The following is a 461,373-nucleotide window of genomic DNA, read 5'->3' on the forward strand; positions in this document are numbered from 1 at the left end:
TATATGGCGTCCCCTAGGGGATTCGAACCCCTGTTACCGCCGTGAAAGGGCGGTGTCCTAGGCCTCTAGACGAAGGGGACAAAATTTCCGCTATCGTTGCTCCGCAACGATGAAATTTTGTAAGGCGAAGTGAGCTCTGCGAAACTGAGCGCCATTTTTCATCTTACTCATTTCTGTAAGGTGAGGTGAGCTGGCGAACCGAGCGACCTTTTTCTTACAAACAAATTCTGTCTGGCCTGAAAAGATGACATAACAACTTCATCTTTCCTAAAATTCTTGGTGGAGCCAGGCGGGATCGAACCGCCGACCTCTTGCATGCCATGCAAGCGCTCTCCCAGCTGAGCTATGGCCCCGTATCAGTACAACGTGACACAAGTCAGTTGTGTGACAGCGGGGCGCATTCTAGGCATCGGTAGCCAAGCTGTCAACGGTTTTTTTTAGGAATTTTCCCTGTTTGCTATAAAAGTGAGCGCTTTGTCTATTCTCTCGGCAACTTTGTCTTTTGAAAGCAAATTCAGCGTAATATCTAACGACGGTGAATTTCCGCTTCCCGTCGCCGCAACACGCAAAGGCATACCCACTTTGCCCATTCCGACATCCAGCTCTTCTGCTGTGGTATGTATAGCCTGCTGAATTGATTCTGGCTCCCAGTTTTCAATTGCTAATAACTTCTCTTTAACTTTTCCTAATGGCTCTTTCGCAACCACACGCAAATGTTTCTTAGCCGCGTTTGCATCAAATTCTTCAAAATCAGTATAGAAATAGCTACTGATTTGCGCTAACTCTTTAAGTGTCTTTACCCTGTCAGCCTGAACAGCAATCACTTTTTCCAATTCAGGGCCAGTAGACAAATCTATGCCCTCCTGGTCAAAGTGCCACTTCGCGTGTGACGCCACCTCACTGGCAGGCAAAGACTTTATGTAATGCTGGTTCAACCAAATTAGCTTTTCGGTATTAAATGCGGAAGCAGACTGCCCTATCGCATCTAAACTGAAGTGCTCAATCATTTCATTGAGCGTGAAAATTTCCTGATCGCCGTGCGACCATCCCAGCCTAACCAGATAATTAAGCAGCGCCTGTGGTAAAAAGCCGTCATCTCGGTACTGCATGACACCTACCGCACCATGACGTTTGGATAATTTTTTACCATCGTCTCCTAAGATCATGGAAACATGGGCATATTCAGGAACTGGCGCACCTAACGCCTTAAGAATGTTAATCTGGCGTGGTGTGTTATTAATATGGTCTTCACCACGAACAACGTGCGAGATGTTCATATCCCAGTCGTCAACCACTACACAGAAATTATATGTTGGCGTGCCGTCAGAACGTTGGATAATCAAGTCATCCAGTTCTTTGTTATCAATTTCAATTTTGCCACGGATGTGATCGTTGATGACTACCTTCCCTTCAAGAGGGTTTTTAAAACGAATGGCGAAAGGCTGATTTTCCGGATGATCGGTACGATCACGCCAGGTTCCCGGGTAACGTGGTTTCTCGCCACGCAGTTTTTGCTGCTCTCGAATTTCATCAAGTTCATCGGCAGGCATAAAGCATTTGTATGCCTTACCTTCTTCCAGCAGTTTAGCGATAATTTCTTTATAGCGGTCAAACCTTTGTGTTTGGTAAATTGGCCCATGATCCCAGGTCAGCCCTAACCATTGCATTCCATCAAGAATAGCCTGCTTAGCGTCATCTGTAGAACGTTCAATATCGGTATCTTCGATGCGCAGCACAAATTCGCCGCCGGTATTTTTCGCTAAAAGCCAGGAATAAAGCGCAGTGCGTGCGCCGCCAACGTGAAGGTAGCCGGTTGGGCTTGGTGCAAATCGTGTTACCACCGTCATGAATCATCTCTAATAGGTTAGTATAAATATCGCGGTATTTTATCAGTCCAGAGGGATTGGCAAAACCATCTAAGCAATTTTCTTTATTTAATCATTCATAAAAGCAGAAAGTGTGTACTTTTCATGCAAACAAACATTTAATTCAAAATTAGCGGTTGACAGTTTTTATCGCCTCACTATAATACCGCTCCACTTGCCAAGCACGGCAAGCAAATTACACAAGTCGGACGCTTAGCTCAGTTGGGAGAGCACCGCCCTTACAAGGCGGGGGTCACTGGTTCAAGCCCAGTAGCGTCCACCACTTCTATGTGGACAAACAATAGCAAACACCATCGTTGCTTAATGTGTAATTTAGAGATAGAGGACGCTTAGCTCAGTTGGGAGAGCACCGCCCTTACAAGGCGGGGGTCACTGGTTCAAGCCCAGTAGCGTCCACCACTCTTTATTATTTCCTTAATCAAAATCTCCACAGTAATCCATTCGTTAGTCGATTTCTTTTTACTATCTATATTTCACTTTTCACTTTTCACTTTTTATTTGGCGTGTCGTCCTGATTAACCCGATAACATGTTGTACCTCTGTGGTAATTCACTGCTTGGTTCAGCTCCTGAGTTAACTCAGTTTCGCTTAGTTTGGCGTCACACTTTTTGTGCCCCTCAAATTTGTCTCAGTGGAAAAATTCCACATTTAGTGAGCACACATCGTTTAATAACTGTATTAAATACGATTTTTACTTTTGAAATCTGCGTTTATTCGTTAAATTAAAATTACTTATATGCGTAAAGTATCGTCGAGTTAGTTGTTTACGACTAATTTAATCAGTTAGGAATAGTATGAATCACAAACAGGCTGAGAAAATGCGGGTGTTGATCATTGATGATCAGGTGCTTGCCAAAGGGTACTTAAAGTACTCACTGGAGCAGCTTGGATTTCAACATATAGATTACGTGGAGAAGTCTGCGCAAGCAAAAACAGCATTGCGTAGTCATTATTACGATCTGGTTATTTGCGCTTACGACCTGAAAGAGGAACGCGAAGGCTATTATCTTTACGAACAACTTAAGGATAATAAAGATCTGCCTGCTACCACGGCATTCGTTTTTATTAGTGCTGATACGTCGGCGGAAATTGTCCATTCTATCGTTGAACTGCAACCAGACGAATTCCTTGCCAAACCGTTTACCATTGGGGATTTAGATAAACGACTGAACCGGGTATTAAAGCGTAAGCAGATCCTAAAACCAATTTATCTGGCACTTGAAGAAGAAAAACCAGAACACGCGCTGGACGAAATAGAACGCTTTTTAACTGAGCCGAAACACGCTGAGTTTTTTCCTCTTGCACTCAAAATGAAAGGTGAAACTCTGCTCGCCTGCGGGTTAACCGAACAAGCCAAAGATTTTTACCAGGCAATTATTAATGTGCAGAATTTTACCTGGGCACAAATCGGCCTGATTAAGACCTTTATTTTGCTTGACCAGGACAATGATGCTGAAAAACTGATTATTGAGCTTGCCCTGTCAGCCGACGCCACTCTCATGGCCTATGACCTGTTGAGTGGGCTGCAAATTAAGTTACACGAATTTGAAGATGCCCTTGAAAGTGTAACGATGGCAAGCGATATTTCACCGCGCAATTTGAAACGCCATGAAACAGCGCTGGATTTGTCGCGCATCACACATGATTACGAATCCCAGTTCGAAGCGGCTAAGCGTATTGTGAAATATGCTAAAAACTCTATCCATGACAAGCCAGAAATTTATTTAAATGTCGCGCGTGCCAGTATCGACTTTGCGATGACTGCTGAAGATAAACAAACTAATTTATTAATTAAGCAGGCGTCTGACTCGTTGCGTCATTTAAAAAATAATTTTCCAAAAGCCGATGTAGAAGATCAGGTAAAGGTGATTGATGCCAGAATCATGTATCTACGAGACGAAAAGGAAAATGCTAAGGCGTTATTGCATCAGTTGAATGACGATGCCTGGGAGCAAGAAAGTAACGAGGCATTATTGGACAAAGCAAAAGCATTTCATGAAGTCGGCTTTCAGGAGCACGCATTAAAAATTCTGGATGTCATCGAAAAGCGCTGCCAGGATGACCCTCGACAGAGTGAGCTGTTCTTGCAGTACGTGCAACAGGAAAAGTCTGAAAAAGCTGAGATTACGCACAGTCCAAAAGAACTGAACAACTTTGCAGTGATAAAATACAAACGCGGCGATCTGGCTACCGCCCTGAAAACATTCCGCCAGGCATTTACCATTATGCCCAAAAACCCCTCTATCGCTTTGAACTTACTGCAAGCAACAGCGATGGAGTTAAGAGAAAAAGACCGTATCATCAATGGTAAAGCAGACACGATTATTCACCGATGCATGAAAACCATCGAATCAGGCAAGCTAAGTCAGGAACAGGAACAGCGCTATCAGCGCATCAAGAGTATCCTTGCAGATTTGCATTAACCGGGAAAAGACTTGGTCGGGCAAGCTTGGCTGGATATATGGCTTCGCAGCGGACTATCGATGCTGCCACTTATCAGTTTGTAATCAGCGTAGTAATTAGACAACACTCATTTTTTTAAATGAGAAAAACTATCGATATGTTGAGAATATACCAACACCTCTTCATCGAAAAGTTCGTCCTGATAATGAAACGTATGGCTGAATGTCATTCCCATTTTTTGCATGATCGCGATGGAAGCGCTGTTGTTCGGATTAGCAACTGCTGAAAACTGAGTGATACCAAAATCGGCCAGCGCATCTCGCACTGCCAGTGCAGCTTCAGTCGCATAGCCATTTCCCCAGAACTCACGCTTAAAACGCCATCCCAATTCCAGGTTTTCAGGATCAGCCGTTGCGGTAAAAAAGCCCATCGGCCGCACCAGAACCCAGCCTATATCCTGGTTGGTTTCTTTAATTGTAACGCGCCAGATCCCCCAGCCCAATGGACGGTTAGCATACGCTTGCAGACGCGGCATAAAGATACCATCGATGTCAGCGCGGCTGGTGGTCTTGCCCCCATTGATATACTTCATCACGGACTCATCCTGGTCCACGTCCCACAGAAATTCAGCGTCCGCTTCTGTTACAAATGAATAAGTCAGTCTTTTGCTATCTTCAATGTGCATTGTTATTATTCCTTTTAACCACCGATCATTGCAAAGTGCGTGGTGGCGCCCGTTTCATGCTGTTCTAGCAGATGAGAAACCCGTTTGTTTTTTAAAGTCTGTCGAAGGAAACACATCAGTCCTTCAACATCCCCGTCTGTGAGATAGCCGCGCATTCCAATCCCAGCTTCACTAAACAGGCACAGGTGTAATTTTCCCAGTGCAGATACCCGCAATCGGTTACAATTCTTACAGAAATCTTTGCTGTATGGCAAAATAAATCCTAACTTCCCGGCATAATCAGGATGATAGAACTCCCTGGCGGGACCAGCGTATGGCTCACGCGCAATTTCTAACCACCCCTCATTAACAATCTGCTCCAATAACACCTGACCAGATTGGTGCTGTTGGCTGAACAGGCGTTGGTGATCACCTGTTTCCATCAGTTCGATAAAGCGAACAGAAACCGGCGTCTCTTTAATCCACTTTAAAAATCGCGTTAACCTTCCTGCGGAGAAGCCTGTCAGCAGTACCGAATTAATTTTAACTGATATACCATGTTCCAGTGCTTTATCGACACCAGCTAGGATTTCTTTTAGCTTATTTTGACCGGTAATCGCATTAAATTGTGCCGGATCCAGACTGTCAATACTGACATTAACCTGCGAGCACCCCGCCCTCGCCCAACGCTCTGCGTTTTCAGCCAGTCTGGCGCCATGGGTGGTAATGGCAACCTTTCGAATTCCTCTGGTGGATGCACAGGTTTCAATAATCTGTGGCAGGTCACGACGTAGACTTGGTTCGCCGCCGGTGATTCTTACTTTACTTGTTCCCAGCCGTGCAAACGTCTCAACCAGCGTCTTTATTTCAGACTGAGATAGGAACGACGATTTCGATGGGCCATTGTAACCATCTGGCAGGCAATACTGACAACGGAAGTTACAAGCCTCTGTTACGGAAAGGCGCAAATAATGAAACTGTCTACCAAAGCTATCTTCTAACAAAGATTGTCCTGGATATCGAATTGCCGTTACACACTGGTATTAACATGACATATTTTTGCCATGCTATAAACCTAAACCTTGGGAAGATGATAGGATATTGTCTTATAAAAAAGACGTTAAAATTTTTAACCTATGCGCTCAAGCCGATTTCCAACTGCACCCAACACGCCCGTTCGCTGGCAAGTTTTTCCTATGCTATGGCCTTATCTTCTTGAATTTAAAGGCCGAATTGTCGTTGCTTTACTTTGTCTCGTGGGGGCGAAGATAGCCACTATCGGCCTACCCTATGTACTCAAGTACACAGTGGATTCTCTTAATGCGCCATCTGCTGCCGATATAGCCATTGCGGTGGTAACCGCATTGGTTATCGCGTACGGAAGTCTGCGCCTGATCAACGTTTTACTCTCAGAAGTGCGCGATACGCTGTTTGGCAGAGTGACCGAGCGCGCCATGCGTCGCTTGGGGCTGGCCGTTTTCAATCACTTACATGCGTTGGATTTGCGTTATCATTTGAATCGCCAAACAGGGGGGCTAGCGAGAGATATTGAACGTGGTAGCAGTGGTGTCAGCTTCCTGATGCGCTTTTTAGTATTCAATATTGTTCCTACCTTCATAGAAATTTTTATCGTCGCCGGATTACTGTTAAGTCAATATGGCGCCAATTATGCCGTGGTGATCCTACTATCAGTCATTATATACGTTGCATTTTCGGTGGTTGCCACAAACTGGCGCACTAACTTTGTTAACGAAATGAATCAAGCGGACTCAGCGAGCAACTCCAGAGCCATAGACAGTTTGTTGAACTTTGAAACAGTGAAATATTTCAACAATGAGAACTACGAAGGTAAACATTACGACCGGTCTCTGGCACATTGGGAAACTGCCCGTCGCAAAAATCGGCTCTCCCTTTTTGCCCTAAACGGAGGTCAGGCGCTTATCATTGCCATCGCTATGACGGCGATGATGGCCATGGCTGCTTTCGATGTGGCCGCCGAGAAAATGACCATAGGCGACTTTGTCCTGATTAACGCGTTTACCATGCAAATTTTTACTCCACTCAATTTTCTTGGTTTTGTCTACCGGGAAATTCGGGGCGCTATTGTTAACATCGACAATCTATTTACCATTTTGCAGCAACGTTCAACGATTGAAGACAAACCCGACGCCCCTTCACTATCCGTACAAACAGGCGCATTGACGTTTGATAAGGTCAGTTTCAGTTATGACAATCAGCGTCCCATTTTAAAAAATGTCACCTTCACGGTCGCGCCGGGCCAAAAAGTGGCTATTGTCGGTGAAAGCGGCGCGGGCAAATCCACCATCGTCAAACTGTTATTTAGATTTTACGACGTCACTGACGGCGCTATCTCAGTGGATAGTGCTGACATTCGGTCGGTCAGCCAACAGTCGCTGCGCCAGGCGTTTGGTGTAGTGCCGCAAGATACGGTGTTATTCAACGACTCAATTTGGGAAAACGTAAAATACGGTAACCCGCAAGCTTCTGACGAGGAAGTCTGGCACGCCATCAGACAAGCCCAACTGTTGCCCTTTATAGAAACATTACCGAATAAGCAGAACACTAAAGTCGGCGAACGGGGTTTAAAGGTGTCAGGTGGCGAGAAACAACGCATTGCCATCGCCAGGGTGTTGCTGAAAAACCCACCCTTTTTTCTGTTTGATGAAGCCACTTCTTCATTGGACACGCATTCTGAAAAGCGGGTAATGGAGGCAATTAACCAGGTAGCAAAATCTACCACTACACTTATTATTGCGCACCGGTTATCCACCATTGTAAACGCAGATAATATAATTGTATTGGACAACGGTGAAATTGCAGAACAAGGTACCCATCGTCAACTACTCGATCATAAAGGCCAATATTATCGCCTTTGGACAGCGCAATTGAAGGAGTCTACTCATTAATCCGGTACAAGACGCTATTAATCAAATTATGCCATTTGGCAAGTATTCAGGAAGAAAACTCATTCACCTGCCTGAGCCCTATCTGGTCTGGTTTCATCAGCAAGGTTTTCCAGCAGGCAAACTAGGCGAACAGCTTGCGCTGATTTATGAGATCAAGCTGAACGGACTGGAAGATACAGTCCGTCCATTGATACGAACTACCGACATTTAATGAAAACGGTGTCAGTCGGGCTCTTGCAAGCCATATTCTAATTCATAGTAATGTTTGCCGTTATTCACTTTTATCTGCATGGAACCGACGATCCCGGATAACTCTCCTGAACCGGAATTTGGAATAATGGGTATGTTCAAGGCTTCCCCTGACGGCCCCATAATTCCGCTATGCTGCACTACAAATGCACCGGTTTTACCTTCGACAGAACCCTTGATAATTTCCATTGCAACATAGCCTGCAGAGCCTTGGACCGGCGTAACAACGCTTAACATTTCGCCCTTACCTGATGCGCTTAATTCGCCTTTATATGTCTTGCTGATGGTCATACGATTTACCGTATTGTCATCATCGGCCATGAATGTGGGTTCAACAGGGTTTAACTCTACGTCGAACTCACCTACTATTTTTTTCATGTATCACTCCCTAAGCCATAGAACCAAATTTAACGACTTTGTTAAGCATAGCTGTCTGCCTACCTGAACCTAAACCATCTCATGTTAAGCAAAAAGATGCACGTCCAGTTACCGATAGTAAGAGCCATTATTTTAAAGCGCCAAACATCTGAAGCAGTGAATCGGGTGACAGCCACCGTTGTGGACACACAGCATAAACTGTATACTCATACAGTCTTTATTGCAATGTACTCCGGGAAGGTATTTTGAGGCCCAAACGTCAACAACAGGTAATCATTGATCGACAAATACTCGCATTGCATGAAGCAATGGTAGAAAAGGTCATCGCGGAACCACATCTGCTGGTTGGTTTACAGGCCAACCTTAAGCGATACATGGAAACTGGCGTGATTAGTTACGGCAGTGCTTTGTTGTGGGAAAGTATATTATCATCCTCAGCTGACCCGGCCACATTTCGCCAACTGGTGCTAAGCGATGAACAACGGATGGCCCAATTGCGCAGGCGCACGATATTCAGTGGTATCTTATCTGAGGATGAAAGAGAAGAGGTGCTGGCGAAATATATCGCCAGCGAATTAGCGTAAATGCAGTTATTAATGTTTAGCCTTGTCTGAGGTGATCAGCGACCAAAAATGCCATTTCCAGTACCTGGTCTGCATTTAAGCGAGGATCGCACTGAGTCTTGTAAGCCTGTTTCAAATCATCATCACTGATTTGATACGCCCCCCCCGTGCACTCAGTTACATGTTGTCCGGTCATTTCAAGATGAATGCCCCCTGCATGCGTTCCCTCAGCATCGTGAGCGGCAAAGAACTGCTTAATTTCACTTAATATGGCATCAAAATTACGGGTCTTATAGCCGCTCGACGCTTTGAACGTATTGCCGTGCATCGGATCGGAACTCCATACCACATGCCTGCCTTCAGCTTTAACCCTGCGCAATAACCGGGGAAGATTGTCAGCTAATGTATCGGCTCCCATACGGGTGATCAGGGTAAGTCGGCCCGGGTCATTTTCAGGATTGAGGGCGTCAATTAATTTGATCAGCTCATCTTCCTGCATCGTTGGCCCTACCTTTACCCCAATAGGATTATGCAGACCGCGGAAAAACTCAATATGCGCATGGTCGAGCTGCCGCGTGCGCTCCCCTATCCACAACATATGGGCTGAGCAGTTGTAGGGCTTACCAGATAACGTATCTATGCGAGTAAGCGCTTGTTCATAGTTTAACAACAATGCCTCATGAGAGGTAAACAGGGAGGTTTCATGCAGTGTGGCGCTGGTAGTGGAATTGATACCAATCACATCCATGAACGCGAGAGTGTCCTGAATACGGGTTGCCATATCATGATACCGCTCTTTCAGCGGGTTATTTTCCACAAATGCCATATTCCAGCGACTGACCTGATGAAGATCGGCCAAGCCTCCCTGCGCAAATGCACGCAATAAATTAAGTGTGGCTGCACTGTGGTGATAGGCTTCAACCATTCGATTGGGGTCGGGACGGCGAGCCGCTTCGGTAAACTCAAAACTGTTAATGATATCGCCGCGATAACTTGGCAGGCTGATGTCATCGATCGTCTCTAAATTGGCCGAACGCGGCTTGGCATATTGCCCTGCCATACGCGCCACTTTCGTCACCGGACAACGCCCCGCAAAGGTCAGCACGATTGCCATTTGCAGCAGTACTTTAAACGTATCGCGAATTTTAGGTGCATTGAACTCAGAGAACGATTCTGCACAATCCCCGCCCTGCAATAAAAAGCCTTTACCCTGGCTCACTTCACCAAGCTGACGATAAAGTTCACGGGTTTCTTCGGCAAATACTAACGGGGGATATTTACTCAACTTGCTTTCGACCGCTGCCAGCTGTTGCTGATCTTCATACACAGGTTGTTGGAGAATAGGCTTACTCCTCCAGCTATCCGGACGCCACTGACTCACTTTCTCTCCTTAACTTTAAACTTAGCAAAACACAGTCTTGAACGAACACACTAATACTTCAGACGAGGCTGCGAATGCGTGCTCTAACAGTAGGCAGGGTAATTGTTATTATCGTTATGGCAATTCTTGCCTTAATTTGCAAAAGCTTACCACACTTAGTAAGGATCAGAAGTACCTAATGCGTCAATTTGCCAGGTATTTGCGTGTCTTTTTACATCAAAATCGCATTGATAAGTACGCTTGAGTATATGCGGGTTAATAATCTTTACTGGCTGCCCCAGCGCTATTAAACGTCCATTCTTAATGCACCAGACTTCGTCTGCGAATCGCGCACTGTGAGCGATGTGATGCGAACTGCAAAGCAATGTATTTCCGTTGCTGACCAGTTCTCGTGAGAAGGTTAGAAAAGCGAGCTGATGACGAATGTCCAGTGCTTGCAGTGGTTCGTCAAAAACCAGTAACGCCCGGCCCTTCCTGATTGCAGGCCATACCTGAATCAGCGCACGACAAAGTTCTACGCGCTGCAACTCCCCTCCGGAAAGCATGGTAACAGTCTTATCAATAAGATGGTTCAGCTCAAATACCTGCTCAAGTTGTGCTGGGATGGGTAAGCTGCCAGTGGCGAAAAAGCCTAGATACTCATGCACAGGCAAGTCAAATACAGGCTGAAGCCCCTGTTGTTGAAAACTCCTGAACGAAGCCAGCTGAGCCAGTGAAAGATGATTAAGATCTTGTCCGTCAAGATACACCGCGCCCGAATCTGGAGATAGCAAACCCGCAATTAACTGCAGTAAGCTTGACTTACCGGCACCATTTTCACCCAGCACATGCACCGCGGAACCTTTGTTGAGCTGACAGCTAAAGTTTTCCAAACGGCCTTGCAAATAGGCCTGATCCACCACCAGAAAACTCATACTCGCCACCTGCCACGGTAAAGTACGGCCAACAGCATGGGCCCGCCGATGGTCGCCGTCACCATGGAAACAGGTAACGAAATCACTGCCGCCATATCAGAAATGGCGACCACCAATAACAAAACTAACGCGCCGGTCAGCGCGGTAACAGGCAGTAACTTCTGGTTATCGTGCCCTACAATAAATCGCATTAAATGAGGCACTAGCAAACCAATGAAGGCGATGGAACCCGAAACAGAAACCGCGGCACCTACACCGATGGCAGTGATAAACAGACATCGATTTATCAGTAACTGCGGACTAACCCCGGCTGCAGCCGTTGCCAATTCACCTGCATACAGCAGGTTCATTTGCCTGGCATAGTAAAGCTGAAATCCAATGCTGAGTGCCATGATTGGCCCACTCACGGATAATAAAACCCAATCAGCCTGATGCAAACTCCCCATGATCCAAAAGGTAAGGTTGCGCATGGCACTGGCTTCTGCCATCAGATACATCCAGCCAATAATCGCTCCTGCTAACGTGGAAATCGCAATACCTGCCAGAATAACGGCTGAGGCTGCATTACGCAGTCGCTTTGAGATTTTAAAAATTAGCCAGGTGGATAATAAGGCGCCAGTGAAACATCCTATCGGTAACATATACTGCATAGGCAGTGGTAGGGTAAATGGCAATAACAATAAGCCGGCGGCGCATAAACTGGCGCCGCTGGTAATACCGATGATACCCGGATCGGCCAGAGGATTGCGTAATGCTACTTGCAGGGTACCACCGCTGATCGCCAACGTTGCCCCAACTAAGACAGCGTTTATGACCAAAGGAAGTTGCAGATTAATTAAAATATGCCAGTGCAGTGCAGGCTCGGTGTATTGGTGCCAATCATGCAGTACGATTGTGCTTGCAACCACCATCAGCAGAAACAGCAAAACACAGCGCAACCACCAATGAGGCTTCATTGCTTCTGTAAATGCTCAATTAACCCGTCGCTGGCCTTTTCAATTAAATCCAGCACGAGCTCAAATCCGCGTTTACCACCGTAGTAAGGATCAGGAACTTCAGAATGGGGGTCATCAGCAAAATCCAGAAAGAGTTTAATTCTGTCATGATATTTAGCATCACTCATGTCCTTGAGATTGCTAAGATTACTGTGATCCATCGCTAAAATATGATCAAACCTGACGAAATCATCTTCTTGAACTTTCCGACATTTAAGTCCGCTGAAATCGTAACCGCGCAGCTCCGCTACTGCTTGAGAGCGCTTATCCGGCGGACTGCCAATGTGATAACCGTGGGTGCCCGCAGAATCTATCGTCACCTCCAGACCACGTTGCTGTACTTTTTGTCTGAAGACCGCTTCAGCTGTCGGCGAGCGGCAAATATTTCCCAGGCAGACAAACAAAACCGCAGGTGTATGCTGCATAAAACCATCCATCTTAAATCTTTGTATCTTAACGCGATGAAGCCTAAAATGCGGTACACCATTTAATGTATCAGCGATTTTAAGGTCAACAATGACTTCACATGTATTAATGCTCAGCAGTTCCCGTGCTGGTTCCGAAGAATACCTTGAACATGCCAGACAACCTATTCTGTCACATTTGGCACAAAGGCGCGAGGTTCTGTTTGTTCCTTACGCAGGCGTGTCGATAGATTGGGACACCTATACCGAAAAAGTTCAGTCAGCCTTGCCTGAGTGTCAGGTTACGGGGTTGCATTCGTTTGATGATCCAGTAAGCACAATTTTAGAAGCCAACGATAATAATCAGGCTATTTTAGTTGGCGGCGGCAACACATTCCATTTGCTCGCCTCATTGTATCATTTTGGGCTGATAGAGCCTTTACGTCAGGTTATTGCAGATGGAACGCCTTACATTGGCTGGAGTGCTGGCTCAAACATCTGCGGAGCGACCATTCGCACCACGAATGATATGCCCATCATTGAGCCACATTCATTTAACGCATTAAATGTGCTGCCATGCCAGATTAATCCTCACTACACCGATTTTCATCCACCTGGACATAACGGCGAAACCCGTGATGACAGGTTGCGGGAGTTCACTCGTTTAAATCCTGCGATGCCGGTGATCGCAATCAGAGAAGGCACCGCCCTGCGGTTGTCCAAAGGCGAACTTACACTTGAGGGCGACAACGGTGGATTTATATTTTTAGCAGACCAGAAAATGCCTATCGAAGCGGGACAGAATTTAACTGAATATCTGCGCTAATTCAGCTAACACGGCCTGTGAATGCGGTTGCCCGAAGGGTATCTCGGCAAGTTTGGGGGCCGCTATCATCATTTCCAAAGTCTGGATATTCTCCCGATAACAGGGCATATCCAGAGAAAGCTGATTGGCTATCCATCCCTTTATTTGCAAGCCATCAGCCTGAATTGCCTGGGCGGTCAACAGCGCATGGTTCAAACAGCCCAGCCGCATGCCGACGACAATGATCACCTCCATTTGCCAATACTTAACCACATCTGATAACAAGTGCCCTTGTCCGATGGGTAACCGCCAGCCGCCTGCACCTTCAACCAATAAGATATCAGGATGATGCTGGCGCAGTTGCTGCAATCCCGTATCAATTACCTCAATTTCTATGTCTCTGTTCGCTAGCTCGGCCGCAATATGAGGAGCAATCGCGGGTTCAAAAGCAACGGGATTAATATGTTCAATGGGTAGCGAAATGCTTGAAGCCTGCTGCAGTTTGCGTGCATCCTCATTTATCAGTTGTTGCCCCTTACGCTCGCAACCCGCCGAAACCGGCTTATAGCCCAAAGACGTTAAGCCAATATGGGACGCCGCTTTCAGCAGATATTCACTGACATAGGTTTTGCCCACTTCGGTATCAGTGCCGGTGACAAAATACTGCTGCATGATTACTTTTCCAATGTTAAATGACTGACACGATAAGTGAGTGGTAGGGTCCCGTCTGCGGTCGCTGCTTGCTGATATGCCAGATTCAGGCGATTTAAATCACGGCGTGTAAACTTGAATGGATTGGCCGATGCACCGTCTATCAAGGTTCCTGCACCCACATGTTTAATTGACTGCAGTAAGGGAAGGACGTGGTCAAAGTGAACGCAGTACTTCCGGGTTTGACTCTGAACATCGCGGAAGCCAACAGCTTGCGCTGCTTCATACCAGCTTTCCGCAGTCACCAATGGGTTGTGTGCTTTAGGTTGACCGGCCAGTTTACGCGCCTGCGCCAATTCAGCAAAGGAGCCGTCTACCATTATCGCCAGTGAAGCCTGCCCACCGGCCATAAGCACTTGCGAAATTTGCTGCATTACTTGCAATGGGTTGAGGCACCACTGTAACGCCATGGATGAGAAGACCAAATCTGTGCTATCAGCTTCCAGCGGCAGTCGCTCTGCCATTCCTTCGATAAAGGTGAGGTGCGGATAGCGCTGCTGTGCCAGGGTTACCATTCCTGGCGCCAAGTCAATTCCAGTTACCTGCGCAGACATGCCCGCTAAACTATCGGTATGTCGTCCGGTACCACACCCGATATCTAGCGCGTGCCTATAGCGTTTTTTTTCAATCAGTGCCAGCGCAGCGTTCGCAATCTCTGCCTGTACATCTGCATATTGATTGTAGCTGCCAGCCGCGGCAGAAAACCCATTGGCTATGCGGGCTTTACGCTGCGCGCTATCCGTTAACTGGGGCTGTGTCATTATCGACATCATAACTCTCCCCATACAATAGCTAACGCATCCACCAGCGCTTGAATATCTTTATGGCTATGTTGTGCCGAGAGCGTGATGCGCAGCCTGTCCTGATGCTTGGGCACCGTAGGATAACGTATCGCAGTTACCCAAACACCGAGTGTTTGCAGACGCTGAGAAATCGCCACCGCCTTTTGGGGATCACCAATAATGACCGGTTGAATTGCAGTGTCGGAGTCAGTCAATGAAATACCCTGTGCGTTTGCCTGTTGCCTGAAAAATTGAATATTTTCCATCAGCTCTGTTCGCGCTTTACTGTTACTTAACAGTTTAAGCGACTGCAAGGTGGCCACCGCTTGGGCCGATGGCATCGCCGTGCTGTAGATGTAATGACGGGCAAAGTTAACCAGATAATCAATCAACGTCTGACTTCCAGCGACGAATGCACCTGCTGTACCTACCGCCTTGCCAAACGTAGCCATAAGTATTGGCACCTGATTTTGCGACAGCGATAACGCCTCGACAGTGCCCCCACCCTGTTTACCTAACACGCCGAAACCGTGGGCATCGTCTAGCATCAAACTGGTGTGATACCGCTCACTTAATGCCACCAGTTCTTGCATGGGTGCACTATCGCCATCCATGCTAAACACGCCTTCGGACATGATGACACTGCGCTCGTCCGGGTACTTTTCCAGCAACGAACGTAAATGTAATATATCATTATGTTTAAATCGCTTTACCGTTGCTTCGGAATGTAACGCACCGTCAATGGCTGAAGCATGCATGAATTTATCGGCGAAAATAGTGCCAGGCTCAGCAAACAGAGCCTGGCAAAGTGCCTGATTAGCTGCAAAGCCCGAATTAAACAACAGCACAGCCTCTCTATTGAGCTGCTTAGCAATATAAGCCTCAAGATCAGCGTGCGCTTTACTGTAACCGGTCACCAGCGGAGACGCGCCCGCGCCCCCCCCATATTGCGCCAGTCCTTCTACCCAGGCTTGCAATACCTGCGGGTGTTGCCGCATGCCAAGATAGTCGTTGCTGGCAAAATTAAGAAAATGTTTGCCATCAATACAAATAACACTCTCTTGTTCGTAATCAACGCAATGACGGTTGCGCAAGTAGCCGCCATCGGCTTTTTCTGCCAACGCAGTCTGCATAAAGGCAAGGTCCATCACCCCTCCGCGTGCGCCGCCTGCGGTTTTTTCGTGGCGTCGTAAAAGAGCTCGCTATCGGTGTCGTTGTTGGCAATCTTTTCGGTTAACGCTTGTTCGTACGCTTCGTCAGAATAATTTCTACTACGTTCGGTGTTAATACCAAGCTTTTTGAATAACATCACATCTTCGTGCGTTTCAGGGTTTGAGGTGGTCAACAGTTTGCATCCATAGAAGATAGAATTGGCACCTGCCATAAAGCACATAGCCTGCATCTGCTCATTCATGTTTTCCCGCCCTGCTGATAAGCGCACATGCGATTTTGGCATCATAATGCGAGCAACCGCGATGGTCCGCACAAATTCAAAAGGTTCCAGATCATCCACATTGTCCAGCGGAGTGCCTTTAACTTTGACCAGCATGTTGATCGGAACGCTCTGCGGGTGTTCTGGTAAATTGGCTAATTGCATCAACAGACTCGCGCGGTCCTCTGCACTTTCGCCCATACCAACGATTCCTCCCGAACACACGTTCATGCCGGCGTCACGCACATTTTGCAGCGTATTGAGGCGGTCGTCATAGGTGCGCGTGGTAATAATGTCACCATAATATTCCGGAGACGTGTCGAGGTTATGATTGTAATAATCCAATCCGGCCTGCTTGAGTGCGACAGCCTGGTCCTGAGATAACATACCAAGCGTCATACAGGTTTCTAACCCGAGTTTCTTCACCTCTGCCACCATTTTAGTGACGTAAGGCATATCCCGCTCTTTCGGATTGCGCCACGCCGCCCCCATGCAAAATCGGGTCGATCCCGTCGCTTTGGCCTCTTTTGCGCGTTCAATCACCTTTTCAATTTCAAGCAAACGCTCTTTCTCCAGTCCGGTATCATAGCGCGCACTTTGTGGGCAATACTTGCAATCTTCCGGGCACGCCCCGGTTTTAATCGATAGCAAGGTGCTCACCTGCACCTCATTAGGATTAAAATGTTGACGGTGCACAACCTGAGCCTGAAACAATAAATCGTTAAAGGGTAATGAAAACAGTTGTTGTACTTCCTGACGTGTCCAGTTATGACGAACAGATTCCGATGATGAAGGCAGAGGTGCTGCGCTCATGAGCGATCCTTTACTAATGATTAATGCTGGCTTAGTCTATGCGTACTTTCGGAGTTGTCAACTCTGACCATTTTAAAAACTTTACCAATGAACAATAAATGAACAATATTGAATTTGATAAACGCCATATCTGGCATCCCTATACTTCAGCAACGAACCCACTTCCTTGTTATGAGGTAAAGTCAGCCAGCGGGGTGACACTTCAGTTAGACGGCGGACACGCTGTGGTGGATGGTATGGCAAGCTGGTGGTCAGCGATCCATGGCTATAATCATGCAGCCTTAAATGACGCCGCCAAAGCGCAAATTGATCAATTTTCTCACGTTATGTTTGGCGGGCTAACTCATGAGCCTGCCATCAATCTGTGTAAAACGTTACTTGAAATGGTGCCCGCCGGACTGGAACGGGTGTTTTTAGCAGATTCAGGATCGGTATCGGTAGAAGTGGCAATGAAAATGGCACTGCAGTATTGGGCGTGCCAGGGCCGCACTGATAAGCATCGTATTGTCAGCCCCCGCAACGGCTATCATGGTGATACCTTCGCGGCGATGTCGGTGTGCGATCCGGTCAACGGTATGCACAGCCTGTTTACCAATGTACTGACCAAACAACTGTTTGCTCCTGCTCCACAAACGCGGTTTGGGCAGACTTTCAGTGAAGACGATATTCTGCCGCTGGAAGAGCTGTTTGCTCACCATCATCACGAAATCGCTGCCCTTATCTTAGAGCCAGTAGTGCAAGGCGCAGGTGGTATGCGCATCTATCATCCTGAATATCTTAAACGGGCACGTCAGTTGTGTGATAAATATGACGCACTACTGATTTGTGATGAAATTGCAACAGGTTTTGGTCGTACTGGAAAATTGTTCGCCTGTGAATGGGCCGACATTTCACCTGACATTCTGTGTGTAGGCAAAGCATTAACCGGTGGATATATGACTCTGGCCGCAACTCTGTGCAGCGAAGATGTAGCTCAGGGAATTTGTCAGGGCCAACCGGGAGTCTTTATGCATGGCCCAACCTATATGGGAAACCCTCTCGCCTGCGCTGTTGCAGGCGCAAGTCTGGCGTTGATCAATGAAGGTCACTGGCAGTCACAGGTTCAACAAATTGAACAGCAATTAAAAACCTCACTGCCTGCCTGCGCACAGCTGGCAAGCGTTGAGGATGTCCGTATCCTGGGTGCTATTGGTGTGGTAGAAATGAAACAGACGGTGAACGTTGCTAATGCCCAAAAATCGTTTATCAACAATGGCGCCTGGATCAGGCCATTTGGCAAACTGATCTACATTATGCCCCCGTACATTATTAAACCGGAAGAATTACAAATTTTAACCGATGCCATATACACATATGCTTCTTCACTTGAGGTTTAAACTAAGATGACCCTGTTTGTCAGAGTGCTGGATAAGATCCTCTTTGCAACGTTGTTATTGATTGCATTGCAGGTGCCCATTCTGGCTGACCATTATCGGCAGTATCTGACAGGGTATTATGATGCAACTGCATCACAGGTAGAACAATACACTGTCCTTGCCACCCGGCACGGCTATACCAGCCTTGAAGCCATGCTCAGTGATCTTGAAAACAATGCTAATCCTGTAATAAGGGATGACACGCAAAACAAATATCAAACCTTGATAGTACTCAGGCAGCTGGACGAAGGGTTGTCGGTGTTGAACCAGGGACACTATTATGAACAAGCCTGGTATATGTTGTCTCCGGCGCAAAATAGTACGTTAAAACGGGTATTGGATAATTTTCACCCCTCAATTCCACTCTCAGTAGATGCCGTTGTGTATAGTCTCATAACAGCAATTTTAATTAATGTAATCCTGTGGGCACCATACTGGACGGCAGTAAGAGTGAAACGGTGGCGACATAATCGCAAATATCATGCTGAAAAACGTGCCTGAGAATGACTAAGGTATATTTTTACATTAAATTTTTACCTTTTTTGCCCGTCAAAAACCGTTTCACTTCTACACCAAAATCTACAATCCCGAGAAAAAACTACACCCTGAATTCAGGCAAACCCTAAGTAAAACAATGCCTGCAGGCCCGATTATGACAATTTTACATTTGTTACAAGTCGAATAAAAATAGTTACTTACAACATTAATTTTTTGAAATTTATGTCATGTAGTTTCAGTCAGGTATCAGAATTGCTACTTATCTATTGAACAGTGCACCCTTTAGTCATGTTTTGTGATCTACACTCAGAATCGGAAAGCTTGATTTCAAAGGATTTTCTTAAAAAGGTAATGGGTAATTAAAGGTAGTAGCGATGTTAAACAGAAATACGTTATTGATCGGACAAGTGTTGCAAATCAGGGACAAAATATTTGCTAAACGTCATTGCATTCCTAGTTCACTGAGAAAAGAATGGACAGGACTGCTTGAGAAAACGTCCAGCTTTGATGCATCTAATACGGTTAATCAGGCCGTAAAAGGCCGCCAGACGACCAAGCCAGAAACATACAATGGTAATGCCGTTGACCTGGCTCAGTTAGTGGCATCTTTTAAGAACTTTGAATTGAAGATTTCAAGAAAACACTCAACCCACTAGACTTAATGAGTTGAGCACGAACACTATACAACTGATTGGCCAATCTCGCTTTCGCGCAGTTGTACGCTTGCAGACTCAGCCTATCGCTGAGGCGGGTACAATATGATGGCTGAACGAATTTTACGTTTACCGTAACAGGTAAAACGAAGAAAATCTTCTCGCGCCACTGGAATGTGCTGAAATTCCAGGAAATGACTTTCGTAGGTGGTCGGGTCCGAGTCATGCAGATAAAAACATTTGTCGTCCACATGTGTGACAGCGACCCAGTGCGGAGCTTTTAACTTCGCAAACGGATACGTGCTTACCAGACACACTACGGTTGCTCCTGCTTTAAACGCCGCTTCTAAATCTGCAATGCCCCAGTTAAACTGTTTAACCGGTACGTCCGTCTCTTTCGCTTGCTGTTCAAAATGATTTTCTACCAACGTAATAATGTCTTTCTTATGCTGGTTGCGCACCCCCTCGACAAACAACGGTAAGCCCTGATTTAACCAGACCTCAGCCCGATACCCCTGCTCATGCGCAGCAAGCGCCAGCCCGATAGGATGACAACCACCGTGACCTGAGGTCATGTAAATCGTGGTGGCTCTGCGCCAGAGATCAAGCTCAGTTTGCTGGCGCATGGCAAAGTCAGGAGACAGTTTCTTCATGGCCATCATTAATGCGGCCGGACCGCAGGTAAATTCAGTGGTTTGCCGATACCAGGGATACACATCCTGCACTTTGGCTTTATGGGATAAACGCAACACTTTTTGCATACGTACGGCGTCGCTGTGATCTTCGTAATAATCGGAATAGATGCCAAACCGCTTGAAACCCAGCCGCTCATACACGCTGATGGCTGAGGTATTGTTTTCTGAAACTTCAAGACGCATAAAATGCTTACCGCGGCTCAGCGCAAACTGTTCCAGCTCAGCAATCAGTTTATCAGCAATCTTTTTCCCTCTTGCTTCTGGTAGCACCGCAATAGAGTAAAGTCGTACCAATTGCGTGCCCTGGCGCAACAACAACAATGCGTAGGCCAATACTTCACCATCAACTTCTGCCACCACTAAACTGGCATGACTGGCATTAATGTAATAACGCATCCTGCGTTCACTAAGTCTGTCATTTTCAAAACACCGCAGCTCAATATTGACCAACGTTTTTAAATCATCAAGCGTAGCCTGACGGAGGCTTACTTCGCCCTTATCAATGTCGCTCATCGACCTCGTTGCTCTAAACGGTTAGCAAATTCCTGCATGATAATCTGATACAGCTCTTTACCTAAATAATCGTCTTCAACCCCAGCATCAATGCTTGGATTATCATTGACTTCTATCACGTAAACCTTATTTCCTGATTGTTTTATGTCAACGCCATATAAGCCAGTACCGACTACTTTAGCAGCCTTGATGGCAGCCTGAATTACCGGTTTTGGCACTTCAAACGTGGGCATAGTGGTAAAGCCACCTGAACTCATCGAATCACCTTTATGGTGATAGATTTGCCAATGATTTCTCGCCATATAGTATTTGCAGGCGTAGATAGGTTTCCCGCCTAGCACGCCTATCCGCCAGTCAAATTCTGTGAAGACATATTCCTGTACGAGCACAAGGGCCGAGCCTGCGAGCATGTCCTTTAATTTAGCTTTAAGCTCTTTTGGATCTTCAACTTTATACACCCCGCGGCTAAACGAGCTCTCTGGCAACTTAAGAACCAGCGGCATACCTAAATCTTCGATCAACTTGTTACAGATTTCATCACTGACTTCAGATATCAGTTCACTGCGCGGTGCAGGGACCTTTTGATACGTAAATGCGTCCTGCAAGAATACTTTGTTACAGCAACGCAGAATGGATTCAGTATCATCAATGACCACTAATCCTTCCCGTTCTGCGCTGCGCGCCAGGCGATAGGTATGATGGTCAATTGCGGTGGTTTCACGAATGAACAGCGCGTCAAAATGGCCCAAATCCTGTGGGGTCAACTGGTTCACTATTTGTGCATGAAAGCCTACCTTTTCAGCCGCTTTGACAAAGTTTTTAAGCGCCTTGTCATCACTGGGCGGGGTGGGCTCATCAGGATTGACCAAAATTGCCATGTCCCAGCGCATGTGCTTACCCTTACGTATATCCTGCCATTGCCGTGTGGTATAGGCACGCAACTCATCGATACAGGTGCTTTGCAGCTCTTTTGGAAGCTGGCTTAAGCCTATTGCTTCACACTCAACAAATCCAATATTGTGATGTTTCCCATTAGATTTTGTGTTTGACTCAGATTCCTGCGCCAAATGCAGTGTAAGTTGTAATATGGGGCACGGATACTGGTTGAATGCTTTGGTGGCAATTTCCTTAAAATGCGGGGCATTAGAACGACCGAAAAACACATAAAACGTTGTGGGTAACGATACATTCTCAGGCATCACAAACTTTTCAGGTAAAGAAATGCGCACCGCTCCTTTACCGGTTGGGTCAAGCCGGAGGTCATTAATCGTGTTAACACTGGGCAAAACCTTATGACTACGCGCTTGCGCTAACAATGAACAATAGTAGCCCTGACTCAGATACTTATTTGTATCACAAAGATTTATCACCCGGGTTTTGGGTTCATTCAACTTTGGAAAATCTGCCAGGTAATCATCAAAGCTCATCACTGATAAATCAGTCTCAGGGAAGAGGGCTATATCGTCGGTTACAATTAACGTGTTGTGCATCGGCTAATATTAATTCCACTTATTAAAATTTAATGGATCTGATTGTGGTCAAAAAACCAATAAATACCAAATCAGGATTACCTTTATGGTGGCGCAGTGTATACAATGTCGCAAAATTACAAAGTGTTATTTGTGTATATTTTTTTATCGTCACCATTAACATAGACAATCCCGCTATCTAACTAAAATAGCAAGTAAAAAATAGCGGAACTTTTAAGGAGAGAGAATGACTCTGGCGATTATCGCAATCATTGTAGGCTTGCCGGTTTTACTGTGGAGCGCTGAAAAATTTATTAATGGCTCAGCCGGAATTGCAAATCACTTTGGGGTATCTCCCCTGCTAATCGGCATGTTAATCATCGGGTTCGGCACCTCTGCACCTGAAATTATTGTCTCCGTTTTTGCCGCCATGCAGGGCAACTCCGGAATAGCGCTGGGTAATGCGTATGGCTCGAATATCGCTAACATTGCACTGATTCTGGGCCTCACAGCCCTTATCAGTCCTATCGCTGTGCGCTCTGAAATTATCCGGCGCGAACTGCCGATCATGCTGGGCATTATGTTTTTGGCTGCCTGGCAATTGCTTGATTTGCAGGTGTCCAAAGATGACGCCTTTATGCTGATTGGCATATTTATCTTACTGTTTTCATGGAGCATCTGGCAGGGCATTCGCGGTGATAAAGACGCATTGGCAGAAGAGTTCACCGAAGAAATCAGTCATGCTGACTCCTCGATAAAAATGAACCTGATCTGGTTGCTGACAGGTCTGCTCCTGCTCATCGCGTCATCGCGAGTACTGGTGTGGGGAGCGGTCGAAGTTGCCACTTTCTTTGGTGTAAGTGACACTATTATCGGTCTAACCATTATTGCTATTGGCACCTCACTGCCAGAACTCGCCTCTTCATTGATGGCGGTTAGAAAAGGTGAACATGATCTGGCACTGGGTAACGTAATTGGCTCAAACATGTTTAACACATTAGCCGTGGTTGGGATTGCCGGACTGATACAACCCATGCAGGTTGAACCCATATTTCTGTATCGGGACATCGGCTTCATGCTGGCAGCATCAGTGGCACTGTTAGTTTTCTGCATTGGTATCAAAAGGCCCGGCAGGCTTAACAGATTAGAAGGAGGTGCATTTTTGCTGGCTTACGTCGTTTATACGTACTTCCTAATCAATTCAGCTTTCATCAGTTAATCTTACCTTTCGATTTACTGGAGGTGCTACAAAACGTGAATCGTTAAGGTAAACAAGCTGATCGCGCAAATGCCAACCAGAATAAACAGGTTGATGCCGTAATAATCGTTGCGCCGTCGAGTACGGCGCGCTCTCAACAACATGGTCACCAAGCTGAGTCCAAGACACAATTGCAGCAAAGCGAACAGTCTGGTGACGTGTTCACTCGACCAGCCTGTGCTGGCTTCTACTCCCCAATATTCCTGAACGCCACTAACGAATTCAGGACGCGCAAAATGAAACGTGATCAACGCGGCAACTAAAATTGCCCATGCCAATGCGTTGATAATGGTGATAAGTCGATAGAAACCATCTTTTGTTTTTGGCTTATGACGCCGTTCCAGGGGACGCCCTTCCTCGCTATTTTTTCGTGTCATGCAGTCACTATTCTCTGGTAACCAATCAAAGGATGAGTATACTAGCTGCCTGTAGCTATTTTCATCTATACGGCAGAAATCTGACAGCCAGATCCATGCGCTAAAATGAGCATGGCGATAATTAAAAACTGCTGTTTTTCGCGCATAAACAACTCACGTCATGTGCAAAAAAGTATAGCAGTGAGTGCACAAATAAACTAAGTGTGCGAAGATATTTGCCACTTCTGACATAAATTATTGGAGACGTAATAATGACGCATGCGCCCGTTGTCGACGTGCTTAAAGGAAAGTACGCGGTTGGCGAACAAGTAACAGTAAAAGGCTGGGTGAGAACACGCCGGGATTCCAAAGCAGGCCTTTCGTTCGTAGCCCTTCATGATGGTAGTTGTTTCGACCCTGTACAGGTTATTGCGTTAAATTCGTTATCTAATTATCAAGATGTCCAACGTCTGACTGCAGGCTGTGCCATAGCTGTTGTAGGCTCAGTAAAAGAGTCACAGGGCCAGGGGCAGGCATTAGAAATTGAAGCTAGCACCATTGATGTTGTAGGATGGGTGGAAAATCCCGACACCTATCCAATGGCCGCAAAACGCCACTCAATAGAATTTTTACGGGAATATGCGCACTTGCGCCCTCGCACCAACGTAATCGGTGCGGTTACTCGTGTACGCAACTGTCTGTCACAGGCTATCCACCGCTTCTTCCATGAGCGTGGTTACTATTGGATCAGCACGCCCATTTTGACCGCGAGTGATACCGAAGGCGCGGGTGAAATGTTTCGTGTTTCCACGCTGGATATGATGAACATTCCGCGCACCGATAAAGGCGATGTTGATTACAGCCAGGATTTTTTTGGTAAAGAAACCTACCTTACCGTCTCCGGGCAGTTAAATGTCGAAACGTACTGTAATGCGATGTCCAAGGTATACACATTTGGTCCTACATTTCGTGCCGAAAACAGCAATACCTCCCGTCATCTTGCCGAATTCTGGATGATTGAGCCAGAAGTGGCATTTGCCGATCTGGCTGATGTTGCGCAACTCGCTGAAGACATGTTGAAGTATGTGTGTAAAGCCGTACTTGAAGAGCGTGCCGACGATATGGCTTTCTTCGCTCAGCGTATCAACAAAGACGTCATTAATCGCCTGGAAAAACTGGTGAAGTCTGACTTTGTACGCATGGACTATACGGACGCCATTGAGATACTTAAAGCGAGTGGTAAACAATTCGAATTCCCAGTCGATTGGGGGGTAGACTTGTCATCTGAGCACGAGCGCTATCTGGCAGAAGAGCATGTAGGCGCTCCTATTATTATGCAAAACTACCCGAAAGACATTAAAGCCTTTTATATGCGCTTGAATGATGACGGTAAAACGGTCGCCGCAATGGATATTCTGGCGCCTGGCATTGGTGAGATCATCGGTGGTTCGCAACGTGAGGAACGCTTAGACGTTTTTGACGAGCGTCTTGAAAAAATGGGCTTAGATAAGGAAGACTACAGCTGGTATCGCGATTTGCGTCGTTACGGCACAGTTCCCCACGCCGGCTTTGGTTTAGGCTTTGAGCGCCTGGTTGCTTATGTAACTGGAATGCAGAACGTGCGCGACGTGATCCCCTTCCCCAGAACACCGGGTAACGCCAGTTTTTAATGGCTAAGTCCTTATAAAGAAGCACTTTTTATTAAAGCCAGTTAATCTGATTGACTGGCTTTTTAGTATCTATCGTATAGATAATAAAACAAATAGTCAGCTAACAGATTGCAGTTAAAGGAACGCGATGGCGAATCCGCACGGATTAAAGGTGTCCTGTAAGGATTGTGGCAAAGTAAGTAGTTTGCCCACCTTGAAACATAAGCAAAAAGCGGTATGTCCACGATGTGGCCATACCCTGCTGACATATCGTCATAATGAGACACAAATTACCATGGCGATGGCTTCCAGCGCCGTGGTATTGCTCGTCTTATCTCTGCTTTTCGATTTTCTTACCTTTAAACTGAATGGTCAGCATCACTCGGTTGATTTATGGGCTGCCCTCGCGGTGTTAGTGGATAACGATTATTTATCTCTGGCTATTGTCACCGGCTTGGCCACAGTGATTTTGCCCGCCGTGTTGCTGATTGGCATCTTCTGGCTGATGTGGGCCCGTATGACCCATCATTATTCGCCTTATTTACGACGCATCTACAATATGGTTATGGTGGCCCTGCCCTGGAGCATGGCTGAAATCTTTTTAGTGGGAATTTTAGTTAGTTTGATAAAAATTACCTCACTTGCCGATATTCAGGTTGGCCCGTCTTTTTACACGTACTTTGGTTTCACCGTTACCATGAGTATTGCTCTGTTTTATTTTGACGCTTCACAAACAGCCTATTGGGTTCACGGCAAAAAAGTACCAACAGAAAAACCGCTTACTCCTCATAACGCAACCACCAGCGTTCAGCGTACATGGGCACTATTATTAACGGCAACGCTGCTATATATTCCCGCCAATACGCTGCCGATAATGAATACAAACGTGTTTGGCAGAAATGAGCCCAATACCATCATTGGTGGTGTTATTTCATTATGGGAAATGGGCTCGTACCCTATCGCCATTGTAATTCTGGTGGCCAGCGTGGTAGTACCCGTGGCAAAAATTCTGGTATTGGCATGGTTGAATTTTAGTGTGCAATCAGGGAAGCTGAGTAATCCACACGCAAGCACCAAATATTATCGACTCGTAGAATGGATCGGTCGCTGGTCGATGATAGATGTCTTTGTGGTAGCAATATTGGTTGCATTGATTCAATTGGGTAACACCCTGGCCATTTACCCGGGGCCCGCTGCATTAGCATTTTGTGCAGTTGTATTTATCACCATGATAGCTGCTATGACCTTCGATGCTCGATTGATCTGGCAAAACAGGAAGTCTGTTGTATGAACGAAGAAGCGCATATTAAGCCCACTTCGAAACTTTCCAAGATCTGGATTATCCCTTTTCTTGTAATCATTGTTGGCGGCTGGCTTATCTGGTATCAGTGGAATAATCAGGGGCCCATGATCACCATCGAGATGAAATCAGCAGCAGGCATTGATGTTAATAAAACCCCTATCAAGGTGCGCGATCTTAATATTGGCCAGGTCAAGAAAATCGAGCTCAAACAGGATTTGGAAGGGGTCATTGTGCACGCGCGCATTGATAAAGGGGCGGCGTATTTACTTACGGATAAAACCCAGTTCTGGGTGGTGGCGCCCCGCATCAGCTTTTCCGAAGTGTCAGGCTTAAACACCCTGCTCTCAGGCGCTTATATAGCCATGAGCGCACACGATGAAGGAATAGAAACCTATCACTTCATTGCTCAGGAACGCCCGCCAGTGACCCCGCAAGGTACACCTGGCCTGCACCTCTCGTTAAAAAGTGATGACGAGTTAGCCTACAAAGCTGGCGATCCGATTATTTATAAAGGGTTTAAGGTTGGAGAATTTGAAGACTCGTCATTTAATATCGAGGAACGAGTCGTGTACTACGATGCCTTTATCCGAGCGCCTTATCACAAGTTGATCACGCAAAATACCCGCTTCTGGAACGTAAGTGGGGTAAAACTCAATTTAGAATCCAGTGGCGTGAAAGTTGAAACAGGCAGTCTGGAAACGTTACTGGCTAATGGTATTACATTTGGAATACCTGAAGGGGTGAATTCCGGTGAACAAATCACTGGCAATGCATTTTTCACTATCTATGAAGATCAAACGGCTGCCATCAATGCCCGCTTTAAGCTGGCGGCAGAGTATCTGCTACTGATCGACGAAACAGTGCGCGGATTAAAAGTTGGTGCGCCCGTAGAATACCGCGGCATCGAAATTGGCGAGGTTCGCAGTATCAATGCTGGAAATGTTGTGGAGGGCAGCATTTTAGAGCAGGATTTCCCCATTCCTGTTGTCATCTCCATTTATCCGGGCAAAGTGCGTCAGGATGACAGTGAAATCGGCTTAAACCTCGTCAAGCAAACTATGCAAAAGTGGATTGCGCAGGACTTACGTGCCAGTCTTCGTATGGGGAATGTGCTGACGGGAGGCCTGTTTGTAGATTTGAAACACATAAAGGATCACAAGCCCATTCCGCTAGAGACTATCAACGGGTTTGATGTGATCCCCACGGTCTCCAATGAGTTTACCCAGTTAACCCAGAAAGCTGACGCCATTTTAGATAAAATCAATCAGTTACCGCTAGACAAGCTGGTCGGTGACATCGGCACCGTTATCACTGATTTAAGCGAAGCGGCGGCATCGGTGAAGACCACAGCCGACAACTTTGACACACTGGTGACGGAAATTGATGCAGAGCAACTAAATGGTAATCTCAACGAAGTGTTGGATGATATGTCCACGCTGCTGCAAAATTACACCGAAGGTGGTTTAAGTAAATCAGAAATTCAGGAAACCATGGATTCATTGCAAGATACGTTGCGCAGTATTCAGCCACTGATATTGCAATTGAATCAAAAACCTAATGGGCTTATTTTTGCTACAGGCAATGAAGCTGATATACAACCTAAAGCACAAAAGTCTGGAGCAAATTGATGAAAGCAAGATGGTGGTTGATCGCGTTTGTTGTAGTGATATCAGGCTGTGCGTCTCAGTCTATAAATTTAAATTACTATCTGCTGCACTCTCCCCACAGTGACAACAAAGCGGGGCAACAGCCAGGTTATCAACTGTCGCTGCAAAAACTGGTATTGCCAGAATACCTCAAGCAACGCAGTCTGGTAATGCAGACCAGCCCCACTACGCTGCATTTTTCACCGCAACACGTGTGGGCCGAACCCGTTCAAAGCGGCATGATTAAGGCGTTGGAAGATTCACTCTGGCAGCAACATCAGATCCTGTCAGTACCTGCTGGCCTGGCTCAACACAACGACGCACTATCAAGCGCCGATGTAGCCATTGTCGTAGATGACTTTTTACCCACTTCTGACGGACAGGCCGTGTTGCGCGGAAAATACTGGATCATGTATGCGGACCAAAGCAAAACCATGCATATTTTCAATTTACAACGGCCCTTAGAAGAGGACGGTTTCGACCATGCGGTATTACAAATGCAACAGCTGGTGGCTGAATTGAGTGGGCATATTGCCGGGCAGCTTGATTTAAGTGACGATTGAATCCTCAACAACTTAAAACACATTCATTCTGACTAATATAGCTTTTGCAAGAACACCTTGGAGTGATGTCAACGCATGGGTCGTGTGTCCATATTTCCAACCTTTGCAATTTAACTCTATATATCTAACAATTGGTTTAAATTTTTTTGAGAATCTACCTCCATCGATGATTTGCATACAACAGAAGGGTAATCTTGATCCTTCACGATATAAAGTTGATCAAACAAACGGTTTAACATGATTTTAAATAACTTTTCCGCAATTTAGGACGAGCAAAGAAACCTTAAAAACTGAAATTAAAATATAACGCATAATTATCTCTTACCATTTCTGTCGTTAATTAAATTTTCATAAAAAATAAATGTTGACAATGAAATAAGTAACCACATATATTTGAAAAAATATACGGATAGCCTCGCAATGCCTGTTCAATAAGGGCTGTTTGCACACACTTAAAAGGGAATTTTTATGAGTTTTTTAAAGAACTTAGTTTGCTTTTCAACTTTCATTTTTCTGTTACACACCAATATAGCCTTTAAAGAATCCACAAAATCTTTAGCATTATCGATAAATTTGGCTGAAGCGGCAGGCAAATGTCCGAAAGGGTATGAATGTATTGAAGTGAAAGGAAATAGGACTATACTTTTCGGAATTAATCCTTCAAATCCAGGGATAAATTGGGATAATCTTACTTCTGAGTTTAATATTGATGCTTTATCAGCGGCTCGGGAACGTGCATATACAGGTCAGTCAGCGCTTTACGCTAAGCTTGGTGCTTGTATGACAGTAGCACACACAGCAGAAATCAAATGTAAACAAAAAGTTGCAGTCTTGGGCGGCGCTGCTGGCGTTCTGTGTATTGCAAATGGATTCGTCTTTTCACTTCCTCCTTCTAATCCGCTAATCGGTACATCGATTGGAGGGGCATGTAGTGCAGTTGTTGCTGGAGCAATTGCTTACAACTCACTTACCTGCGAAATGATTTTAGAAAAAGAGAAATCATTTTGTACTAAGAAGATCTTAGGCTATTGAGATAAAACCAGTGTTAAGGTCAATTGCAACATTTCTACTAATCATAGTCGCACTTTATTACCATTTTGGAAATGAAGGTTGGAAATCAGAAATTAGCGTTAAGTACGATGCATCTAGTTCTGCTCATTCTGATTTAAAGGATCATATTAGTTCTTCCGAAGATATTGCGATAGTTAAAGAAGAGGTGTGTTTAGATTTTAAAAATATACTTAAAAATAGCAACTTTAATTTAAATGAAGAACTAAATAAATTGGACGAACATTTCTTTGAACTAGGCTTGGATGATTATGAAGTCAATAAAATTGTTAACCAATCCGGGTTTTCACTTTTTGAATATAACGAAGAAACTAAGATATTTGATACAAATTTTACGACGTTAACTGCGCTGGATGATGACATCAAGTATGATCCTGAAATTGAAAACGAAATAATTCAACTTGTTACTGAAGGAAGTTTTGAAAAAATTATTGAATTTATTCAAGCTAACAAATTGAGCAACAATTATTTCATTGATGGCGGCAGTATATTTTCGATATTAATAGGCAACTTTTATCCATTGACAGGTGAACAATTAAATTTGCTAATTGAAGTAGGTATAACACCATCCTTCAATGATCTAGTGAAAATGGTCAAGTCTGAAAATGCTTTTGAAGTCTTACGACTTTTCATCTACTCCTCCGATATTGAAAAAAAAATAGGAAGAATGTGGTATGAGAATGAAAAATATTACAATTTGACATTATTAAGCGCGGAAAAATTAAATGACAAAGCGTTTTCTCTATTTTTAGATCTTGGTGTTGAAGCTGAGCCATTTAATAAAAACTTAAATGCATTTGATTACCTAAGTAATCCAAAGAATGAATTAGAAGCAGTTAAATTTAAAAATATCGTAGACAACCTGATTGAGGCAAACGTCTTTCCTTACAACTTTCACTCTTTCGAAAGATTAAGAAGTCAATTAGAAGTAAAATTTATTTCAGTGATAGAATCAAAAATTTCGTACGAAAAATCTCTATTCCCTAAACATTTAAATGAGCCTCTAAAAAAAATGAAAAGTGCTATAAAACAAAAAAATCATGAAATTACTTGTACAACATCGGCCCCTACGGTAACAAAATGAAATATAGCAAAATCTTTAAAAAACATAGTAATAAATTAACTTCCAAGCAAAAACGAGAGTTGATTTTAATTTCAATTAGTGATTCCGGAGTACTTAGTAATTTCAAAACAAAAGTTTTCATCACACTTCTTTTTCTAGCGCTTGCACTTACATCTGTTTCTCTATTTAATTTTGATATAAACTCATTAACCTTAATAGTGATCATATTATTACAAACTGCATTAAGCGGGCTGATTTTTTTCAAATACATAGAGTCGAATTCTTCTTCGACGCTCAAAAAAATACTAGAACATAAGGAGTTTAATTTAAACGAAATTGAAAGTGATGTATCAAATCAATTATTTCCCATTTTATTAATAATATCTTTTTCTTTTTTAGTTTATATGTACGTTATGTTTTCAATTTAACTACTTAAAATTCGCGGACAAGTAAGTGTCACTTATATGATTTAATTCCACAAATCGTTAACCTCCCTTTTTATTATAGAAAGTAAATAGCGTATCTTGTTTCCATCTTTAGCAACATGCCAAACTAATTATCTAAAAACGCGCGGTCGAATCTTTTGTACCATCTGTTCGCGGCCCAGATAGCGGCGCTGATATACGGCAATCCGCCCAGCACCCACATAATAAGTCCGGCCAGTTGCTGATCGGCAAGCCCCCTCGCCTCACCATAAAATGGCGCGTTGGCGAATGTTAATAATGCCCCCAAAAACCCCGTGTGCATGAGGGTAAACAGTAAGGCCAGTAATGCATAATGGGCCTTACCTGAAAATGCATGCAAACAAGCCCACCAGAACCACACCGCAGTGATAAGAAAACAGGCGTGTTCAATGATATGTACCCACGGATTTTCCACCGCGAGCATATAAAAAGTTGGAATGTGCCAGAACCAGAGCACCACGCCATGAATATACGCGCACAGCATGGGATACTGGGTTAACTTAAAGGCCAGCTCCCATGCTTTCTTACCATACCTGCCCCACGCTTTATAATATTGCGGTAAGGGCCGGGCTAAAGCGAAAGCAGGCGCAATGATAACCATCATAAACATGTGCTGCGTCATATGTGCGGCGGCGCTTTGCTCTGCCCACTTATCAAGCGGGCCTAAAATGGTAAACAGAGTAATTATTACCGTGATATGAAACAGCCATCTTCGCCAAGGCACTGGCGTTGCCCGACGACACCCCACTTCATAAAGAAACCATAACAGGACAACAACAGCCGCGGTGATGCCTGCAGCAATGCCTTCCTCTCCGGAACTGGAGAAAGGGCTGTGGGCAAGCGCCCGGCCTGACCATACAACTAGACAAAAAAGTAGTAAAAGCGCTAGAGACATGGCGTCACCATCACCAGAGCCAGCCCGACCATTAAAGTTCCGAATGCCGAAAATGCATACACCGCAGTCGCTATTTGCAGGGCAAATTTGGTTTGCGGGGGGGCCTCTTTGAGCAATTTTCTTTTGTCCACAGCGTAAAGACAGAGAAGAACAAAAACCACCATGGTGATGACGAAGAAACTGAGGTTAAGCCAATTGAAAATGCCCTGTTCGGGCGCGGGTGGCTCAATTTTGCACGCCACTGCAAGCCCACCATAAGCAGCGACAAACCAGATAGCCCAGATAATCCAGCCAGCTACATAATGTATTGGATGCAAACGCCCAGGATTCATATTAACTCACCACACCAGCGGCATAATTAGAAAACATGCGAAGCTGACCCAGAAAATTCCGAGGGTGAACAGCCAGAATGGATGCAGTACAGCGGGTTCGTAAGGCAAGGCCTGACTGATATAACCTTTTTTAGCGCGGAATATTTGTAAGCCAGAGGCGACGACTGCGATGCTGCTGTGAAATAACAAAAACATCAGCATGACAAATAAAGCGGCATCATGGGCGTTGTCGGTGACAGCTAACTTACTGGTTATAGTCACATAGATGAGTGTAGCCAGATGCAATGCGCCAAAAACAAACACTCCGGCAAACTGAGCGGGTAATTTTGATGCTGCGCCCGAGCGTAACATTTTTATCACCCTGTGATACAACAGCACCGCGACAGTCAGCGTGACGCCACTTATCGTCATTGCAGTGATTGAAACAGCAGAAACATCGGGTACTTTTCCGCCCGGCGCGACGGTCCACAAATACAGCCAGCCGAATAACAAAGATAAATACAGCGAGCCATCACTGAGCAGGGTCACAACCATGCCCCACAGACCCGGACCATTCATGGTGCGCGAGTGCAGTTTGGGCTCGTCGCGTTGTTCTTCATCTGCCGTTAGCGGGGCCATTTCTTTATGCGCGCCATTCACCCACGCCCAGCGAAAAACGCAAATCGCTGCAATCACGGTGATAGCCAACGCAACAAGGTAGGCGCGCGACAATAAACTGATGCACAGTGCGGCCAGAAACAGTGCAGTCACCAACGGCAGCCAGGAATGGGTGGGAATATGAATTACTTCAATCAGCTTTCCGGTCACTGCATCGGTGCCATAGAGTTCACGTCGACCATGACCTATTCGCTTGAGGCCGTGGGCACCATCACTGATAGTCGAGCGCAAATCGGGCTTGTCCCATAACGGATGCCGCGTTTTCACCGTGGGCAAGCTCAAAAAGTTGTACGATGTGGGAGGCGTACCTGTCGCCCATTCCAGGGTGTCGGCTTGCCAGGGGTTAAATCTTGCCTTTTGTCCGTAACGAAAATGCAGAATAACGTCCAGCATCAACATGCCAAAGCCACTGGCCATAATAAAACTACCGAAAGTAGACAGCATGTTCAGCCAGTCCCATCCCAGGCCAGCTTCATAGGTGACCACACGGCGAGGCATGCCGAGCAGTCCGGTTAAATGCATCATCAGAAACGTGGCGTTAAAACCAATGAAGATAAGCCAGAACGCCCATTTACCCATGTGCATAGTGGGCATGCGACCGGACAAATGAGGTAACCAGTAGTACAGCCCGCCAATCAAAGGAAACAACATTCCGCCAATTAGCACGTAGTGAAAATGGGCCACCACGAAGTGGGTGTCATGCACTTGCCAGTCAAACGGCACCAGCGCCAACATCACACCGGTTAACCCGCCGCAAACAAAAATAAACAGAAACCCAAACATCCACAGCATCGGCAACTCAAAACGTACACGCCCTGTCCATAAAGTAGCAATCCATGCAAAAACCTGAATTGCAGTAGGGATGGCCACCAGCATACTGGCAATCGAAAAAAACGCCTGCGCCAGTTGCGGGATGCCTACCGTGAACATGTGATGAACCCACAGCCCGAAGCTGACGAACCCCATGGTAATAATGGCCAGAACAATCCATCGGTAACCAACCAGCGGGCGTCCTGCAAAAACCGGAATAATGGTTGAAACAATGCCTGCAGCAGGCAAGAAAATAATGTACACCTCAGGGTGACCAAACAACCAGAACAGATGTTGCCAGAGAATGGGGTCGCCACCTGCTGCAGGGTCAAAAAATGGCATACCCGCAGCACGCTCCAGCTCCAATAAAATACTAGCCAGAATAAGTGGGGGAAAACCAAACACAATCATGAGTGCCATAGCCAGAATGTACCAACAAAATATCGGCATTTTACTGAGCGACATTCCGGGTGCTCTGGTGCGCAGGATTGAAACAGTCAGTTCAACACCCGCAGAAACCGCCGAGATTTCGACGAAAGTAATGCCCAGTAACCAGAAGTCAGAACCGGGTCCAGCAGAAAACTCTGCGCTGGATAACGGGGTATACATAAACCAACCGGAATCGGGTGCAATTCCCAAAAACAGACTGGTCATGATAATAATGCCGCCAAACAAATAGCAGTAATAACCTAATGCGCTTAAACGTGGAAATACCAGATCCCGGGTGCCAATCATTTTTGGGATCAGATACATGGCGGCCCCTTCCAAAATAGGAATGGCGAAAAGAAACATCATCACCGTGCCATGCATGGTGAAAAGCTGAGCATACAACGCTGGCGAGATAAGTTCCTGTTCCGGTAACGCCAGTTGCGAGCGGATCAGCATCGCTAATACGCCACCAATGATGAAAAAAACCGTACCGGTCAGCATAAAACGGCGGCTGATTGAGGTATGGTTCACTGCGGCCAATTGTCCCCACCCGGGCAGGTTATCCCATACTTTGGCAAATTGTGCGTGTAATGACAGGTCGTTATTCACTGCTGGCCTGCTCCTTCTGCTGCTGTGATACCCATAGCGAAAACTCCCGCTCCGCAAGTACCGATACCTCAAATTTCATTTTTGTGTGTGCCAGTCCGCAATATTCCGCACACTGCCCGCCGTATGTGCCGGGTTTGTCACCCAATAATCTTAGAACATTGGTTCTGCCTGGAATGGCATCCATTTTCCCGCCCAGCCTGGGTACCCAGAAACTATGAATAACATCTTCACTACTCACGTGGATATCAATCGGCACGCCAGCCGGTATGACAATTTTGTCCTGTAACTGAATATTCTGTGCCGGGTAGTGCACTTCCCACAACCACTGTTTTGCATGCACCTCGACCTTTATCGCCTGTTCACTTGGCCAGGGCAACATACTATGTCCTATGGGGATGCCAAAACCCAGTAACACAGTGATACACGCCACCGGCAAGGCAATTCCCCCGAGCACCACCAACCGATTCGTCACCCCTTTGACTTCATCCTCGCTGTACTTTTTGTGGGGTTTTCGCATGGCGTACCACCAGATGGCGCACACCCCAAATAACACGAGGGAGCCAACAATTAACATCCCCCACCAAAGCCACATTACCGCTTGTGCATGCGGCCCGGCTGGATCCAAAATGGAGTAACGGCCGTTACAACCTGATAGCGACAACGTGATCGCCAGGATAATTACTTTTACTGCCCGATCACCCACACCAATTACCCCTTACTTGAGGAAAAGTTTGTTTATGTTGCGCGAGGAAAAAATTGACAGCCGCTCGCTGATAAAAGGTCATCCATTGCATCCGGCATTGATTCATTTCCCTGTCGCCCTGCTGTTGCTGTTGGTCGTGACTGACATTTGCTACATCTTCACCTATGATCCTTTCTGGGGAAAAGCCGGCTTTTACCTGTCGACCACCGGCTTGTTGTTCGGAGTACTCGGTAGCATTCCTGGCGCAATTGATGTGTTTTCGGTTAAGCGAATCCGCAGAATTGTGTCGGCCTGGGCCCACGGATTGTTGGCTATAATGTCGTTGTCGCTGGCAACGCTCAATGTAATGTTGCGACTGGGTGATGATCCAGCACACCAGATTATGCCCTGGGGCTTGTATGTAAGCTTGCTCACCGCTGTAATGATCAACATTACCGGCTCGCTGGGGGCACAACTGGTTTATGAATATGGTATCGGTGTCGATGTGGTGCAAAAAGATGACCATTTAGTTGACCCCTAAAGTGTCCATGGCAGCATCTCCGGTTCAGCAGGTTTCATCAAAACAACACATAAGATGGCCACAATACACACCGACAATGCGGTAAATAAAATCCAGCTATAGAGCACCAGGTTCTTGGTGTTCTCCCTTTCGAACCGTGTTATCAGCAGGGCAAGGCAAGCGTGAAAGACCACCATCAGACTCACCAGTGTCAGTTTCACCAATAACCAGAAAATAAGGATATCAGCCACCACAAACGTCAATGTACCGGCTATGATAGAAACTACTGCAAAGGGTGATGCAATATGGGTAAACACCAGTCGCGCAACTGACCCCATCCCCGTTGGATGCTGCATAAATTCTTTTTGCTTTTGCGTCTCCATCGCTATCAATGCTGGGATGTACAGCACTGAAGCTGTCCAGACAAAAAGCGTAATGATATGCACAGAAAGAAACCACAGCACCGTTTTGATTCCAAAAGCGATTGATATATAAAAGAATAGTTTATACTGAGCGGATCCATCAGATGATCAGCTTCACGTTCAGATTATTCTCAAAATAAATATCGTGTCCTGCGTCATTAATTTATTAACAGCACACTAACAGTTCGTTACAATTATGCGGTCAAATTAAGCGTTTTTCGCGGTACTATGTGAATTAAATGCACCAACAAGAAGTGGTTAAACATGAAATGGATTAAAATTGTACTTCCGGTCGCCATACTCGCAATCGGTTTTGGTGGCATGCAGGCAATTAAAGCGACGGCTTCGGATGATGAAATCAAAGAAAAAGTCGACACCCGTCCATCGGTCACTATAGACAAGCTCAACACTGATTCGTATACGGTTGAGATTACTGCCTATGGTGAAGTTGCACCGCTTGAAAGCACTAATCTGGCTGCACAGGTCTCTGGTGAAGTGGTGTCGTGGAACAAACATTTCGTCAACGGGGGGCTGGTCAAGCGCGGTGAAACCCTGTTCACCATCGAGAAAGATGCCTATGAAGCCGCGCTGTTGCTGGCAGAAGCTAATTTAAGCTCAGCGCAAGCGCAGCTTATCCAGGAGGAAGCGCAGGCACAGGTTGCCAAAAAGGAAGCCACTAAACTCGCCAGCGGTAACGTCAGTGATTTATACCTGCGTAAGCCGCAGATGCTTAGCGCTCAGGCGGCGGTAAAATCAGCTCAGGCACAACTTAAGCTTGCTCACCGCGATCTTGATAATTGCGAAGTCAAAGCACCCTATGATGCGCTGGTGGTTTCCCGCAATATCGGTGTAGGTGATTTTGTGAGTACAGGTACAATAGCAGCAACGCTTTACAGCATTGAGACAGCCGAAGTTACCTTTCCTGTGGCGGGTTTCGATCAGGCCTTTTTACCTGAGCAAATCATGGAACGTAAAGCAACAGTAAGTATTGGCGATAATAAGCAAACAGCACGAGAAGCCCTACTGCACCGCGATACTGGCATTGTTGATCAGGCCACACGTATGGCACACCTGGTGGCCAGAATAGATGATCCATATGGGATTCGCACTCAGCAACGCCCTATCAAGTTTGGTAGTTACGTGCAAGTCAATTTCTCCGGTAAAACCGTCGACAACGTTTACCGCATTCCTCAGGAACTGGTGACCAACAAAAAACTGTGGACCCTCGATGGCGAAGACAAACTCACCGCCAATCAGGTCGATGTGGTTCGTGAAGATGGCGGCTATTTCCTCATCCGGGGTAATTTCAACCAGGACCGGGTGGTAAAAACCTTACCAGAGTATCCACAGGAAGGCATGGAAGTTAAAGTGATTTCCAGCAATGGCGATATCGCTATGACCAGCGCAGCGCAACCTTGAGGACGTAGCTCATGAATGACAACTACGATACCCATAAGGGCATTATTGCCTGGTTTGCGCGCAACTCCGTTGCTGCCAACCTGCTCATGTTTTTCCTCATTGTCATGGGGATTGTTGGCTATAACACCATTCAACGTCAGATGTTTCCCAACATCGAGATCAATTATATCGAGATATGGGCACAGTACCCTGGCGCGTCACCGCAGGAAATTGAAGAGAGTATTCTCATCAAAATTGAAGAATCGGTGAAAGACGTTACCGAAATTAAGAAAACCGTGTCGCGCGCTTTTCGCAATAGTGGTCGCGTAGTGTTTGAAGTCGACACTGGTGAAGAATTAAAAGATGTCATGGACAAGGTGAAGCTGCGGGTGGATAGCATCGCCACCTTCCCCGCTGGTATGGAGCCAGTCACCGTTTCACAGATTGAATTCAAACAAGATGTCATCGAAATGCCGCTGGTGGGTGATTTACCGCTGGATGAGCTTAAACAGCTGGCCAAAGAAGTTGAAGATGAATTACTGCAATTAGGCACTGTTTCATTGGTCGATATGGGCGCGCCGGATGATGAAATTGCGGTGGAAGTGCTGCCTGAGATGTTGCGTCGTTATAATCTCACCATTGATGATGTTACCCGCGCCATTAGCAGTTACTCCACCAATCTTTCAGCAGGTCAGATAAAAACCCAGGCCGGATTAATCTCGGTGCGGGTAGAAAATCAGTTCTACGATGGAAAAGAGTTCGAGTCGATTCCTATCAAAATCGGCGAAAATGGTTCGCGGGTTTTACTTTCCGATATCGCCACCGTAAAGGATGGTTTTACTGAAGGTGAACGTTACTTTAAATACAATGGCAAAAACGCCATTTACATGTCAGTTAAAGCCACCAAAACTCAGAACATGATCCCGGTCGCGGAGAATGTCAAAGCGTACATAGAGGAAAAAAACAAGACCTTACCCCACGGTGTCAGTCTGGAAGTGTTGGTTGATATGACATACTATCTTAACGCCCGCCTGGACATGATGCTTAAGAACCTGTTTCAGGGGTCGATTCTGGTGGCGTTGATGTTGACGCTTTTCTTGCGTTTCCGCCTGGCGTTCTGGGTCATGATTGGATTACCTATCTGTTTTTTAGGTGCGGTCATGCTTATGCCTGTATTCGGTGTCAGTATCAATATTCTGTCCTTGTTCGCCTTTATTATGGTGCTGGGTATCGTGGTCGATGACGCGATTGTTATAGGAGAAAGCGCCTACACAGAAATAGAGCACAAAGGCGGCGGTATAGATAACGTTATCCGCGGTGCCAAGCGCGTGGCGACACCGGCCACCTTTGGTGTACTGACTACGATCGCGGTATTTGCACCTTTTACCTTAAGCAGTGGTCCGGACGGTGCGTTCTTCTACAACATTGCCGTGGTGGTCATCTTGTGTCTGTTTTTCAGCTTAATCGAGTCCAAGCTTATTTTGCCCGCCCACATTGCGCACACTAACTTTAAACCAATCAAACCCGACAGTTGGCGTGCCAAATTCAACACCCGTTTTAACGGCATCATACATGGGCCATACCGCAGAACGGTTGAAAAAGCTCTAGAGTGGCGCTGGGCGGTGTTGATGATGTTTGTCGCTATGCTATTAATAAGTTTAGGCTTAATGGCTGCCAATTACGTACGTTTCGTACCACAACCTAAAGTACCGCATGATTTCCCCAGCGTCCGTATTGAGATGAACAGTAATGTTTCTGATACCGCGGTTATCGACGCCTTGCGCACGATTGAAAGCGTCATCTATAGCGAAGAGGAGAAAATCAAGCAGGAATATGGTACCGGCATGATTAAAGATCTTCTTGCGTTCAATCAGGAGCGTACTGAGGGTCGAATTGTAGTACCGCTGGTACACGAAGATAAGCGCCCGTTTGATACCTTTGAGCTGGCCCGTCGCTGGCGTGAAGCCATCCCTGAAATTCCCGGCATGAAGTCGTTCGTGGTACAGGATGACGTCAACGGAGGCGGTGAGGATGGTGAGTTTGGTTATCTCCTGTTCGGACCCGACATTCAAACGTTAAATGCAGCTGGTCGCCAGTTTATCAGTATGCTTCAGCAGCAAACGGGGCTGTTTGATGTCAGTTCAACCATCGACCCGGAAAGTAAAGAAGTACAGATGACGCTGTTGCCGGTAGCCTACGATTTGGGGATTACCTTATCTACTATCGCAAATCAGGTAGGTGCGGGGTTCTATGGGGGTGAAGCACAGCGGGTGATCCGTGACGGTGAAGAAGTGCGCGTAATGGTACGTTACCCCGAAATGACCCGCGCGCGTTTCGCTGACCTGAAATACACGGTTATCACCACCCCTTCGGGTAAAGAGGTCATGCTCGGTGACGTAGTAAGACTGGAAGAAAAACCGGGGATCAGCTACATACGCCGTGAAGGTGGCTATCGCAGTGTCTATGTCTGGGGCTCAATTGATGAAATTGCGATTGAACCTAACGAAGTGGTTGAACAAATCGACGACAAGTTATTACCGCAGCTAAAAGAGCAGTTTCCCTCAGTAATGACGGAACTAGGCGGTGATATTGAAGAGCAACAGGCCCAGCAAAATGAGCAGATCCTGTTTTTTGTCGCGGCAATGATACTGGTTTATATTTTATTGGCGGTGCCTTTAAAGAGCTATGGCCAGCCGTTAATTATCATGTCGGTTATTCCATTTAGTTTAACTGGCGCCATCTGGGGTCACTTCCTGTTTGGCATGGATTTAAGCATGATGTCGACCTTCGGTCTTATCGCCGCCGCCGGGGTGGTGATTAATGATTCGTTGGTGATGACAGATTATGTTAATCAACGCCGCAAACAGGGCTATGCGATTCGTGAGGCGGTCGCTGAAGCTGGTGGTGCCAGGTTCAGAGCCATTACGCTGACCTCGATCACTACCTTTGTAGGCGTGTTGCCCATCATGTTTGAAACCAGCTTACAGGCGGCCTTTGTTATTCCTATGGCCATAGCACTGGGCTTCTCGGTACTCTATGCCACTCTGGTGACTCTGATACTGGTGCCCTGTCTGTACCTAATCCTGATTGATTTAGGTGTGCCGTTCAGATGGATAGCGAATAAAATTCGCAAGAAACCTGCAGAGCCGGATGCAGCCATCATTCATTCGAAATAATTTATAGGGGCTTCTACAGCCCCTTTTCTTTTAAGGAAGCTTTATGACACTTTTCATCCGACCAGCGACAGCCAATGACGCTATTTTAGTCCACCAGTTTATTACCGAGCTGGCGATTTACGAAAAAGCAGAAGATGAAGTCGAAGCCTCTGTTGATGATATTAAACGCTCGTTGTTTTCCGAAACTGCCACTGCCCATTGTGTCATTTGTGAAGACGATGAGATGCCAGTCGGGTTTGCCGTTTTCTTCTACAACTACTCGACCTGGCAAGGCAAAAACGGCGTGTACCTTGAAGATCTTTACGTGACTCCAGATGCCAGAGGAAAAGGTGCCGGCAAAGCACTACTGAAATATCTGGCTAAACATGCGGTAGATAATAATTGCGGCCGATTCGAATGGAGCGTGCTGGACTGGAACAAACCGGCCATAGATTTTTATGAATCGTTTGGAGCTAAAGCCAAAGACGAATGGCTGGGCTATCGACTGTCAGGTAAAGAGTTAATCGCCTTTGCAAAAAACTGACAGTATTTAGTGTGTGCTGCGGATTCATGAGCACTTCAAAAAACCTAACTGCGATACACCGTCTTAATCAAATGAAAACCAAATTTGGTTTTGACCGGGCCATGCACTTCAAACAGGTTTTTTTTGAATACAACATCGTCAAAGGCTTTGACCATATCTCCACGATTAAACTCTCCTAAATCCCCTCCGCGTTTGCGGGAGGGGCAGATAGAATGCTTTTTAGCCAACTGCTGAAAGTTAGCGCCGTTGGCCAGTTGTTGTTTAAGGTTTTCAGCTTCTTCTTTTGTCTTTACCAGAATATGGTAGGCGCTGGCTCGTGGCATGGAATTCTCTTATAACTGCGGTTTTGTGAAGTATAAATGAATCGCCTTCCCCACCAAAGCAATACAACCACAATAAGGGCGTCGAAAGACTCAGGGCGTGAAGCGGACGAATGTGATCCCGTTAAAAGAAGCCGGTATACCCAGGCATTGTGTATTGGTTAGCAATACTTTTTTAAGCTTTATAATAACAGCGTGGGAGGTTGCGGCTTGCGCCGCAATTTCGCCTTTTTTTCATTGGGATAAATGTTGAATAACTTTTTTTTCTACAGTCGATTTTTAAAATAGGTATCAAATTGAAGACCAATTGGCGTACTTAACTCTCGTAACTCATCTTGCCTGAACATTTGTTTATCCCATTCCCAAAATAATTCTCTAAGTTGACCGGCTTCATCTGGCAGAACATCGATCAGGTTCTGGGTTTCATTTGGGTCATTCACAATATTAAAAAGGTATTCTCTTTTTATACCCGCCTGCAAATACTTATAATCACCTTTCCTGACAGCCCGCTGATCATAAAATCGCCAATAGAGTTCCCTTTGTTGAAATTGATCACCTGCCCCATCTTGGTTGGTGAGTAAAGGTACGACATCTAAGCCATCCATCCCAACTGTATCGGCATTAGCAACCTTTGCAGCGGTAAATCCAATGTCCAATGTCGAAACAGGTTCTGTTCTCACTTCTCCTTTTGGAAAGTTTTTAGGCCAACTAACAATGAAAGGAACCTTAATTCCCCCTTCGGTCAGCATGCCTTTTTCTCCGGTGAGAGGCGTATTAACTGAGCCATCCCAAACGCCCCAATTGCCGTCATCCAAGGGCTCATCAGGCATCGAAATTCCAGTGGGTGCACCATTATCGCTGGTATACACAATTAACGTATTTTCTAAAAGACCGTGTTCTCTAAGTGCATCCTGAATTTGGCCGACACCACGATCAATGGCATACATCATAGCCAAACCGTAACGTCTGCGGGTTTTCATGTCACCACTAAAAAGCGCTAAATCTTCTTCTTTTGCTTCGAGCGGAACGTGGGGCCCAAATGGCGCAACGTAAAGAAAAAACGGCTCATCATGATGACGATGGATAAACTGAACCGCTGCTTTGCTGACTAAGTCCAAGCGATACTCATTGTCCTCAACGTAGTCAGCTTTCGCATCTTTACCTTCCTTTGTAAAGTTTCGCCAATACCATTTGCGTGAACCTGCAAATACGTCGTCAAAACCGCGGTTGTCAGGAAAATATTCTCTTCTAACCTCGAAGGGCACCTCTGTCGCCTTGAACGGAACGATGGAAGGGTAGTTTTGAGCTCCCCAGACATCAGAATTGTTATCAATATCAATATTCCACTTTCCTGCCATACCCGTAGCATACCCCGCACCTTTTAGTCTCTCTGCAATCGTAGTGACACTTAAATCCATTGGTGTGAAGTAATTATTGTCAAGGCCGAATCGCTGTTGATATATCCCGGTTAACAAGCCTGCACGAGAAGGAGTGCACTGAGGGGCAGTAACATAACCATTTTCGAAACGCACGCCAGAAGCTGCTAACTCATCAATGTTGGGGGTAAGAATGTCACTGACAACGTTTTGCGCACCAACATCGGCATACCCCTGATCGTCGGTGAAAATGACGATGATATTGGGTCTTTCATCGGCAACGCGATCCTGTTGCGGGTCCTCGTTCTCAGACGAACCGCAGGCGGTTAGGAAAAATGCGAGTACACTAAAGATTGAAAGGCGAAACAAACTGACAGGCAGTAAGTTAGCAAACACCAAATTACTGAGCAAACGACTAGTAAACAAACCGAACTCCTTTTCCCTGAATAACCAATAATACCGCAAGCCCTGAGCTTATCTTAAACATCAGGTTACACTGATAAAAACTGCATTATTTTATCAGTATTGTGCCTAAGAAAAACACTTTTTATTCGACCCGCTCGAAAAATATTTTAACGCTTAATATTGGTTAAAAAGTGGCTTGATGCTACCGGCTTACCAGATAAGAGACCAGCGCCACTGCTCCAGATAGTACTGATATTTAAACCTTTTAACTCATTCCTCTCAAGGACTTCGCCGGAACCATCCTCAAAACCCAGTGCATCCACGCCCAGGGCCATGCTGGGACATAAGTGTTGGCTTTCTCCTTTTCAATCGCTTTGACCAGGGCTTTACAGCCGGTTTCGGTATCCACGATAAACGGCACTTTTTCGACTTTTTCATTAATTTCGCTGCGAATAAACCCGGGGTGCACGCAACTCACTTTAATGGGTGTGTTCATCACATCAATGCGGATACCCTCACTCATGGATGTTAATGCTGCTTTGGTGGCGGCATACACTGTCATCGCGCGACGGAAACCACGCACCGCACTGATTGAAGAAATGGTGACCAGGTGCCCGACATTTTGCTCGCGAAATATTTCCATGGCCGCCTCGGCTTGCGCCAGCGCGGCAACAAAGTTTGTTTCGGCTGTTTGTTTATTGGCATGAAAGTAACCTGTGCCTACCGACGCCCCTTTGCCCATGCCCGCATTAATGATCATCCGATCCAGCTGCCCCATTTCCTGCTGAAATTCTCGGAACACGGTGAATACGTCGTCATGCTGATTAACGTCCAGCGATTTTATCGATACGGTGATGGCCGGGTTGATCTCCAGTAACGTTTTTTTAAGCTCTTCCAACCGCTCCATGCGGCGGGCGCACAATGCCAGATTTCTGCCTTTTTTAGCAAACTCGACGGCCATGCCTTTGCCGAGTCCAGAACTGGCACCTGTGATGAGGATATTTTTTCTTATCATGTCAAACCCGATTATGTATAGGTAATAAACCGCTTATCCGCGGTATTGGCAAAAACGCTGTGTTCATTAAGACTGGAAAGGGAAAGTTTGCGACTCTTACCGCGCACAATGAGCTTGGTGATGCCACCGTTCACCAACATCCAGTTGATTTTCATTAAGTCGGTCAGCGGTAAACCGAGAAGCTTGCAGGTAATCAGGCTAATGGGGCCCCCTGAGGTATACACCACCGACGCCTGATGCTCCGACTTGCGTACTACATCCAGACCTTCAAACACTCTGGCATTGAAGTAATCCCAGCTTTCAGAATACTCATCATCATGTTCGCCCCTCATCCAGCGGTCCATTGCATTTGTGATCGCCTGCTTGAAAGCATCAATAGGATTGGGGTGGCTTCCTAATAATTCCTTGGTTGAAGCTGGTGTGGCCAGTCGCTCATCGTAACGGGCGAGAATTTCCCGATGATCATACTCGTTCCATTGCGGCATAACGTGTACATCGAGCCCTTCACCGTATTCAGGTAAACTGTGCTCTGCGGTTTCCTGATGGCGTAGCAAATCGCCCCGGTATATCGCGTCTGGCACGACTTTCTGATAAGCCATTGCACGTCCCACAAATGCGGCCTGCTCGATACCCAGATCAGATAACTTGTCGTAATCATCGGCATGAAAACTCGCCTGCCCGTGTCGGATCAAATAAATTGCTGCCATTAGCCACCTCGCCGCTTGATTGCCTTTTTGCTCCGCCAAAGCAAATAATGTACGAAAATCCAAAACCGTTTGAACGCCGGATTTCCAGTCTGTCCATGATGATAACGATAGTATATCTGCTGAACAATGGCGGCCAACCGAAACAATCCATACACTTCATAAAAGGTGAAATCATCACAGTCAATCTGGTTTTTAGACAGGTAGTAATCCACCACCTCTTTGCGGGTGAGCATGCCGGGTAAATGTGTCGGCTGTCTGCGTGTGGACTGGGCCAGAAAATCATCGTCAGCCTGCACCCAGTACGCCAGCGAATTTCCTAAATCCATGAGCGGATCGCCCAACGTGGCCAGTTCCCAGTCCAGCACGCCGGTAACGCGAGTGTAGTCATCCGGATCAAGCACCAGATTGTCAAACCGGAAGTCATTGTGAGTTAGACATATGGTTTCATTCGCTGGCATGTTGTTTTCAAGCCAGCGCATGACAAACTTAGCCGAAGGCACATTCCAGGTTTTAGCATTTTGATAACGCTGACTCCAACCGGCGATCTGGCGTTCGATGTACCCTTCACCTTTGGCTAACTGATTTAATCCGGTTTGATGAATATCAACCTGATGGAGCTGGATAAGACAGTCAATGACATTTTTGCACCACTGCGTGGTGCGTTGAGGCGACAACGCCACGCCTCTGGGCATGTGCTTGCGCGGTATAATGCCCACCAGCTTTTCCATTACATAAAAGTCGGTGCCCAGCACCGATTCATCTTCACACATTGCCAGCATTTCAGGCACGTAGGGATAAACCGGTTTTAACGCCTTTTGCAGGGTATATTCCCGTTGCATATTGTGGGCACCTTTGGCTTTGGTGCCTGCCGGTGCCCGTCGCAATATCAAAGCTCTATTGTCGTACTCGAGACAATAGGTCCAGTTAGACGCCCCGCCACTATACTGGGTAACCGCAGGCTTTCCTTCCAGCGCATCGATATGTTGTTTGAGCCAGGTATCGACCGCCGCAACATCGAGTTCTTCCCCTTGTCTGACCGCACCTGCCTTGTCAATAACGTCAGCCATGGTGAGTTTGTCCCTTCCGTGCTTTTAACACCATCTTTTTAGTCGCCTTGATAATTTTGTTCAGGTACCAATCCATAGGCAGCCATTTTTTCATCAAATACGCTGTCTTGCCGCTTTTATGGGTGAGAATGAGAAAACGCCGTTTCTGAGCCTGTTGCCACACTTGTTCAGCGACTTGCTCTGCCGTCATTTCAGCACGACTGAATTGGCGTTGAATGCTGTCACGCATAATTTGTTCACTGGTGCGCATTGACTCATCCAGATTGGTTTTGAAAAAGCTCGGACACACAACACTGACGTCGATATTCTCCGGTGCCAGCTCCGTTTTCATAGTTTCAGAAAAAGAAACCACCGCGGCTTTTACCGCATTGTAACTGCCCATCAGCGGAATTGGCGTGACGCCCGCCTGTGACGCGACGTTGATAAAATAACCGTGACCCTGCTGACGAAATACATCAACCATGCACTGCGTTACTTTAACCATACCAAACAGATTAATATTAAATACCCACTGCCACTGCTCCAACGACTCCCCGTTGAGCGAGCCCCCTGTGGCAACCCCGGCGTTATTGATAACAATATCAACGCCTTGCCATCTATCTACGATTGCGTTTTTAGTCGCTTCTATATCTGCTTCATCGGTAATGTCACATTGGATGAAAAAGGCGTCTGCCCCCAGCGCTTCTAATGCTTGAACGGTTTCTTCACCGCGCTGTTGATGAATATCTGCAATACAGATTTTAAGTGTACCCTTGTGCTGATAATGAGTCGCCCAACAAAGCGCCAGTGCTTTGCCGAAGCCGGTCGCACCGCCGGTAATGAGTAATCGAGACGCTGTCATTGTATACCTTTTTGATATTTCGCCAGTTCCAGACGGGACACCATGCCCATATGCACTTCATCAGGGCCATCGGCCAATCGTAGCACTCTGGCCGCGGCATGGAATGCGGCCAGAGGGAAATCCGCGGACACGCCTGCACCACCATGGAGTTGAATGGCCATATCGCTGACTTCCTGCAACACATTTGGCACCACCACTTTAATCGCAGAGATTTCGGTCATGGCCTGCTTGACCCCATAGGTGTCAATTTTCCAGGCTGCGTTTAACGTTAACAGACGCGCCTGATCGATTGCTATACGTGCTTTCGCCACCCGCTCCTGATTTCCACCCAGTTTGATAATGGGTTTACCAAATGCCTCACGCGCAAAACCACGCTTGATCATCAACTCCAGACAGCGTTCAGCCGCTCCGATGGCGCGCATACAGTGATGAATACGGCCTGGCCCCAGTCGCCCCTGCGCAATAGCGAAGCCTTTTCCCATTCCCATGATGAGGTTTGCTTTGGGTACCACCACATCGGTTAGCTGCATTTCGCCATGACCATAAGGCGCATCGTAATCCTGACTTGCAGTAAGCATGCGCTTAATTTCAAGCCCTTTACTGTCAAGTGGCACCAACACCATTGCATGGCGGGCGTGTTTTTCATTCTCAGGGTTGGACAACCCCATAAAGATGGCCACTTTTGCACCCGGGTGGCCCAGTCCTGTTGTCCACCATTTAGTGCCATTTAACACCAGGTTATCACCTTTTTCGACGATAGTGGCCTGCATATTGGTGGCATCTGATGAAGCTACATCGGGTTCGGTCATGGCAAAAACGGAGCGAATTTCACCATTCAGTAAAGGCGTTAGCCAGGCTTGCTTTTGTTGTTCATTACCAAAATGATAGAGCACTTCCATATTGCCGGTATCTGGCGCGTTACAGTTAAATATTTCGGGCGCAAACAACACTCTTCCCATTTCTTCGGCTAACGGTGCATATTCCAGACATGTCAGCCCCTGCCCTAACTTATCGTCCGGCAAAAACAAATTCCATAACCCCGCCTGTCGCGCTTTTTGCTTTAGCGAGGGTATCGGTGAAGGCACCTTCCAGTCCTGCCAGTTACCATGGTGATTAAGGCGATGATTTTCTTCGGTAACCTGTTGCTCAAGCGGGTACACATGCTGCTGCATAAACTGCTTCAGTTTGGTTAGATAAGCCTGACATCGGGCATTGGGCTGAAAATCCACGTTACTCTCCCTCATTGATATACCGTATAACCCTATTCCAGCTTAGACCATGAATGAAGTGAAAAATATTGATAGTATACTGTGAACAATATTCATCAATGGAAGACTTATGCTGGCGGATAAGCAACTGCAGCAACTGGATTTGAATCTGCTTAAGGTTTTTGAAGTGTTATATCTGGAGCGCAACATGACGTCGGCCAGTAAAGTGCTGTTTATCAGCCCCTCGGCAGTCAGTCACGCGGTAAAGCGCCTGCGCAGTGCGCTGGATGATGAACTGTTTGTCCGCAAAGGCATGCAGCTGGAGCCCACGCCAGCCTGTAAGAAGATTGCGCCCACGGTCGTAGATTTGCTCAGCAAACTTCGCAAAACTTTACAACAATGCGGGCAGTTTGAACTGGCACAAACTCAGCAAACCTTCGTTGTGGCGATCCATGATGCGCTCGAACCGCTGGTGTTGCCCGCCTTGCAGCAACAGTTACAGCAGCGCGCACCACAGGCAAAACTGAAAAGCGTTAAGTTAGATCGCAACATGGTGGCCAGGCAACTGACCAACCGTCAGGTGGATGTGGTGATTGATGTCGCCAGAGCGATTCAGTCGCCCATAAAACATCAACCCCTCACCAGTGATAACTTTGCGGTGCTGATGGCCAGACACAATCCGGTTGCGACTGCATTTTCACCCGATGCCTATTTATCAGCAGAACATATTGCGGTGTCAAATCGCAGCGACGGACACGTCGTAGAAGATATCAGCCTGTTGCAATTAGGGCTAAACCGAAAAATAACCATTCGTTGCCAGAATTACCATTCAGCTAAGAAAATTGTAAAAGGCACGTCATTGCTGCTGACGTTGCCCTCGCTGCTCGCCGCTGAGCTGCTTGACGCTGATTTGCAGGTTATGCCACTCCCCGTGTCGGTATCAGCCTTGTCCACCCATCTGTACTGGCATCAGGATACTGAGCAGGATGAGTCCATAAACTGGCTAAGAAGCGCGATTACTACCTCTTTTTACTGATTTTTGTTTACCCAGAAAGGGATATTGGCATAGGCCGCTTTACCATTGGCGTTGGTGACATAGACAAACAAGCGGTATGCACCAGGCGTTGCAGGGGCATTAAAGGTTACCATTCCTAATCCATTGCTTCGCACGTTGAGCCCCTTGACCGCCTGGGGGCGCGATTCGGGATCGCCGCCGGCTTTTATGTCCGTACTTTCAGGTAACACCTCCCACTGAATGGCCGGGGTGTTATCATCCGCGGAGGTAAACACCACCTCAGCATTCAATTCCTGCTCCGCTGTTACGGTAACATTATCAAAACGGGACTGGCGCTCCAGGCTTATTTGTTCGATGGAAGGCGCGCGTTGCTCAGGCCACTTGCCCGTCCAATTATAGGTCAGGGTATTGACAACTTCAGTGGCATGCCCCGATTCAGTGAACACACCATACCAGCTAGGCGTTGTTTCCTGCTTTTGGCCCCACAGAAAAGCAAATGAACCTAACGCGCGTCCTTTGGCCGCGATGATGCCCTGCTGATACCGGTCCTGATAGGATGCCGCTTTTTCAGTGCTGATTTGCTCAATGGGCGCTTCCCACTGGGTTTTCTCCACCTGCCAGTGTCCCGTAGGGCCCCATTCGGTGACAACGAAGGGCCCGGAATACCCCATATCGAGTAAGTCCTGAGGAAGTGTTTCAAGGCCCCCATACATGTTGATGCTTAGAAAATCCAGGCTCGGCACGCGCTCCTGTATCAATGCCAGCTTATCCTTATCGATGCCTGCGGTAACGGTAGTAACAGGATGATTTTCATCCACTGTCTGGATAAAATTGGCAATGTCTTCAATCGCATACCAGACATCTGTATTGGTATAAAACAAATCTACTTCGTTTCCTATGCCCCAGGCCAGCAACGCAGGATGATCCTTAAACTGCAGCACCTCATCTTTTACCCGCGCGAACTGCTCCTCAACGGCTTGTTTATTACTATAGTCAAAGCCGTGTCGTTCGTGTCCCAGGCTAATACCCAGCATCACTACAAGATTATTGCGATGGGCTTCATCCAATAGCTTTTTGGCGTTATCAGTTGACCAGGTACGAAAGGCATTTCCGCCCGCATCCGCTAATGCGACTAAATGGCTGGTTCCGCCCGCCCCTTTGATAAAAAAGGGCTTGCCACCACGGTATAGCTGGAAATAGCCATTGTCGTTTCTGACTTCAACCGGCACCGGGGTTGAAAATACCGTTGATGGTTCAACCGCTTCTGGCGATGGCGATGCTTGCTGACTGGCACAAGAAACGCACAAAAACAGAACGATAGCGTAAGATATAGAACGAAATAGCGGCATCAGGTGTCCTTGAATAACCTTTCCCGGAATGTTCTGTGTACGTAAATTTTGTGTTCACCGACTCACCGGGTGATGAATTGACCCAGCGATGTACGCAATGCTTCTGAAATTTCCGCTACCTGCTTGCCTGTTTCTGCCGTCTCCGTAGAAAGCGTTAAGGTCTGGTGGGTTAACTCCCCTACCTTGCCCGCGCGCTGATTAACTTCAGAGGCAATATGCATTTGTTCCTCTGCCGCTCCTGCTATCGCCTGACTGCTGCGCAAAATAGCCTGAAACACCGCTTCAACTTCATTTAATACGTCACCAGCATTGCGCGCGGTATCAACACTGGTTCCGGCACTGTCTTTACCGTTCGACATAATTTCAGCCGCAGATAAGGTTCCCTGTTGCAGTTTCTGAATAATCTGCTGAATCTCCTGCGTTGATACCGCGGTGCGGCTGGCTAGTTGACGCACCTCATCAGCGACAACGGCAAAGCCTCGCCCCTGCTCTCCTGCACGGGCGGCTTCAATAGCGGCATTTAACGCCAGTAAGTTGGTTTGTTCGGCAATCCCCTTGATCACATCCAGCACGCCGCCAATACTTTCACTGTCATCCTTGAGCGTCTGAATGGAGGAGACCGCCAATGACACTTCGGCTGAAAGACTTTCAATGCTGGTGATAGTGGCCTTTACGGAGGCGCCGCCTTCTTTAGAAACCTTGTCGGCATTGAGCGTTGCCTTTTCCGCTTCTCTGACATCGTCAAGCACCATTGAGGCGGATTGATTAACCTGCTCAATGGCACTAACCATGGTGGTAATTTCAGCATGTTGCTGTTCAATCCGCTCCACAGTGTTGTTATTCACTTCCAGCATTTTCCGTGAAACGGTTTCGGCGCGCTGACCGACTTGCTGCAAGTCGTTAATCAGTTCACCAATCGTGGTCATCATGCGATCAAAGCGACGCCCCATGTCACCAAATTCATCTTTGCTTTCCAGCTGGGTACGCAGTGTTAAATTGCGCGATTTTTCAATGTCTGTAACCGTGTTAAGCATAACCGTAAGGGGTTTACGAATACCGCGATACAACCAGACACCCATCACGGTTAACGCAGCGGTCATCACCAGTAAAATCGCAAATACGGTCACCTGCGCGTTGCTGGCAATATCCTCAGCCTCAATCGCCGAGGCCTGCGCCTGCTCACTTTGAATTTCAATTAATTGTCTGACCAGCGATTGCACGGGTTCGAGTGCCGGGTATAACTGCAAATCAACAAAACTGCCGATACTGTACGATGACTGCTTGTCGATAAAGCCTTCCAGTTTGGCAATTGCTTGCGCTGCAGCTTCAAACGCGGGCAGATTGCTTTCGAGTAATGCTTTTTCTTCGCCAAGCAGCTCGCGATTCTGGTATGCCTGCCAGGCTTCCTGCAATTGTTGTTTCGTTTCAGCAAGCTGGTTTTGTGCTTCGTCCCAAAGCAACATTTGTGCACGGCTTTTATGCGCCAAATCGACCACACCATTACTGTAAAGGCGCATGATTTTGTCCAGCGTCTGCAGCGGTTGTAAACGCTCGCTGCTAACCGTTTGCACAGCATCACTTACTACCCCCAGTCGCTGACTGGCGTACAAGGCTAGAATGGCATTTAACAGTAACGGGATGGTAATAAGAACGAGTAACTTGGAACGAACAGAGAGTGCTGGCAACATACTAAATACCTTCAACCTGAGGCGCTAAGCAGTTACACACTCAGGTTATTACAAATAAGCTTACTGTCATTGTTATTCAGGCAGATGACACTTTTATGACAGCGAGGGGGATAGCTGAGTGAAAATAGAAGCCAGCTCTTGAAAAATAATTAATCGCGCATATTCCCTTGCTATTGTCCGCGATGTCATAACACGATGAAAAAAATAATAAAGATCGCCTTATTCATAATGATGGCAAGCCTGGTGGTGCAGCCGACTATTGCGTCACAGGAGGAACGAGTACTCTCCCCCGATGAATTGCACGAAATCGTAACCAACACCAAATCGGTTCTCAGACATGATTATTTATTTGCAGATAAAGCCACAAAGGCGTTGCAGGACATAACGCATGCTCAGCAGCAAGGGACATTTAATTCCGCCTACCCATTAGGCATGTTTAAACAAAAATTCGAAGGATTATTGATAAACGCCACCAGTGACACAGGATTTGAGATATCCGAACGGCAGCCTGATACCCCGTTGAATAGTCACTTGAGCAGGCAAGAGTCCAATTCAATTCAAACCCGTGAGCTTGGCAACGATATCGGCCTCATTCACTTTGATGGGGATTTTCAGTATTCCAATTCAACCGATAAATTGCGTTCAGCGATGGAACACCTGGCAACGTCAAAAGCATTGATCATTGATCTACGTAGCGCTGGTCTGGGAACCTTGCCATTGGCGCAGATGCTTATCGGCTATTTTCTTCCCCCCGATACAGTGACTGCACAGGTGTATCTGAACCCTGCAGAAACGCCAGCCCAGCTTGTCGTTTATGATAACGCTAATGAGTATCAAATGTTTACCGGTAAGCCGGTATTTATTTTACAATCCCGATTTGTTGCCGGCCCCTGGGAATTTGTCAGCTACACGCTTAAACATCACAATGCCGCCACCCTTGTCGGTGAAGATTCAATGGGCGTTGCGCTAATGAAAAAAACGGTGCCTGTGAGTCAGCACGTTAATTTAACACTCAATTACGCGCATACTCATCATCCGCATACTCAAACTAACTGGGAGAGGTTTGGCGTCATTGCTGATCATCAGGTAAGCGCTGACGACAGCCTTTCAACGGCAATTGCTCTGGTTAAAGATGAATTATCGAGATAAAAACTAATATGCGTTATACCGAATTAGATATTGATAGCTGGGACAGAAAAGCCCACTACCACTTTTTTAAAACCTACGAAGAACCCTTTTTTGGTGTCACCGTTGATATCGACTGCACAGCGGCTTATGCACAGGCAAAACGGCAAAACGTATCGTTCTTTTTGTATTATCTGCATAAGGCACTTGTCGCTGCCAACCATGTGGAAGCGTTTCGTTATCGCATTATGGATGACAAGGTTATCGTGCATGAAAAGGTTAATGCCGCCTCCACCATCAACCGGGCAAACGGTACCTTTGGTTTTTCAAATCTCACGTATAGCCCATCGTTTGCAGAATTTGAAAAATATGCCTCAGTCGAAATTGAAAAGGTAAGAAACAGCGATGATCTGACTCCCTCGGGCTCAGGTGACAACGTTATTCACTTTTCTGCCCTGCCATGGATAAAGTTCACCTCAGTCTCACATGCCAGAAACTTCTCCTTTCCGGATAGTTGTCCAAAGATTTCCATTGGCAGAATAACCGATGTTGATGGCAAAAAACTGATGCCGTTTTCCGTGCACGTGCATCATGCGTTGATGGATGGTTATCACTTAGGGTTATTTATTGACGAATTCCAACGGCTGATGAACAAGTCCTGATCGATCCACTCAGGTAAATCTGCTCTACTCAATTGCTTTTTTAAAACAATTTCATCCGTTTATGCAATTGGCGAGTAACCAACAGGTAGTGCAAAAAATGTTCACCCTGAGTTACTTATGACCCATCATCCACGCTGGAATACAGTTGTTCTTTTCATTTGCTGGCTTGTTGCCCCTGCAGAAAGTTACGCGCAGGCTGATAACGTCGTTCCTGTTCGCGTGGAAACCGTTGCCGCAGAAGCCGTCAGTGATAGCTTGGTGTTAGCCGGCTCAGTGAACTCCCTTCAGCGCTCTGAACTGTCGACCGAAATCGACGGCCGGGTAAACGGCCTCAATGTTGACGTAGGCAGCAAAGTAAAACAGGGTGACCTGTTGTTAGCGTTAGATAAGCAACTGGCTCAGCAGGAGCTCTCTCAGGCTCAGGCAGCGCTGGAAGAGGCGCAAGTAGAATACGATGAAGCTGCGCGTGCGCTAGCAGAAGCGAATAAATTAGTTGATCAAAACCACATTGCCAAAACTGAACTTTTGACCCGTGAAAACAGGCAACTGGCGGCAAAAGCTTCACTGAATGGTGCTAAAGCGAACGTCAGTTACCGTCAGACGCTGATAGATAAGCACCAGCTTTTTGCTCCTTTTGACGGCATTATTGTGCGGAAAAATGCTGAGGTTGGAGAGTGGCATAGCCGCGGAAGCAGTGTGCTGACTCTGGTTTCGACCAATGAATTGAGAGTTGACGTGTTTCTGCCGCAGGAAAAATACGCTCAACTCGATACCATATCCAGTATCACGCTCATCCCGGATACCCAGCCCGACCAGCCCATTGAAGCGGAAATTGCGACTTTTGTACCCGTAGGTACAGAGGGCGCGCGGTCGTTTCTGTTGCGTTTGCGCACCATCCAGAATGAAGAATTAGTGCCGGGCACCTCGGTAATGGTAAAGCTTGATTTTGCCATGGATCAGGAAGGGATAGTGGTTTCTCGCGATGCCTTGCTGCGGCATGCTGACGGTGGCTACAGTGCTTTTGTGGTAGAGGGGGATAAAGCCCGACGCCGGCAACTAACCCTCGGCAAAAGCGCAATGGCAGGCGTAGTCGTGTTAAAAGGGTTAAAAGCGAACGAAAAGGTAGTCATTCGCGGCAATGAAGTATTGCAGGAAGGGCAAAAAGTAAAAGTTGAATCCTCTGGCAGAGAGGGCAACAGTGCGGATAATTGAATCAGTCATTGATAAAGGCAAACTGTTAACGGTTTGTGTGCTGATACTGTGCGTACTTGGTCTGGTCGCCGCCCTGCGCATGCCAGTGCAGATGATCCCCAACCTGGATACCCGCATCATTAGTGTCGACACGGGATGGCCCGGTGCCACCCCACAGGACATTGAAAAAGAAATATTAATTGAGCAGGAGCGCTACTTAGACTCACTGCCCAACCTAGTCCGAATGGAGTCATACGCTCGCACAGGGAGTGCCAGCATTGAGCTTGAATTCCCCTTCGGCGTGGATATTAACGAAGCCTTAATCCGGGTGGCAAATGCACTGAGTCAGGTACCGGGTTATCCGGAGAACGTCGATCAGCCCAAGCTGAACAGTTCGAGCTTTTCGCACAATTCCTTTATGTACTTTTCCTTGTTACCCAAGCCTGGAAATCCACTGAACCTCGATATGAACATGATTGGTGATTTTGTTGATGACAATGTCAGACCAAGAATGGAGCGCGTCAATGGCGTGTCCGAAGTGGAAGTGAGAGGAAACACCTTCAGACAAATCCAGGTTAAAGTAGACCCGACTAAATTAGCGCAGCGAAACCTGACACTTAGCGATGTGCGTGCTGCCATTCAGGAACGCATGCAGGATACCAGTGCCGGTGATATTGATGATGGTAAGCGACGTTACCTGCTAAGAACTATCGGGCGGGTCAGAGATGTGGCTAAACTGGAAAACATTATCGTCAGTCATCAGCAAGGTGCCAATATCCACCTTAAGGACATTGCCTCGGTAAAACTGGATCATTACGAAAGCAGGGGGTTTGCAACTATCGGTGGAGAGCGGGCTATCACCTTAGCGGTTAACCGTGAACTGGGCTCTAACGTCATTGATATCAAAGAAGAAATGCTGCAAACGATAGACGCTTTACGCCGCGAAGTGCTGGAGCCGAACGGGATGCAGATCATTCTGATTGGTGACGATGTACGCTACGTACAATCTTCAGTACGGAATGTGTTCTTTAATCTGTGCTTAGGGGCGTTACTTGCCTGCGCTATCATGTACTGGTTCTTGCGCTCGGCCAAAGCCACCTTAATCTGTCTGATGGGTATCCCGGTTTGCACCATTGCGGCATTTCTCGGTTTATTGGCTTTTGATCGAACCATCAATGTCATCTCGCTGGCGGGTGTCGCTTTTGCCATTGGTATGACCCTGGACAACAGCATTGTCGTGCTCGAAAGTATCGAAAGCGCTAAAAGACGAGGGCTGGAAAGGATGCAAGCCGCCATTGAGGGGGTCAGTGAGGTATGGACTGCCGTGATTGCCTCAAGTGCAACAACGGTGCTGGTGTTCGCGCCTATCCTGTTTATACAGGAAGAAGCCGGCCAACTCTATTCTGATATTGCCATTGCCATTTCCGCCTCCATTCTTGCCTCAATGTTGTTTGCCCTGTTAATCGTGCCTACCGCATGCGCGAATTTTGGCTTAGGAGACACCGCAAAACGCGCAACCCACACCAAAAAGAAAATGCTTGATGGCATTAACGGGCTCATCAGCCACACTTCCCTACGCATGCTAACTCTCGTGCTATGTGCAGGATTAACATTGGGTATTGCATACCTGTTTATGCCCGCTGCCGAGTATTTGCCTGAAGGCGAAGAGCCCAAGGCCTTTACCCGAATGTTTGCGCCACCGGGCTATAACGTAAAAGAGATGACCCGCATCAGCGAAGAGATCCTGACAAAGCTGGAAGCGGCAGTTGACAGTAATGAAGACGATTACGACCCTGAATCTAACGCCTTGCCGCCACTTGAATATTACTCAATGCAAGTGTCTGCCGGCGTGATATGGGTAATGAGTGAACCCAAAGTGGATACCAATATTGATGCCATGATGAATGCATTAACTACACTGTTTGAGTCGTATCCCGGCATGCGCGCTTTCTCTAACCGCGGCTCAATCATTTCCAGTAATCAGGGCGGTACCCGAGCAGTTAATCTGAATCTGTCCGGGCCGTCGCTGGCAGATTTATATCAGACTGCCACCCACGTTATCAGACGAGCAGAGACATTGTTTACTCAACCCCGCATTGATTCTGATCCTGCCTCGTTGTCGCTGGACCAACCCTTAATTGAGATTCATCCACGCTGGGACAGGCTCGCTGAGCTGGGCATGAATGCACACGACTTTGGTTTTTTAATCGCTGCCTACAGCGATGGTGCCTACGTAGATGAGTTTATTCTGGACGACAACAAAGTAGATATCTTTCTTTACAGCGATGCCGGCGTCGATCAGAGCCTGGGACAACTCTCACGTGCCCCGGTAAGAACCCCCGGTGGTGATGTACTGCCGCTGAATGCATTGGCTGAGCTTAGAGAAACCGTTGACAGTGACGAGTTGCGCAGGGTAGACGGACGCCGCACGGTTTCAGTGTACATCATTCCACCTGAAGAGATTGCCCTGGAAACGGCGGTGGGCAAAGTCAGAGATGAACTGCTCCCGGCACTTAAAAGCAATGGCGAAGCCCCCTCTTCAGTGAGTTTTTCCATCACTGGCGCGGCCGATCAGTTAGAGTCTACCCGCAACTCGTTAATGACGAATTTATTTGTCTCGTTAATTTTGATCTACCTGCTGATGGTCGCCATCTTCGCCAATTGGAAATATCCGGTGCTTATTCTGGTCACGGTTCCGCTGGGCATTGCTGGCGGTATCATCGGCATAGTGACTGTCAATGCGGTTGGAAGCGTAGTCGATGCACTCGGTATGAACGGCGTTCATCAACCTTTTGACATGATCACCATGCTGGGCTTTGTCATCCTGTTAGGTACCGTGGTGAACAACCCCATTCTTATTGTCGAAAAAGCCCGGGCCAATCTGGCACAGGCCAGCACCGTGATAGACGCGGTCAAAGATGCCGTAGAAAGCCGACTAAGGCCTATTATGATGTCTACGGCCACCACTGTGATGGGCCTCGCCCCATTAGTTATTCTGTCCGGGGCCGGCACCGAATTGTATCGTGGGATCGGCATCGTGGTGCTGGTGGGCATTGCCTTTTCTACTTTTATCACACTAACCTTCTTGCCCTGTTTGCTGGTCTTCGTGTTGAGCTGGCAGGCACGTTCTGCTAGAGATTCACAACGATAATTTCAGTCAGATTAGTTAAATTTAATTGGCGAATTCAAACGCGTCGGCAATACTTGAAAGAGAAAGGATTAGAGAAGAATGAAATGGAAGCAAACCTGTGTCCCATCAAACAAAACAGCATTTGTCTGGTCGCCTGCCCTGCCGCAGAAATGGCGGTGATTGCCTTACTTAAAGAACACAAGATTATTCAATCGATTCCATTTTGTGAGCGATTTGAAGGTATTGCCGATGATATCAAAGGGGACGAACGTTTTTTCCAACTGCAGAAAAATGAACAGGCAGTCAGATGCTTTGCCATGGTCGCAGAGTCATTTGTGCTATATAAACCCGGCCGAACCTTATATGCCATTACGTCCGATGGGCGAAAACTGGATTTAACCCAGTTTTCTTTAGATCAAATGGAAGCTGTTTCGTTGCAGAGCAAAGTGGTGGCGATATTTGATATAAGGTAGTGCAAAACGGTAATTCTGTCGTTTTGTCGAATCCTGCACTCGGGTTCTCATCCACCTTTTGTCCAGATATAAAAAAACCGGCAAAAGCCGGTTTTTTTATATCTGGCGGAGAGAGAGGGATTCATTTCACGCCGTCCATGGCGCTCACCCTACGGGCAACCTTCGGTTGTGCAAAACGGCAATCCTGCCGTTTTGTCGAACCCTACACTCGGGTTCTCATCTATCTTTCATCCGGATACAAAAAACCCCGCATTAGCGGGGTCGTTTGTATCTGGCGGAGAGAGAGGGATTCGAACCCTCGATACGCTATTAACGTATACACACTTTCCAGGCGTGCGCCTTCAGCCACTCAGCCATCTCTCCAAATTTTTTCTTCGAAGCGGGTAGTCATAAACACGTCCCTGATAATCGTCACCCAGGCAAGACGTCCTGTCTTGCCGTTGCGCTTCTAAAACAGTGATGTTAAATCACTGTTTTTTGTCTTCGACAACCGAATGCTCACCCACTCAGCCATCTCTCCAAATTTTTTCTTCGAAGCGGGTAGTCATAAACACGTCCCTGATGATCGTCACCCAGGCAAGACGTCCTGTCTTGCCGTTGCGCTTCTAAAACAGTGATGTTAAATCACTGTTTTTTGTCTTCGACAACCGAATGCTCACCCACTCAGCCATCTCTCCAAATTTTTTATTTAAGTGCCTTTGGCAAGCTTAATAAAGCGGGCTGTATAGTAGGGAAATACGCCCGCTGAATCAAGTCAAAGCTGATGAAATTTGATTATTTAAAGAAATATTATGCGTTTGCGGCTTTTTTCATTTTTAACTGTGCAGAAAAGTCCAGCATACGGTTAAGTGGAATGAGAGCTTTTTGTCGCAATTGCTCATCCACATGAATTTCGTGTGAGGATTTATTCTCGGTTAATGCATTGCGAACCGCTTCTAATCCGTTCATTGCCATCCACGGGCAGTGTGCGCAGCTTTTACAGGTGGCCCCGTTACCTGCAGTCGGTGCTTCAATGAAAGTCTTGTCAGGCGCTTGCTGCTGCATTTTATAAAAAATGCCTTTGTCTGTAGCGACGATGAAAGTATCGTTTGACATATTCTTAGCTGCAGCAATCAGTTGGCTGGTTGAGCCGACCGCATCAGCCATATCAACAACGCTTGCCGGGGACTCAGGATGAACCAGCACCGCAGCATCAGGATAGACCGCTTTCATGTCTTTTAGTTTTTGTGCAGAGAACTCATCATGAACAATACACTCGCCCTGCCACATCAACATGTCAGCACCGGTTTTCTTTGCAATATATGCACCCAGGTGTCTGTCTGGCCCCCAAATGATAGGCTTGCCCTGCTCTTCAAGGTGCTCAACAATTTCAAGTGCAATACTGGATGTTACTACCCAGTCAGCGCGTGCTTTCACCGCAGCAGAGGTGTTCGCGTAGACGACCACTGTGTGATCGGGGTGAGCGTCACAGAACTCGCTGAATTTATCAATGGGGCACCCCAAATCCAGCGAGCATGTTGCTTCTAATGTGGGCATCAGGACACTTTTTTCAGGGCTTAAAATTTTAGCCGTTTCGCCCATAAATTTTACGCCTGCTACAATAAGCGTCTGCTCTTTTGCATCGCGACCGAATCGCGCCATTTCCAGAGAATCAGCGACACAGCCGCCCGTCTCTTCGGCTAACGCCTGTATTTCTGGGTCAGTGTAATAATGCGCCACCATGACGGCGTTTCGTTGTTTTAACAACGCTTTAATCTCTTCGCGCAATTGTTGTTTGCGCGCGTCAGATAACTGCACAGGCTTGCTTGGAAATGGGTAGTCGATCTCATCGACTCTAAATACAACTGTCATAACTCTTATCCAGACTACGGCCTTGAAAAAATATCGGCAGAAATTATACACGATTGTCAAAAATAATTCATTTTCTTAAGACCTTCATAGAGCATAAATTGTTTAAATCAATTTAATCTAATTTAGATTTGATTCGACATTAGACTGTGGTTGTAAATATCGATAGGAGTTTGATTTTACTCGAAGATGGTGGGTCGTACTGGATTATTCGCCCGGTGGGCTCACCCTACGGGCCGTGCTAAAGCACGTTCAAAAGCGCTGCGCGCTGTTGTCGAACAGCTTCGCTGGTTCGAATCTAATTCTACGCTCAGGGAGTTTTTTTAAATTTCGATAGGAGTTTGGTTTTACTCGAAGATGGTGGGTCGTGCTGGATTATTCGCCCGGTGGGCTCACCCTGCGGGCCGTGCTAAAGCACGTTCAAAAGCGCTGCGCGCTGTTGTCGAACAGCTTCGCTGGTTCGAATCTAATTCTACGCTCAGGGAGTTTTTTTAAATTTCGATAGGAGTTTGGTTTTACTCGAAGATGGTGGGTCGTGCTGGATTCGAACCAGCGACCAATTGATTAAAAGTCAACTGCTCTACCAACTGAGCTAACGACCCATCAACGAGTTATGAAAAGCGAGGAAAGTGGTGGGTCGTGCTGGATTCGAACCAGCGACCAATTGATTAAAAGTCAACTGCTCTACCAACTGAGCTAACGACCCTTCGCTTTTCTGTTGTTGCCAGTGCTTGGCAACGGCGGCATATAATACTGATTTCAGCCGAGGGTGCAACCCAAAACTGCGATTTATTTTCACTTTTCTTAAAAAGTTGCGTCAAACGCCTAAAATAAAAACAAATCGTTTACGGAATGGTCACAAACCGTCGGAATCACTAGTAGTTTAACTGTTATAAATGAAAAACCTCTCAAAAGAGAGGTTTTTCAACATCCACACAGATGTGAAAAATTATAGACCACTAATTCTGGATTCAGCCAACTTTCTGGCAGAAGAATTTGGATACATTTCGATCACTTGCTGGTAAAACTGTTTAGCCTGCTGATTGTTATTCTGGCGTTCAGCAATCACACCCAATTTTAATAACGCATCAGCTCGCTTACTCGAGTTGGAAAAGCGATTAGAAACAATTTCAAATTGTTCCTGTGCTTGCGCCCACTCCTGCTTATTAAACAATAACTGACCTAACCAGTAATGAGCATTCGGCGCATATTGGCTGTTTGGGAAGCGCTGTATAAATGCCTGAAATGCAGGAATAGCTTTGTCGTATTCACGTGACTGCAAAATCAGATTCACCGCATTATCATAAGCAGTGCTCTCGTCTTCCGCATTCGCAGAGGGCCGTGAAACGGGTTGTGACACCGCCGAATTAGTGTCATCGTCTGCTGATGAAGGGGAGCCACTTTGCTTGAGCGCCTCAACCCGCTTATCTATTTCAAGATAGAGCTCGCGTTGGCGTTCGAGCACTTTTTCAAGTTGGTTGGTATGCACTTCAACCGCACCGCGCAGTTCGTCTATTTCACTCTGCATAGTGTCCAATTGTTGTTGCAGTCGATGTTGCATTTGCGTGCGACTATCAACCATTCTTTCCAGTATTTCGACCCGCTGCTCAACTGTTCCTACCGGCATGCCCTGCCCCTGGCTGGCACTCGCGCGACGACTATTGTCGTTATTGTTTACATCGTAAACAGGCGCTTGCGCATTCACCATTACAGAAACAAGCAAGGCGCTACACAAGGTAGCGCCCCGAGCAATAGAACCGGAAAAATGTCGGTCTGTTATTGCTTTAGTCATTATTTATAAACTACCACTCCGCGGCGGTTTTGAGCTTGTGCGTATTCAGTAGAGCCCATCACCGCTGGTTTTTCTTCACCGTAAGAAACAGTAGAGACCTGGCTGCTGTTTACACCCGCATTGAGCAAGTAAGTTTCTACAGCTTGTGCACGACGCTCACCTAATGCGATGTTGTATTCAGGCGTACCGCGTTGGTCAGTGTGACCTTCGATAACGACTTGCTGATCAGCATTTTGAACCAGAAATTCAGCATGCTTATCAAGTAAGCTTTGGAATTCTGATTTGATGGTTGAGCGGTCGAAATCAAAATAAACTGTTTGCTCGCGCTTCAGTTCATCCATCTGCTGTTGAACCATCTCCTTCTGACGCTCCATACGCTGTGCAGATTCAGCTTGAACACGCTGCTCTTCTTCTGCGCGTGCTCTTTGCTCTGCTTCAGCTTGTTCTTGCGCCATGCGGTTTCTTTCTGCAGCTAATTCTTCTTCGCTAGGACCTGAAGAACAGGCCATCAAAGTCACCACAGGTAACGCGATAATGAAGCTTTTCATTATTTTGTTCATTTGCATCCTCTTATTCCTTACTTAATTCATCAATGATTTTAGCTTATTAAAACAAAAATGGTGACCAACTTGGTGATTTCACTTGCCCATTGGCTGCTGGTAACCTGGCCTTAAAACGCCCATCGAGCGAAACCAGGGATAAAACCTGTGTTCCTTCATGAAGGGTGCTGTAAATAATCATGCTTCCGTTCGGGGCAATGCTCGGTGACTCGTCCAGATAGGTACGCGTCAGCACTTGCAGTGCACCATTATCCATTCCCTGTTTGGCTATGTGGTAGCTTCCGCGCGTGCGGTTAACCAACACCAGCTGTTTTCCGTCGGGTGTTATCGTACCACCCAAATTCTGTTCACCCTCAAACGTCTGTCGTCTGATCTTTCCTGATGCTAAATTTACGCTATAAATCTGAGGTTTACCACCCCGTTCGGAACTAAATATCAAGGTTTTTCCATCAGGTGCCCATGACGGCTCAGTATCAATGGCTCTATTTCGGGTGATTCGACGCAAATCTTTACTGGCTAAGTCCATAACATAAACTTCGGGATTGCCATCTTTTGACAACACCATAGCAAGTTGTTTGCCATCCGGCGAAAAAACAGGACTTCCATTTATTCCGGGAAAGTCTGTAATTCGCGTACGCTGCATACTGTAAATATCCTGAATGAAAATTTGTGGGCGTTTATTTTCAAAACTCACGTAGGCCAGTTTTTCTCCATCCGGAGACCATGAAGGCGACATTAACGGCTCTGGCGAGGACAATAAACGAGTTTCATTTTCACCATCATAATCAGCTATGACTAACTGATAGGGCAATTTGTTGGTTTCACGGTCACGCACAATAACATAGGCAATTCTGGTCAAGAACGCGCCGCGCGTGCCCGTGAGTTTTTCGTATACCACATCACTGATGCGATGGGCATATTGACGAAAGTCTTTACTGTTTATCATTGCTTGTCTTGAATCAATGATATGATCTTTACTTGCAACTAGCTCGCCGTTACTCAAAACGCGAGATTTTCCATTGGTAATCTGCCCACGCAGCACATCAATTAACTCGTACGACACTTGATAGCGGTCGACCGACTGCTCTTCCACCGTACCCACTAATACTGTATCGACTCCTGCAGCGGCCCACGCAGCGTAGTTTATCTCGCCATCGGTGGTTGGCTGTTGTGGCATTTTATCAGGTGAAACAGGATTAAATTTACCACTACGCATTAGATCTGCCATTACCACATCAGAGATTGCACCCGGTTGTTGGCCGTTTCCTTTCCATTTGAATGGCACTACACCGATTGGACGTGCACTATCTACACCTTCGGTAATCACAATTTCAAGGGTTGCCTGAGCCAGCATGCTAACTGAACATAAGGCAACGGTGAGCCATACTCGAAATTTTCGCATCGTTTTATAGTTCCACTGTTAAATTAATGTCTTTAAGTTTTTCATACACATCAGGCGCGTCTGACATGGGCATTTTGTCGGGTCTTAACACAGCACTTTGTGCTGCACGACACAATGCAGGATCGCCCTTGAGAATAGTAACTTGTGTCACCAGCCCGGTTGTGGCTAGTTTTATATTTAAGCGACAGGACTTACCTTCAAAGCTTTCATCTTCGATCAGATAACGCTTAATGGTTTGCTGGATTAATGCCTGATAGCGCTCAGTTTCAGACAACACCTGCTTCGCTCGGCGCTGACGCTGAGCGGCCTGCTCCGCTTCCAGCTGCTCCTGCATAATTCTTTCCATTTCAGCTTTTTCCTGCGCTTCCTTACGCTTACGCTCGGCTTCTGCCTTGGCTTTTCTCTCTTGTTCTTCTCTTTCTTTTGCTTTTTGCGCTGCCACCTCACGCAATTCCTGCTGACGCTTGCGTTCTGCTTCCTGCTTGCGTTTTTGCTCAGCTTCCTGTTTAATTTTTAGTTGTCGTTGCCGTTCTCGTTCTGCTGCCTGACGCTTCTTTTCTTCTTCTGCACGGGCTTGAGCTTGCGCTTGTTGTTGCGCACGTTTTTGATCAGCAATGGCCTGAGCATCGATGAAGGTTGCCTGAATAGCAGGCGCAGACTCAGCGGGTGCCATCAAGGGCTCCGGAGAAATAGTGATGCTTATTAGCAACACTATTGCTATCCCCAGATGAAGTCCCAGAGATTTTAGCAACGATTGTTGTTCAGGCGACAGCGACGACTGTTTTTTCTTCACTCAGGTTCCACCGGATCGGTCATGAGTCCAACAGAAGGCACACCTGCTCCCTGTAACAGCACCATTAACTGAATAATTTCATTGTAGGCAACCTGCCCATCTCCTTTTACAACCACTGGAATTTTGGGATCTTTTTGGAGCTGTGCCTGCACTAGTGCAGCTAATTCATCCCCCTCAAGAACACGCTCTTGATCCTCACCCACATTTAAATAGTATCGGCCCTTTACATCTACAGACGCAATCAAAGGCGGATTATCTTCTTGCTCGATGGGTTCAGCACTGGCTTTTGGCAGATCAACTTTTACGCCTTGAGTCACTAATGGTGCGGTGACCATAAAAATGATCAGTAGCACCAACATGACATCAATGTAGGGAACCACATTAATTTCAGAAACCGGGCGGCGACGTTTACGTGTATACATAGTGAATTCTCCCAGTCAGACAATTATTGCTGCGGTGGTGACTGGACGTGAGATGCAATCGCCTGCCGGTGAAGTATTGCTGAAAATTCTTCCATAAAGTTGCCGTAACTGTTTTCAAGCTTTTCAACCTGATTACTGAAACGGTTATACGCAATAACTGCGGGAATAGCTGCAAACAAACCGATAGCCGTCGCGATGAGTGCCTCAGCGATACCCGGCGCCACCATTGCTAATGTTGCCTGCTGCACTTCGCCCAACGCAATAAACGCGTTCATAATACCCCATACGGTACCGAACAAGCCGATATAAGGGCTGATGGAACCGGCAGTGGCCAGGAAAGGCAGATGACTCTCAAGACTCTCTACCTCGCGCGACATACTTACCCGCATTGCACGATCGGTGCCGTCAACAATGCCGTTAATGCTGGTATTGCTTTTACGCAGGCGCACAAACTCTTTAAATCCAGCACAGAACAAACTCGCCATTCCCGACACATTCGTGCGCGCAGACAATTCCTGGTATAGGCGGTTTAGATCGGCACCAGACCAGAACTTATCTTCAAATTGTCGCATTTCTTTGCGGGCTTTCGTTAGTGCTTTGCTCCTTTGGAAAATAAATGTCCATGACGCGATTGAAACGCCTATAAGAAGCAACATAACCAGTTGAACTATAAAGCTTGCCTGAAGAAACAAGCCAATGAAGGTTAAATCAGATGACACGCGTTAAATCCCCTTTCAATGAGCGCGGCAGGCGTCTGGCAGTCATTTTGGCCAAATCCACACAGGCTATTAATATTTCAGCTGCGACTAAAAGATCATCAGCAGAATTTTTTATTTGTTGTTTGAACGTAACACTTGCGCCTTTTAATTCTACAACCTGTGTTTCAATACTCAATAGCTGATTGAAACGTGCAGGCGCATAGTTATGCATTTCAACCCGTTTGACGACGAAAGCCACAGATTGTTCAATGAGTGTATCCTGTTCGTAGCCAAGTTCACGTAACAATTCAGTTCTGGCGCGTTCCATGAACTTTAAATAGTTTGCATAGTAAACGATGCCACCTGCATCCGTATCTTCGTAATAAACACGTACATTAAATTTGTGCATAATTATGCTTTGCAGTACATTTGTTAATGCTACGATAATATTACAATGGGTCGGAAACAAGCCCCTTTTGAAAAAATATTTTCTGATAAAGCCTTTATAAACCGTAGCATTAAACCAATTTATCACGTTGCATTAACAGGGCATTAACGGATTAGTTTATTTAATCTGAAAAAATAATTTTCCTCAATTGTCAGGTTCAACTATTTCTCTATAATGCACCCCATCAGTCATACAGCACATGACGAGCTACATGATGTAACCCGTTATCGTGAATGAGTTTTTCTCCTGTTAGACATGAGTTCCCTGGATTTATTTCCTTCAACACTTGTTGTTTTGCCCGCTCACTTTGAGCGGGCTTTTTTTATTCTGCATTCCTGAAAGTATTAATTATTTACGTACTCGTTTTCGCCTATCAATGACTTTTGCACCCCTTCCTGATAACTAGTCACACAAAAGTCAGGAAATCGTTGTTTAAACTTTGCAGAGTCAAATTTGTTGTCGCAACCGTAGCGGGGCAGCAACTCTGACGCATCTCTGATCTGAGGGTTAACTAATCCTATTAGCGACAACTGCCACCTTTTTAGCACGCGATAGCGACACGGTTTTTTCAGAACTTGTTCACCCTGCGAAATGATTTGTCGATAGGTCAAGCGATTATCATCACACGGTAAGTGCCAGGTCTGATTGAATGCATCCGACGTGTTCCCCAGTAAAGCCATCGCTCTGCTGGCATCGGGGGTATAGATCAAGGTGCGTAAGGTATCATCACGCAAAAATACCAATGCGGTTTTATTGTGTTTTAGCTTCTGTAAAATCGTTACGTTGGTGATGCTTTGGGTTTTGTCCGGACCATAAAATTCAGGTGCGCGACAAATCATCGCCTCAAGCTCACCACGGTTTATTGTATCCAGTAACTCTTTGGCAATAGACGCGCGCACTTCCCCTTTTTTACCGTTAGGCTCAAATGGTGTCGCTTCATCTTGTAACTCTTCGGTTTGGGGATACATGTAGGTGTTATCGAAAAACACCAATCTAGCGTCGTGAATTTTGCATGCAGTAATCACATTGCGCATCATGATTGGCCACTGTTCCACCCATTTCTGGGTGTCCATGGGTAAACCCGCGGTTAGATAAACCACATTTGACCCGTCCACCGCTCTTATGGTCTGTTGCAAATCTAATAAATCGGCGCTTATCAGAGCGTCACTTGCATTCACAGACTGAGGATTACGGCTGACCAGGCGTATCTGGTCGGTGTGATGATGGTATAATGCGCGGGCCAGTTCAGTGCCAATCTGTCCACTGGCGCCTAATATCGTGTGTAGACTCAAATCTGTTTCCAAGACATTCAGCATATCAATTAGGCGTAATGTCGTGGTTTGCAGCAGATTAATCAAGTGCTAAAAACGGAAGACCAGCAAACCCGCGCTGGCGCGGGAGGTTTGCTGATAAGTTTCCGAGAACATAAAAATTAGAAGTTAATAGGCACCGTCGCTGTAAGTCAGTTCATAACTATGACTGTAAATCTCTACAATATTGCCAAACGGATCTTCCATATAGATCATGCGATACGGCTTTTCACCGGGATAATAGTATCGGGGCTTCTCCATCCGACGCTTACCGCCTGCGGCAACAATCTTATCTGCCAGTTCCTCCAAATTAGGATCCTGAACACAAAAGTGAAATATACCGGTCTTCCAATATTCAAAATTATTTTCCGGGTTTTGCTGGTTCGGAAACTCGAAAATTTCTACACCAATTCGGTCTCCCGTAGATAAATGGGCAATTTTAAAGCTTCCCCACCCTTCTCCAAATACATCAGTACACATTTCGCCGATGGCGCTGTCGTCTTCTTCAATCTCAGTGGGCTTCATGATCAAATACCAGCCCATTACATTAGTATAAAATTCAACGGCCTTCTCAAGGTCAGGCACGGATATACCGATATGAGAAAACGTTCTTGGAAATGTATTGTTCATAAATTGTCCTCCTTTGATTGACATTGAGGAGTGTAGACGCCAAGCTTCATTAAGTGAAATTATCAATTTTCATATTTTTGAGTACACTTTGTAATGATAAACACTGTCTGGTTAAAAACGTTTTGCACCCTTGCTGAAACCAAGCACTTCACGCTAACCGCAGACAAACTGCACATGACGCAATCCGGGGTCAGCCAACATATAAAGAAACTTGAAGCGCAAATGGGTGTGTTATTGATAGCGCGAGAAGATAAGCAATTTCGTCTCACTGAAGCCGGCTGTAAACTTTATACTGAAGGTAAAGCGATTGTGGAATCGTTATCGATCCTGCGCCATCGTGTCACTGACGACCCGGCCTTTGAGGGTACCGTGAAAGTCATGTCGCCGGGTAGTGTAGGCTTAAAGCTATACCCTTACCTACTTACCTTTCAGCGTCAGCACCCCAAACTGAATATCGAATATCGATTTGCTCCAAACGATGATACTATCGAAGCACTCACTGAGGGCAGTGCCGATATTGGTCTGGTTACCAACAAACCTGATGATATGTCGCTCATTTCCGAAGCGATCGGAGACGAGTCCCTGCTGGTGGTAACGCCCGCAGAGATAGTCGAACCGGACTGGAAACATTTAAGTGCATTGGGCTTTATCGATCATCCTGATGGAAAGTATCATGCGAACCTGTTACTTAGTGCCAATTTTGCAGAATATGTAAAAAAACCGCAGTTAAAGCAAGCAGGCTTTTGTAATCAAATTGGTTTGATCCCTGAGCCTGTCAGCATGGGCTTAGGTTTTACTGTTTTACCTTTGTATGCAGTGGAATCGTTTTCCAAGCCTCAACTTATCCGGGCACACCAATTGCCCGTGCCCGTCAGCGAGACATTATATCTATGTTGCCGTCGACAAAATTTCATACCCAAGCGGGTAGAAGTTATCGTGCAAGAAATTAAACGCAAGCTAGCCTAAGCAACCAATTTTAATCAGTTTGATTTTTTAACACTGATTTGCGTCAGGGTTAGTATTTTCAGATGTCTATTGAACAAAATCCTGCCACTCAAAATATAGACTCTCACTGTTCAAACATTGTTCAAGAGTCGAAATCATCGACGCCTTTACAGGGGGTTCTTGAATTTTAAAATGGCACTTGAGCTTGCTACCGGTTTTAGGCTGATGCAGGAGATGAATCGAATCAAAGGAAGGCGCGCCGGTGATCTGATGAATCGCCAGTTGCTCGTGGTCATTAATGGCCACGCGATCGAAAACTGCGTTAGCAGAGTGATTGCCCTGGCCACGCAGATCGCGGTAATACAACTGCGTTGTAAATATCACTTCATCTGCAAACAACGACTTCCCACCGCGTTCAAAATGCCCTTCATAAAAAGTTGTATGAAGACTGAGCGTGTGACCTTGCATCAATTGTTGCAACGCAAACGTTTCAGGCAGTATGGTAAGCGTGGATTTTCCTTTCAAGGCGCGTTGTGCTGATTCTGTTAACGAGACTTCATACAGCAACTGCACATTATGCGGATAATGATACAGAGCCATGTGATAGGCCAGCCACGTTCCAGAAGGAAGCTGCAACAATGCCATTCCATGTGATCCCATGTAATCATGTTGGGGGTGGTTATCAGCGGCATGTATCACCGAAGAACACCAAAGTAGCGCAATCAAAATCAGTAAGCGGTGCATGATCATTAAACCTTAACAATCAGTTTGCCAATATTATCCCCTGCGAACAGACCGCTTAATGCGTGAGGTAGTTGCTCGAACCCTTCTACGAAGGTGGAATTGAAAACCAGACTTTCGTCAGCCAGCCAGGGTAGTACTTTATCAAACATTTCCGGCATTCGATGAGTAAAATCCCGTGCGAGAATGCCTTGTATAGATGCGCGTTTGTACAATAGATGATGCAGTAGACGGGGGCCTGTCTGTGGGGTGTCTAATCCCCCATTGTACTGTGAAATTTGACCGCAAATAACCACCCTGGCCCGGACGTTCAATGAAGCCAGTACCGCGTCAGAGATTTGCCCACCTACGTTGTCGAAGTACACATCGACCCCGCCCCTTTCTTGCAGGATAGTCTCAATCTGCTGCTCACTTTGTTGCTTGTAGTTTAGAGTTTTGTGCACACCCAGCGTCGTAAGCCACTGGCATTTCTCGTCGCTACCCGCAATTCCTACCACCTTGCAGCCTGCTTTAATACCAAACTGGCATACCAGCGACCCCACAGCACCCGCTGCACCTGATACCACCAGCGTATCGCCAGCTTTAGGTTGGCCAGCTTCCATCAAGCCGAACCAAGCGGTTCGGCCGGGCATTCCCAATACTCCGAGCGCTGTTTCCACAGGCGCTATCGTTGCGTCCAGTTTAGCTAGCTCATTTCCATGCACGCGCGCGTGTGACTGCCAACCGGTATAGCCTGACACCCAATCCCCAGATTGATACGCGGCGTGGTAACTCTTGAGGACTTGTGACACTGCAGCCGCCCCTTGTATTTGATTGATTGGATGGGGTGCCTCCCAATTGGCTTTCGCCGACTGTTGAATGCGCATATAAGGGTCAACGGAGATAAAGCGCGCCTCAACGAGCACCTCGTTGGCTGAAAGCGTATCATCGAGCACTGATTCTTCATAAGCGTAGTGCTCAGCTCCGACTTGCGCTGTTGGGCGCGTTTTATATATCCACTTTTGATGTATTGCCATTCTGCGTGCCTCACTAAAATTTACCTCAGGTTACACAGATTGCCGTTTCCATAAAATCGAATTAAAATCAGGAATTATTTCCAAAATGGAAACAATTTGAACATCACCGATATTGAAAAAGTGCTTAATGTTGCTGCAACCGAAAATTTGCAATTAAGCGCCCGACAGCTGCATCTTACTCCAGGCGCATTATCTAAAATAATTAAGCGCGTAGAAGCAACGCTACACGTTCAACTATTTGACAGGCTGAACAATACGTTAAAACTGAATCAGCACGGAAAGGGGTTTGTTCGCGATGCCACGCAACTGTTGCTTGATTACCAGCAAATCGAAAGTCGTTATCAACACGAACATGCGGTTCATCAACTTACCATCGCCGGACCACCGGTGATCATTAACTATTGGTTTTTCAAATTATTTAATCAGGTAAATCAGCAAAACTTGACCATTCAGATAAAAGCGGCGTTTGAAGGTCACGCGGTAAAACTTATCAATCAAGGTATGGCGCATATTGCTATCGTCACTGGTCAGGCCCTAAGTGAAAAACATCCTGATTTACATGCGGTCAGATTGAGTGGGTCTGTGTTTCAGGTTGCTGCAGACAAACGCCACCCAATTTTACAAAAGTATTCCGACGGGCACCTTCCTCGCAAAGACCTGGACGCGCTGGCCTTCGCAGTACCTGCGGTGTCACCTTTTTGTGGAATTGAGCGTGGTATTGGCTCTGATGGTTGGCGAGACGATAAAATACCCCGATTGATCAGATATCGTTGCGATGACTTCGATTCACTTATTAAGTTGGTTAAACAGGGCTGGACATTAAGCTATTTACCCGATTACGTGATACAGGAAGAAGGATTCAGCAAGTTAACCGTGAAGGATTGCCCATTTACCTGTCATGAGGATATATATCTGGTGTGGCGAGGCACTATGGTAGATGGCTGGCTAAATAAACTTATCAACGAATTATACTGAACTCCAATTGGTGAACCCTGCTGAACAGCAGGCGCATTTAATCTTAGTAAATATTGCTGAACAAAATTAATTAGCCTGAACAGCTATTTTTATTCCGAACGCCACCAGCACCACACCGACCATTTTTTCGATGATATTTTTGCTGCGTTTAAATGCCAAAAGCAACCGCGGCTGGGTTAAAAATAGCGCCACCCCACTAAACCAGAGTAAATGTGCCAGTGAAATAATGGCACCAAAAAGTAGTTGAATAAGCAGCGGTGTGCCAGGCTCTACAACCTGGGTAAATATACTTAGAAAAAATACTGTCGTTTTCGGATTAAGTGCATTAGTGATAAAACCTATTTTAAATGCCGAAAGCGCGCTGATATTACCTCGTGAGTGGCCCAGATCCAGATTGGTGTTCGCTTTAAACGATTTATAGCCCATGTAAATGAGATATGCTGCACCACAATATTTGATCAGTGAAAAAAGTAACACAGAGCTGGAGATGATTAGCGCTAATCCGGCAATGGAATAAGCCACATGCAACCATATTGCAAAACTGACGCCCAGGGCAGAAAACAAACCTGTCCTCCTGTCATAAAAAATACTGTTTCGCATGATCATGACAAAATCGGCACCGGGACTGATGGCCATAAAGATTGCAATCACGGCAACCGTGGTTAGCTCGGGTAGAAACTCTATAATCATGTAAAAATCAGAACCCTATTGGTTTAAAGCGGTGACCGGACACATCATACAAGGTTAAAAGTACAAATTAAAAGTAATCGCTGAATGATAACTAACGTATTGAAAGAAAATCGTTTTAGCGCCACACTGAAAACGATGGAACGAACCCTGGCACCGTAATAATCGGCTGACTTATTTTATTTGGAGTATCAATGCAGGAATTGTTAAACGACATTCTCGAAGAAGTAAAACCGCTTGTTGGACAGGGTAATGTCGCTAGCTATATACCTGAATTGGCAAAGGTGGATCCCAATCAGTTCGGCATTGCAATTTGCGATACCCAAGGCAAAGTCACCACCGCCGGGGATGCTAATACAGGGTTTTCCATCCAAAGTATCTCAAAAGTATTTAACCTGGTGTTAGCCTATATCTACTATGGCAACTCTCTGTGGGAACGTGTGGGCTGTGAACCATCAGGCTTGCCCTTTAATTCATTAGTGCAGCTGGAATATGAAAACGGTATTCCACGAAATCCATTTATTAACGCTGGGGCGCTGGTTATAACTGACATGGTGCACTCCAGACTGATTTCACCCCATGTTGCATTGCGGGATTTAGTCAGAAAGTTGTCCGGTAACCCTTATATATTGGCCGATGTGGATGTAGCAGAATCAGAGTTTGAGTATCGCGCAAGAAATGCTGCGATGTCTTACCTGATGAAGGCTTTTGGTAATTTCCATAACGATGTAGAAGAAGTATTACACACCTATTTTATGAACTGCGCCATTCGCATGAGTTGTGTTGATCTGGCACGGGCCACCCAGTTTCTGGCAAACCGGGGCTTCTGCACCATTACCAAGAATGAAGTATTAAGTGGCGATCAAAGCAGACAAGTTAATGCTCTGTTAGCCACCAGTGGCCTTTATGATGAAGCCGGTAGCTTTGCATTTAAGGTAGGGTTACCGGGAAAAAGTGGTGTGGGCGGCGGCATTATCGCTGTGGTGCCGGGACGTTTCTCTATTTGCGTATGGTCACCCGCCCTCAATAAAATGGGAAATTCAATGGCGGGAGTTGCTGCGCTTGAATCGCTAACCCGCCATATAAAGTGGTCGGTTTATTAATTAATCAGCTACTTCTCTGGCTGGAAACCAAAGTGCAGATAGGCACGCTGGGAAACAATTCTTCCTCTGGGCGTGCGTTGTAGAAAACCCTGTTGAATCAGAAAGGGTTCAATGACGTCTTCAATAGTTTCTTTTTCTTCACCAATGGCCGCGGCCAGATTATCCAAGCCAACTGGGCCCCCATCAAATTTTTCGATGATTGCCGTAAGTAGCTTTCTATCCATGTAGTCAAAGCCTTCTTTGTCGACATCCAACATGTCGAGCGCGCTGGCAGCAACATCCGCGGATACTTCTCCGTTCGCTTTTATTTCAGCATAGTCCCGAACCCTGCGTAGTAGGCGGTTGGCAATTCTTGGCGTACCGCGAGAGCGTTTAGCGACTTCAGTGGCACCTGAGCTATCCATCTGCATATTCAGGTAGCTGGCACTGCGCTCTACGATAGTGGTTAAATCAGCAACATTATAAAACTCAAGTCGCTGGACGATACCGAAACGATCCCGCAATGGTGAGGTTAAAGAACCTGCTCTGGTAGTCGCGCCAATCAAAGTAAACGGGGGAAGGTCTAACTTAATCGAGCGCGCGGCCGGGCCTTCTCCTATCATGATATCCAATTGATAATCTTCCATGGCAGGATACAGAATCTCTTCCACCACCGGGCTTAAACGATGAATTTCATCAATAAATAACACATCGTTGCGTTCCAGATTGGTCAACAATGCGGCTAGATCACCGGCTTTCTCCAGTACCGGACCAGACGTGGTTTTAATGTTGACGCCCATCTCGTTCGCCACAATATTAGCCAGTGTGGTTTTGCCTAACCCCGGGGGGCCAAAAATCAGCAGATGATCGAGCGCATCACTTCTTTTTCGTGCCGCCTCAATGAAAATCTCCATTTGATCGCACACGTGTTGCTGCCCGGTATAGTCAGCCAGTAGTTTAGGCCGTATCGCCCTGTCGATAACTTCTTCTTCAGTGGATGCCTGGGGTGCTATTAATCTATCTGCTTCAATCATTTACTTTAGCCTACATCGCTGCCTTAAGTGCTTCGCGAATGACCTCTTCGCTGGCCATACCTTCGTTATAAGCACCGGAGACCATTTTACTTGCCTGGGCGGGCTTGTAGCCAAGCGCTATCAACGCACTTTGTGCTTCTTCGCGCACGTCATTCAATAGCACTGTGGCATTTCCGTCTGCGAGTCGGGAATCCAGATCAGGCTGCGCAACACTCTGCTTTTTACCAAAATCAGCTAATCTGTCTTTTAGTTCTACAACCAACCGCTCAGCGGTTTTTTTGCCAATACCAGGCAAGCGGGTCAAGCCTGAAACATCACCGTGTTGTACACACTGTAAAAACTGGCTCGCCGACATACCGGACAATATTGCCAGCCCCAACTTGGGCCCTACACCGTTCGCTTTAATCAATTCCCGAAATAACCCGCGCTCAACTTTATCCGCAAAGCCAAACAATAATTGCGCGTCCTCACGTACCACAAAATGCGTGAATACCGTAACGGGCTGCTCAACCTCGGGTAATTGATAAAAACTGGTCATTGGCATTTGAATTTCATAACCCACTCCGCCCACATCAATAAGCACATTGGGCGGTTGTTTTTCTAGTAGCGTGCCGTGAATTCTTCCAATCATAATTACTGCTTCTTCGTTATCTTAATCGTCTGCGCACTGTTTTACTGGCTTGTCCTGCCAGCTTAATCAAGCTCTGCGCGGTATGTGCATGACACAGAGCCACCGCCAGTGCATCGGCCGCATCGGCTTGAGGGGTGCCGGGCAGATTCAGTAAATGGCGCACCATATGTTGAACCTGCGTTTTTTCTGCACTGCCTTTGCCCACTACCGCCTGCTTTATCTGTCTGGCAGAGTATTCGGCTACGCTCAGCTCCCCTTGCGTTGCCGCTACCATTGCTGCTCCACGGGCCTGGCCAAGTTTAAGCGCTGAATCTGGATTATGGGCCATAAAAACTTGTTCGATGGCAAACTCATCCGGCTGATACTGGCGGATAATCTCGCTGACGCCAGTGAAAATTTGAGCTAATCGTGGGGCAAGTTCATCGCCTTTTACACGAATACACCCGCTGGCGACATAGTGAATTTTACCTGCCTGGCGCTTGATTAATCCATAGCCTGTTACACGAGAACCTGGATCTATACCCAGTATTACCATTATTTTTCCTCTGGTACAAACCTTTCTACCGCCTCGCGGTTGGAAGGTGACCACAACCTTGCCAATGCGTCAGTTTTAGAGACCCATTTATAGGCAAGATGCTCGCTCAGTACAATAGGTATTTGGCTGTCGATTTGGGCGCTGAATACATGTTCGATGTTAAATCGGATGTCTGGGGAATACCGATAACGCCATTTAGGTCTGATTTCGTAACGGTTAGTCAGCTGGTGATCGGTAATCATGTGCTCTGCTGGGTTCAGGCGTATCCCGGTTTCTTCCCACACTTCGCGGTACGCTGTCTGAATAGGCTGCTCGTTTTCTTCCAGAGTGCCGGTGACTGACTGCCAGAACTCAGGATCATCTTCGCGCTGCAAAATTAACACCTGATAGTGCTGATCGTACAGCACTACCAGAGCTGATTCGGGGCGTTTAAATGACATTACCCATTGTCACGGGGCAAGGTTTTAATCGCCAACTCTTGCAATTGTTGTGGATTGGCCGGGCTTGGCGCGTCGGTCAAGGGACAAGCGGCGGTCGTGGTTTTCGGAAAGGCCATGACATCACGAATAGAGGTTGCGCCGGTCATCAACATAACCAAGCGATCCAAACCAAACGCTAAGCCAGCGTGCGGTGGCGCACCGTACTGTAGGGCTTCCAGCAAGAAGCCAAATTTGGTCTGCGCTTCTTCTTCGTTAATGCCAAGAATAGAGAAAACCGCTGACTGCATATCCTGATTATGAATACGCACTGAGCCTCCGCCCAATTCCACGCCATTTAATACCATGTCGTATGCGTCAGAGATGGCATTGGCGGGATCCGCTTTTAATTCTTCGGCGGTTAATCCGCGTGGCGAAGTAAATGGATGATGCAATGCGTGGAACTGACCATCAACTTCTTCAAACATGGGGAAATCAACGACCCATAAGGGCTTCCAGTCACCTTTTAGCAAATTAAAGTCTTCACCCAGCTTCAGACGCAGTGCACCCATCGCTTCGGTAACGACCGTGTTGGAATCGGCTCCAAATAATAAAATATCACCTGTCTGAGCACTGGTACGCTCAACAATTGAAGCGGCGATGTCAGCGTTCAGGAATTTAAGAATAGGCGACTGCAGGCCTTCCAGACCTTGCTGCACATCATTCACTTTCACCCAGGCCAGGCCCTTCGCACCGTAAATACCAACAAATTTGGTATAATCATCAATTTGTTTGCGTGACAGGCTAGCCCCCTGAGGCACCTTAATCACTGCAACCCGCCCGTTGGGATCGTTAGCTGGGCCGCTGAACACTTTAAAATCGACGTCATTCAGTAAATCAGCCACATCCACCAGCTCCAGCGGGTTACGTAGATCTGGTTTATCGCTGCCATAGCGTTTCATGGCTTCGGCATAGGTCATGCGCGGAAAATCGCCCAAATCCACATCCAGCATCTTCTGGAATAAATCCCGGATCATGCTTTCGGTGATATTCATCACGCCTTCAGCATTTAAGAAGGTGGTTTCCAAATCGATTTGGGTAAATTCTGGCTGACGGTCAGCACGCAAATCTTCGTCACGAAAACATTTAACGATCTGATAGTAACGGTCCATGCCCGACATCATCAGCAATTGTTTAAACAACTGCGGGGATTGCGGTAAGGCGAAAAACTCACCTTTATGGGTACGACTAGGCACTAAATAATCGCGCGCCCCTTCAGGTGTTGCCTTAGTAAGAATAGGCGTTTCGATATCCAGAAAGCCCTGTTCCTCTAAAAAGCGACGCACCGCACCGGTGACTTTCGCTCTGAATTGCAAGCGATTGCTCATTACCGGACGACGCAGGTCAAGATAGCGATATTTAAGACGCTGTTCTTCTGAGTTTTCCTGGTTCCAATCTAATGGAAGTGCGGCAGAGCGACTGAATATTTCCACGCCGGTGCCCAGAATTTCAATCTCACCGGTGCTCATTTCTGTGTTCACCTGGCTTTGGGGACGCGCCCTTACCTTACCGGTTAACTTGACGCAAAATTCACTTCTAAGCTTATTCGCTTCTGCTAAAACTTCAGGTAAATCAGGATCAAATACGACCTGCACAATGCCTTCACGGTCACGTAAATCAACAAAGATGACACCGCCTAAATCCCGGCGTTTATTTACCCAACCACAAAGTGTCACTTCCTGTCCGATATAGGACGCATTAATTTTCCCACAGTAATCTGTGCGCATGGTCATTGACCCCTGATTTTCTCTATTTTTCTGACTATTCACCGCTATATCAGTGAATAAGGAATTCGTGTGAAAAATACCCGCAAGCACGAGCATTTTTAAGGCCGCATAGTATAAACAAAAGGCGCGCTAAAGCCCAATGGGAATTATCATTAGCAGATAAAATGAAAATTAAGCGTCAACGCCTTCGCGATTGAAGGCGTTTGGGCACAGGGATTAGCGAAAATCTCCTGCATCCAGTTCATGCTTTTTCATCAATTTGTGCATGTCGGTGCGGTTTCTTCCGGCCAGCTCTGCCGCGCGGGTGACGTTACCATCAGTCATTTTAAGCAGTTTGTGCAAGTATTTTTGCTCAAATGCATCGCGCGCTTCGGTGAGTGTCGGCCAGCTTTGTTTCGTCGCTGATAAGGCCTGTTCAACTAAATGCAGCGGAACCCCCGGCGTCTGGGTTAACGCCACACACTGTTCCACCACGTTAACCAGCTGACGCACGTTACCCGGCCAATCTGATTTGACCATTAACTGCATGGCATCATCAGAGAATTGGTTTACGTTCACACCGTGACGCTGGGCGCTTTGCTGTAACAGTGCTCGCGCCAGTAACGGGATATCCTCGCTGCGTTCTTTAAGTGATGGTAATTTCAGGTTAACTACGTTCAAGCGGTAGTATAAATCTTCCCGGAAGGTGCCCTCTTCCATTTCCTTATGCAGATCTTTGTGCGTGGCTGAAATTACGCGGACGTCTATATCTACATGTTTACTGCTACCGACCGGTCGAATTTGGCGCTCTTGCAATGCACGCAATAATTTAACTTGTAGTGTCATTGGCATATCGCCAATTTCGTCTAAAAATAAGGTACCGCCATCTGCTTCACGAAATAAACCCGCATTCGCTTGTACCGCACCAGTAAACGCGCCCTTAGCGTGACCAAACAATTCAGATTCAAGCAAGTTTTCTGGCAAGGCTCCGCAGTTGATCGCTACGAAGGGTTTATTATGGCGGTTACTGGCGCGATGGATAGCATTGGCCAGCAACTCTTTACCGGTTCCGCTGGCTCCGCTGATCAACACGCTCACTTCACGCTGAGCAATCCGGTAAGCCTGATCCAATACATTCAACATCTCGGGCGAACGAGTAATGATATCCTGACACCAGTCTTTTGGCTGCGCTGCCTGAGACTGACTCAACGCTTTTTGTAAGAGCTTTCTTAATTCATCATGATCAACCGGTTTGGGTAGAAAACCAAATACCCCTCGCTGTGTGGCGGCTACGGCATCGGCAATAGTCCCGTGAGCAGTCATCAGAATAACGGGTATATCCTTGCGAATACCCATGACTTCTTCAAACAGGCTCAGACCGTCCAGTCCCGGCATGCGTAAATCACTAAGCACTACATCGAAATCATCGCTGCGCAATTTTCTTAGTGCACTGTGGCCATCTTCAACTGCGGTGACGCTATACCCTTCCCCTTCGAGGCGGATGGTAAGCAAACGCAACAAACTCTTATCATCGTCGACTAATAATAATTGCGGGGCTGCTCTGGTGGTATCGCTCACTGCTGACTACTCCTGTTTTTATCCATTAATGAAGCTTCGATTTGCAACAGTTCTTCTACTTTTTTGCGCTGGGCTTCCAGCTCTTTTTGCAGGTTTTCGATGCTCTGGCTTTGTTGCGTATTTACTCTGCTCAATAATGTAATGGCTGATTCATACTCTAACATTTGTTCGTTGGGTGCTTGCACAATTGACTTCACCAGGCGCGCAAAATCAGGCGATAACTTGCCCTGGATCTCCTTCAATAGATGCGAAGCGCGTAACCTGTCCTGATATGGCGTGCTAATAGGTAAGGTAAAAATGATTTTGGTTAGTTTGTCTTCAAACGAATTGCCCAGCGCGTTTATAGTATCTTTTCGTTTTGGCCAGGGCGTCTCATCGGCTTTAATCCATAACGACGTCCAATAGGACAAATCACATTGATGCTCAAACTCTTCGATGTCTTCATCCACCAGACATAATTCAGAGGTATCAATAGGTTCGGTCTGCTTAACTTCAACTATTTCAGGTGGAATTTGTTGCTCTGGTTCTGCAGGGGGGGGTGGAACCAATTTACACCCTGCTAATAAAACCACGCAAATACTGCATATTATTCTCATTACACCATTTCCTTCTGCGGGATGGTTACACGGAAGCAAACATCAGCATAATCAACATCAACAACTGCTACGTCACCGTGCATCAGGCGTGCGCAATCGGATACTATCGACAAGCCCAGCCCTGTGCCAATCACATTGTCGTTTCGAGGATCTTCTCCTCTGGTGAAAGGCTCAAACAACTTTTCGACCGATTCTGCTGGAATTCGTTTCCCCCTGTTCGCCACATCAAGAATGGCTTTATCCCGCTTCATATAAATACTCACGTTGATCGGGCGGCCGACCGCTCCATGAGCAACCGCGTTTGACACCAGATTATCCAATATTCGCCGGTAAAGTTCTTCATCTATTAGAATTGTTTCTACCTGCAGATCTACTGTAACCTCTCTGTCCTGTAGTGCCAGTGCATAATCTTCCAGACATTCTTTAAGCAGGCGACTGACATCCACCTGGGCGAATGTCGGCTGCGCCTGCTGTAATAATAAATTATAGTCGAGTAATTTTTCGACCAGCTGGTTTAATCGCTGAGTGCTGGATGTAAGCAGGCCAAGCACTTCTACCTGTTGTGGGTTAAGCTCACCAACTACATTGTCAGATAATAAACTGCACCCCTCTTTGATGCTTGCTAGTGGCGTTTTAAGTTCATGCGCCGCATGACGTAACAGCGCTGTTCGAATATGTTCTAATTGCTGTAATCGCTCAGCCAGCCAGTGCAAATCCTTTTCAACGCCAATCAGTTCTCTGGGCGCATGCGTAGATAATGGGGGTAAGTCCCCCTCTTGCTGAGCCAAAATACGTATAATCTGCTTGAGCTTTTTAACTGGGTTAACAATAAGTTGACTACCCAGTAAAATCAGTAATAACGACACACTAACCAGCATCGCCGTCGACCAGGCCTGTTTCGCCTGCATCGTGTTTAGGTCGTCTTTTTGAATGGCCAGCCGTTGTTGAATAGCCAAATCCACATCGCCACGCATGCTGGCCACACTACTATTCAATGATGCCAGATAGGTGTTCATCAGAAATTGGTCATCGATTCTGCGAAAAGCTTTAAGTTGCGTAATGTGATTATCCAGGCGAACGCAGGTCTGACTGTCCTCCAGCGCCTTGCACAACGATTTTTTCGCGTCGATGAACTGCAACATGGCGTTGTCGGTTAAATCAGCAACCGCATTACTTTCCAGCACAACAAATTGCCTGATGCTGCGTTCCAGATCAATCGCTGCGGCGTCAAGCTGTTGCATCAACCCAACAACATTGACCACGTAACGAGTTTCGATTGTTGTCATACGGCCGACTTTGGCTAAGTCGTTCTGACTTTGCCATAGCAATGCAATCAGTGGGACCAATGCCAGCACAAAACTGCCTAATGTAAGTTGTCTTAAGGAACCTAGTCTCACTAATTATTCACACTACGTCTTTGTTTTACTTTTTATTTGATATTCGCCTGTACTTTACATGCTCTGCATCAACAAAGACTGACGCAATATAGCGAATAAAAGTATGCATTGCGATTCCATGTGACTACGTTTTTATGGGCTTGCTTAACCTAGTACACTTTTTTGCAACAGATAACGTAAAAAACACGAAAACGGATTTTTTACGTTACTTAATAGTAACGTTTTATTTTTAGTTTACAGAATTATTTTTGACTGTCTGGGATAGCTGCTATTTTTCCACTCGCCTTCAGTTCTTCCGGACTGAGCTTGCCATCTTCATTGGCGTCAATCATACCAAAATGTCGAAGCAGGTCGGTATTACTCACCGCTTCTCGAAGAGAAATATAACCATCCTGGTCCATATCCAGTTTAGTCAGCAAATCAGCCTGGGCTTTGGCGTTCGCAACCAATGTGGTCTGCACAGCAATGGCGACAACCATCATTAATAAAAATTTTTCTACTCGTTTCATACACAACTCCTTCTTTTTACTTTTCACTTTTCACTTTTCAATGGCAGTTTTCACACTTCATCTAACAGTGAAGACAATAGTAATATCAGGAACCCTAAGCCAGAAACAAGCCAACATTATAAAACTCATTTAATTCATATAGTTACGCAAAAGTGTTGCAACAAACGGATAATTCATGTTCCTTTTTAGCAACACTATAGCGTGAAATGTTAGCTCAGGAAGCAGGAGTTGTTTGACGGTGAAACCGAACTGGCAGAAAAGGCAGGCTATCCAGCGGAACCGGTTCACTAAACAAAAACCCCTGAACGTGGTCACATCCGTGTTCCAGCAAATAGTCCCATTGATTATGATTTTCAATCCCTTCGGCACAGATAGTGAGTGACAGGCGTTTGGCTAAGTCAATGATAGTGCCGGTAACTAATCGGCTGCGTTCTGATGTTTCAAGTTCGCGGATAAATTGACGATCGATTTTAAGTGTATCAATACTGATTTGAGTGAGGTAACTGAGCGATGAATACCCCGTACCAAAATCATCCAGCGCAATAGCACATCCCATATTGCCTACTCTTCGGAAAAACTTGTTCGACAAGGCAAAGTTTTCCAGATAGGCTGACTCGGTTACTTCAAATTCAATGTATTCCGGGTTCACCATATGGCGATTAAAGATGTCGTGAATCATATCAAACAATCCCCCATGCCTTAGATCATGGCCAGATAAATTGACTGAAACCCGAAAACGACGCTTTAAAATAGAACGGATGGCAGGCATCTCCTTAGCCACTTGTTCAATCATCCATTCGGTTATCGAAGTGATTTTTCCGCCCCGCTCTGCAATGGGAATGAATTCACCTGGCATGATCATGCCAAATTCCGGATGCTGCCACCTGATGAGCGCTTCGAACGCGATAATTAACCCGTTTTTATCGATTTTGGGCTGGTAATAAACAATAAACTCATTGTTGCTAATGGCCTGTTCAATGCTGTTGGCAATTGACAGTTTGCGCTTATGGGAGTCCACCATATCGATAGTGAAGACTGTAAAGGTACCGCGCCCCCTTGCCTTTGAGCGATACATCGCCAAATCGGCGTTACTCATCAACTGACTTAATTCATAACTCGCATCTTTCGCCCGTGCAATACCGATACTTACGCCAACCGTCAGTGACAATCCACGCAACTGAAAGGGCTCTGAAAATGCTGAAATAACCCGGTTAGCCATATTGGTAACACTGGTATCGCTGGTGTCGCGGTCGGGTAAAATAATAAATTCATCTCCCCCCAGCCGCGCAACCAAATCGCCCTCGCGCAACATGGTTGTCACTCTGTCCGCCACTTCGATAAGGATTAAGTCGCCCGTTTCGTGGCCTAACGAATCATTGATGCCCTTAAACCCATCCAAATCGAAAAACATCAGGACCAAATCGTCGTCAGCTCGTTTTGCTCTGGCTAGCTCAAGACGCAAATTATCCATCACGAACTGACGATTAGGTAAACCCGTGAGGCTATCGAAATTCGCCAACCGGGTCATAGTTTGCTGTTGCTCAACCAACGTTTGATTTTGCTCGTGATTTATCGTTAGTTCGACTTCAATGGTATCCATCAAGCTGTTGATGTTGTCGCCGAGGTGTCCAAACTCATTATTATGGTGCTCGTTGTATCGCAGCGCATAATCTTTACTTTCGCTCACCTCATGGGTAAATCTCGAGAGCGCATACAATGGTCTGAGCAAGCGATTGACGAATAAAAAACTGACCAGCAAAATAAGTAATAACACAACTAAGATCAATGGCAGAGATTGCCATAATAGTGAACGTTTACTGCGCTTTATCAAATGTGTCGCATCGTTGACTAAAACCAGAAAGCCTTCAGGAAAATCCTGCGGGCCGATTCGTTCGAATGTTACCAGATGACCATTAATCAAAAAGCTGCCCACGTCCCAGGGCTGGGTTGAGTCCAACAGCGGGAAATTCTTTTGTGAATCAAAACGAGCGCCCTGGAAAAAAGCAATCTGCTTGAAATCGATATTGTAAATAGCAGCGTAGGCTAACGCGTCATATGCGATCAAACTGCTTAAGCTTGGCTCAAGATCAGTGATATTTACAGGTCGCGTTTCCATCACAGGTTGCAGATCTGCGCTCAAGTCTCTCGCAAGCGAAGCGTAGTGCGCTTTTACCGAGTTGAAAAGAAGCGCTTCGTGCTCTTCCTGTGTAAGCCAAAGCACGATCAAGGTAGACAAAATCACCGCACCTACGATAATGGCGGTGAGAGAAGATTTTACTGGCTTAAACACTGTACTGCACCTGTTCCCATTCTTTCAGTGTTACCTTTCCTTAGCGACCGGGTACTATTCTCCAGTAACCGACAATTTCGTTTTAATAAACTGGCTATGAGGAATATGCAAAAGGTCTGCTATCCTGCGGATTGTATGCTCTTCTATGGGAGCAATCGTGTTATCAGCATAGGCTACTTGCCATAAGCCTTTTAAGATGGCTTGTTTTTTCTCATTATCGCATTGCTGGTTGATGGCTTGCGTAAATTGCACCAAATCGACGGCATCTTCTGCCGTTTCTCGCCCCTCTTCTACCAGGCTCTGCCGGGCTTCATCGGACAACGAAAACTGCTTTTCAAGAATGGCTTTGTAAGCGGTGAGTTCGCGCTCATCGGTTTCGCGATCAGCTCGGATAATTTCGCTGAGAAGCGCTGCTGTGGCTAACTCAACAGAAAGTGACTCTTCTTTTTTGTCATTTGACTGTTTAAACAAGTCCAGTACCGCTTTTAACATAGCTATTCTCTTTATAGTGCAAATGAAGCCATCCCACTATATCAAAATAGCCTGCGAACGCCACGCTAAATGTTAACCTTTTGTATAAACTCAAACTTTCATGGTTACGGTTATTTTTGATCCATTATTGGCGTACTCAACATTTTCACAAAGTTCCCGCAGTAAGGTCACACCCCGTCCTGAGCTACTGTCTAAATCAGGGTTTGTCACTCGTTCAACATCAAAACCCTGGCCTGAATCTTCCATTATCAGGGTCAATGCCTTTCCTATCGGGTCGTATCTCGCCGCAATGCTGATGTATCCATTTTGCAGAGCCGCCAGGCGTTTTTCCCGTTCGTCGTAGTAAGCGATAAAGCCTTCTGGTGAACGTTTTATGCTTGAATCAAGATTCAGCAATCCATGTTCAAGTGAGTTATTAAACATTTCGGTCAGTACCGTAAACAGATTGGAGCGGATCCAGTTTAACCCTTGCTGGCTATTGATCATGTCCATTATTGTTTCCAGTACGTGTTCGTTTTGCAGATCTGCACTGGTTAACTTCATGTTGATTTCAAACGGCGTTTTACTTAGCTGAATATTATCCTTTAGCTCGTATAATGGTGTCGCCCGATAGATGGCAATGGTCATATCATCATGAGGTTCGGCCTCACCCAGGTACGCTCTTGCCTGTTGATAAAGGTGTTCAGCGGTAACATGTGGAGCAGCTAAGAACCAGCGTTGCAGTCCATCTTCATCCAGCATCCTGCCCTCATCGTTAGTAATTTCCATTAAACCGTCAGTGCAGGAAAATAGTTGGTCGCCATATTGCGCATCAAATACTTCACATACGCTATCAAACTCACTCTGCTCAAGAATGCCCAATGCCATATGTCTGGAGTCAACAGTTCTAACGAGTTTACCGGTTTCACTTTTCAACATCATTTGCGGCATACCGCCATTCCAGACGGTGAGGCGTTTACCTGATGCATCAACCTCAACCAGGACCGCAGCGAAGAACATATCGGGTGGTAGCAACTCAAGTAGCATGCCATTAAGCGTGTACGCCATTTCACTAACAGACAAGCCTTTCACTGACATAGCCCGAAAAATCCGCGTGACAGGCAGAGCACCTATTGCAGAGGCCAGACCGTGTCCAGTAAAGTCGCCTAAAAGAAAATAGAGTCCACCACCCGGGCTGGCAGCACAAAGAAATAAATCACCATTGAAGGTAGCCGCTGGGGATATTTTATAATCGAAAAATCGGCTTACCGATTTGTTGTTCACAATTGCGTTAGAGAAGATGTGTTCAACGATGGTGTGTTCTCTATCTACGTTACGCTGGAACCCTAATAGTTCTTGATTTTGTTTATCTACGCGTTTGCTGAGTAAGCGAATGCGGCTGTGGGCGCGAATTTTAGCCGCTAGTATTAAGCGGTCAAAAGGTTTAGAGACGAAATCATCGCCGCCTACTTCCAGACATTTAATCAGGCTTTCACGATCGTCCAATGCAGTGATGAAAATAATAGGTAGATAACTTGCTTTGTAAAGTGTCTTTAGCTTTGGCGCCACCTCAAAACCGCTCATACCGGGCATCATGACATCCAGTAAAACCAGATCAGGCTGGTGCTTCTCGGCTAGCCGAAGTGCTTCAGTTCCATCTTCAGCTTCAAAACAATCCGTGTACCCTTCTTCCTTTAACATGTGCAAAAGTAAGGAACGATTCACTGGCTCGTCATCTACAATTAAAATACGCATTAACATTCCCCGCGTTGAATAAAATTATCGTTCGCTGATTACAAACTTTTTATCGAAACGCGAAATTTTAAGAATGCGCGCCACCTGGGGCCGACTGTTTACAATGTGATATTTGATTCCGTTTTCGTTAAAAAACTTTTGCATGTTTAACAACATGCCAAGCGCGGAACTGTCTATGTATTGCGTCTCTGCCAGATCAACCACTATTTGATTCGGTGATTCTGGCGTATCTGTATAAGCGTGGCGAAACTCTTGAACTTTACTGTAATCAAACTTTTCATCCATTGTTATGGTGAGAGATCTGTTCGCTTGTTCCCAATTCGTGCTAATTGCCATTCATTTCTCCAAAGCGGCTAAATCCGTTATATTATTAACATACTAGCGATGTTCTTTTACAATAGTAGATAAGATTCATTTTAAAAAAAGTCATACCATGCAAAATTCCAAATTGGTTTATAGCACCGAAAGCGGGCGAATACACGAATCGGCAGGATCAGACGTGCGGTCTACATCAAAAGATGGCGTGGTGCGAATTCATAGGGAAACCAAAGGACGCAAGGGAAAAGGTGTCTCGATTATTCACGGTTTAGATTTGGATGCCAAAGCTTTAAAAAATGTCTGCACCGAACTGAAGAAAAAATGTGGTTGTGGCGGTGCGGTGAAAGATGGCACCATTGAAGTACAGACCGATGATCGCGCCAAATTACAAACACTTTTGCAGGCTAAAGGGTTTAGCGTAAAACTCGCTGGCGGATAAACCAGAATTATTTTTAAATCTTAACGTCGCGCCAACTTATTTGTGTTAAGCGACTACTATAAATGAGTAAACATAGATGGAAAAGCTGTCAATATCTGACTTGCATATAGTGTTAGTGGAGCCTTCAGACACCCAACGCAAAATCATTACTACCTTACTGCTAAAAGAAAAGGTGAAAGAAATTGACCCTGTCAGCACACTTGCTGAGGCCCGCGCCGCGGTGCGCTCTCACGGTGCTGACCTCATTGTCAGTGCTATGTATTTTGAAGATGGAACGGCAATCGATCTGCTTAAGTATATTAAAGAGTCGGATGAGTTTAAGACGATTCCGTTTATGCTGGTTTCAAGTGAAAATCGCTTAAGTAAGTTAGAAGAATTCAAACAGGCGGGTGTCGCCGCGATTCTTCCAAAACCTTTTGAACCATTACATCTTTCCAGAGCACTCAATGCAAGCCTGGATTTGATTAACCATGATGAACTGGAACTTGAATTATTTGATGTTCAGGAAGTGAGGGTATTGTTGGTCGATGACAGTCGACTAGCCCGCAACCATATTCGCCGGGTGCTGGAAGGCATGGGGCTGAAGAAAATTCGCGAAGCAGAAAACGGTGCCATGGCGCTCACATTTATTAAAGATGAAGAGTTTGACCTGGTGGTGACGGATTACAACATGCCTGAGATGGATGGACGCGAATTATCTGAGTTCATTCGCTTTAATCCAGAAACCACCCATATTCCCATTATCATGGTCACGTCTGAAGCGGCTGACAGCGCGCATATGGCTAACATTCAGCAAACCGGTGTAAATGCCCTTTGTGATAAACCCTTTGAACCAACCGAAGTCAGAGCGATGCTGGCAGCATTGTTGAGCGAATAAAAAATAATAGTATAAGCTATATGTGATTTGTAATTGACAGTGTCAGAACATAGTCATAAAGTGATTTTATGAAAATAAATTACGCGCATACTTCAACTTTTTTCTTTGGCTTTATCCCCATTACCTGAGGGAGGCTGAAGTGTGTATCTAAAACCTCCCACCGGGAGGTTTTTTTTTGATTACAATGTGGAACGTTAACTATGTCAGAGCCTGCATTAGACGCATTACGAGAGAAAATTACCGAGGTTGACCAGCAACTGATTCAACTATTTGCTCAGCGAAGAACCCTGACCAATCAAGTTGCTGAAACAAAAATCAAACACCATATTCCAGTGCGCGATGTGCATCGTGAAGAACAATTGTTGGTAAGACTGATTAAAGCGGGGCAGCAAGCCGGTCTGGATGCTCACTACGTGACCCAGTTGTTCCATGTGATCATCGAAGATTCGGTGTTGAATCAACAAGCTATGTTGGCAGAACGGGCTAATCCAGGTAGTGCGCTGCCATTAAACAGAGTGGCCTTCTTAGGTGATAAAGGCTCATACAGTTACCTCGCCACACAAAAATACTTTTCGCGCCGCCCGGGCGAACTGCTTGAAATAGGCTGTCAAAGTTTCAGCGAAATTGTTACCAAGGTTGAACGCGCGGAAGCCGACTATGCGGTACTTCCCATTGAGAATACAACCTCGGGCAGCATTAATGAGGTCTACGATCAATTGCAACATACGCAATTAAGTATTATTGGCGAATTGACGCACCCTATCCGCCATGCACTGTTGGTAAAAGGCGATACGCAACTCAGTCAGATAAAAACCTTATATGCTCACCCACAGGTATTCACTCAATGTAGTCACTTTCTTGCTGAACTGGGTAATGTGGAAGTTAAAACCGTGGATAGTACGTCCTCGGCTATGTTGACGGTGAGTGAGTTAAACAGTGCTGAAGTCGCCGCGATAGGGAGTGAAGCGGGTGGTAACTTATACGGCTTAACGGCGATAAAATCAAATCTGGCAAATCAAAAAGAAAACCACAGCCGGTTTATTGTGGTCGCCCGTGACGCGGTAAATGTTCCGTTGCAAGTACCGGCTAAAACCACCTTTGTGATGTCTACCGTACAAAAGCCAGGTGCGCTGGTAGAAGCGTTACTGGTCCTTAAAGATAATGCCATTAATATGACAAAATTAGAGTCTCGCCCTATACCGGGTAACCCTTGGGAAGAAATGTTTTATATTGACGTGGAAGGCAATCTAAATGATGGTCCTTTACAAAAGGCAATCGACGCACTGCGTAAAATCACACGTTATCTGAAGTTGCTGGGGTGTTATCCCAGCGAAGAAATAAGCCCCACCAAGGTAGCTGCTGCCCAGGCTTTAGCAGAATAATCGCTAGCTGAACTTTTCGTCCAGGGTAAAGGATTCAGGTGGATAACCATCGTAAACATACACCCGGTTTCTGCCTTCATCCTTACTGCGATACATCGCTTTGTCAGCACACGCGTACAAGTGTTGAAACTTGTAGCCACACAACTTGGTGTCTGCCACGCCAAAGCTTGCGGTAACTTTAAACGTCGCCCCCGTTTCGGCGGTATCGATGGCGGCAATAGCACTGCGGCAACTTTCGGTAATAAGGTGAGCTTTTCGGGCGCCACAGCCAGGTAATAGAATAGCGAATTCTTCGCCACCCAATCGCCCAATAACATCTTGATTTCGACAAACCCGTTTCACCACATCAACCACCGCTTGGAGCGCCCAGTCGCCGACAACATGGCCATGTTTGTCATTAACCGTTTTAAACAAGTCCAGATCGAATACGACGACAGTAAGGTGTTGCCCGGTTTTCTGATGATAGCTTAACGCTTTTTCAGCGACACTTGTAAAATAGTGGCGGTTCGCAATTCCAGTCAACTCGTCAGTTTGTGCCTGAGTTTTCAATTGTATCTGCAATTTGTGATTAAACAATAACCAGACCATCACAATGGATGCCAGCAAAACCAAAGTGGCAATGACCAGTCGACTATTATCTATTTCTCGCTGGGCTAATTCTGCCTGCATTTTAAGTAATGAGTTTTCTTTGTTCAGCAACGCAATCTGATTCACTTTTTTGTGGGCTTCGAATCGGGTTTGCTGGATCGCAAGTTGACGCATTTTTGTTTCATCAAGCAGCGCTTTTTGCGTTTCAGAATATTGTTTGTAATAGTGATGAGCCTGGGCCATATTATCTATTCTTTCAAAATATTTATACAGCACTTCAAACGCCAATACCCGTGGCTGAAACATACCTGCCCCACTGGACAAAGCAATAGCTTTTTCTGCGTGTTGTTTCACTTTGTCATATAGACCAGCATCAAAATACAGATTAGAGAGTTGAGCCTGATAATCAGCTTGTACGACTGAATAATAGGCTTTTTCGTACACATCCTTATTGGACTCTAGTAATGCAATTGCGTCGGTAACTTTACCTAGCTTGTAATAGAGTTTGGCTTTAATGACCAGGTTTACCAACGTGACCAGATGTTCATCAGCGTCTTTGCAATAGCGAATCGCGTGATCTGCAGAGCCGGGGTCAATCACGTGATTTAGATAAAACTCTGCTTCCAGTTTATTTTGCAGCGCTACGCAAACAGTATGCGGATTATCTGCATGTTCAATTAGCCAGTTTGCCGATTCCAAACCCAGCTCATACTCACCTAAGTGATTATAAAAAATGGCTAATCCCGCGTATGCATTAATCTGTCCCTCTTTGCTTACTTCTGGGATCAATGCGATCAACTGCTGCGCATACGTATACCCTTCAATGAAATTTCGCATTACGCCGTACAAATTGACGGTAACGGTCAGGGCTCTAATTTTTAAATCATTGTTGCGCGCAGATTCGTATACCGCCATGGTATAAGGGATTGCACTGGCTGGCTCACCATCAAAAATAATCTGATAGGCTTGTAACAACTTGAAAAAGTTGGCTTCATATGGGGTGAAGGTGTGTGCATTTTGTTCAAGTTCAACAAGCAGCTGGTTGAACTCGTGAGGTTGCTTACTCTTAATTTGGTCCGCTTTTTCCAATAACATAGTGTTCGTTGCAGCTGAGGAACATGCTGCAAATAACAAAATGAGTAAATAGAAGATGCGTTTCATACACTAATTTACGAAAATGGATGTTTCTTCATCACCATCATCTTCGTCATCATCCGGGTCTTTATCTGGATGTATTACACACCACAATTTTCTATCCTCGAATCGTTCTTTTTCAGATTCGAATACAGACCAAAATTGCTGTCCAGCATCTACTGCGTTAATATCCGCATTCGCACCTAAGCTTTCCAATAACTCAACTGCTGACATAGCGTCTCCCTTTTAACTGAAGTGCATCCATTTAGAAATAGATTAGCATCCCTTTCGCATTACAGTATTATTATTTTTTTCACAGCCTATATAAAGAAAAAGTTTTTTCAGCTGTTAGCCGAGCTCGTTTAAAAAATCCAAAAGTGAAGCAAAAAAAGCTGCTCTCACTGTTTTGGTATTATTTTTATTTAAATAGAAACAAAAGGTTGATGTGGCATCAGCCACCGCCAATTACCTCAACACGCAACCTGACTCCATATAACCCGTCGTACTAACTTAAATCAATTTAGAATAAAGGGTAAACAATCAGTTCGCTTGTTCTACTAGTTCCCGCATATTCTGTTCGCTGCTATCAAAAACAAAAACGCGGTTTCGTCCCTCCTTTTTACTTTTATATAGCGCGAGGTCAGCGTTCGCGTATAAGGTTTCGAACGTATAGCCGCACACCTGGGTATCAGCTATACCAAAGCTGGCAGTTATCTTAAACTGTTCTCCTGACTGGGAAGTATCGATAGCTTCAATAGCCTCACGACATTTTTCAGTAATTGAGCGCGCTTTTGACAAGGTACAGCCCGGCAGCAATATACCGAATTCCTCGCCGCCCAGACGGCCAATGACATCCTGTTCTCTTAAGACTTCCTGGATTGCTTCAATCACTGCTTTAAGCGCCCAATCACCTATCAGATGACCGTATGAATCATTGATATGTTTAAAATAATCTAAGTCAAACACAACGAGAGTTAAAACCTGTTGGGTCTTTTTATGATAAGCCAGCGATGATGCCGCTAGCTGTGAAAAATGGTGACGGTTCGGCACCCCGGTTAATTCATCGGTCTGCGCTTGTTGCTTCAGCTGGCGCTGCATTTTGCGGTTAACTAACAACCATATTACGACAAGTGACGAAAGTAAAAACAAGGTCACAATCACTAATCGGTTATTTTCAATTTCGGTGCGGGCCAGCACCGCCTCGGTCTTAAGCAGAGAATTTTCTTTATCTAGTAATTTAATCTGGTTTGCTTTTTCTATGGCATCAATCTTCGCTTGCTGAATGGCCAGTTGTTTAACTTTTGCTTCATCTAAAAACGCTTTCTCGGTTTCCGTCAGTTTCTTCAATGTGTCCAAAGCACTTGACTCATCGCCAACGCTTTCGGCATAACGAAACAATGTTTCGTAAGCTTGAATTCTGGACTTGTACAGCCCCGCGCCACTGGACTGTTGTATTGATAAATTAGCATGTTGATATGCTTTCACAGCATCACCAGTAAGCCAGTATAACTCTGCCAGTTCAGCTTCGTAGCTAGAGATTGCTACCGGGTAGCGTGATTTTTTTACCGCTTGTTCACGACTAAGTAGATATTCAAGCGCAGCTTCAACCTGCCCTTTCTGTTTAAGCAGCTTGGCTTTTGTCACTATGTTCATAGAGGCGGGAGCATACTCGTTGGCACGTTCACAAATTTCGATAGCTGCATTGACCTGATCAAATTGCTCAATATTGCCCAGGTTAAAATTAGCCTCTAGTTTAGTTGTCTGGGCGAAGCACAATGTACGCGCGTCGTCAGTCAACCCGAGGACTTTATTGGATGCGTCAAGGCCCAAACTAAATTCATCAATTTGATTGTAAAAAATAGCGAGGATGGCATAGGCTTCAATACGATTATTAAGGTTTCCTTGCGGCAAAAGTTCGAGCAGGGTCAATGCCTGAGCATAGCCTGCTAAATAATTTCTCACTATTGCCTGAATATTTATTGCCGCTGCTAATACTTTTATCTTCAATTCGATATTGGCAGTATTAGCAATCACCCTTAAATAATACTGCAACGCTATCTTGGGCTCACCTGCAAAACCAATACGATAACCATCCAGGTAGGTAAAATAATCTTTTTCGTATGCGTCAAAGTGTGCAAGGTCGGTTCTGAGTGTTTCCAGCTTGGTTGCAAATAGCTTTGGATCACGACTCTTAAATCGATCAGCTTCTTTAAGAAGCGCCGAATAGTCAGCAGCATAACTTGCTGCTGACATTAAACAGGCTATAAAAAGAAGGATTTTCACCTTAGTGAAATGATACAGACTTTTCCTCTTCCTTGTTTTTGTCATCGTCATTGTCTTCTTCTTTTTCAGGGAACATTATGCACCAAAGCTTTTCTGGTTTGTTCGTCGAGTGCTCACTGAAACTCTCTGAAAAGTATTTACGTGCTTCCGCCTTCGTGACATTAGCACTACCACCTAACTTTTCTAACAATTTTACTGCTGACATGGTTATTTCCCTTTGTGATTATTGTAGTTCGTTTTTTGCGGTTAGAAATTACCACTAAACGTTAAAATTGTTAACAAAGTTAGCGCGCTTATTTTCTGATCCCTTTCAAAAACGTATTTTCTTCTTCAGCCATTTTTGAGTCAAAGGCAAAACCGATTTCTCGCAACGTTTTGAGTGACCGATAGTTCTGCGAATGACAAAATGCAATCATTGATGTCGCTAACTCCCGCTTTTCTGCGAGATTGACCAGTGCTATGAACGCATAGCGACCAATATGCATGTTCCAAAAATCGGGTTTTAACATTACACCTACTTCACCCACGTTATTGCGTATTTTCAACATTGCTATACCTGCCGCTACTGTTTTGTCATGGTTACAGATTGTCCAAATTTTTTGCCTGAAGCCGATTGCTTCGTTGAGCGAGAGCGCCTGCTTAAACAGAAATTCAATTTGATCGGAAGAATAAGGGGCACTTATGTACTGCATTATTTCATAACGTGAAAATAGCTCTCTAAATAACGAAAAGTCATTATGCTCTAACAGGCATGCTCTAAATTGTTTTGAAATAGGGAATTGTTTCATTCCAAATCGAGTGTATTCAGAAGACGCTCAATGGTCAGGTCTTTAGATTTTTTTGTGCCCGGGGGTATCACCAGTGTTGAGTGCTGATGCACTTTTGCATCTGCCAGTGCTGAAAGATTCACCCATTCAACTCTCACTTCTTCAATTGGCAAAACGGCTGCCTCGTACAGAGCAACCTTGTGATCAGGGGAGTAGTATTCCAGCAAACAATTCTGCAGAACTCTACGATATTTACTTGCCGCGGTAAACGACTTAAGTTGTCTGTCCCCTACCATTCCAATCTGCCATAAAATCACCAGCGCTGTAGTATCTAAGCATTTTTTGTTGAATAAAAACTGGCTGGCTTCGTAATGCACGCACCCATGCGTGCCAGGATCTAGTCCCATATCGGCGTATAAACAGTCTTCGGCAGAAATTCCTGGCTCCATATGCCCCGCAAACCCTTCATCCTTTGCCTGTTTAATGACTTTATGTGGCGCGAGTGCGAATACACCGGGATGGCCATAAAACGCACCTACCACTTTTTTTCCCAACCGTACTTCTGCCATCATCACTTCTACCATTTCACGGTAGGTCTGACGGCGATCTTTTCCTTCTGCATACAATGGCTGCAGGCTGCGAACATCAGCATTCATCGACATCACCCACTCTTCAACATACTTGTCAGACATACTGCAAAACACTACATCTGCCTGTTCAATATGGCTTCGCGAAAGCGGACATATATGGGAGCCTAGTGTCATTCCAACCCCCACGCAGGTGATACTACCTAGCCTCTTTGTTGTCATTATAACCTCTGTACTGTAATTATTTTTATCAAAGCGTTACCCGCAGACATCCGTGATTGTTTTGGCCTGTCACATCTAAAAGTGACCTGAATCACGCTATGATTGATGTCAAAGTGGTATAATGCTTTTTAATTGGTCTTAAAACGAGCGATCATAGATGTGAGATGATTTGCAACTTTGTTAAGCTCCTGGGCAGACTCGTTTGTTTGTTTGGCTCCTTTTTCGATGCCTTCAGCCATCTCTGAAATTCGTGAGACATTTTCACTGACAGAGTGTGATGTGGCCTCCTGCTCTTCTGCTGCGGCAGCAATCGTATTCGACATTTCCTGTACGTGCTCGATTAATGACGTGACTTCGCGCATTGCCTGGCTGACACCATCTACTAATTCGATACCCTGCTCAGCGGCACCTCCCGCTTTTTGCATAGTAACGACAGATTGCTCTGATGATGTCGTCATCTTTTCAATTATCTGAGAGACTTCAATTGTATTTTCCTGAGAGCGATTAGCCAGCGCACGTACTTCGTCCGCGACTACTGAAAAGCCCCGTCCCGCATCACCGGCTCTAGCCGCTTCAATAGCGGCATTTAACGCCAACAGATTGGTTTGATCGGCAATTCCGGTAATGACATTTAGTACTGAAGTAATCTGATTAACATCATGTTTGAGCGAGGCAATCACTTTACTCGCCATTCTGATATGCTCCACTAGCTGTTTAATATTGTCAGCTGCGAGTGCGGATTTTTTGTTGTTTTCACTTAAACGGTATTTCGCTCTTTCCCCTTCTTCGTGCATGGTAGCAATGGAGTTAGATACTTCAGCTATTGAAGCTGAAAGTTGTTCGACGGCACTGGCCACCATATGGGTTTCATCACGTTGAAGCGAGGTTGAATTTCGACTGCTGTCTGTGATTGATTCTAACTGAATAGCAGTTGTTGTTAATGAAGCGGCTTCCTCTTTGACACTCGAAATGATGTCGCGAATTTGAATGATGAACTGGTTAAATGGGCTAATGATCCTGTCCACTTCATCGATATTAGACTTTTTAAGCTGGATGGTTAAATCACCTTTTCCAGACGCCAATTGTTGGCAGGTGTCACCAACATCATTAAGTGGTTTAACAATTTTGCGGGCAACTAAAAACGCCACTATTGTAGCGACGATAGATATAAGGATTAGTAACACTGTGGTCCATAATATTAATCGGTTCTTAACTCCGACAGAAGCACTTTGTGCTTCAGCGACGTCCATTTCAGCTATCAGACCGTAAACGTGATCACCAATGCGAAGGGGTGAAAAATAAGAATAAACCGATACATCTCTGTAATCGACGATTTCTTCAAACCCTGTCTCCCCTGTTAACGCTGCTTTGGCCGCAATAGAATCGACTTTCTGAATGCCCACAGAAGTATTGGCATCGTTTATCGCAATTGCGTCCGTGGGATATTTACTGGAGATAGCTTTAAGATAAGCATCTTTATCTTCTACGAAGAAGCGACTTTCATTGATAAGTAGGCGATCTTTGTTGATGAGATAGGTTTCGCCTGAAGCACCAAATCCTCGTTCTACCCATTGTTGATCATGCGTTAAAATGCTGCTTATTTCGTCCAGGGGGATCTGAAAAATCAATACCGAAATCAGGCGATTTCCATCGAAGACAGGCGCTGCAATAAAGCCTGCCATGGCGTTATAAGAAGGCAAATAGGTGGTTAACTGGCTCACTGCCACTTCAGCTTTTTTTGTCGCTTTTACCGCTTTATTGAATGCTTCAGCAATACCCGAGCCCGCGTAGGGACCTGACTTGAGGTTGGTCGCAAAGTCCAGCTCTTTATATACGCTGTACGTAATTGCTCCACTCTGCGCATCAACCAAAAAGATATCATAGTAACCAAAACGCTGTAAGAAGCGCTGAAAATCGGCGTGATATTGGTCATGCACCTGAGCATAACTGGTCGCATTGTTCAAATCGACCAACTTGTCTTTCTCACCAATAGCAAAGCGGGAGTTCGCTATAAAATCGAATTGCAGAAGTGTAGCGGTATCTGACAGGTCATTTACAAGCTGAAGGGCGTTGTCTAGCCTCGTGTCGTTTCTTTGCTTATATAGCTCTGCAAAGTCGTCAGTGTAATACTTAATTAACGACTGATGTTGTGGGTTACTAAGTGCATTTCTCTGCTGGGGGTATTCAACGAAAGCCTGCCTAAACGCCTTTGACGCTTGGATTGTGGTTTGTTCTTCAGCTTTGTCTACAATTTGCTTTTGTATGAAATTAAAGTAATCAAGGATGGCGTGCTTAGTTTGCACATTTTTATTAGTTAAACTTTGCTCGGCTGCATCATCTAACGCTTTTCCTGACTCACTAACCGCAATGGTGAGGGTAATGATTCCCAGCAGTAAAATCGACACTACGACCAGCGGAATAATCGTCAGCAATAGGCGTTGCATTAAGCTCACACCAAACCTCCCTGTTTATGCAATATGAAATGAAATTAGTAAGTTAGAAAAACTGTAGTAGGCATATTATTAAAATACCATCTTTTTTGCTTTCGTTGCGAAATAAAACCAGAAATGTAAATGAGAAGTGGTTTAGCGAAGCATCTGATCGTCGTCTGCTTTAAGCAGCAGCCGTTTGCTATCGACCAAACATTTTTTGGCGTAATCACCAAACCATTGACCAATCGATAAGAACTGTTTAATAAATGAAGCTTTATCACCCGCTTCCAATTTTTCCAGAGCATCTCCGTAACGTTTGTGAAACCGCTTTAAAAGCGCAATATTTTCCGGATTGGCGAATATAATATCGGCGTACAGGTTGGGAGCCTGAGCGAACAGTCTACCTACCATGGCCAGTTCAAGCCGGTAAATAGGTGAACTGAACACGGTCAGCATATTTAAGTCAGGCCCTTCTTCTTGTAAATGCGCACCGTAAACGAAGGTTGAAAAGTGGCGCATCACCTGAATATACGCCATGGCTTGGTCGTGTTGCTGGGCTGAACTGTGATGCACTGCCGCCCCCCAAATTGTCATCTGTTCAAGCAACCACTGATAGGCTTCTGGCATTCGGCCATCACACACCACCACTACTTGCTTGATCATGCCCGGGGCGTCCGGGCCAAACATGGGATGTAAGCCCACTACCGGCCCTTGGTGAACCTCTAACATAGTTTGCAATGGCTTTACTTTGATACTGGTGATATCGGCCAATATACAATCAGCTGGCAAATTCCCAAGCTGACGAATGATTTTTTCAGTGAGATTAATCGGTACGGCAACAATAACCAGCTGCGAGCGCGCCAATAACTCATCTGTCTCACGTTTTTGCCAGTCTGCTTTTTCAATCACTGAAACAGAATAACCACTTTTCCCGAACAACGAGCAGATCACGCTCCCCAATGCGCCATGCCCACCGATCACAGTGACCCGATGGATATCGGAATTAGCACAGCGATAGCGGTTGTTTTGGGTATGGTAAGACTCACGCATAATACGACGCAACAGGTCTTCAATTAAATCCGCTGAAACGCCAAGCTGCATCGCCTGTTGTCGACGCCTTTGAATAAGGGTGGCTTCGCGCTCTGGTACGAAAACTGGCATACCCGTGTGAGCTTTAATTTCACCAATTTGCCCCGTAAGCTGTGCTCGTCGCCGCAACAAATCAACCAGTTCAGCGTCGATTGCATCGATCCCTTCACGCAGCCGATCCAGTTGTTCATCAAAGTTTTTCATAGCGGTAGAATCAAGCGACTTCATCCCGTTTATTCTGTCTTAACGGCAATACGGTTATCAGCTTGTCCCGGGTCTGGGTGATGAGGTTTTCCGTTGTGCCCCAGTCAATACAGCCGTCGGTAATAGATACGCCATAATCTAATTCCTCTGGGCGTTTTCCATTGGCATTCTGGCTTCCGGCATAAATATTACTTTCCAGCATCACGCCGATAATAGACTGATTACCTTCTAGAATCTGATTTACCACGTTTTTGGCTACCAGTGCCTGACGCTTATAGTCTTTGCTTGAGTTCGCGTGACTGCAATCCACTACGAGCCCGGCACTTAGCGCGGCTTCCTGCAAGGTTAATTCAAATTCAGAGATACAAACTGAATCGTAGTTAGGTTGCTTGCCTCCACGCAGAATAATATGTCCGTCTGGGTTACCACTGGTAGCGATAACACTGACCTGACCCTGCTTATTTATGCCCATGAAGCGATGGCCGGACGCCGCCGACTTTAATGCGTTTATCGCAATATCCAGGCTTCCGTCTGTACCATTTTTAAAGCCTACTGGCATTGAAAGACCACTGGCCATTTCCCGATGTGTTTGCGATTCGCTGGTACGTGCGCCAATGGCACTCCAGCTAAATAGTTCGGCCAGATACTGTGGGCTGATAGGATCGAGCGCCTCCGTGGCTACCGGAAGCTCTAGTTCGGCCAGCCAAATCAATAATTCACGGGCTTTGCGCAGACCGGTTTCGATATCAAAGCTACCATCCATATTAGGATCATTAATTAACCCTTTCCACCCTGTGGTGGTACGAGGTTTTTCAAAGTATACGCGCATGACGATGAACAGCGTGTCTTTACACGACTCGTGCAACTCTTTAAGACGTAATGCATACTCTTTCGCCGCATCTATATCGTGAATGGAACAGGGGCCACACACTACCAACAGACGATGATCGCGACGGTGAATAATATCGGCGATGGTGGCGCGGGCTTGTGAAATAACGTTAAGTGCATGAGCTGAAACAGGTAATTCTTCGTTCAATGCTTCAGGAGTAATCAGAACATCTTCAGCACTGATATGAATATTATTAACGGTGTCCTTGATCATTTTGCTCTCTAACCAATAGATGAATACAGTAGAATGGATAACGCTGCTGGTGCAATTTCAATTGTAAATAAAATTTTACAACTCTAAGGAAGGCAACATTAATTGCAGACGTTGACTTTTTATCAATAAATCATTAAGTGCGCAACCATTTCATGAAACATTTTAAAAATCGTTTCTGGTTACCAACTGGTTAGCTTGTACGTTGGTGTTATCTGGAATTACGGTACCGGGTAACACTGTCACCTTATTTCCCAGCGTTACATTGCGGCCAATATTGATAGGCTCAGCGCGCTGCAGTCCCTGACCTCGTTTGCAGGCATCCTTTGAATGATGTAGTGCACATATTACTACATCATTACCCACAATAAGGTTGTCACCAAGCTTAACAATCCCGGCATCCAGTACCACGACTCTGTTACCAAATGTCGCCTGCCCTTGAAGCTGGATATTAAAACCATAGTCACAGAAAAATTGCATACCAACCTGTAACGATGTTGCGGCAGGACAAAGGTGCTTTAATACGTTGATTCGCTCGTCATCGCCTAAATCCAGTTGATTCAGTTGCCAACACCATTGTTTGGCCGCCAGGCGTGCCTGCCTTAACGGTTTTGCATGGGTGGAGTACCACTTCCCGGCGTAAATAGATTGCCAAATGGGGTGCATAGTTTTTGGTGTCTTTAAATGCAAAAAACCCGCGTAAACGCGGGTTTTTCAAAGTTAACAATAACGCAAGGATTAGTAATCTTAGTTAAGCTTCTCTCTGATACGTGCAGATTTACCTGAACGCTCACGCAGAAAGTAAAGCTTAGCACGGCGAACCGCACCACGACGTTTCACTTCAATTGAAGAAACAGCCGGGCTGTGGGTTTGGAATACACGCTCTACGCCTTCGCCGCTAGAAATTTTACGCACGGTAAAAGACGAGTGAAGACCACGGTTACGTTTAGCAATAACAACACCTTCATAAGCCTGAAGACGCTCTTTGTCACCTTCGGTAACGCGCACTTTAACCACAACTGTGTCACCTGGGCCGAACGCAGGAACATCAGTTTTTAGCTGTGCTTGTTCAATTTTTTTGATGATATCTTGACTGATTTTGCTCATCATATCCTCTCGTCCTAGTTAACTGTCATCTTGCTGCAACTGTTCAGTGAACTCATTGAGTAACCGTTGTTGCTCCTCAGTCAGAGCTAGGTGATTTAATAATTCAGGGCGACGCTGCCAGGTTCTACCTAACGACTGCATCAACCGCCACTGCCTAATTTTTTCGTGATCACCACTTAATAACACTGGGGGGACCGCTTTACCGTCGAGCACTTCAGGCCGCGTATAGTGCGGACAATCCAGCAACCCTTCGGCGAATGAATCTTCGATGGCTGATGCGTGATGTCCTAAAACGCCCGGTACTAACCTGGCTACAGCATCCATCAGCACAAGTGCTGGCAACTCGCCACCACTTAACACGTAATCCCCGATTGACCATTCTTCGTCAACCTGGTTTTCAATTACGCGTTCATCGATTCCTTCATAACGGCCACAGACTAAGATCATGCGGTCGTTACTGGCCAGCGTTTTCACCCCAGCCTGATCCAGCGGTTTCCCTTGTGGGGATAAGTAGATCACTTTACTTTGTTCTCCGCCAGCCTGTTTGGCTGCCGAAATAGCGTCTGTTAAAGGCTTGACCATCATCAACATTCCCGGACCACCGCCATAAGGGCGATCATCCACGGTGCGATGGCGGTCGTGAGTAAAATCACGCGGGTTAAAATGGTCTATCGCTATTTTGCCTGACTTCACCGCCCGTCCCACAACACCTTGCTGCGAGAAGGGTGCAAACATGTCAGGAAACAAACTAACGATGCCGAACCATTTTTCCGTGGTCACTTAGAACCCCGGGTCCCAGTCTACCGTAATTACTCTGCCTGATTTATCCACCGACTGTACGACTGAATCGAACACAAACGGCAGTAATCTTTCTTTTTGACCAAATGCATCTTTACCATTGGCTTTGACTTGTAACACGTCATTAGCCCCGGTATTAAATACATCTTTGACCACACCCAGGTCGTAACCTTGCGTTGTCACTACCTGCATGCCGGTCAGGTCGCGCCAGTAAAATTCATCTTCGCCCAGCTCAGGAAGCTGGTCAGCCAGAATATGGATATCCAGATTTTTGATGCGTTCGGCATCATCACGGCTATCGACATTTTCTATTTTGGCCACCAAAGATTTACCATGCGGACGCCACTGGTCAATCTGGTATTCTTTACCATCACCGAGAATCCACGGCGAATAATCAAAAATACCCGCGGGTGTATCGGTATAGCTGTTGATCTTGACCCAACCTTTTACTCCATACGGAGCGCCAATTTTGCCAATAACAACTTTGTCAGACGCTTGACTCATCTATACCCACCACTTTTGCAGCTTATGCTGCTGATTTTTTAGCTTCTTTTACCAAGCTAGTTACGCGCTCAGACAAGCTCGCGCCAACTCCAACCCAGTAATCTACACGCTCTAGATCGACACGAAGACGCTCCGATTGACCTTGTGCAGTTGGATTGAAGAAACCAACGTTTTCAATAAAACGTCCGTTTCTTGCGCGACGGCTGTCAGCCACCACTAGTTGATAAAATGGACGCTTTTTCGCGCCACCACGCTGTAAACGAATAGTAACCATAGTTGCCTCAAACTCGTTGTAGCGTTACCGTTAACTTACCTTCCCGTGCTGATGCAAAAAGCAGCAGACAAATGGGAAGGCCGCGGCATTATACGGATTTAGCGCGCTTATTCAAGTTTTAATCAAAAAAGAAAACGAAAAGGAACGGGGTGGTTCGTGATTAAGTCGTGTAAACTGGTCCCGGACTTTTTAACGCCCTTTCACCAAAGGAACAGCATGTGCAAATTGACATCCCGATAACCACGACCGAGGTGTTGCGATGGGTAGGCAGACATCTGGCTCATTATCGCTGGCAAGTGGCCGGGGCTATCGTTGCTTTATTTATCGCTGCTGGCGCCTGGCTGATTTTAGGTCAGGGTATCAAAGTGGCGGTGGATGAAGGATTTATTGACAACAACCCATCTATTTTGAATACCGCAGTGGTTGCAGTACTGATTATCTGCTTGATTGCCAGCATCGCCACTTATTTTCGTTTTTACCTGATGAGTCTGCTAGGCGAGCGAATCAGCGCCGATATTCGCAACGAAGTGTTCGCACACCTGCTGACCCTGCCCCCGTCATTTTTCGCAAAAACCCGCACTGGCGAAGTGATCTCCCGTTTCACCAGTGACACTACTGTTTTACAAACAGTCATAGGCAGCAGTGTGTCCATGGCAGTGCGGTCTGTGGTTACCTTTATAGGTGCGGTCGTGCTGATGGCAATAACCAGTCCGATTCTTACGCTGTGTGTATTGTTAGCCGTACCGGGTGTACTATTGCCGCTTCGTATATTGGCGCCTCGCGTCAGAACATACGCGAAAGAAAGTCAGGACAAAATTGCGGATTTAGGGGCGCACGTCGATCAGGCTTTGCATGAAATCACGACGGTTCAAGCGTTTAATGCGCAATCGTTTGAACAACAACTGTTTAAGCAGCGGGTGGGACATTCGCTCAGCGCGGCTAAAAAACGCATCCATTTTCGCTCACAGCTTATAGGCGCGATAATGCTTGTCAGCCTTGCTGCTATTACGACGATAGCCTGGATTGGTGCTCGCCAGGTGTTTGCAGATGAAATGAGTATGGGGGAGCTTTCGGCGTTTTTATTTTATGCCGTGCTGGCAGGTGGTAGTGTGGCCACCATCAGTGAAGTAATTGGCGACGTGCAACGGGGGGTTGGTGCAAGCGAACGACTATTACAGCTATTGCACACCGAGCCATCTATTTATTCAGGTACCCAGCCATTATTACAGGATACGCGCCAACCGCCCACTATACGTTTTGAGAAAGTAACCTTTGCCTACCCTGAAAACCCGGTTCTTTTCAGCGAACTCTCTCTCATTATCAACTCCGGTGAAAAGGTCGCTTTAGTTGGCCCCAGTGGCGCCGGAAAAACGTCGCTTTTCCAACTGCTGCTGCGCTTTTACCAGCCGCAAGAAGGCCAAATTAAAATAGGTTCACAGTCTATCGAGCAGGTACGTTTGACCGATTTACGTAATACCATCGCAATTGTGACACAGGAGCCTGTGATATTCGCCACCACGGTTCAGGAAAATATTGCATACGGTAGGCCTGAAGCCAGCCTTGCTGAGATCAAAAAAGCGGCCAAAGCTGCCTATGCTGACGACTTTATCGAACAATTGGAGTTGGGCTATGATACTCAGCTTGGTGAACGTGGGGTTCGATTGTCGGGCGGGCAACGCCAGCGCATTGCGATTGCCCGAGCCATCCTGGCCAATCGCCCTATTTTGCTACTCGATGAAGCTACCAGCGCGTTAGATGCTCGCAGTGAAAAAATGGTACAACATGCCCTCAATCGATTAATGCGCGGCCGCACAACCATTGTGATTGCGCATAGATTAGCCACCGTTAAGCATGCGGACCGAATCGTGGTAATGGAAAAAGGCAGCATCAAATCCAGCGGCACACACACAGAACTGCTGGAACACGATGCGTTGTACCGAGAATACGCTGAACTACAATTGCTTAGCTAACGTATATGTGATGCCATACCCACCTGCTTTTTGTCTAAATGCGCTTTCAATACTGGATGTTTAATGACCATTCCCTTAAACCTTAAAATTGCTCGAACTTTAATCGCCACTTTATTCATAAGTGGTTCAGCTTGCGCACAATGGTCGGGTGAAAATAAAGCCAAACTGGTTGTGACTGAAGCAATCAAGTTTGAGTATGAAAATAAGAAAGTAGAAGCGGTTGGCACAGCTGAAGCCTTTCGTTCAGTCACCTTGTATCCAGCCGTCGATGATGAGGTGACAGAGGTTAATTTTGCACCGGGAGATGAAGTAAAAAAGGGTGATGTGTTATTACGCCTGGATGATCGACGTCAACAAGTAGCGTTAAAACGCGCAAAATTGGAACTGTCGGATGCTGAACGTTCACTCAAGCGCTTACAACAAAGTCGGAAACAGGGTGCGGTACCGCAAAGTGACTTAGATGATGCCCAAACCATATTTGAGCTGGCCCAGGTTTCGGTAATGGAAGCACAGACCGAATTGGACGACCGTCAGATGCTGGCCCCATTTTCAGGTATTGTCGGTCTCACTGATGTTGAGGTTGGCGACCGCATAACCCAACAGACCGCGGTGACTACTTTGGATGACCGCTCAAAATTATATATTAATTTTAAAGCGCCGGAAGCAGCCGTTTCATTATTGCTGGGCTCACCTGAAGTACAACTTCAACCCTGGAGTGAACGCTCAACTTCGCTGTCGGCTCAGATAGCACAGATTGACTCACGGATAGACGAAGTCGACCGCACTATGCGTGCCCGGGCGTTACTGGAAAATGTAAACGATCGCTTTCGCCCTGGAATGAGCTTTAGGGTAAATCTGTCCGTCAACGGCAACTTATATGCTGCCGTACCTGAAGCGGCGTTGTTGTGGGGTGCAACAGGGGCTTACTTGTTTAAAGACAACAATGGTAAAGCCATGAAAACCAACGTTACTGTGCACCAGCGGCTTCGCGGTACCATTCTGGTTTCGGGCAACTTAAGTGAAGGTGATCAGCTTGTCGTAGAAGGAGTCCAGAGATTACGTCATAATCAGGAAATCGAGACTCAGTCTGCGCGAGCTCAGGCAAAGGCTCAACCAGATGCATAACACCTCTTCTACTAACGATCTGCCATCCCTCTCAATCAGAAGGCCCGTATTAATTGTAGTGCTCAATCTGTTGATTGTGATCGCCGGGTTGGCAGCGCTTTATGGGCTGGAAGTCAGAGAATTACCCGATGTAGATACGCCCAGTATCACTGTCACCGCACAATACCCCGGTGGTTCACCAGAAACTATTGACGCAGAAATCACCAGCCGTCTCGAGGGCGCAGTTGCCCGGGTTAGTGGCGTCAAAAACATCTATGCACAAAGTGAAGAGAACTCTTCCCGCATTCGGGTAGAATTTCGACCCGGTATCAACCTGGAAGATGCGGCCAATGAAACCAGAGAGTCAGTCAGCCGGATTCAACGAGAATTACCTGAAGGGGTGGAGCAGCTAGCGATTATTCGCGCTGACAACGATGCCCAGGCAGTAGTCAGCCTGGCGGTATCGAGTGCATCAATGGATTTAGAAACCCTGACTGAACGTGTGGATACCGATCTTGCCCCCCTGTTTCTAAGTATTCCGGGGGTGGCCGATGTGCAAATGGATGGTTCCCGTGAACGCGTATTGCGCGTGTCGGTGGACCCTCTGCGCTTAAGCAGTTTCGGCTTATCAATGACAGAAGTGGCCGATGCGCTGGAATCAGCGCCCTTTGATGTGCCCGCAGGTAGCATTCAGTCACAGGATCAGGCGTTGATTGTGCGCGCAGATGCAACTTCAATTACTGCAGATGACGTCAGCCAGATTTCACTCACTGATGATATCACTGTCGGTGACGTGGCCAGCGTTTACTTTGGCCCTGCGGATGCAATTAGCCTGGTAAGGTTGGATGGCACGCCTGTTATAGGCGTGGGAATCATCCGTCAGGCCAGCTCAAATACCATCGAAATTTCGGATGAAGTACTGGCGATGGTCACCCGTCTTGACGAACGTTTTAACGATATGGATATAGTTGTTACCTCTGATGATGCAGAGTTTATTCGTGACTCCGTCAATGAAGTGGTGTTTTCGTTGAGCCTGACCGTTATCCTGGTTATTTTCACGTTGCTTGTTTTTATTGGTTCCTGGCGGGCTACATTGGTACCTGCGCTGTCTATTCCTGTGTCGCTGTTTGGTGCATTAGGGGTCATCTGGATGTTGGGTTTTTCTATCAACATTTTAACCCTGCTGGCGTTGGTTCTGGCCACCGGTATGATAGTAGATGACGCCATTGTTGTTTCGGAAAACATTCAGCGTCGCCGGGGAATGGGCTTAGGCGCGCGTGCAGCGGCAGTCATCGGTTCAAGGGAAGTTTTCTTTGCGGTGGTCGCCACAACCGCGGTGCTTGCCTCGGTATTTATTCCTATCGCATTCTTGCCCTCCACCGCCGGACGATTATTCCGCGAGTTTGGTGGCGTGCTTGCCGGTGCTGTCATCATCTCCTCCTTTGTGGCGCTATCATTAGTGCCGGCTTTGACCGCTCGGCTACCGCTAAAAAAAGCTAAAGATCGTGATAAGGGATTTTTTAATCAGAGCTTTGGCCGCATCGGCCATCGCTGTCAGCAGTTCTATATCGCCAGCCTGGATAAAGCATTGCGATATGGCTGGCTGGTAGTGTTACTCAGTCTTCTGGCGGCGTTGGGAGCCTGGTGGACCGCCAACCAACTAGATAATGAATTGTTACCCAGTGAAGATCGCGGCACTATACGTATCTTTGCGCGCGGTCCAGACGGAGCTGGTCTGGCCTTCATGGACAGACAGGCGGAAAAGATGGAAACCTTGCTGATGCCCTATGTTGAAAACGGCACAGTAGATTCGATATTTACTGTGGTCGGACAGTGGGATCCCAATATCGTGTTTATTACTGCTCCGCTTAAGCACTGGGATGAAAGAGACAAATCACTACAGGAAGTGGTAGAAGAGTTGCGCCCTGCTCTACAGTCAATCCCTGGCGCGCCGGGTAATGCCTTTGGTGGTAACAGCCTAAATTTAAGGGGTCAGGGTGGCGGCCTGGAAATGGCATTAACCGGCGACACCTATGAGCGTATTTACGAAGTGGCAGTCGACTTTGCACAGGCCATCGAAAACCAATACCCTGAATTGGGTTCACCCAGAATAAGTTATGAGCCGACGCAACCACAGATGCGCATCAACATTGATCGCAAACGTGCAGAAACCCTCGGCGTACCGCTAAGCGATATCGCCAATACCTTACGCGCAGCGGTAAATGGAAATGACATTGCCGATTTGAACGTAGGTGACCAGTCTATTCCCATTATGCTGCAAACCAATAATCGCAACGAAAGCAATCCGTCTGATTTAACCGCGCTATACGTTAAGTCCGATAACGGCTCGCTGGTGCCTCTTTCCAGTGTCGCTTATATCTCAGAAGAAGGTGTTGCTGCAGAGCTTGAACGTCAGGCGCAGCGCAGAGCGATTGAGCTGGAACTGGAGCTGCCGGAAGATGTCGCCCTTAACGATGTCATCACCAATATTCGCACGCTGGCAGAAACATCGTTACCCGATGGCATTGGATTGGTCTTTTTAGGCGAAGCGCAGACGTACGAAGAAACCTCTCAGCAAGTGGCGCTCACTTACGTGCTTGCCTTTGTCATTGTGCTGCTGGTTTTGGCGGCACAGTTTGAAAGTGTTAACAGTGCAGTGGTGGTGATGCTGACCGTGCCATTTGGTATCGCCGCCGCCATTTATGCACTTTTTTTCACCGGCACGTCGGTGAATGTGTATTCGCAGATAGGGCTGGTGATGCTGATTGGTCTATTAGCTAAAAATGCGATTTTACTGATTGAGTTTGCCGATCAGTTGCGTGACAAAGGTCTTAACGTGCGGGACGCTATCGTCGAGGCTGGCAAAGTCAGATTACGCCCAATCATGATGACCCTGGTTTCCACCATATTAGGTGGGCTGCCACTAATTCTTTCCACTGGTGCAGGTGCAGAGGCCCGCAATGCGATTGGATGGGTGGTCTTTGGTGGGCTGGGTATCGCGGTAGTATTTACCCTGTATCTTACGCCGGTATTATATCTGGCGTTGGCGCGTTTCACAAAACCCAGAGCGGATGAAAGTCAGCGACTGGAAGATGAGCTGGCTGCGGCTGAAAACAACTAATACACTTTAACCGCACACGGGGTTGAAATGCGGATTTGCATCAACCCCGCCTGATATCCTTCATGAAAAAGACTGGGTCACCCCCGGTTTAGGGGAAAGCGCTTCTTTGCATACAAGCGCTTTGGCTAACAATTTATGTGAAAGTAACGACAAAATTTCTGTTTCTTTTTCGTTTCGCTCACCATCTACACCAGTAATCTGCATCGCGACTTCCATCGCTTTATCTGCGTCGTACGCGAGATGTTCTTTAAGCGATTTAAGTAGCTCTATTCCATCACCCTCATCCAACGCTTTTCGGGTGTGGTAAATGGCGTCAGTTAAAAACGCCTCGACACTGATTGGACTATCCCATTGCATGTTGTCAATGACATCGTCAAGATATTCCTGTTCTGTGAGAGTGACTTTGCCATCAATTTGATAAAGTAAAACAGAGAGCTGGATAAGCGCTTGGTTGAAAGACTGTTGACTGGATAACTGCATAAAATTTTCTCCACCTTTGTGCAAATAATGCTGCACAACCACTTGCGGTGAACACTGAGACCACCGTTTATTGAAGACGGTTTCAAGTCTACCAAGTTGAGCATGACACGCATATTACGCTGACATGACATATTTGGTTCAGCTTGTTAACACTATGTAAATTATAGCGTCTGATAAGGATTTTCCAAGCTCTGAATTCGCAAAAAAATGAGCCGGCTACAAATCTATAACGAAAAGAAAAAGGTTTTGAGCAAGCATGGCCTGTTGCAGAATGGCAATTGATTTAGGTAGGTTTGTCATTGCAGAAAATCGCCTCCTTTCCACGACAGTAACTCATTAATTGTCCAACAAATACACCGCCAACTCACCAGAGGGGATAAATTCCAATTTCTCCCCGTTTAGAAATCGCGCCAGCGACTGGTGCTGCCGTTTGGATCGAATCATTTAACGAAGGCCTAATTCAACGTCTTCGATAATGTAGTTGCCGTCATAAACAGGATGTGAATGACCGGTTGCCTCGATTGCAAAATAGGTCTGCTCTTCGAGCGTTAGGCCCTGATAGCCGCCAATTACCTGATAGATCCAGGCTTCAGCATCAAACTTAAGCTCATTTTCGCTGAGGTATTCCAATGCGGTCATACGCTTACCCGTGGAAATAACGTCGCAGAAATACCCTTCCACCGCCTGCTTAAGTTTATCTTCCTCAAACACCACTGCCGCTTGTTCTTCAACGGTGATTTTTTGTGCAGCACGTTCTGGCTGCGCTTGTTGACGTGAGCGGTTTAACGCCTTGATGGTGCCTACCAGTTGCTGCAAGTCACTCTCATGCTCAACCCGCTTCACATCAACGGCGGCTGGCACGATCAAACTGGCGGCCTGATTAAACAGCATAGGTACCTGCGTTAGTTTGGAGTAATTGCCTGGCACAAAATCAGGCTTTTGCTCCATATGCAGCATAAAGCCTTTTAGTAACCGGGTGCGCCCACGGAACTCTCTGAAGCGCCCCAGCAAGGCTAATAGTCTGGCCTGAACGATGGACAGCTCTTGCGTCACCCGCGAAAAACTGTGCTGCAAGGTCACGATAAGTAAATGGCGCAATTCGCGATTATTGCCGGCCAGTTCGCTTAACTCTTCAAAGCGAAACATTTCCAGTTGCTTTAATAACTCAGATACCTGAGATTGCGCCAGCTCATTTTCACGGATTTTTGCATCTATCGAAGCCACGTAACCGAATTCATTGTTGATACGTCCAAACAGGGTTCGCACACTGTTCGACAATGCTTCGGTCAGGCCGTAAACGTGCTCGGTAAGATCGGATAAATGCGCTTCGCTTTCAGCGTACCGGCTGTGAGCTAACGCTTCCTTATAATGCTGCGCAAGCGTTTTCAGACTCGCCAGCGCTGAGCCAATGTTGGCATCAAGCTGACGATTACGCTCATCGTGCAAACTTGACTCAAGTAAGCTTCTAACCGCATTTTTAAGACGTAAGCCGACCTCTTCATCAGGCCGCCACAACACGCCAAGCTGTATCAAATTATCAATAACTTTAGGGCTGTGCTCGCGCTCATCCAGAGAGCCAGTCAAATAGACCTGCATGATTAAATCCGCATGGCGACTGAGGGCATTTAAAAATTTAACCCCCGACTGGCGTAAATTCTGATTCATTACAACAAGCTCCCTTGCTGCACCGCCTGATCAGCTTGCTCTGAAAGCGACAAAGCTTCAGTTTCATCGATAAACCGTATAACTTCATACAAATATTCAATTTTGCCTGTGGCCAGATAGATCTGTTTCTCTTGATTCGGCTTTATCAAATAACCTAGATCCGTTAAGCGTTTGAAAATTTGCTTTACCTGACCGTCCAGTGTGGTACTGGTTGACCCAAATAATCGGTAGCGGGATATTTTTTCCAGCTGCTCTGCATAAGCGGGGGTATCTTCAATGGTACTTTGCAACTCATTTAAACGGATCGCACTGCCCTGCGTGACCGGCACGTCATTACCGGCAGCCTGTTGTACTAATAACAACCACTCCACCAGCGGTAACAGGTTGCTGGATATCTCCTGAAACTGACCACCCAGCACTTTACGTTCAGATTCGCCTAATGCCTGATATGCCGCAAAAAACACGTCACCATCAGCAGCAGTGGCTAATGTTCGATTCAGCACATTCAGCTGACTTTCCATCTTGTCACTATTTTGCGCTGATTTCAGATAGCGCCAGGCATCTTCGTCGGTAATCTGACAAATGAATGCCCCCGATAACAATAACTCTAAAATTCGCCCTTGTTCGGTGATCATGCTTCCACCTCCTGCTGACGCTTCTTGATCATTTCGCTAATAGCACTAACGCGTGGCTGCACCACCTGCAATTGTCGCGTGGCTTTATCAATCAGATAACGGTTAGCAAATAACGATAATACCTCTGATTCGGGATTCGGAAAGGCACCGACCACTGAGATATTGTTTTTCTGGCAGGCATCGAAAATTTTCTTCACGTTGTTTTGGTGTAAGGTACCCAACTCGTCAATCGGCCAGTGAATGATGGCGTCTGCTTTGCCCCTTAATAAGCGGGTAAAGGCCAACAGGAACTTACATAAAATCAGATACGCCATACCGTGGCTCGACGACTCATTTAATTGACGATCCGTGCGGATAACCAAATCAGAGTTACCCTCTTTGATATGTAACTCAATATCCAACAAATTGCTGATCCCTCCAGAAAGAGCGGCGCGACCCAAAATGTCCAGTACCCTGCGCATACTCATGGCGTAATCATCATCTGGAAGTTCGACACTGCCTGATGCCATCCACGCTTCATATAACTGGTTAAACTGAGTCAGTTCCGGCCAGAATTCCAGCTCAGCAATTCGCGAGCGGATCTTAACCGCAGAATTGGACACGCCATCTAAAAACAACTCTTCGTCAACTTCTTTGCTGATGCGTTTACTCTGGCTGACGATGCGGGTGTCGATGTCTTTTAAGACGTCGTAAAATGAGGTTAAATCAGCGCCGAAGATGCGCCCCTGCTCGCGTAATCCCTGCAGTTTTTGCGGTACAATCACGTTGAGCAGCTGGGCCAGATGACTGACTAAGCGGCGATGGTCCACACTTTTATGCCCCTGGGGAGTCATCACCGCACACTCTTCCCGCGAGCGCTCCCATGTGTCTGACAAACCGGTTCCTGCTTGTGCTGCAATCAACTGGTCAAAGTGCTCAACATGCGCTTTGATGTCATCCAGCAAACGCTGACGCTCCTGTAGCAACGACTGGCCTTCAGAAATGCGCTGTCCAATCTGACTGGCGGTATTACCTGATTCGGTTATCAGCTCCTGCGCAGGAAGGCTCATCTTATTTAACTGCCGGGTAATTTGCTGAACATCCTGTTCATTTTCTTTCGCCGTCTTCAACTGATGTTCCAGCTCAACCTGCGTGTCTTTAGTTTGCTGACGGGTGGCCTTGTACTCCGCTCCCTGCTGTTCCAAATCTCGTTGCGCCTGTGCCGCTTCCTTTTTAGCCTTCGCCAGGCCTTTTTGCCAAACGACCTTGTGACCAGTGAAGACCGTTTTATACCAATGCTCAAATTCACTGACTTTATGACGATTGCGTTCAGTGACCTCTATATCCTGTTTAAGCTGCTTGAGCTGCTTCTGTATCGTGCCGATTTCATCCACATCGACGCCGCGGTTGGCCAGCTCGTCAGCTAACCATTGCTCACACTTTTGCTTATCTGCTTTTGCCGCCTCTTTTGAGCGCACTATATGCTGTTCAATCTGTTGGATCGTATCCTGGGTATCGGCGATCAATTGTTGCCAATGAAACTGTTGTTCGGTCTCTGCTTCGCGCTGCTGATCTTTGATTTCATCAACGGCTTCTTCGTGCTGCGCTACACAGGCTTTTTGTTCAGTCTCATTAGCAGCAAGGCGCTTTTTACCTTCTTGTTTCCGCTGTGCCAGCGCCTGCACATATTCCTGTTGAACCTGATCACGGTCAGACTGTGCCCGTTTGCGGTTAGCTTCGCTGGTGCGGGTTTCACTCTCGCACTTGCTTAACGCCAGTTCTTTGTTGCGTACATTTTCGCTGGCTGCTGCAAGTTGTGTTTCCGCTTCATTTTGCTCGGTTAGCCTTTCGGCCAATTTGTTTTGTGCTGCTGCCAATTTCGCCTGCAACGCCTGTTCACTTTCAGCGTATTCGGGGGTTTCAACGGCAGCTAAGTCCAGTGAAACGCCAAACAGACTCTTATTACTGTCCAGTAATTCAGGCTTTAAATCATTTCGCGCAAGCAATTGTGGATTAACCACCTTTCCTAGATGTTGCTCCCAACCAGCTTTTTCCCGTCGCAGGAACTCCAGTAAACTGTTATTCCCAGGATACAATAATGCCTCAACCTTGTTAACCTGAGTCTGTTGCTGTTGAAAGGCGACGCGGGCTTTTTCCAATGCGTTGTTCGCTGCTTCACGCGTTTTTACTGCGGCCTGATATTCAGACTGGGCACGGCGCTGGCTCTCGCGGCTACCATCTTCACGAACACTGGCTTCTTTAATGGCGGCATCAAGCAGGTCCAACTGACTTTGCTCAAACTCGCTGAAACCAGCATTTTTGAGCCCGGCAGAAATTTCAGCATGCTTCACTTTTAGCTCATTCAGCCGATTCTGATGCGCTATGGCTTCAGTCTGCAGCTGTTGTTGATACTCTTCTTTAATGCTCTGTAACTGCGCCTGCTGCTCTGTTTTCTGCTGATCTAACTTATCTCGCGCCGCTTCACGCTCGTCACCAAAGGCTTCCAGTTCACTGGCATGCTTTTCGTTCAGCTCCACCAGTCGTTTATTAAATGCAGATTGCACATCCTGGTGCTTTTCAGTTAGCAATGTGTACCGACTAGTCAGGGTTTCTCTTTCGCTGACCCACTGGGGGAGCTTGCTGACGTTTTGCTTTAAGGTTTCGATATCCTGATCTTGCCAGGCATCATACTCTTTCTCGACAGAATCTAAGTCTTTTTCATATTTGCTGGCATCGGCTTTGGCACTGGAGAGTTGCTGGTTCAATGCATCGCGCTGGGTGCCCCACTCGGTTTCTCTGGTTTTAAGCGTATGTAAGGTGGTTTCCAGCTGCTGCTCACTTTGTTGCAGGTGAGCAGCCAGATAAGAGAGGTCGAAACTGAATTGCTGCTTTAATTCAGCAAGACGCTTCTCGCTTTGTTGTAGAGCGTGGTCGGCCTGTTCTAACTTTGCAAACTCAGGGCGAATTGCGTCGAACTCTTTTATCAGGTGACACTCACGTATCCAGTCTTCTACCCGGTTACGACTCAAATTAGAACTGGGTGGTTGCACGCCGTCTTCTTCCAGAATGGCAGCAATCATGGCTTTGATGGTTTCCATCTTGCCTTCTTTAGAATGCACAGCCTTGGCGAGCTTCTCGATATGACGCAGATGAACTCCCGATTCGGCGAGACTAAAAATGCTGGCATAACCCAATAATTCGCGACTGTTTGCTACCGAATTCAGCGTGGCCCGATCATTTTGCAGTATAGCGCGGTAGTCCCGGGTGTTAAGTAAATTGGTTACCAGTACATTATTGCGTTTTAAATTTCTGGCCAGCTCATTCATTCCGATAGACGCATGCTCACCTGATTTGTTTTTGTACAGATAATCGCTTAGTTCAAACGGTTTGCTGATATAGCGATAATTGACACCGGATCCGGACGAGGCAAGTACCGCCTGACAGAGGTCCCCCTGGCTGCGCTCAAATTCATAAATGATATAACTGGATTGGCGCGGCAAGTACCATTTTTCAAAACTGTCACGGGTAGCAGGAACGACCCGGCTGGGATACTCGCCATAAAAAACGGGTACCAGGCGTTGCAGTGTCGTTTTACCTGACGCGTTCGTACCACAAATATTGGTATGTCCGTCAAGTTTAAGTTCTACCACTCCAGGCAAGTGGGTGTCGATGAGGATAATGCGTTTTAAACCGGCCATAGCGTTCCTGAATTTTTTGATCGCGGATCTGTTGCGTCATCGGGAGTGTGCTTATTTTGCAATCTCTGCGTTGCGAATGTCATGTGAGTTGACTAAGGCAAATTACGTTAAAAAAAAGCCATATGTCAGGCACGGCGTTTCTTTATCATAATTATTGTTCACACAATGCCGATAAACTTCATTTTTTGGATGCGCAGTTTAGTATGAATTGAAACGTTTGCACAGACTCAAATTTGGATATTGAATCGACACATTATTAGCGTTGATAACATGCCATCATCTGGTTAAGCGCATACGGTGCATTTATAATCGGTAGCACTGCTTGCAGACTGACGAAGCTAGATGAGTAGCAAATTTGTTAATGTATCTCACTCTACTGAAATTGGAGACACCGTCTGATAAGTGATCAAAACTTCGCCAGAATACTGTCGCATTAGCGACGTTATTTTGACGTCTTACTGTTACTAACACCCTATATCATATGCTTTGCAAGTATGATCAAAGCCAAAACAAGCACTTAACAAGTTTTTTAAGCTTAACTGCAATTTTTCTCACTTTTTTTCTCAAGGATTTTTTTCCCTCGACGATACAGTATCTGAGCAAGCCAGGGTGACAAAACACGGCAAACAGTGTGATTACCCCCTTACTTTGAATTGTTTTAGATAGCCTTTCGGGCTGGTCGATAAGTTTAGGAGAGAGTCCATGAGTATGTTTGTTAACACTAACGTTTCAGCATTAAACGCACAACGTCAAATGTTCGATACCAACAATGCGTTAAATACGTCGTTCGAGCGTTTGTCTTCAGGTTTCCGTATCAACAGCGCTGCTGATGATGCCGCCGGTCTACAGATTTCTGACCGTATGACCACCCAGGTACAGGGCCTGAACATGGCGGTACGTAACGCCAACGATGCGATCTCATTATCGCAGACGGCGGAAGGTGCGTTAGATGAAACCACCAACACATTACAACGTATCCGTCAGTTAGCGATTCAGTCACAAAACGGGATTAACTCAGATGCTGACCGTGGCGCACTGCAAAAAGAAGTGGCGGCACTTAAAACTGAAATGTCACGTATTGCCTCTGACACTCAGTTCAACGGCGTGAACATCCTTAATGGGAGTTATTCAGCTGACTTCCAGGTGGGTGCCAACAGTGGCCAGACCATCAAAGTCGAGTTAACCCAAAATGGTGGCTTCGGTGCCTCAGGCCTGAATGTTGGCGGATTGGATATCAGCACCTCAGCAGGTGCAGCGGCTGCCCTTACCTCAATTGATGCGGCAATTTCTACCATCGGTGGAGCCCGTGCAGATTTAGGTGCTTTGCAGAACCGTTTTCAGTCGACTATCCGTAACTTAAGCAATGTTGCTGAAAATATCTCAGCGGCCCGTTCACGAATCAAAGACACTGACTTTGCTTCTGAAACCGCCGAACTGACGCGTAACCAGATCCTGCAGCAAGCTAGCACCACTATCTTGTCACAGGCAAAACAGCGTCCACAGGCAGCCTTGTCACTGTTGGGTTAAGAATCAACAGATAACTAAAATAGTAGATAAACCTATGTGGGAGTAAGTCGGGAATCAATCAGCCGGCCGTGACAAAATCTCCCACTCTTTTTTTGCTCATTCTCTCCTAACACTGAGCAGTTGCCGGACGTTAAGTCCGGCTTTTTCAATTCAGACGCCGCTAATTTTTTTCCAACACTTGCCAGAATTGCTGAATTGCCACGTAATCAGGATGATTGACGACGTCTTTTAACGCCATATTAATTTTATCAATGGCTTCTTTGCCCCAGGCATTTCGCGTACAGCCAATCGCTCCGGGTACCGCTCTGTTGCCATACTCCTGCGTAGGCACAAAAACCAGATCGTTTGCTCCGCGGGTGAGTGTAAAATAGCGCAACGCGGTGGGATACTCGAGTGTGTACCCCAGTCGCCCTAAGGTAATCTGTCGCATGATGCGTGTGGAAGCGTCGGCGCCGGAAACCGAGAAATAGTGGTTACTGGTAGCAAAACTATCAACAACTTCCTGCAGCGGCGTGGGATACTTGCGGGCAGTGGGCTTACCGAAATAAAATTGCTTATCTTTGGCTAACGCCTGCAATGAAACCCTGCCCTTTTTAAGGATACCCGCCGCTTTAAACGCCTGCCGATTTTTTCGCGTGGTAATAACGCCTAAAGGAGGGTGCACAACCGTTACATCAGAATAATAATATAACGGACTGATTTCGCGCTTGATAACGCAAGGAAAGCATAGGTTCTCTTTAGCTTCAATTTCTCTTCTGATACGAACGTGCGGCATCATCAATGTTGAGTGCTGAACCTGACTGAGATTTCGTGAAAGCTGGTCGACTAACACATCGCACATTCCCAACCGATAAAAAGAGCCCGACAGGATATGGAATGGTGGGGCAGGATTGACTGCCCACTGAATCGAAAAAGGCTTATCCTCGACCTCTTCTGCGGCGATGCTGGTAACGGCCAAAAGGTACAGAAAAAACGATTTAAGAATACGTTTAACTGTGATTACTTCAGTCACACTGCCCTCATTACTTTCTGACTTATTATACTTAAGTCTAATAAAGACTTTATATAACAGCAAAAAATAGTTTTTTACCTTGGTGGAAACATTCCTCCACCCATACCCCCCGGGGGCATCATGCCCTTCATCTGGCGCATCATTTTTTTCATGCCCCCACCGGACATTTTTTTCATCATTTTTTGCATTTGCGTAAACTGTTTGAGTAAACGATTCACATCTTGGATTTGGGTACCCGAACCGGCTGCAATTCTGCGTTTACGCGAGCCTTTAATCATGTCAGGCTTTGCCCGCTCTGCCGGGGTCATAGAATTGATAATAGCTTCCATCTGATTAAACTGCTTGTCGCCTGCCTGATCTTTTATTTTATCTCCCATGGCTCCCATGCCAGGCAACTTGTCCATCAGGCCCATCATACCGCCCATGTTTTTCATCTGCTCAAGCTGCTCTTTAAAATCCTGCAAATCAAAGCCTTTGCCTTTTTGCACTTTCTTCGCAAGTTTCTGCGCTTTGTCTTTATCTACTTTGCGCTCGACTTCCTCGATAAGACTTAGCACGTCTCCCATGCCCAGTATGCGTGAGGCAATGCGCTCCGGATGGAAAGGTTCTAACGCATCAATTTTTTCACCCATCCCGATAAATTTAATGGGCTTGCCAGTAATTTTACGTACAGATAGTGCCGCACCGCCACGGGCATCACCGTCTGCCTTGGTCAGAATGACACCCGTAAGCGGTAATGCATCGTTAAAGGCTTTGGCTGTATTTGCTGCGTCCTGCCCTGTCATGGCGTCAACAACGAATAAGGTTTCGATCGGCTTTACTGACGCATGCAGTGCTTTGATTTCATCCATCATATCTGCATCAACGTGCAGACGACCTGCGGTATCTACCAGCAGCACATCGTAAAATTGTTTACGCGCGGCAGTAATGGCACCTTCGACGATATCTACGGGTTTTTGCTCCGTAGTAGAGGGATGAAAGGCAACCCCCACTTCACCGGCCAGCGTTTCTAACTGTTTGATGGCGGCGGGACGGTAAATATCCGCACTCACCACCATGACCTTTTTCTTTTCTCGTTCTGTCAGGTATTTAGCCAGCTTGCCGACGCTGGTTGTTTTACCCGCGCCTTGTAAGCCTGCCATCAACACTACCGCCGGTGGCTGGGTAGCGAGATTGAGCTTCTCATTCGCCTCACCCATAACGGCTTCAAGTTCAGACTGAACAATTTTAATAAATACCTGACCCGGTTTGAGGCTCTTGGTTACCTCGGTACCAACCGCCCGCTCTTTTACCTGGCCGACAAATTCTTTGACTACCGGCAACGCCACATCGGCCTCAAGCAGTGCCATGCGCACTTCACGGAGCGTATCTTTAATATTATCTTCGGTTAGGCGCCCGCGGCCACTAACGTTTTTTAACGTTTGCCCCAGGCGTTCTGATAAGTTTTCAAACATAAATCAATACATCTTTTGCTGGTTTGTTGCGCATTATACCTATATTTAATTAAGATTCTCACCCTGTGACTGATTTCTTAATCCCGGTTAAACAATGACGCATAATTAAACGATTGTGCTATGCCGCATATAATGTGGGCAAATCCTGTTGCTATCAAGGTTGTAATTTGTGGTAAGTTACAGTATCAATAAGCGCTGCTGACTGGTTTTACCGGGCGTCGGAAATTTTTTTGCAGCAACAAAGGAGTGACATGACCACACTATTTGCTCTTCTCAGCATCGTTTTATATCTGATATCGATGATTGTGTTAATGGGAAGGCTTTTTCATAAAGAAGGACCTAACAAAACGCTTGCCTTAAGCCTGGCGGCGGTGGGTTCAATCGCGCATATACTTTATCTTGCCGACGCAATAATGGGTGTGCCGGGTCAGAATATGAGCATGACCAATGTGTTATCGTTAATTTCCTGGCTTATCACTGTTTCCATGCTGATTAGCATAACTGTGTTACCCAACGTAATGTTACTTCCTGGCGTACTGGGGTTCGCCGCATTGAGCGTTTTAGCTGCATTGGTCATTCCTGCTGCGCATATCATGCACATTGAGCTGCGACCAGGATTGTTAATCCATATAACACTATCCTTGTTTGCCTACGGCACCTTAGTTATCGCGTTTCTGTATGCCTTACAAATGTCTTATATAACACATCGTCTCAAACAGAAGGAAGCCGCCCTCATTCACTCTTCAATGCCGCCATTGATGTTGGTTGAAGGCATATTATTCAAGCTGCTTCTGGTAGGTACAGGCTTATTAGTTGTTGCTCAGTTAAGTGGGTTTATATTTCTTGAAGACATGTTCAGTAAAGGATACGCCCACAAGACGGTGCTATCTCTGGCAGCAACCGCTATCTATATTTTCCTGTTGGTAGGCCAACGAGTATGGGGATGGCGGGGCAAACAGGTAATAGGATTGACCATACTAGGGCTGGTATTACTGTCACTGGCCTATTTCGGTAGCCGATTTGTCAGAGAAATCCTTCTCTAGAGTGAAATATAATAATTTTCCCTTGAAAGCCCAGCACCAAATAACTAAAGTTGAACGTCCATTAGGTAAAGGAACCCAATAGTTGGACGCTATATCAACAGCCACTCTATTTATTATATTAGCAGTGCTACTTTTATTTTCGGCTTTTTTTTCCAGTTCAGAAACAGGCATGATGTCGATAAACCGTTATCGACTCAAGCACTTACAAGGAGAGGGAAACCTTTCTGCCAAACGGGTTCAGAAGTTACTTGATCGTCCGGATCGATTGATTGGATTGATCTTAATTGGTAACAATCTGGTGAATATTGCCGCCTCCTCTGTTGCCACTATTATTGGCATACGCCTGTTCGGCGATGTGGGTATTGCGATTGCCACGTTCGGTCTGACGCTGGTAGTGCTGGTATTTGCAGAAGTAACCCCAAAAACGCTTGCCGCTTTGTATCCTGAAAAGGTCGCGTTTCCGGCCTCGATGCTGTTGTTGCCACTGCTGACATTGCTCTACCCCATTGTGTATTGTGTAAACGGGATCACGAACGGATTACTTGCTTTATTAAGAATCAGTCCGCTGGGCAATGGTGGTGATTCATTAAGCCGCGAGGAATTACGCACGGTTGTGTATGAAGCAGGAACCATGATCCCTAAAAAGCACCAGGACATGCTGGTCAGCATACTCGATCTGGAAAGCGTCACCGCCGAAGATATCATGGTGCCACGTGCGGAAATATTTGCGATTGACATCAACGAGGACTGGAACAAAATTCAAAAGCTGTTAACCGGATCACAACACACGCGAATTTTATTGTACCGTGACAGCGTTGATGATGCTGTGGGGTTTGTGCACGTGCGCGATGCCTTGCGTCTGCTGTCCAAAGATCAGTTTACCAAATCCAGTTTGCTGCGCGCGGTTAAAGAAATTTATTACACGCCAGAGTCAACTCCCCTGCACACTTTGATGTTCAAGTTTCAAACTGAGAAAGAGCGTATCGCGTTGGTGGTAGATGAGTACGGCGATATTATGGGGTTGGTCACCATGGAAGATATACTGGAAGAAATTGTCGGTGATTTCACCACCAGTATGGTACCGGACCACAGTAAAGAAGCGCACATTCAACAGGATGGAAGCGTGCTTGTTGATGGCAGCGTCAACATTCGTGACCTCAATAGAGAAATGGATTGGCAGTTACCTACGGAAGGTCCAAAAACGCTTAACGGCTTGATTCTTGAGTATCTCGAAGAAATTCCTGAGAACAGGGTAAGTTTACGTCTTGCGGGTTATCCGATTGAAATCGTTGATATCAGTGAAAATAAGATTAAAACGGTAAGGATTATTCCAGAATACTATTTGCCTGCGACGCTTCCCAAAGCTGAGTAACGTGCTATTTATTTTTCATCGCACGCTTGGCAAGAACGCGTGCTTTGGTCTCCGCAACTTTACTGGATAGCGTATTTAACTTTTCCAGTATATTACGCAACTCTTCGTCGTCCTGCAGATCAGCCTCATCAACATGACTCTGCAGGGTGCTTTTAAGTAATTCAGGTAATGATCGAGTTGTCATAATATATTACTGTTCAAAAAAACACGCTATCTTCGTCCAAATGCTATTAAAATTGCTCACGCGCATTTGTTATCACTTATATCGGATGTTTTTTGAACTTCTTAAGAAAAACCTGTAAAAAACTTAATCAAGTACGGTAAGGCGACCCCATTTTCTTCGAATATTGATTTACAAGACAATGATTTTAATCGTTTTTAAACCTAACCGCCGGGTTAATAGCCCTGATAATGAACTTCAAGTTTGCCACACTGCCTTTTCAGCGAATATCGAATGACTGCAATTGAAGCGGTGGCAAATAAACTAGTGGTATGTGATTGGCATAAACTGTCCACCAGGTAACTCACTAGTGGCATGTGGCTGACGAAAAGTACCGACCGCGTGGGAGTGGATGTATTTTGGCTCTCTTGCAGCCTTACATCAAGAAAATCATGGGTTAATTCTGCATCGCCTTCGGGAATAATATCGTGGCAAATCTCCATACTTTTGGGACGAATATCTAGAGAAAGCATGTCATAAGTCTGGCGCGCACGGCGATACGGACTGACTAAGGCCAAATCAACCTGGCCGTCAAAAAGATATTTTTGTTTCAACCACTTAGCGGCATCAATGACCTGCGCACGCCCTTCAGGCGTGAGTTGACGGGATTTGTCATCCACGCGTAAAGATTCCGCTTCGCCGTGACGCATTACAAATAATAAAATGTCGTCGTTGCTACTTTGACCTGACATAAGTTTATGAATAAGATGATACTTCCTGCTAACGATAGCAGACAGGTTTATCATCGCATAGCGTTATCGTTAAATTCATTCCTTTTTCGACTACGCTGTACAAGGACGGGGAGCGTTGTTGTTTACTTCCCAATCAAATGCAGTTTTTCATTTTTAAGAGAGCATTTTGACAACACCTCCAGATCACGACAGATACCATTGTTTAACCCTCGATAATGGGTTGAAAGTTATGGTGTATCACCAGCCCGAACAGCCCGCCAGCTATGTATCCATGGCAATTCGAGGTGGACATTTTTACGATCCTGAAGATTGTCAGGGATTGTCGCACTTGCTGGAACATATGCTTTTTATGGGTAGTGCGCATTTACCTAACCCTAACCAAATAAACGAATATATTGAAAATCATGGCGGCAACATGAACGCCTGGACAGGCACAGAGTATGCAAACTTTCACTTCAATTGCCGTAGTGAAGCCCTTCCTTCTGTGCTACCTGCCTTTGCTGACATGCTATGCTCTCCCCTGCTGGCCTCTTCATCCATCGAGAGTGAAATTAATAATATTGAGTCAGAGTTTCAATTCAAGAAAAAGGATGACTTACGACGCCTTTATCAAATTCATAAAGAAACCTGCAATCCTCAGCACCCATTCAGCAAATTTTCCGTTGGTAATGCTGAAATATATAACCAATTTGAACTTGCCGAACTTAAAGCAAAATTGCGTCAATTTCATCAGCGTCACTATTGTGGCAGTAATATGGCGCTCTGTGTGGTATCCCCAGTTCCACCTTCGGCAATCGCTGAATTGATCACCCACACTTTCTCGACGCTCAAAGCGGGTGTACCTGTTCCGACGGAATGGCCAGAATTGTATACCGACGAACAAACAGGAGTGCTGATTAATATCGTCCCGTTGCAAGCCGCAAAGCGCATGATAGTCACTTTCGCATTACCCGGTTTACATAATGAATATGAAACAAAACCACTGGATTACCTAAGTCATTTATTAGGTGACGAGGGTGAAGGCAGCTTGTTGGCAGTTTTGAAACGTAAAAACTGGGTGATCAGCTTAATCGCCGGAAGTGGCATAGAAGGCGATCATTTTAAAGATTTCAATATCAGTTTTCAGTTAACCCCTGCAGGGCTTGAAAATAGAGATACCATCATTGCTTACCTGTTTAAATACTTAGACCTGATTAAATCATCGTTAAGTGAACAATGGCGCTATCAGGAAAAAGTAAAACTCAATAAGCTGGCTAACGAGTTTGACGATAATCCCAAACTGTTGAATGCCGCCTGCGACTATGCACAGGCACTGTTATTTTTCGAGTTTGAGGCCATTCCGCAACTGAAAGCTCTTTCAGATAAATTTGCGCCCGATAGGGTCGAACACGCGCTCACATTTTTTTGCGCCAATAATATGCGCGTTAAAGTGATTGACCAGGACCTGTTAACTGACCGTACCTGCGACTTCTATGATGCCCGATACAGTGTATCTAAGATATCAGCAGCGTCGCACGCAACCTTCGAGCACAGGAATAAGTGCGAACTGCTATCCCTGCCACCGCCAAACCCATATTTAGGCGATGACTACTCGCTGATTAATTTGGAAAGCGAATTTTTGACCCCTAAGCCCATATCTTCAGACACACACAAAAAGATCTGGTTTGCACAGGATGAGCAATTTGCTACTCCGAAAGGTGACATCTTTATCTCTTTAGATGTACCCGGCTTCACCGACAGCATCGATATGGTTGCTGCTAAACGAATGTGGTTAGCAGCAATAAATGACCACCTTCAGGCAAAATATTATCGTGCTGAAATTGCCGGCCTCCACTATAGGGTCTATGGCCATCAGGCAGGACTTAGCATCAACACTCGCGGTTTTTCACAAAACCAGATGAAACTATGTGAGCAGATTTTGGCCACGACGATGGATTTTTCGCCTTCAAAAAGGTCGTTCAAACGTTTACAGCATAGTCAGTTACAATCGCTGCACAATTCCTTAATGAACAAGCCGACCAACCGACTGTTCTCCCGATTAAGTGTGCTGGCTCAAAAATATACGCATGCGCCGTTGACGCTCTTTGATGCGGTGAAAAACATGTCATTTGAAAAAATGATGCAGATTAAAGACGCGGCATTATCATCGTATTATTTAGAGGGTTTTATATTTGGTAACTGGCGCAGCGATGAAGTCAAACGTTTTGCGGGCTCACTTGACGCACAGTTTTCAATGGCCAGTGCATTACCAATGCAACGAGCAGTAACCCAATTACCGATTGGTCAAGCCCAATACCATAAGGTGCTGTGCGAACATGAAGACGCAGCAGTTGTGTTGTATTTTCAGGCTCCCAGCAGCGGTTTAATTGATACTGCCATGTGCATGATTTTAGAACAAATGCTGGCAGCCCCCTTCTTCAATGTGTTGCGTTCTGAAAAGCAATTAGGCTATGTGGTCGGTACCGGTTACGTGCCTCATAATCAACATCCAGGATTTGCATTTTATATCCAGAGCCCCGGATACGCTCCAGAGCATTTATTGACAGAAATACGGCAATTTATAACGCGTCAATTTGATGAAATTAGTTTTTATCGCACCTATTGGCCCACCATCCAGAAAAACCTGTTAAAACAGCTGGAAGAAAAAGACCTTTCACAGTCAATGAAAGCACAGCGATTATGGATGGCACTGGGCAACGGCGATAAGACGTTTTCACACAACAAGCGGTTAGCTCAGAAAATTCATTCGCTCACATTCGATGACATAAAAACTTACGCGGATGCCGCCGCGAATCGCGAAAAATTTGGTGAACTGGTGCTATATGCGCCAGGTAAATTTGAAGGTCTCGACGAGAATTTACCGCATATCACCGATATTGCCACGTTCAAGCGAAATACACGCTACTTTCGCAAAGGCACCAAGTGAGCGCCAAGCAACTGTCTAACTATTGACCAACCTGAATTACGGTAATAAAAAATCCTTGTAGCGCACCCTATATTTGGGCATATTGGAACATTAGGTTGGAGGGATGCAACCGCAAGCAAACTTAAATTATAAAAATAAGGCAAAAAGCCAAAGGTATGTGGGTGCGCGCGACTTTAAATCGTTTAGTGTTAAGTACAATTTGTTTGATCTGTCTGATTGCCTCAATGGCGGCTCAGGCGATTTCGATTACTGACATCCATTTCACCGAACTCTCCCGCAAAGACGGACTTTCCAGTTTAACCATCCTCGATATCGCCGAAGACAAACACGGTTTTTTATGGTTTGCCACAACAAATGGCTTAAATAGATACGATGGATATAGTGTTAAACCGTTCTACCCTTCAGATGCAGACTCTAATTCAATTCCCGCAGGTCTCATAACAAAATTGTTCGTTTCATCAGATGGCGAACTTTGGATAGCATCCCACGATGGATTAGCTAAATTTAATTCGACCGAAGAAAATTTTACTGTATTTAATAAAGAAAATTCTGTTCTAAAAGATAACGAAATTCTTTCCATAGCTGAAAGCGTCGAAGGCTCCATTTTAGTTAGCAGTCACAGGAACATTTATGAGTATAAAAAGTCTACAGGAACTTTAAGTCAATTTTCAGCAAACTTTAAATTACCGAATAATGTGAATCTTATACGAGATGAAAAGGCTCGCACTTGGATTGGTACTGAAAATGACGGTTTGTTTCTGTATGAAAAATCAGAAAACGTCTTGTTTTCTCTTGATAAAGTGAACCCTTGGAACTTCAATATAAAAGAAAAAAGAATTATCGATCTCCAGGTAATTAATGGTGAGTATTGGTTGTTGTCAAAGTCTTCAATTTTACGTATCGACAATGATGGAAACACGATTGATAGAATTGATGAAGAATCCCATACCGTCTTTCAAAACGCAGAATTTACTTCTATTCAATATGTAAATGAGGAAGTTTGGATAGGAACTCAAAATAGTTTAAGTATTTTTTCGTTCGACACTAACCAAATAACGAGCCTTACAGCGGAAAGTGGAGAGGTGTCAGGTTTAAATCATAGTTACATCTTAAATATCTTCGATGATAGTACCAATGGGGTGTGGGTAGGAACGTATATGGGATTGTTTCATTACCATCCTGTTCTCAATATACACAAACTATTTACTAATCGAAATGATTCAGAGCAGGGAAATATTGTGTGGGCTCTGGCAGAAGATAGGAAAAAAAATATATGGTTTGCTACACAAGAAAATGGTCTGGCACGATTTGATGAAAATGACGGCGTGTTTGATTATTTTTTGGAGGAAACACAACTATCTTTTTGGGACTTAGCAATCGATCGTCATGACCAATTTTGGCTTGCATCGTCAAATGGAATTTTTAAATATAAGTTAAAGACCAATGGTTTAGAACTAATAAACCACTATCTACCAAGAGAGTTCGTTTCAAACTTTTACTTCGACGGTGAACGAATTTGGACATGGTCATCTGAAAATGGACTTACCTCCATTTCAACCAACCCAATGATAACTGAAGAAAAAAGGGTTAAGCACTTCTCATTAGGAGATCTTAACTCAGAGAAAAGGCCAATTTATTTAGACAGAGATAACAGACTTTGGCTTATCCGCGATGGTGAAATTTTACTATTCAACATTAAAAAAAACCAGGTCGAAACAGTAATTTCGAAATCTGATGGTTTACCTTCAACCGTATTTAACGTATACGAGTGGGACGATTTTTACTGGGCCACTACCACATCAAATGGTGTTATAAAGATTGATAAAAGTAATTTAAATATTTCCGCAATAGAAGGAAGCAGTATCGAGGGTGGTCTGATTTTTTCTTCAATTGGGAAAGATAATTCTATTTGGTACGCAAACTCCAATGGAATTCAGGAGGTCAAATTACCACAATTGGAGAAAGCGGAATTCATTTCCTTAGAGCAATTAAATTATAATGCTTTAAATGAAGATTCAGTTTTAAAGACTTCTGACGGTAGATTATTTTTCGGTGGCGAACGCGGATTTTCACAGCTTTTTGACCAATATAGTTATCAGAAGTCAGCTGAATTAGCCCATACAAGAAAACCTCAAATATTAGATTTAAAAATTTATGGAGCTCATGTTCCTAGTGAAAACGATAGTCAAATCGCTTCTCTACCTTTTCACTTAATACAAGAAATTTCAATTACGCATAATTCGTCTATCAACATTTATTTCGGTCAAATTAATCCTATAAGAGATTCGTTATTAAAATACCGTTGGAAGCTTAGCGGTTTAGAAGATGACTGGCAGTCCCCAGATCTCTTACCTACTAAGATTAGACTCGCGTCATATAATGGTTTGAGCTTTGGAGATTACAAATTCGAAGTGCAAGTTATGGAACCGGGAAAAGATTGGTCTGAATCTAGAGCGTTAGTTATTAATGTTGGTAGACCCCCTTGGTTGCATAATGCAGCAATCATTTTTTACCTTATAGCAATAACATTCGTGATCACATATGTCACCCGGCAGTATCAAATTCGTAAAACGTCTCAACTCTCAATTAAAGAGTCTGAGGAACGCCTGAAGTTAACGCTTTGGGGTAGTGGTGATGAATTATGGGATTGGGATATTTATAGAGGGCAAGTTTTCCGTTCAAACACTTGGGGCACCCTTGACTTCCCACAAGATAACATACGCGCTCATAGTGCCTATGACGCCAACATTCATCAGAATGATATTCTCCGAGTTCAAGAGGCCCTTAAAGCTCACTTGGAAGACAAATCTGACTACTATGAATTAACCTATCGCGCAAAAACGTTTAAAAATCAGTGGATTTGGATCCTCGACAGAGGAAAGGTTGTCAAGCGTGACCACAACAATCAACCCATGCGGATGACAGGTACGCTTAAAAATATTAATCACTTGAAACAGGCTGAAGAACAGTTGAATCTGTTCAAGCGCTCCATTGAGAACATCTCTGAAGGGGTTTTCATTACCGATACCAATTTTAAGTTTATTTCTGTTAATGCGGCCTATTGCGAATATACCGGCGAAACCAGAAACCAGGCTTTGGCCAGCTACATGTATTTTCATCAATACCCCGAGGCCTTTACCGAAGAAATCAAAAAAACATTGAAAAGCAAAGGCAACTGGTTCGGTGAAGTAGAATCTGTGCGCGTCAACGGTGAACGCTACGAGATGGAGTTAAACCTGGATGCAGTGCATGATGAAGATGGCAAGATTAGCCACTTTGTGGGCGTATTCTCCGACATTACTTCACGTAAGAGTACCGAAAAAGAGTTGTTGAAACTGGCTAATACGGACCCGCTCACCGATCTGCCTAATCGTTCATTTTTCCAGGCCAGTCATCAGAATCTGGTGCGTCGAACAGAGCCCCATGCCCTGCTCTGCCTGGATATGGATAATTTTAAAAAGATTAACGACTCCTTAGGTCATCAAACAGGCGATATATTAATCAAACAGATTGCTAAGCGCCTGCAACGTATTACCGGTAACGACGCCACCTGCTATCGCCTGGGTGGCGATGAATTCAGTGTGTTGATGGAAGATACGTCGGATATCCACACCATTACACACTATGCGCAAAGCGTACTAGATTCATTGTCCCGGCCATTTATTATTAATAAGCAGGAGTTTGTGTTAGGTGCCAGTATTGGTATTGCGTTCTACCCGGATGACGGCAATACTCCGCAGGAAATCCTAAAGAATGCTGATACCGCGATGTATTTTGCAAAAAATAATGGTGGTAACAGCTACCAGTTCTTTAGTGGTGAAATGAACCAGAATGCAGTGCGTCAACTGCAAATTGAGAATTTAATTCGTCAGGGCATTAAAGATGATCTATTTACCGTTTACTATCAACCAAAAGTGGACATTACCACGGGTAAGCTGGTCAGTATGGAAGCTCTGGTGCGCTTTGAGCATCCCCACAAGGGCATAGTCAGTCCCGGACAGTTTATTCCCCTTGCTGAACAGACAGGTCAGATTATTGACATTGGTGAGATAGTGTTGCGTAAAGCCATCGCCGATACTAAACGCTGGGTCAATGCCGGCATATTCAGCGGCCGCGTTGCCGTCAATATTTCTGCGAAACAATTTGAACTGCCGGACCTGGACGATCGCATCAATCGTGTTCTCAATGAGATTGGTTTGTCACCGCTTCATTTGGAGTGTGAGATAACCGAAGGTACACTGATGGAAAATCCAGAGCAGGGTCTTCAAATGATGGAGCGTCTGCGTGAACGCGGTATCCATTTGGCACTGGACGATTTTGGTACAGGGTATTCGTCTCTTGCATATTTGAAGCGGTTCCCCCTCAACACACTTAAAATTGATAAGGCCTTTATCGATGACATCGCTGAGAGCAGTGTCGACCGGCATATGGCTGCCGCCATTATTAATATCGCGCACAATCTTGGCCTCAAAGTAGTGGCAGAAGGTGTAGAACAGGAGAAGCAGCTTAGCATTCTTCGTCGTTACGAGTGTGAAATGATCCAAGGCTATCTATACAGCAAACCTCTGAATGCTGAACGCTTCGAAAAGCTTTTACGCGAAAATCAGCAGCTTCATCATTTAATTGGGCAAACTTCCATTTAGTCAGACAGTTTTCCTTCTTTGCTCATCATGCTGGTAGCTTAGTTAGTTACAACGAGAACACTGAAATATTATTTTGGCACGCTTTTAGCTTAAATAAATTCATCCGACAGGTTTATGACAGTCGGTGTTTGTTTAGTTCAAAATAAAAATCAGAGGTTTTAATCATGTTGAAAGCGTACGCGGTAGCCTTAGCATTAACCACATCAACACCTGTAGCTGAAAATCAGGAAGGTGTTCAAAATGCCCCATTAAAAAAGCAAGAGTCGACTGAAACTCAAGCGTTTAAACCAAAGTCCAACAAAATAGGAAAACGTTAGTTTTCGACAGCAAAATTAATAAAGAAAAGAGGCAAATTTGCCTCTTTTTTTATGCCCTCAAATAAAGGTTATTAAACCCTACAGCCTTTCTCATCGCTACATGACGGCTGATAGTGAACATGGGCAGGAGGAAGGGACCGATTACGAAGCCTGCAGCTGCCCACACTTTTGCTTTCATACCTGACTTAAACGCTTCAACGTAAAAAAACAGGCTACTTACAACAGAAACCAATAAAAGTGCAATCATTCAAACCTCGTTTGGAAAGCAACCCCATAATGCGGAGCCACGAAAAATCATTCTCATATTTTCGAGGGGCAGATTGTACACATTTCATGCAGACATTCTAGTGATTATGGCTAACTCGCATAAAAAAACCGCGCCAGGCGCGGTTTTTTAACATTTTAATTACAAACTAATAAAATGTTTGCTTATTCTCTGCCATTTTCTGTAACACTTCAGCGGGAGCAAACTTACTACCTACGGTTTCGCTAAAATGTGTCAAACGATTGACAACATGTTGAATCCCCAGCGAATCCATGTACCTGAAAGGCCCTCCGAGGAATGGCGGGAAGCCAATACCGAAGATCGCGCCAATATCGCCGTCACGCGGGTTTCTGATTACGCCTTCATCAAGACAACGTGCAGCTTCATTTAACATCATCAGGACACATCGCTCAGCAATTTCTTTTTGACTTAACGATGATGAAGGTGACACGTTGAGTAACGAATAAATAGACTCATCCACTTCCTTCCCAGGCTTATCGCCTTCATACGAATAGAAGCCTTTGCCATTCTTTTTCCCCTTACGCCCATCTTCAAGCACTTTATCAAATGCATCAGGTGCGACAAATCTGTCGCCAAAGGCATCGACCAAAATGGGTATGATCTTCGTGCCTACATCTATACCCACTTCATCCAGCAACTTGACGGGTCCCACTGGGAAGCCAAACTTTACTAGCGACTTATCGATATGCTCGATAGGTTCACCCGCCAGGATTAAATTTGCCGCTTCATTCATATAAGGCGCCAAAATACGATTCACGTAAAAACCTGCACCGTCTTTAACCACTACTGGCGTCTTGCCTTGTTTGCGCGCGAACTCAACGGTAGTAGAGATGGTTTGATCCGACGTTTTTTCATGCGCAATGACTTCAGCCAATGGCATCTTGTCTACCGGAGAAAAGTAATGCAAACCGATCACATTCTCGGGACGCTGCGCCTTGGCCGCAATCAGTTCGATAGGAATAGAGGAGGTATTGGAAGCAAATATCGTCTCTGCTTTGCAGTTTGCCTCAACATCAGCCACCATCTGCTGTTTTAGGTTAACATCTTCAAACACCGCTTCTATGACGATATCCGAATCCTGCATGCCACGATAGTCCAGCGTACCTGTCAGCAACGACATTTGCTTTTGCATTTCAGACTGTCGCATAAACTTGCGTTTTACTTTCTTGTTTAGAAGATCGTAACTGTATTGCATTGCATGGGCGATCCCTTCGGCGCGAATGTCTTTTATACGTGCCGGAACCTTTGCTTTTGTTGCGGTGACATACGCGATGCCCCCGCCCATTAATCCTCCACCAAGAATACTGGTCTTTCTGACCTTGCCAGGCGCGACGCCTTTAACCCCTTCTTCTTTTTTCATTTCGGTGGTGGCGAAGAAGATCTGACGTAACTGGTAGGATTCCGGTGTCATTACCAGTTGACCGAACGCTTTTGCTTCAGCGGCCAGGCCTGCGCGCATACCTTTTTTCATCCCCTCTTCAATCACATTAATGATTTTCTCCGGGGCGGGGTAGTTGCCTTTGGTCTTAGCCAGAGTTTGCTGGCGCGCCTTTTTAAACATAAAGTCGCGCCCGAAGCCGGTTTTTTCAAGAGCTTTATTCAAAATGCCTTTTTGGGGCGCGCTGCGTTCAGGCTTTTTCTTAGCTGCGAACTTTTTGGCCACATCCAACAACACACTTTGTGGGACAACCTCATCCACTATCCCATACTTCTTTGCTTGTTTAGCTCTTGCTGACGATCCGGTAAGCATCATTTTCATCGCCTGCTGAATACCAATCAGGCGTGGCAAACGCTGCGTGCCGCCACTACCGGGCAGTAAACCTAACTGCACTTCCGGCAGCCCGACTTGCGTGGCATCCGAATCACTGCATACCCGGTAATGACATGCCAGCGCCAATTCAAGCCCGCCGCCCAGTGCTGGGCCGTGAATTGCTGCGACTACTGTAGGGCGCAAACGCTCAATGCGATCAAAAACAGCCTGACCGCCCTCAGCTAAGGCCTGCGCATCGTCCTGAGTTTCACACGCAGCCAGCATTGAAATATCCGCCCCTGCAACAAAGGAATTTTTCTTACCGCTGGTCAGCACCACGCCCTTGATGGAACTATCGCTTTCAATTTCATCCAATACGGCATTGATTTCGTCGCCGAATTCTTTTTTGAGGGTATTCATCGACTCCCCCGGCACGTCCATGGTCAGAATGGCAATACCATTGTCCTGGCGAGTCAATGTAAATGCACTTTGCTTTTCAGCGGCGTTGTTGGTCATCGTTTTATTTTCCTGCTCAGCCATTATTCTGTCTCCACAATCATTGCTGCACCTAAGCCACCTGCCGCACAAGCCGTTAGCAGACCGGTTCCACCGCCACGACGGTTCAATTCATTCAGCATTTGCGTAATCATGCGCGTTCCAGTTGCGGCAAAAGGGTGACCATAGGCAATTGAACTGCCCATAACGTTAAACTTATCCATGTCGATTTCGCCGGTCGCTTTGCTGCGCCCCAATTTTTCCTGGGCAAACTTATCACTGGCAAACATTTTGATATTGGCTAATGTTTGTGCCGCGAATGCTTCATGCATTTCAATCAGCGTTAAATCGTTAAGTGACATCCCTGCCCTGTCCAGGGCGATAGGGGTGGCATAAGACGGTCCCATCAGCATGTCTTCCCATACATCAATAGCAGAAAACGCGTAGCTCTTTATGAAGCCAAGAGGCTTATAACCCAGCGCTTTTGCCTTACTTTCCGTCATCATCAGTACTGCAGAAGCCCCATCAGTTAGGGGGGTAGCATTGGCTGCGGTGACGCTGCCGTACTTTTTATCGAATACAGGACGTAGCTTTGCATACCCTTCCAGTTTGGAATCGAAACGCACGTTATTATCACGCTCAAATGCCGATTTGAAAGGCTCCGCATAAGCGGTCATCACTTCTTCTTTCAGTTTACCCTCTTCCCAGCTCTGCGCTGCCAGACTGTGTGAGCGATGAGCTAGTTTATCCTGCTCTTCACGACTTATGTTATGGCTCTTTGCCATTTGTTCAGCAGTCTGCCCCATAGATAAACCGGTAGAATATTCTGCCACTGCCGGCGGCACCGGCAATAAATCTTTTAAGCCAAGCTTTTTAAAGATGTTCCACTTTTGTCCCATGGTCTTGGCTTTTTGCAAATCAACCAACGCCCTCGCTAATTTTTTAGAGACCCCGATGGGTGATACGGAGGTAGAGTCGGCTCCCCCTGCCACACCAATCTCAATATTTCCTGCCATCATACTTTCTGCAATATTGACGGTGGACTGGAAACTGGTCGCGCAGGCTCTGGATACGCTGTATGCGTCAGTATGCACATTCATGCCAGTGCCCAATACAATTTCGCGCGCGATGTTTGGGGCTTCGGGCATCTGCACCACCTGACCGTAGACCACCTGATCGACCATATCGGGCGCTACGCCATGACGGATTAATAGCTCATTCACCACCATCTTGCCCAAATCGACAGCGGGTACACCGTGAAAGTAAGTAGCCATTTTAGCGAATGGCGTTCGTAAGCCAGCTACGATCGCGATTCGATCGCCTGAACGTGTAGTAACGACTTGTTTAGTTGACATATTGCACCTGAATTAATGCCACATAAAGTGGTCTGACCTGTAATAAGCAAGATTTTTACAAACATTGAACAAAATAGCAAATATCTGCTCAAATGCCCTAATGTTGCAAATTCACCTTAACCACGCGTTAATGCTGGAAAGAAAATTAAATTGGATGACAAGTTATCAATGTAATTTAATGGAAAGTGCCTTTTGTCTACGGAAATCGACCGCCTCTCGATTTTTAAATTTCTTATTTACGTTGTCCTATAGAATCAATTTCATTTAAGTCTTGAAGTTACTTTTTCAGGCCTTATATGATTACCCATCACAATTATAATCGGATGTATCAACGCTATGGCAGCAGAGCAGTTTAAGCAATTACACGCTTATTTAGACACGCAAATTATCGGACAGAGTCAACTTACTCGCAGCTTGTTGATCGCATTGTTAGCGGATGGGCACCTATTGGTAGAAGGCCCTCCAGGGCTGGCAAAAACCAGAGCAGTTAATGCCTTAGCCAATGGTATGGATGGTGATTTTCATCGCGTGCAATTTACTCCTGACCTGTTACCGGCTGATTTAACAGGTACCGATATTTACCGGCCCGAAACGGGCGAGTTTGTTTTCCAAAAAGGCCCTCTGTTTCATAACTTGGTACTGGCCGATGAAATTAACCGCGCGCCCGCCAAGGTTCAATCTGCTTTACTGGAAGCCATGGCTGAGCGTCAAATCACGGTAGGAAACAAAACGTACCCCCTGTCACCTTTGTTTCTAGTCATGGCAACACAGAACCCGTTGGAGCAGGAAGGCACCTACCCTCTCCCGGAAGCACAGCTTGACCGTTTTTTAATGCACGTGGAAATTGCCTATCCTGACGCAGAGACTGAATTAAGCATTCTGCAATTAACCCGCCAGGAAGAATTGTATACGCCTTCTGAAGCGCCTGCGGTATTATCTCAGGAAGCTATTTTTTCGGCGCGGAAAGCCTCGTTGGCGTTGCACATGGCACCCGAGCTGGAAAAGTACATTGTGCAATTAATCATGGCCACACGTACACCGGAAAAATTTGATCAAAAAATGGCATCGTGGATAGAGTTTGGTGCCAGCCCTCGTGCTACTATCGCCTTGGATCGTTGTGCAAGAGCCCATGCCTGGTTGGCGGGAAGAGAATTTGTCGGTCCTGATGACATTCAGGCGGTAATGCATAACGTACTAAGACACAGGATAGTCATGTCCTACCAGGCTGAGGCTGAGGGTATCACCGTTAAAGACGTGTTGGATAATATTCTCAAGCTGGTCGCGGTACCTTGAATCGGATCATGCAACAAGTAGCATCATCATTATCACAGTTACAATCGGACGGAATCCATTTAAGTGTGGCCGAACTGTTGCGATACCAGCAACTTACCCGCCTCATCGATTTAAGCCCGCGCAAATCATTACAAGCCCGGCTTTCGGGACAATATTTGTCTCGCGATAAAGGCCGGGGAATGGAATTTGATGAAGCGAGGCATTACTTACCGGGCGACGACATCAGAGCCATCGATTGGCGCGTGACTGCTCGCACGGGAAAGACGCATACCAAGGTTTACCGTGAAGAACGCGAACGGCCGGTTTTCCTGTGTTGTGATTTCTCTTCTTCCATGCAGTTTGGCACTCAGTTAATGCTTAAATCGGTTCAGGCATCCCATTTGGTCTCGCTGCTTTCCTGGTCTGCTATCGCGCGAGGTGACAAAGTGGGCGCATTATTGTTTGATGACAGGTCGCACCGCGAGTGCAAGCCCATGTCGCGTAAACGGGCGGTGCTCTCTGTTTGCCATGAATTGATTGCAATGCAAACAAACGCATTACGTTATGTACCTGAATCTTCAGCGGATGATGTGCTCGAACAGGCATGTTTGCGCCTGAGACGTGTGGTTAAGCCGGGCAGCTTGATTTATTTTATTTCTGACTTTGCCCATTTGACAGAGGCGGCGCAATCGCATCTCGTATCGGCGGCTAGACATTGCGAAATACACGCAGTAAATATTTATGACCCAATCGAATTGAGCCTGCCACATATAAAGAGTAAGCAAATGGTAAAGGTCACGAATGGTACAGACGAGCAACACTGGATGTTGGGTGATCGCCAGACAAATGAGCAGTATCAAAACTGGCGTACTCTCGAAAATGAACGTCTACAGCATTTTTTCAAGCAAAACAAAATTCGCTATCATTCAGTAAGTGCCGGTTTCGAATTAGATAAACAGCTGGTTCAATTCAGCATGAGAGCAGTCTGATGCAAGCGCAATCCTCATCCAACCCATTAGCGCAATTGCGCGACATCCATATTCCGGATGACGTCAGTGCCTGGCCGCTTGCATGGGGATGGTGGGTAGTCATTGTGGTAGCAATGGTCAGCGCGGCGGCAATGGTAGTCTGGCTTTATAAACGGCATCGTTTTTTTCAGGCGCGACGCCAGGCCATCACAGAAATTAATGCACTACAGCCCAGCCAACCAGATTGGGCTCAGCAACAAAACGCTATTCTTAAGCGCACCGCCAGTCATTATTTTGACTCTAAGCAGATAGCGCCTTTGTACGGCCAGCGCTGGCAACAGTTTTTAATTAGTTGTCTGGCACCAAAAAGCAAATACAAACCTACCGAAACTGGCCTGGATAAGCTGCAGCAAGCGCTCTACAAACCACAACCACTAAATAGTAAACAATTTGATTTGTGTCAGAAGGCCTGTTTAAGCTGGCTCAAAAACGCGCGCTTTTCTAAAACGGCCTCGCTGGAACATACGGAGGCTGTAAATGCTTGATTTTGCGTGGTGGTGGGTTTTATTGATGTTGCCATTACCAATAATTGTGCGTTGGTTGCTGCCTGCACTCAATCAAACCGACTTTGCAGCACTGAAGGTGCCAAGTTTGATGCCACATCACGCCACACCAGAAAAGCTACAGAGAAGCCATAGAGGTGTGTTAGTAATCAACGCGCTGGCGTGGATCGCGCTGGTTATTGCTGCAGCGCAACCACGCTGGCTAGGCGAACCGGTCAGTATTCCTTCCAAAGGGCGTGAACTGATGTTGGCAGTCGACCTGTCGGGTAGCATGAAAATTGACGATATGCAGATAAACGGGCAGCAGGTTAATCGTCTGACCATGATTAAATCGGTGCTGGATGATTTTATCCAGCGCCGTATTGGCGACCGCCTTGGCCTCATCCTATTTGCCGATACGGCCTATATACAGGCACCGTTAACTTACGATCGAGAAACCGTATCTACCTTGCTTAATGAAGCCGTGATTGGATTAATTGGAGAGCAAACTGCCATCGGAGATGCCGTCGGGTTGGCGGTAAAACGGTTTGACCAAAAAGCAGACACCAACCGAGTGGTCATTTTACTGACTGACGGCCAAAATACTGCCGGCAACATTACTCCGGCCCAGGCAAAAGAATTAGCCATGGCCAGTAATACCACCATTTACACCATTGGTGTTGGTGCAGATGAAATGCTGATTCAAAATTTCTTTGGCAGTCGAAGGGTTAACCCTTCGCAGGATCTGGATGAATCGATGTTGAGTGATTTAGCGGAATCTACAGGAGGTAAATACTTTAGAGCACGCGACGCTGCCGAACTTAACGATATTTACACTATTCTGGACGAGCTTGAACCAATTGAAGGCAATGAGCAAAAAATGCGCCCCCTTACTGCGCTGTATTTTTATCCATTAACCATTGCGTTATTGCTAACCGCTTTGTCTGTACTGGTTATGCTAAGTCAACAAATGTGGTTCCGGCGTAGCGATATCGCACACAAAGCGACTCAGAGATAACGAGTTACACTATGGCATTTATCGAACAGTTTCATTTTCTACGTCCGCTCTGGTTTGTAGCCCTTATCCCCCTTATTCTGCTGTATTGGCTGATCAAGCAACGGGTTAATCGACATTCCGGCTGGCAGAGTATTGTTGCCAGTCATCTGTACCGTTTTATGGTTACCGAACAGGGTAAAGCCGTATCCCGGCCACCATTCTGGATGCTTGCAGTGGGCTGGATACTTGCCGTAACAGCGCTTGCCGGACCCACTTGGGAAAAGCTGCCACAACCGGTTTTTCAAGTTAAAGCTGGCCACGTTATTGTGATGGATATGTCGCTTTCCATGCGCGCAACCGATTTGACGCCTGACAGATTGACTCGCGCCAAATACAAAGCGATGGATTTGGTTAACGCCACTGGCGAAGGAGAGATGGGTTTGGTTGCCTATGCTGGCGATGCGTTCACCATCAGTCCGTTAACCACCGATGCGGCCAACTTAACGGCTTTAATTCCCAGCCTAAGCCCAGAAATTATGCCGGTTCCAGGTAGTGATCCCTTTCTTGGTATTAAGAGTGCTGCAGAGCTTTTGGCCAATGCGGGTTATCAAAAAGGTCATATTTACTGGTTTACCGATGAAATCGAATTCTCACAAACCAAAGAGCTACAAAATTACCTCAACGAGCAACCTTATGAAGTCAATCTGTTAGGCGTTGGAACCCCTTCGGGCGCGCCAATCAAACAACTCAACGGTGAATTACTTAAAGAGGCTGACGGCAGCATCGTCATCGCTAAGCTGAACGACGCCCCGTTGCGTGCAATTGCCCAGGCAGGCAATGGTATTTATACCCCCTTAACCACTACAGACGGCGACATTGAGGCTCTGCTGGCAGCCATCGACAGGCCACAACAAAAAGCAACGGAAGATAATAAAAACACCGCCGGCGACAAGTGGCGTGAGTTTGGCCCCTACCTTGTTTTACTGCTACTGCCGTTGGCATGTTATGGATTCAGACGCGGTCTGGTAGCCTGCTTCGCATTCTCACTAATGATCTCAACGCCTGCTCCGGTGTCAGCACAGCAGGAAGAGTCCGGTGAAGGTAGTCAGTCTCCCTGGTATAGCGCACCGTTCGCTAATCGTGACCAGCGCGGATTAGCGGCGTTTCAAAATGATGCCTATTCGCAGGCTGCCAGCGAGTTTGAATCTGCTGCCTGGAAAGGTGCCGCGCATTACAAAGCCGGGGAATACGAAGAGGCTTTACAGGCTTTTTCTCAGGACAATTCAGCTGAAGGTTTATACAATCAGGGAAACAGTCTGGCTCAACTCGGTGAGCTGGATAAAGCCATCGAGAAATATGCGCAAGCTCTCACTCAACAACCCGATCATAAAGACGCCGCCAACAACAAGGCGTTGCTCGAAGCGATGAAAAAACAACAAGAGCAAGAGCAGCAGCAGCAAAAAGAAAACCCGCAGCAACAGCAGGAAGATCAACAAAATAAACAAGACCAGCAGCAGTCAAAAGACCAACAAGAAAATAGTCAACAAACTGATGAGAACGACTCTTCGAAGCCTTCTCAACGACAGCAGGATACATCACCACCCTCACAAAGTGATGAGCAGCACCAAAATGAATCGCAACAATCAGAATCTAAGCAGCAACAGGTAAACCAGCAACAACAGTCTGCTGAGCCGCAACAATCAGAACAATCAGACGGTGAGACGGAGCGCTCGGAAAAAAGCGAACAGGCAATACCTACCGCCCAATCCGATGCACTGAGCGATGAAGAAAAACAGCGATTGGAAAATATCAAACGGCGTATTCCTGATGACCCGGCCTATTTATTAAAACGAAAAATGCAACTGGAAGCACAACGAAGGCAGCGAGATCGATTGCCTGCAAATCGGAGAGATTGGTAATGAAATGGTTGTATGCGGCGCTGTTAAGCGTAGCTTTTTCTTTAGAAGTCTTCGCTGACGTAGACAAAGTGGAAGCGTCAGTAGATAAAAATCCGGTGATGCTCGATGAAGCGATTATGTTGTCCGTCACCGCTTATGGCGATGTACAAAGGGAGGCATTTGATAGTTCGCCGCTGTTAAGCGATTTTGTAGTAGGCAGAACATCTGTCAGCAGCAAAACCTCAATCGTCAATTTTGACACCACCAGAACAACCACCTGGACGACAACTTTATTTCCACGAGGTAAAGGCAAGTTTGCTATCCCCTCGTTCACCATTGCTGGCAAACAAACCGCCCCTATCGAAATTGAAGTCGTTGCGGTGAAGCAAGATGAGACCCAACCCGCCCGCGATTATTATGTTACCACCGACGTTGATGCTAACTCGGTTTATTTGCACCAGCAAATTCGCTATACCGTTAAACTTTTTCTGGCTACCAATATCGAGCGAGGCAGCCTTGACGCCCCCACGTTGGCTAAGGCGCAAATCAAACAACTTGGCGACGACAAGCAATATTCCGATATTATCAATGGCCGACGCTACCAGGTAATCGAGCGAACCTTTGCGGTGATCCCTCAACAATCCGGTGATTTCACTATTCGCGGCCCTGTCTTTAGTGGTGAAGTGCTTGCTGCAAATTCGAATCAGCGATTTGGATTCTTTAACAGAACGCAGGAAGTCAATCGCATCGGCGCAGATATCGATATTCAGGTCAAAGCAAAGCCCGAAGGGATTGACTATCACTGGTTGCCAAGTGAGTTCGTGCGTTTAGATGAAGAATGGCAATCTGACGACTTTGTGGTGGGTGAGCCCATAACACGCACCATCAGTCTGACTGCTGTCGGACTGGTTGAAGAGCAGCTTCCTGAGTTGCCCCAGTCATATCCTCCGCATTTTAAACTCTATCCCGATCAAGCCGTAACGGCAACCGTGGACAAAAACAACACGCTGATCGCGCAACGTAAAGAGTCGCTCGCGGTGATCCCCACCCAAGCCGGGGATTTTGTGTTACCCGAAGTGACGGTCCCCTGGTTTAATGTGCTAACTGAACAAACTGAATATGCCACACTACCTGCGCGAACCATCACTATCCAGCCGGCCGCGGCCGGTACAGTCGTATCGCCTCCGACGACTCACCCCCAACCGGAATCAACCCTGCAAGCACCAGCAAATAGTCGCCCCGACACAAACGCTGTCAGTCACCTGAATGTGACAGTGGTTATCACGTTAATGACACTTCTGGGTATCACGATGGCAGGCTGGGCCATCACCTGGTGGAAGTACCGTCGACTTAAAGCGGCTTCAACCTCCCAATATATGCCTCCTCGTACCTTGGTGTCACCCAACAGTGAACAAGCGTATAAGCACTTATTGCAGACCGTTAAATCAGGCGATGCAGCACCGATTTATCAGTCGTTAATGGCATGGCTAAACACTTTCGCGCCTTATCACGTAAAAGCACCGTCTGACTGGTCGGGATCACAGGTTTTTCAGCCCTACATCGACACGCTTTTTGCGATCAAATACGGTAATGATGCATCAGGCTGGGACCGCCAGGCGTTTACTGAACAAGTTGTTACGCTGCACAAACAGTTCAAAAAAAAGAAGACAGGGAGTAAAGCGGCCTTACCCGCACTCTATCCACAATAATGTCTTACCGACAAATAAAACGATGGAATATACCCGTTTAAACAGGAGAGAAGATGAAAAAGCAAATTTGCAAATTAACGCCAATGGCAATGCTGATTTCAGGGCTAATGGCATGTTCGCCGGCCCCTGAAACGACCACACAAACTACCGCGGCTGATCTGGCAACTGAGTCTACGCAAAAATCAGAATCGGAACGACTAGACGCGTTTTTTGAACGCACCTTCCAACAAGACCTGGATCGCTCACCGTTGTTCCAAAGTTACTTGGGGATTAAGGGCGAGCAGTATGGCGAATGGGACGATGTCAGTGAAGAGCGCCAGGATGAGCAAATTGCGATTGCAAAAAATCGTCTTGAAGAGCTAGATAATTTTGATACGGAAAAGTTATCTGAACAAGAAAAACTTAGCCTGCGTTTGTACCGTGATCAAATTGAAAAACAACTTAAAAACGACCAGTTCCGTCATCATTATTATGTCGTACATCAGTTCAGAGCAGCCCATACCATGGTGCCCAGCTTTCTGATTAACATTCATAGCGTAACCAACAAATCTGATGCACAGGCGTACATCAGTCGTCTTGATAAGGTGGATACTTTCTTTGATCAGGTTATTGACCAAATGAAACTGCGTGAAGAGAAGAAAGTTTTTCCGCCTAAATGGTCCTACGATCAGATGATACAGGCATCAGAAAATGTCATTTCCGGCGCGCCTTTTGACACCTCCGACGAAACCTCTTCAATCTGGGAAGACTTCCAGAATAAAGTTAACGCTCTTGAGATTGATGAAACTGACAAGCAAGTATTGCTTGAAGAAGCAAAAGCGGCACTTCTGACTTCTGTCAGACCCGCCTATGAAAATTTAATCGCTGAATTAAAACACCAGAGAGAGTTAACGCCAGACGGTGACGGTGTATGGCGTTTGCCGGAAGGAGACAAGTGGTACGATAATCGTTTAGCCTGGTTTACCTCTACGGATTTGACTGCAGATGAAGTCCACAATATTGGACGTGAGAATGTTGAGCGTATTCACAACGCAATGAAAGACATCATGAAGCAGGTCGAATTTGACGGTACCCTGCAGGAATTTTTCGAATTCATGCGTAACGATGATCAGTTTTACTATGCTAATACCGATGAGGGTCGTCAAAAATACATGGACGAGGCGAAAAGAGCAGTGGATGAAATGCGTGAAGCCATTCCTGAGTATTTTGGCCTGATCCCGGAAGCCGACATGGTGGTTAAACGTGTTGAAGCGTTCCGCGAAGAGTCTGCCGGTAAAGCCTTCTATCAAAGCCCTGCGCAGGATGGGAGTCGTCCGGGTATCTATTATGCTAATTTGTACGACATGCGTTCGATGCCAACCTACCAGCTGGAAGCCCTCGCCTATCATGAAGGTATTCCCGGTCACCATATGCAACGCGCCATCGCTCAAGAACTGGATAGCGTACCGCAGTTTCAGAAATTCCTGAGCGAAACCGCCTACACAGAAGGCTGGGGCTTATATTCAGAAGAGCTAGCCAAAGATATGGGCTTCTATAAAGACCCCTACTCTGATTTTGGGCGTCTGGCCATGGAGTTGTGGCGGGCCTGTCGTTTAGTGGTCGATACAGGTATTCACTCAAAACAATGGTCTCGTGAAAAAGCCATTGATTACCTCATTGAAAATACACCAAACCCAGAAGCAGACGCGGTCAAAGCGATTGAACGCTACATTGCTATGCCGGGTCAGGCAACAGCCTACATGATCGGTAAGCTTAAGATTATGGAGTTACGCCAAAAAGCCATGGACGAATTGGGCGACAAGTTCGATTATAAAGGCTTCCATGATGAAATTCTCAAAGATGGTCCAGTGCCTCTGTCTATACTTGAAGAGAAAATTAACGGTTGGATAAAAAAAGTAAAACAAGCCTAAAAAGTATGAAGCCCGGCAACTAGTCGGGCTTTTTTTTGCGAAGGTGAAATGAATAGCTTTTTACACTGGTCTTATCAAACATGAAGACAAAACAACAACGCTATGAAGCACTGGTTCACGCTTTTCACGCGGATATTTATCGCTATGCGGTCTGGCTGGTGAAAGACACCTCGGTGGCGGAAGACATCGTGCAGGAGACGTTTCTGCGCGCCTGGAAATCGCTGGATGCGTTACAGGATGAACAGGCGGCGAAATCGTGGCTTATCACCATTCTTAAACGAGAAAACGCACGAAGATTTGAGCGTAAACAACTACCTCTGGTTGAGATTGACGAAGCATTGTTGTTAGATGACATTGAGCCGGTTCAAGTCTCCATGCAGCAGCGCGACATTCAACGTTTGCTGGCAGGACTCAGCACAGAATACAGAGAGCCATTGGTACTGCAGTTAATCTTCGGGTTCAGTGGCGAGGAAATTGCCCAGCAACTTAATCTAAACAAAAACACGGTAATGACCCGTTTGTTCAGAGCCAGAAATCAAATTCGTGAAGCACTAGATAATCAAGCAAGTTTTAGAGGGTCTAAAAATGGATGAGTTAGAATTCAGACGTCGTATCTATGCTGATCCTCATACCACTGATGAGGCGGTTATTGCAGCAGCTGAGGCAGACACTAATAAACAGGCATTCTGGAATGAGATTAAAGCCTTCAATGCAAAGCTCGAAAAAGCTGTGGATATTGATGTGCCAGATGATTTAGTACATCGCTTAATCTGGCAACAGGGGGTCAGGCAATACAAGCACGAGAAGCGAAAAAAACGTCGCCTGTTTGCTTTTGCCGCTTCAATAGCGTTGGTTGCAGGTATCAGCTTTACCTTGTGGGATCAATGGCTATACGCAGACTTGCAAAAACAATTGCTGACCCACGTGTCACATGCAACTGAAGAAATATCCTATTCAACCAAACCTGCTGGCCTGGGTAAGGTAAATGCAAAACTTGCCAGCTTTGGTGGCCATTTTGAGCAGGAAATTGGAGAAGTCGAAGTGGCTAACTATTGCTATCTGGGGGCTGTCAAAGCATTGCACCTGATATTGTCCACCGCACAAGGCTCACTATCAGTGTTTATCCTACCTGAAAACGAGCGCCGCGCCGTTGCAGAACAGTTCTCAGACGGCAATTTTAAAGGTTCGTTGCTGACCATGGATAACCGTAACGTGGTTGTGATAGGAGCTACGAATGCCGATCTATCGTCGCTGGAAAGCAAAATTAAACAAAGCCTTAAATTTACTGTTTAAAAAACTATCTTGTCCACACCATAGAGACTTCTGTCACTTCCTGATAGCATTAAAAGAAAAAAGGATAACGCTATGGCAACAGGTACAATCATTTCGTTAGGGCTTTACTTTGTGGTGATGCTTGGCATCGGCTTGTTCGCTTATCGGCAAACCGACACCAATGTTGAAGGCTATATGTTGGGTGGGCGTCAGTTAGGCCCTGCGGTAACAGCACTTTCGGCCGGTGCATCTGACATGAGTGGCTGGATGTTGATGGGGCTACCGGGTGCAATGTATGTTTCCGGTATATCCGCAGGATGGATAGCAGTGGGCCTGACACTAGGGGCACTGGCGAACTATTTGCTGGTGGCACCACGTTTGCGGGTTTATACCGAAGTGGCCAACAACTCTATCACCCTGCCCGATTATTTTGAAAACCGCTTTGCAGATAATTCTCGCGTGCTGCGTGTAATAGCCTCCGTGGTTATCGTTATATTCTTCACACTTTACACCTCATCTGGTGTGGTCGCCGGTGGCAAACTGTTTGAATCCTCTTTTAATTTAAGCTACGAGATTGGCCTGTACGTGACCGCTGGGGTGGTAGTGGCCTATACACTGGTCGGTGGTTTTATGGCAGTGAGCATGACGGATTTTGTGCAAGGCTGCATCATGTTCGTGTCGTTGGTTATGGTACCCGTGGTAGTGGTGATGGAGCTGGGTGGATTTAACGAAGCGGTTATGGCGATTGAAAATATCAATCCGGATCTGTTAAAACCTTTTGTTGATGCGATTGAGGGGGAGCACCTTACCGCAATAGGAATAATATCGCTGATGGCGTGGGGATTAGGTTATTTTGGTCAACCCCACATTATCGTCAGGTTCATGGCAATCCGTTCAGTAAAAGATATCTCCACTGCACGTAATATTGGAATGAGCTGGATGATTGTATCAATTACCGGCGCGTTGATGACAGGGTTGTTTGGCCTGGCTTATGTAACCACAATGCAGCAAACTCAGATTGATCCTGAAACGGTATTTATCCATCTGTCGCAAATACTGTTCCACCCGCTAATTGGAGGCTTCTTACTGGCCGCCATCCTGGCAGCTATTATGAGTACTATTTCATCGCAGCTGTTAGTCACATCAAGTTCGTTAACCAGTGACTTTTATCAGGCATTTTTACGCAAAGACGCAACAGATATGGAACTGGTTATTGCGGGCCGCGTTTCTGTTGTTGCCGTTGCGCTTGTTTCCATTTATTTAGCCTATGATCGTGATTCAACTATCTTAAATTTAGTGAGCAATGCATGGGCCGGATTCGGTGCAGCGTTTGGCCCACTGGTGCTGTTCAGCTTATTCCGCAGAGATATGACGCGCAGAGCCGCCCTCGGGGGGATGGTTGTGGGCGCAGTTACTGTTCTGCTGTGGATTTACCTGCCGGTTGAAATCAACGGTCAATCGCTGAGTAACTGGATGTATGAAATTGTCCCTGGCTTTGTGTTGTCCAGTTTAACTATTCTCGTGTTAAGCAAGTTTGGCAAGCCAAGAGAAGGTGTCACCGACACCTTCGACAAATTTCAAGCAGAGTTGAAATCTCAACTATAAAAATCAGCCGCGAAATATCGCGGCTTTTTTTTGTCCGGAGTATACTGGTGTTATGCCCGTAGTCTTTGGACTTAAAGGAATAAGAGCGCTATTTGAAATAGCGAAATCGCATAGTAAAAATGATCCTAAATATGTTAGGGTTCTATACATATAATTCTTTAGCATATAACTTTCTCATTCGGATTCGAAAATGACTGACACAATTCCATCAATTACGCATCTTAAACAGCTCGAAGCCGAAAGTATTCATATCTTCCGTGAGGTCGCCGCTGAGTTTGATAACCCGGTTATGCTGTATTCGGTAGGTAAGGATTCTTCGGTATTATTGCATTTGGCACGTAAAGCTTTTGCACCGGGGAAAATCCCCTTTCCTCTGATGCACGTCGATACTACCTGGAAATTTCAGGAGATGATTGAGTTTCGTGACCGCCAGGCCGAGAAGTACGGCTTTGATCTGATTGTTCATATCAATCAGGAAGGCGTTGCAGCCGGAATTGGTCCTTTTACTCACGGTAGCGCCAAGCACACGGATATCATGAAAACCGCATCGCTCAAGCAGGCGTTGAACAAATACAAGTTTGATGCGGCTTTTGGTGGTGCTCGTCGCGATGAAGAAAAATCACGCGCGAAGGAGCGTGTCTACTCGTTCCGTGATAGCAACCACCGCTGGGATCCGAAAAACCAGCGCCCCGAATTATGGAGTATTTATAACTCCCAGGTGAACAAGGGCGAAAGTATTCGCGTTTTCCCCATGTCCAACTGGACTGAACTGGATATCTGGCAGTATATCTACCTTGAAAATATCGACATCCCATCATTGTACCTGGCGAAACCACGTCCTGTAGTAGAGCGTGATGGTGTGTTGATTATGGTAGATGATGACCGCATGCCTTTAAAAGAAGGCGAGACGCCACAAATGAAGTCAGTTCGCTTCCGGACCTTAGGTTGTTATCCACTTACCGGGGCAGTGGAATCGACGGCGGCTACCTTGCCAGAAGTTATTCAGGAAATGTTGCTGACTAAAACATCTGAACGTCAGGGCCGCGTGATAGACCACGACAGTGCTGGTTCGATGGAGAAGAAAAAAATGGAAGGATACTTCTAATGAAAACCAATATCGTGTGGCATCAACACGAAGTATCCAAAAAAACCCGCAGTGAGGCGTTAAAGCAAACCCCGCGCGTGATCTGGTTAACCGGCCTGAGTGGCTCGGGAAAATCTACTTTGGCTAACTTGCTCGAAAAAAAGCTTCACGATCAAAGTAGGCACACCTATTTGCTTGATGGTGACAACATCAGACATGGTTTATGTGGTGACCTCGGCTTCAGTGATAAAGATCGGGTGGAAAATATTCGCCGTATCAGTGAGGTCGCTAAGCTCTTTGTTGATTCAGGCACCATCGTGTTGACCGCTTTTATTTCTCCGTTTCAGGCTGATCGCGATTTTTGTCGCAACCTGGTTGAAAAAGGAGAGTTTGTTGAGGTGTTCGTCGATACGCCTTTAGAAATATGCGAGCAGCGTGATCCGAAAGGGCTTTATAAAAAAGCGCGCAGCGGTGATATCAAAGATTTTACCGGTATCGATTCAGCCTATGAAGCGCCGGCTGCCGCTGAAGTTCACTTAACTTATAAAGAGGAAAGTGCTGAAGCTACCGCTGAACGCTTATATTCACTATTGAACGAAAGAGGCCTTGTGTAATGACCTTACCTGACCCTCTCGCCCAACAGATTCTGCGCATTGCAAAAAAAGCAGGCAACGAAATCATGGGCATTTACGAGAAGGATTTTGACATTTATGAAAAGCAGGATACCAGTCCTTTGACAGAAGCTGACCTGGCCGCGCATAAATGCATAGTCAAAGAGTTAAAAGAACTGTCCGACTTACCTATTCTGTCAGAAGAATCGGCAGACATTGACTGGGAAGAGCGCCAGACCTGGCAGCAGTACTGGTTGGTTGACCCGCTTGATGGTACCAAAGAGTTTATCAAGAAAAATGGTGAGTTTACGGTCAATATAGCGTTAATTGATAACGGTAAACCAACCATGGGCGTAGTTTATGCCCCAGCCCGCAAAGAAGCCTATGTAGGTATTGTGGGAAAAGGAGCCTGGATTGAAACAGCCGCAGGTACACAACCGATTGCGGCGCGCCAGCACCGCTCTGGCGAAACATGGAAGGTAGTCGGTAGCCGTTCGCATCAAAGTCCGGAAATTAAAAATTTACTTGAGCAACTGGAAGGTGAAACCGAGCTGGTTGCCATGGGCAGTTCGCTGAAGCTGTGTCTGGTCGCCAGTGGTGACGCTCACCTATATCCCCGACTGGGCCCCACCTCCGAGTGGGACACCGGCGCCGCGCATGCAGTGGCGCTGGCAGCAGGTGCGAACGTGACCGTACTTGACCCTGACAACCCATTAGATCCGGACGCTGAACCGTTAAGTTATAACCAGAAATCGTCTGTATTAAATCCCTTTTTCTTAGTGAGCGCATAAGCATGAATAGTGAAAATAGTTTGTTGCAAGAAGACGTTCTTGCTTATTTGGAACAACATGAACAAAAAGATCTACTGCGTTTTTTAACCTGCGGCAGTGTTGACGATGGTAAAAGCACGTTAATTGGTCGTTTATTACACGACTCCAAAATGATCTATGAAGACCAGTTGGCTGCCATTACCAAAGACAGTAAAAAAATGGGCACTACCGGTGACAAGGTGGACCTGGCATTGTTGGTTGATGGACTACAGTCAGAACGCGAACAGGGTATCACCATCGATGTGGCCTACCGTTACTTCTCAACGGATAAGCGTAAATTTATCATTGCCGATACTCCAGGGCATGAGCAGTATACCCGCAACATGGTTACCGGAGCCTCGACCTGCGATCTCGCCATTATTCTGGTAGATGCGCGCGGTGGTGTAAAAACGCAAACCAAGCGTCATTCTTTTTTGGTTAACCTGCTCGGGATCAAACACGTGGTAGTGGCCATCAATAAGATGGATCTGATGGGCTACAGTGAAGAGACCTATAATCAAATTCGTGAGGATTATCTCGAATTTGCCAAAAATCTGGATATTCCTGACATTCGCTTTGTTCCTATTTCAGCCCTTGAGGGTGACAATGTGGTTAACAAGAGCGAACATACTCCCTGGTTTGAAGGTGAGCCACTCATGATGCTGCTAGAAAGCATTGAGATTGGTGAAGATAACAATCACGATGACTTCCGCTTCCCTGTGCAATATGTAAACCGTCCTAATCTGGATTTTCGTGGCTTCGCGGGGACGGTGGTTTCAGGCCAAATCGCACCGGGTGATGAGATCACGGCCCTCCCCTCAGGTAAAAAGTCTAAAGTTAAATCGGTGGTTAACTTTGACGGCGAGCAAGAGCGCGCCTATGTACCTCAGGCAACAACCCTGACACTTGAAGACGAAATTGATATTTCACGCGGTGATATGATTGTGAAATCTGACAACCTGCCGTTGTCATCTTCTCAGTTTAAATCGCATTTAGTGTGGATGTCTGAAGAACCGTTAATGCCTAACAAGCAGTATGCATTCAAGTTTGCTACCAAAACGACGTCGGGCGCGGTGGCGCATATTGATTACCAAATCGATGTGAATACGCTAGAGAAAAAAGACGCGTTACATCTGAACTTGAATGAAATTGCCGTAGTTGATTTGAAGTTTACCCAACCTGTCGCGTGTGACCCCTACACCAGAAACAGAACGACAGGGGCGTTTATCGTCATCGATCGTCTTACTAATGGTACCGTGGGTGCAGGCATGATCATTGATGAGTTATCCAAGGATCAACAGCACGCTTCTACGCACTACTCTGAATTCGAACTTGAATTCAATGCACTAGTACGTAAACACTTCCCGCATTGGAACGCTATCGATATTAGCAAGTAGCCACCATAAAGGAAGTTCACAACTATGGATCTGAGCCAGTTAGTGGTGCTGAGTGTATTTCTCAGCACCATTCTGGCGCTGATTTTCTCCAACCAGCGCCCCTCTACCATTTTCGCCGCAGCTATGCTCGGCTTAATCGTAACTCAACAATTAACCTTTGAAGATATTCTTTCCAATTTAACCAATAAAGGTTTGATTACATTGGTATTGTTGTTACTTGTCAGCAGTGCTATTGATAAAACCGCCCTGATTAAGCGGTTAGGACGCAAGCTTATTACCCAAAGCTTTAGTGCTTCATATTGGCGACTGTTCGGGCTGACCTTTTTCTCATCTGCCCTGTTGAACAACACCGCTATTGTTGCCAGTTTAATTGGGCCGGTAAAACAAAACCAGTATCACCCCGCTTCCCGCTTTCTTATTCCGCTTTCATACGCGGCGATACTGGGCGGAACGGTGACCCTGATTGGTACGTCTACCAACCTCATCGTGGACAGTTTTTTGCAGGAGCAAGGGCATCCTGGTTTCGCTTTCTGGGACTTCACCCTGTACGGATTAGTGGCGGGGTTAAGTTGTGGCCTATTGATGTTTTTATTAACGCCCCTGTTGCCCAATATCGAGAATAAACAACGCAACTTCAGAGAGTACTTTCTGGAAGCCGAAGTAGAGCCCCACTCGGAATTAGTTGGCAAGTCAGTCGAGCAAAATCATTTACGTAACCTGCCCGAATTATTTCTGGCTGAAATTGTCCGTGATGGTCAGTTGATTTCGCCTGTTACGCCCGACCTCGTAATCCAGGAAGGCGATAAGCTCATCTTCTCAGGGAATGTACAAAAGATTGATAACCTGAGCCATATCCGCGGCCTCACCACGTTTGCAGAAGCTGACGGTATTATGCGTGAAAACCTTACTGAGGTGCTGGTTGCGAATCGTGCACAGGTGATAGGACAATCTATCAAAGCATTAGGTTTCAGAGCATTGTTTGATGCTGCAGTAGTCGCTATTCGACGGGACGGAGAGCAGCTTTCAGGTAAGCTGGGTGAAATTAAGCTGAAAGCCGGTGATTTTCTGCTATTAGCAACCGGCCCCGACTTTCACTCCCGCCATAATCTGACGAAAAACTTTTTTGTTTTGAGTAATCAGAAAATTGCACGGCCCCTGAATTTAAATCAGGAAGTGATTGCCCTGGGTGGCTTTTTAATTACTGTGGGCTTGTCCGCAATTAACCTAGTGCCGTTAGGAATTGGCCTGATGTTCTTTGCTGCTGTGCTGGTCGCCTTTAAAGTGGTGACCAATACCGAACTTAAGCGCAATTTACCCTTAAACCTTATGGTGGTCATTGTGGGTGCGCTCAGCCTGGCAACCGCGCTGGAAAATTCGGGCGTTATTGCTGCCAGTACGAGTGCACTGCTGCCCTATCTTGCGGATACTGACTGGTTGATAGCATTGGCGGTAATTTACGTGGTCACATTGTTGCTGACTGAGTTTGTCACCAACAACGCAGCGGCTGCACTGATGTTTCCATTTGCCTATGGCGTGGTGCAAATTATCGGCGCGCCTATCATGCCCTTTGCCTTAGCGGTGGCGTTTGCTGCCAGCGCCAGCTTTATTTCTCCCTATGGTTACCAAACTAACTTATTAGCCTTTAATGCAGCTGATTACAAGTTTACCCATTTCACTAAAATAGGGCTGCCAATCTCCCTGGTGTACAGTTCGATCGTTATCAGCTTGCTCAATTACATGTATTTCTGAGCGAAAAAAAACCTGCCCAAGCGGCAGGTTTTTGTCTCTATCTGAACAACACTTTTTCTTTATTAAACCAGTACACACAAAATCCTAACAGTATTCCGGCGATAATAGCGGTAGAACCGAATATCGCGACTAATTGCATATAGTCCATCGTACCCTTGATGAGTTCACGAATGGCCAATGCAACATTGGTCAACGGTACCCACGCCCAGCCGCCTTTTAACTCGACCCCAGGTAGCATCGACAATACAACCGGTACAATTACCACCATCACCAGGGGCGTCATGTAGCCTTGTGCTTCCTTGAAGGTACGCGCGTAGATCGACAAACTTAACAATACTGCAGCAAAAATGGCCACTACCGGAACCAACATTAGAAACATTAAAATGAAATCAATAATGCTGATCGAACCCATAAATTCAGCAACTAATTCAATCGCCATACCCTGGCTAAGCACGATCCCCCATATTGCCATGCTGGCTACCGTTACCAGCGCAGACACCACTCCGGCAAAACCAATGGTGATAAATTTCCCTAATACGAGTTTATGCCGTTCGATTGGTGAAATAAGCAGGGTTTCCAGGGTCCCTCGTTCCTTCTCACCGGCACCAAGATCTGTCGCCGGGATCATTGCCCCCTGAAGACACAAAATAAAGATAAAATACGGGATGAACCCACCAATTTTATGTCCAATACTTTCGCGTTTATCGGCAATATCAACTTTCTCAAGCACAATCGGTTCGATTAACGCTTGTTGCTGTGACGCATTCAGCTCCAACGCTTCAAATGCCCTTTGCTGGTTTTGCTCAGCAATGTCATCTACGATTTTATTTAACCGGCTCTCCACCATATTAAGATTAGCGTCATTTAAATAAACCTGAATCTTGATTTGTCCGGTCTGCAGCGGGTTTTCACCGTAATTTTCGGGGATCACAATAACAAAATCCGCTTGTTCAGATTTGATCCACCCTTTGAAATCCGTGTCTGCTGACATTGTGATTGCTTCAAAGCCGTTCTCAGTGTTCAGCTGCTCCGCAATCTGGGGCGCACGCTCAGCACCTACAATAGAGTAAGAGAGTGTCTTGGTTTGCGCCTCTTGCAGCGCTTTACCTGAAAACCAGGCTACGCCACCAATAATTAACGGGAACACTATCATGGGTAACGCAATCATAAAAAACAGCGTTTTTTTGTCGCGTACCAATTCTTTAATCTCTTTTAAAAATACTAACCACATGAGGAAACGTCCTGTTTAAGTGTATGAAGAAATGCCTGATGCAATGATTGCGGGGCCAGCTCACGAAAAGCAGCGATGGTATCGTCAAACTCAGTTAACCCATGGTTGATCACTGATACCCGGTCACACAACTCGTCCACTTCAGCGAGATGGTGAGTCGAGAAAATAACTGGTACGCCCTGATTTTTCAGCCCACGGATAAAATTTAATACAGTCTGGGTTGCCATAATATCCAGCCCAGTGGTCGGCTCGTCCAAAATAACCACTTTAGGCTCATGGACGACGGTTCTGGCAATGGCAATGCGTTGCTTCATTCCGGTTGAATAATTGGCGCAGCGGCGGTCTAAAAAACTATGTAAATCCAGCGTATCGGCAAGTTCATTAATTTTTTGCTGTATTGCCTGCAACTGCATACCGTGAAGCTGTCCGAAATAAGTTATATTTTCACGGCCGGTTAATTTACCGTACAAGCCCGTAGAGCCAGAAAGAAAACCAATTTTTTTGCGCGCCAGCAGCGGGTCGCGCACGACATTGACGCCTTCCAGAACTATTTCACCACCATCTGGTTTCAGTGCTGTGGAAAGCATTCTTAAGGTGGTAGTTTTTCCCGCGCCGTTTGGACCTAGCAGTCCCAGCACTTCGCCCTTGTCACATGTAAATGACACGTCTTTTACCGAATGAAAAAATTTGCCCTTGAGACGGGGGTCCTTTTTTTCCTGCTCACTGAGCTTTTTTGGATTTTCCACAGCGAATTTTTTCGCCAGGTGCGATATTGATATCATGTGAGTTCCCTTAACCTTTGTTACTCTCTTTATTATTTGTTCTCTGGCAAAGATGCGACAACCTTCCAGGTATCGGTCCAGCATAATGGGAATTGATGTCAATTAACAAAAAAAAATGATTCAAACTATTTCAAAGTTATCATTGCAAGTGTACTAATTGACCAGAAGTCAGTATGCTTTCCACATCAACTACTTATAAGGAGCATTGGATGCACACCGTTAGCAACCCTATCCAGGCGTGTAATGACATTTTTTTTCGCCCTAATGGCGTTTTTCGCGCGCTGGCTGAAAAAAATAATTGGTCCTGGCTGCCGTTTTTTATCGTCATTCTGGTCACTATTTTACCGCAATACGTGTATTTCAATTTTGTTGACTTTAATTGGTATACCGAACTACTGGTTGACGCTCAATATGGCGATCGTACACCCGCTGAGCAAGATCAATTTCGTCAACAAATTACCCCCACCGCAGCGCTTAGTTTTGCCTCAGTCGCCATCTTTTTCGGATATATTTTGATAAATGCGATTGTCGCGCTTTATTTAAACCTGGCTACACGTTCAGATGAAGAGAATGTACAAGGCTTTACCGACTGGTATGGGATGACCTGGTGGATTGGTATGCCTGTAGTGGTCAGCAGCCTAGCGGCATTAATTCTGATTCTAGTTGCCGGAGATCATCAGATTTCACCGACGGTGTTGGCCCCTCTGTCTGTTGCCTACCTGTTCAGTGTTGATATGAGTTCGTCATGGTTCGCATTTGCCCAGTCCATGAAGCTTGACGCGTTCTGGTCCATCTACTTAATGGCAGTTGGTATCAGTCAATGGACAAGCTTTTCTACCAAAAAGGCCGCGACCATCGCAGTTGCGCCTTACGCCATCATCTGGGCAATCTGGTTTGTTATCATTTTAATTTAAAGCAATATAAAGTCAGGCCATTGATATTGGCGTGTTAATGGCCTGAAATATTCCCTGTTTGCGTAAAACGACTCTGATTGTCCCCGATACCAGTCAGGTACGCCCAAAATAGGTAATGGTTTCAATGGGCGCGGTGCATCGAAATGGTTGATCGATTCCACTCTTGCCAACAGCGCATGGTCCAACACTCGATTTCGTTGATGAAACGAAAGTTCTGCGTAATCATCGCTCACTTCTACGGCAAGCCACTTAGCCGTTAAACCTACAAAAGGATGCAGCATCATCTCAAGCATCGCATGCCCGAAAACAACGGGAAAAAGGGTGTGATGCCACTCACTTTTACTTTCAATAAATGCCCGTTCCCACTCATGGTTTGCTAATAACGTTAACAGCTCATTTGCTTTTGCAATCTGACCGGATGGGACGGCTAGGATAATACCGCATTCGTCAAAATGGGTGATGTGATGACGCCGCGACGTGCGCGGATTGAGGCCATACTGCCTGATGTCACGTTGATGAAGCTCACTGAGTAATCGTTTGGTTCGTGGAAATTGCATCCACACCAGCGCGTTAAAGAAATCATGCCAGTTATTTTCGCGGGTTGGAACGACATGGCTTTGACAAATTATCTCTTCATAATAGCGCGAATCGTCCTCAAAATGGTGGTTCGCCAGAAATTTCGGTAATGGATCAGAGGCAATGGCTATCCGGTTGGCTAATTCGTTAAGTTCTTCTGCACTAGGTGACAAGAAGAAATCAGTCAGGCTGAAATTGTTTCGATATTGATTGAGAGGGGGATATCTCAGGGACGTGGCCAATGCTTCAGGCCAACTTATCTTATTATCATTTAAATTCATCGGTACCAGTTGGTAATAAAAAAGCTTTTCTCTATACTGGGCTTGATTGTAGAGCAAACAGAGATAAAAAATGAAAAAAATTCTTTTGCCATTTTTAGTCACCTCAACCCTGGGACTAACGGCATGCGTTGACACTGAAAAATCGGTATCTTCTCCAGACAACTCCACCCCTGCCTCTTCAAATTTTGACGCAGTCTATAACAGTATCGATGCTGAGCAGTTTCGTGCACCAATAAAAACGCTGGCTTCTGATGAATTCGAAGGTCGTCTCCCCACCACGATTGGCGAGAAAAAAACCCTCGATTATTTAACCGGCGAATTTCAAAAAGTCGGTTTCCAACCCGGCAATGGTGACAGCTATTTGCAGGAAGTTGCGTTAATGGAAATTACCGCAGATCCGAATATGGTTTTGCAAATCGGTGATAATCAATTTGCTTATAAAGAAGATATGGTGGCGTCATCCAAACGCGAGCAAGCCGAAGTCAACATCAACGACTCTGAGTTAGTCTTCGTAGGCTATGGTGTAAATGCCCCTGAATATGACTGGAATGATTACGAAGGCCTGGATGTCGAAGGCAAGACCGTGGTTATTCTTGTGAATGATCCCGGATTCGAAAATCCTGACAGCGGAAAATTCCAGGGCACCACCATGACTTACTATGGTCGCTGGAGCTACAAATATGAAGAGGCGAGTCGTCAAGGTGCAACTGGCGCGTTAATCGTTCATGAAACTGCACCGGCTTCTTACGGGTGGTCAGTTGTTGCTAATAGCTGGAGCGGTCCTCAGTATGGATTGGTCAGTAAAGACGGCGGAGCCAGCAGAGTATCAATGGAAGGCTGGTTGACACTTGATGCGGCTAAAAAAGTGTTTAGTGACGCTGGACTCGATTTTGATAAAGAAAAAGCGAAGGCCATGCAAGGACCTTATGCAAAGGAAATGGATATCAGCGCGTCCGTTACCGTAAAAAATGAATTTAAAAAATCGAAAAGTTACAATTTCATCGCTACCTTACCGGGGTCTGAGTTACCTGAGGAACATATTATTTTCACGGCTCACTGGGATCATCTAGGTAAAGATGAGTCATTGGAAGGCGACCAGATCTATAATGGTGCGCATGACAATGCGACTGGAACCGCGGCTTCTGTGGTTATGGCTGGTGCGTTTGCACAACTCTCTACACCGCCAAAGCGCTCGATCACCTTTTTGATCGTCACCGCCGAAGAACAGGGCCTGCTTGGTTCGAAATACTATGCGGATAATCCGGTTATTCCTATTGAACAAACAGTGGCGAATATCAATATGGATGCAATGAACGTATTGGGTAAAACGAAGGATGTATCCGTGGTTGGGATGGGTAAGTCAGACATGGAAGCGTATCTTGAAGAAGCCGCATCAAATCAAGGCCGCCACTTAACCCAGGAAGATCGTCCGGAGGCGGGTTATTACTATCGTTCTGATCATTTCAGCTTTGCCAAACAAGGCGTACCGGCACTTTACGCAAAAGGTGGCACTGAGCCTTTCGACGAAGAAACTGCAAAATATCGCAAGCGAATGAAAGTGATAGTTACTGGTTGTTATCATCAGGTCTGTGACCAATACCGTGACAGCTGGGATTTATCTGGCATAGCGCAGGATACACAGATGCTGTTTGAAGTAGGCTATGATGTGGCCAATGCAAGCGAATGGCCTAACTGGAAACAAGAAAGCGAATTCCAACGCAAGTAAGGTCGCAATTTAGGTTAAAGCCAGACAATTAATCGTCTGGCTTTTTTATTTCGTCAATCCTTTATATTTTCGCTTGCTTTTTTTGCACACAATGGCACAGTCAAGCAAGGAGAATTGAGTTTTACTCAATCATAAATAAAAAGCGCTACCTACAATAATAGAACAGGTAAGCCACCAATAATCTCTCCTCTTACCCGACAGAAACGACAAATCTTAAATTAACTACTGATAAGAGAGATCCCTTATTATGTGCGGTATTTTCGCTATTCTGGATATAAAAACCGATGTGTCTGAGCTGCGTACTCAGGCGCTTGATCTAGCCAAGTTGCTGCGTCATCGCGGCCCAGACTGGTCAGGTATCTGGAATAATAATAATACCATCCTGTGTCATGAGCGCTTGGCCATTGTGGACGTCGACAACGGGGCACAACCGTTAATCAGCCAGGATGGCAAGCAGATTCTGGCGGTTAATGGTGAAATTTATAATCACAAACAGCTCGAGGCACAGTTAAACCAGCCCTATACGTTTAAAACCAAGTCTGATTGCGAAGTGATACTGCCGCTGTTTAAAGAACAAGGCGAAGCCTTTATCGATTCCCTTGAAGGTATGTTTGCGTTTGTATTATATGACGAAAGCCAGGATGCCTATCTGATAGCGCGTGATCATATGGGTATCATCCCCCTATATACTGGCTACGATGAACACGGTAATTTTTATGTATCATCTGAGATGAAAGCGCTCGCCCCTATATGTAAGACTATCAGTGAATTTCCTCCTGGCCATTATTTGTGGAGTAAGGATGGCAAGGTGACGCAGTACTATCAGCGTGACTGGATGAGCTATGATGCAGTCAAGGATAATCAGAGTGACCTGGCAGCGCTTAAACAGGCATTTGAAAAAGCGGTTAAAACCCATTTAATGTCTGATGTTCCTTACGGCGTGTTATTATCGGGCGGATTAGACTCGTCGCTGGTTTCTGCCATAGCGGCACAATACGCTGCCAACCGGGTGGAAGATGAAGATAAGTCACAGGCCTGGTGGCCGCGATTACATAGTTTCGCGGTTGGGCTTAAAGACGCGCCTGACTTATTAGCTGCCCGCAAGGTTGCCGATAAAATTGGCACTGTTCATCACGAAATACATTTCACTGTACAAGAAGGCTTAGATGCAATTCGAGATGTGATCTATCACTTAGAAACTTACGACACCACCACTATCCGTGCGGCCACGCCTATGTATCTGATGAGTCGAAAAATTAAGGCTATGGGGATAAAAATGGTGCTCTCCGGTGAGGGGTCTGATGAAATCTTTGGTGGTTACCTGTATTTTCATAAAGCACCGAATGCACAGGCCCTACACGAGGAAACGGTGCGTAAGTTAGCTCGCTTGCATATGTTCGACTGTGCCAGAGCAAACAAAGCTACCTCTGCCTGGGGAGTGGAAGCGCGCGTACCATTTTTAGATAAGAACTTTATCGACGTGGCGATGCGTTTGAACCCACAAGATAAAATGTGTTCTGCAGAAAAGATGGAAAAATGGATTTTGCGTAAAGCCTTTGATGGGCAGGACGTATTACCCGATGAAGTGCTGTGGCGTCAAAAAGAGCAGTTTGGTGACGGCGTGGGCTATTCGTGGATTGATTCAATTCGCGACTTTGTCGCGACCGAAGTCACTGATCAACAGTTGGCTGCTGCAGAATTCAGATTCCCGGTAAATACTCCTGATACCAAAGAGGGATATTACTATCGCACTATTTTTGAGAGCTATTTTCCTCAGGAAAGTGCGGCAAAATGTGTTCCGGGAGGAAAATCCATCGCCTGCAGTACGGCAGAAGCGCTGGAATGGGATGCAAGCTTTAAGGCGAATGCCGACCCGTCTGGCCGTTCAATGAAAGGCGTGCACGTAGTAACCAGTAATCGTGCTAAATAGAAGACGCGCGCCAACCAGGCGTGTCTTCAAGCTACCCTTCGCCCTACTCTGTGGTTTCTCGCGGTTGTTCCGGGTAGTACCACAACTTTTTATCTTCAATCGGGGTTAACTCAGGTAGTGAGGGGTTTTCTAAATGAAACACCCTTCTATTATCCAGATCTAACCGCTTCAAGGTTTCTTCATATGACGATAAAAACAACGCATCAAATGAGCCGTCTACAATGGCACGTTGTAATCCGGTCTCAATCAACCGCGCCAGTGTGGTGTTGCCTTTATTAACAAAAAAATACATTGCGGTGGGATAGTGAATGGCCAGATTAGCTTCCAGCATCAATTCATTGGCAATAGACGGAATTTTAAGTTCTTGCAAAATTTCGATAACCGAGCGTGGAAAAAAGTGAGCCCGGTTAGTCGTAACGGCACTGAATCCCCGTTTATGATCTTTAACTGTCACTACATTAAACCCATTGGCTTGTAAAATTTTAGTATCAGGCCATTCTTCTCCTTGTACTGGGTTTAAAGTAATCAGATCTTGTAAAGATGTCACATCATCAAAAAGGGGTTGCGCATTTTTTGCGATGAGAAACACTCGCCAGCCGATTAACCCTTTGCCTATGGGGATCCTGATGGGCAATAAATCCCTTTCACGTTGCAAATCAGTCATGCTCCACATGACATTGATTTCACGGTTTTCTTTTAACTGCCTTAACGCTTTGCCCTGCAGCAGGATCCGTTCTGACGGTAACAGACTGTATTTGACGCCCGTCTTTTCTAGCGCCAGCGTCAGCAAGGCAAGTGGGTATTCATCGCGTAAGTCGCCCTCTTCTATGGGACGCGGGTAGGTCAATGACCAGGTTGCAGACATAGCGGATAGAGGCAGCAGACAAACCACCAGGCAGCCTATAAATTTAGCTGTTTTTCTCCGGATACCCTTCATGCGTGACATCATGGTGTTATTCAATTCCAATGTACTTGTGCGTTTGTAACGATAAACGCCAGTTTCGCTGGATACAAGTTTTGATTACCAGATCAGTTGCGCGTTGTTGCTGGCTAATGGGTTGCAAACAAATATGCGCTGGTTTTTTATCCCCTAACCTGTGTAACAACTGGTCTAATTCATCAATGTGTTTTTGCATCGCCACAGGATGCTTAATTTCATCTGCGCGCCTTAACGCTGAATCCAGAACCGGTAACCCGCCCTTCATGTCCACTTTGGGTGAAACCGTTACCCAGGTGGCGTCATCGCACTTAATCTCATATGTTCCACTTGTTTCAATTTGACTGCTATAGCCATTGTTGTGCAACAAGCGGGTGAATGGAACCAGGTCATACATGCAGGGTTCACCACCAGTGATCACCACGTGCTTTGCCTGGTAACCTCGCCGAATAAATAGCGAAAGCAGCGCGTGTTCGTCTGCATCGAAGAAATGCTCAGATTCCTGCTGTTTAGCTAACACTGCATCCGCAGACGTAAGAAATGCATCATCAAGCGTCCAGGTATGCTTGGTATCACACCATGGACAGCCAACGGGACAACCTTGTAAACGCACAAAGATTGAGGGTAACCCGGTATGCACCCCTTCCCCTTGTATAGTTTCGAACATTTCATTAATTTTTAACAGCTGTGCAGACAACCCGTTCACTCCTTAATAGCCTTCGCTGTAGTTCGCATTGTTGGTCAACTTCGTTAAATTTAACGCTGACTCCCCTGCGAATTGATAAAATGGTAACGATTATTTTTTCTCTAGTTGGGATTTTAGCAAGAATCACCTAGAATTCGGCTACAATTTCTCATTAATAAGTAATATGTCCGAAAAAGTTATTGTCATCTTCTCCGGCGGCATGGATTCGTTCACCGTGTTAAATAAAGCGATTCGCGATGGAAAAGCGCCCGTTGCCCTGTCATTTAATTACGGCCAACGGCACAAAAAAGAACTGGATTACGCTAAGCGCGCATGCAACATGCTGGGTGTACCACATAAAGTTGTTGATATCAGTGCGATTAATAGCCTGGTCGGAGGTTCGGCTTTGACTGATGATATTGACGTACCAGAAGGTCATTATGAAGAACCCAGTATGCAGCAAACGGTCGTACCTAATCGCAATATGATATTAATATCACTCGCGGTAGGGTTTGCTGTCAGTCAGCAGGCAAAAGCCGTTTACTATGGTGCTCACTCGGGAGACCATGCAATTTATCCTGATTGCCGCCCTGAGTTCGTGCAAAAAATGAAAGATGTCTGCGCGATAGCTAACTACGAAAAAATTGATGTGGTAACCCCCTACCTGCATCACAGCAAAACGGCCATCTTAACTGATGGGCTGAACATGGGGTTAGATTATAGTTATACCTGGACATGCTATAACGGACGGGAAAAAGCCTGTGGCAAATGTGGCGCCTGTGAAGAAAGGCTGGAAGCCTTTAAGGAAAATAACGCCATTGATCCGCTGGAGTACGAATAACCTTGAGTATGACTACAGAAAAAGGGCACTCATGAGTGCCCTTTCTTTGTACTTCATTTATTCACTATTTCTGGCTTTCAGCAATAAAGTAGGAAAGCTCTTTAATACAATGTCGCAGCACCGGATTCAGGCGGGTGTTTTTACCGTTCATAACGAACAGTTCGTGAGAAAATTTAAACAAGCTTCCGCGGGCAATGGGCACCAAACCTAAACTTGCCCCCTGCTCTTTCGCCATATAATCTGGCAACAATCCTACATACTCACCCGTCATGATGGCGGACATTGCCGCATCATACGAATCGGAGAAAGTCTGAATCGCCAGACGGCGATCATCTTCGATGTAGTTGGCAGACGATAATCCAGAAATACCGATCGCCGGATAGTCTTCAATTTTCACTTTATCGGGCAATGATTCGATGTCACGATATTTTGCGAGTTCATGCGTAGGTGCACAATATAATCGTCCGTGGCACTCTAAGCCAATCGGGTGAAAGGTGACGGATTCCGGTTTCACCATGTCATAAGTCGATACCACCAGGTGGCATTCTCCCGATAACGCCACATGTTCTACTTCGTTATATAATCGAGTCTGAATATTGACGTGAATATCATCAAACTTTTTCATCGTGCTTTTCACGGCCTTACTCACCGCTAAATGCATAGAAAGTGGTAACCCTGCCATTAGGACCAGAGTGATATGGCCAGAATAATCATCATGTAACGATTTGAGGTTAAAAACAAAGTTATCAAAAGCGTTGAATATTCGTTTCGTTTCCTGAAACACCACTTCGCCTTCTTTGGTCATTTGGAAGCCACCGCGGCCGCGATGACATAAAACCAAATCCAGCCTCTCTTCCAGCTTTTTAATTGCCGCACTGATATTAGGACGCTGCATACGTAATACAGGTTCTGCCGCTGTAAATCCGTTACAACTGGCAACCGCATAAAACACTCGAAGTAGCTTAATGTCTGACTCTTGTAATCGATTTAACATGGGTGCACCGTTTTTATAGGTATAGTTATGGATACTTATGTAACCATATTAGGCCACTGTTTATCGGATTACAACGCAAATTTTTAAGACAATGCAACAACTTGCTTTCTTAATGTCTCAATGTCATCTCTTAACGATGCTGCTTTTTCAAACTCCAGTTCTCTGGCACATTCGAACATTTGTTTTTCTAACGCACTGATCTGCTCCATCAGTTCGGTCGCGCTGGCATAAGATTGGGCTTTTTGCTTTTCTGCAACTTTACGCAGTTTAACTTTACCTGCAGCAGGATGAGCCGATTCACCCACATCCATAATATCTGTAATAGGCTTGACCAGGCTTTGCGGGGTCAAATTATGTTTCTGGTTATGCTCACGCTGTTTTTCACGGCGACGATCGGTTTCCTCGATGGCCTTTCTCATTGAGTCAGTAATTTTGTCACCATACATGATGGCCTTGCCATTAATATGCCGAGCTGCCCGCCCTATGGTCTGGATTAGCGAGCGTTCTGCACGTAAGAAGCCCTCTTTATCTGCATCCAGAATGGCCACTAACGAAACTTCGGGCATATCCAGGCCTTCCCGTAACAGGTTAATCCCCACCAGCACATCAAATTTACCCAGTCGTAAATCGCGGATAATCTCGATTCGCTCAACCGTGTCGATGTCAGAGTGTAAGTAACGTACCCGGACGCCATGTTCATTTAAGTATTCACTTAGATCTTCGGCCATCCGCTTGGTCAGCGTGGTGATCAGTACGCGCTCATCGACTTTAACACGCTGTTGTATTTCTGAGAGGACGTCATCTACCTGTGTGGCAACTGGTCGCACTTCGATTACCGGATCCAGCAAACCGGTGGGACGAACCACCTGTTCAACTATGTCGCCATCGCATTTTTCCAGCTCGTATTTGCCCGGTGTAGCTGATACATAGATGGTTTGCGGTGAGATGTGTTCAAATTCTTCAAATTTTAATGGCCGGTTGTCCAGCGCAGAAGGTAGCCTGAAGCCGTATTCCACCAAAGTCTCCTTGCGCGACCGGTCTCCTTTATACATTGCCCCAATCTGTGACACCGTAACGTGTGACTCATCAATAAACAGCAGGCCATCTGCAGGAAAATAATCTATCAACGTTGGTGGTGGCTCGCCGGGTGACCTGCCTGAAAGATAACGGGAATAGTTTTCGATCCCGGAGCAGTATCCCAGCTCAAGCATCATTTCAATATCAAACTGGGTGCGTTGTGAAATGCGCTGCTCTTCTAACAACTTGTTCACCGATTTAAGCTGTTCTTTGCGATCTTTCAATTCTTCTTTGATGCGATCAATTGCATTAAGAATTTTGTCCCTTGGTGTGACGTAATGGGTCTTTGGAAAAACCGTCGTTCTGACAACCGATTTTTCAACTGCCCCCGTTAACGGATCAAACAAACTGATTTTTTCAATTTCTTCATCGAAAAGCTCTACGCGTACCGCTTGCTTTTCAGAGTCAGCCGGAAAGATGTCGATCACGTCGCCCCTTACCCTAAAGGAGCCGCGCTCAAACGCCAGGTCGTTGCGTTTGTACTGTAACTCAGCCAATCGACGCAATATATCACGCTGATTAACGATATCGCCCTGACGCAAATGCAGTAACATTTTCATGTACGATTCTGGGTCACCCAAACCGTAGATTGCTGAAACGCTGGCGACAATTACCACATCCCGCCGTTCCATTAATGCTTTAGTTGCAGATAAACGCATTTGTTCAATGTGATCATTGATCGACGCATCTTTTTCGATAAAGGTGTCGGTGCTGGGAACGTAAGCCTCGGGCTGATAATAATCGTAATAAGAAACAAAGTATTCAACCGAGTTATGGGGGAAAAACTCTTTCATTTCACCATACAATTGGGCTGCCAACGTCTTATTATGTGCCAGTATTAGGGTGGGACGTTGTACCTGCTGTATCACGTTTGCCATGGTAAAGGTTTTACCCGAGCCAGTAACGCCTAACAAGGTCTGACTCGCCAAGCCACTTTCAAGCCCATCGATCAATTGTTCAATTGCCTTTGGCTGATCGCCAGCCGGCTTATACTTTGATACCAGCTCGAAACCTTTACTCATATTCTGTTGATTCCTTATATTCCTCTCGAAATTGATTAATTTCTCGCGAGAACCAATAAAAAGCGACCATGCCCATTAGCAGGTTTGCCACCACAGTTCCCCAAAAAAGCCCTTCTAAGCCGTAAACGACACTTCCCAGATAAGAGATGGGTACGAAGAAGACAAACAGACGGATGACACTCAACACCAGTGCGGTCATTGGCTTGTGCATGGCGTTAAATGACGAGTTGGTGAGTATGATAACGCCTTGCAAACCATAGCCTATTGGAACGATAGCCAGGAATAGTTTGATCAGACTGGCCACCTCGGCTTCTTTGGCAAATACATCTGCAATCAGTCCGGACAACGCCCACAACAGAACAAAAATAAATAACTGCCATAACATGATAAATTTGAGTGTCAGTTTATACGCCTGCTCGACGCGATTAAACTTGTCCGCTCCCACATTTTGACTAATGAAAGGGGGTAGTGTCATGGATAAGGAAAGAATAATAATACTGGCAATCGATTCAAGCCTATGCCCCACTCCCCATGCAGCAACAGCCTCAGCCCCATATGTAGCCACGACCGCCGTCATCACGCCGCCGGCAATAGGCGTAAGCATATTCGCGCCTGCCGCGGGGAAACCGATACGCATGATGTCACGAGAATTTTCAACCAGCTCAGTTAAATTGAGTAAACGCGGCAGCATCAGGTTACGTTTTATGGCCAATAAATAAATGATCCAGGTAGCCCCAACCGACCAGGCAATAAGTGTTGCTACCGCAGCTCCCTGAATGCCCATTGCAGGTATAGGACCCCAACCAAATATAAACAAGGGGTCTAATGCAGCATTCAGAAAACCACCCGACGCCATTATAATACTGGGCGTGCGCGTATCACCGCAGGCGCGCAGAACACTATTGCCTACCATTGGCAGCGCTAAAAAAAGACTGGATAAATACCAAATGGTCATGTAGTCAGAAATATAGGGTAGAAGTTCAGGGGAGGCGTTTAACAAAGAAAATACCGGTTCAATGGTAACCATACCAATAAAGGCAAGGATTCCCACCAATAGAACTGAGGTCATCATTGCACCAGTGGCACGAAACCGAGCCGTTTCAGGATCGCCTCTGCCCTGCAGTTTACCAATTACAGCAGATGTTCCTATTCCCAGTCCAATGTTTAAGCTGATAACGGTAAATGTGACAGGGAAAGTGAAGCTGATTGCGGCCAGCTGTTCTGTTCCTAAAAGGCTCACAAAAAAAGTATCGATTAAACTAAAACTCATCATCATAACCATGCCGATAATCATCGGCACCGTCATGCGGTACAGCGTAGTCTGAATGTTGCCTTGAATAAGATTATTAGAAGTTGATGCTTTTGCAGTCACTGTAAATTAAATTCTCGTTTACACATATTTAGAAGCACAGGATCGGACTCTGTTGAGCCTATCCTGGATCACGGAGGATTAGTGTGTCCAGTCTACGGTTAAAACAATACAACTGCTAATATTTTAGATAAATATAAAATAAAGTTGCCTGAAAATAGAATAAGGGGGCTATGCATTGAAATTAGCGTTTTTCTTAATTTTAGATAACAGAGAAGTTGCAAAAAGTGGGCAGATTTCATGCCCCTACCTTATTGGTGCCAAATTGCGACACCCTTCACAGCAGGCGTACTCAATATCACTATAGTAAGAAGCGTCAGCATTTTATTATTTCAAAGCTAAATATTAAATTTTTGTTAGTTTACCGTGTAACATTTACACACTGCTCAAAAATCAACCTCTTAGAATTCAGGCAGTTTTCCGAATAACACACAAGCCAGCAGCTGTAAAACGTTAAATTTCACTTTCTACAAGTAAAGTTAACAAAATTACACAAATGACTGATTAATATTAATTTTATTTATTACCTTCCTGTCACATATGCAGATCCATACAGCAGATCGCTAAAAATAAATGTCTTATACTTTCGTTTATCAACATAGTTATCCACAGAAATAGTGGATAACTACGCAAACCCCAATGGTGACGGCATATTTTACAGGATCCTAGTACGATCGTGTAAGTGAAGACTAACCTTACGAACTGGCGATTTGGGCTACACTTGCAGCAAAAACTGGACAAATAGACAGTGGTCAATAACATTTTAATAGCCAGTTTGTATTCTTTAATCACATTTTGTTATAAAAAAAAACTTGCATAAAGTTGTTTGATTTAATGAATAACGTTTTTAACTTTTAAGCTATCAGCTGACCGGATTATTAGTTACAAAACTTATTATTTTATTGCGTTGATCTCAATCTGAGCAATAAAGCATCAAAAAATAACATTATGCAAAATAGATAATAAAAATGTGTTGAATGTTATTGACAGCAGCATGTGACGTCATTAATATTCGCCTCCGTTGAAAAGCAGGTCCCCCTTAGCTCAGTTGGTTAGAGCGACGGACTGTTAATCCGCAGGTCCCCCGTTCGAGTCGGGGAGGGGGAGCCAACTTTTCATCGCACAATGTGGTCGATTCCCCCTTAGCTCAGTTGGTTAGAGCGACGGACTGTTAATCCGCAGGTCCCCCGTTCGAGTCGGGGAGGGGGAGCCAACCTCACACTGCCACATAGCTTCATTTTCCCAGCATTCCAGACTTAATGATTTCAGCGATAAGACTACTTCATCTAAGTTGTTAATTTGTTCATAAAAAGCGATAATACGCCGCACTATTTAAGCATCAGACTAAGGTGTTGTTTCGCTTGAGTCGAATGCTATCATTTGCGCATAATTATTGATTACTGCCTTCGTGCTGTCTGGCGGGTTTTAAAGCATCAGGTTCATTAGATTAAATGTCAGAATTTTTACTGCTACTTGTTGGCACAGTATTGGTTAACAATTTTGTGTTGGTTAAGTTTCTTGGCTTGTGCCCATTTATGGGCGTGTCCGGAAAACTGGAAACCGCCATCGGCATGTCTATGGCAACCACGTTTGTGTTAACGCTGGCCTCAGTCAGCAGCTACCTGGTTGAAACCTACTTACTGGCGCCATTGGGGATCAGTTATTTGCGCACCCTGGCGTTTATTCTGGTTATCGCTGTGGTAGTGCAATTTACCGAGATGGTCGTGCATAAGACCAGCCCTACCCTTTATCGCCTGTTAGGTATTTTTCTGCCGCTAATTACGACAAATTGTGCAGTCCTCGGTGTCGCGCTTTTAAATTTGACAGAACAACATAACCTTATTGAAAGTCTTATATATGGCCTGGGTGCGGCATTAGGTTTTTCGCTGGTGTTAATTTTATTCGCAGCAATGCGTGAACGCCTGGCTGCGGCCGACGTACCAGTGCCCTTCAAAGGCGCCTCTATAGCCATGATCACAGCAGGCCTAATGTCCATGGCGTTCATGGGTTTTAGCGGATTGGTGAAATTTTGATGTCAGTCTATATTGCGTTAGTTGCGATTGGCGCCCTTGCGCTGACTTTTGGCTTGGTACTAGGTTACGCCAGTATCCGTTTCAAAGTACAAAGCGATCCGCTGGTACAACAGCTTGATGAATTACTTCCACAAACCCAATGCGGACAATGTGGTTACCCAGGCTGTCGTCCTTATGCAGAAGCAATCGCCAATGGCGATGACATCAACAAGTGCCCACCCGGTGGCGAAGCGACCATGAAAAAACTGGCCGACCTGATGGGGGTAGAGCCTAAACCACTTAACGCAGAAGCGCAGGAAAACGATGTAAAAAAAGTTGCTTACATTCGTGAAGATGAGTGTATCGGCTGCACCAAGTGCATTCAGGCGTGTCCGGTTGACGCTATTCTCGGGGCGTCTAAACAGATGCATACAGTGATTACTGATGAATGCACGGGTTGTGACCTGTGCGTTGAGCCTTGTCCGGTTGACTGCATTGATATGGTACCAGTAAAAACCACCACAAATTCGTGGAAGTGGAATTTTAAACAGTCTCCCAAGGGAGATATCCCGATTAAAATGGTGTCTTAACTACCATGTTGCGAAGTACTGATGAAATCATTGCGGACCTGAAAGCCGGTAAATGCTCTACATTTACTGGCGGGGTGCATCCACCTGATGAAAAATCCCTGTCAAACACCACCGACATTCAGACATTACCACTTCCCGATAAGATTGTGCTGCCATTACGGCAACATATTGGAACTGAAGGAAACGTGTGTGTGGCCGAAGGGGACTACGTTAAAAAAGGTCAGGCACTGACAAAAAGTACTCATCCATTCGCAGTACCTGTTCATGCATCAACGTCGGGTACCGTAGTGCAAATTGGACCTCATGTGGTAGCGCACCCAAGTGGATTAAGTGAGGCCTGCATTGTTATCGAAGCAGATGGTCAGGACGAATGGACCACGCTAACTCCCCTTGCCCACTTTCGTTCATTACCTCAACAAACCGTTGTAGAGGCTATTTGTGACGCGGGCATTTCAGGTATGGGCGGCGCAGGTTTCCCAACCCACATTAAAACCGGTAATAGCAAAACCATTGATTTTCTTATTATCAATGGGGTCGAGTGCGAACCTTATATCACCTCTGATGACAGACTCATGCAAGAACACGCCTGGCAAATTCGTCAGGGCATTGACGTACTTCATCATTTAATTTCTCCAAAAGCGGTAGTCATTGCTATCGAAGACAATAAACCAGATGCGATTAAGGCGATGCAGATTGCCTGTCAGGATAAGCCTGAATACCTGGTTGTGGCTGTCGAGACTAAGTATCCCGCAGGCGGAGAAAAACAACTTATACAAATGCTGACGCAGCGTGAAGTACCCCGCCATGGTTTGCCCGCGGATATTGGTATACTTATGTTCAATGTGGGCACCTGCTTTGCCGTGGCCAGCGCAATTTACGAAGGCAAACCACTTATAGAGCGTGTGGTTACCGTAACAGGCAGAGCAGTCAGGCAGCCGGGGAATTATTGGGCCAGGCTGGGAACCCCGGTCGGCCATTTACTTGTCCATGCTGACTATCAAGTTAAAAAGCAGCCCACACCACAAGTGGTGATGGGTGGGCCGATGATGGGTTTCACTCTTAGCAGCATGGCGGTTCCTATCGTAAAAATATCTAATTGCCTGCTGGTTCCGGCTAAGGGTGAAGTTAATTTTAGCGAGCAGGAAAGAGCATGTATCCGCTGCGGTGCCTGTGCTGATGCCTGCCCCGCCTCTTTACTGCCCCAACAACTGTTTTGGCATGCAAAAGCAAAAGAACTTGATAAAGCGCAGTCTTATAATTTATTCGACTGTATAGAATGTGGTGCCTGCGCGTATGTCTGCCCCAGTGAGATTCCGCTGGTGCATTATTACCGCCAGGCAAAGGCAGAAATCAGGCTGGAAAAAGAAGAGAAAAGTCGCGCAGAAAAAGCAAAAGAGCGATTTGAAGCGCGCAATGCCAGACTGATTAGGGAGAAGCAGGAGCGCGAAGAAAGACATCAAAAAGCGAAAGAAGCCCGGGAAGCTGCATTAGCAACAAAACAGCAATCAGCTCCAGCAGCTGACTCCAGCCCAGCGAAAGACAAAGTTGCGGCGGCATTAGCACGTGCCAAAGCGAAAAAGGCAGCACAAGTTCACTCAAACCAATCAACCGCGCCTGACAACGACGCTGATAAAAAGGCACAGGTGGCGGCGGCGATCGCCAGAGCCAAAGCCAAAAAAGAAGCCGCCCAGGCAAGCGATTCGCAGGAAAATTCGGCTGACGATGAGCGTAAGGCTAAAGTAGCGGCGGCGGTAGCCAGAGCTAAAGCCAAAAAAGAAGCCGCTCAGGCAAACGACTCGCAGGAAAATTCGGCTGACGATGAGCGTAAGGCTAAAGTAGCCGCGGCGGTAGCCAGAGCCAAAGCCAAAAAAGAAGCCGCTCAGTTAAACGAAGACTCTGTCGATGCTGAGCCCGATACACATAGCCAGAAGATTAAGCCGTCAACGGATACGTCCTCTGTGCAGGTTCACAATGCCGAAAGCCTCAGCGCTGAAAAAGCGAATGGTCACGCACCCGCTAACGTAGATAAAGAAAAGCGCAAACGAATTGCAGCAGCAGTTGCCAAAGCCAAAGCGAAACAGGCAGCAAAGCGAAATAACAGTGAGGCAGAATAAATGAAGTTGACCTTGTCCAGCTCGCCTCACCAGCGCGTTAAACGCAACACCAGTCAGGTGATGCGGTTGGTGATTTTAGCAATGATACCGGGTGTCATCGCACAAGTGCTTTTCTTCGGTTATGGTGTACTGATTCAAGCAACCATTGCAGTTATAACAGCGGTTGTAACCGAAGCAACCTTTATGCAACTTCGCGGTAAAAACAGCAAATTCGCGCTGAATGACTTTAGTGCCATTCTCACCGCGCTGCTTTTAGCAGTGAGTCTGCCACCGCTCTTACCATGGTGGATGACAGTCATAGGTACGTTTTTCGCTATCGCAGTCGTTAAACAACTCTATGGCGGACTTGGTTTTAATCTATTTAATCCAGCCATGGCGGGTTACGTGATGCTGCTTATATCATTTCCTGCCGCAATGACCATGTGGCTGCCTCCGTTTTCATTGACTAGTATTCAACCCGACTTTATTGACTCCCTGACGATAATAATGACAGGCTTTACCGATTCGGGGTACAGCACGGATCAACTAAGGCTTGCCGTTGATGGCGCGACCATGGCCACCCCCCTGGACAGCGTAAAAACTGCCCTCGCACAGAATTACACTTACCCTGAAGCGCTAAACCAACCCATTTTTTCCAATGCGTTGGCTCAGAGTGCCGGTGCAGGCTGGGCGTGGGTAAGTTTGGCTTATCTGGCGGGCGGCCTGTTTTTAGTCAAGGCCAACGTTATAAATTGGCACATTCCTACCGCAATGCTACTGTCTGCTGCCGTTTTTTCATTTATTTTGTTTATTGCCAATTCCGACGCGTTTGCCTCACCGCTATTTCATTTACTCAATGGCAGCTTAATTTTTGGCGCCTTCTTCATTGCCACTGACCCGGTAACCGCATCGACCACCGACAAAGGCAGACTGGTGTTTGGTGCATTAATCGGTATGTGGGTGATTATCATTCGAACATTTGGTGGTTATCCTGACGCCGTCGCCTTTGGTGTGATCATAATGAACATGGCAGTGCCTTTGATTGATTATTATACCCGACCGCGCACCTATGGACACACCGCTAAAAATGCGAGGAAACAATAAATGATGTTTTCCACGCTGTACAAAAATGGCGGTATGCTGGCGCTGTTCGCCGTAGTTACCACGGCGTTGATTAGCTTGACGTTCGCGACCACAGAATCACGCATAACAGAACAACAAAAAAAACGGCTGCTTAGCGTACTCACCGAAGTCGTACCTGAACGTTTTTATGATAATTCGTTTTACAATGACTGTATTCTGATCCAGTCAGCGTTGCTGGGCACTAGCGAAGCACAGGTGGTTTACCGTGCTCGCCTGCAAGGTGATCCCAGCGCATTGGCACTCGAAACCACTGCACCTGATGGCTACAGTGGCAATATCCATTTAGTCGTTGGAATAGACACCAATTTGAATGTGTTGGGGGTAAGAACCGTTGAGCATAAAGAGACCCCCGGGTTAGGCGATAAAATCGAACTTGCGATCAGTGACTGGATTTTAAGTTTTAACGGCAAGTCACTTACCGATCCCAGCCCTTCTAATTGGGCGGTAAAAAAGGACGGCGGACGCTTTGATCAATTTACCGGTGCGACAATCACCCCTCGTGCCGTGGTGAATGCTGTTCAAAATACGTTAATCTTTGTTCGAGACAATCAGCAGGCCTTGTTTGAACAGACCAATGATTGTGAAGTCGAAGGAGCATAAACTCAATGACTAACTACCAGGATATTACGTTACAGGGGCTGTGGAAAAATAACCCCGCCCTGGTGCAGTTACTTGGTTTGTGTCCGCTACTTGCTGTCACTGCAACCCTGATAAATGGCTTAGGACTCGGACTAGCAACCATGCTGGTTCTTATCGGCTCGAATGTCACCGTGTCACTCATTCGCAATGTGGTCAGAAACGAAATTCGTATTCCTATTTTTGTCATGATCATCGCCTCCTTCGTTACTATCGTGCAGTTGCTGATGAACGCATTTACCTATGAGTTGTATTTAACCCTGGGTATCTTCATTCCGTTGATTGTGACCAATTGCGCCATCATTGGCCGTGCAGAGGCATTTGCCTCGAAAAACCCGTTGCTGCCCGCTGCCTATGATGGTTTTACTATGGGTGTCGGTTTTACTTTAGTTCTGGTGGTCTTAGGAGGACTGCGAGAGCTGTTAGGTAACGGCACCTTACTAACCGGTGCAGACCGATTGTTTGGTGAAGTTGCCAGCAACTGGACTCTGGTCATATTTGATACTGAAACGCCTTTTTTACTGGCGATACTGCCGCCCGGCGCATTTTTGGGTATGGGATTCATCATCGCGTGTAAAAACGCATTAGACTCCAGCCTGGAAGCCCGTAAGCCAAAGACAGAAAACGTGATTACACGTGCTCGCGTTACTACTGATTCTTAACCTGTTGTCCCTTTTGCTATGAATAATACTAAACGAAAAGAAATATTAACCCGCTTACGAGATGCCAACCCCCACCCTACTACCGAGTTAAATTTCACCACCCCGTTTGAACTGTTGGTGGCTGTAACGCTCTCAGCCCAGGCCACTGACGTCGGCGTAAATAAGGCCACCGACAAACTGTTTCCAGTGGCCAATACGCCGCAAGCTATCCTAGATTTAGGCTTGGAAGGCCTGCGTGAGTATATTAAAACCATCGGCTTGTATAATTCAAAAGCACAAAACGTTTACAAGATGTGCCAGATCCTGATGGAAAAGCATGACGGTGAGGTGCCTGAATCCAGAGAAGCGCTGGAAGCCCTACCGGGTGTAGGAAGAAAGACTGCTAACGTGGTGCTGAATACCGCTTTTGGCTGGCCGACCATCGCGGTGGACACACACATTTTTCGCGTATCAAACCGCACTAAACTGGCCATGGGTAAAAACGTGGATCAGGTTGAACAAAAACTGCTTAAAGTCGTGCCTGCCGAGTTTAAAGTCGATGTACATCACTGGCTTATACTCCACGGCCGTTACACCTGTATTGCTCGCAAGCCGCGTTGCGGTTCTTGCATTATTGAAGACCTGTGTGAGTTTAGGGATAAGACGGAATAAATTTCAAACAGCTTGGAGTGAGAAACAGACATACCTGTTATTGATTGTAAATGTGGTACCTGAACTCTTGACCTCTCAACAAATTTGAAAGTTGGCTTTAAACACATTAATATTCTCTTCGATTTTTCCATTTATAAACTTCTTTCTTTGAAGTGTTCCAATCCGCTAATTCCGATAGCATTTTATCAATTTCACCACGATCCACCCATCTTCCGTTTACAAATACTCCGTTTATTTTTCGTGTATTTTTAATGTTAATAAGTGGATTTGCATCCAATAACAAAAGGTCAGCATATTTACCAACCTCAACTGTGCCGACCTTTTCACTAATTTCCAACCATTTGGCAGGTAGCCTTGTTGCAGAAGTTAAAGCTTCAGCCGTCGTTAGCCCCGCGTCTACCAACAACTCAAGCTCATCGTGCAGTGCAAATCCAGTTACAACTCCTGAAACTCCCGCATCAGAACCCGCTAGCATTGGCACTCCAGCGTCTTTAAAAGCTACTACCATTTCTTTATGGAATACAATAAGGTCGTTTAAATATCTGAGAAACTCTGAGCTGGAATGTTTGTGATAGTTGTTTGAATTTAACCATTTGTCCTGAAGTAGCGGGTGCACATATTTCAGGGCTTCCATTGAGCTAATTGAGTCAAGGGATTGAACTTGTTCCTTTATTTTTACAATTGCAATGAGATTCGGAATTAACCACGTATTATTATTCTTTGATAATTGAGCAAACCTTTCGGCATCTTCTTTTGTCTTTTCTTGTTCTCTTATCTGTTTTGAAAATTCTTCAGCGTGTGCAACCAATCCAAAACTTGGGACAAATGCTTCTTCTGTTGTACCTTTAAAAGCATCTGGAATATGCCCTACAACCTTAAGACCTTGCTTTTGCGCTTCTTCCACGACGGCTTGAAAGGCTTCAATATTTAAATCTGAATAAGCTTTGATGAAGTTATAACCTTCGGCTTTCACACTTCTTACTGCCTGTTGAGCATCTGAACTGTTGTTCACTGTTCTTCCGCCATTATTCGTGTCCCCACCGTTTATCATTGCTGCTATTGCCATTCGGGGACCAATCACTTTTCCTTTTGCCACCTCATTTCTTTGTCCAAAATGCTCAACCCTACCACCAAGTTCAAATATTGTTGTGACTCCATTTGCTATATATGTAGTCATAACATCTTGTGTATCCATAAAAAATGTAGCGCCTTGAGTAGGTGAATTTTCTTTGAAATTTAGATCTGCATTGGTGTGAACATGCATATCAATTAAACCGGGTAATAGCCACTTCCCTGTTCCGTCGATTACTTTTGAATTATCAGGAGTTTGTCCATTAATTGAGAATATTTTCTGACCTTTTATTACCACTGATGCATTTTTTATGACTTCGAAATTACTTTCTGTCATTGGAATGACATTCACATTTTTTATAACATAAATATTGGATTCGAATTTTTTTTCTTTCAGAACCTTGTCTGAAGTTTGGTTTGCACAACCCCAAAGACTTATTGTGATCACTATCAATAAATTCTTTAAGATACATTTCATAAGGTTGGTTCCATCCATCTGCGAGTTAAAGTAATTAACTAAACATAATTGAAATACAGCAAAATGTGTCTAATCTCTATTAATATACACATGATCCTGAGACAAATAACCCCGAGCTTTTATAAAAAAACAAGTATTATCAAAGCTCAAATAAGGATAGTCTTAGCTTTGTGAATAGTATCACCAACAAAGGTTTTAACCCCATCTAAATTGCAACTAGGTGTTACAAATAATGATGTGTTTTGTGCTAATTTTCTGACAGAAATGCATTTGTTCTTTTGTGAAGCTGGCATCCTTAGAACAAAAAGCGATTTCCGCTTCCCCAATGTTGATATCTACATAATTTAATTATCCTTCGGCTGGCCTACCATTGCTGTGGACACCCACATTTTCCGGGTATCTAACCACACCAAACTGGCCATGGGAAAGAACGTCGATCAGGTTGGACAGTACCTGCTTAAAGTCGTGCCTGCCAAGTTTAAGGTGGATGTTCATCACTGGCTTATACTGCACGACCGATATACTTGTGTGGCTAGAAAGTCGCGTTGTGGCAGCTGTATTATTGAAGATTTGTTTGAGTTTAAATATAAGACAGAATAAGTATTAGGCGGCTTTGAGTGAGTTAACGTAAAGCATAACAATCCACTTTTATGCGTATAGAACAACAGTCAAAGGAGTTCCCGCTGGCTCGGAAATGACGTTTCCCCGGAGCTACAATTTGCAAAAAATAAGACTTTACCAATTGAACTCACGGCACTCAGTAGTCATCCAGTCACTAACAGATGAGCGTCAGCGCAAAGCAGAAAAATTTAATGATGTGGTGCAGCAAAGCGTGCATCCAAAGCCCGAATACAATAAATAACCAAAGAAAATAGGCTGACAAAAAGCGAAGCTCAGGGCCCATCAGTAATTTGTTGAGAAAACCTTCAATGCCTGTTTTAAATCCCTTCTAAAGTTGTATAAAAGTATATCAGTCAGACCCCAGGCTAACTCCGACCTTGGAAAAATCGAAAAAACTGAGTGACGGATTAATTTTCTATATATAACCCATCAACCTCAGCCTAAAATTTTTTATTTAGCTTTGGCGCCTTGCTAGTTTTTACCCTTTAGTCACTAATATCTATTAACTGTTTTTAAGCTTTTCGGAAGCAATTCCATTTAGGATTTGCTGCAATCGGTCAAAGTCTGCGGGCTTAACCAGATGATGGTCAAACCCTGCGGCCTTTGACTTCTGGCGATCACGGGAATGGCCATAGCCTGTCAGCGCGATGTAGGTTGAACAGTCCGCAGCCATCTTGAGGTTCCGCGCGAGTTCATACCCCGTCATGTCGGGAAGACCTATATCCAGGATGAACGCGTCCCAGCGTAGTTCGGCACGCGCCATGGCCACGGCGCCAGCGCCATCGACGGCGACTTTCGCATCATGGCCCAGTGCATTCAACAGGATAGCGAGCAACTCAGCTGCTTCCCGGTTGTCGTCGACCACCAGTATTTTCAACGCTGTACTCGCAGAAGTGTTGCCAGATGGCGCTTGTACTGGCACCTCATCAGTTGCAGCCAGTGGCAATGTCATTATGAAGGTGCTGCCAAGATTGAGTCCAGGGCTTGTAGCCGCAACAGTCCCTCCATGCTGCTCTACGATACTGCGCACAAGAGCCAAACCGATTCCCAGTCCCCCTTGGGAGCGGTCCGGGGCGCGCTTACCCTGCGCGAACAGATCGAACACCGTTGGCAGCAGTGCATCGTCCATACCAATGCCGTTATCAGTGACGCGCAGTTGCACCTTTCCATTTTGGACCTGTATCGACATTTGCAGCTGACCGTTAGCTGGCGTGTACTTAGCAGCGTTGTTGAGCAGATTCGCCACCACCTGGACCAGCCTGTGGCGGTCGCCTATGACCAGCGCCGTATCCGGGAATTGCGTCGTCAGGGCATGCCCGCGCGCAGCAATCAAGGGCTGGGCCTGCTCTACCGCAGCATCCAATACCGCACGTATGTCCACTGGCTCACGGGCAAATTCCACCAGGCCCCGCGTCACCCGCGAGACGTCCAGAAGATCGTCTACAAGCTCGGTCATATGCGAGACCTGGCGCGAGAGGGTTCCCCCTATCTGTTGAACGCGCGCTTCATCCAAAGGCGCTATCTCCAGCAAGCTAGCCGCTGTCCCGATGGGTGCTAGAGGGTTACGCAACTCGTGTGCGAGCATGGCAAGGAATTCGTCCTTGCGGCGATCCGCCTGTTCCAGGCTCTCGACCATCCGCCGACGTTCAGTAACATCGAGCACCGTACCGATCATCGACAATGGTCTGGCGTCCGGCACATCGCCTTCGAATAATACCTGTCCGCGCGACATCGTCCACACCACTTGACCATCGTTGTGAATCCATCGGAACTCTTCAGAATAGCTGCCACCGGAACCGGGTTCAAGCGCATGTTGGAGGGCCGCCTCAACCCGCGGCCAGTCATCGGAATGAATACGCTGGGAGAGGACGTCAAACGTTACCACCGCCTCATCAGGTGCTGCACCGACAATCTGCCTACATCGCGGGTCCATGCGGATGTCGCTGGATTGTACCTCCCAGACCCAAGTCCCGAATTGGGCCACGTCCATGGCCAGGGCAAAGCGCTGTTCAGACACGCGCAATGCGTTCTCCATGCGTTTGCGATCCGTAATATCGACGGACGAGCCGATCAAGCCCAGAATGTTCCCATCTTCATCCCGCCACGGTGCCTTGTTCGATAGCCAGATGGCCGGGGTCCCATCGGATAGCATAACCTCTTCCTCGACTTGCTCGCCAATACCGGAATCCATAATACGGCGGTCGGTCGCCATGATCGCGGCGCTCTGGACGCTGTCTGCGAGTACGTCTTCGTCCGTGCGACCTAGGAACGCCTCCGGGGGGAGGCCGAGTAGCTCCGCAACTCCGCGGTTGGCAACCATGAATCGGCCGGAACGGTCCTTGGCATAGACCACCCCGGGTACCGCATCGGTAAACATACGCAGCAACATGCCGGCCTGGTCGCGTTCGGCTTCCATGCGTCGTCGATCCTCAATGTCTAGCAGTACTCCCGGGAAACGGACCGCCTTACCGTCGGCGTCTAGCTCTGCCCGACCGTTGGCTTCGACCCAGCGGAGGGTCCCATCCCTGTGCCAGACCCGATATTCGCACCTGTATGCGCCACCCCGACTCATCGCCTCCTCGATCGCCGACGAAACTCGGTCGCGATCATCGGCGTAAATGGATTCCATGGCGAGTTCCAGTGGGAGGCCCGACTTACACAGCGTCTCGCTGAGTCCGAAGCTGGCGGCGAAGCGGGCGTCTGCAATAAAGCGATTGTCCGGTATCGTCCAAATCCAGGTCCCAACGATGGCGCCCGCGTCCAGCGCCAGTTGCACGCGTTCGGCCGCGTCCGCTGCGTCTGCAGCCATTTTTTTATGCTCAGTGATATCGCGTACGAACACGGCCAGACCCGCTTCGACCATATAGGCGCGCGCTTCAAACCAGCACAATCCGTGTTCAGCTGATACCTGGGAATATTCGTGCCGCTCCGATGTACCACTGGCACTGACGCGTTGGCACATTGAGTAGACTGAAGCCTGCCCGCCTTCCGAGAATAGGGCCCCGAACTCCTCTCCGATCATATCGACCTGCGTTTTAATCAGGCGCAAAGCGGCATCATTGGCTTCCAGCACGCGGAAATCGGGTCCCAGCAACATGAATGCCTCGTCCATATTGGTCAACACACCGCGATGCCGGGCCTCGCTTTCGACCAACCGCTGCTCGGTCAGCACCTGGGCGGTGATCTCCGTGCACGCGCAGAACAATCCCTCGACTTCCAAACCTTCCCCACGCACCGGAGAATAGAAAAAGGAAAAATGAGTCTGTTCCGGATAGCCGTGTCGTTCCACCATCAACGGGATATCCTGCATCTGCACGGGCTCGCCTCTCAGAGCAGAAGATACAATCGGCTGAAGTTGTTCCCGGATCTCGTACCAGACTTGTAAGAAATCCTGGCCAAGCGCATCTGGATGCTTGTTTCCGAGGATTTCAGCGTAGTAGTCATTATAGATAAGAGTGCGCGTGGCACCCCACGCTACAAACATCGGTTGGTTTGACGCCAACATGATCCCCACCAACGTCTTCAGTGACGACGGCCAGGCAGCCGATGGACCTAGGGGCGTCTGCTCCCAGGCAAAGGCTCGCAACCGCGCACCCATTGCACCGCCGCCAGCCAGAAAGTGTGGTGTTTCTTTTGTCAATTGGTCCTACCCCTAACGTCAGTGAAAACGGCTACCACGCAATTACGCGGCAATCCAGTGAGCGCAGCGAACGTGTTTAACACACTTGTTAGGCGCATTAATCCTCACTCAACAACAGCTCTCTTCTACGAGGATAATTATTAAAGAAACCTCTCGTCACTATGTAGTGCTCGGTTTCTTCATGTATGATTTCTAATGTACCAGACTCATTAAATTTTAAAGTCTTAGTATTTGGATATGCAAGAAGCATTGGCGAATGCGTAGTAACGATGAACTACGCCTCATCATTAACAAACTCATAAATTGCAGCAAGAGGAGTCAGTTGACGTAATGGTGAAAGCGCTGCCTCTGGCTCATTTAGTATAAATAAGCTAATTCCACGCAATTTATTTAATCGCAATGACATCAATGATTCACCATGCGACCTTGCATGAAGCGATCTATTCCCACATTCTGCTAAATAACCAACATCATCTATGCATGATGCAGCATTAAAAAAATATTCAGCACGCAAAAAATGAAGATGCCTTAGTAACACGCGAGCTTATATTTATTGTTAATGTGCGCAATCTACTATATAAAAAATTAGTTAGAAAGCACCTTGAATATTAAATTACGTTCCACCGAGGATATGACTGACAAGGCTCAGTGGCACCCAAGTTGGTGTTTGCCAGATTTAAACCGCTCAAACATTTTTTCAAATGGGAATTTAAAGTTAATTGTTTGCTTTAGTTTGTTATTTGATACGGGGTAGAACCCCTGTAGATACACATATATTCAGGGTATCAAAACGCATTAAATTGGCCATGGGAAAGAACGTCGACCAGGTTGAAAAAAAACTACTTAAAGTCGTGCCTGCCGAGTTTAAAGTCGATGTACATCACTGGCTTATCTTACACGACCGGTATGTCTGTGTGGCTAGAAAGCCGCGTTGTTGGTCCTGCATTATTGAGGACTTGTGTGAGTTTAAGGATAAAACGGAATAACGCATGTAAGAGTCCCACTATTGTTCCCTCATCTGGAAAACTGAATAAAGGATGTTAGACTAAAATATGTACTACTAAATTGAGTCACTGAAAAAGACGGACGATGGCGCTAACATTTAGTTTAAAAAGTGATTATTTTAGTAACCTTAAATCAGCACATATTTTGCCTAAATCAGGATAATATTCTGGCTTAGACACCATCAGCTTTCTTTTTTTTCAAAAGGTGTAAGATGCAGCCATTGTTTTTGAGGTTACTACTTTTAAAATGTGCAGCTATTGTAGTGGCATCGTCAATGAATGTTGCTGCTTTTTCATCAGAACTCAATGAACTCACTTACATAACTGAAAATAATGCGTCGTTTAATTATGTTCGAAATGGTCACTTGCAAGGGTTTGCCGTTGAATTATTGTTAAGTGCATCGGCAGACTTGGGTAGCCCTGTTCACCGAGACGAGATTTTGGTTCAACCTTGGGCAAGAGCGTTTAAAAACGCCTTACAAGGACCCAATACCGTTTTATTCAGTACGATTCGAACCTCTGAGAGAGAAGATAAATTTCAATGGGTAGGTCCGTTCGCTTCTGAAAGCGACGTAGTGATCGCGCTTAAAGCTCGTCAGATTAAAATCACTGACTCCGCTAAATTAAAAAGTTATATCGCCGGTGCGGTTAGAGGTGATGTAGGAGAAGAAATACTTCACGAAATAAAAATTCCATCGGGTAATATCGTATTGTTACCTCATTCAACAAATATGGGGGCCATGTTAACTGCTGGACGGATTGATATATGGATTTTTGGAGAGTTTGCCTGGAGGGAAACGTTAAAGTCAGCCGGATTTAATCCTTCTTTATTTGAAATTGTTTTCCGCTTTCCGCCAAAGCATTATTATTTCGCCTTGAGTAGAGACATTAATCCTATGCTGGTCCAATCCTTTCAATCGGCTATTGACCAAACACTTGAAAAATACCCAGACAGTTCAAAATTTTCTCTACCGTCAAACAAGGGACCGCAGTGAGATAGTCTGTACGGCAATCGTTTTACAGTTACCTCGCATAAAGGCCATTATAATGCTTTACATGGCGTAATTTGATTTCTTTTCAGTTTTATACTTGATTGGGCTTAGTTAACACAACAATCTACTTTAATTATCCTTCGGCTGGCCGAACATCGCGGTGGACACACACATTTCCCGAGTCTCAAACCGCACTTAACAGGCCACGGGAAAGAACCTCGAGCAGATTGAACAGAAGCTGCTTAAAGTGGTCCCGGCTGAATTTAAAGTCGCTGTGCATCACTGGCTTATTCTGCATGGCCGCTACACCTGCATCGCTCGCGAGCCTCGTTGTGGTTCGTGCATTATTGAGACCGTGTGTGAGTTTAAGGATAAAACAGAGTAACTTCTCTCACTATTTATTTCATGATAGATTAAGAATATCAGCAACTTACTAGTTTGGTTAAGATTTGCATTCTTTCTTGAAACGAACCGCCATAGGGATAGTGACGTTAGTAATAGTGGCGTTTCTTTTAGGTTGGTTAATCTTTCTATTACCATTATCCCCTCCCCTTATTCAAAAAGATCAGCACAACAAAATCATTATCGACAACGTCAATATAATTGACATATCCCGCGACAACACCGTCTATAACATGCGAGTTATGATTCAAGACGGTGTAATTGTTCGTATTGCGAGCGCAGATTCCAAAATGAACACCGACGATGCGTTTATTGTTGACGGCCATAATCGTTTCCTGATACCAGGTCTGTGGGATATGCACTCACACCTTGCCTTCAATGAAGCAGCCCAGATCTCCATGCCGCTATACGTAGCAAACGGCGTGGTGAATGTGCGCGATATGCAAGGAATCATGAACATCGTTGAAGAAAGACGGTCTTGGGCCACGTCAATCGACAACCACAAATTACTAGGCCCCAGAATAATGGGTTATGCCGACTCAATTGTGGGTGACAATTATGATAGGCGTAATGTTGATAAAGTTGTTCAACGGTCTATAGAAGATCCTCGAAGCTTTATCAAAATATACAGTCAAATCAAAGAAACGAGATACCTCAAACTCGCTGAATTGGCAAATATGCATAAGGTAAAATTTGCCGGCCACTATCCGCTAAGTATGGACCCAATCGTGGCAGCGAATGCAGGTCAACGAAGTTTTGAGCACGCCCACCTTTTTATCGATAATTCTTCCTTTGTAGCACCGATTTTGCGACAGCACTATTTTGAGCGATATTCCAATGACGAAGTTTTAAAAACGCCCAGACCAAGCACAGCTGAAGTCCTGAAAACATTTGATCAATCGCAATTTGACCAGCTTGCTGACGCCATGATCAAAAATGACACTTATTTCGTGCCAACTCATATCACTAAGCATTACGAAGCTCAAAGTAGTAACGAGGACTTTCTTAACGATGACAAGCTGAGATATATCCCATTTTTAATCAAAAACTTGTGGGCTGACGATGCGCAAAGAATGAAGAAGGATGACCAGGATGATTTAAATAGTTATTACCTAAGAGGCCTGGAGTTAACTGGATATGCACATCAGCGAGGCATTAGCATACTGGCTGGTACTGATACGTATGATCCTTATTCTTTCCCTGGTTTTTCTCTTCATACCGAGTTAGAACAACTGACCAAAGCCGGCTTATCGAACGCTGAAGCATTAGCCTCTGCGACAATTTTACCGGCCACATATTTTGGCACACAGCATTTAATGGGAAGCGTAGACGTAGGCAAGAAAGCCGATCTGATTTTGTTGAAACGAAACCCACTCGAAGATATTTCACACACACAAGATATCGAAATCGTTATTTTTGACGGCGCTGTGTATGATGAAGAGGACATCAGGTCACAAAAAGAATATGTTGAAAAAAATGTCTCTGGTTTAAGCGGAATATCGCTTACCATTAAGATGATAGTAGCGATGTTTCGCGACAATAACCCCGAAGCGAGGAATGCAGGTTATTGAGCCGAATTAGCGCAATATATTGGTTAGACTTTTCTGCTGATAGCTCATCGTTTAGCATCTTTCCAGCATGAGCTTTGCTACGTTGAACCTAAAGGCGCGGTTACCGCTGGCCAGTAACCATTGGCCAATCGACGGTTATGTGTTGGAAGCATCTAAAGGTTCGAAAGTTGGTGAGCACTTCTTTAAGGCAACATTGAGGATCGCCGACTCGCGTTTAATGATGAACGAGTAAAGATGGGATATCCCGAGTTCCAGGAGCATGAATTTAAAGCCTTCTATGAATTTATTGATAAGTCAGGATTAGACTTTGAGTTTATTAGTTTTAGCCTGTTACCTCATGAAGCTACAGTGCTGATCAAATAACGGTTTAGCGTGAGCTCCACTAATGCAGGTGTTCACTGTCACATTAAGGACGCTTATCTAATTCTTGAAAATATCTGATGTGGCAGGCTACTGGCGAGTCATCGGCGGCAAAATGGCGTAGTCAAAATTTTGCTATTTTGCCATACTCCAGCCACCCGAAAACTTGAATGTCCCGAATTTGGAAATAGCAAAAGACAAATTAATCGAGTTGAGAAAAGAACGAGGATGGTCACAGAACAGACTCGCCACAATCTCAGGGCTTGGTGAAAGAACGGTTCAACGAATCGAAAAAGAAGGCGTTTGCTCGCTAGAATCGGTGCTGGCTCTAGCATCAGTCTTTGAACTTAGCCCGAAAGATTTGCAAGTAATCAAAACAAGTGAAGATAAGCCGTTAAGTGATAACACCCACCCGATCAATTGGAGTGGGTTAATTGGCTTTCCAGTGTTAATGTTTTGCGCCTATTTAATCATCGATCTCACAGGGAAATACCCAAACTGGGAGCGCATTAGTTCCGCCCTGATTTTGGGACTGACTTTTGTCTTCGCCGGTATTTCTCACGGCGCCAGGGAAATATACTCATGTTTAATTTCCACAACCTGGGTATTTCGAATTCCAGTCGTCGCGAAAAATATTAACGCCAAAATATCACTGGTAAAGTCTTTACATGAGTATGCCTGCATTGTTGGCATTGTAAGCTCAGCCGTGTGTGGCCTGACCATAATGATGCACACTGAAATCGATCCTGAGCATATGACAGACTACCTCACTTATGCCCTCCGACCATTGTTTTATGCGATATTGTTTGCGGAGCTGTGGTTCCGACCTTTTAAACACAGATTGGAGTATATTCTGCAATTAAGCACTACGACTGATAGAGAAAAAATAAAATAATGCGGTACTGTGGTGTCACCCTTTTTGTCTTTTTTCTGGCAACATTTTCTCGTTCAGCCTCAACTGAAGTTGCTCACACTAATTTAGTAAAACAAATCGAGCGAATAATTATCCAAGAGAATGCCAGAAGCGGATTTAATGGCGCTGTAGCTATCAAACTCTGGGATACTGGGATATTTTCTTATGAAATTGGCTATCAACAAAAAGGCAGGCCGTTAACTCCAAGTCACCTGTTTAGTAGTGGTTCGGTAGGTAAGGAGTTTACTACAGTGGCCATATTGAAATTAGCCAGGCAGGGCAAACTGAATCTGAATGACCCCGTGATTGACTATCTCCCGAATCTTCCACAGTGGGCGAAAAGGATAACCATTCACCATTTACTCTCACATACCTCAGGCTTACCAAAAATAAAATGGGCAACCAATATTTCTACCGCAGACGTGATGAGCCAGATTCTGGCCTTTAGCAAGCTGGAATTTGAACCCGGCTCGCAGTATTTGTATGGCAACATCAACGTCATGCTTAGAGCCAAAATAGTAGAAAAAGTAACTGGCATGCCGTTTGGTCAGTTTCTGAAAACGAACTTTTTTGCGCCTTTCGAAATGGTAAATACGGTTCAAATAGATAGCGTAGATGATAAAGTAGACAAGGTTATTGGTGACTTCCCCACGGCCATTAACGGCGTCACAATTTATACTACGCCTGCAGACCTGATCCGTTGGGAAGTAGCGTTATTAAATGGCGAAGCACTTGCTGGAAGTACTTTGTTAAGCATTCTTTCTCACCACCCGCTTTCCGATAAACATCTGGATTCTGAATATGATTTTGGACGGTTCACATTGAATGATGGAACGGTAGCTACGCTGGAGCACGATGGCAGTAACCCTTCACACCACGTCCTGAAGTACTCACACATAGCCAGTCAATTCACTTTCGTCGCTATGTCCAGCGATGGTAACAAGCAAAACCTGTATACGTTGAGGGATAAAATACAAACGCTCGTAAACTCAGTCCATCGCTAACGTAAAGGAAGCAGGCTAAGTCTTGGTGGGATTTGTTTTGCATAAGCTAAGTTTACATCAGTGTAAATGAGCATCGCATGGGTGATAACCAAGTTATACTTATCACTTTGGCTAGCCGACATGCCAAAAATTAGTCTGCCTTATCATTAGCAAGTCCGGGTTGAGTAACACCCTGAAGCGGTATTTTACACATCCAATATGTGACATGAATTGTGTCGAAGTACTTTACACATTGAACACAAACCAACCAGATAAATAATTAACTTACTAATTTTAAGAGCTTTTTGTTAACGGCCTGAAAATTGCGTATAAAAACATCAATGCAATTCGAAGTGACCACCTCTAAACCGGCGAGTGACTGCTGGATTGGATAACCACTAGCAGTGCAACATTGCAGTTCATTGTTTTCACTGCTTATTTTAGAAGTTAATAAAAACTATAAAATCAGGAAGTTAAAATGAAGAATAAATCAGAGAAGTTGATTAAACATAAGTTATTAAGCTTACTTATTTTCTATGCTGCATTAGTCTCAGGCAGTGCTCATGCCAATGTTATCTATTCAACCGGGTTTGAATCGCCCGCGTTTTCTGTAGGTGATATTGAGGGCCAACAGGGGTGGCAAGTTTATGGCGATGAAACAGGTGAAGCCGTTATTCAAAACGCTGAGTCTTCGTCAGGTACCCAAGCGTTGGAACTTGACATGGCAGGTACCCTTGAAGATGATTATTTTGAAACCTATTTACCAGTAGGTATTGAATTGGATGGTGGTATTTTTACGCTCACCGCTGATTTTATGAGAGTAGGTACAGTGCCGGACTATGCAGGTATCTCACTGTGGGGGGACACCGGGTTTCTTGGTCAGATTTTAGCATTGAATGATAACGCGCTAGGCAGTTCCAGCGGTGTTCAGTTAGGTAACAATGACACTAATGGCGAGGTTCTCACCTTTACCGAATCTGTATGGCACACATTCAGTTTGGAGTTAGATTTTGACGCCATGTTGCTTTCTGGCTGGGTTGATGGCAATTCACTAGGGCAATTAGCGATTAATCCTTCGGCAGGTGCACCAACAGTGATTGAAGATATCGTATTATTTTCGTTTTCAAGTGATGAAGATCAAAGCGTATTTTTCGATAATATTACCGCTACCTATTCCGAGAGCGATAGCCAGATATCTGTTCCTGAACCTCAGACGTTCGCAATAGTTATGTTGGGTATGATTTGTCTGCTTTCAAGACAAAGGCAACAAGTTTAACGCATTTATGTATAATGTAAATGCGCCTAAATTGCCTGCTTGATATGTTAAATCCGTTGCGGTGAATTTCGCCGCAATTTGCTTACCGCTTTGCAGAAAGAGAGTCTTGAAGACGTTAACAGCTAGGTCAATTTTACTTAATCAGATTTTACTCTGGTTACATGGATTACTCTTCCCTGCTTTAGATCATAAAAAGCAGACAAAACGATCCCTATCCTTAGTTTCATTCGTTTAAACCCTGTTGTAATAACTTCGGTATATTTATGTTTTCAAATAACCACACGCTTGCATTGGCACGTGCATTTTTAGTTGTTTTCATTTCATCTGGATTATTGATCGGCTGTGCGTCCAACAAACCAGAAGTGAATATGGTTGACGAGGAAAACTTCAAAAGCATTAACACTTTTTTTGTTCAACCCCCGCTCAATCCCGTCAATGTGCCCGTTGAAAACCACGTAGTGTCTTCAATCTCAAGCATTCTGCTTAGCAAGGGGTTATCACCTGCTAGCAAAGATAATGCAGATATTGAAGTGACATTCTTTCCCTCATCTGCCATTAAAGACAATGGCAAATCCATGAGTATTGGACTGGGTACAGGCGTATTCGGACGCTCCAGCGCGATATCACTGGGTAGCATTTTTAACATTCCTGTGGGGGAACAGGTTACACAGTATCAGAATCTGCAAATTGATATCATCCAAAATGGTGAATTTATTTACAGTGCAGCTGGCAGCACTGAGCTGGAAGCAAAGGATAGTATTACGATCCAAAAAGAACTGACCAATCTGGTGCATGAATTATTGCGACCTTATCCGGCGAAGTCAGTCGCACCAGCCGAAACTAATTAAAGAGTGAAAAATCAAAGTCAGGATTGCAAACCGGATGTTACCCCCAACATCAGTAGGTCGAGCCATCGTTAAAGAGGATTAATCATGACCCGTCATTTTGAAAAAGCAGAAGGCCTGTGCGAACAACGAGACCCAGCTACACTGGGCTTTGTCTTTAACCAAACCATGCTGAGAATCGCTGACCCGGTCCGCTCCCTGGACTTTTACACCCGGATAATGGGCATGACATTGTTAAGAAAACTGGAGTTCCCAGAAATGGAGTTTACGCTTTATTTCTTAACAGCAGGCGATGATTTTTCCGATATCAGTGCCAACAACAAAGAGCGAACAGCGCAAACCTTCGGTCGTCCGGCAATGTTGGAGTTAACCCATAATTGGGGTGACAGCGCAGCGACTACCACTTATCACAATGGCAACAGCGAGCCCAGAGGATTTGGACATATCGGCTTTCACGTGCCAGACCTGGAAGGTGCTTGCCAGCGCTTTGAGGACTTAGGCGTTGCGTTCCAAAAGCGCTTGCAGGATGGCAAAATGAATAACCTGGCGTTTATTAAAGATCCTGACGGATACTGGATTGAAATCTTTGATGCCAATCGTATGGCGGGATCGTAGGTCGCCCACCCGTCTATGCGTCGATATCACGACTCGCCATACTGGTGCATCATCAGTATGGCCTAATGTGCAGTTGTCTCAGCTTAACCAACTTTAATTTAAACCTACTGGGCAGGTTCCAGAATGCATGACAATATTGCGTAAAATGCTAATATAATACTCTTCTCAAGCCGTTGATTAGTTGTTCTTGGAGCTACAGTCTTTGTTCAAACACCCTTCTATCAAAAGCTACTTTGATGCTGAAATCGCAAAAACTGAAACCGATTCTGCTTTCGCAAGAGGGCTCAGCTACGCGGGCCATTCTCTTATGGTTCCGGAAAAATTCAGCTATCAGGTTCTGCCCCACTTTAATGATCGGTTTGTGCTGTTCAACCAGAGTGACAAGTATGATCTGGTATCGAATGTGTGTTTACACCGCCAGGCTAAACTATTGGAAGGCAGCGGCAGAACCAGAAGTATCGTGTGCAAACTGCATTGCTGGGGATATGACAACCTGGGCGCATTGAAAGGTGCGCCGCACTTTGAAAGTAAACCTGAGGGTAAGCTTAAAACTGAAACGCTCAACAAATGGAACGGAATGTTGTTTCGCGGTCGTGTACCCGATATGGATTTAGCGGCACTCGGGTTAACCTCCTATATTAACTTTGATGACTATTTCTTCGCTGGGCTTGAAACCACACAGTACAACTTTAACTGGAAAACTTTCGTTGAAATTTATTTGGAAAACTATCACGTTTTTTCGATGCACCCTGGCCTCAGGCAATTTGTTAAGCCTAACGACTTAGAGTGGGACTTTGGCAAGGACTATTCGGTGCAAAAAGTGGGCTTAGGTGAAGATTTACTCAAAGCAACTACACCCCATTATCGTCACTTTCAGGATGCGCTGGTTGAGCGTTTTGGCGACAACCTGCCAAGATATGGCGCCATCTGGTGCTATATCTATCCCAATATCATGATCGAATGGTATCCCGAAGTACTGGTTGTCAGCACCATTTATCCCAATGGGCCAAGACACTGTACCAATCACGTGGAATTTTATTACCCTAACGTGTTTCATGCGAAAGTGCCGGGTTATTTCGAAGCGGAGAAAAAAGCCTACATGGAAACTGCTTTCGAAGACGAGGAAGCCTGCTTAATTTTAGAACGAGGTAGAGAGGCGTTGTATCTGTCCGGTGAAGAGGAGCACGGGCCGGTAGATTCATTTTTGGAGGCGGGTGTAGCTAAGTTTTATGAATTTTTATCTTCACCATAAACCATTTATTTAAATCCATGGGCCAGTTGCAATGGGGCACAACATCATTGAATATGCGGGTGATTCAGCTGAACAGTTGGATTAGATCGCTTGTGCACCTTGTCGGATCTTAATGCGACGGCAAATATACGCATCGATGCCGTTTAAAACATTAAGGAATGACTATGCTATCCCGCTATATCCCAATACTGATCCTGGCGACCTTATCCAAACACGTCTTCGCCTTCGATGTCATCGCTCATCGCGGTGCTTCAGGGTACTTACCTGAGCACACGCTTGCTGCAACTACATTGGCGCATGCTCAGCTGCCCGCTTATATTGAACAGGATGTCGTTCTGACAAAAGATAACATTGCGGTTGTTTTACATGATATTCATCTAGATACCGTTACCGATGTTGCAGAAAAATTTCCTGAGAGAGCAAGAAAAGACGGTCGTTACTATGTGATCGATTTTACCCTGGCTGAAATAAAAACGCTGGTTGTTCACGAGCGCACCACCCAGGCAGGTGAGCAAGTCTTCCCTAAACGATATCAAGGTTCACAGGCTCAATTCAGTATCGCCACACTGGCGGAACATTTAGAGTTAATTACCCAGCTTAATCGTCAGCTGGGTGCCTCTATTGGTGTTTACCCAGAAATTAAGGCCCCTGCCTGGCACCGCAAGCAAGGCAAAGATATCAGCGCTATCGCATTGGGTGTGTTAGAAACCTATGGTTATCTGAAAAAAGACAGTCAAATTATTTTGCAATGTTTCGATTTTAAAGAGATAACCCGCTTACGTGATGAATTAGGCTATAAAGGCCAGTTGGTTCAACTAATAGGGAGTAACAACAGCCATTTGCTAGACACAACGTCGTCGATAAAAGAACTTGCGACTGTGGTGAACGGCATTGGCCCTTCATTTAATCAATTGTTGGATAAGGCCGCGTTAAGCAAAGGTCAGCTTAAACCCCAAACGTGGGTCACACAGGCGCAACATGCGGGATTGCTCATTCACCCTTACACACTGCGAGCCGACCAGCTTCCGCCTGGCATGACACTCAACGAAGCGGTTACTGCTTTACACATACTCGATGTGGACGGGGTGTTTACTGATCATGTGCCGCCGGTGAAAACCGCAATAAACCAGCTGAGGTAGCGGAATATCAAAAAATGGCGCCTTGCGCGCCATTTTTGTCATATTGCAATAAGTCAAAGAAGCAGTAATAAATTACGATTTGGTTAACTGCACCACCACTCTGCGGTTCATGGCGCGCGACGATGCGTTATCATTCGGTGCAATATGATGCTTTTCGCCGTGTCCGGTAATCTCGATTCGCTCACCATCCACACCCAACGCGGTGAGATAATTTTTCACTTCATTTGCACGTCGGATTGAAAGCTGCTCGTTATTCCAGCGACCACCATAACTGTCGGTATAACCATCTAACAACACTAACTCCAGGTTGCTGTCTTCTTTTAAATATTCTCCAATCATGCTCAATCGCTTTTGAGAATACTTGGTCAGGTCTGTACTATTTTTTTCGTAGCTAAGCACGGTGTAAGCGATATCATCAAAACTATACGGCAACAAGTTAGAGACACATTGAACGAATTGACGGTATGCAGAAGTAAAATTGCTGGCATTCAACGAGACTGAGACTTTGTCATAAGCGTTATACCAGTCTTGATAGTAAATGGTTGGCCAGTAGCCTTTCTCAAGTTCACTCAACATTGTCCATGCCGCTTGTTCAGGAAGATCACCCGAATATTGAGTACGCAGTTGCATGTCAGCAATGATTTTTGGTGCCTGGCCAGGCATCCACTTGGGAGGGATAGAATACACTGCCGCCACATCAAACTTTTTAGGCAGCAAATACATGTCCATTTCAAATTCCATGTTCAACTGCTTGGATGCCAGGCTGGTAAAGAGCGCATCACCGTAACCGGGAACAGTGTGGTTTAACGTACATTCGAGTCGGTTAGTTGTTTGCATTAGCCAGCTTGAGTCTTCTACTGCCGCAGCATACTGACGCATAGCGGCGTTAGTGGCACCGCTGACTATTACGAATAGGGCAAAAGCAAATCGAATCATGGGAAAATTTTATTACACCGTCTTGTTCTATTTATCATATCGTCTTTTTTCGCAAAAGCTTTAGCTAATACTCATCCGTGATGAAAGGAGCTCACGAAAAATGCAAGCTGCCCGGCTGGATACTCATGCGCATAACTGCGATAATCGGCGAATATCCCCTCTTAACTTCAAAACTACAGACTTAAACCAGAGCATAAATTAAACCAGTTTTGCGTTTATTAAGGAGCCAGTGACTAAATGAGTGTTAAGCGCACGCCCTTGAACCAGCGTTTCAGAGGATATTTTCCAGTGGTAATCGATGTTGAAACAGCGGGTTTCAATGCCACGACTGATGCCCTGCTGGAAATTGCCGCCGTGACATTGAAGATGGATGAGGACGGTATCCTGGCTCCGGACAAAACGATTCATTTTCATGTGGATCCCTTCGAAGGTGCAAATTTAGAGCCTGCTGCATTGGAGTTCAACGGTATTGATCCGTCCAACCCATTACGGGGTGCGGTCTCTGAAACTGACGCCATGAAAGGGGTGTGTAAAGGTGTTCGCAAGTTACAGAAGGCTGCGGAATGCCAACGTTCCATCATTGTCGCCCATAATGCCAGTTTTGATCAAAGCTTTGTCAATGCAGCAATTGAACGCAGCGCCATCAAACGTACGCCGTTCCACCCGTTTGTTTCGTTTGACACCACTTCATTAGCAGGATTGGCGTTGGGGCAGACGGTGCTAGTGAAAGCCTGCAGGGCAGCAAATATCAGTTTTGATGCCAGTGAAGCGCACAGCGCGTTGTATGACGCTGAAAAAACCGCTGAGCTATTTTGTTTTATGGTAAATCGATATCAGGCGCTTGGCGGCTGGCCTTTGCCTCAGGAAGCTGATGAAGAGGAAAAATAATTCAGGGGTAGAAACATTATCCTGAGCCCGATGGCTCAGGATAAAAACCGTTAGCTCAATTTATAACTTGTCAGCTTCTTCAGACAAGAACTTGGCTACACCTTCTGCGTTCGCGCTCATACCGGCTTTACCTTCCTGCCAGCCTGCTGGACACACTTCACCATGTTCTTCATGAAAGTTTAACGCATCAACCATGCGCAGCATTTCATCAATGTTACGACCCAGTGGCAGATCATTCACCACTTGATGACGCACCATACCGTCTGCATCAATTAGGAATGAACCACGGAATGCTACACCAGCTTCAGGATGCTCAACATCATATGCCTGACATACTTCATGTTTGACATCAGCAACCATGGTATATTTCACTTCACCAATCCCGCCTTGGTTAATCGGTGTTTTTCTCCACGCATTGTGAGTAAACTGAGAATCGATAGACACGCCAATAACTTCACAACCACGTTTCGTGAACTCTTCATAACGTTTGTCAAAAGCAATAAGCTCTGATGGGCAAACAAACGTAAAATCTAAAGGATAAAAGAAGACTACAGCTTTCTTACCTTTGATCGCTTCGCTTAACGTAAACGAATCAACGATCTCGCCATTACCTAAAACTGCTGCTGCTGTGAAATCAGGGGCTGGACGCCCGACTAGTACGCTCATAATTCACTCCATATAACTGTAATTGATTTGCTCAGAGTTGTTCACGAAACCGAGTATTGCTTAATAACCGGTCAACGATTCCGCCATCAGAATCAGATCCGTTTGCTTAACTTTTCTCGACCCCGAAAGGTTAAGCATTTATTATTGGTGCAGATTTCAAAATAACAACCGTAAATAAAAATTTAGCTATCCGGTTGCTCATTTTTTCGTTTAGTGTACTTTTCCAGCGTCGAAAGCAATGTTGCTTTATCTATTGGTTTTGTTACGAAATCGTCCATGCCGGCATCAATACACTTCTTTTGTTCTTCTTCAAACACATTCGCCGACAGGGCTATAATCGGCGTGGTGATTTTCAGCTCGTTACGCAATTTGTAAGTGGCAGTGACGCCATCCATAACCGGCATATTCATATCCATCAGGATGGCATCAAACGTCTCCATCAAACACACGTTCACCGCGATTTCACCATTGTAAACCACACTCACCTGATAACCGGCATCCTGAAGTATTGCTTTAGCAACTTCAGCATTCAATTCATTGTCTTCAACGACCAGAATGGAGGGTACACTGTGGGCAGAGGGTTGACGGTTTTTCTCCCATCGCTCATGCAATTGCGCAATTTCCATTAAGTCCGCTTCAAGTGTTTGTCGATTTACCGGCTTTCCATGGGTTCGCCAGATCAATGATTCTACCTGCTCGGAGCACTCCATTTTTTCCAGTGCTGCCGATATCAGAATTACGTAAGGTAGTGTGCCACGCCTTTGTGCATGCAAGTTCTCCAATAATTCTACACCGTTCATTCCCGGCATCGACAAATCAACAATAAGAATATCAAATTTGGTAGAGGAGCGTAGAAATTCACTCGCAGAACTAAACAGCTCTTTTCTCAGTCCAACTTCAGCGACAATGTGGGAGAGATATTCACGACTGGACAGCAGGTCATCAACTATAGCGCATCGCAATGCTCGCTTGACTTTTTCGCTGGCGACGGGGGTTTTAACAATTTCGATTGGCAAAACTGCGACAAATTCACTTCCCTTTCCAACCTTGCTTGAAACACTGATATCTCCTCCCAGCAGTTCACAAAGTTGTTTGCTGATTGCCAGGCCCAACCCTGTCCCGCCAAACTCACGATGGCTGGATTGGTCCGACTGGGTGAAGCGTTCAAACACTTTCTTCAATTTTGTGTGTTCTATGCCAATGCCGGTATCCTTAACGGTAAACTGTAAATGATGAGTCTGTTCCTTAATAAAAATACCGACCTCAAGGGTTACCTCACCATGTCGGGTAAACTTAATCGCATTGCTGAGCAAATTATTTAGAATCTGACCAACGCGAACAGGATCTGAATTGATAAAGTCCGGTAGCGCGGTCAATCTGTTATACGTAAACTTGAGCTGCTTGTTGCGCGCGTGTACTTCCTGCACAGCGGCAATATCGTCTATTAACTGAAGCAGATTGAAGGTCACTTTATCGATGGCAAGCTTACCTGACTCAATCTTTGATAGATCCAGCAAATCATTTATCAATACCAAAAGCTGGTTACCTGCACCTTTTGCTTTCTGAAGAAAATACGGTGCGCGTTTTGGTTTATCCAGCGCAAGTTCAATCATGCCGAATATCCCATTCATCGGCGTGCGCAGTTCATGGCTCATGCTGGCAAGAAATTCGGATTTTGCCTGATTCGCATAATTGGCCATACTTTCGGCTCGTTTGGCTTTAATCAGCGCGAGTTCAAGCTTTTCGATATTGGCTCGAAGGCTTCTTTCCATTGGCAGAAAAAGAAAAAGCCCTACCATAATCAGCATGATTAACATCACAGCCCATAAGCTCCACTGAACCCTATTTACCCGTTTTATACGAAGGTCTGCCTCACGTTTAAACTGCTGAACTACCTGGTCTAGCGATGATAGAAGAGGATCAATAAAGCTCAGTTGAAAATAAGCAGGTAGAGAACCGCAGGTTGGATTCAATGCGTGTGCACGTGCTACATCGATAAATGCAGTCACTCTTTCATCTAGCTTCTCCTCTCCCAAGTACTGGGCTCTAATAGCGACGGGAACATTTTCCAGCGCCATTAAAAAATGGTGATTTCGGGTGAAGTTTCCCAATGTATTGTCCATCAGCGATGCGACTGATTGCTGGTTATCATCACAGTTTGACAGTTTCGCCGCTAATAAACTGATTCTTTGCGACAACATTCTCTGCTGCCCCGCTACATTTATGATGTAGGCGTCTTCTTTTTGCTGACTGTTAGTAAAATAGGAAATAGCCACAGAAACTGTCGCCAAAAGTGCAAAAAGAATCAGAGTGACCACATATCGAACGCGTATTGACATTAAAGCGATAAACCCTACAAAAAGAAAAATTTCTCCTTAACTCTAGCATCAATTAATAAAACATGAAGCGAATCAAGGATTTTCAGAGGTTTTTTAACAATTAATTGGTTAGCGTAAAACGTTGCGTCATTTTAGCCCTTGCAGATTTAGTAAATAACAATTATTATCATTAGCAGGTAATAACTGGAATCATTTCATGTACGTGTGTATGTGCTACGGCATCACGGATAAATCCATCGCATCGGTTGTGAAAAATCAGGGCGTGGGTAACATTCGCGAATTAAGACAGCACCTTGAATTAGGTGATCAGTGTGGAAAGTGTATTCAAATGGCACAGGAAGTCATTGATTCCACTATCATCGACGACTCATTGTTTAAAGAAGTCTGCTAACTCTTTTTATTCTGTCTGGTAAGTCAATTGCAGATAATAAAATCCACCGCCTATACCATTTGGTGCTGTTGGCGGATATAGCGCTCCCACTGCACCTTTATACGGGTTCACATCCGGACGCGTATCAAATACGTTCTTCGCACCAACCGCCGCATGCAAATGCTTATTTATCTGCCAACCCACTTCGACGTCCATCGTTACGATAGAGCCCGCATAAATATCCATACCCGCTGACGCATCCAAATGATCTTCGTAAAAGCTACTGTAATAATTAGCACGCCAGGTAACTTCCCACTCCTGCAAGGTTTGTAACAATGTCAGATTAGCGCGATGGGCTGGTAAGTTATCCTCTAGCATGCGGATACGCGCTTCAGTCAGGTTAGGTTCGTAAACTATTTGGCCGTTCTCACGTTCGCGTGGATACTGATTTACTCGTGCAACTTGGGTATCTGTCCAATTGTAAGCGAAAATCATTTGATTAGTTATTGCATTGAAGTCAAATGCATAATGTACAACCAAATCGATTCCTTGTGTTTCAGTGTCAAAATCATTAGTGAAAAATTTTGCACTTTGGTAGCGGTCTGCGTCCGGATACCCTTGCGCGACTAATGCATCAATATCCGCCTGCGTAAGGGTGATTGCCGATGTGGTACTGATGCGATCATTCAGGCGAATATTGAAATAATCCAGCGTCAGATAAAGTTGTTCGTTATACATCGCGACCAGACCAACGCTGGTATTGACAGATTCTTCAGGAGTCAGCGGTGTCGCACCTAGTTGAATTGAAATTGCATCGGTCGGCGGTAACGTTGCCTGGTCTTCCAGACCATTTGCAGAATAGGCTGTGGTCACATTTATCACATTGCTCTGACCTACGGTGGGTGCTTTAAAGCCGGTACTTGCGGATCCTCTCAACGCCAAATAGTCATTCAACTCTAAACGGCTACTGATCTTTCCATCAAAGGTACTGCCAAAATCCGAGAAATTTTCGATACGCGCGGCGATTCCCAACTCCCACGTATCGGTAATAAAAATTTCTGAGTCGGAATACATCGCCCAATTGTGTCTTGTCCAATGCCCTGATGAAACAGGTTGATATCCAGGGAAGCCATTGGAGCCTACACTAAACCCCTGGCTAAAACCCGATGCCGGGTTGTACGCAAAAGGACCGGCTTGCCAGGAGGCTTCATCGCCTGCACGCTGATGATATGACTCTGCGCGCCATTCAAACCCAAATGCCACGTTCACCGCTTCGGCTACCGCAGTTTCAATCGACTTGCTGATATCGAGATTTATAGTACGCTCAATTTGACTCACCCCTCCGGGTCTAAAAGCAGTCGGAGATTCAGGTCCCAGCGAGGGATTGACCGTTTTGTTAAGCGTGTAATCAATACCCGAATAACCCACTCCCGCACTGGCGTCCCAGAGCCAATGGTCTATTTCACCACTGAACCCAAAAAAGGTTGACGCATCTTTGATAGTGCCTCCAAACTCGGGAGTAAATCCGCCTGGAAACCATTCGTTAAAGGCAAAACAGTTTCTCCCTACAGCCGTGCTGTTATCAGCAATCAACTTGTAATCTGCCTGCTCCAGTACGTTAGCTTCGGATAGCATAATCTGTGGACATTCAATCCCCTTATTAAGGCCATCTAGATCGGCAATAAGCAACGTAGGAGTTTGAGTCAGCGTGGTATCAGAAAAAACTCCGTCACGGGTTTGAGGATGACGAAAATAAAAACCGCCTTTAATTTTTCGCTTAGCAGCGTTGCCAAACATATAGGCTTCTACATTATCACTGAGAGAGTGCTTTGCATTAATGGCGGTTTTAACATCGTATTCAACATCAAGCGCCCCCCAGGTTTGGGCCGGATCATGCACAAACCTGTTACCCTTTTCGAACAACTGCTGCGCATCAGTGCGTTGTACGCTGCGCGATGTAGCCTGTTGTTGACGGTACTCAGCGGTAAGATTGATAAACCCTTCGTCGTTAAAACGAAACCCTTTGTTCGCTTGAAATTGAATAGACTGTCCATCGCCCTCATAATACTCACCGGCTTTCACCTTGAAGTAGCCGGCTTGCGCCTCATCTTTCAAAACAAAATTAATTACCCCTGCAATGGCATCTGAGCCGTACTGCGCAGCCGCCCCATCCCGCAATACTTCCACTTGCTTCATTGCAGCACCCGGTAAAACTGAAATATCAGGTCCCTGGGCGCCATCCGAAAGCCCGCCGCCCAGAAAGGTGATCGCCGCCGAACGATGACGACGCTTGCCATTTATTAGTAATAGTGTGTGGTCTGACGCCATTCCGCGAAGATTTGCTGGCCTGACTAAACTCGTTGCGTCGTTGATAGGCTGATCATTAACATTTAGCGAGGGTACCACAACGCTCAACATGGTAAGGACGTCACCACTTTCCTGCGCTGCAAATCCTTTTTCACTAACGATATCAAGTGGCACCGATGAATCGGTCACCGAGCGCGGGGTGTTACGTGTACCAACTACTGCAATACGCTCAAGCCCATAATGCCCTTCATCTTGCTGAACTGCATCGGGTTGTTCTGAGGTATTTTGTGCCAATTGGACAGGTTTGGTTTTTACGCTAAGCATACCTGATTCATCAACGGCGACCGCAAGTTGGGTGCCCTGCAACAAACGTTGCAGCCCTTCGTGCAAGGTAAATTCGCCTTGGAGGGCGTTTGCGTTTACCTTTTCCGCCAGCTCGTAAGGAAACAGCAAAGTGGTATCAGCCTGCCGGGCAAATTCAGTCAGTGCACTATCCGCTCTCTGCTCTGAGATCGAAAAGTGAAAGGTAGCTTGTGTTTCAGCGTAACTATTGAGGGAGTTGAACGTTGAGAGGCTGGCGAAGAAAACGATGGATTTATGAAACAGCAACGCGCGGCTTGCACTCTCGTAACAGAATTCTCTGCAAGAGTTCAAATAAGTTCGAATGGATGACGGATACCTGCGCAAAACAATCAGTAGTTATTATAATTTTACTCATAATTACACGAAGAGCCTGAACACCACAACAACTTAAGCTTTGCAGATTGTGTAAAAATTGAGTAGATCTTTGGGTTCTCAGGCTACTGCACACACAATCAGCCTGCAGTTCTCAGCTCTATTACCTTATCCAATTCCTGTGAATGTTCAATTTGAAAGCTATTTTTTAACGCAAACAAAAGACCGTCAATATCCCCAACTTTAAAAAAGCCTGCTACCCGACGCTCCTTAAGATCTTCGCTCAACAACTTAAATTGAATAGGGGTATATCTGCCTATCTCCTGAAGAACTTTGTAAAGCGGCTCACCTTTAAACACGATCATGCCCTGCTGCCAGGCTAAATCTTCGTCAATATCATTCTCAGTCAGGTTGTGCTTTTGCTTCACATCACCCTGTACCATGGCTTTTTCACCGGAAAACATTAACAGCCCCTCGGTGGCCACCGGCTTCTTAGTGATGAGTGATTGCACTCCACTTTGTGAAGCAGAGGCGTCATTCTGTTTAACAAGTACCCTGCCCTCCGTGACAACCAGCTCAAACGCCTCGTTTTCAACGTACTGCATGTTAAACGCGGTACCTACCGCAGTGACTGAATTTTGCCCCGCATTGACGGAAAACGGACGTTGTTTGTCGTGGGCCACAGTAAAATGTGCTTCGCCTTTAATTAAGTCAATTGACCGCTTGCTGTCGGTATAGGTAACAGCAAGCACCGTGTCAGTGTTTAGATGAATTATTGAGCCATCAGAAAGCGTAATATTTTTCTGTTCACCGATGGCCGTTTCTACTTGTTGCTGATGAACAATGACTGGCTGCGACTGGCTTTCAATCCAGGACCAATCCATCATCATACCTACTCCCAACATCATCAATGTAAAGCCCGCAGCGATGCTCCAGCGAGCATGTTTGACCAGCTTGTGTAACCGGCTTGCCTGTGGAGTCGGGGCCTCTCGTAATGGAAATAAGCCTGATAATTCATTCATCACGCTCATGTCATCCCACAATTGTGCTGTTTGTATCAACACTTTTCGGTGGCTTGACGACAATGCGGTCCAATGTTGCAATTCTTGTTTTTCCACTGATGATAATCCACGATCAATGCGGCTTACCCACTCACATGCTTGTTGATGAATTTCATCTTTGCTGGAAAATTGACTGATATTGTTCATGCCGTTACTACTTGGAATTTTGATTAGTGCTAACAGATGAAGATTTTTCAGCATCTTCATCATTCAATGCAGCTAAATATTGACTGCAATAAAGCAATCCTTTGGCTACATGTTTTTCTACCGTGCTTTCACTCAAGCCGACCAACTCGGCAATCTCTTTTTGTTTCATGCCATACACTTTTTTAAGCAGAAAGACCCGTTTAACTTCTGGAGACAACGTATCTGTCGCCCGACAAAAATTAATAAAGCGTTCTTTACTTTCAACATGCTTTTCCAGTGTAAAGCCAACCAACTCATGCGGTAGTGAATCCATATCATCCATGGGTTGATTGTATATATTGGCTGCGCTGGAGACGTGATTAAGGGCTAAATTTCTGACCGTCCTGAGCATGTAGGTTCGTGCATAGCGAATTTCCTGCTTCAACTCAGCTTCATAACTTTTAATGAAAGCTTCTTGCACAATATCTTCAATATCGTCCATGCTGACAATAGAACTAATGGCTCCCATCAGCTTCGAGCGATACTTTATATAGGTGGCCGAAAGAGTCGACTTTTTAGTCATAATATTATTCTTGTTCGTGTATTTTACTTTTTACACTCTTCACTATTCTGCCAGTATTGAAAGCGTAACGCCACGTATCATATGTAATTAACATGCCATCTCACGCTATCTGGAAGCTGGAGGAGCGAAACGCTCCTCCAGTTAAGCAGGATTAAAACGTGTAAATACCTCTCATGTAATAAAATCCACCATTAATACCAATTGGAGACGTTACTGGATACTGCGCACCAGCGACTTCCGTATCATACAGCGTGTTCTCGTCAGGGTATTCATCTAACGCGTTTTTGGCACCCACGGCAATTTCGAAGTTTTCTGCAAATGAGTAAGCCACTTCCAAATCCAGCGTCACTTCCGATCCAATCTTGTCGATATCCAGGGCTGAATCTAAATGGTCTTCATAAATACTGCCGAAGTAATTAACCCTACCCAGGAATCTCCAATCTCCGTTGTCATGCGTAGTGGTAAAGCTCCAGCGAACCGGCGGCAGGTTGTTTTCCAACATGCGAACACGGTATGGCGATATATTATCTGAGGCTTGATCAACTTCTGTGGACGTCCAGTTGTAAGCTAACGAGTATTTGGTCTCGCCATCCCACATGTCCATGCTGTAGTTAGCAACCACGTCTACCCCTTCGGTGGTGGTGTCAAAGTCGTTGGTGAAGAAGCTGACTTCAGTGAAGCTTGATGCATCACTCACGCCTTGCGCCAGTAACTGCGCAATATCTTGCTCTGTTAACTTAATACCTGATGCAGTGCTTAGACGGTCGGTGACTTCAATGTTGTAGTAGTCAATCGTCATAAACAGGCCGTTATCAAAGTCAGCCACCAAACCAACGCTCATGCTGGTCGATTCCTCTGGAGTTAACTGCTCACCGCCCTTCAAAACTGAGATTGGATCAGTGGGTGGAAGTGTCGCACGGTCAATCAGTTCACCGTCGGTACCAAATGCAGTGGTAACGTTTCTGACATTACTCTGACCAAGTGTCGGTGCTTTAAACCCGGTAGAATAGGCGCCACGCAGTGCAAGACTATCTGTCATCTGCCAACGAGCAGCAAGTTTACCTTTGGTGGTATCACCGAAATCAGAGAAGTCTTCATAGCGTAATGCTGCGGCAACCATGAAAGAATCGGTTAAATGCATCTCGGCATCAACATAAAATGCAATATTATGACGCGAAACTTCGCCCTGGCTGCGCGCAGACAGGCCGGGGAAACCGTTCGAGCCAATTCCGAAACCCTGACTGCCCAAAGGTCCAATTGCATAGGAAGCTGGATCACCGGCAATGCTTTCATAGGTTTCGTGACGATATTGGAAACCACCGGCAAGATAAATCGGCTCGTATAATCCCGCATCGATAGGTTTGGTTAAATCGATATCAAGCGTTTGTTCACTCTGAATGTATTTACCGGGTTTGAACGAGGTTGGGGTATCTGGACCTAGTGACGGGTTAATCGTATTTGAAATAGCAAAATCAATTTCATTCTGGCCAAGATTTACACTGACATCGTAACCCACTTCGTTAGCAAACTCGCCTTTGGTCCCCATAACTAAGGACATGTCAGTTACAACACCGCCAAATCGGGGAGTAAAGCCACCTGGTAAAATTTCATTAAATGCGAAACAGTTTGCTCCAACTGCCGTACTGTTATCTGCAATCGTAGCATAGCCGGAACTTTCCAGAACATTGGCGCCAATCACAACTTCCGGACAGCTTATCCCCTGACCTACGCCATCGAGGTCACCTACTAACAGTAACGCTTCACCAGCGTCATTGGTGCCGCCGTCAAACACACCACCTCGGGTATGCGGGTTACGGAAATAAAATCCACCCTCGACTTCGCGCTCAGCATAGTTACCAAACATGTAAGCTTCGGCATCATTGCCTAACTCAAGTCCAAGGTTGGCGAAAAGCTTGATGTCATCTTTAATTTCCGGGTTACCCCAGATCTGCGCAGGATCGGCAACAAACGTATTACCCGCGTCAATCAGCCCTTGTGCGTCGTCACGCTGAACGCTGCGCGAAGTTGGGTCAGCAGTGCGATATTCCGCGGTTAAGTTGACAAAGCCAGCTTCGGTGAGAGGCATACCGATGTTGCCTGACACCTGATACATTCTGCCATCACCCTCGTAGAACTCACCTGCCCGAGCTTCAACCGAACCGCCTTCGGATGAATCTTTAAGGACAAAGTTAACTACCCCGGCAATTGCATCAGAACCGTACTGAGCAGCAGCACCATCACGCAGCACCTCGACTTGTTTAAGTGCAGCAGCGGGAATTACGGAAATATCGGGACCTTGCGCACCATCCGATAAACCACCACCTAAAAACGTGATGACAGCGGAGCGGTGACGGCGCTTACCGTTAACCAGCACCAACGTGTGGTCTGATGCCATACCACGAAGGTTAGCTGGACGCACTAGTGTGGACGCATCATTAATGGGTTGTTCATTAACGTTAAAAGAAGGAACCACCGTTTGCATCATCGAGACCATATCGGTTGAACCTTGGTTCTTAAACTCTTCCTCAGAGATAACGTCTACGGGAACCGCCGATTCGCCAACTGAACGAGGCGCGGCACGCGTACCAACGACAGCAATTTTTTCAATATCGGCATTATCTGCAGTTTCTTCTTGAGCCAGAGCAGGTGTTGCGGCAAATGCACTGATTGTCACCGATGCTGCCAACACTGCCCGGACATTTTTAGATAAAAGTGTCAGTGAAGTTTTCATATTGTTTCCTGGAGTGAAAATTCCCCTTGCCCCGAACACCAGGGAAACGAACGCTCGGGGGTGGGAAATTTAATTATTTTTAACCTTTCAACACTGGCTGTAATTGCGAACCAGCATCTATTTGTATAATCCTTAACTTACTAAAAAACAAACGAATTAGAGAAAAAAAAGAATATTTTTTATTCACGTAGAGGATTTGACTTTGTGGCTTGTCTATTACTTTTTAGGCAGGTCTAAATTGGCAGAAAATTCACATTTTGTTCAGGAAAAAACGCTGACAAGATAATCCGGGAAGTAAACAGTTGAGTGAGTGATCAGCGTAAATTTGCGCTGATAAAAGCAAAAAACCCGACAAGGATGTCGGGCTTTTTTTATACTTCTCTCACTCACAAAAAATGTGCTGAGAGTCAAAGTAACAGACGTTTATTCAGCGTCGCTTTTGTGTTTGTCGGCAGTATCTTTAATCAGAGGTTGGAGTTCGTTTTGCTGGAACATCTCAAGAATGATGTCACAACCACCCACCAGTTCGCCATCCACCCACAATTGGGGAAACGTCGGCCAGTTTGCGTATTTGGGTAACTCTGCCCTGATATCAGGATTCTGTAGAATATCAACGTAAGCAAACGGCTCACCACATGACATCAGTGCTTGTGCAGCCTGCGCTGAAAAGCCGCAGCTTGGAAGTTTTGGTGAACCTTTCATGTACAACAGGATCGGATTTTCATCGATTTGCTGCTTGATACGTTCGACAGTAGTTTGATTCTCTGTATTTTCCATCCAGTCCTCTCAATAAGTGAAAAGTATAACACCGAACATACGTTTCCGGTTTACCCGCCGAATTTTATCATAGTCGTGCCGGGTCTGCCGAGTATACTGCGATGAATACTTGATTAAGTGATCTTTCTTTTGCCATTGTACCTATGATAATCAGGGTAAAAACAGAGATTTCAATTCCCTAAGATTATACTTTGCTAAAAATTTCAAATTTGTCATTGGGTTATGAAATAATGTCCCAATATAACTCTGACAACCTAGACCGCTGTTGACCTGAAGTTGCGAACAGGCTTGCTCTTCATCAGGCAGCAGACAACTTAATATCAACAAGGAGACTCATATGGCTTTTGAATTACCAGCATTACCCTATGAAAAAAATGCCTTAGAACCTCATATTTCATCTGAAACGTTGGATTATCACTACGGTAAGCACCATGCTACCTACGTGAGCAAATTAAATGGACTGGTAGAAGGTACTGACAACGAGAGTAAGAGCCTTGAAGAAATCATTAAATCTTCCAGCGGCGGATTATTTAACAATGCTGCGCAGGTATGGAACCACACCTTTTATTGGAATTGCTTAAGCCCTAACGGTGGCGGTGAGCCAACAGGTAAATTAGCCGATGCAATCAATGCAAGGTGGGGCTCTTTTGCTGATTTCCAGGCAGCTTTCAATGACAAAGCGGTAAACAACTTTGGCTCTAGCTGGACATGGCTGGTTAAAAAATCAGATGGCTCATTAGATATCGTTAACACCAGCAATGCGGAAACGCCTGTTAGTGATGACAGCCTGACACCTGTAATGACAGTTGATTTATGGGAGCATGCGTACTACATCGATTATCGTAATGCACGGCCAAAATATCTTGATGGATTCTGGGCATTAATCAACTGGGAATTCGCCAGTAAAAATTTCGGCGCTTAAGCTCGGAATGCTACTTTTCATCAGCCCGCTCCATGCGGGCTGATTATTATCCACGCCATTAATACTCCATTCACGCTCGCTTTCTTCCTACATTTTTTATACTTAAAATTGTTTAAAAATTCACACACTTTTGCAAATACCTACTAAGCTGAAATTACGGGGGAACAGTTTTTTCCAGAGGTACGCATGGGTATTTTCGAACATTTCCAACAACGTTACGAAGAACGTAAACAAGAAGAATTTACGATCCAGGAATTTTTAGATATCTGCAAGGATGATCCGATGGCGTATGCCAATGCAGCTGAGCGTTTGCTTAAAGCCATAGGCGAGCCTGAGATGATAGATACATCAAACGATCCTGCGCTCAGTCGTCTGTTTTCTAACAGGGTGATTGCACGCTATCCTGCTTTCCACGAATTTTATGGCATGGAGGAAGCCATTGAGCAAATCGTCTCTTACTTACGTCACGCAGCACAAGGTTTAGAAGAAAAGAAACAGATATTGTATTTACTTGGTCCGGTCGGTGGCGGCAAATCATCGCTTGCTGAACGCCTGAAAGAGTTAATGCAAAAAGTACCAATTTACATGCTTAAGGGATCGCCCGTAAACGACCATCCATTTTGCTTATTTGATGTGAACGAAGATGGTGCACTGCTTGAAAAAGAGTTTGGCATTCCGAAGCGCTATCTTAAAACGATTATGTCGCCGTGGGTACGAAAACGGTTACACGAGCTGAATGGCGATATCAGCCAGTTCAAGGTGGTTCGTGTATACCCGTCAGTTTTGGATCAGGTGGGTATCGCTAAAACAGAACCAGGCGATGAAAATAACCAGGACATCTCATCTTTAGTCGGTAAGGTGGATATTCGAAGGCTGGAACAATACGCTCAAAACGACCCCGACGCGTACAGTTACTCCGGCTCTTTGTGTAAATCCAATCAGGGTTTAATGGAATTCGTCGAAATGTTCAAAGCACCGATCAAGGTGCTGCATCCTCTTTTAACAGCAACCCAGGAGGGCAATTACAATCCCACCGAAGGCTTTTCGGCCCTGCCCTTTGACGGCTTGATACTGGCCCATTCGAACGAATCTGAATGGAAAACCTTTCGCAACAACAAAAATAACGAAGCATTTTTAGATCGGGTTTATATTGTTAAGGTGCCCTATTGTTTACGTGTAAGCGAAGAAATTCGCATCTATCGAAAATTAATTGATAGTAGTGAATTAGCAGGCGCCCCTTGCGCCCCTGACACGCTTCAGTGTTTAGCACAATTTACAGTGCTTTCAAGGCTGAAAGAACCTGATAATTCCAGCGTATATTCAAAAATGCGTGTTTACGATGGTGAAAGCCTCAAAGATACCGACCCCAAAGCCAAGTCATATCAGGAATATCGAGATTATGCGGGTGTCGATGAGGGTATGGAAGGCTTGTCCACACGCTTTGCGTTTAAAATTCTATCGCGCGTATTTAACTTTGATCATCAGGAAGTGGCCGCTAACCCGGTGCACTTGTTTTATGTACTGGAAAGGCAGATTGAACGGGAACAATTCCCTCAAGATACGTCGGAGCGGTATAAGGAGTTTCTTAAAGGCTACCTCATTCCACGTTATGTAGAGTTTATTGGTAAAGAGATACAGACCGCTTATTTGGAATCCTACTCAGAGTACGGACAAAACCTCTTTGACCGGTACGTGACCTACGCTGACTTTTGGATCCAGGACCAGGAGTATCGCGATCCTGAAACAGGCCAGTTATTTGATCGCGCCTCCCTTAATGCGGAACTGGAGAAAACCGAAAAACCCGCAGGGATCAGTAATCCAAAAGATTTTCGAAATGAGATTGTTAATTTTGTATTGCGTGCCAGAGCGAATAACGCCGGTAAGAATCCTGCCTGGACCAGCTATGAAAAGCTACGTACGGTTATCGAGAAAAAAATGTTCTCGAATACAGAAGATTTATTACCGGTCATTTCATTCAATACTAAAGGTTCAACTGAGGATAAGAAAAAACACGACGACTTCGTTAATCGGATGATGGAGAAAGGATATACCCAAAAACAAGTCAGGCTACTCTGCGAATGGTATCTGCGGGTGCGTAAAGCCTCGTAGGGTGATTGTGATAAACCTGTGTGTTAACGAGTGATTTGTATCATTCGATTAGTGCACAGGTGCGGTAAACCAATTTGGTAAGTAGAGGCGTATGGCGCATTTCATCGACAGAAGGTTAAATAGTAAAGGGAAGAGTACGGTAAATCGACAACGGTTTCTCCGACGCTACAAACAGCAAATCAAACGCGCAGTCTCAGAGGCGGTGGGAAATCGCTCGGTAACTGATCTGGAAACGGGTGAGAAAATCAGTATCCCCGCGAAAGATATCAGCGAACCGGTTTTTCATACCGGTAAAGGAGGCAAGCGCTCTATCGTACACCCTGGCAATGATCAATTTACTACTGGCGACAGAATCAACCGCCCTCCTACTGGCAGCGGTAAAGGTGGTGGAAATGGCGACGCCAGTAACTCAGGTGAAGGAGAAGATGAGTTTGTTTTTTCCATCTCAAAAGATGAATACCTCGAGCTACTGTTTGATGATCTGGCACTGCCCAACCTCAAACGCACACATTTTGACAAAGTGATTCAGTACGAGACTTATCGTGCAGGTTACCAAACTGATGGTGTGCCGAGTAATTTAGACATTGTGCGTTCACTCAAGGGGTCCGTAGCCAGAAGAATCGCGTTGTCAGGCAGTGACCGGGCGAAATTGCGCGAACTGGAAGAAAAGCTTCAGGCACTCAAAGATGACAAACATGAAAATACTTTGGCCATCATTGAGCTGGAAGAAAAAATTAAACAGCTCAAAGCAAAAATAGCGCGCATCCCTTTTATTGATACTTTTGATTTGCGCTTTAAAAATTATGACCGTCGCCCTGTTCCCACCAGCAAAGCGGTTATGTTCTGTCTGATGGATGTCTCAGGCTCAATGGATCAAGCAACGAAGGATATCGCCAAACGATTTTACATCTTGCTATACCTGTTTTTAACCCGCACCTACGAAAATGTAGAAGTAGTTTATATCCGACATCACACTCAGGCCAAAGAAGTGGATGAAGAAGAGTTTTTCTATTCTCAGGAGACGGGAGGCACGATTGTCTCAAGTGCGCTGAAGTTAATGGACGATATTATTAAAGAACGTTATCAGGACACCGACTGGAATATTTATGCCGCTCAAGCATCTGATGGCGACAATTGGGCAGATGACTCGCCGCATTGCACACAACTGTTACTGAACAGTTTGTTACCCGTGACCCGTTACTTCGCGTACATTGAAATCACCGATCGCCAGCATCAGAGTCTGTGGCGAGAATACGAAAAAGTAGCCACCGTGGCAGAGAATTTTGTATGTCGTCACATTAGAGAAACCAGTGACATATTCCCGGTATTTCGTGAACTCTTTAAAAAGCGCACGGAACAACCCGCTGCATTTGGAGGTTTTTAGTATGCCTCGTAGAAAAAAAACATCAAAATTACTCCCCGATGGGCCAGATTGGACCTTCGACTTAATTACACGCTATGAAGCTGAGATAAATCGTGTTGCCAAAAATTTCAAACTCGATACCTATCCAAACCAAATTGAGGTGATTACGGCTGAACAAATGATGGATGCCTACGCTAGCATTGGTATGCCCATTAATTACGCGCATTGGTCGTACGGTAAAAAGTTTATTCAGACTGAGCAAAATTATCGGCGCGGTTTCATGGGTTTGGCCTATGAGATCGTGATCAACTCAGACCCGTGTATCGCTTACCTGATGGAAGAAAATACCATCACAATGCAAGCGCTGGTCATGGCACACGCGTGTTACGGACATAATTCGTTCTTTAAAGGGAACTATCTCTTTGAAACCTGGACCGACGCCAGTTCGATTGTTGATTATCTGGTTTTTGCAAAAAATTACATTGCCAAATGCGAAGAGAAATATGGCTACGAAGAAGTAGAAAACACCCTGGATTCATGTCATGCCTTGATGAATTATGGCGTGGACCGATACAAACGGCCGCAGAAACTGTCGTTAGAGGAAGAAAAAAGCAGACAGAAAGAACGAGCTCGCTACTTACAGACCCAGGTTAACGAATTATGGCGCACGTTGCCCAGAGCAAAGGCGAATAAAGATCCTGAAAAACTGCGATTCCCTGCAGAGCCACAGGAAAATTTACTTTATTTTATCGAAAAAAACGCTCCGCTACTGGAAAGCTGGCAGCGCGAGCTGGTTCGTATTGTGCGCAAAATTTCTCAGTATTTCTATCCACAAAAGCAAACTCAGGTCATGAACGAAGGCTGGGCTTGTTTTTGGCACTATCATATTCTGAATCAGCTATACGATGAAGGTCTGGTAACCGAGCGATTTATGATGGAGTTTTTACATAGTCACACCAGCGTGGTTAAACAACCTGAGTATAATTCGCCGTATTATTCGGGTATCAATCCTTATGCGCTTGGCTTCAATATGTTTATGGATATTAAACGCATGTGCCAGAACCCCACTAAAGAGGATAAATATTATTTACCTGATGTCGCCGGCAAAGACTGGTTAGAGACGGTTCACTTCGCAATGAAAAACTTCAAGGATGAAAGTTTCATCAGCCAGTTCTTATCACCTAAGCTTATCCGTGATTTCAAGCTGTTCGCCGTTGATGATGATGCAGAAAAGCCCTACGTTAGTGTCAGCGCTATACATGATGAAATGGGTTATCGGGCCATCAAAGAAAAACTCTCAGCTCAGTACAACTTAAGTAATCTTGAACCTAATATTCAGGTCTACAGTGTGGATGTCAGAGGCGACCGTTCACTAACGCTCAGGTATATTCCCCAACGCAATATTCCATTGGCAGAGTCAAAAGATGAGGTAATGCGGCATCTTCATCGCTTGTGGAAATTCGACGTGAAATTAGAACAGGAGAACGATGACGGTGAAATAGAAGTGATCGCTGAATGTCTGCGGCCACCACCTGCTGCTTAAAAACGCCTGCTTAGTTTGATTTACTCGTTACACACCACGGCAAGATAACTGTCGTTCTTGCCTAAATGCAAGCGTGTACCACCAGCCGGGCAATATTTGGAAATATCCAGCCAAGGTAGCCAGCGATCTGACTCATCACCTTCTGTTATCAACTGATCGCCAACCTTGCCTCGCTCCTCACCATCACCGTTAGTGGGAGCTAGTGACCAGAATAAGATTGTGGAGTTTTCAACTACTAATGCCCTGGCATCTTGTGTCCATGCCATGTATTGATTATTGCCGGGCATGGTTGATAGCACGGTGGATTGTGCTGTCTCTTTATCGTATGCCATCAACGTCCAGGGTTGCGATTCTGGTGCCGGATTTTTGGTGTAACTGAACATTGCAGTGCCTGGAACGGGCCACAAGCTGGCGCCTATGAACTCATCAACAATTTGCTGATGCCCTGACAAAGTGAAACTCTGCAGTGTGTGGGGTTCACCCAGGATGAACGCCATCAAGGTATCTTTCGATGTCCACACATGATAGCCCACCGGCTCTGCATCAATTAGCTTGCCAGCGTAGGCGCTATCCGCTGCGTAAGCCCAAAGCCACTGTTTGCCCTGTTCGTCCACTTTTATAACAGAAAACCCATCGCTCATCGGCAAGGGTGTGGGGGAATATTCGGAGGCTTCACTCTGGGTTAAATTGGTGTGCTGTCGTTGCTGCACGTTATATTTAAACACGTCCATTTGTGTTGCTTCTCCCGAGACCAACTCTTGAGTGAAATAGAGTGAATCACCATCAGCTAAAAAGTGGGGTTGATTGGAATATTCTTTGTTGTCAGTAATCTTCGTGGCGTACTGAATTACAGGCATCTTGTCTTCATAACTAAGGGTAAACAACCATATATTGCTGCTAGTGGGTTGCCCCACAGCAAACATACTCTGAGAGAGTAGCCCTATGATGATTAACACATTTTTCATTTGTTTCACTTCCTGTTCGCGTTTAAACCCAAGCTACTCTGCTTTTACTTTGAATGCCATTTTTTGTATGAAAAAATGGCAAATACCAAGGCACTGAGTAATGCCATCACCGCTGAAAAAGTGAATGCCTCATAAGCATTCAAGCCTTGCTGCCAGATTTGTCCGGAAACGTAGTTACCGGAGGCGCCGCCCAGACCAAAGGCAATACCTATATAAATTGCTTGCCCACGGCTGTGGAAATGGGCAGGCAAATGGTGATGAATAAAATGGACTGAGGCTGCGTGAGTCAATCCAAAACTAAATGCATGAAGCAGTTGGCTACCAATGACCACGATGTCACTACTTCCCCATCCACCCAGAGCGTACCAGCGGAGCGCGGTTAACACACCGCAAACAGCAAGTAGGCTGCCAACACTGTAGCGATTAAGTAATTTTTGCGCGTAGATAAAGATGACCACTTCAGCGACAACGCCCAAGGCGATTAGCAATCCAGTTTGTTGACCGCTATAACCTAAGTCTCTTAAATACAGTGTGAAAAAGCCGTAATAGGTACCAAAGCTGACTTGCAGTAATGTAGCTGAAATAATGAAAATAACAAACGCGGGATGTTTTACTACTTTAAAGAAATCCCCTCGCTGCTCTTCTGACGCATTGAGCTTGTCCGGTTGGGATAAAAACAAGGTGCTAATCATAAGTGCAGTCAGCGTGATCATGCTGGCGTAAATGGGCACATCGGTAGTAAAAAAGTCCAATGCCTGGCCCACCGAAACGGTCAGTAATATAAAGCCGATACTGCCCCATAACCGGATGGTACCGTAGTTACTACCAGCGGATTTAACGCTCTGCATGGTAATAACCTCAAGTTGAGGTAATACTGCCGTCCAGAACATCATCATCATGCCAAACGAGAGCGCCAACCCCCAAAACGTGTTTTGCCAGAAAATGGTTGCAAACGAAATGACAGTTAATACGCAGCCAAGTTGTAAAACACCGAGGGTTTTTCCAGACTTGTCGGCAATAGTCGCCCAGAGAGAAGGGCCAACTATTCGCGCGAGGGTGATGATGGCGAACAATTCACCTATTTGTTCAGACGAATAGCCTCTACCGTCCAGAAAAATGCCTAAATAGGGTACTAAAACCCCTAATTGGCCAAAATACAGCAAGTAAGTGAGACATAGCAGCGCGAGATTAGTCGAAGACGCCCGCGTCTCACAATGGTTTGAGTGACTCAAATTGACGCTATCTTAAGATTTTGATTTATCACAGATATCAGGGGTAATGCTGGTTACCTGCGCATTTTGTGCGCGATGTCTCAGACAATGATCCATTAATACCAATGCCAGCATGGCTTCCGCAATTGGCACCGCGCGAATGCCTACACACGGGTCGTGACGGCCTTTGGTTACAATATCAATTTCTTCGCCCTGAAGATTAATTGTTTTACCCGGTACAGAGATACTGGAAGTAGGCTTAAGTGCGATGTTCACGACCACATCCTGCCCGCTGGAAATTCCTCCTAATACACCACCAGAATGGTTTGAGGTGAAACCTTCGGGCGTCAGAGAGTCGCGATGTTCACTGCCCCGCTGTTCTACAACGTCGAAACCATCACCAATTTCAACCCCTTTAACCGCGTTGATCCCCATCATCGCCAGAGCAATGTCTGCATCTAAGCGGTCAAATACAGGCTCACCCCATCCCGGCTTTACACCTGTTGCAATTACCGTGACCTTCGCACCGATAGAGTCGCCAGACTTTTTAAGGTCTCGCATGTATGCATCAAGTTCTTCAAGTTTAGACGGATCAGGACAGAAAAACGGATTCGACTCTTTAATTGAAGGTTGTATGTTGTCAATCTTAATCGGCCCTAGCTGGGAAAGATATGCTGATACTTCAATCCCAAAATGCAGCTTCAAAAACTTTTTCGCTATCGCCCCCGCTGCCACTCGAATTGCGGTTTCGCGTGCTGAAGACCGCCCGCCACCCCGGTAATCCCTTGCACCATATTTTTGCTGATAGGTGTAATCGGCATGGCCGGGCCTAAAACGGTCGGCTATTGTAGAGTAATCCTGGCTGCGTTGATCAGTGTTTTTAATTAACAAACCGATACTGGTGCCGGTGGTTTTTCCTTCAAACACCCCCGACAAAATCTGTACCTCGTCACTTTCTCGTCGCGCCGTAGTGTAGCGTGATGTTCCCGGCTTTCTTCGATCCAGGTCTGGTTGTAAATCGGCTTCGCTAAGCGGTAAACCTGGCGGACATCCATCAACGACACCACCAATTGCGATGCCATGACTTTCACCAAATGTGGTTAGCGTGAATAGTTTTCCGAAGCTGTTTCCTGCCATTAACCTATCTTTCCTGTTGCTGCCAGTAAGTAATTAACGATTCTTTCGAGATTGCGAATATACCATGCCCACCGTTTTCAAAGGTCAGCCATTCAACATTTAATCCTGGAAATCGTTGCGCCATGTGCACTTCGCTGTTGCCTACCTCAATAAACATCCATCCATGGTCTGCCAAATAGTTGGGCGCCTGCTTTAACATGGTCTCGACTAAATCGAGGCCATCATCCCCTGCTGCCAGAGCCAGTTCAGGCTCATGCTGAAATTCATCCGGTAAATCAGCCATATCCTCTGCATCCACATAGGGCGGATTCGATACAATCAAATCGTAGCGCTGCCCCTGAAGATTTGAAAAAAGATCAGACTGAATTGGGTAAACACGGTCAGAGACCTGATGCTCCTGAATGTTGATATCTGCCACCTCAAGCGCTTCCTGACTGATATCAACTGCATCTACATGTGCCTCCTCAAAGGTATAAGCCAGTGCAATAGCAATACAGCCACCACCGGTGCACATATCTAATATGGTGGTCGGCGAATCTTGCAAAAACGGGCTGAAATGGCTGTCGATCAATTCAGCAAAAGGTGAACGGGGAATAAGCACGCGCTCATCCACATAAAAAGGCATGCCACAAAACCAGGCCTCGTTAGTGATATAGGGTAACGGCATTCTGGTTTGCACACGCTTTAACACCAACTCGGCGATTTTTTCTTTTTCACTACGAGTTAACGCGGCATTCACGATCGTGTGTTGAGTCTGCGCCAGCATGGAGTAAGGCAGATGCAGAGCCTGTAACACCAAACAGGTCGCTTCATCCCAAGCATTGTCTGTACCATGGCCAAAATAAAGCTGCGCATCATTAAAGCGGCTACTGGCCCACCTGATCATGTCCATCATGCTATTCAGGTCATTAATGGCTTCTTCTAAATAAAATTTATCGGTCATAGCGACTTAGGTACATGGATAATTGCAAAGCTGATATCATACCCAAAGATAAACGCTTCGCCCATGCTTAATTCATCTATGAAAGAACTTCGACAACTAAAAAAGCAGCTAGCCGCTGAACGCCAGAAAGCTGAATCAGTCAGCAAAGATGTCGAACAAGAGAATGACGTGTCTTTTAAGGAAATGGTAAAGGGAGTCAAGCCCCTGGTACAGGATAAAATCCCTCCCTCCCGGAAAGTCAAAAAAAAGCCGGTAGCCAGCAGACTTCACAATCAATCTGCGGATTTTTCAGACAACAATCAGCGACAAATTGCCGCCACGTTCAGCTTCTCAGATGTGTATCAGGCACAATTGCCCGATGAAGGACCTATGCGTTATTGCAGAGCTGACGTGCCTACTCACGTATTAAAGCAACTCAGACGCGGCGATTTTTCACCTGAAATGGTGTTGGATTTGCACGGATTAACCAGAGAAGCGGCAAAACAGGAGTTGGCAGCCCTAATTTATACTGCCCGAAAAGAGCTGATTGATTGTGTCAGTGTAATGCATGGTAAAGGCTATGGCATCCTAAAAAGCGCGCTGCCTCACTACCTTGTCCAGCACCCGCAGGTCAAAGCATTTCATCAGGCAACCAAAGAGTATGGCGGGCAAGCTGCGATACTGGTGTTAATTGATATAGATTCCCCCAAGCGCTAATTTCCCTGACATTTTTTTCAACAAGCATTACAGTAGTTGTGAATGAAAGCAAAGGGAAAAGGCACAATGACTATGCAAGACACCCATGACGTAATCAATCAACCCTCAGCGCTGGCAAATTTCAACGTGTACACCGCTGATACGGTATTGCAGTATTGGGTAAATCAGTATGGCGGCAGCTGGGGAGACGCCCACCTATCTGCTTTTGGTCAGCGTATCGGTCATGAACTATTACAGGCTGGATTTCAAGCCAACAAGCACCATCCTGAATTTCACTCCCATGACCGATTCGGACACCGTATTGACGAAGTCAGTTACCACCCAGCTTACCATCAGCTTATGGAGCATGCCGTCCGAGAGGGCCATTGCAGTTTGCCCTGGACGGAACCGCAACCGGGCGCACACGTGGTACGTGGAGCCATGGCGTTCATGCATACCCAAGCTGATCCCGGATCAGGTTGCCCACTCACGATGACGTTTGCCAGTGTACCCGCTATTGCGGTTCAGCCCGACATTGCTGAGCACTGGTTACCCAAAATATTTGCCCGGCATTATGACGGGAGCAATATACCCTGGTTTAATAAGCAGGGGGTGACAATTGGCATGGCGATGACAGAAAAACAGGGGGGCTCAGATGTGCGGACTAATACCACTTCCGCCACGCCGGTAAATGAGCCAGGCGGAGGTCAGCGCTATCAGTTAGTCGGACACAAGTGGTTTTGCTCCGCTCCAATGTGTGACGCATTTCTGGTGCTGGCGCAAACTGACAATGGACTCTGTTGTTTTCTGGTACCCCGTTGGCGTGAAGATGGCCGCAAGAATTCTATACATATTCAGAGGCTTAAAGATAAAGTTGGTAATTTATCTAATGCCAGTTCAGAAATTGAATTTCGACATGCTGAGGGTTGGTTGCTTGGTGAAGAAGGCCGGGGTATCACCACTATTATTCAGATGGTCGCATTGACACGTTACGATTGTATGCTCGGTTCAAGTGCATTGATGGCACAAGCTGCAAAGGAAGCAATCTGGCACACGGGCGGACGTAAGGTATTTGGTAAGTTTTTGCATGAGCAGCCACTGATGTTGAATGTGCTGGCCGATCTGGCGCTTGAAGCGGAAGCCGCCATGGCGATTTCATTGCGCATTGCGCATGCACTGGACAACGTTGATGAACCTGAACAAGCTGCCTTAATTCGATGCGCCACTGCAATTGGAAAATACTGGATCTGTAAACGCGCGATTCAACACACCTATGAAGCCATGGAGTGCATTGGCGGCGTGGGGTATGTAAACGAAAATATCACCGCCAGACTGTATCGAGAGGCCCCTGTCAACGCGATTTGGGAAGGTTCCGGTAATGTACAGTGCCTTGACTTTATGCGGGTAGTGGAGCGCGAGCCCGATGCGCTTAACGCCTTAATGAACGAACTTGACCGCGCCAGAGGACATCACTCACTTTATGACGAACAACTTGTCAGCATAAAAGATGCGCTCTCTGATACCACTTCTTTAGCGCTGAAGGCTCGTCGCCTAATGGAGTCAATTGCGTTGCTTTGGCAAGCCGCCACACTGATTAGCGACGGTGAGCGTTTTATTGCTGAAGCTTTTGTAAAGTCACGATTAGCAGATAACGCGTATCATCAATATGGGACTCTAGATAGTGATATTGATATGACCAGGATTATACAACGCGCTATGCCGCAACTATGATCTACAAGTTGAACAAATTTTACGGTGAATTTATTAGAGGGTCGTAATTATAATTTTGCTTTTTAGAGGCAGCTGCAGAAGCTGCCTTATTTTCAATTAGCAGTTCTCTACTGTGGATACTGTAGACAGAAGTCGCCAATTTGGTAACCATAACAGGTTTCCGCTTTTGGTTGCGCAAGTGCAGCTGATGATGCAGAAAGTGCGAATAACAAAATGGTCGTTCTTTTAATAAACTTTTTCATAATTAATCCTTATTATTAATAAGCGCTCTAAACCTGAACGCAACCTCAAGCTATCATTTTCAAAAAAAATACACAACATATACTACATATCATTTTTTTATTTATAAATGATAACTGCAAAAATTTTCTTCTGAAAATTACTTTGTGGCGATATCTCAGGCTAAACCCGCCTATTTCTTTTTTTAACCAGCCATAAAGCAGATATGTAAAAATCTAAATTCATAATCGCCCTGAATTTAGGTTTGATCATGGTTCAACCATTCAAATACTTACCAATCGAAAGGTTTAATGCGCCCATATTTTAACTTTTATCCTAAAGCATCACCGCCAAGGTTAAATAAACTCGCTATAAGACTGGTTGATTTTTAACCTCTCTGTTATTTTTAGAGAGTGTTAAGTTTATTCTCTGAAATAACTGTAGTTAACGCATCATGCAGAAGTAAAACGCAATGTGCAAAAATTTACTCAATAGATGAGGGAATGAAAGATGAAACGCCAAGCAATTATGGTTATTGCTGCCAGCTTACTGATCCCATTTAGCCATGCCAAAGAGTCAGCCGAGGAATCCTGCAAAAGTGCAGCTGAGCTTTATGCTGAGGGTGATCTTGATAATGCCCTGGAAGATGCCCGCTGGTGTGTGACCTTAATGGAGCAACAACAACAGGCGCAAACCAATACCTTTTTTAAAGACGAGATCGGTGGCTATAGGGGCAGTGAACTCGAACAGCAAAATGCGATGGGAATGAATGTTGTCACTCGCCAGTACCGTAAAGGCGATAAAAGTATCAATGTCACACTGAATTCAGGCGGCGGTGGGACCGCTATGCAAGCCTTTTCCGCTCTTGCGCAATTTGGTATGCAAGCAGGGGCCGGGCAGAAAGTTCGCATCCAAAAGCGCACCGCCATGACGAGTATGGAAAATAACAACGCCAGTGTCAGCGTAAATTTGCGCAGTGGCGGAATGCTGATGTTCGAATCCTCTTCGGCATCTATGGATGAGGTGTTAGCCTTCGCCAGAGAGTTTCCGATTGCGGAAATGGACGATTCGCAAGGATAGGTGTTGAAACACCATGACTAATTCGCGTTGAATTTAGTGTTACCAATGCGAGTTAATATCCTGTGTTTAATTGTCAATTTACTAACCCCTGCGAGCACAAAGCGACTAATTAAACTGGCCGGTGTTGCGTGTTTTCCCCTGGTGTGATGAACAACAATTTAGACAAGGTATTCGTCGTCGCGGTGTGCCAGCTATCCCGTGGGACTACGGCAAATGTGCCGGCGTAATCCAATTGGACAGTTTGTTGGCAGCTATCCCGTTCTATTATCAGCGTTACTGAGCCGGACAGTAAAACAACAATCTCGTCGCCGTGGGGGTGTTTCTCCCAATTAGACCAATCTTTATCAAACTCAAAAGTTGAAATCAGTTTATGCCCGACGAACCCGTCGTAATCCGTGGCTAGGCGCTCGTAAACACGGTCGTCTGCTACCTCTATGCGAGCTTGCTGATCAGGCGTTATTACAATAAAGTTTTTAAGCAATGATAAGACACTGGTGGATCCTTCACTTTTATTATCGGTCATTGCGGTCATCCTGCCTTGCTTTGATTGAAGATCGGATATACCACCGGAATGAGTTCAACGAATTTAGACCAATATGCTCGCGTATCTCATTTCTTAACTGTTTCAATAGCTCATTAAAATCACCAGGCTTCTGGGTGGTCAGGTTAGTAATGATTTCGCCCACTAAGGTGATTTGAGCTTCATTGCCGAATAGTTGAATGTCGTTGAATGCATCTTGCAAATCGTGGATATCGCGAGGATATTCTCCTCTATCGCACAGGTTAGCAATTTTAATATAGGCATCACGTAAATGCTTAACCCTGTACTCCCGCTTTTTTTGCTCTATTTCTCGCCGTGTTGATAACCAGTGTGCGGCTACCCAGCCTGCAACGGCAATGGTCACTGAAACGATCAAAGCGATAATATCTTTTATTTCCATGATGGTATTAACTTACGAATCGACTGAAATTTAACTAACTATAGACGGCGATCGCTATACTGACTAAAAACCGGGGGCGCTCAGTGATGAGAATAGAAGTCGATTTTAGTTGCTGTCTTGATAACACTTATCGGTGAAGATTGGATATGTACTAACCGCTCCTATGAGAATCAGTCTGGTCGATAAATCTGGGCGCAGGCTGTACTCAGATGCCTCGGGCCGGATAGCGACATTTATGGGTGAAATACTCGGCTTTTTATTTAATGTGTTGGTCACCAGCGCCATTTTTTTCTGTTAGTGAAGTTCAGAACAAAAAACAATCAAAAAAAATAAAAGTTTCACTAGACAACACTATTTATACAGAATACACTGCGCGGGCTTTAGATATTAAAGCACTTTCTACTACTGCTCTGTTTTGCTCTATTTTCCTTTTTTAAGTTGATATATAGATTAGTACAAGCGTAATTAGCTAAGTTCTATCTATAAGCTCCATTGGTGTTTTACACCGTATATTATTTTGTTAAAAAAGGTTATTCACATGTCTAATTCAGTAAACGGTACAGTAAAGTGGTTCAACGAAGACAAAGGTTTCGGTTTTATCACTCCAGTTGACGGTGGCAAAGACGTTTTCGTTCATTTCCGTTCAATCGTATCTGACGGTTTTAAAACTTTGAAAGAAGGCCAAGCGGTTAGCTTTGAAGTTGAACAAGGCCAGAAAGGCCCTCAAGCAGCGAACGTTGTTGTAAAATAAGCGCTGCCTAAAACGCATTGATAAAGCCAGAATTTAATTCTGGCTTTTTTGTTTGTATTTCCCCACCCTGCTTGCAATACGTCGTCTCCTCCTTAGTGAGAATCCAGCCCAGCTTTACATACCACTTTTGCAACAATTCAATAAATTGAACAGAGCGAAAAGCGCGCTGCGACCACGGTAAGATATCGCCACGTTTAATTGAATAAATGACTCAGGAAGTCAGGTCAATTTGTATCTGAGTAGATCGCGGGAAAATGTTTAATCAAATCCCCAAAAAGATATTGCAAACCATTCTCATTTGCAATAAAGTGGGTTCGCCTGTTCGATGTTAGGTATTTACGGTCTTGGCTTAGCATCGTAAGAGAGCAAGCAAATGCTTGCTCTCTTTTTTTCAGCTAACCGAAAAACAGCTTCCATAACCAGCTATCGTCTAAATCGTCTTCGCAGGTTTTCAACTGAGTGGCATAGCGCAGCGAACGTGCTTTAACTTTGCCGGCCACGGTTTTTAACCAGGGTTTTCTGTTGTAACTTTGTCTTCGGTAACCGCCCCACCCCTCATGGTAATTTAGATACTGAGAGTAAGCGTCCCACTTTGAAACACCGTTCACTTTATTGGACTTATAGATAAACCAGCCCATGAAGTCTATAGCGTCCTCAAACTCATCACGATCAGCCCAGCTATTGCCCGTTTCGCGAACGTAGTCACTCCACGTGGGCGTTTTCGCCTGAGAGTAACCGTAAGCAGAGCTCACTCTTCCCCAGGGGATTAGACCGAAAAAGATGTAATCACGGGGAGGAAGTGCATCATGGCGAAAGGAGCTTTCCTGATACATCATTGCCATAGGCACGTGAATAGGCACGCCCCATTTGTCCCGCGCATCGGCAGCAGCGTCGTACCAGTCGTCCTTCTCGTAAAAGATTTCGCAAATATTGCTAATATCTTTAGGCGGTGCCGTTGCACATCCTGTCAACGCAACTGGTATGACCATCACAAAAAATAAAAATTTTTTGCAAACTTGTTTGAACTTTTCCAACATCACGTGTCCAAATAAGTGTTCTAGTAAATGTGTGTGTTTCCCTGGAACCTTTTATATGCCTGACCCCCGTCAGGCATTTTTTTTGGCTGGCGGCTCAGTGAAATAGTCATGGATAAATTCATCAAAGCTTTTGGTATCTCCAGCTTCAACTTCGCTCTGAGCCTGCAACGAGTTTGACGCCATCATATTAAAAACCGCGTCGTCATCGTGCACATAAGAACAACCCTTGATTTTGGTCGAGTATTGTTCAGCAAGCGTTAATCCGGCCGCACCATTATCCTGATTTTCACTAAGCAACTGAGCCATCAGCTTCCCTGATAAAGTCAGCCCAGGATCGTTAATCTTGTCGTGTTCAAGCTGAACCGCAGCTGAATAATCGCGTGTTGCATAGGCTTCGTCAAGTAACTTTGCGGTTTCCGTGAAATGCTCGAACAATTGCGCCCCCCATTCTTTTAAGGTAATTTTACCTTCTGGTCGGGTTAACTCGACACCAGGTTTGCGACCATAAAGAACGGTGGTAGCAATATTGTCATTGGTAAGTTGTAACTCTTCACTAAACAAGTTTTTACTTGGCATTAATAGACACGTCAGCATGAAAACATCGAGAAAGTCCATCTGCGATTGTGAAATACCCACCTCGCTAAAGGGGTTAACATCCAACGCTCTTACCTCAATGTAACTCACTCCCCGGCGAGCTAACGCGTCTGAGGGCTTCTCCATTGACCGTGTAGGTTGTTTGGGTCGTACCGGTGAGTACAGCTCATTTTCAATCTGCAGGATGTTGTGACTAAGCTGTTGCCAGTTTCCACCCTCTCCTGCAGCATATTGTTTAAACCGACTGGATTCCGTCTCCATTGCCTGACGTAATAAGGTTACATAATTATCTAAATGGTTATAGCAAATTTGCAAACTGGATTGATCGGCGTTGGTATAGCCTAAATCACTCATTCTCAATGACGTTGCGTAGGGAAGATATACCGTGCCCTTGCCTAATTTTTCAAACGGTAGATCAGGCGATTTACCCGTTAAAAATGAACTGCAAAGAGCTGGAGATGCACCAAATAAATAAGGAATGAGCCAGCAGAATCGACGATAATTGCGGATCATTGCGAAATAGTCTGCAGAGACCTGTTCAGTTGAATATTCTTTTCCATGTAACGACGCCCACTGCTTCCAAAACGCTTCAGGCAAGGAAAAATTAAAATGCACACCCGCAATAGCCTGCATCATGCTGCCATAACGGTTCTTAAGACCAAGACGGTATACACGCTTCATTTTGCCGATGTTTGAGTCGCCATACCATGCAAGGGGTATTTCATTCTGATCCTCGACAAAGCAAGGCATACTCAGCGGCCACAGCCATTCCTCCCCCATATTATCCAGCGTAAATTTGTGCAAATCACGGAGCTGTTCGACCGTTTTGCCGCGCTGACTCTCGGGAGGTGTTATAAATTCCAGCAACGATTCAGAGAAATCAGTTGTGATGCGCTCATGAGCAAGCGCTGAACCCAAAGCTGAAGGGTGCGGTGTCGTCGCTAATCTGCCGTTGGGATTAATTCGCAAAGCTTCCCTTTCCACACCACGTTGAATTTCGCGTAAACTTTGTACAAATTCAGGTTTGGCCACTGCGCTCACTCGCGCGTCAAATGTTAAAAATGTAGAGGTCAATTCAAATTCCCATGATTGCGGATTTTTAAGCGGATTGCGTCAAAATTAACGTGACCGATTCAGGCAGCCACTGGTTAAACTATGGCCACCGCTCGGTGCATGTCGACTACCTTGTAAATACGAACTCCCTTAAATTAGGTTTCAAACGCGTATTTTCAAGCACGAAAGCGACTGATTGCTAGAATATCAGTCGCTTTGATTCAAATACACGATTAATTTTTACTGCTGAATGGTTAAATGTGTAATTGGAAACGAAAGTGCTTTCAGTTGCTGCTCCAGTACTACCTTATCGCCAACCACGATAATTTGCATATCTTCCAATTTTAATTGCTCGCTGGCCAACTCATTTAGTTCGTCAAGAGAAATTGTATTGATAATTTCGATTTGTTGTTTAGGATAGTTATCTTCAAGCTCAAAGGCTTGTAACTGTCTCAAAAACCGCACTTTATTCAACGGCGTCTCGTACTTTAATGCGTCACTCAATGTAAACGCATTACGCATAAATGCCATTTCCTGTTTGGTCATACCTTCACTTTGATAGGTATCCAGTTCTTTGATAATTTCCTTTAAAGCATCTGCTGTATTAGCGGCGGTAACATTCGAGCCAACTTCGAAAAAGCCTAATGATTTACCTCCGCTAAAATGACTTCTTGCTCCATAGGCGTAACCTTTATCTTCACGAAGGTTAAGGTTGATGCGGCTATTAAAGGCTCCTCCCAGCGGGAAATTCATCAGGCGTGACTTAAAGAATTCACCGGTCGCGTCGTAAGTCGGCCCACGCTTGGCCACTACCACAACCGATTGAACTGCTTCTGGGTGCTCTATAAAGAACAGGTTAGTTTTATCATACTCAGGGAATTGATATTGTTCAGAAATCTCGTATTCTTTCTGATCCCATTCGTTCAAAAAGGCAAGTTGTCTGGTTAGTTCCGGCTGAGACAAGTCAGTCACGCTAATAGCCTTGGCCATATAGGGTGACCAATATTTGTCATAAAACGCTTTAACGTCTTCCAGCGTCAAATTTTCCACCGTTACCATTGTACCTTCGTTAGGTAGGCTGACTCGATTATCTTTGCCAAACAAAACCTCATCACGGCCACGGTCAGCCAGAAACACCGGATCTTTGACTTGCTGTTGCATACTTTGCAACGTTCTTTCCTTCAAGCGCTCGAAATCAGTTTTTAGAAACGCGGGCCGGAACATTTTTTCTTTTAGCAACTCCATTGTTTCAGAAAGATTTTTTGTCAGGCTGGAGACCTGCACTTGCATATATCGTCCACTGGTAGAAAACTGGATAGAGCTGCCCAATTTCGCTAGAGCATTAGCCATTTCTTCGTTAGTGAAATTCACCGTTGACTCGTTCATCATGTGCATGGTCATGCTGGCAAGGCCAGCTTTGTCTGGAGGATCCAGTAACATACCACCTTCTAAAGCCAGACTAAGAATGGTGGTCGGTGTCTCATCGTTGTGTACACCCAGCACGGTGATCCCGCTAGCCATTTTCGACTCCCAGTATTCTGGCACTTTTACTGCTGGTATTTCACCTGCTGCAGGCATTATCGAACGGTCAAACGAGTCGTCGATGACCGGCTGCGCCACACTATCTTCCTGTGAAGGAGGGGTAATCTCGCGTGCTGGCATTTGATAGTTCTGCTCTGCCACCCCTAATTGAGTCTGGCCTTTAGGCACCACGCTTAGCACGACAGCATGCTTGTCTTTCACGTACTTTTTATACACGCGCATAACATCTTCAGCGGTAACACTGTTGTAGCGCGCAATATCTTCAGCCACCAGATCAGGTTCACCATAGAATGTTTCATTCGCCGCCAGGGTCGATACTTTGCCTGCCACACTTTGCAAACCAAATACAGTGGAAACCTCGATTGAGGATTTAGTGCGGGTTAAGTCGTCTGGTAGAACACCGCGTTGTTCAAATTCCGCCAGAGTGTCGTGAACCACCTGCTTAAGTTGTTTAAGATTTACACCAGCGGCCGGATTCGCTAAGGCCAGCAATTGAAACTCGCACGCCAGCTCCCGACATGGATGGGCAACCGCTGCCTGCACCGCCAGCCCGGATTTCACCAGATTTTTATAAAACAATGATGTTTTTCCTGAACCCAGAATATCAGCAAGTACATCGAGTGGGGCTTCATCTGGATGACGCGCATATACGGTTGGAAAGGTCATCTGCAACAAAGGAAGATGCACTTTATCTTCCAGCGTAATGTAGCGGGTTTCGTTTAGTTCAACCTGCTCTGGTTCATCATTTTTAACTTCAGGTCCCTTGGGGATGGTGCCGAAATACTTTTCAACCCACTGTCTGGTTTTCACTTTGTCAATGTCGCCGCCGATAGTTAGCACCGCATTATTCGGTCCATACCAGCGTTTAAAAAAGGCTTTCAGATCGTTGACATCGACCCGGTCTAAATCTTCAACATAGCCGATGGTAGACCACGAATAAGGATGGCCAGAAGGAAACAATGCTTCTATAGTGCGCTCGTGCCTCAGCCCATAGGGCTGATTGTCCACACGTTGCGCGCGTTCGTTTTTAACCGTTTCCCGTTGAACTTCGAACTTCTTCTGTGTTACCGCTTCCAGCAAAAAACCCATTCTATCGGCTTCCAGCCACAATACTTTCTCAAGTTGGTTAGAAGGAACCGTTTGATAATAGTTGGTTCGGTCTGAATTGGTCGTGCCGTTCATACTACCACCAGCTTCTGTCACAATTTTGAAATGCTGTTCATCGTCGACGTGTTGTGACCCCTGGAACATCATATGTTCAAAAAAATGGGCAAAGCCCGATTTGCCGACCTCTTCTCGCGCCGAGCCTACATGGTACGTCACATCTACGTGCACCAGCGGATCAGAACTGTCTTCATGCAAGATCACTGTTAAGCCATTGTCCAGGGTATATTTCTCATAGGGAATGGAAATCCCTTCCTGATTTGACGTATCGGCTTGGCTGGTTGTCGCGTTCTGCTGGCAGGCCATTAATGAAAAAAGTGCGCTTACAACTAAAAATTGTTTAAGGGCCAGTTTTACTGACATTATTCATCCTTTTAACTATGCGGTACTCGAGTCTTACACTCACCATTTGTTTAGCTGAGTATATATCAGATACGATACACTACGTGCTGACCAAAAAGTCAGGTTACCAAAAATTTTCGGCAGACACACAATATTATCCGTCAGGCTCAAATTAGCTTGTATCAATTTAATTTTTGTTGGCCTACACTAAAGCCAGATTAAGAGGATTAACAATGAATAGAACGCAAACCATCATTGACTTGGAATTTGGTACCACCCAATTGAGTGGTAATAAGCGTTTGCTACTGACCCTACTGCAAAAGTTTACCGACGAATATCGGCAAACAGAACAGAAATTGAATACCGCTTTTAAGAATGAGGACTGGGAATCTGCACGTGTTTTAGTGCACACGTTAAAAGGCGTTACGGGCAATCTGGGCATCAATGCGTTGCACGATGAGTGCAAACAAATCGAAGACAGCCTTAAGCTCAAATCTGAGATCCCGTCCAATTATGCGCAATTTCTCAGTATCTTAAGAGAAACGCTGGACGTCACCGCTAAATTAAGCGCGAACCCAGACAGCGATTCCACCGTTGACGATTCGAACGCATCATCTGCAAATCAGAGTAAAGAAGATTTTCTACGCGCATTACGCAACAGTGAGTTTATAACAGAAGAACAACTAGACAGCTGGGTGAAAGCGACAACCAACGACACTGCAAAGCAAAAATCGATTAAAGATGCAGTGGATGAACTCGATTACCAGACAGCAATTAATCTAGTCAACGCTTAGGTATCTCCTTGGTAAAGATCGTTTACGACCATCAGGATTTTATTGTTGTGGATAAACCCGTTGGTATGCCAATGCACGACTCTGCTCGAGGCATAGTTGTAAGTAGTGAAAACGTTCTTGGAGAAAAGGATCTGCACCTCTGCCACAGATTGGATACGGGTACCTCTGGCTGTCTGATTTTAGCGAAAAGCCCCACTGCGGCAGCACAATTTGAGCAATTATTTTCCCAACGCAAGATACAGAAGTATTACCTGGCTCTCACGCAACTAAAACCCAACAAAAAGCAAGGTACCGTCATCGGAGACATGAAAAACCGCCGCCGGGGCCAACATATTTTAGTTAAGTCTCGCGAGAATCCTGCGGTAACCCAGTTTTTTTCATCCTCTGTGGAAGCCGGAAGACGAGGAGCTGTGGTTAAACCACTAACAGGAAAAACACATCAAATTCGCGTTGCGCTTAAGAGTTTGGGTAGCCCTATTCTCGGTGATACGTTTTACGGCGGGATCGAATCCGACCGAATGTATTTGCATGCGTGGCAACTTCACTTCAGTTATCGCGGAGAGTCTATTCGCTGTATTTGTCCGCCAAACGAAGGTAAGTTGTTTCAGTCTGCACCGTTTAAAAACTGGTTAGCTAAGCAACCGCCACCCACGTCACTGCCCTGGCCTCCCTTCAACCTTCCAGCGAGTTAGACGTGCCCGCAATTAAGCATTTCAATTTTGCACAGGTCATTGGCGACGGTGCTATAGGCTCGCTCATATGTGCAGGTATGGAAACAGCCCAACTACCGTATGGCCGAAAAACGCGCTCGACCATGCCCGTTACCACACTGGAAACTTATCACAACAAACCCATACAGCTGGCTTCCGATCGGGGGAATTGTCAGCGGCTAACAGCCGATGACCTGTTAGTGTTACCGATAAAAGTGCATCAGCTCAATACTGCATTAGATGAGTGCGAATCAGCATTGCATCCAAATACGACGGTAATGTTGTTACAGAATGGTATGGGCGGTGAGGAAATCGTTTCACAGCGTTTACCGCAACAGCCGCTAGTGATCGCAACGACCAGTCATGGCGCTTATAAAGATAACAACCGAGTGAAGCATACCGGCCTTGGAGAGACCAAAATTGGCAGTAACAACATCGATGCAGGTCACTGGAAGGCGACGGCGGCATTACAGTTACTCAATCTATGTATAGGTCCGGCACGCTGGGAATCGAACATGACTCACGCGCTGTGGTCGAAACTGGCGGTGAACGCGGTAATTAACCCGCTTACTGCACTTAACGACATTCCCAACGGCGAGTTAACGCAAAATAAATATCGCAATGAAATTGAGTTGCTCTGCACTGAAATCGCCAGCGTAATGCACAGTCAAAATATACATGTCAGCACACGTGAATTAGTCGACAACTGCTTGAACGTAGCAGCCGCTACCGCAAAAAACTTCTCAAGCATGCATCAGGATGTCGCCCATAAACGTAAAACTGAAATTGATGCGATTAATGGCTTTATCGTTTCCACGGCGCAAAAAAAAGGCATTGATGTTCCCATCAATGCCTTACTTGTTCAGAAAATAAAAGCGCGTTAATCTTCCTGCGGCTTCATGTGCGGGAACAAGATAACGTCTTTGATCGTTGGGCTATCAGTAAACAACATCGCCAGACGATCGATGCCTATACCCTCACCCGCGGTTGGTGGTAAACCGTATTCTAAAGCACGAATGTAGTCGTCATCGAAATGCATGGCTTCATCGTCACCCGCGTCTTTTTCTTCAACCTGTTTATTGAAACGTTCAGCCTGATCTTCAGGATCGTTTAGCTCACTAAAGCCATTAGCTAACTCACGGCCGCCTACAAAAAATTCAAAGCGATCGGTTATAAATGGATTGTCATCATTGCGGCGCGCTAAGGGCGACACTTCCCATGGATAAGCAGTTATGAAGGTAGGCTGCTCAAGTTTTTCTTCTGCTGTCGCTTCGAAAATTTCACACAGGTACTTGCCCGCACCCCATACACCATCCACTTCAGGCTCTTTAATGTGCAGTTTTTTCGCCATCGTCTTGAGCGAATCCAGATTCGCTTCCGGGTCGCGGATAGCCGCTTCATCAGCTTCAGGCCAGTATTTCAAAATGGCATCGGCCATACTCAAGCGGTCAAAGGGTTTCTCAAAGTCATACTGTATTTCACGTACAACATTGCCCTCAGCATCACGCTGAGTATTGATAATTTGTGCCGTACCCAGAATATCGTTGGCCAATGTGCGCAGCATATCCTCGGTCAAATCCATCAGGTCGTTGTAGTCTGCATACGCCTGATAGAATTCCAGCATGGTGAATTCAGGATTATGCCGGGTAGATAGCCCTTCATTGCGGAAATTTCGGTTAATTTCAAATACCCGCTCAAACCCGCCAACAACCAAACGCTTAAGATAAAGTTCTGGTGCAATACGCAGGAACATTTCAATATCCATCGCATTATGATGGGTGACGAAAGGCTTAGCCGTGGCACCGCCAGGGATCACCTGCAGCATTGGTGTTTCAACTTCAATAAAGTCGCGCTGACTCAGATAATTACGAATACCATTGATGATCGCGCTTCTGACCTTAAATGTCTGACGCGTGCGTTCGCTGGTGATCAAATCGACATAACGTTGACGATATTTGGTCTCCTGATCACTTAAGCCGTGAAATTTTTCAGGCAAAGGACGCAAGGCTTTAGTCAAAAGGGTGTAGATTTCCATATCAACATACAAATCGCCTTTACCTGACTTTTGTAAGTTGCCTTCAACGCCAATTATGTCGCCTATGTCGAGACTGCCGTAACGTGCTTTAATGTCTTTCTGCGTCTCTTTCGCAGCATAGGACTGAATGCGACCTGACATGTCCTGTAACAGTAGAAACGGACCGCGCTTGGCCATAATTCGACCGGCAATGCTCACACGAACGTGTGCTTCTGCCAGCTCTTCCTTGCTCTTTTCACCGTGTGCCTTTTGCAACTCATCCGCATAATGTTTTCGGCGGAAATCGTTTGGGAATCCGTTAGATCTGCAATTTTCTCGAATAGCGCTAAGTTTGGCTCTGCGCTCTGTAATCAATTTATTTTCGTCGAGTTGTTGGTCGGTCATGGCCTTGTTTTCACTTGATTAAGGTTATAGCCCTGATTTCAGGCTAGCTTCGATAAATTTGTCCAAATCTCCGTCAAGTACAGACTGAGTGTTTCGGGTTTCTACGCCGGTGCGCAAGTCTTTGATACGCGAGTCATCCAATACGTATGAACGTATCTGACTACCCCAGCCGATGTCAGACTTGTTATCTTCCATAACTTGTTTTTCGGCAGTTTGTTTTTGCAGCTCAAACTCATACAATTTGGCTTTAAGCTGTTTCATAGCCTGATCTTTGTTTTTATGCTGCGAACGGTCGTTTTGACACTGCACGACAATACCCGTCGGCTCATGGGTAATGCGCACTGCTGAGTCAGTTCTATTAACGTGCTGACCACCCGCACCGGAGGCGCGATAGGTATCTATGCGCAAATCCGATGGGTTAATATCAATTTCGATATCATCATCAATTTCAGGGTATACAAATGCTGAGGCAAATGATGTATGGCGTCGATTGCCAGAATCGAAGGGTGACTTACGGACCAGTCGATGCACACCCGTTTCTGTGCGCAACCAACCGAAACCATATTCACCTTCAAAACGAATAGTGGCACTTTTTATCCCTGCTACGTCTCCGTCAGACACTTCAATAAGCTCGGTTTTAAAGCCATGTGCCTCACCCCAGCGCAGGTACATACGCAATAGCATATTCGCCCAATCCTGGGCTTCAGTGCCGCCAGAACCGGACTGAATGTCCAGATAACAATCACAGGTATCATTAGGGCCAGAGAACATCCGTCGAAACTCAAGCTCTTCCAGTTTGCTCTCCAAACCAGCAAGCTCGTTTTTGGATTCAACAAAGGTCTCTTCGTCTTCGGCTTCTATCGCTAACTCGAGCAGCCCTTCAACATCTTCTGCGCCCTGCTCCAGGTGCAGAATGGTTTCTACCACCTGTTCAAGCGCAACCTTTTCTTTACCCAGCGCCTGAGCTCGTTCGGGCTCATTCCATACATCCGGGCTTTCTAATTCCCGGTTTACTTCTTCTAATCGCTCTGACTTTGCATCAAAGTCAAAGATACCCCCTAAGTGCGGCGGTACGCTCGCGCACATCTTCCAATGCGTTTTGAACTGGATTTACTTCAAACATAGTCAGCCTGAACTTTTAATTGAATGACAAAAATTTTGTTAAGACCGCGGATGGTAACGAAATTACGTCTGTTTTGATAGCGGCGGCGGCTAATTATTTTAGCTTGCCTGACATATTTCCCCGCTTAACTTTGCGGGTATCCGACAGCATCTGGTTCACTTAAGAAACTGACGGAGCCCGGTTGGAAAGGCTGTCGGACTAACTCGCAGTGATTTTCACCGCCAGTTCAGCCGTTTGCTTGCCGAGAAGTTTAAGTTGCTTAATGGTTTTTTCGTCACTCACCTTACCGCTTTCATCAAGTAAGGTATTAACACGAGAAATCGCTTTTTGATTGGGTAACACCATAGTGCCGATGTTTTCCAGTAACATGCGCAGCGTTACCAGCACACGCATACCACCTAACGCGCCTTCCGACGCGGCCATGATACCGGCCACTTTGCCTTTGTAGGCAGCCAGCACTTTTTCATCGCCGGCCTGGCGGGACGCCCAGTCAATCGCATTTTTTAGCAACGCAGGATAACTGCTGTTGTATTCTGGCGAGGCAATTAAAAATCCGTCTGCTTCAATCAGCAATTCTTTAAACTGCTGTGCTTTTTCAGGTATGCCATGCTCAGCTTCATCATCCTGATTGAAAATCGGCATCGGATAGTCAGCTAGAGTGATCAGCTTAACCTCTGCACCAGCCTCTCTGGCACCTTCAACCGCAACTTCAATAATTGCCTGATTATATGATTTTTCTCTGGTACTGCCAGCAAATGCGACGAGTTTGACCATTAAGATTACTCTCCTTTTTTAAAATTTAGGGCGTCGTTTTTTAACTCTACACCCTACATTTTTTCAAGTGTTTCAATGCCCAGCAAGGTCAGCCCTTGTTGAAGTGTGTTGGCGACCAGTGCTGCCAGTGCTAAGCGGCTGCCACGCGTCTGATCTTCGACAGTGTCTTTTAAAATAGGGCATGCCTCATAAAAACTCATAAATGCGCTGGCTAGATCATACAGATAAGTACACAGTACATGTGGCGTGGCTTCTTTTGCTACCACGCCTACCACTTCCTCAAACTGCATCAACAATACGGCTAGTGCATGTTCCTGTGTCTGCTCAAGCTTTATTTCGCCATTAAGCACTGTTGGCGCAATACCCGCCTTGCGGAAAATACTTTTCACTCTGGTATAAGCGTATTGAAGATAAGGTGCCGTATTGCCTTCAAAACTCAACATGGTGTCCCAGTTGAAAATATAGTCGGTGGTGCGGTTTTTACTTAAATCCGCATACTTAACCGCGCCGATCCCTACTTTTCTGGCAACGTCATTTAATTCTTCTGCGCTTAATTCACTGCTGCGCTCTGCAATTAGTTTACCGGCGCGTTCTACCGCTTCATCAAGCAGTTCTACCAACTTGACGGTACCACCGGTTCTGGTCTTGAACGGCTTCCCATCGCTGCCCAGCATCATCCCAAACGGACAGTGTTCGTAAGATTGCTCGGGCTGCATGTACCCTGCTTTACGTCCGACGATTTCAGTTTGCTTAAAGTGAAGTGCCTGACGGGCATCAGTGAGGATCAGCGTTCTGTCAGCATCTAATTTACCGCTGCGGTAACGCATTGCAGCCAGATCAGTAGTAGCATAAAGGTAGCCGCCTCCTGACTTTTGAATAATATAAACGGCTGGCTTTCCTTCTTTATCAGCCAGTTCAGGGATAAATACCACCTGCGCGCCCTGATCTTCAACCGCGATGCCTTTTTCTTTCAGATCGGCAACGACAAAGGCGAGATCATCGTTATAGGCCGATTCACCCATGATGTCGCTGCGTGACAGACTGACGTTAAGTTTTTCGTACACTTCTTCGCTGTGGGTGATTGAAATATCAATAAATTGCTTCCACAAAGTTATACATTTGTCGTCACCACTTTGAAGTTTAACTACATACTCGCGAGCGCGTTCGGCGAAACCATCCTCTTCGTCAAAACGAACTTTGGCCTCGCGATAAAAATCTTCTAAGTCAGACAGCGCAGTTTCGGCAACCTCTTCCTCAAGCTTGTCAGAAAGATGCGCCAACAACATGCCGAACTGGGTGCCCCAGTCGCCCATGTGATTTTGACGAATGACCTTGTGTCCAAGAAATTCAAGTACTTTAACCACGGCATCGCCGATGATGGTAGTGCGAAGATGGCCAACGTGCATTTCTTTGGCTAAGTTTGGAGAGGAGTAATCTACCACTACGTTTTGTTGAGGTTGAGCGGCTACTCCCATGCGCGGATCGTGTAGAATAAGTTCGCACTGATTCGCTAACCAGCCATCATGCAGATGAATATTGATGAAGCCCGGCCCGGCTATTTCCAGTTTTGCGGCCACGTCGTTAAGTTCAACGTTGTCGAGTATCATTTGTGCAATATCACGCGGCTTCTGTTTTAGTGTTTTCGCGAGCCCCATCGCCCCATTAAACTGATAGTCACCAAACTCAGGGCGAGCACTGCGAGTAACTGGTGCAGCGGCATCAGGCACTTGCATCTGTGTAAGTGCTTGCTTAAATCGACTGACAAGTAGCGAATGAATATTCATTGTTTAAACCTTAGTGTTCGCGTGTTTGCGTAAATTCAATGTCAGGATAACGTTCTTGCGAAAGTTGCAAGTTAACCATGGTTGGCGCGATATAGGTGAGATTATCGCCCCCATCCAGGGCTAGGTTTTGTTCGGCCTTGCGGCGGAATTCGTCCAGTTTTTTCGCGTCTTTGCTATATACCCAGCGCGCCGTAGAAACGTTAATGTGTTCGTAAATTGCGTCGACATTGTACTCAGCTTTTAATCGGGCCACGACCACATCAAACTGAAGCACGCCCACCGCGCCAACAATAAGATCATTATTAGCGAGCGGTCGAAATACCTGTACCGCCCCCTCTTCAGACAACTGAATAAGCCCCTTTAACAACTGTTTTTGCTTGAGCGGATCTTTCAACCGAATGCGCTTGAATAGTTCAGGTGCGAAATTAGGAATACCGGTGAAGCGAAAGTTGTCACCATTGGTAAAGGTATCGCCTATTCGAATAGTGCCGTGGTTGTGCAGGCCGATGATATCGCCCGCGTAGGCCTCTTCCAGCAAAGCTCGGTCGCCAGCCAAAAAGGTCAGCGCATCTGCAATACGAATATCTTTGCCTAAACGGGCATGGCGCATTTTCATGCCTTTTTCATATTTGCCAGAAACGATTCGGCAAAAGGCAATGCGGTCGCGATGTTTGGGGTCCATGTTCGCCTGGATTTTAAATACGAAACCACTGAAGGTCGGCGCGTCAGCGGTGATGCTACCCTCCTCCGTCTCGCGGCCCAGTGGCGCTGGAGCCCACTCTACTAACCCGTCCAGCATATGGTCGACACCGAAGTTACCCAACGCGGTGCCGAAGAAAACGGGCGTTAACTCCCCCGCCAAAAACAGCTCTTCGTCAAACTCATGCGAGGCACCCACTACCAGCTCTAACTCTTCACGCAGCTGGTCAGCCAAATCTGACCCGACCGCCTTTGCAAGTTCCGGGTTATCCAAGCCTTTTATTTTGCGAACCGGCTGAATGGTATGCCCCTGACCCGTTGCATACAATACGGTTTCATCGCGATGGATGTGGTACACCCCTTTGAATGATTTTCCACAGCCAATTGGCCAGGTGATGGGTGCGCAGGCAATATTTAATTCGGTTTCAACCTCGTCCAGCAACTCCATTGGATCGCGAATATCACGATCCAGCTTGTTCATAAAAGTAATGATAGGCGTGTCGCGTAAACGCGTGACTTCCATCAACTTTCGGGTTCTTGCCTCGACCCCTTTGGCCGCGTCAATGACCATTAAGCACGAGTCAACTGCTGTTAGTGTGCGATAGGTATCTTCAGAAAAATCTTCGTGTCCTGGGGTATCAAGCAGGTTAACCAGATGATTACTATACGGAAATTGCATAACCGAGGTAGTCACCGATATACCCCGTTCCTTTTCCATTTCCATCCAGTCAGATTTAGCATGCTGCCCCGATTTTTTGCCCTTTACGGTACCGGCACGTTGCAAAGCTTGTCCGAACAACAATACCTTTTCGGTAATGGTGGTTTTACCGGCGTCGGGATGCGAGATGATAGCGAACGTTCGTCGCTTGCTGATTTCTGCTGAAAATGGATTCTTTGTCATGCTTACACTGTTTGTTTAAAGATAAGACTTATCCTGACGTCAGGATAACAGGCGGGGATTATATAGTGCTTTGACAGTGAAAAACAGGTTCAAACAAAAAGCCACCCCGTTTTAGACGAAAGGTGGCTGATCAGATCACGTTAAATTGTTGAGGTTCAGCCAGCCGTGGCCGCAATCTCTTTGAGCGCACGGAACGCCGGCGCCGAGGAATCAGTTTGTTGCTGGGTTTTCTTCACCCCTGCAAGTTGTGTTTTAACACTCAATGGTTTCGCACAGGCATCCTTGATTGAATTGTCCGCAATGTAGTTTGCACTCAATATTAATGCACCACTTTCTTCCTGCCACATCTCGTACAATGCGTTGTACAAATCATACATTTCCTGACTGCTTTCTACCTGTTGTTCAGTAAAGACACTGCCGGTGAAATTATGGCCGCCTTCATAGGCCACCAAGGGAAGGTTATACTCAGTAGCAAGATCCACGTTATCTCTGACCAGATAGCGCAGCCCCGGCTGAGACGCCTTTTCAAAAAATCTATCTGTACCATCAACGTAGTTAATCGCCTCGGTGATATAACGGGTGGCAGATGTGCGATCAAAGCCATCTTCGGTAACATATTCGCCTTGTTGCCATGGGTCAACAATGGTCATGCTGACGGCGAATGCATCAATTTTAGTTGCTGGTACCGCTGCACTTTCTTCATTCACATAGATTGTTGCTTCAAGAATCTCGCGATTAACCTCCACGTTTTCATCGCTGGTGCCAACATTTCCCGTCATGATGATAGCAAGACGCGAGGCGTGCGTTGACCACACATCGTTGAAGATTGCTGCTACTTCCTGTGTGCGTACTGCATACCAGCTGGCCACCAGATTCGATTCAGTGACTTTTCCAGACAAGTATTCAGGGCGGTCACCTACTGCAAGATGTGGCCACCGTTGCATTGCTTGTTCATAGGCGTAGTCGCGCCCTACTGCATAGGGATAGGTCACGTTCCACAGAGCATTACCTAGTTCAAGATACACCACCCTCTCAGGATCCAAATTTACCAACACTAATTCAGCCAGTTTACGTACATAGTTGTCATCTGCCGCGACAGGGACGTTTAGCCATAAATCTGAGTGACTATCGTTAGCGAGTTGGGTAATGACTTCATAAGGAGCCCCCTTTGAACTACCCCAGGATGCATTCTGAGTTTTGACACGATTGGTCCATGCATTCTCACCCTGACTATGGCTATAGCCACCGTTGTCATCCTTCATCCCGTAAAGCAGTTCGTGACTCATCAGGTGAATAGGACGAACCACCGAAAATGGTGACAAATGATCCAGATACGTTTGACTGAAGGTGGCATTAACTTCGGCTTTTGGACGTAATAGCCGGATATCACGAAGATACTCACCGCGCTGGTCAAGGTCAGTAGCGTTAATTTGAATGGTAATAGGGCCTGTTCCGGCATACTGTAGCTCTAGCTCGCCGTCACTTTCACTTGTGATATCAACGTTAGTGACCTCAAAACGACCCGTGCCAGAATACGTTAATGTATAGGTGCCTGCTTCATAGGCGTCGCCAATATTGTTGTTAAATAGACTGATACTGAGCGTAGTTGCGACCTCACCGTTTTCCAGCGTCATGCTCATGGGCCAGCCGTTCTCATCAGTGACCACGTACTGAGCGAAATCGACACGCAACTTTCCAGCTAGCTCCGGCGTCCAGACTTTGGGTAGCTCGGTTTTATCAAGCTTAAGACTGGAGGTCTTCACAATGTCGTTTAACATCCATGCTGTCATAGAACTTTCAATAGGTGCGACAGCACTGCCGACACTAAATTCAGCTGGTGTTGGCATGCGCACAACATCGGTTGCCAAAATTTCGTCAATCGATGCTGAAAAGTCCTCTATGGGCTGATCTGCTTGTTCTTCATCAGCATTGCCGGAAGGATCAGGATTGGCAGGACTTGCTGGTGCAGTGTCAGGAGATATCTCAAGTGGTGTTGTCGCGCTTTCACTGCCGGAACCACCACCGCAAGCACTTAAACACAGGATCAAACTGACCAGGGTCAGTTTGGAGCTGACGCTGCCTGGCAGCGTATAGGGAGACATAACATTATACGACATGGCTACTACTTTTCTCTTATCAGACGCTTAACTTCAACAACATACTCGGTCTAGAGAATGCGTGATTATTGTATCCCTTTATCGGATAAATGCTGGTCAAATATAGAGTTTTAGAGTATTAGTGGTTATACCTTTGTATTTGAAGATCAGAAAAATCGGCGTGTCTAATCCGCCATCAGGTATTTCGACAGATACGCTGCATTATCAGTGCATCTTCCTTACTTACACCGTCAACGTAATAGTTTTTTCTGCGTTCCACGATGTTGAAAGAAAACGCGTGGTAAAGTTGTTGGGCTACGTGGTTAGATGCTCTGACTTCGAGCCAAATTGCCTGAGCGCCAGCGTTTTCACAATGGTCAATCACAGCTTGCAGGAGTTGCTTACCTAGCCCCATTCCTCTCGATTCTGGCAACAACGCTATGTCCATCAAGGTCGCTTCGTCTGCAACAATGAGCACAATGGCATAGCCGATGACGCGTTCATGCATTTTGCTGACAAGCAGAGAATAGGGTTTGGTAGTGCAGTCAGCGAAGGTTGAGTATGACCAATGATTGTTCACCGCTGCTTTATGAATAGCGTGTGCGGCTACAATATCCTCTGTGTCACTAGTCTCGTTAATACAAGCTTTAATGGTCACGAGTAATGCTACAGATCTGCTCCCAAAGCTGTCGTTTATCTTGCATAGATAGCGCTGATGGAAGGCCGGGTAAGACGATTGAAGATGCGCTCACTTGCACAGTATCACCCACGAACCAGGATATTTCAGGCTTATTGGTCAGTCTTTCAGTGAGAGCCTGTTCAACATCGTGAATCCATTGGAAATGGTGTTTCTCTGCATCTTTCGGAAATGGCGTTGACGAAGGCTTTTCGGATTTACCTGCAGATACAATCGAGCGAAGGTGTGTCAAATTAGCCCGGGAGGTGGGCTGACTGGTGTTTGATTTATCTGTCTCATGAACAGACGTTACTTCATGCGCGTGTGACTGTTTTGACCAGACTGTTATCCCCATTTCCTGAAGGGTTGCTATTTGCAATGCGGATAAATTAGATGACATGAATTTCTTCTTAAAGATTTGCGCCAGCGCCACAAAAAGTGGCAGGGGTGGAGGGACTCGAACCCCCAACCATCGGTTTTGGAGACCGCTGTTCTACCAATTCGAACTACACCCCTAACGCGCTGAGCATTATACGTATCGTTTACCAAAGGTAAAGCAATTTTGAAATTAAGTAAACGAGATGATTAAACTGTAGCCAGAATGAGAAATTACGCCGAACTAGTAGACAATCGGAGGGGCAAGTTGCGCTTCACTGGTATGCTCAAGTGCCCGTTGCCAAAGCGTATTGGTCAACTTTACCATTTCTACTTGCTGGTTCACATTATGCACCACGTGGTCATGATCCAATTTTGCTGCCTCGGCATAGAGCGAACATAGCGAATCACTCTGATCTTCCGATAAATTATTGATCACTATCGCACTGGCTATATCAAAGTATCGATTTCCCATTGCAGCATATTCCCAGTCAACTATGACAGGCGCAGCTGAATCAAGAATGTGTGCCAGCGCCAAATCATTGTGGCAAAGCGTTAACGCACTGTCATCTGAACCCGGGTGAAGGCGCTTTGACAATTCATTTGTTCGTTGCGCTAAGGGGTCGTCCGACGGAATCTGTGCAACCTTGAGGTAATGCTTAAGTCGCTCAAATAATTCCAGCGGCCGCGCGGTGATGGGCTGGGAATGAATAGTCGATAATCCATTGGCTAGCGCAGTGATCTGTTCGGTTGCGTTAGCAGACAATGGTTTGGGCTCGCACCATGATTCAACCCAAAGCCTGCCATCATCACTTAACCAGACAGGCATGGGCGCAATATTCCGATGAGCGAGTTGTTCCTGCAACACGAATTGATGAAAGCGATTAATACCGCTAAATGCATCATCCGCTATCCACTTAACTGCAAATGAACGCGCTTTATCGGTAAGCTTAAAGGTTTGATTAATCACGCCACCCTGGATTTGTTGCAGTTCTGCACCCGAATCCAATTCCAACGGGCTAGTTAACAGGTTGACTATTGAGTCCAGATGCATGGCGATTGATCCATTGTTGTCGCCATTGCCAGTATCCAAACAAAGAAAACGCCACATACCCCATAAACAGGAGTGCTGTTAAGACTAATCCACTTTGCGCATACAAATACGCCGACGCAATATTAATAAAAAACCAATAAAACCAGTTTTCTAATATTTTATGTGCAACCATAAAGGTGGTAGCCATACTTAGCAAGTGAATACTCGCATCTAACCACAGATAATCACTGATAAATTGCCCTGACGCTGCTTGAGAAAGCCAGAAGGCCAACAGCAGTAGGCCAGGGATTAGCATCACATGAAAATGCAGCGGCCACCGTGTGATACGGGTTGGTGTATCCGCACTCCCCCCCTTCTGCCACTGGTAATAGCCATATACAGCCATGACCATGTAAAACAGATTAAGCGCAGCCTGAAAGGGCAAAGTAACCTGCCAGAAAAGCCATGTATAAATAGCGGTACTGATAAATGCACACAGCCAGCACCAGCTGTTCTGCAAAGCCGCCAGCAAAACATACGCTATGGCCAGAAAAACCGCCAGCCACTCAAGTAATGATGTGGTTGCAAGCTGAGTAAGGAATAATTCCATTACTCTTTGGTCCTCGCTTGCATCGCATCAAAATTAAGTACCTTTGCCACAAACACGGCTTGCCCCACTTCCTGATGAGTGGCTTTCATTTCTTTTGCAAGTAATGCCATCACATGATCATATTCTCCGGTTACCTGAGTGCTGGTGCGGGATGTAGTAACATCGATGTTCTCATAACTATGTAAACGATCGATAAATGCTTTTATCGGGTCTATAAAGTGTTCAACCAAAGGGTATAGTGAGAGTTCAACCATAACTTGCATAACGTGATTTCCATTTTTTAAAATTGATAACTAACCGTAACACCCACTTGACGACCGTTACCTAATTGATAGTAAGGCTGAGGTGTTTCATAAAAGTCCCGGGGATCATTACTGAAACCACCGAACCCCCGCACATAATATTCTTTGTCGAAAGCATTTTTGAGCCACAACTTGGTTCGCCAGCTTTCAAAGACATATTCAATTTCTGTATTCACTAACGTTGTCGCAGGCGAAGTTTCATCATGTCCATCAGAAAAGTAGAATTCATCTTTGTAGTCAATATTGACCCGCCAGTAAAGGTTATCACTGAGCGCGACATCACTGAATACATTACCCGTAAAGCGCGGCGACTGGGCTTGCTTTCGCTTTTTGACCAATGTGCCATCAGCAGTCTGATAACCTTCAAAATACGCATTCAGATAGCCCAGACTGGCCTGAATAGTCCAGGCCGGTGTCACAAGCCAGCTTAATTCAGCTTCGAATCCTTCATTGGTACCAACATCGGCATTATCAATTATGTCGATAAATTTTGGCGTATTGTCATCACGGATCTGCACATCGTAATCACTTACCTGCGTATCTTTGCGACGCATGTGAAACACTGCGAGCCTTCCAGATAAATTAGTGGTTAACGGGCCTTTTACCCCGACTTCGTAATTCCAGTTGTACTCAGCGTCAAAAAAGCGTTTGTCATCACTGACTTCCTGATCAGGGTTGACACCAGCGCCTTTAAATCCCCGGCTCACACTTGCATACCAGAAATGTTGTCCCTGCACATATTCGAGCGCTAACTTTCCTCCTAACATAGAGGAGTCTTGCGCGAACAAGCCGCCATCGCTGTCCGTATAGTCAAAATCATACTGCTCTGCGCGAAGTCCCAGCTGCATATTCAGGCGCTCAGATAACGCGGTATCCGTTCTGACATAAACAGCCTGACTATCGGGTTCATAGTCACTTGCAAAGTCACTCTCTAAATAAGTGTATTGACGCTGTAGTTGCTGTTCAGACGTTTTATAATAAACACCAACGACCCAGTCTGTCGTATCATTGAACAGCTTCATCGGTTCGGCAGAAACAAACCTGATATCGGCGGTTTGCGTTTCCACGTCTCGGTAATAAGCGTCGAACGAAGCATATTCCCAGGGATGAAAGCCCGGATGAGTCCAGTCTTCATCAAAGCCGTAAGCTAATTCGTGATCTGCCTGAGTAAGCACCATTTGCAGTTTTCCCGCATTGATTTGGTGAGAAATATTCGCACTCAGCGCGTGAGTTAATTGAGTATCGAAACCTGGTTCGTCAGACCGCGTGAAGCGCGTATTCTCCAAAGAAAACGTGTCATAGCCGTTATCAATGTCGTACCAACGATAATTCAAGGTCAGGCTTGTTTGGGGGTACAGTTTCCAACTGACTGCAACCCGTGCAGCAGACTCATCGATATTATTCGTGTTGTCCCGGTCAAGGTAAGTATTGGTAATAAAGCCGTCACTGCGGTTATGCACCAAAGCGGCTCTGAATGCGAGATCCTGCGTGATTTCACCACCATGAGCCACCTCAAACCGATAACTGTCTTTACTCGCTGCCGAGATCTCCAGCTCACCAGGGGCGTTTTGAAAGGGCTGATTGCTGGCTACTTTTATAGCTCCCGCAAGTGCGCCAGTGCCGAATACAGTAGCCTGAGGACCTCGAAAAACTTCGACTTGTTGGGTATCGAATAATAATGCCGCCCCCGCTAATCCAGAAAAGTCGAAATCATCAACCATCACGGTCACTGACGGATTGATTGGCTCAGCAAATTGACTGCGTTCACCTATACCACGAATCTGTACGAATTTGCCCCTTGACGCACCTGCAGCGAAATTTACGTTCGGCGCAACATTGAGAATATCTTCGATATGCCTGGCCTGATTGGTGTCTAACTGACGGGCGTTAATAATGGAGGCACTGCTATTTAACTGATCTAGATTGGCTTGACGAAAGTCACCCGTGACAGTAATAACTTCCAGTTGTTCCTCTTCTGCGTTCGCGATGTGTGAGGCTAGACATAGGGCGGTAAAAATAAACGTGTGTTTCATCAGAATCTCGAATTATTATCACTATTGAGATCCAGAAATAAGCAGCAGGTGCTGGTGAGTAAGCGCTAGACCATTCCTACGCCGGCATTATCCGGATCAGGTTCACGACTTCACTAAACAGGCAGTGAAGACATAAGGGTTCCTACGTCGTAGATCTCAGCCAATTCGGCACCCCTTGGTATGAAGCGCGCAGTCTAACAGCACAGTATTAAAGGTCAAGTGAATCGTGCATTCAGCAGTAAAAATGGCTCACAATTCTTACAGCTATGCAATAAAAAACGCCTGCGTGTGACGGTGCAGGCGTGTGGAGGGGTCTGTTGAAATGACAGACCTTTTTCTGACATCTAACGCGCCATTCATCATTTCCTGTCGAGAAGTTTAACCACTTGGCGGTTGGTCAATTGTCTGTACCAGACGGTATATTATTGAGAAAATAAATCTCGTCGATTAAGCTAATATACATTTTCTTTCGTAGGAAAAATGACTGTCAAAGACATCATTGATTCAACTTCACTATAAACCGAAGGCTGGTCACAAAATAGGACACTTTCTACTAATTTTGGGTTAATTTTTAACTCAAACCAACGCTCTCATCACTCATGGTTGATAAGTTATTAAGGAGGATATGTGTACAACAGGGGAATGTTCTGGTCTGCCATAATACGTGCATTGTTAGCTATGCGTCGCGATCAAATGTGCGAAAGCGATGAGCATCAAAATGCGATGGATGATGTCGCGCAATTAGAAAATGGCCACGTACATAAAAGCATAATCGATAAAACGTTAACCACACTGATCCCGCAAGACCGTATGCAGCAGACCGGAAAATCTCTCGCTGGCTATCTTGATTTTAATAAAATGGGTAACTTTGTGGTCTTACTGACCTCACTGCGAAATATCAACGATGTGCTGGAAACCTTATCGCAACATGCTGGTTTGCTGCTGGGCAGAGAGCGAAATTTTCAATTTGAGGCCAATCAAGAGGTTCGTTTATCCTGGGATAGTCAGGGCTATTCATTGCCGGATGAACTTGAAATGTTTTTTTTACTGATTTTGTTTCGTCATTTGTCAGGCAGGCATTTTGACTTTAATCAAATCGAGCTTCCCTACTCCGATGTCGCTGGCCTGGTTGGCACTCTGTCCAAGGCGCAATTCAGACAATCTGAAGCAAAGCTTGTTTTCACTTTTGACTCGAAGTGGCTCAACCACACTTCATATTATCACAGTGCACAATTGGTCAAGCTATTGAAAGATGCACTTGTGACCGTTGATGATTTACCTTTGCAAAAAAAACTACACACTATTTTCAGCAAAAGCGAAAAGCCGGCTCGAATCAGAATCGAGTGGGTCGCCGAGGAGCTCGGCATGTCGGAATCAAATTTGCGGAAACAACTACGCCAAGAGAATGTCTCATTCAGCGGTGTACTGAAAAATTTCATTCATGAACTTTCCAGTCATCATTTACTTTCAGGAAAAAAAAACGAATCCACAGCTGACCTGCTTGGGTTTTCTGACCGACGTGCGTTTGAACGCAGTTTCAAAGAGTTTTCGGGGATTAGTGCTGGGCAGGTTCGTCAATTGGGCAGTCGGCTGCGATTTCATCGGGGGAACCATCATCTTATTGATGTAGTTGATAACCTCCCACCGTTGCCCAATACAATTTCCCAACTTGTTAGTCTTGATAATAAGAATGCCACAGTCGAAAGGGTGGTCAACATTATTGAACAAGACCCAATCTTTCACGCTCATATCATGAGCAAAGCCAGTCGCGCCGTGTTTGGCAGCTCTCCGAAAAATCTGCAGCAAGCAGTAGGTAGAAATTTGGGCGTCTCAAACATCAAACATCTGGCAGTGGTTTTTGCCACTCAGCAGCTTTTGACACTGCAATGTCGCCACCCCGACGTACAGAAGCTCACGGATGCTATGCTGTTAAGTCTGACACTTTATCAATGTGCATTTGTGACTGACAGCGAGCAAATTAATGACGAAATCGTTAAACAGATGCTGCTTTTTGGACTACTGTCACTTTTTATCGTATTTCACGATGAGTGCATATTAGTCGATGGAACGATGCAGAAATGGGAAACCGCGAGCAATTTTGCCGAATTCAGCCACGCCCTGAACGCTGAATTTGGTATATGTCTATATGGAGCAACCACTCTGATGCTGCTGCGATGGGGCTTCAAAAGCACAGCAAACCATCAATTATGGAAACTGTGCAAAGATGCCACTATTGATGATGATGGGATATATCGCCACGTCCGGCTTTGTCATAATCTTGCATTCTCAGCAACGTGTTACGCAGGAAAGGCAAACCCCGAACAGCTGGTAGCAGATTTGGAAGACCAACAACAGTCAAAACTTCTTAACCTGCTTGAAAAATGGCAAGGCCTTTAACTGAACTATTCTACCTTGTCAGTGATAAGATTAAGTGAGCGAATCTCCTTATCAGTTTGCGACTTAAGTCCCTCTAACGTTTTACCGTGTGGCACAGGTTGACGTGTAACCGGATCGACTTTGACAAAAACAATATCATCCGCAAGGCAAATTGTTTTTTTGGTTGCTTTATTTCTTACCAGACAACTAACCCGGATCGATGTTTTACCCACTGATTTTGTTTCCAGCCCAAATTCAACGATATCACCTTGCATGGCGGGGGATTCAAAGTTTATTTCACCTATATGCTTAGTCACCAGGCAATTGGTTTCCAATTGACAAATTGCGTAAATTGCTGACTCTTCGTCAATCCATTCCAGTGCTCTTCCACCGAATAATGAATCGGCATAGTTTAAATCATTGGGCATTACTAAACGGCGAGATAAAAAACGCATTCGAAATCCTCTGGTTATCCCGTTAAAATCTAACATCATTATACGTTATTCAGGTTGATATGGCTTTAACTAAGGTACGAGAGTGGCTCTTTGCTCATCATAAAATGATGACCAGCGAAGCCTTTCATCGTCAGATGCTAATCGTAGCGATGGCAGAAGATGAGGGGTTAGCATGCATAAATGAGCTTATCCGACACTCAGACCATTCAGTCACTGTTTGTGCGCTTAGTGAAAGGGCAATATCGGCCACCCTTTCGAAACCCCCTGCGCTGTATAAGCAGCTTCTCGGCCAATCCTACGACATCGCTATTTATGATGCTGTCACCGACTTTAGGCCGTCTGCATTGCTAGCCTTGGCGGGAACAGTGTGCCATAACGGCACTCTTATCCTCATTACGCCTCCTTTAGCAGAATGGCCGCAAAAGGCAGTGGTTAACCCGCCATTCTATCTCACCTATGGCTTTACTCTGGATAAAAGCCGATATGTGGAACAGATCTGCGGTGCATTTGGTAGAAATAACAATATCGCTATTTTGCAGGATAACAGTTTGTATTTGCCCATAAAGTCATCACCAGGTGAACCCGCTAAACCAGACGATATGTTTAAAAGTGATGATCAAAAAGTCGCATTCACGCGCCTGCAGAATTTTTATTTCACTGAGAAACGTTTTGCTATCGTTAATGCCAAGCGTGGCAGAGGTAAGAGTGCTGCATTGGGTCTGCTCTGTGCATGGTTACAGGCACAGGGTAATGCTGTATTAGTGACATCTACCGCCAGACAATCGGTAGCAGGCCTGTTCGCCATTTATCAACACTACTATTCGTCCTTCGTACCCACCCCACCGCCGCATAATCAACCTATCCCCACATTAAGTTGGGTCGCCCCCGACTCCTCCGTGCTCCTTAACCACAATTACGATGTGCTAATCATTGATGAGGCAGCATCATTTCCTGTACCTCTGCTGATGCAGATTTGTATTGCGAATAAAAAAGTCATCTTGAGTTCCACCATTGATGGCTACGAGGGCAGCGGTAAAGGTTTTGAGCATAAGGTGCTGACAGCACTTAACGATTTAGCCCCAGTTGAACTAATAACGCTTGCAACACCTTTGCGTTGGTTTAACGATGATCCTGTTGAACAGGTTTTGACAAGTGCCTTATTGTTACAGCCAAAATCAAACACAGCTGCAGAGTGTGAATCAGTAACGGATGTAAAGTTTATCCTGGTGCCTGGGCTACATCTTGCGAATGAAGATTTATCTCAGATCATGCAATTGCTGAATTCGGCACATTACCAGACAACGCCGGATGATTTAATGCGCCTGACAGACTCACCGGATATTTTGTATGCACTATTAAAAACAGCTCAGAACGAAATTGTTGCAGCTGCGGCTATCAACATTGAAGGCGGTGACAAACTCTCTTCGCTGGCAAATGAAATAAGCAGCGGCCAACGCAGAGTAAAAGGACACCTTAGCGCGCAAGGCTTGGCGTATTTCGCCGCCACACCAGAACTTGCCAACAAAACATACTGGCGGATAAATAGAATTGCTGTAAGTCATGAAATGCAGCGGCGTAGTTTTGGCTCCCACTTGCTCGATAACATTATTGAGGCTGCCACAGGTCAACAAGTGGATGCATTAACCAGCTCTTTCGGAGCCAATGTCAAACTGCTTAATTTCTGGCTCAAACATGGTTTCAGATTAGTGAAAATCGGTAACAAGAAAAACAAAGCCAGTGGCACCGCGAGCGCACTGGTAACCTATTCGCTGAACGAGGAATTTGAGTTAAATGTTCGAACCCTTTCCCAGCTAGGACACAATGATGCAAAGTACGACGGTGCTGATACACTCGCAATGGCAATGTTTGCGCAAGAAACTATTAAGACTACTTATCTTGATCAGATTTACTTAGAAAGATGGAAGCAATTCTGTAATGGGCAGCGAATTTACAGCGCGTTAGGTTCAGCGATACCTTGGCTGCTTAATAAACTGATTGACGAACAGCTTCCAGATAGCGATCAGGAAAAAACTAAATTGATTTCAATGCTCAGTTCGTTGCCGCGTAAAAAGCAGCTATGTACTGAAGATATCAACAGGCTCAGAGATTTAGCAAGGCCGTATCTCAAGGATGATGAATGAGGACGGGTTACGTTGATTACTCAGCGTTGAAATTTAAAAACAGTTAAAACATTCAACTAAACAAGATGTTGCGTAAAAATCAATGGCAAGCTAATCCAGTACAATTTGTATAAAAAAAGCCCGACATATCGTCAGGCTTTTTAAAATCGTTTTTATTAACAAATCGCTTAGCAAATAAGCGTTAAATGTTAATTCCGCGATTCTTAGCTTTTTCTTTGATGTAAGGAACCCATGCATTAGCATTTCTTCTAATCGAGTTATCCTTTTTCGCCATCTCAGCGTACTCAAAAGCTCTTTTGAAGTTACCCAGATAAAAATGTGCTTCCATTAAAGAGAAGTGAATTTTACCTGGATCATCCACACCGCGCTCAAGCGCATTTTCCAATGCTGTGATAGCATTTTTATAGTCTTCAGCAACGATAAGCAAAGTACCCTGCTTACGGTAGTGGTCTGGATCTGAGCTCTTCGCTGCAGCTCTGCCATAATAATTGGCGGCTGTTTTGTAGTTTTTAGCCTGGTGATAGGAATTTGCTATCGTAGCTAAGTTACTGGCGTTATCTTCGACTAAGCCTGATTTAACATGCTTTTCCATCACCGTAGCTGACTTAAACGGAATACCATTAGACGCGTATAGCTGCGCTATCTGCTTAATATGATTTTCTTTGTCAAGCCATCCATTGAGGTAAGCCACTTCAAAGGTTGCCAGCGACTTTTTATAATCCTCAACCAAAATGTAGAACAGGCCAAGCTGTGTCCACCATTTGGGTTCTTCAGGAAACAGTGATACAAGTTGCTCAGAAACTTTAACCGTTTCTGGATACATCTTACGCTCATAGTACGAAGTTAACTTTAGTACATAAGGGTTTTTATTTGGCTCATCGTAAAGCGCAATCGCTTTATCCGCAGGCTCAATCATTTTTTCTAATTGCTTAGACTCATAATATGCCTGTGCCAAACGTGTATAAACATCAGCATCTTCTTTACACGTAAAGTCCATCCACTGGTTATACCACTTAATCGCCTCAGAGTACTTTTCCTCCTGCATACTCAAATCGCCAATCAATTTCAGCGTCTGAGAATGCTCAAGATCATTAAGCACCTTAGGTTCCACTGAACTAATTAGGTAATTGTACGCTTTGTTACCTTCACCTTCTCTCGCGGCAAGCAGATTACCAATAAAGCGATTAACATAAGCTTTATCGAAATCGTCTGACGGATCTATGTCCATCAGGATTTCTAACGCTTCGTCAACAAGATCTTCATTGTAGGCTTCGAATGCACGTTGAACTTTTTTTCCTGTACGCTCCCCGACTAACTTGGTATTACCCTTTTCATAGCCGGGACATACAACCGGAGCATTAGACTGGGCGAAACCGGCATGACTGAACATCATGCTGGATGCGCCTAGCATCAACGCCATAATGGGTTTATTAAACTTTAATTTCATCATGTTATTGATCCAGTTTGAAATCTAGCTGAACAAACATGTTGGGCTGTTTTACGGCCTTACCGTCAACAATTTTAGGACGATATTTCCACTTACGCAAAGCTCTTCTCGCTTCCCTGTCGAATAGGCGCTTAGGATCAGCGTCAATAACTTCTATGTCTTCAACTCCACCAACTTCGTTGATAGTGAACGACAATTTAACCCAACCTTCTCGGCCGTCTCTTGCTGCTTCAGGCGGATAACGCGGGTCAATCCTGACCACAGGCGTTGCTTCACCGTCACTTTGCATTGCACCTACTGCACCTATATTGATACCTACGCCACCGGTGTCGACTTGAGGCATAGCCATGCTAAATCCGTCAGCGTCAGGTTCGTCTGCTTCCGGTTCTACAGGTTCAATCTTTGGTGGCTCCTTGGGTGGAGGCGGTGGTGGTGGCGGTACCCGTTTTCTCGTCTGGGTATCCTCTTCAGGCTTTGACATCACGATATCGATTACCGGTGCATCCGGAACCTCATCTGCTGGCCTTGCTGAGTTTTCAATCAATTTCGCCATTATAACAAATAGACCGAAAGCTATAGCTGCACCAATTAAAATAGAAACGATAAATCTTGCCATTTTAACCCCTTGCTGCAACAGAAACGCGATCTACGCCAGCGGCTTTGACCTGGTCCATAATCTCTACGACCAACCCATGCTTCGCTTTCACGTCCGCCTGAATAATGACATAGTCAGTAGGCTGCTCTGTAAGCAATCGCTCTATATTAGCTCTAACGCTATCAGGAGATACCTCACGCTTATCCAGCCAAACATTTCCATCTTCAGTTATCGCAATGAAAATGTTGGCATTCTTGTGCAGTACCGCCTGGCTCGCGTCTGGCTTATTTACTTCAATACCGGCTTCTTTAACGAATACGGTTGTAACGATGAAGAAAATCAACATGATAAACACGATGTCCAACATGGGCGTCATGTCTATTTGCGCATCTTCTTCCTCGGTTCTGACTTTACGAGCCATAATTTCTCTCTCTAATGATGTGGCAGGCTATCAACTAAGCCTTCTCTTGCCAACTTCACCTTCGCTTCTAAACGAGAACTAATAAACAGTCCTGACAAAGCTGCTACCATTCCTGCCATTGTAGGAATCGTTGCCATTGAGATACCAGATGCCATTAGTCGGGCGTTACTGGTTCCCTGCGTTGCCATCGTTTCGAAAACACTAATCATTCCCGTTACAGTCCCTAATAGTCCGATAAGCGGACACATAGCGATTAACGTTCTGATAATCAGCATTCTGGCGTTTAAACCGTCAGAAGCCTGAGATATCCATGCATCACGGATTCTATGCGCATACCAGGACCGGGTATCTTGGCGACTTTCCCATTTTTGGATAATGTCTTTTTTTACCTTTGGGAAAACCGATACCAGGTACCAATAGCGCTCAATCATAAGTACCCACATAAGAAAGAGCGCTAGTGCGACGAAGTAAAGAACATCGCCGCCAGTTGCGATAAAGTCCCTGACCGATTCGAATAATCCAATCAGGTAAACCATATTAAACTCTCTCTGATTCAGAGTGAGCAGCTACTATACCAGCTGTCTGCTCATCAAGAATGTGAACAATAGACTTACTACGTGAAGCAACGATGCTGTGAGTAAGAATCAGCGGCAATGCTGCAATAATACCCTGAGCGGTTGTCACAAGTGCCATTGAGATACTTCCGGCCATCATGCGCGGGTCACCAGTACCAAACAACGTAATAGTCTGGAACGTAGCAATCATACCAAGTACGGTACCTAATAGACCAAGTAGTGGCGCAATCGCCGCAAAAATCTTGATGATGTTAATGCCACTCTCGATGGAAGGAAGTTCACGTAGAATTGCTTCATCCAACTTAAGTTCAAGATTCTCTGCATCCGCACCTTTGTTCTCTTGGTATACTTTCAAGATGCGACCCAGAGGATTGCCGCTAGAAGGATTACCAGGGTTCTTCAATTGAGAATTAATTTTGCTGCTCGCAATGGAAAGCGTAACAAGCTTATAAAGACCAATTAGAAGACCAATTATCAACATTACAGTGATTGTGTAACCTACTACACCACCTGCATGGTAACGCTCTTCCCACGTCGCTTTCTGCTTAAGCAAACCAAGAATTGCGCCTTGTGAAGGGTCAGCATAAAAGCCAACGAAGCCAGACGTTTCGTCAACCATCTCTTGTGCAGAATCAACTAAATAACCATCTGGTTGACGGCCAAGTGGTTGAACCACGTCGTTTTCTGTATCGTACGTCAAGTAACCATCCTGACCAACCAGGTTAAATGTACCTACACGAACAATTTCCTGCTCAGAAGAACCACCATCAAGGTTTACTACTTCAGTAGAGAAGCGAACAACCTGACCGCCTTCAGTCATCTCTGTTTGTAAAGAGAACCAAAGATCTTCCAATTCTTTAATGTTAGGTAGGCCTTTTGACTCTTCCGACATCTCTGCCAGAAATTCAGAACGACCTGGGAACTGCGCGCTTACAATTGACGTTGAGATACGACCGTTAGCTTCAGAAGCTGCTTGTCTTACAACACCAAACATTTCACCTAACTGACCCGTAGCCTGGTCCAACTCAGCCGCTTTTTCATTAAGCGTCGTGTCGTTGTCAGCAAATTGCTTTTGCAAGCGATCGCCACGATCCTGTTCAGCTTTAAGATCTGCCTGAGCTTTCTTCAGTAAAGATTGCTTGTCGGCTCTTTCAGATCTGAATTCTGCTTCACGCTGTTCATTGATGCGCGCTTCAGAAACCCTGTTTTGCTTCACTTGTTCCAGGAGGCTTTTCAGGCTCACTGCGTCCTGAGCATAGGCTCCAGAAGACATTACCGCCAAGGATGCAGCGGTTATTAAAGATTTAAACATAATTTTCATTAACAATTACTCCGCTGCCTGAATTGGTAATTTGATTAAATCAGCAGGAACGACGCCATTTGCCATCTTAACTGCATCAACAACAGAGGAAAGGTACTCATCACCAAGCTCTTCCCATGCACGTGCTTCGTTGTTCCAAACAAAAGCGCTGTTTTGGTCAAGCGAAAGTGCTAGCAGAGCGGTTCTACCCAAGTTAAAGAAGTCAACAGTAACCTGTGTACCGTTTGCTTCAATTGTCCCTTGGTAAGAATCGATTTTAGTGCCGTATTCTACTTCTACCAGATAGGCTTCAATAACCTGACGGAATTGCTCAGAGATAGTGACGTTTGAGTTTGCCATTAAATCGCGAAGACGTTCAATACGCTCCTTACGCTCATCCAGGTGGATTGGCACATCAAGATTGATGAACTTTTCCAAGCTCTCAATCATTCTAAACATTAAAGGCACAATGCCCTGCTTAGTGTCTTCAATACTGTCGATCTGACGCTGTAAAGAATCAATACTACGCTGCTGATCTTCAACAAGACTCGCGATGTAATCGTTATACACTTTCAAGTTTTCAGTCTGATCTACAGTAGTGCGATACTCAATCAATAATTCCTGGGACTGCTCGAAATACGTGTTTATTTTTTCTTGAGATTTCGCTGCAGCTGCATGAATCTTGGCTTCTTCGTTTTGAATAGCATCTAGGCTATTAGCAGAGATTGCTGCGCTAGCCGTTAGTGCAAATGCACCAATTACGGTTGAAGCAATAATTGTTCTCTTGCTCATCTTGGACATAGTTCCCAACCAATTACTTTTTAGAATCCTCGCCACGAATTTTGGCGAGGGGCGTGTAAACTTTTAATTAAATTATAGTAGTAGAAATTGTATCAAAATATTAACAACTCCTACAAACCCCCAATACTCCCATGGAACAAGTGAGTGAGTCAAGTAAGTGAGATGTTACACCAGTATTTTCAGTCAGACTGCTCATATTACGAACTAACATTTTGAAATTTGGGTATTCTGGATAAATTTTTGATGACTATCGCAGGTCTGTCAAATAAATCTCTTAAATCTATTTTTTGTAACCGATAACCCCTCTCCCAATGAGCCCCAATTCAGAGTGGACGACCTGTGATTCTATTCTAAAGGGAGAATTATGCTCCTCACAAAGTTCGGTAAATAACTTCGCATTGATTGTTGAAGCTAGTTGTTGGGTTAGTCTAGCTTTATGATTGTTGACTTGATGGATATATGATTCTAAATCGCTAAGTAATTTAGCTGTACTGTTGTTTCTTTTTGCAGTATCAACATAACTTTTTACTTTCATAGCGACGATATAACAGTCATATTGCAATGAATTAGGTAAATTTTGCATCGTATTCTTTAACGACATAAGTAACGATTTTTCTATTTCTGACAAACTAAGTTCAGATAATTTATTTAATGAATTTTTAGGAAATATATTAGTGAAATAATCATCGTAAAATTTCACTGTAATCTTTGACTTTGCAGTAATAACGCTATCAGAATCATGTAGTAGAAATGCGAATTTGCCATTTTTTACACAAAGTTGTGACAGTTGCGACAAAAGTTGGCGAGGCTTCGCATACTCTATACCAAACAAGCTTGTAATTAATTCGTATTTTCCCGTCTCTACAGGTAAGTTGGTAAAGTCTCCTTTTATAAATTTCGATTTTTCACCCATGTAATTATCCCTATCTGCAGCGTAATCCACACCCCAGAATTCGGGAAAACTCGTGTTATCTCTAAAACACTCTTTATAAAGCAATATGTTACCGCCGTTGCCACATCCCAAATCTATCAATCTTGTATCATTTGATAATGAAACTAAATGGGGTCGAAAAAATTCTATAACAGCCTTTTTCAGGATTGGATCGTTTGCGTAAGCATTATCGAAGGTATCTGAGGCGTTATCTTTCCAATAAGTACACCACGGAGAAGAATTCATAAATACCCTTAATTAAAATAGTACGGGCAAGCCCCTACATGCGATGGTAGAAAAGTTTTATTAACAATATCGTGAAAGGAGAAAAAAGTCAGCACTTTGTCAAGGTTGAGATAGGGATTAACTAACACCACTCTGCATAACCGCATGATCAAATGAATTATCTGATTTTTTTTACAAAATTCCCATGGACAATTTACCTTCGAACGAATTTACTTCGTTTGTCAAAATTAGAAATTAGTTTTTTAAAAGCCGTTTCATTTACTAGCGGCGTTTCTGATGCTTGAAAGTAAAAGCTGTACTAAAGTTCAATCCAATTCAAAGTTACATGTCGAAGAGTTAACACTTGTTTTAGTAAAAACCTTTTAATTGAACTGGCAGGCCTTAATGATAAAGATCGACCAGGCAGAACACTTTCAGCCTCCGTTAACAAGAAACAAAGGTTAGCAAGCTTTATTGAAAAGGAAACTGAGTAAGATAAAAGTGGCAGATTAATAGGTTCGCACAGCAAGGATATTTATATTAGGTGAGATATGTGCGAAGTATCAACTTATCCAATTGTACAAAATTTTAGTTTTCTTAATAGACAAACGGATAACTAAACGCTCACAACACCCGATACAGTCACGGCTGTCTAAAACGCATGTAAAGAAATTTCCACTTGGAACGAGCCTGTAATGTTATTAAACAAGTCCGCTCTGAGCAAGCTGATATCTGGTTCCGAGATAACGCTCGCTCCGGCCAGCGAGATACCACTACGCTCTTGTAGGCACGCGAAAGACCATTAGCACGAACGATACTACATCAACAATTTCAATAAGCTCATATATTTAGCTCAGTTTGCCCTACCACTAGTGAAACAGAAGGGTTAAACCTCACGAATGTGAAAAAAGACATCGCGCATCATAATCTGAAGCAAATAAAACGAAATAGCGACGGTCTACCACGCAATAGTCGTAATAATGTAGCGGGTTGGCATACCAGTGACAATGCTGAAGGGAACTAAAATGTAGAGACTTTAAAATAGCTTCCTATTCACCAGAGTTAAATCTAATTGAACGGATTTGTAGTTTGCAGAGACACCAGGACTCAGTAAACCGATATTTTCAAAGAATGTTGAAACTGTGAACGCATGCAGCAATTTGTGAAATGATTTTATCAGCAATGCTGACGTGTCTATAAAATGTGCTTAAGGAATTGGGTAGTAGTGAGCAAGTTACTAACTTAAATCAAGAGTAAATCAGATACAAAAAAACGCCCGATTTACACCGGGCGTTTAAAATTTGTCCTAAATCTTAGAACGATTGTACGTAACGAGCATAAGTAATGCGTCCGTAGCCATCATATAACTCGAAGTTATATTCACGACTTCCTGTTGGATAAAGTGGCGGCTCTTTACCACCGACGTTATTAACACCAACAGTGATTTTAGCATTCCAAGGAGCATTATAGGTTACATTCACATCATGAGTAGTCCATGAAGGAATGTGACCAAGTTGCTCACCAGCGTCTACTTCTTCTGCAGTGTCACCAATATAATTAATGTTCCAAGCAATATCAAAGTCACCCACTGTAGCTACAGTATTTAGGTTAGCACGTTGCTCAGGAAGACCATCATCACCAACTTGATCACGACCACCATCTACAGAATATTCAAGTAAATGAGAAAAACGTAAGGAGCTACGCAATGCCATAAACGAGAACTCTTCTACATAAGTAATATCGAAGTCTAGACCATTTGTACTGAGTGTACCTTCGTTACCATAACCTTGCACTACTCGAGAAATTGCACCATTACCAGCTCGCTCTACACCAAGACCTGACGGAATTGGGTCGCCAGCTTTTTCACGGTCAACAAGTTCTTGGGCATCAAAAAAGTTAATTCTCTCATCAATCTCAATATTCCAGTAGTCAATCGAGAATGATAGGAAATCAAATGGCTGATAAGCATAACCAAGAGCCCATTGTTCAGATTGCTCTGAAGACAGATTCGGGTTAGCAGTTCTTAGACCATTAATTTGTTGTTCACAATCATCTGGTTGACCTACAACTTGACACGTTTGTGGATCCCTAACTGTGTCAGCACTAAACGAATCTTTTTGCGTAAGAATATCAAGTGTTGGAGCTCGGAAACCTTGTCCCCAAGAAGCTCGTAAAATCATGTCATCCATCGGCTCATAGCGAGCAGAAATCTTAGGCGAGAAGTCATTACCGTAGTCGCTATAGTCGTCGTAACGTCCAGCTAAGGTTACTTCAAGTTCATCCATTACTGGAAGAAGCGTTTCAAAGTACGCTGCACGAGCGTAACGACCGCCACCTGCTGAGTTACCAGATGAACCACCGATTGCACCAGCTTCAGATAGCGAATCATACTGATCACCGTAGTCTTCTTCACGCCATTCGAAACCGACAACAGTACTAACTAAACCACCATCCATTTCGAAAAGATCAAACTGCGCTGAACCAAATACTTCGTCTTGGTTAAAGTAACTAATACGCGAAATCGTTGCTTTCATCGCATTAAGAACATCCGCAGGGTTCTCATTTGGACGCTGTAAATCGTAAGTTCCGTCGTTAATAAAAGCTTCGGCAGTTGTACGAACTAAATAGTTACGACCGATATCGAAAGTTTTAGACTTTGTTCTACGCACACCAAAATCTACAAAAATATCACCGATATTACCTTCTACACCAACCAATAGATCCTGAAGTTCGTTCTCAACTTCATTATCACGATTGCCTAGAGAGTCAAAACGATGCCACCACCAAACTGGCTGATTCTCGCCAAATGCCGGATCGTACATGGCACTTTCAGGGTTGGTTGGGTTATTCGGGCTGTCTGCTGGTAATGGATTACCTGATCCACCTGCAAATGGAGACGGTGAATCAGGAACAGGTGCATAGCGACCAAATGAATCTGTTTTATTCCAGCTCATATTAGAGAAAACTAACCAGTCGTCATTTATCTCATAACGGTTGTTTAAGAAAAATCCTAATACACCGGTTGATGCTTCATCAGCAGATACTAGGCTGAAATTATATGCACAGCGTTCCGCAACACCAGCAGAATTAGCTATCCCACTTGAATTAGGAAGTAAGTAAAAACCTTCAGCGCCATCGCAACCACCAGGAAAAGCGGTAAGATTAAAGTTATCTGAACCTTCAGGAGTTAAGGTAGAGAAACTGTTGCCGTAAACAGATGCACCGGGCGAGTACCATGGAAAATCTCGCGCGAACACGATATCACGGTGGTTGTAAGATACACCACCAACCATGTTTCCTTTGTCACCTGACATACCAAAAACAACTGAACCTTCTTCGCGATCACCGCCTTCGTGTTCAATTTGACCGGCGCCAAGCTTTATCTCTACCCCTTCAAAATCTTTACGAGTAACGATGTTAACTACACCACCAATCGCATCAGAACCATATGCTGAAGATGCACCATCAGTCAAAATTTCAATTCTTTCGATGATTGCTGAAGGAATTGAGTTCAAATCCTGTGATGAACCAGTAGATGGTGACTTAGGTAAACGACGACCGTCAATAAGGATAAGGGTACGGTCTGCACCCAAACCACGTAGGTTGATTTGAGATACACCTTGAGCAGAACTACCAGACTGAGGACGGAAAGAACCCGCTGAGTTAAAGTTAGTACTACGAAGTAAATCCGCGACTGACGTCTGGCCAGAGAATTCTAATTGAGCTCTGTCGATTACAGTTACAGGAACTGAACCTTCAAGATCCGCTCTACGAATTCGTGAACCAGTAACCTGGATTTTTTCTACGGTAGTTGCTTCTTGCTCTTCAGTTTCTTGAGCAAGTGCTGCACCAGATGCAAGCATAGCTGCTGAAGCTGCGCCAAAGGCACAAGCCAGCTTAACTGACTTAGCCAGTTTAGAATTTGTAAACATGTTTTGTCTCCCTGGACCACTAAAACTTAGTGTGTGTTTCTAAATCGTTTGTTACGACTTATTATTAATAAGGTCATAGCCTCAAATTGATAATAACCACATCCTGTGGGGGTGGTCAACCGCCATTTCGCAGGCGGTAATGAAAAGTTCCATTTTTTTTCAGCTTTTTTTGTTAATAGCGTAAAAATATAGTTACAAAATCATTAATGAGGTTATCCATTTGGCTAACTTCAGTTAAATTTCGGAGGTCCAGATAGCGAAAAATCATTCGCGATTATCTCCTAAGTAAAATCCCAGATACCGTTTTATCGACCCAGGCAGCTCAGGTAGCATATCTTTTGGTAATAAAAACGTCGCCATATTAAAGAAATCTACAAAGATACGATTGGATTCTGTGGTTTTTTTCAAATAGTGATGACCCGACGAGCCGCCAGTGCCTATTTTTGTGCCCAACATTCGTTGCACCATCATCGCATGTCGATAGCGCCAGATTGTAAGCTTCTCATCTATTTCGGTTAGCGCGGTTATTAATTGAAACGGTAGGTTAAAGATGGGTTCTTCTGCATATTGCTTTATAAATAATGAGGAGAGCATCGCTTTGTGACTCAGTCGGAATTTTCCATCACCACGTAATGCAAGATACTTTTCCTCGTCGAATAAGGCATCAAAACTTTCTCGCGTTGTCTGCCAGTCTTTGAGCTCCTGGTATCGTTCTTTGTCGGAAAGCGTAGTGTTGTTCTCAATGGTGTTTTTATCAGCACTTAACAGTTCGTCAGTTGCCTGCTGATAGTGTTTTAGAAAGTCAAAGCTGTCTTTTTTCAACAAGGGCATTCTGGCAAGCCACTGATCCACCAACTCGAATAAACTGGGTTTCTTTTCCAGGCTCTCCAATAGTTCCCTGTCCCTTGGCTCTAAACGGTTATAGAAACTCTGTTTGTCAAAATCAATTCTGTACTCACGTTTCAAACCCAATGAAATTTCCAGGCGTTTGAACTGGATACTTTGAAAACCCGAGGCAGGCACCAAATAATCACGGAATGAGAGAAATTGTTGTGGCGTCATGGTTTCCATCACGCTGATTTGATCATTCATTAACTGTTGTATCTGGATGATTCGGTGGAGCCGGTGTACCACCGTTATCAACTCCTGATCTTTTACCTGAGTTTGTGAAAAGGTGTCAATGACCGAGTGAAGCTCGTGCAACACTTGCTTGAACCACAATTCGTAGACCTGATGCACAATAATGAAGAGCATTTCTTCATGGGCAGCACCACCGTACTTTTCACTTTGCAGATGCTGTGCACCAAGAATCTTATCCAGTTGCAAATAATCACCGTAGTAGCAGGGTTCGATATTTTTTTTCATAATGAATTCGATTAGGCTTGTTAATTAATTGCTAAATTCTATCACCGCAAACTCGACATCAACAGCAAAGCAGCTATAAGAGTAGAGTAAAGGTGAAAACTTTAAGGAAGGCTAATGAAGCTAGATGATGATATTCATAATTTTTACGAACATCTTGTTCTGGAACACATAAAAAAGCTGGAGCTGAATAAAACCAAATCCGATGACTACCTGGCCGACCTGTGCTGCCTCACCTTAAACCAGATTCCGCCGCGCTATATTCGCTTTGAAGTGGATATGGCGTTTTACTTACCCCAAAGTGAAAAGCAACAAATGGAAATGAACGTGGAATATGCGGTGGAAAAAGCCATAAACTATCTGGATCAGGCCGAGAACAAAAAGCGCGAAGCTTAAAAAATAAATAATATTAGAAAGAAGGGTGGCAAGCTCCCAGCCACATCCCGGCACATGAGTCGTCTGCTGCGGCTGCTCCCTTCCGGGCCTGACCGAGTTCACAGAGTATCATTGCGGGAGGACCAGGAACCTACCATTGAATCGTTATTGATAAGCGCCGCTAAGTGCGGATGCCTCTCAAGAGCGGCGCATTATGACGATTTGAAAAGCAAGTTTCAAGCTTTGTTTGTAAAGCGTTCCTGTGCAATAACGTTGGCAACCCGATTGGTTGCTTTATCTTCGTTATCGGCGCGTTCGAAAATCTCTTTCAATGTTACCCCGATTTCTTCAATATGGGTACGCATCGCTTCATTTGAAGACTGTTCCATACGCTGGTGATAAATATCAATAACACCACCGGCATTAATAACATAGTCAGGTGCGTATAAAATTCCACGCTTACGCAATAATTCACCCATTTCCTCGCGCGCTAACTGGTTGTTTGCGGCGCCAGCAATCACCTTCGCTTTAATATCTGGTAACGTTTCATCATTTATTGATGCGCCCATTGCACACGGGGCAATCACATCGACGTCCAAGCCATAGATGTCTTCTGGGGCAACTGCTGTTGCGCCTAATTCGTTCACTGCACGTTCGATACCGTCAGGATAGATATCCGTTACAAACAGTTGTGCGCCAGCGTTGTGCAGGTGCTGTGCAAGACGATAGCCAACGTGTCCCATCCCCTGAATCGCAACCTTGACCCCTTTCAGATCGGTATTCATCGCATATTCAACGGAACTACGCAGACCAACAAAAACACCGTAAGCAGTTGAAGGTGCAGGATTTCCATCAGGCGTTTCACCCGCGTAATGATACTGTGCACTGGTACCGGCGATAAATTCAGATTGCGTCGCCATTTCCTGCAAATCAGTGACCGCGATGCCTGAATCTTCCGCCGTAAAATATTTACCGCCTAATGAATCAACAAACTTGCCCATTGCACGCATCATCGCAGGCGTTTTCATTTTACGGGGATCGCCAATGATAACCGACTTGCCACCGCCAAGCTTTAAATTAGCCATGGCCGCTTTGTAGGTCATCCCTTTCGACAAGCGCAAAACATCGTTCAACGCTTCTGAGCTGTTGATGTATGGCCACATTCTGCAGCCGCCCAGCGCTGGACCAAGATTGGTGTTGTGAACTGCGATGATAGCTTTAAGACCCGCTTCTTCATCGTGATAAAATGCGACGTGTTCGTGTTTGTCGAACTCAGGATGATCAAATACTGACATAACTTATTTACGTTAGGGTAAGGTTGTATGATTATACAAAAAATATTAGAGGACATGCCTTGCTAAACGTCGTGAAGAAAATTAACATCCCGCAATACAAAGTTTAAGTTCAATTTCTTTACGGGATAGTTATCCTATAAAAATAATCAATCCATTGAATCCATCATATTTGCAGCGGATCCACCCTACATGAAATTAGATAAATTCGATCGTGAAATACTTCGCGTTCTACAACAAGATGCTACCGTTTCCATGGCTGATTTAAGCCAGAAGGTCGGCTTATCCCACACGCCCTGCTGGAGACGGGTTAAGCGAATGGAAGCGGAAGGCATTATATTAGGCAAGGTAACCCTATTAAACGCAAAGAAATTGAATCTTGGCGTGTCGGTTTTTATCTTTATTACCTTGAAAAATCACGATGGCGACTCACTGACCGATTTTGAAAAAGCGGTAGAGTCCATCGATGAAATTGTCGAGTGTCATACCACCAGTGGTGAAAAGGATTACTTACTCAAAGTTGTGGTCGAAAGCATTGAAGAATATGAACACCTGCTTAAGTCAAAACTGACGCACTTGCCGTTAGTGGATCATCTAAGCTCAACTTTTGCCCTTAAACAGGTTAAAAACACCACTGAGTTACCGATAAAGAGTCAGTAAGCGCTGTTATTAAGACTGCTAATATAATTTTAAAGTAGATCAAACGAATCAAAAAAGACGTTTTGTCAAAATGACAAAACGGCTTTTTCACTGTTAACATTATTCTGTTTGATATTTCTTCCAACCTGACAAATGAAAAGTTGCTGCCACTATCTCGCCTGTTTTTTGAAAAAATAGTCGCGGTGTTTGCCTTCGAACTGTTACAGTAAATTTCTTACCCATTTGACGAGTAACTAATGTTAATAAGCTTAAAGCAAAAATGACGAGTGACGAGGGTTCCAGAACCTGTTCTACAGTTCGTGTTGCCCAGACTTCATCAACTCCTCCCAGACGGCTGGTAATTGGATATCCCAAAGTAACGTGTGAGGGGGTTGCATCGCAAAGACCTTCGGAGTCGTTGAAGCAAAGATAATCAATGCTATTCCCGCTGAACCAAATTATTGTTGAACCATTAACATCATTAATAAAATCAAATGTCAAGCGGTCAACATGGGCAGTAAACAGGCTGTCAATTGTATCGAAATAGTCAAAAACCAAATTCTCAGCCCCATTTAGTATTAATGATACGTCAATGAAATTGGATGCTGTTAGAAAACCTAATGTACCGTCTGTCTCGACCGTTCCCGTCATTCTCTCACTACCGATTTCAATATTGACATCATAGATAAAACCTGCGTTAGCCAGGGTACAAATTGATAGGGCAAAACTTACAACAACCCCCTTTATGAGTTTATTTTTCATCTGTATTTTCCTTGATAGAGGTCTAACTTGATAAAGTTAATGTATCTAGACAGCAGTATTAAATACCTCACACGCACAGCAAACTATACACCAAATTTGCAAACTACTTTATATTCAAAACCTTAGTAGGTTGAGCAAAAAACACTCTTTGTGAGTATGTAAAATAACCTGACACAGTAAGAATCGAAGCTGATTATTTTATTTGCCCACTCTCCATCTGGTTGGATTGTTCATAGAAATTCTGCAGATTTGGTTATTAATGCAGATGATGGGGGTTCTTTAGAATTTGCGTAAGGAAGCTATTGTGATGGTATTTAAAAAACGATAATTTCTGAAAGCCGAGTTATACCCGAACAGTTTTGTTTTCTTCTCTCGCTTCATTGCGATGGAATTCATCCTGTTTTCCTATTTACATATCTCAATTTATACAAAAGCTACTGTAAGCAGTAGCTTTTTTTGTTGAGTGACCTCTCGCGTATAGTGTTTTAAGTTACTGGGCGTCTGGTTGGTTCTCGGGTCTGGCGCGTTGAAATGCGTCCAGCTCTTCGCAGTTTTCACTAATTTTTTCAATTAAAGGAAACTCACTCAGATCGACGCCAAAGCGCTTAGCGTTGTAAACCTGAGGGATCAGACACACATCTGCCAGTGTCACTTCAAAACCAAAACAATACTTACCTGCTTGTGTCTGCAAGCGCTTTTCAATGGTTGTAAAACCCCGCTTGGTCCAGTTTGCAGCCCACGCAACAACTTGCTCCTGGGACGCATCGAATTGTGACTTGAGTGCATTCAGAACGCGTAAATTAGCAATCGGCTGCACGTCGCAGGCTAAATCCATTGCCAACGCTCTGACCCTTGCCCGCTCCAGGGCGTGGGCAGGCAACAAGGGTTGGGTATCAGGGTATTTCTCATCCAAATATTCAATCATACTCATTGACTGACTAAGAATGATGTCTTCCTCATCATCAACCAGCGTAGGTACTAATTGAGACGGGTTCAACCTGATGTAATCGTCTTTATTTTGCTCGCCACCGTCTTTCACTAAATGGACGGGAATATATTCATACTCCAGTCCCTTCAGATTAAGCGCGATGCGTACGCGATATGTTGCAGACGAGCGCCAGTAGCCATAAAGTTTCAGAGCCATGTCTTCGCACCTAACCTAGTTTAACTTTTTAATCGTCTGACTAATTTCACCAAAAATGCTGTTACCCTCGGCATCCCGCATTTCCATATGAATCGTGTCACCAAAGCGCATGAACTCAGTTGACGGTTTGCCATCACGAATGGTTTCAATCATGCGCACTTCGGCGATGCATGAATAACCTACACCACCTTCGCTGATGGCAGAACCATGCTCAGTACCCTGTTTGTTGGATACAGTGCCTGAACCAATGATGGCCCCTGCCCCCAGGTTTCTGGACTTAGCGGCGTGAGCAATAAGCTGACCAAAATCAAATGTCATGTCTTCGCCTGCTTCAGGCTTACCAAACAATTCACCGTTGTAGGTTGAAAGCAGCGGCAGGTGAACTTTACTGTCTTTCCAATTATCGCCCATTTCATCAGGCGTAACCGCTACAGGTGAGAATGCAGACGAAGGTTTTGACTGGAAGAAACCGAACCCTTTTGCTAGCTCCCCAGGAATTAATCCGCGCAATGAAACATCGTTGACCAGCATTAATAGGCGGATTTTACTGGCTGCGGTTTCAGGCGAGCATGCCATAGGAACATCGTCAGTGACCACTGCGATTTCACCTTCAAAATCGATGCCCCACTCGTCACTTGGTAGGATCACATCATCGCGAGGACCGATGAAATCGTCTGACCCGCCCTGATACATTAAGGGATCGGTCCAGAAACTTTCTGGCATGGTCGCACCACGTGCCTTTCTAACCAGCTCAACGTGATTAACGTACGCACTGCCGTCTGCCCATTGATATGCGCGGGGAAGTGGTGATTCGCATTTGGCCTGGTCGAAAGCTTCGCTTTCAACATTACCGTTATTTAGCTGCTCATAACGCTCATTAAGTTTTGGCTCTAACACCGCCCAGTCATCCAGCGCAGCCTGCATCGTCGCTGCGATATCGCTGGCAGAACACGTGCGCTTCAAGTCACGACTGACTAACATCAAGGTGCCATCGCGGGTATCATTTTTGTAGGTTGCCAGTTTCATCGTTATTTATTCCTCTTTGTTATTCGATCTGACGCGTGTAAAAAAGCTTCTTACAAACATTAAACCAGTTGATTGCAAGTAAGCAGTTTTTCGTGCGACCTTGTCACACCATTTTACAAATCGAACTGTCCTGATATCCGTTGATATCACTCATGAATTTTCTGTTGCTTATGGTAGAACATAATAATACCAGTTTCATCGTTGTATGGATGAAACTGGTACATTACAACCGGTGATAAGAGGCTAAGCCGTAAATTAAATACGCCAATTCGTAATTAAACTTTTACAGTGCCTTTGTTGATACCATATTCACGCAACTTGTTAGCAATGGCGGTGTGGCTAAGACCCAGTTTTTTCGCCAGCTGGCGCGTACTAGGATAAGAAGGGTATAAGCGCTTTAATAAATCTTTTTCAAACTTTTTAACTTCTTCGTCCAGCGTTCCATCGAAATTTTCGTCAATATAAGTGGCAGCTGGTGCACAATTTGGTACTTGCACATCTTCTTTATTGATTTCGTTGCCATCCAGCAGTGATAACGCTCGGTACAAGGCATTTTGCATCTGGCGAACATTCCCTGGCCAGGGATATTGCTGTAGAAAGTCAGCGCAGCCTTTAGACAATTTGGCTGGGCGCCTTCCTAATTTGCCGCTGTGTTGCATAATGAATAACTCAGCTAACGGGATAATGTCGGCACGGCGTTCTTTTAATGATGGCATCACCAAGCTCAATACATTCAGGCGATAGTAAAGCTCTTTTCTGAAACGCCCTTCTTCAACCAGCACGCCCAGGTCCTGACAGGTTGTACAAATAATTCTGACTTCCACAGAGACAGGCTTGTCATCGCCTACCCGACGAAATTCATCATTCTCCAGTACACGTAACAATTTAGCCTGAAGTTGCAGCGACATATCTGCAATTTCATCCAACAGTAATGTGCCTCCCCGGGCTTGTTCCAGTAAACCTATCTTGCCATTTGGCAGATTATAGGCCCCGGGCGCACAGCCGAACATTTCCGTTTCAGCAACGTCATCAGGTAATGACGCACAGTTTATCGCTAAAAATGCGCCATCACTGCGTCGACTGGCCTGGTGACAGGCTTTGGCAATCATCTCTTTACCTGTACCGGTTTCACCGAAAATCAGCATAGGTGCATCTAAATCGGCGACTTGTTTGGCTTCTTTCACTGCTTTACGCATCGCCGCTGATTCAGTAATAAAATGATCAAAACTATCTGTGTCAGGTTGATGAAATGCGCTGAACTGTTGGCCAAGGCGAATTTCAGATTTGAGCATCACTACCGCACCTGCCAGAATCGGGGTGTTTTCATCATCCGGTACGGTGATAGGTAAGATGTCCGCGAGAAAGTCTTCTTGCACAAATTTAACTTTCGCGGATTGATGTTTGGTCTCTTTACCTTCCATCCAACGCAGGAAGTTAAAGCCTTTGACCAACTCACCGATTTCAGTTCCCTTGATTTGCCCCGCATTCATATCCAGATCAGATTGAACCGCCTCGTTGCACATAACCACGTGCCCACGAGTATCAATGGAAAAGACAGGGTCAGGTAAAGTTCGCAAAATCGCAGATAATTGATTTCGTTCTCTTTCGCCGGGCATAAAAGGCGTGGTTTTCACATCATCTATGCCATCGATGCGCCTGATTTGGGGCATCAGGTGTTGAAAGTCTGCAAATTCAATATTGGGAAAGTTGAGGAAGATTTTACCGCTCTGCTCAATTTCGATGCCACGTAAATCAATTTCATGAGTAACAAGAATGTCTAGCACGTCCTGGGTTATACCAAGGCGATCTTGACAAGAGATTTCTAAACGCATACCAAACTTGTTTTATGTAAACTAAGTTTTACAGAATATCACAAATCGTGATCATGAACACAAAAAACTTTTTAACAATATGAGGATAGATAATGAAGAAAGATGAGCGGGAGCTCGGCTCCCGCTACAGAATTTAACCCGCTTTTTTCTCTTTGGGGGGGAACAGTGGTTCGAACAAACCTTTAGATTTTGCGACTTCAACCAACGCCATAATATCCATCTCAGAAATAGCAAACAAATCGTCAAATTGTTCAAGGATATAATACAACGGCTGCATGATATCGATGCGATAGGGAGTACGTAACGCATCAACGGGGTCCATTGGTTTTCGCACTGGTTTGTCGCTTTCCAGGGCATAGATAGTTTCGCCCGGTGATGAAAGAATACCGCCACCGTAAATGCGAAGTCCATCTTGTGTGTTAACCAAACCAAATTCCACTGTAAACCAGTATAAGCGTGCAAGATAAACACGATCTTCTTTGCTGGCTGCCAGCCCCAGCTTACCGTAGGTATGCGTAAAGTGAGCAAATGCCGGATTAGTTAATAACGGGCAATGACCAAATATTTCGTGAAAAATATCCGGCTCTTGCAGGTAATCAAACTCTTCGCGCGTACGAATAAAGGTAGCAACAGGGAATTCTTTGTTCGCCAACAGACGGAAAAACTCGGTGAAATTAATCAGCGCAGGCACTTCTGCCGTCTTCCAGCCAGTGGTTTCCAGTAATACCTTGTTGATGTCAGGCAACTGTGGAATAGACTGTTCTGTTAAACCTATCAGTTCCAGACCGTCCAGGTATTGCTGACATGCTCTTCCCTGAATGATTTCCATTTGACGATGGTACAGTTCAGACCAAATTTGATTTTCTTCGTCACTCCAGGCAATAAAACCATTCTCATCTGAAGGTTTCGATTTGTATGTAGTGCCTTTCATAAAAATTCCGCATAAGCTTTCTTAAATTTGTACGCTAGTCTAATCAAATTTAGGTTGTCCTGAAGGGGCTGGACGCAGAATGATGAGGTTTTATCTGTAACAGTTAATTTACATGGCGCCCTAGTTAGCTGCATTGCAACGAAAAAAAGCAGCGAAGGCTGCTTTTTTAAACTGTGGTAATTTGCTTTAAAGCTTGCTGATTTCCCGATTTAACTGAAACTCTTTTGAGGTAACGTATTTCTCCATTCGTCTCAACCGAGCCTCTGATTCTGCAAATCGCTTGGTGATATCAAAAAAAGCTTGCTTAGGCGGTTCACCTGCTTGCCAGACTTTGGTCTTTACCGCCACTTTGTCCACATCGGATACTTTATTGCGCCAGCCTTTGCCACCATGGCGAAATATATTGTCGATAGGTGCGGTAGCTGAACTATCAGGCTTTTTATCTAAAATAAACCATCCGGCTATATAAGCCACAAACATAAATGGCCCGGCAAGCAAGAAAAAGCTGGTAACAAACAGTATTCTGACTAACCAGCGCTCTAAGCCAAAGTAATTAGCTATTCCCGCACAGACTCCGGCAATTCTTGCATGTTCGGTATCGCGATAAAGCTGCTTACGATCACTCATGCCCGGTTCCTCCACTGTGGCGCTTCACTGTCTAAAATTGCCTCAAGTGTTTGCAGGCGTTCAGACATTTTTTCCGCAGATTCAGCCAATTGTTGCATCATCGCGTATTCTTCAGCACTAAGCCCTTGGTTTACTTGCTTTTTACTACGGTAATACAAAATAAGCCAAATGGGTGCCACGAAGATCATAAATATGACCAGTGGCGCAATAATTAGTGCAATAATTCCCTCTGACATACATCACCCCCTCTATGGATCTACTTTTATTCGCGCTTCGCTCCGCGAAGCACACTTATATTTTACTTGCTTTTAGACGTTTTTGCTGGCTTTGAAGACTTCTGCACTTTTGCTTTCAGGGCAGCTAATTCTTCATCGATCTTTTCATCTGTTGCAAGCTCTGCAAACTCGTCCTGGAGGGTTTTCTTACCTAAATCGTAAGCTTCAACCTGAGACTCCAGATCATCTATTTTACGCTCATATTGCTCAAAACGCCCCATTGCAGCATCAACTTTATTGCTATCCAATGTTCTTTTCACATCAAGGCGCGAGCTGGCTGTTTTCTGGCGCATGATTATTGCTTTCTGACGGCTCTTGGCATCAGCAAGCTTATCCTGTAACTGCCCTATTTCATCCTGCAGTTTGCTTATTTGCTCTTCAGCAATCGTCAACTCTTTTTCCAGGGTGCTCGACGCTTCGCTACACTTTTTCTTTTCCTGTAAAGCTGCGCGCGCTAAATCTTCACGATCTTTGCTCAGCGCCAGCTCTGCTTTAGCGCCCCAATCCTGAGACTCAGACTGATATTTCGCAATCTGTGCAGTAATTTCTTTTTTGCTCGCCAACGTTTTTGCGGAAGTAGAACGTACTTCCACAAGCGTATCTTCCATCTCTTGGATGATGAGACGAACCATTTTTTCTGGATCTTCAGCTTTATCCAGCAAAGCATTTATATTTGAATTCACAATATCGGTGAAACGCGAGAAGATACCCATAATAATTACCTCAATCTCGTACTATTGGAATGCGTTTCCGCATTAGTTTACTTACCTTTGCTGTTGATATATTCAATATGCTTGCCAAGAATCATGATAGAGGTAAGCTGTTGAACTTCATAGTTTTTACTTTATGAAAATATTATTCGTTATAAAATAAATTTTAAAGTACACTATTAATTGGTCGATTTCGCTAACAATTGAGGAAGTTAATGAGCCGCTATCGTCAACAAGATAATCTGCTGGGCCAGGCGAACAGTTTTTTAGAGGTACTGGAGCAAATTTCTCAAATTGCACCGTTGAACAAACCCGTGCTGGTAATCGGCGAACGGGGAACCGGTAAAGAGTTAATTGCCGCACGCTTGCATTATCTCTCGCAACGCTGGGATCAAAACTATATCAAATTAAATTGTGCCGCGTTAAATGAAAATCTGCTGGAAAGTGAATTATTTGGCTACGAGGCCGGCGCCTTTACCGGTGCCGCAAAACGACGCGAAGGGCGTTTCGAAGTAGCCCATAATGGCACATTGTTTTTGGATGAGCTGGCCAACACTTCGGGCTTAATTCAGGAGAAGCTTCTGCGTGTAATCGAGTATGGCGAATTCGAAAGAGTCGGTGGCTCGAAAACACTTAAAACAGACGTTCGACTTATTGCCGCAACAAATGAGGACTTGCCCGCATTGGCAGATGCAGGGGAATTTCGCGCGGATCTGCTGGACCGACTCGCTTTTGACGTTATTACCATTCCTCCACTGCGTGAACGACGTGAAGATATCATGCTGTTAGCCGAAACTTTTGCTATCAACATGGCGCGGGAGTTGGAGATGGAATTGTTCAGTGGTTTCACTGAAAAGGCGAAACAAACATTATTAAATTACCATTGGCCTGGAAATATTCGTGAATTGAAGAACGTCGTTGAACGGGCGGTTTACCGTTGCAACAATCCCCACTTGCCGGTACATCAAATTATACTGGATCCATTTGAGTCTGAGTTTCGTCCTACATCTCGCACTAAAACGAGAGATCGGGTGTTGCCTGCTGCGTCAACAGAGCAAAGCGATAATGATGAACTATCAATTCCTGAGAATGTTGTTTCTCCGGTTGAAACCCGCAAGCCGGACAGAATAGACTACCCTTTAGATTTGAAGGACCGCTCACAACAATTTGAAATTGATATGATTAAGCAAGCACTTGCAGACAGCCAATTCAACCAGAAACGTACTGCGGAAAAACTGAGTTTAACCTACCACCAGCTAAGAGGTTATCTGAAAAAGTATAATCTGCTGGATTCGGCTCAAGAGACTGCTGAGTAATCTATGATACCTGTCCGCTCGTTGGTCTCAATGTTACTCTCCGCGATTGCGGTATTGGTTACTGGTGGGTGCACCCAAAAAAACCAGCAAGATTTTTATCGCTCAGGTATTATTTATTGTTCTGAAAGCAACCCCATCAACTTCAACCCTCAACTGGACACCTCAGGCACCACAGCAGACGCGTCTTCGCATCAGATTTATGGAAGGCTGCTGGACTTTGATCCGGATTCAGGGCGCATTGAAGCCGGGCTGGCAAGTAGCTGGAAGGTTTCTGACGACGGTCTAAATTATGAGTTTCAGTTGCACAAAGGCATCGAATTTCATACCACAGAGTATTTTACACCAACACGAACGTTTAATGCAGATGATGTGATTTTCAGTATTGACCGTTGGCGATTGCCCTCCCACCCTTATCATTACGTGTCTGGGGGACGATATGCTTATTTCGAAAGTCTGGGAATTGCAGATAACATCCAGTCGGTAACACGTTTGAACAGTTATCGAGTGCAAATTAAACTGATAAATCGCGACAGCTCTTTCCTCGCTAACTTAGCCACTGATTTTTCGGTCATTTTATCGGAAGAATATGCCAAACAACTTATGGAGGAAGGCGTTCCTGAACGCATCGACCACTATCCTATAGGTACGGGTCCGTTTAAGTTTCAAAGTTATCGCAAAGATCATTACATACGCTATAAGCGACATGAAAATTATTGGCGCGATGAGGCTCGCAGTGAACGTCTGATTTATGATATTACCCCTAAAAGCTCTCTTCGATTAGCCAAATTAATTACTGGTGAATGCGATGCGATTGCATTCCCGGGGCAGACGGAGGTTGAGGTAATTCGTCAGCGTGAACAACTTGAAGTCGCTGAAAAACCCGGTTTGAACATAGGGTTTTGGGCATTTAATACACAAAAAGCGCCCTTTGATAACCCTGATGTAAGACGTGCACTTGCCTTCGCAATTGATAAAAACACCTTGCTTGAAGCAGTATATTTTGACAGCGCTGTGCGCGCTAAAACGTTACTTCCCACTGCAAGTTGGGCACATCAGCGAGATGCAGATGATACCGCTTATAACCCGGTTCTGGCGCGAAAGCTTCTCAATGATGCAGGCGTGGCAGAGGGCTTTAGAATGACCATTTGGGCCATGCCGGTAGAACGGGCTTATAATCCCAATGCGGCTAAGATGGCCGAACTGATGCAACGTTATCTGGCGGATGTTGGCATTCGGGCTGAAATTATTACCTATGACTGGACGACTTTCCGCCGCCATTTGCGTGAAGGCGCACATGACTCTGTGTTAATTGGCTGGTCGGCTGACAACGGCGACCCGGACAATTTTTATCGCCCACTGTTAAGCTGTGGTGCGATCCCATCTGGTACCAACCGGGCCATGTGGTGCAACAGAAGATACGATCAATTGATTAACGCCGCTTTGAAGACAGAAGACATTGAGCAGCGTAAACTAATTTACCAGCAGGTAAACAGGTTGTTATATGAACAACTGCCGCTGGTTCCTCTTGCCCACGCCTTTCGCTATCAAGCACATAATTCAGGGTTATCGGGTATGACCATTAATCCATATGGTGGGATCAATTTTGCTGGGGTTGAGAAAAAACTGTGATTAATGCTTTGTCGCGTTACACCATATTGTTTACTTTAACCCTGTTGGTGTTAACCATCCTCTCGTTTGCCCTCATCTATATGTTCCCCGGCGATCCGTTGATTAATCTTACCGGATTAGTGCCACAGAATGACATTCAGCGCGACGCGTTAATTAAGCAATTTAAGCTCGATCAGTCTTATCCCGTGCAATTTTACCATTACTTGCAACAGTTGTTTCTGGGAAACTGGGGTTACAGTTTTATCTCAGGACAACCTTTGCGTGAAGAAATTGGAATAGCGATGCCTGCAACCTTCGAGCTGAGCACGTACGCCATGCTAGTGGCTCTGGTAATAGGTGTACCCGTGGGTTGTTATGCCGGCTTAAAAAGTTACTCGGCGACCGATTACGCCATCAATACAGCGAGCATCTTCAGCTATTCTTTCCCGGTGTTTTGGCTGGCGCTTATCTTTATTCTAGTTTTTAGCCTCGAAGCAGGCATTGCGCCTTTATCTGGGCGTATCAGCCTGTTATTCGAAGTGCCTAATGTCACCGGTTTTATCCTCATTGATATTCTGTTGGCCAGAGATATTGATCATGCGCTGGCACTTAAGGATGCAGCCAGACATTTGGTTTTACCTACTCTTGCTATCGCAATGATTAGCACCGCAGCCATGATCAGAATCACGCGGCGTTCGGTAATTGATGTAATGAATAGCCCATTTATTACCGCTGCCCGCTCGCGGGGTCTCAGCAACCGTCAAATTTTCATGCGGCACATATTACGAAACGCATTATTGGCCACGCTGCCTTTAATGGCGATTCAGGTAACCACCTTAATCACCAACGCAATGATCGTCGAAACGTTATTTTCCTGGCCGGGTATTGGTAACTGGCTGATTAACGCAATTAATCAGCGTGATTATCCCGCTCTTCGCATTGGCGTTCTGGCGGTTTCGACCATGGTGATTACGCTGACCATCTTGATTGACATCTTTAACCGACTCATTGATCCAAGCAGGGAAAAATTCGAACGTGGCACAATTTAGTCTTTATCAGGAAGAGTTTCATCCTTCCCCGTGGCAAAAAACCTGGCGAGAGTTCCGCTCAAGCCACGTGGCGTCACTGGGACTAATTATTCTGATATTTTTTCTGATATTTGCGTTATTTGCCCCTATTTTGGCGCCTTATGATCCGTTACAGCAAAACGTTAATGCGCTCTTCCTTCCCCCCAGCTGGAGTGTTAACGGCACGATCTCCCACTTGTTTGGAACAGATGCGCTGGGTCGTGATTTATTTTCCAGAATTGTGTATGGCTGCCGCGTTACGCTGGGCAGCAGCATTCTCCTTGTTTTGCTGGCAATGATAATCGGGGTGGCCATTGGCACAATAGCAGGCATGCTGCAAGGTGTGCGCTCCAGTGTGGTTAATCATCTTTTCGATGCCCTGATGGCAATACCTACCCTGCTTATTGCGATTGTCATAGTTGCCATACTGGGAACCGGCCTGGTGAACAGCATGTGGGCGATTACCTTGGCACTGACGCCACAATTCGTTCATCATACCCGTTCGCTCGTGCGTGCTGAAATGAAAAAAGAATATGTTATGGCGTCAAAGTTAGACGGCGCAAACAACTTTCAGCTGTTTTTTTATTCTATCTTTCCCAACATGATTGAAATGTTGGTGGTACAAGGCACCATTGCACTATCTATTGCGGTGATAGACGTATCAGCGCTAGGCTTTTTGAATTTAGGTGCCCGTCCCCCACTCCCTGAACTTGGCGCGATGCTGGCAGATGGCATGGATGTGGCTTATGCCGCCCCCTGGACTGTTGCATTGCCAGGCTTAACCATCTTTTTAATTGTGCTGGCTATCAATGTAGTGGGCGATGGTCTACGTTCCGCCCTGAGAAAAAGGTTGACGCAATAATGCCCATGTTAGACATCAAAAATCTGACCCTGGAAATGGAGACAGGGGGAACCCGGGTTAAAGCGCTGGATAGGGTCAACCTGGCAATTAATAGTGGTGAAATCAGAGCACTGGTTGGCGAGTCTGGCTCGGGCAAAAGCCTGATTGTTTCCGCCATTTCAGGCGCACTACCGCCGCAATGGCATATAACGGCAGACCGCATGACCTGGAAAGGTGAAAACCTGTTGACCATGCGTTCAGACGAGCGCCGAGAGATAATGCGACGCGACATCGCGGTGGTATTTCAACACCCTATCGCAGCTATGGATCCTTCTACTACGCTTGGCGAACAGCTAGAAGAAAGCATTCCCAACGAACTGGTTGAAGGCAAGCTATTCTGGCAGCGCAAACAATCTCGCAAGCGCACAGCTATAGGCCTGGTTCATAAAGTCGGCATCAAAAACCACGAACATTATTTGAACGCTTTCCCGCATCAGATATCTTCTGACATTGGCCAGAAGTTTATGATTGCCATGGCATTGGTGTCACAACCGGACTTGCTCATCGCTGATGATCCGACCCGGGGAATGGAAACAACGACCAAAACGAAAGTACTTAAGCTGCTTACCCGGCTGAATCAGACGAAATCACTGTCAATCCTGTTTGTCAGTCATGATTTGCTGGCCATTGCCAATATGGCCCACACCATGACCGTACTGTACTGTGGCCAGACTGTAGAATCAGGCCATATGAAACATATCAGAAAGCGACCGCTGCACCCTTACACCAAAGCCCTGTTAGATAGCGCGCCAAGTTTTCGCAATGATTTACCGCCAAAATCCTACTTACCCACACTGGATGGCACCATACCTACACTTCAGCACGTGCCAATAGGATGCAGGCTTGGTCCCAGATGTCCCCGCGCACAAAAACAATGCGTGGTCACGCCAGCAGTAAGAAAGGTGCATGATCATTCCTATAGTTGCCACTTTCCATTACATATGGACAAGCTATGAGCGAATTACTTAAAGTCAGTCAACTTCACTTTAAACATAGTGATAAAAAAAATTGGCTGAAAAAACCTGAAGTGTTTGAGCTTGGTCCGATTGATCTTGAGGTTAAACGTGGCGAAACCATTGCCATTATCGGCGAGAATCGCGCTGGCAAGTCGCTACTGGCAAAACTGCTGGTCGGGGCATTAAAAGCAGATAGTGGCGAAATAACGCTAAGTAATCAGTTCTCCCACCATGCAAGTGAACCTTCACAGATAAGCCATGATGTACGAATGATTTTTCAGTTCAGTGGCGAAGCTATGAATCCCGGTCTGCCTGTAGGCAAGATCCTCGACGAACCTCTTCGTCTTAATACTTCGCACAACGAAAAAGAGCGACGCCAACTCGTAGAAGAGGTGCTGAAGAAAGTGGGCTTGTTGCGCGAACACGTATACTATTATCGCCATATGTTATCTGACGGCCAGCAGCAGCGTGTGGCACTTGCACGCGCGCTTATTTTACAGCCCAAAGTGCTGGTTGCCGATGAACCGTTCGCAGCTCTGGACCCGTCTGTGCGCTCACAAACCGTCAACCTTATTTTGAAGTTGCAAAGTGAGATGGGACTGGCCTTTATTTTCATTTCGCATAATCTGGGTATCGTTAGACATTTGGCTGATAAGATTATTGTGATGGAGAATGGGCAGATTGTGGAGTCGGGCAAAACTGAAACCATTTTCAGGTGGCCTCAGCACGAGACTACCAAGAAGTTAATTCTATCTTATCAGTCGTTAGTCCCTCAGCAGACGCTGCGTTAGCCCACCAGCGCAAGTAGCACGCCTGCTGCTACAGCAGAACCCAATACACCTGCGACGTTAGGACCCATTGCGTGCATCAGCAAAAAGTTGTGCGGGTTGGCTTCCAAGCCCACTTTATTTACCACTCGCGCTGCCATAGGTACGGCAGAAACGCCGGCTGCGCCGATCAACGGATTGATTTTACTGCTACTGACGCGCCCCATTAATTTTGCCATCAGTACGCCGGTGGCGGTGCCAATAGCGAAGGCGACAGCGCCAAGAGCCAAAATTCCCAGCGTTTCGACGGTAAGAAATTTGTCTGCCGATAATTTCGAGCCTACAGCTAATCCAAGGAAGATCGTGACAATGTTGATCAGTTCGTTTTGAGCGGTTTTATTCAGTCGTTCAACCACACCGCATTCGCGCATCAAATTACCTAAACAAAACATGCCTACCAATGGCGTTGCTGCTGGTAAAAACAGAATCGTAAGCAGTAAAACCGCAATGGGAAATATAATTTTTTCCCGCTGACTGACTTCGCGTAACTGTTCCATTTCAATTTTTCTTTCATCAGGTGTCGTCAACGCTTTCATGATTGGCGGCTGGATGATGGGGACTAACGCCATATAAGAATACGCTGCAACAGCAATTGCACCCAGTAACTCTGGTGCGAGTTTTGAAGCAAGAAAAATTGCAGTAGGACCGTCAGCCCCACCGATTATTGCTATGGCGCTGGCATCCTGCAACGTAAAAGAAAATCCAGGTACCCAGTTAAGGGCAATCGCCCCAAACAGCGTCGCAAAGATACCAAATTGCGCCGCAGCACCTAGTAAAAGCATCCGAGGGTTGGCAATGAGCGCACCGAAGTCAGTCATTGCACCTACCCCCATAAAGATAAGAAGTGGAAAGACGCCGGTATCTATTCCTACTTCGTAAATGTAATAGAGAATCCCCCCTGCTTCTGAAAAACCGGCCAGGGGGATATTGGTTAACAGTGCACCAAAACCTATGGGAAGTAACAGCAATGGCTCAAACTTCTTAACGATCGCAAGATAGAGCAGTAATAGGCCGACTATCATCATGATGACCTGGCCCAGGGTAAAATGAGCCAAGGCAGTGCTTTGCCATAAAACGTCAAATTTATCCATTGATCAGCCCAGCTCTATCAATTGCTGTCCACTCTTCACTGAGTCACCTTCTGAAACCAGTACTTGTGAAATTGTGCCGGTATGCGCTGAACGTATTTCGGTTTCCATTTTCATGGCTTCCAGAATAATAACCACGTCGCCTTCAGCAACATCCTGGCCTGCACTGACCAGCACTTTAAATACATTTCCTGAAAGCGGTGCCTTTATTGTGGCAGATGCCCCAGAATCCGCTTTAGACGGCGCGGGTTTGGCCGCTTCAGCCCGCTGTTTAGGTTCAGCTGAAGTGATAGAGCCAGCCGGATTTACTTCCACATGGAATGTTTTACCATCAACTACTACGTCATAAGCTGCTGATGGCGTGGTTTCAGCAGGGCTGTCAGCGGAATCTGCTGCGGACGCGTCGCTATCGTTTGAGGAGAGGTCAGGGTCGGTTTTAAGCTCACCAGGGGCCGGTTCGAATGCATCAGCATTGCCGCGATTCTGCAAAAACTTTAAACCAATCTGTGGGAACAGTGCATAGGTCAACACATCATCGACTTTTTCATCTGCAAGCGAAATCGATTTCTCTTCGGCAAGTTGCGATAACTCTTCCGTCAGCGAATCCATTTCCGGTTTCAACAGATCAGCGGGACGACAGGTAATAGGCTCGTTACCATCAAGCACCCGCTCCTGCAGCGTTTTGTTTACCGGCGCTGCCGACGCACCATATTCTCCTTTAAGTACACCCGCGGTTTCCTTGGATATACTCTTGTATCGCTCTCCTGTAAGTACATTGATGACCGCCTGAGTGCCAACGATTTGAGAAGTCGGGGTAACCAGAGGTATAAAGCCCAGATCCTCACGCACCTTAGGAATTTCCTTCAAAACCTCATCAAATTTGTCCAGCGCCCCTTGCTCTTTTAGCTGACTTTCCATGTTGGTTAGCATACCGCCAGGTACCTGGGCGGTGAGGATGCGTGCATCAATGCCTTTAAGGCTGCCTTCAAACTGCTTATATTTCTTGCGGACGTCTCTGAAATAGTCGGCTATCGGCTCTAATTGTGCGAGTTTAATTCCGGTATCGCGTTCCGTTTTTTCTACAATTGACACAATTGTCTCGGTAGCAGTATGGCCATAGGTCATGCTCATAGGCGATATGGCCGTGTCGAGCATATCTATCCCGGCATCAATAGCCTTTTGATAGGTTGCGGTACTAAGCCCGGTGGTGGCATGGCACTGCATTGCAATGGGTACAGATACCGTTTCTTTCAAACCATTAATTAATTCTTCACAGGTGTAAGGATTGAGTAATCCGGCCATATCTTTGATGCAAATCGAGTGCACACCCAGGTCTTCTAACTGTTCGGCCATGGTTAACCAGCTATCAAGGTTATGAACCGGGCTTACTGTGTACGCCAACGTACCTTGCGCATGAGCGCCGCAATCTAGCGTTGCTTTAATCGCTGTGGCTAAATTTCTGACATCGTTCATTGCGTCAAAAATACGAAATACGTCCACGCCGTTTTTGTGCGCCCGTTCGACAAACCTTTCCACCACGTCGTCTGCATAATGGCGGTACCCCAGCAGGTTTTGCCCGCGCAACAGCATTTGTTGACGCGTGTTAGGCATGGCTTTCTTAATGGCTCTGATTCGTTCCCAGGGATCTTCGCCTAAATAGCGTATACAGGCATCGAAGGTTGCGCCGCCCCACGATTCGACCGACCAATAACCCACCTGATCCAGCTGTTCTGCAATGGGTAACATGTCTTCGAGGCGTAAGCGTGTTGCCAGTAGAGACTGATGGGCGTCTCTTAAAACGAGTTCGGTGATGCCAAGGGGCTTAGACATGATTATTCCTTTACGTTTAATGGATGCTGTTTTCGATACTGATGAACCGCCGCACTGATCGCCGCTAACGTGGTGCCATCGGGTTGATCAGTGCTGCCTGAGTGAGACAGTTTGAGAGGTTTTGAGTGCCCGTCCGGGCTGGGTTTACCGGGAAACTTACGACAAAAAGCGGCAATCAGATTTATTGCCGCAATCAGAAGTGCGAGGAAAGTAAATACGAATATCATCCCCATTCCAAGCAAGGTGGCTGCTTCAAGCAATAACGATGAAATTGCCTCAGAATTCATTATCCGCAATACCCATATCCAGTATTAATATCACTATAAGTATCATGTGCCTGCGTTAAACTCAACCAATCTCAGTCCGAGACAATTGACGGTGATAACTTCTCAACATCACTGAAATTTATAATACGCTAATCACTGCTATACTTAAGTCTTTTCATAATTATCCATGTTGATCAGATGTGTTGACGATTTTCAGCTAGCGGGGTTTCCCCATGCCACAACCATCACAAACTAAACGCGGTTACGGGCACAAAGCGCTGATCATCGCCCTGACTTTTATCACTGCACTGACAATTTGGTTGGTATACGACAGCCTGCGCCTCGCAGCTTCACCCTGCGAAGCAATATTCCAGCAAAGCGAAATGAAGCTGGGAGTGAAATTAAACGTGCTAAAGAACGAGGGAGAGGTCCTATTAGGCCGCCAACCCATTGTACGCTTAACCGAAAAAGTGCAAGAGGTAGCTATCAATCTCAAAGCATGTTGCGTGATGCATTCAGGTAAAACTGATAGCAGAGGATTTGCTCAATGTCAGTCTCGTTTTCGTCAATTCTCCCAAGGCCTGAATCAGTTGGAAAAGCAGGTGGTGAAAACCTCTGAAATACTTGATAGCGGTGATACACAACGTATCGATGAGGCAAAGGCACAAACAGAAAGGTTACTCGACGAAGTAGAATCCTTCAGCGAACAGATCAGCGATGAAGTGAACGCGATTTCGCCGCCACCACTTTCACTGGATAACACCACATATTTAAACGAACAATTCGATGGCGAAAGGCTTAGCGAATACTGGCGAGTGCTCAAGCCTGATCCTGACAGATGGATGCTGCAGCCGCCAGAAAGTTCGCTATTAATTGTCACTCAGCCTGGCAGCCAGGTGGATGACAATAACAGCCTGAAAAACCTATTTTTGTTAAATCAATCATTGCCTGAGAGCGATTTCACCATTGAAGCCAAAATTAGAATAGCCATTCAGAATCAAAAAAATGGGGTCTCATTAGGGTTGTGGGAAAATGCAGATAACTACCTGGAGATTGGGTATTGTGGATTTTCACACGGCTACAACGTTCGGCGTAGCCCATTTTTTCGCAAAGAATTAAGAGGCAAGTCTCACCTGATAGAGGAGGACCTGCGGCAACATGGCCGCGTCCAAAATGCAGAAACCATTTATTTAAGAATTGCCAAGAAAGGGAATAAATACATAGGCTATTATGCGCTGACTACCAGCGAAGCAGCTCTCACCGACTCAGATTGGCATATCATCGCAACCCACGCGGTACCCAACTTCAAAGGCAAAGTTGCACTATGGGCAAGTAACGACGACGGTAAGGTTTATTCCTCGACCAACCCCGTGACGCCGGAGATTCCCGTTGAATTTGATTATGTAACGGTAAAGTAGGACTCGAGCAAGCCAACAGTTTGGCTTGCGCCGCCTGAACGACTCTCGCTCTGCGAGAGGCTGGCAATCCGACACACTGCAAATAAAAAACCCACCGTGAGGTGGGTTCTTAAAGTGGCGCGTGTGGAAGGATTCGAACCTCCGACCGCCTGGTTCGTAGCCAGGTACTCTATCCAGCTGAGCTACACACGCATAATTTTTCGTTTCATTTCTACTAACTGTACTTTGAAACGTTGGCATTTTTATAAGTGGCGCGTGCGGAAGGATTCGAACCTCCGACCGCCTGGTTCGTAGCCAGGTACTCTATCCAGCTGAGCTACGCACGCGCAAAACTTGTGTTGTTACCAATCCAACCAAAATCGAAATGGCGGAGAGGGAGGGATTCGAACCCTCGATACCAGTAATAGGTATGGTTCCTTAGCAGGGAACTGGTTTCAGCCACTCACCCACCTCTCCGTAATGTGGGGCTGAAGTTTAATGATTCACTGAGGGAAGTCAAACCTTTTTTACTCTCAATTGAATAGCTTGCTGGCATTTTAATCAACCTATACAAAATTTAGTCTGCACTGCCCATTTTCACAACAAATTAATACTATCTTCGCTCACGATCAAAAAAGGCTGGAATGACCCAGCCTTATCTTTGTATCGTGAAATTATTCAGAATCGGAATTGCTTGGCTGACCACTTTTTTCAGCCTGTATGCGCATGTAAATTTCTTCACGATGCACTGAGACTTCTTTTGGTGCGTTAACGCCAATACGTACCTGATTACCTTTAACGCCCAAGACAGTGACAGTTACATCATCACCGACCATCAACGTTTCCCCTACACGACGAGTTAAAATAAGCATTCGCTTGCTCCTGTTCCTTAACTTTCTACATTTCCCTGATGGTTTACTATCAAAGGCACGACCCGATGACAGTATCAGTGCTTCCTTGTTTCTGTGTCACTTCAAAAACTCACTGATTTACTTCTAAAAACTCGATTATAGCCTATCAGCCAGCCATGGGTGAACTGAGTCTAACGCTTTTATCAGGTTATCTGGCTGATCGCCGCCCGCCTGTGCCATATCAGGACGACCACCACCTTTACCGCCAACCTGCGCTGCCACTGCGTTAATTAACTCACCCGCTTTAACTTTAGCAGTTAAATTTTTAGTTACGCCAGCAATTAAGTTAACTTTTTCACCTGAAGTTACACCAAGTACTACGATACCTTCACCAATACGGTTCTTAAGATCGTCAACCATAGTTCTTAATGCATTAGCCTCGACACCTTCCAGCGCGGTAACCAGTACCTTAACACCGTTTATTTGCTCAACTTTATTAAGAATATCTGCTCCCTGCTGAGAAGCCAGTTTGCCTTTAGCGGCTTGCAGAGCCTTTTCCAATTCTTTATTTTGCGCCTGTAAAGCAGACAACTTGTCGCTCACGCTGCTGACATCAGTTTTCAACAACGTGGCTAAACGCTGCATTTTCGTTTCTAACTGCTGTACATATTCCAGTGCCGCCTGACCCGTGATTGCCTCAATACGGCGCACGCCAGACGCGATTCCGCTTTCGCTGACGATTTTGAACAGGCCAATGTCACCTGAACGGGAAACATGAGTACCACCACATAACTCTACAGAAAATGGCCCCATGGTGACGACTCGCACCTTCTCATCATATTTTTCGCCAAACAACGCCATGGCGCCAGACGCTTTGGCGTCTTCTAAATCCATCAATTCTGTGGTGAGCGGATGATTTGCGCGAATTTCTTCGTTAACCCGGGCTTCAATCTTCGCGATCTGGGCTGCTGTCACTGACTCAAAATGGGAGAAATCGAATCTAAAGCGAGCTGCTTCTACCAGTGAGCCCTTCTGTGTCACGTGTTCACCTAACACTTCGCGTAACGCAGCGTGCAGTAAATGCGTAGCGCTGTGATTTTTTTTAATTGCCTCGCGGCTTTCCACATCAATTTTAGCCGCAGCTGTCTCACCTTTTTTAATTAGCCCTACCGCTTTACCGCGATGTGCGAACGCATTCCCCAGTTTCTGAGTCGATGAAACGATAAACTCGCCCCCCGCCACTTTTAAAATGCCCTGGTCGCCGGTCTGGCCACCTGCCTCTGCGTAAAAAGGCGTTTGATCAAGCACCACAACCCCTTCCTGGCCGTCGCTCATCTGTTCGCAAAACTGGTTGTTTACGATAAGTTCAAGTACTTTCGCTTCGCCCTCTACTTCGTCATAACCGGTAAAGTGCGTTTCATGCTCAACTTTTACCGTACTGTTATAATCGGCGCCAAATTGACTGGCTTGTTGCGCTCGCTCACGCTGCTGCTGCATCGCTTTTTTAAAGCCTTCTTCATCAATTTCAACGTCATGTTCGCGGGCAATATCATTGGTCAGATCGGTGGGGAAGCCATAAGTGTCGTACAGTTTAAAAACGACATCACCGGGGATGGTTTTCCCGTCAAGATCAGCGATGGTATCTTGCAGCATTGCCATGCCGCGGGCTAATGTTTTGCTAAACTGCTCTTCTTCTACTTTAAGTACTTTTTCAATGACCGGTTGCTGGTCGGCAAGTTCCGGGTATGCCTGCCCCATTTCTTTTACCAGGGCCGCCACTAGCTTGTAGAAGAATATGTCTTTTGCGCCTAATTGATAACCGTGACGAACCGCACGGCGAATGATTCGACGAAGCACATAACCGCGGCCTTCGTTACCGGGCATTACGCCATCACAAATCAAAAAGCTGCAACTACGAATATGGTCGGCGATAACACGCAACGACTTATTCGCCAAATCATCGGTACCAACGGTATTAGCCGCTGCCTTTATCAAATTAGCGAACAAATCAATTTCATAATTGGAGTGAACATGCTGCAAAATAGCGGAAATTCGCTCTAGCCCCATGCCGGTGTCGATCGAGGGTTTTGGTAACGGCTCCATGCTGCCGTCTGCCTGACGGTTATACTGCATAAATACCAGATTCCAAATCTCAATAAAGCGGTCACCGTCTTCTTCAGGGGTACCCGGAGGACCACCCCAAATGTGTTCGCCATGATCGTAAAAAATCTCAGAACACGGACCGCAAGGTCCGGTATCACCCATCGACCAGAAGTTGTCTGAGGTACTGATGCGGATAATTTTTTCTGCCGGTACACCAATATGGTCTTCCCATATTGCGAATGCTTCATCATCTTCGGAATACACGGTTACCAGCAATTTTTCTTTGGGTAGTTTCAACTCTTCGGTCAAAAAATTCCACGCAAACTCAATCGCTTCTTTTTTGAAATAGTCGCCAAAACTGAAGTTGCCCAGCATCTCGAAGAAAGTGTGGTGGCGGGCGGTATAGCCGACATTTTCCAGATCATTGTGCTTACCTCCGGCACGAACACAACGTTGAGAGGAAACCGCGCGGCTATAACTACGTTTCTCTGCACCTAAAAAAACATCTTTAAACTGATTCATACCAGCATTGGTGAACAGCAAAGTAGGATCATCGGCAGGAACCAATGACGAACTGGCTACATGTTGATGGCCACGTTGCGAAAAGTAATCAAAGAATTTTTGGCGAATATCTGCAGTTGAAAATGTCATTGACGTAAGCGATTCCTAGTTAACCTATGGATGACCTGATACTAATCCTAAAATACGCAATTTGCATATTGGATGAACGCGCAAAGATAGCACGGAAAGTGCGGTATTGTTAAGCATGCATACCAAAATTACGGGTTTTCTGTTGCGTATTGAATTTGCTCAAAGGTAAAGCCGCGATATTGTAAAAACTGTCGCTGCTTCTGTTTGTCTTTGAATGAGGCGGGCACCTGGGAAGGGTATTTTTTTGCGTGTACCGCTTTAGCCAGCTCAAACCAATCCACTTCGGCTTCGATAAACGCTGCAGTAATCAGGGTAACGTCGATATTATGCTGTACTAATTCTGCTTTCACCCGCAGCGGCCCGATACCTTTGTTCGCTGCGTGGCGCACCCGCGATTCTGCAAAACGCCGGTCAGATAAAATGTCAGCCTCCGCGAATTCTGACAGAACAGGAAAAATGACTTCTGTTTGAAAGCCTTTCTGTGACAACTTTTGCACCAGCTCTGAATGACTGTGTTCTCTGCGCGCCAATAGCCGGGTGGTAGAGTCAATTATCTTTTTTCTAATCTCGTCAGTCATGATACCGTGATACTTTCAACATCTGCTCCCATTTAACACACGTATTTTATGGCATTCGAAGTAAAATTTCACAGTCAATTTTCTGCCTTTGACCCTCAGCAATGGGAAGAACTCGATGGCACCCAGTCGCCATTTCTATGCTTTGCTTTTTTGTCAGCGCTGGAAACGTCTTACTGTGTTGGTGAAGGGACAGGCTGGCAACCTTATCATCTGGGTATTTACGAAAATACACGCCTGGTCGCCGCGCTACCTGGCTATATCAAACATGACAGTTATGGCGAGTACGTGTTTGACCATGCCTGGGCGAATGCTTATTATCAACATGGTCTTAGCTATTATCCCAAATGGATAAGTGCTATCCCATTTACCCCCGTGCCTGGCAACCGCTTTCTGTTGCGAAGTGATGTCGACCGCGCTGGCATCTTCAAAGCGTTTCAACAAGCCATCTCCTCATTAGAAGCAGCGAACTGCTCCTCTGCACATATACTTTTTCCTGATGATGTGGTGGTATTTGACGATAGTGCATTTCTGATACGCAAAAGTGTCCAGTTTCACTGGCACAATTACTCATATGAATCGTTTGATGACTTCTTAAATGCCCTTACCTCCAGAAAGCGCAAAGCTATACGAAAAACCCGACGGCGATTACACGAGCAAGACGTGGTTGTGTCACGTTATCAGGGTGTCGAAATTACTCAGCAGCGTATTGCGTTCTTCTATCAGTGTTATCGCGATACGTATTTAAAAAGAAGCGGCCATGAAGGCTATTTGTCTCAGGCTTTTTTTGAGCAGTTAGTGCATTCAATGAACGATCAGCTGCTGATTGTCGAAGCAACCCACCAGCATGAACCTGTCGCCAGCTGCCTGTTCCTTTATGATAACCAAAAGGTGTATGGCCGCTACTGGGGATGCGTCAGCGACATTGAAGAACTGCACTTTGAATGCTGTTATTTTCAGGGCATCGAATTTGCTATAACCCAGGGCTTGCAATCGTTTAACCCAGGCACGCAAGGTGAGCACAAAATCTTAAGGGGTTTTGAGCCTACTTTTTGTTATTCGCTACATACGTTATTCCGCGTCGAATTCAATCAGGCAGTGGCGCACTTTCTGCGGCGTGAGTCCATAGCCATCGACACCTATTATGAGCAGGCTAAAACTGTCTTGCCATTCAATGACCTAATGCAAAAAAAACTCATCTGCAACAAGTGAACTAAAACCCGTCATTGAAACTAATAATACTATTACTAACCCGTGATAAAGAATGGTTACCTAAACGGATCATGCTTTGTCGCGGATTAGCAAAAGTCGGCGCAGTATTTGCCGTTTTCAATGTGAATTTGGACACTCACTGATTTGGAGCGTAAACATGAAACATAAACTTTTGGGCTTTCTAACCGTTTTCACTTTTGTTTTCGGCTTAGCGGCATGCAACACCATGCATGGTGCTGGAGAAGACGTGGAAGATGCTGGTGAAGCGGTACAAGATGCAGCGGATGGCGAGTAAACAATAGTTTCACCAATGCTCAGAAACATTTGAGCATTGGTGCACTTTAAACTGTTTTTCGACGATACTTTAAATTTTAAATTGATTAACCAGATCTTTAAGTTCATCGGCAACGCCACTTAATTGGGTTGCTTCCACTGCCAATTCTTCAGCATGTTTGCTGGTTTTATCACTTAGCCGGGTTATTGCGAGCAATGAGCGGTTAATGTTTTCAGCTACATCTGTTTGCTGCTCAGTGCTATTAGCTATTTGCGCACTCTGCGCTTGCACCGTACTAATCGCCGCGCTGATGTTGGACAGTGAACTGACCACACTTTCAGTTTTCGCTACGCCGGTCTTCGAAATTTCTTTCCCCTTCTGCATAACGCTGGCGGTTTGTTCAGCCATTGACTGAAGCTTTTCTACCATACGACGAATGTCGTCGGTGGAGTCTTGGGTTCTGCTGGCCAGCGAACGCACTTCGTCAGCAACCACAGCAAACCCCCGCCCCTGCTCACCTGCTCTTGCAGCCTCAATGGCAGCATTTAACGCTAATAAATTAGTTTGTTCGGCGATACTGTTAATTACGTCGATAACCGCGCCGATATTTTCTGACTCTTTACTCAGCGTAGTAACTACTTCAACCCCTTCGTTAATTGAATTTGCCAACGCGTGAATTTCGTTCATCGCTTCTTGCGCTTGTGTGGAGCCGCCACTGACCTGATCGTCAGCTTCCGTTGCCGCACGACTGGATTCAGCTGCGTTTTTTGAAATTTCTTCAACCGTTGCCGCCATTTGTGAAACCGCTGATGAGACGTTATCTACCTGATAACGTTCTTGCTGAATCTCTTTATTGGTGTTTTGGGAAACCGAAGACAAATGTGCGGCCGCTTCGGCAACGGCTCTTGTATGTGTCGTTGTTTCTTTCAGTAAGTCACGAAGTTTGTCGGTAAACCGATTAAACTCCTGCGCCAGAGAGCCGATTTCATCGTCTCGGTGAATGTCCAAACGCTTAGTCAAGTCGCCATCCCCACTGGCAATTTCTGCCATTGCATCGCGCATTTTCAAGATCGGCCGTGTTACTTTTGAGCTCGCCCAGTAGGTGATCAAGGCTATCAACACAATAATGACAATCGCTGCAAACACCGCTGAAGTTATGGCGTCAGTGATAGGCTCGGAAATAATACTCGCAGGGACCAGGATACCCAACTTCCAATCCATTGCCGGTGTATTCAAACTGGCATGTTTAAAAACTGCGATATACGCTTTTCCCTGCCATTGCAATTCCACCATTCCACTATCAGCTGAGGCCATTTGAGTCGCCAGTGGAGCGAAGCCCGTTGAGTTCTCAAATACCTTATCGAAGTCAGCTATAGGGCTGCTTAAAGGCAAATTTTTTGATTGTTTGGGGAAATAAACAATGTTGTTATCCTGGTCTACCAAAAAAGCCGTGCCCTGGCCCTCAAACTGTATACCGTCTATGACCTCACCTATGGTGCTTATCAAAATATCAACACCGCCAACACCAATCAGTTCTGTGCCTTGGTAAATTGGTGCTTGAACCACCGCTGAAATCGTCCCATCCTGCGAGTCGATAGCTGGCGGTGTCACGTACAATTTACCTGTCTCTACTGCGGTGTTGAACCATGGGCGCTGTGTTGCAAAGTATCCTTTACTGGGATCGCCTGCCGTAGGTCCCTCCAGGTCTACGCCAACCCGGCCCGCTTCATAAAAATACTCACCGGTATTGGCGGAACCAAAAAATGCAGATTTAATATTGTCATCGTTATCACTGATATTGTTGAATAACTGATAGATATTCTTAGAGTTCGGCATGGCAGATTCTGCCGCACCTCTTTTCGTGTGATTGACAAAAAAGTCTTGCAGAAAAGGGTTGGCCAGCAATGTTTTTGCCACCCCCCCGTAGGTGGCAAAAAACTTTTCTACCCCCCGCGCTTCAAGTTTGACCAACCCCATCACTTCAAGCTCGATGGCATCTTTGGTCTTATCACCGATGTAACCTACCGCGACGATAGAGGTGATGAGTAACATGATGGCGATACTACCACCCACGATAAGCATAAACTTGTTTTGTAAGGACAGTGATTTCATAGCACGACTCGTTATTGTTATTGAATTACCAAGCAAAAATCGTCTGATGCAATTCTTACTTCATGCTTAAGTCTAAAACGTAACCAAGGTGTACTTTTATATCAAAGACGGCTGAAAATGAAAAAGGCTTATTTTTGCCAGACCAACAACAAATTGTTCGCCGGCATGCTGTGAATGGACGTCAGAGTCATTGGTTCGGCCCACTGAATTAACTCATTAATATCGCGATAGCCTCCATAACCTTCTGAAAGTAAATGGTAATGAAAATCGCGGTTACTCTGGCTGCTGAACTCCCCATTCTGAGTGAATGGTCCATACTGACAAAACACGCCGCCTTTGGGAAGGTGCGCAGAAACCTGCTCCATCATTAAGCGTGCATGCTGCTTTTGCATAATGTGGGCGGTATTGGCGGTAAACACCCCGTCAAAGTTCTTTGCGGGCCACGCTGACTCACCAAAAGTTAACGGAATCGGAGGCTGCAAATTTGCCGAAGGAAATTCACTCATCCAAGCCTCAATTCCTTCGTGATACTGAGGCTGATCACTGGTTTGCCAGATAAGGTGAGGTAGCTGTGATGCAAAAAAGACCGCATGTTGTCCGGTGCCACTGCCAATTTCCAACACATGGTGACACGTTGAAAATGCATCTTTTAATAGTGCCAGAATGGGCGACTTATTATTTTCACACGCCTGACTGAAGGGTTTATTCATTGATATTCGGTGCTAACCATTTGTTTGCAGTAGTTATATCCCATTGTTTTCGCTGTGCATAGTCTTCTACCTGATCCGATTGAATTTTCGCTACCGCAAAATAACGGGACTGCGGGTGAGCAAAATACCAGCCGGATACTGACGCGCCGGGCCACATGGCGTAACTATCAGTCAATCGCATGCCGGTATGCTTCTCAGCATCAAGCAGATCCCAAATTAACTGCTTTTCAGTATGCTCCGGACACGCAGCATACCCCGGTGCAGGGCGGATACCCTGATATTTTTCCCGAATTAACGCGTCATTATCCAAATTTTCATCTGCCGCGTATCCCCAAATCTCTTTGCGTACCCGTTCGTGTAAAAATTCTGCAAATGCTTCAGCTAATCGATCAGCCACGGCTTTTACCATAATTGCATTGTAATCGTCACCGTCGTCACGATAACATTTTGCCAGCTCATCTTCACCAATACCTGCGGTTACCGCAAACGCCCCCATATAATCTTCCACTCCTGATGATTTTGGTGCCACAAAATCGGCCAGGCAATAGTTGGGATAATCTGGTTTTAACGTTTGCTGTCGCAAATGGTGCGCCACCCCCACCACGTGGTTGCGCTTGTTGTCAGCATAAATTTCGATATCATCGCCGATATTGGCTGCTGCAAATACACCACACACGCCCTTTGCTTTCAACGCAGCAGTCTGGGCCAGCTGATCCAGTATAGCGTTGGCATCGTCGAACAACAATTGCGCCTGTTCACCGACAACCTCATCGTTTAAAATTCTGGGGTACTTACCGGCTAACGACCAGGTAAGGAAAAACGGCGTCCAATCGATATAATTTCTTAATGTATCAATATCAGCAGTAACCGGAAATACGCCTAATTCTTTGGGCGCATCAGGCAGCTTGCCTAAGTCTAATGCACACTTATTTTCGCGCGCTTCCTGTAAGGTTACCGGCCTGGAACGTGGTTGTTTTCGCGCATGCTGCTGACGCACTTTTTCATATTCATGCTCGAGTTCTATCGCAAACTTTTCCCGGCTTTGCTGATTTAATAGCTTTTGGCACACCCCAACCGCCCTGCTTGCGTTGGCAACGTACACCACCGGAGCATTATAGTTTTGTTCAATTTTTACCGCCGTATGGGCTTTCGATGTAGTGGCACCGCCGATTAACAGCGGAAGTGAGAACTGCTGACGTTGCATCTCCTTCGCCACATGCACCATCTCATCAAGCGAGGGTGTGATGAGACCGGAAAGCCCAATCATATCTACATCTTCTGCTTTTGCGGTATGCAAAATGGTTTCGCATGACACCATCACGCCCAGATCGACCACTTCAAAATTGTTACATTGCAACACTACGCCAACGATGTTTTTGCCGATGTCATGTACGTCACCTTTTACGGTTGCCAGCAAAATTTTGCCGTTGCTCCTGGTGCCTGACGATTTTTCAGCCTCAATAAATGGCTGTAAATGCGCTACCGCTTTCTTCATCACTCGGGCTGATTTCACCACTTGCGGTAAAAACATTTTGCCTTCACCAAACAAATCGCCCACCACGTTCATGCCGTCCATAAGCGGGCCTTCAATCACGTGCAGCGGTTTTTCGGCCTGCTGGCGGGCTTCTTCAGTGTCATCAATGATGTAGTCAGTTATTCCTTTAACCAGCGCATGCTCTAACCGTTTATTGACAGGCGCTTCACGCCAGCTTAAATCTTCTTTTTGCGCCGTTTTGCCATCCCCCTGATATTGGGGTGCAATATCCAGCAGTCGCTCTGTCGCGTCGTCGCGTTTATTCAAAATCACATCTTCAACCGCTTCTCGCAGGGCAGAGGGAATTTCGTCATATACTTCCAACTGTCCCGCGTTTACGATTGCCATATCCATGCCAGCCCGGATTGCGTGATAAAGAAAAACAGAATGCATGGCTTCACGAACCGGATTGTTGCCCCGAAAAGAAAACGAGATATTAGAGAGTCCACCTGACACGTTCACATGCGGGCAAGTCTGGCGGATCACCCGTGTGGCTTCAATAAAATCAACCGCATAGTTATTGTGTTCTTCAATTCCTGTGGCTACCGCGAAAATATTGGGGTCGAAGATGATATCTTCCGGTGGAAAGTTGACTTTCTGTGTAAGCAGTTGATAACTGCGCTGACAAATTTCAACTTTACGTTGCTGAGTATCTGCCTGCCCGGTTTCATCAAATGCCATCACCACGGTCGCTGCGCCATAGCGTTTGATTAAGCGCGCTTGTTGCAAAAATAATGCTTCGCCTTCTTTTAAGCTGATGGAATTAACAATCGCTTTGCCCTGAACGCATTTCAAGCCAGCCTCGATAACCTCCCATTTAGAGGAATCGATCATGATGGGAACCCGGGAGATATCAGGTTCAGACGCAATCAGATTTAAAAAGATCTGCATCGCCTGAACTGAATCCAACATGGCTTCATCCATGTTGATATCTATAATTTGTGCACCGTTTTCAACCTGTTGGCGGGCCACATCCAATGCTGCCTCATAATCGCCATCCAGAATCAGTCGCTTAAATTTTGCAGACCCGGTAACGTTGGTACGTTCACCGATATTGATAAAGCTTGAGAATTGCTGTGTCACTTAACCTCCTAGTGAACGAATGGTTCCAGACCGGACAAGCGCATTCTTACTTGTAGTTCAGGAATCTTGCGCGGCATTACCCCACTCGTCACCTTTACCATAGCTGCGATATGTTCAGGTGTGGTGCCACAACACCCCCCCACAATATTGACCAGCCCGGATTCAGCCCACTCTTTAATTTGTTCTGCCATATCATTGGGTGATAAATCATACTCACCAAATTCATTCGGAAGACCGGCATTGGGATGGACGGACACCGGACAGGTCGCGATTTGTGCGATTTCGTCTACGTACTGGCGCAATAGATCAGGCCCCAGCGCACAGTTCAGCCCGAATGAAAAAGGCTCGACGTGACGAAGCGAGTAGTAAAACGCCTCAGCGGTCTGTCCTGACAAGGTACGGCCAGACGCATCGGTAATGGTGCCCGAAATCATCACCGGCAGGCGTACTTGCAAGCGTTCGAAGACCGAATCGACGGCAAATACTGCGGCTTTAGCGTTAAGCGTGTCAAAAATGGTTTCAATAAGTATGATGTCTGCCCCGCCTTCAATTAATCCTTCGCAGGACTCTTCATAGGCCACAACCAGTTCATCAAAAGTAACGTTGCGTTTGCCGGGATCATTCACGTCTGGCGAGATTGATGCTGTACGATTCGTTGGCCCTAGTACGCCGGCAACAAAACGGGGTTTGTCGGGATTTTTTTGCGTGAATTCTTCTGCTGCCTGCTTAGCCAGTCGCGCGGCCTCGACATTAATTCTTTTCGATACTGACTGCATATCATAGTCAGTCATGGCAATACGAGTTGCGTTGAAGGTATTGGTTTCGATGATATCTGCACCCGCTTGCAGGTATTCACAGTGAATCGCATAAATAACCTCTGGTTGGGTCAGAACCAGCAGATCGTTATTGCCTTTGATATCGGTGTGCCAGCTTTCAAACTCAGCCCCGCGATAATCTTTCTCTTCGAACTTATGCTGCTGGATCATGGTTCCCATCGCGCCATCTAAAATCAGGATTCGTTCAGCCGCAGCGGCATACAATGGGTGTCGTTTCTGTTCGCTCACTTGGTGTCCTTTTTCACTTTGCTGTTTACCGCAAGTTGGTTCAAATCGAAAGGTGTGGTCTGATACACAAAGTAATTAAGCCAGTTGGTAAACAATAGACTTCCATGAGCCCGCCATTTTACTACCGGCTCATTGTCGGGGTCATTTTGCGGGTAATAATTAGCCGGTACAGTTGGTGATAAACCAGCGTCACAATCACGGCAATACTCTTCATGCAACGTCTGCCCTTCATACTCAGGATGCCCGGTCACAAATACCATCCGTTTATCTTCTGATGCGGCAATGTAGACCCCTGACTGTTCACTTTGCGCGATAATTTCAAGTTCAGGAATACTGTTCCATTGATTGACGTCTATATGGCCGTAACGTGAGTGAGGTGCATAAAAACACGGATCGAAACCTCTTAACAATTCGTTGTTGGGCGCTAATACACGGTGCTCGAAGACCCCGCACACTTTATTTTCAAGTAACGTGCGCCTCGTACCGTAGAAATGATAAATCGCAGCATGCGCTGCCCAGCACAGATAGAGGGTTGACTGCACATGTCGGTTGGCCCAATCCAGGATACTGGTCATATGGTCCCAGTACTTCACTTCTTCATACTGAAGGTGTGCCAGTGGTGCACCCGTTATAATGAGCCCATCATACTTCTTGCTAGCCACGTCTGAAAACTGATGGTAAAAGGCTTCCATATGGCTCTGTGGCGTATTTTTTGGTGCTACATCATCAATGCGGATAAAGTCGACATTGATTTGTAATGGCGTATTGGAAAGTAATCGCAGCAACTGCACTTCGGTTTCGATTTTATTCGGCATCAGATTGAGAATACCCACTTCCAAAGGACGTATGTCCTGCTGAGCAGCGCGACTGCTGGTCATAGCGAAAATGTTCTCACCTAACAGGACATCCTGGGCAGGAAGATATTCTGGAATTCGAATGGGCATACTTATGCTCTGTTAAATCATGATGGTTTTCATTGTGGCGCATCAGCAAAGACGCGTCAACATCTTTACGTCTGGACGTCCAAATAAGATTCAAATGGAGTTAAAGCTGCAAATCGGATAAGAGGCAGGGTTAAGTCGGTCAGTGAAAATATATGCTTTTATGCGCCCCACAACACGACTTCAAGGCAAGGCGAACCAAAATTAAGCGACTATTTTCGGTGCATACTGATCAGGAGCTCAGCTTCAGCACGGGGGATATCGCAAGACTGCATGATTTCATCCAGGCTGGCACCTTCCTTTACCATTTCAGTCGCCCGATGATAAAGACGGAGTGCGGGATCTTGTTGCTTCAGCTCGCGTAATTGATTTTCCAAATTAACTAACGATGCCTGTAATGAAGTTTGGTGCTTGCCTAAAACAAACTGTCGTTCTCTGTCTTCGTCAATCTGATGCCCTAGCGATTTAATTTCCGTGTGAAGATCGGCATCAGTCGATTGTGCGTGATTCTCAAGTACGGAAAGCTTTTTCTTCAATGCAGAGATTTGACGCATGCTATACAGACCGATACTTAAAATCATGATCAATAATAATGCAATCGCCGCAGCAACCAGGTACTTTTCGTCCATTATGTCTTTATAATTATTTAATTTTTAAGTTTTAATCCAGTGTACGTGAAAATAACCAGCTCTGGTAGTCATGCAATGCGATTGATAGCATCAGTCGATCTCCTTGTACAGTTATCGCATATAACAATCTAACTGAAGCAAAAGTGAGATTGACGTATGAGCGACACACAGAGTAATTCCATCGCCAATATGGAAGGGCTTCAAGCCGCTATTGCAAATGGAGAAAGCCAAAGAGTGCGCGAGCTTTTAGGCACTCAAAAGCTGGACACCTTACAGAAAGAATATTTGATAGAGTTAGCTGAATTAAATTCAAATTCTGAAGTCATTGCGCTGTTGAAAAAGGCACCGACTAAGTAATAGGTAATATGAAACCGTGCGGAGGTTTGGGGAAGGTCTATTCTGTAGCCTGGACTCTAAGCCGATAATCAGCTGCTGGCTGCCTGAGTTGGCAGCCAAACAACTTATAACCACAGCCGACTAAAGCGAGCTTATTTCATCCCACTCTTCATCGCTGAGTAATTTGTTCAAATCTACAAGGATCAATAATTCGCCATCTCGGTTACTGACTCCCTGTATAAATTTAGCACTCTCTTCTGTTCCTACATTCGGCGCACTGTCAATCTCAGACGAGCGTAGATAAACCACTTCGGCCACGCTATCGACCAGAATTCCCACCACCTGCTCGTCAGATTCGATGATGACGATTCGGGTATTATCAGTTATATCGGCAGGGGCCAGACCAAAACGTGCGCGCGTGTCGATTACCGTAACAACATTGCCGCGCAGGTTGATAATACCCAGAACATAATCTGGTGCGCCGGGAACAGGTGCAATTTCTGTATGACGCAGCACTTCCTGAACCTGCATTACGTTGATGCCGTAGGTTTCATCACCTAAACGGTAAGTTACCCATTGCAATACTGAATCATTGCTATCAGCTGCATTGCTGTTGCTTCTTTCGTCATTCATTTACCTGACTCCGATTGCCGGACACGTTGTCATTACTGCCCAGACCTTTGTTTAGCATTGAAATTAAATGGTGCACGTCAACCAACGCACACATCTTGTTCTTTACCATTCCCGCTAACCAAGGACGTTTTCCTTTGGATTCACGCCATTTTACCTCATTTTCACGTAAGGTAATTGTATTGACAAGCTTGTCACTGGCCAAGCCCCACGGGCTATCACCTAACATTATAAGATACTGATAGTTTAACGCTTCTGCCAGCTTTTGATCATATTTTTCTGGCATTACCCACAACGCGGTATCAACAACGTTTAACTTCTGCTCTCTGTGCAACATGACACCTTTAAACCATTTTGGTTTACCAATTAACGGGCCAACTTTTTCGATCCGATGGATGCCGCCAAGCGTTATCAACGGCACGGCCAGGGTCAGTCCGGCCACTTCAAAGAACAATGCCTGAAACTGCTCATCCAGTAACTCTTGCACCGGAACGATCTTGTCTGGTGGCGGCGTCGCAACAAGCTGGCTTTCAGCCAGCGCTGCTTCATCAATAACAGGTTCCTGGCTTGCTGGCGCTGGAGCTGGAGCTGTCTCTGACTCACTCTCTTTGGCGATATCCAGACTGGCACTCTCCAGCAATTTTGCTGTTCGAGCGGTGACTTCAGACGGATCTTCCGGTCCGTGAAGCAGACTGTCCAGGTAAGCCTCCATCACATCTTCTTTGGCAAAAGGTGTGCTTTTACTCATTTCGAGTTATTGCTCCAATTCGTTCAACAGTTTCTGGTAGGCATAAACGCCTCTTGCCTTTGGAAACACCACGGATGCAGGAGACTGCGCCTGACTTGCGTCTCGAAAGCGCGTATCCACGGGAACCACGCCACTCCAAACACTATCACCATAGTCAGCACGTAAGCGCGTATCGGCATCAGCTGCGGCATTAATTCGCTTGTCAAACATGGTTGGTACAATTATCGTATCGAACGACTTTTGCAATGATCTTCCCATAATTTTAAGTGTCTGAATCATGCGATCTAACCCCTTTAGTGCAAGAAATTCAGTCTGCACAGGTACAATCACTTTTTCGCACGCTGCCAGTGCGTTGACCATCAGAACACCTAACACAGGTGGACAGTCTAACAGCACATAGTCAAAATCCTTTTCAACAGCCGCCAGGGCCTTTTTTAAAATAAGCCCCATACCGTGTTGATTTCCCAGTTGTCGATCTAAGGTCGCCAATGCCATTGTGGCAGGCAAAATAAATAAACTGTCCAGCTTGGTGGGACAAAGGCAATCAAGAACTGTATCGGCAGTGACGGGATTTTTGTTAGTAAAGATATCGTAAACTGAAGAAGAAAGTTCTTCCGAATCGATACCGAAATAATAACTTAAAGACGCGTGTGGATCCGTGTCAACTAGCAACACGCGTTCACCGCGCTGGGCTAAAATTCCGCCGAGCGTCACTGTGGTGGTGGTTTTACCAACGCCGCCTTTTTGATTGGCAATCGTCCAGATTTTCAAATTAACGTTCCCAGTGTGACGTAAAGGTCACTTTGCACTTTTTACTTTGTACTTTTTTCTTTTCACAGTCATGTCAAACAGTCTACCGCGATCCCATTTCGGTCAGAATACAGTCTGCGATATCGTTCAGGGGTATATTTTTTTCAGCAATATTCGCTGCAGCAACTGCTTGCGGCATGCCGTAAACCACACATGTCGCTTTATCTTGCGCCCAGATTGTCGCGCCTTTTTCTTTAAGCTTCCTACAACCTTCTTTACCATCTGCGCCCATGCCAGTTAAAATGACACCAAGTACGTCACCACCATAGACGGAGAGTAAACTTTCGAACGTTAGGTCCACACTCGGCTTATAACTGACTTTATCAGATTGATGCGCATCGGTTACGACGATCCTGATTTGATTGCCCATTCCTTCCATTATCATCTGCTTTCCACCTGGAGCAAGATAAGCGTGACCGGGTTTAGCAATGTCACCCTGTTCAGCTTCTTTTACCGGGAACTTACAGTGGCTATTTAGTCGTTGGGCAAATGCCTGAGTGAAAGTACCCGGCATGTGCTGCACAAGGAAAATGGGATAGGCAAAATTCGCAGGAATTTTGGAAAGCACTTGTTGTAATGCTACCGGACCACCAGTCGATGCGCCAATAGCCAGGCACTTATAGTTTTTTCCTGAGGCAACAACTTTTGACACTGTTGGTTGGGTAGTTGATTCTGCTCGCCCAGCTAATAGTGAAGAAGAACGGAAAAATTTCGGTTTGGGCGCCCCAGCAGGCATTGCCGGAGAGGTGCGTAAAGAGGATAAAGACGGACGCTGAATCCCGGTTCCACGTCGCGCAATCAAACGTACTTTGGTGCGTAACTGCAATGCCGCTTCACGTCGGTCTTCAGCAATGTCTTCGAAATTTTTGGGTAAAAAATCGATCGCTCCCGCTTCAAGCGCATCAAGAGTCGCTTGCGCACCATGGTGTGTTAGCGATGAAAACATCAGGATAGGAAGCGGCTTTTTCTCCATAATAGCTTTGACTGCTGAAATACCATCCATAATTGGCATTTCAACGTCCATGGTCACCACATCCGGTGATAACGCCATAATTTTATCTATTGCGTCCTGGCCATTCCTGGCCTCTCCCACCACTTCCAGCTCTCGATCTTCGTTTAGAATTTCACGGACACGTCGCCGGTAAAACGTCGAATCATCCACTACCAGGACTTTAAACACCATTGATGCGAGCTTTCCTATTTATAAATACTTTTACTTCAAACTCTTTCTTGCATACCGTTTCAGCAGGCTGGGAACATCCAATATTAACGCAATTCCACCATCTGAGGTGATGGTAGCACCGGCCATCCCGGGAGTCCCCTGTAGCAGTGCGTCAAGCGGTTTTATTACCACTTCTTCCTGACCGATGAGCGCATCAACCACGAACCCGACTTGTTGCGTACCAATTTGCACGACAACCACGTGTCCTTTTGTTTTGTCTACATTTTTCGGGCCGCGAATCAGCCACTCGCCCAGGAAGAATAAGGGAATAGCTTTGGACCTGACGATTTTGGTAAGTTGACCATCTACTGTATTTGTCTTTTTAATATCCATATTAATGATTTCATTTACTGCCCCCAGAGGCAGGGCAAACGTTTGCTTACCTACAACAATCATTAAAGTCGGTAGAATAGCCAGTGTTAGCGGTACCTTGATCTCCAGACGGGTACCTTTACCCATTTGCGAATCAATATTAATCGTACCGTTGAGCTGGTTTATCTTCGTTTTAACCACATCCATGCCGACGCCACGGCCAGATATGTCACTGATTTCTGTTTTAGTTGAAAAGCCCGGAGCAAAGATCAAATTGAATGCTTCAACGTCAGACATTCTCGCAGCCGCATCCGAATCAAGCACGCCACGTTTAATTGCAATCTCTTTTAATTTCTCCGGATCCATCCCCTTACCATCATCATCAATGGTAAGTAAAATATGGTCACCTTCCTGTGAAGCAGATAATTTGACGGTGCCCATGCGCGCCTTGCCAGCAGCCTGGCGCTCATCAGGCATTTCGATGCCATGGTCAACCGAGTTTCTGACCAGATGCACTAAAGGATCGGCTAGAGCTTCTACCAAATTTTTATCTAAATCAGTTTCTTCCCCTTCAAGCTCGAGGGTTATCTCTTTCTTTAGACTTCGAGCCAGGTCTCGCACAACCCGAGGGAAACGACCAAATACTTTCTTGATAGGCTGCATGCGCGTTTTCATCACCGCGCCTTGCAAATCACCGGTAACCACGTCCAGATTCGCGATAGCCTTGGACATGGACTCATCGTTTACGTTGATGCCCAGGCTCAACAAACGGTTGCGCACCAGTACCAACTCACCGACCATGTTCATAATCTGATCAAGACGTTTGGTGTCAACGCGAACGGTTGTTTCAGCCTGTGGCGCTGCGCCGGCCGCTTTTTTGTCGTCTTTTTTCGCCGCAGGCGCAGCCGTCGCTGCTGCTGCAGGTTTAGCTGCTGGAGCGGCAGATTGTTGCGCCGCTTGTTCTGTTTTCGCTTTGTTAACGGCCGCCGTTGCTGACTTATCAACTTGTGCGGCAGGCTTGTCCACTTTTGGGTCCGCTTTTTTCGCCGGAGTCGTCGTTTCACTTTTAGTCACGGACGGCCCCTGCCCTGAACCGTGAAGCTGGTCAAGCAACTTCTCAAACTCGTCGTCGGTTATTTCATCGTCACCAGAATCAGCAACCGACGTTTTGGCAGGTTCGGCGGGCGCAGCAGCATCTTCAGCGGCTTTAAACTGCCCCTTACCATGTAACTCATCCAGCAGAGCTTCAAATTCATCGTCTGTAATGTCATCACTGTCACCGGACGCAGCTAATTCTGGTTTTATATTCTTCGCTTCAGCCTTGGAGGCGGCGACTTCGGGTTGCGCTGGTCGCCCTGGGGCACCCCCGCCATGTAATTCATCCAGTAAGGCTTCAAATTCGTCTTCGGTGATGTCTTCGATACCGCCGCTTTCTCCACCGGCGGGTTGTGCATGCATCGCTGATACTTCAGGTGCTTGCGGGGCTTCTTCAACGATGAGCTCTTCTTCATCTTCAGGCGCACTACGTTGTTTGCCAACCGCGACTTCCTGACCAAAGATATTCTCATCCGGTGTTTCGGGTCTGCTTAACTTGTGGAGTATTTCAACCAGGCCTGCATCAGCTGGCTCGAGGGGGTCGCGGGCTTTAACCTTTTCGAACATCTCTACAACCACATCAGTGGCTTGAAGAATGACATCCATTAACTCGGGGGTAAGCGTGCGTTGGCCATTTCGCATGACGTCAAAAACGTTTTCAGCACCATGACAAATTTCAACGAGTTCGGTGAGCGACAAAAAGCCAGCGCCACCTTTTACAGTATGGTAACCACGGAAAATCGCATTCAATAAATCGGCATCGTCTGGATTGTTTTCCAGATCAACGAGTTGTTCTTGTAATTGTTCCAGTATCTCGCCGGCTTCCACCAGAAAGTCCTGTAATATATCCTCGTCAACGTCAAACGACATGCGTCTGCTCCCCTAAAAACCTAAGCTTGACAATAAATCGTCCACATCATCCTGCCCCTGAACAACATCATCGCGTTGTTCTGCATCGATAATTGGCCCTTCCGCTTCAATCTTATCGGTTTTATCTTTCAAAGGTTTAGTAGTCTTTTCAGTTTTTTCTACATCGCCGAACATGGTCAACATATTCACCAGGCTGTCTTCGACTTCTTTCACCAGCTCAATAACGCGACGAATTACCTGACCAGTAAGGTCTTGATACCCCTGCGCCATCAATACCTCAGTAAGCAAACTAGTCAGTTTTGCTGATTCTGCAGAAGCGTCAACCAGCAATTTATCTAAATCGGTGCACAGAGATTTAAACTCACCAACCTCAATCTGCCTGCTCATGAGTTTTTTCCACTCTGGCATAATGGTGTCTATGCGTTGAGAAAGGGTTTCTGCTATCGGCATGCTCGCTTCAACCGCATCCATGGTTGTGTTTGCCGCTTTTTCGGTTTCTTCAATAACATACGTCAGCCGAGTTTGCGCATCTGGAATTTCATCCGTAGCCAGACCGGCTATGCGATCGTCTAATTGGAAACTGTTTAATGCATCATGCAGCTGACGGGTCAATTTTCCCACTTCGGCAAAAAGCTCGATTGACTCTTTCATCGAAGCAGCATCGAGAAGCGCTCTGGCAGATTCATGATCATCTTGTTCTAAAAAGACGACCAGCTGCCTGGCTTCATCTAATGTAATAGGGACGTTTTGTATCGACATCCTTTTTTCCTCTAGCGTTGGAGCGTCTGGCTTAACCTAAACGTTCGAAGATTTTGTCGAGTTTTTCCTTCAGTGTTGCCGCCGTAAACGGTTTGACTACGTAACCATTTACCCCTGCCTGAGCAGCCGCCACGATTTGTTCCTTTTTCGCTTCGGCAGTGACCATAAGGACAGGTAAGTGTTTGAGTTTGTCATCAGCTCGGATGGCGCGTAGCAAATCGATTCCTTGCATGCCCGGCATATTCCAGTCGGTAACAACAAAATCAAAATCACCCTGCTGTAGCATCGGCAACGCAGTACTTCCATCGTCCGCTTCCTGGATATTGGAAAACCCCAAATCTTTAAGCAGGTTTTTTATGATTCGTCTCATAGTTGAAAAATCGTCAACCACGAGAATTTTCATATTTTTGTCCAAAATGGCCTCCAGTGAGGGTTATAAGTTATTAATGTTCATTGTGATTTTTATTATTCACTAACCCGCCACGATTTCATTCGCGATTTAAGTTTTAGCATGGCCTGGCTGTGAATCTGGCTAACTCTGGATTCGCTAACATCCAGCACTTCACCAATTTCCCGAAGGTTTAGTTCTTCATCATAATATAAAGATAGTACGATTGCTTCTCTTTCGGGTAACGTAGTAATAGCATGAGCAAGTGCTTTTTGAAAAGCACCTTGCATCAAATCGTCAAGCGGTGAGTCGCTCCCCGCATTCTCTTCTGTGGTAATGACGTCCTCAGACACGCCAAGGTCTTCAATACCGACGAGTTTTCCTGCATTCACTTCGTTTAGCATCTGATGATAGTCATCGAGACTAACATTCAATACTCCCGCGATTTCTGCGTCTTTGGCATCTCGCCCAGTATCTCTCTCCACCTGTGCAATGGCGTCAGAGATGGCGCGGCTGTTTTTGTGCACTGAACGCGGTGTCCAGTCACCTTTGCGAATTTCATCCAGCATCGCTCCGCGAATGCGAATACCCGCAAAGGTTTCAAAGCTTGCGCCCTTAGAACCGTCAAAATTTTTTGCCGCTTCTAATAACCCGATCATGCCTGCCTGAATGAGATCATCCACCAGTACGCTGGGTGGCAACCTTACCATCAAATGATGCGCAATACGTTTTACCAGCGTGGCGTGTTGTTCAACCAGCTGCGCTTTATCGTTTTGCTGTCGGTAAGCTGCGGCTTTGCTATTCAACGTTGATTACCCGCCAGTTTATTTGACACTAATTGTTCAATGAAAAACTCAAGATGCCCACCAGGCTGTTCAGGAATTGGCCATTTTGCCGCCTTGGTGGCTAATTGAGAAATGGCGAGGGCCGCTGGTGAACTAGGGAAGGCGTCGACAATGGCAGTTTGCTTTCGAACCGCGCGACGAATATTCTCGTCAAATGGTACCGTTGCAACCAGTTCTAACGCCACATCCAGGAACCGCCCAGTCACTTTAGACAGTTTGCTAAACAGCTCTTGTCCTTCACGAATGTCTCTGACCATGTTGGCAACGATTTTAAATTTAAAGACACCATGCTCGCGATTCAAAATCTTTATCAGTGCGTAGGCATCCGTTAAGGAGGTGGGTTCATCGCACACCACAACCATTATATCCTGCGATGCACGGGAAAAGCTGAGCACCATATCAGAAATACCCGCTGCGGTATCGACAATCAGAATGTCGATCTGCGAACGCAACTCGCTGAAGGCGCGTATAAGCCCAGCATGCTCAGTGGGTGACAATTCTGTCATAGATTGCGAGCCAGACGTTGCTGGCGCAATTTTAATTCCATGCGGGCCCGTCACTAACACTTCGTCGAGGGTACATTCACCCGACAAAACGTGTGATAGATTTTTTTCTACCCGTAATCCAAGCATCACATCCACATTGGCCAGACCAAGGTCGGCGTCAAGTACCATGACCCTTTTACCTTGTTTGGCCATTGCTATGGCTGTATTGAGAGTGATGTTAGTTTTACCTACCCCACCCTTGCCACCGGTTACGGCGATAACTTTAATAAGTCGAGATTGATTCATCTTTCGTAAGCTACTCGCTTGATCGTCGATCATACTGCTCGTGCTGCGTTAACCACTTGATTGCTTGTAGTATGATTCAAACCGTACTTTTTATAAAGCTTTGCGGCAGCAGATACGAGAGATTTTGCATCGGCAATTTTAATATCTTCGGGAACTTGTTGTCCATCAGTAACATAGCTTACGCTCAATTGATTTTCCACAGCGATACTTAATATTTCTCCCAAACTGTAGCATTCGTCCAGTTTGGTGAAGATGCATCCATCCAGCTTTATCCGGCTATATGCGTCTACAATGCGCTGCATCGCAGCATATTGAGTATTTGCCTGCGCTACTAAATATTTTTTCACCGGCTGCATCTGACCGTCGTCAAATTGAGCAAGTTGTTTGATTAATCGACTATCACGCTGACTAAAGCCGGCAGTATCGATCAAAATTAATTTTTTATGCCGCAACTGAAATAGCTGTTCGGCCAACTCTTCACTGGACTGCGCTTTGCGCACCGTACAACCAATGATTTTGCCGTAGGTGGCCAACTGCTCAAACGCCGCAATCCGATAAGTATCGACGGTGATCATTGCTACCTGATCGGCACCATGGCGCTGCGCATAACGGGCGGCCAATTTAGCCACCGTGGTCGTTTTTCCCGTTCCGGTCGGGCCCACTAACGCAACCACACCTGTTTGTCTGAGGATATCATTGCCAGCAATCTGCAAGCGGTTGGAAAGTAAATTGAGCAGGTAGACCCATGCTTCACGTTCACCATATTCTTTTGGCGTAAAATTAATTAACTGCTCGGCCAGTGCTTCACTTAACCCCATTTGGGTTAAACTATGCGCAAGATACTGATGGCTTGGAAGGTGTCGACTTTTCTTTTCCTGCTTTAACTCTGCCAGTTGAAATTGCAAAACGTTTCGCAGTGACTCAATTTCTTCTTTAATACTGGCAAGATCATTATTTTCGTAGCGCGCGGACGGTTCTTTTTCGCGTGCAGGCATAGTGTCCATCAGATCATCGTCAAATTGCAGATAATCTTCTTTGACGGTTGTCGATGGCGCAACGGGTCTAGCCGAAGGAGGTGGCGTTGCTGCTGGAGAGGGTACCGGTCTTTGTGCTTTTATCGCATCAGCGACACCCGCGTGTTGTTTTTCAAGCAGCGCTCTTAAACTGTCAGGGCCGTCATCACCAATAATTTCACTTAACGACGGTGTTGGCTTGCCGTTTTTTGTTGGCGATTCAGCATGCCGGCGCTTCACATTGCCAAGTTTAACCTCGGGTTCTTTATCATACGCAGCAACTAATTCGATCCCATCAGCAACTTTGCGATTGGACATGATGACCGCATCACTACCAAGTTCATCTTTCACTTTATTTAGCGCTTCGCGCATGTCTTTGCCAAAAAACCGTCTAATTTTCATTGCAACCTCGTCTCTTAGATGGCGTCATTTTATTGACCCACAGAGCTAACAATTTTGATCTGTTTATCGTCTGGGACTTCCTGATATGACAGTACATGCAATCCCTCTACCGAATATTTCAGGAAGCGCGATAAGACAGGACGTAACATACCTGATGTCAACAGTACTGCAGGTTCTCCTGCCAGTTCCTGTTGTTGACTGGCTTGTTGCAGGGACTGCTGAATTCTGTCAGCCAGCCCCGGCTCAATGCCCGCCCCATCTTCGCCACCGGCTTGAAGAGACTGGTGCAACATCTGTTCCAGTTCTGGCGCCAGCGTTATGACGGGTATTTCTTTATTACCATCACAAATCTCCTGCACAATTAAACGTTTAAGCGCAATTCGCACCGCAGAAACCAGTACATCAGGATCCTGACTCTTAGGCGCATATTCACTCAGGGTTTGCACAATGGTGCGCATATCCCGAATCGGCACGCCTTCAAACAGCAAGGTTTGCAATACTTTAACGACCGTGCTTAATGGCAATAAATCCGGCACCAGTCCTTCAACCAGTTTGGGGTTGTTCTTGGCCAGCATATCCAGCAACTGCTGCACTTCTTCGTGTCCCAGCAACTGATAAGCATTATTGGTGAGTAACTGGCTTAAATGTGTCGCCACCACAGTTGCAGCGTCCACCACCGTATAGCCGAGCGTCTGTGCGTGTTCGCGCTGATTAGGTTTGATCCATACGGCATCCAGACCGAAAGCAGGATCCCGTGTTGCGCGCCCCTCAAGTTTGCCGAACACCTGACCCGGGTTGATGGCCATTTCCTCATCATGACTGATTTGCGCCTCACCAATGGTGACACCAAGCATGGCAATGTTGTAGGCATTGGGATCTAAATCGAGGTTATCTCTGATGTGCACCGGCGGGATCAAAAAGCCCAGTTCCTGAGAAAGCTTTTTCCTCACTCCTTTGATTCGCGTTAGTAACTCGCCGCCTTGTGATTTGTCCACCAGCGGGATGAGGCGATAGCCAACTTCCAGACCAATGGTATCGACCTGCTGCACATCGTGCCAGCCAAGTTCTTTTACTTCAGGCGCAACGTAATCGTCGGTGTTGACCTTACCCGCTTTCGCGGCAGGGCTATTTCTGCCGGCTTGTTCTGCTTCTTCAGCACTGATGCGTTTGGACTGCCAGTATGCATACCCCCCTGCGATAGCAGAAAAACTTAAGAATGCGAAATGGGGCATGCCCGGCACTATCCCCATGACAAACAAGATAACCGCAGCAATCGTTAATGCCTGAGGATTACCCAACTGGGATTTAATCTCATCCCCCATCTGCTGGTCTTCGTTTTCGCGCGTCACGATAATGGCGGTAGCTACCGAAAGTAACAAAGAAGGTATTTGTGCCACCAAGCCATCACCGATGGTAAGAATGGTGTAAACTTCAAGGGCATTGCCAAAGTCTAAATCATGCTGGATCATGCCAATAAACAATCCGCCGACGATGTTGATCAGCATAATAAACAAGCCTGCAATGGCATCGCCTTTAACGAATTTTGACGCACCATCCATAGAACCATAGAAGTCAGCTTCTGCGGTAATCTCTTCGCGGCGCTGGCGTGCCTGTTCCTGATCGATGTACCCGGCATTCAAGTCTGCATCAATTGCCATTTGTTTACCTGGCATGGCATCAAGGGTAAATCGAGCGCTAACCTCAGAAATACGGCCGGCACCTGCGGTAACAACCTTAAAATTAATAATCAGCAAAATGGCAAAGACCACGATACCGACAGCAAAATTACCCCCAATCACCACTTCACCGAAAGCTTCGATGACCTTACCCGCCGCGTCGCCGCCTTCATGTCCGTATAACAGCACCACCCGCGTAGAAGCGACGTTTAAGGCCAGGCGCAGTACGGTGGCGATCAATAAGACCAGCGGGAATATGCCGAATTCAACCGGCCGCTTAGTTAGTACCGCCACCAATATGATGACCAGAGAGAGGGCGATGTTGAAACTGAACAACACGTCTAAGAGGAAAGGCGGCATGGGCAGAATAACCATGCCCATTATAGCCAGAAGAACGATCGGTGCGCCTAAACCGCTGGCGAATTGCTGCATTCGATTTTTGTCAAACCGTTGCAGATAACCGGATAACTCCATCGTACTTTAGTCTCACGTTAAACTATCAGAATTTTGACACTTACTGCCTGTGAATCATTGATAGTTCAACTACTGTGCCATGTTAGGCCGTTCGTGAAGAAATTTATCGACGAAGCTCTGTAGGAATGGGTAAATCCCGTTTAAGCGGCTTAGGTCGTTTGCCTTTGCCAGCTCGGTATGCCTTAAGCTGAAAGACGTAAGCTAATACCTGCGCCACTGCCATAAACAGTTTTTGCGGAATTTCGTTATCCACTTCAGTGGAATAATAAATGGCACGCGTCAGCATGGGCGTGGGGATCAGCGGCACATTGTTGGCAGTGGCTATTTTACGAATATGCATTGCCAGTTCATCCGCTCCCTTGGCAACAACCACAGGCGCGCGCACACCGTTTTCATCATATTTAAGTGCTACAGAATAATGGGTCGGGTTGGTCACCACTACGTCAGCGTGTGGTACTTCTTGCATCATGCGTTTGGCTGAAGCCTGAAATTGCAGACGACGTATCCTGCCTTTAGTTTGCGGATCACCTTCAGAGTTTTTATGCTCGTCTTTAATTTCCTGCTTGGTCATCTTCAGTTCTTTGTTGTGCTTATACTTCTGGTACGGCACGTCGATGAGGGAGATGGGTATCATACCCAGGGTCATAATAAAAAATGCCCACGCGATCATCTCCATCGCGTGAAAGAAGTTTCCTGGGTATGCTTCCATATCGAGGTGAATTGCTTCGTCTTCGAAATACAGCATCGCAAGCAAAGCCAATCCGCCTATGACAAAAAATTTAGCAATCGATTTAAGCAGCTCGACCAATCCGTTGGGTCCGAACATGCGCTTTAATCCATTAATAGGATTAAGCTTGTTCATTTTGGGTGCTGCGGATTCCCAGGTGAAATTGAAGCCGCCGACGCCAATATTGCCATATATACCGCCAATCATCGCGACCAATTGAAACATGATGACCGGAAACGCTACCGCCGTAAGTGCCTCGCCCCAGGCGCCAAACATTTGGGTAGGATCGTAAGTTTCGTCTCTTGATAGGGTAAACATGCGCAGTGATACGGAATAGAGCGATTCTGCCAGTTGCCCGCCGATCACCAAAAACATTGCGCCACTGAAAATCAGCACTAACGTGGTTGAAAGCTCCTTGGATCGAGCTATCTGCCCTTTATCTCGAGCATCGTCAATTTTTTTCTGTGTGGGTTCTTCCGTTTTATCGTCGGTATCAGCCATGGCTGCCTCCTTCTACGTTGGGCATACTGCAAGCAATTCACACATGAATTGCAATGCCCTTTCCCACAGCTCATTAAAGTGCATGGTAAAGTTTGATAATGTAATCCAGATAATGGTCAAGCCCATCATCTGCGCGATAGAAAATCCGATACTGAAAATATTTAATTGCGGCGCAGCTTTGGTCATGATGCCAAACGCCAGGTTAACAATTAGCAGTGACACAATAGGCGCTAACGACAGCGTCACCGACGCTATGAACATCCAACTGCCCCAGTGCACGATATCCAATAGCTGTTGAGGAGACCACCATGAGCCAACAATGGGAAACGCCTCGAAACTGATCACCACCATTTCAATCATTGCCAGATGGCCATCAAGGGTCCAGAAGAGTAACGTTGCCAGAATGAGATAAAACTGACCTACCGCGGGTACGTTGATGCCGTTAACCGGGTCGACGATAGAAGCAAAGCCCAAGCCGGTCTGCATTGCAATAATCTGACCGGCAAGCACGAAGGTATTCAGTACCATCATAGAAATAAAACCGATACCGACACCAATCAGTATTTCTTTTGCACCGATAATGAAAGTGCCTAAGCTAACCAGATTTTCTACCGGAACCGGCGGTACCACCGGCATAATAATCAGCGCCAGCATCACCGTGAGCAGCCCTCGCACCGTGGGAGAGATAGATTTGGCGCTCATACCGATCATAGTGGCAAACATCCCGCTGATGCGCATAAACGGCAGCATCATATCGGTCAAAAACTGGTTGATAACGGCTAATTCATAAACCATGACGATTTACTAACAACTATCCAACAACTTGCGGAATTTGATCGACCATATGAAAAGTGAAGTCCATCAATTGCTGCACCAACCAGTTTCCTCCCCAGCTTAACGCCAGCAGCGTTACCAACAGGCGAGGCAGAAAGCTCATGGTCTGCTCGTTGATTGAAGTTGCAGCCTGAAAAACCGCTACGATCAAACCGACAATCAAACTGGGCACGATAACCGCGGAGACCAGCATGATCACCATAAACATCGCTTCACGGAGAATTTGCACAAATACTTCTGGTGACATAGTCGCCTCCTACACACCCATACCAAAACTGGTCGCAAGGGTGCCAAAAATCAGATTCCAGCCATCTACCAATACAAACAACATCAGTTTAAATGGCAGTGAGACAATCATGGGGGATAACATCATCATCCCCATTGCCATGAGGATTGATGCCACGACCAGATCAATGATCAAGAACGGGATAAACAGCATAAAGCCAATCTGAAACGCCGTTTTCAGTTCGCTGGTAACAAATGCCGGGATCAGAATGGTCAACGGTACATCCGCAGGTTCTTCATATTTATCTTCATCGCCGGCGATACGTACAAAGGTTTCTAAATCTCTTACCCGGGTCTGAGAAAGCATAAATGCGCGCATAGGGCCTTTGGCTTGTTCAAACGCCTCTTTTGATGTCATGGTTTCTTCAAGATAGGGCTGCAAGGCACGCTCGTTAATCTCTTCAAATACCGGTGACATGATAAATAATGACAGGAACAGACTGACACCGATCAGGATCTGGTTGGAAGGTGACTGTTGCAATCCAATAGCCTGACGCAGTATGGATAACACCACAATGATGCGCGTAAAGGAGGTCATCATCATAATAAACGCCGGAATCAAACTCAGCGCAGTCATGATGAAAACTGCCTGCAGGGTCATCGAATAATCCTGTGTCCCATCCGGGTTGGTGGTCACAGTGACTGCCGAAATGCCCTGTTGTGCTGATACTGAATCTGCAAAGAACAACAAACTGCTCAATAGTCCAAAGCCGAGCCAGAACCGCACATTAGCCATGCTGCTTCTCCTCTTTTAAAGAAGGATTTATTTTTCCCGCCATGGCGCTGACCAGCTTTTGTTTAAACAAAGCCCCTGGATTCTCCGCGGGCTGCTGGCGTTTTATATTATTTTCCAGTTTGCTTAAGTGAGAAATAGACTGCGAGGTGATCCCTACTAAATGCTGCTCGTCACCTACTTCAATCACCATGATGCGTTCTTTTGCGCCGGCCATCATGCTGGCTACTACCTTTAACTGACCGTTGCTGGAGTGAGTGACATTAAACCGTCGCATCACGTACGCTAACGCAAAAATAATCGCCACCACTAATAAAAGTGATAGAAAAATTGACAGTACTGAGGTGGGGTTGGTGATGGATTGTGTGCTTTGCGCAAAGGCTGAAGAGGAAAAAACAAGAGGCAGCAATTTGCAACCTCTTGAAAAGGATAAAAATTTACCGAAGCTTTTTGATTCTTTCGATCTGACTAATAACATCTGTTAACCGGATCCCAAACTTGTCGTTGACTACTACTACTTCTCCATGAGCAATCAACGTGCCATTAACCAAAACATCTAATGGCTCTCCGGCGACCCGATCTAATTCCACAACTGAGCCCTGGTTCAGTTGCAATAAATTCCGAATACTAATTTGGCTACGTCCGACCTCCATAGAGATGGTAACGGGGATATCCAAAATGGTATCGAGTTTTTTCTTCTCTTCCTGGGTTATAGGTGCGTCATCTTTCAGTTCATCCAGTTCGGCAACTTTAACACCATCGCCTTCACCTTCCTGACCTTCTTCTGACTCTGCCTGCTCAGCCATCGCTGCTGCCCAGTCGTCCATGCCATCTTCTTCACTCATAGGAGTACCTCATTAATATGTCTCATGCTCAGAGATCTTCTTCCAGCACTTGTAACTCAGCATCATTGTCGATTACACGACCACCGCGAGTTAATAGCTGCAGTTCAGATTTAACCGAAGTCGGTCTGGGGATTTTGTCCGTAATTTTCAGCGCCAGGTTGTCACGCGAACGGCCCAACTTAGCGCGGAAAGTTGGTAAATCCTCAATCAAAACGGTGATAAATTCAGGCATTTCCACCGGAATAATGTCACCTGCCTTAAATTCCATAATTTGTTTCAGCGATACATCAACTTCCAGCATGTGGGTGGTCAATTCCACTTCTACGTCCATAATTTCATCGCGAAGCGCTTTACTCCAGCGCAGATCGGTGTCTTCTTTGTCGCTTTGCACACCGGCGTCAAGCAGTTCCCTAATCGGCTCCAGCATTGAGTAAGGCAACGACACGTGAAAATCACCACCGCCGCCGTCAAGTTCGATATGAAACGAACTTATCACCACCACCTCGGTAGGACTGACAATGTTTGCCATGGCAGGGTTTACTTCTGAATCCAGATATTCAAACGACACATCCATGACGGGTGCCCACGCCTCTTTATAATCTTCGAAGATTATTTTTAACAGCATCTGGATAATACGGCGTTCGGTAGGGGTAAATTCCCGCCCTTCAATTTTCGCGTGATAACGCCCGTCACCACCAAAAAAGTTATCTACCAAAATAAACACCAGGCGCGCTTCCATGGTGATTAGCCCGGTGCCTTTAAGCGGACGAAAACGCACCATGTTCAAGCTGGTAGGCACAAACAGCGTATGTATGTACTCACCAAACTTAATCATCTGAATGCCATTTATTGACACTTCAGCAGAGCGACGCATCATGTTAAACAAACTAACCCGCATGTGTCGGGCAAAGCGTTCGTTAACAATTTCAAGCGTGGGCATACGCCCGCGCACTATTCTATCCTGCGACGAAAAGTCATACTCAAGCGCAGAAGTATCACCGCCGCTTTCGCTGACTTCCTCTTCTTCTACGTCGTCGACACCATGTAACAGGGCGTCGATTTCGTCTTGGGATAATAAATCGCTCACTCGATATCCTTTTACTGCATTACAAACCCGGTGAACAGCACCTGTTCCACCACATTCGCACCTGAAATCTCATTCATCACCCGCTGAACTTCACTCAACGCGTCTTCCCGCAGGGTAATTTTGCCTGCTTCAGTAACCAAATCATCTGCGCTGCTATTACTGAAAACCTGAAGCAAGGTTCCTTCAATTAAAGGAATGTGTGATTTGGCGATTTCTTCATTCTCTGATCCGCGTACCATTAACTGCACTTTAATTTGAACTAAGCGGTCGCGGCCACTGCCCGGAACATTAAAGACAAATGGGCGCGGCATTGCCACGTAAAGTGCAGTACCGAGATTCGCTGTGGACGCTTGTGGCTGTGCAGATTGCCCCTGAGCCATTTCGGACTGCTCAGGAACGGGCGTATCTGAACCTGAAAACAGGAAGAAATAAGCAGCACCACCACCCAGTATTACTACAACAGCAATGATGATAATCATCATTTTTTTGCTACTGCCACCGCTTTCTTCAATTTGTAGTTCGTCTTCCGCCATGTTTTTATCTCATATTATTCCAATGGGCGTATTATCAATTTTCACCAGTAAATGGCAATCATAGAATCAAGAAAGTTTTACTAAGCATAGTCATCGATTCCATTGGTGTCGCGCTTGCGTGTGCCGGATTCAGTCTGAGTCTGGGTGTCATCGCCTTCAAAATCATCGCCTGAGTGGCCCGACCCGGCAAACTGGCCGTCTTCTTCGCTCTGTTGTGAATCTTGCTGTTGAACGAAGGATTCACCCAGCGTTATACCCTGCTCTGCGAGCATTTCACGTAACCTGTTTTCGGCGTCAGCCAATGCGTCTTTAGCATGTTGCGATTGAACCACAAAGTTAACGTTAGCGGTGTCACCGGAAATATTCACTCTCACCTGCATACTGCCTAACTCGGGTGGATCCAGGCGTATTTCAGCCAGGCTGCTGCGGCTATTGATCATCCAGCGAATTTTCTCATTTAACTGCTGCTGACCTTCTGCGCGTGTTAGATTAACTGGTTTATCCAAACCATCAGCCGCTTGTTGCGCTTTACTCATCTCACTGCGGATTTGCGTATTTTCCCGCAAAGAGGTATCGATAGACGCCAGTGCCTGTCTGTCGGCATCCACTGTAGCGTTTTGCTGCGCGGTCTGCATTGCATTGCTCAATAATGTAAATTGCCCTTCCAGTTGTTGCTTCATCGCATTATCCAATTGGATATTCGCTTCGCTGAGTGCGCCAGCGATTAAATCCTGCAGATTGATACCGGGCTCGCGACCTTGGGCCAGCTGTGCATTCATTTCATTCAAGCCCGTAATCACAGCATTTTTTACCGCCTGCTGCTGTTGCTCTGTTGCAGTTGCTGGCAACAATTTGATCACGCGATCAGCGATGGCTTCAACACTTTCGCTTTGCCCTTTTGCTGAAAGCTGCTGCATACTCTGCAACAACTTGTCCAGGTTTTGCGGTGCTGTCAATTTTTCGTTAAGCGCAGATTGAGAACCACTCGTCTGCAATTGTGCATTCTGTTTTTCTGAGTGCATCAAAGACAGCAGCAGTTTTGCAGACGCTTCGAGTGCATCATCAGAACTGTCTGCTCCTTGTGCAGCCAGTGGGTTGGTTTTGTCCGCATCTTCAGCTTGTAGCGTTAACAAGGCTGTCGCCAGCGCTGTTGCTTTAGGCGATTCCACTTTTTCTCCGGCATCCATCGCTTTGGCTACCATCTGATTTAATTTTTGCGAAAGTTGATCAAATAATACTGCTATCGTGACTGGCCCTTCGACTTCCGTTTCCATAGCACTAAGTTGTTCCTGAATCGCGGCTAATATTGACATCTCATCATTCGAGATAGCGCTGTCTTCGCCTAGCTTTGCTAACAGCGCATCAAGCTTCGCTGACAGCTCATCGGAAAGCGTGATGTCATCACCAGACATTGAGTCGGTCACCTGAGACAATGCGGCTTTATCGGGGTTCTCATTGTAATCTTTGACAGACTCTACCAGTTCAAGCCAGTTGGTATCTTCGTTCTTGTCATGCGCTGCAATCGCAGGCTCAGTGCCCTGCGAATCGGTGTTGGCGGGCACAGCCGGTCTGGACTCAGGTTTAGCAGCCGATTGTGCACTAACCGTTTCAGATCGCTCCGCGGTACGTCGATCCGTTTGTGAAGCTGAGGGGGATTTCTCAGGTGCCTTCCAGATAGGAGTGATCTCACCTTTTTTATCTTTATCCCGAGGACGGTTAGCTGATTGTTCCAGTGCCTGTCTGAATTGGTCGTTGGCATTTCCCTGGCGCGATGGCTGCAAATCAAGCTCGATCGGCAAAGCGGCAATTTGTGAACCTTTAGTGGCAACTTGTTGCATAATATCTTCTTCCAAACTTCCTGATCACCTTGTAAATTAAAGGCTGACCAATCCAAATCTTTTTTCTGTTAGTAGACTTCGCAAGAAGCGTTCCAGTTTAAGAAGTGTTAACCACGCTGGAGTTAATATTTTTCTTTTTGTGCACGATAGAATTTTTGTGCGGCGTATTCGTCCATGGTATTTTGCTGTTTACGCATCTCTTTTCTTTCAGCCGCGATGCGTTGATTCTCAATCACCATTTCTACCGCTTTACGGCGCTTTTGCCGCTCAATCCACTGTTTTTTTCGGTCATCTGCCACCAGTGATGCTCGTGAGATAACCCCCATCTGTTGCTCACAGGCTTTATCGAGTTTGCCAATAAAAGACAGGTGTTGGTGATATTTCTGTGCTGTCACACCGCCTTTTCCGTTATTTTGAATCTGCCGTAAATATTCCAGGCGGTACTGCTGCAGATTTTGCAGTTTTTGCTTTTGCGCGGTGACGTTTTGTTGAGCAAGCTGAAAGGCTTGAGCGGCCTTTTGCTCTTTCTCTTCTTCGATCTGTACAACCAGTTTAAGCTGACTCATGCTGAACCTGCCTCTTAGTTACCCTGACCCAGCCCTTTGGCTAAGCCCATCATACCCTGCAGACACTCATCGTAGGGAATGACATCTTTGTAACCCTGTTGCAGGAAGGTATTGATTACAGGTTCGGCCTGAATCGCCAGATCAATGCGCGGGTCGGACCCTTTGGCATAGGCGCCAATTGCAATTAAATCTTTGTTTTGCTTGTAGGTTGAGTAAACCTGCCTCACCCTTCTGGCCATAAGTAAATGCTCATCACTGACCACCATTGGCATTACCCGGCTTATCGACGATTCGATATCAATCGCAGGATAGTGACCGCTGTCAGCCAGTGAACGCGAAAGTACGATGTGGCCATCTAAAATTGCGCGGGCCGAGTCTGCGATAGGATCCTGCAGATCATCGCCCTCGGTTAACACGGTATAAAACGCCGTGATTGAGCCCTGATGCTCACCCCCGTTACCAGCACGTTCAACCAGTGCCGGTAATTTGGCAAATACCGAAGGCGGATACCCTTTCGTCGCCGGCGGTTCGCCCACGGCCAGTGCGATTTCACGCTGGGCCATGGCATAGCGGGTTAACGAATCGATAAGCAATAATACATTCATCCCCTGGTCGCGGAAATACTCTGCGATGGTCACCGCGGTTTCGCAGCCTTTTAAACGCATCAACGGAGAAGTGTCAGCCGGAGCAGCAACCACGACCGCGCGTTTACGCTCCTCGTCCCCCAGAATTTCATGAATAAATTCTTTTACCTCGCGCCCCCGTTCGCCAACCAGACCCACTACCACCACATCGGCTGTACTGCCTCGCGTCATCATGCCCAGTAACACACTTTTGCCCACGCCACTGCCAGCGAAAAGGCCCATCCGCTGACCAATGCCAACGGTGTTTAACGCATTAATTGAACGTACGCCCACATCCATCGGGTTTTCGATGGGTCTGCGGTGCAACGGATTCATTGCAGGTTTGATGGTTGGTACACGCATCTGGGTTTCGATCGGTCCAAGCCCATCCATCGGCTGTCCGTTGCCATCAACGACTCTTCCCAGCAATCCCATCCCTACCGCCAAACCACTCTCCCGATTCAACGGTGCTACGCGAGAGCCCGGTACAATTCCGCGTACAGGTTCTGTGGGCATCAGATAAGTAATGTCGTCGCCAAAGCCCACCACTTCCGCTTCAATTTCACCGTCAACGGTTTGCACTTTGCACTGACTTCCTACGGGTAACTGACAACCTATCGCTTCTAACGTCAGGCCGATACCGCGCACCAGTTTACCCGCGGCGACAATCGGCGGATGAGGCACCTGCCTGGACAAAGAGGCAAAATAGTCTGCAAGGTTATTTGTCACCGTTGATACCCTGCTCGAACATAAATTTGTCAATCACATCCCGCACGCGGCGATCGATTGACACATCCACTGCATTTTGCGAGGTGATGATCTCGCAGCCGCCAGGCTGCATCGAGGGGTTTTCAACCAGTTGCCAGTTTTTACTGGCAATTTCTTCATCAGAATAATGTGACTTAATACGTGCGATATCATCCGCATGCATCTGTAGCTGATACTGCTTTTCGTTAATGGGCAACGCCTTCAAACCATCCGATAGTGCCTGAAATATAATGTCATCATTAGTTTTAATTTCAGTACGGATCACCGACCGCGCTAGAGTAAGCGCTAACTGAACCAATTGTTTACGCACCTCTTCATTGACCTGCTTGAGTGGTACGTCTAGTTGGTCGCTTAGTTGCTGCCATGCTTTAATTTGTTCGTCAATCTGTTGCTGACCACTTTCAAGCCCTTGCTTTTCGCCCTCGGCAAAGCCTTCTTCGTGACCTTGCTTGTGACCGGCTTCTACCCCTTCAGCTTTGCCTTCGTCGAAGCCAATCTGCTTGCCTTCCTGGTGGCCTTCGTCGTAAGCAGCTTGTCGAATCGCTTCTATTTCCTGGGCAGTAGGCGGCGCGATTTCTTCATCTTCATCTTCTTCAGGTGGCTCGTATTTCCAATCAGAAGTGCGGTTCAATGCGTTAGTCCGCTTTTCTTCCTCTTCTGTTTTGGTGCCTTCAACAAAGGGCAGGTCCCATTTTTTGATCCCTTCTGAAACCTGGCTGTCGAATGGATTTGATTTTGGCATAAGTTACCGGTGTCCGCTTACAAGAACTCTTCGCCGCCACCGCCGCCAAGCATAATTTCGCCTGAATCCGCCAGGCGACGGGCAACAGACAGAATTTCTTTTTGCGCAGTTTCAACTTCAGAAATACGAACGGGCCCCATCGCTTCAAGATCGTCAAGTAGCATCTCAGCAGCGCGCTTGGACATATTCTTAGTGATTTTATTTTTGAGCTCTTCGTCAGCCCCTTTGATGGCTTTAAGCAAGGCATCTTGCTGTACTTCTCGCAGGATCGACTGGATACCGCGATCGTCCACATCGACCAGGTTGTCGAAGACAAACATCAAGTCTTGAATTTGTTGACTCATTTCTTCGTCTTGCTCGCGAATAGCATCCATTAATTGCCCTTCGATAGCCGTATCCAGATAGTTCATGATGTCTGCTGCTGACTTCAAGCCGCCCATTTTGGCAGCCTGAGTACCGGCCTGTCCGGCGAATTGTTTCTCCATGATTTCGTTCAATTCCTGCAATGCGGCTGGCTGTACTTCTTCCAGGTTGGCAATTCGCATTAACAAATCCAGACGAACTTTTTCCGGAAACTGTGCGAGAATTTCAGCGCTCTGTTCCGGCTCGAGATAAGACAACACAATGGTTTGGATCTGCGGATGTTCGTTACGAATAATACTGGCAACCTGCTTGGAATCCATCCACTTTAACGAATCCAAACCCTTAGCACCTGTGCCCATCATGATTTGATCAATCAGGTTAGCGGCTTTATCCTCACCCAGGGCGGCGGTCAGTGCCCGCTTCACGAAGTCCTGACTCTGGAAGCCGATGGTGCTGTAATTTTGAATCTCTTCGATAAAATGCTTGTGCACTGCAGTAATTTTGACCTGGGTCATATCATCGACTTTGGCCATTTCTGAACCCAGTTTTTGCACTTGCTTGGGTTCAAGGTGCTTTAAGATCTGTGCAGCATCTTCTTCCGACAGGCTCAACAACAAGATAGCGGCTTTTTCCAACCCTTCCAGCTTGCTAACGTCATATCCCAAGTCTTCCTGAGTAGCTAAATTTTCTGCCACGTTATTCTCCTACTCGTCCTGCAACAGCCAGCCTTTGACCACCTGAGCAGATAATTCAGGTTCATTAGCCACCAGCGCGCGAACGGCTTTAAGTACATCTTCGTCTTTGTGCAGATCAGGTAACATAAGTGAACCGTCAGGCGCGAATCCAACCTGACCTTCGTCAAACTCTTGCGTCAACATGCTGATAGTATCATCGCCAAGATCGAGACGCTCGTCTGCATCAAAGTCTTCAGAGCCTTTTACTGATTCAGGATTGATAAGTTTTCTGAGCATTGGACGTATCACAGCCAGAATTAAGACGATAATCACCAGTCCGCCGATAATCAGTTTAATTATAGGCAATAATTTAGGGTCTTCCCAGAATGGGATTGTCTCTACTTCACCGGTTTCCATGCGAGTGAAGGGCACGCTCACCACTTCTAACGAGTCACCTCGGGCAACGTCAAAACCCACACCACCCTGTAACAGCCGACGAATATTCAATACTTCTTCCTGCGGCCGTGGCTGGGTAGTTACGCTGCCATCTTCAGCTGTTGTGCGAACGTGATCAACAGCCACAGAGACACTCAGTCGGCGGATTACACCTGTCTGTTTTTTAGTATGGCTGATGGTAGTGTCCAATTCGTAGTTACGCGTTGATTCTTTACTATTTCGGCCGGGGGAAACGTACTGGCCGGGGTTTAGCGCAGTGGTATCCTCGGGGATTTGTGATGCCGCCGGAGGCTGATTGCTCAATGCCCCTGGTATACCAGCCGCACCGCCGCCAGTACTATTTTCTTCGACCAACATCTCACTGCGCACAGCCGGCAGGTCCGGATTATAAGTACGTTGGGTTTGTTCCATGGCAGTAAAATCCATGGTGACATCAGCCTGTGCGGTGTAATTCCCAATGCCTAATACCGGGATCAGAATCGCATCGATTTTTTCCAGGTATTCTTGTTCACGCTTGCGTTCAATCTCATATTCTTTGCGTGCTCTGGCGCTCATTGAGTCTTGTGAGCCTGAATTGAGCAAACGCCCGTTGCTATCGGTTACAGTTACCTTGCTTGGTTCCATGCCCTGCACGGCTGAAGCGACAATATCCACCACTGCATCCACTTCTTCACCAGCAATTACGGCCCCTCGTTTGGCGGTCAACACCACGGTCGCACTGGCTTTTTTCTCACGGCGGGAAAACACATTCTCTTTTGGCATGGCAAGCAACACACGCGCTTTTTGAATGCTATCCATATCCTGAATGGTAGTGGCAATTTGCTGTTCGCGAGCGTGTTTCAAACGCTCCATTTCAAGCCTTTGACTGACACCAAAGCCCATATCCTGCATAATGATGTCAGTACCTGTATCGCTAGAGCGCACCAGCCCCTGGCGGGCCATCCCCAAACGAATATCCTGATACTCATCATTGCGTACCAGAATCATGTTGCCTTCAAGCTTGTAGTCAATTTGATTGGCGTCCATGTAATCGAGGGTTTCAATTAATTCCTCGGTTTCCATTTTGGCCATCGGGCGATAATCTGGCTCCTGCGCCCAAATGAGGATAAATACGGCAATGGCTATGCAGATAACCAGCACCACTACCAGCGCCATTTGCCGCATCATGTCAGCGCTGCCAAGTGTGTCCATGAATCCGGATTTGTTTTCCGGTTCGTTATTGCCACCGCCTGACTCGTCAGCGACGGTCAGGTTGGTGCCGGTTGCTTCTGCCATCTTATTACTACCCTGAAATTAATTTAAACTGGCATATTCGAAATTTGCTTGTAGGCTTCAAGCAGTTTGTTACGCACTTGTAGGGTGGCTTCAAATGCAATGCTTGATTTTTCCTTCGCGATCATGACCTCGGCCAGGCTCAGCGAAGGGTCGCCCATTTCAAAACGTTGTTGCATGGTTTTAGAATGTACCTGCGCATCATTTACACCTTCGATGGCATTTTTCAACATGCTGGCGAATTCACCTTCGGGCTGTTTTACAATATTTGGGGCTTCATGTACCGGTAGCTGCGCCTGAGAAATCATTGCCTGCATTTCCTGGTACAAACTGTTTGCTTTAATGTCCATGACCACTCCTGAAGTGATGGTTACCATTGTCGTGACTGACATTTGGCGATATTGCGTTAGTTACTTTCATTTCAGCAATTACCAGGCCAACATTAATTATCCAATAATTTCAGCAAGTTAAATAAAAAGCCAAAAAGTTGACGGCCTGGGAAGCTAATAAGAAACGCAAAAAAATGCCGCGACTAGCGCGGCGAATCGGGCGCCTGATAGATCAGGCGGGTACATCAATACCTTCTTCACGCATACGGGCAAGCTTGTAGCGCAGGGTTCTTGGACTAATGCCTAACTTCTCTGCCACATCTTTGCGCTTACCGTTACACATTTCCAGCGTATCAAGAATAATTTGATGTTCCTGATGACGCAGTTCATTACCTAACCGACTAACATCTTCATCAATAGCGTTGACAGCATCCTGATTGTGGCTTGCCAGAGTGGCTGCCATTTCCAGCATAAGGTGAGACGAATCGATAGTATCGCTTTCGCACAGGATCAAGGCGCGCTGGATCACATTTTCGAGCTCTCTGACATTGCCGGGCCAGGTGTATTGAGTTAGCTTATTACGCGCCGCGGCACTGAGTTTAATCTTACCCGTGCCCTTGCTCTGTGCATGGCGCTGGATCAAATGTTCTGCCAGCGGCACAATATCTCCGGGTCGTTCACTTAGCTGTTTCCACACAATTGGGAAGACATTTAAACGGTAGTATAAATCTTCTCTGAACTCGCCGGCGGCTACTGCCTGACGTAAATCCCGATTGCTGGTTGCGATGACTCTGACATCAAGCTGTACCATTTTGCGACCGCCTAAACGTTCGACTTCTTTTTCCTGCAGCACACGCAGTAGTTTGGCCTGCAAAGACAAATCCATTTCGGTGATTTCATCCAGCAATAAGGTGCCGTTTTGCGCCTGTTCGAATTTACCCGGACAAGCTTGCACTGCCCCTGTAAAGGCCCCCTTTTCATAGCCAAATAGGGTAGCTTCTAACATGTTCTCAGGAATCGCTGCACAGTTTATTGCTACGAAGGGTGCCTGGCTACGCGGGGACTGATCATGAATATATCTCGAAAGCACTTCTTTACCTGAACCACTCGGGCCAAGCACCATCACAGTAGCATCTGACTTGGCTACTTTGCGTGAAAGGGTTAATAATTCCAAGCTGGCGGGGTCAGCTGCCACAGGGGTACGCGACTCTATTTTTTCAGCCGGGGCATAACGGCTGACTAGATTGATCAGCACTTCCGGCGCAAACGGTTTGGACAAATAATCTGTTGCGCCATCGCGCATGGCCTGGACGGCATCGTCGATGGTCGCGTAGGCGGTCATCAACAGCACCGGCATTTGCGGAAACTTAGCCTTAATATTTTTCAGCAGTTTCAGACCGTTCATGCCACTCATTTGAATATCGCTTATCACTAAGTCTATCGCTTGCTGACTTAGCTCTAGCATCGCCTGCTCTGCGCTTTCTGCGCAAACCAGATTATATCCGGCCAGTTGCAGTGTATCCATCAAGGCTTCACGTAAACCGGCATCGTCCTCGACGATTAGGATAGTACTGTTGCTCATGCGTGTTCTCCTGTAAGACGATTTAACGGAATCTGTTGAATAGGCTCAAAAGGCAAGGCAACGATAAAACGCGCGCCACCGGCGGGTTTATTTTCTACCGACAGTTGACCTTTATGGGCAGTGGTGACTGATTTTACGACCGCCAAACCCAATCCTGTACCGTGACTTTTGGTGGTGAAGAATGGCTCAAAAATTTTATTTAATAATGATTTAGGAACGCCTTTTCCTTCATCTTCAATACTGATATTCACCATGTTATTGATAACTTCTGCATGCACCTTAATACAACTTCCTTTTGGCGACACCTGACTGGCATTTTCAATTAAGTTTAGCAGCGCGCCCTGTAATGCCGTCAGGTTGCCAATAATCTGTAAACGCTGTTCAAAGCCAACGAATTTAAGTGATTGCGCGGCGGTATCCGTAATTGAAGTACCAGTGGCTTCAATGGCCTGTATGACCTCTGTCAACGTAATGGGTGCTACTACCTGCTCTTCACCCGATTTGGCAAATAACAGCATGTCATTAACCTGACTTTCCAGCTCTTTTAAGCGTGCATTGAGCTTGTGTGCAAACTGAATACGTGACGCTTCTGGCAAGCCTTTGCGAGTTAAATTGGAGGCGTACAGCATCGCTGCGGATAACGGCGTTCTAATTTGATGCGCTAAGGACGCAACCATTTTGCCCAGCGCGCTAAGTCTTTGCATATGACTGACGCGAAACTGCAATTGACGTGTTTCTGTCAGGTCGGTAATTACGATAAGTTGGCCGGGCTCATCCACCAGCGGCGTAATCGAAAGCTTTACGCGCTTGCCATCAATCAGTGAGACTTCATGGCCATCATCTGGTTGAGGTTTGAATGAACGACTGATAATGGTGCGCCATAGTTCACCTTCAAGGGGCTCACCTAATAATGCGATTGCCTGGCTGTTTACTTGCCTGACGATGCCCTTCCCATCCAGAACCACTACGCCTGCGGGCAATACCTGTAACAAATGGGACAAACGATTAGCTTGCTGACGCAGTGCCGCCACTTCTTCACCGGCAGACAGCTCATCAGCATGCGCAGTTGCGTCATCAACTGAATAGAAGCGTTGGGTGAGCGAATGTTGCTCATGTAAGGGAGTGCCGAAAAAACTGCTTTCGTATGCCATACCATCCTCGTCAAATTGCAGACGCAATATGCGTCAGAATTGATATAGCAGGAGATGTGCCACTATTTACACCAATAAATTCAAAAGCTTACGTTTTAGGAAGTAAAGGAAGGGCTGTCAATTATCTGACGAAAGATGTTCTTCGCGACTAATTTCGTATTTGCGCATTTTTTCAACTAATGTGGTTCTGCGCATACCCAGTTTATCTGCCGCTCTGGCGACCACCCAATCTTGCTGCTCAAGCGCTTGCTTGATAAGGTTGATTTCAAGATCTGACAAATACTCTTTCAGATTTACCCCGTCTTCCGGCAGATCTGACATTTCCGGCAGTGAGGCAGCTGCTTGTTCGCTATAGTCATCGGTTGTTTCACCGTCTTCCGCACTAGCCGCTTCAGCAAACAGGGCGTTGAATGCATCTCTCTCGAGTAGCTCTTCGGGATAGTCAGGTTGGTAGGGTTGTACATCACCATATTGATACTTCGGCGGTAAGTCCTGTACGTCAACCACCTGGCCTGGATATAGAATGCTTAACCTTTCTACCAGATTGGAGAGCTCGCGCACATTGCCGCCCCACGGGTGCTCCATCAACGAAGCAATCGCCTGTTCAGTAAAGTGCACGCCTTTTACGCCTTCTCCCTGAATACGGCTTATCAGCTCCTGTAACAGCAATGGGATATCATCTTTTCGCTCACGCAAGGCCGGACTGTCGATAGGAAACACATTCAGGCGATAATAGAGATCTTCACGGAAACGATCTTCTTTGATCATTTCTTCGAGATCACGGTGAGTTGCCGCAATAATTCTAACGTTGCATTGAATAGGCGCATTGCCCCCTACCCGTTCAAACGTGCGCTCTTGCAGAACCCGCAGTAATTTGACCTGCATTTGCAGTGGCATGTCCCCGATTTCATCAAGAAACAGCGTACCTGACTCAGCCAGTTCAAAACGCCCTTTTCGTGCGCCAATAGCACCGGTGAACGCGCCTTTTTCATGACCAAATAATTCACTTTCAAGTAACTCGCCGGGAATGGCACCACAGTTAACCGGAATAAAGGGGCCATCTTTACGCTCGGACAAAAAGTGTACGTTACGTGCTACGACTTCTTTGCCCGTGCCGGACTCACCTAAAATCAGCACGGTGGCATCAGTGGGCGCAACTTGCTCCACCAGCCGACGAACGTATTGTATTTGTTCGCTTCTGCCTACCAGGCTTCTGAACAACCGGGTTTTTGTACCCGGCATCTTAGACTGGAATGGCTTGCTGCGGGTATATTCCTGACAGCGGTGAATCGCTTGTGTCAGTAACGGATAAGTAATGGGCAATCCGATCACGCTTACCAGGTTCTGATGATCAGAAATGTCCTCACGATCATTGGTCACCGCTATGAAGGGAGTATGTGGGAATTGTTTAATCAGCTGTTCAAGTTTGTGCGCGTCGGTACAATCGATTAATACTGCTGCCGCAGCATGATTCTGCAACGACTTTTCGCACTCCGCCATACCGCACTGCCGACTGGTTTCGCCAATGAAGGTAACGATAGTTTCAAAGCTGGTTAAAAGGTCGCCGTTATCACTAACGAGCAAGATATCCTTCATTCATTCCCCGACAACGCGTTTATTATTGTAAAGAGTTTAGCGCATCTGCATGATTGTAGCGGCAAAAGTTCCAAACACAACTGTCTTGTGTCAACACTGCTGAAGAAACAACCAAAATTACCGCATTTATAAAAGGTAGTTTTCATTCTGAATAAAATAAAGAGGCGCCGCGAAACAAAATTTGTTTGTCGCAGACACAAAAAAAGCAGGTCATCCCTGCTTTTTAACAGCGCGTTATATTAGCTAAGCAGCGCTAATACCTGCCCCTGCTGCTGATTAGCCTGAGCCTGCACAGTTAATGCTGCCTGCCCACGCACATCATTGGCGACACTTTCAGATACCGTTTGTGCATAGTCAGTGTCCTGTATACGGCTACGCGCTGCCGCGGCATTCACATCAGCCTGACCTAAATTACGTGCCGTACCTTCCAACACATTTTGCGTAGCACCAAGCTCAGCACGGTATTCGTTCAAATTTTCCAGCGCCGCATCGGTTGAATCCAGTGCAGCAGAAGCGCCTGATTGGGTAGACACATCAATGCTTAATACATCACTTAAGCGTGCGGAAATATCCTGTGAACGAACATTGATGGTTTGCTCGCTATTGGCGCCCACCTGAAAACTGTTGTCATTATCTGAGGTTAGCAGTGGTTTACCAGCAAAATTCGTCTGCTCGGTTGTCTGCTTGATATTATCTTGCAGTTGCGTAATTTCCGATTGGATCGCCTTTCTGTCAGCAGAGCTTAAAATACCGTTACCAGCCTGCATACTCAGTTCACGAATTCGACTCACATCATCATTGATGTTAGCCACGCCGCCTTCGGCAACCTGTGAAAGCGAAATACCATCATACACATTATTGATGGCCTGACGATTACCTTCAACCTGAGAAGTCAGTCGGTCAATGATCTGCTGCGCGGCCGCGCCATCTGCAGCACTGTTCATCTTTTTCCCTGATGCCAGTTTTTCCATCAGGTTGGTTTGCTTCTCCTGAATCTGCTGAAGCATATTCATGTTTGGGCTAGGATCGAAATTAATCATATGTATGCACCTCTGACAATGATGCTAGCACAAAATCATCTGAATAAGGAGAGTACTGAAACTATAAAAGTATCCTTTTCTATACACTCTTTTACGTACGAATACTTTCCTAATTGACAGCTTCATAGCTCAAACATCACCTACGCGATTTAGCATATTTTCAAAGTTTTTTACCATATGTGAACATCTCAACATAACAAATCACTCAACCTCAGTTAATATTAATTCAGTACAGTTAGCTGAAATGGGGTCTTAATTAACCTAAGCAGGAATGGCAATTAGAACAATCTCGCTGTACAAAATTCTAATCAATTAATTTCATCCAACGTTGTTTTAAGTTTAGCTGTTATTCATAATCTACCAAGCAAATTCCCTCAAAGTTTAGTTTTGACCATTATAGAAGGAGTGGTGTATTAACATTCGTGAAATTGGTTTTTTTATACATAGCCCTGAAATGTTTAATCATTACCGGCCTGTTTGGAAAAAACTTAAAAAGAATAGTTTTGACTTAGTACTATTTGGCGAACAGAACAACCGCGAGATAAGCCGCAATATGGCAGCTTCAGAAGGATTTCGGGCAGTCGACCACGAGCTCATTCTGGAGAGTGAGCAGAAATATTCGGTACTCGTGTCAAACCACTCTATGTTTGAGCACAAGCGAAAATCAATCAACTTTTCGTTAGGCGTAATGCAAGTCCGATTTATGTATGCTTTAGGCAAAGCTAAACATAACTTTTCGAGCTGGAACAATGACTACGATCTTATTTTGTGCTTCGGTCCTTACCAAGCAGAAAGGCTGAAACAATGTTGTTCAGCCACCATTTTTCAAATGGGATATCCTCGTTATGACGGGTACTTTACAGATATGCTCAATAAGGATGAGATAAAGCGAGAATTGGGCCTTGATGAAAGAAGGAAAACAATCGTCTGGCTACCGACCTGGAAAGAGTTGTCTTCAATTGACAAATTTGCGCCTGCTATGTCGTTATTATCAACAAAATATAACGTAATTGTGAAAACCCATCCCTTAGCAGCAGAAGAAGAACCTGAGCGAGTAAATAAACTAAAAGAATTTAAGTTTACCAAAGTTATTACTGAAATTTACGACAACTTGAACTTATATACGGTCTCAGACTGGGTAGTTGCAGATTATGGTGGGCCTGCTTTTGGTGCTATATACTTAGACAAGCCCTTGCTATTACTCAATATGCCAAACGCTGAGGACGACGCATTGACAGGAGAAGATTCACCCGACATTCTATTACGCAATCAAATTGTCAATATTGATGCTCAGCATTCTTGGCAGATTGAAAAGATTCTTTCACAAGAACAGGTTTGGCAAAAACAGGCCACAAGTCGCCAGGCTTTAAGACGACAACACTTCTATCCTAGTTATGGATTTAGTGCTGACCTTGCTGCTGTAGCGATACAAAATGTTCAGCAGATATTAACCATGACGAAGGGGTGATAATGGTAATTTGGTTAGTAGGTTTGTCTGGAGCAGGAAAAACAACAATCGGCCGAAGGTTGTATCACTCCATGAAGACTATGCATCAACATACAGTGTTTATTGATGGTGACGAAATTAGAAGTATCTTTCGCCATGACAAGGGGGACAATGCTTACAGCTTAGAGGGCAGAAAACTTAATGCTGAGCGTATCCAAGCGATGTGTGCCTGGTTAGAAAGTCAGGAAATAAATGTTGTATGCTGTATTTTGTCGGTGTTCAGTGAAATAACGCAACAGAATAGGCAAAAGTTTAAACAATACTTTGAGGTTTTTGTTGATACGCCCTTGCCTCTCCTAATTGAACAGGACAACAAGGGTTTATACAAGTCAGCCCTTAAAGGTGAAATCAATAATGTCGTAGGGGTAGATATAGAGTATAACCCACCTTGCGCCCCTGATTTAATTATAAAAAACAGCATGCAAAAGACAGATTTAAGTAATTATGTCGCCTCCATAATCAACGCCTTGAAAGAAACGTATGACTATAAGTAGTTACCCTTATGCAGCCGGAAACTTATTAGAAAAGCCTCAAAACTATAGCTACAGTGGCTATTTTGCTCATTCATTTGTCCATGCATGGCGCAATCATAGGCTTAGTCAACTTGCTTTATTACCAGAAGCTAAGCAAATTGCACAATCGAATGGAAACTCTTTGACTACCACAGATACGCTAAGTCTACTGAATGCGATTTGCGAATTCGTTAAACACACTGATAATTTTATCGAAGGCCCTCATAGAGAATGGTTAGCGCGTTTATTGAAAAAATTTGAAGTGACAAAGCGTGTTTATAGTGGTTATGACCTTTTTGCGCCTCATAGACCAGTTCAGAATAGCTTGTACACCGATCTGGATTTATATATAAAACTAGCAGAATGTTTTATTTTAACCTTTAACAAATATGGTAAGCTTCAGTACCTAAACGCTTTTTTAAAACTTCAAGATACCATTCTATCCCAATCTCAAAAACTTACCGAGATCCAACAATCGAACCTAGCTTGGCTTATAGAGAATGAATTGGCAGTGTTGGAAGAATTAATGAAAAGTAAGGACTTGATATGACGAAAAAGATGGTCCTACTCCTCGCCCACTCAGCCCGTTCAGTCGCCTACGTGCAGGCTTTGTCTAATGCGAAAATCAGCCCTTCTGCCGTGGTAGTATACGGAAACAATGACATTAAGCTAAGCACGAAGCGGGAACTGCAACATAACGATGGAGATATCTTTTGCCCAGATTTATCCTTAAATCTTACGCAAAGCCTTGCTCTAACAGAATGGCCTGTATGGCACTGCGACTTGAGATCGCTGGATAACCCAGCACTTTTAACAAAGTTAAAAGAATTAGCTCCGGACATCATTGTTTATTCTGGCTATGGCGGGCAAATTGTACCAAAGAGATTGCTTGATATTGCACCAACTTTGCACATCCACTCAGGTCTATTACCTGACTTTCCCGGAAGTACAACCATTTACTACCAAATGTTATCTCAAAAATGTTGTGGTGCCAGCGCGATTTTACTAGACGAAACTATAGATACGGGGCCTGTAATAGCAAAGAAAACTTATCCTTCGCCTCCCAAACAACTGGACATCGATTATTTATATGACACGATGATCAGAGCTGACCTGTTGGTAGAAGTGCTAAGAAAACGTGACATATCGAATTTACATGATGACGCAATGATACAGTCATCGAATAGGACACCTTACTATATTATTCATCCTCTGCTAAAACATCTTGCGATTCTTTGGTCAGATCATGAAGCTGTAAAAGAAGGAAGTAAGGTTGACTGACATTCTATTTAAATTTGGTACTAAAGCTGAAACATTAGCCCGCTTACGCTCTAAATTGAAGATGTCCAGCGTACTCCCCTCTTATTTCTTTACCATTGATGAATGGAATGTAAAAAAAGAACAGATCTTACAAGAAATTGTTGATTTTGGTGCCGCGCAGCCTCTAATTATTCGAAGCAGCTCACAGTATGAAGATGGCAAACAAGAATCGATGGCTGGCGCGTTTGAGAGTTGTTTAAATATCCCTTCTCAAGATAAAGCGCTACTCCTTAAGTCAATTGAAAATGTAATCTCCTCATATGGTGAGAATGGCCGAAGTAATGACCAAGTGCTCATACAACCTATGTTAGACAATGTCGATATTTCTGGTGTTATCATGACCCATGATATGGAGCTAGGCGCGCCATATTATGTTGTAAACTATGATGATGAAAGCGGCCTCACCGATACAATAACCGGAGGGGTGGGTATTCAAAAGACCGTCTTAATTTACCGTAAAACAGAATTAGAGTACATCCGTTCAAAACGTATAAAAAAAGTGATTGAAGCTACCAAAGAACTCGAATCATTCTGCGGTAACCTTCCCTTAGATATAGAATTTGTTCTTAGTCAAGGCGGCACGGTTTATATTCTTCAAGTGCGTCAAATTAGCTTAGCTAACACTTGGCATCCAGTCACCGAGAGAAGAGTTGCAAGGAAGCTAGGCTACATACGCGAATTTATTGCACAAAGAAATAAACCCCGCTTAGGTATATATGGGCGTAAAACGTTACTGGGGGTCATGCCCGATTGGAACCCGGCAGAAATCATTGGTACAAGTCCTTCGCCTTTGGCAGCGTCATTATATCGTTTTCTCATCACTCGTGATGTGTGGCGCGAAGCGCGTCAACAAATGGGCTATTACAATCCACAAAATGAAGAGTTGATGACCCTTATTGATCATCACCCATATATTGATGTGCGTAATAGTTTTAATTCTTTCCTTCCTGCCAAATTACCTGAGAAGATCAAGCATAAGTTGGTTAATGCCTGGATTGATCGCTTAACCGCGAATCCCGAATTACATGATAAAGTTGAGTTTGCTGTTGCGCAAACCTGTGTAGATTTCGCCTTTGACCTCGATTATGAGGAACGCTATTCCGGATTACTGGATAAAGTTGAGCTAGCAGAGTTTAGAATGCACCTTTGGCAACTTACAAAAGACTGCTTGCAACCTGGAGAGGGCAATAATTCTTTAACAAGCGCATTGGCTATGATTAATAAGTTAGAATCACTCGATGGCAGGCAGATGCTAAATGGTGAAACCGATAATCTTGAACGAGCTACCCAGCTTTTATATCAGTGCCGTCAATTAGGAACCAAAGCGTTTTCAATTATCGCGCGTCATGCTTTTATTGCGGAAAGTTTCCTACACTCAGCTTCCAAACTTAATGTTTTATCCAGCGCAAGAATACAAGAATTTAAAAGCTCGCTACAAACCATTACCTCTAATTTAACCAGTGATTATAATGCAGTTTGTACCGGCGAGCTCCCCGCTTCAACGTTTTTGCATCAATTCGGACATCTGCGACCAGGGACATATGACATCACTTCGTTGCGTTATGATGAATGGGTCGACTTGTTTAGTACCGTTTCCGGTGAATTGAAACCTATTTCCGAAAGCCGAGAGTTTCAGCTTACTCCAGAGGAAAAAAACGGTTTAAATAATTTACTGTCAAAAAACTTATACGAAATTGATGCAGAACAACTTATCCAATATGCACGCACAGCTATAGTCAATAGAGAACATAGTAAATTTGTATTTACCAGAAGCTTATCAAACGCGCTGAGTGAACTCACGTTATGGGGAGCTGATGTTGGATTGGCGAAGGAAGATATTGCTTTTCTTGATATTGAGTCCATTCTCAACCTTAGGCTGAGCCCAGCGTTAGAAGATTTAGATCGAATAATGCTTGACCAGGCTGCGGAAACAAAGCGTAGTCTACAGGCGGCTAGATCACTAAAACTTAGCCATATAATTAGTGGAGTTGATGATGTATATGTAGTTCCTATACATCGAAGCATGCCAAATTTTATCACTCAATTCAGAGTCGAAGGTATGGTAATTTTGCTTAAACAGGATACGCCGGTTCATACAGATCTGGCTGGCTGCATCGTTTGTATCGAGAATGCCGATCCCGGCTATGACTGGATTTTCACTAAAAATATTGCCGCCTTGGTAACGAAGTTTGGCGGAGTAAACTCGCATATGGCAATAAGATGTGCTGAATTTGCTATTCCAGCCGCTATTGGATGTGGAGAGCAAGTTTTTAATCGTATCATCAGTAATGGACGCGCAATTCTAAATTGCGCAGAAAAAACCATAAAAAGTCTATAGGGATAAGCTGTGAGGAAAATTGGCATTACCCTCAGATCAAGCAATTCAACGAAATATATCGAGTATAGAGATGCATTAGCTATAGATTGGTATACTTATCTTAAGAAATTGGGCTTTACCCATAATTGGATATTGTTACCTAATTTAGGAGCCGAGACTGTTGAATATGCCAGACTCCATAATGTCGAAGGATTGATCTTTAGTGGAGGCGAAAGCCTAGGCATGAATCCTCGGCGTGATAATTCAGAAATAACTCTGTTAAATTTCGCTATTGAACAGCAACTTCCCATTCTGGGTATTTGTCGAGGTCTGCAATTAATATATTCACAGCTAGGCGGAAAGCTAGTAGAAGGTAATACAAGTACAAAGCACGTTGCAACAAGACACTTAGTACAACTTTCGTCAGACCTACCTTTTGCATTCGGCGGTGAACGCTCCTTAGAAGTTAACTCTTTTCATAGCCATTTACTCCCTCCATCGGATGCTCTCGTACAAGTAATGGCACAAGATGATGAAGGTTTCGTCGAAGGAATCATCGACGTACATAAAAAAATAGTAGGCATAATGTGGCACCCAGAAAGAGAATCTAATTGCTCTGACTTCGATAGAGCAATATTTAATTGGTTATTTAACGAATGAGTAAAATGAAAGCTGTAATTTTAGTAGCAGGACGTGGCTCCCGTTTAGGCGAATTCACCGCTAATAAACCAAAACCCATGACGATTTTAGCTGGCACCCCCCTAATTGAATGGCAGTTGCAAGCATTAAAACAAGCTGGAATTGAAGATATTCATTTAGTAGCTGGGTATCAAGCCGAAGCATTTAACAAATATCAATTGCCCACTTTCGTAAACGACAATTGGTTTAGTAGTAATATGGTGAGTAGTCTGCTTTGTGCCGATCCACTATTATCTGAACACGACACTATCGTAAGCTATGGGGATATTGCATATCATTCATCTATCATAGCAAAATTAAAAGCATCACCGTCAGGGCTAAGTATTACCAATGACAAATCATGGCTAGATTTGTGGAATTTGCGCTTTGAAAACCCATTAGATGATGCAGAGGAATTTAAATGTATTAATGGCCATCTACAAGCAATAGGTAAAAAGGCGACGAATTTGTCAGAAATTGAAGGTCAATATATGGGTTTGCTAAAAATTTCTGCCGAAAGCTGGAGAGAGATTAAAACGCATCTGTTATCCCTACCTTCTAAAGAACTGCAATCTAAAGACATGACATCTTTATTAAATGACTTAATAACGTCCGGTCATAATATAGCTACTGTTGACGTTAATGGTGGTTGGGTTGAAGTTGACCTCCCCAGTGACATTATCTGTTACGAAACTCAACTGAAGCTTCAATCAGATTGGGCTCACGATTGGCGAGAATAGATGTAATTTAATAAATCAACACTCATTCGTTTATTTTTACACTTATTTTAAGTCACAACCGTTTCACCTCCACTATTCGGTCTCATTCATTTAGTGAAAAAGATTATTCGTTAGTTAGATGAAGAGACCACTATTTCATAATTTGGGCTAATCAAATGCAAGTATGTATGGGAAACTCAGCACCTGATCTTTCTTTTCTTATTCCAAAGCATGTAATCTTGAATATGGCAACAGAAAGATGATAATAGTAGATTATAACCGCAAGCTAAGTAGAAATTTAGATTTAAAGTCGGTATTTAGTCAGTAAATTGCGAAGACTTTAAATGGAATAGTTTTAAAATAATAAAATGGAGCAAAAAATATTATCCGTTAACTTATTTAAACTTCTATACTAAACTAGTAAGAAATTAAGGTTAATTTTTTTAGCCTTAACAGTGTTGTTAGTAGGAAAATGTAGATGACCAAAAAAAAATTTAAAGAACTTTTTCGAAAAGCGGGTGATCCCGGGACTGACACTCACGAGCTAGACGAAATTATTGAATTGGGAAATAATGAATTATGCGCTGTTGTTGCTTTGAATCCCAGTTGTGACAAATATCTTCTCGATAAACTTGCCTTAGTTAATTCAACTCACGTGAAAAATAATTTGGCTAAGCGATATTCAAGCTATCCAGATTTATATTCAATTAACGTTCGTGAAGTTGAAATAAGTGATGCTGAGTACATTTTTACGCTTCGTATGGATGATGTTTTTAACAGGTATATTTCAAAGGTCACCAATGATGTTAGAGCTCAAGAGGAGTATATCGAAAAATATTTACTTAATAATGCAGTCGAACGCACATCATTCTATTTCATTCTGGAAAACAGATTGACTGGTGTTCGTTGTGGGACGGTAAGAATTTATAATTTCGACGGTGATGTATTTGAATGGGGAAGCTGGATATTAGATGGTAATAAGACACGCTTTGCTGCAATGGAAACGGCCATATTAATTTATGAATTTGCCTTCAATGTCTTAGGTTTTAGTAGAAGTGAATTCGAGGTTAATAAAGACAATAAAAAGGTAATTAGTTACCATCAAAAAAGTGGAGCAGAAATTATTGGAGAAGATGACGTAAACTTATATTTTCGTGTTTCAAAAGTAGTTGGATTAAATTTTGCTAAAAAACTTAGGGAAAAACTTGAGACAAAGCATTCATAACTTTTTCCACTTAATTTTAAAGAATATCCGGCCTCATTAGTTAATTAAAGTGAACGAGTTCGAATGATTCCACAGAGCGAACTTGATCGAATTGAAATGTATTTAAATCTGAGCCACTCCTAAGGTTAATACATTAATATCTGTTGGCTAGAGAGCAATCATAACATTCAGAGCAATGATCCTCCGTCTAATCGTTTGGAAAGATAATTACATTCAACAATCACTCATCGAAACAATAATAAATTTTAATTTTCCTCAACCATTTTCAAAAAATCATCATAACTTCTAATATAGTCAGATTCGTCATAGATTTGGTCTGCCAAAACCATTAATACGCAATCTTCAGTAAAATCAAACATTTCACGCCAAATAAAAGACTCAATAAGCAGCCCCTGTGCAGGATGGTTCAGGGTAATTTCTATTTTTTCCTTACCATCATCCAGTAAGAACTTGCATGAACCGCGAACAGCTATAGCGACCTGTTTGAGCGCTTTGTGAGCATGATAGCCTCTACGAACACCTTTTCCAGTATTAAACATGTAATAAACCCGCTTAATGTTAAATGGTACATTCGCATTTTCTTCTAGAGCAATTAAAGATCCACGGTCATCACCACAACTTTTTAGCTGTACCAGTTTAATGTCCATCATCTTTCTCCGTGGTAAGATTAAGTGAATCTCTTAGCCACAAATTCACATCATCGATATTAAGTTCGTAACTTTTACTATAAAGGTTCTCATGATCGCTTACTCCGGCTCTATATGTGATATAAATAAGTTGAACTCCTACAATATATGCCAGATTCGAAAACGTTGATGCGTTCCCCCACTCCTCTGCCATCCAGCATAAGGCCTTAGCGCCTTTCTTTGCGAATAAAATGTTTGTCCAAGCTGCTCCTGTCGGTCCAACGATGATGTCGGCATTACTAAAAACAGTCGCCTGCTCAATGATGGTCATATTTTCAGGATTAACTTTCTTAAAACCATAACGGCTCAGGTTTTCAAAAACTTCATCTTGGTTATAACATCGATGTTTCATTGAAGGGGCTAAAAAAACTCGTTTGATTTTTGGTACATCACTCCTGGGCAAAGAATTCAATACGAGATTTCTTAAATAGTTTAAACTGTCATCTCGGTAATAAATATATTCAGGTGGTGACCAAGCCGCCCCCTTTATACGAGGACAACACCTATTTGGAGAATTAAGTATAATTAAATCTTTTACTTTTACTGTTTCTGTCGACGAAATTTTAATAAATTCATTTGGCAAATTAAACAATGAGATTAACTCTTTAATTGACTCGTACTTAAATGCCATTTTCGAAATGATTAACGGGTAAGAAGCAAATTTTTCATTTAGTTCTTTCAAGTATTCTAACTGAGATAAAATCTCGATTATCCAGTGATAATAATTGGAGTCATAATAGCCATTAATGAGAATGCCTCTTTCAAAAATGCGCTGATGGCCCGTCTTAATTAGAGCTTGTTTATCTTCAAAGTGGTGAAGTACATGCCCTTTATTGTACTTCGCAAACTTCATGCTAATTGTATGCATTTTTTCGATGACGAGTGATTTATTACCTATTGCAAAGGCTCTGGAAATCGCACAAATCTGGGCATCGCTAAATTGGTAAGCTGCAACTTCAGGTATCGTTATTTCTACAAATTTTTGTGAGCGATCAATAAAGTTGGGGCCGGCTATGTGGTGCTGTTTAGCTTGACGAAATATTTGGATTTTATTTGACTGACAATCGTCAAGATTTTCTGTAGGAATTATATCGTAACCAAAAAATTGGAAAAACGGACGATATAGTTTAGAGATACTTTGGGGTAATCTACAGATTAGATTACGACTGAAATTCTGACAAGATTTGCGCCACTGTTTTAAGAGTGGTTTTTTACTGACAACTGAACGATAGTAGATAATGGGAATAGTTTTAAAATGCTTATTCGTTTTAAGATTGTGGTAGATTTCTTCAAAAAAATCACTTGCAATAAGAATAAGGTCGATATCAAGTGTTGAGATAGCTGACGGTGCTAATACGGGAGTTGTACCTATGAAAGTCCCTTGTTTCGTTGTATCGTTATCCATATAAGCGACAATTTCATACTTTGACCTCACAGTTGGCACGAAATTTCTAGCCGCAGATCCAGTTCCAAAGATCACCACTCTTTCTTTTCTGCCACGTTTCAAAATTTTCATACTACTTACTGCATTTCACTAGTTAGGCTTAGCCATCCTAAAATTTACAATGGCAGCTAAATTATCATGATACTATAGAAGTTCTTCTCTTTTCAGTAAATAACACAAACTGTAAAGTTTAATCTATAAGTAAAAAGTTCAATCAGATTCAGTCAGTTCGATACTAAATTGGCGGTGCTTATAATCCCAAAAAAGGCTGTTACTGCAAATTGTATCGGATATTTACGAGGAAACATTAGTAATGAAGGTTCCTTTTTTAAATTTAAGAGCGATTAATGCAAGGGATGAGCATGCGATAATCAGTGCGTGCGAAAGAGTTATAAAAAGTGGCTGGTATGTGAACAGTGAAGAGGTGTCCAATTTTGAAAGTAAATTTTCTAACTATTGCGGCACAAAATATTGCATCGGTGTAGCCAATGGGTTGGACGCTCTGAAATTGACACTGGCCGCATGGAAAATTCTCGGGAAATTAAAGGATGGTGATGAAGTGCTTGTGCCCGGAAATACATTTATAGCCACCGTCCTCGCCGTAATCGATACGGGTTTAAATCCAGTATTTGTTGAACCGGATCCTGAAACATTCCTTATTTCAAATTCGTCACTTGAAAGTGCCATAACCAGTAGATGCAAAGCGATTATTCCAGTTCATTTGTATGGGCAATTAGTAGATTTATCAGCTTTACGAGGTGTGATTGAGAAGCACGAATTATTGGTACTCGAAGATTCTGCACAAGCCCATGGCGCTTCTTTGATGGGAAAGCGCGCGGGCAACCTGGGGCATGCAGCTGCATTTAGTTTTTACCCTGGCAAAAACCTTGGCGCATTAGGCGATGGCGGCGCAGTGACAACTAACGATGCTGAGCTGGCTAGTTTAATAAAAGCATTAGCAAACTATGGTTCGGAAGATAAGTACGTACATTCATTTGTGGGGTACAATAGTCGACTAGACGCCATTCAAGCCGCAATTCTCAACGTGAAACTAACTCGTCTGGATAATGATATCGAATTGCGCCGAAAGATAGTGCACAGATATCTTAACGAAATCAGTAACCCTCATATTAGTTTACCTTCTATAAATGATACACAGAGTCACGTCTGGCATTTATTTGTTGTTAAAACGGAATTCAGAAAAGCTCTGCAAGCGTGGCTAACTGCTCATGATGTCCAAACGTTGGTTCATTATCCAATCGCTCCTCATAAACAGGAGGCTTTGTCACAATTCAGCCACACGATACTACCAGTGACGGAAAATTTACAGTCAGTAGTTCTCAGTTTGCCGGTTGATCCCACATTAGATAATGAGCAGGTTAGCTACGTTATCGATGTGTGTAATAAGTTTAAACTGAATGCCGAAAACCACCCACTTTAGGATACCGATTTTGATGACATTAATTCGACCTGAAAAGCCTACCAAATTTCGCACGAAAAATTAAAATTGATAGTGATTAGTCCAAAGGATAAGTTTTTGGACTCGCTTCTTTTATGTCATTGAATTCAACTTTGTTCAAGTTTGCGTAGTCTGTCAGCTGCATATTTTGTTTAGGCGTTTTCCAATCACCATACTGATATGTCAGGTAAGCCTCGTATTCAAAAGGAACGGTGATTTTACTACCATTCCAATTGAGTTTCTCACATGATAAAAAGTGCTTTTCAGGGCTGTGCCACATTCCTAAGCTCGGCATATGATGTGCGATACCATCCTTAAACTCTCTTAAGGCAAATGAAGTAGAAAAATTAGCAATCTCACCCGTTTGATCTGTGAACAAAAGTAGTAGCCCTAAAGTCTCGCCCATTCTATTTTTGAGCTCATCAATACGCCATTCAATGTTATATTCTGAGTGTGCAATGAAATCCTTTAACACACTAACAAGTTCAGGTACGCAATCTTTGTCAATTGTAAAATCAATATCGTCGTCCCACGGGATAATATCACCATCGCGGACGATGCCAAGTAGAGTACCGAAGTCGACCATTAAAGGAATTTCTTTACTCGCTGACAATTGGCAAAGCAATGTGATGATATGCCGGCCGAGAATTAATGTGTTTGCATCCCTAAATGGTTCAACCTTGAGCGCTTTTAACGTTTTCTTTTTGGGAATTAGTACTTTGGTCTTATCGATACCCAAACTTTCCGTGAGTTGCGTATACACTTCCATAGACCATTGGGTAGTGATAACGATTTGATCAAATTCAAGTTTTAACACTGACTCTGGTCCCATTACGTTTAAATCTCGAATGGTCGTGCCAACTTTCGTCGGATCATTATCCAGAATACCGATAAATTCCCGCTCGTTATCTTGAACACTATCAAGGTATTGGCATGCGCCAGCACTTGCTCCGAATAAGAGCGTTTTAATGGTCATATCATGTCCCCTCGTTCAAACTTGATAGCAGGATTTGCTTGATCTGAGCTGAAGTAACAGGCCGAGTAAAGTTTTTTGCTCTACTGGGCTCCAAGTCATAATCATACTCACTAATTATTTGCTCTGCTGATGCAAAATGTGTCACCTCATCAACAAGTTTTAGACTGGATAACAAATCTTCAAGCCCATCTCGTTGCGCTGAGCTAAGCCCCAACTCTTCGTTTTTGAAAAGTGAGAGCAAAGCAGGTAACGTAAAACTACAGGCCAAACCATGCGGAATGCCATACTTCAAAGTTAGCGAGTAGGACATCGCATGGGCGAGCGCAGTTCGCGTCTCAGTAATTGCCATCCCAGCCAGATTTGCCCCTACCAACATAGTTTTTCTTGCTTCGAGTGACTGGGGAGTTGCCAGAACCCGGGGCAAACCATCTAACACATGATCAATAGCTGATAAGGCCGCCTTCTGGCTTGAAGGAGTGCGTTGGTTGTTCCATAACGACTCAAGTGCGTGAGAAAGCGCGTCCAAGCCAGAGTACAAGGTTTCATTTCGCGGGAGTGTCTGTGTTAAGTTCGCGACCAGAATAGTTGAGTCTGGTATGCGATCGGAGAACGAGTATTTGGTTTGGGTTCGGCTGTCCCACACCGTGGCAAAAGGAGTGATTTCGGCGCCAGTTCCAGATGAAGTCGGTATGGTAGTAAGCGGAATCGGTTCGTTATTGGGTAATGCCGTTCTTAAAACAAGATACTCTTCCAGTTTCGCTGAAGATTGACCAAGCATGCGGCTAAGCACTTTTGCTGAATCCATGACACTTCCACCCCCCAATGCGATGATAGAGGTAAAATCAGTGCGTTGATATTGCTCAAGTATCCGAGCTAAATAAGCCAATTCAGGATTTGGCGAAACATCTTCGATTACGGTGAATGAACAATTTGGCAGCGAAGCCAGCACTTCATCCACCACACCTCTCTGTCTAAAGCCAGCACTGGTTATCAATAATGGTTTACGACCAAGAGACAAGCGACTTAGCGTATCAGTTAATGATTCAGAGATTACTACATTAAACTCCGGCACACTTTCCTTGATCATTTCAAGTGCTCTTGAGCTTTTTGAGTGCTACCAAGATGTTGCATAAACGCTTGCTTATTTTCGATTGGTGTTGATGTGGGACGACCAAGTTCAGCCCGGGCCCCCTGAGCAATCTGAATTTCGACTAACACGGGCCCCTCACTCTCAGTACAGCGGGTAAAATAATTCTGGATTTCCTTTTCTGATGAAAAGCACAGGTAGTCTTTATAGCCACAGGCCTTTGCTAAACCTTTAATATCCACGCTAGTGATCACCGTCGGCTGACCGCCGACAGATTCGTGGCTTTGGTTATTCAAAACGACGTGAATGAAGTTTGATGGCGCGACTGCCCCTGTTACCGCCAGAGCCCCCATATGCATCAGCATCGAGCCATCTCCATCCAGCGCGACCACCAACCTTTTAGGCTGTGCCATGGCTACACCAAGTGAGATTGAGGCGGTGTGTCCCATCCCCCCCACAGTGAGAAAGTCTCGAGTAGGTTGGTTTTTTGCCTTTCTTAGCTCAAATACCTCGCGTGAAGTTTTCCCTGTGGTCGATACGACCACTGTATCAGGATGCATGCAATCTAAAAGACAAGAGAGTGCACTCTCTCTTTTCATACTGAATGATTGTAAACCAGGCGAGGACGTCACTGACGCGAAAGTATCTTTTTTCACCACCAATGCCACAGGACGTGACTCTTCATACATTTGTTTGAGCAACAGCGCAATAGAGTCAAACGTCGATGTACTATCTACAACCAGGTGAGGCACATCGAGTAACTCAAGCTGTTGAAGGGTGATCGCCCCTTGTTTAACGTGTTGGGGCTCATCTTTTACGTTCGGTTCACCCCGCCATCCTATTACTAATAGCATGGGAATACTGTATACCTGTCGATCACACAAAGATGTCATTGGGTTAACGACATTACCTAACCCAGAGTTCTGCATATACACTACAGCTGCATTGCCGGAACCGAGATAGAACCCAGTTGCCATCGCCATTGCATTACCCTCATTGGCAGTAATGATATGTTGTTTTTTCTCATAGTGATTATCAATATAAGCACAAAGAGATTTTAACAATGAATCAGGAACACCATAGTATTGAGTTAGCCCTTTGTGCGCCAGGAACGTACAAAACTCCGCAGGCGAAATCATTATTTACCACCCGGAATAAGCTCAAGTATTTGCTTAATTGGCATCATATTTTCGTCTACTTCAGCCGAGCGCCCATGAGTTAGGATGCTTTGCGCTGTATTCATCATAGCTGGATAAGCGCTACGTAGAAGCTGATTTGCATAAATGACTACATTTACGCCTCGTGCCTCTAAATCTTTTTCGTAGACTTGGTTATAACTTGAGGGAACTGCTACGAGCGTTTTTCGATTTGAAAGCTGATTGTAGCGATCACAGAATTCGAAAATTTCATCGGGTGATTTCTGCCGACTATGGATCATAATGCCATCAGCACCTGCTTCGAGATAAGCTTGCGCACGCTTCATCGCATCATCGACTCCTTGATCAAGAATCAGACTCTCAATACGCGCAATGATCATAAAATCCTGGGTCGCCTGAGCTGTTTTGCCTGCCTGAATTTTATGACAGAAGTTTTCGATAGAATCCTGCGTTTGGGCCACGTCGGTACCGAACAAGGAGTTCTTTTTCAAACCTGTCTTGTCTTCAATGATAACCGCCGATACACCGAGGCGCTCCAGCGTCTTAACTGTAAATACGAAGTGTTCGGTCTTACCACCGGTATCACCATCATAAATAATAGGCTTTGTGGTAACTTCAAGCACTTCGTTCAGTGTAGACATGCGCGACGTAACATCGACCGCTTCGATATCGGGCTTTCCCTTGGCAGTAGAGTCTGTCAGGCTGCTTCCCCACATCCCATCAAACTCTCTGGGGCCGTTCTCTGTCTCTATGCGAGTATTTTCGATAATTAACCCAGAGAGTGCATTATGGATATCCAAAAAACGGACTAAGGGTTTAGCGTTAAGAATTCGACGCAATGACTTCAATCGCACCTCTGGGGTGGTGCCAATCTCTTTCATTGCATTATGTATTTGGGTTGAAGAGATGCCGTGGGTATAGGGAACTTCGACTAATTTTCCATCCCATTGAGCCAGGCAATCGATCACTCGTTGACGGGTTTTCTTTTGAATGCCCGATGTCCAGTCATCACCATGCACAACGAAGTCAGGCTTTAAGGCCTCTAAGTTTGGCACATAATCCAGCGTTTCCTGAGGGATCACATATTCCACCCCTTTAATATTTTCAATTACCTCTTTGCGTTGCTCAAAAGTCATAAATGGAACACGTTTATAGCTGGCAATGGCTTTGTCAGTTAACAAACCCACTGTCACTTCACCTAATTCCGTTGCACGCTTAATAATATTCAGGTGGCCAGGATGGACTAAATCAGCGCTCATTCCGAGATATACTTTTTTCGTCATTTTCTCTACTTCTAATATGATTTTTGTTGCTCAATATGCAATGTAGTGATGTCTGCGTAAGTTTTTGAATCTGCTTAATTAAGCTTCATTTAATATCACTGCATTGTCATCTATTCGATAGTTTTAATTTTATATTTACGGCCACAGTGTGAACAAATACTGTAATGAGTAACTTCACCACTACTCAACACTAATAACTCTTGTGAGCTGATCAACCAGACTATATCCATCCCAGTTAGACGAAAATGATAATGCTTGTCCTAATGGTATCAGTCGGTCAATACCCTTTATCGACGGGCCGGTTAAAAACTTAACCAGATCCCCTTTATCTATTCCCCAATAACTCAACGTTTGCATTTTTTCGTCACAATATTTGGTCAGGTCTTTAATTTCTTCTATCGGTACCACCCAGATTGAAAACTGGCCGTTGTGAAAAGTCAGGTCCAGGGGTGAGCAAGCCGACATTTTTAAAACCAATAATTTATTATAGATTTGAGCATCTTCGATATTGCCAATTACAGCCATTGATTGCGCCATAATGAACTGCTCGTTTTTAAGCGTAATTGAATATTTGTCGTTGAATTTATCGCCTAGGGATTTAAAAAATGCAGACTGAAGGGTAGCGTCTCCTTGCCAAAACAAAATTTTTGGAGAAGAACATGCTTGCTGCTCAAAAGGATGAATATCGCGATAAAATCTTCCCGCTACATCATCAAGGTTTAATTCTGTCAGACTGTTGCCATTTAAAACACTTGCTGAATAGCGGTCTGAAAAACTTATATCCCGGCATCTTGGTTTGATTGGGAGCTGTCGAATAGCGGAAACACTCTCATCACCTCCCCATAGAATCCGTGCATCAGCACTCATACTTACAGTATCTGCTGCTGCATTATTGGACTTATCGAATTGCACAAATAAGTTTGTATTCGAAATAGGTGAAAAGTCTGATTTACTCAAAACATATTGAATGTTCTCAAGCAGTGTCCTTTGTAAGTCTGATAACAATGAGCTGAGTTTTACAATGTTTTTGTTTCCGCAAATTAAAGAGGTTATCCAGCTGTAAACAAACATAGTATCGACGTTTGCCGGAGTGTAGTGGACAACTAAACCAACGGGTTTGCGAAGACTGGAAAAATAGGGTTTAAACTCTTTTTCAAGGCTTCTTTCACGCAACCAAAAACCCAAGGCAACTAACTCAGAAAAATTCTGGTCCGTGTTTTTCAATAACCTGTCAGACAGCTCAGATATAAACGCGACAACCAATTTATCATAAGGCCTGAAATTCTCACTTTTAAAAAGATTAAGAGTACTTAAGTCTTGTACATTAGTTACTTGCGTTACCAGGCTTTTATCCATCAGTGGACCTCACTGTATCACTGCACCCTCTTATCTCGGTTTTAGGTAAGCGGCCTTCGACAACAAAATAACGCCCTGCCCTGCCACATTCACAATCATCTTCGCCCAGCATTTTACCTATATCTTCCGTAAGTAAACTAAAGCCCGGATAGCTGGTGGGGATGACCGAGAGCACCTGAATAAGTCCTTGTTCACCATTTGATTGCGGTTCAAGAGTGTAAGGGTTGCGGATGAGAATATCGGCAAACGGCGGAGCGTGCAGGTGGCCTTTTTCACACTCGACAAACACGCTGCCTACCTGCTCAGCCATACCGTAAAAGTTATGCACTTTTGCTATACAGGTTACCTCTTTTAAGGTTTCTTTGAATACCTGATTACTGACTTGCTGTTCAGTTAATTTCTTCCAGCCACCGCTATGAATAAGCACACCATCAGTGAATGGCAGTTGCAAATTACGCTGTTGTAAAGCCTGGATAAAGTGCAACCACACCATGAAGGTAAAACCAAATAACAGTACCGGCTTACCCTGATGCTTTTCAGAAAATTGAGTAATGGCATCCACATTCAGTGACATGTCTACGTTCAGGGCGTAAGTATGATCGCGGCCGAAAAATGCCATGCCCTGTATACCGGCCCCCCGCGCCGACAAGGTGGGGTTTTTCAGCACCGCTGGCGAATCAATGATAAGCATTGGTAAGCGCTGTTTACCGATAAAAGACTGCATGATATTCACCAGCACCTTGCTTTGTCTGGCACTGGTCTGTTTATCCAGAAAAATGCGGGCAGGCGTTTGCCCGGTGGTACCTGACGAGCTAAGTGTTTTGAACACCTCCGCCTGCGGAACGCTCTTTAATTCGTAAAACTTGAATAGTCTTACGGCCAGGAAAGGCAGGTCTTCGTAGCGTTCAAACTTTACCTGAGAGAGTGACGTTATGCGCTGATACTCTTCGCAGTTAGCATAATGGTGCTGATGTAAAAACCGAAAGCACTCCAGCAAAATGGCAGACTTTTGTGACTGATCAATAGTGTCAGTGCCAGCTTCAAAAAGCGTACCCAGATATTGCTGATAGGAAGATTCTGACATTCATTCACTCTGGTTTTATCAATCTTTTACGACAGAAATTTGCCTGTTAGTGCTGATTTTGATGAATTAACCTTACAATATCAAGCATTGACAAGGAGTTGGTCATATAACGCGGTATAATCTGTTTTACCATTTGCCAGTAGCGGCCATTCTTTAATCTGGTAGGTTTTTATCGACTTTGGCGGAACCCGAAGCAACTGAATGGCGCACTGCTTTATCGCATCGCACTGGCCCGAAGTACAGCAGATAACAAGTTCATCGTCTTTTCCCACGCAGCGCACATCAGAACCTGATTGCATCAAAGCAAATTCAACCTCATCAAGGCTACACCGCTCTCCGAACAGTTTAATTATCCGCTTCAGCCTGCCAGTAATAAAAAAGTCACCCTCTTCGTCGAAATAGCCGATGTCACCGGTATGTAGGGTATGTGATGGTGAAAATGAGGCCAGCCCTTCATGTTTATTGACATACCCCAACATCACATTGGGTCCCTGATAGACTAATTCACCTTTTTCTAGTGCACTCCTTATGGGTTCGCCATCTTCATTTATGATAGCAAGTTGACCATCAGGGAGAGCCTGTCCGATGCTGCCAGGCTTTGCGGCGACCTTGTGGGCAGGAAGGTATGCCATACGGGCGGTGGCTTCGGTTTGACCGTACATTACGAACAATTGTTTGTTATTGTGATCAGCATAGTCAGCAAGTTTGACCACCAATGGTTCAGCTAACTTGCCGCCAGCCTGAGTCAAATAACGCAGATTCGGCAAAACGTTGCGCTCAAACCGCAAACGCAGCAGCATTTCATACCAACTGGGAACGCCATTTAGCGAAGCGATGTTGGCCTCTTTCAATAGTGTCCAGAAACCTTTATCCATCACGGTCAGATCAGTCAGACGAACACCTGCGCCCATCGCTAGATGGGTATGCAATACAGACAGCCCATATGAATAGGAAAATGGTAATGAAGCTAATGTTACATCGCTATTTTCAATGGGTAAGAAAGCCAAAATAGAGCGTGTATTGGCAATCAGATTCTGCATCGACAAAGCGACAAATTGCTGACTGCCTGTAGAGCCTGATGTGGATAACAGGATCGCTAATTCAGCTGCCAGATTAAGCTGCTGTTGAGATAGTAACCGAAAGCTTCCTTCTTCAATCAGGACATTGGGAGAAAACTGCTGAACAATCGCGGCTACGATTTCGTCCCGCGCATTGCTGTTAACTACAATGCACGGATAATGAGCTTGCAGACAGGCTAAATAGTTGACGACGCTGTCAATGGTGTTAGCCATTCGCAGTAACATTAACGGTCGCAGACTGCCCACGCGCAACTGCCATTCATTTATTCGTTGGTCAACGCGTTTTTGCAGCCCGGCATAGGTGATTGAATCGGCGTCACTGATTAACGCGGGGGCGGCGCCGAATTGATCCAGTGAGCGATTAAACAAGGGAAACGACATTAAGGGCAAAATGCCCCATCCACCGGCAGTATGTGCCCGGTGGTGTAAGCCGATTGGTTGGATAATAAAAAGCTGACGGCTTTAGCCACATCGGCTGGTGTGCCGGCACGCTTCATAACAATACGCTGCAACACAATGTCGCGCCTTTCCTGGTCGTAATGTCTGGTCATTGCTGTGTCAATAAAGCCAGGCGCCACACCGTTTACGCGAATACCCACAGGGGCTAATTCTTTGGCCAGCGATACAGTAGCGCCTTTCAACGCGGCTTTGCTTGATGCATAAGCGCTCATGCCGGAACTACCAAGTTCACCTACTTGAGAGAGAACATTAACAATTGATCCTTTACGTTGCCGCGCCATCAATCTACAGGCAAGTTGCATATGCTGATAGGGTGCCAGAAAATTAATATTTAATTGCTCTTTAAGCTTATCCATAGAGCTAACAGTTATAGGCGCTTCAAACATCACACCAGCGTTATTCACTAAACCATGCAAAGGCCCGATATCTGATTGCATCTGCATTTTTTGAATTTGGCGAAATTGTTCTTTTACGGCTTTTTCATCTGTTACATCGTAGATGAGCGGTACGACTTTCCCTGCCCAACTGTCAAGCAGTGGCGCAAGCTTATCTTCATCACGGGCATTAGCGAAGACCGAAGCTCCTGACTTGAGACACGCGGCAACAATGGCTTGTCCAATCTCTCCCGTGGCCCCGGTCACTAAAACTGACTTACCCTTGAGGCTATTAGGATCAGAATTGGACGTCATACTTTGCCAGAATTTCTTTTGCTTTGCCCACCGTGCTCATATCGATGATGTCATCCGTGTCTAGCATCACATCAAAGCTATCTTCTAATTCTGCGACCAGTATCATGTGCGCAGTTGAATCCCATTGTTCGATTGTGTTGTAGGTCAAGTCATCGGTCACCTGCTCTGGTTGAATCCCCAGGGCGTGACAGAATACCTGCTTAATTTTTGCGTTGTTATCCACTCTATACGACCTTATTATCCTTTACGCGGCGACCTGGAAAGTAATCGCCTGATTAAACCAGTGTGCCGCTCAAACTCTTCTTTTTGCAAGCGTAAATCAATTAATTCTGCCTGATTGACGACTTGATAGCCAAGTTGCTGATTATATTTTAACGCCGCTTTATTCTCCGCTTTAACCACCGCAAAAAAACTTTCTACTGGCAGATCCCTAAAGCAGTAATCATACAATGCCAGGGTGGGCGCAAAAGCAAGTATATTACCCTGGTACCCAGGGTGGCCAATATACAACCCGGGCTCCAGCGTTTTTGCTGTAGTTAGTGAGTCGCCATGAAATCGCACTTTAATATTCGTCGCACCGATTGCTTGCCCTTTATATTCCACAACCCAGTGCTGCTGTGAATCATCACGTTGGATTTTTTTAAACCAGGCGTACTGCTGTTCTTCTGAGATAACATCGGTAGAAAGCATCTGCTGTCGCACAGACTCGCTATTGCGCCACTCTCTAAGTTGGCTTAAATCATTTTGCGCAACTGGGCGCAATGTAACTTGAAACCCAGTTATCACAGGGCCTTGTGAAGAGTGATAAACATTTATCATATTTGATGTTCAGCAATTTTTTTCAACAGCCTCATTGCACCTTCAGCATCATAATGCCCTTTGGCATTATCTGACAAGGCTTGTAAATCTTCTTTCAAAAGTGCGTCTACGCAGCTTGCGATATCTTCAAATTGCACGCTTTCGGTACAATCAAAACTCCGCACCCAGCCTTCTTTTGCGGCCCGTTTAGTGGCCTCTCTCTGATTATCTGCAACTATAAGCAAAATCGAAGGCGTTGCACATGTTCCCAACTCGAACTGACTGCCCCCAGCTGCACTGATGGCCAATTTAGCATTGTTCCAGACGTCACTCATATCCTGGCAGTTATGTAAATGTTGAATGGGGTTTGAGAGCGCAGCGACACATATCTCCAGATCGGTTAGCCATTGGTATGCCGGGCCCGTTACCACACGGATAGGCAGATTGGGCAACCTTTTCGAAATGGCCATTAACAATGGGATAGTCAAATTCTTAGTATCACTCCCACCCAGATTGATGGCTATACCGTTTCGCTGGTGTATTGGTTTTGGTGCAATCTCGGCAAATTCCCTGCGCAGCAGCCTAAATTCAGGTCCGTAGCAACACAACTGTTGTTCAGAATCATCTTTAGGGTCTGCTGTGGGATCTACAATAATATCCACGAATTGCGTTACCGATGTCATACCATCATCCATTAACACCAGCGTACAACTCTCACTGCGGCTCGCTAGGATGGTCTCAGCAGCAAATGTGTATCCGTCAAAAATTATCGCTGCGGCATCCTGCTCTCTCGCTTGCTGGCTAATCCAGTTACCCTCCTCTTTGGCACAAAGCTCAGAAGGAAAATCAATAATCTGAAAATTCCAGTCGTGCCGTTTAGTTGCAATGGATTTAGCGTCTGCATCTAACAAAAATACACTGGGTACACCACATTTTTCTGCAGCCTGAGCCAGCGCAAGACTACGCATAAGGTGGCCCGCACCAGTTTGAGCCGATGCAAGTACTCTGAATAACAATGATCTCAAGAGACGACCTGCTCCCACTTAAGTGCAGTGCCTTTTTTCAATGACGTAGCCGCTCTTTTACCTATCACTGACGCAAAATGGCATGGCGCCAGGCCGAATGCGGGACGAACCACTTTTAGATTGTGTTCAGAAAACACCTCGCCAGCGTTCATATCTTGCGATACATATATTGAACGCCGGTACTGTTTTGATTTCTCTTCAGCAGCCGTAGCTCCGTAACGCACGTTGCCCAATGCTAACCACGCTCGTTCCGTTTCGGTAACCAATTGTGCTAATTCACCAGGCTCTAACGAAAAGGCGGCATCCACCCCACCTGCATGTCGGTCAAGCACAAAATGCTTTTCAATTACCGTCGCACCTAATGCAACGGAAGCTACCGCTGCGCCGATACCGCCCGTGTGATCGCTAAGCCCCACTTGACAGCCAAAGGCGTCGCGCATATTTGGAATGGTTCTTAAGTTGGTATTACCGGGATCTGCAGGATACGTGCTTGTGCATTTAAGCAAGATAATATTGTCGCAGCCGTTTTCCTTAGCACATTTAACAGCCATTTCAATTTCTTGTAAGCTCGCCATGCCCGTTGACATAATTAAAGGTTTGCCTTTACTGGCGGCATGCGCAATCAACGGAATATCGGTCAATTCAAACGAGGCAATCTTAAAGCAGGGTACGTTCAGGCTATCAAGAAAATCCACCGCATCGGCATCAAAAGGGGAGCTGAACGCCACCATGCCCAGGTCATTGGCTAATGTGAACAACGGTTCATGCCACTCATAAGGTGTCGCCGCTTTCTTATATAACGCATGCAACGATTCACCGTGCCATAAATTATCTTTTTCTTTGATCACAAACTCGTCGTTATCGACATCCAGAGTCATTGAATCAGCAGTATAAGTTTGCAATTTTATCGCATGTGCACCCGCTTCTGCCGCAGCCTTGACCATTTTTTTCGCCAGCTCGAAATCCTGGCTATGGTTGCCACTCAGTTCTGCAATAATAAACGGGGGCTCTGTGGAACCGATAAAGCGTTTACCAATGCGGGTATCATGCATTAGCCTTCCCCTCTATAATTTGAATTATTCCTTCCACTAAACTTTCCACCGATACTGGCTGGTCGCTCATTTCAGTAGCGTAATCAGGCATGATTGTCTGCGGATCGATACGGCCGCTAATTAGTAAAACTGGCGTGTTGACTGCAGCCGCTAACCACTGTGCACCCGCGGGAATGCTTACCAGAAGATCGCATGCCTTAAGCTTACTAAGCTTTTCCTGCATTTTTGCCTCATCATCCAGACCTGAATATACTTTAAAGTCCCTCGCCGTAAGCTGGCGCGCAAGCTCATCAGAGAATGGGTAACACTCGGTAGAAGAGGCACCACTCAAAGCCAGCGCAATGGTTTTTAGTGGCTGACTTTCAATCATTTTTTCGGCATCAACATCAATTGAGATGTCCATATTAATATCGGCAAATCCACAGCACCTACGTAAATAAAATTCAGGATAGCCACCCTCAGGAGGTTCTCCATGCAGCCACCAATTTTCAAACCAACTGTGCATGCCAGTCCATGTGCTCTGCAGGTATTGCTCAGGTGAATTTACGTAATCAGCTGATAGAGACTGGTGTTTGAAGTCATCAATGATATCTTGTACTGAGCGATTCAGCGTATTGCCGATAACAGGTTCCCCTGCATCTTTTAAAAACCTTGCCATAAAGCAGGGCATGAACCAAGTATCCAGATTTATGATCTCGGTATAGTTGTAACTGTTGATAATTTCTGCCAGTTCGAGAAACACTTCCATCGCAGCAACAAAGTCTTCTGGCCAGTCAGCCTGGGCAAGATCCAAAACAGTTACATCGGGTTCTGCCAGGCGGACTATTTCGCTGCCCTGACCAAAGGTAAGGCAGTGGATATCAGCCTCAGGGAAGCAGCGTTTAAGATGCCTGATGGCAGGTACACCGATAGCAGCCACATCGAAACTTTCCATCATTCTGATAACGAGAATTTTCTCCGCCATGGCTATCCTTCAATATATGCATTATACATGAGTTCAGCGCGCTGCCAGTCTTCTGGCGTATCGATATCCTGAACAAGATATCTGGGAAGTATGACAGGTATACTGTGATGTGCAAAAGTGGGGGCCCCAGCTAAAAAAGCCTCTTTGCGGCCCCAGTAAAATTGCCCTGCGTCGTGATAGCACTCTTCTAAGTCTTGCGAACGTTTACCCATTTTGGAGCTATCGATGGGCTCTACCCCGCCGGCTGCTAACCTGATGGCTCGTTGAATGGGAAAATCAAATGTCGTCACCGAAAAGGCATATTGTTTTTTCTCATCCTGTTTAAGCTGATTTATGCCTTGCAAAAGATAGTCTGCACTTAAAAAAGGCGCGGTGGCATAAATACAACACACAAAATCAACTGCCTGATAAAGGCGTTCGTATTCTTTGATTGCGTGCTGTACTACAGGTGTCGTGCCAGTAAAATCATCGGCCAGATTGGCCGGTCGCTCAATAACTAGCGTTGCGCCGCACTCGCGCGCTATTTTCGCAATGTCTGGAGAATCTGTTGAAACAATAATTTCATCAAACTGGCGACTATTAATCGCCGCGTCTATGGAATAGGCAATAAGCGGTTTACCCGCAAACGATTTGATATTTTTGTGCTTTATACGTTTGCTGCCGCCACGCGCTGGTATTACTGCGATATTCAACTTAACACCTGCTCAAGCTGGGTAATAACATGTTGTTGGTCAGCTTCGCTTAACGTGGGATACAAGGGAAGGCTCAATGCCCTGTCATAATAGGTTTCTGCGTTAGTAAACTGGCCCTTCCTGAAGCCTAAGTTCTGATAGTAAGGGTGGAGATGGATCGGAATATAATGCACATTGACCCCCACACCATTTTTACGCAGGGTATCAAACACATATTGTCGTGAGTGCTCGGTTAATTCGATGGTATACAAATGCCAGGCACTATTGTCATCCATCAATGGCTTTTTTACTGGCAGCGAGGGCAAAGCGTGATCATACCTTTTAGCCCTTTCACGTCTGGCTGCGATATATCCATCCAGTCTTTGCAGCTGGCTTTTGCCTAATACAGCATGCAGGTCACTTAACCGATAATTATAACCAAGTTCAAGTTGAGTGTAGAACCAGCCCTGTTGAGCGTCGCTTGTATTCAACATTGCAGGGTCCCGGGTGATACCATGAGAGGCAAACAGCTTAAGCTTTTGCCTGAAACGCTCAGAATTTGTGGTTACCGCTCCCCCCTCGGCCGAGGTAATGGATTTGACCGGATGAAAACTTAATACCGTCATATCGGTATAAGTACACTTACCCACATTGTTGTCCTGTGCATCCCGGCCCCCTAATGCATGCGCCGCATCCTCAATGAGAACGATGCCATAAGGGTTGGTTAACTCGCTAATGGCTTTCATATCACAACTGCTGCCAGCAAAATGTACCACCACTATTGCTTTGGGTAAGGTCTTTTGCTTTTTCGCGTGCGCAATTTTCTCCTCTAGCGCACTAATCGACATGTTACGGGTGTCAGGATCGATATCGACAAAGTCCACCCTGGCACCACAATACAAAGCACAATTTGCCGAGGCTGCAAAAGAGTTTGGCGACGTCCACACCAAGTCACCGGGTCCGATCTCAGCGGCTAAGCACGCGATATGCAATGCAGAGGTGCCGCTGTTGGCAGCTACCGTATACTTTGCACCGGTGTAGTCACACAAGGCCTGTTCAAAAGCCGGAACCTGTGCGCCCTGAGTTAAAAATTCATTTTTGAGTACATCAACAACAGCGTCTATATCCGATTCTTGAATATCGTGACAACCATAAGGGATCATTCTGTCACCTTGTCCAGCTCTTTTAACTCATCCACGGTTAAGAAATGGGGGTTGCGACCAGAGTGATATTCAAACTTATCCGGCGCCGCAACACCTGTTTCGCCAGCTTTATTTTTCAGGTAATTAACATTTTTATCGAAAAACTTAATGGCAGGGGTAATAACGTAATGATCATCAAACTCTACGGTATGGTGGGCCATTTCCTCTGGCACCATTAATTCGTGGAGCTTTTCGCCAGGGCGAATGCCAATAAGTTCGTACTCTCGGCTTCCGCTCATCGCTTCAACTAAATCAATGATGCGAATAGACGGGATTTTTGGGACGAAAATTTCGCCACCTTGCATGCGAGCGAAGTTTTTAACAACGAACTCTACGCCTTCATCTAAAGTAATCCAGAAGCGGGTCATTTCTGCGTGGGTGACTGGAAGCTTCTTGATCCCCTCTTTAATCATTTTTCTATAAAGCGGTACAACTGAACCTCGCGAGCCGACAACATTGCCGTAGCGTACCACGGAAAAACGTGTACCATTAGCTCCGGAAATGTTATTAGCGGCTACGAATAACTTATCTGAGGCAAGTTTTGTTGCACCGTATAAATTAACCGGATTGGCTGCTTTGTCGGTAGATAACGCAATTACCCTTGGGACATTGCACGCTATCGCAGCATCTATAACGTTCTGTGCACCATTGATATTAGTCTTGATACATTCATTAGGGTTATATTCAGCAGCTGGAACTTGCTTTAATGCAGCAGCATGAATTACGTAATCAACTCCCTTCATGGCAATTTTAAGGCGTTCGTTATCTCTAACATCTCCGATAAAGTAACGCATACAAGGTTGATCGAAAACCTGATGCATTTCATATTGTTTAAGCTCGTCTCTCGAATAAATAATAATTTTCTTCGGATTCGCAGTCGCTAAAAGAAATTTGACGAAGCGCTTCCCAAAAGAACCGGTACCGCCAGTGATTAAGATAGAGCTATTATCGAACTTATTTGTCATTCGTGACCTCAGACTTGTATCGCTCTTTTAGAATTGATTTGCCCTCTTTGCTTTCGGCACCAGTGATAACGTGGCTAACAAAGTCAGTTTTCTTCAATTTTCGGGGAATCAATTTGGCCCTTGTGCCGTCGGCTAATAGCTGCTCGTCAGCGTTTAAATATTCGTTTGCCAAACCTAACATTGCTGAACCTAGTTCGTAGACTATAAATTCGCTAAATATATCAATGTCATAAAGACTAGATACATCATCAGTTTCTAGCACATTTAATCGACCTAAAAAGCCAATGAACTTAGCGCTAGCTGTCGATGCAATAAAGGAAATCGCAGCTCTTTGAAAGTCGTTGCAAAAAGTTGGCTTACCAGGTTCCTTCCAGTCACCTGGTAATAAAACGCTCACCTTTTTTTCCCGCAAATTTTTAATGAAAGCAGTTTGAGACCGAAGGACATTAATTTCTTTGTGGCAGGACAAAGGCGGTTCATGATTATCCCAATTTTGATGCAAAATCATTGAGCTTGTATTAGTAAAGTACAGATCCATTTTCTCTAAGTAGAAATTTATAAAAGGCTGCTTGCTTTCAGGATTAGCCACTACTTTAAATGGATTGTTCTTTAAGTAGTCCCTCAGAATTATTGGTGCTCTTTCAGCGCCCATATTGGTAATGTAACAGAAATCTCTTGCTGCATTTACCTGCAATGTTTGAATTTGCAACAAATAATAAGTCCAGATCTCTTGCAACCGACGAATTAACTTTAATGCAGTTTTTGAGTCATCGACATTGACTATTTTCATCATTGCACTGCTAATAAAGTTAAAGGAGCCATTGAGATAATAAAATAAGAGGCTCTGCTGCCTAAAATAGGAGCCAATCAAAAAACTACGTTGCTCATTCAAATGTGCTTCAGCATTTGATACAGAGTCAATTTTTTTTCGCGCAGTTTTAATTAATTCTTTTATCTCAATACACGTAATATCGTGTCTAAACTTGGAATTAAATGAATTGGTAAAGGTGGAGGATGCGAGTGAATAAAAACATTTATTTTTTAAGTTAAATAATGTTTGTTGTTTACCTTTTCGTGAACCCGTAATCATAAGGTGATCTTTAACAAGAGGTATCGAACCACGAATTTTGGCACCATCATTTAAATTATAAACATCTCTTGCTCTTGATAGCGCTTTTTCCAATATTGTTATTGCTAATCTAAACTCATATTTAGTTTTAACGAAAGGTCTAAAATTACCTTCGATAGTAAGTGTCGTTTTAATACTTTTCGCAAAATCATAAATCTCCTTACCATCATCAGAATAATAACCGGATGATTTAGAGTGGTGATGCTTTACATCTATAAAACCTAGATCAACACCCATCAAATAGAGCTGGGTAAAACCAACCTCGGTAAAAAAATTAGCCACAAAGTTGGTCACGGTAGGGTAAGCGTGATGAAGTCTGGTGTAAGGGAATTCGTCAAAAAGTTTTGAAATTGCTACGGTCGCAGACTCGCCTTCCTTAAACGCGATATAGACATCTTTGAAAAGGTTACAGGTATCCGGGTGAATGCCATTACAACTTAGCAGGGTTATTTTTTTCAGGTAATCTAAGTCGCCAACCCTTACCGTCCAATCGTAAGTGGCACGGTTTGATTCAATTTCAGCGTGGAAATCCGGCGTAATGCCGTGCTTATACAAAGTTTTTAGCGCTGTACCGCATGAGACAATTATTGCCTGACCCTGATATTCCTGAATCAGGTCAATCAAATTATCTAGTGAGGGGCCGTTGCCCACTATAAATACTGGCGTATCTTTCTCATCGGCACTTAAGTATTGCCGTGCATCAGCTTTTAATACGGGTATTTCGTTCTCCATCCCCCAACGTGTATGAGCGATACAGTATTTAGAGTGGTCAAAGTAGTCACCGAGAGAAACGATAACCTGAAGCTGTTCTCTTAAATTTTGGATGGCGCGAGTTAAATAGCGATTGTAATACCCCTGATAGAAAAACGTGCTAGCCAACAGATAAGGGCCAACCGTATGGAATTGTGTCAGCAGGTCTTCAATTAAGTGGGTGCCATCATCACCAATATTCAGATAGATCCGTTTATCTTCCTGCTCAATTTTTTCAAGGATTTGGTGCCAGTCGATAGCAAATAACGATGCATAGAAAAAGTCTCTGTTGGGCTCACAGATAAAGACTTTTTCCAGCCTGTTTTCATTCGCTAACTGTTCAAACCCATAGCCAGTCCCAATTCCGAATATTATGATAGCTTTAACAGTTTCGGGTAAAGGGCGCTGCTCATCCTCTACTTCCTTTAACACTTCATCTACTTCAGCCACCATCTGATAATGCAGATATGATTTAAGTTTTTTACCTGTGAAGTTCAGTACTAATCCATCATTATTTGGGTACTTCTTGAAAACCTCGATACTTTTAGTGTGCTCTGCCTGGGGATTGCTGCCATAAAGTGGCGTCATAGTTGCCACATTCAGCAGGTTTACCTGGCCCTCATCATTCGCTACCGGAAACCAGAATTCGGGGTAGTAGTGGTTAAACTCGTCGTACAGGTTTGGTATAAATTTTTTAAATGCGTCTAAGTTTTTTCTGAACTTTGCAATATCTAACTTTGTTCTGGACCACTCTGAATAGTTAATAGGGTAAGTAAATTCTTCTAAAAACTGTTCCGACCTGGCTATCGGTTGGGGCTTTACCGTTTTTTGTGTAAATTGTTGCCAGGGAAACTCACACAGCCTATTGATAAGTTGGTCAAATACTGGATGGTTGTAGTGTTTAAAGACGGTAAACTCATCGAACTTCGCAACACTTGAAAGCTCGGTCAGGTTATCGGCCAGGTTGCTGCCATCCTCACCCAGCATCATATAAATCGCCGTGTTTTTCTCTGCCGCTACGCCCAGCATCTTCTGCCAATCAGCCATGGCCAGTGAGCACTTGAAATAGGCTGGTTCTGGTTCGTAAATCACCAAGTGATCAATTTGATACCGTTTTACCAACTCGGGTAAATGAAGTGCTCCACCGATGCCTAGCACTACTAATACTGGTATATGCGATGGCGCCGAATTACTGGTATAGAGCTTATTTGCAATCGGGCTATCAATACCTGCGATATTTTCCTCGCCTGCAGGTTGCTCAAACGTGTCCACACTAAAGGTCAACGCTCGTTGACTAAATTGGTTCACCTGCTCGGTAACTTCAGCGTTGGGACTCAGATCATAAAAGGTTCTACCTTCCGCCGTATTGACAATGTTTATTTCACTATGTTTGTTACATAGAATGGAGATGTGATTGCTATGTATTTTAAAAATCTGGTCGTACACCGGCGGTATATAGCGCTTAAATGCGGCCAGATTTTTTTGTTCACGTTGGAGAATTAGCGGAGACGCGTGCTGTTCTATCGAATTTTGGACTTCTTTATCTTCATCGACATGAAGAAAGACATTTTTTAGCATTATTTTTCGTACTTTTTAACCGCTGATCGACTGCGGACAAAATGCGTAATGTCATCTTTAACCGAGGTCAGCATCTGCTGGGCAATTTCCTTTAGTCTATCATTAACCACAATCTCCTGTTTAGCAAATTCCTTAGCATTTTCAGAAGGTAATGATTGCAAGTAGGACTGAATAAAGGTATCGCGCTCATCTGCATATTGATTGAGCTTAGTAACTCGATCGTCATCTTCTTCGGCAGATAAAAGCGCTGCAATTTTTTCATTAATCTGCTGCAGCGCTGGAGGGGTCAGGGAATGATTAAGTTCGTCTATTTTCACACAGCTTGTCGTTGTTGTTCCATGGCCGCGTACGCCTCGTCTTTCGCAGACTGAGGAATTTGCACCCATGCATCACGAATTGGTGTTAATAAACTAGTCACTTCGTCAAGGATCTGCAAGTCATTCTTTACTAATGCATCGGTTAAGCGATCAATCATGTAATCGTAAAGGGCGTACATATTTTCGGCAACTTCGCCGCCCACTTTCAGATCTAAGGTATCACGCAGGTTAATCAATATCGCTGATACGCGAGATAGATATTCGCTTTTTACCGCATGCTCTTTGCGTTCCATTGCGCCTTTTGCGAAGGCGATGCGATCCAGGGCTCCCTGCATCAGAAGTAACGTCAATCGATGCGGATCCGCGTTAGCGATATCCTGCTTAACGTTACCTTTTTTGTATGCATTAATACCTTTAAGTGACATATCTACTCCAACACCTTTTTACTTTTTACTTTTTATTTTTTAACTTAACCCAACATAGCGAACAAAGCAGAACCCGTTTGATTCATCTTTGCAATGGTTTGATCCAGCCCCAGATAACGGTCACGCAACATTTGTTCGTAACTAATCATTCTCACCTCTAAGCGTTCACGGTCATCGTATACCCGATCCTGGTCCTGCTTAGCCGCTTTCTCACGAGTACTTATCAAACCACTCGACGATGTATATTGCTCAATGTAATCATACAGCCTGACTGCAATACCTTCGTTTTCGTCAGTAAACAGTTTGGCAATTTCATCAAAATTATCTTCCAATGCGTCTTCGAGCCGATCCTCACCGGTACCCAACCCATAGTTAGTGGTACCAATTTCAAGCTCACCGTCTTTGTTAAGTTCGACGCCGATAGTGAACAACCCCCCTAACGCAGACGCTGAAACGTTGCTGCTCATTATTGAGCCTAAGCCGCCCTGCATACCGCGAATAAGAGAATCACCTGCCAGTACTCCGTCATCTTCTAATTCTGATGCACCATACTTGGTTAGTTTCTTGATTTCGGAAATGACACCATTATAATTTTCCACCAGGCTTCGAATTTTCTCTTCCAAACCTTCTTTGTCAAAACCAATTTCCAGCGTGGATGCTACCGGCGTAACGCCGTCAGCGGCCATAGGCGATACATCTTTAGCCGTAAAAGATACGTTGGCAATTGTGTTGTCAAACTTGTTAGTTTCACTTTCTACTGCAATGCCATCAATCGTGGCTTTCGCATTGGTTGCTGCTTTAACAGGCGTTAAATAGGTTGCCGTTTCCGATGAGTCAGTAGTCGAAACTCTATCCAGCTCAGCCAGGTTATTATCGTTAACAACTTGTAGATCGTTCCCCGCGCCGGTAACTTCAGAGGTAAATACCAGTTTAGCGCCGCCTGCGGCGGTACCCGTATCAATAATGTTGGCGCTAACGCCAAAGTTGTCAGCATTATCATTGATGGCTGTACGCAATTCAGAAAGGGTCATGCCCGCGGTCACGTTGACTGAGAAGGTGTCGCCGGTCGAGCCCACTTTAAAGGTTAGTGAGCCGCTGCCCGCACTAAGCACTGAATCAGAGGTTGATGCAAATGCAGCGTCAGCCGTTTCAATGCGACTACCAGAGGCCAGCTCAGAAACCGCAATCTTGTATGAGCCACGCGAGGCAGAGCTTGACGCATCAGCTGAAAAAACTTCAGTTTCTTCGTTGGGATGTTTGATGGTCGGTTCGCGACCGTTGATGTCTTTGTCTTCTCTAAGCGCTTTAATCGCATCTTTAAATTCAGACAGTTTTGACTTGATAGCGCCCAAGCCCGAAATTTCCGCTTCGATTTTTTCTTCACGGGTATTCAGACGATCACTTTTTGGTTTGCGCTCAGCTTCCAGCAACTGCTTGACCAGATCGTCAAGCGCAAGCCCTGAACCAACACCTAGCGACGAAATTGACATAGCTTACCTCACACTAAACTTTGTTACTAAAAAGCACTCCGACACTTCTGCCAACATCCTGTTGTAAATCCTGTATTCGTTCGGCTAGTCTTAATACCTCTTCTGAAGGTATTTGCCGTACGATTTTACCAGATTCTCCATCTTTTACCGTGACTACTGAACGGTTGGTTTCTTCATCAACCGAAAAAGACAGATTGCGACTTTGTACTTTCATAAAGGCTTCAACTTGTTGAGCCGCAGTCTCAAAATCAACTTGATTCCTCTCACCTGCTTTTTTATCGGCAGATTCAGAAATAGCTTGAACACTTTTATCAGGGTATTGCCCCGATGTAGTTTCAGCAGTCTTTGCTTGTGTATTTATTCCCTTTTGTTCTTCGTTTCGATTCGGCGAGGCTTTATCGAACGACGCAAAAGGTTGACTCATTTGAGAATTTACAAGTTCCATGACTCATCCCCCACTTCTTAAATACAACTAAACGGGGCCCACATAATTGTAGGCACCCGTTTTATTTTAAGCCAGATTATACAGGTTAAGATTAACCAAGGAGCGAAAGTGCAGCCTGAGGGCGTTGTTTCGCCTGACTTAACATAGAAATAGATGCCTGTTGGATAATCTGATTTCTAGTTAACTCAGCGGTTTCAGCAGCAAAGTCAGTGTCACGAATTCGTGAGCGTGCAGCCGACATATTTTCAGACACAGTACTTAAATTACGAATTGTTGACTGAAAACGGTTTTGCAAGGCACCTAAATCAGCGCGTGCTCCACCTATGGTAGAAATCGCCGCATCAATAGAGGTTAATGCTGACGCAGCGCCTGCAGAGGTACTGATATCGACTGAACCAAGGCTCAAGCCCGATGCACCATAGCCACCCGTTTTTGTCAAATCGACCGAGATGGTTTGTCCAGAGTTTGCGCCTACCTGAAAGTCAGAGGAATAGGTTCCGTTAAGAATTTTAACGCCGTTAAACTCGGTATCTGTGCCGATACGTGACATTTCGGCGATTAGCGCCGTTACTTCTTTTTGCAACGCCTGACGGTCTGCACTTGAGTTGATGCCATTCTGTGACTGAATGGCTAATTGACGAATACGCTGTAACGAGTTGGTGTTTTCATCAAGTGCACCTTCAGCGGTTTGCGACAACGAAATAGCGTCGTTCGCATTACGTACTGCCTGATTCAAACCTTGAATCTGCGACGTCATACGGTTAGAGATTTGTAGACCTGCCGCATCATCTGACGCACTGTTAATGCGAAAACCAGATGACAAGCGCTCATAAGATGTATTCAACTTATCACTTACAGAAAACAACTGACGCTGTGAGTTCAAAGCAGATACGTTAGTATTAACAAACATTGACATAATTTACCTCCTGGGGACGGACGATATTGTTATTTTCAATTTTCATCACATCCTTCATCACCTGATCCAGACGGTCACTACTCCGGCCGAACCACTCAAGGTTGAAGTGAATCCACTTCACAATTTAATAATTAAATTACCCCTCGACTAACGTTATCGACTCTATCTGAACCATCTTTAGTAAAATTTAACAAAAATTTAGAATTCAAATCTATCCTGTTGTTTTTGAATAATTTTTAAATTAAAAAGTTTTAATCTTATAAATTATCTATTAACCGAACTACCTCTTTTTAAGGGCTTCCAAACAATGAAATCATGGAAAATAGAAGGTATAGAGCAAAATACAAACGTATTGTTCATTAAACGCAAGTTTGGTTGTCTTAGCTTATTTTTTAGGAAGATGGCATAAATAATGCCTAGAATAATCATACTCGGATGCATTAAAATGACTGAACTTACACCTTGTTTGTGCCACTAATGATAGTAAGCTGGCGAAAAAGCTTACTAGCAGGCGCAATTATGCATCGATAGTTAGCATTTCATCACTGGTCATAGTTTTAGTCGGCTAGCGGGATTTAGTAGAATTTACTGGCCTCTCAACCATCCTTCTACACTCTCAACCTGCTAGTCGACGCCCTATAAGAAAAGGTGACCTGCTTAGGTCACCTTCATTTCTTTACGTTACATTTTATTAGAGTTTGGCAATCTGCAACTTTTTGTGCGGCGCGTTTTCGCCGCATGATAGGCAAACATGCGCATCAATTTACATAGTATTGCCACCTTAAAACCCTCTTCTATTTACTTTTAATTTTTGTCGCGCAAGTTCTGCAGCGAAATACGCTATGCGCCTTCGCAATTTAGGGAGAACGGAGGATAGGTAATTAGTTCTTGGCATAATCAATGCTAGTAACTTATTGTCAGAGTCACGATTCTGACGCTTCAAGTTGGTTACACCAAATGAAGCTGTAAATACTGCAATAATTCACTGTTATTGCTCAAGCTGACGGCGGGTTGGAGTTCAGACCTCATACCTCTCACTACCTCCTGGCTTCATCCCGCCAGTCAGCAATTTTTCTCTCCCGCCTCTCTTTTGTCCGTCTGAGAAAGATTTACCATCATATGTATCAACGCAGAAAAGCCTAAACCTAAGCTAAAATTCTTATCAAAATAAAGCAGTGGACACTGACGAGACTGAAAATAAAAAAGGCCGGGTAATTACCCGACCTTCATTGTGTGGTTTAGCGATTATCCAAGCAGTGACAAGGCTGCCTGTGGACGCTGTTTTGCCTGTGACAAGATAGTGGTACTAGCTTGCTGCAGGATCTGGTTACGCGTCAGTTCGGCGGTTTCAGAAGCAAAGTCAGTGTCTTTGATTCGTGAGCGGGCCGCTGAAATATTTTCGGCAACATTGCTTAAGTTACGGATAGTCGACTGAAAACGGTTCTGCAAAGCACCTAAATCTGCACGGGCTCCACCGATGGTAGAAATTGCCGCATCAATTGAGGTAAGGGCAGCCGCTGCACCTGCTGAGGTGCTGATATCCAATCCGCCAACATTCAGGCCTGAGGCACCGAAGCCACCATTTTGGGTTAACTCGACTTTGATGGTCTGGCCACTGTTGGCACCCACCTGGAAGTCAGCTGAATAACTCCCATTAAGAATGTTCACGCCGTTGAACTGAGTGTCAGAGGCAATACGTGACATTTCAGTTTTAAGTGCCGCCACTTCTTTTTGCAGTGCGCCACGGTCAGCATCTGAGTTAATCCCGTTTTGTGACTGAATCGCTAACTGACGGATACGTTGTAATGTGTTGGTGGTTTCATCTAACGCACCTTCCGCCGTCTGCGATAATGAAATCGCATCGTTGGCGTTACGCACAGCCATGTTCAGGCCCTGTACCTGGGTGGTCATACGGTCAGAAATCTGTAGACCGGCGGCATCATCAGCAGCGCTGTTGATACGGAAACCTGAAGACAAACGCTCGAACGACGTATTTAACGCATTGTTGGTATCGAACATTTGACGTTGTGCGTTTAATGCTGAAACGTTAGTGTTAACAAACATACTCATGGACTCTCTCCTAAACTTATCGACCAGCCCGAAAGGCTATCTAAAACAATTCAAAGTAAGGGGGTAATCACACTGTTTGCCGTGTTTTGTCACCCTGGCTTGCTCAGATACTGTATCGTCGAGGGAAAAAAATCCTTGAGGAAAAAAATGCAAAAAAAGTGGTGTTTATTTCAAAAAATACATAAGAAGCTTATTTTTGCATTTTACATACCTATGTATTTTTTTTAATACCATTACGTTAAGTGTTTATCACTAATAAGAAAAATGCAGAAACTCAGGCTTCTGCATGATGATTCTTTTACCCTAACAACGATAGTGTTGATTGGGGACGTTGCTTTGCCTGAGCCAGTATTGATGTACTCGCTTGCTGTAAAATTTGGTTTCGCGTCAATTCAGCAGTTTCAGCCGCAAAGTCGGTATCCCTGATCCCAGACCTTGCGGTAGATATGTTCTCAGAAATATTGCTTAGATTGCGTATGGTTGATTGAAAACGGTTTTGCAGCGCACCAAGATCTGCTCGGGTCCCACCTATACTGGAAATAGCACTGTCTATGGCGGTTAGTGCTAAAGCAGCCCCTGCTGAGGTACTGATATCCACGCTTCCCACACCAAGACCTGACGCACCATAGCCTCCCGTTTGATTCAATTCCATCTTAATGGTTTGACCGCTGTTCGCGCCAACCTGAAAATCGACTTCAAAATCGCCCTTTAGGATACTGACACCATTAAATTCAGTGTAAGAACCTATACGCGATATTTCGGTTTTTAACGCGGCGACCTCTTTTTGCAACGCCTCGCGGTCGGCATTAGTGTTAATACCGCTTTGCGATTGAACGGCTAACTGTCGTATCCGTTGCAATGAGTTGGTCGTCTCATCCAGCGCACCTTCCGCTGTCTGCGAGATAGAAATGGCATCATTCGCGTTGCGGACTGCTTGTTGCAACCCTTGTATTTGCGACGTCATGCGGTCAGAAATTTGTAATCCAGCCGCATCATCGGCGGCGCTATTAATCCTGAGCCCGGATGAAAGCCTCTCAAATGAGGTATTGAGGGCGTTGCCCGTATCAAACAATTGACGTTGAGCATTTAATGCAGAAACATTCGTGTTAACAAACATAGGCGTCAACTCGCTGTAAAACTCTTCTTTCAGCAAGCGCTGGTAGTTTGGTTACCAGCTTGCTCCTTAACGTTGCGCGTCACTTGATAACAGCGCAAAATCGGTAAAGCAAAAGAGTAAGAAACTCACCATTGATCAGGTAAAACCGGGGGCTACCCGGTTACCCGTTCAGTCTTTAAAAGCTGAGACCTTCAACATGGTCTGTGGTCTCAGCCTACTGCCTTTCAAATATTAACCTAATAATGATAAGGCTGACTGTGGACGCTGTTTCGCCTGTGCAAGAATAGACGTGCTCGCTTGCTGCAGGATCTGATTACGCGTTAGTTCAGCGGTTTCAGAAGCAAAGTCGGTATCACGGATACGTGAACGTGCTGCTGATACGTTTTCTGCAACGTTGCTCAGGTTACGAATAGTAGATTGGAAACGGTTTTGCAGCGCACCCAAATCTGCACGTGTGCCACCAATGGTTGAAATGGCGGCATCGATAGCGGTTAACGCAGCAGCGGCACCGGCTGATGTGCTGATATCAACACTACTTGCATTCACACCAAGACCAGAAGCTCCATAACCACCGGTTTTAGTTAACTCAACCTTGATGGTCTGGCCGGAATTCGCTCCAACCTGGAAATCGGCTGAAAAACTTCCGCTTAGAATATTAACGCCGTTAAACTCTGTATCTGTAGCAGTACGTGACATTTCAGACTGAAGTGCTGCGACTTCTTTCTGCAATGCTGCACGGTCTTCACTTGAGTTAATACCGTTTTGAGACTGAATCGCTAACTGACGCATACGCTGCAATGAGTTAGTGGTTTCGTCCAATGCACCTTCCGCTGTCTGAGACAATGAAATAGCATCATTCGCATTTCGTACTGCCTGATTCAGACCTTGGATTTGCGATGTCATACGGTCAGAAATCTGCAAACCAGCTGCATCGTCTGATGCACTGTTAATGCGGAAACCTGAAGATAGACGCTCAAAAGACGTGTTCAATGAATTACTGGTATCGAACAATTGACGTTGAGCGTTTAACGCTGAAACGTTAGTGTTTACAAACATAGACATAAGGATCTCTCCAACTACAACTCTCAACCGACGGATGTCGGGTACCGGATTACCGGTGTTATTAAATAAGTGTTATCGAGACCTTATTCGGATCTGATAACCTGGCTCTCTCAGTAAGTTTATCGACGTTCAAAAAATATCCTTTAGCAAAATTCGAAAGAAAATGACACTTTTTGAGCAATTAACGTATTTTTTATCGCTAAAGCCACATTTTTAACAGTTTCAATACCTGATTATATTTTTTCATACCCAAATGCAGGGGCTGTATCTCTCTGTAAAATATAAAAAAGCCGGGTTAAAAAACCCGGCTTTGATTAGTTTTCTACGACTCATGAATAATCTGATAAAAGCCGGTTGTATTCTCACTACCTCCTGGCTTTTTTTCTATCAACTTAGCTATTAACCTAATAATGATAAGGCTGATTGTGGACGCTGTTTCGCCTGCGCAAGAATAGACGTACTCGCTTGCTGCAGGATCTGATTACGCGTTAGTTCAGCGGTTTCAGAAGCAAAGTCGGTATCACGGATACGTGAACGTGCTGCTGATACGTTTTCTGCAACGTTGCTCAGGTTACGAATAGTAGATTGGAAACGGTTTTGCAGCGCACCCAAATCTGCACGTGTGCCACCAATGGTTGAAATGGCGGCATCGATAGCGGTTAACGCAGCAGCGGCACCGGCTGATGTGCTGATATCAACACTGCTTGCATTCACACCAAGACCAGAAGCTCCGAAACCACCGGTTTTAGTTAACTCAACCTTGATGGTCTGGCCGGAATTTGCTCCAACCTGGAAATCGGCTGAAAAACTTCCGCTTAGAATGTTAACGCCGTTAAACTCTGTATCTGTAGCAGTACGTGACATTTCAGACTGAAGTGCTGCGACTTCTTTCTGCAACGCTGCACGGTCTTCACTTGAGTTAATACCGTTTTGAGACTGAATCGCTAACTGACGCATACGCTGCAATGAGTTAGTGGTTTCGTCCAATGCACCTTCCGCTGTCTGAGACAATGAAATAGCATCATTCGCATTTCGTACTGCCTGATTCAGACCTTGGATTTGCGATGTCATACGGTCAGAAATCTGCAAACCAGCTGCATCGTCTGATGCACTGTTAATGCGGAAACCTGAAGATAGACGCTCAAAAGATGTGTTCAATGAATTACTGGTATCGAACAATTGACGTTGAGCGTTTAACGCTGAAACGTTAGTGTTTACAAACATAGACATAAGGATCTCTCCAACTACAACTCTCAACCGACGGATGTCGGGCACCGGATTACCGGCGTAACTACATTATTATTATCAAGATCCTGTTTGTGATCTGATAATCTGGCTCTCTCGTCATATTTATCGCCCCGTGGGAAATTTCCTTTAACAAAAAACTTAAAAATTTTTTAGAAAACTCATTTTACGTTGCCTATACTTGTCTAACGCTTTGTCTTACAAAGATTTTCCATGACACAAAAAAGTTCAAAATTTATTCAGATAAACCGTATTTCAAGCGCTTATAACCACAGTGCCTTCACCGATTTAGTTAAAGTGAACGATAAGCTGGTTTGCTGTTATCGTCAGGCAACCAATCACATCAGCGGTGATGGTCGCATTGAAGTTACCGTAACCGATCTTGAACTTAAGGTTCTTACTCGACAAATAATCTCTTTTCCTGATAGTGACCTGCGTGATCCTAAATTAAGTATTGATGATAATGGTCGTATCTATCTACTAGCCTACGCACGTATAAATGCCACCGAACAGTCATGCTCCAGCACTCGTTGGGTGAGTTGGTTCAGTGATAATGGCCTGACCTGGTCATCCCCCCACTTTTTCGGTACGAGTGGTTGGTGGTTGTGGCGTATAAGGTGGTATCAGGGTCAGGCGTACGGATTCGCATATAATCGTCTGCAAAATCGAATCGATCTTTATTCCGGCCATCCTCGCAAAGCCATGTACCTGCATAAATCACACGCACTCTCGTTGCGCGATCACAAGCTGGGTTACCCAAATGAAAGTGATTTACTGTTTGACGAAGATGGGTCAATGTGGGCATTGGTGAGACGTGATGCGGATAGTTTTTCGGCACAGTTAGGATGTGCAAAAGCCCCCTATAGGCAATGGCAGTGGCAAGATTTAGATACCTATATTGGTGGTCCTGTTTTGCATGCCTTATCGGCAGATAGCGCCTTAGTTGCTGGTCGCATTTGGCAGAATAATCGGCCACAAACAGCGATTTGGCATTTGACATTAAAAGATGCAAAGCTCACTCACCTGTTAACTTTACCTAGCGCAGCAGACAACAGTTATCCTGGGATCGTATTATACGGTGACACTTGTTATCTCTCTTATTATTCCGGCCACATAGACAGATCAACGCGTGTATATGTAGCCAAAATAGAGAACTTACAATGTTACTTAGATAAAATTAAACAGTGACAAACTCGATATGCGCGGAAATGTCTGTAGTGCGGCATTGAGGGCGGTTTCCTGCCTGGCAAACTCCGCGCTTGCTTCAGCAAAATCGGTTTCTTCAATATTCGCTCGCGCTGAGCGGACATTGACCTCTAGATCCAGATTGGTTTCAAATACGGATGAAGCCACATTTTGTCTCCCGCCGATTGACGAAATTTCAGCTGAAATTTTATCAGTCGCCGAGTCCAAGCTGGAAATAGAGCCTTGAATTGCCTTTCGCAATGAATCACCAGAGACACCGTCAACCGCTAAAGCGGTGTAAATGTCATGCAACGTTTCAGCGATATTTTTCTTTTCTGGTTTATTCAAAGAAAAATCCACGGTGTCACCAGCAGTGCCCGTGACGGTGAAACTCATCCCTTCAATGGTAAAGGGTTCGCCCGATGTGTAGTCAACCGTGTCGATAACCGCGCCGCTGGCAACGTTGGTTAGCTGAACCTGATTACCTGCCTGTAATGTAAGACGGAAGTCATTATTGGTAGCGGTAAAACCATCGTAATTGGCATCGAAAAAACTATCAAACGCATCCTGATTGGCAACATCAGATGCATTCACTGTGGCACCAATACTGCCGGATACCGAAAAGCCCTGTGGTGCAACAATATTTTCAAACACATCCTGGCCACTGGTCGTGCTACGTAACGTAACGTTATCGGAAAGCTTTACTGAATTGGTCCCGCTGTCTCCCTCGAAACGCACCGCATTACCCGGTGCTGCCGGATTAAAGCTGAATGCCGGGCTATCAGCCTGAAAACCGGCGAACATATAATCGCCAGACGGATCCTGAGCATTCATTAAATCAAGTACTTCGTCACGAATCTGCTGAAGTTCGTTACCAATGGCACGGCGATTCTCATCATTTAATACGCCCGAACCCGCTTGCTGAATAAGTTGTCTGGCGCGGGCTGCTGCATCATTGACGTTAGAAAGCACTGTCTCTTGTTGCTCTAATCGACTAACAAACAATCCATTGTTTTGTTTATATTGGTCAATATTCGCCAACTGCTCAGTTAACCTGACCACCTGAGCCGCGCCCACCGGATCATCAGATGGGCGATTAATACGCTTACCGGTTGCAAGCTGCTCCTGCGTATCAGCGAGTTTGCGCTGACTATCCATAATCGCTTCTAAATTACGATTGAAGAATTGATTGGTTGAAATACGCATGAGTAATTACCTGGCAGCCGATAAAATTGTGTCAAACATTTGCTGAGCTGTCGTTAAAATGCGGGCAGCGGCAGCATAGCTCTGCTGAAAACGCACAAGGTTGGCCGCCTCTTCATCCAGGCTTACGCCAGATACAGAGTCGAACCATTCCTGAGACTGTGATTTCATCGCTTCAGCAGCTTCTAATGATATATCGGCACTGGCTGCTTTTTCTCCAACATTTCCTACAACTGAGGAAAATGCATCGAAAAGGGTACGCGGTTCATTTGACGCATCGCTGCTGACCTGCACTAGTTTTTCGTCTTGTAAATTAATCATCTCCAGCGCATTAGTATTGTCATTAACGCCGTTGGTATTGTAAGACAATGCAAACGAATCACCTGCCCTTGGGCTGCCGGCCAGACTTAAGTCATAGCCGGGATAATCATCCAGCGCAGAAAATGAGGCTGGCCAAGGGGGTGTCGCACCCGACGCTTCCGCCTGGCTCAAGAGATTATCGTAGTCGGTTATGCCACTCACATTGGTGATCACATTTCCAGCACTGTCCAACACTCGATAATCAGTCGGTGAAGTAAACTGAATTTCAGCGGGCGCACCTACGGTTGCGCTGGGCGAGCCGGCGACACCGTGAATGCCACCAGAGCCATCAAACGCTGAAGCCTCATCACCTAAAGAAGGATCTACGGTAGTGTTAGTGACGGTGACCTGTTTGACGGTGGCTGTGCCTAAGTTATCACTGTCCGGTTGCACGCGTATGGGGGAAGCAAACGCCAAATCCTGTGGGCGATCTGTGGCCAACTCAATATCCGCCGCGGCGTATTTTGCCGGTTGGAACAAAAATTCATTGCCAACGGAGTAACCGCCGGTTGCTTCAAAGTCGATTTCTAACCCCGCAGGTAACTCAGAAAATCCAGCGCCAACGCTAATTCCCGGGTAAATTACCGGGCTACCCGAAGCGTCAAGTTTAGGCGTGCCATCGGCGTTGAGTAATTCTAATCGCACCTCATCAGGCACACCACCGCTGACACTGGTTACCGTGACCTTGTAATCCGCATCGGTAACGAGTTCGCCACTGCCAGGTGTAACCCGCCCGGTTACCGGTAGACCATCAGGTGTGCCGGGATAATTTACGCCAACAAATTCAGGCAAATTAAATATATCTCCGCCAAGTTGGAAATCCAGATCCATACCCAGTTTATTCTGGCTATTGACCGCGTCGGCAAACGCAAGCGCCATTTGACCTATGTCCCGCTGGGTGGGAGCCAGTATTTCATCACGATAGCGGAATAGCCCACCGATCTGGCCGCCCAGACTGGTTTCACCCAAATTGATTTTGGTGTCCTTTTTATCGCCGCTAAACTCGGTGGATAACTGCAGTTGCTTACGTCCTAAGTCGGCGTCGGTACTGATTTCAATGAGATTAAAGCTACCATCATCGAGGATCAGTGATTCACCGGTTTTCAAATTGATATTGACGGAGCCCGGTTCGCTTTTACTGTCGCTGACTTCAATTGCCATCAGTTCAGCGAGTTCTTCAATTGACTTATCCCGCTGGTTCATCAAAGTGGTGGGTTCTCGGGCTGAGCCAAAATCACCACCAGCGACTTGAATCGCGTTGTTTAACTCGCCGATGTTCTTAATGAGATCATTTGCACGGTTGACCATTGAGGTAAACTCCAGGTTTACCTCTTTTTCCTTTTGTTCCAGGAAATCTGATACGGTACCAAAGCGTCTGAGCACGTCCCGTCCCTGCGCAAGCACAAGTTCACGTGAAGATAAGTTTGACGGGTCATCGGCTGCCGTTTGCAGTGAACCAAAAAATGCACTTAACCCCTGAGCAATTGAATTGGCGTCGCTGGCCAGCAGGTTATCGATCGCTGAGGCTTTTTGCTGATACACCTCAAACTCACCTACTTTGGTAATGTCGCGGCGCAGTTGATTTTGCGCGAACACATCGATTACCCGCTCTGTAGTAGGTTCGCCCACGCCACCAACGATTCCACCTTCAAAAGTAGTTCGTTCGCGCACATACCCTTCAGTATTAACATTAGCAATGTTCTTACTGGTGGTTTGCAACAATGTACTGCTTGCATTAATACCGCTTTTAGCGATATTGAACATATCGACAGGACGGACCATAATCAGTTGCTCCTCTGCCCGTTAATGAAATTCATGGCATAAAACCATTGATGGCATCGCTTTTGAGGACTGCCATAATCTTATCTGCATATTGTGGATCGGTTGCATAACCAGCGCGTTGCAACTCACTAAAGTACGTTTTTGTGTCAGCGCCGTTGTCCACCGCCTGTTGGTAACGAGGCTGCGAACGAATAAAATCAACATAGTCATGCACCGCATCCTTGATAGATTCATACGCACGAAACGCGGCTTTGTGTTTTTTTGCCACGCCGCCTTCAAATTCCAGCGTATCCACGACTGTCTGGCGACCGCCCCAGGCGTGATTGGCTTTAATACCAAACAGGTTATGACTGCTATTGCCTTGTGCATCATGAATAACGAATTTACCCCAGCCTGTTTCTACCGCTGCTTGTGCGATAATCGCTTTTGGGTCTGTACCAAGTACTTCAGCCGCTTCCTTAGCATGAGGGTACAAGGCTTCGACAAAACTCTGCTGATCATCAAACATGGGGGCTTTAAATGAAGCGATTGAACCCATTGTATTTGATTCAAGTACTTTATCCTGGCTTAATTTGACCTGTACTCGCTGTGGTTGGTTCAATGATGCGATATTTCCGTCATTACGAATAACACTGGCCGGCGTGAAATTTTTGTCCTGCTGACCTAACTGCTGCACGATGATCTCAGCCAGGCCCAGGCCGCCACCTGCAGATAAATCCGCCGCTAACTGCTGATCATGCATGTCCTGATAAAACTTAACCTGTTCCGAATTAAACGGGCTGTTTTCGTCCGCAATGGCTTCCTGCGCCTGTCGCATTGACTTAAACATCATTTGTACGAAAATCGCTTCAAACTGCTGGGCTGCTTCCTGCAACACCTTTTCATCGCCAGAGGCAATGGCTTCACGCAGTTTATTGACGCTGCCTAAATCGTGAACGTTGCGCGCCATATCCAATTGGCTGGAAGCAGAATTGATTTCCATCAGATCACCACCAGTTCACCGCGTAATGCACCAGCCTGACGCAAAGCTTCAAGTATCGCCATCAGGTCACCCGGTGCAGCGCCCACTTCATTAACCGCTCGCACTAACTGATCCAGAGTGACGCCCGGTTCAAATTTAAACATTCTGCTATCACTCATATCGACATCAACGATAGAACGGGTGGTAACGACTGTTTCGCCTTCCCCCAGTGCATTAGGTTGTGTCACCAGCTGGTTTTCAGAAATCGTCACTGTGAGTCCGCCATGGGTAATGGCCGCAGGCAACAGCCGTACGTCCTGTCCAATTACAATGGTGCCGGTGCGGCTGTTGATAACAACTCTTGCAGGCGCGTCAGCCGGTTCAAACTGGAAATTTTCCAGCGTCGCTAAAAAGCCGACTCGCTGCCCTCTGTCGCGTGGGGCGGTCACTCTCACTGAGGCTGCATCGATTGGTTCGGCAATGGTGTAGCCCTGATCCGGTTGTGCACCTAAACGCTCGTTTATAGTGTCAGCCAGGCGCTTGGCTGTCGAAAAGTCAGGATGATGTAGATTCAGCGTTAGACTGTCACCATTGGCAAAGCCACTGGGTACAGTCTGCTCTACCAATGCACCATTAGGGATTCGTCCTACGGTAGGTGTGTTAGCCACAATACGTGAACCATCACCGCCCTCAGCGCCAAAACCACTAACCACTAAACTTCCCTGCGCAACCGCGTAAACCCGGCCGTCAACGCCACGCAAGAAGGTTTGCAGCAAGGTGCCTCCTTGTAAACTGCTTGCTTCTCCCACGGATGAAACGGTAACGTCTATGGTTTGTCCGGGTTTAATAAAAGCGGGTAGACTGGCATGCACGGCGACCGCGGCTACATTTTTAATTTTTGGTTTGGTACTGGGATCTAAACTGATACCAAAGTTACTAAGCATCGTACGAAAGCTTTGCTCGGTGAAGGGGCTCTGTTCGCCAGTCCCCGGCAAGCCTACCACCAGTCCGTAACCCACCAACTGATTAGCGCGCACCCCCTGAATACTAGCCACATCCTTTATACGCTGCGCATCAGCAGTGGCTGAAGTAGCCAGCAATATAACAGTCAGAACGAGGTAATACGTTTTCATAACATCCCCTAAATAGGCCACCATTCAGAAGAAAAGAAGCGCGATAGCCAGCCCTTTTCCTGTGATCGGGCGAATGAGCCAGTGCCGCTGTACTGAATCCTGGCGTTGGCAATTTTTGTCGAAACAATTTCATTCTGCGGACTGATGTCAGCAGGTCGGATAATTCCTGTGAGGCGAATATATTCATCTCCATGATTTAACGTCAGCCACTTTTCTCCGCGGATAACCAGATTCTGGTTGGGCAATACATCCACGACCGTGACGGATATTGCGCCTGAGAGACTGTTGCTTTGGTTAGCTTGTGCGTCGCCTTGAAAACTGTCTCCTGCAGACACCCCCAGTTGGATGGATTGACTGCCCAGATTTATCGCATTGCCCCCTAGGCCCGTTATCGGCTCCAGGTCAACTTCGGTATCTTTGGAGGTTGAGGTTCCGGCTGACTTTGAAGCGTTGGTATTTTCACTTAAGGTTACTGTGATCAAATCGCCAATTCGTCTCGCGGTGACGTCCGAATACAGGCTATTGGCCATATTTGGCCTGAACAGCGCACCGTCCTCAATGATATGTTCACGGGGGATATCCGGAATGACCGGAGCAAATAAAGGATCATTGGCCTGCACGGGCGGTGCAGATGTACTTGAACACCCAGTAATTACAATAATGGTAGTGAGAAGTAATCCTAACCGCATGACATCACCTTTTAGCGTTATAGCTGTTGTATGACCTGACCAAGCATCTGGTCAACAGACGATATAACCTTGGAGTTCATTTCATAAAGACGCTGGCTCTCAATGAGATTGACCAGCTCTTCTGTTACATTTACATTTGACGTTTCCAGTGCGCCCTGAACAATAGTCCCGAGGCCCTGCAATCCTGGAATGCCCTGAATAGGCGCACCGCTCACTGCAGTCTCGACAAATAAGTTCTGACCGGTGGGCTGTAACCCTGTTGGATTGATAAAGTCTGAAATATTGATTTGCCCAATAACCTGCGGCTCAGCTTCACCACGCACTGTGACCGACACCTCACCGTCCTGCGATACGGTAATTTGCTGAGCATCCTCTGGTACCGCTATTTCAGGTTGCAATAAAAAGCCTGCGCCAGGGGTAACAATCTGGCCCTGATCATTCAGGGTAAATTGTCCATTGCGGGTATAAGCGATGGTTCCGTCAGGCTGCAGAATTTCAAAAAAGCCGCGTCCCTGGACCAACATGTCCAATGAGTTTTGTGTCGTGACCATGTTGCCCTGCGTGTGTGATTTCTGTGTGGCAACCACTTTAGAACCGGCCCCCAACATAAGCCCGGAAGGTCTCTCTGTATCAGCCGATGAACGTCCACCTGGCTGATTGATATTTTGATAAAGTAAGTCTTCAAACACAGCACGGTCTTTTTTAAACCCCACGGTTGATGCGTTTGCCAGGTTGTTCGACACCACAGACACATCGGTTTGCGCGGCATCAAGTCCTGTCTTACTGATCCATAACGCTGGATGCATAACGACCTCCTACATGAGCATATTGCTCTGCTGTTAGTTAACTTGTTATTTGTTACTTGTTACGTCTTGTTAAATTACAGAATACGCAACATCATGTTGCCTTGCTGATCCAGATCATCAGCTTGCTTCATCAATTTCACCTGCAGTTCGTAATGACGTTGCAGGCTAATCATATTGACCATTTCATTTACTGCGTTGACATTGGAGCCTTCCACCACTCCTGAAAGCAGATTTACCTGTTCACTGGCATTAAACAGCTCACCATTTTTGGATTGAAACAGGCCGTCAGCTCTTCGTTCAATACTGTCTAATTGTGGGTTAACCAATTTCAGCCTGCCCACTTCTTCGGAGACATTAATCGGTGCGCCAATAGGACGGGTCGAAATCGTCCCGTCCATATCAATATTTAAATTATCCAGCGGCACAGGTAAAAATATAGGCCCGGCATCACCGAGCACTATATTGCCATGCATATCCGTCAAAACTCCGTCAGGTCCCAGCTGAAAACTGCCGTCACGGGAATAGACTTCATTCCCATTGGCGTCCTGAACGGCAAAAAAACCATTGCCCTGAATCGCAACATCAAGGTCCCGACCTGTTTGGATCATCGCACCGGTTTCATAATTATTTGACGGGCTTTCGGTCATGGCAAAAACACGAGTTGGCAGGCCGCCATCGTAGACCGGCATTGCTCTGGCCTGTTCAAGCTGAGCTTTAAAACCTATGGTTTGCGCATTGGCTAAGTTATTGGCTCTGACACCGGTAGCCAGTAAGTCCTGCTTGGCTCCACTGGCGGCAATCCAAAGTAATTTATCCATGACTGACTTTTGACGATAAGGAATTCATATCAGGAGTTTTGCAAGGCCGATGCCACTTTTATAAGCATCAAAAAAGAAAAAAGGCCGCGTTTGCGACCTTTTTAACATCATGATTTTATTAACGAATATTCAGAATCGTTTGATTGAGCTGGTTGTTCACTTCAAGCGCCCTGGAGTTCGCCTGGAAGTTGCGCTGGGCAATAATGAGGTCAATCAATTCCGTGGTGAGGTTAACATTTGCCTGCTCTAGTGCAGATGAGTTAATTTCACCAAAGGTTCCTGTGGTTGCTTCACCGGCAAGTGCTTCACCCGACGTAATGCTCTCTTTCCATTGCGTATTACTTTCCTGAATCAGCCCTTGCTCGTTCGAAAAACGAATTAGCGCGACGCGCACGATCGGTTCAGAGGTACCATTAGAAAAAGTGGCTCTGACCAAGCCATCAGGGCCGATATCAATACCGGTCAAGCGACCAACCGGTAGACCGTCCTGTTCAAGTGACGTCACCTCAAAGGATGAAGCAAATTGAGTTGGCTCATTAGGCGTAGCGATGGCAGGATTGAGATTAAAATCCACCGTAATTTGTTGAGAAGGATCGGAACCATTGGTCAGGATCCCGCCGCCTAATGCCTCGGTGGTAATTTTAAAGTCTGATGGCGTGTTTCCATCAGGGCTTTCAATACCAATAAAATCGCCACCTGCACTGAACCTCAGCTTAGCTGCGCTGACATCATTGCCGGTCGCTGTTCCCATTGTATTAGTAGCCGTTGCGGGGTCTGAATCACTGCCGTCAGCGTTGACTAAATCAGTGAGCGTGCCGTCAATGGCAGTTGCCAGATACCATTCATTTTGCACCGCAGGATCGTTATCCTTGATGAAGTAATAGGTCATTACGTGGCTGTCACCTAACGAGTCATACACTGTTACTGATGTAGCCGCGTTATACGTGAGTGGATCATCCGGATCAAACTGGGCAGGATCCTTGACGCCTTCATTCGCCGGCAAATTCATACGGATATCTACCTCAGAGGTTTTCTGAGGAGACCCTGACGAATCCGGAATACGCACCGGCACAGTTGTACTCAGCGCAACTGATGCACTTGAGCCGTCGCCGTTTACCGGGAAGCCCACCAGGTTGTCTCCATTGCTATTTACAACGAAGTTTTCAGAGTCTAATTTAAATTGCCCAGCACGTGTAAATGAATAATCGCGGGACGTAATTTCGGGTACCGTGGCAAAAAAACCATTTCCGGTAATCGCTAAATCGAGTGCTGTATTGGTGAATTGTAAACTTCCCTGAGAGAACTGCTGAGCCACTTCCAGTGTGATAACACCATCACCCACTTTAGTATCACCACCCGCCAATAATGACGATGCGTACACATCGCCAAATTCAGCACGCGATTCTTTAAAGCCTACCGTGTTTACGTTTGCGATATTATTCGCAGTGACATCAAGGTCTTTTTGAGCGGCGGCAACACCACTTAATGCAATGTTAAAAGACATAACTCACTCTCTCCTACTAACTACCAATCTGAATAACATCGTCAAGTTTAATGCTGACATTGCCGTCCAGATTCAAAATAATACCCTTGCCGCTTCCGGCAAGACTGACGCTTCCAACATGACGATTTATTGCTGTGGGTATGGCAACCCCTTCACCGCCGGCTTCGCCAGTGGCTTTAACAACATAGTCTCCAGCGGGCATTGGATTACCCTGAGCATCTGTGCCGTCCCAATTAAAGCGGACGTTACCCTTACCTTGCGTGCCCGCGTCAATGGTTTTAACTATTTCGCCGTACTGATTTTGAATAGTAATCTTCATGTTCTGTACGGTTTCGCCATTGACCACAACCCCTGATACCCCTGCACCCTCAGCGTTCATATGGCCGATGTTGCTCTCTACCAATACATGCTGACCAATCAGACTTGACGCCTGCAATGCCTGATTCGACGTCATTGAGGTAGCAAATGACTCAAACTTCTCATTTAACTGAGCGATACCGTCCGCCATAGTAAACGAGGTCATCTGTGCAACCATTTGATCATTATCAACTGGTTTGGTGGGGTCCTGATTGGCTAGTTGCTCTGTAAGCAGAGAGAAAAAATCTTCCTGCGTCAGGTTTTGCTCTTTTCCATCAGAAACTTTTACTTTTTCTTCCTGCCAATACAGATCATTGGTTAAATCGGAAGGATTAATAGTATTCATTACAATTCCTCAATTACCGCTCAGGCCAGTTATTGCCCTTGACCCAATTGTAGTACACGACGAAACAGACGTTTTGTGGTATCCGCAACTTGCACGTTGGTTTCGTAAGCTTTGGATGCGGACATCATGTCAGCCATCTCTTCAACGATATTGACGTTTGGCTTGTAAATGTAACCATCGGCATCGGCCATTGGATTGTTGGGAGCATACTCGACCTGCAGAGGCGCTTTGCTTTCAACAATCCCTAATACTTTGACACCGACACCGTCACTTTGATGATCGGTTGCTTTTTGCAGCTCTGCGGCAAAAACTGGTTTGCGCGCGCGGTAAGTTTCGCCGTCACTGCTACTTACGCTGTTGGCATTAGCAATATTACTGGCAGTGGTATTAAGCCGAACAGATTCTGCCTCCATTCCCTGGCTCGAAATTGACATAACATTAAATAAACTCATCCGCCTTGTCCTCCACTCAGAGCCTTCTTCATACCTTTGAATTTACCGTTTAAAAATTCCAGCGTAGCCTGATAGCGCAATCCATTATCGAGAAATTCGTTACGCTCTTTTTGTACTTCTACCGAATTACCATCCCCAGTGTCTGATTGCCCTGGAGAGCGATATTGAATAAAGGAGGTGGTGTGCATACTTCCAGTGATATGCTTACTATCAGTGCGCACCATCGTTTGTCTCTGGTCAGTTGCAGCCATCTTCATAGCCGACTGAAAATCAATGTCTCGCGCCTTGTAGCCTGGGGTATTCGCATTTGCGATATTGCCAGATATAAGCTCCATTCGCTTTTCTCTTAAGTTCAGCGCTTTTTGATGAAATCCAACCAGCCGGTCTAAATCAATTGCCATACAATTTACTCCTCTAACGCTGAGGATGTAGCAAGTGAAGTGCCAATTTGAAGTGTTGAATTAATTTGAAGACGGTCTGAGTTATGATTTTCGTTGGTAGTAGAGGCCTGGTGAACATTTTACCATATTGAAAAACTGGCTGGCGGTGCTAATTGATTCCGAAGCGCCAAGAAATAGAATGCCATCTGCTTGCAGCAATCCGGCAATTTGTTGCAGTATTTTTTGTTTAATTGCCGGGGCAAAATAAATCAGCACATTGCGGCAAAAAACGACATCAAACTTACCAAGGCCGGCATAAGAGTGCAGCAGATTCATGCTGCGAAATGCCACCATTTTTTTCACCTCTGGCTTAACCACCATGCGACCGTCCTCTAAGTGGTTGAAATACCTTTGTCTTCGCTCAAGTGACAACCCCCGGGCCAGTGACAATTCGTCATAAATACCTTCCTCGCAACGCGCGAGCATGGCGGTCGACAAATCTGTAGCCACAACCTCCACACCGCGTCTGAGGGCCGAGGGAGATTTGCGTCTATATTCCATCACTGACATGGCAATCGAATACGGTTCCTGCCCTGACGAACAGGCAGCACTCCAGATCCTGAGTGGGCGGGATAAATTAGAAAATTCTGGCAGAATACGATTGACTAAAAGGTCGAATGGATAGGTATCTCGAAACCATAATGTTTCATTTGTCGTCATGGCGTCTATGACTGCCTGCAACATAGACTTGTTTCTGCCCATGACGACCTGTTCAATCAGGTTATCCAGAGCATCAATATTAAATGTATAAAGTAGCGATGACAGCCGACTACGCACCAGGTATTGCTTGTTCACACCCAGTACGATGCCACATTGTTGCTCGAGAAAGTGGCCAAATTTCTGGTAACTTTCTTCAGAGACTTCTTTATTTTTCAATCCGTTGCCGCCCTGCTTTTACTCTGGATTTACTAACCATTTTTGCACGGCTGTTGCCAGTTCATCTGGATGGAACTTGGCTATAAAATCATCCGCACCCACCTTTTTCACCATTGCCTGGTTGAAAACACCACTTAGCGATGTGTGTAGAACCACATGTAGCTTTTGAAGTTCGGGCGTATTTTTAATTTCGGCAGTCAGTGTATAACCATCCATTTCTGGCATCTCTATATCTGAAACCAACACCCCTACGCGATCGGTTACATCGCCATATTCTTCCGCAATTTGCTTAAGTCGTTTCAGCGCTTCAAGGCCATTTTTAGCCATTTCAATTTCCAGCCCCAGCGAGGTCAATGCTTTCTTGACCTGATTACGGGCGACAGAAGAATCATCGGCAATAAAAATTATTTTATTTTCATTACCTTCTGTTTTTAAATTTGCGGCTACATCCGCACTGACTTCAGCATTTAATGGGGAAATCTCATTCAGAATTTTCTCCACATCCAAAATTTCAATTAACTCGTTCTCAACTTCCGTAACCGCGGTCAGATAACTGGCGCGGCCAGTACCTTGAGGTGGCGGCATGATCGCATCCCAGTTCGTGTTAATGATGCGTTCCACTGCCCCTACCAGAAACCCCTGAACTGAACGGTTATATTCAGCAATAACAATAAAAGAGCTGGCAAGATCTTCAATTCTCTTACCTCCTGTGGCCATACTTAAATCAATCACCGAAATCGTCTGACCACGGATGTGGGCAATGCCTCGCACAAGCTTGTTCAGTTTAGGCATAGAAGTAAGAGGCGGGCACTGTAACACTTCACGCACTTTGAAAACGTTGATTCCAAACCGTTGGCGACCATTCAATCGAAACAACAGCAATTCCAGACGATTTTGCCCAACTAGCTGGGTTCGCTGGTTTACGGAATCTAGAATGCCTGACATACATCACCTCTTGAAAAATTGGGCACGAACATTGCGTTAGACCTTATCACTTAATCGTGAGCAGTAAAATCGTCAAATAAGTGACGTTGCACTTAGCGGTCTTCTGCCATGTAGTGAACCTTAATCATAGACAAAATGTCACCAACTGAACACGAAAAAGTGCAAAAAGTATATGTTTTTACTATTTAAGAAAAATTCTCGAACCTGGCCATTCTTGCTATCAGCGTTAACGTTGATGGCGATGGCTTTTAGCACTAGTGCCAATGAGGAAGAAAGCTTACACAAGCAAATTGAGCAGGGAGCCCGTGACTATCTGCTCGCAGCCATCGGTGATAATCATGGCGAAGATAATGTGGTGGTAGAAGTTGCCTCAATTGATGACCGCATCAGCATTCCAGCGTGTCCAACCGGTTTTCAGTATCATGCTGATTCGGAATCGCTTTCGCAGGCTTATATTTCTGTCAGGGTCAGTTGTAACAATAATCAGTGGTATGTGTTTACCAACGGCCGCATAACCCGCACGCGCACAGTGGTAGTGACAGCTGGCATGGTGAGTCCGGGCACAGTATTGTCTCAAGAAAACCTTATGCTTGCCGATATTGATATCAAGTGGATAAGACATACCGCTTATTCCGACTTATCACAATTAGTTGGGGCAAGGATGAAACATCGTGTGCGTCAGGGGCAGCCCATTCAAGCAAATATGTTATGCTTTGTTTGTAAGGGAGATCGTATTACAATCAGCGCCCGCACCTCTGGCATGTTAATTAAAACAGCCGGGATCGCCCAGCAGGATGGTGTAGTTGGGGAAAATATTCGCGTCACCAATGCAAGCTCGCAAAAATCGGTGGTTGCACAGGTAGCGAATACGAACGAGGTTGTTGTCAGTCTTTAGTGAAATTACTGCGTATAAATTTTCATTACACAAATTCAAAATTTATACTAAAGTGTCGAAGACTGTTGCCGATAACCTGATTGAGGTGTTAACGGTAGTGGATTTTTAATTATGGCAATCAATAATGTAAATAATAATGGTGTGCAAAAAACGCCATTAGATAACACGAAACTGAGTAATCAGCAGAATGCTAATCAGGCTGCAGCTCAACAGCAGGCAGCGAAAGGGACAGCGGCGACTGCCCCCCGTCAGGACTCTGTGTCATTGACGCAATCTGCACAGCAGTTAAATCAAGTGCAAAAGAAAAGTAACGAGGCGCCAGTAAACCAAGAGCGTGTGGACAAGCTGAAAAAAGCCGTTCAAAGCGGTGAATACAGCATTAACCCTCAAGCCTTGGCGAGCAAAATTGCCAGACTGGAAGCTGAGGTATTCGGGTCTAAATCTTAAGGACAGTAAATGGGACAAGCACTGCAATCTTCGCTGACACAACAGGTTGAAAATTTACATCAACTTGCCGTGTTACTTGAACAGGAATTGCATTTAATTAGTTCCCGGGACGCTGAAGCCTTAATGAATTTGCTTAAGGAAAAAGAGCAGACCCTCGAAAGTATTCAAAAACTGGACGATACGGTAAACCAACAATACACCGACTTAACAGCTACAGGTTCGGTTCCAAGCGAAATCGAACACCTGATTGCCGACGCCAAAGCCCTGTTGGAACAATGCCAGTATCGTACCCAGGTAAATCAAAAAGCTGTCGAACAAGGACAGCTTCGTCTCACTCATCTACGTAATTTAATGCTTGAAGTAAGAGCCAAAGAATCGCTGACCTATGATAAAAGCGGCAAACCCCGGCCTGGTAGTTCTGGCAAGGGTATCAGCGCCTAGTTTTTTTGTAGGGTCAGTAGTACTTCACTGCCTTAATCTGACGCGGTTTTGCGGTTGATAAATACAATTGATAAACCGTTTCCATATCCAGCTCCAGTTCGGTTGCATAGGTATCCTCGCCTACTGGATATGATTTTACTACCCGTGCGCCACGAATGAGTCCTTCAACCGAGGCCTGCATTTGCGTATCCCCCATCACCATATTCGCAATAGATTGATTGCCCTCGATTCGCTGCCCGTAAACTTGTTCAGCGAGTTCACGATAGGCATCCAGCTTTGAGGCTTTCATAGCCATAATTTCTTTTATACTTGATGTTGAACCTTGCTGAGCATCAACAGGGGCGTAACCCACCGCGGTCAGAACCGGGTACTCTTTGGGCTGAACGACCTCCCATTCAACGTGTTTGTCATACATACTGGTGCAGGCACTTAGTGAAAACACAACTGAAACTGCTATGAAAACGTTTTTATTTACTGACATCGTGCAACCTACCCCTTCACGGTGACAAAGATATGACACTTGCTATATGGTTATCAAAAGGCAAATAACGTGCCTGAGTGGCTCGCAATCTAATTTGACTAAAAATCCTATTAAATCTGCATGCCGCTCAAAATGGGAATACATTATGCTTTATTAGCTGCGAGTCGATATTCTGACACATGGTGAAGCAGGTTGAGAGCATGAATTGCAGTTGGTTAATAAGTTTATTGTTAAAGCTAAATTCTATCAAAGGGAGGTTATTGCTAACCTGCCTTTGCCTTTTTCAAGGGCAAACTTATGCCGTCTGGTATGAGGCGCAGGGGCAAGCGCTGGTCATTTCAGGCGATCGGGAGCGAGCAAAAGAACAGGCTACCAACGAAGCCATTAAACAGGCCCTGTTATTTGCCGGAGCCTCGATTCGAAGCGTGCAAACATTAACAAATGGGTTGTTACAGAATGAAGCCTTTCAAATTGCTGCTAACGGCGAAATTGACAGTGTGGAGTTAATCAGCGAGGCCTGGCACGATGACTACGTAACAGTAACCATCAGAGCCGATGTACTACCTCAAAAAGCGCAGTGTGAGCCTGCTGCCTACCTGAAAACAATAGCTACCAGCTTTTTGCCACTACAAAACCCCTTGCATGCCCAGGATGGGCAATTACATAAAATCGGTGCGGAGACCAGCCGCAAACTGCAGTCACAATTTGACATGGCGACTGACACTGTAGTGATTAATTATATCGCTCCCTACACCGCGCGTTGGGACGACGTCAACGTTGTTCGTCAAGCACCCGCGCTTGCCAGGCAGAGCAAAGCCCAGTTCATTCTTGCCGGTACCATAACCGATGTCAGTGTCGCGCGTACCCAACCTACCGCTTATGCATTCTGGCAGGACGAGGAGGCGAGCCGCCATTTTGGCTTGGATGTACAATTAATTGATGGTATGAATGGCGCCACGCTACTGCGCAAGCACTACTCAACTACCTCGCATTGGCAGTACGACCGCTTTGCACAAGTTGATACCAGTAGTCATACGTTCTGGCAGTCAGCGTACGGGAATGCTATTTCTTCGACATTATCAGAACTGGTAGAAGACGTTGCAGAAACACTTATCTGTCATCCTGCAACTGGCCGGGTATTGAAAATATATAACGACCAAATCCAGGTGTCGATTGGACGGGAGCATGGCATTAAGGTGGGGGACGAATTGTCGCTATACCAAACCAACATGGTTGAGGATGCGTTTGGTCAGGGTTTCCTCCAATATCGTTTGTATCCAGGAAAGGTTAAAGTGGTCGCCGCCTTTGCGGATACCGCAACCGTTGAAGCGGTAGGCGATTTCATCCTGGCCAACATTCAACCGAACGATTTTGTGGCAAAGCGGTAAACAGCGTTCATTCAAACCACAATGTTGTCACACTTGCCCAGCGCAGCATTGTGGTTGACCAGATTACTGACTACCGCCGTTGCTATTTCATGCATGGCTTCCTCAGTGAAAAAACCTTGATGACCGGTAATAATCACATTGTGAAATGTTGCCAGCCGCTCAAATACATCGTCACTGATAATTTCTGATGACCGGTTTTCAAAAAACAATGCTGATTCCATCTCATAAACATCTAAGCCCAGATAGCCAATCTTCCCCTTTTTCAACCCACTTATGACGGCCTGGGTGTCAATTAAACCACCCCGGGACGTATTGATCAGCATGACCCCGTCACGCATTCTTGCAATAGCAGTCTCATCCACCAGGTGATAGGTGTCTTCACTCAGCGGACAATGCAGCGAGATGATGTCACTTTGCGCTAACAAGGCCTCCAAACTGACATAGATAGCCCCCAGTCGCTCCAACGCTGGAGATATAACCGGGTCGCAGCACACCACCTGACAGCCGAAACCTCGCATAATTTTTGCGATAGCTTTACCAATGTGCCCCGTACCGATGACGCCTATGCATTTGCCTTTGAGGTTAAACCCCATTAGCCCGTCCAGTTCAAAATTGCCTTCCCTGACTCGATTATAGGCTTTATGCACCTTTCGGTTGAGCGTTAACATTAACGCGACGGCGTGCTCCGCAACTGCTTCTGGCGCGTATGAGGCTACCCTGGAAACTCTGATCCCGGCTTGTTTTGCCGCGTTAATATCCACATTGTTGAAACCGGCACAACGCAATGCGATATGTGTAATTTTATGCTTAACTAATCGCTGTATTACTTCACTATTCACCTCGTCATTAACAAATACGCATACACCATCAAAGCCTTCACACAAAGCAACAGTAGACTGATTCAACGCGTCAGAAAAGAAAGAGAACTGTACGTTAAAAGAATCGGATGCCTTATCCAGCAACACAGTGTCATAAGGTTTCGCACTAAAAACGGCAACTTTCATTGGCAGAGTTCAGGTTGCAATCGGGAGATATTTGAAATAATAGTATGTTGCTGGCGAAATGACATGTAGGATTAACCAATAAGGCAATACCGACGAAAATGCCTTCGAACCATGTCCCTATAGTTTAACTGGATAAAACAAGAGCCTCCTAAGCTTTAGATCTGCGTTCAAGTCGCGGTAGGGACGCCACCTCACCCATTCATTCAGCTTGCAATTTTGACCCGTGCCCATAGATTGAACGTAAGACTAGTTGAGATTATTGGGTTGTCATTCTCAGGAGGGGTAAATGTCTGACACAGAGCACGATGACTTTTCTTTTTTCGAAGAATTTGCCGACGTTAAGCCATTAGCTGCTGACGATAAAATTAACCTCCACTCTCCACAAGATAGTCTGGCGAAAAAAGCTGGCAAATTCGCCAATCAACAACAACGTAAGTCAACCGTTGTCAATCCGCTGACGTTAGAAGCGGTGGAGCCAATTTCTCCTGAAGACTTCATTTTGTTTCAACAACCGGGCATTCAAGATGGGGTGTTTAAAAATTTAAGACTGGGTAAGTATGCCATCGACTACCGTCTTTCGTTAAAGGGACTGACCCTGGAACAAAGTCGCGATGCTGTTTTTGAAACCATAATGAAATGCCATCAAAAAGGAGTGAGGGCCATACTCATACAACACGGTAAGGGCGCCCAAAGCAAACCTTTTCCCGGGCTGAAAAAAAGCTATCTGAATAGATGGTTACGTGATTTAGATGAAGTAATAGCCTTTCATACCGCGCAGCCAATGCATGGCGGTTTAGGTGCAACTTATGCCTTATTAAAAAAGCATCCTGACCAGAAACTAATTAATCGGGAACGTAACCGTAGACGTTAAGTTAGTCTGTTGTATTTCTGCGGAGCTAGCTGAACTGCTGAAGATTGCCATTACTATCATTAGCAATACAACAACTGCGACTCCGGTTAATCCAAAACCTCGTGATGAGCGATTCATAGCCGTCTCTTTTTATTTTTCCAGACTTATTCACTACCTGAACAATAAGCCCAGTATTTGCGCACTTTCTTTCCCTTGTTGATTTGTGCATTCCTTAGCCAGATGTACTGTAGACTAATTAGAGAGCATTGACAAGATATGCGCTAAAAGCGCACATCTTGCCATCAAATTCTGCTAATTAGCCGACAAATACCCGTGCGTTTCTGAATAATCGCATCCAGGCGCTGTCTTCCTGCCAATCTTCAGGATGCCAGGAGTTGGCTACAGTTCTAAATACCCGCTCAGGGTGAGGCATCATAATCGTGCAACGCCCATCGTCAGAGGTCAGCCCGGTAATGCCTTCAGGCGACCCATTGGGATTCGCAGGATAATGTGACGCGACTTGACCATTATTATCAACGTAGCGCAAGGAGACTTGCTGGCTGCTATTCACCGCTTTTAACGCTGAATCCGACTTAAATTGTGCCAGACCTTCCCCGTGAGACACAGCAATAGGCATGCGTGAGCCTTCCATGCCCGCAAACAACACCGATGCCGACGGCTGTACCTCTACCATCGCCACACGCGCTTCAAAGCGCTCTGAGCGATTTGTTACAAAGTGAGGCCAGTGCTCGGTACCCGGAATCAGTGATTTCAGGTTCGAAAGCATCTGACAACCGTTACACACTCCTAAACTAAAGGTATCCTGACGTGCGAAGAAAGCACTGAACTCGTCTCTGGCACGTTGGTTGAACAGAATTGACTTTGCCCATCCTTCGCCAGCGCCGAGTACGTCACCATAAGAGAACCCCCCACACGCTGCGAGGCCATTAAAATTGGCCAATGAAACCCTGCCATTGAGCACATCACTCATATGTACATCTATCGCATTAAAGCCAGCACGGCTAAATGCAGCGGCCATTTCCACATGCGAATTAACCCCCTGTTCACGTAAAATAGCGACCGTAGGTTTCTTGCCTTTAATAATATAAGGTGCCGCTACGTCTTCACTAACGTCGTAGGTCAGATAAGCGTGCAGGCCCGGATCAGTGATATCTTGTTTAGCCTGATGTTCTTCATCGGCGCATTCTGGGTTATCACGCAGACGTTGCATTGTATGGGTGGTCTCTGCCCAAATCGTTCTCAAATTAACACGGCTGTCAGTGAACACCGCAACCCCGTTTCTGGTAATTTCAACGGTATCCTGGCTATTAAGCTGACCGATTGAATGACTTAACTCATGCAGGTCAAACTCAGTCAGGATTTCTTCAACACGCGCCCAATCCGCTTCTTTAACTTGAATAACCGCACCCAGTTCCTCATTAAACAATACTGCGATGTCGTCTGCATCAAGCCCGTCGAGTTCGACACTGACGCCTGTTTTACCTGCGAACGCCATTTCTGCCAGGGTCACGAACAGTCCGCCATCTGAGCGGTCGTGATAGGCATGAATAAGCCCTTTGCTATTCAGTATCTGGATGGCATTAAAGAAGTTAAGTAATGTTGCCGCGTTGTCTACGTCTGCAGGTGTGTCACCCAACTGGCTATAAACCTGAGTTAAACAGCTCGCACCCAGGCGGTTCTGACCGGCACCCAGATCAAGTAGCACTAAGCGGCTTTGACCGATGTCTGTTTTTAATTGGGGGGTCAGCGTGTTACGCACGTCCTGCACTGCACCAAAAGCAGAGATTACCAGCGAAAGCGGCGCTGTCACAGCTTTGTCATTGCCGCTATCATCTTGCCAAGCGGTTTTCATCGACATGGAGTCTTTACCAACTGGAATGGTCAGCCCCAATGCCGGGCATAATTCTTCTCCCACTGCTTTAACGGCCTCGTACAAACCAGCATCTTCACCCGGGTGGCCTGCTGCTGTCATCCAGTTTGCAGAGAGTTTAATGCGCTTTATATCCTGAATATCTGCTGCCGCAATGTTTGTCAGCGCTTCACCCACCGCCATTCTGGCCGACGCAGCGTGAGAAAGAAGTGCAATCGGTGTGCGCTCTCCCATCGCCATAGCTTCACCCTGATAGGTATCAAATGCTGATGTGGTTACTGCTACGTCTGCAACCGGAACCTGCCACGGCCCGACCATTTGGTCGCGCGAGACCATGCCGGTTACTGAGCGATCACCAATGGTGATTAAGAAGGTTTTTTCAGCCACCGTTGGCAGGCGTAAAATTCGTTCAACCGCATTTTGTACTGTGACATCGCGACGATCAAAGGCCTCACTGGTCACTGCTGCTGACTGTACATCCCGATGCATTTTAGGGGGCTTGCCTAACAGTACATCCAGAGGCATATCGATAGGTTGATTATCAAAATGACTGTCGTTCAGTAACAGGTGACTTTCTTCAGTTGCCTCACCGACAATCGCAAAAGGCGCACGTTCACGCTCACAGATTGCTACAAACCTGTCCAGATTGGCAGGCGCCACGGATAACACATACCTTTCCTGCGACTCGTTGCACCATAGTTCGAGAGGGGTCATACCCTGTTCGTCGCTTAACACTTTGCGAAGTTCAAACTTACCACCGCGGCCACCATCATTGACCAGTTCAGGTAAAGCATTGGATAGTCCGCCCGCGCCCACATCATGGATAAACTGGATTGGGTTGTTATCTCCCAGTTGCCAACACGCATCTATTACTTCCTGACAGCGTCGCTCCATTTCCGGGTTATCTCGTTGCACCGATGCAAAATCCAGATCTTCGCTGGATTGACCGGATGCCACCGACGAAGCTGCTCCGCCACCCAAACCAATATTCATGGCTGGTCCGCCAAGCACAATGAGCTTGGCACCCACGGTGATCTCGCCCTTTTCCACGTGTTCACGACGAATATTACCTAAGCCACCCGCAATCATGATGGGTTTGTGATAACCACGCACTTCTACACCGTTAAAGCTATTTACCTGTTGTTCGTAGGTTCTGAAATAGCCAAGCAGGTTAGGGCGTCCAAATTCATTATTAAATGCTGCCCCACCCAGCGGGCCATGGGTCATAATGTCAAGCGCACTGACGATGCGTTGAGGTTTACCATATTGCTGTTCCCACGGTTGTGGTGCATTTGGCAAATTCAGATTCGACACACTGAATCCCACCAGACCGGCTTTGGGTTTCGAGCCCCGGCCTGTTGCCCCCTCGTCACGGATCTCGCCACCTGATCCGGTTGCCGCCCCAGGAAACGGAGAGATAGCGGTAGGATGATTATGAGTTTCAACCTTCATCAGAATATCGATATTTTCATGATGATATTCGTATTGATGACTCTGTGGATCAGGAAAAAAGCGCCCCGCTTTCCAGCCTTCCATTACCGCAGCATTGTCCTTGTACGCAGAGTAGACGTAGTCTGAACACACTTCATAGGTGTTCTTGATCATCTTAAACAGTGACTTTTCCTGCTCCTGGCCATCAATGGTCCAGCTGGCATTAAAGATTTTATGGCGGCAGTGCTCTGAGTTAGCCTGGGCAAACATGTAAAGCTCAATGTCGTTTGGATTGCGGTTCAGGCGAACAAAATTATCGTAGAGGTAGTCCACTTCATCATCGGCCAGAGCCAGACCCAGGTTGATATTGGCCTGCACCAGCGCAGATTTGCCCTGCCCTAAAATATCAACGACCGAAAACGTTTTGGCTTCGGTGTGGGTAAAAAGCACGTCAGCACTTTCCAGGCTGTTGAACACCGTTTCAACCATGCGATCATGCAATAGTGATGCAGCGGTTTGGTGTTGTTCAGCGGTTAATGCTGTTTTCGTTTGCACATAGTAAGCGATGCCTCGTTCAATTCGCTCAATTGAGTTAAGGCCGCAATTGTGTGCAATGTCTGTTGCCTTTGAAGACCAGGGCGATATGGTTCCAGGCCTTGGCGTAACGAAAAACAAGGTACCCTTATTGCTTTCATGTTTTACTTCATGTGCCCCATAGGTAAGCAACTTGTCCAGCACGCTGGCTTGCTGTTCGGTTAACGGAGAGGTAGATGTAACCAGATGAACGAACTCGTTGTGAATACTTTCTACCGCAATACCAGATTGACCCAACAACTCAATCAGTTTAGTTTGTCTGAATGCAGACAGTGCAGGCGCGCCTCTTAGGACCAACATATCGCTTTACCTAAAGTAGTGTGGAAATCGTTTTTGAGTGAAAAACCATTTCAAAAGTTTGAGAAGATTGCGGCGCGGATTATAGAGGAATTTGACGGAATTTTTAACCAGCAATAACATTCGTGTAGCGTTTTTTTGTCTGGTTAGTTAATTTTGGCGTATAAGTTACGATGAATAGCAGTAGTTTTTATAAATTGAAATACCTGATCACCTTGTTGGCCGGCTTGATACTAACCAGCTGTCAACCGTTGCACATACCTAATTCACTCAACGAATTGGTTGCGGGAAAAGTGCTTAAACTGGCCACAGTTTATGGCCGCACGACCTATTATATTGGCCCTGAAGGTCCGCTGGGGTTCGAGTACGAATTAGCCAAAGGCTTTGCAGACTATCTTGGCATTGAATTACAGGTTTATCCTTTTTATTCGTACCCTGCGTTACTTGCCCAAATAAGCAGTGGCCATATGAATATAGGCGCCTCGGGCGATGCAATTACCCCGGCGGTGTCCTCACAGTACAAATTAGGTCCAGCATATCAGCAGGTCAGTCACAAACTGGTATTCAGGCAAGGTGAAGAACGCCCGCGAACATTGGCTGATATTACTGATACCCTGCTGGTTGTTGAGGGCAGTAGTCATGCACAAACACTGTTGCACGAAGCGACGGAAAAGCCTGATTTAATCTGGCAATCAACCCCGGATAAGGATGCTGAAGAACTGCTTCAAATGGTGGCGGAAGGTGCGCTGCCCTACACCCTGGCAGATTCAAATGCACTGGCTATTCAGCGTCGACGCTATCCACAGCTGAGTATCGGCTTCACTGTGCGTCCTTTGCTGCCTGTAGCCTGGTTACTTAACCCTTCACAGGACGACTCCTTGCGTGCGGCACTGATTGAGTACTTTGGTCTTATTCAACAGAATGGACGTTTTAGGGTACTGGAAGATAAGTATTTTGGGCATATCAGAAAATTTAATTACGTCGATACACGGTCGTTTATTCAGGCTGCAAAAACGGAGCTGCCGCTTTATAAGGAGTGGTTCAAGCAGTATGCCGGAGACAATGACTGGCGCTTACTGGCAGCGATGAGTTATCAGGAAAGTCACTGGCAACCCGATGCCGTGTCAGTGACTGGAGTCAAAGGGTTGATGATGCTTACCCGGAATACTGCGATGGATATGAACGTCACGTCACGAATTGATGCCGAGCAGAGTATTCGTGGTGGCGCACAGTATTTCTCCAGTCTCGTCAGTCGTATTCCTGACCGCATCCCACATCCTGACAGGGTTTGGATGGCGCTGGCCGCATACAATATTGGAATGGGTCATCTGGAGGATGCTCGAGTATTAACCGAGCGGCAGGGAGCCAGCCCTGATTTGTGGGTAGAAGTGAAGCAACGCTTACCGTTGCTTAGACAAAAGAAATATTACCGAACCACAAAATACGGCTATGCAAGGGGGGATGAAGCTAAACAGTACGTTGAAAATATACGGCGTTATTTCGACACTCTGGTGTGGCTGGAAGAGCGTCACACGGCAGGGCTCGAAGATAAGCTGAAAAATCACACGAAATTGATGCCGTCACCTTGAATTTTGTCATAAAGACGTCATCTTAAGTAAATAGAGTAGAGCGTAACCGTTCGCCTGAAAATTATAAAAAAACATAAAATTTAGAACTAGCAAAGGATATGAAAAAGTACCATGCGTAGAACCCTATCTAATTCCAATCGTCGAAAAAGAATGCTAAAACGGGAACACCAAAAAGTCATGCACCGGCGCCGGGTATTTATCGCCAGCGATTTATTTACCTTGGTTGAGAAAGCTTCTTAATCGCCTTCGCCGCTTTAATTTCGGCGCGACGCTTCTTAAAGAATGCAGAAAGCTTTTCACTGCATTTCTCTGCCAATATCCCTGCGCTGATGTCAATTTGATGATTCAACTGCGGGTGCTGTAAAAGCTGAATGACTGAGCCAGCAGCCCCGGTTTTTGGATCGGGTGCACCAAACACCACGCGACTTACTCTTGCATGCACTAACATCCCCGCACACATGGGGCAAGGTTCCAATGTCACGTACAGTGTTGAATCCACCACTCTGTAATTTTGCCTATGCGCGGCTGCCTGACGCAATGCGTTCATTTCGGCATGGGCGGATGGATCGTGTGAGATTATGGAGGTGTTCCAGCCCTCTCCAATAATATGATTATCTGCAACCACCACTGCGCCCACGGGAATTTCTCCCATTTTCTCAGCCTTGTCTGCAAGTTGTAAGGCAACGTGCATCCACTGTTCGTCTTGCTCATAAGCTTCGTCATACATTAGCGATTTTAACCACTTGGTTGGTGAAAATAACGAAAGAAGAAATCATACCTTATCACCACATTTCTCTACTCAATTGATTTATATAAACTTTTTATGATTGGCCAGCATATTGCTCTCACAAAGTAAACTGAATTGAACAGAAAAAGAAGAAATTTCAATCAATTCACATTAAACTCAAATTATATCTGACTGGTAAGGACAAAAAGATGAACATGACTGCTATCGCCATTGTAGCCATTATAGCCTGGGCAATCGTTTCAATAACAGACTCGTTGAAATCTAAGAATGTAAAAAAGGCCAATCGGGATGTCTCACAATTAGAGTCTGAAGTAGCACAGCTTAAGGAGCGTGTTGCTGTTTTGGAGAAAATTGTTACTGACAGTAATTATGATTTGAAACGACAGTTTGATGATCTTGAAAGTGAAAAAGTAGCCTAATCTTTCACCTGATTGATTAGCCAATCTGGAGGCTGATGCCTCCAGATTAAAAACTTCCCCTGTTCAGCGCTAGCCGCCTTCCAACAAAAATCGCTCTGCTCGCTCTACTCTGCGAGGTTTCCCCGCAATGATGAGCACATCACCCTGCTGCAGTATTTCTGATTTATCAGGATTCGTGGCTTCCTTCCCTGCCCTTCGCAAGCCCCTGACATTGATGCGTAGTCGGGAAAGGTTGAGCTCTTCAATCGATTTTCCTAAACAGGATGCATGTTTGTTTAATACAATAGCGTGAATAAATTCCAGTTTATCTTCAGTGCCGTAAGAAATTTCGGTTGTTTCACCCGGGTAAAAACCATGCAGGTGATCGTAACGCCCCTTTCTTTCCGCACGCACGCGTTTAAGTATACGAGACATAGGGACACCGGCATAATGCAATACTTGCGAAATCAACATCAGGCTGCCTTCCTGCATTTCAGGCACTACGTGAGACGCTCCGGCCTGATATAGCGAGTCCAACTGGTAGTCCCGTTTTATCCTGACCATCACTTCAATTTCAGGATTGATCTTCTTCGCCGCATCAATTAACAACACCGCTTTGTCAGGAAAATCAAAGGTAATTAGCATAAGCTTTGCCTGGGCCAGTCCAGCGCCTGTCAGAATGTCTTTCTGACAGGCATCACCAAACATTATGGGCTCTCCTGCATTGAGGCTTTCGTGTACGCGCACAGGGTCAATATCCACCGCCACGAATGGAATTGCCTCCATCTTTAATAAACGTGCAACAGATTGACCTACCCGGCCAAATCCCGCAATGACCACGTGATTAGCCAGCCCTTCACTGGAAAATTTTTCCTGATCATTCGAATCAATATATTCAGGAATACCTACCAGTCTCTCAGCGAGACTTTTACTATGTGAAATAAGCCAGGGCGTGATAGCCATACTAACCACCCCCATACTGATTAAAATTGAGGCTAACTGCGAAGAAATGACACCTTGAGTCGCTGCCAACGAAGCGATAACGAAACTGAACTCACCAATTTGACAGAGCTTGAAGCCGGCAGCCCAGCTATCTATAGGATTGCAGTGAAACAATCGGGTGGCGAGCCGCACCAGTAAAACTTTGACAAGCATCAACGCTAATACGCCTGGTATTATCCAGACACCATGCGTTGCCAGAGCCGATAAATCCAGCTGCATGCCTACCGTAACGAAAAACAACCCCATTAAGATATCGCGAAAAGGACGTATATCCGCTTCTAATTGGTATTTATACTGGCTTTCACCTAACATCATGCCCGCTAAAAAAGCACCTAAGGCCATTGATAACCCGAAAGCGTAGGTTAACCCCGCCGCCAACAAAGCAATCAGAATAGTCGTCAGTACAAATAGTTCATCGGTTCTGCTACGCGCCACTTCACGGAATATCCATGGTAATACCCACTTGCCAATTGAAAGCAGCAAGGCCACCACAAACACTCCTTTCAGCAACGCCTGTAACAACACCGATACGAAACTGACATGTTCGCTCGACGCCATAATCGGAATTGCGATTAAAAAGGGCACAACCGCCAGATCCTGAAATAACAGGATACTGATTGCTAACTGTGTTCGCCGATTATTTAAAATGCCTAATTCAGTCACCTGCTTGATGACAATTGCCGTTGAGCTTAGCGCAAACATCCCGCCGATGATAAGTGCGATAGGGATGCTGAAGTCGAAGAACAAAAGTACCAGACTAAATACCAGCATGGTCATCAGCATTTGGACGAGCCCCACCCCGAACACCAAATTTCGCATGGCAAGAAGCTTGGGCAGGGAAAATTCTAATCCCAGTGAAAACAGCAAAAATACAATGCCTATTTCAGCCAGTAAATGCATGTCTTCCGGATGCGGGAATAAAGAAATTAATTCAGGTCCAGCAATAAGGCCAGCAAATAAGTAGGCCAGGATGGGTGGCAGATGAATTCGCCTGAAAAATGCCACACTCAGTACAGCAAGAATCATCAAAATTACGATTTGCATGAAGATACCGCCCAACACATCACTCCCTATTTGAATTAGCAGGCATAGTTTTTGCTCATTATGCAATAAGCCGTTGCCGAGGTTAAAAAACAGTCAAAATTATGTCGTTTAACTTGTCGTTATTGTGCAGACGTCAACCTCAGTATTTTTTTAGATGTTATATCAGGAGCCTAACCATGGATTATTCCAACTCTATCTACGATAGCACAGGTCAGGACAATTTTGTTTCAATAGCACAAGCAAGCTCAATGTATTCAGTTCATCTGCTAAATTCTTTTTTGCAGCAGTTACTTACCACCATTGATCTGGATAGCTTATGCTCAGTTTACTTTCGTCAGTTAAGTATGGCTCTACCGTTAGCAAAGATCGACCTGACATCAGTTCAAGATAAGTTAAGTTTTGGTAAAGAAAATACCAGTTCTCCTGTTATTGTGACGCTCCCCTTTGGAACGGCTACTGCCAGCACTCAGGATCTGTTTGCCGTGTACAGCTTCATTGAGGAGCTCGACCGTCAGGAACGACAAACTCTGGCTCACATGCACAATATTTTTTCCCAACCGTTACAGCATGCGCTGGCCTTTAAAAATATGAAGTTGTTAATGACCAAAGACGCCTTAACCGGACTGGGTAACAGAGCGGGTTTCGACGAGGCTTGCAAACGGCTCGCCGGTCGCTGTAATCGACACAATGACCAGTTTGCGCTGCTCGTTATTGATTTGGATAATTTTAAATCAGTCAATGATAACTTCGGCCATCAGGAAGGTGACCGGGTATTACAGGAAGTCGCTCTGCATATTCAACAGGCGTTAAGGCATTCTGACGAGGCGTTCAGATTCGGTGGCGACGAGTTTTGCTGTTTACTTGATTGTGAGACGTCAGCCGATTTATTAGCTATCGCCAATCGTTTACATCAGCGGGTTAATCAGTGTGACTTTATGCAAAAAATGAAAATATCCTGCAGCATCGGCGGTGCGATATTTCATCCTGAAGAACATCCTGACACGGTATTCAAGCGAGCTGATGAAGCATTGTACAGGGTGAAGTTGTCTGGCAAAAATGCGTATCTTGCCGCTTAAAACGGCAAACACTTTCCCTCACTTATATATAAAATCGATAGCGGGTATGTCAGCTGGTGTTTGCAGCGCCATGATTTTGTCGTGTAGACAAACAGCAATGGGCATTTCCTCAAAAAAGATGATTGGGATATGCAACCGCTCCCAAGGTGGCACTTCCCATTCTTTGAGCCATTCTTTAAACAGCTTATGATGCGCTTTATTAACTGGTTTAATTTTAATCGCCGGCATTCCCGTCACTAATCTGATGCGTTTGAGCAATGTGGACGAGGGCCGCTCAGACCCCGTCGTCAACTTTGTTCCCCACAATGGCAATGTCACTCCATTTTCAGAAAAACGCATTTGTTCCGGCAAATATTTAAACTGCGGGGTACACCACAACTGCCCCTTAAATCGGCGAATAGCAAATTCGCCAATTTCTACTAATGGCTGACTATCTTCTCGTGCTGTTAACATTTGTTGGATCTGCATTAGTACAGATGCAGAAGGCGATAACGGGAAAAACTGTTTTAGCCATTCTCGCAATATTTGTTTTTGCCATAGTTCGCCATGTTCCAGTAGAGCAGCAATAGTCAGCCTATTCGACCCATCCTGCACGGCACCAAGTTTTGTTGTGGTTTCTTGTTCTAACAACAACGCTTGTTCATAACAAAACCGGGCACTGCGAGATATCGCGCTTGAGAGCGATGGCCAGCGTGTTTCCAACTGAGGAATAATGGTCTGTCGAAGAAAATTACGTTCGAAACGCTCGTCCTGATTAGAGGCGTCTTTCACCCAACTTAACTTTTTGGTTAATGCATAGCGATTCACTGCGTCCTGGGAAACGTTCAACATCGGCCGAATAATTGGGACTTGCTCGCGATAACTTAACGGCTGCATGCCCGCCAAGCCTTTAGGCCCGGCACCACGTTTGAGCTGTAACAACACGGTTTCGACTTGATCATGAAGATGGTGCGCGGTGATGAGCGCGCCATCAACTTGTTTGGTGAATTCCAGTAATCGCCTATAACGAAGCTCTCTGGCTTGCGCCTCAAGGCTGGTCCGCGACTTGTGTGCGATGCTAATGCTGATAGATTGGAAAGAAATATCGCGGTGAGCACATAGGTTTGCACAGTGCTGCTCCCAATCGTCAGCATCCGCACTCAACCCATGATTTACATGATAAGCATAGAGTGAAGGCAATTCAGTAGCAAAAACAGTGTTGTCATTTGCAAGGCAGGCCAGTATGTCCAGCATTACCACAGAGTCTTTTCCGCCACTCAAGGCAACCACCAGAGACTGAACAGGTTTATTCTCGACACTGATAGTAATCAGCGCCTGCTGCAGTTCCTTTAGCACTGTCGCGCGCATAGTGTCCATTTATGCCCCAGCCTGCTTCTTACTGGCTACTTTAACAGTAGCCGAATGACATCAATCGTTGGTAACGCTCTTCCATTAAAGTCGAAGTATCTAAACTCATCAACTGGCTTAGCTGTTGCTTGAGTGTAGCTTTTAGATTAGCGGCCATACTATCGTGATCACGATGGGCGCCACCTAAGGGTTCATCCACTATTGTATTGATTAAACCTAACTCTTTAATCTGAGGAGCACTAACGCCCATTGCTTCTGCGGCTAACGGCGCTTTTTCAGCGCTTTTCCACAAAATGGACGCACAACCTTCCGGTGAAATGACCGAGTAGGTTGAATACTGCAGCATATTTACGCGATCGCCAACACCAATTGCCAGTGCGCCGCCAGAGCCACCTTCACCGATAACGGTGCAGATGATAGGTACCTCCAATTCTGCCATTTCAAACAGATTTCTGGCAATCGCTTCACTTTGTCCGCGTTCTTCAGCACCCACGCCAGGGTAAGCTCCGGGAGTATCGATCAGGGTTATGATAGGTAGTTTGAAGCGCTCAGCCATTTTCATCAGTCGTAACGCTTTGCGGTATCCTTCAGGCTTTGGCATACCAAAGTTACGTCTAATTTTCTCTGTAGTATCGCGCCCTTTCTGATGACCAATCACCATAACGGGTTGTTCATCCAGCATGGCTAAGCCACCGACGATTGCTTTGTCATCGGCGTAGGCACGATCACCAGCTAGCTCGTCAAAATTGTCAAAGACTTTGCTCAAATAATCGAGGGTGTACGGGCGCATTGGATGACGGGCAACCTGGGAAATCTGCCAGGCCCCCAGATCGGAAAAAATCTTTCTGGTCAAATCCGCACTTTTACCGCGCAAGCGGTTTATTTCTTCTTCGATACCGATATCGAATTCACCGCCCTGATTGACCAGCCTTAACTCTTCAATTTTTGCTTCTAATTCAGCAATAGGCTGCTCAAAATCCAAAAAATGTATACTCATTCTGTACCCTTTTTTACTACCCTTAAACCAGGCTCAATGATATTTAAGCGCTACGGATTCTTCACCTAAACATTGTTTAAGTTCATGCAGCAATTGATCTTCAGGTGTCACATACCATTGTGCACCACACGCCACCGTCGCCTCAGCATCCGTATGAATAACATCGAATTGAACCGGGCAACTGCCGCCTTTGAAAGGTTGCAATACCTTCTCTAGTGTAACAATGCGGTCATTGTGCCAGTGCTGCAAATCAATTTTCAACGATAATGCTCGTGCATGTTGCTCTCGAGCCTGAATTATATCCATTACATCTCGGGCGGTGATTGTATTGCCGCCAGAGAAATCATCAAAGCTGACCTGTCCTTTTATCAGCAAAATTCTGTCTGTTTCCAGTATACTTTCAAATTGCTCATATACATCAGGAAAAAATCGTACGTCCATTCTGGCGCTTTTATCATCCAACGTAACAATCGCCCAACGCCGGCCTCTTTTGTTCGTCATCACTCTGACACTGAGCACCAAACCGACTAAACTTGCCATCTGCTCTTTACCGGTGGGCTTGGCATCAATAAGCCTGCCATCTGCGTAGTGACGAATTTCATCCGCATATTGATTAATCGGGTGCCCGGTTAAATATAGTCCAAGCGTATCCTTTTCACCTTCCAACCAGACTTTCTCGGGCCATTGAGGTACATCAGCGAAAGCCTGGGCCACTTGTTCGGGCTCGGTGGTTAATAAACCGAACATGTCAGATTGCCCGTAAGACTCAGCTTTATTATGCTGGTCTGCAGCAGCAATAGCCTCTGGTAACGATGCCATGATGGCAGCACGATGCGGACCTAAATTATCAAGTGCACCCGCTAATACTAATTTCTCAAGAACGCGTTTATTTACCCGTTTGATATCCACTTTAGCACAAAAATCAAACAAATCAGTAAACTTACCGTGCGTTTCGCGTGCTTCGATAATGGCTTCAATGGGTCCTTCACCCACCCCTTTGATGGCACCGATCCCGTAAACAATGTCACCGTCTTCGTTAACGGTAAACTTATACAACCCAGCGTTTAGATCGGGGGGTAATATTTTTAACCCCATCCGATTGACTTCATCCACCAGCGTAACAATTTTATCTGTATTGTCCATGTCTGCAGACATTACCGCTGCCATAAATTCAGCCGGATAATGGGCTTTCAGCCACAAGGTCTGATAAGAAACTAACGCGTAGGCAGCTGAGTGAGATTTGTTAAAACCGTACCCAGCAAACTTTTCTACCAGGTCAAAGATTTTCATCGCCAGATCAGGGTCAATATTGTTTCCTGCTGACCCCTCTTTGAATACGGCCCGCTGCTTGGCCATTTCTTCAGGCTTTTTCTTACCCATGGCACGACGTAACAAGTCCGCACCACCTAACGAATAACCCGCCATTTCCTGAGCAATCTGCATTACCTGTTCCTGATACAGAATAATGCCATAGGTGGGGTTTAAGATTTCTCTAAGGCACTCATGTTGATAATCAGCGTCAGGATAAGAAATTTCTTCACGACCATGCTTACGATCAATAAAGTTTTCGACCATACCCGATTGCAGTGGTCCGGGTCGGAACAGGGCTACCAGGGCGATGATATCTTCGAAACAATCGGGCTTTAACCGCTTTATAAGCTCTTTCATTCCCCGCGATTCAAGCTGGAATACCGCCGTCGTCTCAGCATTTTGCAACATTTTGAAGCTGCGCTTGTCTTCCAGTGGAATGGCGGTGATGTCGATTTCCGTTCCCTTACCATCGGCAATCATATCGATCGCCCATTGAATGATGGTCAGCGTACGCAAGCCGAGAAAATCGAATTTAACCAGACCGGCCGTTTCAACGTCGTTTTTGTCGAATTGGGTAACCGGATTTTTACCTTCGTCATCACAATAGAGTGGCGCAAAATCGGTAATTGTCGTAGGGGCAATAACCACACCCCCAGCATGTTTACCAGCGTTTCTCGTAACTCCCTCAAGAATACGCGCCATATCAATCAGATCTTTTACTTCTTCATCGTCATTGTACAGCTCAGGTAAACGTGGCTCGACCTCAAACGCCTTTTTAAGAGTCATACCGGGATCTGAGGGGATTAGCTTGGAGATCCTGTCGACAAAACCATAGGGATGGCCGAGTACGCGACCTACGTCTCGTACTACTGCCTTGGCCGCCATGGTACCGAAGGTGATAATTTGTGATACCGCTTGTCTGCCGTAGAGGTCTGCAACGTGGTCAATCACTTCATCACGTCGGTCCATACAGAAATCGACATCGAAGTCGGGCATAGAGACCCGCTCAGGGTTCAGGAATCGTTCGAACAGTAAATCAAACTCCAGCGGGTCCAGATCGGTAATGCTTAGGGCATAGGCGACTAACGAACCCGCACCTGATCCCCTGCCCGGCCCTACGGGTATGCCGTTATCTTTGCTCCACTGAATGAACTCCATCACGATCAGGAAGTATCCGGGGAAGCCCATCTGATTGATTACATCTAATTCGATCTTTAAACGTTCATCATATTCACCACGCTTTTCCGCTCGCTCTGTTTCGTCAGGAAACAAAAAAGCAAGACGTGCTTCCAGACCTTCCTCCGACTTTTTGACTAAAAAGTCTTCTGTGGTCATGCCACCGGTGGGAAACTGGGGCAAAAAATATTCTCCCAGACGCACGGTAACGTTGCAGCGCTTGGCTATTTCAACGGTGTTTTGAATGGCCTCGGGAATATCAGAGAATAGCGCAATCATTTCCTCTGCTGAACGCAGGTATTGTTGTTCACTGTACTTCTTAGGTCTGCGGTTATCATCCAGCGTAAAACCATCGTGAATACAAACGCGAATTTCGTGTGCGTCGAATCCTTCTGGCTCAATGAAACAAACTTCATTGGTGGCAACGACAGGCAAATCATGCTGTTGTGCAAACTCTACTGCCAGATGCAGATAGTCTTCTTCACCGCTTCTGCCGGTGCGAATAAGCTCAAGATAAAAACGATCCGGAAAATGAGTCTGGTAGAAGCTGACTGATTGCGCCAGCAGCTTAGCGTTGTTTTTGGTCAGTGCCACACCAATGTCACCCTGCGATGCACCGGATAAAACAATTACGCCCTCAGCATGTTCAGCTAACCAGGCCTGATCAATAGCAGGCCGATGACAGACGTGCCCACGTGAGTAAGCTTTTGATATAAGCAGCGTAATATTTTTATACCCTGCATTATTCATCGCCAGTAAGGTTAAGCGAAACGGCTCGGTGGCAAACTCTTCGTTAACCACCCAGAAGTCGGTGCCAATAATAGGTTTGATGCCCCGACTATGTGCTTCTGAATAATACTTCACCAGCCCACACATATTCATTTGATCGGTGATGGCCACCGCAGGCATATTCATATCAGCCACTTTTTCCAGAATGGGCTTAACTTTGTTCAGCCCATCCATCATGGAATAGTCGCTGTGAACACGCAGATGAATAAATGGAGATGTCATAGCTTAACTCTTACTTCTCAATACATGTGGCAAGGTGCGCCTGCACCGGCTTAAAGCTTTTCCTATGCAAGGGTAACACGCCATGCTCTGCCAGCGCAGTAAAATGCGCTGGTGTCGGATAACCTTTGTGGCCGTTAAACCCATATTGCGGATATTGTTCGTGTAACACTAACATATCATTATCTCTTTCCACCTTGGCCAGGATTGAGGCAGCCGAAATTTCCGCATGCAGACTATCTCCTTTTACCACAGCCTGAGCAGCATATGACCAGTCAGGAACGCGATTACCATCAACTCTGACAAACGTGGGTTTTATAATCAGGTTATCAACCGCACGGGTCATCGCCAGCATGGTGGCATGCAGAATATTAAGTGAGTCAATTTCTGCGGGACTGGCTCTGCCAATCGCCCACGCTAATGCACGCTGTTTGATCAGTGCGGCGAGAGTTTCGCGTTTTTTGGCCGACAATTTTTTTGAATCAGTCAATCCTTCAATTGGATTAGCAGGATCGAGAATCACCGCTGCGGTGACAACGTCACCAATGAGTGGTCCTCTGCCCACTTCATCTACGCCCGCAATCAGCTTACTCATTTATCACCTCTGCTACCGCTTTGGCGGCTTGTTTATCAGCATTCTGCTTTAACAATTGATGCAACGCTGTAAATTTCTCAATTAGCTGCGTGTTGTCCTGCTTCAAGAAGTGTAAAAGATAGCGTGCCATATTATTGGGATTCACTTCACTTTGCAGCAACTCAGGTATAATCCGCTCATCGGCAAGTAAGTTCGGCAGACTGAAATATTTGGCTTTGTAAATTCGTTGCATGATCCGATATGTCAGCGGAGCCAGCTTATAAGCCGCCACCATAGGACGTTTACACAGCATAGCCTCCAGAGTTGCGGTGCCTGACGCCAATAATATTGCGTTGCTGGCAATCATGGCTTCTCTGGCCTTCCCGTGTAAAATCTGAATAGAGTTGCCAATTAACTCGGGTGCGTTTATCTGCAAAAAATCATTAATCTGCTCAAATCGTCGCTGGTTCACCGCGGGTATAACAAATAGTGCATCAGGTTTTGTCGACAACACTTTTTTGATGGTTGCAACAAAGCTGGGCAGCAACGTCTTGACCTCGCCTCCCCTGGAGCCGGGCAAGACGGCGATCATGGTCGCATCCTGCGACAAATCAAGTTGTTCGCGTGCTGCATGCCTATCTGGCTTTAACGGAATAATGTCGGCCATCGTATGGCCTACATACGAATAGGGCACTTTATAACGGTCATATACGACGTGCTCAAAAGGAAACAGTCCTAAAACCCGGTTAGTGGCCTTGGCGATTTTGTGGATGCGGTTTTCTCGCCATGCCCAGACGGTAGGACTGACATAATGAACCGTCTTGATGGCATGCTTTTTTAACTCTGCTTCGACACGCAGATTGAAATCAGGCGCGTCTACACCAATGTAAACATCGGGTGGGTTATTAACAAAATGCTCAACCAGTTGCTTTTTGATTTTTAAAATGGCGGGCAAATGGCTCAACACCTCGGTTAATCCCATAACCGAAAGAGTTTCCATGTCGAAAAGTGAGCGACATCCCTGCGCCTGCATATTATCGCCGCCAATACCTTCAATGACAGCATCCGGAAAAATGGCCTTAAGTTCGCGGATCAGTCCGGCAGCAAGCACGTCACCGGAGGGTTCGCCGGCGACAATTCCAATACGAACTGGTTTTGTATTCATGAGCAATTAACGAATAATGCCGCGTTCGGTATTTTCAATAAATGACACCAGCATATTAAGTTCTGACTGGTTTTGCGCGTTTTCTTTTATCACCGCCAGAGCTTCAGCCAAAGTATTATTGTTTCTATATAGGGCTTTGTATGCGCGTTTGATGGCCATGATAGCCTCGCTGGAAAAGCCCCTTCTTCGTAATCCTTCAGAATTAATACCTTGCGGGACGGCTTGATGCCCAACCATGACATACGGTGGGATGTCACGCAGAATAATGGCACCAGCACCCACAAAAGCATGCGCTCCGATCTTACAAAACTGGTGGATACCCGATGCTCCACCTAAAATGACAAAATCGCCGATATGAACGTGACCGGCAACGGCAACATTATTGGCAATGATGATGTTGTCGCCCAATACACAATCATGCGCAATATGTGCATTAACCATTATCAGGTTATTGGAGCCTATTTTCGTCAGGCTTTTGTCCTGCACCGTACCCCGGTGTACTGTACAGCCTTCGCGAAAAACATTGTTATCGCCAATAATTAACTGTGTCGGCTCGCCGGCATACTTCTTATCCTGACAATCTTCACCGATTGAAGAGAATTGGTAAAAATGGTTATCTTTACCTATTTTCGTCTCGCCTTTCACCACGACATGCGATTCAAGTACGCAATTGTCACCAATAGTGACATTATCGCCGATAACCGTGAAAGGACCGATTTTGACATTTTTTCCAATCGTCGCATTGTCTGATATGACTGCGGTTTGGTGGATCACGTTATTTCATCTCTCTCATTGCACACATAAATTCTGCGATACAGGCGTCTTCACCATTCACGCTCGCTTTGCCTCTGAATTTCCAGATACCGCGCTTTTCTTTTACCAGTTCAACATCAAAGTCCAGCCGGTCGCCTGGTACCACAGGACGTTTGAATCGCGCATTATCTATCCCAGCGTAAAGATACAGCTTGTCGCTTTTACCCATTGTTTTAAACCCTAACACGCCGGCTGCTTGCGCCATCGCTTCAAGTATGAGAACACCGGGAAAGATTGGCTGTCCGGGGAAGTGCCCCATAAAACACGGTTCATTAATTGTTATATTTTTATATGCCTTGATAGATTCGCCAGTAACGTAGTCAGTTACGCGATCAACAAGCAAAAACGGGTATCGATGGGGTAATAGATCGAGAATTTCCTGAATATCGATCGTATTGAGTGAATTGGCCAAAAGTTTCTCCTATGCCACACCCTGCCTCAGCCCACTTGGCGAAGCAGATTGCCGTTAATATTATAAGCGCGGCAACCATACGCTTTTCATCAGTAAAAACAAATCAGACCAACAAAAAAAGTTGGTCTGATTATACATCTACGAAGTTAGCACAATTGAAATGTGTTAACGAACCAAATTAGTTGGCTTTCTTAACTTCTTCCATTACTTTTTCAGACAAATCATGCTCTTTTTTAGAGTAAGCTACTGCACCAGAGGTAAGTACCAGGTCGTAATCGCCTTTAGTTGCAACTGTATCAATAGCCTTTCTTATTACCGTGAGTAACTTGTTGCGCTCTTCGTTTTGACGACGCTGAATATTTTGCTCCAACGGCTGCGCTTTTTCAGCCAGAGTTTCTCTGACGCCCATGATTTTGTCTTGCAGTTCTTTCTTCTCTTGCTCACTCATGGTGGCGGCATCGCGCTGAAGTCGTTCTGCGAAAAACTGACCATCTTTTTGTAACTGATTAACTTCATCAATCTGGTCTTTAAACTCAATCCGGATGCTATTAGCGATTTCAGCCGCCTGAGGCATTGCCTGAAACACACCTTGCACATCTACCAAACCAATTTTTTGCTCAGCCATGGCCGATGTACTTACAAGCGCACTACCAAACATCGCTGTCGCTACGATATGTTTTGCCAACTGTTTCAAAAGAAACTCCTTTCTGGTTGTTTATACGGTTGTAGACCGAATGTATTAAAATGTTTGTCCAATATTAAACGTAAAGAATTTCGCATCATCACCTTCGCGCTCTTTTAGGGCGCGAGAGAAACTGAATACCATTGGACCCATAGGTGAGATCCATTGTACCGAAATTCCAGCAGAACTACGATACAGTTTCCAATCGGAATAGTCTAACAAAGAACCACTGCGCGGGTCCCGTTGTAAGTCTTTGTATTCGTCGTACTGAAATTCGGTGTCCCAAACGTTGCCCACATCCACAAAAAAGCTGGTGCGAACAGAATTATCCATGTCTTCCTCGACAAACGGTGTTGGTACGATAAGCTCCACACCACCTAACGCCATGGCATTACCACCAAGACTGCGGCGGGAAATGATAATCGTATCATCGGCTGGGTCAGCCGGATAAGGTCTGCCATCCGGCCCTACCGTAGTAACCTGGGAAGACCGGCCAATTCCGCGTGGACCCACCGTATTGTTCTCAAATCCTCTCAGCGTGTCAGCGCCACCGGCGGTAAAGTTTTGTGTGAACGGTAGTATCTGATCGTTACCGTCTATATCACCATAGCCGTTACCGTAACCGAGTCGTAGCCTGGTCAGTACTGACCATCGCTGATTGCGAGTCAGTGGGAAATAAAACTTCGTATCAAAAATTGTTTTAAAATAGTTAACGTCCGAGTCAGGTGTGGTTATCGAGAAAGATGCCTGCTGTGACGACCCTGCTGTCGGGAACAAGCCGCGATTAAGGGTATTTCTGCTCCAGCTGACGCTGGCCAGTATGCTGTCGTACTCTACCGCTGCATCAGGATCGCTGTCGGAAGTAAACTGTCGGTAGAAGTTTTCAGTCTGCTCGTAATACCCGCGGTTGTACAGTTCAACGTCAGAATAAGTCAGACCAAAGTTTATCCGGTTAAACTCATTAATGGGATAACCGATGTTAGCGCCGACAGACCATTGCTTGGAGTTATAACGAATAACGTTAAAGTCAGAACCATCAAATTCACTGTAGCTGATACTGCCACCAAGGCTGATGCCGTCGATAGTAAAGTAAGGATCGTTATAAGTGATTTGGGCAGAGCGTTGATAGGAAACGGTACTGACATTAAAGCCTAAACGTTTACCTGTTCCCAAAAAGTTGTCCTGCTGAATTCCCGCCTGCAAACTCAATTTAGTGCGATCACCGTAACCAATACCTGCAGTAAATGAGCCTGATGGCTGTTCCTTAACATTGAAATTCACATCAACCACATCATCCTGCCCTGGAATTCGAATGGTTTCAAACTCCACTTCTTCCATATAGGTAAGACGGGATAACGCGTTTTTCGATGACTCCAACGTCGCATTTGACAACCAGGTACCTTCCATCTGCACCACTTTTTGTCTCAACACTTCATCCGAGGTGACCGAGTTCCCGTTAAAATTAATACGTCTTACGTAAATACGTTTTCCAGGGTCTACCGACAAGGTTAACTTGACCGTTTTATCTTCATCGTTAATTTCTGGCACCGTAGTTACCGTAGGGTAGGCATACCCAAAACGGCCCAGATATTTACTGATAAACTCTTCGGTATAGGTGACTTCTGCCTGATTATACAATTCACCGGAAGTGAGCGGCAGCACCTGCATGATGTACTCTTCGTGACCCAACGCGTCACCAACCAGTTCAACGTCAGAAATGGTGTATTGTTCACCTTCAGATACGTTCAGTGTGACATAAATACCGTCTTTCTCGGGTGTCATCGACACTTGCGTTGAGTCAACGTTAAATCGAAGATAGCCACGATCCATGTAGTAATTGCGCAAGGACTCCATATCCCCTTGCAAAGTTTGTTGCTGATAGCGGGTTTCTGAAAGGAAATCCCACCAGGGAGTATCAAACTGCAGCTCCCAGTTTTCAAACAACTCAGCATCGCTGAATAACTCATTGCCGACGACGTTGATCTGTTGGATTTCAGCAGCATCGCCTTCTTCAAACGAAAACTTTAAATCCACCCGATTTCTCGGCAGTGGGGTGACAATAGCGTCCACTTCAGCGTTGTATTTACCAATGCTGTAGAAAAAGTCTTTCAGACCATTTTCTATTGATACCAATACGGTCTTATCCAACGGCTCGCCTACGCGAATACCATTACCGTCTAGGCTTTCCTGTAATTGTTCATCTTTGATGTCATCGTTACCATCAAACGTGATGGTGCTGATGGTAGGACGCTCTGACACCCGGACAACTAGGATATTGCCTTCTCGCGATACGGCGATACGTTCAAAGTGAGTAGAGGAGTATAACGATCGAATGAGCTGGGTTACTCGAAAATCATTTAATCTGTCACCTACCTGAACAGGCATATAGGTCAGTGCAGCACCCAGTGCCACACGTTGTAATCCTTCTACTCGAATATCTTCAACAACAAATTCACTGTCTGTTGTCTGGGCGTTGGCAAAGCTAGCACTGGATAGAACGATTCCGGCTGCTACTAACTGTTTTAACTTCATCTATTTTTATTTTCCTGGCCGCGTTTGCTGTTTGCGCACGTAAGAGAGTTTGCTACTCGTTACTTAATATTTCGTACTTTCACTGTTCACTCATCAGGTGATACGACTTATATCATTAAATATGGCGATACTCATAATGGTGAACAATAACATACCGCCGATTCGAAATCCCCATTCCTGCACCTTTTCAGGGACAGGTTTGCCGGTAATTAGTTCAATCAAATAATACATTAAATGACCACCATCCAGCATTGGTAAGGGAAGCAGGTTGATAATGCCTAAGTTGACACTTATCAACGCAAGAAAACTTAAGAAATAAACCAATCCATAGCCGGCACTGACCCCAGCACCCTGGGCTATCGATATTGGGCCACTCAGACTTTTGACCGATACATCACCCGTAATCAACTTGCCGATCATCTGGATACTCAGCGTAACCAGACGCCACGTCTTATCGGCTGCCTTCATCAACCCTTCTACCGGGCCATAATGGTGAGTGAAAACATACCCTTCAGGCCAGGGTTCAAATTCCGGACTGACACCTAAATAACCTTGCAAACCATCAACCGACTCTCGTTCTCCAATGGTAACTTGAGTTGTCACCATTGTATTTGCGCGCTCAAGCTCAAGTTGTAAGGCTTCACCTGGCCGGTTTTGTATGACTGACACTACATCCTGCCATTGTTCGACCTTGACACCGTCAACCGCAACTATGCGATCACCTTGCTGTATGTCAGCCTGACTCGCAGGACTGCCATCTCCTACCATTCCAATTGCGAGCGTTGGATCAGGTCGGAATGGGGTAAATCCAAGGCTGCTTAATGCAGATTCTCTGTCAGGATCGAATTGCCAATCACGGGTATCGAAAGTGAGTTGGCGAAGTGCGCCGGATGACTTTCTGATCTCCACAGGCAGCGAATCTTCGCCAATGTAAGATACCAGCTCCAGATTGACTGACTCCCAGTCAGATGTTGATTTGCTTCCTATTGAGGTGATGGTGTCGCCTGATTCCAGATTGGCTCTGGCGGCAATGCTATCTGGCTGAATATCGCCTACTACCGGCTTAACGGTTTGAATGCCGATGGCGTACATAAGCCATAACGCCAGTATGGCAAAAATAAAGTTTACCCCGGGGCCTGCTGCAATAATTGCCATCCGCTTGCCCAGCGATTGATTGTTGAATGCCCGATGTCGATCTTCAGACTTAACCTGATCAACTCGTTCATCAAGCATTCTGACGTATCCGCCCAATGGGATGGCAGCAATCACATATTCAGTGCCATCTTTACCCATGCGTCGCCAGAGTGGTTTACCAAAGCCAATCGAGAAACGTTCTACCTTGACACCGCAACGGCGGGCCACATAGTAGTGCCCCCATTCGTGCACGGCAACTAAAATACCCAGTGCGACGATAAACGCCCCCAGGCTCCATAAAAATGCGAACACTAACTCAAACCTCTGATAACCTCATTGGCCACATCCCGTGCCCGTCTGTCCTGCTCCAGAATTTGTTGGAGTGAAGAAACACTCATTGGTTCCAACAAATTCAGCGTTTCTTTGTTTACTTCACTAATCTGAGTGAATTTTATCCGCTTTTGCAGGAAGGCTTCAACTGCTACTTCATTCGCTGCATTCAAACGGGTGGTGGCGCACTGACCTTCCTTGCAGGCATCAATAGCCAGTTTTAAACAGGGGTATCGCTCAAAACAGGGCGTAGTAAAATCAAATGAGGCAATGGAAGCGAAATCCAGATATTTCACCCCCGACTCAATTCTTTGCGGATAAGCCATAGCATGCGCGATAGGTGTGCGCATATCAGGGTTACCTAACTGGGCTATAACCGAACCATCGATATACTGCACCATTGAATGAATGGTGCTCTGAGGATGAATAACAACTGAAATATTATCCGGCCTGGCACCGAACAACCAGCAGGCTTCGATAAACTCCAGACCTTTATTCATCATGGTTGCTGAATCAACCGTGATTTTGCGCCCCATATCCCAGTTTGGGTGTGCACACGCTTCCTCAACAGAGATGTCAGCAAAAGTCGATAAATCACGGGTTCTAAATGCACCACCAGAACCTGTTAACAAAATGCTGTGGATTCCCGCTGCTTCCAAATTACCGTATTCGAAATTAGGCGGAAGACACTGAAAAATCGCATTGTGTTCACTGTCTATTGGCAAAATAGTCGCATTAGATTGTTTAGCCGCTTCGATAAATAAAGCACCCGACATAACCAGCGCTTCTTTGTTTGCCAGCAACACCTTTTTACCGGCGCGCACCGCTGCAAGGGTTGGCATCAAGCCTGCCGCACCCACTATCGCGGCCATGACTGCGTCCACTTCCGAGGCACTCGCCACGTCTTCCAGTGCTTGCGGTCCACACAAAATTTCAGAATGAAATTCGTTGAGTGAAGCAGCGTAATCAACCGCAATGGTATAAGCAGCTTCATCGGCTACCACGACATACCTTGCCGCGCAAGACTGTGCCTGGATTAGTAACTTTTCAATCTGGGTATGCCCTGTTAACGCAAACACCCGGTATTTATCCGGGTGCCGTTGAATGACATCAAGCGTGCTAACACCAATGGAGCCTGTGGCCCCAAGTATCGTGATTGTTTGCATCAGGCCATCCAGATTACATAGCAGAATGCAAATACAGGGAAGGCAGCGGTTAAGCTGTCAATTCTGTCCAGAATGCCGCCATGGCCCGGTAAAATTCGGCCACTGTCTTTTATTCCTTCACACCGTTTGAGCATACTTTCGTTAAGATCGCCTAGCGCAGATACCCCTACGGTAATTCCACCGATTAACAGGTGCAGCCAGATCCGAGATGGTTCCACCTGGTAATGCAGTGCTGCAAAAGCGATAATGGCAAATGAGGCGGCGATTCCGCCCAACAGACCTTCAAAGGTTTTGCCAGGTGAAACATTGGGACGCAATTTATGGCGACCAAATTTTACTCCGACAAAAAATGCACCGATGTCAGCAGCCCAAACGATACCCAGTACGTAGAATATTAAAGAGGCTCCGTACAGGGGGTCAATTTCAAACAAACTGGTACGCAGAGAAACCACACCGACCCAGGTGGGGATAAGGGTTAAAAAGCCAAATAAACTGCGTATTTTGACGCTGGTGCGCCAATAACTGGAATATCTGGGGTAAGCTGAAATCATGGCTAACGAGAAGATCCACCAGATAACGGCTATAGACAGTATAAATTGATACAAACCGTGCAACTGACCTTGATACCAGATAACACTGCTGTCGACCAATAAAGCTAATAGCATGCAGGATGCAAACATGGCTGCCATAAACAGCAATTTTTTAGGTCGTTCCTTGATGCCCGACATATTCGCCCATTCGTAGCCCCCTAAACCGACTACTGCTGCGATGACGACTTCAAACCACCAGATCGGTAAAAAAAGGATGGCAATCAATGCCAGCGGGGCAAGAATTAATGCCGTGACTATTCTTTGTTTTAGCATGTTTAGGCTTTCAGATTCGTCTAAGTGAGAACTGTCCTTGGTTATTTATATTTATTACTGTTTACTCAACTGACTTGTTCACCAGTGAGTCCAAAGCGTCTCTGGCGCGATTTAAAGTCGTTTACTGCTTGTTGAAATGCATCTTCATTAAAATCTGGCCATAGTACATCGGTAAAATACAACTCTGCATAGGCACATTGCCATAACAGAAAATTGCTCACCCGGCGTTCGCCACCTGTCCTGATTAATAAGTCCAGCTCTGGCATACCATGGGTAGAAACCAACGTATCGAAGCGACTTTCATCAATCTGTTCAGGCGCAAGTTCACCCTGCTCTACTTTTCTGGCTAACTGCCTGGCGGCGTTCACTATATCCCAGCGTCCACCATAATTGGCGGCGATATTGAGCACCAGTTGATCATTGTCCGCAGTTAAAGCTTCAGCCTTACGTATCTTGTCAACCAGCTTCTCGTCAAACGCCGATACATCACCGATGACTTTTAGCCGAACACCATTTTTATTCAGCTTTTTTACTTCACTGTTCAATACCAGATTGAACAGTTCCATCAACACTGACACTTCTTCTTCCGGACGCTTCCAGTTTTCACTGCTGAAGGCGAACAAGGTAAGCGACTGAATATCAGATTGACGCGCAAATTTAACTGCTGCCCGAACCGATTCAACACCCGCTTTATGCCCAAAGGTGCGAATTTTACCTTTCTTTTGAGCCCAACGTCCATTGCCATCCATAATGATTGCGACGTGCCTGGGGCCCGCCACAGAGTCAAATGAGGTCTGAGCGTTATCGTGTTCTGATAATAAAGCAGCCTGATTTTCATCAGGCTGCGTTTTTTGGCGGGACCGCTTTGCCAGCATAATCGGCTTACACTTCCATTAACTCTTTTTCTTTATCTGCCAATAGTACATCCAACTTTTTAATGTACTCGTTCGTCAGCGTTTGAATATTTTCTTCAGTTGCGCGACTTTCATCTTCACTGATTTCTTTTTCTTTCAGTAATTCTTTTACGTCACTGTTTGCATCGCGCCGAATGTTACGCACCGCAACGCGGCCCTGCTCAACCTCATTGCGAACGACACGGATCAAATCCTTACGGCGCTCTTCTGTCAATGGTGGTAGCGGTATTCTGATCGCAGCACCAGCGCTCATCGGGTTTAACCCCAGGTCAGATTGCATGATGGCTTTTTCGACCGCTTGAATGGCGCTTTTATCAAACACGGTTAACGCCAGTGTACGGCTGTCCTCTGCGACGACATTCGCAACCTGCTTCAACGGTGTATCGACGCCGTAATATGGCACCATAATGCCATCAAGTAAGCTTGGGTGTGCACGACCCGTGCGAATTTTACTTAATTGACTTTTTAATGCGCTAACGCTTTTTTCCATACGTTCCTGAGCATCTTTTTCAATTTCATCAATCACAATCGTGTTCCTATTTATTTACTAATTTAATTTTTCAGCGTGGTCTATCAGCGTGCCTTCAGGTTCACCCATAACAACGCGTTTTAAGCAGCCAGGCTTATTCATATTAAACACTCTAATCGGAATTTTATGATCCCGCGCCAGAGTGAAGGCGGACAAATCCATCACTTTTAATTCTTTTTCCAGCACTTCCTGATACGTTAGCTGTTTGTATAAAGTCGCATCTGGGTTTTTAACCGGATCGTCACTGAAGACGCCGTCCACTTTAGTTGCTTTTAATACAGCATCAGCTTCTATTTCGATACCACGCAAACAGGCGGCTGAGTCTGTGGTAAAAAATGGATTACCGGTTCCTGCGGAAAATATCACTACACGTCCAGACTTAAGCAAACTGATTGCTTCGGCCCAATTGTAGGCATCACAAACACCATTCAGTGGAATTGCTGACATCAAACGGGCGTTTACAAACGCGCGATGCAACGCATCACGCATGGCTAAACCGTTCATTACAGTGGCGAGCATTCCCATATGGTCGCCAACAACGCGATTCATTCCTGCTTTTGCCAGGCCTTCGCCACGGAACAGGTTACCACCGCCTATGACCAGTCCAACTTGAACACCAAGCTCAACCAGCTCTTTAATTTCCTGCGCCATCCGATCCAGAACTTTAGGATCGATACCGAACCCTTCAGCCCCCATCAACGCTTCACCACTTAACTTTAGCAAAATTCGACGATAAGCAGATTTAGGTGTGATACTCATTAGTTACGTAATCCTCATCAAGGCGGCTGGTGTCATTTTTCGACCCCAAAAAATCACAACAAACGCTTTTTAAGACTGGTATAAAAGTTTAGCTTTTTGCGGCATCAGGGCAACCATTCACACCACAACCACTTCACTTATAAAAAAGCACCTCAAATGAGGTGCTTGGTAGTGTATCGGACAATCACAAAATGCAAAAGTCTAAGTCACACTTATTTCTTTGCAGCAGCCATTTGCGCAGCTACTTCAGCAGCAAAATCTTCAGACTTTTTCTCGATCCCTTCACCCACTTCAAAACGGATAAAGTTAATTACGTCAGCATTTTTGCTTTTCACAAGCTCGCCAACCGTCATTGAAGGATCTTTTACGAAAGGCTGGCCAGTCAGGCTGATTTCACCAGTGAATTTTTTCATGCGACCCGCAACCATTTTCTCAGCGATATCAGCTGGCTTGCCAGACTGCATTGCGATTTCGATTTGGATCTCTTTTTCTTTCTCAACCACTTCAGCAGGAACCTGCTCAGGTTTAGTGAACTGTGGGCTGGCAGCAGCAACATGCATTGCTACGTCTTTCGCCAACTCTTCATCACCACCGTTGAAGATTGTGATTACACCAATACGGCCGCCGTGTACGTAAGCACCAAGGTTGTCACTTTCCACGTTGATAACACGACGAGGAGAAATGTTTTCACCGATTTTAGCCACTAACGTATCACGCACGTCAGAAATCTTCTGACCGTCAAGTTCTGCGTTGTTTAGTTCTTCAATTTCGTTGATGTTGTTTTCGTGCGCAACATCAAGGATCTGGTTACCAAACTTCAGGAAACCCTCGTCGCGGGCAACAAAGTCAGTTTCACAGTTCAGTTCAAGCATCGTTGCACGATTGCCACTAACTTTAGTCAGAATTACGCCTTCAGCCGCAATGCGACCTGCTTTTTTCGCTGCTTTAGCCTGACCAGATTTACGCATGTTTTCAATGGCCAGCTCGATGTCACCATCAGTTTCCATCAGAGCTTTTTTACAATCCATCATGCCTGCGCCGGTGCGCTCACGTAGTTCTTTAACTAGTGCTGCAGTCACTGCCATTTTTCAATTCCTCAGCAATAAATTAATTTGATAGGTAAAAGGGGCATACCGCCCCTTAAATAAATAATCTACTCACATCACTGAAAATTAAGTGAAAACAAAATTTTCAGAAAGCTATGTCAGTATTATTCAGCAGTTTCGACGAAGTCGTCTTGCTCAGCTTGTGCTTCAAGGTTGTTGTTACGACCTTGATTAACTGCATCAGCAGCAGCATTTAAATAAAGCTGAATGGCACGGATTGCATCGTCGTTACCAGGGATGATGTAATCAACACCATCTGGGTTTGAATTCGTATCTACTACACCAACAACTGGGATACCCAGGTTGCGTGCTTCAGTTACTGCAATGTGCTCATGGTCGGCATCGATTACAAAGATACAGTCTGGCAGGCCACCCATATCTTTAATACCGCCTAAGCTGCTTTCAAGCTTGTCCATTTCACGCTGTAACATTAGCGCTTCTTTTTTGGTCAACTTCTCGAAAGTACCATCCTGGCTTTGCTGTTCAAGGTCTTTCAAACGACGGATTGACTGACGAACTGTTTTCCAGTTTGTCAACATTCCACCTAACCAACGCTTGTTTACATAAAACTGATCACATTTTTGTGCAGCTTCTTTTACCGCTTCACCAGCAGCACGCTTGGTGCCTACAAAAAGGATTTTACCTTTCTTAGAAGCAACACCTGAAAGGTAGTTAAGTGCTTCGTTGAAAAGTGGAACAGTTTTTTCAAGGTTGATGATGTGAACTTTGTTACGTGCACCAAAGATGTAAGACTTCATCTTAGGGTTCCAGTAACGAGTTTGGTGACCAAAGTGCACGCCAGCTTTCAGCATGTCACGCATTGAAACGTTTGCCATGTTTAATTCCTCAAATGGGGTTAGGCCTCCATACACCCTTTTTATCGATCCAATTTAATGGACACCCCGACAAAAAGTGTCGATGTATGTGTGTTATTTAAGTTAATTTTCCTCTGCTTCAAATCGTCTTGAACAGAGGATTGCAAAATGCGGGCGCTTTATACCATGACCAGCCACAAGACTCAAGTTAAAGGGCGCACAAAAGCATAGCATTACCGCCCTTAGAAGTTGCCAAGACTATACAGCTTGCTGACTTAACGCTACCATAAAAGAATATTCGAGCACTTTATGTGCTTATCGTACGAAGAAAGATAGATTTATATATTGAGGAATACAGTGGCTGCAATTATTAAAACGGCTGAAGAAATTGAAAAAATGCGAGTAGCAGGCAAATTGGCTGCTGATGTACTCACCATGATCACCCCTCACGTAAAAAAAGGCGTGACCACAGATGAATTAAATACGCTGTGTCACGATTATATCGTCAATGTGCAGGGTGCCGTTCCTGCTCCTTTAAATTATGGGCACCCACCCTTTCCCAAGTCTATCTGTACGTCAGTAAACCATGTCATTTGTCATGGCATACCTTCTGATAAAAAACTCAAGGACGGTGATACCCTGAATATTGATGTCACGGTTATAAAGGACGGCTACCACGGCGACACCTCAAAAATGTTTGTTGTAGGCAAGCCCAGTATTCTTGCAGATCGTTTGATTCGGGTCACCCAGGAAAGCCTTTATAATGCGATAAAGATAGTCAAACCTGGCATTACACTAGGGGATATTGGACATGCCTGCCAGCAACACGCTGAAAAGCATAACTATTCAATTGTACGTGAATATTGTGGACATGGAATTGGCGCGGGTTTTCACGAAGATCCACAGATTGTGCACTACGGTAAACCGGGCACAGGAGACAAAATTGAAGCGGGCATGTGCTTCACCATTGAGCCTATGGTGAATGCCGGTAAGCGCTACAGCAAACTGCTACCTGATCAATGGACAGTGGTCACTAAAGATCGCAGTTTAAGTGCTCAGTGGGAGCATACATTATTAGTGACGGAAAACGGTGTCGAAGTGTTGACGTTACGTGATGAGGAAGACTTACCGCGCGTAATCAGTCACGACTAAGTCGCGCCATTTGCATATTGAATAACTATTCAGTCTATCTGGCGCTTTATGAACAGATCTAAAAAATGATAAAGTGCCGCATTATTTTTCGGATTCTTCTGACAATAAGAGACCATTACCTTGAACCTGCAACAGCTAATCGACCAGATTGAAGACATTGATTCTATCAGTGATGTGGCGTCGATAAAGCAGTGCATAAACGATAGTTACACCTGGCTTAGCAACTCTTTTGAGAGAGTAGCGGTCAATCAGCTGGTTACCGGCCGTGCAACTTTTGTCGATGCAACACTCTCACATTTATGGGAACTGGCGGGATTGGATCAGTATGACGACATAGCGTTGTGCGCGGTTGGCGGTTATGGCCGTGGGCATTTACAACCCTACTCTGATGTTGACTTATTGTTTGTCAGCCAAAAATATCTGCCCCCCTCGGTACAGGAAAAGGTCAGTCAGTTTGTCACCCTGTTATGGGATATTAAACTGGATATAGGCCAATCTGTACGTACCATAAAGGAAACGGTGAAGCTGGCTAAGGACGATATCAGCATTGCAACAAATTTAGTTGAATCCCGCCTACTGTGTGGCAATGAACGTGTGTTTGATGCCATGTGGGAAGCGGTTAACAATAAGCAAGTCTGGACGTCGCGCGCTTTTTTCAAAGCAAAATACGATGAACAAATCGCCCGTCATGCCAAATTTCACGGCACCGCCTACAACCTGGAACCCAATATTAAGGAAAATCCCGGCTGTCTGCGCGATATTCAAACGATTGGCTGGGTCGCCAAAAAACATTTCAAAGAATACGATGGCTGGAACCTGGTCGGCCACGGTTATTTTACTGAACAAGAGCATAGCGAGCTCATTTCCTGTCGCATGCATTTATGGCGAATGCGTTTCGCTTTGCACCTGGTTGCGGGTCGTTCAGAAAACCGCTTGTTATTTGATTATCAGGCAGATGTGGCTGAATTACTCGGCTACGGCACGGAAAGCAAGCCCGCAGTCGAACAGATGATGCGAGACTTTTTCCGCGTGGTACGCCAGGTATCAGAACTCAATAGTATGCTGCTCAAACGCTTCAGGTATGAGCTGCTCGATCACAATGTGTCGCAAACTCAACAGGTAAACGAAAAGTTTTGTTTATTGGATGGCATGATTTCACCGCGTGCTGATGACGTCTTTGGCTCACCTGAAGATATACTGGACTTTCTCGACACCGTAGCTAACACCTCAGATGTAGATGGTCTGGACACAGATTGTATTCGCCAGTTACGCAATGCCAGACGCAACTTTATTGGCCAGTATTTTGTTGAACGGCAGAGCTGCCGCACGCGAATGATGAAGCTGCTGAAGCAACCGCACTTTTACGATTTTGCCTGGGACATCATGCATAAGTACGGCATTTTGCAAAGCTACCTGCCAGAGTGGGATGCGATTGTTGGCATGATGCAGTTTGACTTGTTTCATGCTTATACGGTCGATGAACATACCCACCGTCTGGTTAAAAACGTTAATCGCTATTATTCAAAAGACAACACTGAGTTTCCCCGTTGCAAACGTATCGTGCGCAATCTGGACAAACCTGAGCTTCTCTATATTGCAGCAATTTTTCATGACATCGCCAAGGGTCGCAACGGTGATCATTCGCTGTTAGGCGCGGTTGATGTGCTTAAATTCTGTGAAACACACGAAATCGCCAAAGTGGATTCACAACTGATCAGCTGGTTAGTCGAAAATCATTTATTAATGTCCGTTGTGGCGCAACGTCGCGATATTTACGATCACGAAGTGATCAATGAGTTTGCCACCGCGGTGCGCACCCATAAACATTTAGAGCTGCTCTATGCACTCACTCTGGCCGATATACGCGCCACTAACGATAATTTATGGAATGACTGGAAAGCGTCGTTACTAAAAGAACTTTATCTGATGACGAAAAAAGCACTGGATAACGGCTTACAGTGTCGCGATACGCTTAACGATCGCATCGATTTACACAGGGAAACCGCAGCTAAACAGCTACGCGCCACCAATGTGGATGAACACGCCGTGGCGACGCTTTGGGAGCGACTGGAAGAAGATTACTTTATTCGTTTTTCACCGGAACAAATTGCCTGGCATACCCAGCAGATCATTCAGGCACAGCACGGCCTGTTAAAGGCTAACCCAGACGCTATTTTAGTCAGAGCCAGTGACGACAGTGCCAAAGGCGGAACTGAAATTTTAATCTACGGTAAAGATCGTAAGGCCTTATTTGCTCAGGTAGCCTCGGTGCTGGATAGCCGCAATTGCTCTATTCACGATGCCCACATTACGGTAACCGCAGATGGCTATGTGTTTGATAGCCTGATCGTGTTAGAAAATGATGGCACCCGACTTACCGCGGAATCCCGCATTCGTAATCTTGAAAAGGCGATCACTGAGCAGCTGTTAAAACCTGGCCGTGCGCACAGCAATAATCGTAAAATCTCACGTCAAATGCGCCAGTTGGATGTCCCCACTAAAATTCGTTTTTTTGGTGCCGGCGAAGATGCCACTCTGGTAGAACTTGAAGCACTGGATGCCCCCGGCATTCTGGCAAAAATTGGCCATGCCTTTGTCGATTGTGGTGTCGTGCTGAAACTGGCTAAAATTGCCACCATTGGTGAACGCGCAGAAGATATATTTATCGTCTGTAATGATGAAGGTGAAGCGTTGTCACCGGAACAGCAAATTAAACTGAAAAAGCGTATTTTATTTAAACTCGACCAACTTGAAGATATCAACATAACATGACTGAAATTAAAAATATCATTGAAGACGCCTTTGAAGCGCGCGAAAGTATTTCACCGTCTAAAGCGTCTACTGAAGTTAAAGCTGCAGTTAGCGAAGCCATTCGTATGCTTAACAGTGGCGAAGCCCGCGTTGCGGAAAAAATTGCCGGTGAATGGGTAGTTCATCAATGGCTGAAAAAAGCAGTGTTGCTTTACTTTCGTCTACACAACAATAAAGTGATGGACGGTGCCGAAAGCCGTTTCTTCGACAAAGTCCCCTTAAAATACACTGATTATTCACAACAACAATTTGAACAGGAAGGCGTACGCATTGTTCCCCCCGCCGCCGTGCGCACAGGCAGCTTTATTGGCAAAAACGTGGTCATCATGCCTTCTTACGTAAACATTGGCGCCTTTGTTGACGAAGGTTGCATGGTAGATACCTGGGCCACCGTAGGCTCATGCGCACAGATTGGTAAGAACGTGCACCTATCAGGTGGTGTGGGTATTGGCGGTGTACTTGAGCCACTTCAGGCTAACCCCACTATTATCGAAGACAACTGTTTTATCGGTGCACGCTCAGAAATTGTAGAAGGCGTTATTGTTGAAGAAGGCGCGGTTATTTCCATGGGCGTGTATATCGGTCAAAGCACGCGTATTTACGACCGTGAAACCGGTGAAATCCACTACGGTAGAGTGCCTGCGGGCTCTGTGGTCGTGCCTGGCAATCTGCCCGGCAAGGATGGAACCTATAGCTTATATGCGGCAATAATCGTCAAGAAAGTTGATGCGAAGACACGCGCTAAAGTGGGTATTAATGCATTATTACGCAGCGTTGAATAACCACTGACTGCCGCAAATTTACTATTGAAGGGAAATAGAAGACCGGTTTTTTCGGAGCGGATTAATACACTAATCCGCTTTCAAATTTATACATACTTTTCATATTTATCGTAAAGCAAATTCACCTACCCCCCTTAAAGCTTTGATAAGCCATTTCCGGCACTTAAAATTGTCGAAAACGGATGCCCGCCAATTAATTGCGTTGACAGTCTATACTGCTATGAAAGCGATAATATCCTTACCAACCAGGTAAGCTATATGAACACCTTAAAATGTTGTGTGAGTCTGTTAATTTTGGTGACGAACATGAGTTTTGCTTCAGAACGGGAAGAAACAGTGTGTGGCTGGCTCAAAGAACGGTTTATGTTTGCCATGTGGAGCGCCGCCGCCCCTTCACCGGACCGTGCACGAGTAGCAGATAACCCGCTTATAACCAGCGTTCAATTTCGCACGGCAGACAACCGTCTATTACACGGATACAGATATAAAGCGCAGACGCTACCGGGTGAAACCACCAGGGGCTATATATTAATGGCGCTGGGTAATGCAATGATTGCAGACCAGATGATTAGCCAGTTACAACCTTTTTCTGAACGCGGTTACGACGCGTTTATTTATGATTATCGAGGGTATGGTCGCTCAGAAGGAAAACGCCGGATAAAAGCCTTTATACAGGATTACATAGAGATAATTGCGTTTCTCAATACTCAGTATGAGCGACACTTACTGTACGGTGTGTCCCTGGGAGGCGCAGTGATTGCAAACGTCCTGGGACAAGGGACGCAATTTGACCGCGCCGTCATTGATTCCAGTCCTAGTCGCTTTTCTCCTTATGGATGCCCAGACTGGCTTGATCCGGTTAATAATATCCCTGACAACGCAGCAGATATTATGGTGATAACAGGCTCAATGGACACTGTTCTGGGTCCGGAAATGACAACCGAATTAAGAGATGTGGCCGTGCAGAAAGGAGCAACCGGCTTCAACGGCTCCGATTATAACCATCCTTTTATGGATTCACATAGTTCGGTACATTCACAAAGGATGAACTTGATAGTGAACTTTCTGGATAACCGACACTGAAGAAAACGGTGTAGGGTAGTAACGTCCGGATATAATGGTCTGCTCTGTACGTAAAGCGGAAGTTGGTGAACTTAAAAAACTGACGTCATTGCGGCGCAGGCCGCAATGACGCGTTTCTTCGATTAAGTTCAAAGTCTACAATTTGTCAAAAGCTGCCTGTCAGCCCCGAATGCCGTGGCGGTTGCGTATTTACACAGAACCTAGACCAACTTATCCTTGATCCCCGCAACCCAGTCCATAACCATCTGTTCAGGCTCAAAAGTCTCCAGTGCATCGACCTTCAGCATTTCTGCCACGGGTTTAGCCTGAAGCTCACTCAGAAGTTCCTGAAAGTGTTGACCTCCACCACAAAAGGTATCGTAACTACTGTCGCCTAATGCTGCTACCGCAAAGGGCTTGTCAGTTAACAGTGGAAAGCTGTCTTTCAATTCGGAATGCACAAATTCCAGATTCGGCGGTATATCGCCTTGCCCGGTTGTGGAGGTGATGACTAAAATTGCGCCGGCCTGTTTAAAATCATCAACCGACGGGTCAGTAAACAACTCACACTCTATCCCATCACTGGTGAGCATGTTTGTCACTTCTTCCGCTACGTGTTGTGCATTGCCGTATACGCTGCCTGCAAATATATGTAACTTTGCCATTTACTGCCCTAAAAATTTATTGTTTAAACTGTTGCCAATTGGTGAGCAACTTTACCATGTCTGCGTGTGGCTGACACGAAATTGAAATAATTCGGTTCGTCACTGGGTGTAAAAAAGAGAGTTTAGTGCAACTCAACGCCAGATGTTCAAAACCAAACTGCTGTCGCAGAAATTTATTCTGTTTACCATCACCATGTGTCGTATCGCCAATGATGGGATGCCGAATATGTGCCATGTGGCGTCGTAGTTGGTGCTTACGTCCTGTAACCGGGTGTAGCTGCACTAGCGAGAATCGCGCATTATCATAGCGACCGACTGGCTGGGGAATTATGAATCTGTCTATACTTTGATATTCACTGCAGGCGGGTTGTGGTGTGTTATCCAATCGCTTGCCCTTGTCCGCGTATTTATCCCGCTTGAATGATAAAGTGTAATCAATCAGCCCTGCTCCGCTCACAAAGCCTCTCACAATTGCCGTATAGTCTTTTTGTACCTGCTTTTGCATCCACTGCGTGCCTATTGCACTGACCAGGTCTGGAGAAAACGCAAACAGCAAAATTCCGGAGGTGGGGCGATCCAACCGATGCACAGGATATACGTAGCGACCCACTTGATCACGCAGTTGTTGCACCGCAAACTGGGTTTCGCGTTTGGCAATGGGGCTTCGATGAACCAGCAAGCCGGGCGGTTTGTCTATGGCAATCAGACTGTCATCCTGATAAAGAATGCGTAAAGGGTCAGTCATTTCCAATGTTCCCGGAGGCGTTGGCCGCTACCGTTTGGTCAATCTCAGTCAATACTTTCTGGATCGCCACTTCATCGGCCAGCCAAACCTGTGCTGCCGGACTTATCGCAATCGTTGCGGGCAAAGGTCGGTGGTTTAATATCAATGCTTTAAAGCGCGGAATGAATATAAACTGTAACCATTGATTAAAGCTGAGTGAATCGCAGGCGAAAGGCTCGGTACTGGCCAATGCGGCTGCTGAAGGACGTTTGTTCGACCACAGCCCCCTATGTTTCATTTGCGCTTCCAGGCTATCGAGCAGAGGCAGTATTTCGTCGTACACGTCATCTCCAGCAATATAAAAGCGCAAGTATAATACTATTCAGCAACAATGTGTGCTCACATCAAAGTGAATTACTATAAACGGCATTTTTATGCGTTTACTGATAGAATATGCGGGATTTTAACCGCAACGTCAAAAGGGGGTCACGTTGTCTTCACCAGCAGAGATCAATTCCATCAGTGAATTTTTGCTTCATGCAGGAACCAACTTTCAAGTGTTCGATATGGGCCGGGGTATTCAGGCGATTCCTACCCAAACCTTTTTGAATTGGGAGAACGCAGGTGAAGTCATTCCTCGCCCGCGTCAACAACACGCCTGGTTTGGCATCGTATTCTGGCAAGGGGAAGCATCTCAGCATCACTATATCTGGTTTATAAAACTCCCTGTTGACGAACGCGGTCTATTGGTAAGTGCTGCCCGCCATCATTTTCTTCAGATTGTCGTGGAAGCGCTAGGTGAAAGTCTGATTAGCGGTGACCAAAAGTTCGAGTTACCGGACAATCCCTATGTGTTTCAGCCTGCACAGTCACTGATGGCCCAGTTTGGTGCAATGTGTCGCAAAACGCTAAAGTTACCAGCTAGCAAAGACAGCCACAAAGTAGTCGACTTCATAAGACAAAAAGGGAGCCTGGATTGGCAGGCATTATCTGTGCAAGGCATTGCCGATACCTGTTTGCGCCTGCAGGAATTCAATATTGAAGATTTACTTTGTACGCATTTTGACAACTACCCGAAGCAAGTTAAACAGGCGATTTTGACGTCACTGGAGAACACCCCACTCACCGATGCGCTTTTTAATATGCTTGAAGTGGAGCTAAACAAGCACGACGAAGCGACATTTTACGCCGCTTTGCAAGGGCTGCACACAGAATTGGCTTCAGCCAGATTGCAAAATATTATCTCATCGGTCCTTACAGACGATGCGGCGATTGATATGGATACGCTGAGTATTTTGGCCGCGCGACACTACAGCCAGTTTACTCCTGACATCACAAGGGAGTTTCTGACGAAATGTGCACACGTTGATCAACAGAAGCAGTATAACGGCGAGCTTTTTGCCGGCTTTTTTGCCGACCTGGTCCAGCTACCCGCGCTTAGAGCCTCTGTTCTGGCATTACTAAGAAGCCCTGAACGCAGCGAAGTACTCAGTCAGGCAATTGGAAAACTATTTAATCAGACCCAGGGAAAAGCAACGCAATGAGCCTGGGTGAATTAATACTGCTACTCATCCTAATGTTTGTGGCATTTCAGTTTTGGCGAATTCGCAGTATTTCTGAATCAGCACACACCTATGTTTCACATTACTGCCAGAAAAATGCACTACAGCTGCTTTCCCTATCGAGGAAAAAAACGCGAATTTCAACCAAAGCAGGGCCTTTGGATTGGTATAGTGAGTTCGAATTTGAGTTTTCTGGCACCGGAGATGATCGCTATACCGGCTCTTTTGAAATGGTTGGAAAGAAAGTGGTAAGTACCTATACCCCTGCCTATAAGGTGAATTAATTTTTATTGGCAAAGCTAGGTAGGTGGGTAACCAGCTTTAAAAAATAAAAAAAAGCGGTAGGCAATTCTACCGCTTTTTTCTATGAATTTTGAGCGTCCTTCTCAGCGTTCCATTGCGACTAAAATCATCCAGATTAAAATCCATATACGCCCCTTTCCTTCTTATCCCGCAGCATCCTGTGCGAGCTACTCATCCTTAAGCAGATCCCTTTCCCTTATTCCATTCTAAACTACCCATCCTGACAGTAGTATTCTTCATCCTGAAGTGGTCCGCGCTTACCTTCCCTGTTACATCCATGCTTCCACAACTTGCTGCGATTCACTTCACAGCGCCCCCATCCTGAAGGTGTCCTGTGCGCACAGTCCCATGCGCTTTCCTTTTCCATCAATCTCCCTATCACCCGACATCCCGTCGTGGTATTCTCATTCCTTGAGTTGTCCCTCCGAAGTATCCGTTTGTCGTCCTGACTCGTCGTGTTTCCTTGTGACATTATCTATATTAGTATCTGCCCAATTTTCTGCGACCCACTTTTTTAAAAAAATTTCATCTTACAAAACTGGTAAAATTAAAAATATTTAATAATCATCAAGTTAAAATTTATGACCCAGAAAACGTCAGCGTTTTAATATAAATTTCTTACAACTTTGTACGACATGTCTTACATCGAAGGGAGAATTTGAGGAGCGGTGAAAAGGTGCTTTGGCGTTGCAAAACATCTTCCCAGGGGTTTCAGGAAGGTAATTTACGGCGAAACATAATTTGACCTGTAATATGACCAACCTCTAAGTCTTCTATGAAATCATAGTGGCCGTCGGCAAAAAATGAAAGGCATTTTGGAAGCGTAACGTAAACGCCAACCCCTTCACTTTTAACATCTTCGTTAAGTACACTATCGATTGCGCCCATTAATACGTGTCCTAAACCGTGATGCTGGTGATCAGGATGAACTGCTATAAACGAGAGCATATGGAAATTTGCAGCGGGCATTTTATCGCGCACGCGTTCTTCTTTCTCTAACATCTGACGCGTACCGAATAAACCGGCGGTAAGCAGCATTTTCAATCGCCAGTGCCAGTACCGGCCTGCACCGAAAGCCACGTCAGGACAGGTTAGACAGGCTACAGCCAGTAAACGCTTGCCTTCGAATAATCCGATCATTGGCTGTTTGGCAACCCAAAATGCATTCAGCTCCTCTCGGATAGCCGAACGAAGCCTGTTTTCGTAACCTTCCTTCTCAGCCTGAAATATGTTGATGAACAGAGGATCATCAAAGTAGGCGTTGTATAAGATTGAGGCTGCGACCTTTAAATCATCGGCCGTAAGAAAAATCGCTTTAATGTTGTTAATGTCTAACTCAGCGAGGGCAGCGTTTGGCATTGGCTTTCCTTTATTGATTCAGTGCCGATGGCGCATTTATCGGATATAAAACTGAGGCGGTCAGGTAAGATAAAGTTTGTTATGTTCACAGTGCCGCCCGCAATGTTAACCAGATGTTAAAGCTAATAATCACTATAGAGTTGTGTGCGGGTATTGTCCACAGCAATTACGCGCTCGCTCTAGAGGAAATGACAAAAAATGAAAATAAAAAATCCCTCAACCAGGAGGGATCCGTCGGCTATGCTGAAACGATAATTTAAATTTCGGTGTACGCTTTGTCTCCCCAGCCAATCAAGCGACCATCGCGAAATACCAGCGGTGTACATTCGTCTTTTGACGTAATGCCATCGTCCATCGTGCGCTGGGTACGATAGTAAAGAACTCTCACTACACCGTTTTCTTTTTGGTGTAATTCATTAAAATCAGCCACCCCCATTCTGCGAACGACCGACTCATATGCCATGTCGCGTTCAAGGTTAGCTATGTGCTTGCGATTATTGTACTCACGATCCTGCCAGTCTGAATTGTAGCCGCTGTCTCCATCGCCACCCACGGAAATTACACAACCGGATAAAAATGCTGGCGCTGAAAGTGCTAACAAGAGTGGAAAATATTTCATTATCTGTCCTTACGTCATTATTTTCCATTAGCTAAACAATTTTAAGGCCAACTTTTAAGCCTATGATTTACATATAGTTTTAAAGAGTGGGCAAAAAAGACATTCGTCAAAATATTAATGTTTTAGTCATACTCGCCATAATGTAGTGGATTGACTGTCGCCCATGATGCATAGTTGGCTGAATTATTCTGTCAGGCATTTCATTCGTGAACAATAACAACTCCAGCACTCAATCACTACTGGCGATATGCCAGCAGCTCCATGATAAAGGTATCAAACCAACAGCGTCATTAATCAGAGCGAAAGCAACATTTCAAGTTGATATTGCCCAGGCAATATCAGCAGTTCGCACATTTCAGTCAGGCATTGAGCCGGCAGCGGTTAAGCAGCCTGAAGTTGTGCTTGATCCTGTTGAGCGAATTACCCAGCTTGAGCAGCGCGTGGCCGAACTAGAGGCAAAAATGCTCAAACTGGAAAACATTCTGGCAGACTCTGAATAGTTTATCTTACTTGTGGTGCAGCTTCTAACGAGGCAATAAAGGCGGACAAAGATGGCGCGATTACGCGTATGGCTGGTTTACCAACGGGCTCAAGTACAACCTTGCCGGATTCGTTTTCCACCGACAACATGTAGTCCTCTTCATCAGTAAGTGCAAAAAATAAGGTGACCGGCTGCTTTAGCCGACGCTTCATCAGAACGTGGCCAATCAAGTTTTCCTGTAGCCGATTGAAATCATCAAGGTTCCACACCTGCAGCAGTTCACACCCTCCATCAGGCGCCTTCGCTAGTATGTTGTTACTGAAATAATGCGTAAAATAGGCGCAAAACAGGGGATCAAGTTTGAGCTCTAGTGCGTTTTCAAGGTGCGAAAAATCACACTCACCTTGCTGTGCTACAGGGGCCCATGCTACCACTTCGCCTTCTTCAGCATGTTGCTGGTAACATTGAGATTGCCACTCAGTGTCATACTCAATCGTTAACGATTGCCCATGTTGCTGACTTAACTCGACGGTCTGTTGAATTAATCTCTCTAACTGACGTTTAATGTCATCTGACATATAATAATGTTCATCATTGGGAAAACCATTAACTAACCCTAGCAAATTTTGTGTTTTCTGACATCCGTACTATGCAGTTAAAAACACCCTGAAAGAGAAAATTCTGTTTTTATGACCAATAAGCAATCGCCTGCCCCATTTACATTACCGACGCATCTGACATTAGGTAAAACCGTTGGTTACGAAAGTGTTTATAATTCAGCGCTTTTACAGTCAGTTCCACGCACCCTTAATCGTGATTCCCTGTCAATTTCTGCTGATAATCTTCCATTTCATGGAGAAGATATCTGGACCGGATACGAGCTTTCATGGCTGTTGCCCTCTGGCAAACCACAGGTGGCCATATTTGACTGCTATGTTCCTGTCACTTCACCTAACATCATCGAATCGAAGTCTTTCAAGCTGTATCTTAACAGTTTTAACCAGAGCCGATTTGAGTCAATTGAAGACGTCCGGACTACGCTGAGTAACGACCTGAGCCGGTGTGCGGGTGCACCAGTTCGAGTTAACATTTATACCCCGGATGAATTCAATACGTTGCAGTTCGCTCACTGGGAAGGCACTGTTCTGGATGACCTTGATATAGAAGTACACGCTTACCAACCAGACACATCATTGTTAAAAACATCAACCTTGAACGTTAGCGAAACATTGATCAGCCATCTTTTAAAGTCGAACTGCCTGATCACTCAGCAACCCGATTGGGCAAGCATCTTGATTCGTTATTCAGGCGAGCAAATCGACCATAAAGCGTTACTAACGTACCTGATCAGCTTTCGCCAGCACAATGAATTTCATGAACAATGTGTTGAGCGTATATTTTGTGATCTGATGTCGCATTGCAAGCCTAAGCACCTTACCGTGTTTGCGCGTTACACCCGTCGCGGTGGACTGGATATCAATCCATTTCGCTCTAATTTTGAAAATACGTATAATAATCATCGATTAGCCAGGCAATAGGCAGTATTCTGCGTTAATGTTATAAAAACAGCTGTCGGCTAAATCATTAAAGGAAGTCAATGGAAGAGAAGAGTTTGCAGTCGTTAAAGCAGCACAGCGAACTACTTGCGCAGTTTATTATTCGTCTTTCCAAGTTTTATGAAGGGTTTTCTCCTGATATAGACAACGAATTACAAAAGTTGCGTGGGCATTTATCCGGGAGACCCGACTTTACACTCGCTAATGTCAGCGTAAATAAATTGAACAAAACCTTACGTATAGCGGACCTGACTGTACGTAAGTACACAGCTGATTCACTTGCGCAGTGGGAAGAGGCGGTCAAAAAGCTGCAGCACAGCTTGATCGATGAGCCTGCTTTAACCAAAGAAAGCGCGAAAATTCTTATTTCACTTAATCAGCCAGTGCAATCGCTATTTGTACTGCAATCCCTGTGCAATAAGGTTTTGGGATTATTTCAACAGGTTATCAAAACCGATTCGAATAATGCAGACATCTCGAGCATAACTTCAGCACCGGCTTTACATCAGGCTATATCGGATGAGTTAACTCAGTTAATAGAGTCCTACGCCAATAAAAATAGCGAAGATGATCAACTTCGCGCGCTTAGACATAAACTCAAGCAGGGCATGACAGAAGACGAATTGTTACAGTCTTGCATCGTCATCATTCGCCTGGTGGTGCAGGACTCTCTGTCGGAAGCCAATATATCCGGTAAAGTTATTCAAAGCCTGCATCAGGCGTTAGGTGGTATTCACGAAAATATCAGCCAAAGCATTGAACAATCACAATCTAATTTTGAAGCGCGCCAGTCCAGCAATCGTGACATCAAGGCCAAACTTGATTCTATTGAGGATCAGCTCCGGCAGGCTGAGTCGCTGGAAAAGCTCAAGCAGCAGGCGCAAAGCTACCTGAGCAGCATGGCTTTATCCTTGTCAGAGCGCGAAGAAGCAGAGCAAAGGGAACAAGCTGAACTCATGACACTGCTCAGTGCTATGCGAAACCAGCTGGTTAATTTGCAAAAACAAACGCAACAGTATCGAAGAAAACTTGCTGAGCAGATCGTTTCTACCCAAACCGACGCACTGACTAAACTAGGTAATCGAAAAGCGTATGATGAGCGCGTTGAAAAAGAGTGTCAGCATGCAATTGACACAAACGTCCCGCTGGCACTTGCTGTGATAGATATCGATTACTTTAAATCAATCAACGACAAATTTGGTCACGCAGCGGGGGATAAAACCCTGCAAATTGTTGGCAAACACCTGAAGTCGTTAATCCAGCCAACCGATTTCATTGCGCGGTGGGGAGGTGAAGAATTTGTGGTATTGTTCCCTGCAACTAATGCAACCGAATTGAAGAGTAAACTGGAGAAAATACGAATTTCGTTATCCAAACTCCCGCTAAAGTTTCGCGAACAGAAAATTTCGCTGACGGCTTCCTTTGGAGGAACCTGCTATCGCGAAGGTGAAACCGCCGCCGCGATGTTTGAACGGGCTGACCGCTTACTCTATCGAGCAAAACATTCAGGCAGAAACTGTGTAATGATTGATCAGGAATTTATTTAATGAAAAAAGTGCAATTAAATCCCGTGGGATGGATGAGCCAGCTTTCTCAGGTGGAAGTCGCTAAATTAGAAGATACCACCAATAGCGCACTCTACGACATGTTTCGCAACTGTTGCCTGGCCGTACTGAACAGCGGTGTTGATGAAGACAATTACGAGATACTCTTCGCCCCCTATGACGATTTTGACGTCAAATTGGTGCGACGGGAACGAGGGGTAAAAATTGAATTAATTAACCCGCCTGAAGTCGCCTTTGTTGATGGCAAGTTAGTCAGAGGCGTGCATGAGCACCTTTTCGCGGTTTTGCGTGATTTACTTTATATGGGCAACAAATATGCTTTTGTGCATAAATCAGCACCTCTTGACGGCATCAATATCTCAGACATGGTGTTCGACATGCTGCGTCATGCCCAGGCCTTAGAAGGTAATGACAACCTGAATACCATCGTGTGCTGGGGAGGTCATTCTATTAAGCAGCACGAATACAAATACACCAAAGAAGTTGGCTATCAAATGGGGCTGCGCAAATTAAATATATGCACCGGTTGCGGTCCCGGCGCCATGAAAGGCCCGATGAAAGGGGCCGCTATCGGCCATGCCAAACAACGCTACAAAGAGGGCCGGTATATTGGTATTTCAGAGCCTAGTATCATTGCCGCTGAGCCGCCCAATGCAATTGTGAATGAATTGGTTATCATGCCTGATATCGAAAAGCGACTGGAAGCATTTGTCAGAATCGCACATGGCATCATTATTTTTCCGGGCGGAGTAGGTACGGCAGAAGAACTGCTGTATTTGCTGGGCATATTGATGAACGAAAAAAACGCGCAACAACCGTTCCCGGTAATTCTCACCGGACCGGCGGGGTCAGAGGCCTATTTCGCTGCCATTGATGATTTTGTTGCAGCAACGTTAGGTAAAAAAGCCCAAAGCAAATATCAGATCATAATTGATAACCCGACAGAAGTCGCTCGCAGCATGCGTGCAGGTCTTGACAAAGTGGAAGAATACCGACGAGCAATGGGCGATGCGTTTAGCTATAACTGGTCGTTAAAAATCGACGAAGCGTTTCAGCATCCGTTTGTCCCCACACATGAATCAATGGGCGCGCTGGCATTACACCGCGATCAGCCGGTTGCTGACCTGGCAGTAGTACTTCGCAAAGCGTTTTCTGGCATCGTGGCAGGTAACGTTAAAGCTGAAGGGATCAGACAAATTAAACAACACGGGCCTTTCAAGCTTACTGGTGAAGCCGAACTTATGGAGCGAATTGATAACATGCTACAATCATTTGTCGCCCAGCAGCGGATGAAACTGCCAGGTTCAGAATACGAACCCTGTTATACCATCCGTCAGGGTGATTGATGAATTTTGTTACGATTTCAAACTATTTAATTTTTCAGATTAAGGTAAACTTCCGTTAATTCTGAAACGGGCGACTCTGATGAATAGTAATGTTTTTAAATTAATTGTATTAGGCGCCAGTGCTTACGCATTATTTGTTTTTCTGGTTATTTCGTTTTATCCAGATAAACCTGAAAATATGGACTGGAAAGACCGCGAAGAATACAACAAAGTACAAATTACCAAATTGCGTTTGGGCAGTACCCTGGAAGAGGTGCTTGCGTTGTTAGGCTCACCAGACATAACCGAAGCGAGAATGGAAAAAGGCAGTCCCATTCAGGTTATGTTTTACCGCACTCACCACGTTCGAGCAGACGGTTTGACCACCCTTGACGAATGTACTCCCCTGCTTTTTGAAGGGGATAAACTGATTGCCTGGGGTGAAGGTGCATATCAAAGCTTTCAACAAACGTAGATTTTGTGTTTGACTTTGATGAGCAACGTTTGCTTCAACAGTATCAGCAATTGTTTCAAACGCCACAAAATTTCTGCACTAAGGCGTTTGTAAACAAATGCCTGGCCGTAGCAAAGCAATTGCTGGAATCTGCGCAACAACAACCTCAGCTCGCTCTCGCGCTGCTTACCTCAAGGCAGGTTGAATCGTCACCTGTCCCAGAGTGTCTGCGCGGAGCACTATTTTTAAGTGTAGCCACACGGCGCAATAACTTTAACGATCACTTTGCTCAGCACCTTATCGCTAGTTTTTTGTGTACATTTGTTGTGATGTACGCGAAAGAGAAAAACAATGATACCGTCGAATTAAAGCCATTGGTTAACTTCTGTCAGTCGCTGGGATTATCGATCTGGAAAGAAACCCTGCGGATTGCCATATTATTAACCCGCAGACAAGCTTTTCGACATATCTCCTCACCCAAACTATCGTTTCGCCAGCAATATTTACTTGCAGCCTGTGTCGTTGCCAGACAACTGCCGCAAAAAGAAATGCTCGCAATATTTCGTATTCTGACTGATTCGGCGTCGCCTGCATTACAGGATGTCATTGGCGAATGGGCTCAGTTTCCAGGCGTCTGGTTACCGGGCAGGGTAATCAATGTAGGCGAAAGTACTGCGGTAATATTGGCTCGCGAGAAACGCAAACTTGCATTTTTGCCCCTTCCAGTCAGCACGCAGGTAATCAAGTGGGCGAGCGTCAATGAAGTCTCGCTGCTAAGGTCTCCCCAGACCGTCGACTTTAAGAAGATAAAGCAATGGACTGACAATGTTGGCTTAAACGCACATTCAACTAACTGGCCCTATTCACCCTCTTTCGCGCTCAATCGCCCACCGGCAAAGCTTCTCAAGATCATTGATTTATTGAATGGATCGCAAACAGATATTTCGTTGCTGTGTGAACAGATTAAACAGGAGCCGCTATTAGCGCAATTTTTAAAATCAGCGGCAACTCACGACAACAGAATGAATTTACCCGTCAATGATGTCAAACAAGCGGTGTTGACGTATGGCATCGAACGGGTTGGCGACATGCTAGTCCAACAAGCGTTAAATCAGCGGCTGAATCAAAAGCAGTTTCCCATTTCAGCACTTTGCCAACGATTACTTTCTCTGTCGTCCAATATCGCGGCGCACCTCTGTTATGAAAGTGATTCACCTATAACACCGCAAAATGCATCTTTGCTAATGACCTTTGCCCTGGCACCGATATTTTCGATACCCGCATTTAAAATTGCGTTGAACTGGCGCCCCGCTGCAACGCTATTGTTCTCTGTTGATTCACTGGTACCCTCAACGAACGAATCAATACGGCATCAGGCAGTGCAACTGATGAACGGCTGGCATCAAAGCGTAAATTTACAAATGGCCGTCAAATCGTCCAATCGCCTACCCGACCAGTGCCATCCAAAAATTCGTTATGCGGTTTGCATAATGGGTTTGAGCTTATCATTAGCAAGACAATGGTTGTGGAACCCATCTCACTTTTGCGAAGTAACCGAGGACTTTGACTATCAGGCAAAACGACTTCTGGGTGTGGATGGCGCGCTTTTAAGCAAGCTTCAAGAACAATTAACCCAACAAATTTGGTTGCCTATTAACCGCTGACACCGCATTTGCTTCAAATTTGGGCTGCGCTGGCATTAATAGCTAATCAATCTGCATAAAAATTATAATTCTGGCGCCATGGGCTAGGTTTCAGCGTCGGGTTTAGATAGAATACACACCAATTTTGCTCGTGCTTCCTACGGACGCGTCTTCGCGTGTTACATCATATTGATGTGGGGTCAGGCGTTGCACAGCATTTCATTAAAACCAGCAATGTTACTTGATTCCCCAGTACGCTGGATTACCATTTATTCAGAAACATTTAATAAAGGATAATTCCTAATGTCGCAACAACGCGTAACTGTCATTCGTGGTGATGGTATCGGCCCTGATATTATCGATGCTACAACCCAAATCTTAGACAAAGTAGGCTGTAATTTCGCTTACGATTATGCGGATGCAGGGCTTGTCGCACTTGAGAAACATGGGGAGTTGCTTCCTCAGGAGACGCTAGATTTAATTGCAAAAAATAAAGTCGCGCTTAAAGGACCCCTAACTACGCCGGTTGGCGAAGGGTTTACCTCAATTAATGTGAGCCTGCGCAAACAGTTTAAATTGTACGCAAATGTACGCCCGGTGCTGTCATTTAAAGGCACGAAAGCCCGGTACGAAGATATCGATATTATCACCGTACGCGAAAATACGCAGGGCATGTATTCCGGTTTGGGCCAAACCGTATCCGAAGATGGCAATGAAGCTGAAGCCATGAGCAAGATCACTCGCGAGGGTGCAGAAAAAATTGTGACATTCGCATACGAGTTAGCTCGTCGTGAAGGTCGTAAGAAGGTTACCGCAGTACACAAAGCCAACATCCTGAAATCCACGTCTGGTTTATTCCTGAAGGTGGCCCGTGAAGTCGGTGAGCGCTATCCAGATATCGAATCAACCGAAATGATCGTGGATAACACATGTATGCAGTTAGTGATGAATCCGCACCAATTTGATGTCATCGTTACGACTAATTTGTTTGGCGATATCATTTCTGATCTGTGTGCTGGCTTGGTTGGCGGTCTGGGCATGGCCCCAGGCGCAAACATTGGTGAAGAGTGTGCCGTTTTTGAAGCGGTACACGGGTCAGCGCCGGACATAGCAGGTAAAAACCTGGCGAACCCAACATCAGTCATTCTTGCTGCCATTCAGATGCTTGAGTATCTGAAAATGGCCGATAAAGCTGAAAAAATCCGCAGTGCATTGAAAGATGTCATTGAAAGCGGTGACCGCACTACGCGTGACCTGGGGGGCGAGCACGGCACCACCGAGTTTACTCAGGCAGTTTTAGACAGGCTATAAAAACCTGTACATAAACTGATCTGGTCACATTTTTTTCCTTGGTTAAGATTTACGTGTACATGTGTACACAACTAATTTTGACCAAGGAAGAAAAATGAACAAACGACTACCCACTATACTTCTCTCTCTTTCCCTTCTATCGGGAATCGCTATTACACCTGTCGTTGCGACCCCGCTTGAAAATGAAACGTCAACCCGTATTGCGGTTGATTCAGTGCTTGACCTGAATACGGCCAGTCTGGAGCAGTTGGAAGCGCTACCGGGCATTGGTGCCCGCAAGGCACAAGCAATCATTGACTATCGGGATGAAAAAGGCCGATTCCTGGAAGTAGAGCAACTGACGGAAGTAAGAGGGATTGGTAAGAAGATGCTGGAAAAAATCGCTGACAAAGTCGAAGTCAGATAAAAAAAGCCGATAGCGCAGTGCTATCGGCTTTTTTTCTTAACCATTTAGCGTTGCTAAATAGGCCTTAAAATCATCTTTAAGTGCTGGATGGCGCAACGCATATTCAACGTTTGCCTTCATATATCCCAGTTTTGAGCCGCAATCATGACTCTTACCTTTCATATAGTAAGCATCAACCTGTTCAAGTTTCATCAGTGAGTCAATCGCATCAGTTAACTGAATTTCACCACCCGCTCCAGGAGGAGTAAATTCCAGCAGATCCCATACTTTTTCAGACAATACATAGCGTCCTACAATGGCTAAATCTGATGGGGCTTCATCCAGACTGGGTTTCTCAACCATACGATGAATTTTTGCTGACTCACCAGGTTTAATTGAGGCACCTTCCAGGTCGACAATACCAAACTTAGTAATATTTTCTTTCGGAACCTGTTCTACCATAACCTGACTGACTCTGGAGGTGTTAAATTTCGCCACCATGTCCGCTAAGTTATCTTTTCGAGGATCACTGGCTGCATCATCAATGATGACATCAGGCAGCACAACTGCGAAGGGAGCATCACCCACCAGAGGTTGGGCAGATAAAATGGCGTGACCTAGTCCATTGGCGTGACCTTGCCTGACATGCATGATAGTAACGTCTTTAGGACAGATAGATTTAACTTCTTCCAATAACTGCCGTTTAACCCTTTTTTCCAGCGTCGCTTCAAGCTCAAACGAGGTATCAAAGTGGTTTTCGATACTGTTCTTACTAGCATGAGTGACCAGAATAATTTCTTTTATTCCGGCTTGAACACATTCTTTAACAACGTATTGAATCAAAGGTTTATCCACCAGAGGCAACATCTCTTTTGGAATCGCTTTGGTTGCGGGGAGCATGCGCGTTCCTAATCCGGCTACCGGGATTACCGCCTTTTTAACCTGACTCATTTTTCTTCATATCCTTTTACTGACAAACCTCTGCCGATGGCATAGTACGCTAATCCATATTCCTTCATACGTGAAGGCTCATACAAATTTCGACCGTCAAACACCACAGGCTGTGTTAGCTTATTCTTTATTAACTCAAAATCTGGCGCTCTGAACGCCTGCCACTCGGTACAAATGACAAGACAGTCTGCATCTGACAGCGCTGCTTCCTTCGTACCCATCAACTTTAGTTTTGATTGATCTGCATAAATTCTTTGTGTTTCTTCCATCGCTTCAGGATCGTAGGCTTGGACATACGCTCCGGCATCCCAAAGTTTTTCCATTAAAACCCGGCTTGATGCTTCACGCATGTCGTCCGTGTTTGGTTTAAAAGCAAGCCCCCAAAGCGCAATAGTTTTGTCCTGCACATCATTGTTGAAGTGTTTCATGATGTATTCAAACAACTTTTCTTTTTGCGTATAGTTTACTGCTTCAACCGATTCTAAAATTTTTGCCTGATAGCCGACCGAGTTTGCGCTGCGAATTAACGCTTGTACATCTTTAGGAAAACATGAACCGCCATATCCGCATCCAGGATAGATAAACTGATAACCTATTCTTGGATCAGAACCTATCCCACGACGCACGTTTTCGACGTCTGCACCAAAGCGTTCAGCCAGATTAGCAATTTCATTCATAAAACTGATTTTGGTTGCCAGCATGCAATTTGCGGCATACTTGGTTAGTTCTGCACTACGGATATCCATGGTTATCACTTTATCGTGATTCCGGTTGAAGGGCGCATAAAGTTCACGTAACTTAGATTCTGCTTTAGCACTGCTAGTGCCCAAAATAATGCGATCCGGGCGCATGCAGTCATTTACAGCTGCACCCTCTTTTAAAAATTCAGGGTTCGAAACCACATCAAATTCTACCGTTTTACCGTTGCTCGATAACACCGATGAAATTTTTGCACTAACCTTATCTGCTGTACCTACCGGTACAGTCGACTTGTTAATCACGATTTTATATTTCTGCATATTAATTGCGATAGTTTCCGCTACCGCAAGGACGTACTTCAGATCAGCAGAGCCATCTTCATCAGGGGGCGTTCCTACCGCAATAAATATGAGATCGCCGTGGTTAACGCCTTCTTCTGCATCCGTAGTAAATGTGAGACGACCTGATTGGTAATTGGATTCAACGAGCGGTGTCAATCCTGGTTCGTAAATGGGGATTACGCCTTCCTTGAGCTTTTCAACTTTACGTTCATCAACATCTACGCAAACCACTTCATGGCCAACTTCAGCTAAAACGGCAGCTTGCACTAACCCAACGTATCCTATTCCAAATACTGTTACTTTCAATTTCTTTCCTTACTCATTTAAATGCAGGCAAAAATGACGAATGCGACGCCCAAGGTCTATAGACGAATTTTACCGGAACGGTTCATTATTCCGTCGCGAATTCCCATCACTGTGTACTTACCACGAATTTGCCCTTCGGGAAATAAAAAACGGTTGACCAGCCATCTAACCGGTAAAGCCAACAAATTCTTCACTTTCCATCTTAGGGGTACATACCCCCTCCGGCAAAGTTTAAGCACATTTCGTACCTGATAGTATAATCTAATTGGTGCACCGCGTTTGAAAGTAATCCCCAGATAGGTATGCCGGGCGTCGCCCTGCTTGTGAAACATAGGAATATCTTTCGCCATAAGAATACAAAAACCCTTATTTCGTGCTCGCCAACACCACTCGTGATCAACGCCATCAATAAACAACGTTTCGTCCTTCAGGCCGATAGTGTCCAGATGTGTGAGCAGCATCAGCATTCCCGATGCAATTATCTGATTGACCTGGATAACATTACTTCCCTGCTGTAGCTGTTTGAAACGGGGAATTTGCGCAGTATTGTTAAAACCACAAATAACAGTAGGGCCAATAGCGGCTACGGAGGGATTACGTTGCATTTCCGCTTCCAATTGATTCACAAGGCCTAAAAGAAGTGCGTGGCTCAAATGACTGTCCTGATCGAATACGAAAGCGGCATCGAAAGAAGCTGTTTTTAAATTAACAATGCCTGCGTTTTGCGCGGCAGCGATGCCTACATTTTCAGGAAAGTGAAGATAATCGGCATGTTCAGGTACAATTCCGGCATGACTTTCAGCAGAATTATCCACTAATACTGTGTGAATATTACACGCAGTCAGCGCCTCTACCATCTCTAGAAGATGCGGTGTGTCGGGGTTGTAAAGAATGATTATGGCGCCAGTTTTCAATGCTTTAAAAACTTGTCTAAAAGGATCCGATCTAATTTATAGGCAGCTTTCACAATTTTGGATGGCATCAATCGCAGGGTCAGTACTCCACAGGCATAGATGACATTCAAAATGGTAAAGCGTTTTAATTCTTTCATCGCCTGAAACCTGGCTTTAAACTCATTGATAGACTTAGAAATACCCCTGCGTTTATAAAAATTGTTAACCCGTCGAAAAGACAACAATTTATCTTTCAGGTTTCTGAATACGTAGCCCTGTCTGGCTAAGGCAATCCAAAAAAAGTAATCCTGTGTATTCTTCAGGTTAGCGTTATAGCGATTGCCATCTCTAAATACAGTGTATCGTATCGTAACGGTTGGATGGTTCATTGTACAGCGACGGGGCAACATGCGGACAATACGCTTATGCGAAGTAGGCATAACGCGTTGCCCTACCCTTCTGCCGCTTTCATTAATTTCTTCCAGCGCAGAACCAAGAATCGCGATTTGATGATGTGATTTCAGATAATTGATTTGTCGACTCAAGCGATTGGGATAAGCGACATCATCGGCATCCATGCGAGCAAAGAATTCAGGCTGATACTGTAAGCCCCATTCGATCGCGTAGTTCATCGCCGCTGCCAGCCCATTATTGACCGAGCATTTGGCAAGCACAATGCGCTCGTCAGTTTTACAAAATTCGTCGAGCAAGGATTGAAGGGATATGCTGATTTCGCCATCTATCACGATAATAAAGGCAAAGCGCTGATATTCCTGACTTAAAATACTATTAACTGCCTGTTTGACCCAATGCTCTTTATCGTGTTGATACACCGCCATCGCAACGACCGTCTCAACAGCATCGCTGTTAATCTTTTGTCTGAGTATTGAATATTCTGCGAGAGGGCTTTTTGTCACAATGTGCACATCGTTAGAAAGGTAGGCTTTAATTTAAAATTTGATTAAACAATGCTAAATGATTTCGTTCAGAAACTTAAGCATGGATAAACTTTTTGAAAAGTCTGATCACTGACCAGATATTCTGGATGATAAAGCTATAGACAATTAACAAACCGACAAACGCAGCAAACATAATTGATTCTGGTACCTGATAAAACTCTCCTAGGATGCCAATAACACAATAACAGAATCCCATCGCCAGAATCGCTATTAAAGCCTGAGTAGAACTTAACCCCGCTCGCATAAAGATGTTATGCAAATGCTTTCTATCAGGGCGAAGTACAGACTGCCCTTTCATTGCGCGACGATACATTATCGCTGCCATATCCATCAGCGGCAAGCCAATTAACCATACTGCCGTTATTGGCCTGAATGCTGGTTGGCTAGCTTGAGTGTGATCGACCAGTAGCCACACAATTGTCAATCCGACAAACATGCTACCTGCGTCACCCATAAAAATCTTGTTTCCTTTGAAGCCTTTCCAACTGAGGTTAAATGCAAGGAAAGGAACAATCGCCGCAACGATAATTAACGGCTCCATGACAGCATTACCGTTACCTGTGGCGAGCAAAAAGCCGACTACGGTTAACAAAATGATTAAGCTCATGCCACCCGCGAGACCGTCGATTCCATCAATCATATTAAACGCATTGATGACTCCGACTACACAAACTATCGTGAAAAAGTAACCACCCAGACCCAGCGATATATTACCAATGCCAATAATATCACCCAAGTCGGTAATGTAGTTTTGGGCACTCCATGCCATTATCGCCGCCACACCAAATTGACAGACAAGGCGACCTTTTGCACTTAAATCGAAACGGTCATCCATCATACCCAAGAGTACGATGAAGGCAGAAGCAGTAAAGAAGAGAGGATTATTTTTCATCCACACATCGGTAACGATACTCGCAACCAGTACCGCCATAAAAATAGCTACACCACCGGTAAGCGGAACCATACCAGTGTGTTTTTTCCGGTAGCTTGGCTGATCAACTAAACCAAATTGATGCGCTAACGGAGTCATCACCACTAACAGCACTAATGCAACAAAGAATGCTGTAAAGAGTGGGACAAATTGAAAATAATCTAACATACCTAACTGTAATCCTTACTTCCCAGTGTTACTGCATGCCGCCGAATAACTAACCCGAACGCTTTACAAAGCCTAATTAGAACTTAGAAACATTCACTTGTTTCAAAAAGCATTCAAATTTCCAAGCATTTCATGAGTAGGACATACTTAAACGCGCATATGATAATAGACAACGTTGAGTATGACTAGCCTAAAGTGCAAAAAATACTTAGGTTAATCTACAAACTAACTTCTATAAGTTTTTAAAAAAGTAAGATATGTGGTTTACTTCCACTATGTTATTCTAAGCGATAATAGCTCAAATATAATAAGTTATTTATGTATTCTAATTATCCTGTAGCACTTGTGTGCTCAACTTACTTATTGCTGCTATCAGCATGCGCAGCGCCACCACCACGCGTAAATGCCAATATACCTATGGTTTCCTCTTCTGATAATATTATTAGAGAGACTTCGATGCAGAATACCGAAAAAGGATGGGCTGCGCCTTCGATAATGCAACACGATGAATCTATTCAGGAATTAACTCGTTATGAATCCGCATCCGGGCTAAATTGTGTTATTGCTATGACAAAAGGCAATAATGAGAAAAGTCATTTTTGTTGGAAAAATGACAGGTGGGTTGAATTAAAAGCGTTGAATTAACAATTATCTATTAAATACAATTTACACATGAAAAATTTTATAAGTGCACTTATTTTCTTGTTAGCCACGTCTATCGTTTTTGACTCCTTTGCTCAGTCCTTGGAGCAACTGCAGGCGCTCAGAGGTCAATCACAGAATCAATCACAGGACCAACTTCAGCAACAATCTGGAAATTCAGCTCAAGAAGGTCTACCAAACCAGGTTTCACCATTTGAATTATCGTCGAGCGTAGAATTGCCTCAAATGCAAATGAATGGAACAAGTTTAGGTCGTTTTAATTCTAAGCCGCGCAGCGGAATTTATTTGCCAGGTGAGCCCACCTATCAATCTGTGTTCCCATTGCGCCAATCTCTTCTCGCCCCCCCTTTCGCCGCCAATTTGTTTATAGGTGGTTTCGAGTCTGAGCGAACAACGGGTATAAACGAAAATTACTTGATTGCGCCTGGCGATAAAATTTCAGTCTGGATGTGGGGCGCTGCAAATTACTCTTCAGTCGCTACAGTTGACAACCAGGGCAATATATTTATTCCAAATGTAGGTCCAATTCCTCTTGCCAATGTCCGCGCGAGCAATGTGAATGCTATTGTCCAAAGTAGGATTCGTGAGGTGTATACCAATGAAGTTGAAATTTATATTGATCTGCTCACCGCCACACCAGTTTCTGTGTACATTTCTGGGCCTGTTGTCAGACCCGGTCAATATGCCGGACAGGCATCCGACAGTGTGCTGTACTATTTAAGACGGGCGGGTGGTATCGACTTTCAACGAGGCAGCTTCCGTAACGTACAAATTATCCGCGAAGACAAGGTGGTCTCAGAAGTTGATTTATATGAGTTTGCCAAATTCGGTAAGCTACCCGAGCATCAGTTTCAAGACGGCGACATTATTTTAGTCCGGCCTATAGGAAAAACGGTTACTGTGGAGCGAGGTGCAAAAAATGGATTTACATTTGAGTTTGACTCTTCTGAATTAACTGGAGCAAAACTCAGTACATTTGCAATGCCCGACGATTTTTCCAATCACGTTGCTATTACAGGTTTACGAAATGGTGAACAGTTCGCCCGTTATCTTACTTTAGAGCAATTTGAAAATATTGAGTTAGAATCTGGTGACGTCATTGAATACATGCAGGATCATGAAGAAAACGTCTATCGTGTGAGTGTCGCAGGAAGCTTCACGGGTCAGTCACAGTTTATTGTCAATAAAGGAACGCGCATAAAACAATTGCTAGACTACATCTCTGTGACCCCGGGTCTATCAGATACTAGGAATATATATCTTTTGCGTGAAAGCGTCGCTGATAAGCAAGCAGAGATCATTGAAGCCTCTTTGCAACGTCTTGAACGCAGCATTTACACTGCTCCGATCAGCTCATCCGGAGAAGGTGCAATTCGCGTACAAGAAGCTGGACTTGTCTCTGACTTTATTGAAAGAGCCCGAGAAGTCGAACCATTGGGAAAAGTGATTATTTCAGAAGAAGGAAACATTGCAAACATATTACTGGAGCCAAATGACACCATATTTATTCCTGCAGCAACGGATCTGATCCATATAGGGGGCGAAGTTCTGGTTCCCCAGTCTGTAGTTTATAACTCCGACGCAGACATGGAAGACTATTTGGCATGGGCGGGAGGTTTTACTCAACGAGCTGATAGCGATCGTATATTGGTCATTAAGAAAAACGGTAATGTTAAAATATCTTCTCTAGATTCGAGCTTTTGGTTTAGCGGAAATGGAAACGTCGATATCGAAGCAGGCGATCAAGTAATCGTATTACCTTCAATTGAAATGAAATCCTTACAGGCAATCAAAGATATCACGCAAATAATCTACCAAATTGCCATTGCTGCAAATGTAGCGATAGATTAACTATGAGTTCATTTTCTGCACAAATCAGAGGATGGAAAACCGTCATATTTGCTCTTTTTTTAAGAGAGTGGCAGAGTAGATTTAATGACAAATTAGGACTGAGCTGGGCGTTTATTGAACCCGCTCTCTTTATTCTAGTTCTCTCTTTTGTCAGAGGTAAGGTGTCAGGTGGTGATGTTCACTCTATTCCTATCTTCATCTTTATGCTGATAGGAATGATTGGGATACAGTCATTTTTAAGTTCCCTTAATAGTGTATCAACAGCGATAAAAAAAAATAAGCCATTATATGCATTCAGGCAGGTTCATCCTATCTCTGCGGTAATTACTTCTGCTTTTTTAGAGTTCTCTATAAAAACTGTTGTTATCGTATTATTGTCTCTCGCTGTGTATTTGATGGAGATGCCGTACTCATTTGACAATCCGGTACTGTTAATCGGTGTTTATCTATTACTTTGGATATTTTCAACGAGTATCGCGCTGATTTTCAGTATCGGAGCCGCGTATGTTCCTGAAATCGATAAGATTAAAAACTTTATCTCTCGACCCATGTTTTTCATCTCCTGTGTATTCTTTAGTCTTCAAGATATTCCGACCGCTTACTGGCATTATTTCAACTGGAATCCTGTGGTCCATTTTATTGAGCTTGCTCGATATGCATGTTTCACTTCCTATGGTAAAGCGGGTGTAAGCCTGGAGTACGCCGCTATGTGCTCATTAGTATCGTTGTTTTTTTCTCTTTCCATTTATCACCTTACATGGAAAACAATTCTCTCAAGATGATTCAAATAAAATCACTTACAAAAAGTTACCCCAGTACCCAGGGACGGCAGTATATCTTCAAGGATCTAAACTTTACATTTCCTACCGAAAGTAATGTTGCCATTTTAGGAAAAAATGGGGCAGGTAAATCTACACTTTTTAGAATGCTTGCGAAAAGTGAATATCCTGACAGAGGCCAGATCATCACGCGTAAGTCGATGTCCTGGCCAGTTGCGCTTCAAACAGGAATTCATCCTCAAATGACAGGACGAGAAAATACTCGGTTTATCGGTAGAATAAATCATGTTCGTTCACTAAGTGAGTATGAAAAGAAGGTGCAGGAATTTGCCGAACTAAAAAATAAATTTGATCTTCCAGTTAAAACCTATTCATCTGGAATGCGCGCCAAATTAGTTTTTGCTTGCTGTATGAACATAAACTTCGATATTTATTTGATAGATGAGGCAACTTCTGTAGGCGATCCTCATTTTAGAAAAAAAGCTAGAAAAACTCTGAAAGATAAGGCAAAGCAGGCTGGCGTTATCATGGTTAGTCATGAAATAGATCAAATAAGAGAGTTTTGTACTTCTGCTGTGATTATTAAAGATGGCCAATTAAAGTATTACAAAAATTTAGAAGAAGCGATTGAAATTTACACTGGCGAGAAGTAGTAAAAGAGTTGAGGCATTCGGTGACCATTAATTTACAAAAAATCCTAAATTATATTAAGAAGAAGCCAAGTTTTATAGTTGTATTAATTTGGTTTTTATATGCTTTTTATCTAACGCTGATAGCATCAGAGCAGTTTGAAAGTGAGAGTAAGCTAATTATAAAAGCTAGCGACGGTGGAAGTGCGTTCGATCCATCTTCGTTTTTACCAGGGCTTTCCGTTGGTGCGTCATCCGATGAAAGCGACGTGGTAATTGCATTTATAGAATCTGCTGATATGGCAAATTATCTGAATGAGGCACTGAACCTTAGAGAACATTACTCTTCCAGCCAATATGATCTCTTTAGCAGATTATCGCAAGATGCAGCGAAAGAGGATTTTCTAAAATTTTACCTCAATCATGTTGAAGTGTATAAAGATGATTTATCAAGAATCATTTCCCTTAAGGCAAGAGCGTTTGAACCTGAGTTCGCCCAAAAAATTAATAAGACGATTATTGAAGAGGCGGAACAGTTTGTTAACAAAATTAATAATAATCTAGCGGTTAATAAGCTGAGATTTGCTCAAGAAGAGCATGCAAAAATAGAGGAAAAATTAAGAAAAGCAAAAGCTGATTTACTGGCATTCCAATCGAAATACGAAGTTCTGGATCCAACTATGCAAGGAGCGGCGCTTCAACAGCTCACATTTTCATTGGAAGCGACTTTAGCCCAAAAGCAAACTGAGTTAACTGCACTGTCAACTATCATGTCGCCAAAAGCACCTGAGTTAATGACCGTAAAAAGGCAAATTAACGCAATTCAAAAACAAATTGCTGCACAAAAAAGTAAAGTAGTGAATGGTGAACAGGTCGAAAGAAAGCTTTCGACTACGGAGTTAATGGCACAATTTACCAATATTAAAATCGAACTTGAATTAGCACTTCAAGCATACTCAACTTCTTTGATGTCATTAGAAAATATCCGCGTTGAAACATATGAGCAATTTCAGCACTTAGTCACGGTGGACAATGCGACCCTACCAGACAAGAGTCAGTACCCAGATATTTTATATAACCTCGTTTTATTCGGTCTGATTCTTTTTATGATTTACGGCGTAATTAGAATCGTTCTGGCTACTATCCGTGAACTGTAAAGATCAGCAATACCGATTGCCGCTTTTTCTGTACAAACAGTAAAGCGGCAAACCAGCCCCCCATCCTGTATTTGTTTTTAGTCACCTGCGAACCAGAGTCGTCAATGTTGCTGTAATGCGCTGGACAAGATTGATGACTGTGGCATCTGCTTTGCAATATATTTGTAAACACCAAAAACGTTGGTAATTGCCAACAGAATCGTCAAATTTTTGTCGCTTCAAATGAATCATTGCGAGGAAACTATGGAACTGGCCATCATATTAATGATTTTACTTGTCGTTGTTTCGGTAAGTGCCATGAAACTGTCAGACAGTGGCGTCACTTTTCCGTTTCGCCGTAAACCATCCTTGTTCACCCCTGTTGAACATACGTTTTTAAATTTAATTGACCAAGCTGTCGGCAGTGAGTTTCGCGTATTGTGTCGGGTGCGGCTGAATGATTTGCTGTTGGTGCAAAATCATGCCAATCGCAAGCAGGCCAGTGCTGCGCTTTCGCGCGCTTCCGGCCGACAACTTGATTTTGTTTTGTGTCACCGCAACGACATGAGTCCGGTCCTGGCAATTGATTTGGTTCACAGTAGTGGCAAAGATGGTTACAAAACGCAAAAAGACTGGTTTGTTTCAGGCGCATTAGACGCGGCAGGTGTGCCTCATGCTCGCATCAAAGTACAAGCGGGTTATACCGTTGAAGATATCAAAGAATGTATAGAAACCAAGCTTATTCCATATCGTCGTTCACAGCAAAAACTGGCTCAGGCGCCGACACACAACCCCGCACCGCCAAAACGCCCTACCCGTCCGGTTCGCTCAGTGCGTTCTAGCAGGGCGGCAGCCTAGTTCCTTCTTATACGGGTCCACCTGCGTGGATCCGTATTTCGCAACTGCACTGCAAAAGCCTGTCAGTTTAGCTACATTCATACTAGAATTAGGCGCTTTTAACGATCGCTACCCAAATGGCGTGGCGACAGGTTACGGTTTTAAAAATGAAAATTGGTATTTTAGGAGCGATGGATCAAGAAGTCGCTTTGCTTAAACAGTCGCTTAACGATGTCACGACCTCCGTGTGGGCCCACCTCACCTTTTACTCGGGTCATCTTCATGGCGTAAATGTCGTTGTCGTAAAGTGTGGGATAGGGAAAGTGGCGGCATCAGTTGCTACTGCAATGATGATAGATCGTTTTGGTCCGGATTTTGTCGTCAATACAGGTTCTGCAGGCGGTTTTGATTCCAGCCTGAAAGTAGGCGATCTGGTCATTGCCAGTGGCGTACAGCATCACGATGTGGATCTTACCCACTTTGGTTATGCACGCGGACAAGCGAGTGGCATGCCCGATATTTATCCCTGTGACGAACGTTTGATTACAGCGGCTGAGCGTGCTGCCGAAGATGTAGTACATATAACCTCTAAAAGAGGACTCGTGTGTACAGGTGATGCTTTTATCGGTTGTGATGAAGCTGCCTCACGCCTGCGCGGACTGTTCCCCGATATGAGCGCGGTTGAAATGGAAGGTGCAGCAATCGGCCAGACATGTTTCATGCTGGATACGCCTTTTGTGGTGATTCGTTCGCTGTCCGATATCGCAGGGGTAACCTCTACTATATCGTTCCGAGATTATCTTGAGGTAGCAGCTAAGCATTCTGCGGAGCTAGTAATGGGCATGATTAAATCATTGTCGGAAGATCCTTTGCTTAAGTAATATGGAAGCGCTTTTTACGGATTCAGTACTTGGCACGCTGGCCATACTTTGGTTGGTTGTGGTGCTGGATTTCATATGGCGCTGGCCTTCCGCCTATCACCCGTTAACGTTACTGCGACTTATGGCCAGCAGCATGGCAAAAAAAGTCCTGCCGGCAAAGCAGGATCCTGCCATGCAGCACTACATTTCTGGCGCCCTCGGGCCAGTCGTGATTATTACCCCGTTTGCGGTACTATTGGGGTTGCTTGTCTACATTGCTGAATACCCGCTATTCTTCGAAGCGGTGCTTATGCTGGCGCTGGTTGATTTTAATCATATCCGTTTCCAATATAAACGGGTCGTAGCGGCAGTAGGTAAGAATAAGAAGGTGCTCACGCGTGAAACATTAACGCCTATTGTGTATCGCGACTGCGAAAAATTAACCGACATCGGTATAGCAAAAGCAGCGATTGAATCATTAGTGCTGCGGTTCTGCTATCAATATTGGGGCGTATTATTTTGGTTTTTACTCGCCGGGCCTGTCACCGCTTTGGTGTATAGAATGCTGCTGACAATAAATTGGGAGTGGCATTGGCGCAAACCGGGTTATTTGCGTTTCAGCCAGCCCGTGCATAACCTGACCAAAGCAATGCGCGCTATTCCAGCGTTCATTGCTTCGTTAGCACTCATTCTGGTCACACATCCGATAAAATCATTTACGGCGATGATAAATGCCAAAGCGCGCGACCAGAGTTCACTGATTCTGGCTGTGATTGGAGGAGGACATGACATCAAACTCGGCGGGCCCGCTTTTTATCATGGACAAAAATACCGTTACCCCAGAGTGGGAGGGCAAAGGGATGTCCGTTATTCGGATATGATTTACTGCCAACGAGCCATTACCCGCGCCTCTTTGCTGCTAGCTACCCTTTCTACATTATTATTACTTGCATTGTGGGAAAGTCCACGTGTTCCCGGGCTGTATTAATGAAACGCTGCAAACTCCTGCTACTGCTCTGCATTTTTTCCTGTAACGGGTTGGCAACCAATGAACGTATTATTACCCTATCACCGCATTTAACCGAGTGGGTTTATAGTCTTGAACGTGAAGAGCAGCTGATTGCCGTCAGCGAATTCAGCAATTTCCCCGAACAGGCCAAAAGCTTACCGACGGTAGCGAATCATCATGGTATTAATTTAAAACGCATCGTCGCGCTTAGACCCACCCTCATACTTGCGTGGGAAGGCGGCAATAAGGAACAGGATATCGCCCGCCTTCGCTCACTGGGCTTTGAGGTGTTTACATCATCACCCCAGACACCACAGGATATTGGAACTGAATTAAGCGCGTTGGCGAAACGGCTGGATAAAGTTAGTCTGGCCACCACGCTGGTCAGCAATTTTACAACAGCAATGACTGACATCAAAAGCCGATTCGGCCAAACCAGACAACCGGTGTTTTACTATTATTGGGATAAACCATTGATGACGATTGGGACTGATACGTGGGCCAACCAATTACTCAACCACTGCGGTGCAGAAACCTTGTTCAGCGACGCGCCGGTTGACTTTCCAGAAGTCACTTTGCAACAAGTGCTAAAGCGTCGACCAGTATTGCTGATTGCATCCATAAATCAGGCCCCTGCTTTATTAGAGCAATATTGGGCACCACATCGACATGTTTTGTCTGCGCCACTGATTCAGGTTAATCCTGACGTATTCAGTCGTTTCACATTACGCTTGCCAACCGATCTACGCGCGCTATGCCAGCATATTGATACCCATTCCACAATGCCGTGATGTGCGTTCAATGTGATAGGCAATAATCGCAAATATCGCGCTATCAACTAGCTGGATTGTCAAAGCTGTTCTACTGTTAACAGACTCACCCGGTAACCCAGGACGCAAGCATGAAAGAGGAAAACCACGTCATGGCGATAGGCGATTATAAAGTTGCAGATATCACACTTGCTGAATGGGGACGCAAAGAGTTGACCATTGCAGAAAGTGAAATGCCGGCCTTAATGGCAATCCGGGCAAAGTACCGCAACCAACAACCCCTGGCTGGCGCAAAGATTCTCGGCTGCATTCACATGACCATTCAAACAGGGGTACTGATCGAGACCCTGATAGTGCTCGGAGCGCAAGTACGATGGTCGTCCTGTAATATTTTTTCTACCCAGGATCATGCCGCAGCTGCCATGGCGACCGCTGGCGTACCTGTTTTTGCGTGGAAAGGCGAGACAGAAGCAGAGTACAACTGGTGTATCGAACAGACTATCATCAAAAATGACGTCCCATGGGAAGCTAATATGGTGCTGGATGATGGGGGTGATCTCACGGCGATGTTGCACCAGAAATTTCCGCACGTTTTAAATCAGGTACATGGCATTACCGAAGAAACGACCACGGGCGTACATCGTTTACTCGACATGTTAAAGCGAGGCCAATTGCGAGTGCCAGCAATCAACGTCAACGATGCTGTCACTAAGTCTAAAAACGATAATAAATACGGGTGTCGTCACAGCTTAAATGATGCCATTAAACGTGCCACTGACCATTTGCTTGCCGGTAAGAAAGCATTGGTAATCGGTTACGGTGATGTGGGCAAAGGCTCAGTACAATCGCTGCGGCAGGAAAACATGATTGTTAAAGTAGCCGAGATCGATCCCATTTGCGCAATGCAGGCCTGTATGGATGGCTTTGAAGTCGTTTCTCCCTACTACGATGGCATTAATACCGGCGATAAACAGCACGTAGATTCGAATTTATTAGGCAGTACTGACTTACTGGTGACAACCACTGGCAACATCAATGTCTGCGATGCCAATATGCTTAGTGCGCTAAAAAATGGTGCAGTGGTTTGCAACATTGGTCATTTTGACAATGAAATCGATACGGCGTTTATGCGGCAGAACTGGCGTTGGGACGAAATAAAACCTCAGGTCCATAAAATTTATCGAAGTGATGACGAACAGGATCACATTCTGCTCCTTTCTGAAGGGCGTCTGGTTAACTTAGGGAATGCAACCGGTCATCCTTCGCGTGTAATGGATGGCTCGTTTGCCAATCAGGTTCTGGCGCAAATGCATTTGTTCAAACAAGCCTATGCATCGCAGGATCAGGCCAGACAACAATCACTCCTGAGCGTAGAAGTGTTACCCCGTCAGTTGGATGAAGAGGTTGCCCGCTACATGGTCGAAGGGTTTGGCGGAATGATCACTGAATTAACTGATCAGCAGGCAAACTATATTGGGGTGCAAAAGCAGGGCCCTTACAAGGCAGAGCAATATCGCTATTAAAAGTCGCTTTTTAAGCACGGTAACAAGTCAGTCTGTTGCTCAGAATGCGCAATCTTTTTGAGAAGGTAGCCGTCTGCCGCCATGGTTTGTTAAACTGTTGAAAACGGTAATAAAGCAAAAACATCCATGAACATTGACCTTGCAACGCCAGCCATGCTGTTTCCCGCAATTTCGTTGCTACTGCTAGCTTACACCAATCGGTTTTTGACGTTGGCGACGATCATCCGCAACTTCGCTAAAGACGAGCTGGACAACAATACGGCAGCACAAATCAAAAATCTACGTCAGCGCATCCAATTGATCAAGCGCATGCAAATTGCGGGTGTCGCCAGCTTTTTCCTCTGCGTGGTGGCGATGCTCGCCATTTATTTAACTTACCAGAAACTAGGCAGCTGGATTTTTGGTGTGAGCTTGGTGTGTTTACTGTATTCGTTATGGATGTCTGTCAGAGAAATTCTGATTTCTGTTGAAGCTTTAGATGTACATTTAGCCGGTGTGGCGAGGAAATCCAACCATGAAGACTGTTAAACAGATAGATTATGTACAATTCGAGCCCGCCCATTTTGACCGCGTGATCGAATTGGGTAACCGGGTACATGGTGACAATTATCTCACTGCGGAATCAATTAAACCCATTTACGAGGACAGCTGGCACAATAACATTAACGCCAGTTGGGTGGCGATACTTGAAGACAAGGTAGTCGGCTTTCGCCTGACTTTCGCGGCGTCTAAGTGGACACCGAGCGAATGGTGCTCTCCTGAACTCTGGCCGTTTCCGCAAGAACAAGTATGTTACTTTAAATGTAATACTGTGGACAAATCGATTCGTGCACATGGGGTTGGCAGCAAATTGCTGAAACGCTCCATTGAGCAAGCGAAATTGCAAGGAGCTAAAGCAGGCCTTGCGCATATCTGGCTGGCCAGCCCCGGTAACAGTGCATATAAATATTTTTCAAAGAACGGGGGCAAATTAGTGAAAGAGCATCCAAACCGATGGCGTCATGCATCTATTCATGAAGGCTACAATTGCCCGGTCTGTGAAGGCTATTGTGAATGTGTGGCTGCCGAAATGATCTTACCTTTCCAATGAGTTATGACCCGTTAACTGCAAAAGCAGTCAGTAGCGAGATTCCGCATCCACCTACGTACTGGCGCTCTACACATCGGGTCGTTGCCAGAGATTCACTTAAGCAGGACACCCATTGTGAATGGCTAATCATTGGTGCGGGTTATACCGGCCTTGCTACAGCGTGTGAACTTAAGCAACAATCGCCCAATGCTGATGTGGTCGTCGTGGACAGTCACGATATAGGATTTGGTTGCGCAGGACGAAACGGGGGTTTCGTACTCTCTGGTACCGGTCGCTATAGCCTGTCTGCCATTGCTAAAAGGTGGGGAGCTGGTGTAGCAGATAAAATGCATCACGAATTTCGCAGTGCGGTTGATGAAGTCGGCAGACGGGTTCAGCAGGGTCAAATCCAATGCGATTTAAATAATGGGCCGTATTTAAAAATTGCCCACAACGCCAAACAGGCAAGCTTGCTACGCAACGCGGTAGAAACCAACAAGCGTCAATTTGGGCTCGACGCCACCTTCTTGTCAGCCGATGAACTTCAAGCCCACTTGTCCATTCAGCATGCATTTGGTGCTTCCAGCCAACCAGGACAAGCTTTGAACCCCTTAAAATATGTTGATGGCCTGGCATCACTGGCTGTAAGTGAAGGGGCCAAAGTGTTTACGCGCACACCCGCCGAATCCATCGAACGCAACGATAAAGGTTGGACAGTCACTACACCTGACGCCACTATCAAAGCCGACAATATTCTGCTCGCCAGCAATGCCTACAGCCCGAAAAAATTTCACCCTATGATTGACCAGCGCCAGTTTCCTGTTCAATCCAGTATTATCGTAACTGCCCCCCTGCCAGACGCGCTCAGAAACGCCACCGGGCTTAATCAGGCCATGACCATGATGGATACCAGGATGATGAAATACTATTATCGCACGTTGCCTGATGGTCGATTACTATTTGGTGGACGTGGTGCGGTAACAGGCAAAAATGCTGACAGCCCGCTTTCCAAACAACGTTTAGTCAATGCAATGACAGCGAGTTTTCCTGCGCTTAACGGCATATCTGTCGACTACTTTTGGAGTGGATGGGTGTCGGTTGCGTTGGACAGCATGCCCAGGGTTGTATTTGACGAGAACCAACGGATTGGTTATTCGATGGGCTATTGTGGTTCGGGGGTATCCTTTGCCACACTGGCTGGGGCCCGGCTGGCGCAGAAAGCCTTAGGACAACACATCGATATTACCCTGCCGCTGTATAAAGATGCACTGCCTAAATACCCCTTACCAGCAATGCGCAGGCTGGGATTGCGAGCCCTCTACACCTGGGCTCACTGGTTTGAATAAAATGCTTACTTCAGCGTGATGCGGGCAAATTTACGTTTGCCCACCTGATATACCGCTTCGCCAGCTTCGGTAAGTTGTAAACGCGGATCTTCGACTTTCTCACCGTCAATTTTTACCGCCCCCTGTTTAACCATGCGCATGGCGTCTGAGGTTGAACCTACCAGCTCAGCATCTTTCAATACGTTACCCAGGCCTACCCCTTCAGCGCTTAATGCAAACGTGAACTCTGGCATTTCATCGGGAATCGCGTTCTTTTGAAAACGCTGAATAAAATCTTGATGGGCAGCAGTTGCAGCATCATTATCGTGGAATCGAGCGATGATTTCCTTCGCTAACAAAATTTTATAGTCACGCGGATTGGCCCCTTCTGCGACCTGTTGCTTATAACTCTCAATTTCTTCCAATGGACGGAAACTGATCAAGTCGTAATAACGCCACATTAAATCATCAGAAACCGACATCACTTTTCCGAACATGTCGTTGGGGGCGTCGGTGATACCAATATAGTTGTTCAGTGATTTGGACATCTTTTTCTCACCGTCTAACCCTTCCAGCAAAGGCAACATGACGATAGCTTGCTGAGCCTGTCCCTGATCTTTTTGCAGCTCACGCCCCATCAACAAGTTAAAACGTTGATCAGTACCACCTAATTCCACATCCGCTTCTAAGGCGACCGAGTCCCACCCCTGTACCAACGGATACAAAAATTCATGGATCGCAATAGGCTGACCACCGGCGTAACGCTTTTTAAAATCGTCGCGTTCCAGCATCCTGGCTACCGTTTGACTTGCGGCAAGTTTGATCATACCGTCAGCACCCAGCGTATCCATCCACTCAGAGTTAAAGCGAATTTCAGTCAGTTCAGGATCGAGTATTTTGAACACTTGCTCTTGATACGTACGTGCGTTTTCTAATACCTGTTCGCGAGATAAAGGCTTGCGCGTTACATTTTTACCCGTAGGATCGCCGATAAGGCCAGTGAAATCTCCGATCAGAAAGATTACTTTGTGACCGAGTTGCTGGAAAGTTCGAAGTTTGTTGATCAGTACAGTGTGACCTAAATGAAGGTCTGGCGCGGTAGGGTCAAAACCGGCCTTTATCGTAAGCGTTTTACCGGTTTTGAGTTTGTCTACCAAATCCTGTTCTGGCAGAATCTCATCGGTGCCACGCTTAATCTCAGCTATTGCTTCTTGCCAGTCATTCATTTATTTTCTCACATCTACTGGGTATCACTATAAAATCTGGATGGCATTTTACGCATGGATGGGAACCTTTAAAAGGTTTGGTGTTCATATTTGAGCGCAAACTGCCGATAAAATAATAGTCTGTCCATAATTTGAGCAGCAAAAGTAAGAATGATCATGTTGAAAGCTTTATTCTCGAGTCAGGTAGTAATATGAGAATCAATTTATTAACCGGTGTAAAAAACACTGTTAACCAATTACCTTCGCCGCACCGCGCTGGGCTGGCTATCGCCAGTGCGATCTTGTGTGGGATGGTACTATTTCCGTCTGAGCCCGTTGAGGCCAGTCGACATGCCGAATCTGCCATCTTAGATGTGGGTGTCAGATATCCGCTTAAACTGGAAGTCACACAAAACACGGGGATTGCGCTGCCTGAAGAGGACTCGGGTTGGCACGCGTACAAAGTAGGGTCAGGCGATACGTTAGCTAAAATATTTAAACGTGCAGGTTTTTCTCCTCGCGACACTTATGATGTTAGCAATTCAGGAAAGTTGGCCAAAACGCTGGTGACCATCTTACCTGGCGATGAATTGTGGCTTAAGACCGGAGAAGATGGCAGTTTCGCAGGTTTGAAGTATAAACTTTCAGCCCAGGAAACGTTGTCTATATCACCCTCTGAAGAATCTTCCACTTTGGTTGCTGAATTACAAACCAAAGAAATCGAAGTGCGCCATAATTTTGCCCAGGGAGAAATTACCTCCAGCTTCTGGCATGCCGGCGTCTCGGCAGGTTTAACCGACAACCAGATCATGCATCTTGCAGGCATTTTTGGCTGGGACATCGATTTTGCGATGGAAATCCGTCAGGGCGATGTGTTTAACGTGGTTTTCGAAGAACAATACATTGATGGTGAGTTCGTCGGTTTCGGGGATATTGTTGCTGCTGAATTTATCAATCAGGGCGAAAAATTTGTCGCTATTAAACATAGCGATGGCAACTATTACACCCCCGAAGGGCGCAGCATGCGTAAAAGCTTTCTACGCGCCCCCATTAATTTTAAGTATGTCAGCTCCAACTTTACTAAAGCACGCTTCCATCCTGTACAGAAGCGCTGGAAAGCTCACCGTGGCACTGATTACGTAGCAGCTACTGGTACGCCGGTCATGGCCGCAGGCGATGGCAAAGTGGTAAAAGCCGGCTATGACCGATTTAATGGTAATCATGTTTTTATTCAGCATGGCGAAAAATACACCACCAAATACCTGCACTTTAAGAAGAACGCGGTAAAGGTGGGCGATGTGGTTAAGCAGGGGCAAACGGTAGGGTATCTTGGCAGCACGGGGATGGTTACCGGCGCGCATCTTCACTATGAATTTTTAGTTGATGGCGTACACCGAAACCCACGTACCGTCGAGCTTCCAAAAGCACTACCTATTGCTAAAGCAGAGCGAGCAGCCTTTGAAGTAATTGCGGGCGATCGTCTTACTCAGTTGGACACCAACAAACGCATTATGCTGGCAATGCAATAAACTATGGCCTATTACATTGGATTGATGTCTGGTACCAGTATGGACGGTGTTGATGCCGTCCTCTGTGATCTGTCTCACGACCACGTTTATACGCGGCACTGTTCGTCACTGCATTATCCTGACGACTTATTGTCTCAATTGACTGCACTTTGTTCGCCTGCGGAAGATGAAGTGGATCGCATGGCCCGAGCAGATCGGAAAGTGGCCCATGTTTTTGCCGATGCGGTCAATCAACTGCTGGCTGCAACGAACCTTAAACCTGTTGACATCGTGGCCATTGGATCTCATGGCCAGACGGTGCGTCATCAGCCTACCTCCAGCTCTCAATCAGGTTATTCGGTGCAAATTGGTGATCCTAATACCATTGCGACGTTGACTGGCATTGATGTAATCGCTGATTTCAGACGACGCGATATCGCCGAGGGCGGGCAAGGTGCGCCGCTGGTACCCGCATTTCACCATAAAGTTTTCGGCAGCTCAGCCACCTCACGGGTGATCGTGAATGTGGGTGGCATTGCCAATGTTACTTATCTACCCGCGAACGAGACAGCCGCCGTAACGGGTTTTGATACTGGGCCGGGCAACCGGTTGATGGATTACTGGTGTCAACAACACCAAGGTAAGCGTTTTGACGAAGATGGTCGCTGGGCTGCGAGTGGAGAAAGCAATGTAGATTTGCTAAATACCATGCTGAAAGACCCCTATTTTCATCGTAGTGCGCCCAAAAGCACTGGCAGAGAATATTTCAACGAACACTGGCTCGCGCAATTTGAAAGCTTAAATACGCTACCTGCTAAAGATGTTCAAGCAACGCTGTTATCATTAACCGCGCAATCGATCGCCAATGCTATTGCTACCTTTAAACCGGTAAGCGAACTGTATGTGTGCGGTGGTGGTGCGTTTAACCAGCATCTCTTGGCTAAATTGTCGCAACAGACAGGCATTCAGGTTCAATCGACTCAGCAACTTGGGGTCAACCCTCAATGGGTGGAAGGTGCAGCTTTCGCCTGGCTGGCGTGGGCATTCAATCATCGCATTGCCGGAAATTTACCTGACGTTACCGGCGCCAGAAAATCCTGTGTGTTGGGTGCGTTATACCCAGCTTAATCAAAGCGAATTTTTGACAACTTTTGCAAGCAATTTATCCATTCGGAGTAGTGCTGCTCTTTAATTGTTTCGTTAGCGAACCCCGAATGAATCAAAATGATATCAGTGGTGTCATCAGCCAATTGTTCAAACTGAATATCGACGCTGGTTACTACACGTTCTGCGGATGTCTCCTCCCACGCCCACGAGAACATTAACTGGTCATTGCGACGAATACGTGTGTATTCGCCAGCCAAAGCATATCGGTTGCCAGATGTATCCTCCATCACTATCCGATACTTGCCGCCTTCTTTAAAGTCACAAACCACCTGGACGACATGCAAAGAGGCAGGCGCAATCCACTGGCTGAGTAATTCCGGTTTGTGAAAAGCATCAAATAATTGAGTAAGAGCAACTGAAAAATTCTCATTTATCTTAAAGTTATACATATCAATTAGTTACACCACTGCCGCTTAAATCACTTTGAGTTGATATCTGAATAGACTTTATTTTGTTCAGTATAATACTAATTAGCAACTGTGCGCGTTCATCCTACGCGAGATGCTAGCTTTCCGGACTATTCAGAGGTGTACTTAGTACTTAGTACTTTGTACACAGTAAAAAGTACCCTATACCCTACACCTTGCTCTTTGCAAGTGCCCGCTGCGTTATTAAAAAATTGAAATAAGGTAAATGTTGGAAATAGATTTTGTGGCAACCGCGTTGAAGTACAATCGCACTCCAACGCGAGTTGATGTATTCATTACTCTTGCAGAATTTCGGCAATGCCAGGAACCGCGGTATAGTGTTGTTCGCATACCTGCATGCTTATTTTCCGGTACAGTGCATCAATATCAGCATTACTCATGAACTCTTTGCTGAACCCCTCGACCGCGGGATCAATAAAGTGGCGGGCAGCCAGCATAAAATGCGCAATGAGTTGCTTCACGTTATCTGTCCCCATTGCGATTCGCATTGTGGTCAGTTCAATCCCTGCTCTGCGCTGCTCTTCTTTACTCAACTCAGAATGCGAGGTTAAAGCCGGACACAAAATAATCGTATTGGTTTGTCCAATGCTGACCTGGTGACTGAATGCAGGTTCCAGGGCATCGAAAAAGCGAGTGAAGATTTCCCGTTCTAAATTAGCTGGAGCCATATCCACGGTGAAGAGCGGGCAAGGCCATCCATGTTTATGCTGCTTGCGTTTCAATGCGGCATTGGGATGATTATCCAGCGCATGACTGTTCACCCTGATTTTTGGATGCGCGGCAAGAAATTCAGTGAAGACCTGCGTGTTTATGACTTTGGAAATTATACGCTGTTCCAGGGTCTTCATGCCGTTTAACACATCAAACGCTTTTTCCGAGTCAAGAAACGCCCCCTTGATGTAATACACATCCCAAAATAATGTTTCAGACCACTTCACGCCGTTCACTTCGTCGCCTTTGGACTGGAACATGCGATGGTTTTCGCCAATGACCACGCCGGCGGTGGTCGCGCCACTGCCGCAGATATCTTTCGTGTAACTGTGCACGATATAATCAGGGCGGGCTGCGCGATTTTCATGTTGCAATGGCTGGTGCAACACTGGTGTTGCCAGGGTGGAATCTAACATTACCAATGCATCCAGCTTATGCGCCTCTTCACATATTGCAGGTACATCCAGTACATAACCATGTGGGTTACAGGGCGACTCCAGATAAACATGCATGTTTGCGCCATTTTCCAGACGCTCAGCATTCTTCTCGCGAGTTTCGTTCATGAAGTCAACGAATGCTTCTTTAGAATAACCATCAAACCAGGCAACCTGGATATCCATACGATTACTGCGGGCGAAATAATCGTGCAGTAATTGATAGGTACCACCATACACATTGCGCGAAACAATTAAGACATCGCCGTGGGTCAGCACATTTGATAGCAGCGCATCAATGGCCGCCATACCAGAGTTGAAGTTCCAGGCCATGTATTCTGAAGCGAATTTCCCAGCTTCGCGATCCACGATGGCATTTGCCAGCGAGATATTGGTCGGGTTTAACAGGCGAGAATAGATCTGATGCGTAAACTCTTTTCCCTGAAAGGCATCATCCACCCACTCAGTACAGGCGTAAACGTAGGTAGCGGTGCGCACAACCACCGGGGTTGCTGAAAATAGAGCGGTTACATTATCAAATAACGGGTAGTGTCCTTGTGAGTCATCACCGGAAGATAAACTTTGATAAGTTTTTCGAAAAGGATTTTGTAATGTATCCAGAATTTTTGCGATCTGGAACGAGAGAAATTTTTTCGCATTAAAATAGGCAACGCGGTCTTCTTTATTTAATGAGCTGAGGGTATTTGTTGTAATGTCCCATAATGTCATCACGTCAGCTTGAGCCTGATAAAGACTACGTGCAGTGCTACTCAACGCGTGACCATATTCTGAGTCGGCCTTAATGCCAAAATGCGCAAGCTGCTCACTGACCAATTCATCCAATGACGTAGCCTGTGTTGTATTTCTTCTTGGCGACAGGCACTTGGCTGATTGTAATGTATCCTTCATTTCGATTACTCTGGTTATTACCGATAAGCGAATGTAAATTGTTAATGAGAATTTATAAACATGAAACGGAATTGTATCCACTCCGTTAAGGAAAGATTTATTTACAATGAAAAAAGCTAACGCCCCCAAGCGCGTTAACCTGACTATTTTATGTAGCGACGCGTTTCAATACCGTAATTTGATTGAAGCTGAGGAAAATCAAAACCTTGTTATTGTTCAGTGTGCTACTTCACCGGAGCAAATTGACACGGAACAGGTGGAGTGTCTACTTGCCTCGCCAGCTATGGCTGCCGAAATTCTAAATGAATGTCCTAACCTGCAATGGTGTCAATCGACCTGGGCTGGCAATGCACCGCTATTGGAGCATTCGCGGCGGGATTATTCCCTTACTGGGGTCAAAGGCGTGTTTGGACAACAAATGCGCGAATACGTATTTACCTACCTGCTGCATTTTTCGCGAAACGTTGACGCATTTTCAAAACAGCAGCGAAAGCAGCAATGGAAACCAGTACCATACAGCTATATAGCGGGTAAAACCCTGGGTATACTGGGTGCAGGTTCTATTGCCCGTTCACTCATTTCGCCTGCGCTGGCATTCGAAATGCGCGTTACTGGGTTAAACTCTTCGGGCCATTCTGTACCCGGTTTTGACCAGATCTATAGTGCAGAGAAAAAAAGAGACTTCGCCCGAGAATGTGACTATGTGCTGAATTTGTTACCCGATACCGCTGCAACTCACCATTTTATTGATCGCGAATTTATTGCCGCGCTACCGCAGCATGCGGTATTGATTAACGCAGGACGAGGCTCTGCCATTGAGGAGGCCAGTTTGCTGGAGGCGTTAGACAACAATCAATTGCGAGGCGCAGTGCTCGACGTATTCATAGAAGAGCCGTTACCTGATACACATCCATTCTGGCACCACCCGAAGATAGTAATTACTCAGCATACGGCTGCAGAATCACGACCGGAAGACATCGTTGCGTTGTTTTTAGAAAATGTTGAACGCTATATTGCGTGCCGGCCGCTGCGCTTTCAATTTAATTTTGATAAGGGATACTAGGTGGTTAACGTCGCGGATCGGTCGCAGTCACTTCAATGCGGTCGATGTGGCGTTCTCTAAATGCCTTTAAATGGTCGAATGCCTTTAAGTTGTGCATTTCGCGAAATTCAATCCAGTCAATCAGGGTAAACAGACAGATCGCTGGATAGTCCCATCCTTCAAACCCGTTTAAACCTACCTGTTTGTCCAGTTCTTGTAAGGTGGCTTGCGCCCGCTCTTTCTGTAGACGGTAGTAAAGCTTGTCTTCACTGATATCAAATTCAGATCGTTTCAATAGTAACAATTGTACGAGTGAGTCATTGGCAGAATCAATTAACGTTAATTGGTTTTCCTGTTCCCAGTTAAGCGGAGCGTAATTGAATTTCTCAGCCAGATAGCGATAAATCACCCTGGAATCAAATATGATGCCGCCATCGTCTTCCATAAACGGAATTTTCAATGTTGGATTATGTGCAGCCAGGGTAGCGCGATCATCATTTTGGAAAATTTCCAAATTGACAAATTCATGAGGAGTCTGCGCCATTAAAATACGAAGACGACGAACATAAGGAGACGTAGTAGAGCCAAATATTTTCATGTTAACTAACAGTCCTTAATACATACTCATATTTTAGTTATAGCAGTAAAAAATATTACGCAAAAGTTCGAAGGCAATTACACGCTGAAGCTGGCCCCACAACCACATGTGGTCGTTGCATTAGGATTATTTACCAC

The 461,373-nt window shown here is 45.5% G+C and carries 410 protein-coding genes, 14 tRNA genes, 1 other RNA gene and 3 pseudogenes (1 of these 428 only partly in view); 158 read left to right on the top strand and 270 right to left on the bottom strand.

Going from position 1 to position 461,373, the window contains the following annotated elements; all coding sequences use genetic code 11:
- Positions 1-4: 4 nt before the first annotated feature.
- The 3 genes from HCJ96_RS04880 to gltX all read right to left on the bottom strand — a co-directional run bounded on the left by HCJ96_RS04880 (position 5) and on the right by gltX (position 1,847).
- Positions 5-80 (bottom strand) — tRNA-Glu (locus HCJ96_RS04880).
- Positions 81-277: 197 nt separating this feature from the next.
- A tRNA-Ala gene (locus HCJ96_RS04885) sits at positions 278-353 on the bottom strand.
- 84 nt (positions 354-437) lie between these two features.
- Positions 438-1,847 carry a glutamate--tRNA ligase gene (gltX, locus tag HCJ96_RS04890; protein ID WP_169209936.1) on the bottom strand — a complete coding sequence of 470 codons (1,410 nt, stop codon included), beginning with the start codon at positions 1,845-1,847 and terminating at the stop codon, positions 438-440.
- A gap of 225 nt (positions 1,848-2,072) precedes the next feature.
- On the opposite strand from gltX, the gene HCJ96_RS04895 reads away from it, so the two are divergent.
- The 3 genes from HCJ96_RS04895 (at position 2,073) to HCJ96_RS04905 (ending at position 4,309) form a co-directional block, all read left to right on the top strand.
- A tRNA-Val gene (locus HCJ96_RS04895) sits at positions 2,073-2,148 on the top strand.
- Positions 2,149-2,209: 61 nt separating this feature from the next.
- Positions 2,210-2,285 (top strand) — tRNA-Val (locus tag HCJ96_RS04900).
- Positions 2,286-2,680: 395 nt separating this feature from the next.
- Complete coding sequence (locus HCJ96_RS04905; RefSeq protein WP_169209937.1) at positions 2,681-4,309, top strand: response regulator; 1,629 nt, start codon at positions 2,681-2,683, stop codon at positions 4,307-4,309.
- Positions 4,310-4,416: 107 nt separating this feature from the next.
- Here the strand turns inward: HCJ96_RS04905 and HCJ96_RS04910 are convergent, their stop codons facing one another.
- Together HCJ96_RS04910 and moaA are read right to left on the bottom strand one after the other, a co-directional pair.
- Positions 4,417-4,974: a GNAT family N-acetyltransferase gene (locus HCJ96_RS04910; protein WP_169209938.1), complete on the bottom strand. Its 558-nt coding sequence runs from the start codon at positions 4,972-4,974 to the stop codon at positions 4,417-4,419.
- Between the two features lie 14 nt (positions 4,975-4,988).
- Positions 4,989-5,957, bottom strand: coding sequence for a GTP 3',8-cyclase MoaA (moaA, locus tag HCJ96_RS04915; protein ID WP_169209939.1), 969 nt, complete (start codon positions 5,955-5,957; stop codon positions 4,989-4,991).
- Between the two features lie 132 nt (positions 5,958-6,089).
- Here moaA and HCJ96_RS04920 point away from each other — a divergent pair, with 132 nt between their 5' ends.
- Positions 6,090-7,880, top strand: a complete 1,791-nt coding sequence (locus tag HCJ96_RS04920) for an ABCB family ABC transporter ATP-binding protein/permease (protein WP_169209940.1) — start codon at positions 6,090-6,092, stop codon at positions 7,878-7,880.
- The gene (locus tag HCJ96_RS04925; protein WP_169210342.1) at positions 7,876-8,091 is read left to right on the top strand and encodes a putative quorum-sensing-regulated virulence factor; all 216 of its coding nucleotides are present in this window, start codon (positions 7,876-7,878) and stop codon (positions 8,089-8,091) included. The genes HCJ96_RS04920 and HCJ96_RS04925 overlap by 5 nt, the downstream gene beginning before the upstream one ends.
- Before the next feature lie 11 nt (positions 8,092-8,102).
- On the opposite strand, the gene HCJ96_RS04930 is transcribed toward HCJ96_RS04925, so the two are convergent.
- Positions 8,103-8,507, bottom strand: a complete 405-nt coding sequence (locus tag HCJ96_RS04930; protein ID WP_169209941.1) for a DUF3224 domain-containing protein — start codon at positions 8,505-8,507, stop codon at positions 8,103-8,105.
- A gap of 245 nt (positions 8,508-8,752) precedes the next feature.
- On the opposite strand from HCJ96_RS04930, the gene HCJ96_RS04935 reads away from it, so the two are divergent.
- Complete coding sequence (locus HCJ96_RS04935; RefSeq protein WP_211162707.1) at positions 8,753-9,091, top strand: hypothetical protein; 339 nt, start codon at positions 8,753-8,755, stop codon at positions 9,089-9,091.
- Between the two features lie 16 nt (positions 9,092-9,107).
- Here the strand turns inward: HCJ96_RS04935 and HCJ96_RS04940 are convergent, their stop codons facing one another.
- The 4 genes from HCJ96_RS04940 to HCJ96_RS04955 form a co-directional block, all read right to left on the bottom strand.
- Positions 9,108-10,451 (bottom strand): class II 3-deoxy-7-phosphoheptulonate synthase, encoded by a 1,344-nt coding sequence (locus tag HCJ96_RS04940; protein WP_169209942.1) that lies wholly within the window; start codon positions 10,449-10,451, stop codon positions 9,108-9,110.
- A gap of 155 nt (positions 10,452-10,606) precedes the next feature.
- A complete protein-coding gene (locus HCJ96_RS04945; RefSeq protein WP_169209943.1) occupies positions 10,607-11,365 on the bottom strand; it encodes an ABC transporter ATP-binding protein in 759 nt (252 codons plus the stop codon).
- Complete coding sequence (locus HCJ96_RS04950; RefSeq protein ID WP_169209944.1) at positions 11,362-12,321, bottom strand: FecCD family ABC transporter permease; 960 nt, start codon at positions 12,319-12,321, stop codon at positions 11,362-11,364. Before HCJ96_RS04950 ends, HCJ96_RS04945 begins: the two co-directional genes overlap by 4 nt.
- A complete protein-coding gene (locus tag HCJ96_RS04955) occupies positions 12,318-12,785 on the bottom strand; it encodes a low molecular weight protein-tyrosine-phosphatase (RefSeq protein WP_169209945.1) in 468 nt (155 codons plus the stop codon). Before HCJ96_RS04955 ends, HCJ96_RS04950 begins: the two co-directional genes overlap by 4 nt.
- A 91-nt stretch (positions 12,786-12,876) precedes the next feature.
- On the opposite strand from HCJ96_RS04955, the gene pepE reads away from it, so the two are divergent.
- On the top strand, positions 12,877-13,590 hold the full coding sequence (pepE, locus tag HCJ96_RS04960) for a dipeptidase PepE (protein WP_169209946.1): 714 nt from the start codon (positions 12,877-12,879) through the stop codon (positions 13,588-13,590).
- Here pepE and bioD read toward each other — a convergent pair.
- Genes bioD through bioB form a run of 4 tightly spaced genes read right to left on the bottom strand, consistent with a single transcriptional unit; the run spans position 13,570 to position 17,307 of the window.
- A complete protein-coding gene (gene bioD, locus HCJ96_RS04965) occupies positions 13,570-14,241 on the bottom strand; it encodes a dethiobiotin synthase (protein ID WP_169209947.1) in 672 nt (223 codons plus the stop codon). The two genes, pepE and bioD, sit on opposite strands and share 21 nt — an antisense overlap.
- A 2-nt stretch (positions 14,242-14,243) precedes the next feature.
- Entirely contained in the window at positions 14,244-15,053 is an 810-nt protein-coding gene (locus HCJ96_RS04970) for a methyltransferase domain-containing protein (RefSeq protein ID WP_169209948.1), read from the bottom strand.
- The gene (bioF, locus tag HCJ96_RS04975) at positions 15,050-16,210 is read right to left on the bottom strand and encodes an 8-amino-7-oxononanoate synthase (protein ID WP_169209949.1); all 1,161 of its coding nucleotides are present in this window, start codon (positions 16,208-16,210) and stop codon (positions 15,050-15,052) included. The genes HCJ96_RS04970 and bioF overlap by 4 nt, the downstream gene beginning before the upstream one ends.
- A complete protein-coding gene (gene bioB, locus HCJ96_RS04980) occupies positions 16,210-17,307 on the bottom strand; it encodes a biotin synthase BioB (RefSeq protein WP_169209950.1) in 1,098 nt (365 codons plus the stop codon). Before bioB ends, bioF begins: the two co-directional genes overlap by 1 nt.
- 98 nt (positions 17,308-17,405) lie before the next feature.
- Here bioB and bioA point away from each other — a divergent pair, with 98 nt between their 5' ends.
- The 3 genes from bioA to HCJ96_RS04995 all read left to right on the top strand — a co-directional run bounded on the left by bioA (position 17,406) and on the right by HCJ96_RS04995 (position 19,876).
- Positions 17,406-18,683: an adenosylmethionine--8-amino-7-oxononanoate transaminase gene (gene bioA, locus HCJ96_RS04985; protein ID WP_169209951.1), complete on the top strand. Its 1,278-nt coding sequence runs from the start codon at positions 17,406-17,408 to the stop codon at positions 18,681-18,683.
- 6 nt (positions 18,684-18,689) lie between these two features.
- Positions 18,690-19,223, top strand: coding sequence for a DUF2937 family protein (locus tag HCJ96_RS04990; RefSeq protein WP_169209952.1), 534 nt, complete (start codon positions 18,690-18,692; stop codon positions 19,221-19,223).
- Between the two features lie 371 nt (positions 19,224-19,594).
- Positions 19,595-19,876, top strand: a complete 282-nt coding sequence (locus tag HCJ96_RS04995) for a hypothetical protein (RefSeq protein ID WP_169209953.1) — start codon at positions 19,595-19,597, stop codon at positions 19,874-19,876.
- An 80-nt stretch (positions 19,877-19,956) separates the two neighbouring features.
- Here the strand turns inward: HCJ96_RS04995 and HCJ96_RS05000 are convergent, their stop codons facing one another.
- A complete protein-coding gene (locus HCJ96_RS05000) occupies positions 19,957-21,081 on the bottom strand; it encodes a GNAT family N-acetyltransferase/peptidase C39 family protein (RefSeq protein ID WP_169209954.1) in 1,125 nt (374 codons plus the stop codon).
- Entirely contained in the window at positions 21,078-22,571 is a 1,494-nt protein-coding gene (locus tag HCJ96_RS05005; protein ID WP_169209955.1) for a RimK family protein, read from the bottom strand. Before HCJ96_RS05005 ends, HCJ96_RS05000 begins: the two co-directional genes overlap by 4 nt.
- Positions 22,572-22,797: 226 nt before the next feature.
- Between HCJ96_RS05005 and HCJ96_RS05010 the strand changes: the two genes are divergently transcribed.
- Positions 22,798-23,769, top strand: coding sequence for a calcium/sodium antiporter (locus tag HCJ96_RS05010; protein ID WP_169209956.1), 972 nt, complete (start codon positions 22,798-22,800; stop codon positions 23,767-23,769).
- 26 nt (positions 23,770-23,795) lie between these two features.
- Here HCJ96_RS05010 and HCJ96_RS05015 read toward each other — a convergent pair whose 3' ends face one another.
- Positions 23,796-24,185: a hypothetical protein gene (locus HCJ96_RS05015; protein WP_169209957.1), complete on the bottom strand. Its 390-nt coding sequence runs from the start codon at positions 24,183-24,185 to the stop codon at positions 23,796-23,798.
- A 251-nt stretch (positions 24,186-24,436) separates the two neighbouring features.
- Between HCJ96_RS05015 and asnS the strand changes: the two genes are divergently transcribed.
- The 6 genes from asnS to HCJ96_RS05045 all read left to right on the top strand — a co-directional run bounded on the left by asnS (position 24,437) and on the right by HCJ96_RS05045 (position 31,477).
- Complete coding sequence (asnS, locus tag HCJ96_RS05020) at positions 24,437-25,834, top strand: asparagine--tRNA ligase (RefSeq protein ID WP_169209958.1); 1,398 nt, start codon at positions 24,437-24,439, stop codon at positions 25,832-25,834.
- Between the two features lie 127 nt (positions 25,835-25,961).
- The gene (locus HCJ96_RS05025; RefSeq protein ID WP_169209959.1) at positions 25,962-27,104 is read left to right on the top strand and encodes a paraquat-inducible protein A; all 1,143 of its coding nucleotides are present in this window, start codon (positions 25,962-25,964) and stop codon (positions 27,102-27,104) included.
- Positions 27,101-28,744, top strand: coding sequence for an intermembrane transport protein PqiB (pqiB, locus tag HCJ96_RS05030; RefSeq protein WP_169209960.1), 1,644 nt, complete (start codon positions 27,101-27,103; stop codon positions 28,742-28,744). Before HCJ96_RS05025 ends, pqiB begins: the two co-directional genes overlap by 4 nt.
- Positions 28,744-29,325 carry a PqiC family protein gene (locus tag HCJ96_RS05035; RefSeq protein ID WP_169209961.1) on the top strand — a complete coding sequence of 194 codons (582 nt, stop codon included), beginning with the start codon at positions 28,744-28,746 and terminating at the stop codon, positions 29,323-29,325. Before pqiB ends, HCJ96_RS05035 begins: the two co-directional genes overlap by 1 nt.
- A 468-nt stretch (positions 29,326-29,793) precedes the next feature.
- Entirely contained in the window at positions 29,794-30,357 is a 564-nt protein-coding gene (locus tag HCJ96_RS05040; RefSeq protein ID WP_169209962.1) for a hypothetical protein, read from the top strand.
- 10 nt (positions 30,358-30,367) lie between these two features.
- Positions 30,368-31,477 carry a hypothetical protein gene (locus HCJ96_RS05045; protein ID WP_169209963.1) on the top strand — a complete coding sequence of 370 codons (1,110 nt, stop codon included), beginning with the start codon at positions 30,368-30,370 and terminating at the stop codon, positions 31,475-31,477.
- A gap of 531 nt (positions 31,478-32,008) precedes the next feature.
- Here the strand turns inward: HCJ96_RS05045 and HCJ96_RS05050 are convergent.
- The 4 genes from HCJ96_RS05050 to coxB are packed head-to-tail and all read right to left on the bottom strand — an operon-like array spanning position 32,009 to position 36,355.
- Positions 32,009-32,815, bottom strand: a complete 807-nt coding sequence (locus tag HCJ96_RS05050; RefSeq protein WP_169209964.1) for a cytochrome c oxidase assembly protein — start codon at positions 32,813-32,815, stop codon at positions 32,009-32,011.
- Positions 32,806-33,147, bottom strand: a complete 342-nt coding sequence (locus HCJ96_RS05055; RefSeq protein ID WP_169209965.1) for a hypothetical protein — start codon at positions 33,145-33,147, stop codon at positions 32,806-32,808. Before HCJ96_RS05055 ends, HCJ96_RS05050 begins: the two co-directional genes overlap by 10 nt.
- Positions 33,148-33,153: 6 nt before the next feature.
- On the bottom strand, positions 33,154-35,652 hold the full coding sequence (gene ctaD / locus HCJ96_RS05060; protein ID WP_343034660.1) for a cytochrome c oxidase subunit I: 2,499 nt from the start codon (positions 35,650-35,652) through the stop codon (positions 33,154-33,156).
- Complete coding sequence (coxB, locus tag HCJ96_RS05065) at positions 35,645-36,355, bottom strand: cytochrome c oxidase subunit II (RefSeq protein WP_343034662.1); 711 nt, start codon at positions 36,353-36,355, stop codon at positions 35,645-35,647. Before coxB ends, ctaD begins: the two co-directional genes overlap by 8 nt.
- Before the next feature lie 34 nt (positions 36,356-36,389).
- Here coxB and HCJ96_RS05070 point away from each other — a divergent pair, with 34 nt between their 5' ends.
- Positions 36,390-36,875 carry a DUF2231 domain-containing protein gene (locus tag HCJ96_RS05070; protein ID WP_169209967.1) on the top strand — a complete coding sequence of 162 codons (486 nt, stop codon included), beginning with the start codon at positions 36,390-36,392 and terminating at the stop codon, positions 36,873-36,875.
- Here HCJ96_RS05070 and HCJ96_RS05075 read toward each other — a convergent pair.
- Positions 36,872-37,318, bottom strand: coding sequence for a CopD family protein (locus HCJ96_RS05075; protein ID WP_169209968.1), 447 nt, complete (start codon positions 37,316-37,318; stop codon positions 36,872-36,874). The two genes, HCJ96_RS05070 and HCJ96_RS05075, sit on opposite strands and share 4 nt — an antisense overlap.
- Positions 37,319-37,540: 222 nt before the next feature.
- On the opposite strand from HCJ96_RS05075, the gene HCJ96_RS05080 reads away from it, so the two are divergent.
- Genes HCJ96_RS05080 through HCJ96_RS05090 form a run of 3 tightly spaced genes read left to right on the top strand, consistent with a single transcriptional unit; the run spans position 37,541 to position 42,373 of the window.
- Positions 37,541-38,695 (top strand): efflux RND transporter periplasmic adaptor subunit, encoded by a 1,155-nt coding sequence (locus HCJ96_RS05080; protein ID WP_169209969.1) that lies wholly within the window; start codon positions 37,541-37,543, stop codon positions 38,693-38,695.
- Between the two features lie 11 nt (positions 38,696-38,706).
- Entirely contained in the window at positions 38,707-41,850 is a 3,144-nt protein-coding gene (locus HCJ96_RS05085; protein WP_169209970.1) for an efflux RND transporter permease subunit, read from the top strand.
- A 43-nt stretch (positions 41,851-41,893) separates the two neighbouring features.
- Positions 41,894-42,373: a GNAT family N-acetyltransferase gene (locus HCJ96_RS05090; protein WP_169209971.1), complete on the top strand. Its 480-nt coding sequence runs from the start codon at positions 41,894-41,896 to the stop codon at positions 42,371-42,373.
- A 44-nt stretch (positions 42,374-42,417) separates the two neighbouring features.
- Here the strand turns inward: HCJ96_RS05090 and HCJ96_RS05095 are convergent, their stop codons facing one another.
- From HCJ96_RS05095 to HCJ96_RS05125, 7 genes are all read right to left on the bottom strand, one after another.
- Positions 42,418-42,696 carry a peptidylprolyl isomerase gene (locus tag HCJ96_RS05095; protein WP_169209972.1) on the bottom strand — a complete coding sequence of 93 codons (279 nt, stop codon included), beginning with the start codon at positions 42,694-42,696 and terminating at the stop codon, positions 42,418-42,420.
- A gap of 263 nt (positions 42,697-42,959) precedes the next feature.
- On the bottom strand, positions 42,960-44,495 hold the full coding sequence (locus tag HCJ96_RS05100; RefSeq protein ID WP_169209973.1) for a sulfatase family protein: 1,536 nt from the start codon (positions 44,493-44,495) through the stop codon (positions 42,960-42,962).
- Positions 44,496-44,739: 244 nt separating this feature from the next.
- Positions 44,740-45,489 carry an SDR family oxidoreductase gene (locus tag HCJ96_RS05105; RefSeq protein WP_169209974.1) on the bottom strand — a complete coding sequence of 250 codons (750 nt, stop codon included), beginning with the start codon at positions 45,487-45,489 and terminating at the stop codon, positions 44,740-44,742.
- Positions 45,490-45,500: 11 nt separating this feature from the next.
- Positions 45,501-46,196 carry a histidine phosphatase family protein gene (locus tag HCJ96_RS05110; protein ID WP_169209975.1) on the bottom strand — a complete coding sequence of 232 codons (696 nt, stop codon included), beginning with the start codon at positions 46,194-46,196 and terminating at the stop codon, positions 45,501-45,503.
- On the bottom strand, positions 46,196-47,263 hold the full coding sequence (locus HCJ96_RS05115) for a phosphotransferase family protein (RefSeq protein WP_169209976.1): 1,068 nt from the start codon (positions 47,261-47,263) through the stop codon (positions 46,196-46,198). The genes HCJ96_RS05110 and HCJ96_RS05115 overlap by 1 nt, the downstream gene beginning before the upstream one ends.
- A complete protein-coding gene (locus HCJ96_RS05120) occupies positions 47,256-48,104 on the bottom strand; it encodes an SDR family oxidoreductase (RefSeq protein ID WP_169209977.1) in 849 nt (282 codons plus the stop codon). Before HCJ96_RS05120 ends, HCJ96_RS05115 begins: the two co-directional genes overlap by 8 nt.
- A complete protein-coding gene (locus tag HCJ96_RS05125) occupies positions 48,101-49,333 on the bottom strand; it encodes an acyl-CoA dehydrogenase family protein (protein WP_169210345.1) in 1,233 nt (410 codons plus the stop codon). Before HCJ96_RS05125 ends, HCJ96_RS05120 begins: the two co-directional genes overlap by 4 nt.
- Positions 49,334-49,442: 109 nt before the next feature.
- Between HCJ96_RS05125 and HCJ96_RS05130 the strand changes: the two genes are divergently transcribed.
- Positions 49,443-50,348, top strand: coding sequence for a LysR family transcriptional regulator (locus HCJ96_RS05130; RefSeq protein ID WP_169209978.1), 906 nt, complete (start codon positions 49,443-49,445; stop codon positions 50,346-50,348).
- Here HCJ96_RS05130 and HCJ96_RS05135 read toward each other — a convergent pair.
- Positions 50,342-51,676: a glycoside hydrolase family 2 TIM barrel-domain containing protein gene (locus HCJ96_RS05135; protein ID WP_169209979.1), complete on the bottom strand. Its 1,335-nt coding sequence runs from the start codon at positions 51,674-51,676 to the stop codon at positions 50,342-50,344. The two genes, HCJ96_RS05130 and HCJ96_RS05135, sit on opposite strands and share 7 nt — an antisense overlap.
- A gap of 62 nt (positions 51,677-51,738) precedes the next feature.
- The gene (locus tag HCJ96_RS05140; RefSeq protein WP_169209980.1) at positions 51,739-53,364 is read right to left on the bottom strand and encodes a methyl-accepting chemotaxis protein; all 1,626 of its coding nucleotides are present in this window, start codon (positions 53,362-53,364) and stop codon (positions 51,739-51,741) included.
- Between the two features lie 195 nt (positions 53,365-53,559).
- On the opposite strand from HCJ96_RS05140, the gene HCJ96_RS05145 reads away from it, so the two are divergent.
- From HCJ96_RS05145 to HCJ96_RS05165, 5 genes are all read left to right on the top strand, one after another.
- The gene (locus HCJ96_RS05145; RefSeq protein WP_169209981.1) at positions 53,560-54,513 is read left to right on the top strand and encodes a S41 family peptidase; all 954 of its coding nucleotides are present in this window, start codon (positions 53,560-53,562) and stop codon (positions 54,511-54,513) included.
- Between the two features lie 8 nt (positions 54,514-54,521).
- Positions 54,522-55,151, top strand: coding sequence for a chloramphenicol acetyltransferase (locus tag HCJ96_RS05150; RefSeq protein WP_169209982.1), 630 nt, complete (start codon positions 54,522-54,524; stop codon positions 55,149-55,151).
- A 117-nt stretch (positions 55,152-55,268) separates the two neighbouring features.
- Complete coding sequence (locus HCJ96_RS05155; RefSeq protein WP_169209983.1) at positions 55,269-56,363, top strand: efflux RND transporter periplasmic adaptor subunit; 1,095 nt, start codon at positions 55,269-55,271, stop codon at positions 56,361-56,363.
- Positions 56,356-59,493, top strand: a complete 3,138-nt coding sequence (locus HCJ96_RS05160) for an efflux RND transporter permease subunit (RefSeq protein ID WP_169210346.1) — start codon at positions 56,356-56,358, stop codon at positions 59,491-59,493. Before HCJ96_RS05155 ends, HCJ96_RS05160 begins: the two co-directional genes overlap by 8 nt.
- Positions 59,494-59,576: 83 nt before the next feature.
- Positions 59,577-59,945 carry a hypothetical protein gene (locus HCJ96_RS05165; RefSeq protein ID WP_169209984.1) on the top strand — a complete coding sequence of 123 codons (369 nt, stop codon included), beginning with the start codon at positions 59,577-59,579 and terminating at the stop codon, positions 59,943-59,945.
- A 272-nt stretch (positions 59,946-60,217) separates the two neighbouring features.
- On the opposite strand, the gene HCJ96_RS05170 is transcribed toward HCJ96_RS05165, so the two are convergent.
- The 13 genes from HCJ96_RS05170 to HCJ96_RS05230 form a co-directional block, all read right to left on the bottom strand.
- Positions 60,218-60,308 (bottom strand) — tRNA-Ser (locus tag HCJ96_RS05170).
- Positions 60,309-60,734: 426 nt separating this feature from the next.
- A complete protein-coding gene (gene nadA / locus HCJ96_RS05175) occupies positions 60,735-61,796 on the bottom strand; it encodes a quinolinate synthase NadA (protein ID WP_169209985.1) in 1,062 nt (353 codons plus the stop codon).
- Positions 61,797-62,319: 523 nt separating this feature from the next.
- Positions 62,320-62,395 (bottom strand) — tRNA-Lys (locus HCJ96_RS05180).
- A gap of 28 nt (positions 62,396-62,423) precedes the next feature.
- A tRNA-Lys gene (locus HCJ96_RS05185) sits at positions 62,424-62,499 on the bottom strand.
- Between the two features lie 243 nt (positions 62,500-62,742).
- Entirely contained in the window at positions 62,743-63,585 is an 843-nt protein-coding gene (gene ybgF, locus HCJ96_RS05190) for a tol-pal system protein YbgF (RefSeq protein ID WP_169209986.1), read from the bottom strand.
- Positions 63,585-64,151, bottom strand: coding sequence for a peptidoglycan-associated lipoprotein Pal (gene pal, locus HCJ96_RS05195; RefSeq protein ID WP_169209987.1), 567 nt, complete (start codon positions 64,149-64,151; stop codon positions 63,585-63,587). The genes ybgF and pal overlap by 1 nt, the downstream gene beginning before the upstream one ends.
- 40 nt (positions 64,152-64,191) lie before the next feature.
- Positions 64,192-65,547: a Tol-Pal system beta propeller repeat protein TolB gene (gene tolB, locus HCJ96_RS05200; RefSeq protein WP_169209988.1), complete on the bottom strand. Its 1,356-nt coding sequence runs from the start codon at positions 65,545-65,547 to the stop codon at positions 64,192-64,194.
- A gap of 4 nt (positions 65,548-65,551) precedes the next feature.
- Positions 65,552-66,340, bottom strand: coding sequence for a cell envelope integrity protein TolA (gene tolA, locus HCJ96_RS05205; RefSeq protein ID WP_169209989.1), 789 nt, complete (start codon positions 66,338-66,340; stop codon positions 65,552-65,554).
- Positions 66,337-66,762 (bottom strand): protein TolR, encoded by a 426-nt coding sequence (tolR, locus tag HCJ96_RS05210; RefSeq protein WP_169209990.1) that lies wholly within the window; start codon positions 66,760-66,762, stop codon positions 66,337-66,339. The genes tolA and tolR overlap by 4 nt, the downstream gene beginning before the upstream one ends.
- A 23-nt stretch (positions 66,763-66,785) precedes the next feature.
- Positions 66,786-67,481 (bottom strand): protein TolQ, encoded by a 696-nt coding sequence (gene tolQ, locus HCJ96_RS05215; RefSeq protein WP_169209991.1) that lies wholly within the window; start codon positions 67,479-67,481, stop codon positions 66,786-66,788.
- On the bottom strand, positions 67,471-67,869 hold the full coding sequence (gene ybgC, locus HCJ96_RS05220) for a tol-pal system-associated acyl-CoA thioesterase (protein ID WP_169209992.1): 399 nt from the start codon (positions 67,867-67,869) through the stop codon (positions 67,471-67,473). The genes tolQ and ybgC overlap by 11 nt, the downstream gene beginning before the upstream one ends.
- A gap of 383 nt (positions 67,870-68,252) precedes the next feature.
- Complete coding sequence (locus HCJ96_RS05225; RefSeq protein WP_246261169.1) at positions 68,253-69,200, bottom strand: NAD-dependent epimerase/dehydratase family protein; 948 nt, start codon at positions 69,198-69,200, stop codon at positions 68,253-68,255.
- Positions 69,201-69,347: 147 nt separating this feature from the next.
- Positions 69,348-69,848, bottom strand: a complete 501-nt coding sequence (locus tag HCJ96_RS05230; RefSeq protein WP_169209993.1) for a lactoylglutathione lyase family protein — start codon at positions 69,846-69,848, stop codon at positions 69,348-69,350.
- 93 nt (positions 69,849-69,941) lie between these two features.
- On the opposite strand from HCJ96_RS05230, the gene HCJ96_RS05235 reads away from it, so the two are divergent.
- The gene (locus HCJ96_RS05235) at positions 69,942-70,814 is read left to right on the top strand and encodes a LysR family transcriptional regulator (RefSeq protein WP_169209994.1); all 873 of its coding nucleotides are present in this window, start codon (positions 69,942-69,944) and stop codon (positions 70,812-70,814) included.
- Positions 70,815-70,880: 66 nt separating this feature from the next.
- Here the strand turns inward: HCJ96_RS05235 and HCJ96_RS05240 are convergent, their stop codons facing one another.
- Both HCJ96_RS05240 and HCJ96_RS05245 read right to left on the bottom strand, forming a co-directional pair.
- Positions 70,881-71,438, bottom strand: coding sequence for a hypothetical protein (locus HCJ96_RS05240; RefSeq protein ID WP_169209995.1), 558 nt, complete (start codon positions 71,436-71,438; stop codon positions 70,881-70,883).
- A gap of 104 nt (positions 71,439-71,542) precedes the next feature.
- Positions 71,543-72,550, bottom strand: a complete 1,008-nt coding sequence (locus HCJ96_RS05245; RefSeq protein WP_169209996.1) for an NADP-dependent oxidoreductase — start codon at positions 72,548-72,550, stop codon at positions 71,543-71,545.
- 96 nt (positions 72,551-72,646) lie between these two features.
- On the opposite strand from HCJ96_RS05245, the gene HCJ96_RS05250 reads away from it, so the two are divergent.
- Positions 72,647-73,525, top strand: coding sequence for a LysR family transcriptional regulator (locus HCJ96_RS05250; RefSeq protein WP_169209997.1), 879 nt, complete (start codon positions 72,647-72,649; stop codon positions 73,523-73,525).
- 66 nt (positions 73,526-73,591) lie between these two features.
- Here HCJ96_RS05250 and HCJ96_RS05255 read toward each other — a convergent pair whose 3' ends face one another.
- Positions 73,592-74,215: a LysE family translocator gene (locus HCJ96_RS05255; protein ID WP_169209998.1), complete on the bottom strand. Its 624-nt coding sequence runs from the start codon at positions 74,213-74,215 to the stop codon at positions 73,592-73,594.
- 191 nt (positions 74,216-74,406) lie between these two features.
- On the opposite strand from HCJ96_RS05255, the gene glsB reads away from it, so the two are divergent.
- Positions 74,407-75,315, top strand: a complete 909-nt coding sequence (glsB, locus tag HCJ96_RS05260) for a glutaminase B (protein WP_169209999.1) — start codon at positions 74,407-74,409, stop codon at positions 75,313-75,315.
- Positions 75,316-75,323: 8 nt separating this feature from the next.
- On the opposite strand, the gene ruvB is transcribed toward glsB, so the two are convergent.
- The 13 genes from ruvB to HCJ96_RS05325 all read right to left on the bottom strand — a co-directional run bounded on the left by ruvB (position 75,324) and on the right by HCJ96_RS05325 (position 88,608).
- Positions 75,324-76,328 (bottom strand): Holliday junction branch migration DNA helicase RuvB, encoded by a 1,005-nt coding sequence (ruvB, locus tag HCJ96_RS05265; protein WP_169210000.1) that lies wholly within the window; start codon positions 76,326-76,328, stop codon positions 75,324-75,326.
- A 10-nt stretch (positions 76,329-76,338) separates the two neighbouring features.
- Positions 76,339-76,959, bottom strand: coding sequence for a Holliday junction branch migration protein RuvA (ruvA, locus tag HCJ96_RS05270; RefSeq protein ID WP_169210001.1), 621 nt, complete (start codon positions 76,957-76,959; stop codon positions 76,339-76,341).
- A 16-nt stretch (positions 76,960-76,975) separates the two neighbouring features.
- A complete protein-coding gene (gene ruvC / locus HCJ96_RS05275; RefSeq protein ID WP_343034675.1) occupies positions 76,976-77,497 on the bottom strand; it encodes a crossover junction endodeoxyribonuclease RuvC in 522 nt (173 codons plus the stop codon).
- Positions 77,494-77,934 carry a dihydroneopterin triphosphate diphosphatase gene (gene nudB / locus HCJ96_RS05280; RefSeq protein WP_169210003.1) on the bottom strand — a complete coding sequence of 147 codons (441 nt, stop codon included), beginning with the start codon at positions 77,932-77,934 and terminating at the stop codon, positions 77,494-77,496. The genes ruvC and nudB overlap by 4 nt, the downstream gene beginning before the upstream one ends.
- Positions 77,934-79,697 (bottom strand): aspartate--tRNA ligase, encoded by a 1,764-nt coding sequence (gene aspS / locus HCJ96_RS05285; protein WP_169210348.1) that lies wholly within the window; start codon positions 79,695-79,697, stop codon positions 77,934-77,936. Before aspS ends, nudB begins: the two co-directional genes overlap by 1 nt.
- Before the next feature lie 216 nt (positions 79,698-79,913).
- Positions 79,914-81,254 carry a sigma 54-interacting transcriptional regulator gene (locus tag HCJ96_RS05290; protein ID WP_169210004.1) on the bottom strand — a complete coding sequence of 447 codons (1,341 nt, stop codon included), beginning with the start codon at positions 81,252-81,254 and terminating at the stop codon, positions 79,914-79,916.
- A complete protein-coding gene (locus tag HCJ96_RS05295; protein WP_169210005.1) occupies positions 81,251-81,850 on the bottom strand; it encodes a hypothetical protein in 600 nt (199 codons plus the stop codon). The genes HCJ96_RS05290 and HCJ96_RS05295 overlap by 4 nt, the downstream gene beginning before the upstream one ends.
- A complete protein-coding gene (locus tag HCJ96_RS05300) occupies positions 81,850-83,247 on the bottom strand; it encodes an ATP-binding protein (RefSeq protein ID WP_169210006.1) in 1,398 nt (465 codons plus the stop codon). Before HCJ96_RS05300 ends, HCJ96_RS05295 begins: the two co-directional genes overlap by 1 nt.
- 242 nt (positions 83,248-83,489) lie before the next feature.
- Complete coding sequence (locus tag HCJ96_RS05305; RefSeq protein WP_169210007.1) at positions 83,490-83,756, bottom strand: EF-hand domain-containing protein; 267 nt, start codon at positions 83,754-83,756, stop codon at positions 83,490-83,492.
- 214 nt (positions 83,757-83,970) lie between these two features.
- Positions 83,971-86,046, bottom strand: a complete 2,076-nt coding sequence (locus HCJ96_RS05310; protein WP_169210008.1) for an EAL domain-containing protein — start codon at positions 86,044-86,046, stop codon at positions 83,971-83,973.
- A 54-nt stretch (positions 86,047-86,100) separates the two neighbouring features.
- Positions 86,101-86,538 carry a tellurite resistance TerB family protein gene (locus HCJ96_RS05315; RefSeq protein ID WP_169210009.1) on the bottom strand — a complete coding sequence of 146 codons (438 nt, stop codon included), beginning with the start codon at positions 86,536-86,538 and terminating at the stop codon, positions 86,101-86,103.
- Between the two features lie 90 nt (positions 86,539-86,628).
- Positions 86,629-88,272, bottom strand: coding sequence for a fused response regulator/phosphatase (locus HCJ96_RS05320; RefSeq protein ID WP_169210010.1), 1,644 nt, complete (start codon positions 88,270-88,272; stop codon positions 86,629-86,631).
- Between the two features lie 24 nt (positions 88,273-88,296).
- Positions 88,297-88,608, bottom strand: a complete 312-nt coding sequence (locus tag HCJ96_RS05325; protein ID WP_169210011.1) for an STAS domain-containing protein — start codon at positions 88,606-88,608, stop codon at positions 88,297-88,299.
- 97 nt (positions 88,609-88,705) lie between these two features.
- Here HCJ96_RS05325 and yciH point away from each other — a divergent pair, with 97 nt between their 5' ends.
- The 3 genes from yciH (at position 88,706) to pheA (ending at position 91,288) form a co-directional block, all read left to right on the top strand.
- Entirely contained in the window at positions 88,706-89,029 is a 324-nt protein-coding gene (yciH, locus tag HCJ96_RS05330) for a stress response translation initiation inhibitor YciH (RefSeq protein WP_169210012.1), read from the top strand.
- A 76-nt stretch (positions 89,030-89,105) separates the two neighbouring features.
- The gene (locus tag HCJ96_RS05335) at positions 89,106-89,906 is read left to right on the top strand and encodes a response regulator (protein WP_169210013.1); all 801 of its coding nucleotides are present in this window, start codon (positions 89,106-89,108) and stop codon (positions 89,904-89,906) included.
- Positions 89,907-90,106: 200 nt separating this feature from the next.
- Positions 90,107-91,288, top strand: coding sequence for a prephenate dehydratase (gene pheA / locus HCJ96_RS05340; protein ID WP_169210014.1), 1,182 nt, complete (start codon positions 90,107-90,109; stop codon positions 91,286-91,288).
- 3 nt (positions 91,289-91,291) lie between these two features.
- Here the strand turns inward: pheA and HCJ96_RS05345 are convergent, their stop codons facing one another.
- From HCJ96_RS05345 to rpsP, 14 genes are all read right to left on the bottom strand, one after another.
- Positions 91,292-92,971 (bottom strand): tetratricopeptide repeat-containing diguanylate cyclase, encoded by a 1,680-nt coding sequence (locus HCJ96_RS05345; RefSeq protein WP_169210015.1) that lies wholly within the window; start codon positions 92,969-92,971, stop codon positions 91,292-91,294.
- Positions 92,972-93,040: 69 nt separating this feature from the next.
- Entirely contained in the window at positions 93,041-93,244 is a 204-nt protein-coding gene (locus HCJ96_RS05350) for a hypothetical protein (RefSeq protein ID WP_169210016.1), read from the bottom strand.
- A 306-nt stretch (positions 93,245-93,550) separates the two neighbouring features.
- The gene (locus HCJ96_RS05355) at positions 93,551-95,263 is read right to left on the bottom strand and encodes a tetratricopeptide repeat-containing diguanylate cyclase (protein ID WP_169210017.1); all 1,713 of its coding nucleotides are present in this window, start codon (positions 95,261-95,263) and stop codon (positions 93,551-93,553) included.
- Positions 95,264-95,294: 31 nt separating this feature from the next.
- Complete coding sequence (locus HCJ96_RS05360) at positions 95,295-95,498, bottom strand: hypothetical protein (protein ID WP_169210018.1); 204 nt, start codon at positions 95,496-95,498, stop codon at positions 95,295-95,297.
- Between the two features lie 88 nt (positions 95,499-95,586).
- The gene (locus HCJ96_RS05365) at positions 95,587-96,081 is read right to left on the bottom strand and encodes a GNAT family N-acetyltransferase (RefSeq protein ID WP_169210019.1); all 495 of its coding nucleotides are present in this window, start codon (positions 96,079-96,081) and stop codon (positions 95,587-95,589) included.
- Positions 96,078-96,869 (bottom strand): SAM-dependent methyltransferase, encoded by a 792-nt coding sequence (locus HCJ96_RS05370; protein ID WP_169210020.1) that lies wholly within the window; start codon positions 96,867-96,869, stop codon positions 96,078-96,080. The genes HCJ96_RS05365 and HCJ96_RS05370 overlap by 4 nt, the downstream gene beginning before the upstream one ends.
- 128 nt (positions 96,870-96,997) lie before the next feature.
- Positions 96,998-99,313 carry a methyl-accepting chemotaxis protein gene (locus HCJ96_RS05375; RefSeq protein WP_246261192.1) on the bottom strand — a complete coding sequence of 772 codons (2,316 nt, stop codon included), beginning with the start codon at positions 99,311-99,313 and terminating at the stop codon, positions 96,998-97,000.
- A 141-nt stretch (positions 99,314-99,454) separates the two neighbouring features.
- Complete coding sequence (gene tyrA / locus HCJ96_RS05380) at positions 99,455-100,618, bottom strand: bifunctional chorismate mutase/prephenate dehydrogenase (protein WP_246261175.1); 1,164 nt, start codon at positions 100,616-100,618, stop codon at positions 99,455-99,457.
- Positions 100,605-101,696 carry a 3-deoxy-7-phosphoheptulonate synthase gene (locus HCJ96_RS05385; protein ID WP_169210022.1) on the bottom strand — a complete coding sequence of 364 codons (1,092 nt, stop codon included), beginning with the start codon at positions 101,694-101,696 and terminating at the stop codon, positions 100,605-100,607. The genes tyrA and HCJ96_RS05385 overlap by 14 nt, the downstream gene beginning before the upstream one ends.
- 162 nt (positions 101,697-101,858) lie before the next feature.
- Positions 101,859-102,359, bottom strand: a complete 501-nt coding sequence (locus HCJ96_RS05390) for a maltose acetyltransferase domain-containing protein (protein WP_169210023.1) — start codon at positions 102,357-102,359, stop codon at positions 101,859-101,861.
- An 81-nt stretch (positions 102,360-102,440) separates the two neighbouring features.
- Positions 102,441-102,800: a 50S ribosomal protein L19 gene (gene rplS, locus HCJ96_RS05395; protein ID WP_169210350.1), complete on the bottom strand. Its 360-nt coding sequence runs from the start codon at positions 102,798-102,800 to the stop codon at positions 102,441-102,443.
- An 18-nt stretch (positions 102,801-102,818) separates the two neighbouring features.
- Positions 102,819-103,580 carry a tRNA (guanosine(37)-N1)-methyltransferase TrmD gene (gene trmD / locus HCJ96_RS05400; protein WP_169210024.1) on the bottom strand — a complete coding sequence of 254 codons (762 nt, stop codon included), beginning with the start codon at positions 103,578-103,580 and terminating at the stop codon, positions 102,819-102,821.
- Complete coding sequence (gene rimM, locus HCJ96_RS05405) at positions 103,581-104,102, bottom strand: ribosome maturation factor RimM (protein WP_169210025.1); 522 nt, start codon at positions 104,100-104,102, stop codon at positions 103,581-103,583.
- A gap of 22 nt (positions 104,103-104,124) precedes the next feature.
- Positions 104,125-104,376 carry a 30S ribosomal protein S16 gene (gene rpsP / locus HCJ96_RS05410; protein WP_169210026.1) on the bottom strand — a complete coding sequence of 84 codons (252 nt, stop codon included), beginning with the start codon at positions 104,374-104,376 and terminating at the stop codon, positions 104,125-104,127.
- 224 nt (positions 104,377-104,600) lie between these two features.
- Between rpsP and HCJ96_RS05415 the strand changes: the two genes are divergently transcribed.
- The 3 genes from HCJ96_RS05415 (at position 104,601) to HCJ96_RS05425 (ending at position 110,571) form a co-directional block, all read left to right on the top strand.
- Positions 104,601-106,346, top strand: a complete 1,746-nt coding sequence (locus HCJ96_RS05415) for an ABC transporter transmembrane domain-containing protein (protein ID WP_169210351.1) — start codon at positions 104,601-104,603, stop codon at positions 106,344-106,346.
- A 63-nt stretch (positions 106,347-106,409) separates the two neighbouring features.
- Complete coding sequence (locus HCJ96_RS05420; protein ID WP_169210027.1) at positions 106,410-107,471, top strand: efflux RND transporter periplasmic adaptor subunit; 1,062 nt, start codon at positions 106,410-106,412, stop codon at positions 107,469-107,471.
- Positions 107,464-110,571, top strand: a complete 3,108-nt coding sequence (locus HCJ96_RS05425; protein WP_169210028.1) for an efflux RND transporter permease subunit — start codon at positions 107,464-107,466, stop codon at positions 110,569-110,571. Before HCJ96_RS05420 ends, HCJ96_RS05425 begins: the two co-directional genes overlap by 8 nt.
- A 60-nt stretch (positions 110,572-110,631) precedes the next feature.
- On the opposite strand, the gene HCJ96_RS05430 is transcribed toward HCJ96_RS05425, so the two are convergent.
- The 4 genes from HCJ96_RS05430 to HCJ96_RS05445 all read right to left on the bottom strand — a co-directional run bounded on the left by HCJ96_RS05430 (position 110,632) and on the right by HCJ96_RS05445 (position 117,028).
- On the bottom strand, positions 110,632-111,051 hold the full coding sequence (locus HCJ96_RS05430; protein ID WP_169210029.1) for a tellurite resistance TerB family protein: 420 nt from the start codon (positions 111,049-111,051) through the stop codon (positions 110,632-110,634).
- 444 nt (positions 111,052-111,495) lie between these two features.
- Positions 111,496-112,716 carry a phosphoenolpyruvate carboxylase gene (locus HCJ96_RS05435; protein ID WP_169210030.1) on the bottom strand — a complete coding sequence of 407 codons (1,221 nt, stop codon included), beginning with the start codon at positions 112,714-112,716 and terminating at the stop codon, positions 111,496-111,498.
- A complete protein-coding gene (locus tag HCJ96_RS05440; RefSeq protein ID WP_169210031.1) occupies positions 112,716-113,351 on the bottom strand; it encodes a condensin complex protein MksE in 636 nt (211 codons plus the stop codon). The genes HCJ96_RS05435 and HCJ96_RS05440 overlap by 1 nt, the downstream gene beginning before the upstream one ends.
- Positions 113,348-117,028: an ATP-binding protein gene (locus HCJ96_RS05445; protein WP_169210032.1), complete on the bottom strand. Its 3,681-nt coding sequence runs from the start codon at positions 117,026-117,028 to the stop codon at positions 113,348-113,350. Before HCJ96_RS05445 ends, HCJ96_RS05440 begins: the two co-directional genes overlap by 4 nt.
- Before the next feature lie 702 nt (positions 117,029-117,730).
- Between HCJ96_RS05445 and HCJ96_RS05450 the strand changes: the two genes are divergently transcribed.
- Positions 117,731-118,555, top strand: a complete 825-nt coding sequence (locus tag HCJ96_RS05450; RefSeq protein WP_169210033.1) for a flagellin N-terminal helical domain-containing protein — start codon at positions 117,731-117,733, stop codon at positions 118,553-118,555.
- Positions 118,556-118,715: 160 nt separating this feature from the next.
- Here HCJ96_RS05450 and HCJ96_RS05455 read toward each other — a convergent pair whose 3' ends face one another.
- The gene (locus HCJ96_RS05455; RefSeq protein ID WP_169210034.1) at positions 118,716-119,567 is read right to left on the bottom strand and encodes a hypothetical protein; all 852 of its coding nucleotides are present in this window, start codon (positions 119,565-119,567) and stop codon (positions 118,716-118,718) included.
- 74 nt (positions 119,568-119,641) lie between these two features.
- Positions 119,642-121,021, bottom strand: a complete 1,380-nt coding sequence (gene ffh / locus HCJ96_RS05460) for a signal recognition particle protein (RefSeq protein WP_169210035.1) — start codon at positions 121,019-121,021, stop codon at positions 119,642-119,644.
- A gap of 251 nt (positions 121,022-121,272) precedes the next feature.
- On the opposite strand from ffh, the gene HCJ96_RS05465 reads away from it, so the two are divergent.
- Together HCJ96_RS05465 and HCJ96_RS05470 are read left to right on the top strand one after the other, a co-directional pair.
- Positions 121,273-122,064, top strand: coding sequence for a cytochrome C assembly family protein (locus HCJ96_RS05465; protein ID WP_169210036.1), 792 nt, complete (start codon positions 121,273-121,275; stop codon positions 122,062-122,064).
- An 82-nt stretch (positions 122,065-122,146) separates the two neighbouring features.
- Positions 122,147-123,436 carry an HlyC/CorC family transporter gene (locus tag HCJ96_RS05470; RefSeq protein ID WP_169210037.1) on the top strand — a complete coding sequence of 430 codons (1,290 nt, stop codon included), beginning with the start codon at positions 122,147-122,149 and terminating at the stop codon, positions 123,434-123,436.
- Between the two features lie 4 nt (positions 123,437-123,440).
- Here the strand turns inward: HCJ96_RS05470 and HCJ96_RS05475 are convergent, their stop codons facing one another.
- Both HCJ96_RS05475 and sixA read right to left on the bottom strand, forming a co-directional pair.
- Positions 123,441-123,620 carry a hypothetical protein gene (locus tag HCJ96_RS05475; protein ID WP_169210038.1) on the bottom strand — a complete coding sequence of 60 codons (180 nt, stop codon included), beginning with the start codon at positions 123,618-123,620 and terminating at the stop codon, positions 123,441-123,443.
- A gap of 212 nt (positions 123,621-123,832) precedes the next feature.
- Positions 123,833-124,348 (bottom strand): phosphohistidine phosphatase SixA, encoded by a 516-nt coding sequence (gene sixA / locus HCJ96_RS05480; RefSeq protein ID WP_169210039.1) that lies wholly within the window; start codon positions 124,346-124,348, stop codon positions 123,833-123,835.
- A 166-nt stretch (positions 124,349-124,514) separates the two neighbouring features.
- Here sixA and HCJ96_RS05485 point away from each other — a divergent pair, with 166 nt between their 5' ends.
- The 3 genes from HCJ96_RS05485 to HCJ96_RS05495 all read left to right on the top strand — a co-directional run bounded on the left by HCJ96_RS05485 (position 124,515) and on the right by HCJ96_RS05495 (position 132,234).
- Positions 124,515-127,274, top strand: coding sequence for an insulinase family protein (locus HCJ96_RS05485; protein ID WP_169210040.1), 2,760 nt, complete (start codon positions 124,515-124,517; stop codon positions 127,272-127,274).
- A 155-nt stretch (positions 127,275-127,429) separates the two neighbouring features.
- On the top strand, positions 127,430-131,917 hold the full coding sequence (locus tag HCJ96_RS05490; protein WP_169210041.1) for an EAL domain-containing protein: 4,488 nt from the start codon (positions 127,430-127,432) through the stop codon (positions 131,915-131,917).
- 164 nt (positions 131,918-132,081) lie between these two features.
- Positions 132,082-132,234: a hypothetical protein gene (locus tag HCJ96_RS05495; RefSeq protein WP_169210042.1), complete on the top strand. Its 153-nt coding sequence runs from the start codon at positions 132,082-132,084 to the stop codon at positions 132,232-132,234.
- A gap of 413 nt (positions 132,235-132,647) precedes the next feature.
- On the opposite strand, the gene fadJ is transcribed toward HCJ96_RS05495, so the two are convergent.
- Positions 132,648-134,810 (bottom strand): fatty acid oxidation complex subunit alpha FadJ, encoded by a 2,163-nt coding sequence (fadJ, locus tag HCJ96_RS05500; RefSeq protein ID WP_425483732.1) that lies wholly within the window; start codon positions 134,808-134,810, stop codon positions 132,648-132,650.
- Positions 134,810-136,120, bottom strand: a complete 1,311-nt coding sequence (gene fadI, locus HCJ96_RS05505) for an acetyl-CoA C-acyltransferase FadI (protein ID WP_169210043.1) — start codon at positions 136,118-136,120, stop codon at positions 134,810-134,812. Before fadI ends, fadJ begins: the two co-directional genes overlap by 1 nt.
- A 336-nt stretch (positions 136,121-136,456) precedes the next feature.
- Here fadI and HCJ96_RS05510 point away from each other — a divergent pair, with 336 nt between their 5' ends.
- The 15 genes from HCJ96_RS05510 to HCJ96_RS05580 all read left to right on the top strand — a co-directional run bounded on the left by HCJ96_RS05510 (position 136,457) and on the right by HCJ96_RS05580 (position 153,943).
- Positions 136,457-137,413: an AAA family ATPase gene (locus HCJ96_RS05510; RefSeq protein ID WP_169210044.1), complete on the top strand. Its 957-nt coding sequence runs from the start codon at positions 136,457-136,459 to the stop codon at positions 137,411-137,413.
- Between the two features lie 8 nt (positions 137,414-137,421).
- On the top strand, positions 137,422-138,381 hold the full coding sequence (locus HCJ96_RS05515) for a DUF58 domain-containing protein (protein WP_169210045.1): 960 nt from the start codon (positions 137,422-137,424) through the stop codon (positions 138,379-138,381).
- Complete coding sequence (locus HCJ96_RS05520) at positions 138,381-138,905, top strand: DUF4381 domain-containing protein (protein ID WP_169210046.1); 525 nt, start codon at positions 138,381-138,383, stop codon at positions 138,903-138,905. The genes HCJ96_RS05515 and HCJ96_RS05520 overlap by 1 nt, the downstream gene beginning before the upstream one ends.
- Positions 138,898-139,920, top strand: a complete 1,023-nt coding sequence (locus tag HCJ96_RS05525) for a vWA domain-containing protein (protein ID WP_169210047.1) — start codon at positions 138,898-138,900, stop codon at positions 139,918-139,920. The genes HCJ96_RS05520 and HCJ96_RS05525 overlap by 8 nt, the downstream gene beginning before the upstream one ends.
- A gap of 11 nt (positions 139,921-139,931) precedes the next feature.
- A complete protein-coding gene (locus HCJ96_RS05530) occupies positions 139,932-141,818 on the top strand; it encodes a vWA domain-containing protein (protein ID WP_169210048.1) in 1,887 nt (628 codons plus the stop codon).
- Positions 141,818-143,506 (top strand): BatD family protein, encoded by a 1,689-nt coding sequence (locus HCJ96_RS05535; RefSeq protein ID WP_169210049.1) that lies wholly within the window; start codon positions 141,818-141,820, stop codon positions 143,504-143,506. The genes HCJ96_RS05530 and HCJ96_RS05535 overlap by 1 nt, the downstream gene beginning before the upstream one ends.
- Positions 143,507-143,559: 53 nt before the next feature.
- Positions 143,560-145,416 (top strand): DUF885 domain-containing protein, encoded by a 1,857-nt coding sequence (locus HCJ96_RS05540; RefSeq protein WP_169210050.1) that lies wholly within the window; start codon positions 143,560-143,562, stop codon positions 145,414-145,416.
- A gap of 80 nt (positions 145,417-145,496) precedes the next feature.
- Positions 145,497-146,009 carry a sigma-70 family RNA polymerase sigma factor gene (locus HCJ96_RS05545; protein ID WP_169210051.1) on the top strand — a complete coding sequence of 171 codons (513 nt, stop codon included), beginning with the start codon at positions 145,497-145,499 and terminating at the stop codon, positions 146,007-146,009.
- The gene (locus tag HCJ96_RS05550; protein WP_169210052.1) at positions 146,002-146,709 is read left to right on the top strand and encodes a DUF3379 family protein; all 708 of its coding nucleotides are present in this window, start codon (positions 146,002-146,004) and stop codon (positions 146,707-146,709) included. The genes HCJ96_RS05545 and HCJ96_RS05550 overlap by 8 nt, the downstream gene beginning before the upstream one ends.
- A 72-nt stretch (positions 146,710-146,781) precedes the next feature.
- Complete coding sequence (putP, locus tag HCJ96_RS05555; RefSeq protein ID WP_169210053.1) at positions 146,782-148,293, top strand: sodium/proline symporter PutP; 1,512 nt, start codon at positions 146,782-146,784, stop codon at positions 148,291-148,293.
- A gap of 190 nt (positions 148,294-148,483) precedes the next feature.
- Entirely contained in the window at positions 148,484-149,398 is a 915-nt protein-coding gene (gene cysD / locus HCJ96_RS05560; protein WP_169210054.1) for a sulfate adenylyltransferase subunit CysD, read from the top strand.
- On the top strand, positions 149,398-149,991 hold the full coding sequence (cysC, locus tag HCJ96_RS05565; protein WP_169210055.1) for an adenylyl-sulfate kinase: 594 nt from the start codon (positions 149,398-149,400) through the stop codon (positions 149,989-149,991). The genes cysD and cysC overlap by 1 nt, the downstream gene beginning before the upstream one ends.
- Complete coding sequence (gene cysQ / locus HCJ96_RS05570) at positions 149,991-150,779, top strand: 3'(2'),5'-bisphosphate nucleotidase CysQ (protein ID WP_169210056.1); 789 nt, start codon at positions 149,991-149,993, stop codon at positions 150,777-150,779. The genes cysC and cysQ overlap by 1 nt, the downstream gene beginning before the upstream one ends.
- A 2-nt stretch (positions 150,780-150,781) precedes the next feature.
- Positions 150,782-152,194: a sulfate adenylyltransferase subunit CysN gene (gene cysN, locus HCJ96_RS05575; RefSeq protein WP_169210057.1), complete on the top strand. Its 1,413-nt coding sequence runs from the start codon at positions 150,782-150,784 to the stop codon at positions 152,192-152,194.
- Positions 152,195-152,218: 24 nt separating this feature from the next.
- On the top strand, positions 152,219-153,943 hold the full coding sequence (locus HCJ96_RS05580) for an SLC13 family permease (protein ID WP_169210058.1): 1,725 nt from the start codon (positions 152,219-152,221) through the stop codon (positions 153,941-153,943).
- A gap of 37 nt (positions 153,944-153,980) precedes the next feature.
- Here HCJ96_RS05580 and HCJ96_RS05585 read toward each other — a convergent pair whose 3' ends face one another.
- A complete protein-coding gene (locus HCJ96_RS05585) occupies positions 153,981-155,174 on the bottom strand; it encodes an ABC transporter permease (RefSeq protein WP_169210059.1) in 1,194 nt (397 codons plus the stop codon).
- Positions 155,165-155,956: an ABC transporter ATP-binding protein gene (locus tag HCJ96_RS05590; RefSeq protein ID WP_169210060.1), complete on the bottom strand. Its 792-nt coding sequence runs from the start codon at positions 155,954-155,956 to the stop codon at positions 155,165-155,167. Before HCJ96_RS05590 ends, HCJ96_RS05585 begins: the two co-directional genes overlap by 10 nt.
- 209 nt (positions 155,957-156,165) lie before the next feature.
- On the opposite strand from HCJ96_RS05590, the gene HCJ96_RS05595 reads away from it, so the two are divergent.
- A complete protein-coding gene (locus HCJ96_RS05595) occupies positions 156,166-156,870 on the top strand; it encodes a YIP1 family protein (RefSeq protein WP_169210061.1) in 705 nt (234 codons plus the stop codon).
- On the opposite strand, the gene HCJ96_RS05600 is transcribed toward HCJ96_RS05595, so the two are convergent.
- Positions 156,867-157,727 (bottom strand): DUF3025 domain-containing protein, encoded by an 861-nt coding sequence (locus HCJ96_RS05600; protein WP_169210062.1) that lies wholly within the window; start codon positions 157,725-157,727, stop codon positions 156,867-156,869. The genes HCJ96_RS05595 and HCJ96_RS05600 overlap by 4 nt on opposite strands.
- 70 nt (positions 157,728-157,797) lie before the next feature.
- On the opposite strand from HCJ96_RS05600, the gene HCJ96_RS05605 reads away from it, so the two are divergent.
- Both HCJ96_RS05605 and asnB read left to right on the top strand, forming a co-directional pair.
- Positions 157,798-159,453, top strand: coding sequence for a M28 family metallopeptidase (locus HCJ96_RS05605; RefSeq protein ID WP_169210063.1), 1,656 nt, complete (start codon positions 157,798-157,800; stop codon positions 159,451-159,453).
- A gap of 247 nt (positions 159,454-159,700) precedes the next feature.
- The gene (gene asnB, locus HCJ96_RS05610) at positions 159,701-161,383 is read left to right on the top strand and encodes an asparagine synthase B (protein ID WP_169210064.1); all 1,683 of its coding nucleotides are present in this window, start codon (positions 159,701-159,703) and stop codon (positions 161,381-161,383) included.
- A gap of 43 nt (positions 161,384-161,426) precedes the next feature.
- Here asnB and HCJ96_RS05615 read toward each other — a convergent pair whose 3' ends face one another.
- Entirely contained in the window at positions 161,427-162,320 is an 894-nt protein-coding gene (locus tag HCJ96_RS05615) for a transporter substrate-binding domain-containing protein (RefSeq protein WP_246261177.1), read from the bottom strand.
- Between the two features lie 16 nt (positions 162,321-162,336).
- Positions 162,337-162,987 carry a 7-carboxy-7-deazaguanine synthase QueE gene (gene queE, locus HCJ96_RS05620; protein ID WP_169210354.1) on the bottom strand — a complete coding sequence of 217 codons (651 nt, stop codon included), beginning with the start codon at positions 162,985-162,987 and terminating at the stop codon, positions 162,337-162,339.
- Between the two features lie 202 nt (positions 162,988-163,189).
- On the opposite strand from queE, the gene queC reads away from it, so the two are divergent.
- Positions 163,190-163,846: a 7-cyano-7-deazaguanine synthase QueC gene (gene queC, locus HCJ96_RS05625; RefSeq protein WP_169210065.1), complete on the top strand. Its 657-nt coding sequence runs from the start codon at positions 163,190-163,192 to the stop codon at positions 163,844-163,846.
- 64 nt (positions 163,847-163,910) lie between these two features.
- Here queC and HCJ96_RS05630 read toward each other — a convergent pair whose 3' ends face one another.
- The 3 genes from HCJ96_RS05630 to HCJ96_RS05640 form a co-directional block, all read right to left on the bottom strand.
- Positions 163,911-164,840 carry a LysR family transcriptional regulator gene (locus HCJ96_RS05630; RefSeq protein WP_169210066.1) on the bottom strand — a complete coding sequence of 310 codons (930 nt, stop codon included), beginning with the start codon at positions 164,838-164,840 and terminating at the stop codon, positions 163,911-163,913.
- Positions 164,841-164,923: 83 nt separating this feature from the next.
- Complete coding sequence (gene uvrB / locus HCJ96_RS05635; protein WP_169210067.1) at positions 164,924-166,939, bottom strand: excinuclease ABC subunit UvrB; 2,016 nt, start codon at positions 166,937-166,939, stop codon at positions 164,924-164,926.
- On the bottom strand, positions 166,932-168,311 hold the full coding sequence (locus HCJ96_RS05640) for an MATE family efflux transporter (protein ID WP_169210068.1): 1,380 nt from the start codon (positions 168,309-168,311) through the stop codon (positions 166,932-166,934). Before HCJ96_RS05640 ends, uvrB begins: the two co-directional genes overlap by 8 nt.
- Positions 168,312-169,341: 1,030 nt before the next feature.
- Between HCJ96_RS05640 and HCJ96_RS05645 the strand changes: the two genes are divergently transcribed.
- From HCJ96_RS05645 to nth, 9 genes are all read left to right on the top strand, one after another.
- A tRNA-Asn gene (locus HCJ96_RS05645) sits at positions 169,342-169,418 on the top strand.
- Positions 169,419-169,444: 26 nt separating this feature from the next.
- A tRNA-Asn gene (locus tag HCJ96_RS05650) sits at positions 169,445-169,521 on the top strand.
- 238 nt (positions 169,522-169,759) lie between these two features.
- Complete coding sequence (gene rsxA / locus HCJ96_RS05655; protein WP_169210069.1) at positions 169,760-170,341, top strand: electron transport complex subunit RsxA; 582 nt, start codon at positions 169,760-169,762, stop codon at positions 170,339-170,341.
- Complete coding sequence (rsxB, locus tag HCJ96_RS05660) at positions 170,341-170,910, top strand: electron transport complex subunit RsxB (RefSeq protein WP_169210070.1); 570 nt, start codon at positions 170,341-170,343, stop codon at positions 170,908-170,910. Before rsxA ends, rsxB begins: the two co-directional genes overlap by 1 nt.
- Positions 170,911-170,915: 5 nt before the next feature.
- Positions 170,916-173,024: an electron transport complex subunit RsxC gene (gene rsxC, locus HCJ96_RS05665; protein WP_169210071.1), complete on the top strand. Its 2,109-nt coding sequence runs from the start codon at positions 170,916-170,918 to the stop codon at positions 173,022-173,024.
- Positions 173,025-174,107, top strand: a complete 1,083-nt coding sequence (rsxD, locus tag HCJ96_RS05670) for an electron transport complex subunit RsxD (protein WP_169210072.1) — start codon at positions 173,025-173,027, stop codon at positions 174,105-174,107. It abuts the gene before it with no gap.
- A gap of 3 nt (positions 174,108-174,110) precedes the next feature.
- Positions 174,111-174,746, top strand: coding sequence for an electron transport complex subunit RsxG (rsxG, locus tag HCJ96_RS05675; RefSeq protein WP_169210355.1), 636 nt, complete (start codon positions 174,111-174,113; stop codon positions 174,744-174,746).
- Positions 174,747-174,751: 5 nt separating this feature from the next.
- Complete coding sequence (locus tag HCJ96_RS05680; protein ID WP_169210073.1) at positions 174,752-175,444, top strand: electron transport complex subunit E; 693 nt, start codon at positions 174,752-174,754, stop codon at positions 175,442-175,444.
- An 18-nt stretch (positions 175,445-175,462) separates the two neighbouring features.
- Positions 175,463-176,095, top strand: coding sequence for an endonuclease III (gene nth, locus HCJ96_RS05685; RefSeq protein ID WP_169210074.1), 633 nt, complete (start codon positions 175,463-175,465; stop codon positions 176,093-176,095).
- A gap of 106 nt (positions 176,096-176,201) precedes the next feature.
- Here nth and HCJ96_RS05690 read toward each other — a convergent pair whose 3' ends face one another.
- The gene (locus HCJ96_RS05690; RefSeq protein ID WP_169210075.1) at positions 176,202-177,644 is read right to left on the bottom strand and encodes an amidohydrolase family protein; all 1,443 of its coding nucleotides are present in this window, start codon (positions 177,642-177,644) and stop codon (positions 176,202-176,204) included.
- Positions 177,645-177,995: 351 nt separating this feature from the next.
- On the opposite strand from HCJ96_RS05690, the pseudogene HCJ96_RS16280 reads away from it, so the two are divergent.
- Positions 177,996-178,244, top strand: a pseudogene (locus HCJ96_RS16280) (endonuclease III); the annotation flags it as partial.
- Positions 178,245-178,767: 523 nt separating this feature from the next.
- Here the strand turns inward: HCJ96_RS16280 and HCJ96_RS05700 are convergent.
- Positions 178,768-181,905 carry a PAS domain-containing protein gene (locus HCJ96_RS05700; protein WP_169210076.1) on the bottom strand — a complete coding sequence of 1,046 codons (3,138 nt, stop codon included), beginning with the start codon at positions 181,903-181,905 and terminating at the stop codon, positions 178,768-178,770.
- 761 nt (positions 181,906-182,666) lie between these two features.
- On the opposite strand from HCJ96_RS05700, the pseudogene HCJ96_RS05705 reads away from it, so the two are divergent.
- The 11 genes and pseudogenes from HCJ96_RS05705 to glpQ form a co-directional block, all read left to right on the top strand.
- Positions 182,667-182,891 (top strand): annotated as a pseudogene (locus tag HCJ96_RS05705) (endonuclease III); the annotation flags it as partial.
- Positions 182,892-183,121: 230 nt separating this feature from the next.
- The gene (locus tag HCJ96_RS05710) at positions 183,122-183,904 is read left to right on the top strand and encodes a substrate-binding periplasmic protein (protein WP_169210077.1); all 783 of its coding nucleotides are present in this window, start codon (positions 183,122-183,124) and stop codon (positions 183,902-183,904) included.
- A 133-nt stretch (positions 183,905-184,037) separates the two neighbouring features.
- Positions 184,038-184,286 (top strand): annotated as a pseudogene (locus HCJ96_RS05715) (endonuclease III); the annotation flags it as partial.
- 100 nt (positions 184,287-184,386) lie between these two features.
- Positions 184,387-185,874: an amidohydrolase family protein gene (locus tag HCJ96_RS16515; RefSeq protein WP_169210078.1), complete on the top strand. Its 1,488-nt coding sequence runs from the start codon at positions 184,387-184,389 to the stop codon at positions 185,872-185,874.
- 541 nt (positions 185,875-186,415) lie between these two features.
- Entirely contained in the window at positions 186,416-187,129 is a 714-nt protein-coding gene (locus tag HCJ96_RS05725; protein WP_169210079.1) for a helix-turn-helix transcriptional regulator, read from the top strand.
- A complete protein-coding gene (locus tag HCJ96_RS05730) occupies positions 187,129-188,151 on the top strand; it encodes a serine hydrolase domain-containing protein (protein ID WP_169210080.1) in 1,023 nt (340 codons plus the stop codon). The genes HCJ96_RS05725 and HCJ96_RS05730 overlap by 1 nt, the downstream gene beginning before the upstream one ends.
- A 457-nt stretch (positions 188,152-188,608) precedes the next feature.
- Positions 188,609-189,406, top strand: coding sequence for a hypothetical protein (locus tag HCJ96_RS05735; RefSeq protein ID WP_169210081.1), 798 nt, complete (start codon positions 188,609-188,611; stop codon positions 189,404-189,406).
- A 263-nt stretch (positions 189,407-189,669) separates the two neighbouring features.
- Positions 189,670-190,254 carry a DUF4136 domain-containing protein gene (locus tag HCJ96_RS05740; protein ID WP_169210082.1) on the top strand — a complete coding sequence of 195 codons (585 nt, stop codon included), beginning with the start codon at positions 189,670-189,672 and terminating at the stop codon, positions 190,252-190,254.
- Positions 190,255-190,338: 84 nt separating this feature from the next.
- Positions 190,339-190,866, top strand: coding sequence for a lactoylglutathione lyase (gene gloA, locus HCJ96_RS05745; protein WP_169210083.1), 528 nt, complete (start codon positions 190,339-190,341; stop codon positions 190,864-190,866).
- Between the two features lie 202 nt (positions 190,867-191,068).
- A complete protein-coding gene (locus HCJ96_RS05750; RefSeq protein ID WP_169210084.1) occupies positions 191,069-192,118 on the top strand; it encodes an aromatic ring-hydroxylating oxygenase subunit alpha in 1,050 nt (349 codons plus the stop codon).
- A 164-nt stretch (positions 192,119-192,282) separates the two neighbouring features.
- Positions 192,283-193,257, top strand: coding sequence for a glycerophosphodiester phosphodiesterase (gene glpQ, locus HCJ96_RS05755; protein WP_169210085.1), 975 nt, complete (start codon positions 192,283-192,285; stop codon positions 193,255-193,257).
- Positions 193,258-193,329: 72 nt separating this feature from the next.
- Here the strand turns inward: glpQ and HCJ96_RS05760 are convergent, their stop codons facing one another.
- The gene (locus HCJ96_RS05760) at positions 193,330-194,193 is read right to left on the bottom strand and encodes a flagellar protein MotY (RefSeq protein ID WP_169210086.1); all 864 of its coding nucleotides are present in this window, start codon (positions 194,191-194,193) and stop codon (positions 193,330-193,332) included.
- Between the two features lie 237 nt (positions 194,194-194,430).
- Here HCJ96_RS05760 and rnt point away from each other — a divergent pair, with 237 nt between their 5' ends.
- A complete protein-coding gene (rnt, locus tag HCJ96_RS05765) occupies positions 194,431-195,081 on the top strand; it encodes a ribonuclease T (protein WP_169210087.1) in 651 nt (216 codons plus the stop codon).
- Between the two features lie 60 nt (positions 195,082-195,141).
- Here the strand turns inward: rnt and HCJ96_RS05770 are convergent, their stop codons facing one another.
- Both HCJ96_RS05770 and HCJ96_RS05775 read right to left on the bottom strand, forming a co-directional pair.
- Positions 195,142-195,747 carry a peroxiredoxin gene (locus HCJ96_RS05770; RefSeq protein ID WP_169210088.1) on the bottom strand — a complete coding sequence of 202 codons (606 nt, stop codon included), beginning with the start codon at positions 195,745-195,747 and terminating at the stop codon, positions 195,142-195,144.
- Between the two features lie 182 nt (positions 195,748-195,929).
- Positions 195,930-198,086, bottom strand: a complete 2,157-nt coding sequence (locus HCJ96_RS05775) for a response regulator (RefSeq protein WP_169210089.1) — start codon at positions 198,084-198,086, stop codon at positions 195,930-195,932.
- 196 nt (positions 198,087-198,282) lie between these two features.
- Here HCJ96_RS05775 and HCJ96_RS05780 point away from each other — a divergent pair, with 196 nt between their 5' ends.
- Positions 198,283-198,477, top strand: a complete 195-nt coding sequence (locus HCJ96_RS05780) for a (2Fe-2S)-binding protein (protein ID WP_169210090.1) — start codon at positions 198,283-198,285, stop codon at positions 198,475-198,477.
- Between the two features lie 6 nt (positions 198,478-198,483).
- On the opposite strand, the gene HCJ96_RS05785 is transcribed toward HCJ96_RS05780, so the two are convergent.
- The 5 genes from HCJ96_RS05785 to HCJ96_RS05805 all read right to left on the bottom strand — a co-directional run bounded on the left by HCJ96_RS05785 (position 198,484) and on the right by HCJ96_RS05805 (position 206,716).
- Positions 198,484-201,087 (bottom strand): TonB-dependent receptor plug domain-containing protein, encoded by a 2,604-nt coding sequence (locus tag HCJ96_RS05785; protein WP_425483735.1) that lies wholly within the window; start codon positions 201,085-201,087, stop codon positions 198,484-198,486.
- A gap of 491 nt (positions 201,088-201,578) precedes the next feature.
- Positions 201,579-202,646, bottom strand: coding sequence for a FecR family protein (locus HCJ96_RS05790; RefSeq protein WP_169210092.1), 1,068 nt, complete (start codon positions 202,644-202,646; stop codon positions 201,579-201,581).
- A gap of 7 nt (positions 202,647-202,653) precedes the next feature.
- Positions 202,654-203,208 (bottom strand): RNA polymerase sigma factor, encoded by a 555-nt coding sequence (locus tag HCJ96_RS05795; protein WP_169210093.1) that lies wholly within the window; start codon positions 203,206-203,208, stop codon positions 202,654-202,656.
- A 151-nt stretch (positions 203,209-203,359) separates the two neighbouring features.
- Complete coding sequence (locus tag HCJ96_RS05800) at positions 203,360-205,939, bottom strand: TonB-dependent receptor plug domain-containing protein (RefSeq protein ID WP_169210094.1); 2,580 nt, start codon at positions 205,937-205,939, stop codon at positions 203,360-203,362.
- A 423-nt stretch (positions 205,940-206,362) separates the two neighbouring features.
- Complete coding sequence (locus HCJ96_RS05805) at positions 206,363-206,716, bottom strand: Grx4 family monothiol glutaredoxin (protein WP_169210095.1); 354 nt, start codon at positions 206,714-206,716, stop codon at positions 206,363-206,365.
- Between the two features lie 337 nt (positions 206,717-207,053).
- Here HCJ96_RS05805 and sodB point away from each other — a divergent pair, with 337 nt between their 5' ends.
- The 4 genes from sodB to HCJ96_RS05825 all read left to right on the top strand — a co-directional run bounded on the left by sodB (position 207,054) and on the right by HCJ96_RS05825 (position 212,653).
- Positions 207,054-207,638: a superoxide dismutase [Fe] gene (gene sodB, locus HCJ96_RS05810; RefSeq protein WP_169210096.1), complete on the top strand. Its 585-nt coding sequence runs from the start codon at positions 207,054-207,056 to the stop codon at positions 207,636-207,638.
- A gap of 186 nt (positions 207,639-207,824) precedes the next feature.
- A complete protein-coding gene (locus HCJ96_RS05815; protein ID WP_169210097.1) occupies positions 207,825-209,747 on the top strand; it encodes a PrkA family serine protein kinase in 1,923 nt (640 codons plus the stop codon).
- A gap of 91 nt (positions 209,748-209,838) precedes the next feature.
- Entirely contained in the window at positions 209,839-211,131 is a 1,293-nt protein-coding gene (locus tag HCJ96_RS05820; RefSeq protein ID WP_169210098.1) for a YeaH/YhbH family protein, read from the top strand.
- Position 211,132: 1 nt separating this feature from the next.
- A complete protein-coding gene (locus HCJ96_RS05825; protein WP_169210099.1) occupies positions 211,133-212,653 on the top strand; it encodes a SpoVR family protein in 1,521 nt (506 codons plus the stop codon).
- A gap of 20 nt (positions 212,654-212,673) precedes the next feature.
- Here the strand turns inward: HCJ96_RS05825 and HCJ96_RS05830 are convergent, their stop codons facing one another.
- The 4 genes from HCJ96_RS05830 to prmB are packed head-to-tail and all read right to left on the bottom strand — an operon-like array spanning position 212,674 to position 216,909.
- Positions 212,674-213,618 carry a TolB-like translocation protein gene (locus HCJ96_RS05830; protein WP_169210100.1) on the bottom strand — a complete coding sequence of 315 codons (945 nt, stop codon included), beginning with the start codon at positions 213,616-213,618 and terminating at the stop codon, positions 212,674-212,676.
- 44 nt (positions 213,619-213,662) lie between these two features.
- Positions 213,663-214,850 carry an MFS transporter gene (locus HCJ96_RS05835; RefSeq protein ID WP_246261179.1) on the bottom strand — a complete coding sequence of 396 codons (1,188 nt, stop codon included), beginning with the start codon at positions 214,848-214,850 and terminating at the stop codon, positions 213,663-213,665.
- Positions 214,851-214,862: 12 nt separating this feature from the next.
- Complete coding sequence (aroC, locus tag HCJ96_RS05840) at positions 214,863-215,966, bottom strand: chorismate synthase (RefSeq protein ID WP_169210101.1); 1,104 nt, start codon at positions 215,964-215,966, stop codon at positions 214,863-214,865.
- A 4-nt stretch (positions 215,967-215,970) separates the two neighbouring features.
- The gene (gene prmB, locus HCJ96_RS05845; protein ID WP_169210102.1) at positions 215,971-216,909 is read right to left on the bottom strand and encodes a 50S ribosomal protein L3 N(5)-glutamine methyltransferase; all 939 of its coding nucleotides are present in this window, start codon (positions 216,907-216,909) and stop codon (positions 215,971-215,973) included.
- Between the two features lie 63 nt (positions 216,910-216,972).
- Between prmB and smrB the strand changes: the two genes are divergently transcribed.
- Together smrB and HCJ96_RS05855 are read left to right on the top strand one after the other, a co-directional pair.
- On the top strand, positions 216,973-217,605 hold the full coding sequence (smrB, locus tag HCJ96_RS05850) for an endonuclease SmrB (protein ID WP_169210103.1): 633 nt from the start codon (positions 216,973-216,975) through the stop codon (positions 217,603-217,605).
- A 42-nt stretch (positions 217,606-217,647) separates the two neighbouring features.
- Complete coding sequence (locus HCJ96_RS05855; protein ID WP_169210104.1) at positions 217,648-219,315, top strand: acyl-CoA dehydrogenase family protein; 1,668 nt, start codon at positions 217,648-217,650, stop codon at positions 219,313-219,315.
- Positions 219,316-219,422: 107 nt separating this feature from the next.
- On the opposite strand, the gene HCJ96_RS16440 is transcribed toward HCJ96_RS05855, so the two are convergent.
- Positions 219,423-219,557 carry a hypothetical protein gene (locus HCJ96_RS16440; RefSeq protein ID WP_281358550.1) on the bottom strand — a complete coding sequence of 45 codons (135 nt, stop codon included), beginning with the start codon at positions 219,555-219,557 and terminating at the stop codon, positions 219,423-219,425.
- A 487-nt stretch (positions 219,558-220,044) separates the two neighbouring features.
- Between HCJ96_RS16440 and HCJ96_RS05860 the strand changes: the two genes are divergently transcribed.
- On the top strand, positions 220,045-220,614 hold the full coding sequence (locus tag HCJ96_RS05860; protein ID WP_169210105.1) for a hypothetical protein: 570 nt from the start codon (positions 220,045-220,047) through the stop codon (positions 220,612-220,614).
- 109 nt (positions 220,615-220,723) lie between these two features.
- Here HCJ96_RS05860 and HCJ96_RS05865 read toward each other — a convergent pair whose 3' ends face one another.
- Both HCJ96_RS05865 and HCJ96_RS05870 read right to left on the bottom strand, forming a co-directional pair.
- The gene (locus HCJ96_RS05865; protein WP_169210106.1) at positions 220,724-221,137 is read right to left on the bottom strand and encodes a cupin domain-containing protein; all 414 of its coding nucleotides are present in this window, start codon (positions 221,135-221,137) and stop codon (positions 220,724-220,726) included.
- A complete protein-coding gene (locus tag HCJ96_RS05870) occupies positions 221,127-221,555 on the bottom strand; it encodes a hypothetical protein (RefSeq protein WP_169210107.1) in 429 nt (142 codons plus the stop codon). The genes HCJ96_RS05865 and HCJ96_RS05870 overlap by 11 nt, the downstream gene beginning before the upstream one ends.
- Before the next feature lie 538 nt (positions 221,556-222,093).
- Here HCJ96_RS05870 and cspE point away from each other — a divergent pair.
- The gene (cspE, locus tag HCJ96_RS05875; protein ID WP_169210108.1) at positions 222,094-222,306 is read left to right on the top strand and encodes a transcription antiterminator/RNA stability regulator CspE; all 213 of its coding nucleotides are present in this window, start codon (positions 222,094-222,096) and stop codon (positions 222,304-222,306) included.
- 395 nt (positions 222,307-222,701) lie between these two features.
- Here cspE and HCJ96_RS05880 read toward each other — a convergent pair whose 3' ends face one another.
- The 3 genes from HCJ96_RS05880 to HCJ96_RS05890 all read right to left on the bottom strand — a co-directional run bounded on the left by HCJ96_RS05880 (position 222,702) and on the right by HCJ96_RS05890 (position 228,059).
- The gene (locus HCJ96_RS05880) at positions 222,702-223,343 is read right to left on the bottom strand and encodes a transglycosylase SLT domain-containing protein (RefSeq protein WP_169210109.1); all 642 of its coding nucleotides are present in this window, start codon (positions 223,341-223,343) and stop codon (positions 222,702-222,704) included.
- A gap of 69 nt (positions 223,344-223,412) precedes the next feature.
- A complete protein-coding gene (gene gshA, locus HCJ96_RS05885) occupies positions 223,413-225,011 on the bottom strand; it encodes a glutamate--cysteine ligase (protein ID WP_169210110.1) in 1,599 nt (532 codons plus the stop codon).
- 219 nt (positions 225,012-225,230) lie between these two features.
- Entirely contained in the window at positions 225,231-228,059 is a 2,829-nt protein-coding gene (locus tag HCJ96_RS05890) for a M16 family metallopeptidase (RefSeq protein ID WP_169210111.1), read from the bottom strand.
- 212 nt (positions 228,060-228,271) lie between these two features.
- Between HCJ96_RS05890 and HCJ96_RS05895 the strand changes: the two genes are divergently transcribed.
- From HCJ96_RS05895 to HCJ96_RS05905, 3 genes are read left to right on the top strand one after another with little or no spacing between them, the layout of a single operon-like run.
- Complete coding sequence (locus HCJ96_RS05895; RefSeq protein ID WP_169210112.1) at positions 228,272-228,832, top strand: Hpt domain-containing protein; 561 nt, start codon at positions 228,272-228,274, stop codon at positions 228,830-228,832.
- Positions 228,833-228,840: 8 nt separating this feature from the next.
- Complete coding sequence (locus HCJ96_RS05900; RefSeq protein ID WP_211162710.1) at positions 228,841-229,524, top strand: TIGR01621 family pseudouridine synthase; 684 nt, start codon at positions 228,841-228,843, stop codon at positions 229,522-229,524.
- 2 nt (positions 229,525-229,526) lie between these two features.
- Positions 229,527-230,426 carry a 2-dehydropantoate 2-reductase gene (locus HCJ96_RS05905; RefSeq protein ID WP_169210113.1) on the top strand — a complete coding sequence of 300 codons (900 nt, stop codon included), beginning with the start codon at positions 229,527-229,529 and terminating at the stop codon, positions 230,424-230,426.
- Here HCJ96_RS05905 and lysS read toward each other — a convergent pair.
- The 13 genes from lysS to HCJ96_RS05970 form a co-directional block, all read right to left on the bottom strand.
- Entirely contained in the window at positions 230,423-231,961 is a 1,539-nt protein-coding gene (gene lysS, locus HCJ96_RS05910; RefSeq protein ID WP_169210114.1) for a lysine--tRNA ligase, read from the bottom strand. The two genes, HCJ96_RS05905 and lysS, sit on opposite strands and share 4 nt — an antisense overlap.
- A gap of 24 nt (positions 231,962-231,985) precedes the next feature.
- Positions 231,986-233,084, bottom strand: a protein-coding gene (prfB, locus tag HCJ96_RS05915; RefSeq protein WP_169210115.1) for a peptide chain release factor 2 whose coding sequence is annotated in 2 segments (ribosomal slippage) — positions 231,986-233,008 and positions 233,010-233,084 — 1,098 coding nt in all. Because the reading frame shifts where the segments join, the coding sequence is not laid out codon by codon here.
- Between the two features lie 198 nt (positions 233,085-233,282).
- Entirely contained in the window at positions 233,283-233,858 is a 576-nt protein-coding gene (locus tag HCJ96_RS05920; RefSeq protein WP_169210116.1) for an NADPH-dependent FMN reductase, read from the bottom strand.
- A gap of 53 nt (positions 233,859-233,911) precedes the next feature.
- Complete coding sequence (gene argS, locus HCJ96_RS05925; protein WP_169210117.1) at positions 233,912-235,642, bottom strand: arginine--tRNA ligase; 1,731 nt, start codon at positions 235,640-235,642, stop codon at positions 233,912-233,914.
- 10 nt (positions 235,643-235,652) lie between these two features.
- Complete coding sequence (gene prfC, locus HCJ96_RS05930) at positions 235,653-237,242, bottom strand: peptide chain release factor 3 (RefSeq protein WP_169210118.1); 1,590 nt, start codon at positions 237,240-237,242, stop codon at positions 235,653-235,655.
- Between the two features lie 155 nt (positions 237,243-237,397).
- The gene (locus tag HCJ96_RS05935; RefSeq protein WP_169210119.1) at positions 237,398-239,359 is read right to left on the bottom strand and encodes a hypothetical protein; all 1,962 of its coding nucleotides are present in this window, start codon (positions 239,357-239,359) and stop codon (positions 237,398-237,400) included.
- Positions 239,360-239,534: 175 nt separating this feature from the next.
- Positions 239,535-239,996, bottom strand: coding sequence for a ribosomal protein S18-alanine N-acetyltransferase (gene rimI, locus HCJ96_RS05940; RefSeq protein ID WP_169210120.1), 462 nt, complete (start codon positions 239,994-239,996; stop codon positions 239,535-239,537).
- Complete coding sequence (locus HCJ96_RS05945; protein ID WP_169210121.1) at positions 239,986-240,414, bottom strand: hypothetical protein; 429 nt, start codon at positions 240,412-240,414, stop codon at positions 239,986-239,988. The genes rimI and HCJ96_RS05945 overlap by 11 nt, the downstream gene beginning before the upstream one ends.
- A 39-nt stretch (positions 240,415-240,453) precedes the next feature.
- Positions 240,454-240,530, bottom strand: a tRNA-Trp gene (locus HCJ96_RS05950).
- A gap of 103 nt (positions 240,531-240,633) precedes the next feature.
- A complete protein-coding gene (locus HCJ96_RS05955; RefSeq protein WP_169210122.1) occupies positions 240,634-241,443 on the bottom strand; it encodes a phosphotransferase in 810 nt (269 codons plus the stop codon).
- Complete coding sequence (pnuC, locus tag HCJ96_RS05960; RefSeq protein ID WP_169210123.1) at positions 241,409-242,032, bottom strand: nicotinamide riboside transporter PnuC; 624 nt, start codon at positions 242,030-242,032, stop codon at positions 241,409-241,411. The genes HCJ96_RS05955 and pnuC overlap by 35 nt, the downstream gene beginning before the upstream one ends.
- The gene (locus tag HCJ96_RS05965) at positions 242,032-242,295 is read right to left on the bottom strand and encodes a YkoF family thiamine/hydroxymethylpyrimidine-binding protein (protein ID WP_169210124.1); all 264 of its coding nucleotides are present in this window, start codon (positions 242,293-242,295) and stop codon (positions 242,032-242,034) included. Before HCJ96_RS05965 ends, pnuC begins: the two co-directional genes overlap by 1 nt.
- Positions 242,296-242,312: 17 nt before the next feature.
- The gene (locus HCJ96_RS05970; RefSeq protein ID WP_169210125.1) at positions 242,313-244,367 is read right to left on the bottom strand and encodes a TonB-dependent receptor; all 2,055 of its coding nucleotides are present in this window, start codon (positions 244,365-244,367) and stop codon (positions 242,313-242,315) included.
- 627 nt (positions 244,368-244,994) lie between these two features.
- Between HCJ96_RS05970 and HCJ96_RS16520 the strand changes: the two genes are divergently transcribed.
- Positions 244,995-246,764: a helix-turn-helix domain-containing protein gene (locus tag HCJ96_RS16520; RefSeq protein WP_169210126.1), complete on the top strand. Its 1,770-nt coding sequence runs from the start codon at positions 244,995-244,997 to the stop codon at positions 246,762-246,764.
- Between the two features lie 5 nt (positions 246,765-246,769).
- Here HCJ96_RS16520 and HCJ96_RS05980 read toward each other — a convergent pair whose 3' ends face one another.
- On the bottom strand, positions 246,770-247,198 hold the full coding sequence (locus tag HCJ96_RS05980) for an acyl-CoA thioesterase (protein WP_169210127.1): 429 nt from the start codon (positions 247,196-247,198) through the stop codon (positions 246,770-246,772).
- Positions 247,199-247,257: 59 nt separating this feature from the next.
- Here HCJ96_RS05980 and HCJ96_RS05985 point away from each other — a divergent pair, with 59 nt between their 5' ends.
- Positions 247,258-249,339 (top strand): GNAT family N-acetyltransferase, encoded by a 2,082-nt coding sequence (locus HCJ96_RS05985; RefSeq protein WP_169210128.1) that lies wholly within the window; start codon positions 247,258-247,260, stop codon positions 249,337-249,339.
- Positions 249,340-249,520: 181 nt separating this feature from the next.
- Here the strand turns inward: HCJ96_RS05985 and HCJ96_RS05990 are convergent, their stop codons facing one another.
- The 9 genes from HCJ96_RS05990 to HCJ96_RS06030 form a co-directional block, all read right to left on the bottom strand.
- Positions 249,521-250,789, bottom strand: coding sequence for a tetratricopeptide repeat protein (locus HCJ96_RS05990; protein WP_425483733.1), 1,269 nt, complete (start codon positions 250,787-250,789; stop codon positions 249,521-249,523).
- Position 250,790: 1 nt separating this feature from the next.
- Positions 250,791-251,402, bottom strand: coding sequence for an energy transducer TonB (locus HCJ96_RS05995; protein WP_169210129.1), 612 nt, complete (start codon positions 251,400-251,402; stop codon positions 250,791-250,793).
- A 1-nt stretch (position 251,403) separates the two neighbouring features.
- On the bottom strand, positions 251,404-251,802 hold the full coding sequence (locus HCJ96_RS06000) for an ExbD/TolR family protein (RefSeq protein ID WP_169210130.1): 399 nt from the start codon (positions 251,800-251,802) through the stop codon (positions 251,404-251,406).
- Between the two features lie 11 nt (positions 251,803-251,813).
- A complete protein-coding gene (locus tag HCJ96_RS06005; RefSeq protein WP_169210131.1) occupies positions 251,814-252,338 on the bottom strand; it encodes a MotA/TolQ/ExbB proton channel family protein in 525 nt (174 codons plus the stop codon).
- A gap of 1 nt (position 252,339) precedes the next feature.
- Positions 252,340-253,698: a MotA/TolQ/ExbB proton channel family protein gene (locus HCJ96_RS06010; protein WP_169210132.1), complete on the bottom strand. Its 1,359-nt coding sequence runs from the start codon at positions 253,696-253,698 to the stop codon at positions 252,340-252,342.
- A 6-nt stretch (positions 253,699-253,704) separates the two neighbouring features.
- A complete protein-coding gene (locus HCJ96_RS06015; protein WP_169210133.1) occupies positions 253,705-254,469 on the bottom strand; it encodes a DUF3450 domain-containing protein in 765 nt (254 codons plus the stop codon).
- A 289-nt stretch (positions 254,470-254,758) separates the two neighbouring features.
- Positions 254,759-255,655 carry a class I SAM-dependent methyltransferase gene (locus HCJ96_RS06020; RefSeq protein WP_169210134.1) on the bottom strand — a complete coding sequence of 299 codons (897 nt, stop codon included), beginning with the start codon at positions 255,653-255,655 and terminating at the stop codon, positions 254,759-254,761.
- Positions 255,656-256,947: 1,292 nt separating this feature from the next.
- Positions 256,948-259,566, bottom strand: a complete 2,619-nt coding sequence (locus HCJ96_RS06025) for a TonB-dependent receptor (protein WP_169210135.1) — start codon at positions 259,564-259,566, stop codon at positions 256,948-256,950.
- Positions 259,567-259,830: 264 nt separating this feature from the next.
- Positions 259,831-260,931 carry a tryptophan 2,3-dioxygenase family protein gene (locus HCJ96_RS06030; RefSeq protein ID WP_169210136.1) on the bottom strand — a complete coding sequence of 367 codons (1,101 nt, stop codon included), beginning with the start codon at positions 260,929-260,931 and terminating at the stop codon, positions 259,831-259,833.
- A 114-nt stretch (positions 260,932-261,045) separates the two neighbouring features.
- On the opposite strand from HCJ96_RS06030, the gene HCJ96_RS06035 reads away from it, so the two are divergent.
- Positions 261,046-261,324 carry a late competence development ComFB family protein gene (locus HCJ96_RS06035; protein ID WP_169210137.1) on the top strand — a complete coding sequence of 93 codons (279 nt, stop codon included), beginning with the start codon at positions 261,046-261,048 and terminating at the stop codon, positions 261,322-261,324.
- Between the two features lie 31 nt (positions 261,325-261,355).
- Here the strand turns inward: HCJ96_RS06035 and ffs are convergent.
- Both ffs and HCJ96_RS06045 read right to left on the bottom strand, forming a co-directional pair.
- Positions 261,356-261,452, bottom strand: an RNA gene (gene ffs / locus HCJ96_RS06040) — signal recognition particle sRNA small type.
- Positions 261,453-261,539: 87 nt separating this feature from the next.
- Positions 261,540-262,598 (bottom strand): Glu/Leu/Phe/Val dehydrogenase, encoded by a 1,059-nt coding sequence (locus tag HCJ96_RS06045; protein ID WP_169210138.1) that lies wholly within the window; start codon positions 262,596-262,598, stop codon positions 261,540-261,542.
- Between the two features lie 189 nt (positions 262,599-262,787).
- Here HCJ96_RS06045 and HCJ96_RS06050 point away from each other — a divergent pair, with 189 nt between their 5' ends.
- On the top strand, positions 262,788-263,255 hold the full coding sequence (locus HCJ96_RS06050; protein WP_169210139.1) for an Lrp/AsnC family transcriptional regulator: 468 nt from the start codon (positions 262,788-262,790) through the stop codon (positions 263,253-263,255).
- A 99-nt stretch (positions 263,256-263,354) separates the two neighbouring features.
- Here HCJ96_RS06050 and HCJ96_RS06055 read toward each other — a convergent pair whose 3' ends face one another.
- The 8 genes from HCJ96_RS06055 to pspA all read right to left on the bottom strand — a co-directional run bounded on the left by HCJ96_RS06055 (position 263,355) and on the right by pspA (position 270,544).
- Entirely contained in the window at positions 263,355-263,996 is a 642-nt protein-coding gene (locus tag HCJ96_RS06055) for a hypothetical protein (RefSeq protein ID WP_169210140.1), read from the bottom strand.
- Between the two features lie 490 nt (positions 263,997-264,486).
- On the bottom strand, positions 264,487-265,140 hold the full coding sequence (gene maiA / locus HCJ96_RS06060) for a maleylacetoacetate isomerase (RefSeq protein ID WP_169210141.1): 654 nt from the start codon (positions 265,138-265,140) through the stop codon (positions 264,487-264,489).
- Between the two features lie 15 nt (positions 265,141-265,155).
- A complete protein-coding gene (locus HCJ96_RS06065) occupies positions 265,156-266,166 on the bottom strand; it encodes a fumarylacetoacetate hydrolase family protein (RefSeq protein WP_169210142.1) in 1,011 nt (336 codons plus the stop codon).
- A 275-nt stretch (positions 266,167-266,441) separates the two neighbouring features.
- Positions 266,442-267,998, bottom strand: a complete 1,557-nt coding sequence (gene tyrR / locus HCJ96_RS06070; protein WP_169210143.1) for a transcriptional regulator TyrR — start codon at positions 267,996-267,998, stop codon at positions 266,442-266,444.
- 133 nt (positions 267,999-268,131) lie between these two features.
- Entirely contained in the window at positions 268,132-268,929 is a 798-nt protein-coding gene (gene phhA / locus HCJ96_RS06075) for a phenylalanine 4-monooxygenase (protein WP_169210144.1), read from the bottom strand.
- Between the two features lie 186 nt (positions 268,930-269,115).
- Entirely contained in the window at positions 269,116-269,556 is a 441-nt protein-coding gene (gene pspC / locus HCJ96_RS06080; RefSeq protein WP_169210145.1) for an envelope stress response membrane protein PspC, read from the bottom strand.
- Positions 269,553-269,792, bottom strand: coding sequence for an envelope stress response membrane protein PspB (gene pspB, locus HCJ96_RS06085; RefSeq protein ID WP_169210146.1), 240 nt, complete (start codon positions 269,790-269,792; stop codon positions 269,553-269,555). Before pspB ends, pspC begins: the two co-directional genes overlap by 4 nt.
- Positions 269,793-269,854: 62 nt before the next feature.
- Positions 269,855-270,544, bottom strand: coding sequence for a phage shock protein PspA (gene pspA / locus HCJ96_RS06090; protein WP_169210147.1), 690 nt, complete (start codon positions 270,542-270,544; stop codon positions 269,855-269,857).
- A 212-nt stretch (positions 270,545-270,756) separates the two neighbouring features.
- On the opposite strand from pspA, the gene pspF reads away from it, so the two are divergent.
- From pspF to HCJ96_RS06120, 6 genes are read left to right on the top strand one after another with little or no spacing between them, the layout of a single operon-like run.
- Positions 270,757-271,857, top strand: a complete 1,101-nt coding sequence (gene pspF, locus HCJ96_RS06095; RefSeq protein ID WP_169210148.1) for a phage shock protein operon transcriptional activator — start codon at positions 270,757-270,759, stop codon at positions 271,855-271,857.
- Between the two features lie 3 nt (positions 271,858-271,860).
- Positions 271,861-273,486 carry an ABC transporter substrate-binding protein gene (locus HCJ96_RS06100; protein WP_169210149.1) on the top strand — a complete coding sequence of 542 codons (1,626 nt, stop codon included), beginning with the start codon at positions 271,861-271,863 and terminating at the stop codon, positions 273,484-273,486.
- A complete protein-coding gene (locus HCJ96_RS06105) occupies positions 273,483-274,514 on the top strand; it encodes an ABC transporter permease subunit (protein WP_425483734.1) in 1,032 nt (343 codons plus the stop codon). Before HCJ96_RS06100 ends, HCJ96_RS06105 begins: the two co-directional genes overlap by 4 nt.
- A complete protein-coding gene (locus tag HCJ96_RS06110; protein ID WP_169210150.1) occupies positions 274,501-275,394 on the top strand; it encodes an ABC transporter permease subunit in 894 nt (297 codons plus the stop codon). Before HCJ96_RS06105 ends, HCJ96_RS06110 begins: the two co-directional genes overlap by 14 nt.
- Positions 275,394-276,389: a peptide ABC transporter ATP-binding protein gene (locus tag HCJ96_RS06115; RefSeq protein WP_169210151.1), complete on the top strand. Its 996-nt coding sequence runs from the start codon at positions 275,394-275,396 to the stop codon at positions 276,387-276,389. Before HCJ96_RS06110 ends, HCJ96_RS06115 begins: the two co-directional genes overlap by 1 nt.
- The gene (locus tag HCJ96_RS06120) at positions 276,386-277,180 is read left to right on the top strand and encodes an ATP-binding cassette domain-containing protein (RefSeq protein ID WP_169210152.1); all 795 of its coding nucleotides are present in this window, start codon (positions 276,386-276,388) and stop codon (positions 277,178-277,180) included. Before HCJ96_RS06115 ends, HCJ96_RS06120 begins: the two co-directional genes overlap by 4 nt.
- On the opposite strand, the gene HCJ96_RS06125 is transcribed toward HCJ96_RS06120, so the two are convergent.
- Genes HCJ96_RS06125 through HCJ96_RS06135 form a run of 3 tightly spaced genes read right to left on the bottom strand, consistent with a single transcriptional unit; the run spans position 277,177 to position 280,421 of the window.
- Positions 277,177-278,307, bottom strand: coding sequence for a sodium ion-translocating decarboxylase subunit beta (locus HCJ96_RS06125; RefSeq protein ID WP_169210153.1), 1,131 nt, complete (start codon positions 278,305-278,307; stop codon positions 277,177-277,179). The two genes, HCJ96_RS06120 and HCJ96_RS06125, sit on opposite strands and share 4 nt — an antisense overlap.
- A 3-nt stretch (positions 278,308-278,310) precedes the next feature.
- Entirely contained in the window at positions 278,311-280,134 is a 1,824-nt protein-coding gene (oadA, locus tag HCJ96_RS06130) for a sodium-extruding oxaloacetate decarboxylase subunit alpha (RefSeq protein ID WP_169210154.1), read from the bottom strand.
- Between the two features lie 2 nt (positions 280,135-280,136).
- Positions 280,137-280,421 carry an OadG family protein gene (locus HCJ96_RS06135; protein ID WP_169210155.1) on the bottom strand — a complete coding sequence of 95 codons (285 nt, stop codon included), beginning with the start codon at positions 280,419-280,421 and terminating at the stop codon, positions 280,137-280,139.
- 212 nt (positions 280,422-280,633) lie between these two features.
- Between HCJ96_RS06135 and HCJ96_RS06140 the strand changes: the two genes are divergently transcribed.
- Entirely contained in the window at positions 280,634-281,818 is a 1,185-nt protein-coding gene (locus HCJ96_RS06140; protein ID WP_169210156.1) for a beta-xylosidase family glycoside hydrolase, read from the top strand.
- Between the two features lie 115 nt (positions 281,819-281,933).
- Here HCJ96_RS06140 and HCJ96_RS06145 read toward each other — a convergent pair.
- From HCJ96_RS06145 to HCJ96_RS06170, 6 genes are all read right to left on the bottom strand, one after another.
- Positions 281,934-282,010 (bottom strand) — tRNA-Arg (locus HCJ96_RS06145).
- 57 nt (positions 282,011-282,067) lie between these two features.
- Positions 282,068-282,144: transfer RNA gene (locus HCJ96_RS06150), tRNA-Arg, on the bottom strand.
- A 39-nt stretch (positions 282,145-282,183) separates the two neighbouring features.
- Positions 282,184-282,274, bottom strand: a tRNA-Ser gene (locus HCJ96_RS06155).
- 197 nt (positions 282,275-282,471) lie between these two features.
- The gene (csrA, locus tag HCJ96_RS06160) at positions 282,472-282,669 is read right to left on the bottom strand and encodes a carbon storage regulator CsrA (protein ID WP_169210157.1); all 198 of its coding nucleotides are present in this window, start codon (positions 282,667-282,669) and stop codon (positions 282,472-282,474) included.
- A 135-nt stretch (positions 282,670-282,804) separates the two neighbouring features.
- Positions 282,805-285,402 carry an alanine--tRNA ligase gene (gene alaS / locus HCJ96_RS06165; protein WP_169210158.1) on the bottom strand — a complete coding sequence of 866 codons (2,598 nt, stop codon included), beginning with the start codon at positions 285,400-285,402 and terminating at the stop codon, positions 282,805-282,807.
- Positions 285,403-285,530: 128 nt separating this feature from the next.
- Positions 285,531-285,980 (bottom strand): regulatory protein RecX, encoded by a 450-nt coding sequence (locus tag HCJ96_RS06170; protein WP_169210159.1) that lies wholly within the window; start codon positions 285,978-285,980, stop codon positions 285,531-285,533.
- Between the two features lie 48 nt (positions 285,981-286,028).
- Between HCJ96_RS06170 and HCJ96_RS06175 the strand changes: the two genes are divergently transcribed.
- Together HCJ96_RS06175 and HCJ96_RS06180 are read left to right on the top strand one after the other, a co-directional pair.
- Positions 286,029-287,189 carry a GNAT family N-acetyltransferase gene (locus HCJ96_RS06175; protein ID WP_169210160.1) on the top strand — a complete coding sequence of 387 codons (1,161 nt, stop codon included), beginning with the start codon at positions 286,029-286,031 and terminating at the stop codon, positions 287,187-287,189.
- 157 nt (positions 287,190-287,346) lie between these two features.
- Positions 287,347-287,484: an entericidin A/B family lipoprotein gene (locus tag HCJ96_RS06180; RefSeq protein WP_169210161.1), complete on the top strand. Its 138-nt coding sequence runs from the start codon at positions 287,347-287,349 to the stop codon at positions 287,482-287,484.
- Positions 287,485-287,553: 69 nt separating this feature from the next.
- Here HCJ96_RS06180 and HCJ96_RS06185 read toward each other — a convergent pair whose 3' ends face one another.
- From HCJ96_RS06185 to HCJ96_RS06210, 6 genes are all read right to left on the bottom strand, one after another.
- Positions 287,554-289,575 carry a methyl-accepting chemotaxis protein gene (locus HCJ96_RS06185; RefSeq protein WP_169210162.1) on the bottom strand — a complete coding sequence of 674 codons (2,022 nt, stop codon included), beginning with the start codon at positions 289,573-289,575 and terminating at the stop codon, positions 287,554-287,556.
- A gap of 128 nt (positions 289,576-289,703) precedes the next feature.
- A complete protein-coding gene (locus HCJ96_RS06190) occupies positions 289,704-290,285 on the bottom strand; it encodes a DUF938 domain-containing protein (protein ID WP_211162711.1) in 582 nt (193 codons plus the stop codon).
- The gene (metH, locus tag HCJ96_RS06195) at positions 290,278-292,902 is read right to left on the bottom strand and encodes a methionine synthase (RefSeq protein ID WP_169210163.1); all 2,625 of its coding nucleotides are present in this window, start codon (positions 292,900-292,902) and stop codon (positions 290,278-290,280) included. The genes HCJ96_RS06190 and metH overlap by 8 nt, the downstream gene beginning before the upstream one ends.
- Before the next feature lie 8 nt (positions 292,903-292,910).
- Entirely contained in the window at positions 292,911-293,966 is a 1,056-nt protein-coding gene (locus tag HCJ96_RS06200; protein WP_343034668.1) for a homocysteine S-methyltransferase family protein, read from the bottom strand.
- Complete coding sequence (gene metA, locus HCJ96_RS06205) at positions 293,963-294,910, bottom strand: homoserine O-acetyltransferase MetA (RefSeq protein ID WP_169210164.1); 948 nt, start codon at positions 294,908-294,910, stop codon at positions 293,963-293,965. Before metA ends, HCJ96_RS06200 begins: the two co-directional genes overlap by 4 nt.
- A 209-nt stretch (positions 294,911-295,119) precedes the next feature.
- On the bottom strand, positions 295,120-295,536 hold the full coding sequence (locus HCJ96_RS06210) for a DUF2802 domain-containing protein (protein WP_169210165.1): 417 nt from the start codon (positions 295,534-295,536) through the stop codon (positions 295,120-295,122).
- 156 nt (positions 295,537-295,692) lie between these two features.
- On the opposite strand from HCJ96_RS06210, the gene HCJ96_RS06215 reads away from it, so the two are divergent.
- On the top strand, positions 295,693-295,893 hold the full coding sequence (locus HCJ96_RS06215; RefSeq protein WP_169210166.1) for a hypothetical protein: 201 nt from the start codon (positions 295,693-295,695) through the stop codon (positions 295,891-295,893).
- A 120-nt stretch (positions 295,894-296,013) separates the two neighbouring features.
- Here HCJ96_RS06215 and HCJ96_RS06220 read toward each other — a convergent pair whose 3' ends face one another.
- The 30 genes from HCJ96_RS06220 to HCJ96_RS06365 all read right to left on the bottom strand — a co-directional run bounded on the left by HCJ96_RS06220 (position 296,014) and on the right by HCJ96_RS06365 (position 326,452).
- A complete protein-coding gene (locus HCJ96_RS06220; RefSeq protein ID WP_169210167.1) occupies positions 296,014-296,505 on the bottom strand; it encodes a chemotaxis protein CheW in 492 nt (163 codons plus the stop codon).
- Positions 296,498-297,250, bottom strand: a complete 753-nt coding sequence (locus tag HCJ96_RS06225; RefSeq protein ID WP_169210168.1) for a chemotaxis protein CheW — start codon at positions 297,248-297,250, stop codon at positions 296,498-296,500. Before HCJ96_RS06225 ends, HCJ96_RS06220 begins: the two co-directional genes overlap by 8 nt.
- A 6-nt stretch (positions 297,251-297,256) precedes the next feature.
- The gene (locus HCJ96_RS06230; protein WP_169210169.1) at positions 297,257-298,021 is read right to left on the bottom strand and encodes a ParA family protein; all 765 of its coding nucleotides are present in this window, start codon (positions 298,019-298,021) and stop codon (positions 297,257-297,259) included.
- A gap of 82 nt (positions 298,022-298,103) precedes the next feature.
- The gene (locus HCJ96_RS06235; protein ID WP_169210170.1) at positions 298,104-299,243 is read right to left on the bottom strand and encodes a protein-glutamate methylesterase/protein-glutamine glutaminase; all 1,140 of its coding nucleotides are present in this window, start codon (positions 299,241-299,243) and stop codon (positions 298,104-298,106) included.
- A gap of 30 nt (positions 299,244-299,273) precedes the next feature.
- On the bottom strand, positions 299,274-301,559 hold the full coding sequence (locus tag HCJ96_RS06240) for a chemotaxis protein CheA (protein ID WP_169210171.1): 2,286 nt from the start codon (positions 301,557-301,559) through the stop codon (positions 299,274-299,276).
- A gap of 12 nt (positions 301,560-301,571) precedes the next feature.
- Positions 301,572-302,318 (bottom strand): protein phosphatase CheZ, encoded by a 747-nt coding sequence (locus HCJ96_RS06245; protein ID WP_169210172.1) that lies wholly within the window; start codon positions 302,316-302,318, stop codon positions 301,572-301,574.
- A 31-nt stretch (positions 302,319-302,349) separates the two neighbouring features.
- Positions 302,350-302,733 (bottom strand): chemotaxis response regulator CheY, encoded by a 384-nt coding sequence (gene cheY / locus HCJ96_RS06250; RefSeq protein WP_108567833.1) that lies wholly within the window; start codon positions 302,731-302,733, stop codon positions 302,350-302,352.
- A gap of 50 nt (positions 302,734-302,783) precedes the next feature.
- A complete protein-coding gene (locus HCJ96_RS06255) occupies positions 302,784-303,512 on the bottom strand; it encodes an RNA polymerase sigma factor FliA (protein WP_169210173.1) in 729 nt (242 codons plus the stop codon).
- Complete coding sequence (locus tag HCJ96_RS06260; RefSeq protein ID WP_169210174.1) at positions 303,509-304,375, bottom strand: MinD/ParA family ATP-binding protein; 867 nt, start codon at positions 304,373-304,375, stop codon at positions 303,509-303,511. Before HCJ96_RS06260 ends, HCJ96_RS06255 begins: the two co-directional genes overlap by 4 nt.
- Entirely contained in the window at positions 304,372-305,757 is a 1,386-nt protein-coding gene (gene flhF, locus HCJ96_RS06265) for a flagellar biosynthesis GTPase FlhF (protein WP_169210175.1), read from the bottom strand. Before flhF ends, HCJ96_RS06260 begins: the two co-directional genes overlap by 4 nt.
- A gap of 29 nt (positions 305,758-305,786) precedes the next feature.
- A complete protein-coding gene (gene flhA / locus HCJ96_RS06270) occupies positions 305,787-307,907 on the bottom strand; it encodes a flagellar biosynthesis protein FlhA (protein WP_169210176.1) in 2,121 nt (706 codons plus the stop codon).
- A gap of 103 nt (positions 307,908-308,010) precedes the next feature.
- Positions 308,011-309,135: a flagellar biosynthesis protein FlhB gene (gene flhB / locus HCJ96_RS06275; protein WP_169210177.1), complete on the bottom strand. Its 1,125-nt coding sequence runs from the start codon at positions 309,133-309,135 to the stop codon at positions 308,011-308,013.
- 12 nt (positions 309,136-309,147) lie between these two features.
- Entirely contained in the window at positions 309,148-309,930 is a 783-nt protein-coding gene (gene fliR, locus HCJ96_RS06280; protein WP_169210178.1) for a flagellar biosynthetic protein FliR, read from the bottom strand.
- A 16-nt stretch (positions 309,931-309,946) separates the two neighbouring features.
- Positions 309,947-310,216, bottom strand: a complete 270-nt coding sequence (gene fliQ, locus HCJ96_RS06285; RefSeq protein WP_169210179.1) for a flagellar biosynthesis protein FliQ — start codon at positions 310,214-310,216, stop codon at positions 309,947-309,949.
- A 9-nt stretch (positions 310,217-310,225) separates the two neighbouring features.
- Complete coding sequence (fliP, locus tag HCJ96_RS06290) at positions 310,226-310,990, bottom strand: flagellar type III secretion system pore protein FliP (protein WP_169210180.1); 765 nt, start codon at positions 310,988-310,990, stop codon at positions 310,226-310,228.
- On the bottom strand, positions 310,983-311,396 hold the full coding sequence (fliO, locus tag HCJ96_RS06295; protein WP_169210181.1) for a flagellar biosynthetic protein FliO: 414 nt from the start codon (positions 311,394-311,396) through the stop codon (positions 310,983-310,985). The genes fliP and fliO overlap by 8 nt, the downstream gene beginning before the upstream one ends.
- Before the next feature lie 28 nt (positions 311,397-311,424).
- Entirely contained in the window at positions 311,425-311,832 is a 408-nt protein-coding gene (gene fliN / locus HCJ96_RS06300; protein WP_169210182.1) for a flagellar motor switch protein FliN, read from the bottom strand.
- 28 nt (positions 311,833-311,860) lie between these two features.
- Positions 311,861-312,919 carry a flagellar motor switch protein FliM gene (fliM, locus tag HCJ96_RS06305; protein WP_169210183.1) on the bottom strand — a complete coding sequence of 353 codons (1,059 nt, stop codon included), beginning with the start codon at positions 312,917-312,919 and terminating at the stop codon, positions 311,861-311,863.
- A gap of 11 nt (positions 312,920-312,930) precedes the next feature.
- Positions 312,931-313,452, bottom strand: coding sequence for a flagellar basal body-associated protein FliL (gene fliL / locus HCJ96_RS06310; protein ID WP_169210184.1), 522 nt, complete (start codon positions 313,450-313,452; stop codon positions 312,931-312,933).
- 80 nt (positions 313,453-313,532) lie between these two features.
- Positions 313,533-315,290, bottom strand: coding sequence for a flagellar hook-length control protein FliK (locus tag HCJ96_RS06315; RefSeq protein ID WP_169210185.1), 1,758 nt, complete (start codon positions 315,288-315,290; stop codon positions 313,533-313,535).
- A 122-nt stretch (positions 315,291-315,412) separates the two neighbouring features.
- A complete protein-coding gene (fliJ, locus tag HCJ96_RS06320; protein WP_169210186.1) occupies positions 315,413-315,856 on the bottom strand; it encodes a flagellar export protein FliJ in 444 nt (147 codons plus the stop codon).
- A gap of 14 nt (positions 315,857-315,870) precedes the next feature.
- Complete coding sequence (gene fliI / locus HCJ96_RS06325) at positions 315,871-317,208, bottom strand: flagellar protein export ATPase FliI (RefSeq protein ID WP_169210187.1); 1,338 nt, start codon at positions 317,206-317,208, stop codon at positions 315,871-315,873.
- The gene (gene fliH, locus HCJ96_RS06330; protein ID WP_169210188.1) at positions 317,198-317,989 is read right to left on the bottom strand and encodes a flagellar assembly protein FliH; all 792 of its coding nucleotides are present in this window, start codon (positions 317,987-317,989) and stop codon (positions 317,198-317,200) included. The genes fliI and fliH overlap by 11 nt, the downstream gene beginning before the upstream one ends.
- A 17-nt stretch (positions 317,990-318,006) precedes the next feature.
- The gene (gene fliG, locus HCJ96_RS06335) at positions 318,007-319,047 is read right to left on the bottom strand and encodes a flagellar motor switch protein FliG (protein ID WP_169210189.1); all 1,041 of its coding nucleotides are present in this window, start codon (positions 319,045-319,047) and stop codon (positions 318,007-318,009) included.
- A 9-nt stretch (positions 319,048-319,056) separates the two neighbouring features.
- On the bottom strand, positions 319,057-320,757 hold the full coding sequence (gene fliF, locus HCJ96_RS06340; protein ID WP_169210190.1) for a flagellar basal-body MS-ring/collar protein FliF: 1,701 nt from the start codon (positions 320,755-320,757) through the stop codon (positions 319,057-319,059).
- A gap of 23 nt (positions 320,758-320,780) precedes the next feature.
- Positions 320,781-321,104 (bottom strand): flagellar hook-basal body complex protein FliE, encoded by a 324-nt coding sequence (fliE, locus tag HCJ96_RS06345; protein WP_169210191.1) that lies wholly within the window; start codon positions 321,102-321,104, stop codon positions 320,781-320,783.
- Between the two features lie 211 nt (positions 321,105-321,315).
- Positions 321,316-322,665 carry a sigma-54-dependent transcriptional regulator gene (locus tag HCJ96_RS06350; RefSeq protein ID WP_169210192.1) on the bottom strand — a complete coding sequence of 450 codons (1,350 nt, stop codon included), beginning with the start codon at positions 322,663-322,665 and terminating at the stop codon, positions 321,316-321,318.
- The gene (locus HCJ96_RS06355) at positions 322,662-323,816 is read right to left on the bottom strand and encodes a sensor histidine kinase (RefSeq protein ID WP_169210193.1); all 1,155 of its coding nucleotides are present in this window, start codon (positions 323,814-323,816) and stop codon (positions 322,662-322,664) included. The genes HCJ96_RS06350 and HCJ96_RS06355 overlap by 4 nt, the downstream gene beginning before the upstream one ends.
- Before the next feature lie 117 nt (positions 323,817-323,933).
- Positions 323,934-325,412, bottom strand: a complete 1,479-nt coding sequence (locus tag HCJ96_RS06360) for a sigma-54 dependent transcriptional regulator (protein ID WP_169210194.1) — start codon at positions 325,410-325,412, stop codon at positions 323,934-323,936.
- Between the two features lie 239 nt (positions 325,413-325,651).
- Entirely contained in the window at positions 325,652-326,452 is an 801-nt protein-coding gene (locus tag HCJ96_RS06365) for a flagellin N-terminal helical domain-containing protein (protein ID WP_169210195.1), read from the bottom strand.
- Positions 326,453-326,906: 454 nt separating this feature from the next.
- Here HCJ96_RS06365 and HCJ96_RS06370 point away from each other — a divergent pair, with 454 nt between their 5' ends.
- From HCJ96_RS06370 to HCJ96_RS06405, 8 genes are all read left to right on the top strand, one after another.
- Positions 326,907-327,920 (top strand): CDP-glycerol glycerophosphotransferase family protein, encoded by a 1,014-nt coding sequence (locus HCJ96_RS06370; RefSeq protein ID WP_169210196.1) that lies wholly within the window; start codon positions 326,907-326,909, stop codon positions 327,918-327,920.
- Positions 327,921-327,922: 2 nt separating this feature from the next.
- The gene (locus tag HCJ96_RS06375; RefSeq protein WP_169210197.1) at positions 327,923-328,453 is read left to right on the top strand and encodes an adenylyl-sulfate kinase; all 531 of its coding nucleotides are present in this window, start codon (positions 327,923-327,925) and stop codon (positions 328,451-328,453) included.
- Positions 328,440-329,021 carry a hypothetical protein gene (locus HCJ96_RS06380; protein WP_169210198.1) on the top strand — a complete coding sequence of 194 codons (582 nt, stop codon included), beginning with the start codon at positions 328,440-328,442 and terminating at the stop codon, positions 329,019-329,021. Before HCJ96_RS06375 ends, HCJ96_RS06380 begins: the two co-directional genes overlap by 14 nt.
- Positions 329,018-329,752 (top strand): formyltransferase family protein, encoded by a 735-nt coding sequence (locus HCJ96_RS06385; RefSeq protein ID WP_169210199.1) that lies wholly within the window; start codon positions 329,018-329,020, stop codon positions 329,750-329,752. The genes HCJ96_RS06380 and HCJ96_RS06385 overlap by 4 nt, the downstream gene beginning before the upstream one ends.
- Entirely contained in the window at positions 329,745-332,129 is a 2,385-nt protein-coding gene (locus tag HCJ96_RS06390) for a PEP/pyruvate-binding domain-containing protein (protein ID WP_211162713.1), read from the top strand. The genes HCJ96_RS06385 and HCJ96_RS06390 overlap by 8 nt, the downstream gene beginning before the upstream one ends.
- 9 nt (positions 332,130-332,138) lie before the next feature.
- Entirely contained in the window at positions 332,139-332,768 is a 630-nt protein-coding gene (locus tag HCJ96_RS06395) for a gamma-glutamyl-gamma-aminobutyrate hydrolase family protein (RefSeq protein ID WP_169210200.1), read from the top strand.
- A complete protein-coding gene (locus HCJ96_RS06400) occupies positions 332,765-333,526 on the top strand; it encodes a phosphocholine cytidylyltransferase family protein (RefSeq protein WP_211162714.1) in 762 nt (253 codons plus the stop codon). Before HCJ96_RS06395 ends, HCJ96_RS06400 begins: the two co-directional genes overlap by 4 nt.
- Before the next feature lie 457 nt (positions 333,527-333,983).
- Positions 333,984-334,730: a GNAT family N-acetyltransferase gene (locus tag HCJ96_RS06405; RefSeq protein ID WP_169210201.1), complete on the top strand. Its 747-nt coding sequence runs from the start codon at positions 333,984-333,986 to the stop codon at positions 334,728-334,730.
- A 245-nt stretch (positions 334,731-334,975) separates the two neighbouring features.
- Here HCJ96_RS06405 and HCJ96_RS06410 read toward each other — a convergent pair whose 3' ends face one another.
- The gene (locus HCJ96_RS06410; protein ID WP_211162715.1) at positions 334,976-335,380 is read right to left on the bottom strand and encodes a sugar 3,4-ketoisomerase; all 405 of its coding nucleotides are present in this window, start codon (positions 335,378-335,380) and stop codon (positions 334,976-334,978) included.
- The gene (locus tag HCJ96_RS06415) at positions 335,367-336,932 is read right to left on the bottom strand and encodes a glycosyltransferase family 61 protein (RefSeq protein ID WP_169210202.1); all 1,566 of its coding nucleotides are present in this window, start codon (positions 336,930-336,932) and stop codon (positions 335,367-335,369) included. The genes HCJ96_RS06410 and HCJ96_RS06415 overlap by 14 nt, the downstream gene beginning before the upstream one ends.
- 241 nt (positions 336,933-337,173) lie before the next feature.
- Between HCJ96_RS06415 and HCJ96_RS06420 the strand changes: the two genes are divergently transcribed.
- Entirely contained in the window at positions 337,174-338,301 is a 1,128-nt protein-coding gene (locus HCJ96_RS06420; RefSeq protein ID WP_169210203.1) for a DegT/DnrJ/EryC1/StrS family aminotransferase, read from the top strand.
- 76 nt (positions 338,302-338,377) lie between these two features.
- Here HCJ96_RS06420 and HCJ96_RS06425 read toward each other — a convergent pair whose 3' ends face one another.
- From HCJ96_RS06425 to HCJ96_RS06550, 26 genes are all read right to left on the bottom strand, one after another.
- A complete protein-coding gene (locus HCJ96_RS06425) occupies positions 338,378-339,295 on the bottom strand; it encodes a nucleoside-diphosphate sugar epimerase/dehydratase (RefSeq protein ID WP_169210204.1) in 918 nt (305 codons plus the stop codon).
- 1 nt (position 339,296) lies between these two features.
- A complete protein-coding gene (locus HCJ96_RS06430) occupies positions 339,297-340,382 on the bottom strand; it encodes a phosphonoacetaldehyde reductase (protein WP_169210205.1) in 1,086 nt (361 codons plus the stop codon).
- On the bottom strand, positions 340,379-341,521 hold the full coding sequence (gene aepY / locus HCJ96_RS06435) for a phosphonopyruvate decarboxylase (protein WP_169210206.1): 1,143 nt from the start codon (positions 341,519-341,521) through the stop codon (positions 340,379-340,381). The genes HCJ96_RS06430 and aepY overlap by 4 nt, the downstream gene beginning before the upstream one ends.
- On the bottom strand, positions 341,521-342,822 hold the full coding sequence (aepX, locus tag HCJ96_RS06440) for a phosphoenolpyruvate mutase (protein ID WP_169210207.1): 1,302 nt from the start codon (positions 342,820-342,822) through the stop codon (positions 341,521-341,523). The genes aepY and aepX overlap by 1 nt, the downstream gene beginning before the upstream one ends.
- A 180-nt stretch (positions 342,823-343,002) precedes the next feature.
- Complete coding sequence (locus HCJ96_RS06445; RefSeq protein WP_169210208.1) at positions 343,003-344,178, bottom strand: acyl-CoA reductase; 1,176 nt, start codon at positions 344,176-344,178, stop codon at positions 343,003-343,005.
- On the bottom strand, positions 344,171-345,262 hold the full coding sequence (locus HCJ96_RS06450; protein WP_169210209.1) for a LuxE/PaaK family acyltransferase: 1,092 nt from the start codon (positions 345,260-345,262) through the stop codon (positions 344,171-344,173). Before HCJ96_RS06450 ends, HCJ96_RS06445 begins: the two co-directional genes overlap by 8 nt.
- A gap of 80 nt (positions 345,263-345,342) precedes the next feature.
- A complete protein-coding gene (locus tag HCJ96_RS06455) occupies positions 345,343-346,722 on the bottom strand; it encodes an AMP-binding protein (RefSeq protein WP_169210210.1) in 1,380 nt (459 codons plus the stop codon).
- Positions 346,722-347,489: an SDR family NAD(P)-dependent oxidoreductase gene (locus HCJ96_RS06460; RefSeq protein ID WP_169210211.1), complete on the bottom strand. Its 768-nt coding sequence runs from the start codon at positions 347,487-347,489 to the stop codon at positions 346,722-346,724. Before HCJ96_RS06460 ends, HCJ96_RS06455 begins: the two co-directional genes overlap by 1 nt.
- Positions 347,473-347,712 carry a phosphopantetheine-binding protein gene (locus tag HCJ96_RS06465; RefSeq protein ID WP_169210212.1) on the bottom strand — a complete coding sequence of 80 codons (240 nt, stop codon included), beginning with the start codon at positions 347,710-347,712 and terminating at the stop codon, positions 347,473-347,475. Before HCJ96_RS06465 ends, HCJ96_RS06460 begins: the two co-directional genes overlap by 17 nt.
- A gap of 14 nt (positions 347,713-347,726) precedes the next feature.
- A complete protein-coding gene (locus HCJ96_RS06470; protein ID WP_169210213.1) occupies positions 347,727-348,275 on the bottom strand; it encodes a GNAT family N-acetyltransferase in 549 nt (182 codons plus the stop codon).
- Between the two features lie 29 nt (positions 348,276-348,304).
- Positions 348,305-349,312 carry a UDP-2,4-diacetamido-2,4,6-trideoxy-beta-L-altropyranose hydrolase gene (gene pseG / locus HCJ96_RS06475; RefSeq protein ID WP_169210214.1) on the bottom strand — a complete coding sequence of 336 codons (1,008 nt, stop codon included), beginning with the start codon at positions 349,310-349,312 and terminating at the stop codon, positions 348,305-348,307.
- Positions 349,309-350,364, bottom strand: a complete 1,056-nt coding sequence (gene pseI / locus HCJ96_RS06480; RefSeq protein ID WP_169210215.1) for a pseudaminic acid synthase — start codon at positions 350,362-350,364, stop codon at positions 349,309-349,311. Before pseI ends, pseG begins: the two co-directional genes overlap by 4 nt.
- The gene (locus HCJ96_RS06485; RefSeq protein ID WP_169210216.1) at positions 350,357-351,328 is read right to left on the bottom strand and encodes a glycosyltransferase family 9 protein; all 972 of its coding nucleotides are present in this window, start codon (positions 351,326-351,328) and stop codon (positions 350,357-350,359) included. The genes pseI and HCJ96_RS06485 overlap by 8 nt, the downstream gene beginning before the upstream one ends.
- Positions 351,329-351,330: 2 nt before the next feature.
- The gene (gene pseF, locus HCJ96_RS06490) at positions 351,331-352,020 is read right to left on the bottom strand and encodes a pseudaminic acid cytidylyltransferase (RefSeq protein WP_169210217.1); all 690 of its coding nucleotides are present in this window, start codon (positions 352,018-352,020) and stop codon (positions 351,331-351,333) included.
- Positions 352,017-353,162, bottom strand: coding sequence for a UDP-4-amino-4,6-dideoxy-N-acetyl-beta-L-altrosamine transaminase (pseC, locus tag HCJ96_RS06495; RefSeq protein WP_169210218.1), 1,146 nt, complete (start codon positions 353,160-353,162; stop codon positions 352,017-352,019). Before pseC ends, pseF begins: the two co-directional genes overlap by 4 nt.
- Positions 353,159-354,166, bottom strand: a complete 1,008-nt coding sequence (gene pseB / locus HCJ96_RS06500) for a UDP-N-acetylglucosamine 4,6-dehydratase (inverting) (protein WP_169210219.1) — start codon at positions 354,164-354,166, stop codon at positions 353,159-353,161. The genes pseC and pseB overlap by 4 nt, the downstream gene beginning before the upstream one ends.
- Positions 354,156-357,623 (bottom strand): motility associated factor glycosyltransferase family protein, encoded by a 3,468-nt coding sequence (locus HCJ96_RS06505; RefSeq protein ID WP_169210220.1) that lies wholly within the window; start codon positions 357,621-357,623, stop codon positions 354,156-354,158. Before HCJ96_RS06505 ends, pseB begins: the two co-directional genes overlap by 11 nt.
- Positions 357,623-357,940 carry a flagellar protein FliT gene (fliT, locus tag HCJ96_RS06510; protein ID WP_169210221.1) on the bottom strand — a complete coding sequence of 106 codons (318 nt, stop codon included), beginning with the start codon at positions 357,938-357,940 and terminating at the stop codon, positions 357,623-357,625. The genes HCJ96_RS06505 and fliT overlap by 1 nt, the downstream gene beginning before the upstream one ends.
- Positions 357,937-358,365 (bottom strand): flagellar export chaperone FliS, encoded by a 429-nt coding sequence (gene fliS / locus HCJ96_RS06515; RefSeq protein WP_169210222.1) that lies wholly within the window; start codon positions 358,363-358,365, stop codon positions 357,937-357,939. The genes fliT and fliS overlap by 4 nt, the downstream gene beginning before the upstream one ends.
- A gap of 44 nt (positions 358,366-358,409) precedes the next feature.
- Complete coding sequence (gene fliD, locus HCJ96_RS06520) at positions 358,410-359,855, bottom strand: flagellar filament capping protein FliD (RefSeq protein ID WP_169210223.1); 1,446 nt, start codon at positions 359,853-359,855, stop codon at positions 358,410-358,412.
- A 13-nt stretch (positions 359,856-359,868) separates the two neighbouring features.
- Positions 359,869-360,300, bottom strand: coding sequence for a flagellar protein FlaG (locus tag HCJ96_RS06525; RefSeq protein WP_169210224.1), 432 nt, complete (start codon positions 360,298-360,300; stop codon positions 359,869-359,871).
- A gap of 91 nt (positions 360,301-360,391) precedes the next feature.
- Positions 360,392-361,216, bottom strand: coding sequence for a flagellin N-terminal helical domain-containing protein (locus HCJ96_RS06530; protein ID WP_169210225.1), 825 nt, complete (start codon positions 361,214-361,216; stop codon positions 360,392-360,394).
- A gap of 1,245 nt (positions 361,217-362,461) precedes the next feature.
- Positions 362,462-363,286, bottom strand: coding sequence for a flagellin N-terminal helical domain-containing protein (locus tag HCJ96_RS06535; RefSeq protein ID WP_169210033.1), 825 nt, complete (start codon positions 363,284-363,286; stop codon positions 362,462-362,464).
- A gap of 298 nt (positions 363,287-363,584) precedes the next feature.
- Positions 363,585-364,403, bottom strand: coding sequence for a flagellin N-terminal helical domain-containing protein (locus HCJ96_RS06540; RefSeq protein ID WP_169210226.1), 819 nt, complete (start codon positions 364,401-364,403; stop codon positions 363,585-363,587).
- Between the two features lie 231 nt (positions 364,404-364,634).
- Positions 364,635-365,465 (bottom strand): flagellin domain-containing protein, encoded by an 831-nt coding sequence (locus HCJ96_RS06545; protein ID WP_169210227.1) that lies wholly within the window; start codon positions 365,463-365,465, stop codon positions 364,635-364,637.
- 399 nt (positions 365,466-365,864) lie between these two features.
- On the bottom strand, positions 365,865-366,695 hold the full coding sequence (locus HCJ96_RS06550) for a flagellin domain-containing protein (protein WP_169210228.1): 831 nt from the start codon (positions 366,693-366,695) through the stop codon (positions 365,865-365,867).
- Positions 366,696-366,923: 228 nt separating this feature from the next.
- Between HCJ96_RS06550 and HCJ96_RS06555 the strand changes: the two genes are divergently transcribed.
- Positions 366,924-367,898 carry a hypothetical protein gene (locus tag HCJ96_RS06555; protein ID WP_169210229.1) on the top strand — a complete coding sequence of 325 codons (975 nt, stop codon included), beginning with the start codon at positions 366,924-366,926 and terminating at the stop codon, positions 367,896-367,898.
- On the opposite strand, the gene flgL is transcribed toward HCJ96_RS06555, so the two are convergent.
- From flgL to HCJ96_RS06620, 13 genes are all read right to left on the bottom strand, one after another.
- Positions 367,878-369,101 carry a flagellar hook-associated protein FlgL gene (gene flgL, locus HCJ96_RS06560; RefSeq protein WP_169210230.1) on the bottom strand — a complete coding sequence of 408 codons (1,224 nt, stop codon included), beginning with the start codon at positions 369,099-369,101 and terminating at the stop codon, positions 367,878-367,880. The two genes, HCJ96_RS06555 and flgL, sit on opposite strands and share 21 nt — an antisense overlap.
- A gap of 6 nt (positions 369,102-369,107) precedes the next feature.
- Positions 369,108-371,240 carry a flagellar hook-associated protein FlgK gene (flgK, locus tag HCJ96_RS06565; protein ID WP_169210231.1) on the bottom strand — a complete coding sequence of 711 codons (2,133 nt, stop codon included), beginning with the start codon at positions 371,238-371,240 and terminating at the stop codon, positions 369,108-369,110.
- A 31-nt stretch (positions 371,241-371,271) separates the two neighbouring features.
- Positions 371,272-372,222, bottom strand: a complete 951-nt coding sequence (gene flgJ, locus HCJ96_RS06570) for a flagellar assembly peptidoglycan hydrolase FlgJ (protein ID WP_169210232.1) — start codon at positions 372,220-372,222, stop codon at positions 371,272-371,274.
- Complete coding sequence (locus tag HCJ96_RS06575) at positions 372,222-373,334, bottom strand: flagellar basal body P-ring protein FlgI (RefSeq protein ID WP_169210233.1); 1,113 nt, start codon at positions 373,332-373,334, stop codon at positions 372,222-372,224. The genes flgJ and HCJ96_RS06575 overlap by 1 nt, the downstream gene beginning before the upstream one ends.
- A gap of 8 nt (positions 373,335-373,342) precedes the next feature.
- A complete protein-coding gene (gene flgH / locus HCJ96_RS06580; protein ID WP_169210234.1) occupies positions 373,343-374,023 on the bottom strand; it encodes a flagellar basal body L-ring protein FlgH in 681 nt (226 codons plus the stop codon).
- A 17-nt stretch (positions 374,024-374,040) separates the two neighbouring features.
- On the bottom strand, positions 374,041-374,829 hold the full coding sequence (gene flgG / locus HCJ96_RS06585; RefSeq protein WP_169210235.1) for a flagellar basal-body rod protein FlgG: 789 nt from the start codon (positions 374,827-374,829) through the stop codon (positions 374,041-374,043).
- Between the two features lie 74 nt (positions 374,830-374,903).
- On the bottom strand, positions 374,904-375,647 hold the full coding sequence (locus HCJ96_RS06590) for a flagellar basal body rod protein FlgF (RefSeq protein ID WP_169210236.1): 744 nt from the start codon (positions 375,645-375,647) through the stop codon (positions 374,904-374,906).
- A 118-nt stretch (positions 375,648-375,765) separates the two neighbouring features.
- Entirely contained in the window at positions 375,766-377,151 is a 1,386-nt protein-coding gene (flgE, locus tag HCJ96_RS06595) for a flagellar hook protein FlgE (protein ID WP_169210237.1), read from the bottom strand.
- Between the two features lie 16 nt (positions 377,152-377,167).
- Complete coding sequence (locus tag HCJ96_RS06600) at positions 377,168-377,854, bottom strand: flagellar hook assembly protein FlgD (protein ID WP_169210238.1); 687 nt, start codon at positions 377,852-377,854, stop codon at positions 377,168-377,170.
- A 29-nt stretch (positions 377,855-377,883) separates the two neighbouring features.
- Complete coding sequence (flgC, locus tag HCJ96_RS06605) at positions 377,884-378,306, bottom strand: flagellar basal body rod protein FlgC (protein WP_169210239.1); 423 nt, start codon at positions 378,304-378,306, stop codon at positions 377,884-377,886.
- Positions 378,303-378,707, bottom strand: a complete 405-nt coding sequence (gene flgB, locus HCJ96_RS06610; RefSeq protein WP_169210240.1) for a flagellar basal body rod protein FlgB — start codon at positions 378,705-378,707, stop codon at positions 378,303-378,305. The genes flgC and flgB overlap by 4 nt, the downstream gene beginning before the upstream one ends.
- 81 nt (positions 378,708-378,788) lie before the next feature.
- Positions 378,789-379,622, bottom strand: a complete 834-nt coding sequence (locus HCJ96_RS06615; protein WP_169210241.1) for a CheR family methyltransferase — start codon at positions 379,620-379,622, stop codon at positions 378,789-378,791.
- 18 nt (positions 379,623-379,640) lie between these two features.
- Entirely contained in the window at positions 379,641-380,567 is a 927-nt protein-coding gene (locus HCJ96_RS06620; RefSeq protein WP_169210242.1) for a chemotaxis protein CheV, read from the bottom strand.
- Between the two features lie 172 nt (positions 380,568-380,739).
- On the opposite strand from HCJ96_RS06620, the gene flgA reads away from it, so the two are divergent.
- The 3 genes from flgA (at position 380,740) to flgN (ending at position 382,350) form a co-directional block, all read left to right on the top strand.
- On the top strand, positions 380,740-381,462 hold the full coding sequence (gene flgA / locus HCJ96_RS06625) for a flagellar basal body P-ring formation chaperone FlgA (protein WP_169210243.1): 723 nt from the start codon (positions 380,740-380,742) through the stop codon (positions 381,460-381,462).
- Between the two features lie 111 nt (positions 381,463-381,573).
- Entirely contained in the window at positions 381,574-381,909 is a 336-nt protein-coding gene (gene flgM / locus HCJ96_RS06630) for a flagellar biosynthesis anti-sigma factor FlgM (protein WP_169210244.1), read from the top strand.
- Positions 381,910-381,918: 9 nt separating this feature from the next.
- Positions 381,919-382,350 (top strand): flagellar protein FlgN, encoded by a 432-nt coding sequence (flgN, locus tag HCJ96_RS06635; RefSeq protein WP_169210245.1) that lies wholly within the window; start codon positions 381,919-381,921, stop codon positions 382,348-382,350.
- 13 nt (positions 382,351-382,363) lie between these two features.
- On the opposite strand, the gene HCJ96_RS06640 is transcribed toward flgN, so the two are convergent.
- Complete coding sequence (locus HCJ96_RS06640; protein ID WP_169210246.1) at positions 382,364-382,831, bottom strand: LPP20 family lipoprotein; 468 nt, start codon at positions 382,829-382,831, stop codon at positions 382,364-382,366.
- A 260-nt stretch (positions 382,832-383,091) separates the two neighbouring features.
- On the opposite strand from HCJ96_RS06640, the gene HCJ96_RS06645 reads away from it, so the two are divergent.
- Complete coding sequence (locus HCJ96_RS06645) at positions 383,092-384,219, top strand: flagellar assembly protein T N-terminal domain-containing protein (protein WP_169210247.1); 1,128 nt, start codon at positions 383,092-383,094, stop codon at positions 384,217-384,219.
- Between the two features lie 11 nt (positions 384,220-384,230).
- On the opposite strand, the gene HCJ96_RS06650 is transcribed toward HCJ96_RS06645, so the two are convergent.
- Entirely contained in the window at positions 384,231-385,223 is a 993-nt protein-coding gene (locus tag HCJ96_RS06650; RefSeq protein ID WP_169210248.1) for a 2-hydroxyacid dehydrogenase, read from the bottom strand.
- Between the two features lie 113 nt (positions 385,224-385,336).
- Here HCJ96_RS06650 and HCJ96_RS06655 point away from each other — a divergent pair.
- Together HCJ96_RS06655 and smrA are read left to right on the top strand one after the other, a co-directional pair.
- Positions 385,337-385,412: transfer RNA gene (locus tag HCJ96_RS06655), tRNA-Arg, on the top strand.
- 97 nt (positions 385,413-385,509) lie between these two features.
- A complete protein-coding gene (gene smrA / locus HCJ96_RS06660) occupies positions 385,510-386,094 on the top strand; it encodes a DNA endonuclease SmrA (RefSeq protein WP_169210249.1) in 585 nt (194 codons plus the stop codon).
- Positions 386,095-386,389: 295 nt separating this feature from the next.
- Here the strand turns inward: smrA and purL are convergent, their stop codons facing one another.
- Complete coding sequence (gene purL / locus HCJ96_RS06665) at positions 386,390-390,289, bottom strand: phosphoribosylformylglycinamidine synthase (protein ID WP_169210250.1); 3,900 nt, start codon at positions 390,287-390,289, stop codon at positions 386,390-386,392.
- Between the two features lie 170 nt (positions 390,290-390,459).
- On the opposite strand from purL, the gene mltF reads away from it, so the two are divergent.
- Positions 390,460-391,875 carry a membrane-bound lytic murein transglycosylase MltF gene (gene mltF, locus HCJ96_RS06670; protein WP_169210251.1) on the top strand — a complete coding sequence of 472 codons (1,416 nt, stop codon included), beginning with the start codon at positions 390,460-390,462 and terminating at the stop codon, positions 391,873-391,875.
- Positions 391,876-392,089: 214 nt separating this feature from the next.
- Here mltF and tadA read toward each other — a convergent pair whose 3' ends face one another.
- A complete protein-coding gene (tadA, locus tag HCJ96_RS06675; protein WP_169210252.1) occupies positions 392,090-392,602 on the bottom strand; it encodes a tRNA adenosine(34) deaminase TadA in 513 nt (170 codons plus the stop codon).
- 209 nt (positions 392,603-392,811) lie between these two features.
- Between tadA and HCJ96_RS06680 the strand changes: the two genes are divergently transcribed.
- The gene (locus HCJ96_RS06680) at positions 392,812-393,042 is read left to right on the top strand and encodes a hypothetical protein (protein ID WP_169210253.1); all 231 of its coding nucleotides are present in this window, start codon (positions 392,812-392,814) and stop codon (positions 393,040-393,042) included.
- A 69-nt stretch (positions 393,043-393,111) separates the two neighbouring features.
- Here HCJ96_RS06680 and HCJ96_RS06685 read toward each other — a convergent pair whose 3' ends face one another.
- The gene (locus HCJ96_RS06685) at positions 393,112-395,082 is read right to left on the bottom strand and encodes a monovalent cation:proton antiporter family protein (protein ID WP_169210365.1); all 1,971 of its coding nucleotides are present in this window, start codon (positions 395,080-395,082) and stop codon (positions 393,112-393,114) included.
- A gap of 161 nt (positions 395,083-395,243) precedes the next feature.
- Between HCJ96_RS06685 and HCJ96_RS06690 the strand changes: the two genes are divergently transcribed.
- Entirely contained in the window at positions 395,244-396,143 is a 900-nt protein-coding gene (locus HCJ96_RS06690; protein ID WP_169210254.1) for a GGDEF domain-containing protein, read from the top strand.
- An 18-nt stretch (positions 396,144-396,161) separates the two neighbouring features.
- On the opposite strand, the gene tilS is transcribed toward HCJ96_RS06690, so the two are convergent.
- The 17 genes from tilS to rpsB all read right to left on the bottom strand — a co-directional run bounded on the left by tilS (position 396,162) and on the right by rpsB (position 415,797).
- Positions 396,162-397,499 (bottom strand): tRNA lysidine(34) synthetase TilS, encoded by a 1,338-nt coding sequence (gene tilS / locus HCJ96_RS06695; protein WP_169210255.1) that lies wholly within the window; start codon positions 397,497-397,499, stop codon positions 396,162-396,164.
- 31 nt (positions 397,500-397,530) lie between these two features.
- Complete coding sequence (accA, locus tag HCJ96_RS06700) at positions 397,531-398,487, bottom strand: acetyl-CoA carboxylase carboxyl transferase subunit alpha (protein ID WP_169210256.1); 957 nt, start codon at positions 398,485-398,487, stop codon at positions 397,531-397,533.
- Between the two features lie 33 nt (positions 398,488-398,520).
- On the bottom strand, positions 398,521-401,985 hold the full coding sequence (gene dnaE / locus HCJ96_RS06705; protein WP_169210257.1) for a DNA polymerase III subunit alpha: 3,465 nt from the start codon (positions 401,983-401,985) through the stop codon (positions 398,521-398,523).
- Positions 401,986-401,995: 10 nt separating this feature from the next.
- Positions 401,996-402,577, bottom strand: coding sequence for a ribonuclease HII (gene rnhB / locus HCJ96_RS06710; protein WP_169210258.1), 582 nt, complete (start codon positions 402,575-402,577; stop codon positions 401,996-401,998).
- Positions 402,570-403,721 (bottom strand): lipid-A-disaccharide synthase, encoded by a 1,152-nt coding sequence (lpxB, locus tag HCJ96_RS06715; protein WP_169210259.1) that lies wholly within the window; start codon positions 403,719-403,721, stop codon positions 402,570-402,572. Before lpxB ends, rnhB begins: the two co-directional genes overlap by 8 nt.
- Positions 403,722-403,727: 6 nt before the next feature.
- Entirely contained in the window at positions 403,728-404,495 is a 768-nt protein-coding gene (gene lpxA / locus HCJ96_RS06720; protein WP_169210260.1) for an acyl-ACP--UDP-N-acetylglucosamine O-acyltransferase, read from the bottom strand.
- A gap of 1 nt (position 404,496) precedes the next feature.
- A complete protein-coding gene (gene fabZ / locus HCJ96_RS06725; protein ID WP_169210261.1) occupies positions 404,497-404,946 on the bottom strand; it encodes a 3-hydroxyacyl-ACP dehydratase FabZ in 450 nt (149 codons plus the stop codon).
- A 178-nt stretch (positions 404,947-405,124) separates the two neighbouring features.
- On the bottom strand, positions 405,125-405,640 hold the full coding sequence (locus tag HCJ96_RS06730) for an OmpH/Skp family outer membrane protein (RefSeq protein ID WP_169210262.1): 516 nt from the start codon (positions 405,638-405,640) through the stop codon (positions 405,125-405,127).
- A gap of 45 nt (positions 405,641-405,685) precedes the next feature.
- Positions 405,686-408,160: an outer membrane protein assembly factor BamA gene (bamA, locus tag HCJ96_RS06735; RefSeq protein ID WP_169210263.1), complete on the bottom strand. Its 2,475-nt coding sequence runs from the start codon at positions 408,158-408,160 to the stop codon at positions 405,686-405,688.
- A 93-nt stretch (positions 408,161-408,253) separates the two neighbouring features.
- On the bottom strand, positions 408,254-409,606 hold the full coding sequence (gene rseP, locus HCJ96_RS06740; protein WP_169210264.1) for a sigma E protease regulator RseP: 1,353 nt from the start codon (positions 409,604-409,606) through the stop codon (positions 408,254-408,256).
- Complete coding sequence (ispC, locus tag HCJ96_RS06745; protein ID WP_169210265.1) at positions 409,606-410,790, bottom strand: 1-deoxy-D-xylulose-5-phosphate reductoisomerase; 1,185 nt, start codon at positions 410,788-410,790, stop codon at positions 409,606-409,608. The genes rseP and ispC overlap by 1 nt, the downstream gene beginning before the upstream one ends.
- Entirely contained in the window at positions 410,790-411,653 is an 864-nt protein-coding gene (locus HCJ96_RS06750; protein WP_169210266.1) for a phosphatidate cytidylyltransferase, read from the bottom strand. Before HCJ96_RS06750 ends, ispC begins: the two co-directional genes overlap by 1 nt.
- 65 nt (positions 411,654-411,718) lie before the next feature.
- Positions 411,719-412,402 carry a polyprenyl diphosphate synthase gene (gene uppS, locus HCJ96_RS06755; RefSeq protein WP_425483736.1) on the bottom strand — a complete coding sequence of 228 codons (684 nt, stop codon included), beginning with the start codon at positions 412,400-412,402 and terminating at the stop codon, positions 411,719-411,721.
- A 133-nt stretch (positions 412,403-412,535) separates the two neighbouring features.
- Positions 412,536-413,093, bottom strand: coding sequence for a ribosome recycling factor (gene frr, locus HCJ96_RS06760; RefSeq protein ID WP_169210268.1), 558 nt, complete (start codon positions 413,091-413,093; stop codon positions 412,536-412,538).
- Positions 413,094-413,114: 21 nt separating this feature from the next.
- On the bottom strand, positions 413,115-413,855 hold the full coding sequence (gene pyrH, locus HCJ96_RS06765; protein ID WP_169210269.1) for a UMP kinase: 741 nt from the start codon (positions 413,853-413,855) through the stop codon (positions 413,115-413,117).
- A gap of 212 nt (positions 413,856-414,067) precedes the next feature.
- Entirely contained in the window at positions 414,068-414,940 is an 873-nt protein-coding gene (tsf, locus tag HCJ96_RS06770) for a translation elongation factor Ts (RefSeq protein ID WP_169210270.1), read from the bottom strand.
- 125 nt (positions 414,941-415,065) lie between these two features.
- Positions 415,066-415,797 carry a 30S ribosomal protein S2 gene (gene rpsB / locus HCJ96_RS06775; protein WP_169210271.1) on the bottom strand — a complete coding sequence of 244 codons (732 nt, stop codon included), beginning with the start codon at positions 415,795-415,797 and terminating at the stop codon, positions 415,066-415,068.
- Between the two features lie 336 nt (positions 415,798-416,133).
- On the opposite strand from rpsB, the gene map reads away from it, so the two are divergent.
- The 4 genes from map (at position 416,134) to HCJ96_RS06795 (ending at position 421,604) form a co-directional block, all read left to right on the top strand.
- Positions 416,134-416,928, top strand: a complete 795-nt coding sequence (gene map, locus HCJ96_RS06780) for a type I methionyl aminopeptidase (protein WP_169210272.1) — start codon at positions 416,134-416,136, stop codon at positions 416,926-416,928.
- Between the two features lie 120 nt (positions 416,929-417,048).
- The gene (gene glnD, locus HCJ96_RS06785; RefSeq protein ID WP_169210273.1) at positions 417,049-419,700 is read left to right on the top strand and encodes a [protein-PII] uridylyltransferase; all 2,652 of its coding nucleotides are present in this window, start codon (positions 417,049-417,051) and stop codon (positions 419,698-419,700) included.
- Positions 419,697-420,521, top strand: a complete 825-nt coding sequence (gene dapD, locus HCJ96_RS06790) for a 2,3,4,5-tetrahydropyridine-2,6-dicarboxylate N-succinyltransferase (protein WP_169210274.1) — start codon at positions 419,697-419,699, stop codon at positions 420,519-420,521. Before glnD ends, dapD begins: the two co-directional genes overlap by 4 nt.
- A gap of 306 nt (positions 420,522-420,827) precedes the next feature.
- The gene (locus HCJ96_RS06795; protein WP_169210275.1) at positions 420,828-421,604 is read left to right on the top strand and encodes an alpha/beta hydrolase; all 777 of its coding nucleotides are present in this window, start codon (positions 420,828-420,830) and stop codon (positions 421,602-421,604) included.
- A 200-nt stretch (positions 421,605-421,804) separates the two neighbouring features.
- On the opposite strand, the gene HCJ96_RS06800 is transcribed toward HCJ96_RS06795, so the two are convergent.
- The 3 genes from HCJ96_RS06800 to HCJ96_RS06810 are packed head-to-tail and all read right to left on the bottom strand — an operon-like array spanning position 421,805 to position 423,315.
- Positions 421,805-422,248, bottom strand: a complete 444-nt coding sequence (locus HCJ96_RS06800; RefSeq protein WP_169210276.1) for a flavodoxin — start codon at positions 422,246-422,248, stop codon at positions 421,805-421,807.
- Positions 422,249-422,264: 16 nt separating this feature from the next.
- Entirely contained in the window at positions 422,265-422,993 is a 729-nt protein-coding gene (locus HCJ96_RS06805; protein ID WP_169210277.1) for a pseudouridine synthase, read from the bottom strand.
- Entirely contained in the window at positions 422,986-423,315 is a 330-nt protein-coding gene (locus HCJ96_RS06810) for a YqcC family protein (protein ID WP_343034671.1), read from the bottom strand. The genes HCJ96_RS06805 and HCJ96_RS06810 overlap by 8 nt, the downstream gene beginning before the upstream one ends.
- Before the next feature lie 148 nt (positions 423,316-423,463).
- Between HCJ96_RS06810 and HCJ96_RS06815 the strand changes: the two genes are divergently transcribed.
- Both HCJ96_RS06815 and HCJ96_RS06820 read left to right on the top strand, forming a co-directional pair.
- On the top strand, positions 423,464-424,516 hold the full coding sequence (locus HCJ96_RS06815) for a DUF3549 family protein (RefSeq protein ID WP_169210278.1): 1,053 nt from the start codon (positions 423,464-423,466) through the stop codon (positions 424,514-424,516).
- Positions 424,513-424,818 (top strand): DUF3301 domain-containing protein, encoded by a 306-nt coding sequence (locus HCJ96_RS06820; RefSeq protein ID WP_169210279.1) that lies wholly within the window; start codon positions 424,513-424,515, stop codon positions 424,816-424,818. The genes HCJ96_RS06815 and HCJ96_RS06820 overlap by 4 nt, the downstream gene beginning before the upstream one ends.
- A gap of 230 nt (positions 424,819-425,048) precedes the next feature.
- Here the strand turns inward: HCJ96_RS06820 and HCJ96_RS06825 are convergent, their stop codons facing one another.
- From HCJ96_RS06825 to HCJ96_RS06835, 3 genes are all read right to left on the bottom strand, one after another.
- Positions 425,049-425,204 carry a hypothetical protein gene (locus HCJ96_RS06825; RefSeq protein ID WP_169210280.1) on the bottom strand — a complete coding sequence of 52 codons (156 nt, stop codon included), beginning with the start codon at positions 425,202-425,204 and terminating at the stop codon, positions 425,049-425,051.
- A gap of 344 nt (positions 425,205-425,548) precedes the next feature.
- Positions 425,549-426,196 carry a GNAT family N-acetyltransferase gene (locus tag HCJ96_RS06830; RefSeq protein ID WP_169210281.1) on the bottom strand — a complete coding sequence of 216 codons (648 nt, stop codon included), beginning with the start codon at positions 426,194-426,196 and terminating at the stop codon, positions 425,549-425,551.
- 256 nt (positions 426,197-426,452) lie between these two features.
- The gene (locus HCJ96_RS06835; RefSeq protein WP_169210282.1) at positions 426,453-426,815 is read right to left on the bottom strand and encodes a DUF3192 domain-containing protein; all 363 of its coding nucleotides are present in this window, start codon (positions 426,813-426,815) and stop codon (positions 426,453-426,455) included.
- 206 nt (positions 426,816-427,021) lie between these two features.
- Here HCJ96_RS06835 and HCJ96_RS06840 point away from each other — a divergent pair, with 206 nt between their 5' ends.
- Positions 427,022-427,315, top strand: a complete 294-nt coding sequence (locus HCJ96_RS06840; RefSeq protein ID WP_169210283.1) for a hypothetical protein — start codon at positions 427,022-427,024, stop codon at positions 427,313-427,315.
- 1 nt (position 427,316) lies between these two features.
- Here HCJ96_RS06840 and syd read toward each other — a convergent pair whose 3' ends face one another.
- Complete coding sequence (gene syd, locus HCJ96_RS06845; protein WP_169210284.1) at positions 427,317-427,874, bottom strand: SecY-interacting protein; 558 nt, start codon at positions 427,872-427,874, stop codon at positions 427,317-427,319.
- Between the two features lie 111 nt (positions 427,875-427,985).
- On the opposite strand from syd, the gene queF reads away from it, so the two are divergent.
- The 7 genes from queF to HCJ96_RS06880 all read left to right on the top strand — a co-directional run bounded on the left by queF (position 427,986) and on the right by HCJ96_RS06880 (position 435,556).
- Positions 427,986-428,834 (top strand): NADPH-dependent 7-cyano-7-deazaguanine reductase QueF, encoded by an 849-nt coding sequence (gene queF, locus HCJ96_RS06850; protein ID WP_169210285.1) that lies wholly within the window; start codon positions 427,986-427,988, stop codon positions 428,832-428,834.
- 59 nt (positions 428,835-428,893) lie between these two features.
- Positions 428,894-430,399 (top strand): GGDEF domain-containing protein, encoded by a 1,506-nt coding sequence (locus tag HCJ96_RS06855; RefSeq protein ID WP_169210286.1) that lies wholly within the window; start codon positions 428,894-428,896, stop codon positions 430,397-430,399.
- Positions 430,399-431,763: a nucleotide 5'-monophosphate nucleosidase PpnN gene (ppnN, locus tag HCJ96_RS06860; protein ID WP_169210287.1), complete on the top strand. Its 1,365-nt coding sequence runs from the start codon at positions 430,399-430,401 to the stop codon at positions 431,761-431,763. The genes HCJ96_RS06855 and ppnN overlap by 1 nt, the downstream gene beginning before the upstream one ends.
- A 79-nt stretch (positions 431,764-431,842) precedes the next feature.
- Positions 431,843-432,217 carry a DUF3192 domain-containing protein gene (locus HCJ96_RS06865; protein ID WP_169210288.1) on the top strand — a complete coding sequence of 125 codons (375 nt, stop codon included), beginning with the start codon at positions 431,843-431,845 and terminating at the stop codon, positions 432,215-432,217.
- A gap of 5 nt (positions 432,218-432,222) precedes the next feature.
- Positions 432,223-433,860 carry an HDOD domain-containing protein gene (locus tag HCJ96_RS06870; RefSeq protein WP_169210289.1) on the top strand — a complete coding sequence of 546 codons (1,638 nt, stop codon included), beginning with the start codon at positions 432,223-432,225 and terminating at the stop codon, positions 433,858-433,860.
- A 282-nt stretch (positions 433,861-434,142) separates the two neighbouring features.
- Positions 434,143-435,150 (top strand): isocitrate dehydrogenase, encoded by a 1,008-nt coding sequence (locus HCJ96_RS06875; protein WP_169210290.1) that lies wholly within the window; start codon positions 434,143-434,145, stop codon positions 435,148-435,150.
- Positions 435,151-435,244: 94 nt separating this feature from the next.
- Positions 435,245-435,556: a ComEA family DNA-binding protein gene (locus tag HCJ96_RS06880; RefSeq protein WP_169210291.1), complete on the top strand. Its 312-nt coding sequence runs from the start codon at positions 435,245-435,247 to the stop codon at positions 435,554-435,556.
- A gap of 36 nt (positions 435,557-435,592) precedes the next feature.
- Here HCJ96_RS06880 and galU read toward each other — a convergent pair whose 3' ends face one another.
- The 5 genes from galU to wecA form a co-directional block, all read right to left on the bottom strand.
- Entirely contained in the window at positions 435,593-436,486 is an 894-nt protein-coding gene (gene galU / locus HCJ96_RS06885) for a UTP--glucose-1-phosphate uridylyltransferase GalU (RefSeq protein WP_169210292.1), read from the bottom strand.
- Positions 436,483-437,832, bottom strand: coding sequence for a UDP-glucose dehydrogenase family protein (locus tag HCJ96_RS06890; protein ID WP_169210293.1), 1,350 nt, complete (start codon positions 437,830-437,832; stop codon positions 436,483-436,485). The genes galU and HCJ96_RS06890 overlap by 4 nt, the downstream gene beginning before the upstream one ends.
- A gap of 56 nt (positions 437,833-437,888) precedes the next feature.
- Complete coding sequence (locus HCJ96_RS06895) at positions 437,889-438,746, bottom strand: glycosyltransferase family 2 protein (RefSeq protein ID WP_169210294.1); 858 nt, start codon at positions 438,744-438,746, stop codon at positions 437,889-437,891.
- On the bottom strand, positions 438,743-439,564 hold the full coding sequence (locus tag HCJ96_RS06900) for a glycosyltransferase (RefSeq protein ID WP_169210367.1): 822 nt from the start codon (positions 439,562-439,564) through the stop codon (positions 438,743-438,745). The genes HCJ96_RS06895 and HCJ96_RS06900 overlap by 4 nt, the downstream gene beginning before the upstream one ends.
- A 154-nt stretch (positions 439,565-439,718) precedes the next feature.
- Positions 439,719-440,783 (bottom strand): UDP-N-acetylglucosamine--undecaprenyl-phosphate N-acetylglucosaminephosphotransferase, encoded by a 1,065-nt coding sequence (gene wecA / locus HCJ96_RS06905; RefSeq protein WP_169210295.1) that lies wholly within the window; start codon positions 440,781-440,783, stop codon positions 439,719-439,721.
- A 456-nt stretch (positions 440,784-441,239) separates the two neighbouring features.
- Between wecA and HCJ96_RS06910 the strand changes: the two genes are divergently transcribed.
- The 13 genes from HCJ96_RS06910 (at position 441,240) to HCJ96_RS06970 (ending at position 453,255) form a co-directional block, all read left to right on the top strand.
- A complete protein-coding gene (locus tag HCJ96_RS06910) occupies positions 441,240-441,428 on the top strand; it encodes a hypothetical protein (protein ID WP_169210296.1) in 189 nt (62 codons plus the stop codon).
- A 27-nt stretch (positions 441,429-441,455) separates the two neighbouring features.
- Positions 441,456-443,297 (top strand): polysaccharide biosynthesis/export family protein, encoded by a 1,842-nt coding sequence (locus HCJ96_RS06915; protein WP_169210297.1) that lies wholly within the window; start codon positions 441,456-441,458, stop codon positions 443,295-443,297.
- Between the two features lie 2 nt (positions 443,298-443,299).
- On the top strand, positions 443,300-444,079 hold the full coding sequence (locus tag HCJ96_RS06920; RefSeq protein WP_169210298.1) for an ABC transporter permease: 780 nt from the start codon (positions 443,300-443,302) through the stop codon (positions 444,077-444,079).
- Positions 444,076-444,729 carry an ABC transporter ATP-binding protein gene (locus HCJ96_RS06925; RefSeq protein WP_169210368.1) on the top strand — a complete coding sequence of 218 codons (654 nt, stop codon included), beginning with the start codon at positions 444,076-444,078 and terminating at the stop codon, positions 444,727-444,729. The genes HCJ96_RS06920 and HCJ96_RS06925 overlap by 4 nt, the downstream gene beginning before the upstream one ends.
- 20 nt (positions 444,730-444,749) lie before the next feature.
- Positions 444,750-445,862, top strand: a complete 1,113-nt coding sequence (locus HCJ96_RS06930; protein WP_169210299.1) for a capsule biosynthesis protein — start codon at positions 444,750-444,752, stop codon at positions 445,860-445,862.
- A gap of 243 nt (positions 445,863-446,105) precedes the next feature.
- A complete protein-coding gene (locus HCJ96_RS06935) occupies positions 446,106-446,699 on the top strand; it encodes a DUF2726 domain-containing protein (protein ID WP_169210300.1) in 594 nt (197 codons plus the stop codon).
- A 146-nt stretch (positions 446,700-446,845) separates the two neighbouring features.
- Positions 446,846-447,559 (top strand): 5'-methylthioadenosine/adenosylhomocysteine nucleosidase, encoded by a 714-nt coding sequence (locus HCJ96_RS06940; protein ID WP_169210301.1) that lies wholly within the window; start codon positions 446,846-446,848, stop codon positions 447,557-447,559.
- A 1-nt stretch (position 447,560) separates the two neighbouring features.
- Positions 447,561-448,526: a cobalamin biosynthesis protein CobD/CbiB gene (locus tag HCJ96_RS06945; RefSeq protein ID WP_169210302.1), complete on the top strand. Its 966-nt coding sequence runs from the start codon at positions 447,561-447,563 to the stop codon at positions 448,524-448,526.
- Entirely contained in the window at positions 448,526-449,338 is an 813-nt protein-coding gene (locus tag HCJ96_RS06950; RefSeq protein ID WP_169210303.1) for a helical backbone metal receptor, read from the top strand. The genes HCJ96_RS06945 and HCJ96_RS06950 overlap by 1 nt, the downstream gene beginning before the upstream one ends.
- Positions 449,339-449,448: 110 nt before the next feature.
- Positions 449,449-450,840 (top strand): adenosylhomocysteinase, encoded by a 1,392-nt coding sequence (gene ahcY, locus HCJ96_RS06955; protein ID WP_169210304.1) that lies wholly within the window; start codon positions 449,449-449,451, stop codon positions 450,838-450,840.
- Between the two features lie 126 nt (positions 450,841-450,966).
- Positions 450,967-451,368 carry a DUF2721 domain-containing protein gene (locus HCJ96_RS06960; protein ID WP_169210305.1) on the top strand — a complete coding sequence of 134 codons (402 nt, stop codon included), beginning with the start codon at positions 450,967-450,969 and terminating at the stop codon, positions 451,366-451,368.
- Positions 451,355-451,930 carry a GNAT family N-acetyltransferase gene (locus HCJ96_RS06965; protein WP_169210306.1) on the top strand — a complete coding sequence of 192 codons (576 nt, stop codon included), beginning with the start codon at positions 451,355-451,357 and terminating at the stop codon, positions 451,928-451,930. The genes HCJ96_RS06960 and HCJ96_RS06965 overlap by 14 nt, the downstream gene beginning before the upstream one ends.
- Positions 451,927-453,255 (top strand): NAD(P)/FAD-dependent oxidoreductase, encoded by a 1,329-nt coding sequence (locus tag HCJ96_RS06970; protein WP_169210307.1) that lies wholly within the window; start codon positions 451,927-451,929, stop codon positions 453,253-453,255. Before HCJ96_RS06965 ends, HCJ96_RS06970 begins: the two co-directional genes overlap by 4 nt.
- Before the next feature lie 5 nt (positions 453,256-453,260).
- On the opposite strand, the gene tyrS is transcribed toward HCJ96_RS06970, so the two are convergent.
- On the bottom strand, positions 453,261-454,460 hold the full coding sequence (gene tyrS, locus HCJ96_RS06975) for a tyrosine--tRNA ligase (RefSeq protein ID WP_169210308.1): 1,200 nt from the start codon (positions 454,458-454,460) through the stop codon (positions 453,261-453,263).
- Between the two features lie 191 nt (positions 454,461-454,651).
- Here tyrS and HCJ96_RS06980 point away from each other — a divergent pair, with 191 nt between their 5' ends.
- Together HCJ96_RS06980 and HCJ96_RS06985 are read left to right on the top strand one after the other, a co-directional pair.
- On the top strand, positions 454,652-455,968 hold the full coding sequence (locus HCJ96_RS06980; protein ID WP_169210309.1) for an OapA family protein: 1,317 nt from the start codon (positions 454,652-454,654) through the stop codon (positions 455,966-455,968).
- 3 nt (positions 455,969-455,971) lie between these two features.
- Positions 455,972-457,075 (top strand): anhydro-N-acetylmuramic acid kinase, encoded by a 1,104-nt coding sequence (locus HCJ96_RS06985; RefSeq protein ID WP_169210310.1) that lies wholly within the window; start codon positions 455,972-455,974, stop codon positions 457,073-457,075.
- Here HCJ96_RS06985 and HCJ96_RS06990 read toward each other — a convergent pair.
- Positions 457,072-457,503 carry an SRPBCC family protein gene (locus tag HCJ96_RS06990; protein ID WP_169210311.1) on the bottom strand — a complete coding sequence of 144 codons (432 nt, stop codon included), beginning with the start codon at positions 457,501-457,503 and terminating at the stop codon, positions 457,072-457,074. The two genes, HCJ96_RS06985 and HCJ96_RS06990, sit on opposite strands and share 4 nt — an antisense overlap.
- 314 nt (positions 457,504-457,817) lie before the next feature.
- Positions 457,818-459,596 carry a trans-sulfuration enzyme family protein gene (locus HCJ96_RS06995; RefSeq protein WP_169210312.1) on the bottom strand — a complete coding sequence of 593 codons (1,779 nt, stop codon included), beginning with the start codon at positions 459,594-459,596 and terminating at the stop codon, positions 457,818-457,820.
- Between the two features lie 106 nt (positions 459,597-459,702).
- On the opposite strand from HCJ96_RS06995, the gene HCJ96_RS07000 reads away from it, so the two are divergent.
- Entirely contained in the window at positions 459,703-460,659 is a 957-nt protein-coding gene (locus HCJ96_RS07000) for a D-2-hydroxyacid dehydrogenase (protein WP_169210313.1), read from the top strand.
- Positions 460,660-460,663: 4 nt separating this feature from the next.
- Here HCJ96_RS07000 and HCJ96_RS07005 read toward each other — a convergent pair whose 3' ends face one another.
- Positions 460,664-461,236: a glutathione S-transferase family protein gene (locus HCJ96_RS07005; RefSeq protein ID WP_169210314.1), complete on the bottom strand. Its 573-nt coding sequence runs from the start codon at positions 461,234-461,236 to the stop codon at positions 460,664-460,666.
- A 77-nt stretch (positions 461,237-461,313) separates the two neighbouring features.
- Positions 461,314-461,373, bottom strand: partial view of an iron-sulfur cluster insertion protein ErpA gene (erpA, locus tag HCJ96_RS07010; RefSeq protein WP_169210315.1) — the end only. 285 nt of this gene lie beyond the right edge of the window; only the last 60 of its 345 coding nucleotides appear in the window; its start codon lies off the right edge, out of view — the gene reads right to left on this strand; it ends in the stop codon at positions 461,314-461,316.

Origin of the sequence: Alteromonas ponticola, from assembly GCF_012911815.1 — a bacterium.
Taxonomy (GTDB): Bacteria; Pseudomonadota; Gammaproteobacteria; order Enterobacterales; family Alteromonadaceae; genus Alteromonas; species Alteromonas ponticola.

Coding starts and splice junctions, on each gene's coding strand:
- flgH (WP_169210234.1), bottom strand. CDS start 374,023: ATGCGGTTAGGATTACTTCTCACTACCATTATTGTAATTACTGGGTGT.
- HCJ96_RS06025 (WP_169210135.1), bottom strand. CDS start 259,566: ATGTTTACAAATTCTAAACTGGCTAAGTCAGTTAAGCTGGCTTGTGCC.
- HCJ96_RS04930 (WP_169209941.1), bottom strand. CDS start 8,507: ATGAAAAAAATAGTAGGTGAGTTCGACGTAGAGTTAAACCCTGTTGAA.
- HCJ96_RS06210 (WP_169210165.1), bottom strand. CDS start 295,536: ATGGACGAAAAGTACCTGGTTGCTGCGGCGATTGCATTATTATTGATC.
- HCJ96_RS06505 (WP_169210220.1), bottom strand. CDS start 357,623: ATGCTAAAAAATGTCTTTCTTCATGTCGATGAAGATAAAGAAGTCCAA.
- HCJ96_RS05520 (WP_169210046.1), top strand. CDS start 138,381: ATGCAAGCGCAATCCTCATCCAACCCATTAGCGCAATTGCGCGACATC.
- fliQ (WP_169210179.1), bottom strand. CDS start 310,216: ATGTCACCAGAAGTATTTGTGCAAATTCTCCGTGAAGCGATGTTTATG.
- HCJ96_RS06125 (WP_169210153.1), bottom strand. CDS start 278,307: ATGGATAAATTTGACGTTTTATGGCAAAGCACTGCCTTGGCTCATTTT.
- HCJ96_RS06120 (WP_169210152.1), top strand. CDS start 276,386: ATGAGCGAATTACTTAAAGTCAGTCAACTTCACTTTAAACATAGTGAT.
- HCJ96_RS05040 (WP_169209962.1), top strand. CDS start 29,794: ATGAGTTTTTTAAAGAACTTAGTTTGCTTTTCAACTTTCATTTTTCTG.
- putP (WP_169210053.1), top strand. CDS start 146,782: ATGGCAACAGGTACAATCATTTCGTTAGGGCTTTACTTTGTGGTGATG.
- HCJ96_RS06035 (WP_169210137.1), top strand. CDS start 261,046: ATGAAGCTAGATGATGATATTCATAATTTTTACGAACATCTTGTTCTG.
- yciH (WP_169210012.1), top strand. CDS start 88,706: ATGCAAAATTCCAAATTGGTTTATAGCACCGAAAGCGGGCGAATACAC.
- HCJ96_RS05945 (WP_169210121.1), bottom strand. CDS start 240,414: ATGTCATCTAATTTATCCGCATTGCAAATAGCAACCCTTCAGGAAATG.
- HCJ96_RS06945 (WP_169210302.1), top strand. CDS start 447,561: ATGGAAGCGCTTTTTACGGATTCAGTACTTGGCACGCTGGCCATACTT.
- HCJ96_RS05585 (WP_169210059.1), bottom strand. CDS start 155,174: ATGTGGTTAGTATTTTTAAAAGAGATTAAAGAATTGGTACGCGACAAA.
- HCJ96_RS06240 (WP_169210171.1), bottom strand. CDS start 301,559: ATGTCGTTTGACGTTGACGAGGATATATTACAGGACTTTCTGGTGGAA.
- HCJ96_RS06420 (WP_169210203.1), top strand. CDS start 337,174: ATGAAGGTTCCTTTTTTAAATTTAAGAGCGATTAATGCAAGGGATGAG.
- HCJ96_RS06805 (WP_169210277.1), bottom strand. CDS start 422,993: ATGACTGACCCTTTACGCATTCTTTATCAGGATGACAGTCTGATTGCC.
- HCJ96_RS06915 (WP_169210297.1), top strand. CDS start 441,456: ATGAAAAATTTTATAAGTGCACTTATTTTCTTGTTAGCCACGTCTATC.
- HCJ96_RS05595 (WP_169210061.1), top strand. CDS start 156,166: ATGCACACCGTTAGCAACCCTATCCAGGCGTGTAATGACATTTTTTTT.
- cysC (WP_169210055.1), top strand. CDS start 149,398: ATGAAAACCAATATCGTGTGGCATCAACACGAAGTATCCAAAAAAACC.
- nadA (WP_169209985.1), bottom strand. CDS start 61,796: ATGACAGTTGTATTTAGAGTCGATGAGATCGACTACCCATTTCCAAGC.
- HCJ96_RS05490 (WP_169210041.1), top strand. CDS start 127,430: ATGTGGGTGCGCGCGACTTTAAATCGTTTAGTGTTAAGTACAATTTGT.
- fliS (WP_169210222.1), bottom strand. CDS start 358,365: ATGTCACTTAAAGGTATTAATGCATACAAAAAAGGTAACGTTAAGCAG.
- glsB (WP_169209999.1), top strand. CDS start 74,407: ATGCAGGAATTGTTAAACGACATTCTCGAAGAAGTAAAACCGCTTGTT.
- HCJ96_RS04950 (WP_169209944.1), bottom strand. CDS start 12,321: ATGAAGCCTCATTGGTGGTTGCGCTGTGTTTTGCTGTTTCTGCTGATG.
- HCJ96_RS05050 (WP_169209964.1), bottom strand. CDS start 32,815: ATGTCTCTAGCGCTTTTACTACTTTTTTGTCTAGTTGTATGGTCAGGC.
- HCJ96_RS05120 (WP_169209977.1), bottom strand. CDS start 48,104: ATGACAGCGTCTCGATTACTCATTACCGGCGGTGCGACCGGCTTCGGC.
- prmB (WP_169210102.1), bottom strand. CDS start 216,909: ATGACCGATAAATTTTATTTAGAAGAAGCCATTAATGACCTGAATAGC.
- cysN (WP_169210057.1), top strand. CDS start 150,782: ATGAATAGTGAAAATAGTTTGTTGCAAGAAGACGTTCTTGCTTATTTG.
- HCJ96_RS05495 (WP_169210042.1), top strand. CDS start 132,082: ATGTTGAAAGCGTACGCGGTAGCCTTAGCATTAACCACATCAACACCT.
- HCJ96_RS06135 (WP_169210155.1), bottom strand. CDS start 280,421: ATGAATTCTGAGGCAATTTCATCGTTATTGCTTGAAGCAGCCACCTTG.
- HCJ96_RS05450 (WP_169210033.1), top strand. CDS start 117,731: ATGAGTATGTTTGTTAACACTAACGTTTCAGCATTAAACGCACAACGT.
- HCJ96_RS06990 (WP_169210311.1), bottom strand. CDS start 457,503: ATGTATAACTTTAAGATAAATGAGAATTTTTCAGTTGCTCTTACTCAA.
- HCJ96_RS05770 (WP_169210088.1), bottom strand. CDS start 195,747: ATGAGCGTACTAGTCGGGCGTCCAGCCCCTGATTTCACAGCAGCAGCA.
- tolR (WP_169209990.1), bottom strand. CDS start 66,762: ATGTATACACGTAAACGTCGCCGCCCGGTTTCTGAAATTAATGTGGTT.
- HCJ96_RS05965 (WP_169210124.1), bottom strand. CDS start 242,295: ATGCAAGTTATGGTTGAACTCTCACTATACCCTTTGGTTGAACACTTT.
- HCJ96_RS05535 (WP_169210049.1), top strand. CDS start 141,818: ATGAAATGGTTGTATGCGGCGCTGTTAAGCGTAGCTTTTTCTTTAGAA.
- purL (WP_169210250.1), bottom strand. CDS start 390,289: ATGTTGGTCCTAAGAGGCGCGCCTGCACTGTCTGCATTCAGACAAACT.
- HCJ96_RS05995 (WP_169210129.1), bottom strand. CDS start 251,402: ATGGCAAGATTTATCGTTTCTATTTTAATTGGTGCAGCTATAGCTTTC.
- HCJ96_RS05690 (WP_169210075.1), bottom strand. CDS start 177,644: ATGAAATGTATCTTAAAGAATTTATTGATAGTGATCACAATAAGTCTT.
- HCJ96_RS05740 (WP_169210082.1), top strand. CDS start 189,670: ATGTTTTCAAATAACCACACGCTTGCATTGGCACGTGCATTTTTAGTT.
- HCJ96_RS05515 (WP_169210045.1), top strand. CDS start 137,422: ATGCAACAAGTAGCATCATCATTATCACAGTTACAATCGGACGGAATC.
- flhA (WP_169210176.1), bottom strand. CDS start 307,907: ATGGAGTTATCCGGTTATCTGCAACGGTTTGACAAAAATCGAATGCAG.
- tadA (WP_169210252.1), bottom strand. CDS start 392,602: ATGTATGACGAAGCTTATGAGCAAGACGAACAGTGGATGCACGTTGCC.
- lysS (WP_169210114.1), bottom strand. CDS start 231,961: ATGACCGACCAACAACTCGACGAAAATAAATTGATTACAGAGCGCAGA.
- tsf (WP_169210270.1), bottom strand. CDS start 414,940: ATGGCAGTGACTGCAGCACTAGTTAAAGAACTACGTGAGCGCACCGGC.
- HCJ96_RS06415 (WP_169210202.1), bottom strand. CDS start 336,932: ATGAAAATTTTGAAACGTGGCAGAAAAGAAAGAGTGGTGATCTTTGGA.
- HCJ96_RS06260 (WP_169210174.1), bottom strand. CDS start 304,375: ATGATCGACGATCAAGCGAGTAGCTTACGAAAGATGAATCAATCTCGA.
- HCJ96_RS05730 (WP_169210080.1), top strand. CDS start 187,129: ATGCGGTACTGTGGTGTCACCCTTTTTGTCTTTTTTCTGGCAACATTT.
- HCJ96_RS06545 (WP_169210227.1), bottom strand. CDS start 365,465: ATGTCTATGTTTGTAAACACTAACGTTTCAGCGTTAAACGCTCAACGT.
- flgK (WP_169210231.1), bottom strand. CDS start 371,240: ATGGTCCGTCCTGTCGATATGTTCAATATCGCTAAAAGCGGTATTAAT.
- lpxB (WP_169210259.1), bottom strand. CDS start 403,721: ATGAATACAAAACCAGTTCGTATTGGAATTGTCGCCGGCGAACCCTCC.
- HCJ96_RS06370 (WP_169210196.1), top strand. CDS start 326,907: ATGTTTAATCATTACCGGCCTGTTTGGAAAAAACTTAAAAAGAATAGT.
- pheA (WP_169210014.1), top strand. CDS start 90,107: ATGTCAGAGCCTGCATTAGACGCATTACGAGAGAAAATTACCGAGGTT.
- HCJ96_RS06020 (WP_169210134.1), bottom strand. CDS start 255,655: ATGAATTCTTCTCCGTGGTGTACTTATTGGAAAGATAACGCCTCAGAT.
- oadA (WP_169210154.1), bottom strand. CDS start 280,134: ATGTCTAAGCCCCTTGGCATCACCGAACTCGTTTTAAGAGACGCCCAT.
- pspC (WP_169210145.1), bottom strand. CDS start 269,556: ATGAGTGATCGTAAGCAGCTTTATCGCGATACCGAACATGCAAGAATT.
- prfC (WP_169210118.1), bottom strand. CDS start 237,242: ATGACAAAGAATCCATTTTCAGCAGAAATCAGCAAGCGACGAACGTTC.
- pal (WP_169209987.1), bottom strand. CDS start 64,151: ATGCAAATGAACAAAATAATGAAAAGCTTCATTATCGCGTTACCTGTG.
- sixA (WP_169210039.1), bottom strand. CDS start 124,348: ATGTCAGGTCAAAGTAGCAACGACGACATTTTATTATTTGTAATGCGT.
- HCJ96_RS05790 (WP_169210092.1), bottom strand. CDS start 202,646: ATGAACAATATCAGTCAATTTTCCAGCAAAGATGAAATTCATCAACAA.
- tolB (WP_169209988.1), bottom strand. CDS start 65,547: ATGCGAAAATTTCGAGTATGGCTCACCGTTGCCTTATGTTCAGTTAGC.
- HCJ96_RS05245 (WP_169209996.1), bottom strand. CDS start 72,550: ATGGCAATACATCAAAAGTGGATATATAAAACGCGCCCAACAGCGCAA.
- HCJ96_RS05920 (WP_169210116.1), bottom strand. CDS start 233,858: ATGGTCAAACTCGTCGCATTTGCTGGCAGTACCAGAGAAAAATCATAT.
- HCJ96_RS06830 (WP_169210281.1), bottom strand. CDS start 426,196: ATGCCAAACGCTGCCCTCGCTGAGTTAGACATTAACAACATTAAAGCG.
- rnt (WP_169210087.1), top strand. CDS start 194,431: ATGAGTGTTAAGCGCACGCCCTTGAACCAGCGTTTCAGAGGATATTTT.
- HCJ96_RS04955 (WP_169209945.1), bottom strand. CDS start 12,785: ATGCAGCATACACCTGCGGTTTTGTTTGTCTGCCTGGGAAATATTTGC.
- HCJ96_RS05090 (WP_169209971.1), top strand. CDS start 41,894: ATGACACTTTTCATCCGACCAGCGACAGCCAATGACGCTATTTTAGTC.
- ffh (WP_169210035.1), bottom strand. CDS start 121,021: ATGTTTGAAAACTTATCAGAACGCCTGGGGCAAACGTTAAAAAACGTT.
- HCJ96_RS05955 (WP_169210122.1), bottom strand. CDS start 241,443: ATGCATCTGGACTCAATAGTCAACCTGTTAACTAGCCCGTTGGAATTG.
- HCJ96_RS06620 (WP_169210242.1), bottom strand. CDS start 380,567: ATGTCAGGCATTCTAGATTCCGTAAACCAGCGAACCCAGCTAGTTGGG.
- HCJ96_RS06175 (WP_169210160.1), top strand. CDS start 286,029: ATGGCATTCGAAGTAAAATTTCACAGTCAATTTTCTGCCTTTGACCCT.
- pseC (WP_169210218.1), bottom strand. CDS start 353,162: ATGATCCCTTATGGTTGTCACGATATTCAAGAATCGGATATAGACGCT.
- glpQ (WP_169210085.1), top strand. CDS start 192,283: ATGCTATCCCGCTATATCCCAATACTGATCCTGGCGACCTTATCCAAA.
- HCJ96_RS06640 (WP_169210246.1), bottom strand. CDS start 382,831: ATGTCAGTAAATAAAAACGTTTTCATAGCAGTTTCAGTTGTGTTTTCA.
- HCJ96_RS05025 (WP_169209959.1), top strand. CDS start 25,962: ATGGCGAATCCGCACGGATTAAAGGTGTCCTGTAAGGATTGTGGCAAA.
- tyrS (WP_169210308.1), bottom strand. CDS start 454,460: ATGAATGACTGGCAAGAAGCAATAGCTGAGATTAAGCGTGGCACCGAT.
- pspF (WP_169210148.1), top strand. CDS start 270,757: ATGAGCCGCTATCGTCAACAAGATAATCTGCTGGGCCAGGCGAACAGT.
- HCJ96_RS04910 (WP_169209938.1), bottom strand. CDS start 4,974: ATGCACATTGAAGATAGCAAAAGACTGACTTATTCATTTGTAACAGAA.
- syd (WP_169210284.1), bottom strand. CDS start 427,874: ATGTCAGATGACATTAAACGTCAGTTAGAGAGATTAATTCAACAGACC.
- HCJ96_RS05990 (WP_425483733.1), bottom strand. CDS start 250,789: ATGATGAAATTAAAGTTTAATAAACCCATTATGGCGTTGATGCTAGGC.
- HCJ96_RS05105 (WP_169209974.1), bottom strand. CDS start 45,489: ATGATAAGAAAAAATATCCTCATCACAGGTGCCAGTTCTGGACTCGGC.
- rsxB (WP_169210070.1), top strand. CDS start 170,341: ATGTCAGTCTATATTGCGTTAGTTGCGATTGGCGCCCTTGCGCTGACT.
- HCJ96_RS05385 (WP_169210022.1), bottom strand. CDS start 101,696: ATGATCAAGGACACCGTTAATAATATTCATATCAGTGCTGAAGATGTT.
- bioF (WP_169209949.1), bottom strand. CDS start 16,210: ATGGACCTTGCCTTTATGCAGACTGCGTTGGCAGAAAAAGCCGATGGC.
- rpsB (WP_169210271.1), bottom strand. CDS start 415,797: ATGGCAAACGTTTCAATGCGTGACATGCTGAAAGCTGGCGTGCACTTT.
- cysD (WP_169210054.1), top strand. CDS start 148,484: ATGACTGACACAATTCCATCAATTACGCATCTTAAACAGCTCGAAGCC.
- HCJ96_RS05320 (WP_169210010.1), bottom strand. CDS start 88,272: ATGCGTATTTTAATTGTAGATGACGAGCCAGTGAATCGTTCCTTACTT.
- HCJ96_RS04990 (WP_169209952.1), top strand. CDS start 18,690: ATGACCCTGTTTGTCAGAGTGCTGGATAAGATCCTCTTTGCAACGTTG.
- HCJ96_RS05825 (WP_169210099.1), top strand. CDS start 211,133: ATGCCTCGTAGAAAAAAAACATCAAAATTACTCCCCGATGGGCCAGAT.
- HCJ96_RS05815 (WP_169210097.1), top strand. CDS start 207,825: ATGGGTATTTTCGAACATTTCCAACAACGTTACGAAGAACGTAAACAA.
- HCJ96_RS06795 (WP_169210275.1), top strand. CDS start 420,828: ATGAGTTTTGCTTCAGAACGGGAAGAAACAGTGTGTGGCTGGCTCAAA.
- HCJ96_RS04945 (WP_169209943.1), bottom strand. CDS start 11,365: ATGAGTTTTCTGGTGGTGGATCAGGCCTATTTGCAAGGCCGTTTGGAA.
- HCJ96_RS06600 (WP_169210238.1), bottom strand. CDS start 377,854: ATGAATACTATTAATCCTTCCGATTTAACCAATGATCTGTATTGGCAG.
- ispC (WP_169210265.1), bottom strand. CDS start 410,790: ATGCAAACAATCACGATACTTGGGGCCACAGGCTCCATTGGTGTTAGC.
- HCJ96_RS05445 (WP_169210032.1), bottom strand. CDS start 117,028: ATGGCCGGTTTAAAACGCATTATCCTCATCGACACCCACTTGCCTGGA.
- HCJ96_RS06380 (WP_169210198.1), top strand. CDS start 328,440: ATGACTATAAGTAGTTACCCTTATGCAGCCGGAAACTTATTAGAAAAG.
- HCJ96_RS05580 (WP_169210058.1), top strand. CDS start 152,219: ATGGATCTGAGCCAGTTAGTGGTGCTGAGTGTATTTCTCAGCACCATT.
- tyrR (WP_169210143.1), bottom strand. CDS start 267,998: ATGCGTTTAGAAATCTCTTGTCAAGATCGCCTTGGTATAACCCAGGAC.
- HCJ96_RS05880 (WP_169210109.1), bottom strand. CDS start 223,343: ATGTTGGAAAAGTTCAAACAAGTTTGCAAAAAATTTTTATTTTTTGTG.
- HCJ96_RS06000 (WP_169210130.1), bottom strand. CDS start 251,802: ATGGCTCGTAAAGTCAGAACCGAGGAAGAAGATGCGCAAATAGACATG.
- rsxC (WP_169210071.1), top strand. CDS start 170,916: ATGTTGCGAAGTACTGATGAAATCATTGCGGACCTGAAAGCCGGTAAA.
- flhB (WP_169210177.1), bottom strand. CDS start 309,135: ATGGCTGATACCGACGATAAAACGGAAGAACCCACACAGAAAAAAATT.
- HCJ96_RS06650 (WP_169210248.1), bottom strand. CDS start 385,223: ATGAAAGTTGCCGTTTTTAGTGCGAAACCTTATGACACTGTGTTGCTG.
- HCJ96_RS05630 (WP_169210066.1), bottom strand. CDS start 164,840: ATGTTAAATCGATTACAAGAGTCAGACATTAAGCTACTTCGAGTGTTT.
- HCJ96_RS05070 (WP_169209967.1), top strand. CDS start 36,390: ATGTTGCGCGAGGAAAAAATTGACAGCCGCTCGCTGATAAAAGGTCAT.
- HCJ96_RS06980 (WP_169210309.1), top strand. CDS start 454,652: ATGAGAATCAATTTATTAACCGGTGTAAAAAACACTGTTAACCAATTA.
- dapD (WP_169210274.1), top strand. CDS start 419,697: ATGACTGAAATTAAAAATATCATTGAAGACGCCTTTGAAGCGCGCGAA.
- HCJ96_RS05155 (WP_169209983.1), top strand. CDS start 55,269: ATGACCCATCATCCACGCTGGAATACAGTTGTTCTTTTCATTTGCTGG.
- HCJ96_RS06590 (WP_169210236.1), bottom strand. CDS start 375,647: ATGGATAAATTACTTTGGATTGCCGCCAGTGGAGCCAAGCAGGACTTA.
- HCJ96_RS06410 (WP_211162715.1), bottom strand. CDS start 335,380: ATGATGGACATTAAACTGGTACAGCTAAAAAGTTGTGGTGATGACCGT.
- dnaE (WP_169210257.1), bottom strand. CDS start 401,985: ATGACATCTCCATTTATTCATCTGCGTGTTCACAGCGACTATTCCATG.
- flgM (WP_169210244.1), top strand. CDS start 381,574: ATGGCAATCAATAATGTAAATAATAATGGTGTGCAAAAAACGCCATTA.
- HCJ96_RS06430 (WP_169210205.1), bottom strand. CDS start 340,382: ATGATCAAGGAAAGTGTGCCGGAGTTTAATGTAGTAATCTCTGAATCA.
- HCJ96_RS04920 (WP_169209940.1), top strand. CDS start 6,090: ATGCGCTCAAGCCGATTTCCAACTGCACCCAACACGCCCGTTCGCTGG.
- bioD (WP_169209947.1), bottom strand. CDS start 14,241: ATGCAGCAGTATTTTGTCACCGGCACTGATACCGAAGTGGGCAAAACC.
- HCJ96_RS06315 (WP_169210185.1), bottom strand. CDS start 315,290: ATGCAACAAGTTGCCACTAAAGGTTCACAAATTGCCGCTTTGCCGATC.
- HCJ96_RS07005 (WP_169210314.1), bottom strand. CDS start 461,236: ATGAAAATATTTGGCTCTACTACGTCTCCTTATGTTCGTCGTCTTCGT.
- aepX (WP_169210207.1), bottom strand. CDS start 342,822: ATGACGAAAAAAGTATATCTCGGAATGAGCGCTGATTTAGTCCATCCT.
- HCJ96_RS05425 (WP_169210028.1), top strand. CDS start 107,464: ATGCATAACACCTCTTCTACTAACGATCTGCCATCCCTCTCAATCAGA.
- HCJ96_RS07000 (WP_169210313.1), top strand. CDS start 459,703: ATGAAAAAAGCTAACGCCCCCAAGCGCGTTAACCTGACTATTTTATGT.
- fliE (WP_169210191.1), bottom strand. CDS start 321,104: ATGGACATTAAAGCAAACAGTTTGTACCAGGAAATGCAGGCAATGATT.
- HCJ96_RS05605 (WP_169210063.1), top strand. CDS start 157,798: ATGAAAAAAATTCTTTTGCCATTTTTAGTCACCTCAACCCTGGGACTA.
- HCJ96_RS06030 (WP_169210136.1), bottom strand. CDS start 260,931: ATGAAAAAAAATATCGAACCCTGCTACTACGGTGATTATTTGCAACTG.
- HCJ96_RS06425 (WP_169210204.1), bottom strand. CDS start 339,295: ATGACCATTAAAACGCTCTTATTCGGAGCAAGTGCTGGCGCATGCCAA.
- HCJ96_RS06050 (WP_169210139.1), top strand. CDS start 262,788: ATGAAATTAGATAAATTCGATCGTGAAATACTTCGCGTTCTACAACAA.
- HCJ96_RS05350 (WP_169210016.1), bottom strand. CDS start 93,244: ATGTCAGCAGTTGAGTTATTGGAAAGCTTAGGTGCGAATGCGGATATT.
- HCJ96_RS05735 (WP_169210081.1), top strand. CDS start 188,609: ATGAAGAATAAATCAGAGAAGTTGATTAAACATAAGTTATTAAGCTTA.
- HCJ96_RS06825 (WP_169210280.1), bottom strand. CDS start 425,204: ATGGAAAAGGAAAGCGCATGGGACTGTGCGCACAGGACACCTTCAGGA.
- queC (WP_169210065.1), top strand. CDS start 163,190: ATGTCCGAAAAAGTTATTGTCATCTTCTCCGGCGGCATGGATTCGTTC.
- phhA (WP_169210144.1), bottom strand. CDS start 268,929: ATGAAAGGCACTACATACAAATCGAAACCTTCAGATGAGAATGGTTTT.
- HCJ96_RS06065 (WP_169210142.1), bottom strand. CDS start 266,166: ATGAAACTGGCAACCTACAAAAATGATACCCGCGATGGCACCTTGATG.
- HCJ96_RS06800 (WP_169210276.1), bottom strand. CDS start 422,248: ATGGCAAAGTTACATATATTTGCAGGCAGCGTATACGGCAATGCACAA.
- HCJ96_RS06535 (WP_169210033.1), bottom strand. CDS start 363,286: ATGAGTATGTTTGTTAACACTAACGTTTCAGCATTAAACGCACAACGT.
- HCJ96_RS05335 (WP_169210013.1), top strand. CDS start 89,106: ATGGAAAAGCTGTCAATATCTGACTTGCATATAGTGTTAGTGGAGCCT.
- HCJ96_RS05590 (WP_169210060.1), bottom strand. CDS start 155,956: ATGATATCAATATCGCACCTGGCGAAAAAATTCGCTGTGGAAAATCCA.
- HCJ96_RS06680 (WP_169210253.1), top strand. CDS start 392,812: ATGAACATGACTGCTATCGCCATTGTAGCCATTATAGCCTGGGCAATC.
- HCJ96_RS06100 (WP_169210149.1), top strand. CDS start 271,861: ATGATACCTGTCCGCTCGTTGGTCTCAATGTTACTCTCCGCGATTGCG.
- fliL (WP_169210184.1), bottom strand. CDS start 313,452: ATGGCGGAAGACGAACTACAAATTGAAGAAAGCGGTGGCAGTAGCAAA.
- flgC (WP_169210239.1), bottom strand. CDS start 378,306: ATGAGTTTATTTAATGTTATGTCAATTTCGAGCCAGGGAATGGAGGCA.
- HCJ96_RS05005 (WP_169209955.1), bottom strand. CDS start 22,571: ATGCACAACACGTTAATTGTAACCGACGATATAGCCCTCTTCCCTGAG.
- tilS (WP_169210255.1), bottom strand. CDS start 397,499: ATGGACACTATGCGCGCGACAGTGCTAAAGGAACTGCAGCAGGCGCTG.
- HCJ96_RS05785 (WP_425483735.1), bottom strand. CDS start 201,087: ATGCTTAGCGTAAAAACCAAACCTGTCCAATTGGCACAAAATACCTCA.
- HCJ96_RS06555 (WP_169210229.1), top strand. CDS start 366,924: ATGACACAAAAAAGTTCAAAATTTATTCAGATAAACCGTATTTCAAGC.
- queE (WP_169210354.1), bottom strand. CDS start 162,987: ATGTTCGAAACTATACAAGGGGAAGGGGTGCATACCGGGTTACCCTCA.
- pnuC (WP_169210123.1), bottom strand. CDS start 242,032: ATGGAATTATTCCTTACTCAGCTTGCAACCACATCATTACTTGAGTGG.
- HCJ96_RS05775 (WP_169210089.1), bottom strand. CDS start 198,086: ATGTCAATACGCGTTCGATATGTGGTCACTCTGATTCTTTTTGCACTT.
- HCJ96_RS05475 (WP_169210038.1), bottom strand. CDS start 123,620: ATGACAACTCGATCATTACCTGAATTACTTAAAAGCACCCTGCAGAGT.
- flgL (WP_169210230.1), bottom strand. CDS start 369,101: ATGCGTATTTCAACCAATCAATTCTTCAATCGTAATTTAGAAGCGATT.
- HCJ96_RS05855 (WP_169210104.1), top strand. CDS start 217,648: ATGAAAGCAAAGGGAAAAGGCACAATGACTATGCAAGACACCCATGAC.
- HCJ96_RS05015 (WP_169209957.1), bottom strand. CDS start 24,185: ATGACACGAAAAAATAGCGAGGAAGGGCGTCCCCTGGAACGGCGTCAT.
- rimM (WP_169210025.1), bottom strand. CDS start 104,102: ATGAGTCAAGCGTCTGACAAAGTTGTTATTGGCAAAATTGGCGCTCCG.
- HCJ96_RS06855 (WP_169210286.1), top strand. CDS start 428,894: ATGGAAGAGAAGAGTTTGCAGTCGTTAAAGCAGCACAGCGAACTACTT.
- ruvA (WP_169210001.1), bottom strand. CDS start 76,959: ATGATTGGAAGAATTCACGGCACGCTACTAGAAAAACAACCGCCCAAT.
- fliF (WP_169210190.1), bottom strand. CDS start 320,757: ATGGCAGAAGCAACCGGCACCAACCTGACCGTCGCTGACGAGTCAGGC.
- flgE (WP_169210237.1), bottom strand. CDS start 377,151: ATGTCTTTTAACATTGCATTAAGTGGTGTTGCCGCCGCTCAAAAAGAC.
- alaS (WP_169210158.1), bottom strand. CDS start 285,402: ATGACATTTTCAACTGCAGATATTCGCCAAAAATTCTTTGATTACTTT.
- HCJ96_RS06935 (WP_169210300.1), top strand. CDS start 446,106: ATGGAACTGGCCATCATATTAATGATTTTACTTGTCGTTGTTTCGGTA.
- HCJ96_RS05325 (WP_169210011.1), bottom strand. CDS start 88,608: ATGGCAATTAGCACGAATTGGGAACAAGCGAACAGATCTCTCACCATA.
- HCJ96_RS05465 (WP_169210036.1), top strand. CDS start 121,273: ATGACCACACTATTTGCTCTTCTCAGCATCGTTTTATATCTGATATCG.
- HCJ96_RS05295 (WP_169210005.1), bottom strand. CDS start 81,850: ATGAGAATAATATGCAGTATTTGCGTGGTTTTATTAGCAGGGTGTAAA.
- pqiB (WP_169209960.1), top strand. CDS start 27,101: ATGAACGAAGAAGCGCATATTAAGCCCACTTCGAAACTTTCCAAGATC.
- HCJ96_RS06055 (WP_169210140.1), bottom strand. CDS start 263,996: ATGAAAAATAAACTCATAAAGGGGGTTGTTGTAAGTTTTGCCCTATCA.
- HCJ96_RS06550 (WP_169210228.1), bottom strand. CDS start 366,695: ATGTCTATGTTTGTAAACACTAACGTTTCAGCGTTAAACGCTCAACGT.
- cspE (WP_169210108.1), top strand. CDS start 222,094: ATGTCTAATTCAGTAAACGGTACAGTAAAGTGGTTCAACGAAGACAAA.
- nth (WP_169210074.1), top strand. CDS start 175,463: ATGAATAATACTAAACGAAAAGAAATATTAACCCGCTTACGAGATGCC.
- HCJ96_RS05420 (WP_169210027.1), top strand. CDS start 106,410: ATGACCATTCCCTTAAACCTTAAAATTGCTCGAACTTTAATCGCCACT.
- HCJ96_RS06995 (WP_169210312.1), bottom strand. CDS start 459,596: ATGAAGGATACATTACAATCAGCCAAGTGCCTGTCGCCAAGAAGAAAT.
- HCJ96_RS06985 (WP_169210310.1), top strand. CDS start 455,972: ATGGCCTATTACATTGGATTGATGTCTGGTACCAGTATGGACGGTGTT.
- HCJ96_RS05985 (WP_169210128.1), top strand. CDS start 247,258: ATGGCTTTAACTAAGGTACGAGAGTGGCTCTTTGCTCATCATAAAATG.
- HCJ96_RS06170 (WP_169210159.1), bottom strand. CDS start 285,980: ATGACTGACGAGATTAGAAAAAAGATAATTGACTCTACCACCCGGCTA.
- HCJ96_RS05080 (WP_169209969.1), top strand. CDS start 37,541: ATGAAATGGATTAAAATTGTACTTCCGGTCGCCATACTCGCAATCGGT.
- HCJ96_RS05510 (WP_169210044.1), top strand. CDS start 136,457: ATGGCAGCAGAGCAGTTTAAGCAATTACACGCTTATTTAGACACGCAA.
- ahcY (WP_169210304.1), top strand. CDS start 449,449: ATGAAAGAGGAAAACCACGTCATGGCGATAGGCGATTATAAAGTTGCA.
- bioB (WP_169209950.1), bottom strand. CDS start 17,307: ATGAGCGCAGCACCTCTGCCTTCATCATCGGAATCTGTTCGTCATAAC.
- HCJ96_RS05530 (WP_169210048.1), top strand. CDS start 139,932: ATGGCATTTATCGAACAGTTTCATTTTCTACGTCCGCTCTGGTTTGTA.
- fliH (WP_169210188.1), bottom strand. CDS start 317,989: ATGCCAAAATCAAATCCATTCGACAGCCAGGTTTCAGAAGGGATCAAA.
- asnB (WP_169210064.1), top strand. CDS start 159,701: ATGTGCGGTATTTTCGCTATTCTGGATATAAAAACCGATGTGTCTGAG.
- HCJ96_RS05540 (WP_169210050.1), top strand. CDS start 143,560: ATGAAAAAGCAAATTTGCAAATTAACGCCAATGGCAATGCTGATTTCA.
- rsxA (WP_169210069.1), top strand. CDS start 169,760: ATGTCAGAATTTTTACTGCTACTTGTTGGCACAGTATTGGTTAACAAT.
- HCJ96_RS05035 (WP_169209961.1), top strand. CDS start 28,744: ATGAAAGCAAGATGGTGGTTGATCGCGTTTGTTGTAGTGATATCAGGC.
- HCJ96_RS06925 (WP_169210368.1), top strand. CDS start 444,076: ATGATTCAAATAAAATCACTTACAAAAAGTTACCCCAGTACCCAGGGA.
- HCJ96_RS05550 (WP_169210052.1), top strand. CDS start 146,002: ATGGATGAGTTAGAATTCAGACGTCGTATCTATGCTGATCCTCATACC.
- HCJ96_RS05135 (WP_169209979.1), bottom strand. CDS start 51,676: ATGCCGCTATTTCGTTCTATATCTTACGCTATCGTTCTGTTTTTGTGC.
- flgN (WP_169210245.1), top strand. CDS start 381,919: ATGGGACAAGCACTGCAATCTTCGCTGACACAACAGGTTGAAAATTTA.
- HCJ96_RS06455 (WP_169210210.1), bottom strand. CDS start 346,722: ATGTCGTTTCCCTTGTTTAATCGCTCACTGGATCAATTCGGCGCCGCC.
- rplS (WP_169210350.1), bottom strand. CDS start 102,800: ATGAGCAAAATCAGTCAAGATATCATCAAAAAAATTGAACAAGCACAG.
- HCJ96_RS05795 (WP_169210093.1), bottom strand. CDS start 203,208: ATGACTAAAAAGTCGACTCTTTCGGCCACCTATATAAAGTATCGCTCG.
- galU (WP_169210292.1), bottom strand. CDS start 436,486: ATGAGTCAGGTTAAAAAGGCGGTAATCCCGGTAGCCGGATTAGGAACG.
- HCJ96_RS06575 (WP_169210233.1), bottom strand. CDS start 373,334: ATGAAAACGTATTACCTCGTTCTGACTGTTATATTGCTGGCTACTTCA.
- HCJ96_RS06245 (WP_169210172.1), bottom strand. CDS start 302,318: ATGTCGATACAAAACGTCCCTATTACATTAGATGAAGCCAGGCAGCTG.
- smrB (WP_169210103.1), top strand. CDS start 216,973: ATGCTTAATTCATCTATGAAAGAACTTCGACAACTAAAAAAGCAGCTA.
- HCJ96_RS06180 (WP_169210161.1), top strand. CDS start 287,347: ATGAAACATAAACTTTTGGGCTTTCTAACCGTTTTCACTTTTGTTTTC.
- HCJ96_RS05800 (WP_169210094.1), bottom strand. CDS start 205,939: ATGAAAACTTCACTGACACTTTTATCTAAAAATGTCCGGGCAGTGTTG.
- HCJ96_RS05130 (WP_169209978.1), top strand. CDS start 49,443: ATGCTGGCGGATAAGCAACTGCAGCAACTGGATTTGAATCTGCTTAAG.
- flhF (WP_169210175.1), bottom strand. CDS start 305,757: ATGAAAATTAGACGGTTTTTTGGCAAAGACATGCGCGAAGCGCTAAAT.
- pspA (WP_169210147.1), bottom strand. CDS start 270,544: ATGGGTATCTTCTCGCGTTTCACCGATATTGTGAATTCAAATATAAAT.
- flgA (WP_169210243.1), top strand. CDS start 380,740: ATGTTTTTACTATTTAAGAAAAATTCTCGAACCTGGCCATTCTTGCTA.
- HCJ96_RS05870 (WP_169210107.1), bottom strand. CDS start 221,555: ATGGAAATAAAAGATATTATCGCTTTGATCGTTTCAGTGACCATTGCC.
- gltX (WP_169209936.1), bottom strand. CDS start 1,847: ATGACGGTGGTAACACGATTTGCACCAAGCCCAACCGGCTACCTTCAC.
- HCJ96_RS05375 (WP_246261192.1), bottom strand. CDS start 99,313: ATGCAACGCCTATTGCTGACGATTATTCCGCTGGTCGTAGTGTCGATT.
- HCJ96_RS04905 (WP_169209937.1), top strand. CDS start 2,681: ATGAATCACAAACAGGCTGAGAAAATGCGGGTGTTGATCATTGATGAT.
- HCJ96_RS06005 (WP_169210131.1), bottom strand. CDS start 252,338: ATGGTTTACCTGATTGGATTATTCGAATCGGTCAGGGACTTTATCGCA.
- HCJ96_RS06820 (WP_169210279.1), top strand. CDS start 424,513: ATGAGCCTGGGTGAATTAATACTGCTACTCATCCTAATGTTTGTGGCA.
- HCJ96_RS05935 (WP_169210119.1), bottom strand. CDS start 239,359: ATGTCGTATAATGTTATGTCTCCCTATACGCTGCCAGGCAGCGTCAGC.
- pyrH (WP_169210269.1), bottom strand. CDS start 413,855: ATGAGTATCACACCTAAATCTGCTTATCGTCGAATTTTGCTAAAGTTA.
- HCJ96_RS05545 (WP_169210051.1), top strand. CDS start 145,497: ATGAAGACAAAACAACAACGCTATGAAGCACTGGTTCACGCTTTTCAC.
- rsxD (WP_169210072.1), top strand. CDS start 173,025: ATGAAGTTGACCTTGTCCAGCTCGCCTCACCAGCGCGTTAAACGCAAC.
- fliJ (WP_169210186.1), bottom strand. CDS start 315,856: ATGAGTCAGCTTAAACTGGTTGTACAGATCGAAGAAGAGAAAGAGCAA.
- HCJ96_RS06750 (WP_169210266.1), bottom strand. CDS start 411,653: ATGCTAAAACAAAGAATAGTCACGGCATTAATTCTTGCCCCGCTGGCA.
- HCJ96_RS05805 (WP_169210095.1), bottom strand. CDS start 206,716: ATGGAAAATACAGAGAATCAAACTACTGTCGAACGTATCAAGCAGCAA.
- HCJ96_RS06485 (WP_169210216.1), bottom strand. CDS start 351,328: ATGGCGGAGAAAATTCTCGTTATCAGAATGATGGAAAGTTTCGATGTG.
- HCJ96_RS05055 (WP_169209965.1), bottom strand. CDS start 33,147: ATGAATCCTGGGCGTTTGCATCCAATACATTATGTAGCTGGCTGGATT.
- mltF (WP_169210251.1), top strand. CDS start 390,460: ATGAATAGCAGTAGTTTTTATAAATTGAAATACCTGATCACCTTGTTG.
- HCJ96_RS05165 (WP_169209984.1), top strand. CDS start 59,577: ATGGAAGCAAACCTGTGTCCCATCAAACAAAACAGCATTTGTCTGGTC.
- HCJ96_RS05315 (WP_169210009.1), bottom strand. CDS start 86,538: ATGTTAAAAGCGGTACTGGACTTGTTTAAACAGTCAAATGACAAAAAA.
- rpsP (WP_169210026.1), bottom strand. CDS start 104,376: ATGGTTACTATTCGTTTACAGCGTGGTGGCGCGAAAAAGCGTCCATTT.
- HCJ96_RS06400 (WP_211162714.1), top strand. CDS start 332,765: ATGAGTAAAATGAAAGCTGTAATTTTAGTAGCAGGACGTGGCTCCCGT.
- HCJ96_RS05115 (WP_169209976.1), bottom strand. CDS start 47,263: ATGGCTGACGTTATTGACAAGGCAGGTGCGGTCAGACAAGGGGAAGAA.
- HCJ96_RS06360 (WP_169210194.1), bottom strand. CDS start 325,412: ATGAAGGATATCTTGCTCGTTAGTGATAACGGCGACCTTTTAACCAGC.
- HCJ96_RS05865 (WP_169210106.1), bottom strand. CDS start 221,137: ATGACCGATAATAAAAGTGAAGGATCCACCAGTGTCTTATCATTGCTT.
- argS (WP_169210117.1), bottom strand. CDS start 235,642: ATGAATATTCATTCGCTACTTGTCAGTCGATTTAAGCAAGCACTTACA.
- HCJ96_RS06540 (WP_169210226.1), bottom strand. CDS start 364,403: ATGTTTGTTAACACGAATGTTTCTGCATTAAATGCTCAACGTCAATTG.
- HCJ96_RS05710 (WP_169210077.1), top strand. CDS start 183,122: ATGCAGCCATTGTTTTTGAGGTTACTACTTTTAAAATGTGCAGCTATT.
- HCJ96_RS05145 (WP_169209981.1), top strand. CDS start 53,560: ATGAAAAAAATAATAAAGATCGCCTTATTCATAATGATGGCAAGCCTG.
- HCJ96_RS06190 (WP_211162711.1), bottom strand. CDS start 290,285: ATGAATAAACCCTTCAGTCAGGCGTGTGAAAATAATAAGTCGCCCATT.
- HCJ96_RS06950 (WP_169210303.1), top strand. CDS start 448,526: ATGAAACGCTGCAAACTCCTGCTACTGCTCTGCATTTTTTCCTGTAAC.
- fliP (WP_169210180.1), bottom strand. CDS start 310,990: ATGGCTAATGTGCGGTTCTGGCTCGGCTTTGGACTATTGAGCAGTTTG.
- wecA (WP_169210295.1), bottom strand. CDS start 440,783: ATGTTAGATTATTTTCAATTTGTCCCACTCTTTACAGCATTCTTTGTT.
- HCJ96_RS06690 (WP_169210254.1), top strand. CDS start 395,244: ATGGATTATTCCAACTCTATCTACGATAGCACAGGTCAGGACAATTTT.
- HCJ96_RS06920 (WP_169210298.1), top strand. CDS start 443,300: ATGAGTTCATTTTCTGCACAAATCAGAGGATGGAAAACCGTCATATTT.
- HCJ96_RS05085 (WP_169209970.1), top strand. CDS start 38,707: ATGAATGACAACTACGATACCCATAAGGGCATTATTGCCTGGTTTGCG.
- HCJ96_RS06375 (WP_169210197.1), top strand. CDS start 327,923: ATGGTAATTTGGTTAGTAGGTTTGTCTGGAGCAGGAAAAACAACAATC.
- HCJ96_RS06970 (WP_169210307.1), top strand. CDS start 451,927: ATGAGTTATGACCCGTTAACTGCAAAAGCAGTCAGTAGCGAGATTCCG.
- HCJ96_RS06015 (WP_169210133.1), bottom strand. CDS start 254,469: ATGAGCAAGAGAACAATTATTGCTTCAACCGTAATTGGTGCATTTGCA.
- HCJ96_RS05890 (WP_169210111.1), bottom strand. CDS start 228,059: ATGTCAGTAAAACTGGCCCTTAAACAATTTTTAGTTGTAAGCGCACTT.
- HCJ96_RS06900 (WP_169210367.1), bottom strand. CDS start 439,564: ATGGCGGTGTATCAACACGATAAAGAGCATTGGGTCAAACAGGCAGTT.
- flgJ (WP_169210232.1), bottom strand. CDS start 372,222: ATGGAAATCAATTCTGCTTCCAGCCAATTGGATATGGCGCGCAACGTT.
- HCJ96_RS06220 (WP_169210167.1), bottom strand. CDS start 296,505: ATGAATGACGAAAGAAGCAACAGCAATGCAGCTGATAGCAATGATTCA.
- HCJ96_RS05150 (WP_169209982.1), top strand. CDS start 54,522: ATGCGTTATACCGAATTAGATATTGATAGCTGGGACAGAAAAGCCCAC.
- fliN (WP_169210182.1), bottom strand. CDS start 311,832: ATGAGTGAAGAAGATGGCATGGACGACTGGGCAGCAGCGATGGCTGAG.
- uppS (WP_425483736.1), bottom strand. CDS start 412,402: ATGGATGGCAATGGACGTTGGGCTCAAAAGAAAGGTAAAATTCGCACC.
- HCJ96_RS05830 (WP_169210100.1), bottom strand. CDS start 213,618: ATGAAAAATGTGTTAATCATCATAGGGCTACTCTCTCAGAGTATGTTT.
- fliD (WP_169210223.1), bottom strand. CDS start 359,855: ATGTCAATTTCGTCGCTAGGTGTTGGTTCAGGGCTTGCGCTTGACGAT.
- HCJ96_RS06940 (WP_169210301.1), top strand. CDS start 446,846: ATGAAAATTGGTATTTTAGGAGCGATGGATCAAGAAGTCGCTTTGCTT.
- HCJ96_RS06450 (WP_169210209.1), bottom strand. CDS start 345,262: ATGTCAGAATCTTCCTATCAGCAATATCTGGGTACGCTTTTTGAAGCT.
- ybgC (WP_169209992.1), bottom strand. CDS start 67,869: ATGCACAAATTTAATGTACGTGTTTATTACGAAGATACGGATGCAGGT.
- HCJ96_RS05525 (WP_169210047.1), top strand. CDS start 138,898: ATGCTTGATTTTGCGTGGTGGTGGGTTTTATTGATGTTGCCATTACCA.
- HCJ96_RS06140 (WP_169210156.1), top strand. CDS start 280,634: ATGCCACAACCATCACAAACTAAACGCGGTTACGGGCACAAAGCGCTG.
- HCJ96_RS05760 (WP_169210086.1), bottom strand. CDS start 194,193: ATGATTCGATTTGCTTTTGCCCTATTCGTAATAGTCAGCGGTGCCACT.
- HCJ96_RS06385 (WP_169210199.1), top strand. CDS start 329,018: ATGACGAAAAAGATGGTCCTACTCCTCGCCCACTCAGCCCGTTCAGTC.
- accA (WP_169210256.1), bottom strand. CDS start 398,487: ATGAGTATACATTTTTTGGATTTTGAGCAGCCTATTGCTGAATTAGAA.
- bioA (WP_169209951.1), top strand. CDS start 17,406: ATGAACAATATTGAATTTGATAAACGCCATATCTGGCATCCCTATACT.
- HCJ96_RS06965 (WP_169210306.1), top strand. CDS start 451,355: ATGAAGACTGTTAAACAGATAGATTATGTACAATTCGAGCCCGCCCAT.
- metA (WP_169210164.1), bottom strand. CDS start 294,910: ATGCCCATTCGAATTCCAGAATATCTTCCTGCCCAGGATGTCCTGTTA.
- HCJ96_RS06355 (WP_169210193.1), bottom strand. CDS start 323,816: ATGGCATACGAAAGCAGTTTTTTCGGCACTCCCTTACATGAGCAACAT.
- HCJ96_RS05240 (WP_169209995.1), bottom strand. CDS start 71,438: ATGGCATTGTTGCAGCTTCCTTCTGGAACGTGGCTGGCCTATCACATG.
- flgG (WP_169210235.1), bottom strand. CDS start 374,829: ATGCATCCAGCGTTATGGATCAGTAAGACAGGACTTGATGCCGCGCAA.
- HCJ96_RS05255 (WP_169209998.1), bottom strand. CDS start 74,215: ATGATTATAGAGTTTCTACCCGAGCTAACCACGGTTGCCGTGATTGCA.
- HCJ96_RS06445 (WP_169210208.1), bottom strand. CDS start 344,178: ATGGATAAAAGCCTGGTAACGCAAGTAACTAATGTACAAGACTTAAGT.
- HCJ96_RS05000 (WP_169209954.1), bottom strand. CDS start 21,081: ATGAGCGACATTGATAAGGGCGAAGTAAGCCTCCGTCAGGCTACGCTT.
- bamA (WP_169210263.1), bottom strand. CDS start 408,160: ATGAAGTTAAAACAGTTAGTAGCAGCCGGAATCGTTCTATCCAGTGCT.
- aroC (WP_169210101.1), bottom strand. CDS start 215,966: ATGGCAGGAAACAGCTTCGGAAAACTATTCACGCTAACCACATTTGGT.
- nudB (WP_169210003.1), bottom strand. CDS start 77,934: ATGTCATTTAAACGCCCCGAATCAGCTCTGGTAGTGCTGTACGATCAG.
- gloA (WP_169210083.1), top strand. CDS start 190,339: ATGACCCGTCATTTTGAAAAAGCAGAAGGCCTGTGCGAACAACGAGAC.
- rsxG (WP_169210355.1), top strand. CDS start 174,111: ATGTTTTCCACGCTGTACAAAAATGGCGGTATGCTGGCGCTGTTCGCC.
- HCJ96_RS06365 (WP_169210195.1), bottom strand. CDS start 326,452: ATGATTAATTTCGATCCTAGCCCAAACATGAATATGCTTCAGCAGATT.
- HCJ96_RS05615 (WP_246261177.1), bottom strand. CDS start 162,320: ATGAAGGGTATCCGGAGAAAAACAGCTAAATTTATAGGCTGCCTGGTG.
- flgB (WP_169210240.1), bottom strand. CDS start 378,707: ATGGCAATTGATTTAGACCGGCTGGTTGGATTTCATCAAAAAGCGCTG.
- HCJ96_RS06225 (WP_169210168.1), bottom strand. CDS start 297,250: ATGAGTAAAAGCACACCTTTTGCCAAAGAAGATGTGATGGAGGCTTAC.
- HCJ96_RS05390 (WP_169210023.1), bottom strand. CDS start 102,359: ATGCACCCCATTTGGCAATCTATTTACGCCGGGAAGTGGTACTCCACC.
- HCJ96_RS06405 (WP_169210201.1), top strand. CDS start 333,984: ATGACCAAAAAAAAATTTAAAGAACTTTTTCGAAAAGCGGGTGATCCC.
- HCJ96_RS05780 (WP_169210090.1), top strand. CDS start 198,283: ATGTACGTGTGTATGTGCTACGGCATCACGGATAAATCCATCGCATCG.
- HCJ96_RS06875 (WP_169210290.1), top strand. CDS start 434,143: ATGTCGCAACAACGCGTAACTGTCATTCGTGGTGATGGTATCGGCCCT.
- HCJ96_RS05355 (WP_169210017.1), bottom strand. CDS start 95,263: ATGTCAGCAGCAAGTTATGCTGCTGACTATTCGGCGCTTCTTAAAGAA.
- HCJ96_RS06115 (WP_169210151.1), top strand. CDS start 275,394: ATGCCCATGTTAGACATCAAAAATCTGACCCTGGAAATGGAGACAGGG.
- HCJ96_RS06960 (WP_169210305.1), top strand. CDS start 450,967: ATGAACATTGACCTTGCAACGCCAGCCATGCTGTTTCCCGCAATTTCG.
- HCJ96_RS05970 (WP_169210125.1), bottom strand. CDS start 244,367: ATGAAACACACGTTTATTTTTACCGCCCTATGTCTAGCCTCACACATC.
- HCJ96_RS05370 (WP_169210020.1), bottom strand. CDS start 96,869: ATGACAACAAAGAGGCTAGGTAGTATCACCTGCGTGGGGGTTGGAATG.
- aepY (WP_169210206.1), bottom strand. CDS start 341,521: ATGATTTCGCCTGCGGAGTTTTGTACGTTCCTGGCGCACAAAGGGCTA.
- HCJ96_RS05140 (WP_169209980.1), bottom strand. CDS start 53,364: ATGTTGCCAGCACTCTCTGTTCGTTCCAAGTTACTCGTTCTTATTACC.
- HCJ96_RS05305 (WP_169210007.1), bottom strand. CDS start 83,756: ATGAAACGAGTAGAAAAATTTTTATTAATGATGGTTGTCGCCATTGCT.
- HCJ96_RS04970 (WP_169209948.1), bottom strand. CDS start 15,053: ATGATGTCGATAATGACACAGCCCCAGTTAACGGATAGCGCGCAGCGT.
- HCJ96_RS06235 (WP_169210170.1), bottom strand. CDS start 299,243: ATGGTGTTTAAAGTCCTGGTAGTGGATGATTCGACGTTTTACCGGCGA.
- HCJ96_RS05360 (WP_169210018.1), bottom strand. CDS start 95,498: ATGTCAGCAGTAAAATTGTTAGAAAAGTTAGGTGGTAGTGCTAATGTC.
- HCJ96_RS06215 (WP_169210166.1), top strand. CDS start 295,693: ATGAGCGACACACAGAGTAATTCCATCGCCAATATGGAAGGGCTTCAA.
- HCJ96_RS04995 (WP_169209953.1), top strand. CDS start 19,595: ATGTTAAACAGAAATACGTTATTGATCGGACAAGTGTTGCAAATCAGG.
- ppnN (WP_169210287.1), top strand. CDS start 430,399: ATGAAAAAAGTGCAATTAAATCCCGTGGGATGGATGAGCCAGCTTTCT.
- HCJ96_RS06010 (WP_169210132.1), bottom strand. CDS start 253,698: ATGAAAATTATGTTTAAATCTTTAATAACCGCTGCATCCTTGGCGGTA.
- maiA (WP_169210141.1), bottom strand. CDS start 265,140: ATGGCTCTGAAACTTTATGGCTACTGGCGCTCGTCTGCAACATATCGC.
- HCJ96_RS05820 (WP_169210098.1), top strand. CDS start 209,839: ATGGCGCATTTCATCGACAGAAGGTTAAATAGTAAAGGGAAGAGTACG.
- HCJ96_RS05435 (WP_169210030.1), bottom strand. CDS start 112,716: ATGAATCAGAATTTACGCCAGTCGGGGGTTAAATTTTTAAATGCCCTC.
- ybgF (WP_169209986.1), bottom strand. CDS start 63,585: ATGACTAAAGCAATAACAGACCGACATTTTTCCGGTTCTATTGCTCGG.
- HCJ96_RS05095 (WP_169209972.1), bottom strand. CDS start 42,696: ATGCCACGAGCCAGCGCCTACCATATTCTGGTAAAGACAAAAGAAGAA.
- HCJ96_RS05430 (WP_169210029.1), bottom strand. CDS start 111,051: ATGCAGTTATCCAGTCAACAGTCTTTCAACCAAGCGCTTATCCAGCTC.
- HCJ96_RS05110 (WP_169209975.1), bottom strand. CDS start 46,196: ATGGCAGCAATTTATTTGATCCGACACGGGCAGGCGAGTTTTCATGCC.
- queF (WP_169210285.1), top strand. CDS start 427,986: ATGACCAATAAGCAATCGCCTGCCCCATTTACATTACCGACGCATCTG.
- ruvB (WP_169210000.1), bottom strand. CDS start 76,328: ATGATTGAAGCAGATAGATTAATAGCACCCCAGGCATCCACTGAAGAA.
- HCJ96_RS06460 (WP_169210211.1), bottom strand. CDS start 347,489: ATGACGTCCAATTCTGATCCTAATAGCCTCAAGGGTAAGTCAGTTTTA.
- HCJ96_RS05345 (WP_169210015.1), bottom strand. CDS start 92,971: ATGTTATTGGAAAAAGCGGACCAAATTAAGAGTAAGCAACCTCACGAG.
- pepE (WP_169209946.1), top strand. CDS start 12,877: ATGACTTCACATGTATTAATGCTCAGCAGTTCCCGTGCTGGTTCCGAA.
- aspS (WP_169210348.1), bottom strand. CDS start 79,697: ATGCGCACAGATTACTGTGGGAAAATTAATGCGTCCTATATCGGACAG.
- fadJ (WP_425483732.1), bottom strand. CDS start 134,810: ATGGCTGAGCAGGAAAATAAAACGATGACCAACAACGCCGCTGAAAAG.
- HCJ96_RS06350 (WP_169210192.1), bottom strand. CDS start 322,665: ATGAGCAACAGTACTATCCTAATCGTCGAGGACGATGCCGGTTTACGT.
- uvrB (WP_169210067.1), bottom strand. CDS start 166,939: ATGAGTAAAGGTTTCGAGCTGGTATCAAAGTATAAGCCGGCTGGCGAT.
- sodB (WP_169210096.1), top strand. CDS start 207,054: ATGGCTTTTGAATTACCAGCATTACCCTATGAAAAAAATGCCTTAGAA.
- HCJ96_RS06865 (WP_169210288.1), top strand. CDS start 431,843: ATGAATAGTAATGTTTTTAAATTAATTGTATTAGGCGCCAGTGCTTAC.
- tyrA (WP_246261175.1), bottom strand. CDS start 100,618: ATGAAGTCGCTTGATTCTACCGCTATGAAAAACTTTGATGAACAACTG.
- HCJ96_RS05440 (WP_169210031.1), bottom strand. CDS start 113,351: ATGATCACCGAACAAGGGCGAATTTTAGAGTTATTGTTATCGGGGGCA.
- pseB (WP_169210219.1), bottom strand. CDS start 354,166: ATGACAAATAAGTTCGATAATAGCTCTATCTTAATCACTGGCGGTACC.
- HCJ96_RS16440 (WP_281358550.1), bottom strand. CDS start 219,557: ATGAAAAAGTTTATTAAAAGAACGACCATTTTGTTATTCGCACTTTCT.
- HCJ96_RS05010 (WP_169209956.1), top strand. CDS start 22,798: ATGACTCTGGCGATTATCGCAATCATTGTAGGCTTGCCGGTTTTACTG.
- HCJ96_RS06835 (WP_169210282.1), bottom strand. CDS start 426,815: ATGAAATATTTTCCACTCTTGTTAGCACTTTCAGCGCCAGCATTTTTA.
- HCJ96_RS05895 (WP_169210112.1), top strand. CDS start 228,272: ATGAATAGAACGCAAACCATCATTGACTTGGAATTTGGTACCACCCAA.
- HCJ96_RS05980 (WP_169210127.1), bottom strand. CDS start 247,198: ATGCGTTTTTTATCTCGCCGTTTAGTAATGCCCAATGATTTAAACTAT.
- HCJ96_RS06910 (WP_169210296.1), top strand. CDS start 441,240: ATGCAGAATACCGAAAAAGGATGGGCTGCGCCTTCGATAATGCAACAC.
- fadI (WP_169210043.1), bottom strand. CDS start 136,120: ATGTCAACTAAACAAGTCGTTACTACACGTTCAGGCGATCGAATCGCG.
- HCJ96_RS05235 (WP_169209994.1), top strand. CDS start 69,942: ATGATAAACACTGTCTGGTTAAAAACGTTTTGCACCCTTGCTGAAACC.
- smrA (WP_169210249.1), top strand. CDS start 385,510: ATGTCTGACACAGAGCACGATGACTTTTCTTTTTTCGAAGAATTTGCC.
- pspB (WP_169210146.1), bottom strand. CDS start 269,792: ATGTCAGAGGGAATTATTGCACTAATTATTGCGCCACTGGTCATATTT.
- HCJ96_RS06185 (WP_169210162.1), bottom strand. CDS start 289,575: ATGAAATCACTGTCCTTACAAAACAAGTTTATGCTTATCGTGGGTGGT.
- HCJ96_RS06525 (WP_169210224.1), bottom strand. CDS start 360,300: ATGGAACTTGTAAATTCTCAAATGAGTCAACCTTTTGCGTCGTTCGAT.
- HCJ96_RS05860 (WP_169210105.1), top strand. CDS start 220,045: ATGAAACGCCAAGCAATTATGGTTATTGCTGCCAGCTTACTGATCCCA.
- HCJ96_RS06530 (WP_169210225.1), bottom strand. CDS start 361,216: ATGTCAATGTTTGTTAATACTAACGTATCTGCTTTGAACTCACAGCGT.
- HCJ96_RS06880 (WP_169210291.1), top strand. CDS start 435,245: ATGAACAAACGACTACCCACTATACTTCTCTCTCTTTCCCTTCTATCG.
- rnhB (WP_169210258.1), bottom strand. CDS start 402,577: ATGAGTAAGCTGATTGCGGGCGTAGATGAAGTGGGCAGAGGACCACTC.
- pseI (WP_169210215.1), bottom strand. CDS start 350,364: ATGCATGATACCCGCATTGGTAAACGCTTTATCGGTTCCACAGAGCCC.
- csrA (WP_169210157.1), bottom strand. CDS start 282,669: ATGCTTATTTTAACTCGTCGTGTAGGGGAAACGTTGATGGTCGGTGAT.
- HCJ96_RS05365 (WP_169210019.1), bottom strand. CDS start 96,081: ATGAAACAATTCCCTATTTCAAAACAATTTAGAGCATGCCTGTTAGAG.
- HCJ96_RS06045 (WP_169210138.1), bottom strand. CDS start 262,598: ATGTCAGTATTTGATCATCCTGAGTTCGACAAACACGAACACGTCGCA.
- asnS (WP_169209958.1), top strand. CDS start 24,437: ATGACGCATGCGCCCGTTGTCGACGTGCTTAAAGGAAAGTACGCGGTT.
- HCJ96_RS05230 (WP_169209993.1), bottom strand. CDS start 69,848: ATGAACAATACATTTCCAAGAACGTTTTCTCATATCGGTATATCCGTG.
- HCJ96_RS05680 (WP_169210073.1), top strand. CDS start 174,752: ATGACTAACTACCAGGATATTACGTTACAGGGGCTGTGGAAAAATAAC.
- cysQ (WP_169210056.1), top strand. CDS start 149,991: ATGACCTTACCTGACCCTCTCGCCCAACAGATTCTGCGCATTGCAAAA.
- fliR (WP_169210178.1), bottom strand. CDS start 309,930: ATGGTTTATGAATTAGCCGTTATCAACCAGTTTTTGACCGATATGATG.
- HCJ96_RS05600 (WP_169210062.1), bottom strand. CDS start 157,727: ATGAATTTAAATGATAATAAGATAAGTTGGCCTGAAGCATTGGCCACG.